We start from the raw sequence: 436764 nt of genomic DNA on the forward strand, positions 1-436764 counted from the left end.
ATGCCAATGGCCAGATCCACATGGGGCACGCGGTCAACAAGGTCCTGAAGGACATGATCGTCAAGTCGCGCCAGCTCAAGGGGCTGGACGCCGCGTACGTCCCGGGCTGGGACTGCCACGGCCTGCCGATCGAGAACGCGATCGAGAAGAAGTACGGCCGCAACCTGCCGCGCGACGAGATGCAGGCCAAGAGCCGCGCCTTCGCCACCGAGCAGATCGCGCTGCAGATGGGCGACTTCAAGCGGCTGGGCGTGCTGGGCGACTGGGACCATCCTTACCGCACGATGGACTTCAGCAACGAAGCCGACGAGATCCGCGCCTTCAAGCGGGTGATCGAGCGCGGCTTCGTCTACCGGGGCCTCAAGCCGGTGTACTGGTGCTTCGACTGCGGCTCGTCGCTGGCCGAGTTCGAGATCGAGTACGCCGACAAGAAGTCGCAGACGCTGGACGTGGGGTTCCTGGCGGACGACCCGAAGGCCGTGGGCGCCGCTTTCGGCCTGCCGCAGCTGCCGGCGGGCAAGGACGTCTTCGCGGTGATCTGGACCACCACCGCGTGGACCATCCCGGCCAACCAGGCGCTGAACCTGAACCCCGAGCTGGACTACTCGCTCGTGGACACCTCGCGCGGCCTGCTGGTGCTGGCCTCGGTGCTGGTCGACAAGTGCCTGGAGCGCTTCCACCTTCAGGGCGGCACGGTGCTGGCCACCGTCAAGGGCGAGAAGCTGGGCCTGCTGCAGTTCCGCCATCCCCTTTACGAGGTGCACGAGGCCTACCGGCGCCTGTCGCCCGTCTACCTGGCCGAGTACGCGACGGCGGAGGACGGCACCGGCATCGTCCACTCCTCGCCCGCTTATGGCCTGGACGACTTCAACAGCTGCATCGCGCACGGCCTGAAGTACGACGACATCCTCAACCCGGTGCAGGGCAACGGCAGCTACGCGCCGGACTTCGCCCTGTTCGGCGGCGAGAACATCTGGAAGGCGGTGCCGCACATCCTGGAGGCGCTGGAGAAGGCCGGCCGCCTGTTCGCCACCCACGGCATCACGCACAGCTACCCGCACTGCTGGCGCCACAAGACGCCGGTGATCTACCGCGCCGCCGCGCAGTGGTTCATCCGCATGGACGAGGGCGAGGGCGTCTTCACCCGCGACAAGGCCCCCGCCACGCTGCGCCAGATGGCGCTGGCCGCCATCGAGGAGACCAGCTTCTTCCCCGAGAACGGCAAGGCCCGCCTGCGCGACATGATCGCCGGGCGCCCCGACTGGTGCATCTCGCGCCAGCGCAGCTGGGGCGTGCCGCTGCCCTTCTTCCTGCACAGGGACACGCACGAGCTGCATCCGAAGACGATGGAGATCCTGGACGTCGCCGCCGACATGGTGCAGGCCGGCGGCATCGAGGCCTGGAGCAAGGCCACGCCCGAGGAGATCCTGGGCCGCGTCGGCGCCGCCGCGGACGCGCCGCAGTACGCCAAGAGCGCCGACATCCTGGAGGTGTGGTTCGACTCCGGCACCACGCACACCACGGTGCTCAAGGGCTCGCATGCGGGCAGCGCGCACGAGGACGGCCCCGAGGCCGACCTGTACCTGGAAGGCCACGACCAGCACCGCGGCTGGTTCCATTCGTCGCTGCTCACCGCCTGCGCGATGTACGGGCGCGCGCCCTACCGCGGGCTGCTCACGCACGGCTTCACGGTGGACAGCCAGGGCCGCAAGATGAGCAAGTCGCTCGGCAACGGGGTCGATCCGCAGGAGACGTGGAAGAAGCTGGGCGCCGAGATCATCCGGCTGTGGGTGGCCGCATCGGACTACTCAGGCGACATCGCGGGCGACGACAAGATCCTGGCGCGGGTGGTGGACGCCTACCGCCGCATCCGCAACACGCTGCGCTTCCTGCTGGCCAACGTGAGCGACTTCGACCCGGCCAGGGACGCCGTGCCGCTGGCCGAGATGCTGGAGATCGACCGCTACGCCATGAGCCGCGCGGCGCAGTTCCAGGCCGAGGTGCTGGCGCACTACGAGGTCTACGAGTTCCACCCCGTGGTCGCCAAGCTGCAGGTCTACTGCTCCGAGGACCTGGGGGCCTTCTACCTCGACATCCTGAAGGACCGGCTGTACACCACGGCGCCGAAGTCGCACGCGCGCCGCAGCGCGCAGACGGCGCTGTGGAACATCACCCACGCGATGCTGCGCTGGATGGCGCCGTTCCTCAGCTTCACCGCCGAGGAAGCCTGGCAGGTGTTCGGCACGTCCGAGTCGATCTTCCTCGAGGAGTACGCCGAGATCGGCGCGCCGGACGAGGCGCTGCTGGCGCGCTGGAGCCGCATCCGCGAGATCCGCGACCTGGCCAACAAGGAGATCGAGGCGATCCGCACCGAAGGCCAGGTGGGCTCGTCGCTGCAGGCCAACCTGGTGATCACGGCGCCGGCCGCCGACCTGGCGCTACTGTCCGCGCTCGGGGACGACCTGAAGTTCGTCTTCATCGCTTCCGCGGTGCGGCTCGAGGCGGGCGACACGCTTGCCGTGCAGGCCTCGGCCTCGCCCGACACCAAGTGCGAGCGCTGCTGGCACTGGCGCGCCGACGTCGGCAGCGACCCGCAGCATCCGCAGATCTGCGGCCGCTGCGTCAGCAACCTGTTCGGAGCCGGCGAAGGCCGGGTGCACGCCTGATGGCCCGCGCCGCCACCGCCAAGGCAGGCGTCGTCTCGGCCGGGCTGCTGCCCTGGCTGGGCCTGGCCCTGATCCTGCTGATCGCCGACCAGTTCACCAAGGTGCTGATCCTGGGCTACTACAAGCTCGGCGATTCGACCTACGTCACCAGCTTCTTCAACGTCGTGCGGGCCCACAACACCGGCGCCGCGTTCTCGTTCCTCGCCGCGGCGTCCGGCTGGCAGCGCTGGCTGTTCACCGGCATCGCCGTCGCCGCCGTCGTGTTCATCCTGTGGCTGCTGCGCAGCCATGCCGGGCAGCGCCTGTTCTGCTTCTCGCTCGCCTGCATCCTGGGCGGCGCCGTCGGCAACCTGGTCGACCGCCTGCTGCACGGCTACGTGGTCGACTTCCTGCAGTTCCACTACGCCGGCTGGTACTTCCCGGCCTTCAACGTGGCGGACAGCGCGATCACCGTGGGGGCCATCGGGCTCATCCTGGACGAGTTGCTGCGGGTGCGGCGGGGCCGCTGATTTCGCGCAACGGCTGAGGCCGACTATCATCGGGTGCCTCAAGCATGAAGCACCTGCTCAACCTCCTGGCAGCGGTGGCGCTGCTGGTCTGGGGTACCCACCTCGTCCGCGTCGGCATCCTGCGCGTCTTCGGCGCCAACCTGCGCCACGTGCTCGCCCGCAGCATCGGCAACCGGTTCACCGCGGCCATCTCCGGCATCGGCGTCACGGCCCTGCTGCAGTCCAGCACCGCCACCGGGCTGATCGTCTCGTCCTTCGTCGGCCAGGGGCTGATCACGCTGCCGCTCGCGCTGGCCGTGATGCTCGGGGCCGACATCGGCACCAGCCTGATGGCGGTCGTGTTCTCGTTCGACCTGTCCTGGCTGTCGCCGCTGCTGATCTTCCTGGGCGTGGTGCTGTTCATCTCGCGCCCGTCCACCAACGCCGGCCGCTTCGGCCGCGTGCTGATCGGCCTCGGGCTGATGCTGCTGGCGCTGCGCCTGATCTCCGAGTCCACCCAGATCATGGTGCGCTCGCCCGTGGTGCAGGCGCTGCTGTCCTCCATCAACAGCGAGCGGCCGCTGGAGATCCTGGTGGGCGCGGGCCTGGCGCTGGTGTCGTACTCCAGCCTGGCGATCGTGCTGCTGACGGCGGCGCTGACCTCCACAGGCATCGTCTCGGTGGACATGGCGCTGGGCCTGGTGCTGGGCGCCAACCTCGGCAGCGGCCTGCTCGGCGTGGCCACGACGGCGCGCTCGGCGATCGAGGTGCGGCACGTGCCGCTGGGCAACCTGGTCTTCAAGGCGCTGGGCGTGCTGGTCGCCGTGCCCTGCATCCCGCTCTGGATGCGCTACGCGCGGCCGCTGGCCGGCAACGACGCCAACACGGTCGTGCTGTTCCACCTGGCATTCAACATCGCCATGGCCGTGCTGTTCCTCGGGCTGCTGCGGCCGGTGGCCCGGCTGGTGCTCGACATGCTGCCGCGCCCGACGCGCAGCGCCGTCGGCAGCCGGCCGCGCCACCTGGACCCGTCGGCGCTGGCGACCCCTTCGCTCGCCATCTCGTGCGCGGCGCGCGAGGCCCTGCACCAGGCCGACATCGTCGAGACCATGCTGCAGGGCGTCGTCACCGTCATCCGCACCAACGACCTGGCCCTGGCCGGCGAACTGCGCAAGCTGGACGACACCGTCGACGAGCTCTATTCGGCGATCAAGTACTACCTCACCAAGATCTCGCGCGAGGCGCTGGGCGAGGAGGAAAGCCGGCGCTGGACCGACATCATCAGCTTCACGATCAACATGGAGCAGATCGGCGACACGATCGAGCGCATCCTGATCGACATCGAGGACAAGAAGATCCGCAAGGGGCGCAACTTCTCCGATGCGGGCATGGCCGAGATCACCGAGCTGCATGCGCGCCTGATCGACAACCTGCGCCTGGGCATGAGCGTGTTCCTCAACGGTTCGGTGCGCGACGCGCAGCGGCTACTGGAGGAGAAGGCGCGCTTTCGCGACCTCGAGCACGCCTACGCCGCCACCCACCTGCAGCGGCTATCGGGCAACACGGTGCAAAGCATCGAGACGAGCTCGCTGCACATCGACCTGATCAGCGACCTGAAGCGGATCAACTCCCACATCTGCTCGATCGCCTACCCGATCCTGGAATCGGCCGGCGCGCTGGCACCCAGCCGGCTGCGCAGCGACGTGCTCGCCGCGGCCGACCCCGACGCGGTCGACTGACCCGCGCGACGCCCTGCCGGCAACAGCCGCAGGCGCCGATTTTCGAACCGGAGGCTCAGGCGGTCTCGAGCGCCCCGCGCGCCTTGACGCAATAGTCGAGCAAGGCGTCGATCTCGGTGGACTTGTCGAACACCGCGTCGGCGCCCAGCTGCGCGCAGCGGCGGCGCATGTCCGAGGTGGCGTGGTTGCTCAGCACGATGACCTTCTGCCACGGCTGGCGCTGGCGGGCCGCCTCGACCACCCGCAGGCCGGTGCCTTCGCGCAGGAAGAGATCGACCACGGCGATGTCCCAGGCGTCCTCGTGCTGGCGCAGCCAGCCCTTGGCCTCGGCCTCGGTGTCGGCCAGGCCCACGGCCTCGACCTGCGCCAGTTCCTGCAACGTCTCGATCAGGTTTTCGCGGATGGTCGGGCTGTCTTCGACGATATAGGCGCGCAACGCCATTGAGGCAACTCCAGTCCATGGCAGCCGCCCGGCCCGGGCCGGGGCGGTCGATGTCAATGACGCCAATCTACCGAAGGGCACGCAACGCGAGTGCAAGCCCGCCCGCCAAGCGGCTGTAGGAATGCGCGTTCAGGACCCGTCGCGGACTGCCGCGGCGAGCACGCCCTGCGCCTCGAGCGTGAAGTCGCCGGCCAGCAGTGCATCGCACAGTTGCGCCGCCCCCATGCGCTGGAAGCGGGCCACTTCGCCGTCCTGGTTGACCGGCTCGACACCGGCCGGGACCACGCAGGACCACCAGTCGATGGTCTCGACGATGTAGCCGCATTCGCCGGCCGACGTCGGCCGGCTGGTGCGGACGCGGCCGCACCAGCGCAGCTGTTCGAGCTGGCCCAGGCGCAAGCCCGCCTCCTCCCAGGTCTCCCGGGCCAGCGCCTGCTCGAGGCTGTCGCCCGCGGGGACCATGCCGCCCATGAGCGTGTCCCAGAGGCCGGGGTCGTTGGCCTTGGTGAGCGAGCGCTGCTGCACCCACTGCGCGCCGTCGCCGGTCCAGCCCACGAGGTGCACCGCGCGCGTGGCGATGCCCAGGGGGCGCACCACGGCGCGCTCGACGCTGCCGAGAACCGCGCCGCCGGGGCCGCAGACGGGCAGCTGCTCGTCGCGCCACACGTGCGCCAGGCCCGCGGCGCGCAGGCGCAGCGCCAGCTCGGCCAGGGCCGCCGTCAGCTGGGCAGCCTCGAGATGCACGCCGGCCGCGTCCTGCCGCAGCGCCAGCGGCGCCGCCGCCGCGCCGTGCTGCAGCGCCTGGACGATGGCCGGTTCGACCGAACCGATGGGAATGCCGCGCCAGAGCAGCGGGTCCCGCGGCCGTGCCGGCGGCTGCTCGAGGCGCGCGGGCAGCGCGGCGAGCCAGTCGCCGGGCAGCGGCTCGCGCGCGCTCACAGCGTGAGGATGGTGCAGCCGGTGGTCTTGCGCGCCTCGAGGTCGCGGTGCGCCTGCTGCACCTGCTCCAGCGGATAGCGCTGGTCGATGCGGATCTTCACCTGGCCGCCGGTGACGGCCGCGAACAGGTCGTCGGCCATGGCCTGCGTGGCCTCGCGGGTGGCGATGTGGGTGAACAGGGTCTGGCGCGTGACGTACAGCGAGCCCTTGGGGCCCAGGATGCCGGGGGCGAAGGGCGGCACCGGGCCGGAGGCATTGCCGAAGCTGGCCATCAGGCCGAACGGCTGCAGGCAGTCGAGCGACTTGTCCCAGGTGTCCTTGCCGACCGAGTCGTACACCACCTTCACGCCCTTGCCGCCGGTGATTTCCTTGACCCGGGCTGCGAAGTCTTCCTTCGCGTAGTTGATCATGTGGGTGGCGCCCAGCTCCCTGGCCAGCTGGCACTTGGCGTCCGAGCCCGCGGTGCCGATCAACTGCAGGCCCATCGCCTTGGCCCACTGGCAGGCGATCAGGCCGACCCCGCCGGCGGCGGCGTGGAACAGCACGAAGTCGCCCGCCTTCAGGCCGCCCTGCGGCTGGGTGCGCTTGAGCAGGTACTGCGCGGTCAGGCCCTTGAGCATCATGGCCGCGCCGGTGTCGAAGTCGATCGCGTCGGGCAGCTTGCACACGGTGGTGGCGGGCATCACGCGCACCTCGCTGTAGCTGCCCGGGGGGTTGCTGGCGTAGGCGGCGCGGTCGCCCGCCTTCAGGTGGGTGACGCCCTCGCCCACGGCCTCGACGATGCCCGAGGCCTCCATGCCCAGTTGCAGCGGCATCGGCAGCTTGTACAGGCCGGTGCGCTGGTACACGTCGATGAAGTTCAGGCCCACCGCCTTGTGGCGGATGCGGATCTGGCCGGGCCCGGGATCGCCGACCTGCACGTCGACGATCTTCATCTCCTCGGGACCGCCATTGCGTTCGATCTGGACGGCACGGCTCATGGTGTGTGTTCTCCTCGTTGGTGGCGACTGCGAAACGGCGCGCCATCCTGCCACGAAACCCGCGCGCCTGCCGGGCGCCACTACAGTTGCGCCATGCACCAGCGTTTGACTCCCGCCACCGCCGCCATGCTCGTCCTGCCACCCCTCCTCTGGGCGGGCAACGCGGTGGTCGGGCGGCTGATGGCGGGCCAGGTGCCGCCGATCACGCTCAATTTCCTGCGCTGGGCGATCGCGCTCGTGCTGCTGCTGCCGTTCGCCGGCCGGCTGTTGCGGCGCGGCAGCCCGCTGTGGCCCCGGTGGCGGCGCTTCGCGGTGCTCGGCCTGCTGGGCGTGGGCTGCTACAACGCGCTGCAGTACCTGGCGCTCAAGACCTCCACGCCGCTGAACGTGACGCTGGTGGCCGCCAGCATGCCGGCCTGGATGCTGGCGATGGGGGCCCTGTTCTTCGGCCAGCGCATCACGCTGCGCCAGCTCGCCGGCGCGGTGCTGTCCGTCAGCGGCGTGCTGGTGGTCCTGAGCCGCGGCGACTGGGACGTGCTGCTGCAGGTGCGGCTGGTGCCGGGCGATTTCTTCGTGCTGCTGGCCACCGCCGCCTGGGCCCTCTACAGCTGGCTGCTGGTGCGCCCGGGCGACCCGCCGGAGATCCGCGGCGACTGGGCCGCGTTCCTGATGGCGCAGATGGTGTTCGGCCTCGGCTGGTCGGCGCTGTTCGCGGCCGGGGAGTGGGCGGCCGGGCCGCAGCACATCGCGTGGGGCTGGCCGGTCATCGCCGCCTTGGTCTACATCGCGCTCGGGCCGGCGATCCTGGCCTACCGGTCCTGGGGACTGGGCGTGCAGCGCGTGGGCCCCAACATCGCCGGCTTCTTCTCCAACCTGACGCCGCTGTTCGCCGCCCTGCTGTCGGCGGCGTTCCTCGGCGAACTGCCGCACGTGTACCACGGCGTGGCGTTCGTGCTGATCGTCGGCGGGATCCTGGTGTCCTCGCGTCGCTGACGCGAGGACGTCCGTGAGGCGCTCCGGCGCCTTGCGCCGCTCAGTGCGTGCCCGGGTAGGCGCCGCCGTCGATCAGGACGTTCTGGCCGGTGATGTAGCTCGCGTGAGCGCTGCACAGGAATGCGCAGGTGGCGCCGAACTCGGCGGCGTTGCCGAACCGATGGGCCGGAATCGTGTTCAGCCGCGCGGCCTCGACCGCCTCCATGGTCTGCCCCGTCTTCTTCACAGCGCCTTCCATGGTCGCGCGCAGCCGGTCGGTGGCGAACGCTCCCGGCAGCAGGTTGTTGATCGTCACGTTGGCCGACGCCAGGTTGCGCGTGCGGGCCACGCCCGCGACGAAGCCGGTCAGCCCGCTGCGCGCGCCGTTGGACAGGCCGAGGATGTCGATCGGCGCCTTCACCGACGACGACGTGATGTTGACGATGCGCCCGAAGCCGCGCGCCGCCATGCCGTCGACCGTGGCCTTGATCAATTCGATCGGGGCGAGCATGTTGGCGTCCACCGCCTTGATCCAGGCCTCGCGGTCCCAGTCGCGGAAGTTGCCCGGCGGCGGGCCGCCCGCGTTGGTGACCACGATGTCGAAGTCCTTGCGCACCGCGAACACCGCGGCGCGGCCTTCGGCGGTGGTGATGTCGGCGGCCACCTGCTGCACCTGCGTGCCCTTCGGCAGGGCCGGGTCGGCCTCGAGCGTGTCGACCGCCTGCTGCAGTGCCGGCGCGCCGCGCGCGACCAGCAGCACGTTCACGCCTTCACGCGCCAGCGCCTGGGCGCAGCCGAAGCCCAGCCCCTTGCTCGCGCCGCACACCAGCGCCCATCTGCCCGCAATGCCCAGGTCCATAGAATCGCTCTCTTCAGTTGTTGAGTCAGTGGAGGAACGGATGATCATACGGTTCGCCTCCGATCGCGTGCGCCGCGGCGGGCCTCCAAGTGCTGAGCCGCGGGCCCGCGGTCGTACAATCCGCGGCCCACTTTCCCGCATGGTTCCGAGGGCGAACCGCGCCACCCCACCATGACGTACATCCTTTCCCACAAGGTGCTGGACGAGCTGCTGCAGCAGCACCGCATCAAGCCCAACGACCTGGCCGGCATCGACAAGCTGTTCGGCGGTGCCGACGGCTACTACTGGTACCACACCCTCAAGCACATGTGCCCGGCCAACGACGTGATCGTCTGGGACAGCCTGGAGGAGATGCGTGCCGCCGTGCAGGGCCACGAGAACGAGACGGCGGCCGAGGACGAGGTCAAGCCGCAGGTGCTGGGCCCGGCCCACCTGGACGCGCTGGCACGCCACCTGGCGCTCGACCGCTGAAGCGCCGCAGGCCGCCCGCCGACATGGCGCGCGGCCTCCGCAAGGGTGCGCTCGGCGCGCCGGGAACCACGCAGGAGACCTCGCCCATGGGATTCGCACGATTCGCCCTCGCGGCGGCACTGTGGCTGGCCGGATGCGCCAGCGCCCCGCAAGCGCCGACGGCGCTGGGCACGCGCCCGACCTATCTGGATGCGACGACCGAGGCGGTGCCCAACGTCGCCGCCCTGTCGCACCGCATCTGGACGCCGAGCCTGGACGACGGCTACGTGCCGCAGGGGCTGGCCAGCGCGGGCGGCCACCTGTTCGTGAGCAGCTACAAGCCCACGCCCGACCTGAAGGCCAATACCGGGCCCTGCCGCGTCTTCCGCATCGAGATGGCCACCGGCCGCACCACGGGCAGCTTCGACATTCCGCCCGGCACGTGCACGCACTCGGGCGGCCTGGCCCACGTAGGCAACGGCCGCCTGTTCCTGGCCGACACGCGGCAGCTGTTCCTGGTCGACATCGAGAAGGCGCTGGTCGCGGGCACCTCGGCCGGGGCGTCGCGGGCGGTGAAGATCGCCGGCGAGCTGCGCGGCTCCTATGCCACGTTCGACGGCCAGGCCCTCTGGATCGGCACCTGGACCCGGGAGCAGGCCAAGGCCCGCATGTTCCGCCTGGACCCGCGCCTGTTCGACGACTTCGACGGCCAGACGGTCAGGGAGGACCGCGCGGTCGAATCGATCCCGGTGCCGCTGGAGGCGCAGGGCGCCGCCTTCGACAAGGCGGGCCACCTGTGGGTGTCGGCCAGCAACGGCAAGTGGGGCCGGCTGTACCGGCTCGACCGGCAGGGCCGCGTGCTGGCCGAGCACGAAATGGTGGCCGGCCTGGAAGACCTGACCGTGGACGACCAGGGCCGGCTGTGGGGCCTGTCGGAGTCGGGCACCCGCAAGTACCTCGACTGGGCGACCCGGTTCCCCTTCATCTTCCAGATCGACACCGCACGGCTGAAGTAGCCGCAGGGCAAACCGGCCACGCGCCGATCGCCCGCAGTTGACGGCAATCAAGGCCGCCAGGCGCCCGCGGCCCAGGATGGGGGCGATCCCCCTCGGGGAGTCCGGAGGCGCCCCATGGACGACGGGATGCGACGCAAGATCCTGGCGCTGCTCGACCAGCACCGCATCATGACGGTGGCGACGCTGCGGCCGGACGGCTGGCCACAGGCGACCACCGTCGGCTACGTGAACGACGGCCTGACGCTGTACTTCCTCTGCGGCCTGGACAGCCAGAAGGCCAGGAACCTGGCCCACGACGACCGGCTGTCACTGACGATCGACCACGACACGGCCGACCTGATGGCGATCAGCGGCCTGTCGATGGCCGCCCACGCCCAGCCGGTCGTCGACCGCGCCGAGGCCGAGAAGGTCCTGCGCATGCTGCCGCTGAAGTACCCCGATGCCGCGCCACTGCCGATGAAGATGCCCACGCCCGACGAGGTGCGCCTGTTCCGCGTGACGCCGACGGTGATCTCGGTGCTCGACTACACGCAGGGCTTCGGCCACACCGACCTGGTCACCTGCTGAGGGCCGGCGGTCCGGAGGGCCGCCCCTGGGCCCCCGACCCCGCATGCGCCGGGAGCAGGACGGTGAACGTGGTCCCCTGCCCCGCCCCCTCGCTGTCGGCCAGGATGCGGCCGCTGTGCAGGTCCACGATGTGGCGCGCGATCGCCAGGCCCAGGCCCAGCCCGGTGTCGTTGTCGGTGCGCGCGCGCACGAACGGCTCGAAGATGCGCGCCAGCATGGCCCGGTCGATGCCGGCGCCGGTGTCGACGATCGCGATGCCGTGCATGCCTTCCCGGCGCGAATGCGCGATGGTCACCTTGCCGCCGCGCGGGGTGAACTTCACCGCGTTGGCGAGCAGGTTCCAGAACGCCTGCTGCAGGCGCCCCGGGTCGCCCTCGACCAGTTCGGGGACGGACCCGGACCAGAGGATCTCGACCTGCACGCCCTTGGCCTCGGCCTGCGGCTCGATGGTGGCGACGGCGGCCTGCACCACCTCCAGCAGGTTGCAGGGCACCGGCGTGATCGACAACTGGCCGGTGCGGCTTCGGGCCGAATCGACGATGTCGTCGATCATCCGCGACTCCTCGCGCACGTTGCGCACGATCGCCTCGAGGGCGGCCTTGATCTGCGGCGGGTTGTCCAGCGACGTGCTGAGCAGCGCCGACAGCCGCAGCATCACCGAGCTGAGCGGCGTGCGCAGCTCGTGCGCGATGCGCGCCAAGTACTCCTCGCGCATGCGGCTGATGGCGTTGATCTCGTTGAGCGTCTCGCGCAGCCGGGCGTTGGCGGCCACCAGGCTGGACAGCAGGCGCGTGTACAGGTCCAGGCGCGCGCGGCCCAGCGGGGTCTGCAGCCGCAGCGCGCTCCACAGGCGCCGGCCGTCGATGCCGGCGGCCCTGGCGATGCGCTCCGACCCCAGCGAGGTCGCGAAGGCCAGGGGCAGCCAGCCGAAGACGATCACGCCGAAGCACTGGCCGAACATCACGATGGGGACTGCCACCACCGCCAGCTGGTCGAGGTAGTTGCCTTCGATGGTCTCCAGGCGCAGCGCGGCCTGCGCCACCAGCGACACCTCGAAGGCCCGGCCGGGGCCGCCGGCGCGAAAGAATGCCGATTGCGCCAGTGCCTGGCCGGTTTCGCTGGCGGCCAGCGGGCCGATGACGACCTCGCCGTCGGCGGCGTACAGCGAGATGGTGCAGGAGGTCGCCTGCGCGAACTGCATCAGCATCGGCTCCCAGCTGGACCAGCCCGGATCCGGAAGCGCCGATGCCGTTCGCGGCTGGTTCATTGGCGCGCCGGCTCGCTGGGGACCGAATCCGGCAGGTCCTCGCCGTGCGCGATGGCCTCTTCGATCGCCGGGCTCTTGCGCGTGGGCGACCGCGACAGCAGTCCGTAGTAGGCGCTGAAGGGCAGCTGCGGGACCGCCAGTTCCGCCGTCTGCTCGGCGGCGGCCTCCTCGAGGATGCTGATCCCGCCCTTGCCGATGGCGTATTCGCGCGTCTCCTGCACGTTCTTGCTGCCGCGCACCTTGGGCACCGTGACGGCGCGCCGCAGCCGGGTCGAGATCTCCACGTAGCTCAAGAGGATGATGTTGTCGACCAGGTGCGAGCCCTTGAGCTCCTGGCTGATCTGCGACACGCCCAGCAGCTCGGGACTCTCGTAGTTGAAGTAGACGGTGGCCAGCCGCCCCTTGAAGAACGTGGCGAGGGCATAGAGGTAGTCGGCCGCCTCGGCCTGCGCCGCCATCTCGTACACGGCGATCGAGTCGAACACGATGCAGTCCAGGTGCTGCGACTCGCACAGCCGCAGGATGCGGTCGAAGTGGATGTCCAGGTCCAGCTCCAGCGGCGACTCGTAGTGGATCAGGATCCGCCCTTCGTCGACGTGGCGGCGCAGGTCGACGCCCAGCGTGGCGGAGTTGCGCATGATCTGGTCCGGATGCTCGTCGAGCGTGACCAGCAGGCCGCGCCGGCCCTGCATGGCGTTGGCGCACAGGAACTGCACGCCCGAGACGGTCTTGCCGGTGCCCGAGATGCCCGAGACCATGGTGACCGAGCCGCGGTACAGCCCGCCGTCCATCAGGGCATCGAGCTCGCGGCTGCCGGTGGTGATGCGCTCGGACGAGGTTGATTGCAGCGCGGTGACCTTCGGGCGCGACTGGGCCCGGCGGTAGACATGGATGCCGGAGCCGGCCTCGATCGTCAGCGTGTGCTCGCCGTCGATGAAGTCCTGGCCCCGGGACTTCAGGACCCGGAGCTTGCGCGAGCCGCGGCGGCGGTGTTCCTGCCTCATCAAGGTGATGATCGTATCGAAGACGAAGCGCTCGTGCTCCTGGCCCGTGGCCGTGGTGTCGCCGCGTTCGGCGGTGATGAGGGTGGTGACGCCCAGGCGGTTGAGCCCTTCCACCAGCGTGTGCATGTCCTCGCGGAAGGGCGTGTGGTGGTATTCGGCGTACAGCTTCAGCGGCGTGAGGCCGTCGATCAGCAGCCGCTTGGCGCCGATGGCCCGCAGCTCCTGGGCCAGCACGCCCTCGTCGGAGCGGAACTCCTCCAGCAGCACCGCCGGGCTGGTCTGGATGATCTTCACCTTGTTCTGCCGGATCAGCGCTTCCAGGTCCCAGTTGAAGCCGGCCGCGTCGCGCAGCAGCTTCTGCGGCTCCAGCTCGAACGAGATGATCACGCCCGGCTCGTCGAAATGCGCCGCGCCGGCATGGATGAATCCCAGGCCGAGCGTGGTCTTGCCGGCGCCCGGCGCGCCTTCGACCAGGATGTTGTTGTGGCGGCGGATGCCGCCCAGGAGGATGTCGTCCAGCCCGGCAATGCCGGTCGCGACGAGATCGTTGTGCTCTTCCAATTGCATGTGCTCCTTCGATGCGGTCGGCGCGACCAGCGTGGGCCGCCAATGCTGACTGTCGCAGCGGCGCAGGTCGTGACATGTCGGAAAAACATGCGGCAGAAGGTACGCAAAGGCCGGGTCGGGACAGGGCCATGCTCGAGGCAGCGGCTCTTCCGTGGCGATGTCCGTACACTGCGTGGATGAGCGCACCGCACCACGCGTTGACGAGCCTGCGAGCGGTGGGCCGCCACGACGTCCTGATCCTGGACGATTCCCCGTTCGATGCCGAGCTGATTTCCACCGAGGTGCTGGCCATCCTGCCGCGCGCTTCGGTCACGCGCGTGCATGCCCGGGAGCCGTTCCTGGCGGCGCTGGAAGGCGGGCGCTGGTCGTTCGTCGTGTCGGACTTCAACATCCGCGGCTATTCCGGCCTCGAGGCCATCGCCGACGTGCAGCGGCAGGCGCCGGCGACGCCGGTGATCGTCGCGTCCGGCTCGGCCGAGGTCGGCCACGCCGTCGATGCGTTGCGGGCCGGCGCGGTCGACTTCGTGGCCAAGGCCAGCCTGCGCCGGCTGCGTGGGGCGATCGCGCGCGCCCTCGCCATGCCGCACGCCACGGCAGCCCAGCCGGACTCCGGGTTCTCGCACGCGACGGCCTGGCTGATGGAGCGCCAGGCCATGTTCGCCTTGGACGAGACGTGGATCATCCGCTCGTGCAACCGCGGCGCCGCGCTGGTGCTGGGCTACGAGCCGCGCCATGTCGTCGGCCGGCCGGTCGACGCGCTGTTCGGCGCCGACGCCGGCGGCTCGGACATCGTCGGTCGCCTGCGGGCCGCCAGCCACGCCGGCGCGTGCACCGAGAGCGGCTGGATGCAGCGCCGCGACGGCCTGCGGATGTGGGCCGAGGTCTCGTGCCTGCCCGACAGCGTGGCGCCAGGCGCACGGCGCCGCTACAGCCTGCTGGCACGGGATGCGACGCTGCAGTACCGGGCCAGCCGCGCCCTGCGCAGCCAGGTCGAGAAGGCGGCCGCGGTGAACGCCGTGCGCGACGTGTTCATCGGCTCCATCGCCCACGAACTGCGGGCGGCGCTGGCGCCGATCGCCTCGTCGGCGGCGATCCTCGGCCGCCGGCTCGGCGAGGCCGGCGCCGACGAGGGCCTGGCGCGCAGCGTCCGGCGCCAGGCCGAGGCCGGCAGCCGCCTGGTGGACGACCTGCTGGACCACAGCGCGCTCGCCACGGGCAAGCTCGCCCTGCGCCCGCAGCGGGTCGACATGCACCGCCTGCTGCGCGAGTGCGTCGAGGCCGCCCGCCACGAGGCCGCGGGCCGGCAGCTACAGTTGCAGCTGCACCTCGATGCGGACGCCTGCGAGGTGCGTGCCGACCCGGACCGCATCCGCCAGGTGGTGGCCAACCTGCTGGACAACGCGTTCCGGTTCACCCCGGCCCCGGGCGACGTCACGGTGCGGACCCATTCGAACGACCGGTCGCTGGCGGTCGAGGTGGCGGACACCGGCGTCGGCATCGACCCCGCGGTGCTGCCGTTCATCTTCGACCCCTACGAGCAGGGCGGCCCCGACATCGCGCGCCGCTTCGGCGGGCTCGGACTCGGCCTGGCGGTCAGCGCCGGGATCGCGGCCCAGCACGGCGGCGAGATCGTGGCGTCGAGCGCCGGCCCCGGGCAGGGCGCGACCTTCCGCCTGGTGCTGCCGTTCGCCCCGGCCACGACCGGCGGGCCGGAGGAGGACGACGGCGCGCAGCGGCCGCTGCACGTGCTGTACGTCGAGGACAACGCCGACGCGGCCGATGCGATGCAGTTCGCGCTGTCCACGATCGGCTGGAAGATGACCCACGCCTCCACCTGCGGGCGCGCGCGCGAGATGGCGGCGGACGCGGACCTGCGCTTCGACGTGGTCCTGGCCGACCTCGGGTTGCCGGACGGCAGCGGCCTCGACCTCGGCCTGGAACTGAGCCGCTACCTGCCGGTCGTGGCGCTCACCGCCTACGGGGCGCCGCTGGCCCTGGACGGCTTCGCCGACCAGCTGATCAAGCCCGCGGAGATCGCCGAGGTGCGCAAGGCGCTGGTGAAGGCGGTGGCGAATTTCCGGGCCCGGGCGCTGACCTCGGCCTGATCGCGCTCACGCGCACGGTCGCGTGCTCAGCGCAGCACCGACGACATCGCCGACAGGCAGTTGACCATGCGCACCGCCGCCTGCGCCGACGGCGCCTCGAAGCCGACTTCGTCGGCGGCCAGGCGCTCGAGCGCCGGCCACTGGCAGAACAGGTCGGCCAGCGCCGGCGTCTGGGTGCGGATGCGCACCGCCAGCGGCGCGCGCAGCACATAGGGCGCCGGCCGCGGATGCCGCAGCGCCGCGGCCACGCCGGCGCGGATCGCGTCGCGGGCCGCCTGCGGCGCCAGGCTGATCCCGCTGGCCTGCCCCGTCGCCTGCTTGGTCTGCACGAACACGGCCTGCGGGAACAGCGGCCGGTGCTCGTCGATGAACACGTCGTCGCCGCTGGCCATCACCACCGGCACGCCGAACTCGCCGGCCAGGGCGCCGTACATGCCCGCCTCGCCCATCTCCTGGCCGTCGAACAGCACGCGCGCGAACGCGAAGCTGTTGGTCGTGTGCGCCAGGATGCCGCGGCCGCCGGCACGCGAGTGGTAGCCCACCAGGCAGACGGCGTCGACGCCCTGGTCGACGCCGGCCATCATGCCGAGCAGGCGCGGCTTGCCCAGCACCGACTGCGCGCGCGGATCCAGCAGTTCGGCCGGCATGTTGCGGAAGTCGCCGTGCGAGTCGTTGACCAGCACCTCGGTGGCGCCGGCGTCGAAAGCGCCGGCGATCGCGGCATTGGCCTCGTGCGCCATCAGCACGCGGGCGCGCTCGTACTCGGGATTGCCGGCGCGCGTCTGCTGCGGGTGCACCACCCCGGCGACGCCTTCGATGTCGGTGGAGATGAGGATCTTCATGCGGTCGGGCCTGCGAGGGACGGCCAGCCGGCCAGGAGGGTGGCCAGCGCTTCACGGTGGTGGCCGTCGCGGCCCGTCACCGGTGCCGCGTGCCACAAGGCATGCACGATGGCCTGCTCGCAGCTGTCGGCGGCGGCCTGGAACAGATCGTCCAGCCGCGCCTCGTGCAGCAGCGCGACGGCCGGCATCGGCCGCTCGGGCAGGTGCGGCAAGGTGTACGCCGTCGAGAACGCCAGCGCGATGTCGCCGCTGCCGTGGCCGAACACCGAGCCGGTGCGCGCCAGGCCCGCGCCGGCGCGCAGGGCCAGCCGGCGAAGCTGCCGCGCATCGAGCGGCGCGTCGGTCGCCAGCAGCAGGATGATCGACCCCTTCTCGGGCCGCCCTTCGCCGGCGCCGGTGCGCCCGGCCAGGTGGCGCCCCACCGGATGGCCGGCCACGACGAGCTGCTCGGGCTTGCCGAAATTGGCCAGCACCAGCGCGCCCACGGTGTGGACGCCGCCGGCGACGCGGCGCGACGCGCTCCCGATGCCGCCCTTGAGGCCGAAGCACGACATGCCGCGCCCCGCCCCCACCGACCCCTGCCCCACGTCGACGCCGCAGGCGCCCAGGGCCTGGGCGTAGTGCTCCCCGGTCACGGCCATGCGCTGGATGTCGTTCAGGAAGCCGTCGTTGCACTCGAACACCAGCGGGTTCACGGTGGGCAGTGCGCGGCCGCTCTCGGGATTGGCGGCGATGCAGTGGCGGATCTGGGCCTGCGCGACCGCCGGGACGGAATAGGTGTTGGTCAGCGCGATCGGCGTCTCCAGCACGCCCAGCTCGGCCACCTGCACCAGGCCGACGCTCTTGCCGAAGCCGTTGAGCACCACGGCCGCCGCGGGCACCTTGTCGCGGTAGGGATCGCCGGGATGCGGACGCACCACGGTGACACCGGTCTGCAGGTCGCCGCCGGCCAGGGTGTGGTGGCCCACGGTGACGCCGGCCACGTCGGTGATCGCGTCGCGCGGCCCGCCGGGCAGCGATCCGATGTGGGGCGGCGGCAGGGCCATCGGCGTCAGGTCCGGTCGATCTTCGGGTCGAGCGCGTCGCGCAGGCCGTCGCCCAGCAGGTTGAACGCCAGCACGGTGAAGAAGATCGCCAGGCTGGGGAACAGCGCCACGTGCGGCGCGTTCACCATGTCGGCCCGCGCCTCGTTGAGCATGGCGCCCCACTCGGGCGTCGGCGGCTGCGCGCCCATGCCCAGGAACGACAGGCTGGCCGCGGTGATGATGGACGTGCCCAGCCGCATGGTGAAGTAGACGACGATCGCCGAGATGCTGCCGGGCAGGATGTGGCGCATGACGATGGTCCAGTCGGAGGCACCGACGCTGCGCACCGCCTCCACGTAGGTCATCTGCTTGAGCACCAGCGTGTTGCCGCGCACCAGGCGCGCGAACGCCGGCACGCTGAACACCGACACCGCGACCACCACGTTGACCATGCTGCTGCCCAGGATGGCGACGACGCCGAGCGCCAGCAGGATGCCCGGAAAGGCCAGCAGCACGTCGGAGATGCGCATCACGATGCGCTCCCACCAGCCGCCGTAGTAGCCCGCCAGCAGGCCGAGCGCCGCGCCGACGATGCCGCCCAGCGCCACCGAGAAGAAGCCCGCCGCCAGCGACAGCCGCGCGCCGTACAGGATGCGGCTGAAGATGTCGCGCCCGAGCGGATCGACCCCCATCCAGTGCTGCCACGACGGCCCCTGGTTGATGCGGTCGTAGTCGAAGAAGTTCTCGGCGTCGTAGGGCGCGATCCAGGGCGCGAGCAGCGCCACGGCCACCAGCAGCAGCACGAACGCCAGCGCCACCAGCGCCACGTGCTGCCGGCGGAACTTGCGCCAGAACTCGGTCCACGGCGTGCGCACGGCCGCACTGGCGGCCACCGCCGGGGCGGCGTCCGCTTCGGGGGCCGCGGCGTCGACGACGGGCGGGAGCGAAGGTGCGGTCATCGGTAGCGGATCGTGGGGTTGATGAAGCCGTACAGCAGGTCCACGGTCAGGTTGATCACGATGAACTCGAGCGAGAACAGCAGCACCAGGGCCTGGATCACCGGGTAGTCGCGCATCGTCACGGCGTCCACCAGCAGGCGGCCCAGCCCGGGCCAGTTGAAGACGGTCTCCACCACGATCGAGCCGCCCAGCAGGAAGCCGAACTGCAGGCCCATCATGGTGACGACCGGAATGAGCGCATTGCGCAGGCAATGCTTGAGGATGACGACGCGCTCGTCCAGGCCCTTGGCCCGCGCGGTGCGCACGAAGTCCTCCTGGATGACCTCGACGAACGAGGCGCGGGTGAAGCGCGCCATCACGGCGGCGACACCGGCCCCCAGCGTGATCGAGGGCAGCAGGTAGTGGCGCCAGGTGTCGGCGCCCACGGTGGGCAGCCAGCCGAGCTGCACCGAGAACACCTGCATCAGCAGCATGCCCAGGGCGAAGGCCGGGAACGAGATGCCCGAGACCGCCAGCGTCATGCCCAGGCGGTCGGGCCAGCGGTTGCGGAACACGGCCGAGCCGATGCCGATGGCCATGCCGAAGACCACCGACCACACCATGCTGGCGACCGTCAGCCACAGGGTGGGCAGGAAGCGGTCGCCGATCTCGGTCGACACCGGCCGCTTGCTGCGCAACGAGTGGCCGAAGTCGCCGTGCAGCATGCGGCCGAAGAAATCGACGAACTGCACGGCCAGCGGCTTGTCCAGGCCCAGGTCCTGGCGCACCAGCGCGACCGTCTGCGGGTCGGCGTCGGGGCCGGCGGCCAGCCGGGCGGGGTCGCCCGGCAGCATGTGCACGAACAGGAACACCAGCACCGCGACGATCAGCAGCGTCGGCAGCAGGCCGAGCAGGCGCTTGAGGAGATAGCTGGCCATCGCGGGCGGGTTCCGGTCGGGTGGGTTACTTCAGGTCGACGTCGTCGAAGTTGAACGACGCGTCGGGCATCACGTGGAAGCCGGTGAGGCCCTTGGCGTGCGCCGACAGCAGCTGCTCGGTCACGAGGAAGGCCCAGGGCGCGTCGGCCCAGATGCGCTTTTGCGCGTCGGTGTACAGCTTCGTCTTCTCCGCCGTGTCGGTGGTGTTCAGCGCCTTGGCGATGTCCTGGTCGACGGCCGGATTCTTGTAGTAGGCCGTGTTGAACATCTTGGGCGGGAACGACTCGGACGCCAGCAGCGGACGCATCGCCCAGTCGGCTTCGCCGGTCGAGGACGACCAGCCGACGTAGTACAGGCGCACCGGTGCCGTCGCCGGGTCCTGCGCGCTCTCGACCTTCTCCACGCGCTGGCCGGTCTCCAGGGCCTGCACCGAGGTCTTGATGCCCACCTGCCCCAGCTGCTGCTGCAGGAACTGGATCACCTTCTGGGCCGTCGTGTGGTTGTAGGCCGACCACAGCTGGGTCTCGAAGCCGTTCGGATACCCGGCTTCCTTCAGCAGCTGCCGCGCCTTGGCCGGGTCGTACGGCCACGGGCCGAGCTTGACCGCGTACTCCACGCCCTTGGGCAGCACGCCCTCGGCCGGGATCGCGTAGCCGGAGAAGGCCACCTTGGCCAGCGCCTGCTTGTTGATCGCATAGTTGATCGCCTCGCGCACCTTCACGTTGTCGAAGGGCTTTTGCAGCGTGTTCATCGACAGGTAGCGGTGCACGATCGAGGGCGCGGCCACCAGCTCGAGGTTGGGCTTGCCCTTGAGCACCTCGGCCTGCTCGTAGGGCACCGGGAAGGTGAAGTGCGCCTCGCCCGTCTGCATCATCGCGCTGCGCGAGTTGTTGTCGGCCACCGGGCGGAAGGTGATGGTGTCGACCTTGGGGTAGCCCTTCTTCCAGTAGCCGTCGAACTTGGCGACCTTCAGGTAGTCGGTCTGCTTCCACTCGACGAACTTGAACGGGCCGGTGCCCACCGGGTTCTGCGCGATGCCCTTGCTGCCGAACTTCTGCAGCGCGGCCGGCGAGATGATCACGCCCGAGGGGTGCGCCAGCGAATTGATGAACGGCGAGAACGGCTCGTGCAGCGTGAACTTCACCGTCGACGCGTCCACCGCCTCGGTCTTGGCGATGTTCTTGTACAGGTTGTAGCGCTTGAGCTTGTTCTCGGGGTTGGTGACGCGGTCGAAGGTGGCCTTGACGGCGGCGGCATCGAAGTCCGTGCCGTCATGGAACTTGATGCCCTTCCTCAGCTTGACGGTGTAGGTCAGGCCGTCCTTGCTGGCCTGCCAGCTCTCGGCCAGCACCGGCACCAGCTTCATGTCCTTGTCGAAGCCGAACAGGCCCTGGTAGAACGACTTGACCACCGCCTGCGACAGCGTGTCGTTGGCGTCGTACGGGTCCATGGTCGTGAACGTCGACGCGACGGCGGCGACGACGTCCTTCGCGGCGAACGCCGGCGTGGACAGCGTCGCGGCCAGCGCCACGGCGGCGGCCATCGAGGGAAGGGAATGTTTCATCGGTGCGCTCCTCAGTGAAGAAGTGGGTTGCTCTTGCTCAGTACAGGCCGCCGACCGGGTGCCGCGCCACGAAGTGGCCCGGTCCCACCGGCTGCAGCGGCTGCACGACGGGTTCGTCGCCGACGTCCCGGATCGGGCTCGGCACCTCGCCCTCCAGCAGCTCGCGCCGCAGGTGGCGCCGCTTCGGGTCGGCGATCGGCACCGCCGCCATCAGGCGCCGGGTGTACGGATGCTGGGGATTCTCGAAGATCGCGCGGCGCGGACCGATCTCGACGATCTGGCCGAGGTACATCACCGCCACGCGATGGCTGATGCGCTCGACCACGGCCATGTCGTGCGAGATGAAGAGGAACGCGATGCCCAGCTCGCGCTGCAGGTCCAGCATCAGGTTGACGATCTGGGCCTGGATCGACACGTCCAGCGCCGACACCGATTCGTCGGCGACCACGACCTTGGGGTTGAGCGCCAGGGCGCGCGCGATCGCGATGCGCTGGCGCTGGCCGCCGGAGAACTCGTGCGGATAGCGGTGCGCCACCTCGACCGGCAGCCCCACCTTGCGCAGCAGCCAGTCGACGCGGTCCTGCGCCTGCCGGCCCTTGGCGATGCGGTGCACCAGCAGCGGCTCCATGATCGAGTAGCCGACGGTCACGCGCGGGTCGAGCGAGGCGAACGGGTCCTGGAAGATCAGCTGGATGTTGCGGCGCAGGGCCTGCAGCGTGCCGGTGCCCAGCGCGCGGATGTCCTGGCCGCCGAACTCGATGGCGCCGCCCTGGCTGTCGACCAGCCGCAGCAGCGAGCGGCCGGTGGTCGACTTGCCGCAGCCCGACTCGCCCACCAGCGCCAGCGTCTCGCCCGGATAGAGGTCCAGGCTCACCTTCTCCACGGCGTGCACGCGGCGCTTGACGCGGCCCAGCAGGCCGCCGGTCACGTCGAAGCGGGTGACCAGGTCGCGCACCCGCAGCACGGGCGCGCTGCCGGGCGGCACCGTGTCCTGCGGCGCCGTGTCGGCCCGGCGCGCACCGCCTTCACCGGCGTCCAGCAGGTCGAACTTGCGCGGCAGGTCGGTGCCCTGCATCGACCCCAGGCGCGGCACGGCCGCCAGCAGGGCCCGCGTGTAGCGCTCGCGCGGCGCCGAAAAGACCGTCTCGGAGGCGCCCTCCTCCACCTGGCGGCCGCCGTGCATCACCAGCACGCGATCGGCCACCTCGGCCACCACGCCCATGTCGTGCGTGATGAACATGACGCCCATGTGCATCTCGTCCTGCAGGGCGCGGATCAGCTGCAGGATCTGCGCCTGGATGGTGACGTCCAGCGCCGTGGTCGGCTCGTCGGCGATCAGCAGCGAGGGCCGGCACGACAGCGCCATCGCGATCATCACGCGCTGGCGCATGCCGCCCGACAGCTGGTGCGGGTAGCGGTCGAGGACGCTGCGGGCCTCGGGGATGCGCACCAGCTCCAGCATGCGCAGCGCCTCGGCGCGCGCCTGCGCCGCGTCCTTGCCCTGGTGCACGCGGATCGATTCGGCGATCTGGTCGCCGGCCGTGAACACCGGGTTCAGCGACGTCATCGGCTCCTGGAAGATCATGGCGATGTCGGCGCCGCGGATGCCGCGCAGCGTGGCCGCGTCGGCCCGCGCCAGGTCCAGCACCTGGCCGCTGCGGCGGCGCACCAGCATCCGGCCGCCGACGATGCGGCCGCCGCCGTGCTCCACCAGCCGCATCAGCGACAGCGAGGTCACCGACTTGCCCGAGCCCGATTCGCCGACGATGGCCAGCGTCTCGCCACGGTCGACGTGGAACGAGAGGTTGCGCACCGCGTCCACCGTGCGCTCGGAGGTCGAGAAGCGCACCGACAGGTCGGTGACCTGCACGACGCGGCGCTCCGGCAGCGCGGCGGCGGTCGGCGACGTCGGTTCGGAGGCGGCGACGGTCACGGGAGCGCTCAACGGAAGATCGCCGTCCGCGGCGCCTCGCCCACGCGTGCGTAGCCGCGGTACATGCCTTCGGTGTTGAACGGCATGGTGAAGTTGCCCTGGCGGTCGACGGCAATCAGCCCGCCGCGCCCGCTGATCGCCGGCAGTGCCTGCATCACCACCGCCTCGGCGGCCTGCTCGAGCGAGGCGCCCGCGTAGGCCATGCGGGCACAGACGTCGTAAGCCGCGGCGACGCGGATGAACATCTCGCCGGTGCCGGTGCACGACACCGCGGCGGTGCGGTCGTCGGCATAGGTGCCGGCGCCGATCACGGGGCAGTCGCCCACGCGGCCGGGCTGCTTGTTGGTCATGCCGCCGGTCGACGTGGCCGCCGCCAGGTGGCCCTGTGCGTCGAGGGCGACGGCGCCGACGGTGCCGAACTTGCGCTGCTCGTCCAGCGGCGACGTCGGGCCGGCGGGGCTGCGGAACTGCAGCGCGGCACCGTCGTGGTCCAGCACCGCCTTGTCGGTGGCCAGCGCGCGGCGCAGCTGCTCGCGCCGGTGCTCGGTGGAGAAGTACTCGGGCGCCACCATCTCCAGCCCCAGGCGCTGCGCCAGCGCCTCGGCGCCGGCGCCCACCAGCAGCACGTGCTCGGTGTGCTCCATCACCGCGCGGGCGGCGCGCAGCGGCCGCTTGATGCGGGCGACGCAGCCGACCGCGCCGGCACGCAGCGTCGCGCCGTCCATGATGGCGGCGTCGAGCTCGTGGGTCTCGTCGTGGGTGAAGACGGCGCCGTGGCCGGCGTTGAACAGCGGGCAGTCCTCCAGCAGGTCGACCGCGAGCGACACGGCGTCGAGGGCGCTGCCGCCCTTGGCCAGCAGGTCCTGCGCCGGCAGCAGCACGGCCTGCAGCGCGGCCTGGTAGGCCGCCTGCTGCCCGGCGCCTGCGCCGTCGCGGCTCATGGTGCCGGCGCCGCCATGGATGACGACGAGGGGACGGGGTCGGGACTCGCTCACTTGGTGGCCTTCTTCGTTCGTGGAGATGGGCGGCGCGGGCGCGGCGCCGGCGCGGCGGCGTCGCCGCGCAGCGCGCCGGTGCCACCCTGCAGCCAGGGCAGCACCGACTCGGCCAGCCGCGTCGCCGCCTTCACCGAGCCCTTGGCGCGGTGGGCGACGGCGCTGGCCAGGGCTTCGATCAGCCCCAGCACGCTGGCCTCGGAATTGGCGAAGTAATGGCTGTCGGCCTGCGCATACAGCGCCACGTCGGCCAGTGCCGCCAGCGGGGAGGCGACGCGGTCGGTCAACGCCAGCACCGGCACGCCGGCGTCGCGCGCCAGCCGCGCGAGCAGCATGGTGTCGGCGAGATAGCGCGGAAAGGCGATCGCCACGAGCAGGTCGCCCGGCCGCGCGCGGCTGAGCACCTTGGCCGCGAAGGAAGCGCCTTCCGGGGTGGCCAGCAGGTGGACCTGGTCGCGGTACGGATCGAGGTTGTGCTGCAGCAGGCCGCCGAGCCAGCTGCTGCTGCCGAAGCCGACGATGAAGACGCGCTGGGCGGTCAGCACGGCCTCGACCGCGCGCTCACAGCTGAGCGGGTCGAGCGACTGGCGCGTGCGCGCCAGGTTGCGCTCGGCGTCGGCCAGCGTGCTGGCGAAGACGTCGGCCACGCCGGCCGAGCGCTGCAGCTTGCTGCGCAGCTTCTCGACGGGCGCCAGCGTCGTCTCGAAGCCCAGCACCAGGGCGGCGCGGAACTGGGCGTAACCCTCGAACTCCAGCGCGCGCGCGAAACGGTTGGCCGTGGCGATGGACACGCCCACCGTGGCGGCGAGTTCGTCGATGGGCATGGTGGCGGCCTGCAGCGGATGCGCCAGCACCCAGTCGGCGACCTGCCGATGCGAGGGCGAGAGCGTGGGCAGCCGGCGCGCGATGCGCTGGGCCATCGAAGGATTGCCGGGAAGGGCGGCCATCACCGGTCGCGCTTCCGGCGCGAAGCCGGGCTGAACATATATTTACAGGCCGGCCCATGATAGCGAAATTTTTCCTCACGCCCCCCGCAGCCGCTGCTGCGTTGCGGGGGTGGGGGGATGAAGGCCGGCGCGCGCGGCACAGCGCAGGCGGCTGTGCGGGGTCTGCCCTCGGCTGCCGGTCTTCAGTTGTCGGTCTTCAGCTGCCGCAGATGGCCGATGCCGAAGGCGCCATAGATGCCGGCGGACAGCTGCTCGAGCTGCTCGTTGTACGGGCCGATGGCGGCGCCCATGCCCATCCTGTCGACGATGGTGCGGAACTGCCGCTGGCCGGCCGGCGTGCCGATCACGTCGGCAACGGCATCGGCCACCAGTTGCGGATCCTGCGCCGGGTTGGCCTCCAGGGCCGCTTCGAATTCGTGCAGGAATTTCTGCGTCGACTCGGCCATGCCGCCCAGCGAGGCGTCGCGGCTGCGGTCGCTCGGGCGCATCAGGGCGTCGATGAAGGTGGTCGGAAAACCGCCCGGCTCGACGATCGCGACGTCGATGCCGAAGCCGGAGAGTTCGACCCGGTAGTTCTCCGCCATCGCCTCCACCGCCCACTTGGACGCGTTGTACGGACCGTAGAACGGGATGGCGATGCGGCCCAGCAGGCTGGAAATCTGCAGCAGCAGGCCGAAGCCGCGCGCGCGCATGTGCGGCAGCACGGCGCGGTTGACGCGCTGCACGCCGAACACGTTGACGTCGAACAGCCGCCGCCAGTCGTCCGGCGTGAAGGTCTCCTGCACGCCCAGCACGCCCACGCCGGCGTTGTTCACGACGACGTCGAGGCGGCCGAGGGCGGCGATGGCCTGCGCGACGCCAGCCTCGACGCTGGCGTCCTGCGTCACGTCCATCTCGACGACGGTCGCGCCGACGCGGCGGAACTCGTCGGCCGCCGCGCGGTTCTTGCCGCCGATGTCGCGCATGGACGCGGCCACGGCGTGGCCGCGCTGCAGCAGGGTGTGCACGGTGCGCTGGCCGAAGCCGCCGCTCGCGCCGGTGATGAGGATGTTGCTCGTCATGGAGTTCTCGTCAATCAAGGAGGAAGGGCTTCAATAGGTGCCGACGTCGATCGGCGACTCGTGCTCGATCGTCGCCAGCCGTTGCGCCCAGGCGGCCAGCCAGGCCTGGCGCTGCGCGTCGTCGGCGCGCGCCGGCGCGTAGGTCACCTGCGGCGCCAGCACCGAGAAGCCGGTGAAATTGAGCATGCCGCGCTGGATCGGCTTGAGGATCGCGTCGAGGTCGCCGTTGAATCCGCCGGGCAGGTAGGCCGGCTGCGGGCCGCCGGTGGTCACCGACAGCAGCGCCCGCTTGCCGCGAAAGCGCCCGGTCTCGTAGATATGGCCGTTGCCGTAGGTGCGTCCCATGGCGAACACGCGGTCGACCCAACCCTTGAGGATGGCCGGCAGCCCGAACCACCACAGCGGGAACTGCCAGACCATCAGGTCGGCCGCCTCCATCTTGGCGATCTCCGCCTCGATCTCGGGCGCGAATCCGCCGGTCTCGGTGGCGTGCATTTCCTCGAGCTGCAGCTTCAGGTAGTCGGCGTCGTGGACGCTGGTGAAATTGCGTCGGCTGGAGACGGGGTCGAACCCCATCCGGTACAGGTCGCTGGTGGCCACGGTGTGGCCGGCCGCGCGCAGCGCCTGGGCGGCGGTGTCGGCCATCGCGCCGTTGAAGCTGCGTGGCTCGGGATGGGCGAGAACGATCAGTGCGTGCATGGTCGACCAGGCCTCACAGCGGCATGCGGGCGCCGCCGTCGAGGTCGAGCAGCACCCCGGTGGCGAAGCCATTGGCGATCAGCATCTCGACGGCCGGCGCGATGTCCTCGCTGCGGCCGGTGCGGCCGACGGGCAGGCTCTTGGCGGCCCCCGCGAACATGCCGGCCTTGGCTTCGGCGGGCATGCCGTCGTAGGCGGGCGTGTCGACCAGGCCCGGCGAGACCACGTTGACGCGCAGCGGCGCCAGCTCGCGCGCCAGCGTCTGCGCCAGCTGGGTGATCGCGCCGTTGACGGCGGCCAGCCCGGCGGTGCCGTTCATGGCCACGCGCGAAGCGGCGCCGGTCAGCATCACGACCGAGCCGTCCTTGCGCAGCACCGGCAGCGCGGCCTGCAGGGCCTGCCAGTAGCCCAGCAGCTTGAGGTCGAGCGCGTTGCGCAGCGCCTCCGGTGTCACCTGGGCGAACGGGCCCCAGGCCGCGCCGCCGCCGGCGGCCAGCACCAGGTGGTCGAGCCGGCCGATGCGGCCCATCAGTGCCGCCAGCGAGGCCGGATCGGTGGCGTCGGCCGCGATGCCGACCGCCTTGCCGTCCATGGTGGCCACGGCAGCGTCGAGCCTGGCCTGGTCGCGGCCGGCGATGAAGACTTCGGCGCCGGCGCGGGCCAGCCGCTGCGCGGTGGCCAGCCCCATGCCGCTGGAGCCGCCGATGATCAGGATGCGTTGTTGAGCGATGGACATATGCGTGTTCCGGGTGGGTTGCGAAGCGATGGGAGGACTGTAGGAACCGCTCACCAATCCGTAAAATGGATTGTTCTTATACATGCCATCCAAACAGCTAATACCCATGATCCCGCCGCGCCTGGACCTGAACCTGCTGGTGTCGCTGGACGCCCTGCTGGCGGAGTGCAACGTGACGCGCGCAGCGGCGCGGCTGGGGCTGTCGCAGCCGGCGCTGTCGGCGCAGCTGCGGCAGCTGCGCGAGGCCTTCGGCGACCCCCTGCTGGTGCCGGCGCCCCGCGGCATGACGCCGACCTCGCGCGCGCTGGCGCTGCGCGAGCCTCTGCGCGACCTGCTGGGCGGCGTGCACGGGCTGATCGCGGCCGGCCGGCAGTTCGATCCGCTGGCGGCCCGCCAGGTGTTCCGGATCGCGGCGACGGATGCGATCCACGTCATGGCCAGCACGCCGCTGGCGGCCCGGCTCGCGGCGCTGGCGCCGCACTGCCAGCTGGCCATGCAGGGCGTCGAGCTGCGGGCCCTGCCCGAGCAGCTGGCGGCCGGCGAACTGGACCTGGCGCTGCTCACGCCCGGCGCGATGCCGCAGGCGCTGCATGCGCGCCGGCTCTACGAAGAGACCTTCCTGTGCGTGCTGCGGCGCGACCATCCGGCGGCGCAGCGGCCGCTGGACCTCGACACCTTCTGCACGCTGGCGCACGCCATGGTGTCACCCGCGGGCGGCGGCTTCACCGGCGCGGTCGACGATGCGCTGCAGGCGCTGGGCCGCAGCCGGTCGGTGCAGGTGTCGCTCAACAGCTTCCTGCTGGTGCCGGCCCTGATCGAGCGCTCGGACCTGGTCGCCACTGTCCCGGCGCGGCTGGCGCGGCGCTGGTCGACGCAGCTGGCGGTGCTGTCGCCGCCTTGCGAGGTGCCCGGCTTCTCGGTGGCCATGGGCTGGCATGCACGGGCCCACGCCGACCCGGCGCAGGTCTGGCTGCGCGAGGTGCTGCGCGAGGCGGTGGCGGGCGACGGGACGGCGTGACGCGGCCCCGGCTGAACGCCGGCGCCGGCGTCACTGGTCCCCACGGCGAAGTCATTCCCCGCCTCCAACCCCTGCCCTCGCCCGGCGGCCTGCCGGCGTGGCGGCCCTTAGTCGCGCGGCTCGATCTGCGCCGCGTCCGGGCACTGGCCGGCGTTCTGCGACGCCTGCGCGTCCAGCACGCCGTCCTGGTAGCGGCAGTCGAAGGCCGGGCCGCCCGGCATCGTCCCGACGAACCGGCGCACATGGCCCTGCTGGAAGTAATAGGTCGCCAGGATCTTCATGGCCTCGGGCCGCTGGCGCTCGCCGTACCAGACCCGCTGGCAGCCGGTCAGGTCGCGCGGGATCCGCGACGGGTAGGTGGCCGTGTCGACGCCATGGCGGACGCCGAACACGGCGTCGGCCGGGACGGACGTGAGCTCGCAAGCGGGCTCGGGGTGGGTCGCGCAGCCGGCCGCCAGGACGACGCACGGCAGCAGGAGTGCAGCAAAGGATCGCATGGGCCACCTCGGGGTTGGTTCTCGGCGCGCGACCGGGTCGGGAAGTGCCCCGCGCGCGGCACGGTCAGCGTAGCACGGGCCTGCTCCGCGCGGGGGGCGCCAACGCGGCAGTGCGACCTCGGCGCGGCGCGCGGCGTCAGCGCGCCCGGGGCGCCGCGTCCTCGCCGGCGCCCACCCGGTCACCGGTGCCGGCCGCCGGCGCGGTCCGGCCGCGGGTGAACACGAAGATGCCCGCGATGACCAGCGCGGTGCCGGCGACGACCCCGCCGGTGAACGGCTCGTCCAGGATCAGCACGCCCATCAGGATGGTGGACAGCGGCCCGACCATGCCGGTCTGCGCCGACAGCGCCGGGCCGATGCGCTCGATGGCCATCATCACCAGCAGCACCGGCAGCGCCGTGCACAGCGTCGCGTTCAGCACCGACAGCCAGATCACCTCTGGCGCCACGGCCAGCGCGGTGTCCCAGGGCCGCAGCACGGCGTACTGGACGATGCAGCACAGGCACGCGACCGAGGTCGCCAGCCCCACCAGCCGCAGCGAGCCGATGCGCTGCACCAGCTGGCCGCTGTAGACCAGGTACACGGCGTAGGTCACGGCGCTGGCGAACACCAGCGTCGCCCCCCAGGCCGCGTCCGGCCCCACGACGCCGATCTCGTGGCCGAACACCAGCAGCACGCCGGCATAGCTGATGGCCATGCCCATGACCTGCACCCGGTGGAACGGCCGGCGGTACAGCACCCATCCGAGCAGCAGCACCAGCGTGGGGTTGAGGTACAGGATCAGGCGCTCGAGCGACGCCGTCACGTACTGCAGGCCGGCGAAATCGAGGAAGCTGGAGATGTAGTAGCCGCTCACGCCGAGGCCGACCACGCCGGCCCACTCGCGCGGCTGCAGTGCGTGCTTGCCGCGGCTGGCCCACCAGGCCATCACGAGAAAGATCGGCAGCGCGAACAGCATGCGCAGCATGATCAGCGTCACCGGATCGACGCCGTGGCGGTACGCCAGCTTGACGATGATGGCCTTGCCGCTGAAGGCGATGGCGCCAACGACCGCGTACAGCAGCCCCGGCATCAGGGCGCGGGAAGCGCTCACTGGCTGTCCTGCAGCACGCGCTCGTGCAGGCGGCGCAACGACAGCCACACGCCAGCCGCGACCAGCGGGATGGCGGTCGCCGCGGTGGCCTCGGGCGTGAACGGCCAGCCCAGCGCGTGCGCACCCTTGGCGAGGTAGCTGACGAGGCCCACCACGTAGTAGGTGATGGCGGCCACGGACAGGCCCTCCACCGTGGCCTGCAGCTGCAGCTGCAGGCCCTGGCGCCGGTTCATCGCGCTGAGCACGCCTTGCGCGCTCTGCTGCTGCTCGATCTCCACCCGGGTGCGCAGCAGGTTGCTGATGCGCGAGACGCGCTGCGACAGCGCCTCCTGGCGCCGCGCGGCCCATCCGCAGGTGCTGCGCGCCGGCGACAGCCGCCGCGCGATGAACTCGCCCAGCGTCTGCTGGCCGGCCAGGCGCGATTCGCCGATGTCGGCGATGCGGCGGTCGACCAGCTCGAAGTAGGCCGCGCTGGCGGAGAAGCGCGAGTGGGTCGCCGCGTACTGGCTCTCGACTTCGCCGGCCAGCTTGGTCAGCCGGTCCAGCAGCTGCGGCTCGTCGCTTCGCCCGGCCACGCGGATCGCACCTGCCAGGCCCGCCAACTCGCGTTCGGCCTGGCCCAGGGCCGTGAACGCGTCGCGCGCCGCCGGCAGCCCGAGCAGCGCAGCCATCCGGTAGGTGTCGATCTCGAGCAACTGCTGCACCAGCCGGCCCAGCCCGCGCGGCGACATCGTCCCGGCCAGCAGCACCATGCGGGCGAAGCCGTCGGCATGCAGCGCGAAGTCGGTGTAGACCTCGCCGTGGCCATCGGCGACGGTCGAAGCCACCAGCGTGTCCTCGTGCAGCACGTGGCCGGTGAGCGGGTCCTCGCCGAAGGAGCGGCTTGGCAGCACCCACAGGTGCAGGCCGGCCAGCCACTGGCCAGGCAGCGCTGCGAACCAGTCCCGCGGCACGTCCTGCAGTGCCGATTCCGGCTCGCGGCTGCCGAATCCCGCGGCATCGAACTGGCGCTGGAATGTCCAGCTGACGAACTCGGTGTGCAGCTCCCAGCGCAGCCGGAAACTGCCGACGTCCATGCGCAGGTGGGTGGTCTGGCCGTCCGGTTGCGGCAGGTGGTGCTCGCGCAGGAGCACCGCCAGGTGATTCCGGCTCGCTTCGCGCTCGGCCGCGTCGCACGCCATCACCACGTGGGTGATCGCCAGTGGTGGGGCCATGGCGTCCGGCGGCCGGGCATGGATCTCGTTGTGCAACAGGGCGCGCTGCGGATGCTTGCGTGGATGCGTGATGGAAGCAGGCATCGGTCCTCCTCTCGGCATTGTGCATGGCGCACAAACGCCAACGGCGCCCGGGACGGGCGCCGTTGGAGGGAAGGGAGCAAGACGGGGACGAGCGGCTCCTTCGCCGTGTCCGGAAGCGGCGAGCCGCGGCGCCCCAGGTCGCGCCAGCGGCGCTGGACCCCGCCGCGCTCAGTCCTCGTCCTGGAACGCTTCCTCGCGCTTGGCCTTGATCGACGGCAGCAGCACGATCACCAGCAGGGCCAGCGCGGCGGCCAGCAGGCTGGCCGACAGCGGACGGGTGACCAGCACGCCCCAGTCCCCGCGCGAGAGCAGCAGCGCCCGGCGCAGGTTCTCCTCCATCATCGGCCCCAGGATGAAGCCCAGCAGCAGCGGCGCCGGTTCGGCCCCGAGCTTGATGAACAGGTAGCCGATCACGCCGAACAGGGCGACCATCCAGATGTCCCAGGTGTTGTTGTTCGTCGAGTACACGCCGATGGCGCAGAACAACACGATGGCGGGGAACAGCCAGCGGTAGGGCACCGTGAGCAGCTTGATCCAGATGCCGATCAGGGGCAGGTTCAGGATCACCAGCATCGCGTTGCCGATCCACATCGAGGCGATCAGGCCCCAGAACAGCTGCGGGTTGCTGGTCATCACCTGCGGGCCCGGCTGGATGTTGTGGATGGTCATCGCGCCCACCATCAGCGCCATCACGGCGTTGGGCGGAATGCCCAGCGTCAGCAGCGGGATGAACGAGGTCTGCGACCCTGCGTTGTTGGCCGACTCGGGTGCGGCGACGCCGCGGATGTTGCCCTTGCCGAACGGCACCTCGCCCGGGCGCAGCGCCGTCTTCTTCTCGATCGTGTAGGCGGCGAAGGCCGACAGCAGCGCGCCGCCGCCGGGCAGGATGCCCAGCGCCGCGCCGAGCGCCGTGCCACGCAGCACGGCCGGCGCCATGTTCCTGAAGTCTTCCTTGGTCGGGAACAGGCCCTGCACCTTGGCCGTGAACACCTCGCGCTCGTCGGCGTGCTTGGACAGGTTGCTGATGATCTCGCCGTAGCCGAACACGCCCATGGCGATGACGATGAAGCCGATGCCGTCGGTCAGTTCCGGAATGTCGAACGAGAAGCGCGCGACGCCGGAGTTGACGTCGGTGCCGACCAGGCCGAGCAGCAGGCCCAGCACGATCATCGCGACCGCCTTGACGAGCGAGCCCGAGGCCAGCACCACCGCGCCGATCAGGCCCAGCACCATCAGCGAGAAGTACTCGGCCGGGCCGAACTTGAACGCCACTTCGGTCAGCGGGGCGGCGAACGCGGCCAGGATCAGCGTGCCGACGCAGCCGGCGAAGAACGAGCCCAGGCCCGCGGCGGCAAGCGCCGGGCCGGCGCGGCCCTGGCGGGCCATCTGGTAGCCGTCGATCACGGTCACCACCGAGGACGATTCACCCGGCAGGTTCACCAGGATGGCGGTGGTGGAGCCGCCGTACTGGGCGCCGTAGTAGATGCCCGCCAGCATGATGAGCGCGGACACCGGCGGCAGCGCGTAGGTGGCCGGCAGCAGCATCGCGATGGTGGCCACCGGGCCGATGCCGGGCAGCACGCCGATCAGCGTGCCCAGCAGGCAGCCGATGAACGCGTACAGCAGGTTGATCGGCGTGAAGGCCACGCCGAAGCCGAGCGAGAGGTTGGTAATCAGGTCCATGGTGCCGGGGTCCTCAACCGCTGATGAAACTCGGCCACACCGGGAACTGCAACTTGAGCAGGACCACGAAAGCCAGGTAGCTGCCGATCGCGAGGACGGTGGCCAGGATGGCGACCTCCTTCGCGTTGAACTCGTCGCCCGCCAGGGCGGCGACGAACGTCAGGCCGTAGATGGCGACGATCAGTCCCATCGCCGGGACGCCCAGGCTCGGCAGGCCCGCCAGCAGGATGCCGAACAGGATGTTCGAGCCGATGATGAAGCCCAGCGGGCGCCAGGCGAAACGCCCGACCGGCTCGCCGTCCTCGGTCTCGACCACCAGGGCGCCGAACGTCACGATCAGGCCGAGGATGGCGAGCAGGATGCCCAGCATCAGCGGGAAGTAGCCCGGGCCCATGCGGGCTCCCGAGCCGATCGTGTAGTTGGTGGCTCCCCAGGCGAACGCGACGCCGGTCGCTGTGAACATCAGGCCGGCGAAGAAGTCTTTCTGGCTCTTGATCCTCAAGACACGTCTCCTCGATTCTTTCCGAAGGGACGGATTTTGGAGGTCAGGTGACAGTCAGCCGGGTGTGGGTTTCACGTACTCGTTTCCACTCGTTGGGCGAACTCAGGGGGCAGCCGGGCGTCTGCGGGGCGCCTCAGCCTTCCAGCGGTGGGGTGGCGGTGAGCACTTCCTCGAGCGTGGTCAGCCCTTCGGCCACGCGCAGGGCGCCGGCCAGCCGCAACGGGCGCATGCCGTCGGCGACCGCCTGGCGGCGCAGCGCGTCGATGGAGGGCTCGCGCGAGACGCGCTCCTTGAACGCCTCGCTGACCGTCAGCAGCTCGTACAGGCCCATGCGGCCCATGAACCCCGTCATGCGGCAGTCCACGCAGCCCACCGGCCGGTAGGGCCGCCAGCCACCGGTGAGCTTCCAGGGCCGGACCACCTCCTCGACCGGGCCGCGCGGCGCCTCGGGGTCGGGCTCGCGGCACTGCTTGCACAGGGTGCGCACCAGGCGCTGGGCGAGCACGCCCAGCATGGTGGCGTTGATCAGGTAGCCCGGCACGCCCAGTTCCATCAGGCGGGTGATGGCGCTGGGCGCATCGTTGGTGTGCAGGGTGGAGAACACCAGGTGGCCGGTCAGCGCGGCCTGCACGGCCATCTCGGCCGTCTCGAGGTCGCGGATCTCGCCGACCATGATGATGTCCGGGTCCTGCCGCATCAGCGCCCGCAGCCCCTCGGCGAAGCCGAAGTCCAGCTGTGGCTGCACCTGGGTCTGGTTGAACGCCGGCTCGATCATCTCGATCGGGTCCTCCACCGTGCTGACGTTCACCTCCTCGGTGGCGATGCGCTTGAGCGTCGAGTACAGCGTGGTCGTCTTGCCCGAGCCCGTCGGGCCGGTCACCAGGATGATGCCGTGCGGGCGCTTGGCCAGGGCCTCCCAGCGCTGCGCGTCGTGCTGCGAAAAGCCCAGCGCATCGAGGTCCTTGACCGCCGTGTCGGGATCGAAGATGCGCATGACCATCTTCTCGCCGAACGCGGTGGGCAGCGTCGACAGGCGCATCTCGACCTCGTCGCCGCGCGGGTTGCGGGTCTTGATCCTGCCGTCCTGGGGTCGGCGCTTTTCCACCACGTCCATGCGGCCGAGCAGCTTGATGCGCGCCGTCATGGCATTGAGCACGCCCATGGGCATCTGGTAGACCGGGTGCAGCACGCCGTCGATGCGAAAGCGGATCACGCCCTGCTCGCGGCGCGGCTCCAGGTGGATGTCGCTGGCGCGCTGGTCGAAGGCGTAGGTCCACAGCCAGTCCACCACCTGCACCACGCCCTGGTCGTTGGCGTCCAGCTGGCGGTTGCTGCGACCGAGCTCGACGAGCTGCTCGAAGCTGGCGCCGCCGGCGTTGCCGCCCGACTTCTGCGCCGCGCGCACGGACTTGGCGAGCGAGAAGAATTCGGCCGTGTAGCGGACGATGTCCTGCGGGTTGGCCACCACGCGGCGCACGCCGCGGCGCGACTGGCGCTCGACCTCGCCCACCCAGTCGGTGACGAAGGGCTCGGCGGTCGCGACCACCACTTCGCTGGCCGTGACCTGCACCGGCAGCACCCGGTGGCGCTCCGCATAGCCGGCGCCCATCGCGTCGGCGACGCGGCCGACGTCGACCTTCAGCGGATCGATGCGCAGGTACTCCAGCTCCGCGCGCTGCGCCAGGTACTGGGTCAGGGCCTCGATGTCCAGCGGCTTGCCGTCGCTGGCGCGCGCCATCGACACCGCCGCCAGCCGCACCAGCGGGTGCTGCGAGCTCTCGGCCTGCGCGCAGCGGGCGATGGTGCGCCGCGCCTCCTCGGCGCTGATCACGCCGTCCTCGCTCAGCCACTCGACGAGGACGCGCCAGTCCAGGAGGCCGCGGAACGGCGTGCGGGCGGAGGGCTTCAGGCGGGCGCTCGGGCTCATCCCCCCGATCATTCCACAGGCTTGAAGACGCGCAACCACTTGGGCGCGGGCAGTCCCCAGCGCTCCCGGATCACGTCGGCGCGCTGCGCGAGCTCGCCGCGCGCCGGATGCTGCGGGGTGCGCAGGGCCAGCACGATGGTGTTGCCCTCGCGCGTGGGCCGGAACGCCCACACGGCGCCGGGCCCGAAGGCGGCGCGGATGCGATCGAGGCTGCGCTCGAAGCTGGAGGAGCGCCCGAACAGGTTGACGGTCATGCAGCCGTCCTCGGTCAGCAGGCGGCGGCAGTCGGCATAGAAGTCCTCGCTGTCCAGCACCGGCGCTGCCGCCTCGTGGTCGTACAGGTCCACCTGCAGCGCATCGACCTGGCCGCGCCAGTGCTCGTGCGCGGCGACCTCGCCCGCGTCCCCCAGCACCACCGACAGGCGGCTGTCGTCCCGGGGCAGCTTGAACCACAGGCGGCAGGCGGCCACGACCTGCGGGTTCAGCTCGATCGCGGTGGTCTTCATCCGCAGCTTGCGGTGGCAGAACTTGGTGAGCGACGCCGCCCCCAGCCCGAGCTGCATCGCATGGCGGCGCGGCACGCTCGCCGGGTCGACGAACAGCAGCCACGCCATCATGCGCTGCACGTATTCGAGGTGGATCTCGAACGGCTCGTCGAGCCGCATCGAGCCCTGCACCCACTCGGTGCCGAGGTGCAGGTACCGGATGTCGCCGTGGTCGGAGAAATTGACTTCGGGCAGGGGCGGGCGTTTGCTCATGCCCCCGATGATCGCAAGTCCGCGGGCGCGGCCTCCGCGAGCAGCCGTGCCAGCCGGGGCAGCGCCGCGATCGCATTGGCGGTGCAGGCGTGCGCCAGGTCGTCCAGCGCGATCCCGCGCAGCCCCGCGATCACCGCCGCGATCCGCGGCAGCTCGCCCGGTTCGTTGCGCCCCTGCCCGTGGCCGGCGGCGCGATCGGCGGCCGTGCGGTAGAGCCAGTGGGGCGGGATGTCGGGCGCATCGGTTTCCAGCACCAGCGCGGACAGCGGCAGTTCGGCCGCCAGCCGGCGCAGTTGCAGCGCACGCTCGAAGGTCACCGCGCCTCCGAAGCCGAGCTTGAAGCCCAGGTCCAGGAACTGCCGGGCCTGCTGCGCGCTGCCGTTGAACGCATGCGCGATGCCGCCGGCGACCGGTACCTCCCGCAAATGCTTGAGCAGCCGGTCGGCCGAGCGGCGCACGTGCAGGATGACCGGCAGCCCGTGCCGCCGGGCCAGCAGGAGCTGCTCGCGCAGGAAGACTTCCTGCCGCCGCGCATCCAGGCCGGGCGCGAAGAAGTCCAGCCCGATCTCGCCCACCGCCACCAGCTCCGGATCGGCGGCGTGCGCGGCCAGGCTGCGGTCGAGCAGGGCCAGGTCCTCGTCGCGCGCCTGCGGGGTGAACAGCGGATGGATGCCCAGCGCGTAGCTGTCGCCGCCGCGCCGCGCGAGCTCGCGCACCACCTCGAACTGGGCCGCGGCCACCGCCGGAATCACGCAGTGGCACACCCCCGCGGCCGCGGCGCGGCGGCGCACATCCATGGCATCGCGAGCGAACTCGGGTGCGTCGAGATGGCAGTGGGTGTCGACGAAGTCCGGCACGCGGCGATGATGCCGCATCCACCGTGCAGCGCCCGCCAAACCGTGCTACCGTGTGCCGTCGCCGCGCGGTTTTCCCCAGTGAAACCGCCCCTTTTTCCGAAGGTGTTCCGATGCGCAGGCCAGCTCTCTACAGCTCCAGCCGTCCGGCTCCTGCGCAGCAGGCCAGCGCCGCCGCGCAGCAGGCCCCGGAGACGGCCCCCGCCGCTCCCGCCCAGGCCCGCCGGCCGCGGCTCACCGCCTCCAGTCCCGCCCTGCTCTGGGCCGCCATCGCGCTGCTGTCCGCCCTGCTCGTCCTGAGCTTCTCGCTCGGGCTGCGGCCGGTGCAGCGCAAGCTGACCCAGCAGGACATCAACGCCGCCGTGCTCAAGACGCTGGAGACGCACGTCCTGCCGTCCGAGTACGCCAAGGCCTACGACAACATCCGCCCCTCCGTGGTGCGCGTGGTCAGCTACGTGAAGAAGAGCCGGCTCAAGGAAGAGTGGGTGCAGCGCCATGCGCAGCGCGACGCCAAGCCCAAGCCGCTGGGCCCCGCGCGCGGCAGCCCGGAGGCCGACGCGGACGAGGACGAGATCGAGGCCGGCGTGGGCACCGGCGTGGTCATCGTCGACAAGGGGATCATCCTGACCAACCTGCACGTGGTGTCGGGCGCCGACAAGGTGAAGGTCACCTTCTTCGACGGCCTGGAGGCCACGGCGTCGATCACCGGCGTGCAGCCGGAGAACGACCTGGCGGTGCTGCAGGCCCACAAGATCCCCGACGACATGATCGCCGCCACCATGCGCTCCACGGGCGACCTGCAGCCCGGCGACAAGGTGGTCGCGGTCGGGTTCCCGTTCGGCATCGGCCCGTCGGCCTCGGGCGGCATCGTCTCCGGGCTCCAGCGTTCGTTCCGCTCGCCCGAGGGCAAGCAGGAGATGAACAACCTCATCCAGTTCGATGCGGCGGCCAACCCCGGCAACTCCGGCGGACCGCTGGTGACGATGGACGGCGAGGTGGTGGGCATCGTCACCGCCATCCTCAACCCGACGCCCGCGCGCACCTTCCTGGGCATCGGCTTCGCCGTCCCGATCGAGAACGCCGCCACGGCCGCCGGCCTGCCGCCGTTCTGACGCGCCTTCCCTCCCCTTGCACGAAAGTCGACCGATGGACCAGAGCACCCGCCAGGACAGCGCCACCGCCAAGCTCATGGAGCAGATCCTCTACGAGGTCAAGCGCGTGGTCGTCGGCCAGGACCGCTTCCTCGAACGCGTGATGGTGGCCATGCTGGCGCAGGGGCACCTGCTGGTCGAGGGCGTGCCCGGGCTGGCCAAGACGCTGACGGTCAAGACGCTGGCGAGCACCGTGCGCGGCAGCTTCAAGCGCATCCAGTTCACCCCCGACCTGGTGCCGGCCGACCTGGTCGGCACGCGCGTGTACAACCAGAAGACCGGCGACTTCTCCACCTCGCTCGGGCCGGTGTTCGCCAACCTGCTGCTGGCCGACGAGATCAACCGCGCGCCGGCCAAGGTGCAGAGCGCGCTGCTCGAGGTGATGCAGGAGCGCCAGGTCACGATCGCCGGCGAGACCCACCGGGTGCCGAACCCGTTCCTGGTCATGGCCACGCAGAACCCGATCGAGACCGAGGGCACCTACCCGCTGCCCGAGGCGCAGGTGGACCGCTTCATGATGAAGGTGCTGGTCGACTACCCCACCGACGAGGAGGAATACGTCATCGTCGAGCGCGTCACCGGCCCGGCCGTGCAGGTGACGGCAGTCGCCACCACCGAGCAGCTGGCCGCCCTGCAGCAGGAGTGCCGGCGCGTCTATGTCGATCCGTCCCTCGTGCAGTACGCGGTCAAGCTGGTGTCGGCCACCCGCACGCCGGAAAAGCACGGCCTGAAGGACCTGCGCAAGTACATCACCTTCGGCGCCAGCCCGCGCGCCACCATCAACCTGACGGAAGGCGCCCGGGCGCTGGCCATGCTGCGCGGCCGCACCTACGCCCTGCCCGAGGACATGACCGACCTGGTGCCCGACGTGCTGCGGCACCGGCTGGTGCTGTCGTACGAGGCGCTCTCCGAGGGACTGACGTCGGACACGGTGATCGGCCACATCATGGGCAAGGTCGCCGCGCCGCCTCGTCCGCTCGAGCATGAAAAACTGGCTGCGTAGGTCCCCCCCGCCCGCCGCCGCGCCGGCGCCCGCGCCCGCGTCCGTCGCGGGAGCCGAGCACGTGCTGCGGCGCCTGGAGTGGACCGTGATCCGGCGCCTGGACGGGCTGCTGCAGGGCGACTACCGCACGCTGCTGCGCGGCGCCGGGCTGGACCTGGCGGACCTGCGCGAGTACCAGCACCAGGACGACGTGCGCCACATCGACTGGAACGTCACCGCCCGCAGCGGCGTGCCGCACGTGCGCGTCTTCACCGAGGACCGCGAAATGGCGGCCTGGTTCCTGCTGGACCTCAGTCCCTCGGTGGACTTCGGCTCCGGCGAGCAGCGCAAGCGCAACGTCTCGGCCGATTTCGTGGCCGTGCTGGCGCGCATGCTCACGCGGCACGGCAACCGCGTCGGCGCCATGCTGTACGGCAGCGGGGTCGACTCGGTCATTCCCACGCGCGGCGGCCGGCGCCACGTGCTGCACATCCTGCACAGCATCCAGGCCCGCCCCGCGTCGACCGAGAGCGGGCCGACCAAACTGCGCGACCTGCTCGATTCGGCGGCCGCGCTGATCAAGCGGCGCTCCACGCTGTTCGTGGTCTCCGACTTCATCAGCGAACCCGGCTGGGAGCGCGCGCTGGGGCTGCTGGCCCAGCGGCACGAGGTCGTCGCGGTGCGCGTGCTCGACCCGCTGGAGCTGCAGCTGCCGGACCTGGGCCTGCTGACGCTGCGCGATGCGGAAACCGGCGAGCAGGTGCTGGTCGACACCCACGACCCGGGCTTTCGCAAGCGCTTCGCGCGCATCGCCGCCCAGCGCGAGGCCGAGTTGCGCGAGTCGCTCGCGCGCGCCGGCGTCGACGCCCTGGAGCTGTCCACCGACGCCGATCTCGTCGAGGCCATGGTCCGGTTCACCGAGATGCGCAAGCGGCGCGCCCGCCTGGCCACGGGCAACCTGCCGGCGCACCTGAAGCAAGTCGCCTAGAAGGAAGAGACCCATGCAGTTCCTCTGGCCCGATTTCCTCTGGCTGCTGCTCGTGGCGCCGCTGCTGGTGCTGCTGTACCTGTGGCTGCTGCGGCGCAAGAAGAAGCTGGCGGTTCGCTACGCGTCGCTCGCGATCGTGAAGGAGGCGATGGGCCCGGGGCAGAGCTGGCGCCGCCACCTCCCGCCCGCCCTCTTCCTGCTCGCGCTGGTGGCGATGCTGCTGGCCGCCGCGCGGCCGACGGCGGTGGTGACGCTGCCCTCGCAGCAGCAGACCATCATCCTGGCGATGGACGTGTCCGGCAGCATGCGCGCCACCGACGTCCAGCCCAGCCGGCTGGAGGCCGCGCAGGCGGCCGCCAAGGCCTTCCTGGCGGAGCTGCCGCGGCACGTGAAGGTGGGCATCGTCGCGTTCGCCGGCTCGGCCCAGGTCGCCCAGCTGCCCACCATCAACCGCGAGGACCTGGTCACCGCCATCGACCGGTTCCAGCTGCAGCGCGCCACCGCCACCGGCAATGCCATCGTGATCTCGCTGGCCACGCTGTTTCCCGACCAGGGCATCGAGCTGGCGGCACTGCAGGGCGGCCGCGACCGGCCGCGCGGCTTCGCCATCGACGGCGAGAAGAAGGAGAAGAAGGAGTTCACGCCGGTGGCGCCGGGCTCGTACAACTCGGCCGCGATCATCATGCTCACCGACGGGCAGCGCACCACCGGCGTCGATCCGCTGGAGGCGGCCAAGATGGCGGCCGACCGCGGCGTGCGCGTGTACACCGTGGGCATCGGCACCGTGGACGGCGAGACGATCGGCTTCGAGGGCTGGTCCATGCGCGTGCGCCTGGACGAGGACACGCTCAAGCAGATCGCGCAGAAGACCAATGCCGAGTACTTCTATGCCGGCACCGCGCAGGACCTGAAGAAGGTCTACAACGCGCTCAGCTCCAAGCTCACGGTCGAGAAGAAGGAGACCGAGATCTCGGGGCTGTTCGCGCTGGCCGCGGCGGCGCTGGCGGTGGTGTCCGCCGCGCTCTCGCTGCTCTGGTTCAACCGGATCCTCTGACGCGCGCCGGCAAGCTCGCCTAGGCGAGCTTGCCGGTGACCAGGCGCAGCTGGCGGCCGCAGCGGGCGGCCAATGCCTCGTCGTGGGTGACCAGCACGAAGGCCGTGCCGCGATCGCGGGCCAGCTGCAGCATCAGGTCGAATACCGCGTCGGCCGTGGTGCGGTCGAGGTTGCCGGTCGGCTCGTCGGCCAGCACGCAGTCCGGGCGCGTGACCAGCGCGCGCGCGATGGCGACGCGCTGGCGCTCGCCGCCCGACAGCTCGGCCGGCCGGTGCGCCAGCCGGTGGCCCAGGCCGACCGAGGTGAGCGCCTCGGTGGCGCGTTCGGCGCAGACCTCGGGCGGCTCGCGCCGGATGCGCAGCGGCATCGCCACGTTCTCCAGCGCGCTGAATTCGGGCAGCAGGTGGTGGAACTGGTAGACGAAGCCTAGGTGCCGGTTGCGCAAGGCGCCCTGCGCCGCCGGGGCGAGCCCCGCCAGCAGCTGGCCGGCCAGCCAGACCTCGCCCTGGCTGGGCGCGTCCAGGCCGCCCAGCAGGTGCAGCAGCGTGCTCTTGCCCGAGCCCGAGGCGCCGACGATGGCCAGCGTCTCGCCCGCACGCACTTCCAGGTCCACGCCGCGCAGCACCTCGACGTCCAGGTCCCCCTCGTGGAAGCGCTTGGTCAGGCCTCGGGCCAGCAGCACCGGCTGCACCTCGTCACTCATAGCGCAGCGCCTCCGCCGGATTGACCCGGCTGGCGCGCCAGCTGGGATAGAGGGTCGCCGCGAACGCGAGCAGCAGCGAGATGACGGCGATCGGCACGATGTCGGCGCTTTGCGGGTCGCTGGGCATGCGGCTGATGAGGTAGACGTCGCGCGGCAGGAAGCTGGCGTGGAACACCTGCTCGATCGCCGGCACGATGACGTCGATGTTGAACGCGACCGCCAGGCCGAGCAGCAGGCCGGCCAGGGTGCCGATGACGCCGACCGCGGCGCCCTGCACCACGAAGATGCCCATGATGCTGCGCGGGCTGGCCCCGAGGGTGCGCAGGATGGCGATGTCGGCCCGCTTGTCCGTCACGGTCATCACCAGCGTGCTCACCAGGTTGAAGGCGGCCACCGCGACGATCAGCGTGAGGATGATGAACATCATCCGCTTTTCCAGCTGCACGGCGGCGAACCAGGTGCGGTTCTGCCGCGTCCAGTCGCGCACGATCACCGGGCCGGTCAGGGTGTTGGCCAAGTCCGCGGCCACCTCGCGCGCGCGGTTGAGGTCCTTGAGTTTCAGCCGCACGCCCGTGGGCCCCTCGAGGCGGAAGATGCGGGCGGCGTCGTCCTGGTGCAGCAGCGCCAGGCCGCTGTCGTACTCGTAGTGGCCCGAATCGAAGGTGCCGACCACCACCATCTGCTTCAGGCGGGGCACGATGCCCGCCGGCGTGACCTGGCCGCCGGGGGCGATCAGCGTGACCGGATCGCCCTCGCGCACGCCCAGGTTGCGGGCCAGTTCCGAGCCGAGGACGATGCCGAACGAGCCGGGGACCAGCCGCTGCAGCACACCGGGCGCCATGCTGCGACCCAGGTCCGTCACCTCGCCCTCGCGCGCCGGATCGATGCCGCGCAGGATGGCCCCGCGCATGTCCTCGCCGCGGGCGAGCAGGCCCTGCGCCGAGATGAAGGGCGCGGCCCCCACCACCTCGGGGTTGGCCCGCGACTCGCGCAGGGTGCGCTCGATGTCCGGAAGCACGCTGCCGCCCTGGCCGTAGATCTCCACGTGCGACACCACCGCAAGCATGCGGTCGCGCACCTCCTTCTGGAAGCCGTTCATCACCGACAGCACGATGATGAGCGCGGCCACGCCCAGTGCGATGCCGAGCATCGACACGCCGGAGATGAAGGAGATGAAGCCGTTGCGGCGGGCGGCGCGCCCGGCCCGGGTGTAGCGCCAACCCAGCGCCAACTCATAAGGGACGCGCATGGTAGGGCGGCATTGTGGCATCCACGACAATCGCGGCCATGTCGGACGGTCTCCACTTGTTGGTGCCCTTCGCCGCCCCCCAGGCGGCGCAGGCCCGCCGCGCGCTGGAGCAACTGGCGCTGCCCCGGCTCGAACGGCTGCTGGCCAGGCTGGCCGTCGGGCCCGAGCTGCACGGCGACGAGATCGCCCTGTCCATGCCCCACGAGCGCGTGCTGGCGCGCGCCTGCGGCCTGCCCGACGAGGACGGCCGCACGCCCTGGGCGGCCTGGCAGGTGGCGCAGTCGGGCGGCGACACCCTGGACGCGGCCTGGGCCTGGATCACGCCGTGCCACTGGCGGCTGGGCACGGGCCACGTGTTCATGCACCACCCGCAGGAGCTGCGGCTGGATGCGGCCGGATCGCAGGCCCTGCTGGCGGCGATGCAGCCGTACTTCGAGCAGGACGGCCTGGTGCTGCAGTACGAGGCGCCGACCCGCTGGCTGGCGCGCGGCCCGCTCTTCGGCCGCATTGCCACCGCCTCGCTCGACCGGGTGGCGGGCCGCGTGATCGACCCCTGGATGCCGCGCGGCGACGCGTCGCGGCCGCTGCGCCGGCTCCAGCAGGAGATGCAGATGCTGCTGTACACGCATCCGGTCAACGAGGAACGCATCCGCGCCGGCCTGCTGCCGGTCAACTCCTTCTGGGCCAGCGGCGCCGGCCAGCTGCCCGCGGGCACCCCGGCGCGCCTTCCCCAGGCCATGCAGGTGACGCAGGCGCTGCGCGACGCCGCGCTGCTGCAGGACTGGCCGGCCTGGGCCGCGGCCTGGCAGCAGCTGGAGCACGACGCCGCGCGGCTGCTGCAGGCGCTGGATGCCGGCGCGCCGGTGGCGATCACGCTCTGTGGCGAACTCGGCGCGCGCACGTGGCACAACGCACGCAGCAGCTGGCGGCAACGCGTCGCTGCGCTGTTCTCGCGCCGCAGGACGGCAGAATGGGTGCAGGACCTATGAAGATCGTCACCCGCGACATCCCCCCGCGCGCCGCCTGGGCGCTGGAGCAAGCCGGCGTGCATCCGTTGCTGGCCCGCCTGTATGCGGCCCGGGGCGTGAGCGCCAAGGAAGAACTCGACGACGGCCTGGCACGCCTGCTGCCGCCCGCCGGCCTGCGCGGCGCCGCCGAGGCCGCCGTGCTGCTGGCCGATGCCATCGCGCAGGACCGCCGCATCTGCATCGTCGCCGACTACGACTGCGACGGCGCCACCGCCTGCGCCGTGGCCGTGCGCGGCCTGCGGCTGCTCGGGGCGCGCCACGTCGACTACCTCGTGCCCGACCGGGTGGTGGACGGCTACGGCCTCACCGCCGCGATCGCCCGGCGCGTGAAGGAGGCCGGCGCCGACGTGCTGGTCACCGTGGACAACGGCATCGCCAGCGTCGAAGGCGTCGCCGCCGCCAACGCGCTGGGCCTGCAGGTGCTGGTCACCGACCACCACCTGCCCGGCCCCGAGTTGCCGCAGGCGGCCGTGATCGTCAATCCCAACCAGCCCGGCTGCGGCTTCGAGAGCAAGTCCGTCGCCGGCGTGGGCGTGATGTTCTACGTGCTGCTCGCGCTGCGGGCCGAACTGCGCGAGCGCGGGCTGTTCGATGCCCGCAGCCAGCCCAAGCTGGACGCCCTGCTGCCGCTGGTGGCGCTGGGCACCGTCGCCGACGTCGTCAAGCTCGATCCCAACAACCGCCGGCTGGTGGCCCAGGGCCTCAAGCGCATCCGCGCCGGGGCCGTGCCGCCGGGCCTGTCGGCGCTGTTCGGCGCCGCGGGGCGCAATCTGGAGGCGGCCACCACCTTCGACCTCGGGTTCGCGCTCGGCCCGCGCATCAACGCGGCGGGGCGGCTGTCGGACATGCGGCTGGGCATCGAGTGCCTGCTCACCGACGACGCTGCCCGCGCCACCGAGCTGGCGGCGCAACTGGACGGCATCAACCGGGAACGCAAGGGCATCGAAGGCGAGATGCGCGACCAGGCGCTGGAAGTGGCCGAAGCCCTGTTCGAGGAGGGCGAGGAGCCGCCGGCGGCGCTGTGCGTGTTCGACCCCGACTTCCACGAGGGCGTGGTGGGCATCGTCGCCTCGCGCCTGAAGGACCGCTTCCACCGCCCGACCTTCGTGTTCGCGGCGAGCCAGGCCCCCGGCCGCGAGCACGAGCTCAAGGGCTCGGGCCGCTCGATCCCCGGCTTCCACCTGCGCGACGCGCTCGACCTGGTGGCCAAGCGCCATCCGGGCGTGCTGCTGCGTTTCGGCGGCCATGCGATGGCGGCCGGCTGCACCGTCGCGGAGGAACACCTCGACACCTTCGAGCAGGCCCTGGGCCAGGTGGCGCAGGAGTGGCTGGACGCGGCGACCCTGATGCGCCGCCTGCACACCGACGGGCCGCTGGCGCCCGAGTACCGCCGCGCCGACCTGGTGGACACGCTGCACGAGCAGGTGTGGGGCCAGGGCTTCGCGCCGCCGGTGTTCAGCGAGGAAGTGGAGATCGTCTCGCAGCGGCTGGTGGGCGAGAAGCACCTGGCGCTGAAGCTGCGCCACCAGGGCCAGCCGGTCGACGGCATCTGGTTCGGCCGCACCGAGCCGCTGCCGGCGCGGGCGCGCATCGCGTTCCGCCTGGATGCGGACGAGTGGCAGGGCGTGCGCCGGGTGCGCTTCCTGCTCGAGGGCGCGGAAGTCTAGGCGTTCAGAAGCGCGCGCCGCCGAGGCCGCGCGGCTCGTCGAAGTAGGCGAACAGGCGCAGCGCCACGGCGCGCAGGGCCTCGTCGGGCAGGGTCTGCGCCCGCGCCAGTTGCCACATGGCGTACTCGCGGTCGCCCAGCATCATGGACGAGTTGACGCAGCGGCCATGGCCGGCCATCAGCAGCGTGAACGTGCCCAGCAGTTCGGTGGGACAGTACCGGTGCGACGTCGCCGGCAGCTCGAACTCATCGGAGGCGTCCAGCGAGGGGGAATCCTCGGCGGCGGTGGCCTGCGGCGCGGGATCGAGGTCGACGAAGTTCATGGTGGGCTCCCCTGGCATCGTGTGCTTGCAGGATAGGCAAGGGGCCGGGGCGACCTCGTCGGCGGCCGCAGCCTGGGGCTGTCGGACGCAAGCTCAACACGGACAGCGGGAGTTCGGACGGGGCTGTCGGCCGGAGCGCGCGTCCGGCCGCTCAGCGGGCGCTGGCCGTGGTCGTGTTGCCGGGGCAGCCGCCCATGGCGGGCAGCGCGAAGCCGGGCCTGCACTCCTGGGACGCCGGCGCCGACTCGGCGGCCTGGCGTTCCTCGGCCTTGCGCACCTGGCTGCTGCACACGGCCCAGAAGGCGAGCAGCAGCGTGGCCGCCATGGCGGCGAGCACCAGCCAGGTCGCGCGGTCGCGCGGCGTGCCGTCGGAAGGATCGAAGTAGCGGGACAACATTCGGGGCTCCTGGGAATCGGATCCATGCTACGAACTCATGCACGGCCCACGGAGCCACCCACGGCCGTCACCCGCCGTAGGACAAAATCCGAAGCGACCATGCCCATCCTGGACGCCACCGACACTGCGCGCCGGCTTCCCGCCCGGGCGCTCGCCGGCGCCGTGGAAGCCCTGCTGCTCGATCCCACGGTCCAGGTGCCGGCGCGGCTGGTCCAGGCCCTGCCCGGCGGTGGCAGCCTGTTCGTCATGCCCGCGCTGGACGGGCGCATCGCGATCACCAAGCTCATCACCTTCACGCCCGCCAATGCCGGCACGGGGCGGCCCGCGATCCAGGGCGACGTGGTCGTGTTCGACGTCGCCACCGGGGAGCGCGTGCTGGTGCTCGACGGGCCGACCGTGACCGCGCGGCGCACCGCCGCCGTCTCGCTGCTGGCGGCGCAGCGGCTCGCGCCCTGCCCGGCCGGGCCGCTGCTCATCGTCGGCGCCGGCGTGCAGGGGCGCTCGCACCTGGAAGCGTTCGTGCAGGGATTGGGCGTGCGCGAGGTGCGCGTCGCCTCGCGCTCGCGCGGCAGCGCCGAGGCGCTGGTGCGCCATGCGCGGGAGTTGGGGGCGGCGGCCAGCCTCGCCGAGGATGCCGACGCGGCGATGCGCGACTGCCCGCTCGTGGTGACATGCACGCCGGCGGCGGCCGTCGTGCTGCACGGGCCGGTGCGCGACGACGCCTTCGTCGCCGCGGTCGGCGCCTTCACGCCGGCGATGGTGGAGCTGGCACCGGCGCTGTGCCGGCACTTTGCCGAACAGGGGCAGGTGGTGCTGGACACGCCCGATGCCCGCCACGAGGCCGGCGACCTGCTCCAGGCCGGCCTGGACCTGCAGGCCTTCGCCTCGCTGGGCGACGTCGTCCGCGCGGCGGCCCCGCGCCGCCCCGGCCCGGTGCTGTTCAAGAGCTGCGGGTGGGCCGGCTGGGACCTCGCCGCGGCGCGCTGCGCGCTGGCCCAGCGCAGCTGAGGCGCGGTTCGTCCATAGGGAAATGCGCGGGCCGCGCGGCGCCCACGGCGCGGCCGGGACCCTGTACAAAGCGCGCACCCAAACAATCAAGGAGACAAACCATGGGCAAGACTGCGCGCCGGCTGGCAGCGCTGGCGCTCGCGACGGCCTCGATGGCCGCCGGCGCCGCCGTGAGCCTGGGGTCGTACAACGTCAAGCTGGACGAGACCTCGGTGTCCGGCATCTCGTCGGGTGGCTACATGGCCGTGCAGTTCGGCGTCGCCTGGTCGTCCATCGTCAAGGGCGTGGGCGTCGTGGCGGCCGGCCCGTACGCCTGCGCCCAGATCGCCAAGCCGGGCTCGGCGTACACCAACAACCTGTTCACGGGCTACTACTACTGCTCCAACCGCAGCACGGCCCCCGACCTGGCGCCGATGCTCTCGCGCACCGGCACCTTCGCGGCCGACGGCCGCATCGACCCCACCTCGAACCTGGCGCGGCAGAAGGTCTGGATCTACAGCGGCTACAACGACGGCGTCGTCAAGCAGCGCACCTCCGTCGACCTGCTGTCCAGCTACTACGCCAACTACGTGCCGGCGGAGAACATCTTCTACAAGAACAACCAGAACGCCGGCCATGCGATGGTGACCAACCGCAGCTCGCACGCCAGCTGTTCGAGCACCGCATCGCCGTACATGAACAACTGCGGCATCGATGCGGCCGGCGAGATGCTGGCGCACACCTACGGCAGGCTCAACCCCAAGGCCGGCACGCTGGGCGGCCAGCTGCTGGAGTTCTCGCAGACCGAGTTCGCCAGCACCTCCAGCATCAGCATGCTGTCCACCGGCCGCGTCTACGTGCCCGCGTCGTGCGCGGCCGGCCAGCCCTGCCGCGTGCACGTGGCGCTGCACGGCTGCCAGCAGAACACCAGCGCCATCGGCACCACCTACGTGAGTGAGGCGGGCTACAACGAGTGGGCCGACACGAACAACCTGATCGTGCTGTACCCGCAGGCGGACAGCCGCACCTGGGACTACAACGGCGTGTTCCAGGACCGCAACAACACCGAAGGGTGCTGGGACTGGTGGGGCTACAACGTCGACTACGACCAGAACACCAGCGGCAACCAGAACTACGCGACCAAGAAGGGCGCCCAGATCACGGCGATCCGCGCCATGCTGACGCGCCTGGCCGGCGGCTACACCGGCTGGCAGCCCACGCCTTCGGGCAGCTTCGGCGCACCGGCCAACCTCACCGCGCAGGACAGCACGCATGGCCGCGTGGACCTGGTGTGGACGCCGGTGTACGGTGCCACCGGCTACCACGTGTACCGCGCCACCTGCAGCACCTGCACGTTCAGCCGCCTGACCTCGTCGCCGACGGCCGGCCCCAGCTATGCCAACGCGGGCCTGGCCGCGTCCACCACCTACTACTACCGCGTGACGGCGGTCAATGGCTCGGGCACCGAGAGCGCGGCGTCGGCGACCGTCAGCAAGGCCACCGCCGCCACGCCGGCGTCGTGCGACCCGTACCGCAGCAACAACTACACCCACGTCGACCTGGAGGGCTACACGGGCGAGTACCGCGCCAACGCGGCGTGCCTGAACTGCTGGGCGTACACGCGCGGCGGCGGCGACTACATCGGCATCTACAGCGTGGCCGACAGCGCGCAGGTGCGGCGCACCGGCACGCAGTACTACGTGTACGGGGTGTGCAACTGAAGCGGGGTCGGGTGCCGGCGGCGCCGGCGCCCGTCAGGCCTTGGGCAGCGTGACGCCGCGCTGGCCCTGGTACTTGCCGCCGCGGTCCTTGTAGCTGGTCTCGCAGACCTCGTCGCTCTCGAAGAACAGGACCTGCGCGCAGCCCTCGCCGGCGTAGATGCGGGCCGGCAGCGGCGTGGTGTTGGAGAACTCCAGCGTCACGTAGCCTTCCCACTCGGGCTCGAACGGCGTGACGTTGACGATGATGCCGCAGCGCGCGTACGTGCTCTTGCCCAGGCAGATGGTGAGCACGTTGCGCGGGATGCGGAAGTACTCCAGCGTGCGGGCGAGCGCGAAGCTGTTGGGCGGGATGATGCACACGTCGTCGTGGAAGTCGACGAAGCTCTTCTCGTCGAAGTTCTTCGGGTCCACCACCGTGCTGTGGATGTTGGTGAACACCTTGAACTCGGGCGCGCAGCGGATGTCGTAGCCGTAGCTGGAGGTGCCGTAGCTGATCACCCGCCGGCCGTCCACCTCGCGCACCTGCTTCGGCTCGAACGGCTCGATCAGTCCGTGCTGCTCGGCCATGCGCCGGATCCACTTGTCGCTCTTGATCGTCATGTCGCCGCTCCTGGGGCCGGATTGTAGGTGGCGCCGCCGCGGCGCCCTGCGGGGGCGGGGGCACGACCGCCCGGCAGCTACCGCGCCAGGTGCACCCGCTCCACCACGCGGTCGTCGCCCAGCACGATGAGCGAGAACAGCAGTTCGTCCAGGTCGCGCGCGTGCGTCACCTTGCGCGCCAGCAGCGGCGTCGCCTGCGGGTCCAGGACCACGAAGTCCGCGTCGCATCCGGGCTGCAGGTTGCCGATCACGCCCGCCAGGCCGAGCGCCTGGGCGGCGCCCGCCGTGTGCTGCCACCACAGGTGCTGCGGCGACAGGCTCACGCCGGGCTTGGTCTGCCCCTCGCGGCCGACGTAGTACGCGGCCAGCATGGTGTGGAACGGGCTGAAGCTGGTGCCGCCGCCGACGTCGCTGGCCAGCCCGTACTTGAAGCCGATGCGCCGCGCGCCCTCGTAGTCGAAGAAGCCGCTGCCGAGGAACAGGTTGCTGGTGGGACTGACGGCCGCCGCCGCGCCCGTGCTGCGCATCAGCCGGCGGTCGTCGTCGTCGAAGTGGATGCAGTGCGCGTAGATGGCGCGATCGCGCATCAGGCCATAGCCGTCGTACACCGCGAGGTAGCTGCGCGCATCGGGGAACAGCTCGCGCGCCCAGCGGATCTCGTCGCGGTTCTCGGCCACGTGCGACTGGATCCACACGTCCGGATAGCGCGCCGCCAGCTCGCCCGCGCCGCGCAGCTGCGCATCGCTGCAGCTGGGCGCGAAGCGCGGCGTGATGGCGTAACCCAGCCGGTCCTGGCCGTGCCAGCGGCGGATCAGGGCCTCGGTGTCGGCCAGCGACTGCTCGGTCTCGTCGCGCACGCCGTCGGGCGAATGGCGGTCCTGCAGCACCTTGCCGGCGATCAGGCGCATGCCGCGGTCCTGCGCCTCGGCCATCAGGGCATCGACGGACGCCGGATGCGAGGTGGCGAAGGTCAGCGGCGTGGTGACGCCGTGGCGCAGCAGCTCGTCCAGGAACACCTGCGCGACGTCCCGCGCGTAGGCCGGGTCGGCGAACCGGGCCTCGTGCGGGAAGGTGTAGTTCTCCAGCCAGGGCAGCAGCCCCTCGGCCGGCGAGCCGATCACGTCGGTCTGCGGGAAATGCACGTGCAGGTCGATGAACCCCGGCGCCAGCAGGCGGCCCGGCAGGTGCTCGACGCTCACGCCCGGGTAGTTGTCCGCCAGCGCCTGCCAGGCGCCCGCCGCGCGCACCACCTTGTGGCCGTCGGGACCGGGCCCCACGAGCAGTAATCCGTCGGCGTCATAGACGGCCGAACCGTCGTCGGCGAAGCGCAGGAGGGCGGCCCGGTAGGCTTTCATGGCGGGCTCATTGTCCCAGCTTGCCCTGCACGCCTGCGACGAAATAGTTCATGGCGAGGATCTGCTCGTCCGTCAGGGCGGCGCCCGCGGGCACCACCTGCTTGCCATGGTTGTCGGTGATCGGGCCGGCGAACGGCCGCAGCTTGCCGCCGGCGATGTCGCGCTGGCGCGCCAGCACCTCGTCGCGCACGGCCGCCGGCACCTTGGGGCCGAAGTGCTCGACCCGCACCATGCCTTCGCGCACGCCGCCCCAGGTGCTGGTGGGCTTCCAGGTACCCGCCAGCACCTCGCGCGCGCGCCGCGTGTCGTAGTCGCCCCAGTGGTGGGTGACCGCCAGCACCTGCGCGTCAGGGGCGGCAAAGCGCATGTCGGAGTGGTAGGCGATGGCCAGCTTGCCGCGCTCCTGCGCCGCCGTCATGACGGCGGTGGACGCGGTGTGGAACGCGATCACGTCGGCGTCCTGGTTGAACAGCGTCATGGCCGCCTCGCGCTCGCGCGGCGGGTCGAACCAGGCGTTGAGCCAGACGACCTTGACCTGCGCCTTCGGATCCACCGACCGCATGCCCAGCGTGAAGGCGTTGATGCCCTGCAGCACCTCCGGGATCGGAAAGCCGGCCACGTAGCCGGCCACGTGCGTGCGGCTCAGCCGGCCGGCCGCGATGCCGGCCAGGTAGCGGCCCTCGTAGTAGCGGGCGTTGGCCGTCGCCACGTTGGGCGCCGTCTTGTAGCCGGTGATGGACTCGAACTTCACCTGCGGGAACTCGCGCGCCACCTTCAGCGTGGGCTCCATGTAGCCGAAGCTCGGCGTGAAGATCAGCCGGTAGCCCTGCTGGGCCAGGTCGCGGATCACGCGCTCGGCGTCGGGGCCTTCCGGCACGTTCTCGACGGCGCGCGTCTGCACCTGGCTGCCCAGCGCCGCCTGGAGCGCCAGCCGGCCCTCCTCGTGCTGGCGCACCCAGCCGGCCTCGGTGAGCGGAGCGACCTGGACGAAGCCGACCTTCAGGGGCGCGGGCGGTTGCGCGGCGGACGGCAGGATGAGGGATGCGGCCGCGAACGCGGCTGCGAGGTTTTTGAGCATGGTTGTCCTCGACATGGCCCCGGCAGACGGAAAAAAGCCGCTGCGGGGCACAGCGGCTCGGAGGTGATTCTAGGCGCTCAGGCGATCGCGAAGCGGCGCCGCGCCAGCTCGAGCAGGCCGTCGAAGATCAGCCCCTCCACCAGCTCGAACGGCACGGTCATGTGCGGGGCCATCTTCCAGCCGGCGCCGCCGGTCATGAAGCAGGCCGGCTCCGCGCCGCAGTGCCGGCGCACGTGCTGGACCATGCGGTCCACGGCGCCGGCGATGGCGTAGGTGCCCCCGCTGGTGAGGGCGTCGCTGGTGTTGGTGGGGAACTCGCGTACGTCGCCGGTGGGCACGTGCAAGCCGGCGGTGCCGGACTCGAGCGCGCGCAGCATGATGCCGTGCCCGGGCAGGATGAAGCCGCCGAGGAAGCGCCCGTCCTGGTCCACCGCCTCGACGGTCACGGCCGTGCCGACCATCACGACCACCATCGGGCGCGCGGGGCCTGCGGCCAGCATGCGGTGGCGCGCGCCGACCATGGCGACCCAGCGGTCCGCCCCCAGCCGCGCCGGATGGTCGTACCCGTTGGTCAGGCCCGCCTCGGCGGCGCTGGCGTACACCCATTGCGCCGGCAGGTCCCACAGCTCCTCCATCTGCGCCTCGGCACGCCGGCGCACGGCGTCCGCGGCGACCGTGCAGCCCAGCATCCGGGCCGGCTTGGCGAGCGTGGCCCAGGGGCCCTCGGAGAGGTGCTCGATCTGCTCCAGGAACTCGGCGCCGTGCGTGAGCACGGTGGCGCCGGGGCGCGGCGCGTCGTACAGCGCCCACTTCAGGCGCGTGTTGCCGATGTCGATGGCGAGGAAGCTCACGCCGGGTTCGTCGTCAGCTGGCGGCGCGCAGCTGCTCGCCCATGGCGGCCAGCTGCTTCACCAGGGTGGTCTCGTGGGCCTGCAGCTGCGCGCAGTCGGCCAGCAGGGCGTCGAGCTGCTTGCACAGCCGCGCGTGCGCCTGCTGGGCGTCCTCGATCGCGGGGGGCTGCGCCTTCGCCTCGCTCGCGTCCTGCGCGAGCGCACCGACGCTGGCACGCCAGGCCTGCACGTCGTTGGACAGGAACCGGGCCGCGGCCTGCACCACCTCGACGCGACGGCCGGCGGTGGCACGCGCTTCCTGGTGCGCCTGCTGCGACGCACCGGCGGCCGTTCGCAGCACCTTCAGGCGCTCGACCAGCAGTTCGCAGCGCGCGGCGTCGGCATCGATCTGCCGCTGCGCATCGGCGTCCTGGCCGGCCTGGGCCTGGCGCGCCTTGAGCTGGGTGCGCATGTCCTGCAGCCAGCGCGCGCCCTGGTCGATGACCTTGTCCAGCGCCTTGTACTCGACCTCGAATTCCACCATCGTGCGGTCGTGGGCCGCCGAGCTGGCGCCCTGGCGCTTGTGCAGCGGCGACACCTCCTCGCCGAGCGCGCGCGCCACCTTGTCGATCTTCTCGAAGCGGGCCGCGAACGCCTCGCCCGCCGTGCGGCTCTTGCCCGTGAGGTTGGCCCAGAACCCGCGCACGCCCAGCGGCGCGAAGTCCAGCTTGCCGAGGGCGCGGGCGAGCTTGTCCAGGGCCGCCTGCAGGCGCTCGGCCTGCGCGAGCTGGCCCTGCGCCTGCAGCTCGTGCTGCAGCTCGCCCAGGCGCTCGACGGAGGGATGGCCGACGTCCGCGGCCATGCGGTCCAGGAACGCCGAGCCGGTGGCCGGCGCCCGGGCTGCGCCCGCCACCTTGGCCAGCTTGGCGGGCGTCATCAGGGAAGCGGTGCGGTCTTCGGAGTCGTCCATGGCGGGGCGCGGCAGGCGGGTGGGCGCCAATATACCGCCGCGGCGGCCCGTGCTCCAGCTAGATCGCGCCCAGCCAGCAGGCGCGCTGGATGGCCGCCAGCTTGTTGTCGACCTTGAGCTTGGCCATCGCGTTGGCCAGGTGGTAGTTGACCGTGCGCTCGGCGCACTGCAGCCGCACCGCGCTTTCGCGCGCCGTCAGGCCCTGGAAGGCGAGCACCAGGCACTCGCGCTCGCGCGGGCTGAGGGTGGAGCGCTGCAGCCCGATCGAGCGCTTGATCAGCGGCCACACGTTCAGCGCCGACCACACGAGCAGGGCGGCCTCGCCCCGGTCGGTCAGCTCGCGGTGCGTGAACATGAAGCACTCGAAGGCACGGCCGGCCGGCAGCGGGAACTCCACCCGCACGACCGTGTGGAAGCCGTGCGCGGTCCACTGGCCGCGCCAGGACGCGGCGGCCGAGCCTTCCAGCCGCGACAGCGACTGCCAGGCCACCAGCGGCGCGCCCGACTCGCGCCACGGCGCGCCGAAGTCGGCGCTGGCCGCCAGCGCCTTGGCCGCCAGCTCCATCGCGGGCGGGTGCACGGCCACCAGCTGCCGGTCGGCGCTGTCGCCGAACGGGTCGGGGCCGATCACCACCACCGCCTGCAGCGGCGATTCGCCCGCGTCGCCGAGCCATTCGCCCAGCACCGTGTCCACGTCGACACTGTCAGAGTTAACAGGGGCTACCATGGACACGAACGGGGCTTTGAAACGGGCTGAGACAATAGCAGCATCGCAGAGCCACCGGGCTGCGCGGCTCCTGCTTTCCCATGTTCCACACGACCGACCACGCATCACCAGGCACGAGGGTGCCGGCATGAGCTTTCCCCTGTTCCAGCGGCCAGGCACCATCGTCTTCCTGGACGACGATCCCGATTACCTCGAGATGCTGGCGCTGGTGCTGCCCAGGCAGTGGCACGTGCGCCTGTTCGCGCGGCCGCAGGACTGCATCGCCAAGCTGCGCGAGGAGCCGCCGTTCTGGGAAGCCGACGCCTGGCACCAGCAGCAGATGGTCGACCAGTGGCGCGCGGGCCGGCCGCTGGTGCCGCAGATCCTGGAGTACTGGTCGCGCTCGACGGAGCGCTACGGCCTGTCGCGCGTGTGCGTGGTGGACTTCTCCATGCCCGAGATGGACGGCCTGCAGGTGCTCTCGGCGCTGGCCGACTGGTCGGGTTCGCGGGTGCTGCTGACCGGCCAGGCCGACGAGCAGGTGGCCGTCAATGCGTTCAACAGCGGCCTGATCGAGCAGTTCATCGCCAAGCAGATGCCCGACATGTCGCGGCACCTGGTGCAGGTGATGCACCGCCTGCTGGGCACGACGCACCCGCGGCATGCGCAGACCTGGCGCGCGACGCTCAAGCCCGAGCAGCACGCGCTGCTGCGCGAGCCGAGCGTCGCGGCGGCGCTGGCCGACTTCGCCGCCCGCCGCTGGGTCGAGCATGTCGTGATCGGCGAGCCGTTCGGCGTGCTGGGCATGGACGCGGCCGGCTACGTCAGCTGGCTGCAGCTGGAGTCGCCGCTCGGCCTGTCCGGGCTGGCCGAGGTGGCGGTGCAGGCCGGCCTGGATCGCGAGGCGGTGGAGGACATCCGCGCCGGGCGCCGGCTGGCGGACGCGGAACTGGCCTCCGCGCTGGGACGGCCGGCGCAGCTGGCCGACGCCTTCACGATCGGCGCGCGCCAGCAGCTGCTGGGGGCCGTGCACGAGGTGGCGCAGGACCCGGGCGACGGCGGGCACACCCGCTGGCTGGCGCGCCAGCCGCGCCGGCACGTCGAGCACTAGGCAGGCCAAGGCGCCGCTCGCCTCAGGCGAGCTTGCCGTGGCACTGCTTGTACTTCTTGCCGCTGCCGCACGGGCACGGGTCGTTGCGGCCCACGCGCGGCACCATGCCGGCGGCGGCCGCACCCGCGACCTTGGCGGCGGTGCTTTCGTCCACGCGGCTCTCCGCTTCGCCGGTCTCGGTGGGCGCGGTGTAGGTGACGTTGGCGATGCGCTCGGCGCGCTCCTCCAGGTCCTCGGCCGCCTGCTCCAGCTGCTCGCCGGACTGCACCTTCACGGTCATGAGGATCTTGGTCACCTCGTTCTTGACCGAGTCGAGCAGCTGCCCGAACAGCTCGAACGCCTCGCGCTTGTATTCCTGCTTGGGCTGCTTTTGCGCGTAGCCGCGCAGGTGGATGCCCTGGCGCAGGTAGTCGAGCGCGGCGAGGTGCTCGCGCCAGTGCGTGTCGATGCTCTGGAGCAGGACGATGCGCTCGAACTGGGTGAAGTTCTGCGGGCCGACCTGCGCCACCTTGGACTCGAACACCTCGTTGGCCGCCTTGAGCACCTTCTCGAGCACGTCCTCGTCGGTGATGGCGGTGGCCGACTGCACGTCCTGCTGCAGCGGCAGCTGGATGCCCCACTCGTCGGCCAGCGCCTTCTCCAGCCCGGCGATGTCCCACTGCTCCTCGACCGACTCGGGCGGCACGTACTGGTGCACCAGGTCGGTGAAGCAGCCCTCGCGCAGGGCCGCGATCTGCGCCGAGAGGTCGGCGGCATCGATGATCTCGTTGCGCTGCTGGTAGATGACCTTGCGCTGGTCGTTGGAGACGTCGTCGTACTCGAGCAGCTGCTTGCGGATGTCGAAGTTGCGCGCCTCGACCTTGCGCTGGGCGCTCTCGATGCTGCGCGTCACGATGCCCGCCTCGATGGCCTCGCCGTCGGGCATCTTCAGGCGGTCCATGATCGCCTTGACGCGGTCGCCCGCGAAGATGCGCATCAGCGGATCGTCCAGGCTCAGGTAGAAGCGCGAGGAACCGGGGTCGCCCTGGCGGCCCGAGCGGCCGCGCAGCTGGTTGTCGATGCGGCGGCTCTCGTGCCGCTCGGTGGCGATGATGCGCAGGCCGCCCAGCTTGACGACCGCCTCGTGGTCCTTCTGCCACTGCGCGCGCAGCTCGGCGATGCGCGCCTGCCTGGCGGCATCGTCGAGCGACTCGTCGGCCTCGACGGCCTCGATCGCCTTCTCCACGTTGCCGCCCAGCACGATGTCCGTGCCGCGGCCGGCCATGTTGGTGGCGATGGTGATCATCCTGGGCCGGCCGGCCTGCGCCACGATGTCGGCCTCGCGGGCGTGCTGCTTGGCGTTGAGCACCTGGTGCGGCAGGCCGACCTTGGTGAGCAGCTGGTCGATGATCTCGGAGTTCTCGATCGAGGTCGTGCCCACCAGCACGGGCTGGCCGCGGTCGTGGCACTCGCGGATGTCCTGGATGGCCGCTTCGTACTTCTCGCGCGTGGTCTTGTAGACGCGGTCGAGCTGGTCCTCGCGCTTGCTGGGACGATTGGGCGGGATCACCACGGTCTCGAGGCCGTAGATCTCCTGGAATTCGTAGGCTTCCGTGTCGGCCGTGCCGGTCATGCCGGAGAGCTTGGCGTACAGGCGGAAGTAGTTCTGGAACGTGATCGAGGCGAGGGTCTGGTTCTCGGCCTGGATCGGCACGCCTTCCTTGGCTTCCACGGCCTGGTGCAGGCCGTCGCTCCAGCGGCGGCCCGCCATCAGGCGGCCGGTGAACTCGTCGACGATCACCACCTCCATGGTGCCGTCCTCGCCGCGCTGCACCACGTAGTGCTGGTCGCGGTGGTACAGGTGCCTGGCCCGCAGCCCCGCGTACAGGTGGTGCATCAGCGTGATGTTGGCCGGGTCGTAGAGCGAGGCCCCCTCGGGGATCAGGCCCGCGTTGGCCAGGATGCGCTCGGCGCTCTCGTGGCCCTGCTCGGTCAGGTAGACCTGGTGCGTCTTCTCGTCGACCGTGAAGTCGCCCGGCTTGGTGACGCCCTGCCCGGTGATCGGGTCGGCCTCGCCCTCCTGCTTCGTGAGCAGCGGCACGACCTGGTTCATCGCGATGTACAGGTCGGTGTGGTCCTCGGCCTGGCCGCTGATGATCAGCGGGGTGCGCGCCTCGTCGATCAGGATCGAGTCCACCTCGTCGACGATGGCGTAGTTCAGGCCGCGCTGCACGCGATCGCCCGGCTCGTACACCATGTTGTCGCGCAGGTAGTCGAAGCCGAACTCGTTGTTCGTGCCGTACGTGATGTCCGAGCCGTAGGCGGCCTGCTTGTCGGCACGCGGCATCTGGGGCAGGTTGACGCCCACCGACAGGCCGAGGAAGTTGTACAGCCGGCCCATCCACTGGGCATCGCGGTTGGCCAGGTAGTCGTTGACCGTCACGACGTGCACGCCCTTGCCGGACAGCGCGTTCAGGTACACGGACAGCGTGGCCGTGAGCGTCTTGCCCTCGCCCGTGCGCATCTCGGCGATCTTGCCGTTGTGCAACGCCATCGCGCCCAGCATCTGGACGTCGAAGTGGCGCATCTTCATCACGCGCTTGGAGCCCTCGCGCACGACGGCGAACGCCTCGGGCAGCAGGGCGTCGAGCGTCTCGCCGTTGGCGACCCGGTCCTTGAACTCCTGCGTCTTGCCGCGCAGCTGCTCGTCACTCAGGCTCTCGAACGTGGGCTCCAGGGCATTGATCTGCTCCACGACCCGGCGGTACTGCTTGAGCAGGCGGTCGTTGCGGGATCCGAAAATCTGGGTGAGGAAATTCTTGGCCATGAACGCGGTCCTGCCCTGCCGCCCGGGTGGGGCCGCAGGGCAGCGGGATCCTTGTGTTGCTGCAGCAGTTGGGGCCGGGGCGAACCGGTGCAAGCACCGGCAGCCGCGGCAAAGCTGGCGATTTTACCGCCCGGCACGCCCGCCCATCGGGAGCGGGGACACGGCGGCCACCTGGGGACCGCCCGTCGGGCGGGAGCCCGCGTCCAGGAACTTCTGCGGGTCCTGCGGGACGCCACCGACCAGCACCTCGAAGTGCAGGTGCGGGCCGGTCGAGCGGCCGGTCGTGCCGACCTCGGCGACCTTCTGCCCGCGCTTGACCAGGTCGCCCTGCTTGACGAACACCCGGGAGGCATGGCCGTAGCGGGTGACGATGCCGTTGCCGTGGTCGATCTCGACCATGTTGCCGTAGGCCGGGTGCAGCTCCTGCGCGACCACCACCCCGCCCGAGGCGGCCCCGATGGGCGTGCCGGGCACGGCCTCGAAGTCGAGCCCGGTGTGCAGGGCCTGGCGGCCGGTGAACGGGTCGATGCGCCAGCCGAACGCCGAGCCCATGTGGGCGGACGCCACCGGCCGCTGCGTCGGCATCATCATGGTGCGGATCTTCTGGTCCAGCAGGCGCGACTCGACGACGGTGAGGACGTCCACGCGCACGCCGGTGGAGCGGTCCAGTTCGGCCAGCGCGGCCTGCAGCTCCTCCAGCGAGAGCGGCCGGCCGGACACCAGCGCGCCGCCGCGGCCGGGCGAGGACTTGAGCTCGGCGGGGCTGACCCCGGCCAGGCCGGAGACGCGCTCGCCCAGGGCCTCCAGCTGCACCAGCTTGGCCTGCATCTCGCCCAGCTTGCGCGCCATGGCGTCGAGGTTCTCGCGCATGAAGCGGTCGCGCTGCTCGAACTCGTCGCGCACGACGAACTTGACCAGCGCGCCGACCACCGGCCAGCCCTCGCGGGCGCCCTTGAGGAACACCCAGTGATACAGGCCGGCCGCGACCAGCATCAGTGCCAGCGACAGGCCGGCCAGCGCGAGCAGCAGCTTGGTGCCGCTCAGGTGGATGGCGCGGCTCTTGGCCACCCAGGCATCCGTGATAATGAAATGCACCGCCTACCCCTCCGTCGCGCCGCCGATGCAACGCCAACTCCATCCCGTGACCTTGCAGCAGGCCGCGCAGGACTCGCCCACGCTGGCGAGGCTGACGCAGCTCGCGCGCGAATCGGGCGAGCGGCTCAAGGCGGTCGAGTCCCTGATCCCCAGACCGCTGCGCTCCAGCATCAAGCCCGGGCCGATCGACGGGACCGCCTGGTGCCTGCTGGTGGAAGGCAACGCCGCGGCCGCGAAGCTGAGGCAGGTGCTGCCCGCCCTTCAAGCTCGACTGTGCGACCGGGGTTGGCAGGTTACCGCAATCCGCATCAAGGTCCAAGCAAGGTCGGCCTGAGGCCAGCCGCCGCCGGGCGGGTGGATGGTGCCGACTGTCGGGATCGAGCCGACGACCTGCCGGCGGCGACTCGCCGGCTCCGCGTCGCCTGCGCGGGTCGATTGCCAATCCGTACACGATCCGTAATCCCTGGCTGCCTACGATCCGCCGCGTCCTTCGGCCGTCCTCCACGGCGCGAAGGACGTGCATCGTCATGGAGGCCAGAAGGAAAACAATGGGATCACGTGTCATCGGCGCCGCGCTGTGGGTGTCCGCGCTGCTCGCCGCGGGCTGCGCGAGCGTCGGGCCGGGCGAGCCGCCCGCCCAGGCGCAACTGCAGCCGACCCAGGGCAACGGCGCCAAGGGGCGGGTGGAATTCAGGCCACGGACCGGCGGCCTCGAGGTCGTCGCGACGGTGAGTGGACTCTCGCCGGGGCCGCACGGCTTCCACGTGCACGAGAAGGGTGACTGCAGCGCCCCCGATGCCATGAGCGCAGGCGGCCACTTCAACCCGGCCGGCCAGCCGCACGGCCACCCCGGCCATGGGCAGCACCACCTGGGTGACATGCCGATGCTGGAAGCCGACGCGAACGGCAACGCGACGTTGACGGCCGTGCTGCCGGGCCTGGGCCTGGGCGGCGGCCCGTCGGGGATCGCGGGCCGGGCGGTGATCGTCCATGCCGCGGCCGACGACTTCAGGACCCAGCCGACCGGCAATTCCGGCGCACGCGTCGCGTGCGGCGTCATCGCGGCGCGCTGAACGCCGCCACGCACCGCGAGCGGCATGGCCTGCTCGCGCCCCCCCGCCGAAGGCGAGCGCCTTCGGCTCCGCGTTTCCTGAAGGCGCCCCGCCTTCGGCTGCGCGTTTCCTCGATCAGGAGAAGAGATGTTCGTCCCAACGACCAAGCGACTCGTGCCCGTCGCCTGCTGCGTCCTGCTGGGCTTGATGCTGGGGGGCTGCGGCGGCGGCGACCCCGTGGCGAGTGCCGACACCCCTGCAGCGCCTGCCGGCACGCCGCCCGCGCCCGTCGCGGCACCGGCGGAGACCCCCGCCACACCCGTTGTCCAACCGCCGGCCGTCACGGGCAACACCTTGGCCGCGGCGGCCACGCCTGCGGGGGCGATCCGGGTCACGGTCGGACAGAGCCAGGTGGTGAGCATCACCTTCTCGCCCAGCGACGCCCAGCCGGCGACGAACGTGCGGGTGACCACCAGCCTCGCGGGCCTGCCCGCCGGCTGGCGCAGCGCGGGCAGCGACTTCACCTGCGCCAGCGTCGGCCAGGATGGCGGCTGCAAGCTCGAGCTGACCTATGCGCCGCTGCAAGTGGCGCCCAGCGACACCCTCGCCCTGGCCTATTCGTACACCGACAGCGCCGGCCAGGCGAAGACCGGTTCGATGGCCGTCGTGTATGAAGCCGTCGCCGCGACGCGGGCCTACATCGTCAACTACGACGACCACAACGTCCGCCAGTGCGCGCTCGCGGCCGACGGCTCGCTCACCGCCTGCAGCACGGCGGCCGAAGCCCCGCTCTACCGGCCCACCGCCGTGGCGTTCAACGGCTCGACCGCCTACGTGCTCACCGACGGCGACGACAAGATCTACCGGTGCGACGTCGACCCCGCGGGGCCGTTCGCCAACTGCAGGGATTCGGGCGCCTCCGGCTTCGACAACCCGACCGGCCTGGCCGTCCACGGCTCGCGCATCTACGTTGCCAACCCGGGCAACGACACCCTGACCTGGTGCGCCATCGGCGCCGACGGCGGGCTCGGCGATTGCGGGGGCGCGGGCGACGCGATGTTCCGGCAGCCGTTCAACGTGGCCTTCCACGGCGGCAGGGTCTACCTCACGAACACGGCGACCAGCGTGCTGAGCGTGTGCGACCTCGAGGCGGACGGCATGTTCGCGAACTGCAGGAATTCCGGCGCCACCCTGCTGGACCGGCCGGAAGGCCTGGCCATCGCCGGCTCCACCGCCTACGTCACCAACTACGGGAGCAGGACGGTGACCCGATGCACGATCGGCGGCGACGGGCTGGCGTCCGCCTGCACCACCGCGCTCACCACCGCCTGGAGTTCGGCCGCGATCGCCGTGAGCGGCCCGCACGCCTACATCGCACAGGGCAGCGACCACTCGGTCCTGCACTGCGACGTCGCGGCCGACGGCGCGCTGCAGAACTGCGGCAACGCCGGCGCCACCGGCCTGAACTATCCGCTCGGCATCACCTTGCGTTGAGGAGCACCCGTGTCCAATTCGACTTCGACCAGCACCGCCCTGGCCCGCTTTGCGCTGGCCTGCACCGTCGCCGTGTCGGCCGCCTGGTGCAGCGTCGCCGGCGCCAAGGAGGCCAGCGCGGAGCTCGATCCCGCCAAGGCCGGCATCGCCGTCTACCCGGGGGCCCGGGTCGACGCCGGAGTGAGCGCGTTCGTGCGTGACTCGCTGCAGATGACAGGCGCCGCCTACCGCACCACCGACGACGTGGCCAAGGTGACGGCCTTCTACGAGAAGCAGGCCGGGTTCAGCAAGATGCCCGGCGCGTCGCGCGAGCAATCGGGCTTCTCGGCCGGCTGCAAGGCCGAGTTCAATCCTTACCTGAAGAAGGACATGCACAAGTGCGGCTACCAGGTGACCGTGCAGAACCCGTGGATGGACATGAAGACCGGCAAGCTGGTGCGCGACACGCTCATCACGATCGTGAAGCAGTGATGCACCGGACCGCACGCCACCCACGACGCGAGGGAACCATGACCAAGCACCTCCTGGCGGCCGCGTTCGCGGCCGTCGCCATCGCCGCCCCGGCCTCGGCCCAGCAGGCGCTCAAGCCCGGGCTGTGGCAGGTCGAGACCCGCATGCCCGGCGACCCCGAGTTCGACAAGAGCATGGCCGAGATGCGCGAGCAGCTCGCCTCCATGTCGCCGGAAGAGCGCAAGCAGATGGAAGCCATGATGGGCAAGAGCGGCGTGCAGCTGGCCGCCAGCGCCAAGGGCGGCACGGCCACGCGGTTCTGCATGGGTCGCGAGCAGGCCCAGCGCCAGGAAGTGCTCGGCACGCAGGGCGACTGCACCGTCACCAGGCAGGGACGCAGCGGCAACACCGTCACCGCCAGCTTCACCTGCAGGAATCCCAGCAGCACGGGGGAATCGGTGGTCAGGTTCGCGAGCCCCGAGGCCTACACCTCGAAGATGACGATGGTCACCGAACAGGCCGGCAGGAAGGACAGGACGGTGATCGAGAGCGACGCCAGGTGGCTGTCCGCCGACTGCGGCTCGCTCAAGCCCATCGCGCCGAAGGCGAAGTGAACCGCCCGGCGTGCGCCCGGGCCGTCTCTTCGTGCGGTGGAGCGGACAGCGCTTGAGGCCGAAGCCGCGCCGGAAGTGGTGCCGATTGTCGGGATCGAACTGACGACCTACCGCTTACAAGGCGGTTGCTCTACCACTGAGCTAAATCGGCACGGGCGAAATTCTAGGACGCGAAGCCCGGCGGGTCACTTGATGCGCTTGAGCGCCGGGCGCGGGCCGGAGGGGGGCCTGGGCGGCTCGGTGCCGGGCGGCGCATCCGGTGTCACCAGCTGCACGACCTTGGCCTCGCCGTCCCCATTGCCATGGCCGTTGCCCGCCGCCGGGACGCTGGACAGCGGCGTGCCGCGCGCCGGCTCCTCGCCGGGCGCGGCCGGGGCGGACACCGGGAAGGCCATGCCCTGGCCGTTCTCGCGCGCGTAGATGGCGATGACCCGGTTGACGGGCACCATGATCTCGCGGGCGGTGCCGGCAAAGCGCGCCTTGAACTCGATGAAATCGTTGCCCAGCTTGAGCGAGCTGGTCGCGTCGAAGCTGATGTTCAGCACGATCTCGCCGTTCTTCACGTACTCGCGCGGCACCTGCACGGTGTCGTCCACCTGCACCGCGACGTACGGCGTGAGGCCGTTGTCGGTGCACCAGTCGTACAGGGCGCGAATGAGATACGGACGGGTGGACGTGGATTCCAGGGCGTTCATCGTGCAGGCGGCATCCCGCTTTACTTGCGCATCACCTTCTCGGACGGCGTCAGCGCCTCGATGTAGGCGGGCCGCGAGAAGATGCGCTCGGCGTACTTGAGCAGGGGCGCCGCGTTCTTCGACAGCTCGATGCCATAGTAGTCCATGCGCCACAGCAGCGGCGCGATGGCCACGTCGAGCATGGAGAAGTTCTCGCCGAGCATGTACTTGTTCTTGAGGAACACCGGGGCCAGCTGGGTCAGGCGGTCGCGGATGTGCGAGCGCGCCTTCTCCAGCGCCTTCTCGTTGCCCTTGGACGCGCGCGACTCGAGCGTGCTCACGTGCACGAACAGCTCCTTCTCGAAATTGAGCAGGAACAGCCGCACGCGCGCGCGGTCGACCGGGTCGCCGGGCATCAGCTGCGGATGCGGGAAGCGCTCGTCGATGTACTCGTTGATGATGTTCGACTCGTACAGGATCAGGTCGCGCTCGACCAGGATCGGCACCTGCCCGTACGGGTTCATCACGTTGATGTCCTCGGGCTTGTTGTAGAGGTCCACGTCGCGGATCTCGAAGTCCATGCCCTTTTCGAACAGGACGAAACGGCAGCGGTGGGAGAAGGGGCAGGTCGTCCCCGAATACAGCACCATCATGGTCAATGGCTCCTTGAAAAAGTGAAAACACGGTCTGGCTGTCGCCAGACCGTGTCCTTCAGCGAAACGATCGGTCGGCCGCGGTTAACGGACGTCCTTCCAGTAGGCGGCGTTCAGGCGCCAGGCGATGACGGTGAAGGCCAGCAGGAACAGCAGCACCCAGACGCCCACCCGCACGCGGGAATTCTGCGCCGGCTCGGCCATCCACTGCAGGTAACCCACGAGGTGGGCGACGGCCTGGTCGTATTGCACCGGCGTCATCGCGCCCGGGGTCACCTGCTTCCAGCCCTTGAAGATCTTCACTTCGTGGCCGTGTTCCTCGGCGGTCTCGTAGACCGGCTCGCGCTCGCCCTGCAGCTGCCACAGGGCATGCGGCATGCCCACGTTCGGGAACGTCAGGTTGTTCCAGCCGGTGGGACGGGTCGGGTCGCGGTAGAAGCTGCGCAGGAAGGTGTACAGGTAGTCGGGGCCGGTGCCGCCGTGGCCCGCGCGCGAGCGCGCCACCAGGGTCAGGTCGGGCGGGTTGGCGCCGAACCAGTCCTTGGCCTGGCGCGGATCGATGGCGGACTTCATGGTGTCGCCGACCTTGTCGGTCGTGAACAGCAGGTTGTCCTTGATCTGCTGCTCGGTCAGGCCGATGTCGCGCAGGCGGTTGAACCGCATGAACGCGGCCGAGTGGCAGCTGAGGCAGTAGTTGACGAAGATGCGCGCGCCGTCCTGCAGCGCGGGCAGGTCGTTCGTCATGTTGGGCGCCTTGTCCCAGTGCACTTCGTTCTCGGCGGCGTGGGAGGCCAGCGGCAGCACCGCGGCCAGCGACAGCGCCAGGGAGAGGAGGAGCTTCTTCATTCTTGTCGTCCCGTTCAGTGCGCCGCGAAGGTGATGCGGTCGGGCACGGTCTTGAACTCGCCCAGTCGGCTCCACCACGGCATCAGCAGGAAGAAGCCGAAGTAGAACAGGGTGCCCAGTTGCGAGACGCGCTCGCCCACCGGCGAGGGCGGCTGCACGCCCAGGTAGCCCAGGACCAGGAACACCGCCACGAAGGCGCCGTACACCCACTTGTGCCAGCCCGGACGGTAGCGGATGGACTTGACCGGGCTGTTGTCCAGCCAGGGCAGGAAGAACAGGATGATCACCGCGCCGCCCATCACGACGACGCCCCAGAACTTGGCGTCGATGGACAGCATCAGCGCCACCACCACGAGCGCGCCGATGCCGACGATGGCGCGGCCGACCACGCCCATGCGCGACTTGAACACGCCCCAGGCGGCGCCCAGCAGCACGCACGCGATCAGGGCGTACATCATCTCGGCCGTGATGGCGCGCAGCATCGAGTAGAACGGCGTGAAGTACCACACCGGGGCGATGTGCGTGGGCGTCTTCAGCGGGTCGGCCGGGATGAAGTTGTTGAACTCCAGGAAGTAGCCGCCGGCTTCGGGCGCGAAGAAGATGATGGCCGAGAACACCATCAGGAACACCGACACGCCCATCAGGTCGTGCACCGTGTAGTACGGGTGGAACGGGATGCCGTCCAGCGGCTTGCCGTTGGCGTCCCTGGGGGCGTTCGGGCCCTTGATCTCGACGCCGTCGGGGTTGTTGGAGCCGACGTCGTGCAGCGCCAGCAGGTGGGCGACCACCAGGCCGAGCAGCACCAGCGGCACCGCGATCACGTGGAAGCTGAAGAAGCGGTTCAGCGTCGCGTCGCTCACCACGTAGTCGCCGCGGATCAGCAGGGCCAGGTCCGGGCCGATGAAGGGGATGGCGGAGAACAGGTTCACGATCACCTGCGCGCCCCAGTACGACATCTGGCCCCAGGGCAGCAGGTAGCCCATGAAAGCCTCGGCCATCAGCGACAGGAAGATCGCGCAGCCGAACAGCCAGACCAGCTCGCGCGGCTTGCGGTAGCCGCCGTACATCAGGCCCTTGAACATGTGGAGGTAGACCACGATGAAGAAGGCCGAGGCGCCGGTGGAGTGCATGTAGCGCACCAGCCAGCCCCACGGGACGTCGCGCATGATGTATTCGACCGAGGCGAACGCCAGCGTGGCGTCCGGCTTGTAGTTCATCACCAGGAAGATGCCGGTGACGATCTGGATCACCAGCACCAGCAGCGCCAGCGAGCCGAAGAAGTACCAGAAGTTGAAGTTCTTCGGCGCGTAGTACTCGGTGACGTGGTAGCGCATCTGCTCCCCGAAGGTCGGGAAGCGGTTGTTGAACCAATTGGCCAGCTTCTCGCCGGCGCTGGCGTTCGGGGAGATTTCCTTGAATTCAGCCATGCTCGCCTCGGGTTACGCCTTGCTGCTCTTGTCCTCGCCGATGATCAGGCGGGTGTCGGACAGGTATTGGTGCGGCGGCACTTCGAGGTTGTCCGGCGCGGGCTTGTTCTTGAACACACGGCCGGCCAGGTCGAACGTCGAGCCATGGCACGGGCACAGGAAGCCGCCCTGCCAGTCATCGGGCAGCGACGGCTGGGGGCCGGATTGCAGGCGGTCGGTGGGCGAGCAGCCCAGGTGCGTGCAGATGCCCACGCCGACGAAGATCTCGGGCTTGATGGAGCGGTATTCGTTGCGGGCGTACTCGGGAGTCGGGTAAGCCTTGCGCTCGGACTTGGGGTCGGCCACCAGGGCGTCGGTCTTCTTGAGCGACGCGATCATCTCCGGGGTCCGCTTGAGGATCCACACCGGCTTGCCGCGCCACTCCACGGTCACCTTCTCGCCCGGCTGGAGCGACCCGATGTCCACCTCGACGGGCGCCCCGGCGGCCTTGGCCCGCTCGGACGGCTGGAAGCTGCTCACGAAGGGAACTGCGGTGAATGCAGCGCCTGCCGCGCCCGCGCAAGTGGACGCGATCAGCCACGTCCGCTTGCTGGTGTCCGCTGGGGTGTCACTCATGAAATCCTCGAAGGGGGAGCTGGTGGAAGGTCAACCCGCGATTGTAGCGGAGCGTATCGGGACAAATCGAGGCCGGATGGGCTGGCCGGGGTTCCGCCATACTTGCGCCGCGTTCCACCCAGGAGGAGCAAGCGATGGGCATGTTCAAGGAATTCCGCGAGTTCGCGGTCAAGGGCAGCGTCGTCGACCTGGCGGTCGGCGTCATCATCGGCGCGGCGTTCGGCAAGATCGTCGATTCGGTCGTCAACGACATGGTGATGCCGGTGGTCGGCGCCATCGTCGGCAAGATCGACTTCAGCAACCTGTTCGTCGTGCTCGGGCCGGTGCCGGCGGGCACCGCCACCACGCTGGACGGGCTGAAGAAAGCCGGCGTCCCGGTGCTGGCCTACGGCAATTTCCTGACCGTCGTGGTCAATTTCGCCATCCTGGCGTTCATCATTTTCCTGATGATCCGGCAGATCAACCGCCTCAAGCGGGCCCAGGCCGAGCCGGCCGCCGCCGCCCCGTCCGCGCCGCCGGAGGACATCGTCCTGCTGCGCGAGATCCGCGACAGCCTCAGGCGCTGAGCGACCGGGCCATGCGGATGGCCGCGAGCAGGCTGGCGGCGTCCGCCCGGCCCGTGCCCGCGATGTCGAAGGCCGTGCCGTGGTCGGGGCTGGTGCGCACCAGCGGCAGCCCCAGCGTGACGTTCACGCCCTGCTCCACGCCCAGGTACTTCACCGGGATCAACCCCTGGTCGTGGTACATGGCCACGACGGCGTCGTAGCCGCCCGGCCGCCCGTGGGCGGCGCGCGCGCGCATGAAGATGGTGTCGGGCGGGTGCGGCCCGTCGGCGTCGATCCCCTCGGCGCGCGCGGCCGCGATCGCCGGCGCGATGGCCTCGATCTCCTCGCGCCCGAACAGGCCGCCCTCCCCCGCATGCGGGTTCAGGCCGGCGACCGCCAGCCGGGGCGGGCGGCCGAGCATCCGGCGCAGCGACACGTGGGCGATGCGCAACGTCTGCAGCACCTGCTCCCGCGTGACGGCATCGATGGCGTCGCGCAGCGAGACATGGATGCTGACCAGCACGGTGCGCAGCTCCTCGTTGGCCAGCATCATGCGCACCGGCATCTGCTCGAGCGGCACGCCGGCGTGCCGTGCGGCCTCGGCCTGCAGCAGTTCCGTGTGGCCGGGAAAGTGCACGCCGGCCGCGGCCAGCGCCTCCTTGTGCAGCGGCGCGGTGACGAGGCCCGCGACGTCGCCGCGCAGCGCGGCGCGCGCCGCCCAGGTGACCGCATCGGCGGCGATGCGCCCGGCCGCGGCGTCCACGCGGCCCCAGGCCACGCACCGGGCGTGCTCGTCCCCCACCTGCAGCAGCGGGATGCAGCGCGGCGGCACGTCCGGCGCCTCGGCGATCGACTCGATGCGTGCCACGGGCATGGGCAGCCCGCCCGGGCCCTGCACCACGGCGCATGCGCGACGCAGGTGGGCGAGGTCGCCGACGACGACGCAGCCGGCGGTCAGCCCGGGCGCGTCCCGGAATGCCTTGGCGATGATCTCGCCGCCGATGCCGGCGGGGTCGCCGAGCGTGACCGCCAGCGGCCGGATGCGAGCGGGGTCCGCCGTGCTCATGCGGGGTTGTCGATGTCGATGAAGCGATGGGCCAGGCCGAGCGCGGCGGCCACGTGCGCCGCCACGGCCGGCGCGCCATAGCGCTCGGTGGCGTGGTGCCCGCACGCGAGGTAGGACACGCCGCATTCGCGCGCGTAGTGCGCCTGCGGCTCGGAGATCTCGCCGGTGAGGAAGGCCTGCGCGCCCGCGGCGATGGCGTCCTCGAAATAGCCCTGGGCGCCGCCGGTGCACCAGGCGATGCGCGTGACGGGGCCGGCACGGCCGGGCACCAGCGTCACCTGCCGGCCCAGCACCTGCTGCGCGTGGCGTGCCAGCGCGGCTGCGTCCTCGAACGGCGCCTCGCCGGCGCGCCCGCCGATGAATCCCAGGTCCTGCTCGCCGAAGCGCCCGTCGGCCTGCAGCCCCAGTGCGCGCCCCAGTTGCGCGTTGTTGCCCAGCTCCGGATGCGCGTCCAGCGGCAGGTGGTAGGCGAACAGGTTGATGTCGTGCGCGAGCAGCAGCGCGAGCCGCTGCTTCATCCAGCCGGTGACGCGGCCGTCCTGGCCGCGCCAAAACAGGCCGTGGTGCACGAACACGGCGTCGGCGCCGTCTTCGATCGCCGCCTCGATCAGGGCCCGGCTGGCCGTGACGCCCGACACGATGCGTCGCACCTGCTCCCGGCCCTCGACCTGCAGCCCGTTGGGCCCGTAGTCCTTGAAGCGCTCGGGCTGGAGCAGCTGGTCGAAAGCCTGGGCGAGTTGCTGGCAGGAAACCATGGTCGGGACGCGCAAAACATCGATTGTGGGGCAAGCCGCAGCGCCCCCCGGGGGCGCCGGACGCGGTCTACACTCGCGCATCCCCCCGCCCCCCCCGAGTGCCGCATGCGCCGCTACTGGCTTCTGTTTTCCCAGGCCGTCACGATCCTGCTCGCCGCCTGGTTCGTGGTGGCCACGCTCAAGCCCGAGTGGGTGCGCCGGCCCGCGCTGCTCACCCAGGACACGGGCGTGCCGCTGGTGCAGTCGCCCGCGCCGGCAAAGGGTCCGCCCCCGCCAGGCAGCTTCCGGCTCGCGGCGCAGCGCGCCTCCGGGGCCGTGGTGAGCATCAACACGAGCAAGGCGCCGCCCCGCAACCCGCAGGCCAACGACCCCTGGTTCCGCTTCTTCTTCGGCGACCAGGGCGACCAGCCCCAGGTCGGCCTGGGCAGCGGCGTGATCATCAGCGCCGACGGCTACATCCTCACCAACAACCACGTCGTCGAGTCCGCCGACGAGATCGAGGTCACCCTGAACGACAGCCGCACGGCGCAGGCCAAGGTGATCGGCACCGACCCCGACACCGACCTGGCGGTCCTGAAGGTCAACCTGGACCGGCTGCCCGTCCTGGTGCTGGGCAACTCCGACTCTCTGCAGGTGGGCGACCAGGTGCTGGCCATCGGCAACCCGTTCGGCGTCGGGCAGACCGTCACCAGCGGCATCGTCAGCGCGCTCGGGCGCAACCAGCTGGGCATCAACACCTTCGAGAACTTCATCCAGACCGACGCGGCCATCAATCCCGGCAATTCGGGGGGCGCGCTGGTGGACGTGAACGGCCAGCTGATGGGCATCAACACGGCGATCTATTCGCGCTCGGGCGGCAGCATGGGCATCGGGTTCGCCATTCCCGTGTCCACGGCCCGGCAGGTGCTCGAAGGCATCGTGAAGGACGGCGTGGTGCGGCGCGGCTGGATCGGCGTCGAGCCGGCCGACCTGTCGCCGGACCTGATGGAGACCTTCGGCGTGAAGGCCAGGCACGGCGTGCTGATCACCGGCGTGCTGCAAAACGGCCCGGCGGCGCAGGCGGGCGTGCGGCCTGGCGACGTCATCGTCGAGGTGGCCGGCAAGCCGGTCGCCAACGTGTCGGAGCTGCTGACCAACGTGGCCGCGCTCAAGCCCGGCACGCCGGCGCCGTTCCGCCTGCAGCGGCGCGACGATTCGGTGCAGGTGAACGTGACGCCCGGCCTGCGGCCGCGGCCGCAGGCGGCGGCCCGGCGTTAGGCGCCGCCGTCGGCGGCGGCGGATTCCTCGCCCGGCGCCGGCGTCTTCTTGATGAACACCTGGGCGGCGAGGATGCCGACCTCGTACAGGCCGCCCACCACGCCCAGCAGGATCATCATGGAGCCGGCATCCGGCGGCGTGACCAGGGCGGTGCCGATGGCCGCGATGACCCAGAAGTAGCCGCGCCATTCGCGCAGCTGCGCCACCGACACCACGCCCATGCGCACGAGCAGGATGACGGCCACCGGCACTTCGAAGGCCAGCCCGAAGGCCAGGAACATCCCGAGCACGAAGCTGAGGTATTCCTCGATGTCAGGCGCCGCCGTGATGCTCTTGGGCGCGAACGTCTGGATGAACTTGAAGACCTGGCCGAAGACGAACCAGTAGCAGAAGGCCACGCCGGCGAAGAACAGGATCGTGCTGGAGATCACCAGCGGCAGCACCAGCTTCTTCTCGTGCGCGTACAGCCCCGGTGCCACGAAGGCCCAGGCCTGGTACAGCACCACCGGCAGGGCGACCAGGAAGGCCGCCATGAACATGATCTTGAGCGGCACCACGAACGGCGAGATGACGTTGGTGGCGATCAGCGTCGCGCCCTTGGGCAGGTAGGCCACCAGCGGCGCGGCGAGCAGGTCGTACAGCGCGGACGGGCCGGGGTACAGCGCGAGCACCGCGGCGGCGATGCCGATGGCGATGACGGCCTTGATCAGCCGGTCGCGCAGTTCGACGAGGTGGGCGACGAAGGGCTGCTCGGTGCCGGCGAGCTCGTCTTCCGGTTCAGGGGTGGACATGCAGTCAGTCGAACTTCTTCGGGCGATAGCGCGCCACGCGGGCGGCGCCCGAGAGCGCGCGGGTGCGGACGCCGTTGCGGGCCTTGTACCACTGCGGCGTGGCGCCCTGCTTCAGGCGCCAGTTCTTCTTCGGGTGACGGTATTGGGGGTACGCAGGCTCGATCGCCGGCGGCTGCGCCTCGGGGGCGGACAGCGCCTCGGACCACTGCTTCTCGAAATCGGCGGCGCCGGTTCGCACCGACTGCTCCACCTCGCGGGCGGCGGTCTCCACGCTTTCCTTCATCTTGCGCAGCTCGTCCAGCTCCATCGAGCGGTTGACCTCCGCCTTGACGTCGTTGACGTAGCGCTGCGCCTTGCCGAGCAGCGTGCCGACGGTGCGGGCCACGCGCGGCAGCTTCTCGGGGCCGACGACGATCAACGCCACCGCCCCGATCAGGGCCATCTTGGAAATGCCGAGGTCGATCACCGCGCGCTGGCTCCGGACGGACGAATCACGACTTGTTGCGAGCCTCGACGTCGATCGTGGATTTGTCGGCGGCCGGCGGGGCGCTGGTCACCTGCTGGTTCGGCGGGACCGGGGTGTCCGGGGCCGAGCCGTCGCGCATGCCTTCCTTGAAGCCCTTGACGGCGCCGCCGAGGTCGGAGCCGATGTTCTTGAGCTTCTTGGTGCCGAACACCAGCACGATGATCAGCAGCACGATCAGCCAGTGCCAGATGGAAAACGAACCCATGGACTACTCCTGAATGAATCTGTGGATTTTAAGGCGGCGGGTGATGAGCCCCGCCGAAGACCCTACGTCGCGGAGCGAGCGCTAACCGCCCGCCCTAGCCCTTGAGCCACGGGCGGGGGCCGCCCATGACGTGGATGTGCAGGTGGTGGACCTCCTGCCCGCCCTCCTGGCCGGTATTGATGACGACCCGGTGGCCGCCCTGCGGGTACGGCCGGCAGCCTTCCTGCAACGCCAGCCGCGGCGCCAGCGCCAGCATGCGGCCGAGCAGCGGCGCGTGCTCGTCGCCCACCTGGGCGAGCGACGGCACGTGCGCCTTCGGGATGAGCAGGAAATGCACGGGCGCCCACGGGTGGATGTCGTGGAAGCCGAGGATCTCGTCGTCCTCGTAGACCTTGCGCGAGGGAATCTTGCCCTCGGCGATCTTGCAGAACAGGCAGTCCGGGTCGCGGTGCGTGGCGCTCATTGGGGCAACTGGTTGTCGTTGAAGCGCAGCCAGCCGCGGATGCAGCGGTACAGGTACCACAGGCCCACGACGCCCCAGGCGATCATGCCCGGCACGACCAGCAGCAGGAACAGCGGCGAGGTGACGGCCAGCCACAGCACGGTCCACCAGAATGTGCTGATCATGTACGTGTGGTGCGCCGCGTACAGGGCGTCGTGCTCGTCGGCGCGCCGGATGTAGTTGACGATGACGGCGATGACCGCCAGCGTGTACATGCTCGCCCAGGAGACGGTGTGCATCGCGTACAGCACGTGCATCACCGTGCGGTCGCCCTGGGTCTTGGCGTCGAACGACGCATAGTTGGTCTGGCTCATTCGCCTGCTCCTTCCCGCTGCTGCGCCTTGCGCAAGGCCTTTTCCTCGATGCCGCTGGTGCCTTCGCGGCGCTCCAGCTCGGCGATCACGTCGGCCGGCGACAACCCATAGTGCGCCAGGGCGATCATGGTGTGGAACCACAGGTCGGCCACCTCGCCGACCAGCCGCGCGGGATCGCCCCCGTGGCCGGCATCCTTGGCCGCCATCACGACCTCGGTGGCCTCCTCGCCGATCTTCTTCAGGAAGGCGTCGGGGCCCTTGTGCAGCAGCCGCGAGACATAGCTGCGCTCGGGGTCGCCCCCGTTGGCGGGCTTGCGGCTCTCGATGACGCCGGCCAGGCGGGCGAGTGAATCGTCGGAACGCATCGCGGTCTCAGGTGTAGATGGTGGCCGGGTCTTTCAAGACCGGCTCCACCACCTTCCATCCGGCGCCGTCATGCAGCTGGAAGAAACAGCTGTGACGCCCCGTGTGGCAGGCGATGGACGGGTCGTGCCCGAGCTGGGTGACCTTGAGCAGCAGCACGTCGTTGTCGCAATCCATGCGGATCTCGTGCACCTGCTGGACGTGCCCCGACGCCTCGCCCTTGGGCCAGAGGCGGTTGCGCGAGCGGCTGAAATAGACGGCCCGGCCGGTCTCCGCGGTGCGGCGCAGCGCCTCGCGGTCCATCCACGCGAACATCAGCACGTCGCCGCTGGACCGCTCCTGGGCGATGACGGGCACCAACCCATTGGGATCCCACTTGACCTGCTCGAGCCACTCCATGCGGGGATTGTCCGCGATTCGTGCCGGCGTCCAGCCAACGCAGCGAAAAGCGTATCGGACGTAACGAGGGACGACCGACCGCAAACTTGTTTGTCTAAAAAAATACCATCCGGTCACCGCCATCGGACAAGGGGTTCGGTGCGGCTGTCCAGCAACCCATTTGCGAAAGGGCTAGTGATGCAACGCAGAGCATTCTTCGTGGCGACTGCCGCGACAACCTTGCCGTTCCTGCTTCCGGCGTGCGGCGGCGGCGACAGCGACGGCGCCACCGGCCCCCTGGCGGCGGCCAGCGCCGCGCAGGACGTGGTCCAGGTCGCGCAGGCCAACGCAGACCTGAGCATCCTGGTCGAGGCCGTGGCGGCGGCGGGCCTGGTAACGACGCTCGAGGGCGCGGGCCCGTTCACCGTGTTCGCGCCGAGCAATGCCGCCTTCGCCTCGCTGCTGACCGAGCTCGGCCTCACCAAGGCCCAGCTGCTGGCCAATCGGACCCTGCTCACGGCGGTGCTCACCTACCACGTGCTGCCGGCCCGGGTTCAGCGATCGGAGGTGCCGCTGGGCAGCGCGATCCGCACCGCGCAGGGAGCGGTCCTGAAGGTCGATGCCGCGGGCAGCGGGCTGGTGCTCACCGACGGCCGCAACCGCACCAGCAACATCACCGCCGCCGACATCCAGGCGTCCAACGGCGTCGTGCACGTGATCGACCGCGTGCTGCTCCCGCCGGACCGCGACATCGTGCAGGTCGCGCAGTCGCTGCCCCAGTTCAGTACCCTGGTGCAGGCCGTCGTCGCCGCCGACCTGCAGGGCACCCTGGCCGGCACCGGGCCCTTCACGGTGTTCGCGCCGACCAACGACGCTTTCGCGGCCCTGTTCGCGGAGCTGGGCCTCACGCCGGCCCAGTTGCTGGCCGACAAGCCGCTGCTGACGAAGGTGCTGACCTACCACGTGCTGCCCGCGCGGGTGCTCAAGGCCGAGGTTCCTGTCGGCCGGCCGATCGCCACCGTCGAGGGCGAGACGCTGCAGGTGAGCGCCGCCTTCGAGATCACCGACCAGCGCGGTCGCACCGCCAGGATCGTGACCACCGACGTGTTCGCCACCAATGGCGTGGTCCACGCCATCGACCGGGTGCTGCTGCCGCGAGCCTGAGCAGCCGGCTCAGAGCCGCACCGGAATGCCGCGCTCGGCCATCCGCGCCTTCGCCTGCCCGACCGTGTACTCGCCGTAGTGGAAGATGCTGGCGGCGAGCACCGCGTCGGCGCCGCCCTGCTGGATGCCGTCGGCCAGGTGTTCGAGGTTGCCCACCCCGCCGGAGGCGATGACCGGCACGCTCACGGCGTCGCTCACGGCGCGTGTGAGCGCCAGGTCGAAGCCGGACTTGGTGCCGTCGCGGTCCATGCTGGTCAGCAGGATCTCGCCGGCGCCGCGGCGGGCCATCTCGGCGGCCCACTGCACCGCGTCCAACCCGGTGTTGCGCCGCCCGCCGTGGCTGTACACGTCCCAGCCCGGACCGCGGGCCAGGGCGTCCTCGCCGGTGCGGCGCTTGGCGTCGATGGCCACCACGATGCACTGGGCGCCGTACTTGTGGGAGGCGGCGTCGATCACGTCGGGGTTGGCGATCGCGGCCGAGTTGAAGCTGGTCTTGTCCGCGCCGGCATTGAGCAGCCGGCGCACGTCCTCGACGGTGCGCACGCCGCCGCCCACGGTGAGGGGGATGAAGACCTGCGCGGCCACCGCCTCGATGATGTGCAGGATCAGGCCGCGCTCGTCGCTGGTGGCCGTGATGTCCAGGAACGTGAGTTCGTCGGCGCCCTGCTCGTTGTAGCGGGCAGCGATCTCCACCGGGTCGCCGGCATCGCGCAGCTCGACGAAGTTGACGCCCTTGACCACGCGGCCGCCGGTCACGTCCAGGCAGGGAATGATTCTCTTGGCCAGCATGGGATGGAATGGCTGGGCGGCCGCGCCCCGGGGCGCGCGGCGCCTCAGCCGGTGGAAAGTTCGTCGGCCTTGGCCTGCGCCTGCACGAAGTCCAGGTCGCCGGAATAGATGGCGCGCCCGCAGATGACGCCCTCGATGCCCTCGTCCTCCACGGCGCACAGCTGCTCGACGTCCGCCAGCCCGGCCAGCCCGCCCGAGGCGATGACCGGGATGGTCAGGGCCTGCGCGAGCTTCACCGTCGCCTCGACGTTGATGCCCGTGAGCATGCCGTCGCGGCCGATGTCGGTGTAGACGATGGACTCCACGCCCCAGTCCTCGAACTTGCGCGCGAGGTCCGCCACCTCGTGGCCGGTGAGCTTGCTCCAACCGTCGGTGGCGACCTTGCCGTCCTTGGCGTCCAGCCCCACGATGATGTGGCCGCCGAAGGCGCTGCACGCGTCCTTCAGGAAGCCGGGGTTCTTGACCGCCGCGGTGCCGATGATCACGTAGCGCAGCCCGGCGTCGATGTACTTCTCGATCGTGTCCAGGTCACGGATGCCGCCGCCCAGCTGCACGGGAATGTCGTCGCCCACGGCCTTGAGGATGGCGCGCACGGCGGCGAAGTTCTGCGGCTTGCCGGCGAAGGCGCCGTTCAGGTCGACCAGGTGCAGCCGGCGGGCGCCCTTGGACAGCCAGTGGCGCGCCATGGCCGCCGGATCCTCGCTGAAGACGGTGGCTTGGTCCATGTCGCCCTGTTTCAGGCGCACGCAGTGACCGTCTTTCAGGTCGATGGCGGGGATCAGCAGCATGTGACGGCGAGAGGGATGGCGGAGACTGCGGGGGGTGATGGATGGCGGCGCACCGGGCCGTCAGGGAGTCCAGCGCAGGAAGTTTCGGTAGAGGGCCAGGCCGGCGTCAGCGCTTTTCTCGGGGTGGAACTGGGTCGCAAAAATATTATCGCGGGCCAGCACGGCGGTAAAGCGGCCGCCATAGTCGGCCTCGCCCGCGCTGTGGCGCGCATCCGACGGCCTGGCGTAGAAGCTGTGCACGAAATAGAACCAGGCTCCCTCGGCGATGCCGTCCCACATCGGGTGCGGCTGCGTCTGCAGCACCTGGTTCCAGCCCATTTGCGGCACCTTGTAGCGGCTGCCGTCGGGCTGCAGCCGGCCGGCCAGGTCGAACCGGCGCACCTCGCCGGGGACGAGGCCCAGGCCGGCGCTCGGGCCCTCCTCGCTGCGATCGAGCAGCATCTGCATGCCCACGCAGACGCCGAACAGCGGCTTGGCGGCCGCCGCTTCCAGCACCGCTTCGCGCAGCCCCGAATCGCGCAGCTCGCGCATGCAGTCGGGCATGGCGCCCTGCCCGGGCAGCACGATGCGGTCGGCGGCGCGGACCTCGTCGGCGCGCGAGGTGATCACGGCCTCGAAGCCGCTGCCCTGGGCTGCGTGCAGCACGGCCTGGGACACCGAGCGCAGGTTGCCCATTCCGTAATCGACGACCGCGACGGTTTTCATCTGTGAGGCGACGCCGGCACGGCGCCCGGCAGGATCAGAGGGAGCCCTTGGTGGACGGGATGGTGCCCGCGGCGCGCGGGTCGAGCTCGACCGCCGCGCGCAGGGCGCGGGCGAACGCCTTGAAGACGGTCTCGCACTGGTGGTGCGCGTTCTCGCCCCGCAGGTTGTCGATGTGCAGCGTGACGAACGCGTGGTTGACGAATCCCTGGAAGAACTCGTGCGCGAGCTGGGTGTCGAAGGTGCCGATCGCGCCGCTCTTGAACGGCACGTTCATCACCAGGCCGGGGCGGCCCGAGAAGTCGACCACCACGCGCGACAGCGCCTCGTCGAGCGGCACGTAGGCATGGCCGTAGCGGCGGATGCCCTTCTTGTCGCCGATCGCCTTGGCGACCGCCTGGCCGAAGGTGATGCCCACGTCCTCGACGGTGTGGTGGCCGTCGATGTGCAGGTCGCCCTGGGCCTGGATGTCCAGGTCCACCAGGCCGTGGCGGGCGATCTGGTCCAGCATGTGGTCGAAGAAGCCGATGCCGGTGGCCAGGCGCGCCTGCCCCGTGCCGTCGAGGTTGACCTTGGCGGTGATGCGGGTCTCGGCGGTGTTGCGGGTGATCTCGGCGGTGCGAGCGGTCGTGGTCATTCGGAATCCTCCGTGCTTCGCGTTGCGAAGCGGGCACCTTCGGTCGGCCGGGCGGTGCTCACAGGCTTGCCTGCAGGGCCGCCAGCATCTGCGCGTTCTCGTCCGCCGTGCCGACGGTCAGGCGCAGGCAGTTGGCCAGCAACGGGTGCATTGTAGAAACGTTCTTCACCAGCACGCCGCGCGCCTTCATGCCCTCGAAGGCGCGGCGCGCATCGGGCACCCGAACGAGCACCATGTTGGCGTCGCTGCGCCAGGCCTTCACCGCCGGCATGGCGGCCAGGCGTTCGAGCAGCCGGGCGCGCTCCACGCGCAGTTCGGCGGCCTGGGCGGCGAACACGTCCGCGTGCTCCAGCGCGAACAGCGCCGCTTCGGCGTTCAGCACGCTCACGTTGTACGGCGGGCGCACCTTGTCGATCTGGGCGACCAGCGCCGAGCGGCCCACCAGGTAGCCGATGCGCACGCCGGCCAGGCCGAACTTGCTGAGCGTGCGCATCAGCAGCACGTGCTCGTGGCGGCCGATGCGGTCGATGTAGCTGCGGCTGGCGAACGGCTGGTAGGCCTCGTCCATCACCACCAGCCCCGGCGCGGCGTGCACGATGCGCTCGATGACGGCGTCGTCCCAGAGGTTGGCGGTCGGGTTGTTCGGATAGGCCAGGTAGACGATGGCCGGCTGGTGGCGCTCGATCGCGGCCAGCATGGCGTGCTCGTCCAGCTCGAAATCGGCCGTGAGGTCCACGGGCACGAAGCGCAGCCCCTGCAGCTGGGCGCTCATGGCGTACATCACGAATCCCGGCGCGGGCGCCAGGATGGTGGCGCCGGGCAGGTCGCAGGCCATCGCCAGCAACGAGATGAGCTCGTCCGACCCGTTGCCCAGCACCAGGCCGAAACCGGCCGGGACCTCGGCGTACGCCTTCAGCGCCTGGCGCAGCACCTCGATGCGCTCGCCGGGATAGCGGTTCAGGGCGACCGCGCCGAGGCGCTCGCCCAGCTCGCGCTGCAGCGTGGCGGACAGCCGGTGCGGGTTCTCCATCGCGTCCAGCTTCACCAGGCCGGCGGACGGCTGGACGGCGTAGGCATGCATGCCCTGCACGTCCGAGCGCAGCAGGCGCGCGATGCGGTCGGGCAGCGGATTCATGGCTTGAGCCTCATCTCGGCCGCGCGGGCATGGGCCTGCAGGCCCTCGCCGTGCGCCAGCACAGAGGCGATGCGGCCGAGCGTCTGGGCGCCCTGCTCGCTCACCTCGATCAGGCTGCTGCGCTTCTGGAAGTCGTACACGCCCAGCGGGCTGGAAAAGCGCGCCGTGCTGCTGGTGGGCAGCACGTGGTTGGGGCCGGCGCAGTAGTCGCCCAGGCTCTCGCTGGTGTAGGCGCCCAGGAAGATGGCGCCGGCATGGCGCAGCAGCGGCTCCCAGCGCTGCGGCTCGCCGCTGGCGATCTCCAGGTGTTCGGGCGCGATGCGGTTGCTGATCTCGCAAGCCTCCTGCATCGAGCGAGTGTGGATCAGGGCGCCGCGCCCGTCGAGCGACTTGCGGATGATCTCGGCCCGCGGCATCTGTGGCAGCAGGCGGTCGATCGCCTGCTGCACCTGCTCGATGTAGCCGGCATCCGGGCACAGCAGGATGCTCTGCGCCAGTTCGTCGTGCTCGGCCTGCGAGAACAGGTCCATCGCCACCCAGTCGGCCGGCGTGGTGCCGTCGGCGAGCACGAGGATCTCGCTCGGGCCGGCGATCATGTCGATGCCGACCTGGCCGAACACGCGGCGCTTGGCGCTGGCCACGTAGGCGTTGCCCGGCCCGGTGATCTTGTCCACGCGCGGCACGGTCTCGGTGCCGTAGGCCAGCGCCGCCACGGCCTGCGCGCCGCCGATGGCGAACGCGCGATGCACGCCGGCCACGTGGGCCGCCGCAAGCACCAGCGGGTTGCGTTCGCCGCGCGGCGTGGGCACCACCATCACGATCTCGGGCACGCCCGCCACGTGGGCCGGAATGGCGTTCATCAGCACCGACGACGGGTAGGCCGCCTTGCCGCCGGGCACGTAGATGCCCACGCGGTCGAGCGGCGTGACCTTCTGCCCCAGCAGCGTGCCGTCGGCGTCGCGGTAGCTCCAGCTCTCGCCGCTGGCGCGCTTTTGCGCCTCGTGGTAGCTGCGCACGCGGGCGGCGGCCGTCTCGAGGGCGGTGCGCTGCGCGGCCGGCAGCGCGTCGAACGCCGCCTTCAGCTCGTGCGCGGTCAGCTCCAGCTGCTGCAGGCTGTCGGCCTGCAAGCCGTCGAACCGGCGGGTGTACTCCAGCACCGCCGCGTCGCCGCGCTCGCGCACGGCGGCGAGGATCTCGCCCACCGCCTGTTCGACCTGCGCATCGGTATCCGCCGACCAGTGCAGGCGGGCCGCGAACGCGGCCTCGAAGCCGGCATCGGCGGTGGACAGGCGAAGGGGTCGGGCTGCAGCAGTCATGGGGCGGCGGCGCCGCTGGCGCTGGCGCGGGCGAAGGCGTCGATCAGGCGCCGCATCGGCACCTGCTTGAGCTTGAGGGCGGCCTGGTTGACCACCAGGCGGGAGCTGATGTCCATGATGCGCTCCACCTCGACGAGGTGGTTCGCCTTGAGCGTGCCGCCGGTGGACACCAGGTCGACGATGGCGTCGGCCAGCCCCGTGAGCGGCGCCAGTTCCATGCTGCCGTACAGCTTGATCAGGTCCACGTGCACGCCCTTGGCGGCGAAGAACTCGCGCGCGATGGCGACGTACTTGGTGGCCACGCGCAGGCGCGAGCCCTGGCGCACGGCGCTGGCGTAGTCGAAGTCCGCGCGCACGGCGACGCTGACGCGGCACCGGGCGATGCCCAGGTCCAGCGGCTGGTACAGGCCCTGGTTGCCGTGCTCGATCAGCGTGTCCAGCCCCGTGACGCCGAGGTCGGCGCCGCCGTACTGCACGTAGGTGGGCACGTCGGTGGCGCGAACGAGCACGACGCGCACGTCCGGCTGGTTGGTGACCAGGATCAGCTTGCGCGAGGTCTCGGGGTCCTCGAGCACCTCGACGCCGGCCGCCTTCAGCAGCGGCAGCGTCTCGTCGAAGATGCGTCCCTTGGACAGGGCCAGGGTGATCATGCGGACACGCGCTCGATGTCGGCGCCGATGGCGGCGAGCTTGGCTTCCATCCGGTCGTAGCCGCGGTCCAGGTGGTAGATGCGGTCGACCAGCGTCTGGCCCTCGGCCACGAGGCCGGCGATCACCAGGCTGGCCGACGCGCGCAGGTCGGTGGCCATCACGGCCGCACCCGACAGCTGGGGAACGCCCTCCATCACCGCCACCTTGCCGTCCACCTGGATGCGCGCCCCCAGGCGCAGCAGCTCGTTGACGTGCATGAAGCGGTTCTCGAAGATCGTCTCGGTGACGTGCGAGGCGCCTTCGGAGATGGCGTTCAGGGCCATGAACTGGGCCTGCATATCGGTCGGAAAGCCGGGGTATTCGGTGGTGCGGAAGCTCTGCGCCTTCAGCCGGCCCTGCGACGCCACGCGGATGCCGCCGTCCACCGCGGTCACGGTGGCGCCGGCCTGGCGCAGCTTCTCGATCACCGCCTCCAGGTGGTCGGCGCGCCCGTGGCGCAGCAGCACGTCGCCGCCGGTGGCGGCCACCGCGCACAGGAACGTGCCGGCCTCGATGCGGTCGGCGACCACCGGGTGCGTGCAACCGGCCAGCCGGGGCACGCCCTGGATGCGGATGCGGCTCGTGCCATGGCCTTCGATGCGCGCGCCCATGCGGATCAGCATCTCGGCCAGGTCGGCGATTTCGGGCTCCTGGGCGGCGTTCTCCAGCACCGTCTCGCCCTCGGCGAGGGCGGCGGCCATCAGGAAGTTCTCGGTGCCGGTGACGGTCACCATGTCGGTGGTGATGCTCGCGCCGCGCAGGCGCTCGCGGCCCTTGGGCAGCCGGGCGATGATGTAGCCGTGCTCGACCACGATCTCGGCGCCCATCTGCTGCAGGCCCTTGATGTGCTGGTCCACCGGCCGCGAGCCGATGGCGCAGCCGCCCGGCAGCGACACCGTGGCCTCGCCGAAGCGCGCCAGCAGCGGCCCGAGGGCGAGCACCGAGGCGCGCATCGTCTTGACCAGCTCGTACGGCGCCTCGGGCGACGTGAGCGAGCCGGCGCCGATGCGCACGCTGCCGTCCTCGCCGCGGTGCGTCTCCACGCCCATGTTGCGCAGCAGCTTGAGCATGGTGTTGACGTCCTGCAGGTGCGGGACGTTCTCGAGCGTGACGGGCTCGTCGGTGAGCAGCGCGGCGCACAGCTCCGGCAACGCCGCGTTCTTGGCGCCGGAAATGCGGACCTCGCCGTGGAGCTGTCGGCCCCCGCGAATCAGTAGCTTGTCCATCGAGGCAGGATCAGTGGTGTTGGGCGGCCCACTCGGCCGGTGTCAGCGTGCGCATCGACAGCGCATGGACCTCGTCCGTGTGCATTCTCGCACCCAGGGTGGCGTACACCTGCTGGTGGCGCTGGATCGGGCGCTTGCCCTCGAAGGCGGCCGAGACGATGACGGCCGACCAGTGGCGGCCGTCGCCTTCCACCTGCAGGTGGTCGCACGGCAGCCCGGCGGCGATGAGGGAGCGCAGTTCGTCGGCGGTCATGGGGAGGTGGTGCTGTTTTCAGCCCCGGATCTTGTAGCCGATGCGCAGCAGGTGCACCGCGACGGCGCTCACGACCAGCATGGCGGTGCCGACGATGGCCAGGCTGAGCCAGGGCGAGACGTCGCTGACGCCGAAGAAGCCGTAGCGGAACCCGTCGATCATGTAGAAGAACGGGTTGAGGTGGCTCACGCCCTGCCAGAACGGGGGCAGCGAATGGATGGAATAGAACACGCCGGACAGGAACGTCATCGGCATGATGACGAAGTTCTGGAACGCGGCCATCTGGTCGAATTTCTCCGCCCACAGGCCGGCGATGACGCCCAGCGCGCCCAGCATGCCGGCGCCCAGCAGCGCGAACACGAGGATCCACAGCGGGGCGGCGAACTGCGGGCGGGCGAAGAACGAGGTAACCAGGAACACGCCCAGGCCCACGGCCAGCCCGCGGGCGACCGAGGAGCCGACGTAGGCGACGAACCAGCTCCAGTGCGACAGCGGCGTGAGCAGCACGAAGACCAGGTTGCCCATGATCTTGCTCTGGATCAGGGACGAGGAGCTGTTGGCGAACGCGTTCTGCAGCACGCTCATCATCACCAGGCCGGGCACCAGGAAGGCGGTGTACGGGATGCTGCCGTAGACCTTCACCTGGCCCTCGAGCACGTGGCCGAAGATCAGCAGGTACAGCATCGCGGTCAGTATGGGCGCCGCCACCGTCTGGAAGCTCACCTTCCAGAACCGCAGCACTTCCTTGTACAGCAGGGTCTGCCAGCCGCCGGCGAAGGTCGTCATGCGGCCACCCGTTGCTGGTACTCGGCCGACATGACGTCCAGGAACACGTCCTCCAGGTCGGGCTTGCGGATCTCGACGTCCTCCACGCGCAGGCCGGCCTGGCGGATGGTGGCCAGGTAGGTCTCGATCTCGTGCGCGTCGTGAGCGGGCAGCTGCACGATGCGCCCCGTGACGCGGGCCTTGTCGGCGAACTGCGGCGGCAGGTCGCGGTCGATCTTGAAGCGCAGCACGTTGCTGGAGGCGGCCTTGAGCAGGTCGCTGGTGCGCTCCAGGGCGACCACGCGGCCGGCCTTGAGCATGGCGATGCGACCGCACAGGGCCTCGGCCTCCTCCAGGTAGTGCGTGGTCAGCAGCACCGTGTGCCCCTGCCGGTTCAACTTCGCGATGAACTGCCACAGCGTCTGGCGCAGTTCCACGTCGACGCCCGCGGTCGGCTCGTCGAGCACGATCACCGGCGGCTTGTGCACCAGCGCCTGGGCGACGAGCACCCGGCGCTTCATGCCGCCGGACAGCTGGCGCATGTTGGAGTTGGCCTTGTCCGCCAGGCCCAGGCTCTCGAGCAGCTCGGAGATCCAGGCCTCGTTGTTGCGCATGCCGAAGTAGCCGGACTGGATGCGCAGCGCCTCGCGGACGGTGAAGAAGGGGTCGAACACCAACTCCTGCGGGACGACCCCGAGGTCGCGGCGCGCCAGCGCATAGTCGGCCTGCACGTCGTGCCCACGCACGGCGATGCGGCCTCCGGTCGGCCGCGCCAGGCCCGCCAGGATGCTGATGAGGGTGGTCTTGCCCGCGCCGTTGGGCCCCAGCAGGCCGAAGAACTCGCCGTCCTCGATGTCGAAGCTGACGTGGTCCAGGGCCGTGAGGGAGCCGCGCGCCGACCGGAAGGTCTTGCTGACAGACTGAAACGAGATCGCGGGCATGAGAGCCCGCCATTTTAGGCGGTGGGCATCACCCGCGCCGGCGCCGGGACTCCGGCCACCCCGGGCACCCTAGGCCGCGGGCGCGGCCAGCAGCTCGGAGACGCCGTAGACGCCGGCCAGCTCGCGCAGCCGCGGCGGCATGTTCGCGACGGCGAACGTCAGGCCCAGCGCCATCGCCTCCCGGCGGGTTTCCAGCAGGACGGCCAGCGCGGAGGAGTCGAATTGCTGCAGCGCCGCCCCGTCCGCGACGGCCTGCGGCTTGGGCTGCGAGCGCAGCGCCTGGGCCAGCATCCGGGCGCAGGCGGGCGCCTCGTCGTGCGTGAGACGGGCCGGCAGCACCAGCATGCGGCCTCAGCCCTTCTTGCCGTTGCCGGCGTTGCCCGCGTTGCTGCGATTGCGGTCGGCCAGCGCGGCGATCAGGCCGTCGACGCCCTTGGCGTTGATCTCCTGCGCGAACTGGCTGCGGTAGGTTTCCACCAGCCACACGCCCAGCACGTTCAGGTTGTAGATCTTCCAGCCGGTGCCCTCGCCCGGCGTCTTCTCCATCCGGTAATCCAGCTGGATCGGGTCGCCCCGGCCGCGGATCTCGGTGCGCACGACCACTTCCTTGTCGTCCGCCGACGAACGCATCGGCTTGACCGTGATGGTCTGGTCGTCCACCTGCGACAGCGCGCCCGCGTAGGTGCGCACCAGCAGGATCTTGAACTCGTCCTGCAGGCGCTTCTTCTGCTCCGGGGTGGCCTGGCGCCAGGCCGGGCCGACCGCGGCGGCCGTCATGCGCTGGAAGTTCACGTTCGGCATGATCTTGGTGTCCACCAGCGCCATGATCCGGTCGATGTCGCCGGACTTGACGGACTTGTCGGACTTGATCGCGCCCAGGGTGTCCTCGGACAGGCGCTTGATCATCACGTCGGGCGCCTCGTCGGCGGCCCAGGCGACGGAGGGCAGGCCGGCGCCGGCGACTGCCAGAGCCAGGAAAGCGGCCGCGAGGCGGCCCAGGGTACGTCGGTTCATCAGGGGTCCTTCTTTTTCGGATGCGGTCGAGCCGCCTTCCCAGTTGGAACCCGGCAACGCGGCCGGGTTCCGGCGCAGGCGGCCCGCCTGCAACAGGATGCAACTCTAGCGCGTCGATCCGCCGCCCTTGGGGGCGGGTTCGGGCTTCTCCGCGTCGCTGCCCTCGTCCGGATCCTCGCTACGGGGGCCGGATTCGAAGATTTCCGAACGGCGGCGCTGCAGGTAGGCGTCGCGGGTGAAGCTGTACTTGTCCAGCGCGGCGCCTTCGAGCACGTCGCCCACGCGCAGCAGGTTGGCGCGCACGTCCACCACCCGCAGGGCGTAGAGGCTGTCGCGCGTCGCCTCGGGATTGAGGTGGTAGAGCGGGTCCCCGCGCCAGTCGACCGGCAGGGCCGCCGTGTCGCGCAGGGTCGACGGGCCGAGGATCGGCAGCACCACGTACGGGCCGGCGGGGACACCCCAGCGGCCCAGGGTCTGGCCGAAGTCTTCCTTGTGGCGCTCGATGTTCATCTCGCTGGCGATGTCCAGCACGCCCGCGAAGCCGAACACCGTGTTGACCGAGAAGCGCATCCAGTTCTCGGCCGCGTTCTGCAGTTTCAGCTGCAGCACACTGTTGACGGACGACCAAGCGTCGCCGAGGTTGCCGAAGAAGTTCGAGACGCCGGTGCGCGCGAGCGGCGGCACCTTCTCGCGGTAGAACGTGGCGGTGGGCTTGAGCACCACGGCGTCGACGCCCTCGTTGAACTTGGAGACCTCGCGGTTGAACGGCTCGAACGGGTCGCGCGGATTGCGGGCCGGCCCGCTGGCGCAGCCGCCGACAGCGAGCAGCGCCCCGGCAAGCACTGCCAGGAGCGCCGGCCGCCAAGCGGGAAACGGTCGCGCCAGCTTCATTGTTTCTTGTTCGTGGTTGCCGGTTGTGCGCTGCTGCCACCCTCGGCCGCCTTGCTGTAGAGGAACTGGCCGATGAGGTTCTCGAGCACCACCGCGGATTGCGTGCTGGAGATGGTATCCCCCTGCGCCAGGGTCTTCTCGTCAGACCCCGCCTCGACTCCGATGTACTGCTCGCCCAGCAGGCCGCTGGTGAGGATCTTCAGCGAGCTGTCCTTCGGGAACACGTAGCGGCTCTCCAGCGCCAGCGTCACGCGGGCCTGGAAGCTCTTGTCGTCGAAGGTGATGTTGTCGACGCGGCCGACCACCACGCCGGCGCTCTTGACGGCCGCCTTGGGCTTGAGGCCGCCGATGTTGTCGAACTTGGCCGTGACGCGGTACGTCGGCTGGAAGCTCAAGGTCAGCAGGTTGGCCGACTGCAGCGCGAGGAACAGCAGGGCGGCCGCGCCGATCAGCACGAACAGGCCCACCCAGACGTCGTTCTTGTTTCTTTCCATGGCTCGTTTCCTAGATGCTGAACATCATCGCGGTCAGCATGAAATCCAGTCCCAGCACGGACAGCGACCCGACGACCACCGTGCGCGTCGTCGCCCGCGAGACGCCCTCCGGGGTCGGGTGGGCCTCGAAGCCTTCCAGCAGCGCGATGAAAGTCACCGTGATGCCGAAGACGATGCTCTTGATCACGCCGTTGCCGACGTCCTTCCAGACGTCGACGCCGCCCTGCATCTGGCTCCAGAAGGCGCCCGGGTCGACGCCGATCATGATCACGCCGACGACGTAGCCGCCGATGATGCCCACGGCATTGAAGGCGGCGGCCAGCAGGGGCATGGTGATCACGCCGCCCCAGAAGCGCGGCGCCAGGATGCGGCGCACGGGATCGACCGCCATCATCTCCATCGCCGAGAGCTGTTCGCCGGCCTTCATGAGGCCGATCTCCGCCGTCAGCGACGTGCCGGCGCGGCCGGCAAAGAGCAGCGCCGTCACCACCGGCCCGAGTTCGCGCACCAGGGACAGCGCGACCATCAGGCCCAGCGCCTCGGACGAGCCGTAGCGCTGCAGGATGTAGTAGCCCTGCAGGCCGAGCACGAAGCCGACGAACAGGCCCGAGACGGTGATGATCGCCAGCGAGTAGTTGCCCAGGAAATGGATCTGGTCGCGCACCAGGCCGAAGCGCCGCAGGGCGGGGCCGGACAGCTGCAGCAGCCGCCAGAACAGGCGCGTCCCGAGGCCGAGATTGGCCAGCATGCCGCGCGTGGAGCGGCCCACATCGCGGGGATTCCACCAGCTCATCGCGACAGCCCTCCGCCGAAGTCTTCCGCGATGCCGGGGCCCGGATAGTGGAAATGCACGGGACCTTCCGGCCGCGCGTGCACGAATTGCGCCACGAGCGGGTCGGTCGACGCGCGCACCTGCTGCGGCGTGCCCTGGGCGGCGATGCGGCCGTTGGCCAGGATGATCACCTGGTCGGCGATGCGGAAGGTCTCCTCCAGGTCGTGCGAGACGACGATGCTGGTGATGCCCAGCGTGTCGTTCAGCTGTCGGATCAGCTGCGCCGCGGTGCCCAGGGAGATCGGGTCGAGGCCGGCGAACGGCTCGTCGTACATCACCAGGTCGGGGTCGAGCGCGATCGCGCGCGCCAGGGCCACGCGCCGGGCCATGCCGCCCGAGACTTCGCTGGGCATCAGGTCGCGGGCGCCGCGCAGGCCGACCGCATTGAGCTTCATCAGCACGATGTCCCGCACCAGCGTTTCGGACAACCGGGTGTGCTCGCGCAGGGGAAAGGCGACGTTGTCGAACACCGACATGTCGGTGAAGAGGGCGCCGAACTGGAACAGCATGCCCATGCGACGGCGAATCGCGTACAGGCCGGCGCGGTCGAGCTTGGCGATGTCCTGCCCGTCGAACAGCAGGCTGCCCCCCTGGGCGCGGACCTGGCCGCCGATCAGGCGCAACACCGTGGTCTTGCCGCCGCCCGAGGCGCCCATGAGCGCGGTCACCTTGCCGCGCGGCACCGTGAAGCTCACGCCATCGAGGATGCGGCGATCCCCGTAGCCGAAGCTCAGGTCGCGGCAGTCGACGAGTGCGCTGTCGTTCGGGTCGGGCATGCGATGGGGCGGGGCCGGGCTGCGGCCGGCCGGTGTTGGGGAAAACACGGATGATACGGCCCGCCCCGCGATCCTGCCGAGCTGGGCCGCCCGACGGAACGGGCGGCCAGCGTGACGAAAGTCGCAGTCAGCGCGGCAGGTCGCTGAAACCCATCAGGAATTCGTCGACCGACCGCGCGGCCTGGCGTCCCTCGCGGATGGCCCAGACCACCAGCGACTGGCCACGGCGGATGTCGCCGGCGGCGAACACCTTGGGCACGCTGGTGGCGTAGCCGCCGATGAATTCGGTGCTGGCCTTGGCGTTGCCGCGCGCGTCCTTGTCGACGCCGAAGGCGTCGAGCACCGTGGCGACCGGGGCGACGAAGCCCATGGCCAGCAGCACGAGGTCGGCGCGCAGCGTCTGCTCGCTGCCCGGCACCTCGGACATCTTGCCGTCCTTCCACTGCACGCGCACGGTCTTGAGGCCGGTGACCTTGCCCTTCTCGCCGATGAATTCCTTGGTGGCGATGGCGAACTCGCGGTCGCAACCCTCCTCGTGCGAGGAGCTGGTGCGCATCTTGTACGGCCAGTAGGGCCAGGTCAGCTCCTTGTTCTCGTGCTCGGGCGGCTGGGGCATCAGCTCGAACTGCACCACGCTCGCGGCGCCGTGCCGGTTGCTCGTGCCCACGCAGTCGCTGCCGGTGTCGCCGCCGCCGATCACGATCACGTGCTTGCCGTCGGCGCGGATCTGGCCCTTGACCTTGTCGCCGGCGTTGACCTTGTTCTGCTGCGGCAGGAATTCCATCGCGAAGTGCACGCCGTCGAGGTCACGGCCCGGCACCGGCAGGTCGCGCGACTGCTCGGCGCCACCGGCCAGCAGCACGGCGTCGAAGTCCTTGCGCAGCTGCTCGGGCGAGACGGTCTCCTTGGCCCAGTTGGTGACCTTGGAGCCCTTGGGCAGCTCGCCCACCATCACGCCGGTGCGGAACGTCACCCCCTCGGCCTTCATCTGCTCCACGCGGCGGTCGATGTGGCGCTTCTCCATCTTGAAGTCGGGGATGCCGTAGCGCAGCAGGCCACCGGCGCGGTCGTTCTTCTCGAACACCGTCACGTCATGGCCGGCGCGCGCGAGTTGCTGCGCCGCCGCCAGGCCGGCGGGGCCCGATCCCACCACCGCCACCTTCTTGCCCGTCTTCACGCGCGGCGCGCGCGGCTGCACCCAGCCGTGCTCCCAGGCGCGGTCGATGATGGCGTGCTCGAGCGACTTGATGCCCACCGGGTCGTCGTTCACGTTCAGCGTGCAGGCCGCCTCGCAGGGCGCGGGGCAGATGCGGCCGGTGAACTCCGGGAAGTTGTTGGTCGAGTCCAGCACCATCCAGGCGTTCTGCCAGTCCTGGCGGTACACCAGGTCGTTGAAGTCCGGGATGACGTTGTTGACCGGGCAGCCGCTGTTGCAGAACGGCGTGCCGCAGTCCATGCAGCGCGCGCCCTGCACCTTGGCCTGCGCGTCGTCCAGGCCGATGACGAATTCCTTGTAGTGCTTCACGCGCTCGGGCACGGGCTTGTAGCCCTCCTCGACGCGCTCGAACTCCATGAAGCCGGTGACTTTTCCCATGTTCCGTTTCCTCGTTCTTCTGGACGCCTACTTCGCCGCCGCCGGCTCGTGCCTCAACGCCACGTGGGCGTCGTTGCCGGTGCTGGCCTCCTCGACCTCGCGCTCGTGCATCTCGGCCAGCGCCCGCTTGTATTCGTTCGGGAACACCTTGACGAACTTGGCGCGCGAGGTGCTCCAGCTGTCCAGCAGGTCGCGTGCGCGGCGGCTGCCGGTCCAGCGGTTGTGCTCCTCGAGCAGGCGCTTGAGGATCGCCTCGTCGGTCTGGCCGGCGTGGAACCGCGTGCGCGGCGTGGCCGACTTCTGCTCCGCCGAGCCCAGCACGCGGTCGAGCGACACCATGGCCGTGTTGCAGCGGCTGGCGAACTGGCCGTCTTCGTCATAGACGTAGGCGACGCCGCCGGACATGCCGGCGGCGAAGTTGCGGCCGGTCTTGCCCAGCACCACGACCGTGCCGCCGGTCATGTATTCGCAGCCGTGGTCGCCCGTGCCCTCGACCACCGCGGTCGCGCCGGACAGGCGCACCGCGAACCGCTCGCCCGCGACGCCGGCGAAGAACGCCTCGCCGGTGGTGGCGCCATAGAGCGCGGTGTTGCCGATGATGATGTTGCGCGTGGCCTCGCCGCGGAAGTCGATGCTCGGGCGAACGACGATGCGGCCGCCCGATAGGCCCTTGCCGGTGTAGTCGTTGGCGTCGCCGATCAGGTACAGCGTGATGCCGCTGGCCAGGAAGGCGCCGAACGACTGGCCGCCGGTGCCCTCCAGCTGGATGCGGATGGTGTCGTCGGGCAGCCCCTCGGGATGCACCTTGGTCAGCGCGCCCGAGAGCATGGCGCCCACCGAGCGGTTGACGTTGCGCGCCCGTTCCATGAACTGCACGCGCTCGCCGCGCTCGATGGCCGGCTTGCTGCGCTCGATCAGGATGTTGTCCAGGCTCTTGTGCAGGCCGTGGTCCTGCGCGTCCACGTGGAAGCGGGCCACCTCGGTGGGCACGCTGGGCTGCGCCAGCAGGCGGGTGAAGTCCAGGCCGCGCGCCTTCCAGTGCGCGATGCCCTTCTTCATGTCGAGCAGGTCGGTGCGGCCGATCAGGTCGTCGAACTTGCGGATGCCCAGCTGCGCCATGATCTGGCGCACTTCCTCGGCGACGAAGAAGAAGTAGTTGACGACGTGCTCGGGCTTGCCGGCGAACTTCTTGCGCAGCAGCGGGTCCTGCGTGGCCACGCCCACCGGACAGGTGTTCAGGTGGCACTTGCGCATCATGATGCAGCCCTCGACCACCAGCGGCGCGGTGGCGAAGCCGAATTCGTCGGCCCCCAGCAGCGCGCCGATGGCGACGTCGCGGCCGGTCTTCATCTGGCCGTCGGCCTGCACGCGGATGCGGCCACGCAGGCGGTTGAGCACCAGCGTCTGCTGCGTCTCGGCCAGGCCGATCTCCCAGGGGGAGCCGGCGTGCTTGATCGACGACCAGGGCGAGGCACCGGTGCCGCCGTCATGGCCGGCGATCACCACATGGTCGGCCTTGCACTTGGCCACGCCCGCGGCGATGGTGCCCACGCCCACTTCCGAGACCAGCTTGACGCTGACGGAAGCGTGCGGCGCCACGTTCTTCAGGTCGTGGATCAGCTGGGCCAGGTCCTCGATCGAATAGATGTCGTGGTGCGGCGGGGGCGAGATCAGGCCCACGCCCGGCACCGAATAGCGCAGCTTGCCGATGTAGGGCGAGACCTTGCCGCCCGGCAGCTGGCCACCCTCGCCCGGCTTGGCGCCCTGCGCCATCTTGATCTGGATTTGGTCGGACGACGCCAGGTACTCGGCCGTCACGCCGAAGCGGCCGGACGCGACCTGCTTGATGCGCGAGCGCAGCGAATCGCCGTCCTTGAGCGGGATGTCGACCTCGACCACGTCCTTGCCGATGATCTGGGCCATGGTCTGGCCCTGCTTGATCGGGATGCCCTTGAGTTCCTGGCGGTAGCGCGCCGGGTCCTCGCCGCCTTCGCCCGTGTTGCTCTTGCCGCCGATGCGGTTCATCGCGATGGCGAGGGTGGCGTGCGCCTCGGTGGAGATCGAGCCGAGCGACATGGCGCCGGTGGCGAATCGCTTGACGATCTCCTTGGCCGGCTCGACCTCGTCGACCGGGATGGCCCGGGACGGATCGACCCTGAACTCGAACAGGCCGCGCAGCGTCATGTGGCGGCGGCTCTGGTCGTTGACCAGCTGGGCGTACTCCTTGTACGTGCTCCAGTTGTTGGCGCGCGTGCTGTGCTGCAGCTTGGCGATGGCGTCGGGCGTCCACATGTGCTCCTCGCCGCGCGTGCGCCAGGCGTATTCGCCGCCGGCGTCGAGCATGGTGGCGAGCACCGGGTCGCTGCCGAAGGCGGCGCGATGCATGCGGATCGCCTCCTCGGCGATCTCGAACACGCCGATGCCCTCGACGCGGCTGGCGGTGCCGGTGAAGTACTTCTCCACCGTGTCGCTGTTCAGGCCGATGGCCTCGAACAGCTGGGCGCCGCAATAGCTCATGTACGTGCTCACGCCCATCTTGGACATGATCTTGGACAGGCCCTTGCCGATCGCCTTGACGTAGTTGTAGATCGCCTTCTCGGCCGACATCTCGCCGGGCAGGTCCCGGTGGATGGACACCAGCGTCTCCATCGCCAGGTACGGATGCACCGCCTCGGCGCCGTAGCCGGCCAGCACCGCGAAGTGGTGCACCTCGCGCGCGGTGCCGGTCTCGACCACCAGGCCGGCGGTGGTGCGCAGGCCCTCGCGCACCAGGTGCTGGTGGATCGATGACAGCGCGAGCAGCGCGGGGATGGCGACCTGGGTCGCGCTGACAGCGCGGTCGCTGATGATCAGGATGTTCTTGCCGCTCTTGATCGCGTCCACCGCCTCGGCGTTGAGCGAGGCCAGCTTGGCCTCGACGCCTTCGTGCCCCCAGGTCAGCGGGTAGGTGATGTCCAGCTCGTAGCTGCGGAACTTGCCCTGCGTGTGCTTCTCGATGCTGCGCAGCTTGGCCATGTCGGCGAAGTCCAGCACCGGCTGGCTCACCTCCAGCCGCAGCGGCGGGTTGACCTGGTTGATGTCCAGCAGGTTCGGCTTCGGCCCGATGAAGGACACCAGCGACATCACGATCGCCTCGCGGATCGGGTCGATCGGCGGGTTGGTCACCTGCGCGAACAGCTGCTTGAAGTAGTTGAACAGCGGCTTGTTCTTGCTCGACAGCACCGCCAGCGGCGTGTCGTTGCCCATCGAGCCGATGCCCTCCTCGCCGGCGGCGGCCATCGGCGCCATCAGGAACTTGATGTCCTCCTGCGTGTAGCCGAACGCCTGCTGGCGGTCCAGCAGTTCGACGTTGCTCTCGGGCGCGTCACCCGCGTTGTCCGACAGGTCGTCGAGCTTGATGCGCAGGTTCTCGATCCACTGCTTGTACGGGCGGCTGTTGGCCAGCTGGGCCTTGAGCTCCTCGTCGTCGATCATGCGGCCCTGCTCGAGGTCGATCAGGAACATCTTTCCCGGCTGCAGGCGCCACTTGCGCACGATCTTGTTCTCGGGCACCGGCAGCACGCCGGACTCGGACGCCATGATCACCAGATCGTCGTCGGTGACGCAGTAGCGCGAGGGCCGCAGGCCGTTGCGGTCCAGCGTGGCGCCGATCTGGCGGCCGTCGGTGAACACGATGGAGGCCGGGCCGTCCCACGGCTCCAGCATGGCCGCGTGATACTCGTAGAACGCCTTGCGGCGCTCGTCCATCAGCGTGTGCTGCTCCCACGGCTCGGGGATCATCATCATCACGGCCTGGGCCAGCGGGTAGCCGGCCATCGTGAGCAGCTCGAGGCAGTTGTCGAATGTCGCCGTGTCGGACTGGCTGGCGAAGCTGATCGGATAGAGCTTCTTCAGGTCGGCCCCGAGCACCGGCGAGGACATGACGCCTTCGCGGGCGCGCATCCAGTTGTAGTTGCCCTTGACGGTGTTGATCTCGCCGTTGTGGGCGACGTAGCGGTACGGGTGGGCCAGCGGCCACTCGGGGAAGGTGTTGGTCGAGAAGCGCTGGTGCACGAGGGCCAGCGCCGAGACGCAGCGGCGGTCCTTCAGGTCCAGGTAGTAGGTGCCGACCTGGTCGGCCAGCAGCAGGCCCTTGTAGACCACGGTGCGGCTGGACATCGAGGGAACGTAGTACTCCTTCGAGTGCTTCAGGCGCAGGTTCTGGATGGCGGCGCTGGCGGTCTTGCGGATCACGTACAGCTTGCGCTCGAGCGCGTCCTGCACGATCACGTCGGTGCCGCGGCCGATGAACACCTGGCGCAGCACCGGCTCCTTCTGGCGCACGGCGGGCGACATGGGCATGTCGCGGTCGACCGGCACGTCGCGCCAGCCCAGCAGCACCTGCCCTTCGGCCTTGATGGCGCGCTCGAGCTCCTGCTCGCAGGCCAGGCGCGAGGCGTGCTCCTTGGGCAGGAACACCATGCCGACGCCGTACTCGCCGGGCGGGGGCAACTCGATGCCCTGCCTGGCCATTTCCTCGCGATAGAGCGCGTCGGGCAGTTGCAGCAGGATGCCCGCGCCGTCGCCCATGAGCTTGTCGGCGCCGACCGCGCCGCGGTGGTCCAGGTTCTCCAGGATCTTCAGGCCCTGCGTGACGATTGCATGGCTCTTCTCGCCCTTGATGTGGGCCACGAAGCCGACGCCGCAGGCGTCGTGCTCCTGGGTTGCCGAATACAGGCCGTGGTCTTGCAGGTAGGAAATCTCGGCAGCCGTCGTCATGGGCACTCCGGGTCAATACTGATGGCAGGGCCCGCGATCGTAGTGCAGCGCAGCACTCCCGCCAAGCAGAATAATTCGGGGTCAGATTCCAATTTCTGCGGCGGCGCCGACGTCCCCCAATTTAATTGGGGACAGATTAATCGCCGGAAATCTTCCGCGGGCGCCCCGCCGGCTTCGGACTCGGCCGGCGCGGCCCCTCCTGCGCGAGCCGCGAGAGGTACGCCGGATCCCCCACCGCCCAGCCGCGGAACGTCGAGTCGGTCAGCAGGTCCCGCACGGGCGCAGCCACCCCGGCGCCAACCAAGTCGGCGTACGCCTGCTCACGGGCGAAGGGCGTGTTGCCCAACGCCCAGAACAGCGGATGGGGCGTGACAACGCGATCCGAGACGTGGCCCAGGTAGTGGCGATGGCTGGACCAGGGATAGTCCGCCGCCTGGTTCACCATGCCCGCGCGCACGGGGTTGAGGTCGATGTAGACCATGCAGGCCAGCAGGTAGCGCTCGGCCTGGACCAAGGTCGAGCGGTAGCGGCCCTCCCACAATGTGCCGGTGCGCGCGTACCGATCGTTGAAGTAGCGCACATAGCGCCTGCCGACCGCCTGCATGAGCTTGGGCAGGGCCGTGTCGGTCGACGGGGTGGCGAGCAGGTGGACGTGGTTGTCCATCAGCACGTAGGCGTGGATCGCGACGCCCTGCTCCTTCGCGTGCTGCTCGAGCAAGTGCAGGAAGAACTCGCGGTCGGCGTCGCTGGCAAAGATCGCCTGGCGGTTGTTCCCGCGCTGGATCACGTGGTGGGGGTAACCGGCGACGGTGAGGCGGGGGAGGCGGGCCATGAGGCGGTGCTGAATTGGAATCTGACCCCCATTATCAGCGCGCGCCGACGGCGGGGTGGCGCACCCGCCGACAGCCATGGCACGGCAGGGGGCGAAGAATGGCCCGCAGGAGTACAGGCCGATGACTTTCGCGGCTTACATGATCGGGTTCCTGGCCTTCATGGCCGGGGTGGTGTGGGCGGCCGTCGTGGTCGGGGTCCCACAGCAGTACATCGCCATCGGCGCGGCCGTCCTGCTGGGCGCCGGGGTGGTCGGCGCAGCCATGCTGGGCCGGCGTTTCCGGCCGCCCAGGCGCTAGCCGGGCAGGCCGGGGAAGCGCACCGGCTCCAGCGCTTCGAGGCCGAATTCGGCGAGCAAGGCCCGCAGGCGCTCGGCCGCGCTGCGCTTGCGCTGGCCCGTGTGACGCGCCACGATCAGTTCGTTCTTCAGGCTGTGCTCCCAGCCCACCAGTTCCGTCACCGTCACCTGGTAGCCGCTGGCTTCCAGGTAGAGGCAGCGCAGCACGTTGGTCAGCTGGCTGCCGACCTCGCGGGTGTGCAGCGGGTGCCTCCACAGCTCGGCCAACGGCGTGCGCGAGAGTGCCAGCGCCTTGTGCTGGCGCAGGCTGGCCGCGACCTCGGCCTGGCAGCAGGGCACCAGCAGCATCGAACGCGCCTCCTTCTGCAGCCCGAAGGCGATGGCGTCGTCGGTCGCCGTGTCGCACGCATGCAGGGCGGTCACCAGGTCGAAGCGCGCAGGCAACGCCTCGTCGCCGGACGCGTCCGCCGCGCTGATGTTGAGGAACCGCATCCGATCGAACCCCAGCCGGCGGGCCAGGTCGCGCGAGCGCTCGACCAGCTCGGCACGGGTCTCAATGCCGTACACCTGACCCCGGCCGAGGCCCTTGAGCGTCAGGTCGTACAGGATGAAGCCGAGGTACGACTTGCCCGCGCCATGGTCGGCCACGAGCGGCCCCTGCGAGTCCGCGGGCACGTCCCGCAGCAGCTCCTCGATGAACTGGTGCAGGTGGTAGACCTGCTTGAGCTTGCGGCGCGAGTCCTGGTTCAGCTTGCCCTCGCGCGTGAGGATGTGCAGTTCCTTGAGCAGCTCGATCGACTGCCCTTCGCGCCATGGCTGGCCGGCGGCGCTCATTCGCTCCTCCCCACGCCCAGGGCGGCCCATCCCTCGTGGCCCAGGCGGCGCAGCGTCTCGACGTTCGCGCCGAAGATCGCCTCCGCCTCCGGGAACGCGGCGACCGCGCGGTCGATGCTCGACTCGCGCAGCAGGTGCAAGGTGGGATACGGCGACTGGTTGCTGCGGTTGCCCGGATCGTCCTCCTCCGCGCCGGCGAACCGGAACCGCGGATGGAAGCTGGCCAGCTGCACGGTGCCTTCGAGCCCGCGCCGCGCCACGAGGCGTTCGCCCTGGCGCACGAGATCGTTGAACAGCAGGAATTCGTCGAAGCCCTGGGGCAGCACGAGCAGCGTGGTGTCGCGCTGCGCCGCGGGACGGTCCAGCAGCTCGGTCAGCTCGCGATCGAGCGCTTCGAGCACGCCGGCGAACTCGCCTTCGGTGCTCACGGCGAAGTGGACCTGCTCCTTCACGTAGACGGACTTGGCGAACGGGCACAGGTTGAGCCCGATCACCGCACGCTCGAGCCAGCGGCGGGTGTCGGCGATCGCTTGCTCAGGAGTGGGTGGGAGCGTGGCCATGGCGGGAAGGCGGCGATTCTAGGCGCTGCCGATGCAGCAGCCGGCCCGCCCAGCCCGCCAGCAGCAGGCCGGCCAGCGCACAGCTGCTGGTGACCACCCAGCTCCATTGCCAGCCGCCCGCACGCGCGGCCACCCACGCCACCAGCGGCGGTCCCGCGAATTGGCCCAGCGCGGACCATTGCTGCATCCAGCCGACGGTGGTCGAGACGGTGTGCTCCGACGGCGCGAGGCGCACCGCCAGCGAGAACAGGGTTCCCGGGATCACGCCTCCCACCATCGAGAACGCCAGGACCGCGGCATACCGCAGCAGCGGCGCCGCGCCGCCCTCGCCGAACCAGCCCGTGAACGCGAGGAAGCCGCCCAGGCCCATCACCACCGAGCCGACGGCGAGCAACCGCTGCGCAGGAACGCCGCGCTGCAGCAGGCGCCCCGAGGCCAGGTTGCCCACCATGTTCACGGCCGCCGCCAGGGCCGTCGCGACCGCGGCCCACGAGGGCGCGAAGCCCGAGGCGAGATAGATCGAAGGCAGGAAGCCGATGACCGCCAGCCACTGCGCCGAGTAGACGCCGAACGCCAGGGCGACCAGCCATGGCCCGGGCGCCCGCAGCGTCTGCACCACCCTGCCCTTCCAGCCGGCCTGCGCCACGTGCCGCACCGGATCGGGCGGCAGTGCGAGCGCGAGCCAGGCCGCCATCGCGAGCGAGAACGCACCGAGCAACCACCACCAGGCCTGCCAGCCGGCGAGCGCCATCCACGCCGGCCCGCACAACAAGGCCGTGGCGGTGGCGAACGGCATGTACGCGCCCCACACGCCCAGCATGCCGTTCAGGCGGTCGCTGGAGACGAGCCGCCGGATGAGACCCGGCGCCGGCATCGACGCGGCCAGGAAGCCCAGTCCTTCGAGCGCGCGCAACGCGAGCAGCGGCGCCGGCGAGGCGGCCCCGCCACCGGCCACGCTGGCCGCTCCCACGACCACCAGCCCGAGCACCATGGTGCGCTTGAGGCCCAGGCTGTCGGCAGCCAGGCCGATGGCAAGGCCCAGCGTCATGCCCGCCAGCTGCACCAGCGAGAGCAGGAAGCCGGCCTGCACGAGGCCGAGGCCCAGCGCATCGCGCAGCACGGGCAGCGCGGGCGGCAGCTTGCCGACGTGGATCGCCGCCGCGACACCGCCCAGCACCACCAGCCAGGCCGCACTGGTGCCCTCGCGCCTCACGGCAGCAGCCGGTGGCCCGTGAGCCGCTCGTGCTCGCGCGCCGCGAAGCGGTCCGTCATGCCGGCGATGTAGTCCGCCACCGCGCGCTCGCGGTCCGCGCGGGCGGTGAAGCCGGCCTGCATCTGCGCCGGATCGTGGAGATAGGCGGCAAAGAGGTCGCGCACCACCTGCCGCGCGCGCTGGGTCGTCTCGACCACCTGCGGGTGCCGGTAGAGGTTGCGCAGCAGGAACTGCTTCAGCACCGAGGACCGGTCGCGCATCGCGTCGCTGAAGCACACGAGCGGGCCGGCACGGCGCGCCCCGTCCGCGGTCGCGACGCCGGTGCGCTCGATCGCCGCGGTGGTGGCATCGATGACGTCGTACACCTGCGCGCTGAGCATGCGGCGGATCGCTTCGTACAGCAGGCGCCGGCCCGAAAGCGTGGGGTGGTCCGCCAGCGCCTGGTTGCGGTGGTCCGCGAACAGGGCGATGGCATCGAGCTGCTCGAACGTGAGCAGGCCCGAGCGCACGCCATCGTCGATGTCGTGCGCGTTGTAGGCGATCTCGTCGGCCAGGTTGCACAGCTGCGCCTCCAGGCTGGGCTGCGTGCGCTCGATGAACCGGCGCCCGACGCCGCCGGGCTCCTGCGCCTCGAGCCGCTCGGCGTTCGCCCGCGAACAGTGCTTCAGGATGCCCTCGCGGGTCTCGAACGTGAGGTTCAGGCCGTCGAACTGCGGATAGCGCTCCTCGAGCGCATCGACCACGCGCAGGCTCTGCAGGTTGTGCTCGAAGCCGCCGAAGCCGTCCATGCACTCGTTCAGCGCATCCTGGCCGGCATGGCCGAACGGCGTGTGGCCCAGGTCGTGCGCCAGCGCGATGGCCTCGACCAGGTCCTCGTTCAGGCCCAGCGGGCGGGCGATCGAGCGCCCCAGCTGCGCCACTTCGAGCGAATGCGTCAGCCGCGTGCGGAACAGGTCGCCCTCGTGGTTGAGGAACACCTGTGTCTTGTAGACGAGCCGCCGGAAGGCGGTCGAGTGGACGATGCGGTCGCGGTCCCGCTGGAAGTCCGTGCGCGTGGGCGGCACGGGCTCCGGATGCCGGCGGCCGCGCGACTGCGCCGGATCGCTGGCGTACGAAGCCAACGTGCCGTTCCCGGCGTCCTTGCCCCCAACCTGCTGCATCGGGCTCAGCCCCCGCTCGTGCAGGCGGCGATCACCTCGCGCACGACCGGCTCCGGGGCGGGCCGAACGCCGGCCCGGCCGGGCGCCTCGATCACGACGAAGCGGATGCCGCCGCCCTCGGATTTCTTGTCCAGCCGCATCAGTTCGAGGTAGCGATCGGCCCCGAGGTCCGGTGCGCGCACCGGCAGCCCCGCTTCGCGCACCAGGCGCGTGAGCCGCTCGACCAGCGCGGCGTCGATGTGGCCGAGGCGCTGCGACAGCTGCGCGGCCATCACCATGCCGCAGCCGACCGCCTCGCCATGGAGCCACTCGCCGTAGCCGAGGCCGGACTCGATCGCGTGCCCGAAGGTGTGGCCGAAGTTCAGGATCGCGCGCAAGCCGCTTTCGCGCTCGTCCTGGGCCACGACCCCGGCCTTGATCTCGCAGCTGCGTTGCACCGCCCGGGCGAGCGCCGCCGGATCACGGCGCAGCAGGGCCGGCAACGATTGCTCGATCCAGTCGAGGAACGCCATGTCGGCGATCGGGCCGTACTTGATCACCTCGGCGAGCCCGGCGCTGAACTCGCGCGCCGGCAGCGTGGCCAGGGTGTCCAGGTCACAGACGACGCGCACCGGTTGGTGAAACGCGCCGACCATGTTCTTGCCCAGCGGATGGTTGATCGCCGTCTTGCCGCCCACCGACGAGTCGACCTGCGCGAGCAGCGTCGTGGGCACCTGCACGAACGGAACCCCCCGCATGTAGCAGGCGGCCGCGAACCCGGTCATGTCGCCGACGACGCCGCCGCCCAGCGCGAACAGCACGGTCTTGCGGTCGCAGCCGTTCGACAGCAGCCCGTCGAAGATCGCGTTGAGCGTCTGCCAGTCCTTGTGCGACTCGCCGTCGGGCAGCACCACGACGTGCACGGCCCGGTAATGCGCGGCCAGCGCATCGCGCAGGGGCTGTAGGTACAGCGGCGCCACGGTGTCGTTGGTGACGACCAGCGCCGCCGAGGCGCGCGGCAGGCCGGCCCACGTGCCGGGCGAAGCGAGCAGGCCGGTCCCGATGACGATCGGATAGCTGCGTTCGGCGAGGTCGATGGCGACCTCGTGCAGCACGCGCGGCGGGGCGGAAAGCATCCCCGCAGTGTAAGGCGCGGCCCCGCCTCAGCCGGGGCCCAGCACGCCGGCCAGCTCCAGCTGCATCACCACCATGTTCACCAGCGCCGGCACCGAGGGCCGGCCCGTGTCGATGACGAAGTGCGCCGTCTCGCGGTACAGGGGGTCGCGCTCGGCGAACAGCTGCCGCAGCTTCTGCAGCGGATCGTCGACCTGCAGCAAGGGCCGCTTGGTGTCGCGGCGCAGGCGGCGCCACAGCTCCTCGGGCGTGGAGCGCAGGTAGACCACGGAGCCGGCGGACTTCAGCGCGGCGCGGTTCGCCTCGCGCAACACGGAGCCACCACCGGTCGCGAGTACGCAGGGCGGGCCGGACGCGATCTCGGCCAGCACCTGCTGCTCCAGGTCGCGGAAGGCGGCTTCGCCTTCGCGCGCGAAGAAATCGCGGATGGAGCAGCCGATGCGCTGCTCGATGACGTGGTCGGAATCGAGGAACGGCAGCCCCACCCGGCGGGCGAGGCTGTGTCCGATGGTCGACTTGCCGGACCCCGGCAGGCCGACCAGCACGAGGCTGCGCATGCCGCCGGTCCGGCTGGATGGCGCCTTAGCGGGCGACGCCGCGGTCGGCCACCATCTTGGGCGTGATGAACACCAGCATTTCCTGCTTGCTGGAGCTGCGCGCCTTGTTCTTGAACAGGTTGCCCACCGCCGGGATGTCGCCCAGCACCGGCACCTTGGTGTCGGTCTCGGTCTCTGTCAGCTCGAAGATGCCGCCGATCACCACCGTGCCACCGTTCTCGACCAGCACCTGGGTGCGGATGTGCTTGGTGTTGATGGCGATGCCCGCCGCCGTGGTCTCGCCGCGGCTGTCCTTGCTGATGTCCAGGTCCAGGATGATGTTGCCCTCGGGCGTGATCTGGGGCGTGACTTCGAGCTTCAGGGTCGCGCGGCGGAAGGCCACCGACGTGGCGCCGCTGGACGTGGCCTGCTGGTACGGGAATTCCGTGCCCTGCTCGATCAGCGCCTTGGTCTTGTCCGCCGTGACGACGCGCGGGCTGGACACCAGGCGGCCCTTGCCGTCCGCCTCCAGTGCCGACAGCTCCAGGTTCAGGAACCGGTTGGCGCCGGCGCCGAACAGCGAGATGGCGAAGCTGGCCGGGTTGTAGCCGCCCTGGCCGACGGCCGGCAGGTTCACGAAGCTCGTGTTGATGGTGTCCAGCTGCGTGGTGCTCTCGCCCGTCTGGCCGGTCACGGCGTCGTAGGTGGCCCCCACCGAGGCACGCTGGTTGTTGAACACGCCATAGCCCGGCGTGCCGCCGCGCGCGTTGCCGGCGCGCAGGTCGGAGCCGCCCAGGCGCACGCCCAGCGACTTGCCGAAGGTGTCCGAGGCCTCGACGATGCGCGCCTCGATCAGGACCTGGCGCACGGCGATGTCCAGCTTGGTGATCAGTTCCTGCACCTGCTCCAGGCGGCTGGCGATGTCGGTGACGAACAGCTGGTTGGTGCGCGGCTCGGCGATCACGCTGCCGCGGGCGCTCAGCACGCGGTTGGCGACCGGGCCGGCGGTCAGCTGCGCCGCCACTTCGGCGGCGCGGGTGTAATTGAGCTGGAACGACTGGGTGCGCACCGGCTCCAGGCCCTGGATCGCGACGCGCGATTCGAGCTCGAGCTTCTCCTTGGCGGCGATCTCGTCCTTGGGCGCGATCCACAGCACATTGCCGGTCTTGCGCATGCCCAGGCCCTTGGCCTGCAGGATGATGTCCAGCGCCTGGTCCCACGGCACGTCCTTCAGGCGCAGCGTGACGGCGCCCGAGACCGAGTCGGAGGTGACGATGTTGAAGTTGGTGAAGTCGGCGATCACCTGCAGCAGCGAGCGCACCTCGATGTTCTGGAAGTTCAGCGACAGCTTCTCGCCGGCGTAGCCCGGGCCCTGGGCGAGCTTGTTCGGGTCGTTCTTCTGCTGGCGTACCTCGACGACGAACTGGTTGTCGCTCTGGTAGGCGCTGTGCTCCCAGGCGCCCTTGGGCTCGATGACGACGCGCACGCGGTCGCCCTGCTGGAAGGTCGTGACGGTCTGCACCGGCGTGCCGAAGTCGGTGACGTCGAGCTTGCGGCGCAGGCCCTCCGGCAGCGTCGACTTCAGGAAGTCGACCACCAGGGAGTGGCCCTGCTGGCGGATGTCCACGCCGACCTGGTTGTTCGGCAGTTCCACCATGATGCGGCCCGAGCTGTCGGGGCCGCGGCGGAAGTCCAGGTCCTTGATCGGCTGGGTGTCGCGGTTGCGGCTCTCGGCGAACGTGGCGGCCGGCGCGGTGACGGCCGGCGCGCTGGCGACGCCCACCGGGTCGAGCGACAGCAGCAGCGACTTGCCCTGCAGCTGCGCCTTGTAGCCGGTGGGCGACTTCAGGTTCAGCACGAGGCGGGTGCGGTCACCGGCGGTGACGACGTTGACGGAACGCAGGTTGCCCTGGTTCAGCTCGACGGAGTTGCGGCCCATCGCATTGGTGGCGCCGGGCACGTCGAGCGCGATGCGCGCGGGGGACTGGATGGCGAAGCCGGCGGGGACCGCGGTCAGCGGCTGCGTGAAGTCGATGCGGACCACTTCGACGCCGCCCTGGATCGAGCTGGTGACCGATTCGACGGCCGTCTGCGCCTGCGCGGATGCCGCGAAGGCCATTGCGAGGAGCCATCCGAAGCAGGCAAGCAGCCGCCCCCAGGCCATGTGGTTCTGTTTCTTCATTTCGCCCTCTCTTGCAATTGCAGCGTCGCGGTGCGCTCGATCCATTCGCCCGCGGCGTCCTGCACGATCTCGCGCAGCACGACCTCGGTCTCGCCCACCTTCATGATCCGGCCGTAGTTCTGGCCGAGGTAGTTGCCGGGGCGGACCTGGTACAGGAGCTTGTCCACCTGCACCAGGGCGACGGGCTGGCCCTTTTTGACCAGGCTGCCCACCATGGCCATGCTGTCGAGCGGATAGCTCTCCAGCGGCTCCTTGCGGCGGGCGAGCTCCGGCGCCAGCAGGGCGGCGCTGGACGTGGACTGCGTCGTCTCGCGCTTGAGCGCCTGCGTGAGCTTCTGGCTGCTGAACGGATCGATGGCCGCTTCCTGCGTGTAGGCCTGCGGCGTGAACTTCTTGGGCTCCGGGATCGGCTGAACCTTCGGCCGGGTCTGGGCGCGCTGCTCGGCCATCCACTGCTGGATCTCCTCCTGGTTGGAGGAGCTGCAGCCGGCCGCCAGCAGCACGGCGGCCAGGGCGGGGGCGAGTCGGACCATCGTCATTTCTTGGCTCCCGCGGCCGGCGCAGCGGCCTTGCGCTGCCGGTTCACTTCCTCGGTGTCGAGGTAGCGGAACGTCTTGGCCGTGGCGTCCATCGACAGCGCCCCGTCCTTGGCCCCCCCGATCGTGAGGTTGTTCAGCGTCACGATGCGCGAGAGGTTCGCGATGTCGGAGGCGAACGAGCCGATGTCGTGGTAGCGGCCGGTGACCTTCACCGCGATGGGCAGCTCGGCGTAGTACTCCTTGACGTTCACCTGGCCGGGGCGGAACAGCTCGAACGTGAGGCTGCGGCCCAGGCCCGCCTGGTTGATGTCGGACAGCAGGGCGTCCATTTCCGCCTTGCTGGGCAGCTGCTTCTCGAGCTGCGTCACGTACTGCTGCACCTGCTCGCGCTGCTTCTTCAGGGCATCGAGGTTGATGGCCTGGCCGAGCTTCTTGGTGTAGTCCGCCTTCAGCGTCTGCTCCTTGGCGCGTTCGCCTTCGAGTTCGGTGTCCGAGTTCTGCAGCCAGACGAACCACAGCGCGATGACGATGGCCGCCATGAGGGCGAGGCACGCGAGCAGCCGCGGCAGGATCGGCCAGGTGGCCGGGTCGTTGGGGTTCAGGCCCTTGAACTGGCCGACGACCTTCTGCTGAAGGGCGGCCAGGTCGAGCTTGGGGACGGCGATGGAGGCCATGGTGCGTCAGGTCTTGTTCGCGGGGGTCGAGGCCGAGGCGGAGGCCGCCGCCGGGACCGGCGCCCCCGAAGCGGCCGGCGAGGCGCCCGTGGCCATCTGCACTTCGCTGGAGCGAAGCAGCCGCACGCGCATGCTGAAGTTGGAGACCCGGCGCTGGTCGCGCGGGCCGAGGGCCACCGAGCCGGCAACGATCTCGACCAGCTCGGGCTTGGTGAGCCACGGGCTGTTGTTGCCCAGGTTGCGCAGCAGCTCGGACACGCGCTCGTTCGACTGGGCGCTGCCCTGCACGGTGACGACCTGGTTGTCCTGCTTGAGGCTGCTGATGTAGACGCCGTCGGGCAGCTGGCGCACCAGCTCGTTGAGCAGGTGCACGGGCATGTTGCGGTCGGCCTGCAGGTCTTCCACCGCCTGCTGGCGGGCGCGCAGCGCGGCGATCTCCTGCTGCAGGGTGGAGATCTCCTTGATCTGCCCCTCCAGCTTGGTGATCTCGGTCTGCAGCAGCTGGTTCTTGCTCTGCTGGCCGGAGATCTGGGCCTGGTACCAGAGGAACGTGGCACCAGCGATGACGCCGCCGCACAGGCCGGCGACGCCCAGGGACACGAAGAACGCCTCGCGTTTGCGCTTGCGCGCGGCCTCGCGGTGGGGCAGCAGGTTGATCAGGATCACTGCAGGAACCTCCGCATGGCCAGTCCGCACGAGGTGAGGTACGAAGGCGCCTCGCGGCGCATGCGCTTCTCGCGCACGTTCTCGCCGATCAGCATGCCCTCGAACGGGTTGGCCAGCGCGCAGGGGAAGGACGTCTGCGCCGTCACGGCCTCGTTCAGGCCCGGCAGCGCGGCCGAGCCGCCCGCGAGCATGATGTGGTCGACGCGGTTGTGCGGCGTGCTGGTGAAGAAGAACTGCAGCGCCCGCGCCACTTCCTGGGCCATGCTGTCGACGAACGGCCGGAGCACCGTGGACTCGTAGTCGTCCGGCAACTCGCCGCTGCGCTTCTTGGATTCGGCCTCCTCGGGCGAGAAGCCGTACTGGCGCACGATCAGCTGGGTGAGCTGGGCGCCGCCGAAGGCCTGGTCGCGGTCGTAGAGGACCTCGTCGTTGCGGATCACCTGCATGCTGGTGGTGAAGGCACCGACCTCGAACAGGGCGACCATGCCGTCCACCCCGCCGTTGGGAAGGCCCTGGATCAGGCGGCCGGCCGCCAGGCGCGACGAATAGGATTCGACATCGATGATCACGGGCTTCAGGCCCGCGGCCTCGGCCAGGCCCTGGCGGTCCTGCACCTTCTCCTTGCGGGAGGCCGCGATGAGGACCTCGACGTCGCCGGAGGACGTCGGGCTCGGGCCGACGACACAGAAGTCCAGGCTCACTTCGTCGAGCGAGAACGGGATGTACTGGTTCGCCTCGGTCTCCACCTGGACCTCGAGCTCCTGCTCGGACATGCCGCCCGGCAGGATGATCTTCTTGGTGATGACCGCCGAGGGCGGCAGCGCCATGGCGACGTTCCGGGTCCGGGTTCCGCTCTTCTTGAGCAGCCGCCGGATGGCTTCGGCGACCTCGTCGAATTTCTCGACGTTGCCGTCCGTGATCCAGCCACGCTCGAGTTGCTCGATCGCGCACCGCTCCAGCACGTAGGCCCCGGAGCTGTCACGGCCGAGCTCGACCAGCTTGACGCTGGATGAGCTGATGTCCATCCCCAACAGGGGTGCCGGTTGCCGGCTCAACAACGATCCCAAAGAGATCAACTTGGTCTCCCGCCCAAACGTTTCAGGCCGTCACAAACTTAAGATTCCACTTCAATGCTAGCAGTAACATCCTTGTCGCCCAAAGGATTTTTCCCCACGCAACCGCAGCAAACGTTGCCAAAAACCGACGAGCTTGCGCGGTCGTGCGCAAGCTCGACCGCATCCCCGCCGGCCGTCCGTCAGCATCGACCGCCGGGCGGCCCCCGACCCCATCCGTTCCTGCGGAGGGCGATTTTTATAATTGCCGCCGGGCTTCAAGCCCCCCATCCTTATGCCCTCTGACACCCCCTCCGACGACAAAGCCGCCAAGCGCCCGCGCGCCAACGAAGGGGCCTCCTGGAAGCGGCGGCTGAGCCGCGCGCTGCTCTGGCTGGGCGGCGGCGCGCTGGCCGGCGCCGTCTCGCTGGTGATCATTGCCGGGGTCGCCCTGGCGGTCGCCTACCCCAACCTGCCGGACATCTCCGAGCTGTCGGACTACCGGCCCAAGCTGCCCATGCGGGTGTGGTCGGCCGACGGCGTGCTGCTGGGCGAGTTCGGCGAGGAGCGCCGCAACCTGACCCCGATCGCCGAGATCCCGGCGGTGATGAAGAACGCGGTGCTGGCGATCGAGGACTCGCGCTTCTATTCGCACAGCGGCGTCGACTACCGCGGCCTCGCGCGCGCGGCCGTCGCCAACCTGGGCCGGGTCAAGAGCCAGGGCGCCTCGACCATCACGATGCAGGTGGCCCGCAACGTCTACCTGTCGTCGGAAAAGACGTTCACGCGCAAGCTGTACGAGGTCCTGCTGACCTTCAAGCTGGAGCACCTGCTCACCAAGGACCAGATCCTCGAGATCTACATGAACCAGATCTATCTGGGGAACCGGGCCTATGGCTTCGCCGCGGCGTGCGAGACCTATTTCGGCAAGCCGCTCAAGGACATCACCGTGGCCGAGGCGGCGATGCTGGCCGGGCTGCCGAAGTCGCCCTCGGGCAACAACCCGATCGCCAACCCGACCCGGGCCCGCTCGCGCCAGCTGTACATCATCGAGCGGATGGAGGAGAACGGCTTCATCACGCCCGGGCAGGCCGAGGCAGCCAAGCGCCAGGACATCAAGGTCCGCCCCGCCAACGACCACGGCCGCTCGCACGCCGAATACATCGCCGAGACGGCGCGCCAGCTGGTCTTCGCCCAGTACGGCGAGGACGCCTACACGCGCGGCATCAACGTGGTGACCACCATCAACGCCGTGCAGCAGGAGGCCGCGTACAAGGCCCTGCGCAAGGGCATCATGGACTACGAGAAGCGCCAGATCTACCGCGGCCCCGAGGAGTTCATCGAGCTGCCGGCCGACCGCAAGGACCTGGAGGACGCGATCGACGACGCGCTGGGCGACCACCCGGACAACGGCGACGTGATGTCCGCCGTGGTGCTGGAGGCCGGCCCGAAGAAGATCGTCGCGGTGCGCCAGAACGCCGAGCGCTTCGAGATCGTGGGCGAAGGCCTGCGCGCCGCGCAGTCCGGCCTGTCCGAGAAGGCGCCGCCCAAGACGCGCATCCGCCCCGGCGCCGTGATCCGCGTGATGTTCAACGCCACCAAGAAGGCCTGGGAGATCACCCAGCTGCCCGAGGTGGAGGGCGCGTTCGTGGCCATCGACCCGCGCAGCGGCGCCATCCACGCGCTGGTGGGCGGCTTTGACTTCTACAAGAACAAGTTCAACCACGTCACCCAGGCGTGGCGCCAGCCCGGCTCGGGCTTCAAGCCGTTCATCTATTCGGCCGCGCTCGAGAAGGGCTTCACGCCCTCGACCATCGTCAACGACGCGCCGCTGTTCTTCGACGCCGGCGTCACCGGCGGCCAGCCTTGGGAGCCGAAGAACTACGACGGCAAGTTCGAGGGCCCGATGCCGCTGCACCAGGCCCTGGCCAAGTCGAAGAACATGGTCTCCATCCGCATCCTGCAGGCCGTGGGCACGCAGAACGCGCAGGACTGGATCACGCGCTTCGGCTTCGAGGCCGAGAAGCACCCGGCCTACCTGACGATGGCGCTGGGCGCCGGCTCGGTCACGCCGATGCAGATGGCCACCGGCTACGCGGTGTTCGCCAACGGCGGCTACCGCGTCAACCCGTGGCTGATCAGCAAGATCACCGACCACAAGGGCAAGGTGATCGTGGAGACGCAGCCGCCGCTGCCCACCGAGGCCATGCGGGCGATCGATTCGCGCAACGCGTTCATCATGGACCGGCTGCTCAACGAGGTCGCCCGCTCGGGCACGGCCGCGGCCGCGCAGCGGCTGCTCAAGCGGCCCGACCTGTACGGCAAGACCGGCACCACCAACGATTCCATCGACACCTGGTTCAACGGCTTCCACCCCTCACTGGTGGGCATCGTCTGGATGGGCTACGACAACCCCAAGCCGCTGGGCGACCGCGAGACCGGCGGCAGCATGAGCCTGCCGGTGTGGATCGACTTCATGCAGACCGCGCTCAAGGGCGTGCCCGAAGCGGTGCCGACCGCGCCGGCCGGCGTGGTGAACGTGGGCGGCGAGTGGTACTTCGAGGAGTACGCCCCCGGCTCCGGCGTGAGCAGCCTCGGCCTGAACAGCGCCGCCGCGGGCGACCCGGTGCCGGGCGCCCCCGCGGGCGCCGTGCCGGCCACGCCCACGGCGCCTGCCACCGCGCGGCCGGGCACGGGAACGGGCCAGGGCACGCCGGGGTCGCCGACGGACAAGAGCCTGATGAACTCGGACGGCCTGCCGCCGTCGCGCCCGGCCGAGGAACGCCGCAGCATCCTCGACCTGTTCCGCAACTAGCCGCCGAACCGCAGCGCAGCGCCCGCCTGGCTGGAGGCGTGGCGGCTGAGGCCGGCGAAGAACTCGCCCTCGCCCTTGGTGTCCATCCAGCGCTGGCCGTCGAAGCGATAGTGGAAACCTCCTGCCTTGGCGGCGAGCCACACCTCGTGGAGGGGTTTCTGCAGGTTGATGATGATCTGGGTGCCGTTGCGGAAGGTGAGCGTGACCATCCCGCCGACCCGCTGGCTGTCGATGTCCGCATCGGTGCTGTCGTTGATGCGGTCGCAGCTGGCCTCGACCTCGCGCAGCAGCGCTTCGGCATGGTCCATGTACTCGAGGTCGGTCATTACAATTTTGCGATGTTCGAAGTCGTCCGGATTCTATGCAGCGGCCTTCCCGGCCGTGGCCTGCTGGCGGCAGTGACCCTGGCGGCCGTGGCAGGTTGCGGCCAGCGCGGTCCGCTGTACCTGCCCACCGACCCGGCTGCCGCCGGCCGCCCCACCTTGCCGCAGATCCTGGTCCCCGGCACGCCCACCAACCCCACCCCACCCGCAACCGACAACCCGCCGCCCGGCAGCTCCGGCGCCGGCACGGCCAACCCGGTGCGCTGACCATGACCCACCCAGGCCACCCGCACGTCCACTGGCAGGACGGGCAGCTGCACGTCGAGCAGCTGCGCGTCGCCGACCTCGCGCGCCGCTACGGCACGCCCCTGTTCGTCTACTCCAAGGCGTCGATGCTCGACGCGCTCGGCGCCTACCAGCGCGGCCTGCGCGGCCGCAAATCGAAGATCTGCTACGCGATGAAGGCCAATTCGTCGCTCGGCGTGCTGCAGGTGTTCGCGCAGGCGGGCTGCGGCTTCGACATCGTCTCGGGCGGCGAACTGCAGCGCGTGCTCGCCGCCGGCGGCAAACCCGCCGACATCATCTTCTCGGGCGTGGGCAAGACGCCCGACGAGATGGCCAACGCGCTGCAGGCCGGCATCGGCTGCTTCAACGTCGAGAGCGAGGCCGAGCTCGAGGTCCTCGACGGCGTCGCCGGTGCGATCGGCCACAAGGCGCCGGTCAGCCTGCGCGTGAACCCGGACGTGGACCCCAAGACCCATCCTTACATCTCCACGGGCCTGAAGGGCAACAAGTTCGGCATCTCGCACGACGCGGCGCTGGCCGCCTACCGGCGCGCGGCCGCCCTGCCCCACCTGCGCGTGGTGGGCATCGACTGCCACATCGGCTCGCAGATCACCGACAGCGCGCCCTACCTCGATGCGATGGACCGCATCCTCGACCTGGTCGCCGCGGTGGAAGCCGAGGGCATCCGGCTGCAGCACATCGACTTCGGCGGCGGCCTCGGCATCGACTACCGCGGCGACCAGCCGCCGGCGGCCGACGCGCTGTGGGCGCAACTGCTGCGCAAGCTGGACGCGCGCGGCTACGGCGACCGCGAATTGATGATCGAGCCCGGGCGCTCGCTGGTGGGCAATGCCGGCCTGTGCGTGACCGAGGTCCTGTACCTCAAGCCGGGCGAGCAGAAGAACTTCTGCATCGTCGACGCGGCCATGAACGACCTGCCGCGGCCCGCCATGTACCAGGCGTTCCACGGCATCGAGCCGGTTTCGCCGCGCGGCAAGGAGGCCCAGCCCGCGGTGTACGACGTCGTCGGCCCGATCTGCGAGAGCGGCGACTGGATCGGCCGCGACCGCGAACTGGCGGTGCAGCCCGGCGACCTGCTGGCGGTGCTGTCCACCGGCGCCTATTGCATGAGCATGGCCAGCAACTACAACACCCGCCCGCGCGCGGCCGAGGTGCTGGTCGACGGCGAGCAGGCCCACCTGATCCGCGAGCGCGAGCAAGTCGCCGACCTGATGCGCGGCGAGCGCCTGGTCCCCTGACCGCCTAGCCGCGCTGCGGCCGCAGCGCGGGGGTGCGCAGGCGCCGCCACACCCGCCAGCCGAGCAGCACGCCGAGGATGGCCGCATAGACCGCCACCTCGGCGAAATCGTGCTTGCCGGCACGCATCCAGAAGAAGTGCAGGATCGCCAGCCCCGCCACGCCGTAGACGGCGCGGTGCAACGCCTGCCAGCGGGCGGCGCCCAGTGCCCGGATGGCGCGGTTGAACGAGGTGGCGGCCAGCGGCGTCAGCAGCAGGAACGCCGAGAACCCCACCAGGATGAAGGGCCGCTTGGCGATGTCGCGCGTGATCTCGCCGAAGTCCAGCCCCATGTCGAACCAGGCATAGCCCACCAGGTGCCAGAACGCGTAGAAGTACGTGAACAGGCCCAGCATGCGGCGGAACCTGGCCAGCGCGGGCTGGTTGAAGGTCGTGCGCACGGGCGTCACGGCCAGCGTGAGGCACAGGAAGCGCAGCGTCCAGTCGCCCAGGGCGCGGATCAGGTGCTCGGCGGGGTTGGCGCCGAGCTGGTCGGCCAGCGCGCCGTAGAACAGCCACGCGAACGGCAGCAGCGACAGGATGAACAGGGCGGGCTTGGCGGCGGGATGCAGCCAGATCACGCGCCGCCCGCGCGGTGCGGGCCCGGCCATCAGTAGTTCTTCTTCAGGTCCATGCCGGCATAGAGCTGCCCGACCTGGGCCTCGTAGCCGTTGAACATCAACGTCTTGCGCTTCCTGGCAAAGAGGCCGTCCTCGCCGATGCGCCGCTCGGTGGCCTGGCTCCAGCGCGGATGGTCCACGTTCGGGTTGACGTTGGAATAGAAGCCGTACTCGTTGGCGGCGGCCTTGTTCCAGGCGGTCTTCGGCTCGTGGTCGGTGAAGCGGATCTTCACCAGGCTCTTGGCGCTCTTGAAGCCGTACTTCCAGGGCACCACCAGCCGCACCGGCGCGCCGTTCTGGTTGGGGAGCACCTCGCCGTACATGCCGAAGGCCAGCAGCGTCAGCGGATGCATCGCCTCGTCCAGGCGCAGGCCCTCCACATACGGCCAGTCCAGCACGCGCGAGCCGACGTACGGCATGGTCTTGGGGTCCGCCAGGGTGACGAACTCGACGAACTTGGCATTGCCGGCCGGCTCGACCTTCTCGGCCAGTTTGGAGAACGAGTACCCCACCCACGGGATCACCATCGACCAGCCTTCGACGCAGCGCAGGCGGTAGATGCGCTCCTCCTGTGCGGAGAGCTTGAGCAGGTCCTCGATCGCATAGCGGCCCGGCTTCTTCACCAGCCCCTCGACCTCCACCGTCCAGGGCGTGGTCCTGAGCGTGTGCGCATTGCGCGCCGGGTCCGACTTGTCGGTGCCGAACTCGTAGTAGTTGTTGTAGCCGGTCGCGTCCTTGTACTCGGTGACCTTGTCCATGGACACCGCCCCGGGCACCGTCGATTTCACGGCGGGCAGCGCCGCCAGCTTGCCGGGCCGCTGCTGCTGCGCCAGCGCCTGGCGCCCGGCCCAGGACGCGAGCGCGGCCCCGGCGGCGCCGCCGGCCATCAGGCGGATGATGTCCCGGCGCTGCCGGTACACCGCCTCGGGCGTGATCTCGCTGGAAATCGCGTGGGTGAAGCCGTCGCGGCCGGTCTTGATCAGCATGGAATCCTCCTGGCTGGCAGGTTGCGCATGGGACGGAGTACGCGCCGGGACGTCACGGTGGATTCACAGCGTGCCGTAACTGTGCAATCCCGACAGGAACATGTTGACGCCCAGGAAGGCGAATGTGGTGACCACCAGGCCCACCAGCGCCCACCAGGCCGAGACCGTGCCGCGCAGGCCCTTCATCAGGCGCATGTGCAGCCAGGCCGCGTAATTGAGCCAGACGATCAGCGCCCAGGTTTCCTTGGGGTCCCAGCTCCAGTAGCCGCCCCAGGCCTCGGCCGCCCACAGCGCGCCGAGGACGGTGGCGATGGTGAAGAACGCGAAGCCGACGGCGATGGCCTTGTACATCACGTCGTCCAGCACCTCCAGCGGGGGCAGGCGGGTGGCGATGTGGCGGCGCGCCGCCAGGATGCCGCCGACGATCAGAGCGGCGACGCCGAAGTAGACGACCCAGTAGCTGCCGCCGCTCTCCAGGCTCTTGCGGAACACGACCGGCTCGAAGCACAGCACGATGCCCAGCAGCCACAGCGGCGCGAGCTTCCACCAGTGCGTCTCGCCGGCCTGCTGCTTGATCAGGTAGGCGAAGGCGACCATCGCCGACAGCGCGAAGGTGCCGTAGCCGATGAAGTTGGCCGGCACGTGCAGCTTCATCCACCAGCTCTTGAGCGCGGGCACCAGCGGCTGGATCTCCTGCGCCTCGCGCACGACCGTGTACCAGAGCAGGAAACCGACCGCGGCGCTGACGACCAGCAGGACGAAGGCGCCGAGCGAGCGCGTGTTGTACTGCGCCTCGAAGTACAGGTAGAACAGCGCGGTAAGCCAGCAGAAGAGGACGAACACCTCGTACAGGTTGCTCACCGGGATGTGGCCGATGTCCGGACCGACGAGGTAGCTCTCCCACCAGCGCACCATGGTGCCCACCAGGGCCATGGTGACCGCCACCCAGGCCATGCGCGAGCCGATGCGCTCCATGGTCGCGGCCTGGCCGCCCGAGAACATGCCGATCCAGTAGAAGGCCGTGCTCATGAAAAACAGCACGCTCATCCAGAGGATGGCCGACTGGCTGGACAGGAAGTACTTGAGCCAGAAGACGTCGTCGGCGCGTGCCAGCGACCCCTGGTAGGAGCCGATGGCCAGCAGCGACAGCGCGGCCACGGTGACCATCAGGCCCTGCAACGGCCGCCAGAACCAGCCGAGCCAGACCGCCGCCGGCATGGCGGCGAGCAGGATGCCCTTCTCGTACACGTCCATGTGGGCCGCGTAGCGGCCGAATGCGAACAGGCCGCCGGCCAGCACCAGCAGCGCGAACACCCAGTCGAGGGGACGCCGCCGCGACAGGAAGCCTTCGTTGAGCGTGATCGTTTGGGTGGCAGTGTTCATCAGGATCCCAGCAATTGGTGGCGCAGGCGCTCGAACTCGCGCTCGACGTCCAGTGTCTCGCGGTTGGCCGACAGGGCCATCGTGGCGGCGCTCGTGCCCGCGGCGGCCGGGCCGAGCCAGACCCACAGGCGGCGCTCGCGGATATAGAGCATCGCAAAAACGCCAAGGATGAGCAAAGCGCACCCCAGGTAGACAACGTTCTTGCCGGGGGATCGCGTGACCTGGAACACGCTGGCCTGCACCTGCTGGAAGTCCTTGAGCTGGAACGACATCGGCGCCGGATAGAGGAACGAGTCGCTCAGGGCCACGATGGCCTGGGCCATGAAGGCCTGGCTGCGCTCGCCGCCGTCCATCGGCTGGAGGCCCGCCCGCTCGCGCGTGAGCTGCGCCAGCTCGTACAGCACGCCGCCCAGGATGCGCACCACCACTTCGCCGGCGCGATTGCGCTCGGCCTCGGGCACGCGCGCCTCCAGGTAATCGGAGACGGCGGACAGGCCCGCGCCCTTGCCGCCGGCCGCGGTGTCGCCGGCATACAGGGCCAGCGCCTGGCCGGCGGAAGCGGCCAGTTGTTCGGCCACCGCCGGACGCGCCGGGTCCGTGGCCTTGGCGGCATAGCGGCGCACCGCCTCCGCGCGCAGGGCCGGGTCGGCCAACGCCGCCTTCAGGCGCACGAAGCCGTCCAGGCTGCCCTGGTCGTCGGCCGGCACGCGCAGGTAGCGGAACGCCTCGCCCGGGTTCTCGCGCATGCCGAGCAGGAAGACCGGCACGCCCTCGCCCATCTCGACCGGGAGCATGTAGTTGTTGAACTCGCGCGCCTGGCCGGCCGCGTCGCGCAGCTTGTAGCTGATGCTCGGGCCGATGTTGCGCAGGTCCTTGCGGCTGGCGGTCCGGTTGGCCGCGCCGAGGTGCTGGCCGAGCGACTGCTGCAGGTCCACCTTGCGCGGGTCGGCGCCGCTGCGGCTGGCCTCGGCCATGTTCTCGACGTTGATGACACGCAGGCCCGTGTATTCGATCGTCATCTTGTCGGCCTTCTCGCCTTCGCCGCGGGCGAGTTGCGAGTTGCCGCCGATCACCCCCTGCACTTCGAACGGGCGGGCGGCGCCGTTGATCGGCACCGCCGCCAGCTTCACGCTCGAGCCGCCGTCGTCGAAGCTGGATTGGTAGATCTCGACGCCGCGCCAGCGGGCGGGATGGTTCACCTCGACGCGCGCCGGCACCGCCTCGCCGGTCTCGCGGTCGTGGATCACGATGTCGCTGGCGAACAGCTTGGGCATGCCGGTGGAGTAGTACTCCACGATGAATTTCTTCAGCTCGATGGTGAACGGCAGGTCCTGCAGCAGGATGCCGTCCGACTGGTTCAGGATGGCCGTGCCCGATTGCGTGCCCTCGGCCACCAGCACGTTGCCGCGGAAGGTCGGGTTGCCCGGCGGCAGGCGGTGCTCGGGCTTGACGTCGGCGATCATGCCGCCGCCCGTGTAGGGCGTCTTGCCGCCCAGCAGCATCTGCGCGCGCACGATCAGGTCGCCGTCGAACAGGCCGCCCAGGCACACCAGCACGATCGCGCCGTGGGCAGCCAGGTAGCCGAGCTTGTTGGCCGCGCCCGCGCGGGCAGCCACCATCCAGCCCTCGCCCGCCGCGGTGCTGCGCTGCTGCAGCTTCACCTTCCAGCCGGCTTGGGCCAGGGCGCCGCCGATGCGGCGCGCCGCCGCCTCCGGCGCCTCGGCGAGGCCGGCCTGCGCGCGGTGGTGGAACGCCTTGAGGCTCTGCTCGCGCAGGTTCTCCTTGCTGCTGCGCAGGTCGGCGACGATCTTCGGCGCGTTGCGCGCGATGCACAGCGAGGTGCTGGTGACCAGGAACGCCAGGATCAGCAGGAACCACCAGGCGCTGTAGACGGCGTTGAGCTTGAGCGCCAGGAACAGCTGGGCCCAGAACGGGCCGAACTGGTTGACGTAGTTGGCCGCCGGCTCCCCCTGGCGCAGCACGGTGCCGATCACCGAGGCGATGCAGATGACGGTCAGCAGCGAGATCGCGAACCGCATCGACGACAGCAGTTCCACCGCGGCGCGCAGGCGGTGGGACGGCGTCGCGATGCGCAGGCCCTGGGTGGAAACGGTCATCCTTGAAAAATGAAAAAGGCGGGGTCCGAAGATCCCGCCTGACTGTAGAGTCGGCGACCGCCCGGGAGGTTCCCTGCGCGGCGCCCGGTGCTGATCTAGCGCAAGCCGGCGATGTAGTCGGCCACGGCGCGGATCTCGCGGTCGTTGAGCTTGGCCGCCACTTGCGCCATCTGCGGACTGTTCTTGCGCACGCCGTCGCGGAACGCCGTGAGCTGGGCGACGGTGTAGTCGGCATGCTGGCCGGACAGGCGCGGGTACTGGGCCGGGATGCCGGCGCCGTTGGGGCTGTGGCAACCGGCGCAGGCGGCGATCTGGCGGTCGGCGATGCCGCCGCGGTAGATCTTCTCGCCCATCGTGACCAGTTCCTTGTCCTTGGCAAAGCCTTCCTTGGCCTTGTTGGAGGCGACGTAGTAGCCGATGTTGCGCATGTCGGCGTCGCTCAGCTGGGCCGCGAAGCCCTGCATGACGGCGTTCTGCCGCTTGCCGGCCTTGAACTCCTGCAGCTGCTTGATGATGTATTCGGGGTGCTGCTGCGCCAGCTTGGGGTTGGCCGGGATGCCCGAGTTGCCGCCGGCGCCGTGGCAGGCCACGCAGACGGCGGTGAACTTGGACTCGCCCTGCGCCAGGTCCGGCTTGGCGGGCTGCTGCGCCTTGGCCTCGCCGGCGGGCTTGGCTTCGCCCGCGGGCTTGGCTGCGGCAGCCGCAGGCTTTTCGGCCGCGGGGGCCTGGGCCAGGGAATCGAGCGCGGGCAGGCCGATCAGGGCCGCCGTCAGCAGGGAAGCGAGCAACTTCATGAGCGTCTTCGGAGTTCTTGGGCGCAAAACCGCACGATTCTACAATGCGCCCTTCAGCCACCGACCGAGTCGGGATCCATCGCATGACCGCAACACCGGGCGCCGGCGCCCCCCACCCGAGCCCGGCCGATGCGGCCGTCGCGTGGATGCACACGGCCCGCTTCCTCACCACCGCCCCCAAGCTGGAGTTCCTGCCGCCGCACGAGCACCCCGAAATCGCCTTCGTGGGGCGCTCCAACGCCGGCAAGTCCACCTGCATCAACACGCTCACGCAGCAAAAGCGCCTGGCGTTCGCCTCCAAGACGCCCGGCCGCACCCAGAGCATCAACCTGTTCTCCCTGGGCAAGCAGGGCATCACCGACGCCGTGCTGGCCGACTTGCCCGGCTACGGCTACGCCGCCGTGCCCAAGCAGGACAAGCTGCGCTGGCAGCAGGTGATGGCCAACTACCTCGTGAGCCGGCCGAACCTGCGCGGGGTCGTCCTGCTCACCGACCCGCGGCTCGGACTGACCGAGCTGGACGACGTCCTGCTGGAAGTGATCCGGCCGCGCGTCGAGCAGGGCCTGAAGCTGCTGGTGCTGCTGACCAAGGCCGACAAGCTCACCCGCAGCGAGGCGGCCAAGGCGCTGTCGATCGCCCGGCTGCAGACGGCCGGCGGCGAGGTCAAGCTGTTCTCGGCCCTCAAGCGCCAGGGCGTGGCCGAGACCGCCCTGCTGCTGTGGCAGTGGACGCACCCGGAGGCCGGCGCGTGATCGAGACCTGGCTGCAGCCGCTGCCGCACGGCATCACGCTCAGCTGCCGGGCCGCCGGCGCGCGCGGGCGGCCGGTGCTGCTGTTCCTGCACGGCTTTCCCGAGGCCGCGTTCGTGTGGGACGAGCTGCTCGAGCAGTTCGCGCAGCCGCAGCACGGCGGCTACCGGTGCGTGGCCCCCAACCTGCGCGGCTTCGAGCGCTCCAGTGCGCCCGCGGAGGTGAGTGCCTACCGGGCCAAGCACCTGGTGCAGGACATCGCGGCGCTGATCGCCAGCGAAGGCGGGCGCCTGGAATGCCTGGTGGCGCACGACTGGGGCGGCGCCGTGGCGTGGAACCTGGCCAACCAGCTGCCGCAACTGGCCCGGCGGCTGGCGATCATCAACTCGCCGCACCCGGGCACGTTCCTGCGCGAGCTGCGCGACAACCCCGCCCAGCAGCAGTCCAGCGCATACATGAACTTCCTGATCCGGCCCGACGCCGAGCGGCTGCTGGCCGAGAACGACTACCAGCGCCTGTGGGGTTTCTTCACCGGCTGGGGCGGCGCCGACTGGCTGACCGAGCCGGTCCGGCAGCAGTACCGCGAGGTGTGGAACGGCCCGGCGGGCGGGCCGCCCGGTGCGGGGCTGACCGGCGGCTGCAACTACTACCGCGCCTCGCCGCTGCGCCCGCCGCGGCCGGAGGACCCCGCCGCCGCCGCGGTCACGCTGCCGCCGGAGATGCTCACCATCGCGTTGCCGACACTGGTGCTGTGGGGGATGGAGGACGCCGCGCTGCCGCCCGCGCTGGTCGACGGCCTGGAGCAGTTCATCCCCGACCTGACGCTCGAGCGCGTCGCGGGCGCGACGCACTGGATCGTGCACGAACGGCCGCAGTTCGTGGCCGAGCGGCTGGGCGCCTTCCTGGCGCGGCCGGCCTAGAGCGCCGTCAGTAGACCGGCCGCGCGCCGGGCGGGCGCGACTTGAAGCGCTTGTGCACCCAGTAGTACTGCTCCGGCATGCCGTCGATGTAGTCCTGCAGCCGCTCGTTCATCAGCGCGGTGTCGGCCTCGAGGTCGTCGGTCGGGAAGTCGCGCCAGGCGGGAAGCACCTGCACGTCGTAGCCCTGCGGCGTGATGCGCGTGAGCAGCGGCACCACCTTGGCCCGGCCCAGGCGCGCGAAGCGCGAGAGCGACGGCACGGTGGCCGCGGGCACGCCGTAGAACGGCACGAAGATCGATTCCTCGGCGCCGAAGTTCATGTCCGGCAGCAGGCACAGGGGCACGCCTTCGCGCAGCTTGCTCACCACCGCCTTCACGCCGTCGGCGCGCTGGAACAGCCGCACGTTGCCGAACCGCTCGCGGCCCTTGCGGATCCAGGCGTCCACCACCCGGTTCTTCTGGTGCGTGTAGATGGTCATGAACGGCCGCGGGTTGTCCAGCGTGAGGGCGGTCCAGCCCGCGTCCATGCCCACGAAGTGCGGCCAGAAGATCACCGTCGGCTCGTTGCCCTGCAGCTCCGCCAGCGCGCCGGTCAGCCGCACGCGCGCGCGCACCTGCTGGGGCGTGCCGTGCCAGATCCAGCTGCGATCGAGCCACGCCTGCGCGAACGCGATGAACACGCGCGGCACCACCGCGCGCCGCTGCGCCTCGGTCCAGTGCGGGAAGCACAGGTCCAGGTTCACGCGCACCACGTGCCGCCGCGCGGGCACGACCAGGAAGAGCACCCAGCCGAGCGCCCAGCCCAGGGCGCGCACCCACGACAGCGGCAGCGGTGCCATCAGGCGCATCGCCAGGACGCCCAGCCGGCTGAACATCAGGTGGCCTCCCGCGGCGTCTTGTAGCGGGCGTAGCCCCACAGGTACTGGGCCGGGCATTCCCGGATGAGCGATTCCATCGCCCCGTTGACCTGCTCGGCGGCGCGCCCGGCCTCGGCGGCCAGTTCGCCCGTCCAGGGGCGCAGCCGGATGCGGTAGCCGCGCCCGTGCGCGAGCCGCTCGCCCCAGGCCAGCAGCACCACCGCGCCCGCCTGCCGTGCGAGCCGCGCCGACAGCGTCATCGTGTAGGCCGGCCGGCCGAAAAACGGCGCCCACAGGCCCAGCCCGTTGGGCGGCACCTGGTCGGGCAGCAGGCCCACGGCCTGGCCCGCCTGCAGGGCCTTGAGCATCTGCTTGACGCCCGACAGCGTGGTGGGCGCCGTGAACAGGTTGTGCCGCCGGCGCGCGCCGTCGACCAGCGGACGCAGCCAGGCCTTGCGCGCCGGCCGGTACAGCACGGTGATGGGACCGTAGCGCTGCGCGTACCCCTGGGCGGTCGCCTCGAAGCAGCCCAGGTGCGGCGTGAGGAACACGATGCCCCGGCCGGCGGCCAGGGCTTCGTCGATGAGGTGCTCGCCCGACCATTCGATGCGCGTCGGCCGGCCGAACCACAACCGCGGCACCTCGGCCACCAGCCGGCCCGCGGCGGCCACGGCCCCGCGCACCTCGGCAAAGGCATAGCCGGCCTGGCGGGCGTTGGCCAGGAAGCGCTGCCGGTAGGTGGGCGAGGCCAGGAAGGCCAGCCAGCCGAGGGCCCAGCCGATCGCGTGGAGGAGCGCCAGCGGCAGCACGGCCAGCACGCGGAACAGTGTGGTCACGAGGCTTGAATTAAAATCGGGTCGTCGCCGAGTTACTGAACTACTTGCGGGGCGACGTAAAAAAAATTCTGCTAAAGCGTTCGCCCGAAGCTCCGGCCAAGGCAACGCGCCTTGCAACCGAACCGCTGGAGTTTATTCAAATGGCGAACGACTTCCTCTTCACCTCCGAATCGGTGTCGGAGGGCCATCCGGACAAGGTGGCGGACCAGATCTCCGATGCGATCCTGGACGCGATCTTCCAGCAGGACCCGCGCAGCCGCGTGGCCGCCGAGACGCTGACCAACACCGGCCTCGTCGTGCTGGCCGGCGAGATCACCACCAACGCGCACGTGGACTACATCCAGGTCGCGCGCGACACCATCAAGCGCATCGGCTACGACAACACCGAGTACGGCATCGACTACAAGGGTTGCGCGGTGCTGGTGGCGTACGACAAGCAGTCCAACGACATCGCCCAGGGGGTCGACCACGCGAGCGACGACCACCTGAACACCGGCGCCGGCGACCAGGGCCTGATGTTCGGCTACGCGTGCGACGAGACCCCCGTGCTGATGCCCGCGCCGATCTACTATGCCCACCGCCTCGTGGAGCGCCAGGCGCAGCTGCGCAAGGACGGCCGGCTGCCGTTCCTGCGCCCGGACGCCAAGAGCCAGGTCACGATGCGCTACGTCGACGGCAAGCCGCACAGCATCGACACCGTGGTGCTGTCGACGCAGCACAGTCCCGAGCAGAGCGATGGCCACAAGATGAAGCCCTCGTTCGTCGAGGCGGTGATCGAGGAGATCATCAAGCCCGTGCTGCCCAAGGAGTGGCTGAAGGACACGCGCTACCTGATCAACCCCACCGGCCGTTTCGTCATCGGCGGCCCGCAGGGCGACTGCGGCCTCACCGGCCGCAAGATCATCGTCGACACCTACGGCGGCGCCTGCCCGCACGGCGGCGGCGCCTTCTCGGGCAAGGACCCGTCCAAGGTGGACCGCTCGGCGGCCTACGCCGCCCGCTACGTGGCCAAGAACATCGTCGCCGCGGGCCTGGCGCGCCAGTGCCAGATCCAGGTCGCCTACGCCATCGGCGTGGCCAAGCCGATGAACGTGACGGTCTACACCGAAGGCACCGGCGCCATCCCGGACGAGAAGATCGCCGCGCTGGTGAACGAGCACTTCGACCTGCGCCCCAAGGGCATCGTCCAGATGCTGGACCTGCTGCGCCCGATCTACGAGAAGACCGCCGCCTACGGCCACTTCGGCCGCGAGGAGCCCGAGTTCAGCTGGGAAAAGACGGACAAGGCTGCCGCGCTGCGTGCAGCGGCCGGCCTCAAATGAGGCCGGCAACCGCGTAGCGGTTCGGCAGACTTGGGGGACCGCTCATCTCGCGCAGCGAGGTGATGCGGTCACCACACGGCCCAAGCGCTGCGTGCAGCGGCCGGCCTCAAATGAGGCCGGCAACCGCGTAGCGGTTCGGCAGACTTGGGGGACCGCTCATCTCGCGCAGCGAGGTGATGCGGTCACCACACGGCCCAAGCGCTGCGTGCAGCGGCCGGCCTCAAATAGAGCAGGCAGCGGAAACAAGGGGCCGGCGCCGCGAGGTGCCGGCCCTTTGTCCTTCAGGCCTCAGTCGATCAGCTTCTGCTGGCGCTCGATCTCCTCGCGCTTCATCGCGACGTAGGTCGGGCGGTCCATCTCGTGCAGCTGGGTCGCATAGTGCTCGCTGGCGTTGAACCAGACCTGGATCCGCTTCTCGGCCTGCTGGGCGGCCGGCGCCGACAGCGACTCCATGTAGGCGTCGATGGCCAGGTAGTAGCGCATCGAGGTGCGCTCGATGGCCCCTCGAACGCCCCGGATGTACTCCGGCTTGCCCTTCGCGTCGCGCCCGACGACGGTGAAGCCGACCTTGTCCGCGCCCACGCTCCCCAGGTAGGCCTGCATCGCCACCCGGCCGGTGAAGCCGAAGCCGTACGAATACGTCAGCCGCAGGAAGGTCCGGCCCGAGTCGATGGGCACCGCCGCGATCACGATCCGGTAGTCGTGCGTGCCCATCGGGCCGTTGCGCGCATTCATCCTCGCCTCGAAGTGGTCGCTGGCGGCATCGACGTTGCGCCAGGCGAACTGCAGCTTGAAGGTCTGCGCCAGCGGCTGGTCGTACTTGCGACCGATGCGAAGCAAGAGGGCCGGCCCGTCGTCGGCGGTGATGGCGTGGCAGTACTTGGTGTTGAACGGCAGGATCAGGATGTCGCACCAGTGCACCGGGTCCTTCAGCGCCGCGGAGACCGTGGCGAACGGATGGTCCAGCACCGCGAAGACGTCGCCGGTGAGCCGGTTCTTTTCCTCGGTGGAGTCGACGTGCAACGCGTGCCCGAATTCGTTGGGCCGCAACTCGTCGCGCAGCTGCGCGTAGCGCGCGCGCAGCTCGCCGCCATCGGCCCACGCCCCGAGCGGCAGCCACGCAGCGGCCAGCCCCAGCAGCAGGCTGGCGGCGAGGCGGCGGCAGGCAAGGCGAAGCGGCTGCATGACAACGATTGTGCGATGGAAGGCGAGCGTGCGCGCACCGGCTTCGCGGGGCTGTAGGACGGATCAGCGACCAGCTGTGCGGCGCCCGAAATCGCGCATCGGGACCGCGCCGCCGTTTTCCTACACCCGGTGCAACGCTTGACTGACGGCCCAGTTTGGAGCGCCCGCCGGAAGATGGGTCTTGCCGCGGCCGCGCCGGCCGCATCAGGACACACATCCAAGGAGAGCATCGCCATGGCAGCAGAAGACAGGGAAGACAGGGACTTCAACCGTGACCCGTTGACGGACGAACCCGGTGCGCATCCGGTGGGCACCGGCGTCGGCGCCGCCGGCGGGGCAGTGGCCGGCGCGGCCGCGGGCACCATCGGCGGCCCCGTGGGCACGCTGGTCGGCGGTGTCATCGGCGCCGTGGTCGGCGGCCTGGCCGGCAAGGCCGCTGCCGAGGCGGTGAACCCCACGGCCGAGGAGGCGCACTGGCGCGACAACTACACGCGCGAGCCCTACTACGAGAAGGGCCGCACCTTCGACGACTACGGTCCGGCCTACATGCACGGCGTGCGCGGCCGCATGCAGCACGACACCGACTGGGACCTGGCGGAGCCCCGCCTCGCGTCCGAATGGGACGACGCGCGCGCCGGCTCCGGCCTCAGCTGGGACCAGGCCCGTCCGGCCAGCCGCGCGGCCTGGGACCGCGTGGAGACCACGCGCGGCAACGCGACGGGCAGCGCCATGGCCATGAGCGGCGGCACGGACATGGCGCGCAGCCGCGCCGGCCTGGGCCGCGACACGGGCGCCGCCGGCCTGGTGGGCTCGGCCCAAAGCGCCGGCAACATGAGCGGCGACCGCGGCGACGTCATCGACGCGCTGCAGGACCTGGTGGAGTGCTGCAAGGACGGCGAGTACGGCTTTCGCGAGAGCGCCGAGCAGGCGCAAAGCGCGGAGCTCAAGTCCATCCTGCAGCAGCGCGCGCAGGACTGCCGCCGCGGCGCCGACGAACTGAACGAGCAGATCCGCAACCTGGGCGGGACGGTCAAGGACAGCGGCAGCGCCATGGGTGCGATGCACCGCGGCTGGGTGTCGGTCAAGTCGGCGCTGAGCACCCAGGACGACAAGGCCGTGCTCGAGGAATGCGAGCGCGGCGAGGACAACGCGGTGGCGCGCTACCGCAAGGCGCTCAAGCAACCGCTGCCGGCCGACGTGCAGCGCATCGTCGAGCGCCAGTTCCAGGGCGTGCAGCGCAACCACGACCAGATCCGGCAGATGCGGGACCGCTATCGCAACCAGGGCGACCTGGGCCGCGACACCGGCGCCGCCCTCGGCGCCCGCTCGACGGCGGACACGGGCACGACGATGCGCAGCACCCTGGGCGGCTCGACGATGACGGCCGGCCCCGGCGGCATGGCCATGTCGATGAACGACGGCACGATGGACTCGCGCATGGAGCCGGCCGCCGACCGCAACACCGGCGTGGCCGGCATGGTCGGCGCCGCCCAGAGCGCGGGCAACATGAGCGGCGATCGTGGCGACGTGATCGATGCGCTGCAGGACCTGGTCGAGTGCTGCAAGGACGGCGAGTATGGTTTCCGCGAGAGCGCCGAGCAGGCCAAGCGGCCGGACCTGAAGTCGCTGTTCCTGCAGCGGGCCGACGACTGCCGGCGCGGCGCCGAGGAGCTGAACGAGCAGATCCGCGCCCTGGGCGGCTCGCCCAGGGACAGCGGCAGCGCGCTCGGCGCGATGCACCGCGGCTGGGTGTCGGTGCGTTCGGCCCTCACCACCTACGACGACCGCGCCGTGCTGGAGGAGTGCGAGCGCGGCGAGGACAACGCGCTGGCGCGCTACCGCAAGGCGCTCAAGCAGCCGCTGCCCGCGCAGGTGCAGCAGGTGGTGGAGCGGCAGGCGCAGGCCGTGCAGCGCAACCACGACCAGGTCAAGATGCTGCGCGACGCCACGCAACGCACGTGACACGGGGCGGGGGCAACCCCGCCCTCCCGCCCTGCATGGCCGACGACGACCGACCGACCCCCGCCGATGCGCTGAGAACCTACCGGGCCAAGCGCAGGTTCGATGCCACGCCCGAGCCCGCCGAGGGCGGCGTGGCCAACGAGGCCGAGCGGGCGTTCGTCATCCAGAAGCACTGGGCCACGCGGCTGCACTACGACTTCCGGCTCGAGCTGGACGGCACGATGAAGAGCTGGGCCGTCCCCAAGGGGCCCAGCTTCGACCCGCACGACAAGCGGATGGCCATGCCCACCGAGGACCATCCGATCGCCTACAACCGGTTCGAAGGCACGATCCCGCCCGGCAACTACGGCGCGGGCAAGGTGATCATCTGGGACAAGGGCACCTGGATCCCGCTGGAGGATCCGCACCGGGGCTTTCGCGACGGCAAGCTCAAGTTCGAGCTGCGCGGGCACAAGCTGCGCGGCCACTGGACGCTGGTGCGCATGAAAGGCCGGGCCCAGGGCAAGCGCGAGGACCCGTGGCTGCTGATCAAGGAGCGTGACGAATTCGCGCGGCCGGCCGCCGAGTACAGCGTCGTCGACGAGCACGCCGACAGCGTGGCCGAGCTGGACGACCGCCCCGCTGCCGTCGCCGCCGCGGCAGACCCGGACCCTCCCGCGGCCGAGGCGGCCGCCTCCGGCCCGCCGCCGGGCTCGGTGCCCGCGGGGCTTCCCGAGCAGATGCAGCCGCAGCTGGCCACGCTCGCCAGCGAACCGCCGGCCGACGACGGCAACTGGCTGTACGAGATCAAGTTCGACGGCTACCGCATGCTGGCGCGCGCCGAAGGCGGCCGCGTGCGGCTGGTCACCCGCAACGGCAACGACTGGACGCCCCGCCTGCCCGCGCTGCGCCAGGCGCTGGAGGCCATGGAGCTGCCCGACGGCTGGTACGACGGCGAGATCATCATGCCCGGCGAACAGTCGCCGTCGGACTTCCAGGCGCTGCAGGGCGCGTTCGACACCTCGCGCACCGCCGCCATCGTCTACTACCTGTTCGACCTGCCCTACTGCGCCGGCTATGACCTGCGCCGGGCCACGCTGCAGGATCGCCGCGCCGTGCTGCGCCGGATCGTGGAGCGCAAGCCCCAGCCGCAGGTGCGCTTCTCGGAGGTGTTCGATGCCCGGCCGCAGGACGTCGTGGCCTCGGCCTGCAAGCTCGGCCTGGAGGGCGTGATCGCCAAGCGGCGCGACTCGGCCTACGTGACGCGCCGCTCGGCCGACTGGCTCAAGCTCAAGTGCACGCAGCGGCAGGAATTCGTGATCGCCGGCTGGACCGACCCCAAGGGCTCGCGCACCGGCATCGGATCGCTGCTGCTGGGTGTGCACGACGCGCAGGGGCGGCTGCAGTACGCGGGCAACGTCGGCACCGGCTTCAACGAGCGCTCGCTGCGCGACCTGCGCCAGCGCCTCGATGCGCTGGCGGCGGATGCGAGCCCGTTCACCTCCGCGGCCGGCGTGCCGCGCGGCGCGCACTGGGTGCAGCCGCAGCTGCTGGCCGAAGTCGCGTTCGGCGAGTGGACGCGCGAGGGCCGCATCCGGCACTCGGTGTTCCACGGACTGCGCGCGGACAAGCCGGCGTCGGCCATCACCCGCGAGCAGGCCAAGCACCCGCCCGCGCGGTCTACGGCGCCCGCGGGCGGTGCGCGCGCGCGCACCAGGGCGGCGAAGGCCGCGGCCGCGGCGCCGGCCGATCCGCCCGCGCTGCCTTCGACGCTGCGCGTGAGCAATCCCGAACGCGTGGTCGATGCCGAGAGCGGCATCACCAAGATCGAGCTCGTGCGCTACTACGCGCTGGTGGCGCCGCTGATGATGGAGCACCTGCGCGGCCGGCCGATCGCGATGGTGCGCGCACCGGATGGCATCGGCGGCCAGCTGTTCTTCCAGAAGCACCTGGACCGCTACAAGATGCCCGGCGTCGTGCAGCTGGACCCGGCCGTCTTTCCCGGCCATCCGCCGATGCTGGAAGTCGCCGGCCCCGAGGGCCTGCTGTCGGCCGCACAGATGAACGTCGTCGAATTCCACACCTGGAATGCCGTCGACGGCGCCCGCGACACGCCCGACCGCATGACGTTCGACCTCGACCCCGGCGAGGGCGTGACCTGGGCGCACATGCAGGAGGCGGCGATGCTCGTGCGCGCCTTCCTGGAGGAGCTCGGGCTGCCCGCCTGGCTCAAGACCAGCGGCGGCAAGGGCCTGCACGTGGTGGTGCCGCTCAAGCCCAGGTTCGGCTGGGATCCGGTCAAGGACTTCTCGCAGGCGATCGTCACCCACCTGGCGCGCACCATCCCGCAGCGCTTCGTGGCCAAGAGCGGGCCGAAGAACCGGGTCGGCCGCATCTTCATCGACTACCTGCGCAACGGCCTGGGCGCCACCACGGTGTCGGCCTGGTCGGCACGCGCGCGGCCGGGCCTGGGCATCTCAGTGCCGGTGCGCTGGGAGGAGCTGCCGGCGCTACGCAGCGGCGCGGAGTGGACCGTGCGCACGGTGCACGAGCGGCTGGCCGAAGGCAACGCGCCGTGGGACGGCTACGCGGCCAGCAGCGTGTCGCCCGCGGCCGCGATGAAGAAGCTGGGCTTTCGCCCCGCCGAAGAGGCCCGCACGCCGTGACGAACGACTGGCCCCGATCGCTGTGGATCGTCCGGCACGGGCAGAGCGCCGGCAACGTGGCCCGCGACGCCGCCGAAGCGGCGGGGCTGCACGTCATCGACATCGCGGAGCGCGACATCGACGTGCCGCTGTCCCCGCTGGGCCGTGAGCAGTCGCACGCGCTCGGCCACTGGTTCGGCCAGCTGCCGCCCGACCGCCGGCCGGAGGTGGTGCTGACCTCGCCCTACGTGCGGGCGCGCCAGACCACGCGCATCCTGATGGAGGCGGCGGGGCTGGATCCGCGCCACGTGCGGGTGCGCACGGACGAGCGGCTGCGCGAGAAGGAGTTCGGCCTGCTCGACCGGCTGACGGTGCTGGGCATCCGCAACAAGTACCCGGAACTGGCCGAGCAGCGCCTGCACGTGGGCAAGTTCTACTTCCGGCCGCCGGGCGGCGAGAGCTGGTGCGACGTGATCCTGCGGCTGCGCAGCGTGGTGGAGATGGTCTCGCGCGAGCATGCCGGCCAGCGCGTGCTCGTGGTCGCCCACCAGGTCATCGTCAACTGCATGCGCTACCTGCTCGAATGCATGGAGGAGCACGAGATCCTCGCGCTCGACCGGCAGGCCGACGTGCCCAATTGCGGCGTCACGTCGTACGAGCACGACCGGGATGCCGGCGGGCTGGTGGTCGACCTGGTCAATTTCGTCGCGCCGCTGCGGCAGGCCGGCGCCCCCGTCACGACGGAGCCCGATGCACTGGCCGCGCCCAAGCCCTGACGACCCGCTGGCTGCCGCGCCCCGGCGCCTGGACGCGGCCGCGCTGCGCGGCTGGCCGCTGCCACCGCTGGCCGCCTCGGTCGACAAGGAAGCGCGCGGCCGGGTGCTGGTGATCGCGGGCAGCCGCGAGGTGCCCGGCGCCGCGGTGCTGGCCGCGACGGCGGCGCTGCGCGCGGGGGCCGGCAAGCTGGCGGTCGCCACCGGCCGCTCGGTGGCCGCGCAGATGGCCTTCGCGCTGCCGGAGGCGCGCGTGATCTCGCTGCCCGAGACGAGCGAAGGCGGCTTCGATCCGGCCGGCGTCGCGGCGCTCGAAGAGGCGGTGTCGGCCGCCTGCTGCGTGCTCGTCGGCCCGGGCCTGATGGACGCGCAGGCCACTTGCGACTTCGTCGCCGCGCTCGCGCCGCTGCTGCCCGGCCGGCGCGTGGTGCTGGATGCGCTGGCGATGGACGCCGCGCCGCACCTGGGCCGCTTCGCCGAGCCCGTGCTGCTCACGCCGCATGCCGGCGAGGTCGCGCACCTCACCGGCCTGACGAAGGACGAGGTGTTGGCGGACCCGGTGCGCGCGGCCGTGGAGACGGCGCAGCGCTGGAACGCGGTCGTGGCCGTCAAGGGCCCCGCGACCGTCATCGCGGCGCCGGACGGCGCGCTGTGGCTGCACGAGGGCGGCAACTCGGGGCTGGCGACCTCCGGCTCGGGCGACACGCTGGCCGGGGCCATCGCCGGGCTGTGCGCGCGCGGCGCCGGCCTGGTGCAGGGCTGCGCCTGGGGCGTGGTGCTGCATGCGCAGGCCGGCGACCGGCTGGCGCGGCGCCTCGGGCCGGTGGGCTACCTGGCGCGCGAGCTGCCGGTGGAAATGCTCGCGGTGCTGCGCGACCTGGACGCGGGCGTCGCGCCGTGAGCCGGTGCGGGCAGCGCATGCGCCTGCATCCGGCCACCGGCACCCCCGCTCCCCACGGCGCCGCCATCAGGCCGGCGGCGCGAAAAGCGACGCGAGGCGCGCCACGGCTCCCTCGGTGAGCGCACGGTCGACGGACGTGTCCTCGTTGTTCCAGTCGTGCTCGCCCTGGGCCTGCACGAGCAGGCCATCCCGGCGCGGCACGACCAGGATGTTGTGGCCGCGCCAGGCAATGCCGTAGTCCACTTCAGACTGCGGAACCAGCCGGGCCGTCTGCCCGCGCACGGGCACCAGGCTGCGGTCGGCGAACAGGGCTCGCGCGCCGTAGCCGGTCGCATGAACGATCGTGCGCTCCCCCAGCCCCGCGAGCTCGCGCGCATGGGTGAACTCGCGCTGCTCGATCTCGCCGCCTTCGCGGAAGAAGTCGTCCAGCAGCAGGCGCGAGTAGCCCGGCAGGTTGAACACCAGCTGCGTGTAGCGCCGCGCGTGCGGCACGCGGAACGGATGCTCGCCCGGCCGCAACGGCACCGACCGCGGCCGCAGGTCGCCCAGCAGCGCCTCCAGGTCGGGGTAGTCGGGCTCGCCGTCGTGCGGCGGCTGCGGCGCGGGCTGGTCGAACGGCACGTCCGAGAGCGCGTAACCGTCGTGCCAGCGCACCGGATCGCCGGCCAGACCGAGCAGCGACTGGTAGGTGCGGAACGACGATCGCGCCATCGCCTCCCAGCGGCGCGCGAATGCCGGCGTGGCGTGCTCCGCCGCGCACAGCCGCGAATCGGGCGACCACACGCCGGTGGCGGCCGAGGAGCGCACCTCCGGCGGCCGCTCCTTGCAGTAGATGCGCACCCGCAGTCCGGCGCGCTGGGCCACGCGCGCGGTCGTGAGCCCGATCGCGCCGCAGCCGATCACGGCCAGGCGCTTCTCGCGCGTGGCCAGGGCCATCGCCACCGCGAGCCTGGCCGAGCCCCAGGAGAGCGACCAGCCGCTGCCGCCGTGGCCGTAGTTGTGGACGATCGTCTTGCCGAAGCGCTCCTCGGCTTCGATGCGCGGGCCGGCGGCGCGGAAGGGCCGCGTGCAGACGCTGATGTCGATGATGCGGTCCGGCGTGGCCCGCATCGGCGCCAGCGGCGCGGGCGAGGCGAACGTGGCGGCCGGTTGCGCGCCCGCGTGCAGCGTGGCGCCGGCGAGCACTGCGCCGCCGGCCTGGATGAATTCGCGTCTTTGCACCACTTGGATCCGGTTCCTGCATCGACCGGTGCGGTCCGGCCGTCGCGGACTGTAGCGCCTCGCGCGGCCCCCGCCCCCTGCGCGCCAGGTGCGAGCGCGAGGGCCTGCACGCCCGCGCGTGCTCAGAACCGCCGCGTGTAGCGGATGGCGACGAAGTTCTCGCCGGGATTGGGCCGCTTGAAGTGCGCGTTCGAATAGTGCTCGAGGCGCAGGGAGACCTCATGCTCGAGGCCGTCGCCGAAGCGCCGGCCCACGCCCAGGTGGTCGCCGAAATTGAAGACGGTGGAGAAGTGCCGGTTTCCGTCGCGGTACACCGGCCAGATCCAGTTCGCGCCGATGCCGACGTCGACGAACCAGCCGGTGCCCCATGCGCGAGGGGACCAGCGCAGCACGGGCGTGATGCCCACGTGGGTGAACGAGCGGTCCTGCAACTCGTCGTGGGTGCGCCAGTTGCCGAGCGTCGCTTCGGTGTAGGCGGTGAGCGTGCCGCCTTGGCCGTCGTACCGCCAGCGCCAGTCCCAGAGCGCGCCGACCGTCCCCGCATCGACGTGGGCCCTGCTGCCGCCCCACTTCAGGAACAGGCCCGAGGGCCGCAGCGTGTCCGACACGCCGCTCGCGACGCAGGGCCCGGCGGCGAGCGCGAGCAGCAGCGCGGTGGCCGCGCGGCACCTCGGCCTTGCCGGCATCGACGCTCTGCCTTGGTGGGCATTCATGGCGCGTGCAAGTATTGCACTCGCATCCCCGCCGTGGTCCGCGAACCAGCCCATGACGCGCGCGACGGCGTCGAATGCTGAGATGCCGCGCCCACGCCGCGGGGCGGCCCGGCCGGCCCGACGGGTGGCCCATCGACCTCGACCGCAGGCAAGCTGCTGGGCCACCTGCCATCCGCCGCCTGCCGTGAGCAGCCGGCAAGCAGCAGGCGTCCGGGCCGCCTGCCGGCTCGCGGACGCCGGGGTCCGACTCGACGGCGCTAGGTGCGAAGCACCTCGCCCTTCATCGAGTAGAGGATGCCGACGACTTCATTGACTTCGGGCGCGCCGACGCCCTGCGTCTGCAGCGCGGCAACGATGTCATCGATCGCGGCCATGAACTCCTGCTCGCTGATGTTCATGCCGGCGTGCGCGGACCGCAGGTCGCGGCCTTCGTAGCGCTGCGGTCCGCCGGCGCCCATGCAGAAGAACTGCGTGCCGATGTGCTTCAGCCGGGGCAGGTCCTTGCCCTGGAAGCGCGGCGCGATCACCGGGTTGACGGCGTGGCGATCGACGAAGTCGTCGACGACGGCAGCGATGGCTCGGGCGCCGCCGAGGCGGTCGTAAAGGGATGCATTCATCATGGCCTCCTGCATGGTTCAGCCGGGAAAACGCAGCCAGGACTCGTACTCGACCATGCCGGCCCAGGCGCTGCCGGGGGCCTCATGGGGAGTGGCGGGATCGGCTGGCGGCGTCGACGGATCCGGGCAGGGGCCCGGCAGGTCCGCACCGTGGTCGGGCGGCGTCGGAATCGGCAGTTCGGTGCTCATCGCATCTCCTGGTGATGATGGGAGTGCGCAGCATCGGCGGCCGCCGTTCCTGGATCGTTCCCGGGCTCGCCCGCCATTGCGGCGCGCGCACGCGCCCTGCAAACTCCCAGCCATGCACCACGACCCACCGCAGCGGGCCGCCACCGTCCGCCTCGGCGTGCGTCTCCTCGGTGGCTTCAGCGTCACGCTCGGCGGCGCGACGGTGCCCGGCCAGCGCTGGACGAGCCTGCGCGCAACGCACCTGGTGCAGTTGCTCGCCCTGGCCGAGCAGCATCGCCTTCCGCGCGAGCAGGCGATCGACGTCCTGTGGCCGCACCTGGATCCGGACGCCGGCGCTGCGAACCTGCGCAAGGCCGCGCACCACGCACGGCATGCGATCGGGCGCCAGGACAGCGTGGTGCTCCAGGGCGGCCTGGTCGTCCTCGGGCCCGCGCTGGAGGTGCTGGTCGATGCGCAGGAGTTCGAGCGGCAGGCGCGCAGGGCGCTGGCCGCGGGCGTCCCGGGCGCCTGTGCGGAGGCCGCGGCCCTCTATGCCGGCGGGTTGCTGCCGGCCGCGCCGTACGAGGCCTGGCTCGAGCCGGCGCGCGAGCGGCTTCATGCCTTGCAGGCCCGGCTGCTGCGCGCCGCGGGTCAATGGGAGGCATTGGTCGACTTGGAGCCGGCCGACGAGCCCGCGCACCGTGCCTTGATGGAGCGCGAACTGGCCAGCGGCAACCGCTCGGCGGCGATCCGCTGGTATGGACGGCTTCGCACCACGCTGCAGAAGACGCTGGGCGTCGCGCCCGACGAAGCCACCCAGGCGCTGTACCGACGCGCCGTGCAAGGGCTGGAGGACCGCGGTCCCGCGCTCGTCGGCCGGGAACTGGTGCGTGCGCGCATCGACGCCTGGCTGGCCCAGCCGCCGCGCCAGCGGCCGGGTGGCGTGCTGCTCGAAGGCCCCGGCGGCATCGGCAAGTCGGCGCTGGCCCGCGCCGTCGGCGCCGACCTGGACGAGGCCGGCTGGACCATTGCTTCGGTCACCGCGGCCCTGCCAGGACGCCCCTACGGCGCGCTGGCCGCGCTGGCCGGGCAACTGGTGCGAGGCCGGCGCGAACTGCTCGACGTCATCGGCGAGGCCGCGCGGGCGGTGCTCGCGCGCCTGGTGCCCCTGGCGGGGCCGGCCGATGCCTTGCCCGGGCCGCTGGGCAGGCACCAGGTGATCGGTGCGTTCCATCGCCTGCTGCTCGCGGCTTCCGATGGCGGCAGCGTGATGCTGCAGGTCGACGATGCGCACCTGCTCGACCATGCCGAGGTCGAAGTCGTGCTGCACCTCGTCTCCGCCGGGCCGCCAGTGTTCGTCTGGCTGTCCGCCCGCCCGCTCTCGCCGGCCACGCCACTGGCGCGCGGCGTGGCGCGGCTCGTGGCGCTGGGCCGCTTGCAGCGGCTCGAGCTCGGCCCGCTCGAGCCGGCGGAACTGCGCCGGCTGGTCGCGGCGGCCGCGTCCGCACCACTGGCCGGCCAGGCGGCCGAACGCATCGTGGCGATGGCGGACGGAAACCCGTTCGTGGCGCTCGAACTCCTGCGCTGCGCGACCGTGCCATCGGCGCGGTTGCCGGCGAGCGTGGCCGAGGCGATCACCGATCGGCTGTGCGACGTCCCCGAGGCCGCCCTGGACCTGCTGCGCCGGCTCGCCCTGGCCAACGATGCCTTCGATGCGCCCACCGCGGCGGCGCTCGCCCCCGGAGGCGAGGCACAGGCCTTCGCGGTGCTCGACCTGGCGCTGCGCCTGGGCACGCTGGTGGTCGACGATGCGCGCTACCGCTTCTGCCACGAGCTGGTGCGGCAGGCGCTGGTCGACCTTGTCGCGCCGCACCACCGCCTGAAGCTGCACCGGGACATCGCGCAGCGCTTGGCCGGGCTCGACGTGCCACCGGCGCTGGTGGCCAGGCACTGGCTCGCCGGTGGCAGCGTGCGCGAGGCGCGCCCCTGGTTGCTCGATGCCGCGCAGGCCGCCTTGCGCCTGGCGGCCTTCAGTGACGTGCTGCGCCATCTCGAGCCGGTGCTCGCCCACGACGGCCGGCACGCCGTAGCCCTGCGGCTGCGCGCGGAGGCGCTGGATGCACTGGGCCATCCGCTCGCGGTGGCCGCCTACCGCGCGGCCGCCGATGCCGACGGCGGGCCGCTCGCCGACGATCTGCGCGTCAAGGCCGCGCTGGCGCAGATCAAGCAGGGCGACCCGAAAGGCGGCGTGCAGGCCCTGCAAGGGCTGTCTCCCTGCACGGACGAAGGGCGGCTGTGCGAGGCCCTGGCCTACAGCGGCGCCGCGGCGCTCGGCGCGGTCGATCCCGCCATCGGCAGCGCGAAGTCGGCCGAAGCGCGCCGCCTCGCGCTGGTGTCGGGCGACACGGGTGCGCTGGTCATCGCGTCATGGGCACATGCCGCGGCCGCGCATGCCCGCGGCGAGCTCGCACAGGCCGTGCGCGTGGACCTGCGCGACACCGCCCAACTGCCGCATCTCGCCGTGCGGGTCTTCGATGGCCAGCTGTGCATGGTGCAGCGCTTCCTGTACGGCGCGCGTCCGTACCCGGAGGTGATCGCCTTCGCGCAAGCCCTGGCCGACGAAGCCAGGCGCCTGGGTTCACGGCGAGGCGAGGCCTTCGGCATCACCATCCGTGGCGAGGCGGAACTGCTCGCCGGCGACATCGACAGTGCCGAACGGCACCTCTCGCAGGGAGTGGACCTCCATCGCGCCATCGGCGCGGCGACCGGCGAGTCGTTCGCGACGCAGCGCCTGGCCGAAGCCTCCATGGCCCGCGGGCGGCTGGACGAGGCGCACGACCGCCTGGCACAGGCGCTGGACCTGGCGCGCCAGACCGACGTCGGCTTCCACCTGCTCGACCGCATCTATGGCGCGCGCATCGCGCTCGCCGACCTCGAAGGCGATGCCCGCTGGACGCTGGAAGACGCGATCGAGTCCGTGCGCGGGCCCCTGGAGACCTGCCCCGGCTGCCGGATCACCTTTGCGGTGCCGGCGGCCATCGCCGCCGCCCGGGCGGGCGATCTCGATCGCGCAGGGGCCTTCGAGGAACAGAGTGCCTACCTCGCCAGGGTCGTCATGCGGCTTCCTGCCTGGCATGCCGCGCACGCGGAGGTCGAAGGGCACATGGCGCTGGCGCGCGGCGCGGACCGCGATGCGGCCTCGCGCTGCTTCGAAGCCGCCACGGCGCAGTTTCGCGATGCCGGCCATGTCCTCGATGCGGCCCGGTGCGCGGAAAAGCTGCGCGCCCTGCGCGGCTGAGTCGCGACTTGGTTCCGGGTCTTTCCGTCGCCCCGTGGCCCCAAGGCCTTGCTCGGGGCGCTGGCACGCGACAGCATGCCGCGAGACCGCCCGTGTCGAGCGCCAAGCCAGGACGACTCGAGCCCCGAGGGGCCAGCTCACTCCACCGTGACGCTCTTGGCCAGGTTCCGCGGCTTGTCCACGTCCGTGCCGCGCGCGCAGGCGGTGTGGTACGCCAGCAGCTGCAGCGGCACGACGTGCAGCAGCGGGCTGAGCGGGCCGTAGTGCTCGGGCATGCGGATCACGTGCAGGCCCTCCTCGCTCTCGATGCGCGAGTCGGCATCGGCCAGCACGTACAGCACGCCGCCGCGGGCACGCACCTCCTGCATGTTGCTCTTGAGCTTTTCCAGCAGGGCGTCGTTGGGCGCCACCGTCACCACCGGCATCTGGCTCGTGACCAGGGCCAGCGGGCCGTGCTTGAGCTCGCCGGCGGCGTAGGCCTCGGCATGGATGTAGGTGATCTCCTTGAGCTTGAGCGCGCCTTCCTGGGCGATCGGGTAGTGCAGCCCGCGGCCCAGGAACAGCGCGTTCTCCTTGCCCGCGAACTGCTCGGCCCAGCCGATGATCTGCGGCTCGAGCGCCAGCACGGCGCCCAGGGCGGCGGGCAGGTGGCGCATGGCCTTCAGGTGCTCGGCCTCCTGTGCCTCGGTGATGCGCCCCTTCGCCTGGGCCAGCGCCAGGGTGAGCAGGAACAGGCCCGCCAGCTGGGTCGTGAACGCCTTGGTGGACGCCACGCCGATCTCGGCGCCGGCGCGCGTGATGTAGGCCAGCTTGCACTCGCGCACCATCGCCGAGGTCGCCACGTTGCACACGGTGAGCGTGTGCTCCATGCCGAGCGAGCGCGCGTGCCGCAGCGCCGCCAGCGTGTCGGCGGTCTCGCCCGACTGGCTGATCGTCACCACCAGCGTGCGCGGATTCGGCACCGACTCCCGGTAGCGGTATTCGCTGGCGATCTCCACCTGCGTCGGAATCCGGGCGATCGCCTCCAGCCAGTACTTGGCCGTGCAGCCGCTGTAGTAGCTGGTGCCGCAGGCCAGGATCAGGACCGAGTCGATCTCCTGGAAGACCTTGTGCGCGCCGTCGCCGAACAGCTCCGGCACCACGGACTGCACGCCCTCCAGCGTGTCGGCGATGGCGCGCGGCTGCTCGAAGATCTCCTTTTGCATGTAGTGGCGGTACGGGCCCAGCTCGGCCGCGCCGCTGTGGACCTGCACGGTGCGCACGGGCCGCGTGACGGCCTTGCCCGCGCGGTCGGCGATCCAGTACTTGCCCAGCTGCATGTCGACGACGTCGCCCTCCTCCAGGTACACGATCTGGTCGGTCACGCCGGCCAGCGCCATCGCGTCGCTGGCCAGGAAGTTCTCGCCCTCCTCGGTGCCCACGCCCAGCACCAGCGGCGAGCCGGCGCGGGCGCCGACCACGCGCAGCGGCTCGTCCTTGCAGAACACGGCGATGGCATAGGCGCCGTGCAGCCGCTGCACCGCGGTCTTCACCGCCTCGAACAGGTCGCCGTCGTAGAGGCTGTCGATCAGGTGGCTGATGACTTCGGTGTCGGTCTGGCTGGCGAAGGCGTAGCCCTTGGCCTTGAGTTCGGCGCGCAGCTCGTCGTGGTTCTCGATGATGCCGTTGTGCACCAGGGCGACCCGCCCCGGCCGGTTGGCGGCGCCCTCACCGGGCCCGTGGCTGAAGTGCGGATGCGCGTTGTGGACGGCCGGCGCGCCGTGCGTGGCCCAGCGCGTGTGGGCGATGCCGGTCGTGCCGGACAGGTGCTCGCGCTCGACCTGCGTCATCAGTTCGGCCACGCGCGAGGTGCTGCGGGCGCGGCGCAGGCCATCCGCATACACGGCGACGCCGCACGAGTCGTAGCCGCGGTATTCCAGCCGTTGCAGGCCCTGGACGAGGATGGGGACGATGTTGCGGGTCGAGACCGCGGCGACGATTCCACACATGAGGCGTGACTCCTTGGTGGCCGGGACTGTAGGCGTCGCGTCGAGAAATTTGCAATCTGAATTCGATGATGAATGGAACGATCTTTCGTGGCGCCCTAGAATTGCAATATTCGTTCATCAGTTAGTGATTCATGGAATCAATTTCCATCGACGCCGTCGACCTGGCTCTGCTGGACCAGCTGCAGGCGGACGCCTCGCTGACCAACCAGGACCTGGCCGCGCGGGTCCATGTCTCCCCGCCGACCTGCCTGCGGCGGGTGGCCCGGCTACGCAAGCTGGGCCTGATCGAGCGGCAGGTCGCGATCCTGGACCGGGACCGGCTGGCGCCCCTGGTCGGCCACGGCCTGCAATCCATCGTCGAGATCACGCTGGACCGCCAGGACGACGAGTCAATGCGCGCCTTCGAGCAGCGCGCGGTCGCCGACGAGGCCGTGCAGCAGTGCTACCGCGTCTCGCCGGGGCCGGACTTCATCCTGGTGGTGCAGGCGCCGGACATGCCGGGCTACCTGGCCGTCGCGCAGCGGCTGTTCACGGCCGACGCGAACGTGCGCAACGTGAAGGCGTTCTTCGCCGTGCGGCGGGCCAAGTTCGACCCGCGGCTGGCCCTGCCCCGGCGGGGCTGAGGCTCACTGCTTGGCCGGCTTGACCGGGCGCTTCCAGCCGGCGATGCTGACCTGCTTGCCCCGCGCGACCGACAGCACGCCGGGCTCGGTGTCCCGGGTGATGGTCGAGCCGCCGCCGATGGTGCCGCCGCGGCCGATGCGCACCGGCGCCACCAGCACGCAGTTGCTGCCCACGTGGACGTCGTCCTCGATCACCGTCAGGTGCTTCTTGGCGCCGTCGTAGTTGGCGGTGATGGAGCCGGCCCCGTAGTTGACCCGCTCGCCCACCTGCGCGTCGCCCAGGTAGGCCAGGTGGTTGGCCTTCGAGCCGCGCGCCAGGCTGGCGTTCTTGACCTCGACGAAGTTGCCGATGTGCACCTCGGGGCCGAGGTCGGCGCCCGGGCGCAGCCGCGCGAACGGCCCGATCTCGGCGCCTTCGCCGATGCGCACGCCGGCGCGCTCGCCCTGGATGTGGGTGAACGCCTGGATCTGGGCGTCCGCGGCGATGGTCGCGTTGGCGATCACGCAGTTCGGGCCGATGCGCACGCCGTCGCCCAGCACCACGCAGCCTTCGAACACGCAGCCGACGTCGATCTCGACGTCCTGGCCGCACTCGAGCGTGCCGCGCACGTCCAGCCGCGCCGGATCGGCCAGGCGCACGCCCTGCTCCATGAGCCGGTCCGCCACGTGCGACTGGTAGGCCCGCTCGAGCTGGGCCAGCTGCACGGGGCTGTTGACGCCCTCGACCTGCAGCCGGTCGTCGCAATCGACGGCGACCACCGGCTCGCCGTCCTCCACCGCGTGGCGCACGATGTCGGTGAGGTAGTACTCGCTCTGGGCGTTGTCGTTGGTCAGCCGCGCCAGCCAGCGCTTGAGCAGCGCGTTGGGCACCGCCATGAAGCCGGTGTAGACCTCGCGGATGGCGCGCTGCGCCTCGGTCGCGTCCTTGTGCTCGACGATGGCGGTGACGCGCTCGCCCTGCCGCACGATGCGGCCGTAGCCCGTGGGATCGGGCAGCTCCACGCCCAGCAGCGCGAGCCGGGTGCCGCCGCAGGCCCGCAGCAGCGACTGCAGCGTGTCCGGGGAGATCAGCGGCACGTCGCCGTTCAGGATGAGCGCCACGCCGTCGTCGGGCAGGTGCGGCACGGCCTGCTGCACGGCGTGGCCGGTGCCCAGCTGCGGCTCCTGCCGCACGAAGGCGACGGGCGTGCCCTCGCGCACGGCGGCCAGGTCCCGGACCGCCGCCTCGACCGCTTCGGCGCCATGGCCGGTGACCACGACCATGCGACGCGGGGCCAGCGCGGCCGCGCTGGCGACCACATGGTCGATCAACGCACGGCCGGCCAATCGATGCAACACTTTGGGCCGCCTGCTTTTCATGCGCGTGCCCTTGCCGGCGGCCATGATGACCACGTCTACTGCTGTCATGTCGTTTCCTTCGATTCGCTTCAATGCTGCGCCGCTGCTGGCGAGGATTATCGGGCTGCTCAGTCTCACGGTGGCGCTCGCGGGCTGCAGCGCCATCAAGCTCGGCTACAACACGCTGCCCGAAGTCGCCTACTGGTGGATCGACGGCTACGTCGATTTCGACGATGCGCAGCGGCAGCCCGTGCGCGAGGACCTGGCGCGCATCCACGCCTGGCACCGCGGCGAGGAACTGCCCCGGTACGTGCAGCTGCTGCAGCGGATCGAGCAGCTGGCGGCCGCCGACTTCACGCCCGAGCAGGCCTGCGCGCTGGAGCCGGCGTTGCGCGAGCGCGTGGCGGCCCTGCTGACGCGCATCGAGCCGGCAGTGACCGCCCATGCCTTGTCGCTCCGGCCCGCGCAGCTGGAGCACCTGGAGCGCAAGTACGCGCAGAAGAACGGCGACTACCAGAAGGAATGGGTGCGCCTGTCGCCGGCCGAATTGCTCGACAAGCGCACGCAGGCGATGGTGGAGCGCGCCGAGACGGTGTACGGCACGCTCACCGAGGCGCAGGCGACGCAGCTGCGCCGCCAGCTGCAGGCCTCGGCCTTCCGGCCGGCGACCGTGCTCGCCGAGCGCCGGCGCCGCCAGCAGGACACGCTGGGCGTGCTGCGCCAACTCGGGGGGCAGGCCATCACCATTGCCGACGCCCGGACCGCGGTCCACGGCCTGCTCGGGCGCTTCCTCGCCTCGCCCGACCCGGCATACCGTGCCTACCTGGAGACCCAGCGCAACGAGACCTGCCGGATGGTCGCGACGCTGCATGCGAGCGCCAGCGCCTCCCAGCGCGAGCATGCCGTGCGGCGGCTGCGCGCCTGGCAGCGCGACTTCGGCGAACTCGCGCGGCCCGAATGACCGGCGCCGCTCGCGACGACGCCATGGGCGTGGTGTGGCGGTTCGCGTTCACCACCACGCTGATCGTGCTGGCCGCCGCGATGGCGGCACCGGTGCTCGCGGTCAGCCTGCAGCAGGCCGGCGCCAGCACCTCCGCAGTCGGGTTGTTCGCCATGCTGCCCTTCCTCATGGTCGGCCTGCTGATCCCGATCGTGCCGCGGGTGCTGGCGCGCTGGGGCGTCGTGCGCACGTACCGCGCCGGCTGCCTGCTGCAGCTGGCCGGCGTCCTGCTGTACGCGCTGGCGGACCCGTGGCTCGCCTGGGCCGTGGGCTCGCTGGTGAGCGGCGTGGGGGCGGCGGCGCTGTGGAACGCCACCGAGGCGCTGCTCGCGCGGCAGGCCCCGCCCGACCAGCGCGGCCGGGTGATGGGCCTGTACCAGACCGCGCTCGGCGCGGCGCTGGCGCTCGGGCCGTTCGTGCCGGCCCTGCTCGGCTGGGGCGCCCGGCCCGTGCTGTGGGCGTCGGTGGCCCTGGTCGCCTGTTGCTGCGCGGTGGCCCTGGCGATCCCGAGTCGTTCGGCGCTCGAGCCGCCGCCGGGCCAGGCCGGCACGTGGGAGGCGCTGCGCACCGTGCCGTTGCTGGCGCTCATCGCGTTCAGTGGCGGCGTGTTCGAGGCGGGCCTCGGGTCGGTGAGCGCCGCCAACGCGTCGGCCAGCGGCCTTAGCCTGAGCCAGGCAGCCAGCGTGGCGGGCGCCATCGGCGTGGGCAGCTTCCTGTGCCAGCTGCCGGCCGGCCTGGCGGCCGACCGCTTCGCGCTGCGCCGGGTCTTCACGGGGGCGGCGCTGCTGCTGCTCGCGGCGAGCATCGCGTTCGGCTTCGCCGCGCAGGCCGCGTGGCTGCTGTGGATCGCGGGCGTGGTGTGGGGTGGGGTCGGCGGCGCGCTCTACACGTTGACGATGGTGGAGGTGGCGCACGTCTTCGCCGGCCGCGCAACCGCCGGCGGCGCCGCCGCGATGATCACCGGCTACACGGTGGGCGCCACCGCCGGCCCGGTGGCCAGCGGGGCGGCGCTGCAGTTCGGCGGCACCATCGGGATGGCCGCCCTGCTGGCGGCGCTGGCGTGCGGCACGCTGGTGGCCGCGCGCAGCGTGCCGGACTGACGGCCGTCAGTCCTCGCCGCGCGCGTGCGACTTGCCTTCCTTTTCGGCCTGCTCCAGGTCGCGCGCCTCCTGTTCGGAGCGCGGCCTGGCCTTTTCGGCGTCGGACTTGACGTCCGCCTTGTCCATGTAGCGGCCGATGCGCTGCTGGTAGTCGCGGGTGGCCTCGTAGCTGCCCTCGCCCATCTGCTGCTGCGGCTTGTCGCCCGCGCCCTTGGGCTCGCCGGAGCCCTTGGGCTGGTCGTCCGAGCCCTGCGGCTTGGCGCCCGAGCCAGGCTGCTGCGGCTGGAACTCGTTCGAGCCGGCCATCTGCTGCATCCGGGCGATGCGGTCGCCGGGGCGTTGCTGTTGCTGCATGTCGCGTCTCCTTGGAGGAGCGGGCAGCTTAGGCAACGCGACGGCAACGCGCTGTCGGCGCCGGCCGCGACGGCCGCGTCAGCGCCGTCCGACAGCGGCCGGCCCCAGGGGGTCAGGACTGCAGCGCGGCCCACATCTCCTTGTCGCGCTCGGCCGTCCAGATGCGCGGGTTCTTGATGCCGCGCGCCTCGTCGTACGCGCGGCTGACGTCGAACGGCAGGCAGTGCTCGTAGATGAACACGTGGCCGAACACCGGATCCATGCTCTTGCGCACGTGCGCCATGGCCGCCTTCAGGTCCATGTTGGCCGCCGCGGCTTCCTTGCCGGCCGCGAACAGCGTCTCGACCCAGCGCTTGGTGTAGTCCAGGGCCTTGTTGACCTGCGCATTGCCGCGCATCGCCTCGCCGCGCCCGGGCACCAGCGCCTCGGCGCCCAGCGCGCGCAGCGCCTCCAGCGTCGCCGGCCACTCCTCCAGCTGGGCGTCGCCGGTGTAAACGCCGGCCTCGTACTCGACCAGGTCGCCCGAGAACAGCACCTTCTCCGCTTCCACCCAGGCGATGGTGTCGCCGCGCGTGTGGCCCGGGCCCGGATGCCAGACCTGCACCGTCACCCCGCCCAGGTCGAGCGTGAGCTTGCCGGGCACCTCGCCCTTGGCCGGGTTGCCGCCGCCGATCACCATCGTCGGCCACGTGAGCCCCGGCACGCTCTCGGCGTTGCGGAACAGTCGCGGGAAGCGCTCCATCTCGGACTGCATGTCCTGCTGGCCGCGCTCGACGATCAGCTCGTAGGTGCCCTGGCTGGCGATGATCTCGGTGGCGCCTTCGGCGGCATAGGCGCTGGCGCCGAGCACGCGCACCGCGTGGTAGTGCGTGAGCAGCACGTACTTGATCGGCTTGTCGCTCACGGTGCGGATGCGCGCGATCAGGTCGCGCGCCATCGCCGGGGTGGCGGTCGCGTCGCTGACCATGATGAACTTGTCGCCGATGATGACGCCCGAGTTCGGGTCGCCCTCGGCCGTGTAGGCCCAGCAATGCGGCGACAGCTGCTCGAAGGTGATCTTCTTGTCGGCCAGGTCGGCCTGGCTCGCGAAGGCTTTGGTCACGGGGTGCTCTCCTGGCGCCGCCACGGCGCCACTGGGACCAATTTTACGATGCGTAATGCGTTACGCATTGTTGAACTGGCCCGCGGCGCCGGACGGGGCGAGCGCCCCCTCCCGCGTCGGTCAGGCGGGCAGGCCGCCGCCCGCGCCGGGCATGCGGCGCGGCAGCGAGGCGATGCCCACCGCCACCAGCGCCACCACCAGGCGCGCCGCCGCGGCGCCGGCCAGGGCGGTGGCGCTGCGCAGTTCGCGCCACGGCTGCAGCACGCACTCCCAGCAGGCGGGCACGGGCTGCGGCGCCGGCGCGAGGTCCCAGCCGAAATAGGCCGGCTCGTCGCGCTGCGTCGACTCGATGACGATGCGCCGGCCCGCCCGCACGCGCAGCGATTCGCCGGCGTCCACCAGCAGGTCGCCGCCCGCGGGCCCGGCCGGCCCGTGCGGCCCGTCGAAGGTCGCCCACAGGCGGCCCTGGGCGACGCGCAGGACCCCGTCCTCGCGCGGGCGCAGCGTCAGCGCGCGGCCCGGCTCGAGCTTCCACGTGCCCGGCGGGCGGGGCGTGGATTGATGCGATTGGCGCAGCGCGAGCGTTTCCATGGCGTTTCTCCTGGCAGGTCTGTTCGGGGATGAATCTTCGTGCGGGCACGGTTGGCAGTCCAATGAAAAGCAGCTAGGCTATTCATTCCAGACACGCATCAATCCGCGCCCATGCTGCATTCCCAGACCCACCTGCGCACCCGACCGGTCTCGGCCGGCTACCTGCGCGCCTTCGAGGCGGTCGCCCGGCACCTGAACTTCCGCGCCGCCTCGGAGGAGATGGCCCTGACGCAGTCGGCCGTCAGCCGCCAGATCCAGGCGCTGGAGGACGAGGTGGGCGTGAGCCTGTTCCTGCGGCACACGCGGGCGGTGGAGCTGACCAGCGCGGGCGCGGTGCTGCTGCAGGCCGTGACCGGGGCGCTGCCACGGGTCGATGCCGCCGTGCGGCAGATCCGCCAGAGCGCGGGCCGCAAGACGGTGTCGGTCACCACGTTCGCCTCGTTCGCCTCGATGTGGCTGATCCCGCGGCTGGAGCAGTTCCAGCGCGACAACCCGGAGATCGACATCCGCATCGACGCCACCGACACCTCGCTCGACCTCGAGGTGGCCGACGTCGACCTGGCGCTTCGCTACGGGCCGGCGGCCAACATGCCGCCCAAGTCCATCCGCCTGTTCGGCGAGCAGCTCACCGCGGTGGCCAGCCCCTGGCTGCTCAAGGGCAGCGCGCCGGTGCGCAAGCCCGCGGACCTGGCGCAGTTCGCACTGATCGAGGCCGGCGACGCGCATCGCTCGCACCTGGAGTGGCTGACCTGGCGGCGCTGGTTCGACGAGCAGCAGCTCACCCGGCTGCAGCCCAAGCGCTGGCTGTACTTCAACTACGCCTACCAGATGGTGCAGGCCGCCCTGACCGGCCAGGGCGTCGTGCTGGCGCGCCTGCCGATGGTGGCCGAGAGCCTGTCCAACGGCGACCTGGTGGAACCGCTGCCCAAGCTGCGGATGGATTCGCCCATGGCCTACTGGCTCATCATGGTGCCGCGCAGCGTGCACCGGCCCGAGATCCGGGCCTTCTGCGACTGGCTGCTCGCGCAGGGGCAGGCCACCCGGCAGGCGATCGGCGAAGTGCCCGACCCGGACACCATCGACCACATCGATTGAAGCGGGGGCGTCGCCGTCCTACAGCGCGGCCGGCCGCCCAACAGCAGAATCGGCGCTCGTTTTCCGCGAGCCATCGAACACCTCATGCACCCGCCAGGCCTCGGCCCGACCGCAGCGCGCCCGGATGACTTCCGGCCCGCCCCGATCCGTCCCGACTGGGTGATCTCCGGCCAGCCCCAGGCGCGCGCCGTCGAGCTCGTGCGTTCGCCCGACGGCACCTGCACCTCGGCCCACTGGGACTGCACCGCCGGCACGTTCCACTGGTACTTCTGGGTGGAGGAGACGGTGCACATCCTGGAAGGCGAGGTGCTGGTGCGCGACGCGGCCGGCCGGCACACGCTGCTGCGCGCCGGCGACGTGGCCGTGATGCCCGCCAACACCTGGATGGTCTGGCACGTGGAGCGCTACGTGCGCAAGCTGGCGTTCTGCCGCTACCCGGTGCCCAGGCTGTTCCGGCGGCTGGTCCGCATGCTGCAGGAGTGGCGCACCAGGCACGGCCTGCGCCGCCAGCCCGCCGCGCCCCCGCTGCGGCGCCGTGGCGGCACCGCCACCATGCCGACCTGAGGGCGGCTCAGCCGACCGGCCAGACCACGCCGTTGTCGTTCAGGATCGCGTCCAGCGGCACGTCGTGCGCTTCGGGCTCGAGGTCGGGCACGAAGCCGCAGGTGAATCCCAGTCCCACGGTGTACGGGCGCGGCTGCAGCTTGGCGAGCGTGCGGTCGTAGAAGCCGCCGCCGTAGCCCAGCCGGAAGCCGCCCGGCCCGTAGCCCACGCAGGGCACGAACAGCAGGGTCGGCTCGATGACCTCGGTGTCCTTGGGCTTGGGAATGCCGTACGCATCCTCTTCCATGGGGCAGCCCGGGAACCAGGCGTGGAACTTCAGGGTCTTGTGCAGCTTGTCCACCACCGGCAGGCCAATGCGGCGCAGCTGCGGCTCGTCCAGCAGCTCACCGTCCTCCTTCCAGCGGTGCAGCGCCGGCAGCGGATCGAATTCGCCCTTGATGGGCCAGTAGGCGCCGATCACGGTGTCGGGGCGGCCGACCAGCCAGATGCGCATGACCCGCTGCAGCAGGTCGGCGCGCCGCAACCGGTCGGGCAGGTCGAGCCGCTGTGTCACCAGTCGCTTGCGCAGCGCGTGTTTGTCCTCCGGCGTGTCCATAATTCTTCCGATGAAGTCGCGAACGATTCTGACACTGATCCTTGCCGCGTTCGCCGGCGCCGCCCAGGCGCAACAGCCCCCGGCCGACGCCACGATCCTGGAGATGGCCCAGGCCTTCCGCCAGAACAACAAGGCCCGCCTCACGCAGCTGCTGCCGCTCGCGCGCGGCCACGCGCTGGAGCCCTGGGCCGCCTACTGGGAGCTGCGCGCCCGCCTGGACACCGCCACCCCGCAGGAGGTGCGCGACTTCCTGACGAGCTACGCCGGCACGTACCAGGAAGACCGGCTGCGCAACGACTGGTTGCTGCTGCTCGGCCAGCGGCGCGACTGGTCCAGCTTCGCCGACGAGCATCCGCGCTTTCGCATGAACGACGACCCGCAGGTGCGCTGCTACGCCCTGCTGGTCAAGGCGCTCGCCGAAGGCGCGGACACGCCGCCCGAGGTGGCCGACGAGGTCAAGCGGCTGTGGTTCGCGCAGCGCGACCTGGACGACGGCTGCACGCTGGCCGCCAGCCGCCTGATCGCCGATCCGGGCGGGCGGCATCGCATCGGTCCGTCCGATGCCTGGCGCAAGGCGCGACTGGCCATGGAATACAACCGGCCGCGCGCCGTCGCCGCGGCGGTGGAGATGGTGTCGCCCGAGTCGCTGCCGCTGCTGGCCGAGCTGAACGCGAGCCCCTCGAAGTTCCTCAACAGCCGCGTCACCGCCATCCGCCGGGTGCGCCGCGAGCTGGTGGGCCTGGCCCTGATCAAGCTGGCCACCAGCGACCCCGACAATGCCGCCGCCCTGCTGGAGAACAAGTGGGGGCCGCAGCTGGCAGCGGAGGAGCGCAACTGGATCTGGGGCGTGCTGGGCCGCCAGGCCGCGCAGAAGCTGGATCCGCAGGCGCTGGCGTATTTCGCCAGGGTGACCCGCCAGGCCGACCTGAGCGACGAGATGCTGGCCTGGAAGGCCCGCGCGGCGCTGCGCGGCAACGGCGCCCCGCAGTGGCCCCTGGTGCTGGCCACCATCGACGCCATGGGCGAGGCGATGCGCAAGGACCCGGCCTGGCAGTACTGGCGCGCGCGCGCCCTGCTGGCCGCGGGCGGCGAGGCCGATCGCGCCGAGGCGGCCACCGTGCTGCAGTCGATCGCCTCCACGCGGGGGTTCTATGAGCAGCTGGCGCTCGAGGAGCTCGGGCAGAAGATCGCGCCGCCGCCCCGGCCCGCGCCGCTGACGCCCGAGGAGAAGGAGGCCGCGCGCCTGAATCCCAGCCTCAACCGGGGGCTGTACGCGATCGAGCTGGGCCTGCGCGGCGAAGGCGTGCGCGAGTGGAACTACGGCACCAACCTCGCCCGGCCGGGCGGCCTGTCCGACCGCGAACTGCTGGCCGCCGCGCAGTTCGCCTGCGACCGCCAGGTGTGGGACCGCTGCATCAACACCAGCGAGCGCACCAAGGGCGAGATCGACATCGAGCAGCGCTTCCCCACCCCGTACCGCGACGCGCTGCTGCGGCGCACCCAGGACATCGGCATCGACCCGGCGTACGTCTACGGGCTGATCCGGCAGGAAAGCCGCTTCGTCACCGACGCGCGCTCCGGCGTCGGCGCCTCCGGCCTGATGCAGGTCATGCCCGCCACCGCGCGCTGGACCGCGCGCAAGCTGGGCATGGGCAGCTTCTCGCCCGAGTTGCTGTCCGACCGCGACACCAACATCGCCATCGGCACCGGCTACCTGAAACTGGTGCTGGACGACTTCGGCGGCTCGATGCCGCTGGCCGCGGCGGCCTACAACGCCGGCCCGAACCGGCCGCGCGCCTGGCGCAACGGGCCGGTCGTGGACGCGGCGATCTGGGCCGAGAACGTGCCGTTCGGCGAGACGCGCGACTACGTCAAGAAGGTGCTGTCCAACACCACCATGTACGCCGCCCTGCTGACCGGCCAGCCGCAGTCGCTCAAGGCCCGCCTCGGGCTGGTCGGGCCGCGCGACGCCGCGGTGCCCGAGCCGAACCGCGACCTGCCCTGAGGCATCAATGCCGGGCCGATCGGGCATCAATCGCCCGCCGGCCCGGCGCTAGCATCGTGCCTTTTCGCGGGGACACGGGATGCTCAGGCTCTACATCGCCAACAAGAACTATTCGTCCTGGTCGATGCGGCCCTGGGTGCTGCTGCGCCAGGCGGGCATCCCGTTCGAGGAGGTGATGGTGCGCTTCGATGCCATGGACGAGGGCTCGCCGTTCAAGCGCACGCTCGCCGGCATCAGCCCCGTGGGCCAGGTGCCGGTGCTGGTGGACGGCGAGCTGGCGGTGTGGGACACGCTGGCCATCGCCGAGTACGTCGCCGAGCGGTTCCCCGACCGGCAGCTGTGGCCGCGCGAGGTTGCGGCCCGCGCCCGCGCGCGCAGCGTCTGCGCCGAGATGCACGCCGGCTTCGCCGCGCTGCGCACCCATTGCCCGATGAACATCGAGGCGTCGCTGCCGCAGGCGGGTGCCATCCTCTGGCGCGACCAGCCCGCCGTGCGCGCCGACGTGCGGCGCATCACCGAGATGTGGACCGGCCTGCTCGCAGCCCACGGCGGCCCGATGCTGTTCGGCGAGTTCGGCATTGCCGACGCCTTCTTCGCGCCCGTGTGCATGCGCCTGCGCACCTACGCGCTGCCGGTGCCGCCGGCCGTCACGCAGTACGTGGAGCGCGTGTGCGCGCTGCCGGCCGTGCGGGCCTGGATCGACGGCGCGCTGGCCGAGCACGACTTCGTGCCCTTCGACGAGCCGTACCGCGCGGCCCGCTGAGCGCGCCGGGCGGCCGCGGCGCGTGGCTACACTGCCGCCATGCAGACGTACATGGTGGGCGGTGCGGTGCGCGACGCGCTGCTGGGCCGCCCCGTCCACGACCACGACTGGGTCGTCGTCGGCGCCACGCCGGAATCGATGACGCTCGCGGGCTACCTGCCCGTCGGGCGCGACTTCCCGGTCTTCCTGCATCCCGAGACGCGCGAGGAATACGCGCTCGCCCGCACCGAGCGCAAGACCGGGCGCGGCTACCACGGCTTCGCCTTCCACGCCGACCCCGGCGTCACGCTGGAGGAGGACCTGGCGCGGCGCGACCTGACCATCAATGCGATCGCGCAGGACGCCTCGGGCACGCTCATCGATCCCTTCCACGGCCGGCGCGACCTGCGGGACAAGGTGCTGCGCCACGTCACGGACGCCTTCCGCGAGGACCCGGTGCGCATCCTGCGGCTGGCGCGTTTCGCGGCCCGCTTCGCCGACTTCCGCGTGGCCGACGAGACGATGGCGCTGATGCACGGCATGGTCGAGGCCGGCGAGGTCGACGCGCTGGTGCCCGAGCGCGTGTGGCAGGAGCTCGCTCGCGGCCTGATGGAAGACCGGCCCTCGCGCATGTTCGAGGTGCTGCGCGCCTGCGGCGCCCTCGCCCGCCTGCTGCCCGAGGTGGACCGCCTGTGGGGCGTGCCGCAGCGCCCCGAGTACCACCCGGAGGTGGACACCGGCGTGCACCTGATGCTGGTGCTGGACATGAGCGCGCGGCTCGCGGCGCCGCTGCCGGTGCGCTTCGCCTGCCTCACCCACGACCTGGGCAAGGGCACCACGCCGGCGTCGGTGCTGCCCCGGCACATCGGCCACGAGGAGCGCAGCGCGCGGCTGCTCAAGGCGCTGTCGCAGCGCCTGCGCGTGCCCAACGACTGCCACGAGCTCGCCGACGTGGTGGCGCGCGAGCACGGCAACATCCACCGCAGCCAGGAGTTCGGCGCCGCCGCCGTGGTGCGCCTGCTCGAGCGCTGCGACGCCTTCCGCAAGCCGCAGCGGTTCGGCGACATCCTGCTCGCGTGCGAATGCGATGCGCGCGGCCGCCTTGGCCTGGAAGAAAAGCCCTACGGGCAGCGCCAGCGCCTGCTGGGCGCGCTGCAGGCGGCGCAGCGGGTCCACACCGCCGAAGTCGCGGCGGCCGCGCAGGCGCGCGGGCTCACCGGTCCCAAGGTGGGCGAGATGATCCAGGCCGCGCGGGTGGCCGCGGTCGACGCCGTGCTGGCGCCCGCGTGACGCGCCGTGGCCGGCGCCGTCAGGCGACCAGCGCGAGCGCGGCGTAGTCGCCCACGCGCGCGCCCAGCCCCGCGGGCACCAGCTCGCTGCCGCCGGTGAGGGCCGGGAAGTGCGCGTGCAGCTGCGCACTCAGTCGCGGCAGCAGGTAGTCGCGGTTGTTCCAGAACACGCTGCCCCCGAGGCTGATGCGCTGCAGGTCGAGCGTGGCGACCAGGTTGTAGAGCGCCCGCCCGAGCACGCGGCACAGCTCGTCGACCGTCTGCGCGGCCTGCGCGTCGCCCGCCTGCGCCCGCTGCAGCAGCGTGGCCGCGTCGGCGCCGAACCGGCGCTCCACCGCGCTGCCGGCCACCAGCGCCTCGACGTCGCCGATGTTGCCGCAGCCGCACAGCGCGCTGTCGTGGTCGCTCACGAACATGTGGCCGGCATGGCCGGCGTTGCCGTTCTTGCCGCGCAGCACGTGGCCGTCCACGCACAGGCCGGTGCCCACGCCGGTGCTCCAGGTCACGTAGGCGCAGTGGTCCACGCCCTGCAGCGCGCCCCAGCGGCGCTCGGCCTCCAGCGCCGCGACGCAGTCGTTCTCGACCCGCAGCTGCTCGAAGCGGTGCGCGAGCGGCGCTTCCAGCAGCGCCGTGCGCCAGTCGTTGGGCAGGCCCCGCTCCGGCCCGGCCAGGCCGCCGCAGATGTTGGGCGCGGCCAGCTCGATGCGGCCGGCGACCATCACGAACGGCCCGCACGACGACACGCCGGCGGCGCGCACGGTCGCCGGGTCGACGCCTGCCTCGACGCACGCCGCGTCGACCATGCGGATCACCTGCAGCGCGAGCGCGTCGTTGCGGCCGGTCTTGGCCGTCGGCTCGCTGCGGCGCGCGAGCAGGTCGAGCCCGTCGCCACGGTTGAGGCTGACGGCGACCTTGGTGCCGCCGATGTCGATGCAGGCTTTCATACGAACTTGGCGATGAGGCTGGCCAGCAGGCTCAGCAGGATGGTGCTGGTCAGCGGAACGGACCAGTCGCGGCCGAACAGCTTGAAGCGAAGGTCACCCGGCAGGCGGCCGAAACCGAGCTTCTGCAGCGCCGGCGTGAGCCAGCTGATCAGCATCAGCGCGAGGAAGACGACGAAGAACCACCGGATCATCCGGGCAGTGTAGGTGCAGGGGCTGCGCCCGTGGGCTCTACAGCCGCGCGGTGCGGTCGCCCTGCGCGAAGCCCATCGCGTCCCAGTCGCCGCCGGCGGCGAGGCCGACGACCTTGAACAGCTCGCCCATCTCGTGCTCGTTGACCAGCTTCTGCAGCGCCGCGTTCTGGGCCGGCGTGCCGCCCGCGCCGAGCTCCAGCAGGCCGCAGTTGAAGAGGAAGTGGGCCTGGCTGGTGTAGCCGAGCACGGACAGGCCCGCTTCCTGCGCCGCGACCGCGATGCCGGTGAAGTCCACGTGCGCCGTGATGTCCTTGGCGCCGGGGTCGGCGAGCGGGTCGGGATCGGCGAGGTGGCCGCGGTGGCACATCAGGGTGCCCATGTGGCGCTGCGGGTGGTAGTACTCGGCTTCCGGAAAGCCGTAGTCGATGAAGAAGGCCGCCCCCGCCGCCAGCCGGTCGGCCAGCGTGCGGATGAACGCCTGCGCCTGCGGGTGGATCTCGGTCAGGTAGTCGTGCGGGCCGGGCACCTCCAGCGGCGGCCGCAACGCCGTCGGCCGGTCCTCGAACCGCAAGCCCCCCTCGCCGTGCACCACGCCACGCTCGTGCCAGGCGCCGCCCAGGCGGTGCAGCAGCTTGACCGGCATCGCATCGAGCACCTCGTTGCCGACGACCACGCCGCGCAGCTGCGCCGGCAGCTCCGAGGCCCACTGCACCCGGGCGCCGAACCGCGCGAGGTGCTGCTGCTGGCGCTCGCGCAGGCTGCCCGACAGGTCCACGATGGTGTAGCGCTCCACGCGCTCGCCCAGCGCGTCGAGCAGGTCGCCCGCCAGCGCTCCCGAGCCGGCGCCGAACTCCCACACCTCGCGCGTGCCGGTGACCTGCAGCGCCTGCCCGACCTGGCGGGCCAGGGTGCGCCCGAACAGCGGCGTCAGCTCCGGGGCGGTCACGAAGTCGCTGCCCGACTGCGGCAGCGCACCGAACTTGCGCGAGCGGTTGGCGTAATAGCCGAGCCCGGGCGCATAGAGCGCCAGCGCCATGTAGCGGTCGAATGGCAGCCAGCCGCCCGCGCGGTCGATGCTGGCCCGGATGAGCGCCGCGAGGGCGCTCGTTACACTGCCTGTTTCCTTCGTCACCCCCCGATTGTCCGTGAGCGCGTCCCCGTCCGTCCGCACCGTGCTGGTCACCGGCGCCGCCCGCCGCCTCGGGCGCGAGATCGCGCTGGCGCTGGCGGCCGCGGGCTGGCGCGTCGCCGTGCATTTCCGCGGCTCCGCCGAGGAGGCGCGGCAGACCGCCGCCGACTGCGACGCGCTGTCGCCGGGCCTGCGGTGCGCCGCCTTCCAGGCCGACCTCGCCAGCGAGCAGGCAGCGCGCGACCTGGTGCCCCAGGTCGTGGCCGCGTTCGGCCGGCTGGACGCCGTCGTCAACAGCGCCTCGCTGTTCGAGCACGACACTGCGCAGTCCTTCGGCCACGCGAGCCTGCAGGCACACCTCTTACCCAACACCGCGGCGCCGATCCTGCTCGCGCAGGCGCTGCACGGCCATGTGCTGGCGCGCGGCGGCGAGGGCGCGGTCGTGAACCTGCTGGACCAGAAGCTGTGGAACCCCAATCCCGACTTCTTCAGCTACACGCTGTCCAAGGCCGCGCTCGAAGCGGCCACCACGCTGCTGGCGCAGGCCCTGGCGCCGCAGCTGCGCGTGGTCGGCGTCGCGCCCGGACTGACGATCACCAGCCACCTGCTGTCGCAAGAGAAGTTCGAACAGCTGCACAAGCTGTCGCCGCTGGGGCGCTCGTCGACGCCGCAGGACGTGGCCGCGGCGGTGCGGTTCGCGCTGGAGAACCGCTCGATCACCGGCACCACGCTGCTGGTCGACGGCGGCCAGCACCTGATGAAGTTCGACCGCGATTTCTCGCTGATGTGACGCGGGGGAGCAAGCAACGATGAGCAAGGCAGGCACCCGCACCCTCACCCTCACCGGCCTCGAGTTCGACGCCAACCTGGGGATCCTCGACCACGAGAAGACGGCGCCGCAGCCGATCCGCGTCGATGCCGAGCTGAACCTGGGCACGCAGCCGCTGCTGCCGCGCGACGACGACATCCTGCACGTGCTGGACTACCGTAAGGTGCGCCGCATCATCATCGACGAGTGCACGGCCGAGCACGTGAACCTGCTCGAGAGCCTGATCGGCAAGCTGGCTTACCGCCTGATGCAGCTGCCCGGCGTGCTGGGCGTGCGCGTGAAGATCGCCAAGCTGGAGATCTTCGACGACTGCGAGGTCGCGATCCGGGTCGAGACCGGGCAGTGGTGAGCGCAGCCTCGGCCGGAGGAAGGCACGCCGCCTTCGTCCCCAAGGTGCCTGACTGCCGCTGACCGCGCGCTGCCCACCGCAGCGCACGGCGCGCCTTCCTACAGCGCCGCACCGTCGCGCGGCGCGACCATCGGTGCAACACCATGCGCCGGTCCCTCCGTCCCTGCCTCACCGTGGTCCTTCTTGCCGCCGCCTTGGCGGCAGGCTGCGCGACGCCCAGCCGCGAGGTCACGGTGCAGGCCTTTTCGGGGCTGCCCGCCCTGCCGGCCAAGCCGACGTACCGCTTCGAGCGGCTGCCCTCGCAGGTCGGGCAGCCCGCCCAGGACCAGCTCGAGGCGCTCGCCGACGGGCCGCTGTTCCGCGCCGGCCTGCGCCGCGACGACGCCGCGCCGCGTTTCGGGGTGCAGGTGCGCAGCGGCTACGACCAGCTCGCCGCGCCCGGCCCGGGCTGGGGCGTGTCGACGGTGGGCGTGGGCATCGGCGTCGGCGGCCACCACAGCAGCGTCGGCGTGGGCGTGGGCAGCGTGTTTCCGGGGGGCGTCTCGGCCCCACGGACGATGCAGCGTGCGGACGTGTACGTGCGCGAGCTCGCCACCGGCCGCATCGTCTTCGAGTCGCACGCCAGCGGCGACGCCTCGCTCGGCACGCCGGCCCTCATCGAGGCGGCGCTGCAGGGCTTTCCCAACCCGCCGCCCGGCGTGCGCCGTGTGACCTTCGCGCCGCCGGTGCCGCCGCCTACCCCCGCCAGGTGAACAGCGGCGGCGCCACTTCCTCCAACGGCTTGCGTTCGGCATCGACGCCATGCCGCCAGGCCACGGCCGCGGCGGCGATCACCAGCACCGCGCCGACCACGTAGCCGACGAACACCTGCAGCCGGCTGCCGCTGGCCACGAGGGCGCCGAACAGGGCCGGGGCCGCGAAGCCGCCGATCGCGGTGCCCACCGCATAGAAGATGGAGATGGCCACGGCCCGCATCTCGAGCGGGAACACCTCGCTGACCGTCAGGTAGGCCGAACTGGCGGCCGCGGAGGCGAGGAAGAACACCGCCGACCACGCCAGCGTCTGCCCCACCGCGTCCAGCCGCTCGGCCAGGAACCCGGCGCCGGTGGCCAGCAGCAGCACTCCCGACAGCGCATAGGTCGCGGCGATCATGCGCCGCCGTCCCCAGTGGTCGAACAGCGGGCCCAGCACGAGCGGGCCCAGCACGTTGCCGAGCGCGAACGGCAGGATGAACAGGCCCACCCGCGCGGGGTCGACGCCATAGAAGCGCGTGAGCACCAGCGAGTAGGTAAAGAAGATCGCGTTGTAGAAGAAGGCCTGCGAGACCATCAGCGACAGCACCAGCGCGCTGCGGGCACGGTAGCGCCGCACCAGCACGTGCACCACCTCGCGCCAGCTGGGCAGCGTCGCGCGGTGCCTGGCGATGGGCGCGGCGGTGGCGGCCTCGCCGCCGGCTTCCCGCTCGATCGCCGCCACGATGCGTTCGGCCTCTTCCGCCCGCCCGTGCGCGGCCAGCCAGCGCGGACTCTCGGGCACGTGCCTGCGCACCAGCAGGATGGCCAGCGCCAGCACCGCGCCGGCGAGAAAGCCCGCCCGCCAGCCCAGCTGGGGCCCGAGCACCCGCGCGTCCAGCAGCACCAGGCTGAGCAGCGCGCCGAGCGCCGCGCCGATCCAGAAGCTGCCGTTGATGGCCAGGTTGACCCGGCCGCGCACCCGGGCCGGGATCAGCTCGTCGATGGCGGAGTTGATGGCGGCGTACTCGCCGCCGATGCCGATGCCCGTGACGAAGCGGCACAGCGCGAAACTGGTGAAGCCGGTGGAGAACGCGGTGGCCACCGTGGCGCCCATGTAGACCAGCAAGGTCAGCAGGAACAGCCGCTTGCGGCCGACGCGGTCCGCCATCCGGCCGAACACCAGCGCCCCCAGCACGGCGCCGGCCACGTACAGCGAGCCCGCCCAGCCGATCTGGGTGGCCGTCAGCCCCAGCGTGTCGGGCCGCTCCAGCACGCTGCCGACCGAGCCGACGATCGTGACCTCCAGCCCGTCCAGCACCCAGGCCACGCCCAGCGCGAGCACCACCCGCTTGTGCCAGCCCGACCAGGGCAGGCGGTCCAGGCGGGCGGCGACGGAGAGCGATTCGGGCATGCGGCGCATCATCGCCAAAACGGCCCCGCGCGGGTGCGGATGCCAGGGTGGATGAGACAATCGGGCCACCATGGCCGCCGTCTGGATCGACAACGAACCCAAGCCCCTCGCGCGCGAGGCGAAGATCGAGCGCGAGACGCACAAGCTGGAGAAACGCCTGTGCCGCCAGGTCGGCCAGGCGATCGCGCACTACAACATGATCGAGGAAGGCGACCGCGTCATGGTCTGCCTGTCCGGCGGCAAGGACAGCTACGGCCTGCTGGACGTGCTGATGAAGCTGCGGCAGCGCGCGCCGGTGCGCTTCGAGCTGGTGGCCGTCAACCTCGACCAGAAGCAGCCCGGGTTCCCCGCGCACGTGCTGCCCGAGTACCTGAAGGGGCTGGGCATCCCGTTCCACATCGAGGAGCAGGACACCTACTCGATCGTCAAGGACAAGATCCCCGAGGGCAAGACGATGTGCAGCCTGTGCTCGCGCCTGCGCCGCGGCATCCTGTACCGCGTCGCCGACGAGCTGGGCGCCACCAAGATCGCGCTGGGCCACCACCGCGACGACATGCTGCAGACGTTCTTCCTGAACATGTTCTTCGGCGGCAAGCTCAAGGGCATGCCGCCCAAGCTGGTCAGCGACGACGGCCGCCATGTCGTGATCCGGCCGCTGGCCTTCGTCGCCGAGAAGGACCTGGTGCGCTGGGCCGAGCACCGCCAGTTCCCCATCATCCCCTGCACCCTGTGCGGCAGCCAGGAGAACCTGCAGCGCAAGCAGGTCGGCGCGATGCTGCGCGAGTGGGAGAAGAAGCATCCGGGCCGCCTCGAGAACATGGCCAACGCGTTACAGAATGTCGTTCCTTCGCACCTCGCCGACGGAACGCTCTACGGCTTCCAGGGTCTGAAAGCCACCGGCGTCGCCGACGCGGACGGTGACAAGGCGTTCGATGCCGAGGAGTTCGGCGAGGCGCCCAGCCTTCCCGGCCTGGCGGTCGTCAAGCTCTGACCCGACCGAGGACAAGCCATGCAGCGCTTCCTGCGCTCGCTCGCGCTGGCCGGCGCCGCAACCGCCGTCCTCGCGGGCTGCGCCACCACCTACCGGCTGGACAACACCGTGCAGGCCTACTCCGGCCTGCCGTCGCTGCCGGCCACCCCCACCTACCGCTTCGAGCGCCTGCCCTCGCAGGTCGGCCAGCCGGTGCAGGACCAGATCGAATCCCTGGCCGACCCCGCGCTGTTCAAGGCCGGCCTGCGCCGCGACGACGCCGCGCCCAAGTTCGCGGTGCTGGTCAGCGCCCGCGTGCAGCGCGTGCTGTCGCCCTGGGCCGATCCGTGGATGGACCCGTGGTACGGGCCGTATGGCTGGGGCGGTTGGGGCGGCTGGGGCGGGCCCTACTGGGGCGGCCCCTTCCCGCGCATGGAGCAGCCCTGGTTCGTGCGTGAGGTGAGCGTGCTGGTGCGCGACCTCGCCACGAGCAAGGTGGTGTTCGAGAGCCACGCCAACAGCGACGGCCCCTGGCTCGACAGCCCGGTGGCGCTGGCGGCCATGTTCGACGCCGCGATGCAGGGCTTTCCGAACCCGCCGCCCGGACCGCGCCGCGTGGACGTCATCGTCGGCGGCAAGCCGGCCGCTGCGCCCGCGCCCGCTTCCGGTGCATCCGCGCCGCGCGCGGTCCCGCAGGCCGCGCCGGCCGCGCCCGCTGCCTCGGCCGCGCGCTGAGCGCGCGCCCGCGGGCGGCGCTGGCACGCTGAGCCCGCTTGCCTAGAATGCCTCGCATGGAAGCGACCCGCATCATCGCCATCCGCCACGGCGAGACGTCCTGGAATGCCGACGCCCGCATCCAGGGCCAGCGGGACATCGGCCTGAACGAGACCGGCCGCTGGCAGGCGATGCGCGTGGGCCTGGCGCTCGCCGACGAACCGGTCAGCGCCGTGTATTCGAGCGACCTGTCGCGCGCGCATGCCACCGCGCAGTCGATCTCGCAGGTCAAGGGCGTGCCCGTGATCGCGCACGAGGGCCTGCGCGAGCGCTGCTTCGGCATGTTCGAGGGCAAGACCTTCGAGGAGATCCACCAGGGTTGGCCCGACCACGCGCACAACTGGCGCAAGCGCATTCCCGAGTGGCAGCCGCCCGAGGGCGGCGAGTCGCTGCTGCAGCTGCGCGAACGCGTCACCCGCACCATCGCGCAGCTGGCGTGCCGCCATCCGGGCGAGCAGATCGTGGTGGTGGCGCACGGCGGCGTGCTCGACGCGCTGTACCGCGTGGCCACCGGACAGGACGTCAATTCGCCGCGCACGTGGGAGCTTCCCAACGGCGCCATCAACCGCCTGCTCTGGACCCCCCAGGGCTTCACCCTCGTCGGCTGGTCCGACACCCAGCACCTCGACGATGTCCCGGCCGACGAAAACACCGCATAGCGACACCCTCAAGCACCTGGTCGGCCAGCCGGTCGGCGCGATCGACACCCCGGCGCTGGTGATCGACCTGGACGCGATGCAGCGCAACCTGAGCCGGATGGCCGAGTTCTGCCGCAAGCACGCCATGCGCTGGCGTCCGCACGCCAAGATGCACAAGAGCGCCGCCATTGCGCGGCTGCAGGTGCAGGCAGGCGCCGTCGGGGTGTGCGTGCAGAAGACCGCCGAGGCCGAGGCGATGGTGGCCGGCGGCGTGGGCGACGTGTACATCAGCAACGAGGTGATCGCCCCGCACAAGCTGGCCCGCGTGGCGGCGCTGGCGCACCGGCTCGCGGCCGAAGGCGGCCAGCTGTCGATCGCGGTGGACAGCCGCGAGGGCATCAGCCGGCTCGCGCAGGCGATGAACGAGGCGCGGCAGTCCCAGGGCGGCAGCGCCGTCATCGACGTGTACGTGGAGATCGACGTCGGCCAGGGCCGCTGCGGCGTGGCGCCGGGCCGCGCGGCGGTGGAGCTGGCGCTGGAGGTGCGCAAGCACCCGGCCCTGCGCTTTGCCGGCCTGCAGGCCTACCACGGCAAGGCGCAGCACATCCGCGGCGCGCGCGAGCGGCGCGAAGCCATCGCCCGCGCCGCGCAGGACGCCGCATTCACCAAGCGGCTGATCGAGGCCGAGGGCATCCCCGTGGCCCTGGTCACGGGCGCCGGCACCGGCAGCATGGTGTGCGAGGCCGCCAGCGGCGTGTACGGCGAGCTGCAGGCCGGCTCGTTCCTGTTCATGGACGCCGACTACGCGCAGAACGAGCGCGACCCGGCGCAGCCGAACTTCGAGCACGCGCTGTTCGTCAAGACGCAGGTGATCAGCGCCGGGCTGCAGCACGCGGTGTGCGACGCCGGCCACAAGAGCCATGCCATCGACTCGGGGCTGCCGCGCGTGCACAGCTTCGGCGGCGCGCACGAACTCGAGTTCGCCAACGGCGGCGACGAGCACGGCCTCCTGCGCCCGGCCAGCAGCAGCCACCGCGTGCCCGAGATCGGCCGCATGCTGTGGCTGATCCCGGGCCACTGCGACCCGACCGTCAACCTGCACGACCAGATGATCGGGGTCAAGGGCGGCCTGCTGCACGGCGTGGTGGACAAGATCATCCGGGTGGACGCGCGCGGCGCGCTCACCTGAAGGCGCCGCTTCAGGGTTCGCTCGGGAGTGCGGCCGCCGGCCGCGGCGCCACAATCCGGCCGTGTCGCCCAGCCAAGTCATCGTCCTCGCCACCCCGGTGTTCCTGGGCCTCATCGCGGCGGAATTCGCCTGGGGCCTGACCAGGGGCCGCAACACCTACCGCCTGAACGACGCCATCAGCAGCATCGGGCTGGGCATGCTCAGCCAGGTGACGGCGGTGCTCGCCCCGCTGCTGCGCGTGGGCCTGTACACGGCGGTGTTCGAGAGCGTGGCCCTGTGGCGCAACGACGCCTTCTGGACCGCCTGGCCCGGCTGGGTGCTGGCGCTGGTGTTCTACGACTTCTGCTACTACTGGCTGCACCGCGCCGGGCACGAGACGGCGCTGTTCTGGGCCGCGCACGTGGTGCACCACCAGAGCCAGGACTACAACCTGTCGACCGCGCTGCGGCAGACGTCCAGCGGCGTGCTGCTGGGCTGGGTGTTCTACCTGCCGATGGCGCTGGCCGGCGTGCCGCCGCTGGTGTTCGGCATCGTGGCGCTGGTCGACCTGCTCTACCAGTTCTGGGTCCACACCGAGCACGTGCCCAGGCTGGGCTGGTTCGACCGCTGGTTCTGCTCGCCGTCCAACCACCGCGTGCACCATGCGGTGAACGACTGCTACCTCGATCGCAACTACGGCGGCGTGCTGGTCGTCTGGGACCGCCTGTTCGGCACCTTCCAGGAGGAAGGCGAGCGGTGCGTCTACGGCACCCGCAGCCCCCTGAACAGCTGGGACCCGCTGTGGTCCAACCTGGAGGTCTACTGGTCGCTCGCGCAGGACAGCTGGCATGCGCGCCGCTGGTCCGACAAGGTGCGGGTCTGGTTCAAGCCCCCGGGCTGGCGGCCGGCGGACGTGGCGGCGCGCTTTCCGCGGCCCGCGTTCGACATCGCCCGCGTCGAGCGCTTCCATCCGCCGATGACGCGCGCCGCCGCCTGGTTCGGCGTCCTGCAGTTCCTGGCGCTGCTGGGCGGTGTCTCCATCTTCCTCTGGCACGCCGATGCGCTGCCTGCCGCCACGGCCGTCGTGTGGGTCGCGGTGCTGGCCGCCGTGCTCTGGGCGGTGGGCGCCTCGATGCAGGGCCGCATCGGCATGCTGCAGGCGTTGTTCATCGAGGCCGGCGCGCTGGCCACCGGCACCGCGGCCGCGGGCCTCGTGCAGTGGCACCAGCTGTTCAAGCCGCTGGCGCTGGCGCTCGCGCTGGCGTTCGTGGCGTTGCGCATGCGGCGCGAGCAGCGGTCGCCACGGTTCGACGCGCTGCTGCTGGCCGGGCTGGCGCTGTCGCTCGCCGGTGACGTGCTGCTGATGCTGCCGGGCCGCTTCATCCAGGGCCTCGTCGCCTTCCTGCTGGCCCACCTGTGCTACCTCGCCCTGTTCCGCCAGGGCGTGGGCTGGTTGCCGCGTCCGCGCGCCCTGCTGGCCACGCTGGGCGTGGGAGCGGCGATCTATGCCGTGCTCTTTCCCGCGCTCGGGCCGGTCCTGAAGGTGGCCGTGGCCGCCTACGTGGTGGTGATCGCCACCATGGCGGCGCAGGCGATCGGCCGCGCCGCCGTCCTGCGCGACGCCGCTTCGCGCTTGGTCGCCGCCGGTGCGCTGCTGTTCATGGTGAGCGACTCGCTGCTGGCCCTGAACCGCTTCTGGTCGCCGCTGCCGCTGGCGCCGCTCTGGGTGCTGGCCACCTACTACGCAGCGCAGGTGCTGATCGCCAGCGGCAGCCAGCCGCCGGCACCGGTCACGGCCCGCGAGGCCCCGCCGGAGCCGGCGCCGGCGATGGCGGCGCGCTGACCGGCTCGTCGCGCGCGATCCGCCCGTCCACCAGTTCCACCACCCGGTCGCAGCGCGCCGCCAGCCGCGGGTCGTGCGTGACGACGATGAACGCGGTGCCCCGCTCGGCGTGGATGCGCCGCAGCTCGCGGAACACCTCGTCGGACGAGGCGGTGTCCAGGTTGCCGGTGGGCTCGTCGGCCAGCACCAGCGGCGGCTGCATCACCAGCGCGCGGGCGATCGCCACCCGCTGCTGCATGCCGCCCGACAGCTGCGAGGGCCGCTTGCCCATCGCGGCCGCCAGGCCCACGGCCGCCAGCAGGTCGCGCGCCTGCGACAGCCGCCTGGCGCTCACCTCGCCTTCGGCCATCAGCGCGGGCAGCGTGACGTTCTCCAGCGCCGTGAACGCCGGCAGCAGGTGGTGGAACTGGAACACGAAGCCCAGCGTGCTGCGCCGACGCAGCGTGAGCGCCTCGTCGCCGAGCGCAGCGACCTCCTCGCCCTGCAGCCGGTAGCTGCCCGCCGTCATGCGCTCGAGCAGGCCGATGACGTTGAGCAGCGTGCTCTTGCCCGAGCCCGACGGGCCGATCAGCGCGACGAACTCGCCCGGCTCCAGCCGCAGGGCCAGGCCGTGCAGCACCTCGGCCTCGGTGGGCTGGCCGACGTTGTAGCTCTTGCGCACGTCGCGCAGCTCGACCAGGGGCGTGGCGGCCATGGCGGTCAGAGGCGGATCGCCTGCGCCGGGTCCATCGCCGCGGCCCGGCGCGCCGGCGCCAGCGCGGCCAGCACGCCGCAGGCCAGCGCGAGCGACGCCACCTCCAGCGCCGTGCGCCAGTCGAGGCCGATGGCGAACAGCGGCTGGCCGTCGCTGCCGCGCACGAACTGCGTGAACAGGAAGATCATCAGCGCCGCCAGCAGCAGTCCGGCCACTGAGCCGACCGCGCCCACGATCGCGCCTTGCAGCAGGAAGACCCGCAGCACCTGCCCGCTGGTGGCGCCCATCGCGCGCAGGATGCCGATCTCGCGGCGCTTCTGCACGACCGAGACCACCAGCACGCTCGCGATGCCCAGCACCACGACGATGGCGACGACCACGCGGATCAGCGCCGTGCTGATCGACTGCGCGTTCAGCGCGGTCACCAGCTGCGCGTTGGTCTCCTGCCAGCTCTCGACCTTGTAGGGCAGCTGCGCCCGCAGCCGGTCGGCCAGGCCCTGCGCGGCCCACACGTCCTGCAGCCCGAGGTCCAGGTTGGTCGCGCCGCCGGGCAGCCCCAGCATGTTCTGCGCGGTGCGCAGCGGCACGATCACCGTGCGGCGATTGAGCTCCTTGGCGCCCAGGTCCACCAGCGCCGTGACGCGCAGCGCGTCGCTGACCGAGCCGGTCTGCACCGTGAGCTTGTCGCCCGGGCGCAGGCCCAGGTCGGCGGCCAGCTGCAGGCCGACGATGCACTCGCCCGGATCGAGCCGGGCCGTGCCCGCGACCACCTTGCCGCGCAACCCCACGATGCGGTCGTAGCGATCCAGCTCCACGCCGGTGAGCGCGATCGCCTGCGTCGCCTCGCCGCGCAGGGCCAGGCCGGCGCCCGCCACGGTGGGCGAGACGACCGCCACGCCGGGCTGCGCCTCCAGCAGCGGCACCAGGGCCTGCCAGTTGGCGACCGAGCGCAGCCGCTGTGCGCGCGCCTGCGTCTCGCTGATCGAGCGCCCGCCGGCCGGCACCTCCAGCGCCGGAGTGACCACCTCGTCGGGGGCGTGGATGGTCACGTGCGGCTGCGCGCCCAGCGTCTTGGCCAGCGTGTTGCCCTGCAGCCCGCTCACCAGCGCCGAGATGTAGGCGATGACGGCCACGCCGGCCGCGACGCCGACCATGATCAGCAGGGTCTGGAACCGGCCCTCGCGCAGGAAGCGCACCGCCACGCGCCGCTCGAATCCCAGCAGGCTCATCGCGTCACCGGCCGAAGCCCTGGCTGAAGCCGGTCATGGGGTCGCCGGGCTTGCCCGTCGCGCCGGCGGGCGTGGTGCGCGCCGGCTGCCACTCGATGGCGCGCGTGCGCACCCGGGCGCCCGGCTGCAGCGCCGGCGCGAGCAGCACCTGCTCGCCTTCGCGCAGGCCCTCGACGATCTCGACCGCGTCGAGCGTGCGCAGGCCGGTGCGCACCGTGCGCGCGACCGCCCGGCCGTCCTGCGGCACCAACACGGCCTCGGCGCCCTGCGCGCCGGCCCGCAGCGCCTGCGCCGGAACGACCAGGGCGCGATCGCGCGCGCCGGTGACCACCTCGACCGACAGGGTCATGTCCTCGCGCAGGAAGTCCGGGGGCGCTCCTTGCAGCGACAGCTTGACTTCCACAGCGCCGCGCTGCGCATCGACTTCGGGCGCGATCGACAGCACCTGCGCCGGCAGGCGCTGCTGCGGGAACGCGTCGGCCACGACGGCGGCGGCCTGGCCCACGCGCAGCTGCTGCAGGAAGCGCTCGTCGACCTGGGCGACCACCTGCGTCGGGCCGGCGAGCGCGAGCCCCACCAGCGCCTTGCCCGGCTGCACGATCTGCCCCGGCTCGACCAGCCGCGTGAGCACCTTGGCGTCGGCCGGTGCCTGCAGCGTGGTCTGCTCGAGCCGCACGCGCGCGGCTTCGGTGGCGGCGCGCGCCGCATCCAGCTGCGCCTGCGCCTGCCGCACGTCCGTGCCCTGCTCGGCGTTGGCGCGCGCCTGCGCCGCCGCGGCGTCGCGCTGGCCGCGCGCCACTTCGACCGCGCGGCGCGCATCGTCCAGCCGCGAGCCGCTGACGAAGCCCTGCGCGACCAGCTGCTCGGCGCGCCGCAGCTCGGCCTGCGCCGCCACGAGGTTGGCCTCGGCCTGGCCCAGCTGCGCGCGGGCGGCGCTGCGCCCGGTGCTGCGCAGGCCGGCCAGGCGCGACTGCGCCTGCTGCTCGGCGGCCCGGGCCTGCAGCAGCGCGGCGCGGGCCTCCTCGGGCTCCAGGCGCACCAGCGCCTGCCCGGCCCGGACCCGGTCGCCCTCGCGCACCAGCACCTGCTGCACCCGGCCGGTGAGGGTGCTGCCGACGTCCACGCGCGACAGCGTGGCGACGCGGGCCGAGAACTGCAGGGTGCGCACCAGCGGCATCGGGCGGGCGGCGACCGCGTCGGACGCCACCCGCCCGCGCAGCAGCAGCAAGGCGGCTGCCGCCGCCACCACCAGCACTGCCGCCACCGCCCACCACCAACGCAGTTTCGGCAGCGGCACCGGCCTACTCCGCGAAGAGGCCGCCGTCCGTGCGTGGCGGCGTGACGCCCAGGTGCCGGAACGCCGCGAGCGTGGCGATGCGCCCGCGCGGGGTGCGCTGCAGGTAGCCCTGCTGGATCAGGTACGGCTCGATCACGTCCTCGATCGTGTCGCGCTCCTCGCCGATCGAGGCGGCGATGTTGTCCAGGCCCACCGGTCCGCCGTCGAAGCGGTGGATCACCGCCTCCAGCAGCTTGCGGTCCATCACGTCGAAGCCCTGCGGGTCGACGTCCAGCATGGCCAGCGCCTTGTGCGCGATGTCCTGCGTGATGCGGCCCGAGCCCTTGACGTCGGCGTAGTCGCGCACGCGCCGCAGCAACCGGTTGGCGATGCGGGGCGTGCCGCGCGAGCGCCGGGCGATCTCGGCGGCGCCGGCGTCCTCGATCGGGGCCTCCAGCAGCGCGGCGCTGCGCCGCACGATGCGGGCCAGCTCCTCGGGCGTGTAGAACTCCAGCCGCGCGACGATGCCGAAGCGGTCGCGCAGCGGGTTGGTGAGCATGCCGGCGCGGGTGGTGGCGCCCACCAGCGTGAACGGCTGCAGGTCCAGCTTGATCGAGCGCGCCGCGGGGCCCTCGCCGATCATGATGTCGATCTGGTAGTCCTCCAGCGCCGGGTACAGGATCTCCTCGACGACCGGCGACAGCCGGTGGATCTCGTCGATGAACAGGACGTCGTTCTTCTCCAGGTTGGTCAGCAGCGCCGCCAGGTCCTTGGGTTTCTCCAGCACCGGCCCGGACGTCTGGCGCAGGTTCACGCCCAGCTCGTGCGCGATGATGTGCGACAGCGTCGTCTTGCCCAGGCCCGGCGGGCCGAACAGCAGGACGTGGTCCAGCGCCTCGCCGCGCATCCTGGCCGCGCCGATGAAGATCTCCAGCTGCTCGCGCGTCTTGGCCTGGCCGACGTAGTCGGCCAGCATCTTGGGGCGCAGCGCGCGCTCGATCGCCTCCTCGTTGGGCGAGGCCGGGGCGGCGGAGACCACGCGCTGGGGCGTGGGGGGGACGGCGAAGTCGTCGGTCTGGATCGTCACCCGGGCCTCACTTGGCCAGCGCCTTGAGCGCGGCCTTGATGCCTTCGCTCACGCCGATGTCCTTGGGCAGCGCCTTGAGCGCGGCCTGCGCTTCCTTGTCGCTGTAGCCCAGGGCCACCAGCGCCTGCACGATGTCGGCCTGCGCATCGGTCGCCGGACCGGCGCCGGGCGTGGCGCCCAGGTCGGCGCCGATCTTGCCCTTGAGTTCGAGCAGCAGCCGCTCGGCGGTCTTCTTGCCGATGCCCGGCACCTTGACCAGCCGGGTGGCGTCCTGCGCCGTCACGGCCTGCGCGATGTCGGCCACGCTCATGCCGCTGAGCACCGACAGCGCGGTGCGCGGGCCGACGCCGGAGATGCGGATCAGCTGGCGGAACGCCTCGCGCTCGGCGCCGCTGCCGAAGCCGAACAGCACCTGCGCATCCTCGCGCACCACGAAGTGCGTGAGCAGCGTCACCGGCTCGCCGACGGACGGCAGGTTGTAGAAGGTGCTCATCGGAACGTCGACCTCGTAGCCCACGCCATGGCAGTCCACCAGCACCTGCGGGGGGTTCTTGTCGGCCAGCGTCCCGTTCAATCTGCCTATCATTCCCAGTCCCGGGCTTCGCGCCCCCTCCTGCTCCACGGATTATCAGCTTGATCCTTCGCCACGCCTTCGCGCCCCCCAACAACTCCCGCCTGGCCCACCTGTGCGGGTCCATGGACGAACACCTGCGGACCATCGAGACCGCGCTGCAGGTGCGGATCACCCGGCGCCAGGAGCACTTCAAGGTCGAAGGCCCCAAGGCGAAGGCGCAGCGCGCGATGGACGTGCTGCAGGCACTGTACGAGATCGCCGGCCGCACCATCTCCACCGAGAAGGTGCAGCTGATGGTGGCCGGCGAGCAGGCGATGGACGAGGACGAGGAAGGGGCGCTGGTGCTGCACACCCGCCGCACCGACCTGAAGGCGCGCACGCCCAACCAGAGCGTGTACCTGGACAACATCGCCAGCCACGACATCACCTTCGGCATCGGGCCGGCCGGCACCGGCAAGACCTACCTGGCCGTGGCCTGCGCGGTCGACGCGCTGGAGCGCAGCAGCGTGCAGCGCATCGTCCTCACCCGCCCCGCCGTCGAGGCCGGCGAGAAGCTGGGGTTCCTGCCCGGCGACCTGACGCAGAAGGTCGATCCGTACCTGCGCCCGCTGTACGACGCCCTGTACGACCTGATGGGGTTCGAGCGCGTCACCAAGGCGTTCGAGCGCAACGCGCTGGAGATCGCGCCGCTCGCCTTCATGCGCGGGCGCACACTGAACAACGCCTTCGTCATCCTGGACGAGGCGCAGAACACGACGCCGGAGCAGATGAAGATGTTCCTCACCCGCATCGGCTTCGGCAGCAAGTGCGTCGTCACCGGCGACATCAGCCAGATCGACCTGCCCAAGGGCAGCCTGTCGGGGCTGGTCGATGCCGAGCGCGTGCTCCGGCGGGTCAAGGGCATCGCCCACACCCGCTTCACCAGCGCCGACGTCGTGCGCCACCCGCTGGTGGCGCGCATCGTCGACGCGTACGACGCGGCGGGCAAGCGCGATGCCCGCTGACGTGTCGGTCGACCTGCAGTTCGGCACCTTCGCCGGCAGCGCGAAGCACAAGGCGCTGCTCGCGCCGGCGCAGGTGCGGCGCTGGGTCGGCTTCGCCCTGCAGGGGGCCGCCGAGATCACGGTGCGCATCGTCGGCGAGGACGAAGGACGGGCCCTGAACCACCAGTACCGGGGCAAGGACTACGCGACCAACGTGCTGACGTTCGACTACGCGCGCGAGCCGGTGGTCAGCGCCGACCTGGTCCTGTGCGCGCCGGTGGTCGAGCGCGAGGCGCAGGCGCAGGGCAAGCCGCTGCGCGACCACTACGCGCACCTGCTGGTGCACGGCGCGCTGCACGCGCAGGGCTACGACCACGAGAGCGGCGAGCGCGATGCGCTCGAGATGGAGGCGCTGGAGATCCTGCTGCTCGGCGCGCTCGGGATCCCCAATCCCTACTGAGCCGGCTGCCCCGGGGGCGCGATGCGCAGCGGGATGGTCACCGGGCCGTCGTTGACCAGTTCGACCTGCATGTCGGCGCCGAATTCGCCGGCCTGCACCAGCGGATGCGCGGCGCGGGCGCGGGCGACGAAGGCTTCGTAGAGGCGACGCCCCTCCTCGGGGGCGGCGGCGTTGCCGAAGCTGGGGCGGTTGCCGCCCGAGGTGTCGGCCGCCAGCGTGAACTGGCTCACCACCAGCAGGCCGCCGCCGGTGTCCTGCAGGCTGCGATTCATCTTGCCCTGGGCGTCGCCGAAGATGCGCAGCTTGAGCAGCTTGGCCAGCAGCCGCTCGGCCTGGGCCTCGCCGTCGCCGCGCTCGGCGCACAGCAGGAGCAGCAGGCCGGGGCCGATTTCGCCGACGGTGCGGCCGGCCACCTGCACGCGGGCGCGCGCGACGCGCTGGACGAGGCCGATCAGAGCAGGTCCTCCTCGCCCTCGACATGGGCTTCGACATCGCTGGGCAGCAGCTGGATGGTGGCGCGCAGCCCCGGCACCGCGCTCATGAGCGCCTGTTCCACCGACATCCGCAGGGCCGCCGCGCGGCGCAGCGTCCAGCTCGCCGGCATGTGCATGTGCATGTCGACGAACCGGCGGCTGCCCGAGCGCCGCGTCGTGACATGGTCGAAGCGGATGGCCGGATGCTCGAAGCCCTTGAGCACCTGCTCGATCTCGGCCTGCACCGCGCGCTCGACGCGCTTGTCCATCAGCCCCTGCGACGAGCGCCAGACGAGCTGGCCGCCCTCGCGGACGATGTTCAGCGCCACGCCGATGGCGACCACGGGGTCCAGCCACAGCCAGTGGGTGACCCCGACCAGGCCGATGCCGGCCACCACCCCGGCGGAGGTCCAGACGTCGGTGACCAGGTGGCGCGCGTCGCCCTCCAGCGCCATCGAGCGGTGCGAGCGCGCCGACTGCAGCATGGCCCAGGCCAGCGCGCCGTTGAGCGCGGAACTCACCACCGACAGCAGCAGCCCCAGCCCCACCTGCTCCAGCGGCTGCGGCTGGAAGAACCGCTGCGCCGCGGTCCAGATGATGGCGAGCGCGGCGACCAGGATGGCCAGCCCCTCGAACGCGGACGAGAAGTACTCGGCCTTGTGGTGCCCGTACGGGTGCTCGGCGTCCGGCGGCTGCTGGGCCACGCGGACCATCAGCAGGGCGAACGCCGCGCTGGCCAGGTTGACCAGCGACTCCATGGCGTCGGACAGCAGGCCGACCGAGCCGGTGAGCCACCAGGCCAGCGTCTTGAGCCCGATGGTCAGCACCGCGACCCCGATCGACACCCGCAGCCAGGCCTGGGGCGGGACCGCGCGGGCGCGTTCGGCCAGGGTCATGCGGTGGGCACCGGCATGCAGCGGCCGCTCAGGCCAGCGTCACGCGCGCGAACTTGCGCTTGCCCACCTGGACCACATAGGTGCCGGCCTGCAGCTTGAGCGCCTTGTCGCTGACCACGCCCGAGTCCACGCGCACGCCGCCACCGTCGATCAGCCGCATCGCCTCGCTGGTCGAGGGCGCCAGGCCCGCCTGCTTGAGCAACGCCCCGATCGCCAGCGGCGCGCCGGCCAGCTGCACCGCCGGAATGTCGTCGGGGATGCCGCCCTTGCTGCGGTTGACGAAGTCCTGCTCGGCGCCGTCGGCCGCGGGCGCGCCGTGGAAGCGCGCGGTGATCTCCTTGGCCAGCATCACCTTGGCGTCGCGCGGGTTGCGGCCGCCCTCGATCTCGGCGCGCAGCCGCGCGATGTCGGCCGACGGCCGGAAGCTGAGCAGGTCGTACCAGCGCCACATCAGCGTGTCGGAGATCGACATCACCTTGGCGAACATGGTGTTGGCCTCCTCGGTGATGCCGATGTAGTTGTTCTTGCTCTTGCTCATCTTCTCGACGCCGTCGAGGCCTTCGAGCAGGGGCATGGTCAGGATGCACTGGGGCTCCTGGCCGTATTCCTGCTGCAGGTGGCGGCCCATCAGCAGGTTGAACTTCTGGTCGGTGCCGCCGAGTTCGAGGTCGCTCTTGAGCGCGACCGAGTCGTAGCCCTGCATCAGGGGATAGAGGAACTCGTGCACGCTGATCGGCCGGCCGTCGTGGAAGCGCTTGTGGAAGTCGTCGCGTTCCATCATGCGGGCCACCGTGTAGCGCGCCGCCAGCTGGATCATGCCGCGCGCGCCCAGCGGGTCGCTCCACTCGCTGTTGTAGCGGACCTCGGCCCGCTCCATGTCGATCACCAGGCCGATCTGGTCGAAGTAGGTCTTGGCGTTGGCCTCGATCTGCTCGCGGGTCAGCGGCGGACGGGTGCTGTTGCGCCCGGACGGGTCGCCGATCATCGTCGTGAAGTCGCCGATCAGCGGAATCACGGTGTGGCCCAGGTCTTGCAACTGCCGCAGCTTGTTGAACACGACGGTGTGGCCGAGATGGATGTCCGGGGCGGTGGGGTCGAGCCCGAACTTGATGCGCAGCGGCACGCCGGTGGCCTCCGAGCGGGCCAGCTTGCGCTGCCATTCCTCCTGGGGAAGCAGCTCCTCGCAGCCGCGCAGGCTGACCTGGAGGGCCTGCCGCACACCCTCGCTGGCGGCTGGCTCTTCTGTAACAAGTTGTTGATTCATCAGGAGTTTTCCGCGACTTGAAGGGGTTCCGCCGTCGCTATACTGGCGCCGCAAAATGCCGGCCGGCAGATTCTAAAAGGGTGCCCCAAGCAGGCACGCCGGCCCCGATGAACCGCGAGGGCAGCCACACCAGGGTGGCGTCGCACCCCGCAATCGAGGACGAGGCTTGAGAAGAAACGGATTGGCAGCCGCCATCGAGCAGGCCCTGTGGGCCGCCGCGCGGGTGCTGGAACACCATCCCCGGCAGGTGACCGCGCTGATCGCGGCCCTGCTGCTGGGCGGCGGCGGCGGCGCCTTCGCCGTGGCCTCGTTCGGCCCGGATGCGGCCGCACTGCCGGTGCACGAGGTGGTCGAGGCCGTGGAGCCGCTCGCGGTGCGCGAGCAGCTGGAAGTGCTCGACGCCCACACCTTCAGCCTGTGGCGCAGCGAGGTCGTGCGTCCCTCCGACACGGTGGAAGCCCTGCTCACCCGCCTGGGCGTGAGCGACCCCGAAGCCGCGGCCTACCTGCGGCAGGACGCGCTGGTGCGCGCGCAGCTCCTGGGCCGCTACGGCCGCACGGCGCGCGCCGAAGCCACCGACCAGCACGCACTGCGCGCGCTCACCGTGCGCTGGGTCGCCGACGACAGCGGCAACTTCAAGCGCCTGGTCGTGCAGCGCGGCGCCAACGGCAAGTTCACCACCGCAGTGGAGACCGCGCCCCTCGTGGCCACCGCCCGGCTGGGCAGCGGCACCGTGCGCACCTCGCTGTTCGCGGCCGTGGACGAATCGCGCCTGCCCGACGATGTGGCGGTGCAGCTGGCCGACATCCTGTCGGCCGAAGTCGACTTCCGCCGCGGCCTGCGCAAGGGCGACCGCTTCAGCGTGGTCTACGAGGCGCTGGAAGCCGATGGCGAGCCGCTGCGCACCGGCCGCGTGCTGTCCGCCGAGTTCGTCAACAACGGCAAGACGCACCAGGCGATGTGGTTCCAGCAGCCGGGCATCAAGGGCGCCTACTACACGCTGGACGGCAAGAGCCTCACCAGCTCCTACCTGGCCTCGCCGATGGAGTTCTCGCGCGTGACCAGCGGCTTCGCGATGCGCTTCCACCCCATCCTGAACGCCTGGCGCGCCCACACCGGCGTCGACTACGGCGCGCCCACCGGCACGCCGGTGCGCACGGTGGGCGACGGCGTCGTCACCTTCGCCGGCGTGCAGAACGGCTACGGCAACGTGGTCATGGTCAAGCACAACGCGAGCGACATCACCGTCTACGCGCACCTGAGCCGCATCAACGTGCGCCTCGGCCAGGCCGTCTCGCAGGGCCAGCGCATCGGCGCCGTCGGTGCCACCGGCTGGGCGACCGGGCCGCACCTGCACTTCGAGTTCCGCATCAACGGCGCCTTCCGCGACCCGATCGAGGTCGCCCGGCACGCCCAGGGCGCCGTGCTGTCCGCCGCCGCGCGGCCGGCGTTCGACCGGATGGCGCGCTCGATGCGAGCGCAGCTGGACGCCGCGGCGCTCGCCACCGTCGCCAGCGCCGACTGACCCTTTCCTCGCGCCCGGCCGCGATGCCCGACCTGTTCATCGGCCTGATGTCCGGCACGTCGCTGGACGGCGTCGACGGCGTGCTGGCGGACTTCGGCCAGGGCGTGCGCGTGCTCGCCCATGCCAGCGCCGGCTTCGCCCCGGAGCTGCGCGCCGAACTGCTCGCGCTCAATGCCCGCGGCGACGACGAGCTGCACCGGGCGCAGCTGGCCGCCAATGCGCTCATGCGCGTCTATGCCCAGGTGGTGCACCAGCTGCTCGCGCAGTCCGGCCTGGCGCCAGCGGCGGTGCGCGCCATCGGTGCGCACGGGCAGACGGTGCGGCACCGCCCGCAGGAGTTCGACGGCACCGGCTACACGATCCAGCTCGCCCAGCCGGCGCTGCTGGCCGAGCTGACCGGCATCGACGTGGTGGCCGATTTCCGCAGCCGCGACGTCGCCGCGGGTGGCCAGGGCGCGCCGCTGGCGCCCTTCTTCCACCGCGGCATGTTCGGCCGCCCCGGCGAGACCGTCGGCGTGCTCAACATCGGCGGCATCTCCAACGTCACGCTGCTGCGCGCGGACGGCTCGATGCTCGGCTTCGACTGCGGCCCCGGCAACGCGCTGATGGACGCCTGGATCCAGCAGCACCGGGGCCAGCCCTACGACGCCGGCGGCGCCTGGGCGGCGGGCGCCGCGGCGCAGGCCGACCTGCTGGGGACGCTGCTGGCGGAGCCGTACCTGGCCAAGGCGCCGCCCAAGAGCACGGGCCGCGACCTGTTCAATCCGCCCTGGCTGGCCCGCCACCTGGCGGCCTGCGGGCCGCTCGAGCCCCGGCAGGTGCAGGCCACGCTGGCCGAGTTCACCGCCCGCTGCTGCGCGGACGACGTGCTGCGCCACCAGCCCGACCTGCGTCGGCTGGTGGTCTGCGGGGGTGGGGCACTGAACACGCACCTGATGGGCCGGCTGCAGACCCTGCTGCCGCGGGCGCAGGTGGTGTCGAGCGCCGAAGCGGGGCTGCCGCCCTTGCAGGTGGAGGCCACGGCGTTCGCGTGGCTGGCCCAGCAGGCGCTGGACCGCAGGAAACTGGCGCTCACAAGCACCACGGGCGCCCGAGGCGCCCGTGTGCTGGGTGCGGTCTGGCCCGCTTAGCCGGGCTTACGCGCTGAAGCTGGACCCGCAGCCGCAGGTGGTGCTGGCGTTCGGGTTCTTGATCACGAACTGGGCGCCCTGCAGGTCTTCCTTGTAGTCGATCTCGGCGCCGACCAGGTACTGGTAGCTCATCGCGTCGATCAGCAGCGAGACGCCGTTCTTGGTCATCACCGTGTCGTCGTCGTTGGCGATCTCGTCGAACGTGAAGCCGTACTGGAAGCCCGAGCAGCCACCGCCCTGCACGAACACGCGCAGCTTGAGGTCGGGGTTGCCTTCCTCGGCGATGAGATCGGCGACCTTGGCCGCGGCGCTGTCGGTGAAGATCAGCGGGGCGGGCATCTCGCTCTGGATGTTGTCGGCAACTGCGCTCATGGATGGGCCTCTCGAATGCGAGCGTGAATAGTAAGGCAAACGCCTCGGGAATTCCCGCTAGAGGTTGTTTGCCGCCAGCTTGAGTAAGGGCTTTTCTTCCCCGCCCTCGAGCGGCTTCAGCTGTCCGGAGATGACCGCGCCCTGGTGCATTTCAAGGGCCCGGTACGACACGTCGCCCTCGATGCGCGCCTTGGGCTGCAGCTCGAGCAGCTCGTGCGCATGGACCGGGCCGCGCACGACGCCGTTGACGATGACGTGGTCGGCCTGGATCTCGCCCTGCACGACCGCGGCCTCGGAGATCACCAGCATGCTGGGCTCCTCCGTGAGCGCCTGCACGTCGCCCACCACCTCGCCGTCGATGCGCAGGCCCTCGGTGAACTTGAGGTTGCCTTCCACGCGCGTGCCGTGGGCGATCAGGCTCTTGATGGGTGGCTGGGCTTTCTTGCCGAACATCGATGGTCCCTTGAATACGTCGTGGGTCAGGCGCCGAGCTTGATGCTCTGCACGGCTCGGGTGGCCGACCCCTCCACCACCTTGGCGGACACGTTTTTTACCACGGCCTGGCTCGGCAGGTCGACCGTGCCTTCCAGACGGCCGTATTGGCGGAACCGAAGGTCGCGCGCCCCGCCCGGCAGGTCCATCGACCAGGGCTTGCCGTCCAGCGTGCCGTCCACGAAGAGCTGCAGCTGGCCATGGAATTCCGGGGCGTTGCGCGCCGCCTGCATCACCAGCACCTGCCAGCGCATCTGGCTGCCCGGCAGCATCTCCGCCTGCAGGCCACGGATGGCCACCGGCGCGTTGGCGCTGGCGGGCATCAGCTTGTCGAAGAATCCGAGCTCGTCGCGCAGGCGCCGGTTCTCGCCCTCGAGCTGGCGCACCTGGGCCGCCAGCCGCTCCTGGGCGGCGCGCTCGGCCGTGAGGGCGATGCCCGACGTGTTGAGGATGGACTGCGCCTTGTCGTGCTCGCCGCGCAAGCGGCCGACTTCGGCGCGCAGCTGCTGCAGCTCGTCCTTGTCGCCCGTGCCCACGCCCGCGAGGCTCTTGCCGAGCTCGAAGGTCCACAGGCTGATGGCGGCGCAAAAGCCCAGCACCATCGCCATCCCCACCCACCGCAGGGGCCAGGAGAGCGTGCTGCGCACCTTCATCTGGGGTGCGCTGATGGTCAGGCGGCGACGGAGGAGCTTCCAACGCATGAGCTAGGAGACGAGCATGCCCTGAAACGACAAAGCCGCAACAAGCGAACTTGTGCGGCTTTGTAACGGGGGCGCAGGCCGATCAGCGCTTGCTGAACTGCTTGCGGCGGCGTGCGGAGTGCAGGCCGACCTTCTTGCGCTCGACTTCGCGCGCGTCGCGGGTCACGAAGCCCGCGGCCGACAGCGCCGGCTTGAGCGTGGCGTCGTAGTCGATCAGGGCGCGCGTGATGCCGTGACGGGTGGCGCCGGCCTGGCCGGATTCACCGCCGCCGTGCACGTTGACCTGGATGTCGAACGTCTCGGCGTGGTTGGTCAGCATCAGCGGCTGCTTGACGATCATGATCGAGGTCTGGCGGCCGAAGAACTTCTCGATCTCCTTGCCGTTGACCGTGATCTTGCCGGTGCCCTTCTTCAGGAAGACACGGGCCACGCTGCTCTTGCGGCGGCCGGTGCCGTTGTTCCATTCACCAATCATTCGGGCGCTCCTCAGATTTCCAGCGGCTTGGGTTGCTGGGCGGTGTGCGGATGCTCCGCGCCGCCGTAGACCTTCAGCTTCTTGATCATGGCGTAGCCGAGCGGGCCCTTGGGCAGCATGCCCTTGACGGCCTTCTCGAGCGCGCGGCCGGGGTGCTTGGCCTGCATGTCGCGGAAGTTGGTGGCACGGATGCCGCCCGGGAAGCCCGAGTGGCGGTAGTACATCTTGTCCAGTTCCTTCGCGCCGGTGACGCGAAGCTTGGAGGCGTTGATGACGACGATGAAGTCGCCGGTATCGACGTGAGGCGTGTAGATGGCCTTGTGCTTGCCGCGCAAACGGAGTGCTGCTTCGCTGGCAACACGTCCGAGCACCTTGTCGGTGGCGTCAATCACAAACCACTCGTGCGTCACGTCAGCGGGTTTGGCGCTGAACGTTTTCATGTGAGGCTTTCGAGGAGTTCGCGGGCCCTTTTCCGCGGTCGGTGTCTTTCTTGCGAAGACCTCTTAGGCGGGGGTTCGGGGCCTGCCGCGACGGCCTGCCCTTGATCTGCCGCGGGACCCAGATGGCGCTGCAGAGCCCAAGATTCTACGGCAAATCAAGCACTTACCGCAAGGTCGGGGTGGTCACGGGGTACGATCGCCGGATGTTCAGTTACCGCCACGGGTTCCACGCGGGCAACCACGCCGATGTCCTGAAGCACCTGGCGCTGGTGGCCGTGCTGCGCCACCTGACACAGAAGGACACCCCCTTGTGGGTGGTCGACACCCACGCGGGCGCCGGCCTGTACCGGCTCGACGGCGACTATGCCGGCACCTCCGGCGAGGCCGCCGACGGCATCCTGAAGCTGGCCGCGGCCACGGCCGGCAAGCCCCAGGAAGGTGAGCAGGCGCTCGCTCCGGCGCTGGCCGACTACCTGGGCGTCGTACGCGCCTTCAATCGGGACGGTCGCTGGCGCATCTATCCCGGCTCGCCCTTCATCGCCCAGCACCTGCTGCGCCACGACGTTCGCGACAAGCTCAAGCTGTACGAGCTGCACCCGTCCGACAGCGGCGCGCTGGCGGGCAACATCGCGCAGCTGGGCGCCGGCCGCCAGGTCAGCGTCGCGCGCGAGGACGGCTTCGAGGGGCTCAAGTCGGTGCTGCCGCCGCCCAGCCGCCGCGCGCTGGTGCTGATCGACCCGAGCTACGAGATCAAGACCGACTACGCCAAGGTGCCCGCGGTGCTGCGCGACGCGCTGCAGCGGTTCGCCACCGGCACCTACATGGTGTGGTACCCGGTGATCCCGCGGCCCGAGGCGCACGAGCTGCCGCGCAAGCTCAAGACCCTGGCCAACTCGTTCCGCAAGCCGTGGCTGCATGCGACGCTGGCGATCGGCCAGCCGGAGCAGGCCGCCCCCGCCGCCCCCGGCGAGCCGCGCCGGATGGGCCTGACGGCCAGCGGCGTGTTCCTGGTGAACCCGCCGCACACCCTCAAGCCCGCGCTGCAGGCCGCCCTGCCCCAGGTGCTGGAGGCGCTGGGCCGCGGGCGCGGCAAGGCGCACGTGGTGGAGAGCGGCGGCGGCTAGCGTGCCGCGTCAGAAGTGGTATTCGACGCGCACCATCGGCGTCCTGGCGAACGCGCCGGAGCCGGCCGGGCCCTTGTACGCGTTGCCGAACTTGTTGCGCCAGTACTGGTACTCCAGGCCGGCCTTCAGTGAGTTCTTGGCCATGCCCATCGCGGTGCCCACGTCGTACATGACCTGGCCGTCGAAGTTGAACTCGGTGGCGGTGGCGCCGCCGAACTCGTTCCTGCCCTTGGGCGCGATCCAGTTCAGGTAGCCGTCGAACTCGACGCCGCCGCCCAGCGGGACGCCCCAGCTCGCGCCCAGCATCGGATGCAGGTCGTAGGTGTAGCGGGACGCCACGCCGACCGGCTGGTTGCTCTCGTGCAGCAGGTAGGCGCCGACGTTCAGGAACCCGGGCACGTCGAGGAACAGCGTCGGTCCGAGCACCAGCATGCGCTTCCTCGAGCCGTAGCCGGGGTCGTTCTTGGTGTTCCAGTCGAAACCGGCCGTCGCGCCGAGGCCGCGCACCGGGCCGAAGGCGAACGACTTGCCGCTCACCTTGCCCACGTCCAGCGTGTAGCGGTAGACGACGTACGCCTCCTGCGCCTGGGCGTCCTTGCCGTCGGACTGCAGCAGGTCGACGTTCAGGAAGTTGGTGCCCGACTTGAACCCGCTCGCGTGCGTGAGGCTGACGATGTTCTTGTGGACGTCGTTGCGGCCGAACGGCTCGGCGAACCTCGAACCGGTGCGAAAGCCGATGGCGGTGTCGCCCCATTCCGCGGCGTGGGCGGCGGCACCGGCCGCCAGCAGGGCGGCGGCCATCCAGGGTCTTGCTTGCATGCTCTTTCTACTCCGTTGAAAAACCAACGGATGGGCCGCATGCAAGAAGGGCACCCGCCGGCGCGCTCCTTCAGGAACGTGTCAGCCGCCCACCGGCGGCATGGGCGTGACGACCACCCGCGCGGCGCCCCACGTGAGCAGCCCCAGCGATCGCGCCGCGGCAAAGCTCAGGTCGATGATGCGCCCGGCCACGTGCGGCCCGCGGTCGTTGATGCGCACTTCGACGCTGCGGCCGTTGCGCAGGTTGGTCACCCGCACGCGCGTTCCGAACGGCAGCGTGGGATGCGCCGCGGTGAGCGCGTTCATGTCGAACCGCTCGCCGCTGGCGGTGCGCCGGCCGTGGAACCCCAGTCCGTACCAGGACGCGAGGCCGCGGAACTCCTGCGGCGTGGCCGAGCCCGCCGCCGTGGCGTCCTCGCGCACCGATCCGGTGCCTTGCACCGAGTCGGTGCCCTCCTGTGGAACGGGCAACTGCGCGCATGCGCTGCAGATGCACGCGAGCAGCAGGGCCGAGGCGAACGCGCCGCGCATCAGGTCGCCAGGCGGCGACAGATCTCCACCGTCGCCGCCGCCTGGTTCATGGTGTAGAAGTGCAGCCCCGGCGCGCCGCCGGCGCGCAGCCGCTCGCACAGGTCCGTCACGACGTCCAGCCCGAACGCCCGGATCGACGCGGTGTCGTCGCCGAAGGCCTGCAGCCGCAGCCGGATCCAGCGCGGGACCTCCGCGCCGCAGGCGTCGGAGAACCGCAGCAGCTGGCTGGAGCTGGTGATCGGCATGATCCCCGGCACCACAGGCACCTGCACGCCGCGGCGGCGCAGCTCGTCGACATAGCGCAGGTAGGCGTCGGCGTTGAAGAAGTACTGCGTGATGCCCGCGTCGGCCCCCGCCTCCACCTTGGCCAGGAAGGCCTGCAGGTCGGCGTCGGGGGACCTGGACTGCGGGTGCACCTCGGGGTACGCCGCCACCTCGAGGCGGAACTGCCGCCCCGTCTCGGCGCGGATGAAGGCCACCAGGTCGCTGGCATAGCGGAACTCGCCGCCCAGCCCATAGCCGCTGGGCAGGTCGCCGCGCAGGGCGACGATGCGCTGCACGCCGGCGCTCGCGTAGGCCGCCAGGCGCTCGCGGATGCTCTCGCGCGTCTGGCCGATGCACGACAGGTGCGGGGCCGCGGGGCAGCCCTCGGCCATGATCTCGCGCACCGTGGCCAGCGTGCCCTCCTGGGTGGAACCGCCGGCGCCGAACGTGACCGAGCAGAACTCGGGCCGCAGGGCATAGAGCTGCTTGCGCGCCGCGCGCAGCTTCTGGGCGCCCTCGTCGGTCTTGGGCGGAAAGAATTCGAGGCTGATCGGAAGATTCATCGGGACCTCCTGGTTGCCAGGACAAAGAACTCGCGGTTGCCGTCGCCACCGCGGATGGGGCTGTCGAACCAGCCGTCGACCGCCAGGCCGCAGGCGCCGCACGCATCGCGGATGCGCCGCTCCACCGCCGGATACAGCGCCTCGTCGCGCACGATGCCGCCCTTGCCCAGCTGGCCCGGCTGCAGCTCGAACTGCGGCTTGACCAGCATCAGCAGCCGCCCGCCGTCCCGCAGGAGCGGCGCGATGGCCGGCAGCACCAGCGTGAGCGAGATGAAGGACAGGTCGCCCACGGCCAGGTCGAACCCAGCCTCCTCGCCTGCCCGGCGCAGCGCCGCTTCGTCCAGCTCGCGCGCATTGCACTTTTCGATGCACACCACGCGCGCGTCGTTGCGCAAGCGCTCGTGCAGCTGGCCGTGGCCGACGTCCACGCCGACCACCCGCGCCGCGCCGCGCTGCAGCAGGCAGTCGGTGAAGCCGCCGGTGGACAGGCCGACGTCGAGGCAGCGCAGCCCGGCGGGGTCGAGCCCCGCCGCCTGCAGCGCGCCTTCGAGCTTCAGGCCCCCGCGCGACACGTAGCGCGCCTCGGCATCGTCGAGCAGCTCGAGCCGCGCGGCGTCCGGCACCTCGTCGCCGTTCTTGGCGACCTCGTGCCAGGCCCGGCCGTCATGCCAGCGCAGGCCGGCGGCGATCAGCCGCTGCGCCTGCGAGCGCGTGGCGGCCAGGCCGCGCAGGACGAGGAGTTGGTCGGCACGCATGGTCGTCTTGCTCCCTCTCCCTTCCGGGGAGAGGGCTGGGGTGAGGGGCACGCGCGGGGGCGCCCCCACCCCGGCCCTCCCCCCGGAAGGGAGAGGGAGAAAGCGATCAGTACCGGTACGTGTCCGGCTTGTACGGACCCTGCCTGGGCACGCCGATGTAGCCGGCCTGCTCCTCGCTCAGCTCGGTGAGCTGGGCGCCGAGCTTCCTCAGCTGCAGGCGCGCCACCTTCTCGTCCAGGTGCTTGGGCAGCACGTATACCTTGCCGGACTCGTAGTAGTCGCTGTGCGTGAACAGCTCGATCTGCGCGATGGTCTGGTTGGCGAACGAGGAGCTCATCACGTAGCTGGGGTGGCCCGTGCCGCAGCCCAGGTTCACCAGCCGGCCCTTGGCCAGCAGGATGATGCGCTTGCCGTCCTCGAAGATCACGTGGTCGACCTGCGGCTTGATCTCTTCCCACTTGCACCGGGCCTCGAGCGACGCGACGTCGATCTCGTTGTCGAAGTGGCCGATGTTGCAGACGATGGCCTGGTCCTTCATCTTCGCCATGTGGGCGTAGGTGATGACCGACTTGTTGCCGGTGGCCGTGACGAAGATGTCGGCCTTGTCGGCGGCGTAGTCCATCGTCACGACGCGGTAGCCTTCCATCGCCGCCTGCAGCGCGCAGATCGGGTCGATCTCGGTCACCCACACCTGGGCCGACAGGGCGCGCAGGGCCTGGGCCGAGCCCTTGCCCACGTCGCCGTAGCCCGCCACCACGGCGACCTTGCCGGCCACCATCACGTCGGTGGCGCGCTTGATGCCGTCCACCAGCGATTCGCGGCAGCCGTACAGGTTGTCGAACTTGCTCTTGGTGACCGAGTCGTTGACGTTGATCGCGCGGAACATCAGCGTGCCCTTGGCCGACATTTCCTTCAGGCGGTGCACGCCGGTGGTGGTCTCCTCGGTCACGCCGATGATCTGGGCGCTCTTGCGGCTGTACCAGGTCGCGTCCTCGGACAGCTTCTTGCGGATCGAGGCGAACAGGATGCGCTCCTCTTCGCTGTGGCCGTTGCCGGCGACCAGCGAGGCGTCCTTCTCGGCGCGCTTGCCCAGGTGCATCAGCAGCGTCGCGTCGCCGCCGTCGTCCAGGATCATGTTCGGGCCTTCGCCCTCGCTGCCCTTGGCGCCGAAGTCGAAGATGCGGTGCGTGTAGTCCCAGTAGTCCTCCAGCGACTCGCCCTTGATGGCGAACACCGGCGTGCCACTGGCGGCGATGGCCGCGGCGGCGTGGTCCTGGGTGGAGAAGATGTTGCACGAGGCCCAGCGCACCTGCGCGCCCAGCGCCTGCAGCGTCTCGATGAGCACCGCGGTCTGGATCGTCATGTGCAGCGAGCCGGTGATGCGGGCGCCCTTCAGGGGCTGGCTCTTGGCGAATTCCTCGCGGATCGCCATCAGGCCGGGCATCTCGGTCTCGGCGATGCGGATTTCCTTGCGGCCCCAGTCGGCGAGCGAGGGGTCGGCGATGGCGCAGTCTTGCGTGGGCTTGAGAACGGCGTTCATGGTGGCTCCAGGTCTTGGGTCAGCCACTGCCGGTGCGTCGGTCGGGGACTCACCGCACCAGGACAGTGGGTGAGCGTCGTTGCGAAGGGTCCGAGCCTCACGCCGTGCGGCGCTGCAACGCTCCTCGGATGGGTGCGCATTATACGGAAGGCACCCACCGCCGAGCCAAGCTAAGCGAGCCCTTCCGCGATGTGCGCGTGCATGGTGAACGCGAGCTGGCCGTCGCGCACATGGGCCGCCAGCGTCGGCGCGACGGCCTCGCGCACGCGCTCCAGCATCGCCACCCGGTCGCCCGGCGGGAGCTGCGCGAAGGCGGGGATCGCCGCGGCCGAGCTCGCGACCGCGGTCGGCACGAAGCGGTCCGCGTCGGCGAAGCGCACCTCGGTGGAGACCGGGATCACCCGGCCGCCGCGGAAGCCGGCCGAGCCGTTCAGCAGCTCCAGGGTGGCGGCCTCCGGCACCGCGAAGGGGATCGCCACCTGCGCCAGCGGCAGCCCCAGTTCGCCGGCCACCGCCGTCATCAGGCTCTGGAACACCGCGTGGCGGTCGATCGACTGCAGCACCATCACCAGCGCCCGGCCGCCCGGCACCAGCACGCGCCGCATCTCGCGCAGGGCCTGCACCCGGTCGGGGAAGAACTGCAGCCCGTGCTGGCACAGCACCACGTCGAAGCTCGCGTCCTCGAACGGCAGCGCCTGCGCGCTGCCCTCGACCCAGCGCACGCGCCCGGTCGCTTCGCTCGACCTGGCCACCGCCAGCATGGCGGGGCTGAGGTCCAGCCCCGTCACCTGGCCCTGCGGGCCGACGGCTTCGACGGCCAGGCGCGCCACGATGCCGGTGCCGCAGGCCACGTCCAGCACGCGCTCGCCCGGCGCCAGCCGCGCTTCCTGCAGCAGCAGGCGGGCCCAGGGTCGGAACATCGCCGGCACGAAAAAACTTTCGTAGGCCTGGGCCGGATCGGGCGCGGAAGGTTGCATCGCGGGCTCCTGCAGCTGCGGGTCACTATAGGACGCGAAGGCCCGGTTGTGTGGCCGGCGCACGCCCCTCAGCGCGACCGTGCGCCGGCCCGGCCGCGCAGCGCGCGCCGGTGCGGTACAACCTCCCCATGGCCACCACATCGCTGTTCTCCGCCCCCATCGACCCCATGCTGGCGAAGATCGCCGACGCCCTGCCCGAGGGCGAGGGCTTCCTGTTCGAGCCCAAGTGGGACGGCTTCCGTGCGCTCGTGTTCCGCGGCCCCGATGGCGTGGTGATCCAGAGCCGCGACCTCAAGCCGCTCAACCGTTACTTCCCCGAGCTGGAGAAGGTGCTCGCCGAGCAGCTGCCCAGGGGCTGCATCGTCGACGGCGAGGTGGTGGTCGCGGGTCCGCGGGGGCTGGACTTCGATGCCCTGCAGCAGCGCATCCACCCGGCGGCCTCGCGCGTGGCCAGGCTGGCCAAGGAAACGCCCGCCGGCTTCGTCGCCTTCGACCTGCTCGCGGCCGGCGGCAAGTCGGTGATGGAGCTGCCGCAGCGCGAGCGCCGCGTGCGGCTGGAGCGCCTGCTCGGCCAGGCCAAGGCGCCGCTGTACCTCACGCCGGTGACGACGGATCGCGCGCAGGCCCAGGACTGGCTCGAGCGCTTCGAGGGCGCCGGGCTGGACGGCGTGATGGCCAAGCCGGCCGAGGCTCCCTACCAGCCGGCCAGGCGCGCGATGTTCAAGATCAAGCACGCCCGCACGGCCGACTGCGTGGTGGCCGGCTTTCGCTGGTACAAGGACACGCAGGACGCGGTGGGTTCGCTGCTGCTGGGCCTGTACGACGAGGCCGGTGTGCTGCAGCACGTGGGCGTGACGTCCTCGTTCACCATGGACACGCGGCGCCAGCTCGCGCAGGAACTGGCGCCCCTGCGCGAGAACGCGATGGACAACCATCCCTGGCGCGACTGGGCGCAGGCCACCGCCGCCGACGCGGACCGCATGCCGGGCGCCAGGAGCCGCTGGAGCGGCGGCAAGGACCTCGGCTGGGAGCCCCTGCGTCCCGAGCGCGCCTGCGAGGTCCGCTACGACCACCTGCAGGGCGACCGCTTCCGCCACGCGACCACGTTCGTGCGCTGGCGCCCGGACAAGCCGGCGCAGGACTGCCGCTACGACCAGCTGGAGACGGCGACGCCGTTCGAGCTGCAGCAGGTGTTCAAGACGAAGTGAGCCGCTCCGCTGGCATGCGGGCTGGACCCGGCATCCAGCGGCGCGCCTGTATCCCGCGGAGCTCGACCCGGCATCCAGCGGCGCGCCTGTATCCCGCGGGGCTCGACCCGGCAGCATCCAGCACTCCTCCTGTGTCATGCCGGGCTTGACCCGGCATCCAGCAGCGCGGTCTGGACAGGCACCGGGCTGGATTGCGGGTCGAGCCCGCAATGACAAGCTATGTGCCTGACCAGCCTTGCCCATTGACAAGCCTCGCGCATGAGCCACTCCGTTGTCATGCCGGGCTTGACCCGGCATCCAGCAGCGCGGTTTGGCAAGGCGCGCGATGCCGTGAGCCCCTTCAGCTCTCGCCCGGCTTGTCGTCCCCGGCCTGCTTCGGCCGCAGCCGCGCCGGCACGTGCTCGAGGTTGATCCGCACCCGGTACCACAGCGACGAGCTGCCGCGCATGCGGTCCACCAGCACGTCGGCCGGCTCCAGGTGGGCGGCCGCGTTCGGGTGCCTGTGCTTCCAGTCCTCCGCGGCGGCGATGGCATCGGCCTCGCGGTCCGCCCGCGCCACCTCCACCAGCGGCTTGGCCTTGCGTGCCTGTCCCGAACCGCGTCGAAGGGCCGACGGCGGTGCGCGCGGCGGCTCGCCGGCCTGCTTGCGGTAGTGCGGCGGCCAGGGCGCGTCGCCCTGCCCCTCGCGCTCCTGCCGTGCCGACAGCTCGAGCAACGAATCGATCGACCCGGCGGCGGCATCGATGCCCGCGTGCGGATCGCCCAACTGCTTCAGCCGCGCCGGCACCGTCAGCAGCGTGAAGTCGCCCGGCTCGCACGAGGGCAGCTCGTCCCAGGTGACCGGCGTCGAGACCCGCGCATCGGGCTTGGGACGCACCGAGTAGGCGGAGGCCACCGTGCGGTCCTTGGCGTTCTGGTTGTAGTCGACGAACACGCCCTGCCGCTGCTCCTTCCACCACTGGGCGGTGGCCAGCCGCGGCGCGCGCCGCTCGACCTCGCGCGCCAGCGCCAGCGCCGCGCGCCGGACCTGGTCGAAGCTCCAGCGGCGCTCGATCCGCACCAGCACGTGGATGCCGCGCGAACCGGACGTCTTGGGCCAGCCCTGCAAGCCGTGTTCGACCAGCACCTCGCGCGCGATCGCCGCCACCTCGCGGATCTGCGGCCATTCGACGCCGGGCACCGGGTCCAGGTCGACGCGCAGCTCGTCCGGATGATCCAGGTCGTCGGCGCGCACCGGGTGCGGGTGCAGTTCGATGCAGCCCAGGTTGGCCATCCAGGCGAGCGTGGCGGCGTGGCGCGGCACGACCTCCTCCGCGGTGCGCCCGGACGGAAACCGGATCGTGCTGACCTCGACCCACGGCGGCCGTCCCGCCGGGGCGCGCTTCTGGAAGAAGAACTCGCCCTCGATGCCCTGCGGATAGCGCACCAGCACGCAGGGCCGCCCGCCCGCCCCGCGCAGGGCCCCCTCGGCCACCTCGATGTAGTACTGCACCAGGTCCAGCTTGGTGAGCTTCGCGGCGGGGAACAGAATCTTGCCCGGGTGGCTCACCGCCACCCCGTGGCCGTCCACCTGCAGCACCACCGTGTCGTCTGCCTTCGCCATCCGGCCAAGGTACACCCATCGGCGACAATAGGGGCCCGGCTGCAACGCTTTGCAGCTCATCGAAAGCTCCTCTTCCCGTGTCCGCTTCGCCCTTCGCCGCCGAAACCCGGCGCCGCCGCACCTTCGCCATCATTTCCCACCCCGACGCGGGCAAGACCACGCTGACGGAAAAGCTGCTGCTGTTCTCCGGCGCGATCCAGATCGCGGGCGCGGTCAAGGGCCGCAAGGCGTCGCGCCACGCCACCAGCGACTGGATGGAGATCGAGAAGCAGCGCGGCATCTCGGTGGCCTCGTCGGTGATGCAGATGCTGTACCGCGACCACGTGATCAACCTGCTGGACACGCCGGGCCACAAGGACTTCTCCGAGGACACCTACCGCGTGCTCACCGCCGTCGACTCGGCGCTGATGGTGATCGACGCGGCCAACGGCGTGGAGGCGCAGACCAAGCGCCTCATCGAGGTCTGCCGCCAGCGCAACACGCCCATCATCACCTTCGTCAACAAGATGGACCGCGAGGTGCGCGAGCCGCTGGACATCCTGGACGAGGTGGAGCGCGAGCTGGGCATGCCCTGCGTGCCCATGACCTGGCCGGTGGGCAAGGGCAAGAGCTTCGGCGGCATCATGAACCTGCGCACCGGCGCGATGACGGTGTTCGAGGCCGGCAGCGAGCGCCGCCCGCAGGACTTCGAGACCATCCCGCTGTCGGACGCCGCCACGCTGCGCGCGCGCTTCGACGGCGAGTACGACGCGGCCGCCGAGAGCATGGAGCTGGCCACGGGCGCCTCGCCCGAGTGGAACCACCAGGCCTTCCTGGACGCCAAGCAGACGCCGGTGTTCTTCGGCTCGGGCGTCAACAACTTCGGCGTGATGGAGGTGCTGGACGCGCTGGTCGACCTGGCGCCGGCGCCGCAGCCGCGCAAGAGCTCGCTGGTCGTGAACCGGCAGCCGGTCGAGAAGATCGTGCAGCCGGACGAGCCCAACTTTGCCGGCGTGGTGTTCAAGGTGCAGGCCAACATGGACGCCAACCACCGCGACCGCATCGCCTTCGTGCGCATGGCCTCGGGCAAGTACACGCCGGGCATGAAGCTCAAGGTGCAGCGCACCGGCAAGGAGCTGCGGCCCACCTCGGTCGTGACCTTCCTGTCGCAGCGGCGCGAGGCGGTGGACGAGGCCTACGCCGGCGACATCATCGGCTTCACCACCCACGGCGGCGTGCAGCTGGGCGACACCATCACCGACGGCGCCAACCTGCAGTTCACCGGCCTGCCGTTCTTCGCGCCCGAGCTGTTCATGACCGTGCTGCTGAGGAACCCGCTGCGCACCAAGCAGCTGCAGCAGGGCCTGGCCCAGCTGGGCGAGGAAGGCGCGATCCAGGTCTTCCGGCCGCAGGCCGGCGGCGCGATGCTGCTGGGCGCGGTGGGCCAGCTGCAGTTCGAGGTGGTGCAGCACCGCCTGAAGGCCGAGTACGACGCCGACATCCGGCTGGAAGGCTGCCAGTACACCGGGGCGCGCTGGATCACCGCCGACACGCCGCAGGAACTGCGCGCGTTCACGGATGCTTACCCGCAGCGCATGGCGCTGGACGCCGCCGACGCCCTGGCATTTCTTTGCACTTCGCCGTACGACGTGCGGCTGGCGCAGGAACGATTCCCCAAGATCCACTTCCACCTGTTGCGTGAGCACGCCGGGCTGGCGCTCCAGAGCTGATCAGCCGCCCTGGCACGGCAATAATCGGCGCTCCATGGTGGAGTTGCCCGTGTCCGTCGTTGTCCCGCTGCGCCGCGCAGCCCGCCTGGCCGCCGTCTCGCTGGCCGTCGCCCTGTCGGCCTGCGGCGGGGGCGGTGGAGGCGGCTCGACGGCCGCCAGCACGGCCACGGCCGTCACGACGAGCGCCCTCGCCTCGTCCGCATCGCTGGCCAACGTCTGCACGCCCGAAGGCGAAAAGGCCTGGGCGCGCAGCTACCTCGACGAGGCCTACCTCTGGTACGACCGCGTCCAGCCCGTGGACGCCGCCAACTACAGCACGGTCGCGAGCTATTTCAATGCCCTGCTCGTCCGCACGCCGGACGCATCCGGCCAGCCGCTGGACCGGTTCAGCACGGTGATGACCGCCGCCGCCGCCGACGTCATGCAGGGCGTGAGCTCGGCCACGAGCGATCCGTCGGCCGCCAGCCGCACGCCGGTGCCGCTGACCAAGACGCTGCTGAGCAGCGGCGGCCGCCAGGTCGGCTACGTGCTGTTCAACGAGCACAGCAAGGGCGCGCAGGACGCGCTGATCACCGCCTTCACGCAGCTGCGCGACGCGGCGGTGCAGGACCTCGTGCTGGACCTGCGCTACAACCCGGGCGGCTTCCTCTACGTCGCGCAGGCCGCGGCGTCGATGGTTGCCGGGGGCGGCGTCGATGGCCGCGTCTTCGAACGCGCGCAGTACAGCAACAAGCGCCCGACGGACAGCGCCAACGGCACCTTCCTGTTCTCCTCCCGCGTGGAGACGGCGGAGGCGCAGTACCCGCGCGGCACGCCGCTGCCGCAGCTGAACCTGCCGCGCCTGTACGTGCTGACGTCCACCTACACCTGCTCGGCGAGCGAGTCGATCATCAACAGCCTGCGCGGCATCGGCGTGCAGGTGATCCTGGTGGGCGACCGCACCTGCGGCAAGCCCTATGGCTTCCACCGCAAGGATAATTGCGGCCAGTCCTACTTCCCGATCGAATTCCAGTTGTCCAACTCGCTCGGCTTCGGCGATTACACCGGCGGTTTTCCCGTGCAGTGCCGCGTCCAGGAGAACCCCAACACGGCCCTGGGCGCGACCAACGAGCCGCTGCTCGCGGCGGCCCTGCAGCACATCGACACCGGCAGCTGCCCGGTGCAGCAGCAGGCCACCGGCGTGCTGGTGGAAGCCGCTCCCGTCTCCCCCTTCCAGCGGGCCGGCGCGCCCGCCCAGAGCTCGCCCATCTACCAGCCCGGCTGGGACGGCCGGAAGCTGCTGCAGTGAGCACGCTGCGGCCCCTGGCCGACTGGCCCGCGTCCGAGCGCCGCGCGCTCGCGGGCGTGTTCACCGACATCGACGACACCCTCACCACCGAAGGCGCGATCACGCCCGACGCGCTGCAGGCGCTCGGCCAGCTGCGCGACGCCGGCCTGCACGTGATCCCGATCACCGGCCGCCCGGTGGGCTGGAGCGAGCCCTTCGCGCTGGCCTGGCCGGTCGACGCCATCGTGGCCGAGAACGGCGCGGTGGCCCTGGTGCGCACGCCGCAGGGGCGCCTGCGCAAGCTGTACCAGCAGGACGGCGCCACGCGCGACGCGAACTACGCGCGCATGCAGGACGTGCTGGCGCGCATCGAGCGCGAAGTGCCCGGCGCGGTGCGGGCGCAGGACAGCGCCGGGCGCGAGACCGACATCGCGATCGACCACAGCGAGTTCGTGCACCTGCCGCAGGACCGCATCGACGCGGTCGTGGCCCTGATGCGCGGCGAAGGCATGACGGCGACCGTCAGCTCGATCCACGTCAACGGCTGGTTCGGCAACCACAGCAAGCTCGAAGGCGCGCGCTGGATCGTGCGCGAGCTGCTCCAGGCCGAGCTGGAAACCCAGCTGGACCGCTGGGCCTACGTGGGCGACTCCACCAACGACGTGCTCATGTTCGAGCACTTCCCGCACAGCATCGGGGTGGCGAACATCCGCCGCTTCCTGGCGCAGCTGAGCCACCCGCCGCGCTACCTCGCGCGCGGCGAGCGCGGCGCCGGCTTCGCCGAGGCGGCCGGCGCCATCCTGGCGGCGCGTTAGGGCGCGGCTTTCCTGGCCGACGCCGGCTTGCCGTCGAGCCAGGCGAGCAGCTCGCCCAGGCGCTTCTCGCCGCCGGTGTCGAAGCCGGCGATCCCGATCGACCTGAGGACCTCCGGGCCCTCGGGCAGCGACTCGATCGCGGCCAGCTGCTTCTGCACCGCCTCGACCTGCCGGGCGCTGACGTTCTTGCCCGCGATCAGCGGAAAGTAGGGCTGCGGCTTGCTCTTGTGCAGCACGGTGTGGCCGGCCTTCTGCCACTCCTTGGCCAGCCCGGAATACGACGCGACCCCGCCGACGTCGGCGAAGCCGCCTTCCAGGTACTGGCCCACCGTCGCCTGCTCGCGCACGTACGAGACCTTCTCCTTGTCGATGTCGATGCCCTGGTCGCGCAGCTCGGCGCGGCAGAACTTGGTCATGTAGGCGGCCTTCTCGGGCAGCACCCAGCGCTTGCCGTGGGCGTCGGCCAGGGTCTTGAGCGGCGAGGTCTTGGGCACCACGATCAGGCACTGCCCGTCCGGGTTCGCGTTGGCGACGTAGCGGTAGCCGTAGCTGCGCACGCCGCGCGCCGGGTAGTCGCTCGGCCGCGCCATCACGAAGTCGAACCGGCCCGCCTTCATGCCCTCCTCGAGCTGCGCGAACTCGCGCACGAAGACGACCACCACCTTGTGCCTGGCCGCCTCGCCGATCACGCCGGCCAGGCCGCCGTACTTGGCGATCACCCGGGCATGGTCGGTGCCCCCCGAGGTGCCTTCGCTGATCGCCAGCACCCAATCCTTGCCTTGCGCGCTGGCGGCCAGCGGCACCAGGGTCATGGCGAGGGCGGCTCCCCAGGCCGCGATGGTCTTCTGCATGTCTCTTCCTGTTGTTGTGTGAAGGAAGGCGCATTGTTGGGTGGCGAGCGCATGCGGACCCGGCACTTTTTCACGACCGATCGTGACGGCGTGTTACCGAAAGCAACGAGCGCCCGCGGCCTTGCCGCTGCGCCGGCAATTGCAACGCGAAAGCACTCGTGCCCGGGCCTTTCCACCACCGGACGCGGGACGGCGCGCAAGCCGGCGACGCCGCGTCAGGCCGCCCGGCGCCGGCAGTGCTCGCGGCACGCCTGCGCGAACGCCTCCAGCGTGCGCGCATAGAAGGGGTGGGCCGCGTGGCGCCACTCGGGATGCCACTGCACGCCGAACGCGAACGACGAGGCGTGGGCCACGCGCACGCCTTCCACCAGGCCGTCCGGCGCATGCGCCTCGGCGATCAACCCCGCGCCCAGCTGGCGGATGCCCTGGCCATGCAGGGAGTTGACCAGCGCCCGCGTGCCGCCCGCCCACTGCGCGAACGCGCTGCCGGGCGCCAGGTGCACCTCGTGGCGCTCGGCGAACTGCGCGTCCAGGTCGGCGGTGTCGGGCTCGCGGTGGTCGAGCATGCCCTGCTCGCCGTGGACCCGCTGGTACAGCGTGCCGCCCAGCGCCACGTTCATCTCCTGCAGGCCGCGGCAGACGCCGAACAGCGGCGTGCCGCCCTGGACGGCGGCGCGCACCAGCGCCATCGTGAGCGCGTCACGGCGCGGATCGAGCAGGTCGGTCGCCAGTGCGGCGGCACCGAAGTGCGAGGCGTCGACGTTGGAGGGCGAGCCGGTCAGCAGCACGCCGTCCACCATCGGCAGCAGGTCGGCCACGTCGGCGGCGCCGGCCATGGGGAACAGCACCGGCTGCAGGCCGAGCTCGCACACGGCGGCGGCATAGCGGTCGGCCAGCACGGTGTAGCCGCCCGGATCCGACAGGTCCAGGTTGCGGTGGCAGGCAGGCAGCCACACGAGCGGCTTGTGCGGACGCATGGACCCATTGTGCGTCCGGGGCCCGGCTGGCGCGGCGGCACGGCGGCGCGTCCCGGCGTCGGACGCGGCGGATGGGCCGCGGCCGCGCGCGGGTGGCTAGTTCGCCTTGGCCAGGCCGAGCTTCTCGACCAGCGCCTTCTCGGTCGCGAAGGTGTCCTGCGCGAACTTGGTGTATTGCGCCGAGTTCATGTAGATGGGCACCATGTCGTAGCGCGCGAGCGCCTGCACGTAGGCCGGATCGTCCATCGCCTTCTTGAACGCGTCGTGCAGCTTGGCCACGATCTCGGGCGGGGTGCCGCGCGGCGCGCCGATGCCGAACGGCGAGTTCTGCACCACGTTGATGCCCAGCTCCTTGAGCGTGGGGGCGTCGGGGAACTTGTCGAGGCGCTTGTCGCCCCAGGTGTTGAGCACGCGCAGCTTGCCGGCCTGCACCAGCGGCGCGAAGCCGGTGGAGTCGGCGGCGGCCATGATGTGCCCGCCGGTGATCGCCTGCGCCAGCTCGGCGCTGCCCTTGTAGGGAATGTGGTTGAGCTGCAGGCCCAGCTGCTGCGCGACCAGCTCGGTCGTCAGGTGCGGGCTGGTGAGCGTGCCGGTCGAGCCGTAGCTCAGCTTGCCGGGGTTGGCCTTGGCGTAGCTGACGAAGTCGTTCCAGTTCTTGATCGGGCTGTCGGTCGGCACGACGATGCCGAACGCATAGCCGGTCACGTTGATGACGTAGGCGATGTCCTTGACCGGGTCCCAGTTGATCCTGGTGGTGTACGGCAGGCGGAACACGCCCAGCGGAATCTGGGCGAGCGTGTAGCCGTCGGCGGGCACGGTCTGCAGCTGCTGCGCGGGCAGCGTGCCGCCGGCGCCGGGCTTGTTCTCGATCACCACCGGCTGGCCCAGGATCCGGCTCGCGTTGTCGGCCAGCGAGCGCATCGTGATGTCGGTGGGCCCGCCGGCGGGGAAGGCGATCAGCAGGCGGATCGGCTTGGCGGGAAAGCCCGCCGCGCCCTGCGCGAAGCTGGGCAGGGCGGCCATGGCGGCGACGGTGGTGGCGAGTTGCACGAGCTGGCGACGGCGCATCGAATGGATCTCCTGTGGGGTGTGCCTGGCAAAGCGCCGATTGGGCACGATGGCCCGCGCGCCCTCAACCGGGAAACCACCCGGCGCTGTCACCTGCGAGTCTCGATGCCACCCGTTCAGGCGCGCGCCAGGCTGCCCAGGTAGCGCTCGAGCACGGCGAACTCGGCCGCCGTCGGCGCCCCGCGCCCGGTGACCGCCGCGTACAGGTGGCCGCGGAAAGTGGCTTCCGCGCCGCGTTGCGGATCGCCCCAGCCGAGCAGCAGGTCGCCGAACGACGCGTCGGCGAAGCTGCGGGCCGCGCTCGCGACCTGTGCGCCGTCGACACGCAGCTGCTGCCCGCCCTGGCCGCCGGCGAGCGTCAGCACCGCGGGCGTGCCCACCGGCAGCGGCGGGCCGGCCAGGACCAGCGACGCGCCGGTCGGATCGGTCCAGCGCGCCTGCGCCTGGCCGCCGGCCACCGCCAGTTCGGCGCGCGGCGGGGTGCCGCGCACGGTGGCCTGGAACACCGTGCCGGCCGCGCCCGCGTCCGGCAGCGCCACCACCGCGATCGCGAAATGCGGATCCTGCAGGCCGTAGCGCAGCCGGTTGCTCGCGTTCGGGTACGTGCCACCCGGCACCAGCTTGTGGCACCACAGGCCGGTGCAGCCATCGGCGGTGAGGTCCGCGTGCGGGCGCGGCGCCAGGCGCATCACCGGCGGCCGCAGCGGCCCCATGCCGGTCGTGTCCTGGTTCATCCAGTTGACCATCTCCATCGGGTTGCCGGCGCTGGAGCCCCACCCCGTGTCGGCGATGGCGCGCACCGGATCGCCCTCGCCCGCCGGCCGCCCCAGCAGGAAGTCGGTGTGGCCGTCCGCCGCGTTCCACAGCGACGCGGAGTAGCGCGCCAGGATCGCCCGCGCGGCCTCGGGCAGGCTGGTCGCGGCGTGGGCCACCGGATCGGCCAGCGCGTACACCGTGCGCGCCGGCGGCACCTGCCGCGCCGCCTCGTAGCGCAGCGTCGCCACGGTGCCGGGGACCGGCGCGAAGGTGAAGCTGTCCTGCCCGTTGGCCCCGGCCGGGATCACCAGGGCACGCTTGCTGAACGTGCCGCCGTTGTCCGAAGCGACCGTCAGCGCGACCGGGCTGGCCAGGTGGCCGCGCGCATAGACAGTGATCGTCACCGGCGCGCCGCCTTCGGACCAGCCGCCGCCGTCGTCGAACAGCGTGGCGACGTCGATGCCGGCCACCGCCTTCATCTCGCCGCCGACCAGCGGCTCGACGGTGCGGTTCTGGTGCCAGCCGGGCACGTGGTTGATGCCGTGGCTGCGCGCCACCCAGTGGCTGCCCCCGATCCAGCTCTGGATCTCCCAGCCGTTGTCCCAGGTGTGGCCGATCATGCGGCGGAAGGCCTCGATCCAGCGCGGATCGTCGTAGGGCATCCCGGTCTCGGTGAGCGCCACCACGCTGCTGTGCGCATGCGCCCAGTCGGTCGAGATCCGCATGCGGTTCAGCCCCGTGTCCAGCGTCTGCGGACCGGGCCCGAAGCCGGCGGTGAAGTTCTTGGCCGCCTCCAGGTCCCAGTCGAAGCCGTTGCCGTTGTTCCACGCGTCGACGTAGCTGTGCACTTCGTAGACGAGGTTGGGCCCCGCCAGCGGCCACTCGGGGTTGAATTCGGGGCCGATGTTCATCGCGCCGCCCCAGGCATTGCCGCTCAGGTAGATCAGCCCCTGCGGGTCGACGCTGCGGATCGCGGCGATCGCGGCGCGTGCGAACACCGGCCAGATGGTGAGGTCCTCGCGCGCGCCGGTGCCGTCCGATTCCACCACCTCGCCCGGCCGCGGCATGTCGTGCGGCTCGTTCATCAGGCAGTAGCCGCCGAAGCCCGGGTGGTCCTTCCAGCGGCGCGCCGCGCGCAGCCAGAAGTCGGCGAAGGCGGCCGGCTGGAGCGTCGCGCCCGGCGCGGTGGCGAAGATGCGGTCGATCACCTGCGAGCGGTCGGTGGTGTACGCCTGCGCGGTCGGATCGTCCGGCCGCGTCAGCCCGGCCACCGAGCCGTCGGGCTGGAAGCGGAAGTCGCGGTAGCGGCAGTAGTTGTGGCAGTCCAGGATGCAGCGCGCGCCCGCGGCGGCGTGCGCATCGAGCACGCCGTCGATGAAGCGGGCATGGGCCTCGTGCAGCGCGCCGGGCTCGCCGATCAGGGCGCGGGCCTGCGCGTTCGCCACCGTGTCCACCAGCATCGGCTGCAGCAGCTCCCACATGAACGGCAGCCGGTTCTTGCCGAAGCCCTGCGTGCCCAGCCAGCGGATGTCGGCGGCGCGCGGCACGGTCAAGTCGAGGTTGGGCCGCGTCTCGGGGCTGACGCGGACGCCGCCGGCCCACTCCATGCCCGAGAGGTTGGTGCCGATGCGCGCGACCACCTGCACGGCGGGCGGCGGTGCCGGGGTGGGAGCGGGCGCGGGTGCAGGCACCGGTGCCGGCGCCGGCGCGGGACCGGGCGCGGGCGGCGGGACCGCCGGTCCGGCGGCGCTGGCGGTGTCGGAGCCGCCGCCACCGCCGCCACCGCACCCGCCGAGCAAGGCGAAGACCGCCGAGCCCACCGCGCCCTTGTTGAAATCACGTCGGTCCATCGCGGCCCTCCTGGCAATGCCAGGCCAGTGTCCGCACCGCCCGCGCGCCCGGCTGTAAGCCGGACGGAACAGCGGTAACGCGCTGCGCGGCCGGGCATGGCCCGATCGGACCGCTTGCCAGTAGCGGGCGCGGCGCCTAGGCGCGTTCGAGCACCGGCTGCAGCGCGATGCCCGTGTGCGTGCGAAGCCGCACCACGTCCTCCGGCGGCGCGCTCGCCACCACCTCGCCGCCGGCGCTGCCGCCCTCGGGTCCGAGGTCGATGATCCAGTCGGCCTCGGCGATGACGTCCAGGTCGTGCTCGATCACCACCACGCTGTGGCCACCGTCGACCAGCCGGTGCAGCACGCGGATCAGCTTCTCCACGTCCGCCATGTGCAGGCCCACCGTCGGCTCGTCCAGCACGTACAGCGTGTGCGGCGCCTTCTGCCCGCGGCGCGTGACGTCGTCGCGCACCTTGGACAGCTCGGTGACGAGCTTGATCCGCTGGGCCTCGCCGCCCGAGAGCGTGGGCGACGGCTGGCCGAGCGTGAGGTAGCCCAGGCCGACGTCCTTGAGCAGCTGCAGCGGGTGGCTGATGTTGGGCATGGAGGCGAAGAACTCCACCGCCTCGTCCACCTCCATCTGCAGCACGTCGCCGATGCTCTTGCCGCGCCAGGTGACGGCCAACGTCTCGGGCGCGAAGCGCGCGCCGTGGCACGACTCGCACGGCACCTTCACGTCCGGCAGGAAGCTCATCGCGATGGTGCGCATGCCCTGGCCCTCGCAGGTCGGGCAGCGCCCCTCGCCGGTGTTGAACGAGAAGCGGCCCGGGCCGTAGCCGCGCGCCTTGGCCTCGAGGGTTTCGGCGAACAGCTTGCGGATGGTGTCCCAGAAGCCGATGTAGGTGGCCGGGCACGAGCGCGGCGTCTTGCCGATCGGCGTCTGGTCGACCTCGAGCACGCGGTCGACCGACTGGTAGCCGTCGAGCGACGCGCAGCCGGTCCACGCCGGATGCTTGCCGCGGTCGTCGGCGTCGCGGCCGGCCTTGGTGCTGCGCTGCTGCACGGCGGCCTGCACGTTGTGCAGCAGCACGTCGCGCGCGAGCGTCGACTTGCCCGAGCCCGACACGCCGGTGACCACCACCAGCCGCTGCAGCGGCACGTCGACGTCGACGCGGCGCAGGTTGTGCAGGTCGGCGCCGCGCAGCTGGAGGAAGCGCGCTGGTGCGGGAGCGCCCCCACCCCCGCCCTCCCCCGGAGGGGGAGGGAGTGTCCGCGTCTTGGCCCTGCTCCCGCTGGGGGAGGGTTGAGACGCAGTCTCGCCTCCCTCGCCGGGGGAGAGTTGGGACGGACTCTTGCCTCCCTCGCCGGGGGAGATTTGCGATGAACTCTTGCTCCCTCCCCCTCCGGGGGAGGGTTGGGGTGGGGGCATGCCGGCCCCGTCCACCGCGCGCCGCGGCTTCAGCGGATGCCGCATCGCATGCAGCAGGTACTTCCCGGTCAGCGACTCGGCGCTGTCGGTGATGTCCTGCGCCGTGCCTTGGGCGATGACCCGGCCGCCGCGCTTACCGGCGCTGGGGCCGATGTCGATGATGTGGTCGGCGCGGCGGATGGTGTCCTCGTCGTGCTCCACCACCACCAGCGTGTTGCCCTTGTCGCCCAGCTTGTGCAGGGCGTTCAGCAGGATCTGGTTGTCGCGCGCGTGCAGGCCGATGGTGGGCTCGTCCAGCACGTAGCAAACGCCCTGCAGGTTCGAGCCCAGCTGCGCGGCCAGCCGGATGCGCTGCGCCTCGCCGCCCGAGAGCGTGGGCGCGCCGCGGTCGAGCGTGAGGTACCCCAGGCCCACCTCCTCCAGGAACTCCAGCCGGCTGCGGATCTCGGGGATCAGGTCGCGCGCGATGCCCTGCTCGCGCACGCTGAGCGAGCCCTTGGCCTGCAGCTTCTCGATCCAGCGCCGCACATCGCCCACCGACAGCGCCGCGATCTCGGCGATGCCCACGCCGTCGAACTTCACGGCCCGCGCCTGCGCGTTCAGGCGCGTGCCGTGGCAGGCCGGGCAGGCCTCCTCGTCCACGTCCTCGACCTCGGGCTCGGCGAAGGTCTGCTCGCGGCCCTTGTTGTCCTCGGCCTGCACGGTGTCGTCGAACGCGTTGCGCTGCTCGCGCGTGAGCTTCACGCCGGTGCCCACGCAGTCGGGGCACCAGCCATGCTTGCTGTTGTAGGAGAACAGGCGCGGATCCAGCTCGGGGTAGCTGGTGCTGCACACCGGGCAGGCACGCCGGGTGGAGAACACCTCGACCTGGCCGATGTGGTGGTGCCGGTCCGCGCCGGCGGCGAAGGCCGCGCGCAGGCCGTCCAGCGGCGCCAGCAGGTGCAGCACGCCCTTGCCGTGCTCCAGCGCCTCGGCCAGCTTGCGCCGCAGCAGGTCCTCGTTGGCGGGCGTGACGTCCAGGTCGCACACCGGCAGCTCGATGGTGTGCTCCTTGAAGCGGTCGATGCGCGGGAAGCCGGTGGTGGGCAGGAAGTTGCCGTCCACCCGCAGGTGCGTGTAGCCGCGCGGGCGCGCCCACTCGGCCAGCTCGGTGTACACGCCCTTGCGGTTGACCACCAGCGGCGCCAGCAGGCCCACGTGCTGGCCGCGGTAGCGCTTGAGGATCTGGGCGGCGATGCTGTCCGGCGTCTGCGGACGCACCTCGGCGCCGTCGTTGACGCAGTGCTGCACGCCGAGCTTGACGTACAGCAGGCGCAGGAAGTGCCAGACCTCGGTGGTCGTCCCCACCGTGGACTTGCGGCCGCCGCGCGAGAGGCGCTGCTCGATCGCCACCGTGGGCGGGATGCCGTACACCGCGTCCACCTCGGGCCGGCCGGCCGGCTGCACGATGCTGCGCGCGTAGGCGTTGAGCGACTCCAGGTAGCGCCGCTGGCCCTCGTTGAACAGGATGTCGAAGGCCAGCGTCGACTTGCCCGAGCCCGACACGCCGGTGATCACGCTGAACCTGTTGTGCGGGATCGCCACCGACAGGTTCTTCAGGTTGTGCTCGTGGGCGTTGACGATCTCGATCGCGTCCGTGCGCTGCTTGCGCACCACCTTCTGCAACGGGCGGCCCTCCTCCACGCGGGCGCTGCCGGCGCCCAGCGCATGGTCGTACTCGCGCAGCGCCTTGGCGGTGTGCGAGCTCGGGTGCTTCTTGACCTCCTCCGGCGGCCCTTCGGCCACCAGCAGGCCGCCGGCGTCGCCGCCCTCCGGGCCCAGGTCCACCAGCCAGTCGGCGGCGCGGATCACGTCCAGGTTGTGCTCGATCACCACCAGCGAGTGGCCGGCCTCGAGCAGCTTGCGCATGGCGCGCATCAGCTTGGCGATGTCGTCGAAATGCAGCCCGGTGGTGGGCTCGTCGAACAGGAACAGCGTGCCCCTGGTGGCCAGCCCCTGGCGCGACCTGGGCGACGACTTCGCGGCCTCGGCCAGGAAGCCGGCCAGCTTCAGGCGCTGCGACTCGCCGCCCGACAGCGTGGGCACCGGCTGCCCCAGCTTGACGTAGTCGAGGCCGACGTCGACGATGGGCTGCAGCGCGCGGATCACCTCGCGGTCGTTGGCGAACAGCGTGGCCGCTTCGCTCACCGTGAGCTCCAGCACGTCGGCCACGTTCAGCGCGCGCGGCTGCAGCGCGCCGATCGGCTGGCGGTCGATGGTGACTTCCAGGATCTCGGGCCGGTAGCGCTTGCCGTCGCAGTCGGGGCAGCGCAGGTACACGTCGGAGAGGAACTGCATCTCCACGTGCTCGAAGCCCGAGCCGCCGCAGGTCGGGCAGCGCCCGTCGCCGCTGTTGAAGCTGAACTTGGCCGCGGTGTAGCCGCGCTGGCGCGCCAGCGGGCTGGTGGCGAAGATCTCGCGCACGGCATCCCAGGCGCCGACGTAGCTCACCGGGTTGGAGCGGGCGGTCTTGCCGATCGGCGACTGGTCGACGAACACGACGTCGCCCAGGTGGTCGGCGCCGAGCAGCCGCTCGTGGTGGCCCGGCGTCTCGGTGGCGCGGCCGAAGTGGCGCAGCAGCGCCGGCGCCAGGATGTCCTGCACCAGCGTCGACTTGCCCGAGCCGGACACGCCGGTCACGCACACCAGCCGCTGCAGCGGGAATTCCACCGACAGGTTCTTCAGGTTGTGCTCGCACGCGCCTTCGAGCACCAGCCGCGGCGTGGCATCGGTGACCGCGCGCTTGAACCCCATGCCGACGTGCTTGCGCCCGCCCAGGTATGCGCCGGTCAGCGTGTCGGCGCCGCGCAGTGCGTCGGTGGTGCCGTCGAACACGATCTGCCCGCCCTTCTCGCCCGGGCCCGGCCCCATGTCGATCATGCGGTCGGCCGCGAGCATCACCGCGGGGTCGTGCTCCACCACCACCAGCGTGTTGCCCGCGTCGCGCAGGCGCTTCATCGCCTCGGTGATGCGGTGGATGTCGCGCGGGTGCAGCCCGATGCTGGGCTCGTCCAGCACGAACAGCGTGTTGACCAGCGAGGTGCCGAGTGCGGTGGTCAGGTTGATGCGCTGCACCTCGCCGCCCGACAGCGTGCGGCTCTGGCGGTCCAGCGTCAGGTAGCCGATGCCGACGTCGACCAGGTACTTCAGGCGCGTCGTGATCTCCTCGAACAGCAGCTTGAGCGCCTGCCGTTCTCCCTCCCCGGCCTTCGTTCCTTCCCCCTCCGGGGCAGGGTTAGGGTGGGGGCGCTCCGCGCCTTGCGAAGCCGCGGTGTCCGCTTCAGGCCCCGCGTGCCCCCACCCCGGCCCTCCCCCAGAGGGGGAGGGGGGAGACAGGCGCGCGAAGAACGCGCGCAGCTTGTCGATCGGCAGCAGCATCAGGTCGTGCAGCGACAGCCCCGGCAGGGCCTCGAGCTGCTCGCGCGTCCAGTCCACGCCCACCGGCAGGAAGCGCCGCGAGGGCTCGAGCACGGCATCGGCGTCGGCCTTGCTGCCCAGCCGCCACAGCAGGCTCTCGAGCTTCAGGCGCGCGCCGCCGCAGGCCTCGCACGGGGTGTAGCTGCGGTACTTGGACAGCAGCACCCGGATGTGCATCTTGTAGGCCTTGCTCTCCAGGTATTCGAAGAAGCGCTTGACCCCGTACCACTGCGTGTTCCAGTTGCCCTCGCAGTAGCTGGGCGTGCCGTGGATCACCCAGTGCTTCTGCTCCGGGGTGAGCTTGGCCCACGGCGTGTCGCGCGGGATGCCGGCCGCCTCGGCGTGCCGCATCAGGTCGTCCTGGCTCTCCGACCAGGCCGGCGTCTGCATCGGCTTGATGGCGCCGGCGCGCAGCGTCAGGCGGTCGTTGGGGATGACCAGGCCGTAGTCGACGCCGATCACGCGCCCGAAGCCGCGGCACACCTCGCACGCGCCCACCGGCGAGTTGAACGAGAACATCGAGGGGATCGGGTCGGCGTAGCGGATGTCGCTGTCCGGGCAGTGCAGGCCGGTGGAGAACTTCCAGACCTGCGTGCTGTCGTCACCTTCGCCGGCAGAACAGTAGACGGCCATCCGCCCCGCCCCGCGCTTGAGCGCCACCTCGATCGCCTCGATGGCGCGCGCCTTCTCCACGCCATGGATGCGGAAGCGGTCGGCCACCACGTCCAGCACCTTGCGCGGCCCGGTGGGCGTGGCCACCTCGCGCTCGGCCTGCACGCGGGTGAAGCCGCTGGCGGCGAGCCACTGCTCGACCTCCTCGGCCGTCGTGCTCGCGGGCAATTCGACCGGGAACGTCACCACCAGGCGCGGGTCATTGGCGCCCGCCGAAGCGTTCGGCACCTCACCCCCGAGCGGGGCATCGCCGCCTTCGGGCGCCCGTGCGGCGGCGATCGCCTGTGTGCGCCTCAGCAGCTCCGCATACACCGTCTCGGGCGTGTCGTGCCGCACGCGGCGCGCGCTCTGGCGGTCGAACAGGTCGGTCGCGCGCGCGAACAGCAGCTTGAGGTGGTCGTTCAGCTCGGTCATCGTGCCGACCGTGGAGCGCGACGAGCGCACCGGGTTGGTCTGGTCGATGGCGATCGCGGGCGGCACGCCGTCGACCCGGTCCACCGCCGGCTTGTCCATGCGGTCCAGGAACTGGCGCGCATAGGCGGAGAAGGTCTCCACGTAGCGGCGCTGCCCCTCGGCGTAGAGCGTGTCGAACACCAGGCTGGACTTGCCCGAGCCGCTGGGGCCCGTGACCACCGTCAGCTCGCCGGTGCGCAGGTCGAGGTCGAGGTTCTTGAGGTTGTGCTGCCTGGCGCCGCGGATGCGGATCAATCCCTGGGTCATACCGGCCGTTCTGTGCGTCGAAGGCGGAACATTCTAGGGATCCGCGGCCGCCGAGCCCGGCGCAGGGACATGCGTGACAAATGCCCGCTCCGGGCGCCGGGCCGGTTTGCACCGGGGCGATGGGGCGGCGCGCGACGCCCCAAAGAAAAAACCCGCGGCCGGGGCCGCGGGTTTCGTTGGCGAGCGCCTGGCGGCGTCAGTCGTGGGCGTAGATGTCCACGTCCTTGGTCTCGCGCACGAACAGCATGCCGATCACGAAGGTCGCGGCGGCAATGACCACCGGGTACCACAGGCCGTAGAAGATGTCGCCGGTGGCGGCCACCATCGCGAATGCGGTGGTGGGCAGCAGGCCGCCGAACCAGCCGTTGCCGATGTGGTACGGCAGGCTCATCGAGGTGTAGCGGATGCGGGTCGGGAACAGCTCCACCAGCATGGCGGCGATCGGGCCGTACACCATGGTGACCAGGATCACCAGGTAGGTCAGGATCACCAGCACCATCACCGTGTCCATCTTGGCCTTGTCGGCCGGCTGGGTCAGGCCGCTGGCCTTGGCCGAGTCGCCCAGCTGCTTGCGGAAGTCGCCGATCGCCTTGCCGCTCTCGGTGGAGAAGCCGTGGCCGGCGGCGTTGAGCTGGCCCGCCGGGGCGGTCAGCACCTTGTCGCCGATGGTGACGGTGGCCGGCTGGCCGGGGGCGCCCGCCTTGTTCTCGTACGGGATGTACGCCTGCGTCAGGGTGCGCTTGGCGATGTCGCAGCTGGTGCGGAAGTCGATGTCACGCGCGATCGGGCTGCCCTGGAACGAGCACTCCTTGGGATCGGCGGTGACCGTCACCTTGGACTTCTCCTGCGCCGCCACCAGGCCCGGGTTGGCGTACTTCAGCAGCATCGGGAACGCGGTGAAGTAGGTCAGCGCGGCCAGCAGGCAGCCGGCCATGATGATCGGCTTGCGGCCGATCTTGTCGGACAGCGCGCCGAACACGACGAAGAACGGCGTGCCGATCAGCAGCGAGCCGGCGATCAGCAGGTTGGCCGTCGTGACGTCGACCTTGGCGATCGTGGTCAGGAAGAACAGCGCGTAGAACTGGCCCGTGTACCAGACCACGGCCTGGCCGGCCGTCAGGCCCAGCAGCGCCAGGATGACGATCTTGAGGTTCTTCCACTGGCCGAACGATTCGGACAGCGGCGCCTTGGAGGTCTTGCCCTCGGCCTTCATCTTCTGGAAGGCGGGCGACTCGTTCAGCGACAGCCGGATCCACACCGAGATGGCCAGCAGGGCCAGCGAGACCAGGAACGGGATGCGCCAGCCCCACTCCTCGAAGTCCTTGGGCGCCATGGCTTCGCGCACGCCCAGGATCACCAGCAGCGACATGAACAGGCCCAGCGTGGCGGTGGTCTGGATCCACGAGGTGTAGGCGCCGCGCTTGCCGTTGGGCGCGTGCTCGGCGACGTAGGTCGCGGCACCGCCGTACTCGCCGCCGAGGGCCAGGCCCTGCAGCAGCCGCAGCGCGATCAGGATCACCGGGGCGGCGACGCCGATGCTGGCGTAGCCGGGCAGCAGGCCGACGATGAAGGTCGACGCGCCCATGATCAGGATGGTGACCAGGAAGGTGTACTTGCGCCCGATCATGTCGCCCAGGCGGCCGAACACGATGGCGCCGAACGGGCGCACCAGGAAGCCGGCGGCGAACGCGAGCAGCGCGAAGATGTAGGCGGAGGTGGGATCCAGCCCGGCAAAGAACTGCTTGGCGATGATCGCGGCGAGCGAGCCGTACAGGTAGAAGTCGTACCACTCGAACACCGTGCCCAGCGACGAGGCGAAGATGACCTTCTTCTCTTCGCGCGTCATCGGCCGGGCAGCGATGCCGGCGGCGGCGGTTGCTGTTGCCATGCGTTTGTCTCCAACTTGGTTCGCGTCCGGGATGGGCGCGTGCGGCACATTCTTCGGGAGCGCTCTGACCGCGTCCTTGCGCCAATCCAACAGAGGCTTGCGCGAAACTGAATCGGCTCTGACGATTTAAGGTGAAACCCGCAGGATGCGTTTCACCATGCGGAGAAATGCAGACTCAGCCGCGCGCGGGCCGCACCGGCACAGCCGCCGCGCGGGCCGCGTCCTCCCAGTGCCGGTCGAACCACGGGTCGCCCTGCAGCCAGGCCCGCAGCATCGGCAGGGCGTCGAAACCCCAGAAGAGCTTGTCGTCGACGGCGAAGGTCGGCACGCCGAACAGGCCGCGCGCCACCGCCTCGGTACCCGCGGCCCGCAGCGCCTCCTTCACGTCGTCCGACGCGGGGTCGCGCGCCGGCGCCAACTGCTGCTGCAACACCTGCAGGCGCGCGGGATCGGCCGCGTCGGCGCCGCCGCGCCAGGCATGCCGGAACACGGTCTCGCACACGTAGCGGTTGGGGCCGCAGGCCAGCGCCAGCCGCAGCAGCGCGAGCGGGTTGAACGGGTGCGCGGCCGGCATGTCCATCGGGATGCCATGCACGTGCGCCTGCCACAGCGCCTGGCGGTAGGTCCATTCGCGCTTGCCGGGGATCTCCGCCGGCCCCAGCTGGCCGTGGTGCTTGAGCAGGCCGGCGAACAGCACCGGCCGGTACTCCACCGAGCAGCTGATGCCCTCCAGCGCCTGCGGCAGCGCCTCGAACGCCAGGTAGGCGTAGGGCGAGATGAAGTCGAGCCAGAAGGTGATCTGTTTCATGCGGCACTCCCGCCCCGGCGGGCGCGTTCGCCGAGCCGCTGCCACACGGCACGCTTGCCGTCGTCGTCCAGCGAACTCCAGGCGGTGATCTCGTCGATGGTGCGCAGGCAGCCGTCGCACAGCCCGCTGCGCTGGTCGATGCGGCAGACGCAGTTGCAGGGCGAGGGCACCGGCTCGCCGGCCGGCAGCGCCTGCACCTGCGGCAGCAGCTGCAGCACGCGCGCGGCGGCCTCGCTCACGGCGCGGGCTCCTGCACCACGTCGGCGACCGGCGCCCCCGTGAGGCGTTCCAGGTCCTGCGGGCGCAGCCGGAAGACGCCGTGCGGATGGCCCGCGGCGGCCCAGATCTCCTCGAAGCGGAACAGCTCGCGGTCGATCAGCGTGACCGGCGGCTGCACATGGCCGACCGGCGAGACGCCGCCGATCGAGTAGCCCGTCCTCGCCTTGACGAAGTCGGCGTCGGCGCGCCCGGTCCTGCCCACCAGCGCGTCGACCTTCTTCTCGTCCACCCGCCGGTCGCCCGAGGTGACCACCAGCACCGCGGCATCGTCGGCCTTGCGGCGAAAGATGATGCTCTTGGCGATCTGGCCTACGTGCACGCCCAGCGCGTCCGCCGCCTGCTGCGCGGTGCGCGCGGCGCCGTCGAGCATCACCGGCGCGTGCGGATGGCCGTGGTCCTGCAGCACGCGCGCGACGCGCTGCACGCCTTCGGGCAATGACGTCAATTCAGCGCCGCACATGCAGGCTTCCCTCCGAAGCGACGATCGCTCCGTTCATCCCGGCGCAGGCCGCCGTCCTCCCGGCTGTCATCCCGGCGAAGGCCGGGATCCAGTCCGGTGCGTCGACTTGCCGCGGGACTGGATTGCGGGTCGAGCCCGCAATGACAGCGCTGGGCTTCACCTCGGTCCTTGACAACGCTCTGTCCCGACGCGGCACCTGCGCGGGGCTTCGACACGGCACTCACGCCTGTCATCCCGCCTTCACCCGGCCCGCTTGTTCAGGATTGCCGTGGCGGCGCGCGAGTTGGGCTGGCGGTGCAGGAAGTCGCTGATGTACTTGCCCGCATCGACCAGCTTGTCCAGGTCGATGCCGGTCTCGATGCCCATGCCGTGCAGCATGTAGACCACGTCCTCGGTGGCGACATTGCCGGTCGCGCCCTTGGCGTACGGGCAGCCGCCCAGGCCCGCCGACGAGGTGTCGTACTGCCAGACGCCCATCTCCAGCGCCGCCAGCGTGTTGCCCAGCGCCTGGCCGTAGGTGTCGTGGAAGTGGCCCGAAATCTCGTCCAGGCCGTAGTGCCGCAGCGCCGCCTCCATCGCCGCCTGCACCTTGCGCGGCGTGCCGACGCCGATGGTGTCGGCGACGCCGACGTGCTGCACGCCGATCTCCTTCATCAGCCGGGCCACCAGTTCGACCCGCTCGGGCGCGACCTCGCCCTCGTACGGGCAGCCGACCGCGCACGAGATCGCGCCGCGCACGGCGATGCCCTTGTCGCGCGCGGCCTGCACCACCGGGCGGAAGCGCTCGATGCTCTCGCCGATCGAGCAGTTGATGTTCTTGTGGCTGAACGCCTCGCTGGCGGCGCCGAAGACGACGATCTCGTCGGGCCGGGACGGCAGCGCGGCCTCGAAGCCCTTCATGTTGGGCGTCAGCACCGAGTAGCGCACGCCCGGCTTGCGGTGGATGCCCGCCATCACCTCGGCCGCGTCGGCCATCTGCGGCACCCACTTGGGCGACACGAAGCTGGTGACCTCGATCTCGGTCAGCCCCGCGTCCTGCAGGCGGTGCACCAGCCCGATCTTGACTTCGGCGGGCACGTGGCCCTTCTCGTTCTGCAGCCCGTCGCGCGGGCCGACGTCGACGAGCTTGACCCTGGTTGGCAGCTTCATGTGGACCTTCTTTCGGATGCGTGAGCCTCAGTATCCCCGCTCGCGGTCGACCACGCCGGCCACCGGCTCGCCCCGCTCGAGCGCGCGGATCTTGCCGGCGATCTGGGCGATGCTGGCGTCGCGGTCGGTGCGCGCCGAGGTGTGCGGCGTCACCGTGATCTTCGGGTGGCGCCAGAACGGGTGGTCCGCGGGCGGCGGCTCTTCGCGCAGCACGTCGAGCGTGGCGCCGGCCAGGCGCCCCTCGTCCAGCAGCGCCAGCAGGTCGGCCTCGACCAGGTGGCCGCCGCGCGCGACGTTGACCAGGTAGCCGCCCGGCTGCAGCAGCCCGAGCGTGCGGCGGTTGAGGATGCCCTCGGTCTGCGGCGTCAGCGGCAGCAGGCAGACCAGCACGCGGCTGGCGGCCAGGAACTCGTCGAACTGCGCGTCGCCGGCGAAGCAGCGCACGCCGTCGACCTGCCTGGCCGAGCGGCTCCAGCCCAGCACCGGGAACTCGAACTGCCGCAGCGCCCGGGCCACGCGCGCGCCGAGCACGCCCAGCCCCATGACGCCGACCGGGAAGTCCTCGCGCGAGCGCGGCTTGCGGAACGCCCACTGGCCCTGGGCCATCGCGGCCTCGTACAGATCGAACTCGCGGAAGTGCCGGATCACGGCATGGCAGACGTACTCGGCCATCTGCACCGACATGCCGGCATCGTCCAGCCGCACCAGTTTGGCCTGCGGCGGCAGCCGCAGCTTGAGCAGCGCGTCGACGCCGGCGCCGGTGTTGAAGACGGCCTTCAGCCGCGGCTGCTCGTCGAACAGCTGCTGCGGCGGCGACCAGACGACGGCGTAGTCGGCCGCGGGCGCGCCCGGGGCCCATTCCTGGACCTCGGCACCGGGCAGGGCCGCCTGCAGGCCCTGCACCCAAGGCGCGGCCTTGGAGGCGCTGGCGAAATAGAGGATGCGCATCGCTTGCATTGTCGTGCGGGCCGGGCCCGCGCCGGCGACAGGCAGGTTCAGGCGAGCTTGAGCAGCTCCGCCCCTTCGGCCACCTGGTCGCCCGGCCCGTACAGCACCTCGGCCACCGTGCCGTCGGCCGGGGCGGCGATGGTGTGCTCCATCTTCATGGCCTCCATCACCGCCAGCGCCTGGCCCTTCTTCACCGCGTCGCCCGCCTTGACCGCGAACGACACCACCTTGCCCGGCATCGGCGCGGTCAGCCGGCCGCCCTCGGCATCGCCCTCGCCCGCATGGGCGAGCAGATCCACCGAGACGATGCGCGTCGCGCCCTGCGGCGTGAACACATGGTCGGTCTCGCCCGAGGCGTACACGTGCGCCAGCGTGCGCACGCCCGCGAACTGCAGCTCGATGGCCTCGCCGCGCGGCTCGAACACCAGCGGGCCGCTGGCCTGCCCGACCTTCAGATGCAGCGCGCCGTCGTGCAGGTAGGCCAGCTCCGCCTGCTCGGTGGCCTCGCCGAACTCGAAGGCGAAGCGGCGCGTGGCGGTGCCGTGCGCCCGCCAGCCGTCGCGGCGGCTGAACGGGTCGGCGCCCTCCTCGCGCCGCTCGGCCAGCAGGGTGCTGGCGACCGCGGCCGCGGCGGCCAGCGGCAGGCCGACCGGCTCCTGGCGGAACAGCACGTCGGCCTCGCGCTGGATCAGTGCCGTGTCCAGGTCGGCCTCGGCGAACGAGCGCGTGCGCACCACGTGGCGCAGGAACTGCACGTTGGTCGCCAGGCCCACGATGCGCGTGCGCGCCAGCGCCTCGTCCAGGCGGGCCAGCGCCTGCTCGCGCGTGGCGCCATGGACGATCAGCTTGGCGATCATCGAGTCGTAGAAGGGCGAGATCGCGTCGCCTTCGCCCACGCCCGAGTCGATGCGCACCGGCGCCGGTTCGTGGAACGGCTCGGCATCGGTATTGCGGGCGAAAGCCACGTGCTCGGGCCAGCGCGCCACGTCCAGCCGGCCGGTCGCGGGCAGGAAGTTGTTGTCCGGGTTCTCGGCGCAGATGCGCGCCTCGATCGCGTGGCCGTGGATCTTCAGTTCGTCCTGCTTCAGCGGCAGCGGCTCGCCGGCCGCCACGCGCAGCTGCCACTCGACCAGGTCGACGCCGGTGATGGCCTCGGTGACGGGGTGTTCCACCTGCAGCCGCGTGTTCATCTCCATGAAGAAGAACTCCATGGCGCCGTTGGCCCGTTGCTCGACGATGAATTCCACCGTGCCGGCGCCGACGTACTGCACGGCCCGCGCAGCGGCCACCGCCGCCTCGCCCATGCGTCGGCGCAGCTCGGGCGTCATGCCGGGCGCGGGCGCCTCCTCCAGCACCTTCTGGTGGCGCCGCTGCACCGAGCAGTCGCGCTCGAACAGCCAGACGTAGTTGCCGTGCGTGTCGCCGAACACCTGGATCTCGATGTGGCGCGGCCGCTGCACGTACTTTTCGATCAGCACCGCGTCGTCGCCGAAGCTGTTCTTCGCCTCGCGCTGGCAGGACGCGAGCGCGGCGTCGAAGTCCTGCGCCCTCTCGACCGCCCGCATGCCCTTGCCGCCGCCGCCGGCGCTGGCCTTGATCAGCACCGGATAGCCGATGCGGTCGGCCTCGCGGCGCAGCAGCGCGGCGTCCTGCGCGGCGCCGTGGTAGCCCGGCACCAGCGGCACGCCGGCCTGCTCCATCAGCCGCTTGGACTCGGCCTTCAGCCCCATGGCCTGGATGGCCGAGGCGGGCGGGCCGATGAAGACCAGGCCGGCGTCGGCGCAGGCCTGCGCAAACTCCTCGTTCTCGCTCAGGAAGCCGTAGCCGGGGTGGATCGCCTGCGCGCCGGTGTCGCGCGCGGCCTGGATGATGCGGTCCCAGCGCAGGTAGCTGTCCCTGGGCGCGCTGCCGCCGATGTGCACGGCCTCGTCGCAGGCGGCCACGTGGCGCGCGTGCGCGTCGGCATCGGAATACACGGCCACGGTGCGCACGGCCATCCGCCGGGCGGTGGCCGCCACGCGGCAGGCGATCTCGCCGCGGTTGGCGATCAGGATCTTCTTGAACATCGGCTCAGATCTCCCGGGGCAGGCGGCGCCCCGCAAAAAAGTCGCGCAGCCCGCGCGCCACGACGCGCAGGAACTTGACCAGCACCACCAGCAGCACCACCGCGAGCACGATGCTCACCAGCAGCACGACGGTGAAGATGGCCGGATGCGTGGCCGACAGCCACAGCAGGAAGACGACCAGCCCGTCCTCGAACAGCGACACGAACCAGTTGCTGAACGGCTCGGGCGAGGTGTTCACCGCCGCGCGCGTGGTCATCTTGGTCGCATGGCTGGTGGCGGCCAGGCTGCCGCCGACCAGGGCCGCGATCCAGCCCATGGCCGCGTTGTCGGCACCCAGCGCGCCGGCAGCCAGCGCGGCGCCGGCCGGGATGCGGATGACCGTGTGCACCGCGTCCCAGACCGAATCGACGTACGGGATCTTGTCGGCGAAGAACTCGACGAACAGCATGAAGCCGCTGGCGGCCAGCACGCCCGGGTGCTGCAGCACCTGCAGCCCGTGCGGCAGCTCGATCCAGCCCATGAACCCCGCCAGGCCGGTGAGGAACACGGCCGCGTAGAGGCGAAAACCACTGGCCCAGCCGAGCGCGGCCGCCAGCGCCAGCAGCTGCGGGGGCTCCATCAGTGCGGGAATGTTGTCCATGGTCAGTGGCCCCTGCCGTCGTGGCGGGCCGTCATCGCGGCAGCAGCCAGTTCGGCTTGCGCTTCTCGAGGAACGACTGGATCCCTTCGCGGCCCTCGTCGCTGGCTCGGATGTCGGCGATGCCTTCGACGGTGCGGCGAACGAGCCCGGGCGTGATCTCGCGCTCGGCGACCTCGTGCACCAGGCGCTTGCTGGCCTTGACGGCCTCGGGGCCGGCGCCGACCAGGGCGAGCGCGATCTCGTGCACCTTGGCATCGAGCTGGTCCTCGCCCGGCATCACCTCGTGCACGAAGCCGATGCGGTGCGCCTCGGCGGCGGAGAAACGCTCGGCGGTCAGGAACCAGCGGTGCGCCGCCCGCGCGCCCATGGCGCGGATCACGTACGGGCTGATGGTGGCCGGGATCAGGCCCAGCCGCGTCTCGCTCAGGCAGAACGTCGCGCTGTCCACGGCCACCGCGATGTCGCAGGCGGCCACCAGGCCGGTGCCGCCGGCGTACACGTCGCCCTGCACGCGCGCGATGGTCGGCTTGGGGCAGGTGTAGATCACCTCCAGCATGCGCGCCAGGCCGCCGGCGTCCTCCAGGTTCTGCTCGCGCGTGTAGCCGGCCATGCGCTTCATCCAGTTCAGGTCGGCGCCGGCGCAGAAGGCCGGGCCGTTGGCGGCCAGCACGACGCAGCGCACCTCGGGCCGCTTGCCCAGCTCGAGGAACACGGCCGTGAGCTCGGTGATGACCTCGTCGTTGAAGGCATTGCGCACGTCGGGCCGGTTGAGCGTGACCGTCGTGACGGCGCCCTTGGTGTCGAGCAACAGGTGGTTCATGGGGTCTCCGGCTTCGGTGGATGGTTCATGCCATTGTTCATGGGCCGCCTCAGTAGCGCTTGGCGACCTCTTCCAGCATCACCTCGGTGGCGCCGCCGCCGATGGCCAGGATGCGGGCGTCGCGCCACAGGCGCTCGATCGCCGTCTCGCGCATGTAGCCCATGCCGCCGTGGAACTGCTGGCAGGTCTGCACCACCTCGTTGACGAGCTCGCCCGTCAGGGCCTTGAGCATCGAGACGTCCTGCACGATGTCGTGCCCCTGCGTCACGCGCCAGGCGCAGTGGTACATGAACTGCCGCGCCGCCCGCGTCTTCGCATCCAGCATCGACAGCCGCTGGCGGATCACCTGCTGGTTCCACAGCGGGCCGCCGAATGCCTGCCGCTGGCGCACGAAGTCGAGCGTGAGCTGCAGCGCGCGCTGGCAGTGGCCCACGGCCATCGCCGCCAGCGCGATGCGCTCGGTCTGGAAGTTCTTCATCACCGAGTAGAAGCCCTTGCCCTCCTCGCCCAGCAGGTTGGCGGCGGGGACGCGCACGTTGTCCAGCACCAGCTCGGCGGTGTCGCTGGACAGCCAGCCGGTCTTCTTCAGCGCCCGGCCGACCGAGAAACCCGGCGTGCCCTTCTCGACGATGAACATCGAGACCTCGCGCTTGCCCGGCCCGGTCTTGGCGGCGATGAAGTACAGGTCGGCGTGGACACCGTTGGTGATGAACATCTTGGTGCCGTTGAGCACCCAGGAGCCTGCCCCGGACGACGCGGCGCCTGCGACGCGGCCCGATCCGGGGCCCCCTTCCCAGCGCGCCGTCGTGCGGATGCCCGCCACGTCCGAGCCGGCGCCCGGCTCGGTGATGCCCACCGCGGTGATCAGCTCGCCCGCGATCACGCGTCGCAGGTACTTGTCCTTCTGCGCCGCGCTGCCCGCATGGTGCAGGTGCGGGCTGGCCATGTCGGTGTGGACCAGCACGGTGATGATGAAGCCGGCATAGGTGGACTGCGACAGCGCCTCGGCGAACACGAGGTTGGTCAGCGCGTCGGCCTCGGCGCCGCCGTACGCACCTTCGTACATCAGGCCGAACAGGCCGGCCTGGCCCATGCGGCGCAACACCTCGCGCGGCACGAAGCCCTGCTCCTCCCAGGCGTCGGCCTTGCCGTCCACCTCGCGGGCAAGGAAGCGCGCCACCTGGTCGCGCAGCGCTTCGTGGTCGGGGGTGTCGTAGATGCTGGTGGAGTCCATGGTCCTTGTCTCGACGTTGCCCTGTCATGCCGGGCCTGACCCGGCATCCAGTGACGGGGCCGTTCGAGGCGCCGGACTGGATTGCGGGTCAAGCCCGCAATGACGGGGTTGCTTCATCACATCCTGAACACGCCGAACTTCGGCTCGCCGATCGGCGCGTTGAGCGCGGCCGACAGGCCCAGCGCCAGCACGCGGCGCGTGTCGGCGGGGTCGATCACGCCGTCGTCCCACAGCCGGGCGGTCGAGTAGTAGGGGTGCGACTGGTGCGCGAACTGGTCCAGCAGCGGCTGCTTGAACTTGGCCTCCTCGTCGGCCGACCAGCTGCCGCCCCTGGCCTCGATGCCGTCGCGCTTGACGGTGGCCAGCACGCTGGCGGCCTGCTCGCCGCCCATCACCGAGATGCGCGCGTTCGGCCACATCCACAGGAAGCGCGGTGAGTACGCGCGGCCGCACATGCCGTAGTTGCCGGCGCCGAAGCTGCCGCCGATGATGACCGTGAACTTGGGCACGCTGGCCGTGGCCACCGCCGTCACCATCTTGGCGCCGTGGCGCGCGATGCCCTCGGTCTCGTACTTGCGCCCGACCATGAAGCCGGAGATGTTCTGCAGGAACACCAGCGGCACCTTGCGCTGGCAGCACAGCTCGATGAAGTGCGCGCCCTTCTGCGCCGACTCGCTGTACAGGATGCCGTTGTTGCCGATGATGCCCACCGGCATGCCCTCGATGTGGGCGAAGCCGCACACCAGCGTGGTGGAGGCGCCGCCGGGCGTGCCGCCCCAGCGGGCCTTGAACTCGTGGAACTCGCTGCCGTCCACGATGCGCGCGATCACCTCGCGCACGTCGTAGGGCTTGCGCACCTCGGTGGGGATCACGCCCCACAGCTCCTTCGGGTCGTACCTGGGCGGGCGCGGCTCGCGCAACTCCACCGGCGGCACCTTCTCGCGGTTGAGGCTGGCGACGGCCTGGCGCGCGATGGCCAGGGCATGCAGGTCGTTCTGTGCCAGGTGGTCGGCCACGCCCGACAGGCGCGTGTGCACGTCGCCGCCGCCCAGGTCCTCGGCGCTCACCACCTCGCCGGTGGCGGCCTTCACCAGCGGCGGGCCGCCCAGGAAGATGGTGCCCTGGTTCCTGACGATGATGGTCTCGTCGCTCATCGCCGGCACGTAGGCGCCGCCGGCCGTGCACGAGCCCATCACGACGGCGATCTGCGCGATGCCCTGGGCCGACATGTTGGCCTGGTTGTAGAAGATGCGGCCGAAGTGGTCGCGGTCGGGGAACACGTCGTCCTGGTTGGGCAGGTTGGCGCCGCCCGAGTCGACCAGGTAGATGCACGGCAGGCGGTTCTGCATCGCCACTTCCTGCGCGCGCAGGTGCTTCTTGACCGTCATCGGGTAGTACGTGCCGCCCTTGACGGTGGCGTCGTTGCACACGATCACCACGTCGCGCCCGCTCACCCGGCCGATGCCGACGATGACCCCGGCCGACGGCGCGTCGCCGTGGTACATGCCGTGCGCGGCCAGCGGCGCCAGCTCGAGGAACGGCGTGCCGGGATCGAGCAGCATCTGCACCCGGTCGCGCGGCAGCAGCTTGCCGCGCGCGGTGTGCTTGGCGCGGGCGGCCTCGCCGCCGCCGGCCGCGGCCTTGGCAAGCTGCGCGCGCAGGTCGTCGACCAGCCCGCGCATCACTTCGGCGTTGGCCTGGAACTCCGCCGAGCGCGGATTGAGTTGGCTTTCGAGAACGGTCATGGGTCGGTCGCTTTCAGCGCGCTGTGGCACCGCGCCGGCGCGCCATCGAACGGCGCAAGCCCGGCTGGCCCCGGCGCGGGGCCAGGGTGCGGCGATGCCGCCGAGCGTACGCAAGCGCCCTTCGCAGCGTCTGCCCGGCAGGTTGCAAATCCTGCCACACTGTCGGGCATGCCCGCGCCTGCCCGCCCCGCCGCCGCCCGCCCGCCTGCCGCCGTCACCCCGATGGCCTTTGCCCGAGCGATCGCGGCCGCCTACCGGCGGGCCGGCCGGTCGCCCGAGGCGGCCCTGCGCGCGGCACAGATCGCGCCAGCCCAGCTGCGCGAGCCCGGGGGGCGCATGACGGCGCGCCAGATGGAGGCGCTGTCGGCCGCTGCGATGCAGGAGCTGGACGACGAGGGCCTGGGCGCCTTCGCGCGCCCGCTGCCCTGGGGCAGCTATGGCCTGCTCGCGCGCGCCTCGCTGACCGCCCCGGACCTGGGCGTGGCGCTCAAGCGCTGGTGCCGCCACCACGGCCTGCTGGTCGGCGACATCCGGCTCAGCGTGGCGGCGAGCGGCGCCACGGCGACCATCGCGCTGCAGGAACTGCGGCCGCTGCCCGCCGACGTGCGCGAGCTGTCGATCGCCTTCATCCTGCGCAACGTGCACGGCCTCGCCTGCTGGTTCGTGGACTCGCGCATCCCGCTCGTGGGCGCGAGCTTTCCGTACGCCGCGCCGCCGCACGCCGACGCGTACGCCCACATGTTCCCCGGCGGGCCGCTGTCGTTCGACCCCGCCGCCGGCGGCGCCCGCATCGACTTCGACGCGCAGTACCTCGCGCTGCCGCTGCGCCGCGACGAGAAGGCCCTGACCCAGCTGCTGCGCCAGCGCGCCCTGCAGCTGACGGTGCTGCAGTACCGCCGCGACCGGCTGCTGGTGCCGCAGGTGCGCCAGGCGCTGGCCGCGCAGCCGGCGCGCGCGCACAGCGCGGAGGCGCTGGCGCACCTGCTGCACGTCTCGCCGCGCACGCTGCACCGCCAGCTGAAGGAGGAAGGCGCAAGCCTGCAGCAGCTCAAGGACGAAGTGCGGCAGGACCTCGCCCGCGACCTGCTGCTGCGCACCTCCAGGCCGGTCAAGCAGGTGGCCGCGGCCGTGGGCTTTCGCAACGAGAAGAGCTTCGCGCGGGCCTTCCGCCAGTGGGTCGGCGTGGCGCCGGGGGAATTCCGCGCCGGGGCCTGAGCGCTCGCGCGCTGCACGGGACGGCCCGGTCCCTGCGCTGCACTGTTGCGCCAGCCCCGGGCCATGGCGTCGGACCAGGCTCCTGCGCGGGGCGAATCATCAGGAGCGGACTACAAGCTGCTGTCGCGCACCGGCGCACGATGGCCGCATCTTTCGCCAACGAGGACGTTCCCATGAGACAGCGCATGCTCCCCGTGGCCGTGGCGGTCCTGTTCGCACTCGCGGGGTGCAGCAAGACCGACAGCGGCGGCACCGCCACGCCGTCATCGACAGCCACCGCGCCGGCCACCAGCCCCGCACCGGCTCCCGCGCCGCCTCCTGCACCGGCTCCCGCGCCCGCTGCGGTGTCTGCCGCCTCCGCCGAGGCACCGGCCGCGGGGGCCGCTTCGAGCACCGCGTCACCGACCGGCGCGACCGGCAGCAGCGCCGGGCCGGGCGGCTCCAGCAGCAGCGCCTCCAGCGGTGGCGGCACGCAGACCGCGTCGGCGGCCAGCGGCGGCGGGCAGGCCATCTACTCGCAGACCTGCGTCGCGTGCCATGCCGCCGGGATCGCGGGCGCGCCCAAGCTCGGCGACAAGGCCGATTGGGGCCCGCGCGTCGCGCAAGGCAAGGACACCCTGTACACGCACGCCATCCAGGGCTTCCAGGGCAAGAAGGGCGTGATGCCGCCCAAGGGCGGCAACACGGCCCTGCCCGATGCCGACGTGAAGTCGGCGGTCGACTACATGGTGTCGCAGGCCCAATGAAGGCGAAGGGCCGGCACCGCTTGCGCGATGCCGGCCCGTGAGGAAGCCCCATCGGGCGGCGGCGCCGCCCGCGGAGCGTCAGGCGCCCGTCGAGGTGCGCAGCGTGCGCGGCTCGTTCTGGATGCTGGTGCCGCTGGACACGCGCAGCGTGTTACCCTCGACCTGCACGCGGGTGCCGGCGGAGATCGGCTCGCTCTGGCGGAAGGTGCGGACGCTGCCGTCCTCCATGCGCACCTGCACGTCGTACACGGTGGTGGCGCGCACGCGCTTCTCGACCTCGTTGCCGGCCAGCGCGCCGCCCAGGGCGCCGATGACCGTCATCGCCGTCTTGCCGTTGCCGCCGCCCATCTGGTGGCCGAGCAGGCCGCCGGCCACCGCGCCGCCGGCGACGCCCAGGCCCGAGCCTTCGCCCTTCTGCTGCACCGCCTGCACGGACTGGACCGTGCCGCACGAGGCGCAGATGGCCGCGCGTTGCGTGGGCATCAGAGCCGGCGTGGACCAGCCCTGGCTGGCCGAGCCCTGCGCGACCTGTTGCGGCGCGGGCGCCTGGTGGGGCACCGGCTTCTTCGCCGGCGCGGGCTTGTGCACCTGCGCCTGCGCGGGGGCGGGCGCCGGCTGGGCATTGGTCTGCGGCGTGGCCTGCAGCTGCGCCACCGGGGTGCCGTCGGCCGGCGCGATCTTGGGCAGCGCGGACTGCTGCGCGACCGGCGGCGTGGCTGCGGGCTGGTCCACCGAGCGCATCACCAGCGCACCGGCCAGGCCGGCGGTGGCGATGGCCAGCGCGCCGAGCGCGACCCAGATCGCCTTCGGGATGGCGCTGAGCGACGACGGATTGGAGGACGGGGCTTCGGACGTGAGGACAGTGGACATGTGGCTGTTGGTCAGTTGTTGTCGTGCTGTTTATAACGGTCGAGCTCCCTTGCTGGCGACATCCGCCCGATGAAGGTTGTGACCGGGCGTTTCCGCTGCGGGGGTTTTCGCGAACTACTTCACGCGGCGCGGCGCCGTGCCGTGCGCTGGCCAGTGCTCACTCAGGGGCGCACGGTCTCAGCGGCGCGACGAACGGCCGAGCCAGCGGGGCAGCATGGACACCAGGACGCCGTCCTTGAGCACGAAGTGATGCGCCAGCGCGGCGACGGCATGCAGCCCGGCGAGCCAGAGGATGGTGTCGCCCAGCAACCCGTGCAGCTCGGTGATCTGGTGGCCCCAGGCATGGTCGGGTTCGACCCAGGGCGCGATCGCCACCCCGCCCAGCAAGGTGATCGGGTGCCCCTCGAGCCAGGCGCCGACGATGGCCGTGAGCGGCACCAGGAACAGCAGCACGTACAGCAGCACCTGCACGGTGGTCGCGACCAGGCCCATCCAGCGGGCCACCGGCACCGGGTCGGGGTGGCGGTCGCCCAGGCGCCACAGCAGGCGCGCCGCCGACAGCACCAGCACGGCGAAGCCCAGGGTCTCGTGCAGCGAGCGTGAGAAGTCGTTCTCGGGCGCATAGATGCGCCGCTCCGCCCCCTCGGGGCCGAGGAGGAAGGCCGCCAGCACCAGCAGCGCGACGATCCAGTGGAACGCCTGCGCGGGCGCGCTGTAGCGGGTGGGAGAGACTTCGTCGGGGTTCGGGGCCATGGGGGTGGATGATGCGCCGACTGCGGCGATGGAAGTTGATCCGGTCCAGCCCTCAACGCGAAGCGGCGCTGTCGCCGGGACGCAGGCGCAGCTTGCGGGTCACGCCGTCGGGACCGAACAGCACGACCAGTTCGGGCTGCGTGGGGCGCACCGGACGGGCGCGGTACACCCACACCTCGTAGCCGTTGTCGAACCGCAGCGCCTCCGGCTCGCCCAGCGCGGCCGCGACCTCGGCCTTGGTGCTGCGGCCGACGGCGACCGTGCCCGCGGCCGCCTGTGGCGGCATGCGCGGGTCGCGGAACATCGGCTTGTCGGGCAGTGAAGGCGCCAGGCCCGCGCAGCCGGCCAGCAGCGAGGCGGCCAGCAACAGCTCAGCGCGGCGCATCGGGCTCGTCCATGAAGTCGAACACGACCAGCGTGTCGTGCGGCCAGCCCGGATCGGCCAGCGGCAGGAAGTAGGTGCGATCGACCAGCATCTCGCAGTCGCAGTACGGCAGGTCCTGGCGCAGCCCCGGATCGTCGAACGCGCCGGCCCACAGGCGCCCGACCGGCAGCTGCTCGCGGCGCGCGCCGGCCACCAGCGTGACGCCGAACAGCGGCCGGTCGGCGAAGAACAGGTACTCGTTGTTGCGCCGGTCGCAGTAGGCCGGGGTGGTGTCGAGCTTGTCGTACAGCCACACGATCCACGAAGGGCTGTTGGACACCAGCGCCGCCTCCATGCCGACCCGGCACTCCAGCCGCAGGTCGCCCAGGCGCCGCGTGTCGGGCGGCAGCCCCGGGGTGCGCACGTCGGCGCGCCAGGTCATGGTCAGCGCCTTGCGGTTGGGCGTGACCACCGCGTCCTCGGCCAGCGCCCGCGCGTCGCGCGGCAGCACGAAGGTCCGGTCGGGTGCGATCTTCAGCGGGATCTCGACGTTGCGGCTGAGCACGTCCATCTCGAGGCGGTCCAGGCTCACGCCCGGCTTGCGCTGCAGCAGCTTGAACCGCAGCGTCGCGTTCGGCGCCATGGCCGGCCGGTCGCGCTCGAACAGGTCCATGCCGCTCACCATCTTGCGGTACGACTTCTCCACCGGGTCGCGCAGCGCCGTGCCCGTCACGCTCACCGGCGGCAGCGCCGAGGCAGCCGGCCGGTCCTGTGCCTGCGCGCACCCGGGCACGGCCAGGCCCAGCAGCCATGCCGCCGCCGCCACGGCCGAGCCAACCGGAAGAACGAAGCGCGAGCCCATACGAGTAGCTCAGCCTAGCGGCCGGCCCGCGGGCGCGCCGTCGGGAGGGGCCGCGTGCGGCTGTCGGCGCGTTCACGCATCCACGCGTGACGACCGCTGCAAAGTGTCAGCGCGAGCGCTGCCATGCCAGCCGGGCCGCTATCTTGTCCCGATCCCTCGGTGCCGCCATGGACCCCTATCTCGCCAACCTCAGTTTCGATCCGCCCAAGCGCAGCTCCGAGCTGCTGCGCGGGCTGCTGCCCGCGATCGCGTTGAACGCGCTGTTCTTCGGCATCGTGCTGTCCGGACTGCATTGGCCCGACCAGGGGCCGGGCGACTTCGCCGAAGGCGCTTCGTCCGCGACGCGGCAGATGGGCGGCCCGGCCGCGCCGCAGCCGGCCGGGGCGCCCGACGCACCGGTGCCGGAGAGTCCTGCCCGGCTGCAGCCGGCGCCGTTGCCGCCGGCCGGGACCGCGCCATCGCAACCGCTGACGCAGGCGCCGCCGACGGACGCGACGCGCCGCCCGGCCGCCGCAGCGGCGCCGGCCACGGTCGCCCGGCTCGATCCGCAGGCGGGCAGCGTCGCACCGAAAGCGGCGTCCGCGACCGCCGCCTCGGCGGCGCGCAACGGCAGCAGGCCCCAGCCCAGTTTCGACTGCAGCCGCGCGCGGCTGAAGACCGAGAAGGCCATCTGCAGCGACGCCGAACTCGCGCAGCTCGATCGCGACCTGGGCCGCCTGTATGCGCAGGCCCGCGCGGCATCGCCGGACCCCGCCGCCTTCAAGCGCCAGAGCGACCGGGCCTGGCTGCGGCGCGAGGCCGAATGCGGCGGCGACCGCGACTGCCTGCGCCGCTGGTACGCGGAGCGGCGCGCGCAACTGCAGGCCGGCCTGGACGGCCGCCAGCAGGCGACCGGGCGCGCGACGCGCTGAGCGCCGCTAGCGCGGGAACCGCTCGCGCAGCTTCAGCTTCCAGAACTTGCCGGTCGACGTGCGCGGCACGGCGTCGATCCATTCGTAGCGCTCGGGCAGCTGCCATTTGGCGAAGCCGCGCTGCAAGAGGTGCGCGCCGAGGTCCTCGGCGCCCACCTGCTGGCCGGGCTTGCGCACCACGCAGGCCAGCGGCCGCTCGCTCCACTTCTCGTCGGGGATCGCGATGACCGCGGCCTCGGCGACGGCCGGGTGCGCCATGAGCGCGTTCTCCAGGTCCACGGAACTGATCCACTCGCCGCCGGACTTGATCAGGTCCTTGGTGCGGTCGGTGATGCGCACGAAGCCGAGCGCATCGACGCTGGCGACGTCGCCCGTGCGCAGCCAGCCGTCGGCGGTGAACTTCTCGCGCTCCACCGGCACCTCGTGGTAGCTGCCGGTGATGAAGGGGCCGCGAACCTGGATCTCGCCCACGCTCTTGCCGTCCCAGGGTTCGTCGGTGCCGTCGTCACCGCGCACGCGCAGGTCCACCAGCGGCACCGGCACGCCCGCCAGCGCCGCGCGGCGATAGCGCTCGTCGGCATCGGCGTCGCGCAGCTCGGCGCGCGGATACGAGATCGTGCACACCGGCGACGTCTCGGTCATGCCCCATCCCTGCAGGATCCACACGCCGTGCCGGTCGAAGGCGCGGATCAGCGCCTCGGGCACCGGCGCGCCGCCCACCAGCGAGCGCATGCCGCGCGGCAGCCGCCAGCGCCCGTGGTTGGGCGAGCCTTCGGCCTGCGCCGCCTCGTAGGCCTGGATCAGCGACATCCAGATCGTCGGCACGCCCAGCGCCAGCGTGGGCGGCTCCTCGCGCATCAGGTCCAGCAGGTCGTCGGGATGCAGGTGCGGCCCCGGAAACACGAGCTTGACCCCCAGCATCACGGCGCCGTACGGCATGCCCCAGCTGTTGGCATGGAACATGGGCGTGACGGGCAGCACCACGTCGGTGCCGCGCAGGCCCCAGAAGTCGGCCAGGCTGGCCACCAGCGTGTGCAGCACGGTGGAGCGGTGCGAATAGACGACGCCCTTGGGCCGGCCGGTGGTGCCGGACGTGTAGCACATGGCCACCGGGTCGTTCTCGTCGTGCGGCGCGTAGGCAAAGCCGTCGGGGTCGGCGCCGGCCAGCAGCGCCTCGTAGTCGTCGAACGGCGCCGCCACCGGCTGGCCGCCGAAGGGGAACACGATCACGCGCTCGAACCGGTGCAGGTGCGCGAACTTCTCGTACAGGGGCAGCAGCACGTCGTCGACGACCAGGAAGCGGTCCTGCGCGTGGCCGGCGATCCAGCCGATCTCCTCGGGCGCGAGCCGCAGGTTGAGCGTGTGCATCACGCCGCCGGCCGCGGGGATGCCGAAGTAGCACTCCAGGTGGGCGTGGTGGTTCCAGCACAGGGTGGCCACGCGGTCGCCCTTCTGCAGCCCCAGCGCCTGCAGCGCGCTGGCGAGCGAGCGCGTGCGGCGGTGGAACTCGCCATAGGTGTGCCGGCGCAGCGACTTGTCCGGCAGGCGCGAGACGATCTCGTTGCCGGCGAACAGTTGCCCGGCCCGCTCCAGCAGGTGGTTGAGCGAGAGGGGGATGGGCATCATGGTGGACCGCATGCGACTGATCTCCTGGGGTGCTGCGAGCCACTCTCGGAGACGCGCCGCGCGGTCGCAATCGGGTGAACCCGCGGGCCGGTTCGCCCGCGGAAGAGCACAGGGCGCGAGCCGCCCCGATGGCGTGCGCAGGGCAGTCCCAGCGCCGCGTCCATGGCGTGCGATGCCATGCCGTGGCATGCCATGTCATGATGCGGCGCGCCCGGGCCGCGAGCCGGCCGTCGACCGGCGCCACCTTCCTGAAGTTCCCCGCATGACGACCTCCCCCGCACCGGCCCCGGCCACGCGCACCGTGCACGCCGCCGTCCTGGTCCTGGCCGCCGCGTCCTTCCTCAGTGGCGCGGCCCTGCGGCTGTGCGACGGGCTGATCCCCCGCCTGGCGCAGGACTTCGGCGTCACCGCCGGCGTGGCCGGCCGCGTGGTGATCGTCTACTCGATCGCCTACAGCCTGATGCAGCTGGTGTTCGGCCCGCTGGGCGACCGGTTCGGCAAGATGCGGCTGGTGTGCGTGGCGCTGTTCGGCTGCGCGGCGCTGGCGCTGGCGGCCTCGCTCGCGCAGGGCTTCGACGCCGTGCTCGCCGCGCGGGTGGGCTGGGGCATGGCCGCGGCCGGCATCATCCCGCTGGCCATGGCGTGGATCGGCGACGCGGTGCCCTACGAGGAGCGCCAGCCCACGCTGGCGCGCCTGCTGACGGGCACCCTGTCGGGGATGATGGCCGGGCAGCTGGCGGGCGGGCTGTTCGCCGAGAGCGCGCTCGGCTGGCGCGGCGCGTTCGCCATCATGGCCGCGGCCTACGCGCTGCTGACGGCGCTGCTGCTGCTGCGCCCGCGGGCGCTCGTGCCGCCGCCGCGCCACGAGGAGCAGCGCCACATCGTGCGCCAGTGGCAGCTGGTGCTGTCCTCGTCCTGGAGCCGCAAGGTGCTGGCCGCCGCGCTGGTCGAGGGCATCTTCCTGCTCGGCCCGCTGGCCTACATGCCCGCGCTGCTGCACCAGCGGTTCGGGCTCTCGGTGGCCGCGGCCTCGGGAATGATCGCGCTGTATGCGGCCGGCGGCCTGGCGTATGCGCTGGCGGCGCGCCGCATCGTGAACAGCCTGGGCGAGCGGCGCATGGTGCTGGCCGGCGGCTGGATCATGGGCGTGGGCGAACTGCTGTGGCTCGCCTCGCCGCTGGCGTGGACGGCAGCGCCGGTCGCGCTGGCGGTGGGGTTCGGCACCTACCTGTACCACAACACCCTGCAGACCAATGCGACGCAGATGGTGCCCAGCGCGCGCGGCACGGCGGTGTCGCTGTTCGCCACCAGCCTGTTCCTGGGGCAGGCGCTGGGGGTGATGCTGGCCGGCTACGCCTTCGACCACTTCGGCGCCACCGCGATGCTGGTCGGCCCCAGCATCGCCCTGCCGCTGGCGGGCTGGGCGTTCGCCCGCGCGCTACGCGCCCGCGGCTGAGAGCCGGGCGGCGGCGTCCAGCGCCGCCTGCACCATGTCCTGCAGCACCGGCTGGATCTGCTGCGCGCGCGCTTCCATGTAGTCGAACGGCGGCGCCTCGCGCATGTACAGCTTCTGCACCATCTCCAGCTGCACCGCGTGCACGTGCTCGGCCGGCCGGCCGTAGTGGCGCGTGATGTAGCCGCCCTTGAAGCGGCCGTTGACCACGTGCGTCGCGGCCGGCGCGCGACCGGCGGCCTGCGCGACCGCCTCGGTGATCGACGCGTGCGCGCTGGCGCCGTCGGCGGTGCCGATGCTCAGGTCGGGCAGGAGGCCTTCGAACAGCCACGGGATCTCGCCGCGGATGCTGTGCGCGTCCCACAGCAGCACGTGGCCGTGCTCGGCCCGCAGCCGGTCGAGTTCGCCGCGCAAGGCGGCGTGGTACGGCTCCCAGTAGGCCGCGCGCCGCTGCAGGCGCTGCTGCGGCGACGGCGCCGCGCTCTCGCGGTACAGCGCGGCCCCGGTGAAGAAGCGCGTGGGGCACAGCTCGGTGTTCGAGGCGCCGGGATACATGGGCGTGTCGTCCGGCGGCCGGTTCAGGTCGATCACGTAGCGCGAGACCACCGGCCGCAGCACGCTGGCGCCCAGCGCGTGCACGAAGCCGTACAGCCGGTCGAGGTGCCAGTCGGTGTCCTCCACGTCGAGCGCGCGCGGCACGTAGGCGGCCCGCAACGGCTCGGGAATCTCGGTGCCCAGGTGCGGGATGCTCACCAGCAGCGGCGCGCTGCCGCGGTGCAGGCGCCAGGTGTCGGCGCCGGTCATGCCTGGGCCTCGATCCACAGTGCGTCCTGGCCTTTCACGATCCCGTGCGCGTGCCACACCCGGTGCCCCCAGGCCAGGTGCCGCGGCGGGATGTGCAGCTCTTCCTCCAGCAGCACGACCCGCGCCGGATGCTCGTGCGCATAGACGGCGATCACCGCCTCGCCCTCGGCCTTGAAGGTGTATTCGGTGCCCACCCGCACCAGCCTGGCCTTGCCGGGATCGGCCATCACGTTGAAGGCGAGCGCGGACCCGCCGAGCAGCGAGCAGTCGACCGACGCGCCGCCGTTGAAGCGGAACGCCGGACTGTCGGCGCCCAGGTGCTGCGCCCCACCGCCCACGCGCAGCATGACGCCGCTGCCTTCGAGCACGGCGAACCAGCGCTCGACGCCGTCGAAGGGCGGAAAGGGGCCCGGCTCGGTGATCTCGGCCACCGACAGGCGCAGCTTCCACAGCTGGCCGCCCGGCCAGACGAGCAGCTCGTGCGTGAGGCCGCCGCCGTTGTGCCAGGGCTGCCGCTCCGCGGCGTCGAGGGAGACGAGGTGCCAGGTCATCGGGGCGATTGTCGCCTTCAACGACCTGGCGCAGCCAGCGCTGCGATGCAGCGGGCCGCGCGCGCGGCGGCCGGCTGCAGCGGCATCACTTGCGCGGCTCGGGGTAGAGGAACTCCGGCCGCAACGGCTGGATGCCGTTCGGGTAGTAGCGCTCCGGCCCGAGGGGCGGCAGCGGCGCCCCGATGATCTGCGTCTGCGCCACCGGCGAGGGCGAGGCGCCCATCACCGCCGTGGATGCCACCGTGGCCGGGACGGCCGGGCTGTAGGCCACGACGGCGGGCTGGACGCGGCGCGCCGCCGTCGCCGTGCCCCCCGGCGCGGCACCGGGGCTGCTGCCCACGCCGCCCGGGCCGGCATTCACCGCCTCGGCGGGAGCGGCCACCGTGCCGACCGCGACCGCGCCCCCCGGCGTGCCGACCGCCGTCGAGGCGGAGACGGCGCCGCTTCCCGGGCCGGCCGCTGCGGCCGTGCCCGTGCCGACGCCCGCGCTCGCCGCGCCGGCGCCGGTTCCAGTTCCCGCGGCGCCTGTTCCGGCGCTGGCGGACGTGCCGGCACCGGCGCCACTGGCGCCAACGCCCACACCGCCACCGCCGACACCACCGCCGACGCCACCAGCTCCTGCACCGGATCCCGCGCCAGCTCCTGCGCCGCCGCCCCCGGCGCCCGCACCGCCGCCACCTGCGCCAGCACCACCGCCGCCTGCGCCTCCGCCACCGGCACCGCCGCCGCCAGCACCACCACCTCCGGCACCTCCGCCGCCGCCGCCGCCTCCTCCACCGCCGCCGCCTCCTCCGCCACCTCCGCCGCCACCTCCGCCTCCGCCTCCGCCTCCGCCGCCTCCGCCTCCGCCTCCGCCGCCTCCGCCTCCGCCTCCGCCTCCGCCACCGCCACCGCCACCGCCGCCACCACCGCCGCCTCCGCCACCCCCGCCACCGTGGGCGTAGGCATCCGTGGGCCAGGTCAGGGCGGCGGTTGCGCTGAAGGCGCCGACCACCAGTGCAATCGCGATCGGTCGCAGGGTCGCTTTCATGGCTGTGTCCTCGGTTCGTTCGATGCCCCGCATGATCTTTTTTCCCATTCGTGCGCGTGGTCGGACGCGCACCGACACGGCCGTCAGCGGACGCTTGCGCTGACTTGGCCAGCTGGCTCGGCCGTCGGGCGGCGCAGGCAGCACCGCCCCCTATAGTCAGGGCCCGGAGGCCGCATGATCGAACTGGACAAGGACACCCGCAAGGAAGCCATCGCGTCGATCGAGCGCTGGTTCCGCGAGAACATGGACGAGCCGATCGGCAATGTGGCGGCCGGCGGCCTGCTGGGCTTCTTCGTGGAGGAAATCGGCCCTGCCATCTACAACCTCGCCGTGAGCGACGTGCAGAAGCGGCTGCGGGCCCGCCTGGACGAACTGGACCTCGAGGTGCACGAGGACCCGTTCCAGTACTGGCGCCGGCACGACAAGGCCACGAGGAAGCGCTGACGCCCGGGCGGGCCATCTGTCCGGCTCCGCGTTCCGGGCGGATCGAGTCGCCCAAGGCTTGCCGAAGGCTCGGTAGACTGCGCCGATGCGAGCCATCCACCGCCACGTCGAACGCCACCGCACCGCCCACATCGGCTGGCTGCGCGCCGCGGTGCTCGGCGCCAACGACGGCATCGTGTCCACGGCCAGCCTGGTGGTGGGCGTGGCGGCGGCGAACTCGGGCCGCGACAGCATCCTGGTGGCGGCGGTCGCCGGGCTGGTGGCCGGCGCGATGTCGATGGCGGCTGGCGAGTACGTCTCGGTGCATTCGCAGGCCGACACCGAACAGGCCGACCTGTCGCGCGAGCGCAAGGAACTCGAACACGATCCCGGTGCCGAGCTGCGCGAGCTGCAGGGCATCTACGTCCACCGCGGCCTGGAGCCCGGCCTGGCGCGCCAGGTGGCCGAGGCGTTGATGGCCCACGACGCGCTCGGCGCCCACGCGCGCGACGAGCTGGGGATCTCGCAGGAGCTCGCGGCCAAGCCGGTGCAGGCGGCGCTGGCGTCGGCGGCCAGCTTCGCGGTCGGCGCCGCGCTGCCGCTGGCGGTGGCCGCGATCGCCCCGGTGGCCGGCCTGCTCGCGTGGGTGGGTGGCACCTCGCTGTTCTTCCTGGCCGTGCTCGGCGCCGTCTCGGCCCGCGCCGGCGGCGCGCCGCTGTGGGTCGCCACCTGGCGCGTCACGTTCTGGGGCGCGCTGGCCATGGGCATCACCGCGGCGATCGGCGCGGCGTTCGGCACCGTGGCCTAGCTGTCGAACCTCAGCAGGTCGTTCACACCGCTCTTGCGGGCCCGCTGCGCCACTCGTCGGCCAGCAGGCCATAGACGTTGGTGTCGTAGGCCACGCCCTTGGCCACCCAGCGCAGGCGCATCGTCCCTTCGTGCACGAACCCGGCCCGCTCGAGGAGCCGGCAGGACGCGGCGTTGGCCGGATTGACCTCGGCCTCGATGCGGCGGATGCCGTTGGCGAACAGGTGCGCGCAGGCGGCATCGACCGCTTCGCGCATCCACCCGCCGCCCCAGTGGTCGCGCCCGAGCGCGTAGCCCAGCTCGAGCCGGCCGCTGCCCTCGTCGTGCTTGAACAGCAGCAGCGTGCCGATCGCGCGGCCATCGCTGCGCCGCTCGAGCACGAGCTGCTGCGCCGTGCCCGACGCCGTGATCGCCCGCATGCGGTCCAGCCAGCGCGCGGCGTCGTCGATCGAACCCCAGGTCGCGTACGGAAGAAACCGCGTGACCTCGGGGTCGCCATTCACTTCGAGCAGGTCCGCCAGGTCCCCCTCGTCGACGGGGCGAAGGATCAACCGCGGCGATGCGATGCTGGTGACCAGGGGGAACGGCATGGGGGGAAGTTGCTGGAGCGGCCGCTGGACGTGACGGGCCCTGGCGGGTCCGCTCGCCTAGGCGTTGAGCTGGGCCAGCGCCGCCTGCAGGCCGGCGACGCCGCCGACGCGCTGGTCGTTGATGAAGACCTGCGGCATCTGGCGCACCGACGGACCGCACTTTTCATAGAACGCCAGCCGCTGCGCCTCGTCGTCGATCCGGATCTCCTCGAAATCGAGCGAGCGGGACTTGAGAAGCATCTTGGCCGTGTCGCATTGCGGGCAGGCGGACTTGGAGTAGACGACGATCTTCAGTGCCATGCGCGCAGTTTATCGGGTGGCCTGCGTCGCCGCCGCCGGCCCGCAGGCGCGGCGCCCCTCAGTCCGAAGCGCGGATCCAGTCCAGGGCGGCCTCGAACGACTCGAAGGTGCGCAGCATCAGCCCGAGCTTCTGCGCCGTCTTCTCGGTGGCGCCGACGCGCGTGGATGCGCGCACGACGGAGGCCAGCCGCTCCAGGCCGGCCAGCTTTTCGGCCATGTAGAACCCGAGCTCCAGGTGGTCGGTGAACATGAGGCCGTGGTCCAGCCCGCGCAGGTCCAGCAGCACCCGCTTGCGTTGCCGGCTGCTGCAAAGCGCCAGGACGTGGTCGACGCCGGCCCGCATGTCGTGGATCGACGCCGGCCCCGATGCTTCCACGAGCAGGAACCGGGGCTCGTGGTCATGGACGGTGAATTCGAGGGCCATGCCCGCAGTCTAGCGAGGCGGCTCGGCGGCCAGGCGCGATCCGGCGTGCCGCGTGGTTGCGGGTGGCTAGTGGCTGGTGGCTCGCGCTACTTCTTCGCGGCGGCGCGCTGGCTGCGCGCCGCGGTATTGGCGGCCACCGCGGCGCGGATCAGTTCCTTGAACGCGGCCTCGTCGGGCCGTTCGCCTTCACGGATGTCGATGGCGCGGCGCGTGTTGCCGTCCAGGCTGGCGTTGAACAGCTGGCGCGGATCCGGCAGGGACGCACCGCGGGCGAAAGTGAGCTTGACCACCTGCTTGTACGACTCGCCCGTGCAGACGATGCCGTCATGGGACCAGACGGGCGTGCCGCCCCACTTCCATTCCTCCTGGATCTGGGGGTCCGCCTCGTGGATGCGCTGGCGGACCCACGCGAGCGTCGCGCCCCGCCAGTCGCCCAGCGCCTGGATCTTGTCGGTCATGTGGGTCGAAGCATCTGCGCCGTCCGCAGCAGGTCTTGCCGTCATGTTGCCTCCCGAGTCGATGCGCCGCCCGCCTCCTAGAAGAATCATCCGACGGGCGCCTTCGAAGAGGATGCCATCGATGGACTGCCGACCGCAACCGGCGACCCTCAGCCCGCCAGCACCTGGCAGGCCTCGAGCCGATTGCCATCGAGATCCTGAAAACTGAAGTACCGCACCCCTGCGCCCTCCACCAGACTCCCGGCGCTGACGCCACGGCGCTGCAATTCCAACAATGCCGCCGCTGCATCCGGCGTCGCGAAGATCGGGAAGGCGCCGGGCGCCGTCCGATCCGGCACCGGCTCTCCGGTCTTGCGCTCCCACAGCGTCAGGCTCGAGCCGTGTGCCAAGGGCAGGACTGCCAGGCGCTCCGCAGTGTCCGTGTACGAGGCCTTCAGGCCGAGGGTGGCGGCGTACCAAGCAGCGGCCGCCTGGTAGTCAGCGACCCGAAGAATGAACGTGTCGATCTGGTCGAAGAGCGGTGTTGGCTGGGTCAAGCGAATCTCCTCTTGAAGATGGTCGGATGCGGCCTTGGCAATGGCCCGCTGTCACCTGCGCCCGCCATCGAGCAGCCCGGTCCATCGCAGGCCCAGCCAGGCCAGCAGGACCATCAGCCCGAGCCCGATGCAGCATGTGACAATGAAGGCGAGGTATTGAACGGATCCGTCGCCATGGATGGCGCCCAGCTTGCCGGGGGACCAGCCCGCCCAGAGCGCGCGCGCCAGCTCGCGGGCGATGAACCCGCCGCCTGCCAACGAGAACGCGAGCGCGAGCACGCCAGCCAGGGGATTCTTGCTGTCCACGTCCGAGCTCCTTTGCATCCCTTGCCGGATCAGCGACGGGCCATGCCCGCCAATGGCGGCTCCGGATCGGCGAGGTCACGCAGCGAGGGCCCGAACGACCAGGTCTCGGCGACCGAGATCAGCGTCTGGACGGCAATGGCCAGGATGACTCCGGTCGCCACGATCTGGTCGTGCTTGCGCATGATGTGTTCTCCTCCCTCTGCAATCTAACGTCGAACGCGACTGACGCGCAAGGGGCGGTGCGCGCGGCGCAGCAGCACAGGCGCGATCGTGTCGAAGAATCAGACGGCCTTCATCGCCTGCTCGCGCAGTCACGGCAGAAACCGATGCACGCCAGAATACGGTGCATGGACCGCCGGCTATTGATCACCGCGCTGGCCTGCTGGCCCGCCGCGAGCCTGCGCGCGCAGGGCGAGGAACGGCCTCGCTACAAGCTCTCCGCCGCCCAACTGCACGAGGCGCTTTCCGCTCGCTTCCCGGTGCGCCTGGCCGTCCCCGGCCTGCTGGAGCTGCAGGTCAGCGCGACCGAGCTGCTGATGCTGCCCGCGCGCAACAAGCTCGGTGCGTCGCTGCGCGCGGATGTGAGCGGCTCCGGGGCCGAAGGCGTTCTGCAGGGCATGCTGGACCTGGTCTTCGCCTTGCGCTACGAAGGCCATGACCAGACCATCCGCGCCCATGAGCCGGAGATCCTCGACATCCGCCTGCCGGGCATGGCGGCCGAGTCGCTGCAGGCGTTGCAAGGCATCCTGCGGGGGATGGTCCGCGAGACCATGGCCGAACTGGTCCTGCACAGGTTCACGTCGCGCGAACTCGCGCTGCCCGACACCATGGGCTTCGAGCCGGAGACGGTGACCGTCGTCGAAGACGGGGTCCTGGTCGTCTTCCGGCAAAAGCCCTGGCGCTGAACACCGCTGCCGCGTCGGCACGCTTCCGAGCGCGCACCTGGCCTCCCCGGTCCACACACTCCCGAAACGCGTCGACTTCCTGTCCAACGGCTCGCGGCCGAACCCACGGGTGCCGATGGGCGCCTCTTGCGGTGCGCCTAGGGGTTGCGCGACCCGGGCTCCGTGGACACCCGCAGCAGTTCCTGGCGCAGTTGCTGCAGCTTCGCCTTCAGCACCTTGCGGTTGTCGGCGCCCATGCGCAGCAGCATCTTCTGGCCAGCGGCAAGGCGCTGGAAGCGGGCATCCTGGTACTCGTAGCGGGTCCAGGGACGCGGGGCGGCGATCGGTCCCCTGACCTCGGTCAGCCTGAGTTTCGGCGGCTGCGTGGGTTCCGGCGTCGCCAGGAGCAGGTCGATGATCTCGAACACCCGCGCGTTCAGCCGCTGGCCGGGAAAGCCGAGGTCGCCGTAGGCCCGCTCCAGCGCCGGGTACATGCGCCGGTACACGTCCACGGCCTGGGCCGCATCGACCGAGTCGACGAAGGCCACGAACGGCGCATAGCGCAGATCGTTCCGGGCGGCCACCTGCGTCGAGTCGTCCTCGCCCGTGGTGAGGAAACGCCCGGGGGTGGGTTGCACCGGCCACACCGACAGCGGCGCATGCTCGCGCCCCAGGCTGTCCAGGGTCGCGGCGAACCGGCGCGGGAAGTCGGTGGTGTCCAGGAACTTCAGCACCCCCTCTCGGCCCAGCAGTCGCATGAGGGTGGCGGGGATGTCTTGCGCCTGGACCACGTCCTGCGCCGCGGCGGGCACCAGCGTCGGCGATGGCGAGTCGGACGCGGCTTCCTGCGCCGGCGGTGGCGGCACCTGGGCCGCGGGCGCAGGCTCGCTGGCCAGCCTCTCGGCAGGCGACCCGAACCGGGACCACGCGTACCAGCCACCCGCGGCGACAGCCACGGCCAACAGGGCCACGGCGATCGGCGCGGACGACCCCCGGCGGCGAGGCGCGTGGACGCGAACAGGGCCGGAGGAGGAAAAGCTGGGTTCCAGTCGGTCGTCGGTCATGCCCCGCATGCTGCGCCCATTCGGGGCGCCGCCTCAAGGGCGAGGCTCATCCGTTACCGCTTTTACGTGGACCGGAAGCCGACTCCCTGGAGCGCCTGCTCGGTGCTCACCCGGCCCGCAACTGCGGCAACCGCTGCAGCCCGTTCATGCTCGACGCCAGGATGATCACCGCCTGCAGCACAAAGCCGGCCAGCGCCAGCCACAGGCAGGCCGGCTCTCCCCACAGGCCGCCGACGATGGCGCCGACGCCGGCACCCACGGGCCGGGCGCCGGCATTCACGGTGAGGAACACCGAGCCCACGCGCCCCAGCATCGCGCCGGGCGTGATCGCCTGGCGCAGCGTCGTGGTGGTGATGGTCCAGATGATGGGGCCGACGCCGAACAGGAAGAAGGACAGGCCCGCCAGCACGCCGCTCGGCACGACCAGGGTCGCCACCATGGCGCCGATGGCGAGGACCGAGACGGCGGGGCCCAGCTGGATCGTGCGGCCGAACGGCATGGCGCCGATCACGCGCGGCGCGAACAGGGCCCCCACCACCATGCCTGCGCCATAGCAGCCCAGCGTGACGCCCACCGCCTGCGCCGACAGGCCCAGGATGCGCACGGCATACGGCACGTACGCCGCCTGCAGCACGAACCACGCGATGTTCCAGGCCATCCCGGTCAGCAGGATGGGCCGCAGCAGGGCGTCGTGCCAGGCGAAGCGCGCGCCCTCGCGGATCTCCACCAGCACATGGCGCGCAGGCGCGGCCGCGCGTGGCGGCTCCGAGACGCGCCAGAGCAGGGCCACGGCGCCGAGCGAGAGCATCGTCGCCAGCACGAACGCCGACGCCGCGCCGGCCCAAGCCACCAGCGCACCGGCAAGCGCCGGCCCGCCGGCGTAGGCCGCGCTGCGCGCCAGCTCCAGCCGGCCGTTGGCACGCGCATGCAGGTCGCGCGGCACCAGCGCCGGCACGAGCGCCGGGGCCGCGACCGTGAAGCCGACCGTTCCCAGCGCACCGACGAATCCGAGCACGGCCAGCGCGACGAAGCTGGTCCGGCCCGAGGCCACCATCAGGAGCAGCAGCAGCAAGGCGAGCGTGCGCAACGCCTCGGAAGCCAGCATCACCCGGCGGCGCGGCATCCGGTCGGTGAGCAGGCCCATCGGAATGGACAGCAGCAGGAAGGGCAGCGTCTGCATGGCGCCCAGCAGGCCGATCTCGCCGGCGCCGGAACCGAGCGCCAGCACGGCCACCAGCGGCACCGCCGCCAGGCTCAGTTGCTCGGCGGACTGGGCGCCCAGGTTGGCGGCCGCGAGGCGCTGGAAGGCACGGGAGAACCGGTTCGTCATGCGCCGCATCATGCCGGGGCCCGGCGTGGCGGCTCGCCGGTTCCGGACATGCGATCGCCGGTGCGGCCGTCATCCATCGATCGGGCATCCCGGCGCTGGTGCCTGCAACCGATCGATGCCGAGCTCGTCCGCCGCGCCAGCCACCGCGCCACTCGCCGACGGACCGCAGCGATGTCCGAAGCTGCAATCGCGCGCCGTCCTACAGCAACAACTGCCGAGCTGGAAGCCGGCGCCGCGCCCTCTGCCCGAAGAATGCAATCTCTTCGCTACACAGGAGACCGCCCCATGGCCGACGAAGCAGATCTCGCGTTCGACTCCGAGCAGCGCCACCTCGCGCAGGCGCTCGCCGCCCAGACCCAGCGCAGCAGGATCCTGCAACAGCCCACCGGCTGCTGCCACTACTGCGGCAACACCGAAGGCCTCGCGGATCGGCTGTTCTGCGACCGCGACTGCGCGGACGATTGGGAGTACGAACGCGCGCTGCGACGCAAGGTCGGCATCGCGGACCCCGCGCCCCTGCACTGAGCCCGGCCGGTCGGCCGCGCGAGCTGGGAAGGGGTCGAGCACCGCCGGTGCCCGGTCCGTCGCGGCGTCGATGGCACAGTCCAGCCATGACATGGACATTGATTCGGCTTTCGGACGCCCCGGCCACCCCTTGGCGCAACGGCGGCGGCCTCACCCGCGAACTCGCTGCCTGGCCCGAGGGCCGGGACTGGGCCTGGCGCATCTCGGTCGCGGAGGTCGCGGCCGACGGGCCGTTTTCGCACTTTCCCGGCGTGCAGCGCTTCTTCGCGGTCCTGCGCGGCCAAGGCGTGCGGCTGACTGCGGACGGCCATCCCCATGAAGTCACGGCGGCGAGCGCCCCGCTCGAATTCGACGGCGCGGCGACGGTCGATTGCCGGCTGCTCGCGGGGCCGACGCAGGACCTGAACCTGATGCTCCAGCGCGGCCGCGCGACGGGGACGATGACGCGCCTCGCGGGTGCGCGCAGCTGGGTGACCGCCGCGGAGGTGGTCGTCGCGATCTATGCGCTCGAGGCCCCGGCCGTGGTGCGCGAGCCTGGGAACGGCACCTCCGTGGACCTGCCACCGCAATGCCTTGCCTGGAAACAGCTGCCGGCGGGCACGGCCCTCGACGTCGGGACTTCGGGCGCGATCTGCATGGAGATCCTGCCGCGCTCCTGAGCGCCCGACCGCTTGCGGCAAACTCCGGGCCTTCGAAAAAATGCGCACCCATTCCCACCGAGTGGGACTGGCGCCTTTTCAATGCTTCGCGAACGCCGGGATACTGCCCCGATGCCCACTGGAGAGGCCCCGACCCCCGCCACGTCCGACCGCGTCCTGCAGGTCCTGGCCGTGCTCGCGCGGCAGGGACGGGTCCTCAGCGCCGGCGAACTGATGGCGCACACGGGCCTCGCACGCAGCACCTTGTACCGGCAGCTGGCGCGGCTCAAGCGCTGGGGCTTCGTCGTGGAAACCGATGGCTGCTACGCACCCGGCCCCCTGAGCCTGCAGCTTGCGATCGGCTTCGACCTCTCGTCGCACCTGGTGCGCCAGGCGCGCGAGGACATGGTCGCCCTCGCCCGCCAGTCGCGCGAGAGCGTCGGCCTGATCGTCGCCGTCAACGGACAGGCGATCTGCCTGGAGATGGTCGACAGCGAGCAGGCCCTGCGCTGCTCCTTCGAGAAGGGCCGCAGCGTGCCCCTGCGCGCGGGCGCCTCGGCCAAGTGCCTGCTGGCCCACCTGCCCGAGCCGGACCGCCTCGCGGTGCTCGCGGCCCACTATCCCGACCCCGCCGAGCGACAGGCGGCCGATGCGCAGCTCGCCGCCATCCGGCACACCGGCTACGCGATGACGGCCGGCGAGGTCGATCCAGGCGTGTGGGGCGTGAGCGCGCCGCTGTTCGGCGCCGCGCGCCGGGCCGTGGGCGCGATCACGCTGATGGCGCCGGTCACCCGCGCGCAAGGCCAGGAGGCCACCCTCGCCGACATGACCATCGTCGCGGCCGCGCGCATCACGCGCGGGCTCTCGCCGCCCTGATTCCACGTTCTTTCAACCCGAGGAGATGCACCCATGAACTTCCGCCGCCAATTCCTGCTCGCCGCACTCTGTGCCACTTTCGGCGCCGGCATCGCGCATGCCCAGGGCAATGTGCTGAAGGTCGGCACCGACGCGACCTTCCCTCCCATGGAGTTCACCGAGAACGGCAAGCGCACCGGGTTCGACATCGAGCTGGTCGAGGCCGTGGCGAAGAAGCTGGGCAAGCAGGTGGAATGGGTGGACATCGACTTCAAGGGCCTGATCCCCGGCCTCATCTCGCGCCGCTTCGACATGGCCGTCTCGGCCATCTACATCACCGACGAGCGCAAGAAGGTCGTCGACTTCACCGAGCCGTACTACGCCGGCGGCCTCGTCGCCATGGTGAAGGAAGGCAGCAGCGTCAAGAAGCTGTCGGACCTGGAGGGCAAGAAGGTCACCGTGCAGGTCGGCACCAAGTCCGTGGGGTACCTGCAGGAGCACTTCCCCAAGGTCCAGCGCATCGAGGTGGAGAAGAACCAGGAGATGTTCAACCTGGTGGACATCGGCCGCGCCGACGCCGCCGTGACCGGCAAGCCGGCGGCGTACCAGTACGTGCGCACCCGTCCCGGCCTGCGCGTGCTCGAGGAGCAGCTGACCACCGAGGAGTACGGCATGGCCATGCGCAAGGACGAGCCCGAGCTGAAGAAGGCCGTCAACGGCGCGCTGGCGCAGCTCAAGGCCGACGGCACCTATGCGGCCATCGTCAAGAAGTGGTTCAGGACCGCCGCCAACTAAGCCCGACGTCGCGGATCGACTCGCATGGAACTTGATTTTTCCCCTGTCTGGTCGGGCTGGGTCGAGCTGCTGCACGGGGCGCTGGTGACGGTGGAGATCACCGCCGTCTCCCTGCTGCTCGGATGCCTGCTCGGCCTCCTGATCGGCATCGGCCGCCTCAACCCGCGACGTCGCATCCTCTATCGGCTGTGCACTGCGTACGTGGCGGTGATCCGCGGTACGCCCCTGCTGGTGCAGCTGTTCATCCTCTTCTTCGGCCTGCCGCAGTTCGGCATCATGTTGCCCGCCTTCGCGTGCGGCATGCTGGGGCTGGGGATCTATTCGGCCGCGTACGTCTCGGAGATCGTGCGCGGCGCGATCCAGTCGGTGGATCGCGGCCAGATGGAGGCCGCGCGCTCCATCGGGATGTCCGGAGGGCAGGCGATGCGCAGCGTGATCCTGCCGCAGGCGGTGGTGCGCATGATCCCGCCGCTGGGCAACGAGTTCATCGCCCTGATCAAGAACTCGGCGCTGGTGTCGCTGCTCACCATCCACGACCTGATGCACGAAGGACAGAAGATCATCAGCGTGTCGTATCGCTCGCTGGAGGTGTACCTGGCCATCGCGGTGATCTATTTCGTGCTGACCGGACTCACCACGCTGGCGCTCGGCCGGCTGGAGCGGCGGCTGCGCTCAGGGGGAATGGTCCAATGAAGCCGGAACGATCGGGCACGCCGCCCATCATCAGCATCCGGGGCCTGCGCAAGTCCTTCGGCGACCACGTCGTGCTGGACGGCATCGACTTCGACGTGCAGCCGTCGCAGGTCGTGGTCGTGATCGGCCCGAGCGGCTCGGGCAAGAGCACCTTCCTGCGCTGCTGCAACGGCCTGGAGCAACCCGAAGGCGGACGCATCGACATCTGCGGGCGCACGCTGGTCGACGATGGCCGCATGCTCGCGGACGCCGAGTGCAACGCGCTGCGGCAGGACGTGGGCATGGTGTTCCAGTCGTTCAACCTGTTCCCGCATCTCTCGGTGCTGCACAACATCACGCTCGGCCCTCGCATGCTGCGCGGGTTGAGCCGTGCAGCGGCCGAGGCCAGGGCGCGCGCACTGCTGGACAAGGTCGGTCTCGCGCACAAGGCCGACGCCATGCCCGCGAGTCTCTCGGGGGGCCAGAAGCAGCGCGTGGCGATCGCGCGCGCGCTGGCGATGGAGCCGCGCGTCATGCTGTTCGACGAACCGACCTCGGCGCTGGACCCGGAGCTCGTGGGCGAAGTCCTGCAGGTGATGAAGCTGCTCGCCGGCGAAGGCATGACCATGATGGTGGTCACGCACGAGATGGGGTTCGCCCGCGAGGTGGCCGACGTGGTGGTCGTGATGGACGGCGGCGGCATCGTCGAATCCGGCCCGCCGGCGACCATCTTCAGCAACCCGACGCAGGAGCGCACGCGCAGTTTCCTGCAAGCGGTGCTGACGCGCGCATGAGCCAGCCCCTCGCCCTCTTTGCCGACCACGCGCTGCTGCCGACAGGCTGGGCGCGTGACGTGCTGCTGGAATGGGATGCGGACGGCACGCTGCGCGGCGTGACCGCGGGTCGACCGCCCGGCCCGGAGGTCGAGCGCGCCGCCGGCCCCGTGCTGCCGGGCATGCCCAACCTGCACTCGCACGCGTTCCAGCGCGCGTTCGGCGGCCTCACCGAATACCGCGGCCAGGCGCAGGACAGCTTCTGGAGCTGGCGCACGCTGATGTACCGCTTCGCCGCCGCGATCGAGCCGCAGCAGCTGGAAGCGATCGCGACCGGGCTCTACGTGGAGATGCTGGAGGCCGGCTACAGCAGCGTCTGCGAGTTCCAGTATGTCCACCACGATGCCGCGGGCCGGCCCTATGCGGACGACGCCACGCTGTCGCAGTGCCTGCTGCGGGCGGCGGCGCGCGCCGGCATCGGCTTCACATTGCTGCCCGTGCTGTACCAGACGGCCGGGTTCGGCGGCACGCCGCCGCGCGACGAGCAGCGGCGCTTCATCCGCAGCACCGAGTCGATGCTGCGCCTGCTGGAGCGCCTGCGCCCCGCGTGCGACGCGCAGGGCGCGCGCCTGGGACTCGCGCCGCATTCGCTGCGTGCGGTTCCGCCGGACAGCCTGCGCGAGGTGCTGGCCGGGCTCGATGCGCTGGACGCCGAGGCGCCCGTGCACATCCACATCGCCGAGCAGGCGGCCGAGGTCGAGGCCTGCCTCGCCTGGAGCGGCCGGCGACCGGTGGACTGGCTGCTCGATCACGCGTCGGTGGACCGGCGCTGGTGCCTGGTGCACGCGACCCACATGACAGCCGGCGAAAGCCGGCGCGCTGCGGCGACCGGTGCCGTGGCGGGCCTGTGCCCGACCACCGAGGCCAATCTCGGCGACGGCATCTTCGACGTGCCGGCATGGCGCGACGCCGGCGGTCGCTGGGGCGTGGGCTCCGACAGCCATGCCTGCGTGAGCGCGGCCGAGGAGCTGATGCTGCTCGAGTACAGCCAGCGCCTGCAGGCGCGCCAGCGCAACGTCATCGCCGGCGGGGCCCAGCGCTTCGTCGCGACGGCCATGACGCTGGAGGCGGTGGCCGGCGGCGCACAGGCCAGCGGCCGCCCCGTGGCGGGGCTCGCGGCCGGCCAGCGCGCCGACCTGGTCGTGCTGGATGCCGCGCACCCGCTCATCGAGGGCCTGCCGTCGCCCGATGCGATGCTCTCGGCCCATGTGTTCGCCAGCCACAGGCGCTCGGCGATCGACGCGGTGTGGGTGGGCGGACGTCGGGTGGTGCGGCGCGGCCGCCACGACCTGCACGAACCTGCGGCGCGCGACTTCACCGAGGCACGGCGCGCGCTGGTGCACACCCCGCTCGGTTGAATTCCCCAACAGTTTCCAAGCATGCCGGATCCCGCTCCCCCGCCTTTCGTCTTCCATCGCGGCACGCAGCCCCTGCTGCTGTCCATTCCGCACATGGGCACCTACGTGCCCGCGGCCATCGCCGGGCGGCTCACCGACGAAGCAGTCCGCGTGCCCGACACGGACTGGCACCTGGACCTGCTCTACGCCTTCGCGCGCGAGCTGGGCGCCTCGGTGCTGCAGGCCACGCACTCGCGCTATGTCGTCGACCTGAACCGCCCGCCGGACAACGCCAGCCTCTACCCCGGGCAGGCGACCACGAGCCTCTGCCCCGACGCGACCTTCGACGGCACGCCCGTGTACCGCGACGGGCAGGGCGTGAGCGATGCGGAGATGATCGAGCGGCGCGAGACCTGGTGGCGCCCGTACCACGCGCAGTTGCGCCGCGAGCTCGATCGCCTCCGCGCCGAGCATGGCGTCGCGATGCTGTGGGACGCGCACTCCATCCGTTCGGTGCTGCCGCGCTTCTTCGACGGCAAGCTGCCCGACTTCAACATCGGCACCGCCAACGGTGCGAGCTGTGCCCCCGAGCTGGGGCAGCGCATCCATGAAATCGCGCAAGCCGCACCGGGGCAGACGTGCGTCCTCAATGGACGCTACACGGGCGGCTACATCACCCGCCATTACGGCAAGCCGGAGGCCGGGTTCCACGCCGTGCAGCTCGAACTGACCCAGTGCAGCTACATGCAGGAGCAGTGGCCGTTCGAGTACCTGCCCGCGAAGGCCGAGGCGGTCCAGCCGCACCTGCGGCGGATGCTGGAGGCGGTGCTGGCGTTCGCACGCACGCGCGGGTGAAGGAAAGCCCCGGCCGGCGCGCCACGCCCTTCAGCGGCGGCGCAGCAGACGCTGGGTGCGCGCGCCGGACTGGTTGACCAGCAGTCCGCGGGCGAGAGCGGCGCCACGCCGCAAGCCGGCCTGCCGGCGAAACGCTCAGCGCTTTGGCGCCTTCTCCGCCAGCGTGGTCACGGCCACGCCGGCGAGGACCAGCAGCGCGGCGATGCTGAAGCCGACCGGCCCTTCGGGCACGAACCAGGTGGGGTACTGCGGATAGGCCTCGGCCACGGCGTGCAGCGGCGGCTGCTTCGCCTCGGCCCGCTCCGCGTTGGCGGCCACCAGCCCGGCGCGCGCGAACACCGCGCAGACGATGAGGATGCTGCCGGCCAGCAGCAGGCCCTTGCCGAGTGCCATGGCGTACCGGGGGGTGCGGGCGATGCGGGAGCGGAGCCAATCCATGGGTCGACTCTAGCGCAGCCTGCCGCAGTCTCATGGTTGCGACCCGGCAGGCCGGTGTGCAGCGTGCGGGATGGCTGACACCAGCGTCGGCGCAGGACGGCAGGACGACGCGCGGATCCGGGCTGTGCACGCGCGCCGCGATCCATAAGCTGTGTGTTCAACCTCATTCCGACTGGAAAGGAACAACGCATGAAAGATCGAAGCGACAAGCCCATGGCCAAGGACGTCGAAAAGCAGCGCGCCGCCACCACCACCGGAGCCGTCGTCGGCGGGGCCGCTGGCGGGATCGCCGGCGGTGCCGCGGCTGGCGCCGCCGTCGGCGGCATGACCGGGCCCGTCGGTGCGGCGATCGGTGCCGTTGCCGGCGCCGTGGTCGGCGCGGTGGCCGGCAAGCGCATGGCCAAGGCCGACCCCGTGGTCGAGGACCAGTACTGGCGGGACAACTATGCGGGCCGGCCGTACATCGCCAGCGGATCCACCTACGACGACTACGGGCCTGCCTACCGCTACGGCGTCGACGCGTACACGCGCTATCCGGACCGCCACTTCGACGACCTGGAACCGGACCTGCGCCGCGACTGGGAAACCTCGCGCGGCAGCTCCAAGCTGGAGTGGGAGCACGCCAAGCATGCATCGCGCGATGCCTGGCACCGCGTGAGCAACGCGGCGGAGCGTGCCATCCCCGGTGACTCGGACGGCGACGGCAGGTAAGCGCGCCTTCCGGTCATCCGGCGAGGGCCCCGCGCGCGAGTGCGGGGCCTTCGCTCATCCGGGCCCGTTGCCGGCCTTCCTGGCGAGCTCGGCCGCGAACCGGGCCATGTCGATCAGCACGCGCTCGTGGGTGCCGGTGCCGATCACCTCGTCGCCGTCCGTGGCGCGCACGGTGAAGGCGATGCGCCGGCCCGCCACGCGCGTCACCTGCGCGGTGGCCGTGATGCGCCGGCCCAGCGGCGTGGCCGCCAGGTGCTTCACGTCCACGTGGCTGCCCACCGCGCTCTCGCCGGGCTCCAGGTAGGGCTTGAGCGCCTCCAGCGCGGCGTTCTCCATCGCCAGGATCATCACCGGGGTGGCCAGCACCGGCGGCAGTGTGGGGTCCTTGAAGCGGCTGGCGAGGTGCTCGGGCGAGACCACCATCGCGTACGAGCCGCTCGTGCCGGGGGGTAGGGGCCGCATGGGGTCGCTCCTTGAAGACGTCGGCCCCAGTATGCGCGGATTCGCGGGAGCGACGGCACGGCACGGCACGGCACGGCACGGCACGGCACGGCACGGCACGGCACGGCACGGCACGGCACGGCACGGCACGGCACGGCCAGGATGAGGCATCGCGCCGGCATCCCCGGCCGTGATGCGTGACGCAATCCGTCCCCTCAGACGTTCAGCACCGTCCTGGCGATCAGTCCCAGCTGGATCTCCGCCGCCCCGCCGAAGATGGTGAAGGCGCGGCTGTTGCAGTATTCCGGCACCAGCGTCTCGGCCAGCCCGGCATCGAGGCGTCCCCCGCTGCGCCAGCGCAGGGCGCCGGCGCGCATGGCGTCGACGCCCAATTCGCCGATCGCCTGCTTCAGCCGGCTGGCGCGCAGCTTCAGGATCGACGCGACCGGCCCGGGGTTGGCGCCCGGCGGCAGCGCCGCCATGGTGCGCAGCTCGAGCCACTCGAAGGTGTCCAGGTCGGCGGCGGTCTCGCCGAAGCGGCGGTGCAGTTCGGCGCTGATGGCGCCGCCGACGCAGGCCGTCCCGAAGGCCTCGGCCACCCGCTTGAACTGCGAGCGCAGCCGCGGACTGAAGATGCCCGCGCCGCGCTCGAACTCCAGCAGGTACTTGGCGCATTCCCAGCCCGCGTTCTCCTCGCCGACGCGGTTGGCCTGCGGCACGCGCACGTTGTCGAAGAACACTTCGTTCACGTCGTGGTCGCCGCCGATGGTGGCGATCGGCCGCACCGTGAGCCCCGGGCTCGTCATGTCGATCAGCAGGAAGCTGATGCCCTGCTGGCGCTTGCCCTCGTTGCTGGTGCGCACCAGGGCGAACATGCGGTTGGCATGGTGGGCGTGCGTGGTCCACAGCTTGGTGCCGGACAGCACGTAGTCGTCGCCGTCGCGGGTCGCGCGCAGCGACAGCGAGGCCAGGTCCGAGCCCGCGTTCGGCTCCGAGAAGCCCTGGCACCAGTAGTCGTCCCCCGACAGGATGCGCGGCAGGTAATCGCGCTTTTGCGCCTCGGTGCCGAAGCGCAGGATCACCGGGCCGACCAGCCGCACGCCCATCGGGTGCACCAGCGGCGCACCGGCCAGCGCGCATTCGGTCTCGAAGATGAAGCGCTGCAAGCCGGTCCAGCCGGTGCCGCCCCACTCTCTCGGCCACAGCGGCACCAGCCAGCCCTTGGCCTGCAGCGCGCGTTGCCAGGGGCCGGAGATCTCCGGCTCCGGATACATCGCGGTGGTGGCGCGCTGGCCCTGCCGCATCGCGTCGGTCAGGTGGGTCGCCAGGAAGGCGCGCACCTCGTGGCGGAACGCCCGGTCGGCCGGGCTGAGTTCGAGATTCATGCGCTACTTCTCCAGCGTCGCGCTGAGCGCGTAGCCGCCGCTCGCCAGCAGCGCGGCGCCCAGGTCGGCCGCGTGGTCGGCCGCGCAGCCGCACTGCTGGCCGAACGCCAGCAGGGCGCGGAACGTCGCGGCCACCGGCAGCTCCTCGCACACGCCCATGGCGCCGTGCAGCTGCACGGCTTCCTGGGCGACGAAGCGCGCGGCGCGCCCCACCTTGGTCTTGACCATCGCGGCCACCGCGCGGCCCGAGGCGGGTTCCTGCGCCAGGCGCATCGCGCCCAGCTCGCAGGCCGCTTCGGCCTCGTGCGCCTGCACGGCCATCTCGGCCAGCCGGTGCTGCACGACCTGGAACTGCGACAGCGGCTGGCCGAACTGCCGGCGCTGCTGCGTGTACTGCGTGGTCTGCTCCAGCACCGCCTGCATCGCGCCGGTGGCCTGCCAGCACTGCGCCACGATGCCTTCGGCCAGCACCTGCTGCAGCAGCGCGGCCGCCTTGCGTGTGTCGTCGCCCAGCAGGTCGTCCGGCGCGAGCGAGACATCGGTGAACATCGCGTCGGCGGCGCGGCCGCCATTCGTCGTGTCGTAGGCATCGACGGCGATGCCGGCCTGCGCCGGGTCGACCAGGAACAGCAGCTCGTGGCCGCTGGCCGCATCGCGCGCCGACACGATCCAGCTCTGCGCCCCGGCGCCGCCGGCCACCAGTTGCTTGGTGCCGTCGAGCCGCCAGCGCTCGCCCTGCCGCTGCGCGGTGCACCGGCGCGCGCTCCAGGGCAGCAGGTCGCCCGGCTCGGCGTGCGCCAGGGCCAGCCGCGCGCTGCCGTCGATGGCGCCGGGAAGCCAGCGCTGCTTCTGTGCCGCCGTGCCCGCCAGCGCGAGCAGCCGGGCGGCCTGCGCGGCGCCATCGGCGAAGGGTTCGACCACCAGGTGGCGGCCGAACGCCTGCAGCAACAGGCCGGTCTCCACGGGCCCGCCGCCGAAGCCGCCGGCGTCCTCGGGCAACGGCAGGCCGAGCCAGCCGAGCTCGGCGAACGCGGCCCAGGCGGCGGGCGCGCCGCCATCGAGATGGACGCCGGCCTCGCGCTGGCGGAAGTCGTAGTTGCGCGAAAGCCAGTCGAGCGCGCTGGAGCGGATCAGCTGCTGCTCGTCGGTCAGGCCGTACTGCATCCGGTCATTCGCCCTTGATGTTGGCGCCGCGGATCACGCGGCTCCACTGGTCGATGTCGCGCTTGATGAAGGTGGCGAACTCCGCCGGCGTGTTGCCGATGATGTCCAGGCCCCAGCCCTTGAAGCGCTCCTTGATGTCCGGCTCCTCCAGCACCTTGGCGACTTCCTTGTGCAGGCGGTCGACCACGGGCTGCGGCGTGCCGGCCGGCGCCACCAGGCCCAGCCAGGGCATGGCTTCATAGCCGGTCACGCCGGCTTCGGACAGCGTGGGCAGCTCGGGAATCGACTGCGACCGCTTGGCCGTCGTCACCGCCAGCGCGCGCAGCTTGCCGGCCTTGATGAACGGGCCGGAAGAGCCCAGCGCATCGATCATCACGCCCAGCTGCCCGCCCACCAGGTCGTTCAGCGCCGGGCCGCTGCCCTTGTACGGCACGTGGACCATGTCGATGCCGGCCATGCTCTTGAGCAGCTCGCCTTCCAGGTGCGTGGAGGTCCCGGTGCCGGTGGATGCGTAGCTGAGCTTGCCGGGATTGGCCTTGGCGTAGGCGATCAGTTCCTTGACGTTCTTGACGGGCAGCTTGGGGCTGACTTCGAGCACGTGCACCACCGAGGCCACCTGCGTGATCGGCGCGAAGCTCTTGACCGCGTCGTAGCTGACCTTGTCGTAGATCAGCGGCGCGGTGCCAAGCGACGAGGCCGCCAGCAGCACGGTGTAGCCGTCCGGCGTGGCGCGCGCCACGTAGTCGGACGCCAGCACGGTGCCGGCGCCCGGCTTGTTCTCCACCACAACCGGCTGGCCCAGGCGCACGGCCAGTTTCTCGGACAGCGCGCGCGCCAGCAGGTCGGTCACCCCGCCCGGCGGGAAGGGCAGGATCATGTGGATCGGCTTGTTCGGATAGGCCTCCTGCGCGGACGCGGCGTTCGGTGCGATGAACGCGGCGGCGGCCAGCAGGGCGACGGACAGCTTGAGGGCCAGCTTCATGGGACTTGTCTCCTTCGGGTTGGATGGTCAGGACTGCAGCAGCACCAGCGCGTCGAGGGCGACGGCGCCCTCGCCTTGCCGGCGCACCTGCAGCGGATTGATCTCGATCTCCTGCGCGCGCGGGCCGAGCGCCAGCGCCGCGGACGACATCGCGGCGATGGCCCGGCATGCCGCCTGGACGTCCGCCTGCGGCCGGCCGCGAAAGCCGTCCAGCAGCGGCCACGCCTTGAGCTCGCGCAGCATCTGCGCCGCCATCGCCTCGTCCACCGGCAGCAGCCGGTGGCTCGCGTCCCGGTACAGCTCGGTGAGCACGCCGCCCAGTCCGACCGTGATGGCGGGACCGAACACGGGGTCGTGCGTGACGCCCGCGATCAGTTCGGCGATGCCGCCCGCGGCCATCGGCTGGACCAGGACGCCGTCGATGCGGGCCTGCGGGTCGTAGCGGGCCGCGGCGGCGAGGACCTCGGCGCAGGCGGCGCGCAGGCTCGCCTCGTCGCGGATGTCCAGCCGCACGCCGCCGGCCTCGGTCTTGTGCGCGATGTCGGCGCTCAGGATCTTGAGCGCCACCGGGTAGCCGATGCGGGCCGCGGCCGCCGCGGCAGCGTCCGCGTCGGCCGCGGCGATGTCCTGCAGCGACGGGACGCCGTAGTCGGCCAGCACGCGCTTGGTCTGGTGCTCGTTCAGCCGCGCGGGCAACGCCGAGGCGGCAGTGCCGTGCTTCTGCGCCGCGCGCAGCGCGGCCCAGCGCTCGACGGCGGGTCGGCGCGCGAGCCACTGGCAGAACGGCGCCAGGGCCTGCGTGGCGCGGCCGATGTCGTCGAACACGGGCACGCCCGCCTGCACCAGCCGCTGCCGGCAGGTGGCCGCGCCGGTGTCGATGGCGACGAACAGGCGCGGGTGGCGCGCGCACACCTCGACCAGCGCGTCGGCCATGCGGTCCAGCAGGTAGCCGGGCGCATAGACGATCACCGTGTCGATCTCGTCGGAGCTGGCCAGCGCCTCGAAGATGGTGCGAACGAACTCCGGCGAATTGACCACGTTGCCGGTGACGTCCACCGGGTTGGAGACCATGCCGTAGTCGGGGATGCCGGCGCGCAGCGCCTGCTGCAGCGGCGCGGAGAGCGTGGGCACCTCGAGGCCGGCGCCGATCATCTTGTCGGCCAGGATCGCGCCGAGCGCGCCGGACATCGTGACGATGGCCACGCGCGCACCGCCGCTGCGCTGGCGGAACCCGCTCAGGTAGGCCAGGTCGGCCATCTGCGCGAAGTCCGTGCCGCGGATCACGTTCAGCTGCTCGAAGCCGGCCTTGTACAGCGCCAGGTCGCCGGCCAGCGCCGAGGTGTGCGAGCGCACCGCCTCCGAGCCCTTGTCGGTCTCGCCCGCCTTGTAGATCACCAGCGGCTTGCGGGCGCGGGCGAAGGCCAGCGCCGCGTCGATGAAGCGCGCGCCGTCGCGCAGCTGCTCGACATAGCCGATCACGCAGTCGGTCTGGCCGTCCTGGGCCATGTAGGCGAGGTACTCGGAGAACTCGACGCAGGCCTCGTTGCCGGTGTTGATGAAATGGCTGACCGGCACGCCCAGGCGGCGCATGAGCGCGAACACCGCCGAGCACACGTTGCCGCTCTGGGTGATCACGCTCGCGCGGCCCGGCTCCGCCTGCGCCGGCACGTTGCGGAACACGGACGCGAACGCCGTGTAGGCGTGCAGGTTCAGGTTGGCGAAGCCCATGCAGTTGGGTCCGGCGACGACCATGCCGCTGCGCTGTGCGAACTGCTCCAGCGTGCGCTGCAGCGCCGCGCCCGCCTCGCCCGCCTCGGCGAAGCCCGCCGCATAGACGATCGCGGCCGGGATGCCCTTGGCGTGGCAGCGCTCCAGCATGGGCGTGACGTCCTCGGCGCCGATCGCCAGCACCACCAGGTCGGGCGCCTCGGGCAGCGACTCGACGTCCGGGTAGCAGCGGTAGCCGAACACCTCGTCGTACTTCGGGTTGATCGGGTACACGGCGCCCTGGTAGCCGAAATGGCGCAGCAGGTCCAGCGGCATGCCGCCGATGCGGCCGGCGTTGTTGCTGGCCCCGACCATCGCAATCGAGCGCGGTGCCAGCAGCGGATCAAGTCGGTGCGTCATGCCTTGGCGCCCCGCTGGATCGCGTTGGCCAGGCCGGCGTCCCTGGACCGCTTGTATTCCTCGGTGACGTGACTCAACTGGTGGACGTCGAAGTGCGCGGAGAGCGCCTGGCGCATGCCGCGCACGTCGACCGAGCGGTTGAGCGACTTCTTGAGCACCTGCATCGCGAACGGCGGGGCCTGGGCGATGCGCTGCGCCAGCGCCATCGTGTCCTCGGCCAGGCTGGCGCTGGGCACCACGCGGTTGACCATGCCCAACTCCTTGGCCTGCGCGGCGCCCAGGCGCTCGCCGGTGAACAGCAGTTCCTTGGCCTGGCGCAGGCCCAGCACCCAGGGGTGGATCAGCACCTCGGTGGCGGCGGCGCCCAGGGTGTGCGTGACCGGGTCGCTGAAGAAGGCGTCCTCGGCGGCGACCATCAGGTCGCACATGTTGGCCAGCATGAAGCCGGCGGCGACGCAGGCGCCCTGCACCTGCGCGATGGTGGGCTTGGGAAAGTCCCAGATGCGCATGCAGTAGTCGAAGTAGCGCTGCTGCTCGTAGGCCCAGCGCTCTTCGACGGTGAATGCGGCGCGCTCGGCCTGGGCCTGCTTCAGGTCGTGTCCGGCCGAGAAATGCGCGCCCTTGGCCGCCAGCACCACGACGCGCGTGCCCGCGTCGGCCTGGGCATCGCGGAAGGCCGCGTCGAGCTGGTCGAGCATCTGTTGGCTCTGGGCGTTGCGGGCCTCGGGACGGTTGAGCCAGATGCGGCGCACGGCATCGGACTGCTCGATCAGCAAAAGGGGTTCGCTCATGGATGGGGCGTTCGGTTGGAGGTGCGAAAAGGGCATCTTCGGGAGGGTATGCTCACATCACAAGCATTTTTCCCATGCCATCCCATATCATGAGCAACACGCCCGAAACGCCCGGGGCCCAGAACATGCGCCGGGCCCTGCAGGTGCTGCGCGTGCTGGGTCGCCAGCACGACGAAGGCATGAGCGTGAGCGAGGTCGTGGCCGCCACGGCGCTGGAGCGCTCGACGGCGCACCGGCTGCTGACCTGCCTGGTGGAGGAGCAGTTCGCGGACCGCGACCCGGCCACGCGCCGCTACCGGCTCGGCCTGGAGGCGATGCGCCTGGGCTTCGCCTCGCTCAGCCGCGCGCCGCTGGTGGCCCGCTACGAAGGCGTGGTGCAGCGGCTGGCGCGGATGTCGGAGGACACGGTCTACCTGCTGCTGCGCCAGGGCGACTACACCGTTTGCCTGCGCCGCGAGGACGGCGCGTTCCCGGTCAAGATCTTCAGCACGCGGGTGGGCGACCTGCGCCCGCTGGGCATCGGCGTGGGCGGCATGGCGCTGCTGGCGGCGGCGCCGGACGAGGACGTGGCCCGCATCCACGCGCAGCACGCGAAGGCCTTCGACACGGCCGGCCTGACGCCGAGCCGGTTCGAGAAGGTGATTGCCAGGACGCGGCGCCTGGGCTTCGCCGAGATGACCGACACGGTGACCCAGGGGGTGGCCGGCGTCGGGGCGGTCATTCCCGATGCGCCGTTCGCCGCCATCTCGATCGCCGCCATCAAGCCGCGCATGACCCCGGCGCGCCGGGCCGAGCTGGGCGAGCTGCTCCTGGCCACGCTGCGCGAGCCGCGCACCGCGTGAGCGATTCCTTCCCACGCCAGGCGGCCCGCGCACCTACATGCGGTGTGGAAGGGTTCGGATGTCCCCGCTGCTGCGGCGCGGCGAAGCTGCCCACCAATGAACCAGCAGGACACAACCCAGACGAGGCCGAGCCAACCGCCCGTGCCGCCGGTCCAGCCGCCCAAGGACGAAGCGCAGTGGGAGCGCACCTCCGGGCAGGGAGCCGCTTCGGCGCTGGCGCGCCTGCGGCAGGTGGAGCGCCGGCGCGCGCACTGCCCGCCGGGCCAGGAGAAACCGCGGTCGTGAAGGCCGCTCTCAGCCGCCCAGGCCTTCCGCGACCTCGGCGCAGGCGTCCATGACCGGCTTGCCGGCCGGGGACAGCGAATCGGCCGAGTCGGCGCGATCGCTGGCCACATGCGGCTGGCATGCGCGAGAAGCGCCATGGGTTCGCACGGCGGCTGCTGCCGGCTGCGCGAGCGTCAGTGCCGCGGACTCCGACTGCCGGGCCTCGCGCATCGGCAAGGCCGCTAGCACCGCCAGGAACGCCAGCCAAGCCACGCTTTTTCCGATGTCCATCTGGTCACCCCACGACATGGGTGAGTGCCAGGGCACCGGCGATGGCGGCAGCCAGGATCGCTGCCGTGCGCCAACGAATCGCCGAGGCGACGCGGCCTGCCTGGCCGGGGACCTGCGCCCACTCCGGGTCACCGAACTCACTGTCTTCGAACGAGGGCTGCTGCATGGGTGCATGTTCATTTTTCCCACGGCAGCGCGAGGTAGGAAAGGAGAGCGCCCCGCTGTAGTCGGCGCGCTCCAGTGCGTGCGCGGCGTCAGCCGGCCCGGCGATCCGCGCCAATTTCCGCGGAGCTTGCCTGCGCGGCGTCGAGCAGCCGCGCCCACTCCGGGCCGCAGGCCGCCTCGATGCGCGGGCCGCCCGGCAGCTCGACGCTCACCGCATGCAGCCACAGCCGCGACGTGCCCAGCCACGCGGCCACGGCGCGGTTGTGCGCGCCCTTGCCGTGCGTGGTGTCGCCCACCAGCGGATGCGCGATGTGCTTGAAGTGGCGGCGGATCTGGTGGCGCCGGCCCGTGAGCGGCTCGACGTCCACCAGCGCGTAACGGCTGCTCGGGTGACGGCCGTCGACGCTGAAGGGCCAGTCGAAGCACGCCAGCCGTCGAAAGCGCGTGACGGCGGGCACGCGCGGCTGCCCGGCCGAGGGCAGCTCGGGGTCGCGCGCGAGCGGGTGGTCGACCTCGCCCGCCGCCGGCGGCCAGCCGCGCACCAGCGCGAGGTAGCGCTTGCCGACCGTGCCGGCCTCGAACGACGCGCCCCACCGGCGGGCCGCCGGCGCCGAGCGCGCGAACAGCAGCACGCCGCTGGTGGCCTTGTCCAGCCGGTGCAGCGGAAAGAGCCGCTCGCCCCGCTGGTCCTGCAGCAGTTGCAGGGCGCTGCGCTCCTCGTGCGCATCGAGCGCGCTCGGGTGCACCAGCAGGCCGGGCGGCTTGTCCACGGCCACCAGGTCGTCGTCGAGATGGACGATGCGCAGCGGGTCGGGCGGCGCAGCCGGAAGGGAAAGCGGCATCGGCCGCAGCTTACGCGCGGAAATGGGGGCGCCTGGGGCGGATGCGTCCCATCGGCGGCCGAGGTTCAGAAATCGCGCTTCTTGCCCACCGTGGCGAACGGGTCGATGTCATCGAGCTGGCTGGGCCGCGTGTCCCGCACGCGCACGCGGGTCGAGGGCGCCAGCTCCTGCATCTGGCTGTCCAGCGCGGTCATGGAGTCCTCCCAGGCGCTCCAGTCGGCCTGCGTGTTGCCTTCGGCCACGACCTCGGGCAACGCGGCCGGGTCGGCCGGACGCCGGGCGGAGGAAGACCGGGACTGCGCCAGGCGCGGTGCGGGTGACCGCAGCGGCAGCGGGGCGGTGTCCTGCGGCCGGGCCGGCCTGGCGCCGCGGCGCTTGAACCACTTGAACCACTTGAACCACTTGAACATGGACGGCGGCTCCAGAGCGGACCGGCCGGCATCTGTGCGCACCGGCTCCGTTCGCGATGACTGCTTGCTCCCTGCGAGCCATTCTGTGGCTGAGCCGCACCGAGTGCAAGGGGAGCGGTGCGGAGGCGAGGCGTTTGCCCCGTCAGGCGTGGCTGCGGGGCGTCGCGAGCGAGAATCGATGCCCACGCACTCGGGTTTCTTCACGCCTCATGCCCTCCGACACCGGCAGCTTCCTCGTCATCCTCGTCAGTTTCGCCCTCACCTTCCTCGTCGCGCGCATCGCGGGCCGGACGTGGCGGGCCCGCCGGCGCGACCGCGCGGCGCAGGCGGCGCGTGCCGGCGAGAGCCGGCAGGTGCGGCGCGCGCGGGAGCGCAGCCGGGGAAAATGACGCAGGTGTCTTTCAGTTCCCGTCTCGCATCGTGCCGCGCGCAGGCGCTGGCCATCGCCCGCCGGCCGATGGTCCGCGAAGGAGCCGGCGATGCCGTGCCGATGGCGATCGGCATTGCCGCATGGGGCGTCGTCGCCGGGGTGGCGATGGCGAAAAGCGGCATGGGCATCCCGCTGGCCATCTTCATGTCCGTGCTCGTGTACGCCGGCTCCGCGCAGATCGCGGCCTTGCCGCTGATCGCCGCGGATGCGCCGATGTGGGTGGTCTGGGCCACCACGCTGTGCGTCAGCTTGCGTTTCATGGCGTTCAGCTTCCACTACCGCCCCTACTTCGCCCACCTGCCGCGCGGACACCGCATCGCCCTCAGCTACCTGATGGGCGACACCAACTTTGCGCTGTTCATCCGCCGCTTTCCCGAGCCCGTGCCGGGCTGCAGGCACGAGGACTACTTCCTGGGCAGCGCGCTGGTGACCTTCGGCGTGTGGCAGCTGGCGATCATCACCGGCATCGTCGCGGGACACGGCATCCCGCCTTCGTGGGGCCTGGGCTTCGCGGGAACGATGGCACTGCTGGCGCTCACGTGCACGCAGGTGCGCAGCCCGTCCACCTGGGTGGCCGCCGTGGTGGCTGCCAGCGCTGCGGTCGCGGCCTACGCCCTTCCCCTGAAGCTGAACATCGTGGTCGCGATCGCGGCTGCAGTGGCCGTGGGGGTGCTCGCCGACCATGCGCGGTCCGCCCGTGCGGGCGCGAAGTCGTGAGCGCGCTCGAGATCTTCTTCACCGCGCTCGGCATGGCGGTCGTCACGCTGCTGTGCCGCTCGTCCTTCCTGTTGCCCAAGGACGACCTGCCGATGCCGCAGTGGCTGCGCGAGGGCCTTCGCTATGCACCGACCGCCGCGCTCGCCGCGGTCGTCGCGCCGGAACTGGTCCTGACCCAGGGCCACCTGATCGACACCTGGCGCGACGCGCGCATCTTCGGCGCCCTGGCGGGCCTGGCGTTCTATGCGTGGCGGCGCAGCCTGTTCGGCACGATCGTCTGCGGCACCGGCGTCATGCTGGCCTTGCGGTTCGGGCTGGGCTGGTAGGAGGCGTTCGCCCGAAGCCAGCTCTTGAAAGTCAACGCTGGCGCGTCGCCAGTTCGATGGCCTGGCGCATGGCCTCGACCATGCTGCCGTCGTCGACGATGCCCTTGCCCGCGATGTCGAAAGCGGTGCCGTGATCGACCGAAGTGCGGATGACGTCCAGGCCCACGGTGACATTCACGCCCGCTTCGAGTCCGAGCACCTTGACCGGCCCATGGCCCTGGTCGTGGTACATCGCGACCACGAGGTCGAAGTCGCCCCGTCCGGCGCGAAAGAACAGCGTGTCGGCGGGCAGAGGGCCCGTGACGTCCAGCCCACGGGCCTGGAGGAGCTTGACGGCGGGGATGATCTTTTCCTCCTCCTCCCCATAGCCGAACAACCCGTTCTCGCCCGCATGCGGGTTGATGCCGCACACCCCGATCCGCGGCCTGGCGATCCCCGCCTTGACCAGGGTGGCGTGGCCGCGTTCGATGGTCCGCTGGACCAGCCCGGGCTCGATCTTGCGGATCGCGTCGATGATCCCGATGTGCGTCGTGACATGGATGACGCGCAGCTTCGGCGCGACCAGCATCATCGAGACTTCCTCGACGCCGGTCAGCTGGGCCAGCATTTCCGTGTGCCCAGGGTACTTGTGGCCCCCGGCATGCAGCGCTTCCTTGTTCAGCGGCGCCGTGCAGATCGCGTCGATCTCGCCCGCCTGCGCCAGGGCCGCGGCGCGCTTGATGTACTGGAATGCCGCATCGCCGGCGATCGGCGAGATCTGGCCGAAGGGCAGGTCGTCGGGGATCAGCCCCAGGTCGATGCAGTCGATGGTGCCGGGCTCGTAGCGGGCCTGCGAGGCGCTGGCGATGCTGCAGATCGCCACGTCCCCCTTCACGATGCGGTTGGCCAGCTCGAGCCGCTTCGTGTCTCCGATCACGAGCGGACGGCACTGCGCGAACAGGGACCGGCGCGACAGGGTCTTGACGACGACCTCGGGGCCGACGCCCGTGGCATCGCCCATCGTGATGCCGACAACAGGAAGGTAATTGCTCATTCAACGTCCGTGGTCAAGCAGGACGCAGGCGGGACCAGGCCGCGTACAGCGCCTGGTCGTCCCCGAATGCGCCTGCCTTGGTGACTATATAGGGGCGATGCGCGCGTCCGTCGCACGGAATGCCCGCGGCCACGCCGGTCTGCAGCTCGGCCACCAGCTCCAGGCTGTCGATCCGTGCCTCCACCAGCATCGCGCGGGCCGTCTCGCCGCCCGTGGCGATGATGGCGCCAGGTTTCGCGTGATGGGGCCCGACCAGCCTGGCCAGCGCCGCTGCCAGGAGCGCGCCCTCCGAGGGATCCAGCGCCTGCTCGCGCCCGATGCGCAACAGGAGGTCGTCGCCGGCGGCCAGTGTTTCGCCGATGCGCGCGTGGAGGGATTGCCATTCTGCGTGCGCCGGCCCTTGCCTCAGGACGGCGGGCGGCGCCACCAGCTGCCCCACGGAACCGGACTCCCGCAGCACGGCGCACTGGCGATCGGTCACCGCCGACAGGCTGCCCACCAGGATCAGCGCGGGCCCGGGCGATGGCGCAAGGTGCGCCTCGCCGGGCACCGACCGCGACGGCTGGAGCGCTGCGATCTCCCGCGCCAGTCCGCCGGATCCCACCCAGAAGAAATCCGCCGGGCTGGTCGCGGTCGCAACGGCCACCGTGCGCAATGCGTGCTCGGTGCAGGCGTCGACGATCAGCGCGTCGAGACCGCGGGCTGCAAAGGCGACGATCCGCGCCGAGAGTTCTTCCGGGTCGTCGCGCAGCGAATCGGCATCGAGCGCCGCGGTCTGCAGCCCAGCCTCGTGCAGCTGGGCGTCGATCGATGCGGGCCGATGTTCGTGTTCCAGCTTCCACAGTTCGGTGTCGACCAATGCGCGACCGCCGACGTAGACGTTCCCGCCACGCACGGTCCGGCCCAAGGCAGGGTGGGCCGGGGCCACGATCGCCATCCCCGCGAGCGGCCGCAAGGCCGCGACTTCGGCCGCCCAATTGCCACGCAGCGTGGAGTCGATCTTCTTGTACAGACGTTGGCCCGGCCGCCTGCGCGCGGCGTAGACGGCGCGCGTTCGCTGTGCGGCCTCGTCGCCGCTCAGGCGGCGGGTGTCGGCGTCCACGGCCAGCGTGAGGTTCCCCGGATCGGCCTCCGGGCCCAGCGGCTGCACGGCGACGACAGTTCGGTGCGCGCCTCGCGCGAACGGGATGGCGCAGTCCGCGGCGCCGGAGAGGTCATCGGCAATGATCAGGATGCTCATCGAGGGGTGGGCTGCTCAACCGGCCAGCGCGGCCGCATGGTGCGCGAAGTGGTCGCCCAGGAACGTCGCGATGAAGTAGTAGCTGTGGTCGTAGCCCGGATGCATGCGCAGGGTCAACGGATGGCCGGCCGCGGCGCACGCCGCGCGCAGGAGCTCGGGCCGCAGCTGCGCCTGCAGGAACTCGTCGCCCTGGCCCTGGTCGACCAGCAGCGGCAGCCTCTCCGTCGCCGCCCCGACCAGTTCGACGGCATCCCACGACTTCCAGGCTTCGCGGTCCGCCCCGAGGTAGGCGCCGAAGGCCTTCTGGCCCCACGGCACCTGCACCGGTGCGGTGATCGGCGAGAAAGCCGAGACGCTGCGGTAGCGGCCCGGGTGGCGCAACGCGGTGACCAGGGCGCCATGGCCGCCCATCGAATGCCCGAAGATGCCGCGCGCCGCCGTGGCGGGGAAGTGGCGCTCGACCAGTGCCGGCAGTTCCTGGGCCACGTAGTCCTGCATCCGGTAATGCGCGGACCAGGGCGCCTGCGTGGCGTTCAGGTAGAAGCCCGCGCCCTGCCCCAGGTCATGGGCGGGGTCATCGGCCACGGCCTCGCCGCGCGGGCTGGTATCGGGCGCCACGACGATGAACCCGTGCCGCGCCGCATGCTCCTGCGCGTTGGCCTTGGTGATGAAGTTCTGCTCGGTGCACGTCAGGCCCGAGAGCCAGTAGAGCACCGGGCGCCGCTCGCCGCGCAGTGCGGCCTCGGGCAGGTAGATGCCGACCCTCATCTCGCACCCCAGGGCGTCCGAGGCGTGCTTCCAGACCTCCTGCCGGCCGCCGAAGCTGGCGTGCTGTTCGACGCGTTCCATCAGTAGTGCACCACGGAGCGGATCGACTTGCCTGCGTGCATCAGGTCGAAGGCCTCGTTGATGTCCGCCAGCGGCATCGTGTGCGTCACGAAGGGCGCCAGCTGAATGGTGCCGTTCATGGCGTCCTCCACCATGCCCGGCAGCTGGCTGCGGCCCTTGACGCCGCCGAAGGCGGTGCCCAGCCAGCGCCGGCCCGTGACCAGCTGGAACGGCCGCGTGCAGATCTCCTGCCCCGAGCCGGCCACGCCGATGATGACGGACTGCCCCCAGCCACGGTGGGCGCACTCCAGGGCGGCGCGCATCACATTGACGTTGCCGATGCACTCGAACGAGTGGTCCACGCCCCACCCCGTCATCTCCACGATCACCTGCTGGATCGGCTTGTCGTGGTCCTTGGGATTGACGCAGTCCGTGGCGCCGAAGGTGCGCGCCAGCTCGAACTTGGCCGGGTTGGTGTCGACGGCGATGATGCGGCCGGCCTTGGCCATCCTGGCGCCCTGCACCACCGCCAGGCCGATGCCGCCCAGCCCGAACACCGCGACCGAATCGCCCGCCTGCACGTTGGCCGTGTTGCGGACCGCGCCGATGCCCGTGGTGACGCCGCAACCCAGCAGGCAGACCTGTTCGGGATCGGCCTTCGGGTTGATCTTCGCCAGCGACACCTCCGCGACCACGGTGTACTCGCTGAACGTGGAGCAGCCCATGTAGTGGTAGATGGGTTGGCCGTTGTACGAGAAGCGGCTGGTGCCGTCGGGCATCACGCCCTTGCCCTGCGTCGCGCGCACGGCCACGCACAGGTTGGTCTTGCCGCTCTTGCAGAACAGGCACTCGCCGCACTCGGCGGTGTAGAGCGGGATCACATGGTCGCCGGGCCGCACGCTGGTCACGCCCTCGCCCACCTCGACGACGATGCCGGCGCCTTCGTGGCCCAGCACGGCAGGGAACAGCCCTTCCGGGTCGTCGCCGGACAAGGTGAACGCATCCGTGTGGCACACCCCGGTGTGCGTGATCCTGACCAGCACCTCACCCTTGCGGGGCGGGGCGACATCGATCTGGACGATCTGCAGCGGCTTGCCGGCTTCGAAGGCGACGGCGGCACGGGACTTCATGGTTCGGGACTCCAGGTGCAGGCGCAGGAACGCAGGCGGCCGGAGGCGCCGACCCCGCGGGCGATCGAACGGAATTCTCCGGCGAATCGCGCTCCGGGGCGGCCGAAGGGACAACATGCCGGCCCACGCAGGCCCCTGCCTAACACAACGGGGACCCCGCGCTGCCCACAGCGGACGGGGAGAAGGCTGTGGACAATCATGTGCAATTCCGGCGCAACCCGCGCCAGCGCTGGGTTCCCGGCTCCTGCTCATCCTTTGTGCAGACCCTTGCCAAGTCCTGACGCCTGCAGCTGCGCACCTTCGGCAAGGTCGCCGACGCATGCCGCGAGCACTTGCCACGCGACGAGCCGACCCCAGATACAAATGATGTCCATCGCCCTTTCGGTCCTCGACCTTGCCCCCATCACCGAGGGCAGTGACGCCTCGGCTTCCTTCCGCCGCTCGCTCGAGCTCGCGCAGCATGCCGAGCGGCTCGGCTACCGCCGGTTCTGGCTGGCCGAGCACCACGGCATGCCGGGCATTGCCAGTGCCGCGACGGCAGTGCTGATCGGGCACATTGCCGGCGGCACGCGTTCGATCCGCGTCGGCGCCGGGGGCATCATGCTGCCCAACCACTCGCCGCTCGTGATCGCGGAGCAGTTCGGCACGCTGCAGGCGCTCTATCCCGGGCGCATCGACCTGGGGCTCGGCCGCGCACCCGGGTCCGACCAGGCGACCTCCCGCGCGCTGCGGCGCGACCTGGCCGGCCACCCCGATGCGTTTCCGCAGGACGTGGTGGAACTGCTGGATTTCATGTCGGACGAGCCGCGCCAGGCGGTGCAGGCCGTTCCCGGCCGGGGCGCCAAGGTGCCGGTGTGGATCCTGGGGTCCAGCCTGTTCGGCGCGCGGCTCGCCGCGATGCTCGGTCTACCCTATGCCTTCGCGTCCCACTTCGCGCCGGCCCAGATGATGGAGGCCATCGCGCTCTACCGCGCCGAATTCCAGCCGTCCGCGCAACTGGCACAGCCGTATGTCATGCTGGGGTTCAACGTGTTTGCCGCAGGAAGTGACGACGAGGCACGCGTGCTGGCGACGTCCATGCAGCAGGCCTTCGTCAACTTGCGGACGGGCCGCCCGTCGAAACTGCAGCCGCCTGTCCCCGGTTACCTCGAGAGCTTGCCTGCGCAGGCGCGCGCGATGCTGGACGACGTGCTGTCCTGCAGCGCCGTGGGCTCGCTCGCCACCGTGCGCCAGGCGCTGCGCGCGTTCGTCGAACGCACGGGCGCCGACGAGCTCATGGTCACGTCCCAGATCTTCGACCCAGCAGCGCGCATCCGGTCCTACGAGATCACGGCGCTCGCGGCGCAGCCCGCCTGACGGGCGAAGGGACCCACTCGGCTGCATGCGACCCGATTCGATCAACGCCTCCGCGTTGGCGCGGTCCCGGACGCGACGTAGGCGCTGCGGACTGGCGTTACCCTCGTCGGTCCAACGACAAGGAGACACAAGCATGCATTTCAGACAAGTCGCGGCGCGCCTGGCCGTCTTCGGCGTCCTGGCTGCCGCCAGCTTCGCCGCCTCGGCGCAGGGGGCCTGGCCGGCCAAGCCCATCCGCTGGATCGTTCCTTACCCGCCGGGCGGCATCACTGACGCGGCGACCCGCATGGTGGTGCAGAAAGTGCAGGAGAAGACGGGCTGGCAAATCGTCGTCGACAACAAGCCGGGCGCGAACTCCATGCTCGGCGCCGATCTCGCCGCCAAGGCGGCGCCGGACGGCTATACGTTCCTCACGGTGATCGCAGCGCACGCGGCCAACCCGACGCTCTACCAGGGCCGCATGCAGTTCGACGCCGTCAAGAGCTTCGCGCCGGTGTCCCTGGTGGGCATCGCGCCGCTGATCATGACCGCCAGCAACAGCTTCCCACCCAAGGACGCGAAGGAACTCATCGCGTACGCCAAGGCCAACCCGGGCAAGGTGTCGTTCGGCTCGTCGGGCGTGGGCGCCGCGGCGCACCTGACCACCGAGCTGTTCAAGCAAACCACCGGCACTTACATGGTCCACATCCCCTACAAGGGCACGGCGCCGGCCATGCAGGACCTGATGGGCGGCCAGATCCAGATCCTGGTGGACACGCCCAGTTCGCTGATGCCGCAGGTGCGCGCGGGCAAGATCAAGGCGATCGGCATGTTCTCGGGCAAGCGCCTGCCCGCCTTCCCCGAGGTGCCGACGATCGCCGAGGCGGGCGGTCCCAAGCTGGAGTCGTCGACCTGGGTGATGTTCCTGGCGCCCGCGGGCGTTCCCAAGGACGTGGTCAACCGCCTCTCCTCGGAAGTGGCCAAGGCCGTCGCCTCAGCCGACATCAAGACCAGGTTCGAGGCGCTCGGCATCGAGCCCGTGGGCGGCACGCCAGAGCAGGCGGCCACCTTCCTCAACGAGGAGATCGCCAAGTGGGCCAAGGTGATCACCACCGCGGGCGTGAAAGCGGAGTGAGCGGCATGAACGGAGCCAAGAGCCTGGTCGAGACCCTGCTGGCCAATGGCGTCGACACTTGCTTCGCCAACCCCGGCACGAGCGAGATGCACTTCGTCGCGGCGCTCGACCAGACACCCGGCATGCACTGCGTGCTGGGCCTGCAGGAGAACGTGGTCACGGGAATGGCGGACGGCTACTGGCGCATCGCGCGCAAGCCCGCCGCCACCCTGCTGCATTGCGGCCCCGGCCTGGCGAACGGCCTGGCCAATCTGCACAACGCGCGCCGCGCCCGCAGCGGCATCGTGAACATCGTGGGCGACCATGCGACGGACCACCGTCCGTTCGACCCGCCGCTGGCCGCGGACACGGAAGGCCTGGCACGCACCGTCTCGGCCTGGGTGCGCACGACCACGCGCGCGAAGGACGTCGGGCGCGACGCCGCCGCCTGCGTGCAGGCGGCCCGCACCTGGCCCGGCCAGGTGGCGACGCTCGTGCTGCCCTCCAACGTGTCGTGGGACGAAGGCGGCGCGGCCGCGGGCGAGCTGCCGCCGCCCGCGGCGCCACCCGTCGACGGCGCCGCCGTGGACCTGGTCGCGCGGACGTTGCGCACCGGACGCCCGACCGTGCTGCTGCTGGCCGGCAGCGCCGTGACGGCCGAGGGGCAGCAGCTGGCCTGGAACATCGCCCAGGCCACGGGCGCGCGCCTGATGGTCGACTACGTCAACGCGGCGATCGCGCGGGGCCAGGGCCGCGTCCCGCTCGAGCGCATGCCGTACGTGACCGACCTTGCGATGCAGGCGCTCGCGCCCTACGAGCACGTCGTGCTGGTCAATGCCAAGGCGCCGGTGGCCTTCTTCGCGTATCCGGGCAAGCCGTCCATGCAGCAGTCCCCCACGGCGCAGGTGCACGTGCTGTCACGGCCGGAGCACGATGCCGTGCCGGCGCTGCGCGCGCTGGCGGAAGCGATCGGCGCCAAGCCGGCGCCGATCCCCCCGGCGGGCGAGCGTCCGTCCCGCGCACAGGGCGCGCCAACGCCCGAAGGCCTGGCACAGACCGTGGCCGCCCTGCTGCCCGAGCATGCCATCGTCTCCGACGAGAGCATCTCGTTCGGCCGCGGCTTCTACAAGTTCACGCACGCGGCGGCACCCAACGACTGGCTGCACGTCACCGGAGGCGCGATCGGCGGTGGCCTGCCCGTCGCGACCGGCGCCGCCATCGCCGCGCGTCGCCAGCGCCGCGTGGTCAGCCTGCAGGCCGACGGCTCGGCGATGTACACGCTGCAGTCCCTGTGGACGCAGGCGCGCGAGCAGCTGCCCTGCACCACCGTGCTGCTGTCCAACCGCAAGTACAACATCCTGATCGGCGAGTACAGCGCCGTCGGCGCGACGCCCGGCGCGACCGCCATGCGGATGCTGGACTTGGGCAACCCCAACCTCGACTGGGTGCAGCTGGCCCGCGGCATGGGCGTGGAGGCGGCACGGGCGCAGACGATGGAGCAGTGCGCGGACCTGATGGCCGCGAGCTTCGGGCGCGAGGGGCCGTTCCTGGTCGAGCTGGTCATCTGAGGCGAACCGGGCCCGACGCTCGGCACGCACGGGCGTGGGCGGGTTCACAGGCACGCGCGCCAGTCAGTTGACGCCGCCTCGCGGCGACGGGCTCTGGCCGGAAGCGGACGTCCCATAATCCGCAAGATGGATTTCCACATCTCCGGACAATGCGCTTGCGGCACGGTTCGCTATCGATGCTTGAGCGCGCCCCTCGCCATGCTGAACTGCCATTGCCGCGACTGCCAGCTTTCAAGCGGCGCGCCTTTTGCTTCGGGCGTCATCGTCAAGAGTGCAGATCTCGAGGTCGACGGTTCGCCAGCAGACTACTCGGTCCGCGCAAGCAGCGGCCGGCAGGCAACTCGCAGCTTCTGCGCCGGATGTGGAACTCCGTTGTTCACGCGAAGCGAGTCCAACCCACAGTTCACGTCCATCCGATTCCCGTCGCTCGACGATGCGTCGATCTTTGCCCCCATGCTCGACATCTGGACGTCCAGTGCGCAGCCGTGGGTCTGCCTGGACGACAAGCTTCCACACTTCGAGCAGTCGCCGCAGCAGCCCGAGTGAGTCGCACGCAGGCGGAGTGAGCTTGGAGCTCATTCGCGTGCCCCGTCGAGCAGCCATCCTGGTCGCTCACTCCAGTGCTCGGTCCGGCGCTATCCTCTCGCCGGGGCTGACTCAGGAGACGCCGTGCCTCTCATCCGCCTCGCCGCTCTCACGTCGCTGGCCATGATCGCGTTCGCGGGCAATTCGCTGCTCTGCCGCATGGCGCTGAGAGGCACCGGCATCGACCCGGCAAGCTTCACGGCGGTCCGCATCATCTCGGCGGCCGCGGTGCTCGCGGTCATCACACGATGGACACACCGGCCGTCCCATGCCGCCGGCAACTGGCGTTCGGCGCTCGCACTGTTCGCCTACGCAGCGGCGTTCTCCTACGCGTATGTCTCTCTCACGGCGGCCACAGGCGCGCTTCTGCTGTTCGGCGCCGTGCAGGCCACGATGATCGGGTGGGGGGTGTGGAAGGGGGAGCGCATGGGTCCATGGCAGCTCGGTGGCCTGGTGTTGGCCTTGGCCGGCCTCATCGGACTGCTGTTGCCGGGACTGTCCTCGCCGCCGCTGGCCGGGTCGCTGCTCATGCTCTTTGCCGGCATGGCCTGGGGCGTCTATTCGCTGCGGGGCCGGGGCGCGGGCGATCCCACGCAGGTGACTGCCGGCAACTTCTTGCGCGCCGTGGTGCCGGCGTTGCTCTTGAGCCTCCTGAGCCTGTCCAGGGCGCGGTGGGACCCACCCGGTGTGCTCTGCGCCGTTGCCTCAGGCGCGATCGCCTCGGGGATGGGCTACGCGGTCTGGTATTCCGTGCTGCCCGCGCTTCGCGCGACGAACGCAGCCGTCGTGCAGCTCAGCGTCCCGGTCATCGCAGCGTTCGGCGGCATCCTGTTCCTGTCCGAATCGCTCAACGCACGGCTGGTCCTCGCCTCTGTCGCAGTGATCGGTGGCATCGCGACCGTCACAACCAACAGCCCGCAACCGCGCGAGCCGAGCCCTACCCGCTGATTTCTCCCGCCGCAGCTCTTGCCTGTCGTCAATCCCGCTGGCGGCTCGCCAACCAGCCGCCTGCCAAGGCGGTCGCGAAAGGCGATCGCAACGGTCTCGCAGGCACTCCCGCAGCTGCTGTCGATCACCACGACTCCACGGGCAGCTGTGCGCAGGCGCCCGGCCCCCGCGGAGAGAAGCGCCTCGCCGTCGTGAGTGAGAGGCGGGGCGAACACGCCAATCCTGGAGAATGGCTCCATGCTCGCCCCGATCTCCCCCATCCGCTCGCGCATCGACAACCTGCGCAACGCCATGCGCGACGCCAACGTGCATGCCGTGCTCGTGCCGTCGTCCGACCCGCACGTCTCCGAATACCTGCCCGAGCGCTGGCAGGGCCGCGCGTTCTTCAGCGGCTTCACGGGCTCAATGGGCACGCTGGTCGTCACGCTCGATGACGCGGCTCTCTTCGCCGACAGTCGTTACTGGGCGCAGGCCGAGAAGGAGCTCTCCGGCACGGGTGTGTCGCTCGTGAAGGTGCCTCAGGCTGCGATCAAGCCCGCGCTCGACTGGATCGTCGCCGAACTGAAGCCCGGGAGCACGCTGTCGTTCGACGGACAGGTTCTCAGCCTGGCCGCGGCGCAGCAGGTGCGCGGCGCAATGCAGGGAGCGGGCATTCGGCTGAAGACCGACGTGGACCTGCTCGATGCTGCATGGCCCGATCGTCCCGGGCTGCCCGATGCAAAGGTGTACGAGCACCTCCCGCCGGAAGCAACCGTGACGCGAAGGGCGAAGCTCGAAGAAATCCGCCACGCGATGCGCAAGGTCGGCGCGACGCATCACTTCATCTCGTCGCTCGACGACGTCGCCTGGCTGCTGAACCTGCGCGGCGCCGACGTCTCCTACAACCCGGTCTTCCTCGCGCACGTGCTGCTGGACTCGCAATCGGCAACGATGTTCCTCGCCGGCGGCAAGGTCGACAGTGCCCTCGACGCGCGGCTTGCGGCCGACGGGGTGAAGCTCGCGCCCTACGCTGATGCACCGCTTTTCCTTGGATCGCTTCCGAAGGATGCGGTGCTCCTCATGGACCCGCGCCGCATCACGCTCGGCTTACGCGAAGCGGTGCCTTCGCATGTTCCTGTCGTCGAAGCCGTGAATCCCAGCACGTTCGCCAAGAGCCGCAAGAACGCACAGGAGGCGGAGTTCGTGCGCCGCGCGATGGCCGAAGATGGCGCTGCGATGTGCGAGTTCTACGCGCGTTTCGAGGCCGCGCTCGCGCGCGGCGAACGCGTGTCCGAGCTCACCGTCGACGAATGGATCACTGAAGCTCGCACGCGTCGTCCCGGCTTCGTTGGCCGCTCCTTCAGCACGATCGCGGGCTTCAACGCCAACGGTGCGCTCCCGCACTACCGTGCGACGGAGGACTCCTACGCCTGGATCGAGGGCGACGGCCTGCTGCTGATCGACTCCGGCGCGCAGTATCTCGGCGGCACGACCGACATCACGCGCGTGTGGCCCATCGGCAAGATCACCGCCGCGCACAAGCGCGACTTCACGGTGGTGCTCAAGGGCATGATCAACCTGTCGCTCGCGGTCTTCCCGCGCGGCACGCCGGGGCCGATGCTCGATTCGATCGCGCGGCTGCCTCTCTGGCAAGCGGGTTGCGATTTCGGGCATGGCACTGGCCATGGCGTCGGCTACTTCATGAACGTGCATGAAGGCCCGCAGACAATCTCGCGCGCTCTCGTCGAGCCGCACATGGCGATGGAGCCGGGCATGATCACGTCGAACGAGCCGGGCCTCTATCGTGCTGGGCAGTGGGGCGTACGCATCGAGAACCTCGTGCTCAACGTGCCCGTCGAGACGCCGGAAAAAGGGCAGTTCGGCGATATGCTCGCTTTCGAGACGCTCACGCTGTGCCCGATCGATACGCGTTGCATCGACAAGTCATTGATGCGCGCCGACGAGATCGCGTGGCTGAACGATTACCACGCGACAGTGCGCAAGCGCCTGATGCCGCTCGTCACGGGTGTCGCGCTCGACTGGCTGGCCGCGCGGACCGAGCCGATCTGAGGGAGACCAGGCGGCGGCGCCACGCAGAACGGACGCCCATGCTCGGCGCGATCGCCATGTAACCGCCGCGGCGGAGAGAAGCGGCCATCCTGCCCCACACCGGCTTTCTACGGCGCCGGACCCGCTTCATCCAGGATCGCCTGCGCGCGCAGCAGCACGGGGCGGTCGACCATCGTTCCGTCCACCGCGACCGCCGCACCGTTGGCCTGGCCTGCAGCTGCGAGGATGCGGGCCGCCCAGCGCACGTCGGCCTCGGACGGACCGAACGCCGCGTTCACCACCGGCACCTGCCTCGGGTGGATGCACAACTTGCCGCCGAAGCCCAGACGCCGGGACCGCGCCGTGTCGGCGGCCAGGCGATCCGGATCGTCGATCGCGGTGCTCACGCCATCGACCGGCGGGGCCGCTCCGGCCAGCCGCGAGGCCAGCACCAGCCCCGAGCGGAAGGCCAGCAATTCCTCCTCGTCGCCCGTGATGCCGAGGTCCAGCTGGAAGTCGATCGACCCGAACACCAGCCGCTGCACGCCGGGCGCGCTGGCCAGCGCGCGCGCCTGGTCGAAGCCCGCCGCCGTCTCGATGAGCGGCAGCACCATGGACGCCCCGGCGGCGCGCAACGCCTCGACGTCGCCGAGCCGCTGCGCCTTGGGCAGCATGATCCCGGCCACGCCCGGGCGGCCCGCGAGCGCGCAGTCGTCACGGAACCACGCGGTGTCAGCCGCGTTGATCCGCACGATGACCGGGCGATCCGGGTGGAGGAACGCCGCCAGCGCGGCCCTCGCTTGGGCCTTGCGCTCCGGGGCGACCGCGTCCTCGAGGTCCACGATCACCGCATGGGCGCCGCTGGCGCGGGCCTTGTCGAAGCGCTCCGGCCGGTCGCCGGGAACGAACAGGTAGGTGCGCGGGGGCGAGGCCATGCCGGTCCGCGCCTCAGATGGCGCGCTGCTCGCGCAGCGCGGTGATGTCCTGCTCGCTGCGGCCGAGCTGGCGCAGGATGGCCTGCGTGTGCGCGCCGACGGCGGGGATCGGGTCCATGCGGTACTGGAAGCTGCTGTTGCGGCCCGGCGGCAGCAGTGCCGCGATCGGGCCCACCGGCGTGTCGACCTCGGCCAGCCGCCCGCGGGCACGCAGCTGCGGGTGCGCCCACAGGTCGGCCATGGTGTTCACCTGCGCGTTGGCGATCTTCGCGCGCTCCAGGCGCTCGACCACGCCGGCCGCGGTGAGCTGGCCGAGCTCCTGCAGGATCAGGGCGCGCAGCGACTCGCGGTTCTCGTTGCGCTGGGCGTTGCTGCAATACAGCGGATCGTCGGCCAGCGCCGGGCGCAGCAGCACGTGCTCGCAGAAGGCCTTCCACTCGCGTTCGTTCTGCAGGCCCAGCATCACCGACTTGCCGTCGCCGGCCTCGAACGGGCCATAGGGATAGATCGTCGCGTGCGACGCGCCGCTGCGCGGCGGCGGCGGCGCGCCGTCGTACGCGTAGTACATGGGAAAGCCCATCCACTCGGCCAGGCACTCCAGCATCGAGACGTCGATGTGGCTGCCCTCGCCGGTGTGCTGCCGTTGCAGCAGCGCGGCCAGGATTCCGCTGTAGGCGTACATGCCCGCCGCGATGTCGGCGATGGAGTTGCCCGACTTGCACGGCTCGTCCGGCGTGCCCGTCACCGACAGGTACCCGGCCTCGCTCTGGATCAACAGGTCGTAGGCCTTCTTGTCCCGGTACGGGCCGTCGTTGCCGTAGCCGGAGATGTCGCACACGATCAGGCGCGGAAACCGCGAGCGAAGTTGCTCGTAACCCAGGCCCATGCGCGCCGCGGCGCCGGGGGCGAGGTTCTGCACCAGCACGTCGGCGCCGGCCAGAAGGTCCTCGAGCACGGCCAGCGCGGCGGGCTGCTTGAGGTCCAGCGTGAGGCTCTCCTTCGAGCGGTTGACCCACGTGAAATGCGACGACAGGCCCTTGGCGCGCTGGTCGTACGCGCGGGCGAAGTCGCCTTCGCCCGGCCGCTCCACCTTGATCACGCGCGCGCCCAGGTCGGCCAGCTGGCGCGTGCAGAACGGCGCCGCGATCGCGTGCTCCAGCGACACGACGGTGATGTTGTCCAGGGGGCGGGTCATGGCCGCGCTCAGTCCACCGTGGCGCCGGACGTCTTGACGATGCGCGCCCACTTCACCAGGTCGTCCTGCAGCAGCCGGGCGAACTGCTCGGAGCTCACCGGCTGGGTGGGGGTGCCGGCAATCTCGACGCCCTGCTGCTCGAGCTTGTCCCGCAGGTCCTTGGACGCGAGCGCCTTGGCCATCGCGTCCTCCAGCTTCGTGGCAACGTCGGCGGGCACGCCGGCGGGCGCGAACAGGCCGATCCACAGCGTGCCGCTGTAGCCGCGCACGACTTCGCCGATGGTGGGCACGTCGGGCAGCACAGGCGAGCGCGTCGGACCGCTCAACGCCAGGGCGCGCAGCTTGCCGGCCTTGATGTGCGACAGCGACGAGGGCAGGCTGCCGAACAGGATGGGCAGCTGCCCGCCGAGCACGTCGTTCATCGCCGGCGCGACGCCCTTGTAGGGCACGTGCTGCAGCTGGATGCCGGCCATGGAATTGAGCATCTCGCCCAGCAGGTGGTTCAGCGTGCCGTTGCCGGCGGAGGCGAACTGGTAGCCATTCGGCTTGGCCTTGGCCATCGCGATCAGCTCGTTCAGGTTCTTCGCCGGGAACGACGGATGGACCAGCAGCACGTTGGGCACCGCGCCGATCAGCGCGATCGGGCGGAAGTCCTTCACCGGGTCGAAGCCGGGGTTCTTGTACAGCGCCGGGTTGATGGCCTGGCTGCTGCTGATGGTCATCAGCAGCGTGTAGCCGTCCTTGGGCGCCTTGGCCGCCAGCACGGTGCCGATGTTGCCGCCGGCGCCGGGACGGTTGTCCACCACCACGCTGGCCTGCAGCACCTCGGCCAGCTTCTGGCTGACGACGCGGCCGACGATGTCGTTGGTGCCGCCCGGGGCCTGCGGCACGATCATCGTGATGGGCCGGCTCGGGTAGGGCGACTGCGCCGCGGCCAGCAGGGGCGCGGCCATGGCGGCGGCGAGCAGCGCGCGACGCGCACCGCTGAATCGGGATCGGTTCATGGGACTTGTCTCCTTGGAGCGGCGATCGTCGCAGCGCGGCGAGCCGCCCACAATCACTGATTTCGCAAGCCATCGTTCGGAATCCCCGAAGGCTTTAGGATTCCGCATGGACTTCGACCTGACCGACCTGCGGCTGTTCGCCGCCGTCGCGCGCGAAGGCAACCTCACGCGCGGCGCGCAGCTGCAGCATCTGTCGGTGGCCGCCGCCAGCGCACGCATCAAGGCGCTGGAGCAGCGGGCCGGCGTGGCCCTGCTCGAGCGGGAAGCCCGCGGCGTGCGGCTGCTGCCGGCGGGCGAGGCGTTCCTGCACCACGTCCGGGCCGTCCTGCGCGAGGCGCAGGCCTTGCGTGACGAGCTGGACGAATACGGCGCCGGGCTGCGCGGGCACGTGCGCGTGTTCGCCAACACGACGGCCGTCACCGACTTCCTGCCGGAGATCCTGCCGGGCTTCTTCCGGTCGCATCCGGGCGTGAACATCGACCTGCGGGAGAAGCCCAATGCGGAGATCGCGAATGGCGTGCTCGAAGGCCGGGCAGACGTCGGGATCGTGGCCGGCGAAGTGGACACGCGCGGCCTGCGCGCCATCCACTTCAGCACCGACCACCTGGTCCTGGTGGTGCCGCGCGGGCATCGGCTCGCGCGCCGCAAGCGCGTGGCCTTCGCCGACACGCTCTCGGAGGATGCCGTGGGCATGCATGGCGGCAGCACGCTGCAGGCTTTCCTGTCGAACATCACCGAGGAACTGGGCAGGCCCCTGAAGCTGCGCATCCAGGTCTACGGCTTCGACGCCATGTGCCGCATGATCGCGGCGGGAGTCGGGGTGGGCGTCGTCCCCGAGAGCGCGGCAAGGCGCAACATCGCCAGCCTGGACCTCGTGCAGGTGGACCTGACCGACGCCTGGCGGGTGCGCAAGCGCTACATCCTCGTGCGCGACGGCGACGCGCTGGCAACGTACGCCCGTTCGCTGGTCCGGACGATCTGCACGCACTACGAGTGCGAAGTGCGGATCTGATCCTGCCCTAGTTGGCGAGGCCCCGAGCTTGCGGCCTGGCCTTGCTGCGCCACTCGGTCGGCGCTGCGCCGACGGCGCGCCGGAACTCGCGGGAAAAGTGGGACGCGTCCGAATAGCCGCAGCGTCCCGCCACTTCGGCGATGGGCAGGCGGGGGCGGGGCGACGCAAGCAGCCGGGCGGCGTGATTCATCCGCAGCTCACGCAGCATGCCCGCCACGGTGATGGCATCGGCGCTGAATGCGCGGTGCAAGGTGCGCACCGACACGTGCAGTTGCCGCGCCAGCTCCGCCGCGGTGAGGCCGGGACGATCGAGCTGCTCGTGCATCAACGTGCGCACCCGCTGGACGAGGTCGCGGGGACCGGCCGCGCCGGGCATCCTGGGTTCCAGGCAGGCCGCCAGCAGTGCGCCGATCTGGCTGCCGAGCATTCCGGTGGGGAAGTGCGCCGCCTGCGCCAGGTCGTCGCCCAGCTGCAGGCACAGCGCCGACAGCGTGCGGCCCCAACCCTGCTCGCGCCAGATGATGCGCGGTGTCGCACTGCCGACGTTCTTGAGCCAGTTGCCCAGAAACGGTCGCGGCAGGGCGATGCACACGTACGCGCACCCGTGGGAGAAGTGGGCTTCGTACGGCTCGCTCGGATCCACCAACACCAGGTCGCCGGGGCGCAGGTGAAGCAACTGGCCGCCCTGGCGCAATGTCCATGGCGACGCCAGCTGGGCGTACAGGTAGAGCGATCCGGCGGAATCACGCGTGATGGCGGAGCCCGTTCGGTACACTTCGTGCGGACTGGCCACGACCTGGCTGCACACCACGTCGTCGACGGCCACACTGCGAAGGATGCCCCCGAAGCTTGCCGCTTCCCGCGACCCCACATCCAGCTCCAGCAATGCACTGCAGATTGCTTCGGCCCAATAGCAGAGCCTGTCCGGCTGCGCCACTGCGTCGGTGTTCCAGCAACGCAGGCCGCCAATCTCCATGTATCCAACTGTAACACGCCCCCATCTCCCGGCGGGCGCAGGGGAGATCGACCATGCATAGGGACGATCGCCCGCAGGACCGTGGGGCCGGCGCGGAGTCGTTGGCGGTCCGCCATGCGCGGTTGGCTCACCGCCACAACTTGAACATCATGGGCACCGGCGAGGTGACCTTGCTGATGGTGCACGGCTACGGCTGCAACCAGACGATGTGGAGGCACATCGCCCCTGCGATGGCTGGCCGTTTCCGGGTGGCGCTTCTCGACCTCGTCGGCTTCGGCCTGTCGGACCACGCGGCCTTCGACCCGCAGCATTACGTTGGCCTGCAGGCCCACGCGGCGGACGTGGCGGAAGTCGCCGCCCTGCTGTCCGACCAGCCGGTGGTGATGGTGGGCCATTCGGTCGGTTGCATGATCGGGCTGCTGTCGGACGTGATGTACGGAGCGGGGTTCGCGGCGCACGCCATGGTTGCGCCATCGCCGTGCTTCATCGACGACGGCGAGTACCCGGGGGGCATGTCGCCTGGCATGGTCGACGAGTTGCTGCGCCAGCAGCGCCAGGACATGACGGCCTGGTCCCGTCAGGTCGCCAGCCTGGTCGCGGGCGAGCCCGAATGGGGCCAACTCACGGGAGAGCTGGTCGCCAGCTTCTGCCGTGCCGACCGACGCGCCGCGCTGCAGCTGGCGCACGACACCTTCACCTCCGACAGCCGCGCCATGCTTGCCTTCCTGGACAAGCCGACGTTGCTGCTGCAATGCTCGCACGACCCGATCGCGCCCGTGGGTGTGGGCGAATTCATGCACGGCAGGATCGCGGGAAGTCGTCTGAAGGTGATCCAGGCGAAGGGGCACTGCCCGCACCTGACGCATCCGGCCCAGTGCCTGACGCACATCGCCGCGTTCTTCGCGGAACTCGAGCAGGCCGCGCTGTGGCGGCGGCCCGCGACGCCCATGGCCTGACAGGCCGCGCCTGATCTCCCCGGCTTGGCGCGATCCGGCCGGAACCTGGCGCGAACCGGCCAATCGGCCACCGCGGCGCTCCTTACGCTGGCGGCATGTCGTTCAGTACGCGCAAAGCCAGGGTGGCGATTTGAACAGCGCCTCCATTCAGCACCAGATGGGATCCATCGCGGGCCTTCCCGGCGTGCTTGGGGCCTCGTTGCTGGAATGCGAGGGCAGCCTGCCATGGTGCACGGCCGGCAACGAGGACACCGTCCGCATGGCGGAGGCGGCCACCAACCACTGGCGGCTGACGCTGCGCCATGGGGGCACCTTCGGCGACCTCGGGCCGCTGCGCGTGCAGGTGCTGATCCACGACCAAGGCCGCATCACTTCCGTCGCTTGTCCGAACGACCTCATCCTGGTCACCGTGTCGCGAGAACCCGACACGGTCGACTGGGGCGTATGGAAGTCGTGCGTGGGCCTGCTGCATGCAGTCCTGCGCGCGCGCTGAAGCCCACCAGGTGCAGCGTTCCAAGATCCCGCAACCAACCAGAAAGCAGATTCTTCATGGCTACCGTCAAGCAAACTCTCGAAGACCTCATGACCGTGGACGGCGCCCTGTGCGCCGCCGTGGTGGACTCCTCCAGCGGCATGATGCTGGGCTCCATCGGCTCCGGCGTCGACCTGGAAGTTGCCGCCGCCGGCAACACGGAGGTGGTGCGTTCCAAGCTCAAGACGATGCGCGCGCTTGGACTGAGCGATGTGATCGAGGACATCCTGATCACCCTTGGCAAGCAGTACCACATCATCCGTCCGTCCTCGCGCAAGGAAGGCGTCTTCGTCTACTTCGTTCTCGACAAGCAGCGCGCCAACCTCGCCATGGCGCGACGCAAGGCGCTGGACGTCGACAAGGACATGATGTTCTGACGGCGCGCAGGCACCGCGAATCCTCGAATGACGTTCTCGGCCGTCTGCGTGAGCCGGCTGGCGCCCGGCCAGCTCGGGGGTGATCCTGACACGGTGCAGGCCTCCCTTTCCCGCCTGCATGCCGAGTCCGCGCAGCGCAACCAGCGGTCGAATGTCCGCGCCCTGTCGGTCTGGGGCGACGACGTCCTCGTGCAATGGCTCGAGGGCCAGGAGGCTGCCGTGCGCAGCCTGCTGGCGCCTGGCTCGGCGCAGGCACCGGATCGGGTGATCAGCTGCACCGAGGGGCAACCCAGGCTCGACGCGTGGTCGACAACCTTGCACCTCCCCACGATGGGACAGCGGGAGCTGGGCCGCCTCGCCAGCGACGTCGACGCCGGCACTTCGGACCTCAGCGTCGCCACGCCGGCGACGATCGTGCGCCAGCTGCTCGATCCCGAGCCCGTCGACAGAACCTGCCAGCGGGTCGGACTGCTCGGGCAGAACGGTGTCTGGCCGGGTGCGCTGCTTTCCGCGCTGGAGGCGAGATGGCACGAGATCGTGCATCGCACTCGAGTGCTGGGCAGCTTGGGCCTCGAGCGGCAGTCGCTCATCGAGCATCTGGACCGCGTCGACCCCGATGCCGGCCCGATCACCGTCGTGAACTATTCTGCCGAGCTGCTGTCGGCAGCCTGGATGCAAGGCGGGATCGCGCCGCTGCGGACGGCCGCCTTGTTCTTCACCGGCTCGACCGAAAATTCCGTGTTGCAATTCGCGCGCACGGCCATGGCGCATCTCGGGCCGGGCAACCGGAACACCCCGCTCGTTTGCCTGCTCGGGCGCGCGGCAGAGCGCTTCGAAACGGCGCTGGAGGCCCTGTTCGCCGAGGCGGGGCGGCCGGCGCGGGTGATGGCCGTCGCCCTGGCGGACGCCCAGGCCGTCTGGCGCGAAATCGCATCGGAACTGGACGTGAAGCCCGCGCCGGAGGCGCCCGCGGCCGCGGTCGATGTGCACCTCGCCCCTCTTCCGAACCAGCTCTCGCCGCGTGCAAGTCTTGCCGATCAGCCCGCCCCTGACAGGCACTCGTGGCTCGACCGACTGCTCGCGATCGACGGCGTTGTTGCGGCTGGATTCCTGCCATTGGAGGCGGGGGCGGCGCCTGTGCTGCGGCACCGCCAGGGGCAGGCGCCTGCGCAGATCCGCGTCGAGTTCCAGGCATGGGCACAGGCGCCGGTGCAGTTGCACGGCGAGGATGCCGGCCACCAACTGCTGGTGCGCTGGAAGGACCGGCTGACCTTGCTGCAACTCACACCCGAAGGCGATGGTTATCTGCTCGTCGCGAGCCAGGAGGGCTTCACCAACGAGTCCTGGTTGCGCGTGGAAGTCGGCGCAGTGCTGCAGGCTCATCCCGGGCTGGCATGAATGGGCGGCCCCGCGTTCTTCGAAGGTGACCTGGTGCTGGGCCAGGAGAGACTGATGGTCGTCCTCGCATCGGACGAGGGGGCCAGCCGGGCCCGGTGCGTCTGGTACGAGGCCGGACAGCGTTGCCTGGCCATCTTCGCGCACGAACAGCTCGAGATGGTCTCGCCATCGGCCCTGCGCCCCGGTCACAGTTTCGTGCGCATCCCGGGCAACAGGCTGCCGGGGCGGTGAAGGCTGAATGCGGCCCCGACAGGGGGCCTGAGTCACAGTGCGACTGTGACATCGGGGAGGGCCTTCCCCCACTGAAGCAGCTTGTAGTTGCGCCTGCTGTGGAGGAAGTAGGGATCCTGTTCGACGAGTTCCACAGCCCGTTCCCTGGACGGCACCGCCAGAACCCAGAGCCCACCTCCGAATGGGTGCCCGGGACCCTCTCTCAGGCCGCCAGCGAGCAGGATTTCTGCGCGATTCGCCCTCAGGTAATCGAAGTGCTCTGCCTCGTGCTTCGCCCGGACTTCAGGCATCCCGGGCGAGTTGTCGAAGATGGCAACCCAATGCATCTCTCCCCCTCTGAAGCGCCCATGGTACTCAGACGGCCGCAACGACTGACCCCGCCGCCTGATCCAAACGTCGACGTTGACCGCACATGAACTGAGTGCCCGAAGCGCACGGAGCACGTGTGCATCCGTGTCGAACGACCCTTGGACCGCTGGCGCACAGCCAGCAGGTCCAACGTCACTGAAAGCCACTTGAAAGCAGCACCCCTCTAAGGTGCGCCCTCGCCCGGCCCGGTCTGCCGGGTCCAGAGGATTGCTATGAACCACACGAGACGTACCCTGCTGGCCGCCGCCGGCGCCTCCACCATCGCCGGCATGCTGCCGCTGCGCGCCTTCGCGCAAAGCTGGCCGTCCAAGCCGATCCGCTTCGTCGTGCCGTTCGCGCCCGGCGGCAGCTCGGAGATCATCGCGCGCTCGGCGGCCGCGGAAATGGCCAAGACGCTGGGCCAGAACGTGTTCGTCGACAACAAGCCGGGCGCCTCGGGCAACATCGCGATGGCCGAAGTGGCGCGCGCGGAAGACCAGCACACGGTGATCCTGGGACACATCGGTACGCTGGCGGTGAATCCCTACATGTACGAGAAGCTCCCGTACGACGCCAACAAGGACTTCAAGCCGGTGAGCCTGCTGGCCAAGGTGCCGAGCCTCTACGTGGTGAACCCCGCGGTGCCCGCCAAGGACCTGAAGGAATTCATCGCGCTGGCGAAAGCGAAGCCGGACACCCTGAACTACGGCTCCGCGGGCAACGGCAGCGCCGGCCACCTGGCGATGGAATACCTGAAGATGACGGCCGACATCCCCCTCGCGCACATCCCGTACAAGGGCACAGGGCCGCAACTCACCGACCTGCTGGCGGGCCGCCTGCAGGCCGCCTCCGTGGGCGCCTCGGCCATCCTGCAGCACATCAAGGCAGGCAAGCTGCGCTGCATCGCTACGGGCTCTGCGCAACGCCTTCCGCAACTGCCCGACGTGCCCACCGTCGCGGAACAGGGTTTCCCGGGCTTCGAGATGACCCAGTGGTACGGCCTGCTGGCGCCGGCCTCGATGGCGCAGGCGAACGTGGACAGGCTGGCCGTCGAAGCCCAGAGGGCGATGAAGTCGCAAGGCGCGCTGGAGCGCCTGAACCAGGACGCGGCGCAGTCGGTGGGCGGAAGTCCAGCGCAGTTCACGCAGTTCATCGCCAGCGAGCAGAAGCGCTGGAAGCAGGTCGTGGAACGGGCGAAAATCAAGGCCGAGTAAACCGCTGGCGCCCGGAGGGCGCGGCCCCTGCCCTGCACATGCGCATCCTCCTGGTCGAAGACGAACACGCCTTGGGCACCTGGCTGTCCAAGGCGCTGGGCGCGGCCGGCATCGTGGTGGAATGGGTGGACGACGGTCGCACCGCCCTGGCGGCGGCCAGCGCCGGGCAGCACGACGTCATTGTTCTGGACCTGGGGCTGCCGGACCGCCACGGCCAGGAGGTCTTGGCGGATATCCGGCGGCGGGACCCACACGTGCCCGCCCTGGTTCTGACCGCGCGTGACGCCCTCGACGACAAGGTGCGCGCCTTCCACGCAGGCGCGGACGACTTCCTGACCAAGCCCTTCGAGCTGGAGGAGCTGCAGGTCCGCCTGCACGCGCTGCTGCGCCGGGCGCGGGGGATGGAAGCGGCGCGGCTCGCCTGCGGCCCACTCGCCTACGACCTCGCGCTGCGCCGCTTCCTGCTCGAGGGCGAGCCGCTGGCGCTCTCGCCACGGGAATCCGCGGTGCTGCGCGTGCTGCTGGAGCACGCGGGCGAGCCCATGTCCAAGCAGCAGATCCTGGAGCGCGTCGTCTCCGACGAGAAGGACATCCACCCGGAAGCGGTGGAGGTCATCGTGCACCGGCTGCGCAAGCGCATCGACGGCCCGGGGCTGCGCATCACGACCTACCGGGGACTGGGGTATGCGCTGGAAACGGCTTAGCCGCATTCGGCTCGCCCCGCAGCTCCTGCTGCTGCTCCTGCCCGTCCTGACCCTTCTCTCTGCCGCGGAATTGCGCCTCACGGCGCAGGACGTCCGCCGGGCGGCCGATGCCGCCTACGACCGTTCCCTGCTGGGTGCGCTGAAGTCCATCGACGCGAACGTCTCCACGGAGTCCGGCGGCCTCGCCGTCGAACTGCCTTACCGTCTTTTCGAGTTCTTCGAGCTGAGCGCCAGCGGGCCCGTGCAGTACAGCGTTGCGACCGCAGACGGGCTCGTGCAACTGGGCAGCCCCGACCTGCCCGCACCGCCCAAGCCACTGAAGCCCGGGGTGCCCCAGTTCTACAACGGCACGTATTTCGGCGCGCCGGTGCGCATCGCCGCCTATGCGCGGGACCTGGACAAGCCGGCCGAGGGCTCCGCTTCACGCCGCCTCGTGATCCAGGTCGCCGAAGGGACGCAGTCACGCGACGAATTCCGCCGCACCTTTGTGCGCCGCGCAGCCTGGTCGAGTGCCGCCTTCCTCGTGCTCACCCTCGCGGCTTGCGTCGCAGCGGTGGTGTTTGTGTTGCGCCCGCTCGCTCGCCTGTCGTCCGAAGTCGCGCAACGCTCGGCCGGCGAGCTGCAGCCGCTGCCGGCGCACGGGCTGGCGGGCGACATCCGGCCGATGGTGGAGGCGATCAACCAGCACATGCAGCGCACCCATGCCCTTGCGGCGCAGCAGCGCATGTTCCTGGACGATGCGTCCCACCAGCTGCGCACGCACCTGACCACCTTGCGAATGCAGGTCGAATTCGCCTTGCGCGAGAAGGACGCGCGCGAGGTGCACGCCACACTGGCGGCCCTGGCCGAGGAGTTGCAGCGCGCCACCCGCAGCACCAATCAGCTGCTGAGCCTTGCGCGCAGCGAGTCGGTGGACCTGCAGCTCGCGCCCTTCGACGTGGTCGCCCTGCTGCAGGAGGTCGCACGCCAGTTCCTGCCTGCCGCGCGCGAAAAGGGCCTCGATCTGGGCGTGGAATGCGAGCCGTTGCAAGCTTGGGGCGACGCGCCGCTGCTGCGCGAGGCCCTCGCCAACCTGGTAGCCAACGCGGTCGCCTACGTGCCTGCCGGGAGCGTCACCTTGCGCTCTGCAGGGGACGCGCTGGGCTGGAGCCTCGCAGTGGAGGACAGCGGACCCGGCATGCCGGCCGACCTGCAGGCGCGCGCCGGCACCCGGTTCGCACGCGGCCACGGCGGCCGCGGCGGCGGCTCCGGGCTGGGACTGGCCATCGCGGCCTCCATCGCGACCCGTCACGCCGGTACCCTTCGCCTGGAAGCTGGTGCCAAAGGCCGCGGATTGCGCGCGACACTGTGGTGGCCCCGTGCCGCACCGATGCCGGAAAGCTGAATGCGCCTGAATCCTTGGCTGCTCGTGACGGCCGCCCTCATCGCGGCGCCGGCCCACGGTGCTGCCCGCGCCGAATGCATCGCCCCGGCCAAGGCCGAGGGCGGGTTCGACCTCACCTGCCAGTTGCTGCGCGACATGCTGCGCCTGCCCGCCGGGGCCCCGTCCGCGGAGGTGGACATCCGGTACCTGCCGGGTGGCATCGGCGCGGTCGCCTTCGACAGAGCCGTGACGCAGCGCTGGGGCGACCCACGCACCTTCGTCGCATTTTCCACGGGATCGCTGGTCAACCTAGCGCAAGGCAAGTTCGGCCCGCACACGCCGGATGCGGTGCGCTGGCTGGCGACACTCGGCACCGAATACGGTGTCGTGGCAGTTCGCAGGAACTCGCAAATCGATTCCCTCGCGACCCTGCGAATGCGACTACGGGCCGACCCGGCGGGACTCGTCTTTGGCGCCGGTGGGGGCGTCGGCAGCCAGGACTGGATCAAGGCGGCGCTGCTCGTCAAGGCGGCCGGCAAGGACCACCGCGCCATGCGCTTCGTCTCGTTCGAAGGCGGCGGCCAGGCCATCGCCGCCTTGCGCGGCGGCCACGTGGATGTTTTCTGCGGCGATGCGGCCGAAGCGACCAAGGCCTTCGTCTCAGGAGAGCTCAAGCTTGTGGCGGTGCTGGCGCCGCACCGACTGGCGGGGCCGTTGGCGCAGGTACCGACGGCGCGCGAGCAAGGGATCGAGCTCGTGTGGCCGACCGTTCGCGGCCTGTACATGGGCCCGGCTGTCCCCGCCCGCGACTACGAGGAGTGGGTGCGGACGTTGCGCCGCATCATGGCGACGCCGGAGTTCGCCCAGGCCGCGCGGGCGCGCGGGCTGGAGCCGCTGCCGATGGTGGGCAGCGAAGTGCAGCAGTACGTTCGTGCGGAGGTGGAGCGCATGCGCGAACTCGCCCGATCCCTCCACCTGGTGAAGTAAATCCTAGCCGCGAAACATGGGCGTATTCGCTACATCAATGTGCACTCGGCGTACGAAGCAGTTGTTCCGGATCGTCGGGTTGAGCTCAGCGCTGTCAGACATGCGCTTGCACACCCGGTAACCAGCCTAACGCGACCATCAGTTCGGGCTGCCCTAGAGGCTCAATTCAGTGGGCACCGCATTGATCTCAAGCTGCACGAGCACAAGAAGGTCTATTACCGAAACGTAGCCGAGATGCTCATGGCTGTCGACGAAGCCGTGTTCAACGCGTTTACGTCCAGATGGGGCGAGCTGCGTTACGTCGGCTAGCCATCGCTCGGCGCAAGGCTTGTACTGGGCGTCCGCTCGTGGCCGAATGCGGACGTACCGCAGAAGCCAAGGCTTCCGCGCCGACGCCAACCGGCTTCGGTTCGGAACGAGCCTTGGAAAGCAGGCGGGACCGCAGTCGAAACAGTCACCGCCTCCGGAGGCGGTCTGACTTCTGCAGGATCAAGTGCCCGCCAGGCTAAAAGGCACAGCGCCCCTAGCGCGGCCAGGGGCGCAGCAACCTTCAACCGGACTTTGTCGGACGGCACCAGCTGACCCTGAAACTTGCCGCAAGTATGCTCGAGTCGAGGTGAAGCCCCGTTCGGACCACAGCAGTTGCCGGTGGGGCGCAACGACGGGTCAGGTGATGACGAAGGCGAGAGCGACCGCCACCAACGTCAACAGCCCCAATCCGCCGATGAAGACGCCTTCGGCCAGAGCTTCATAGCGCCCGCCAGACTCGCGCGAGCGCATCGACAGGAACGACAGCGAGGCGCTGACGAGGAACACAAGCGCGTCGGCCGCCAACAGCTTGTCAAGCACGATGCGGACCTCTCCACGCGGCGACAGATGTCCGATTGACAGCACCGTCATGCAGACCCCGACCATGGTGGCCGACGACGGCAGGATGTGCGCAGAGAGTCCATTGGGCGGCGAGCGTTCATCGCCTGCATGATCGGCGCCTCGGCGGTTGGATCGCATCCCGCCGAGCATGGAGGCTTGTTCTTAAGGCAAGCTTAGGACGTCGTCGCCGCCGCAGATCGCACTGGCCTCTCCGGGTGGCAGCTCCTGGCCGCTTGCCACCAGGGGCGGCCACGCGCCGCATGGAAGACTCCTTGTGTGAGGAGTCTCCATGGTTCGGGGCAGCGGTTGAACCGACGCTGAATGCCGCGCGCACGGCGCGTATCCCTTGTGCAAAGTTCGCGTGAACGCCTGCCCCGGCCCCTGGTGGATGCCCGCACATCGCGGCGGCATCCACGAACTGCGGCAACGGATTCCAGCTGGGCCTCCCCGCGAAGCGGCGTCGGGTCACCCCACGCGCACTACGTTCCTAGAATGTGGCCAAACGGAACAGGCATGGATCGCATGGCAGCACGCTGGTACTACGGATGGAACATCGTCGCTGCGGCGGCCGTCCTCACGCTTCTGTCCTCGGGCATGCGCCTGAGTTTCGGGCCCTTCTTCCTGCCGATGGCGCACGACCTGGGCTTCAGCCGCAGCCTGCTCGCGACCATCGTGGCTGTCGGGATGCTGGTGTACGGGCTGGCGATGCCGCTGGCAGGACTGCTGATCGCGCGCTGGGGCACGCGGCCCGTGCTGCTGGCCGGCAACGGGTTGGTCCTGGCCGCCGTGCTGTGGACCGTCACCACCTCCGACGTGTCGGGCTTCCTGCTCGCATTCGGCGTGCTTCTGTCCGTCGGCCTGGCCTTCACCAGCCCCGTGGCAGTGACGCCCGTGATCAGCCAGTGGTTCACCCGCCGGCGCGGGATGGCGCTGTTCTTTCTCTCCACGGGCTCGATGGCCGGCATGGCAATCATGACCCCGGTGCTGAGCCTCGCCATCCATCACTTCGGCTGGCGTCCCACGCTCGTGGGATTCGCCGCCGTCTTCACGCTCTTCACCCTGCCCGTGGCGATGTGGGTGATCCGGGACGGCGCACCCGAGCACACCGACCTGAGCGCCGAGGAGTTTGCTGCCCAGCGCGCCCGCCTGGGCACGCTGCCGCCAAGCCTGCGGGTGCGCGATGCCATGCGCACAGCGCCCTTCTGGAAGATCTTCTTCGGCCTGTTCTGCTGCGGCTTCAGCATGAACCTGCTGGGCACGCACGGCATGCCCATGCTGATGGACCATGGGTTCGACACCTTCACCAGTTCGATGGGCATCGGGCTCATCGGGTTCGTGGCGATCGGCGGCACGCTGATGCTCGGACGGTTCGCGGACCGCCTGCCGCGCCGGCACATCCTGGCTGCCATCTACTTCGTCCGGGGGCTCGGCTTCTTCTGCCTGGTCATGGTGGGCACGCACTGGGAGCTGTACCTCACCTCCAGCATCGGCGGGCTCGTCTGGGCAGGCAGCATCGCCCTGTCCTCCGCCATCCTCGCCGACGTTTACGGAGTGCGACTCGTGGGCGTGCTCTATGGAATGACCTACCTGGGCCATCAGATCGGCGGCATGCTCAGCGCCTGGCTGGGCGGTTGGGGCTACGAGCATTACGGCACGCATTGGGTCGCGTTCGGCGGCGCAGGCTTGCTGCTGATGGCCGCCGGGCTGGTGGCATTGCAGCTGCCACGCAAGGGCTTCACGCTGATGGCGGCGCCGGCGGCGGCTTGAGGGGCCGCAGGGGCGGATGCCGCGCGCGCCGCGAGCGCAACGCAATGATTCTTGGCGTGTTCGTGAGGACGGCGAACCGCCGCAGTCAACGCCCGGTGAACCTGGCTGCGCGCCGTTCCTGGAAATGGGCCACGCCTTCCTTGAAGTCCTCGCTCTGCAGGCTGGCGAACATCTCGGCATTGGCCAGCGCCACGGCCTCGCCCAGCGTCTGGTAGGGCGCCTCCCAGAGCTGGCGCTTCATCACCCGCACCGAGCGCGGCGAGACTTCGGTGGACAGCGTGCGCGCCAGCGCCAGCGCCTGCGGCAGGAGCTGGTCCGCCGGCACAACCCGGTTCACCAGCCCCATCGCCAGCGCCTCGCGCGCATCCACCTTGCGCGAGGTGAGCAGCAGGTCGGTGGCGTGGGCATGCCCGACGATGCGCGGCAGCATCCAGGCGATGCCGTGCTCGGCGATCAGCCCGCGCTTGGCAAAGGCGGTGGCGAACACCGCCTGCTCGGACGCGATGCGAAAGTCGCTGTACAGCGCCATCACCAGGCCCAGGCCCGCCGCCGCGCCGTTGATGGCGCTGATGATCGGCTTGGGGGCCATCGGGAAGTACGAGTAGCGGGTCTGGTAGTCGGCGCGCCGGTTCATGTCGTAGGGCCGCATCCACTGCTCGGACTGGATGTCCTCGGGCGGCAGCACCTCCAGTTCGTCCATGTCCATGCCGGCGCAGAAGGCGCGGCCCGCGCCGGTGAGCACGATGGCGCGGATCTCGGGATCGCGCCCGGCCCGCTCGACGGCGTCGCGCAGCTGCGCCTCCAGCACCTTGGTCAGCGCGTTCATGCGATCGGGCCGGTGGAAGGTGATGACGGCGGTCGCGCCGTCGACGGTGGTCAGGATCTGTTGCTCGCTCATGGCGTCTCGAAGTAGGTGGGAGGCAGTTGCAGGGACACCGGCTCGAGGAACTCCTCGATGCCGAAGCGGCCGTTCTCGCGGCCGAGGCCCGAGCGCTTGAAGCCGCCGAAGGGCGCCTGCGGGTTGAAGGGCGCGCCGTTGATGTCGACCTGGCCGGCGCGCAGTCGGCGCGCCACCGGCAGCGCGGCGGCCGGTGTCTCGGCCCACACCGCGGCGGCCAGGCCGTAGTCGGTGCCGTTGGCGATCGCCACCGCGTCGTCGATGCCGTCGTGCGGAATGATCACCAGCACCGGGCCGAACACTTCCTCGCGCGCGATCGCCATCGCCGGCGTCACCCGGTCCAGCACCGTGGGCGGGACGAAGAAGCCCTGCGGCGGCAGCGGCCCGTCGCGGGTGACCAGCTCGGCGCCCTCGGCCAGGGCCGCATGCACCATGCCGCGCACCTTGTCGCGCTGCGCGGCCGAGATCAGCGGGCCCAGGCGCGTGCCGGCCTCGGCCGGATCGCCCATCGCCCAGGACGGCGCGAGGTCCGCCGCCAGCTGCGCGGCCTGTCCGGCCTGCGCGCGCGGGACCAGCAGGCGGGTGGTGGCCGAGCAGGTCTGGCCGGAATTGAGGAAGCAGCTGCCCAGCGTCGCCTTGACGGCGGCCTGCAGGTCGGCGCCGGGCAGCACCACGGCGGCCGACTTGCCGCCCAGCTCCAGGGCCACGCGCTTGATGTCCGTCGCCGCCAGCGCGGCGATGCGCCGGCCGGCCCGGGTCGAGCCGGTGAAGGACACCATGTCCACGTCCGGGTGCGTCACCAGCGCCTCGCCGACCTCGGGGCCGTTGCCGTGCACCAGGTTGAACACGCCCGCCGGCAGGCCGGCCTGCTCGATGGCCTCGGCCAGCAGGAACGCGCTGGAGGGCGCCAGCTCCGACGGCTTGAGCACCACGGTGCAGCCGGCCAGCAGGGCCGGGGCAACCTTGCCCGTGACCTGGTGCAGCGGATAGTTCCAGGGCGTGATGCAGGCCACCACGCCCACCGGCACCTGCTGCACCAGCGAGTGGCCGATGCGCCGCTCCCACTCGAGTTGCGAGGCCTGCTCGGCATACAGGTCCCAGGCCGCGATCGGCGCGCCCGCCTGGATGCGGGCGGACAGCTTGGCCGGCATGCCGACCTCGCGCGAGATCACGCGTGCGATGGCGTCGCTGCGCTCGCGCAGGGCGGCGGCCACGCGGCGGACGGCGGCGACGCGCTCGGCCAGCGGCGTGGCCGACCAGCCGTCGAAGGCGGCACGGGCCGCCTGCACGGCCGCATCGACATCGGCGCGCGAGGCACTGCGGTAGGACGCGAACGCGGCTTCGGTGAAGCTGTCGGTGACGGGCAGGTCGGCAATGCCGGTGGCGGCGCGCCAGGCGCCGGCGATGTACAGGGTCTGCTGTGTCTTCATCATGTGTCCTTGCGTTGGCGGCGGGCGAGGAAGGCTTGCATCACTTGCGCCGGCTCGCCGCTGGCGTAGCACTCGAGCTGGTAGCGGATGCCGGCGTTGCAGGCTTCCTCGAAGCCGGCCTGGGTGCGCTCGCGAAAGCGTTGCTTGGTCAGGCGCACGGCGGTGCGGGGCAGTGCAGCGAGCTCGCGCGCCCGCTCCAGCGCGCGCGCGAGCACCTGCGCCTGCGGCACCAGGTCGTTCACCAGGCCCAGCGCGTGGGCGCGTTCGCCGGAGACCAGTTCGCCGGTCAGCGACAGCTGCTGGTTGAGCGAATGCCCGATCTGCAGCGACATGAGGTAGGAGCCGACGATGCTGGCCAGGCCGGCACGCACCTCCGGCTGTCCCATCCGGATGCCGGGGTGGGCCACGCGCAGGTCGCACATCAGCGCCATCTGGAAGCCGGCGCCCACGGCCGTGCCGTTGAGGGCGGCGACCATCGGCTTGGTCACGTCGCGCACGGCCTGGTACATCGCGTGCTGGCGATTGAGCCAGCCGGCCAGCGTGCCCGTGTCGACCGAGGCCGACTCGTCCAGGTCCTGCCCGGCGCAGAAGGCGCGCTCGCCGCTGCCGGTGAGCACGATGGCATCGGCCTCGTCGCCGGCATCGAGCGTCGCCAGCGCGCGCGTGAGGCCGCTGCGGATGGAATCGTCGACGGCGTTCATCGCCGCCGGGCGGTTCAGGCGCACGATGGCGATGCGGCCCTCGTGCGCCACGGTGACGGCGTCGCGGTCAGCCATGGGCGGGCTCCTTGCGTTCGATGACGGCGTCCACCGCCCAGCCGCCCGCGCCGGCGGCGCCGGCGATCAGCGGGTTGAGGTCGATCGAGGCGATGCGGCCGGCCTGCGCCGCGGCGAAGCGGCCCAGGGCGACGGCGGCGCCCGCCACCACCTGCAGGTCCACCGGCGGCTCGCCGCGCACGCCGGCCAGGATGGGCGCAATCCGCAGCCGGGCGAGCTGGTCCAGCACGTCCTGTTCGGTGAACGGATGCAGCAGCACGGCGAAGTCGCGCAGCGCCTCGACGTACTTGCCGCCGTCGCTGACCATGACGGCGGTGCCGAACAGCGGGTCCTGCTTCACCCCGAGCGCGAACTCGCGCTGGCCACGCACGCGCCGGGCGACCAGCACACCGTCCAGCGGCTGGCCCAGGGCGCTTGCGCGGGAGACGCAGTCCTCGTAGGCGCGGCGCACGTCCTCCTCGCTGCGTTGGTCCAGGAACACCAGCCCATGCTCCGACTTGTGCGGAATGGCGGCGGAGCAGGCTTTCACGACCACCTCCGGCCCGAGCTCGCGCCAGGCCCGCACGGCGTCGCTCGCGCTGTGGCACAGGCGGTGCGGCACGACCGGCACGCCGGCTGCCTGCAACAGGACGAGGCTGTCGGCTTCGCTGAGCGTGCTGGTGCGGCAGGGCGCGACGTCGTGCGTGCGCGCCGCGGGCTCGCCGGCGGATCGCAGGGCCGCGGACTGCGAGAGCGCCGCGTGGCGGCTGACCTGGTGCAGCGCGGCCAGGGCGTCGGTCTCGTGGCCGAACACCGGCACGCCGGCGGCGCGGAAGGCTGCGCGCACCGACGCCTGCGGGGCCGACACGGCCACAGGCTTGCCGGTGCGCCGCAGGAAGCGCGCCGTGTCCGCGGCCATGCCGGGCAGGTCGTAGCCCTCCCCGGCCACGGGCACGCCGATGAGGAACATGTCGCCCTGCGGGTCGGCCTCCAGGGCATCGAGCGTGCGGCCGAACATGGTGCCGTCGGACAGCAGCGCGGCGGTGAGGTCGACCGGGTTCTGCGCCGTGGCGAAGCCCGGCATGATGCGCGCCAGCGCCTGCACGGTGCCGCGGTCCAGATCGGCCAGCGGCAGGCCCAGGCGCTCCGCCGTGTCGGCGCAGACCACGCCGACCGCGCCGCTGTGGCTCATCACCACCAGGCGCTGGGCCGGCCGCAGGCCGCAGGCGAGGTACAGCTCCACCGCGTTGACCAGTCCGTGCACGTCGTCGGCGCGCCAGATGCCGTGGCTGGCGAAGAAGGCGTCGACCAGCGCGTCGTCGTTGACCATGGCGCCGGTGTGCGAGGCGGCCGCCTTGGCGCCGTGGGCACTGCGGCCCGACTTGAGCGCCACCACCGCGGCGCCGCGCGCCCGGGCGACGCGCGCCACCTCGGCCAGCATGGCGGGGTCGGCCAGCGACTCGATGTACAGCAGCAGCACGCGGATGTCCGGGTCGGCCGCGGCGGCCAGCGCCAGTTCGCTGACGGATGCGTCGGCGTCGTTGCCGCTGGCAACCACGTAGCGCACGCCGATCCCGCGCTCGCGCAGCAGGGCATAGGGCATCACGCTGGCGGCGCCGCTCTGGCTGATCACGGCCACCGGGCCGTCCTGCGGCGGCACCTCCATGAACATGGTGCTGAAGTTGAGCACCGCGCCGCTGCGGAAGTTGGCGACGCCTTGCGCGTTGGGTCCGACCAGGCGAATGCCCAGGGCCCGCGCCTCGGCCACCAGCTGCGCCTGGCGCTGCGCGCCCTCGGCGCCGGTCTCGCTGAAGCCGGAACTCATGATGACCGCGCTGTGGACGCCGCGCGCCGCGCACTGGCGCAGCACGCCCTGCACCTGGTCGCCGCCCACCGCGACCACCGCCACGTCGGGCGCTTCGGGCAGGTCCTGCAGCGAGGCGTAGGCGCGGTAGCCCTGCACCGTGTCGCGCTTGGGGTTGATGGGGTACACGGCCCCCTCGAAGCCGAAGGCGCGCAGGTAGTGCAGCGGCCGCCCGCCCACGCGGTTGCGGTCTTCGGTGGCACCGACCACGGCAACGCTGCGCGGCCGGAACATCGCGGCCAGCCGCGGATCGATCGTCGTCACGGGAGTCGTCCTCAGTCGAGCGTGGCGCCGGACGCTTTCACGATCGGGCCCCACTTGGCGATGTCGTGCTTGATCAGCGCGGCGAATTCGGCCGGCGTGGTGGGCCGCGCCTCGGCGCCGTCGGCCTGCATGCGTTTCTTCATCTCGTCGGTCGCCATGACGGTGGAGATCTCGCGCGCCAGGCGATCGACCACCGGAGCCGGCGTGCCGGCCGGCGCCAGCACGCCGTACCAGATCGTGACGTCGAAGTCCTTCAGGCCCGCTTCCTGCGCGGTGGGCACCTCGGGCAGCAGCGGCGAGCGCTTCGGCCCGGTGACGGCGAGCGCGCGCACCTTGCCCGCGGCGATGTTGCCGGTCTGCTGGGCGATGGTGTCGAACATCATCGTCAGCCGCCCGCCCAGCAGGTCCACCAGCGCGGGCGCGCTGCCCTTGTACGGGACGTGGGTGATCTGCAGGCCGGCACTGGTGCGGAACAGCTCGCCGGACAGGTGGTTGGAGCTGCCGTTGCCGGCCGAGCCGAAGGTGAGCGTGTTGGGCTTGGCCTTGCCCAGCTTGATCAGATCGCCGAGGTTCTTCACCGGCACCTCCGGACTCACCACCAGCACGTTCATGGTCGTGGCCATCAGGCTGACCGGGGAAAAGTCCTTGACGGGGTCGTAGCGCAGCTTCGCGTAGAGGCTGGGGTTGATGGCCATCGTGCCGGTGGTGCCGAAGAACAGCGTCTGTCCGTCCGGGGCCGCCTTGGCGACCGCCTCCGCCGCGATGCTGCCGCCGGCGCCGCCCCGGTTGTCCACCACCACCTGCTGGCCCAGGCGGTCGCCCAGTTTCTGGGCCAGCTGGCGGGCCATGGCGTCGGTGGGGCCGCCGGCGGGGAACGGCACGACCAGGGTCACCGGCCCGCGCGGATACGTCGACCCTTGCGCCTGGGCCAGGGGAACGAGGGTGATGGCGGCTGTGACGGCGACGATCAGCTTGGCGAATTGCATGAACTTGTCTCCTTGTGGTGGGCGCAGCTTAGGCCGCGCTCGCCTTGCCAGAAAGAGAGGCTGATGCAATCCAGGATTGCATTAGAGTGAAAGCATGAACTTCAAGCAACTGAAGTCGTTCGTGCACGTGGCGGAGCAGGGTTCGCTGGCGCGCGCGGGCGCCGCCACCGACCTGGCCGAGTCACTGATCAGCCGGCACATCGCCGCGCTGGAGGCGGCCTGGGGCGACCGCCTGTTCGAGCGCACCGGGCGCGGCATGGCACTGTCGGAGTTCGGCCGGCGCATGCTGCCGGAGGTGCGCGCGGCGCTGGAGCAGGTCACGCGGCTCGATGCCCTGGCGCGCGAGTCGGCCGGCGCGCTCACCGGCACCGTGCACGTGGGCGTGCTGCCCTCGCTGGCGCCGCAGCTGCTGCCGCTGCTGTTCGCCGACCTGCGGGCCGGCGCGCCCGGCGTGACGCTGCACGCGGCGGAGGGCTTCAGCGGCAACCTCGACGAGCAGCTGGCCGGCGGCCGGCTCGACGTCGCCGTGATCAATCGCTACGGGCCCGCGGCCGCGAGCCGCGAAGAGGTGCTCGGCACGGCCGACACCTACCTGATCGGCAAGGCCGGCAGTCCGCTGCTGGCGCAAGGCAGCGTCGCGTTCAAGGCCCTGGCCGGGGTGCCGCTGGTGCTGCCGTCGGTGCCGAACGGGCTGCGGGCGACGCTGGACCAGCTCGCGCGCCGCCATGCCGTGCGACTCGACATCGTGATGGAGGTCGACAGCTCCGGCAGCATGAAGGACGTGGCGCTGAGCGGCCATGCCTACACGCTGCTGCCCCTGATGGCGGTGAAGGAGGAGCTGGCGCGCCGCACCCTCTCGGCCGTTCCGCTCGCCAAGCCGGCCATCCGGCGCACGATCGTGCTGGCCGTCACGACGCAGCGGCCGCTCTCCCGCGCGGCGCGCCACGTGGCCGCAAGGATCCGGGCGCTCGCGCCGCAGTTGGTGAAGTAGGGCGGCTCGAGCCGGTTCTTGCCCGGCCGCCGACAGCGGCGTCAGCCGGCCAGGATCGATGACAGCTCGGGCATCAGCCCTTGGCTGCCGCCAACCTGCAGCGCGTGATCCAGCGTTTCCAGCACCGCGGCGGCGATGGCCTGCTGCGCCCCGGCGTCACGGGCCATGGCGTTGTAGTAGTCCAGGTCCTTGCGCGCATTGGCGATGGAAAACCGCAACCCCGAGGGATCGCGCGCGAGCAGGTAGGGACGCACGCGCTCCAGCGCCGTGCCGCCGGCGCCTCCCTTGGCCAGGACGTCGACGAAGGCTTCCGGCGTCACCCCGCTGCGCTGCGCACACGCGGCCGCCTCCGACACCAGCGCGACCATGCCGAGCGACACGTAGTTGTGCAGCAACTTCATGCTGTGCCCGGCGCCCACGGGGCCGGCATGCGTGATGTTCTCGGCGAAGCACCGCAGCAGCGGCCGGCACGCCTCCAGCAGATCGGCGTCGCCGCCCACCAGCAGGTTCAGCCGTCCTTCGGCGGCCTCCTTGGGCGTGCGCGTCATGGGACTGTCGAGGAAGCGGCTCCCGGCCGCCCGGACTGCGGCGTCCATGCGCACGCTGGAGGACGGGATCGCGGTGGAACAGTCGATCACCACGCTGCCCGGGCGCAGACCTTCGAGCACCCCGCCGGCCCCGGCCAGCACCGCTTCGACCTGGGGCGAGCCCGTGAGCACCAGGATGACGACGTCCGAGCCGGCCGCCAACTCCTTCAGGCTGGCGCAACTCCTCGCGCCGCCGGCCTTGAGATCCTCGATCGGCTGGTTTCCGGGGTGCTCGAAGACCGTCAGCTCGTAACCATGCTTGAGAACGTTGCTCGCGATCCCATGGCCCATCATCCCGATGCCGACCATTCCCAACTTCTTCATGCCATTCTCCTGTGCGGCCGTCACTCGACCTTGATGTTCGCCTCGGTCACGACCTTGCCCCACTTCGCGATCTCGGACTTCACCAGTTCCGAAAAGCGCGCCGCGCTGCTTGCCTCGACCTCCACCCCCTGCGCCGCGAAGGCCTTGCTCACCTCGGGGGACCGCAGGATTTTCGCCACTTGCGCGTTGAGCTTGGCGATGATGGGCTCCGGCGTGCCGGCCGGAGCCTGCAGGCCGAACCAGGCCAGGACCTCGTAGCCCGGCACCCCGGACTCGTCGATCGTCGGCAGGTCCGGGAACAGCTTCGAGCGCTGGCGGCCGGTCACGCCCAGCGCCGCCATGGTCCCGGCCTTGATGTGCGACATCACGTTGGGCAGGTTGTCGAACAGCAGGTCGGCCTCGCCGCTGAGGATGGCCTGCACGGCCGGCGCGCTGCCCTTGTACGGCACGTGCGTGATCTCGGTGCGGGTCATGCTCTTGAACAGCTCGGCCGACAGGTGCGTGGACGAGCCCGACCCGCTGGACGCATAGTTCACCTTGCCCGGGTTCCTGCGCAGGTACTCGATCAGCTCGCCCACGTTGCGGGCCGGCAGGCCCTTGCGCACCACCAGCACGTTCTGGCTGTAGGCGCCCCAGATGACCGGCCGGAAGCTCTTGATCGCGTCGTAGGGCAGCTTGGCGCCATACAGCGCGGGCAGCACCGCAAAGGGCAGCGGCGTCACCAGCAGCGTGTAGCCGTCGGCCGGCGCGTTGGCCACGGCGGCATTGCCGATCACCGTGTTGCCCCCTGGCTTGTTGTCGATGACCACCGCCTGCTTCCAGTCGTCGGTGAGGTGTTTTCCGATCACCCGCGCGAAGACGTCGTTGAAGCCGCCGGGCGGATAGGGAACCACCACCCGGAGGGGGCGCTCCGGGTAGTTTGCCGGCGCCGCGGTCGCCTGGGCGAGGGCTGCCGGCGGCAGCCAGGCCGCGGCGCATGCCGGCAGTGCTGCGCGCAGGATGTCGCGTCGAATCATGGTGTCTCCTTTGTCGGTTGTTGCGGGCTAGAACTTCACGACGTAGCCGGGGCCGTCGATCGGCGGGAAGTCGCCGAAGATGCGCTCGTCGACCTCCAGGCCGATGCCCGGGCGGTCCAGCGGCTCCACGCAGCCGTCGGCGCCGATCTCGAACGTGGTGCCGAACATGTCCCGCAGCGGGTTGTACCGGGAGACGCAGGCCTCGAAGTAGCCGGGGTTGTCGATCGCGGCCAGGAAGTGCACGGACACGGCATGGTTGATGCCCGTGGCGGAGCTGTGCGGATGCACCGGGATGCCCCAGGCCGACGCCAGCGCCGCGATGCGCAATGCCTCGGTGATCCCGCCTGTCTTCGACAGGTCGGGCTGGAACACGCGCACCGCGCCATCCTCCAGCAGGCGGGCGAAGTCGAAGCGGGTGTAGTGGTTCTCCCCCGCCGCCAGGCACAGGCCGGGGGCGATCGCGGCGGCGGCGCGGTAGGAGCCGAAATCCAGGCTGCTGAAGGGCTCCTCCAGCCAGCCCACGCGCGCCTCGACGAGGGCGGGGATCGCGCGGCGCGCGTCGTCCAGCGTGTAGTTGGTGTTGGCGTCCGTCAGGATGTCGATCTCGTCGCCCAGGGCCGCGCGCACCGCCTGCACGCGCCGCACGTCGTCGCGCACGTTGTCGCCCAGCCGCAGCTTGATCGCCTTGTAGCCGGCACGCACGTATTCCGCGGCCTCCTCCACCAGGCTCGCGGCCGGCTGGAAGCCCAGCGAGATGCCGCCGGCATAGGCCTTCACGCGCTTGCGGCTGCCGCCCAGCAGGCGGTACAGCGGCATGCCCGCCACCTTGCCGCGGATGTCCCACAGCGCCATGTCGATGCCCGAGATGGCGAGCGCCGCGCCGGCGCCCATGCCGTGGCTGGACAGCTGCATGCGGTTGACGCGCCCCCACACGCCGACGACGTCGCAGGCATCCATGCCGGCCACCATCGGCGCGATGGTGTTGTGGACCAGGCTGGCGACGGCGCCCGGGCTGCGGCCGGGGTGGGCCTCGCCGTAGCCGGTGATGCCTTCGTCGGTCTCCACCTTGATGACGATGGTGTCGCGCTTGATGGTGGCGCCGACGCCGACGGTGACGGTCTTGCCTTCCGGCAGCCGGTAGGACAGCGGAATGGCGGTGATGCGGATGATCTTCATGGACTGCCTGCTGGAATGGATGAATGGGGTGGGATCAGGCCTCGAGCTCGCCGAGGCACAGGTACTTGAGTTCCATGAACTCGTCCAGCCCGTACCTGGAGCCTTCGCGCCCGAGGCCGGACTGCTTGACGCCGCCGAACGGCGCCGCTTCGTTGGAGACCACGCCGGAATTGACGCCGACGATGCCGAACTCCAGCTTCTCCGCCACCGACCACAGCCGCCGCAGCGCGCTGCCGTACACGTAGGCAGCGAGGCCGAACTCGGTGGCGTTGGCCGCGCGGACCGCCTCGGCGTCGCTCGAGAAGCGGAAGATCGGCGCGACCGGGCCGAAGGTCTCCTCCTTCGCGATGTCCATGCCGGCATGGCAGCCGGTGACCACGGTGGGCTCGAAGAAGCCGCCGCCGCGCGCGTGGCGCCGGCCGCCCTCGACGACGGTGGCCCCCTGCGCCACGGCGTCGCCCAGGTGGGCCTCGACCTTGGCCACCGCCGCGTCGTCGATCAGCGGGCCGATCGTCACGCCCTCCTCGGCGCCGTCGCCCACGCGCAGCGCCTGCACGGCCTGCACCAGGCGCCGCACGAACTCGTCGTGCACGCCGTCCTGCACGTAGATGCGGTTGGCGCACACGCAGGTCTGGCCGGCGTTGCGGAACTTGGAGGCGATGCACCCGCGCACCGCCGCATCCAGGTCGGCGTCGTCCAGCACGATGAAGGGGGCGTTGCCCCCGAGCTCGAGCGACAGCTTCTTGACCGTCTCGGCGCTCTCGCGCATCAGCACGCGGCCGATCTCGGTGGAGCCGGTGAAGCTCAGCTTGCGCACGCGCGGATCGCGCGTCAGCTCGGCGCCGATCACCGATGCCGAGCCGGTGACCACGTTGAACACGCCCGGCGGCACGCCGGCGCGGTGCGCCAGCTCCGCCAGCGCCAGCGCCGACAGCGGCGTCTGGCTGGCCGGCTTGAGGACCACGGTGCAGCCCGCCGCCAGCGCCGGCCCGGCCTTGCGCGTGATCATGGCGCTCGGGAAGTTCCAGGGCGTGATCGCCGCGCAGACGCCCACCGGCTGCTTCACGGTGACGATGCGGCGCGTGGGGTCGCCCGGGGATGGTGTCGCCGTAGGCGCGCCGGGCTTCTTCGGCGAACCACTCCAGGAAGCCGGCCGCATAGCGGATCTCGCCGCGCGCCTCGGCCAAGGGCTTGCCCTGCTCCGCCGTCATGAGGCGCGCGAGGTCTTCCGCGTGTTCCATCATCAGCTCGAACCAGCGGCGCACGATGCGGCCCCGCTCCGCCGCCGGGCGTTCCCGCCAGCCGGGAAACGCCGCCTCGGCGCTGTCGATGGCCGCGCGCGTCTCCGCGGCCGCCAGCGAGGGCACGCGCGCGATGGTGCGGCGGCTGGACGGGTCGCGGACCTCGATGGTGCGGCCGCTGGCCGCCTCCAGCCACTGGCCGCCGACGTAGCAGCGCTCGCGCAGCAGCGCGGGATCGGCCATTGCGTCAATCAATTTCGACATGTTCCTTGCTTCCTGTGGTGAATTGCGCCCGGAGGTGGCGCTCGATGCCCTGGACCAGCTGGCGCGCGAGCCGCTCCATGGCGAGCGGCGTGCGCCACGCGATGTGGGGCGTGACGATGAGGTTGCTGCGGCGCTTCGCCAGCAACGGGTGGCCGGCCGCCGGCGGCTCATGCTCCAGCACATCGAGCGCGGCGCCGGCGATCCAGCCTTCGTCCAGCGCCCGCAGCAGCGCCGCCTCGTCCACGAGCGCGCCGCGGGCGGTGTTCACGAGGAGCGCGCCCGGCTTCATCGCGCGCAGCTCGCGCTCGCCGACCAGGCCGCGCGTGGCGGCATCGAGCGGGCAGTGAAGGCTCAGCACGTCGGCCTCGCGCAGCACCTGGGCAAAGGGCGTGTAGCCCGGACGCACGGCCGCCGCCCGGGGCCGTTCGGCGCGCAGCACGCGCATGCCGAAGGCCTCGGCCAGCTGCGCGGTGCGGCGCCCGAGCGCGCCGCTGCCGACGATGCCGAGCGTCGTTCCATGCAGGTCGCCGACCGGATGCAGTTCGGCGTAGAAGGACGCGGCCTGCGACCAGGCGCCGTCGGCCACGTCCTGCCAGTAGCCCAGGAGGTTGCGCCGCAGCGCGAGGATCAGCGCCATCGCGTGCTCGGGCACCGACAGCGCGGAATAGTCGGGACAGTTGAGCACGGCGATGCCGCGCGCCTCGCAGGCCTGCCTGTCCACGTGGTCGGTGCCGGTGGCGGGCACCGCGACCAGCTCCAGCCGCGGCAGTTGCGCGAGGATGGACGCCGTCAGCGGCACCTTGTTCGTCACGATCACGTCCGCGTCGTGGCAGCGCGCGACGACCTGCCCGGCGCTGCTGGCCGCGTGGTCGGTCCAGGCGTGCGGCAGTTTCAGCGGCGGCAGCGTGGCCGCCAGGGTGGCGCGGTCCAGGAAGACGATGTGCTTCAGGGCGGCGGTGTCCGGCAAAAGAGAGCTCCTGCGTCGATGCACCCGCCATGCGCGGGCACTTCACAAGCGCAAGCCATGTGCCACCGCCCGCCCCAATGAAATCAACGACTTGCGTTTCCGGGTTTTCCCTCGACTGGAAAGATTCATTGCCAAATCGGTTGACAGTAGCCTCCCAAACTCGCCAAATGGCACGTTTTCTTTCCACCCCGGAGGCCCCGTGCGGCTGCAGGTCGTCAAGCGTCGGCGCATGAACATCACCAGCGACCTGCTCAACGTGCTGGCGCGCAAGCAGACCCACATGCGCGTGGTGGAAGGCCTGTACGGCTACCTGTTCATCGACGCGCCGGAGATGACGCAGGCCGAGCTGGAGGCGCTGCGGCCGGACCTGCTGGCCGTGCCGGGGGTGGAGAGCGTGCGCCAGATCGACCTGCTGCCCTCGGAGCGCCGGCACCTGCAGTTCGACGTGCTGCTCTCGGCCCTGCCGGACCCCGTGATCGTGGTGGACGTGGACGGCCAGGTCCTGGGCTGCAATGCGCGCGCCCAGGCGATCCTGCGCGAGGCGGGCGCCGGCAGCCTGCAAGAGCCGGTGTCGATCGACAAGTTGCTGCGCCGACCGGTCACCGCCCGGCTCGCGTCCTCGGACAACGCGGACCCGCTGGGCGAGGTGCAGCTGGGCGCGCGCTCGTTCCTGGTGGAACTGGTGCCGGCGCTCGCGCAGGACGAGGAAGGCCGCCACGCCGCCGGCGGCATCGTGATCCTGCGTTCGCCGCAACGCTTCGGCCAGGCGATCTTCGCCGTGCAGAAGAAGTCCGACGACGCGCTGGCCAAGATGATCGGCGAGTCGCCCGCCATGCGCGAGATCCGCCAGAAGGTGCTGCGGTTCGGGCCGCTGGAGGCGCCCGTGCTGGTCACCGGCGAGACCGGCACCGGCAAGGAGCTGATCGCGCGGGCGATGCACGACGCGAGCGGCCGGGCGGCGGCGCCCTTCCTCGCGCTCAATTGCGCGGCGATCCCCGACAGCCTCGCCGAGAGCGAGCTGTTCGGCTATGCCCAGGGCGCGTTCAGCGGCGCGCAGCGCGGCGGCAAGCCGGGCCTGTTCGAGATGGCCGACGGCGGCACCGTGTTCCTGGACGAGGTGGGCGAGCTATCCCCCTACGTCCAGGCCAAGCTGTTGCGCTTCCTGCAGGACCGCACCTTCCGTCGCGTGGGCGCCAAGGCCGAGACCAAGGTGGACGTGCGCATCATCACGGCGACACACAGGGATCTGGACCCGGAAACGTCCGACGGCCGCTTCCGCCCCGACCTGTTCTACCGGATCAATGTCCTGCGGATCCAGGTGCCGCCCCTGCGCGAGCGGCGCGAGGACATCCCGGCGCTGGCACAGGCCTTCGTGGCAGCCGCTTGCCGCCAGGTGCGGCGCCCGCCGATGCGCATCGACCCGCTGGCGCTGGACCTGCTTGCCCAAAGCGACTGGGGCGGCAACGTCCGGCAGCTGGAGAACACGCTGTTCCGCATCGTCTCGCTGGCGGACAAGGACACCCTGGACGTCGCCGACGTGCGCGCGCAATGCGGCGGCGAGCGCGCCCCTGCGGCGCCGGCACGCGCCCCGGCGATGCGTGACGCGTTCGAGTCCTACGACGAGGCGTTCGCGGCGTTCGAGCGGGACTTGCTCGAGCGCCTGCTGCCGCACCACCCCTCGACCCGCCGGCTCGCCCAGCGGCTCGGCCTGTCCCACACGGCGGTGGCCAACAAGTTACGCAAACATGGCCTGACGTCAACGTGACGTGGAAGCAGGAGCCGTCCGTTCGCGGCCGAACAAGACCCATGACCCGCCGGCGTGACACCTCCGTCCCGCTGTTGCGTCCTTGCACCGCCGAGCAATTGGTCACAGACGCCTCGGCCGCGTCCGCATACAAACGCCACCCATGAGAATCCCGAGCACTGGAACCATCATCTTCGCCCTGGCCGCCATGCCCCTCGCGGCCATCGCAGGCGGGGACAAGTACGAATACTGGGACGGCAACTGCAAGGTCAAGGTCAAGCACAAGAAGGGCGAGTACCAGGAGAAGCGCAAGTGCAAGGGACACGACCACGTCCATGCACCCGCTCCCGTCTATGTCGCTCCACAGCCCGTGGTGCTTCCCCAGCCCGTGTACGTGCCGGCACCGGTCGTGGAGCCCGGCGTCGTGATCCAGGGCACCGTTCGCGTCAAGTGATCGGCAAGCAGGCGCGCGGGCCGCGCTTCGCGCCTCCTTGCTTCGCGCCTCGTTGGTGAGCGCAGCGGGATCGCTGCGAAGGAGGCGAGACTAGCCGCCGGCCCTCTTGACCTTGTAGCCATGCCCCATGAGCAGGGCCAAGACCTTGTCGCAATGATCGCCCTGCACTTCCACGACGCCGTCCTTCACGGTTCCCCCGGAGCCGCACGCGGCCTTGAGCTGCCTGGCGATCTTTTCCAGAAAGACGGAGTCCACCGGCAGGCCTCGAACGACGGTCACCGCTTTCCCACCGCGGCCCTTGGTCTCGCGCGAGATTCGCACCATGCCATCGCCCGCCGGGGGCAAGGCCGCGGAAGTCGAACAGGTGCATTGCGCGATGGCCCGGCGGCAACCGGGACACATTCGGCCTGAGTCCGTGGAGTAGACCAGGCCGCCGATGGACGAGCGGGACTTCATGGCCTGCGCATTGTCATCCGAGTCTGCCTCCCGAGACTCGGCAGCCACTCACGGGGCGAGGTGCATCGCCCTGGGCGTGGACGGGGCAGGTCCCGCCAGGCAGGCGGACTGCGCCGCCCGCCTGGCCCGGAGATCAGTTCCGGTCGGCGCGGGCCGCGCGGCGCTCGGTGTCCTGACGCGGGCCGGCGCCGGCACGGCGCGTGTCGGCATCGCCGGACTGCTTGCGCGTGTTGCGCACGTCGACGTCCACGCCCGGCACGCCCGAGTTCGCGCCCCGGTCCTTCGTGCCGACGTCGACGTCCACGCCAGGCACGCCACGGCGCACTTCCTGGTCGCTGCTGACCGAACCGGTGCCGCTCGGGCTGGTGGGCGTGTTCTGGGCGGAGGCGGCGCCGGCCGCGGCGAACAGCGCGAGGGCGATGACAGAGGTGGTGATCGACTGCTTCATGTGCGAAATCTCCCTGAAGTGAAGAGCAGCCATCGTCGAATCCGCACCGCGCTGCGCGCGTGGGAACGCGCCGGCGTGCCTTGTGGGAGGCGGGCGCGGCATGGCATCGGACCGAACGAGCCGCCTCTGGCCCGTCACGGAAAGAGGCGCGGGGTGTTCGCTCGGCCCCGGGAGGAGCCCGGCACGCTCCCCGCCCTCACTTCACCCGCTGCTTCTCCAGCTTGCGCGCCAGGGTGCGGCGGTGCATGCCCAGGCGCCGCGCGGCCTCCGAGATGTTGAAGCCGGTCTCGGCCAGCACCTCGTGGATGCGCTCCCACTCCAGCGTCTTGATCGACGTCTGGCGCGCGGTGAGTTCCACGTCGGCGTCGCCCGAGTCGCGGCCGAAGGCGGCCTCGATGTCGTCGGTGTTGGCCGGCTTGGCCAGGTAGTGGCGCGCGCCCAGCTTGATCGCCTCGACCGCCGTGGCGATGCTGGCATAGCCGGTCAGCACGACGATCACCATGTGCGGGTCGTGCTCGTGCAGCTGCTGCACGCAGGCCAGGCCGGAGTCGCCCGCGGCCAGCTTCAGGTCCACCACCGCATGGGTGGGCACATGCACGGCCAGCAGCTTGCGCATCTGCTCGCCGTCGCCCGCGCGCAGCACCGAGTAGCCGCGCCGCTCGAACGAGCGCTGCAGCGTGCGCGCGAAGGCATCGTCGTCCTCGACGATCAGCAACTGCCGGTCGGTGTCGTCAGCGTCCATGGGGTTGGAAGGCACGGGTGCGGGCCTCGGGGTCCAGGCTCGCGAGCGGAATGGTGATCAGCACCTCGGCGCCGCCCTGCGGTCGATTGTGCGCATGGATCTCGCCGCCCAGGGTGCGGGCGACGTTGGTGGCCAGGAACAGGCCCAGCCCGCGGCCCGGGGCGCCCTTGCTGCTGCGATAGGGCGTGCCCAGGCGCGCCAGCACGTCCGGCGCGAAGCCGGGGCCGCGGTCCTGCACGCGCAGCAGCAGCTGCTCGTCCTCGCACGCGGCCTTGAGCGCGATCGGCGTGCCCGGCGCCGCCTCCAGCGCGTTGTCCAGCACGTTGTCGACCATCTGCCGCAGCGCGGTGTCCGAGACGATCGGCACGTCGGGCACGCCGTCGGCGCGCGCGTAGTCGAGCACGGCGCCGGGCCGGCTGCGCTGCCAGTCCGCCGCGAGGCCATCGAGGAAAGCGTGCAGCGACGCCCGCACCACCGCGTCGGCGCGCGAGCTGCCCGCCGACGTGAGGATGCCGCTGACGATCGCCTTGCAGCGGTCGATCTGGCGCTGCATCTCCTCGATCTCCTCGCGCAGCTCGGGCTCGGCTGCGAACGGCGCCATCCGCGCCCAGTCGCCCAGGATCACCGACAGCGTCGCCAGCGGCGTGCCCAGCTCGTGCGCGGCGCCCGACGCCAGCAGCCCCATGCGCACGATGTGCTCCTCCTCGGCCGCGCGCTGGCGCAGGCGCGCCAGGCTGGCGTCGCGCTGGCGCAGGTTGCGGCCGATGCGGCCGATGAAGACCACCACCAGCGCGGCGTCGAGCACGAAGCACACCAGCAGGCCCGCCACGTAATACGTCGACAGCACCGGGGCGCCGAGCCCCGGCAGGGCCAGCGGCACGTGCCACTGCGTGAGGCCGACGAAGGCCAGCGCCGCCGCGACGACGATCGCCCAGATGAACACCGGCCGCAGCAGCACCGACGCCACCGCGACCTGCAGCAGGAACAGGAAGATGAAGGGGTTGGTGATGCCGCCGGCGGCATACAGCTGGCCGCTAAGCGCGGCCACGTCGACCAGCAGGGCGCCGAACAGCTCGCCGTCGCTCACCGGCAGCCGGATGCGGCTGCGCAGCGCACTCGCGACGTTGAACAGCGCGAGCAGCGCCAGCACGGTGAGCATCTGCTGCAGCGGCAGCGTCACCCCCATGAGGAAGTGGACCGCCAGGATGGTCGCCAGCTGGCCGCCCACCGCCAGCCACCGCAGCTCGACCAGCTGCAGCAGGTTCTTGCGGCCGGCCAATGCCTGCGGCCGGTCGGCCTCGGGGCCGGCCGGCGCGGGGGCGGGCTCAGGAACGTCGTCGGATGTCAACGGGCGGCACTCCAGGCGGCGGGCGCCGGCGGCGCGCGTCGTGCAGCAGGAAGCCCAGCGCCCCCACGCTGCCGGCGGCCAGCGCGAACCAGGTCAGAGCGTAGCCGAGATGGCTGTTCGGGAACTGCACGACGGTCAGGCCCGGCCGCGGCCATTGCGGCTGCGCACCGGCGGGCGCCTGTGCATCAACGAAGTACGGCGCGACCGGCCCCTGCAGTCCGCGGTCGGCGGCGATCGCTGCCACGTCGCGCGAGTACCAGCGGCCGGCGGCCGGGGCGTTGCGCTGCAGCAGGCTGCCGCCCGGCTCGCTCAGGCGCAGCAGGCCGACCACCTCGACGGCGCCGGTGGGCGCGTCGGGCACCTGCTGGCGCTGCTCCTGCGGCACGAAGCCGCGGTTGACCAGCAGCCAGCTGCCGTCGCCCTGCCGCAGCGGCGCGAGCACCCAGTAGCCGGCGCCCAGCTCGGTGCTGGCGCGCACCAGCACCTGCCGGCCGCCATCGAAGCGGCCGCTGGCGCGCACCCGGCGGTACTCGGCGTTGTCGCGCGTGAGGCCGGCCCAGTCGGCCGGCCCGGGCGCCGCGACCGGCGCGGCGTGGATGCGCTGCTCCACCCGGGCGATGAGCGCGTTCTTCCAGCCCAGGCGCTGCAGCTGCCACACGCCCAGCGCGACGAACGCCGCGGCCGCCAGCGCCAGCAGTCCGGCCAGCGCCACGAGCGGCGCGGCGGAACGGGGGCGCGGCGCGTCCGCGGGCATGGTCAGGGCATGTGGCGCATGGCCTGCGGGTCGGGCGTGGGCATCATGTTGGCGTTCATGTGGTACATGACCCAGATCGAGCCGGCCAGCATGATCACCACCACGATCACGGTGAACAGGAACGCCAGCATCGTCCAGCCGCCCTCCACCTTCGCGTTCAGGTGCAGGAAATAGACCATGTGCACCACCACCTGCACGGCGGCGAAGCCCAGGATGATGAACTTGGTGGCCTCGGGCGGCAGCACCTTGGCCATGACCAGCCAGAACGGGATGGCGGTGAGCACGACCGACAGGACGAAGCCGACCACGTAGCCCTTGACGGTGGCGTGGTAGCCGACGTCGTCGTGCGCGTGGTCGTGCGCGTCGTGGTGCCCGGCGGCTTGGGCGGCGCTCATGGCAGGACTCCCATCAGGTAGACGAAGGTGAAGACGCCGATCCAGACGACGTCCAGGAAGTGCCAGAACATCGACAGGCACACCAGGCGGCGCTTGTTCTCGCGCGTCAGGCCCAGCTTGCCCACCTGCAGCATCAGCGTGACCAGCCAGATGCAGCCGAAGGTGACGTGCAGGCCGTGCGTGCCCACCAGCGTGAAGAAGCTGGAGAGGAAGGCGCTGCGCTGCGGGCCGGCGCCCTCGTGGATCAGGTGGCTGAACTCGAACAGCTCGATCGACAGGAAGCCCAGGCCCAGCAGGCCGGTGATGGCCAGCCAGGCCAGCAGCTGCTGCTTCTTGCCGTGCTGCATCGCGATCATCCCCAGCCCGTAGGTGATGGACGACAGCAGCAGCAGCCCGGTGTTCACCGCTACCAGCGGCAGGTCGAACAGGTCGGCGCCCGAGGGGCCCGCCGCATAGCTGCGGCCCAGCACGGCGTAGGTGGCGAACAGCACGGCGAAGACGAGGCAGTCGCTCATCAGGTACATCCAGAACCCGAACAGCGTGCTCTGCTCGGGGTGGTGCTCGCCGTCGTCGTAGAAGACCGGGGCGGGCCCGGCGGCTTTCAGCGTGGTCGAAGACATGGGGCTCTGGTTTCTCAGGCGGCGGCCAGGGCGCGCGTGCGCGCATCCTCGCTGCGCGTCACGGCGTCCGCCGGGATGTGGAAGTCGCGGTCGTAGTTGAAGGTGTGGACGATGGCCGCGCCCACCATGGCGACGAAGGCGACGGCGGCGGGCAGCCACATGTGCCACACCAGCGCGAAGCCCATCGCGGTGGCCAGCATGGCGATCACGAAGCCGGCCGCCGTGTTCTTCGGCATGTGGATCGGCTTGAAGCCGGCGGTCGGGCGCACGGCGCCGCGCTGCTTCATGTCGTGCCAGGCATCGGTGTCGTGCACCACCGGGGTGAACGCGAAGTTGTAGTCGGGCGGCGGCGACGCGGTGGACCACTCCAGCGTGCGGCCGTTCCAGGCGTCGCCGGTCGTGTCGCGCAACTGGTCGCGGCGCAGGTAGCTCACCACCAGCTGCACCAGGAAGCAGCCGATGCCCAGGGCGATCAGGCCGCCGCCGACGGCGGCGATCTGGAACCAGATCTGCAGCGACGGGTCGTCGAAGTGGCTCATGCGGCGCGTGATGCCCATCAGGCCCAGCACGTACAGCGGCGTGAAGGCGACCCAGAAGCCGATGAACCAGAACCAGAACGAGGCCCGGCCCCAGAACGGGTCGAGCTTGTAGCCGAAGGCCTTGGGGAACCAGTAGTTGATGCCGGCGAAGATGCCGAACACCACGCCGCCGATGATCACGTTGTGGAAGTGCGCGATCAGGAACAGGCTGTTGTGCAGCACGAAGTCGGCCGCCGGCACCGCCAGCATCACGCCGGTCATGCCGCCGATGACGAAGGTGACCATGAAGCCCACGGTCCACAGCATCGGCACCTCGAAGCGGATGCGGCCGCGGTACATGGTGAACAGCCAGTTGAAGATCTTCGCGCCGGTGGGGATCGAGATGATCATGGTCGTGATCCCGAAGAACGAGTTCACGCTCGCGCCCGATCCCATGGTGAAGAAGTGGTGCAGCCACACCAGGTACGACAGGATGGCGATCACGCAGGTGGCATAGACCATCGAGGCGTAGCCAAACAGGCGCTTGCCGCTGAAGGTGGACACCACCTCCGAGAAGATGCCGAACACCGGCAGCACCAGGATGTAGACCTCGGGGTGGCCCCAGATCCAGATCAGGTTCACGTACAGCATGGCGTTGCCGCCCAGGTCGTTCGTGAAGAAGTTGGTGGCCAGGTAGCGGTCGGCGGTCAGCAGCGCCAGCGTCGCGGCCAGGATCGGGAAGGTCGCCACGATCAGCACGTTGGTGCACAGCGACGTCCAGGTGAACACCGGCATCTTCATCAGCGTCATGCCCGGCGCGCGCATCTTCAGGATGGTGGCGATCAGGTTGATGCCCGACAAGGTGGTCCCCACCCCGGCCACCTGCAGCGACCACAGGTAGTAGTCCACCCCCACGTCCGGACTCTGCAGCAGGCCCGACAGCGGCGGGTACGCCAGCCAGCCGGTCTTGGCGAACTCGCCCAGGAACAGCGAAATCATCACCAGCACGGCGCCGCCGGCGGTCATCCAGAAGCTGAAGTTGTTCAGGAACGGGAAGGCGACGTCGCGCGCGCCGATCTGCAGCGGCACCACGTAGTTCATGAAGCCGGTCACCAGCGGCATCGCCACGAAGAAGATCATGATGACGCCGTGCGCCGTGAAGATCTGGTCGTAGTGGTGCGGCGGCAGGAAGCCGGCGTTGTCGCCGAAGGCCATCGCCTGGTGCATGCGCATCATGATGGCGTCGGCAAAGCCGCGCAGCAGCATCACGATGCCCAGCACGATGTACATGATGCCGATGCGCTTGTGGTCGATGCTGCAGATCCAGTCGCGCCACAGCGGGCCCCACAGCCGCATCTTGGTGAGCAGGGCCAGCATGGCCAGCCCGCCCAGCGCCACGGCGGCGAAGGTCGCGACGAGGATCGGCTCGTGGTAGGGAACGGCCTCCCAGTTGAGGCGTCCGAGGACAAGTTCACTCAGGGTCATGTCGAATCTCTATCGGGCGTCCGCGACGGGCAGTCCCAGGGGGTTGTCGGGCGTGCACAGGGCCGCGACGAAGGTGCGGCGACCGTTGGCCTGCGACTGGTGCCGCACGCCGTCCACGGCGCCCTTGCCGGCACCGCCGGCGGCGTCGATCGCCATCATCTGGTGCGCGCACATCTTCTGGCCGTCCACGCAGCGGTTCAGGATGGCGTCGTACAGCCCCGCGTCCACCTTGGCGAAGCGGCGCACCGCCTCCTTGTGGCTGGGCTTTTCGAGCGCCAGGTAGCGGGCGCGGTCGAGCGACTCGCCGCCCTGGCGGCTGGCCTCGACCCAGCGGGTGAAGCCGGCATCGTCCAGGCTCAGCACCTTGAAGCGCATGTCCGAGAAGCCGGCGCCGCTGTAGTTGGCGGACAGGCCGTCATAGGTGCCGGTGCGGTTCATCACCGCGTTCAGCTTGGTCTGCATGCCCGGCATCGCGTACACCATGCCGGCCATGGCCGGCACGTAGAAGGCATTCATCACGGTCGAAGAGGTGATGCGGAATTCCACCGGCCGGTCCACCGGCAGGGCCAGCTCGTTGACGGTCGCGACGCCCTGCTCCGGATACAGGAACAGCCATTTCCAGTCGAGCGCAACCACGTTCACCACCAGCGGCTTCGTGTCGGCGGGCAGCGCACGCTGCGCATCGATGCGGTCCAGCGGCCGGTACGGGTCGAGCTTGTGGGTGCTGATCCAGGTGATGGCGCCCAGCGCGATGATGATCAGCAGCGGCACGCCCCAGATCACCAGCTCCAGGCGGGTCGAGTGGTCCCAGTCGGGCGTGTACGGCGCGTCAGTGTTCGACGCCCGGTAACGGAACGCGAACCACAGCGTCAGCGCGATCACCGGGACGATGACCAGCAGCATCAGCAGCGTGGACTGCACGATCAGGTGCGCCTGCTGCACGGCGATGTCGCCGTGCGGCTTCATCACGATCAGGTCGCAGCCGGCCAGCAGCGAACCGGCGGCAAGGGCGGGAGAGAGGCGGAAGGCGCGGCGGCGCAGGGAGGATGTGGGCATCGTGCTTGGGCTGCGCACGCAAGACTCCAGTCGCGCAGCGACGGCAATGTAGTCCGCGCCCCCGCTTCGCGCGATTGGACAAATTGTCCCAGCCCCTCCCCGCGCGCGCCGCGGCCCGCTACATTGCAGCCATCGCCGCGGCGCCGCCGCGCGCCTTCGCTCACCCCTTCGTTGCCATGACGACCTCTGCCACTCCCGCCATCCTGGCGCCCAATGCCGGCGCGCACGGCGCCAATCCCGCCAACTCGGCCGAGGAGGCCCAGCTCGCGCCCGGCGACATCGCCGTCGGCGTGGTGATCGGCCGCGCCTCGGAGTACTTCGACTTCTTCGTCTACGGCATCGCCTCGGTGCTGGTGTTCCCGGCGGTGTTCTTCCCCTTCGCCGACCGGCTGGAAGGCACGCTGTGGGCCTTCGCGCTGTTCGCGCTGGCGTTCGTGGTGCGCCCGGTCGGCACGCTGGCCGGCATGGCGCTGCAGCGCCGCTTCGGCCGCGGCACCAAGCTCATCGTCGCCCTGCTGCTGCTGGGCAGTTCGACGGTCTCGATCGCCCTGCTGCCCTCGTACGCCTCGGCGGGCGTGCTGTCGCTGGTGCTGCTGACGCTGGCGCGCATCGGCCAGGGCCTGGCGCTGGGCGCCAGCTGGGACGGCCTGCCGTCGCTGCTGGCGCTGAACGCGCCCGAGCACCGCCGCGGCTGGTACGCCATGCTGGGACAGCTGGGCGCCCCGCTGGGCTTCTTCGTGGCCTGCGGCGTGTTCGCGTACGTGTACGCCAACGCCTCGACCGCCGACTTCCTGGGCTGGGGCTGGCGCTTCCCGTTCTTCGCCGCCTTCGCGATCAACGTGGTGGCGCTGTTCGCGCGCCTGCGCCTGGTGGTCACGCACGAGTACGAGCGCGGGCTGGAGGCCGCCGAGCTGGAACCGTGCGACGTGCGCGAGCTGTTCTCCTCGCAGGGCGGCAACATCCTGATCGGCGCGTTCGCCGCCCTGGCGTCGTACGCCCTCTTCCACCTGGTGACCATCTTCCCGCTCTCGTGGGTCACCATCTATGCACAGCAGGAGGTCGGCGGCTTCCTGCGGGTCGAGCTGATCGGGGCCGTGCTGTGCGCGCTGGCGATCCCCGTCTCGGGCCTGGTCGCGGACCGGATCGGCCGCCGCCAGACGCTGGGCTCGCTGGCCATCGCCATCGCCGTCTTCAGCGGCTTCGCGCCGTCGCTGCTGGACGGCAGCGCCTGGGCACAGGACGCCTTCATCTTCATCGGCTTCATCCTGCTGGGCCTGTCGTACGGCCAGGCCGCCGGCTCGGTGACGTCCAACTTCCTGCCGCGCTTCCGCTACACCGGCGCGGCCCTGACGGCCGACCTGGCCTGGCTGCTGGGCGCCGCCTTCGCGCCGCTGGTGGCGCTGGGGCTGTCGGTGCGCTTCGGGCTGGTGGCGGTGAGCCTGTACCTGCTGTCGGGCGCGATCTGCACGCTCGTCGCCCTGCGCGCGAACAAGCTGTTCAAGGCCTGAGCGCGCCGCAGGCGGCGCCTGCCGTCACGGGCGCCGCGCCACCACGCCGACGAGCGCCGAGCGGCCGTTGTGGCCGCTTCCTTCCTCGATCACGGCCTCGTACTCGCGCAGCTCCAGGATCTCCAGGCCGGCGAGTTCGGCGCGCAGCATCGGCTCGGTGTACAGGTGCGAGGCGATGCCCGGCCCGCCGGTGCGGTACTCGAGCTGGCGCGGCGTGTAGCCTTGCAGCACCAGCGTGCCGCCGGGCTTGAGGCTGCGGGCGACGTTCGCGAAGATGCGCGCGCGCAGCGCCGGATCGGCGAACTGGATGAAGATCGCCGCGATGCCGTCGTAGGTGTCCGCCGGCCAGTCGAAGCCGTCGCAGTCGGCCACGGTGAACGACACCGCGGCGCCCTTGTCCGCCGCCAGCCGGCGCGCCTTCTCGACGCCGGTCGGGGACACGTCGAACGCATCCACCACCAGGCCGCGGCCGGCCAGCCACACGCTGTTGCGCCCCTCGCCGTCGGCGACGCACAACACGCGCGCGCCGGGTTGCCAGACGCCGGCGTGCTCGCGCAGCCAGGCATTGGGCTCCTTGCCGAACAGGTAGTCGTCGCCGGCGTAGCGCTTGTTCCAGGTCCCGGTCGGATCGTCGAAAGGCGAAGGCTGGTTCATCGTGCGTTTCCGAATGGCAGGGTGCGCGGCCGCGCTCAGGCGCCCGGCGCGTACACGGCCGGCGGCCGCTGGCCGGCCAGCGCCTGCAGCAGGTTGGTCGTGGCCAGCACGGCCATGGCATGGCGCGTCTCGTGCGTCGCCGAGCCGATGTGCGGCAGCGCGGTGACGCGCGGGTGGCGGCGCAGCGGCGAGTCGAGCGGCAGCGGCTCGGTGGCGAACACGTCCAGGCCGGCGGCGCGCAGCGGGCCGTGGTCCAGGGCGTGCAGCAGCGCGTCCTCCTGCACGGTGGCGCCGCGGCCGCCGTTGATGAAGATCGCGCCGGACTTCATGCGCGCGAACTGTGCCGGCCCCATGAGGCCGCGCGTCTCGCCGGTCAGCGGCAGCGTGGCCACCACGAAGTCGGCGCGCGCGAGCAGCTCGTCCAGCGGCGTGTGCGTGGCGCGGCCCATCAGGTCCGCAACGTCCACCGGCCGCCGGCTGTGGTACAGCACCGGCATGCCGAAGCCCAGCGCGCCGCGGCGCGCCACGGCCTGGCCGATGCGGCCGAAACCCAGGATGCCCAGCGTCTTGCCATGCACGTCCCAGCCGAACAGGTCCTCGCCGATGTTGCGCTGCCAGTGGCCCTCGCGCACCAGGTTGGCCAGTTCGACCACGCGGCGGCTGGTGGCCATCAGCAGCGCGAACACCGTGTCGGCGGTGGTCTCGGTCAGCACGCCCGGCGTGTGGCACAGCACGATGCCGCGCCGCTGCAGCGAGGCGAGCGGATAGTTGTCCACGCCCACCGAGATGGTGGAAATCACTTCCAGCCGCGGCGCCTGGTCCAGCAGCGCGTCGGTGATGGCGTAGCTGGAGCCGATCAGGCCCTGCGCCCGCGGCAGCGCCGCCTCGAACGCGGCCTGCTCGGCCGGCTTGCGGGGGTTGGCCACCGTCACGTCGTGCAGCGCCGTGATGCGCGCCAGCTGGTCGGGCGGCAGCTCGCGGAACACCAGCACCGACTTGCGGGCGGTGGTCACAGCCCGGCCTCGTGCAGCTGGGCGCGCGTGGGCAGGCCCTCGGTGTCGCCCAGCACCTGCACGGCGCGCGCGCCGATCCAGGCGCCGCGGCGCACCGCCTCGGTGACGGTGCGGCCTTCGAGCAGCGCGCTGATCACGCCGACCGCGAAGCCGTCGCCGGCGCCCACGGTGTCGACCACCTCCAGGACCGCAAAGCCCGGGACATGGCCGCGGGCGACGGCGCTGTCGAAGTAGGCGCCCTCGGGGCCCAGCTTGATCGCCACCAGCGACGCGCCGCGCTCGCGATAGAAGCGCGCGATCGCCTCGGGTGTCTGTTCGCCGGTGAGGAAACGCCCTTCCTCCAGTCCGGGCAGGACCCAGTGCGCCTGGAACGCGAGCTCGTTGATCTCGCGCCGCATGACCTCGGGCGACGACCACAGCGTCGGCCGCAGGTTGGGGTCGAAGGAGACGGTGCCGCCGGCCGCCCGCATGATCTGCACGGCCTGGCGCGTGGTCGCCAGCGCGGTGGCGGAGATGGCCGGGAACACGCCGGTCACGTGCAGCAGCCGCGCGCCGGTGAGCCAGTCGGCATCGATGTCGCCCGGCACCATGTGGCTGGCGGCCGAGCCCTTGCGGTGGTATTCCACCGGCGGATCGCTGCCGTCGGTGACACGGCCCTTGAACTGGAAGCCGGTGCGCTGGGTGGGGTCGCACACGACGCGCGAGCAGTCCACGCCTTCGCGCTGCATCTCGCCCAGCAGGTAGCGCGCCATCGAATCGGTGCCGAGCCGGCTGGCCCAGCCCACGCGCAGGCCGGCCCGCGCCAGGCCGATGGCGACGTTGGTCTCGGCGCCGGCCGTGCGCTTGTGGAACGACGGCACGGACTCCAGCGGCCCGGGCCGGTCGGCCACCAGCAACATCATCATCTCGCCGAACAGCGCGACGTCGAGGCGGCTGTCACTCATGCAGTGGCTCCCAGGGTGGCGGCGATCTCGCGCAGCTGCGCGACCTCGCGCCGGGTGACGGCCGCGAGGTCATCGCCGGCCAGGGGATATTCGATCGCCCACGGCATGGCGGCGGGCATGGCGCGCAGCACGGCGCGCCAGGGCGCGGCCGACTCGGCGATGGGCACCGCCACCCAGCGCTGTGGCTGGCGCTGCACGCCCTTGCAGTGCACGTAGCGCACGCGGGGGCCCAGGGCACCGGCGCACTGCAGCGGGCACTCGCCCATCCAGTGCCAGTTGCCCATGTCGAAGGTCATGCCCAGCGGCAGGCCGGCCGCGTCGGCGGCGGCGAAGAAGCGCTGCAGCGGGGCCAGCGTGCCCGCGGGCACGGTCTGGTCGTTCTCGATCACCAGGTCGATGCCGGCGGCCTGCAGCGCCTGCGCCAGCCGCGCGAAAGTGGCGGCCGACGCCGGCGCGAAGCCGCCGATCGACATCTTCAGCCGCGGCGCACCGAGCGTGCGCGCGAAAGCGATCGCGCGGTCCAGCGCGGCGGCATCGAGCGTGCCGTCGGCGGCCCACAGGCCCTCGGGGCTGGAATAGACGAGCGCGGCGCCGTCGGCGCGCATGGCCTCGGCAATGGCGGGCAGTTCGCGATCGGGCTGCAGCAGCAGCTCGCCGCGCACCTCGACGCCGTCGGCCCCGGCCTGGCGCGCCAGCCTGGCGAACCACAGCTGGCCATGGCGCCGCACTTCGGCCGCCCCGAAGGCGCCGAGCGAGATCAGCACCTGCTGCATCACGCCGCCGCCGTCGACGGGTGGTGGTGCGAGCTGAGGATCTGGCCCAGGAAGGTGCGGGTCTTCTCGTTCTGCGGCTGGGTGAAGAACTGCTGCGGCGGCGCCTGTTCGACGATGCGGCCGTCGGCCATGAAGATCACGCGGTCGGCCACGCTGCGGGCAAAGCCCATCTCGTGCGTGACGCACAGCATGGTCATGCCCTCCTCGGCCAGCCCGATCATGGTGTCGAGCACTTCCTTGACCATCTCGGGGTCGAGCGCGGAGGTGGGCTCGTCGAACAGCATGATGCGCGGCGTCATGCACAGCGCGCGGGCGATCGCCACGCGCTGCTGCTGGCCGCCCGAGAGCTGGCTCGGGTACTTGTTGGCCTGCTCGGGGATGCGCACCCGCGTGAGGTACTTCATCGCCGTCGCCTCGGCCTCCTCGCGGCTGACGCCGCGCGTGCGCATCGGCGCCAGCGTGCAGTTCTGCAGGATGGTCAGGTGGGGAAACAGGTTGAACTGCTGGAACACCATGCCGACCTCGGCGCGCACCTTGTCGATGTTGCGCTTGCCGGCGGTCAGCTCGATGCCGTCGACCACGATGCGGCCCTTCTGCACCGTCTCCAGGCCGTTGATGCAGCGGATCAGCGTGGACTTGCCCGAGCCCGAGGGCCCGCACACCACGATGCGCTCACCGGCGGCGACCTGCAGGTCGATGCCGGAGAGCACCTGGAACTTGCCGAACCACTTCTCCACCGCCTCCATGCGGATGATGGGGTCGCCGGCCGCTTGGGCTCTGTCGCTCATTGCGTTCCCCGCCCCTGCGTCACTGCATCTTCGGCAGGTCGGTCTCCAGCCACTTGCGGTACAGCTTGTTCAGCTCGCCGTTGGCCGTGTTCTTGGCGACGAACTCGTTCACGGCCTTGAGCAGCGGCTCCTGGCCGGGGCGCATCGCGACGGCCATCTCCTGCTGCTTGAGCGTGAACTTGGGCTCGAACGTGTTGGGCTCGCGCTTGTTGATCTGCGCGGCGACGGTGGTGGAGCAGCCGATGGCATCGACTTGGCCGGAGATGAGGGCCTGCATGGCGGACGCGTCGTCGTCGAAGCGGCGGATCTCGGTGCCCTGCGGCGCGGTGGCCGTCAGCGCGATGTCCTGGGTGCTGGCGCGCGCGACGCCGACCTTCAGCGGCTTGAGGTCGGCCGGGCCCTTGATCGCGACCTTCTTGGGGCCGAACAGCACGATGGTGGCGGCCGAGTACGGCTTGGAGAACGCGACCTGCTTGGCGCGCTCGGGCGTGATGGCCAGCGAGGCGATCAGCAGGTCGACCTTGTTGGTCAGCAGGAACGGGATGCGGTTGGGGCCGGTCACCGGCACCAGGTTCACCTTCACGCCCCAGTCCTTGCCCAGCAGGCGGGCGACGTCGGCGTCGTAGCCGTCGGGCTGGTTCTGGGCGTTGGTGGTGCCGTAGGGCGGGAAGTCCACCAGCAGGCCGACGTTGATCTCGCCCTTTTTCTTCAGGTCCTCGGGCGACTGCGCGAAGGCGGGCGCGGCGGCGATGGACACGGCGGCGGCGACGCCGAGGGCCGCGAAGGCGCGGCGGGACAGGCTGGAGGAAATCATGCGAACAGTCTCCGTTGGTGGATGAAAGGGGACGGCCCTAGCGGGCCAGGGCGCGCGCCTGCCGGCGCTCCATGCGCGCGGCCAGCAGCGACAGCGGCCAGCACAGCGCGAAGTAGATGGCCGCCACCAGGCTGAACACGATCAGCGGCTGGAAGGTGGCGTTGTTGATGATCTGGCCGGCGCGCGTGACCTCGGCAAAGCCGATGATGGCGGCCAGCGACGTGCCCTTGATCACCTGCACCATGTAGCCCACGGTGGGCGGCAGGGCGATCTTGAAGGCCTGCGGAAGGATCACGTCGCGCATGCGCGCCACGTAGTGCAGGCCCAGCGCCTGCGAGGCCTCCCACTGGCCGCGCGGGATCGCCTGGATGCAGCCGCGCCAGATCTCGCCGAGGAAGGCGCTGGTGTTCAGGATCAGCGCCGCGCCGGCGGCCAGCCATGGGTTCAGCTCGATGCCCAGCACCGGCGCGCCGAAGAAGATGAGGAACAGCTGCAGCAGCAGCGGCGTGCCCTGGAACACCTGCACGAACACGGTGGCCGCGCCGCGGGCGGCGGCCGACTCGCTGGTGCGCGCCAGCGCCACCAGCAGCCCGCCGATCGCGCCGCCGACGAACGCCATCAGCGACAGCGCGATGGTCCACTTCGCGGCCTCGAGGATGAACAGGAATTCGGGAAAGCCGAAGGTGCGCATCAGCGGCGGTCCGGGTAGTCGAGGGCCAGGCGGTAGACCAGGCGGAACAGCAGCGAGAAGGCCAGCGCCAGCGCCAGGTAGATGCCCGCCACCACGATGTAGATCTCGAAGCTGCGGAAGGTCTGCGACTGCAGGTTGGCCGCCACCGAGGTCAGGTCGTCGGCCGAGATCGCCGACACGACGGCGGAGCTGAGCATCAGCAGGATGAACTGGCTGGTGAGCGCCGGGTAGATGGCCTTGAGCGCGGGCTTGAGCACGATGTGGCGGAACACCTGGTGGCGCTTGAGGTTCAGCGCCAGCCCCGCCTCGACCTGGCCGTGCGGGATCGACTCGATGCCGGCGCGCAGGATCTCGGTGGCGTAGGCCCCCAGGTTGACCACCATCGCCACCAGCGCCGCCGCGTGCGCCGACCAGCGCAGCCCCAGCGCCGGCAGCGCGAAGAAGAAGAAGAACAGCTGCACCAGGAACGGCGTGTTGCGGATCAACTCGATGTACGCGTTGACCACCCAGCGCGCCGCGACCGGACCCGAGGTCTTGGCCCACGCGCACACCACCGCCACGGCCAGGCCGAGGACGGTGGCCGTCAGCGACAGCTGGATCGTCGTCCAGGTGCCTTGCAGCAGCAGCGGCCAAGCGTCGAAGACGGCTTGGAACTGGAAGTCGTAGTTCAAGGAAAAAACGCCTGAAACCGGTTTCTGACGTCGATTATAGAAACCGGTTTCAGGATGCCATCAGGGGTTCCACGGATGCCGCCGCCGGCACGGACGAGCCGCGCACCACCAGCCGGCCCTGCAGCAGGATCTGCCGCGGCGGCAGGTCCAGGCCCTGCAGGCGCTCGAGCAGGCAGGCGGTGGCCAGCCGGCCGAGGTCATCGGTGGGCTGGGCGATGGTGGACAGGCCCGGGCCCACCAGCGGCGCCCACTCCGTCTCGTCGATGCCGACGAAGCCGATGTCCTGGCCGAAGCGCCAGCCGAGGCGGGCCACGGCGTCGGCCACGCGCAGGGTGACCACCGCATTGCTGGCCAGCACCGCCGGCCGGCGCCCGCGCGCGCGCAGCCGGCGCAGCTGCGCCAGCAGGTCGTCGGCCGCCCCGCCGTGCGATTCGAAACTGGCGCCGTGCACCTGCGGGTGCTCGGCCAGGAAGGCGCGGAAGGCGACGTCGCGCTCCTGGCGCGAGCTGACGCCGGCGACCGGCTCGGTGACGAACAGCAGCTCGTCCCAGCCCGCCTCGACCAGGTGGCCGGCGGCCAGCCGCACGGCGGCGGCGTTGTCGAGCGAGACGAAGTCGGCGTGCATGTTGCCGTGCCGCCGGTCCACCAGCACCACCGGCCGGCCCTGGCGCGCGGCGGCGGCCGCGGCGCGGTCGTCCTGGCCCAGCGTGTTGAGGATCAGGCCCTCAACCTGGTAGGAGGCCAGCGCCTCGATCGCATTGCGCTCGCGCCCGCCGTCGTCGCCCAGGTTGAACAGCATGAGCATGTAGCCCGCCTGCTGGCAGGCCTTCTCGGCCCCGCGCAGCACGGCCACGGAAAACGGATTGGTGACGTCGGCCACCACCAGCCCGATCAGGCGCGAGCGCCCGCGCTTGAGGGCCTGGGCCATGGGGCTGGGCGAATACCCCAGCGCCGCGATCGCCGCCTCGACCCGGGTGGCGATCTCGGGCGTGAGCAGCTCGTCGCGCCGGTTCAGGAAGCGCGACACCGTCGCCTTGGACACGCCGGCCTTCTGCGCCACCTCGGCGATGGTCACGCGGGACCGGCCGGCCAGGCCGTCGGCGGGCGGGGGAGGAAGGAGCGACATCGGTGGGCAGAAACCAGTTTCAGGGATGGTAACGCTGTGGGGGCTGGGGGCGGGCTGTGCGTGGCGAAGGCGCCCCAGGGTCCGCATGGGATGGCAGCAAGGAGGGGGCGGTCGTCTGATCCAGCAGCCGGGTGGGTGTGGAAGGAGAGGCGGAGATGCGGGCGTCCACTCGCCTTCGAGCGAACCACGACGTTTGCATGCTTGCCCGCGCCGTTGTGCACTGGCAGACTCCCGCGCGGCAACGGACCGCAACAGGAGGTTCCGTTCTGCGGGATAAGAGGTCCTGTGTTCAAGGACCTCGCCTTGGGGGGAGGAGAAGAGAAATGCTTTCGCGTCAACAGCTTGCGACGCTGCCGCCGGCAGTTTCATTCCGCATGTGCGGGATAAGAGCTTTGGACCTGCGGTCTACATTACGTTATATGGCATGAACGGGAGCCGTCTTCTTGCGAGCGCAGCGGCGGGCGCCCTAGCGGCGATGCCTTTGCTGGTGGCGGCTCTAGTGCAGCTTGCGAGTGCCAGTTCTGGTGCAACGTCGCTGGGGAGCGCCGACGAGGATGGTGCCATGCGAATGGCGGGGCTGGGTCTCCTTGCCAGTCCGCTCCTTGTGCTGCTGTTTGCGCTCATCTCCCACGGCTTCGGCGCAGTTCTCCTTCGTGCCGGCGCTGTTCGTCTGCGCGCCTTCGTGCTTGCGTCAGTGTTTGCGGCGCTCTGTACTGGCGCCGTGCTCGGTTCCTTGCTGCTGCGCGATGACGCGCCAGCTCCAACGCTGCAGGTGCTTGCGCTTTGCATCGGAGCTTGCGTGGCCGTGGCGCTGCCGGCGGCCGTCGCATGGTGGTTCATCGGAGTGAGGCGCGATGCCACATAACCTGGCAATCGACACGGACGTTCTATCGGCGGGCTTACGCCCGCCTACTGTCCGCCGGTCATTTCTACGTTAGCCCTCACGAGAAGCACCGTGTCACACGAAGGAGCAGCATGAGCGATCTTTCTGCCGTCTTGGCAAAGCTCTCGGGCATCCGGAAAGCACTTGACTCCGCGATGAATGAGAACGTCAGCCGGAACAGGGGCGCCGGAGAAGTGCGCACGCGCGCAAGTTTCCCGCCTGAAGCAGTTCGCCACTACTTCGAGCAGGCGGCGAAGCTCGTGGAAAGCCTCCGCACGTTGGCGCCGCTGCTCTTCGAGGATTTCCAGAAAATTCCCACGGATCCGACTATGGAGATGGCGAGCCCTGGACCAGGGCAGCCAGGCCCGGTTCATTATTCGCGCGCCCAGCTTCAACAGTTGGTCCGCGACATCGAGCAGATCTTCGAGATCAGAGCCAACAGCGAACTCGCGCAACCGGCGGTGCACCGCGAGCGCAGAGTCTTCATCACCCACGGGCGCTCCAACGATTGGCGGGCAGTTCAGGCGTTTATTGAGAAGGATGTGGAGTTGCCGACGATCGAGCTCGCTCAACAGCCAAATGCGGGACAGACTTTGATCGAGAAGCTGTTCGAGAGCGCGGACCGGTGTGACAGTGCAGTGATTGTGATGACTGGGGACGATTTCGCTAATGACAATGAGGCCCGCGTGAGAGAGAACGTCATGCACGAGATCGGCTTTTTCCAGGGGTGCTATGGGCGAAAGTTCGTCATCCTGCTGCACGAAGAAGGCGTCAATACGCCGACGAACCTTTCGGGCATTGCCTACATTCCCTTTCCGAAAGGGAACATCGAGGCGGGATTTCACGTCCTGCAGCGCGAGCTCAAAGCCATGTACGGCGCGGCGTGATGGCTAACAGGTCGTTCGACACGGACACGCACCGGCAAGGCGCCGCGAGCCGCGCGCGGGAGCATACGTCTCGCGGCGCCTTGCCGGTGCGTGCCGGTCAACTCCGACGTTATACCGCCAGGGCACAGAGCGCGATCGCAGCCGGCGGCGTGGAGCCTCTTTAGGCATGGAACGATCCCTCGGTCTCGCGCTGAACAAGTACGCGGTCATTCCCCACACACTCAGGGCGGATCCGACTAAGAACCAACCAGCTGCTTCCATTACGGTCGGTTTAGCAAATCTGTTTCATCACTACTATCTGGATTCGTTCGGGACAGCTCCGCCGCAGCCAGATCCAGTCCAGTTCGAACACGTGCGCTTCCTTCTGCCTTGCTCCGAGTTCAGATTTCAAGGGCGAGGACTGGGTATTTCACCTGCAATTAAGCGGAGCCGGTCAACGGAGTTGGGACAAGCGTTCTGTCGCTGGTTCCTTCACGATCACTTGAATATCACGTACTTTGCTCACATGGAGCACGTACTTGATCGCCAACTTCACAGGGCGTTTGAAGGGTGCCGGATCGAACGGACGGCGACGGGTGACGCGCCTGACTACTTTTGCGCCGAGAACGTGAATCGGGTGTTCTTGGCAGAGGCAAAGGGCCGCTATTCCGCCGTCAGCTTCAGCAACCAAGAATTCACCACCTGGCGCCAGCAGTTCGGACGCGTCACATTCCTAGATGCTGCGGGTTCCCCGCGCAGCATTAAGGGCCATATCGTTGCGACTCGCTTCGCCACGGAACAGAGTAGTAGCCGCGTGCAGTCAGGCATATGGGCTGAGGACCCGCATAGCCCTGGGCAGCGGCCTGCTGGAGAGGACGACCTTGGGGAAGTGGGCCGCGCGGTGATCGCCTCCCACTACAGCGGTATCGCAAACAAGCTCTCCCAGCCCGTGCTGGCGGGTGCACTTACTACCGGCGTCCCGCTTCCCGAAGAACTCACGGTGGTCGGAGTGGCGTGGCGGGTCTTGGCCGGACCCCTGGAGGGGCGTCGCTTTGTCGGAGGGTATTTTTCGGAGGGCGACCGAGCACCAATTCCGCGGGAGATCAACGGGCGAATTGTCTTCGGCCGTCCGGACCGGCTGCGGCTCGACAGGCCGAATGCCACTTTCTTCGGCGTCGAAGAACGTATCTTCAAGCAAGTCGTTGGCCTCGCAAGAGCACGGACGGGACAGACGCCTGAGATTTCGCGGTTTGAAGAAACAGCTTTCTTCTATAGCGGCTTCAGCGTGCTCCGGGACGGAACCGCAATGGGGCCACTTGACTGGTTCTCGCCAGAAGAGGAGGTAGCATTCTAAAAAACGAAACAAAAGGCAGGGTTGCATGCGAGCGTGCGTCGGGCGGTATAACAGGTCGTTCGACGCGGACACGCACCGGCAGTGCCGGTCAACTTCGACGTTAGACCACACAGATGCCTGGCGTGCTCGGTGGACGACGCTCCACCTACCTCTTAGTAACCGGCCTAGTACCTACCCGCCGCATCAAGCTCGCCACGGGTGTAGAGCTCCTACCTGTCACGGCCGTCCCAAAGCCCGACGACGTCCTTTTCCGAGTAGACGGCATCGACATCCACTTCGTGGCTTTGTTCATCCCGTGGGTCGAAGCTCAGTTGAAAGTCAGCGGCAACGGATCGAAAGATGTCGCAATCCGTGCATGGAATGCTCAGTGGGATGTCCTTCTTCTCAGTGCAATCTATAACGTCCCGACGTCGTGTGCGCTGCAATCTACGACGCGCGTCGACCGCTTGGGGAAGAGTAGCAAACTTGATGTGATTCACCACTTCTTCTACGATCACCCTGCCAGGCAGGATGCGTATGAGATTGGAGAACCCGAGGCCCAATGGTTGGAGGCGAACTTCAGCACCGCGCAGTCTCTGCTCGATGACCACAGGTTTCAGACGGCGGTGCACTGCCTGGCTACGTACCGCTGGCATTCGTTGCCGAGGGCTCGGTTGTCTTTGCTATGGGCGGGAATCGAAAGCCTCTTCGCTGTAGACTCAGAAATCGTGTTCCGCGTTAGCCTATACACGGCCAAGTTCCTTGCTCCGGATAACCCGCAAGAGCAGAAGACACTGTTTGATTCTGTCAGGTCGTTGTACAAGCTCAGGTCACAGGCCGTTCATGGAGGAAAGATGAAGGGCGAACCGGGGCAGAGCGTTTCTGAGTCCTCTCGCTTGCTGAATCGTTTAGTGCGGGTTTGCATCGAACGGAATGCACTTCCAGATGTCGCGAGTTTGGCGCCGTGAGGGTGAGGTCTAACAGAACGGTCGACGGACACGTTGCGGCAAGGCGCCGGTCACCTTCACGTTGATTGCGATGACCTTCAGTGACTTAGACGGCGACGACTTTGCGCTGCTTGCCGCCATTGTCGTATCGACCACCGCTGCGTTAGTGGATGCTGTGTACGGGAGCGTTTTTTTCAAGGCGCTCAAGATCGCCGGCCTCTTCCTGAGCTTCGGCCTGGCAATTCAGAAAATCCGCACATCCAAGCCGTTCCGGAAGGATCTGTCCGAATCAGACTGGACTCATCTAGACATCGGTGAGTTTGAGGTACGAATCTCGAAGAAGGAGCACGGTCGCGGTAAGTTTCCCCAAGCCCGTAGCCTTGTGCTAGGCGATGACGGGGGCTACTTGGAAACTTGGACCGAGCCTGTAGTGCGCGAAGGGGGCGATGTCGTGATGCGCGCTAATCGACCCGCGGCGTTGCGTTTGGAAATTCGGAAGTGAGAACCGACTGCGGACGCGGTTCTTTCCTCTCTTTCCTTGACCCGATGCGCTTCGACGGCCTGATCAAGTCCTGGAACGACGAGCGCGGCTTCGGTTTCATCGAGCCGACGCAGGGCGGGCAGGACATCTTTGTCCACGCCAAGGCGTTCCCGCATCGCTTCGGCCGGCCGCAGGCCGGGCAGCGCGTCACGTTCGAGCTGGAGTTGAACCGCGAGGGAAAGAAGCGCGCCAGGTCGGTCCAGCCTGCTCGCGCAGCGAAGCCGGTCGTCCCGCGTCGGCGGGCGAGGCCCACGACCTGGGGCATGTCGAGCCGCCTGGCCCTCGCGGCCTTCGTGCTCCTCTATCCCGCGGCCGCCATCTTGTGGCACGTGCCGCTCTGGGTCGGCGGGCTGTATGCGGGCGCGAGCATCGTGTGCCTGCTCGCGTACGCCATCGACAAGTCCGCGGCCCAATCCGGTGGCTGGCGGGTGGCGGAGTCGACGCTGCTGTCGCTGGGCCTGGTCGGCGGCTGGCCGGGCGCGATCGTGGCGCAGCAGGTGTTGCGCCACAAGTCCAGCAAGGCGTCGTTCCGCGCCGCGTTCTGGGCGACGGTGGCGCTGAACGTCGCCGGCTTCATCCTGCTGTCGTCGCCGTTGCGGTCGCAGGTGCTCGGCGCATAGATTGCGGCCGCGCGGCCAGCACCAGCGCCGCGCCCACCAGGGCCGCTCCGGCCAGCTCGTGGCCTGCGGGCGCCTGGCCCAGCGCCGTCGCGATGGCCAGGGCCGATAGCGGCACACAGTTGATGAACAGCGTTCCGGTCGCGGCGCCCAGCTGCCGCACGCCGAAGTTGAAGGCGATGGCCGCGGTCACCGTCGGCAGCACGGCCACGTAGGCGAGCTTGCCGGCCTCGCGCGCGACCGCCGCGGCATCGGGCCAGTGCACGACGCCCGCCAGCGACGCCAGCACCGCCGCGCCCAGCAGGAACGGCGCGCTCGCCATCGCGGTGAACGCGGTGTAGTCGAACGGCGAGACATCCGGAAAGCGCGCGGCGCCGCGCGTGTACATCACCCAGCCGAGCGTGCCGGCCAGGGCCAGCAGGTCGCCCAGCATCGCGCGCCGACCGGTGCCCGCGAGCGCCAGCCCCGAGACCAGCGCCACGCCGGCGAGGGCCAGCGCGCAGGCGGCCAGCACCCGCCGGGTGGGCCGCAGGCCGTCGAGCCCCCAGCGCACCAGCACGGTGGTGACCGGCATCGTGGCCATGATCACGGCGCCGTGCGACGGCACCGACAGCGCCACGCCCAGGAACACCAGGATGCTGAACGCACCGTACCCCGCGAGCCCGTAGGCGGCGAAGGTGCGGGCATCGCGGATCAACCGGCCGATCGGCGCCCGGGCGAACGCGGGCCGCAGCGCCAGCAGCAGCAGCGTGGCCAGCAGGTAGCGGATCGTCGTGAACCACACGGGGTCCAGGCTGTGCAGGATGCTCTTGCCGACAAAGAACAGCGATCCCCAGGCGCCGGTGGCCAGCAGCAAGCAGGCGATGGCGGCGTGCGCGGGCGGCGTCTGGGTGCGAGGAAGGGGGGAACACAGGGTCTGGGACATTCGGGCCTCCGATGCGAGGAGGCGAAGTCTGGTCGCGGGCTTCCGGCGCGTCCATGTGCACTTGTGGAACGCCGCCTTCCACGCAAACGAATGGCGCGCCGCGCAGCGTTGCGCACAATGGCGCCATGGAGCTCTACCAGTTGCGCACCTTCCTGGCCGTGGCGGAGGAAGCCAACCTCACCCGGGCCGCCGAGCGCGTCCACACCAGCGCCCCGGCCGTCAGCGCGCAGCTCAAGGCGCTGGAGGAAGAACTGGGGGTGCGGCTGTTCGACCGCACCTCCAAGGGCATGGCGCTCACGCCCGCCGGCGAGCGCGTCGCCGCCGATGCGCGTCGCACGCTGGCCGCGGCCGAAGGGCTGAAGGCCACCGCCGACGAACTGCGCGGCACGGTGGTGGGCGCCGTGCGCATGGGCGCCATGAGCGACCCGGTGGGCCTGCGGCTGGGCGACGTCTTCGTCAAGCTGGCGGAGCGCCATCCGCAGCTCACCATCCACATGCGCCAGAGCCTGTCGGTTGCCGCCATCGACGACGTGCGCCGCGGCGCGCTGGACTGCGCGTACGTGATGTCGGCGCAGGCGTCCGACGACACGCTGGAGGTGCGCCGGCTGGCCCCGCTGGGCGTGGTGCCGGTGCTGCCCGCGCGCTGGGCTTACAGCGGCCTGCCGGCCGACAACGCCGAACTGGCCCGCCGGCCCTGGGTGGGCACGGCGCCGCAGTGCGGCCTGCGCAGCACGCTGGAGCGGTTCTTCCAGGAAGCGGGCACCGCGCCCTCGATCGCCGCGGTGGCCGACACCGAGGCGGCCATCCGCGGCATGGTGGCCAGCGGCCTGGGCGCAGGGCTGGTGCGCGAAGACCAGGCCCGCGACGCCGAGCGCCGCGGCGAGGTCGTGGTGTGGAACGGCTGGACCTCCACCACCTGGCTGTGCTGGGTTGCCGCAACGCCATCCAAACAAGGCCCGGCGGTGCGGGCAGTGCGCGAGATCGTGCTGGAGGCGTGGCAGTGAGCCACGGGCTTAGCGCGCCGCCAGGTTCAGCGGCCCCTTGCCAACGAGCGGCGCACCGGCGCTGACGCTGCCGGCGCCGCGCGAGCGAATCAGCCTTCCGTCCACTTCGTGTGGAACTTGCCCGGGCGGTCCAGCCGCTGGTAGGTGTGGGCGCCGAAGTAGTCGCGCTGGGCCTGCAGCAGGTTGGCCGGCAGGCGGCGCGCGCGGTAGCTGTCGTAGTAGGCCAGCGCGCTCATGAAGGCGGGCACCGCCACGCCGTGCTGCGCGGCCGTGGCGACCACCTCGCGCAGCGCCGAGTGCGACTGCGCCATCACGCCGGCAAAGTGCGTGTCCAGCAACAGGTTGGGCAACTGGGGCGAGCGCACGTAGGCGCGGCGGATGTCCTCCAGCAGCCGGGCGCGGATGATGCAGCCCGCGCGCCAGACACCGGCGATGGTGCCGAAGGGCAGGTCCCAGCCGTACTCCTGGTCGGCGGCGGCGAGCAGCTGGAAGCCCTGCGCGTAGGCGCAGACCTTGGCGGCCAAGAGCGCGCGGCGGATCTTCTCGACGAACGCGTCGCGATCGCCGGTGAACTTCGCCTGCGGGCCGCTCAGCACCTCCGACGCCGCGGCGCGCTCGGCGCGCACCGCGCTCACGGTGCGCGCGAACACCGCGTCGGCGATGGTCGGGGCGGTCACGCCCAGGTCCAGCGCCGCCTGGCTGGCCCACTTGCCCGTGCCCTTCTGCTCCGCGGTGTCGACGATCACGTCCACCATCGGCTTGCCGGTCTCGGGGTCGGTGCGCGACAGGATGTCCGCGGTGATGCCCACGAGGTAGCTGGACAGCTCGCCGTGGTTCCACTGCGCGAACACCTCGCTCATCTCGCGCGGCTGCAGGCCGGGCAGCTCGCGCATCAGGAAATAGGCCTCGCAGATGGTCTGCATGTCGGCGTACTCGATGCCGTTGTGGACCATCTTCACGTAGTGGCCGGCCGCTGCCGGCCCCATCCAGTCGCAGCAGGGCGCGCCGTCCTCGGCGCGGGCGGCAATTGCCTGCAGGATGGGCTTGACGCGCGGCCAGGCCTGCGCGTCGCCGCCCGGCATGATCGCGGGCCCGCGCAGCGCGCCCTCCTCGCCCCCGCTCACGCCGGCGCCGACGTACAGGATGCCGGTGCCTTCGAGCTCGGCGATGCGCCGGTGGGTGTCGGTGTAGCGCGTGTTGCCGCCGTCGATGACGATGTCGCCGGCCGCCAGCAGCGGCCGCAGGTCGGCCAGCACGGCGTCCACGGCCGCGCCCGCCGGCACCATCAGCAGCAGCACGCGCGGCGTGCCCAGGCCCGCCACCAGTTCGCGCAGGGACCGCGGCGCCACCGCGCCGGTGCGTTGCGCGAAGCTCTCGCGCTTGTGGTCTTCCAGGTCGTAGCCGCTGACCGCGAATCCGTTGCGGTCGAAATTCAGCGCCAGGTTCTCGCCCATGACACCCAGGCCGACGATGCCGATGTCCGATTGCTTCAGGGAATTCATCCCCGAATTGTCCCCGAGCCTCAGCAGTGGCCACGGCGCGCACGGGCCCCGCGCCAGGCCGTCGGCGACGCGGGCGGATGCCGCGACAGTGTCTGCCCGCGGCGACAGGATGTCACGGTGACAGCTTCCGGTCAGCCGGTGCCCACCAAAGCATCAACGCGTCGCAGGCCGCGCCAGTGCTGGCGATGGCACGGGTGTGAAGTCCTTTTCCACAGCCTTCTCCACGGAATCTGTGTGCAGGCGCGGGCCGCTCCTGTGGTAGCGGCCATGGCGCCGCCGTCTAGAGCAGCCACTCCAGCGGAAACAGCGACAGCAGCCCGGTCCAGAAGCCGCGCAGTCCGCCGCCGGCCGGCGGCGTGGCGTGGCGCACCTCGCCCTGCCCGGTGCGCTCGACCCACTCCAGCGCCTCGCCGTTGCGCCGCACCTCGTAGGCATTGCGCGGCACGAAGCCGTCGAAGGCGTCGGTGATGGTGTTGGCCAGCGCGGCGCTGTCGAACACGATGCCCATCTCGGTGTTGAGGCGGTCCGAGCGCGGATCGAGGTTGAACGAGCCGACGAACACCCGCGCGCGGTCGACCGCGAAGGTCTTGGCGTGCAGGCTCGCGCCCGAGCTGCCCAGCAGCCCGCGGCGCTGCCGGGCCTCGTCGGGCTCGGCCAGCGCGGGCTTGAGCTCGAACAGCCGCACGCCGGCGCGCACCAGCGCCTCGCGATACCGCACATAGCCCGCGTACGTGGCGGGCACGTCGGTGGCCGCCAGCGAGTTGGTGAGCACCAGCACCTTGACCCCGCGCGCGGCGGCGGCGGCGAGGATGTCGGTGCCCTCCTTGCCCGGCACGAAGTACGGCGACACCAGCACCAGCTCGCGCTGCGACTTGCCCAGCGCCGACTCCAGCTGCGTGACGATGCGCGTGCCGCTGGGGCGCCCGGCCGCCTGCACCTTGTCCGGCGAGTCGCTCACCAGCCGCGCGCGCACCCACTCCAGCGGCACCGTGCCGGCGCGCATCTGCCGCACCAGGTCGACCTGCGCCGCCGCCTCCAGGTAGCGGGCGGCCTCGGGACTGTCGTGCAGCTGCTCCCAGTCGGCCAGCACGTGGTGGCGGCCCACGTCGCTCAGGGGGCGCAGGATCCACGCCGCGGGCCAGGCCCACGGGCTGTTCCAGTAGGCGTCGAAGTCGGCCGAGACGTCGCGCACCACCGCGCCGGCGGCGGCGACGTCCAGGTCGATGAAGGCGACGGCGGCGCGCGCGCCGAAGTACTCGTCGCCGATGTTGCGCCCGCCCACCACCGTCACCTGGTTGTCGACGGTGAACGACTTGTTGTGCATGCGGCGGTTGATGCGCGCGAAGTCGCCGGCGAAATCCCAGACGCGGAACAGCCGGTCGCGCAGCGGGTTGAACAGCCGCACCTCGATGTTCGGGTGGGCATCCAGCGCGATGAGGAACTCGTCCATCCGCGCGGTGTTCGAGTCGTCCAGCAGCAGCCGCACGCGCACGCCGCGCCCCGCGGCTTCGTGCAACGCGCGCGCCAGCAGCGTGCCGCTGACGTCGGCGCGCCAGATGTACATCTCGATGTCGACGCTGCGCTGCGCGGCCTCCAGCAGCGCGAGCCGGGCACCGAAGGCCTCGAGGCTGTTGGACAGCGGGCGCACGCCGCTCAGCCCCGCGTGCTCCCGCGCCAGCGGCTGCAGGGCGCGCCCGAGCACCGTGTCCTGCGTGTCCTCGATGAAGGTGCTGGGCACGCGGTCCTGCGCGGGCGGCAGGCTGGTGCAGGCGCCCAGGCCGGCGAGCAGCAGGCCCGCCACGATGCGCACGAGGAGGATTCGCACGCGGGCCAGCGTAGCACGCACCCTGCCCGGCGCGCGGGCGGCAAGCTCTGCCTGGAGGGGATGCGGCGCGTCGGCCGCGTCAGGCGCGGGATGCGCGGGCCGCGATGGCCTGGGCGGCCACCGGCGCCAGCGCGGCGACGTCGGCCATCTCCTGCGCGGTGGGCTCGCGGCTCTCGCGGAAGTACGTGCCGAAGGTGCCGACCACCTGGCCGCCCTTGGTGATCAGCGGCATGCTCCACGCCGCGCGAAAGCCGATGGCGATCGGCAGGTGGCGCAGCTCCGACCATTTCTCGTCGGCCTGGAAGTCCGGCGTGACCACGATCTTGCCGGTGGCCGCCGCGGCGGCGCAGGTGCCCACGTCCGGGTGCGGCCGCAGCCGGTCGATCTTGTCGAGGTAGTCGGCCGGCAGGCTGGGCGAGGCGCCGTTGCGCAGCAGGCCCTCGCGGTCCAGCGTCAGGATGGACGCGACCGACGAGCCACGCGAGAGGGTCTCCACCGCACCCGTCAGCTGCGACAGCACTTCGCGCAGCGCAGCCCCCTGGGCCAGCAGCGTCTCGGCACGCGCGCGGGCGGTCTCGATGACCTGCTGGCGCTGGGTCGCTGGTTGGACGTCGGCGGACATAGGCTCAGTGTAAGGGGTCGCTCCCCTTCCTGGCTCAGCACTGGGGCCATGGCGTGCACGGTCCAGCTTGGGCCCCGCCGCTTTTTTCGGCAGACTCGCGCATCATGCAGCCGCCTGCCGCCGACAGCCGATTCGCGGGCTCCATCCCGCAGCTCTACGACCGGTACATGGTGCCGCTCCTCTTCGAGCCGTACGCGGCCGACATCGGCCGCCAGGTCGTCGAACTGCAGCCCCGCAACGTGCTGGAGCTGGCCGCCGGGACGGGCGTGGTCACCCGGCACCTGGCGCGGCTGCTGCCGCCGGAGGTGGAGATCGTCGCCACCGACCTGAACCAGCCGATGCTGGACCAGGCGGCGAGCGTCGGCACCGCGCGCCCGGTGCAGTGGCGCCAGGCGGATGCGATGCAGCTGCCGTTCGCCGATGCGGCGTTCGATGTCGTTGTCTGCCAGTTCGGCGCGATGTTCTTCCCCGACAAGGCGCACGCATTCGCGCAGGCCCGGCGCGTCCTGCGCCCCGGCGGCACCTTCATCTTCAATGTCTGGGATCGCATCGAGGACAACGAGATGGTCTTGACGATCTGCGAGGCACTCGACGGCCTGTGGCCGGACGATCCGCCGCGCTTCATGCACCGCGGGCCGCACGGCTACGCGGACAAGGCCGCCATCGAGCAGGACCTGCGGCGCGGCGGCTTCGCGCGCGCCGACATCGCCACCGTGGCGCACCGCAGCCGCGCGCCCTCGGCGCGCGAGCCGGCGCTGGGTTACTGCCAGGGCTCGCCGATGCGCGCCGAGATCGAAGCCAAGGGGCCCGAGGCGCTGGCCCAGGCGACCGATGCGGCGACGGCCGCGCTCACGCGCCGCTTCGGCGCCGGCGCCATCGAGGGGCGCATCCAGGCGCACGTGGTGCTCGCGCGCGGCTGACGTCAGCCCCTCAGCAGAACATCAGGGCCAGCCAGGCCGGATCGTCCAGCAGGTTCAGGACGACGAAGCCGCCGAGGCGGTAGGCCCAGTATTCGGCCAGCTCAAGGACCTGTGCTGCGGTGACGCAGCCGGGTGGGCGGAGGAACATCGGCACCACGCGATCAGCAGGACGAAGCGACGGCGGCGCGCCAGAACGCCTCGGCCGCCTGGCCCAGGCGATCGCGCTCGCGATAGAGGCGGATGTCCACCGGCACGCGCCAGTCGGGCCCCGCCGCCGCGACGAGCCGGCCCGCGCGCAGGTCGTCCTGCACCAGCGAATCGGGCAGCCACGCGAGCCCCCTGCCGTCGATGGCCATGGTGCGCAGGACGGAGGCGAGGTGCGCCGTGAAGACCGCCTGCACGGGGAACGCCTCGAGCCGGCGCCCGAGCACCACGCGGATGATGCGGCCGAGGCCGGACTCCTCGGTGAAGTGCAGCACCGGCACGGCCTGCGCCGACCCGTCCGCCAGCGCATGCCGCGGCCGGCCCTGCGTATCGGGCTGCGAGACGGGGACCAGGACATCGTCGCCCACGCGCGTCGACAGCCATGCGGGCCCGTCCAGCGCGCCTTGCGCCTGGGCATGCCCGTGGCTCAGGACGAACTGCACCTTGCTCTGCTGCATCAGGGCCTCGCAGCGCTCCAGGACATCGGAGACCAGCTGCACCGGACCCAGGGTCGTGGTCGACTCCAGGCCGCGCAGCCATGCCGGCAGGAACGTGAAGGACAGCGCGTGCGTGGCCGCGATGCGCAGCGTGACGGCGCTGGCCTCGGCCACGCGCCGGGCGTCACCGGGGATGCGGGCCACGCGCGCCAGCAGGTCCTCGGCCACGCCGCGGAACCACTCGCCGGCGTCGGTCAGGGGGGCCGGCTGCGTGCTGCGGTCGAAGAGGTCGGCGCCGATCCACTCCTCCAGCGCCCGGATGCGGCGGCTGAAGGCGGGTTGGGAGGTGTGCCGCGCCTCGGCGGCGCGGGAGAAGTTGCCGCTGGCCGCCAGGGCCAGGAAGTCTTCGAGCCAGATCAGGTTCAAGGGCGGTTCTTCCCATGCATGGAAGCAGCGAAAAAGAACATTGGCCGCCATCCGCCGGCCCGACCATCATTCGCGGCCTCACCACACATCGAGACCCGCCATGAAGATCGTCGAGATCCGCGAGAAGACCGTTCCCATCAGCTCGCCCATCCGCAACGCCTACATCGACTTTAGCAAAATGACCCTGAGCCTCGTGGCGGTCATCACCGACGTCGTGCGCGATGGCAAGCCGGTGGTCGGGTACGGCTTCAACTCCAACGGGCGCTATGGCCAGGGCAAGCTGATGCGCGAGCGCTTCATCCCGCGCGTGCTGGAGGCCGGGGCCGACTCGCTGCTGGATGCGAGCGGCGCCAACCTCGATCCGCACCGGATCTGGAACACCATGTTCACCAACGAGAAGCCGGGCGGCCATGGCGAGCGCTCGGTGGCCATCGGCACGATCGACATGGCGGTGTGGGACGCGGTGGCCAAGATCGAGGGCAAGCCCCTGTTCCAGCTGCTCGCCGACCGCTACGGCGACGGCAAGCCCAATCGCAAGGTGTTCGTGTATGCGGCCGGCGGCTACTACTACCCCGGCCAGGACCACCGCAAGCTGCAGGACGAGATGCGCAGCTACCTCGACCGCGGCTACACGGTGGTGAAGAAGAAGATCGGCGGCGCGTCGCTGGACGAAGACCTGCGCCGCATCGACGCCATCATGGACGTGCTGGAGGACGGCCAGAAGCTGTGCGTGGACGCGAACGGCCGCTTCGACCTGGACACCGCGATCGCCTACGCCAAGGCGCTGTCGCAATACGACCTGTTCTGGTACGAGGAGCCGGGCGACCCGCTGGACTTCGAGTTGCAGGCGGCCTTGCGCAACTATTACCAGAACCCGATGGCCACCGGCGAGGACCTGTTCTCGATGCAGGACGCGCGCAACCTGATCCGCTATGGCGGCATGCGGCCCGACCGCGACTGGCTGCAGTTCGACTGCGCCTTGAGCTACGGCCTGGTCGAATACCTGCGCACGCTGGACATGCTGCGCCAGCACGGCTGGTCGCCCAGCCGCTGCATCCCGCACGGCGGCCACCAGATGTCGCTGAACATCGCAGCCGGCCTGGGGCTGGGCGGCAACGAGTCGTACCCCGACCTGTTCCAGCCCTTCGGCGGCTTCCCCGACGGCGTGAAGGTCGAGGACAGCCACGTCACGCTGCCCGAGCTGCCCGGCATCGGCTTCGAGGGCAAGGCCGACCTGTACCGCGAGATGCAGGCGCTGTCGGCCTGACCCGTGCGCGCGCGATCGCGCGCCGGGGCGCTCGCTCAGGCGCGCTGGGCCGCCGTGGCTTGCAGGTGGCGCTGCGTCGCGTCCCGGCCCACCGCGAAGACGCCGATCACCGCGCCATCGCGGTTCTTCACCATCCCGAACGAGAAGTCGACGTACAGCCGGCGGCCGTCCTTGGGCGTGGCGCGCGTGGTGAGCACCTTGCCCTGCGCCTTGAGTTGCCCGCTGGCGACGGCACGGCGGAAACCGCCGTCGTGCGCGGCGCGCAGCTTCTCGGGCACGATCAGGTCCAGCGTCTGGCCGATCGCCTCGCCGGCGGGGAACCCGAACAACTGCTCGGCGCCACGGTTCCACAGCCGGATGACGCCGTCACCGTCGGTGGCGACGACCGCCTCGGTCATCTGCTCGACCAGCAGGGACGGGAATTCCGGCGGGAAGGCATCTTCGCTGTGTGATTGCATGCATCGGCTCCTCGACCAGGCACACGATAGACCATCGCGCCGAAACCCGACACTTGAAGAGCTGCACGGCATGCTAGGGTGCGCGCACCATGGCGCTCGACCTCCCGCGCATCCGCGCGCTCTGCTTCGATGTGGACGGCACGCTCGCCGACACCGACGACCACCTGGTGGCGCGGCTGGCCGGCCTGCTGGACGCGGTGCCGCTGGTGAGCGGCCGCCGCGCGGAGCGGCTGGCCCGGCAGGCGGTGATGGCGGCCGAGACCCCTGTCCACGCCGCCTACGCCAAGCTCGACGCCCTCGGCCTGGACGTCCCCGCGTTCGCCCTGCGCGAGCGCCTGCGGGCCGTCAGGCAGCGCGGGGCCGATCCCGCCCACACGCGCAACGCGCAGGCGATCGACGAAGTGCCGCACGAGATGATCGCCGGCGTGCAGGAGATGATCGTCACGCTGGCCCGCCACTTCCCGATGTGCACCATCTCCACCGGCGGCGCGCCGCGCGTCGAGCGCTTCCTGCTGCACTACGGGGTGCGCGAACACTTCGCGGCGGTCATCGGCGCGCAGACGACGCGCCGCATGAAGCCGCACCCCGAGCCCCTGCTCTTTGCCGCCGCCGCGATGGGCGTGGCGCCGCAGGAGTGCCTGATGGTCGGCGACACCACCATCGACATCCGCACCGGCGTGGCGGCCGGCGCGCAGACCGTGGGCGTGCTGTGCGGCTTCGGCACCGAGGCCGAATTGCGGCAGACGGGCGCGCACCTGATCCTGCGCACCACGTCCGACCTGCTGGCGGTGCTCAAGCCGGCGGAGGATCCGCTGCACCAGACCGCCAGCCCGGATCCGGACGCCGCGCACGCCGATCGGTAGCGCGCGCGCCTGGCCATGCGCCGCCGGGGCGGATCGGCCTCATACCACAGCGCGCGCCGCCGGCTGCGCACAGATTCCGTGGAGAAGGCTGTGGAAAAGCCTGGGGCACTCGCGCCATCGCCAGCACCGGCGCGGCCTGCGACGCGATGATGCTTTCGTGAGCAGCGGCCGCCGGCGCCTTCTTTTTTTTTTCGCGCGGCCTGGCTGCGCTCGGACAACGCACCCGGAGCGCGGCACATCGCACACCGGGCGGCTATTTGTCGGCCTCCTCCAGCGGGTTGCGACATCGAGGGCCTGGATGGCGCGACACTCATGCATTCGTCCGAGCGCCGGCCGATCCCGCGGCCCGCGGCCCGCGCGCAGTTGCATGACCGATTCCTCCCCGACCGTTCCCGTCCCCACCCCGCCCGGGGCCGCGCAGGCCGAAGTGCCGCAGGCGGACGAGGCGGCCGCCCTGCTCGGCGAAGCCGCGCGGCTGGGCGGCTTCGGCGCCTGGTCGACCGACCTGCAGACCGGCGTGACGGCGTGGTCGGCGGAACTGGAGCACATCCACGGCTGCCCCTGGACCCGCCAGTGCACCAACGAGCAGGCGCTGCAGCTGTACACCCCCGACAGCCGCCCGGTCCTGCAGCGCGCGTTCCAGGCCTGCCTGCAGCACGGCACGCCGTTCGACGTCGAGATCCAGGTGCAGTCCGGCGACGCCCAGCCCGTGTGGGTGCGCGTGATCGGGGTCGCCATCCGCGACGCCGCCGGCCGCACCGTGCGGGTCCAGGGCGCCTACCAGGACATCCAGAAGACCAAGGGCCCGGCCGAGCAGTACCGCGTGCTGGCGGAGCGCTTCCGCTCCACCCTGGACAGCCTGACCGACGGCTTCGCCATCATCGACCGCGACTGGCGCGTGGTCTACGCCAACACCGTGGCGCTCACCACGCTCGGCCTGCGGCTGGAGGACGCGGTGGGCGCGAACTACTGGCAGCTCTTCCCGGAAGCGCGCGGCAGCGTGTTCGAGACGCATTACAGGCGCGCGATGCACGAGCGCGTGGCGCAGCGGTTCGAGGCGTTCTATGCCCCGCTGCAGATGTGGTTTCGCATCAGCGCCTTCCCGACCGAGGAGGGCATGGCCATCTCGTTTTCCGACATCACCGCGGCCCGGCACGCGCACGACGCGCTGCTGGAGACCAACACGGAACTGGAGCGCCGGGTCGAGCAGCGCACGGCGCAGCTCAAGGCGGCCAACGAGGACCTGCAGGGGTTCTCGTACTCCATCGCCCACGACCTGCGCGCGCCCGTGACCACCGTCGCCGGATTCGCGCAGGCGCTGGCCGAGAGCAACGAACAGCAGCTCGGCGAGCGCAGCACCCACTACGTGCGCCGGATCGTGGCGGCGACGCGGCAGATGGAGGCGATGATCGGCGCGCTGCTGGAGCTGTCGCGCGTGGGCCAGAGCGAGCTGCGCCGGCAGGACGTGGACCTGGCCGTGATCGCGCGCGACTGCCTGCAGGCGCTGCAGGCGATGCACCCCGAGCGGCAGGTGCAGGTGCGCCTGCCCGCGTCGCTGCCGGCCGTGGCCGATCCCGTGCTCAGCGCGCTGCTGCTACAGAACCTGCTGTCCAACGCCTGGAAGTACAGCCGGGACCGCACTGATGCATGCATCGAACTGGGCGCCACCGCGGGCCCGGACGGGCGGCCCTGCTTCTATGTGCGCGACAACGGCGTGGGCTTCGATGCGCAGTTCGCCGGCCGCCTGTTCGAGCCGTTCTGCCGCCTGCACGGGGCGGAGTTCGAGGGCTCGGGCATCGGCCTGGCCACCGTGCGCAAGATCGTCTCGCGCCACGGCGGCCACGTCTGGGCCGAGTCGGCCCCGGGCCGGGGCACGACGCTGTTCTTCAGCCTGGATTGAGCGGCAGGTCGCCGGCCGCGGTCAGTCGCCGGCGCCGAACACCTGGCGGAACGCCGCGCAGAACGCAGGGGAGCCGCTGACCGTCAGCGTCACGGTGGTCCGCGCAGCAGGCGCCGCGGGCGTGAGCGTGACCTGGCCGGTGGCCGGGTCGCAGGCGGCATCGAGCGGCTGGTCGGGCTCGGCGATGGCCTGCAGGTCGTAGTCCCACTCGCCTTCGTCCTGCAGGGTCCCGGCAGGCCCGAACCCCTGGCCGGCCCAGCGCAGCACGGCGGCCACCTCCGCCAGCAGCGCGGGCAGCCGCGCCGGCATCACCGAGGCCATGGCATCGAAGCTGCCGCGGCCGGACTCTTCGTCGCTGAAATCGAACTCGAGGTACTGCAGTCGCATGGCGCGAGCATGCACCAGGCGGCGCCCAGGCAAGCGCAAGCGAAACCATGAGGGCGGGCGCGGCCCGCCCGCCTCAGTGCTGCAGGGTGCGCGCGGCCCGCGCCTCTTCCAGTCGCACCCGGGCCACGCTGCGCAGGAACGCGGCACGCCGCTCCAGGTCGGCGGACGGCGCCGGCTTGCCGCGCCGGAAGAAATCCACCCAGGCATCGTGGAGTTCGCGCTCGACCCGGCGCGCCTTCTCCTCGGCGTCCTGCCAGAGCGCGTACGCGCGTTCGGCTGCGCCCGGTCCCTCGGAGGCGGAGTGCACGCTGCCTCGCACGTCCGCGCCCCAGGGATCGGCGTCCACGCCGCCGCGCGCCTGGCCCTGCTGATCATGTTGCTGCATCTTGCCGATCCAATCGGAAAACGCGAATTCTGACGCACATGCGATGTGCCAGCGGTGTGCCAGGGGCGGTGTTACACGGCTGAGTTGTGCGCCCGCCATCCGCGCAGCGCCGGGTGCGCCGCGCCGGCGTGGCCGCCCGGACCCGCCGCGATGCCCGGCTGTCAAGCGGCGGCGCGCACGCAGTCGCAGGCCCGCGACAGCCCCCGCAAGCAGTTGCAACACCGCGCGCCGGGCGCGGGACGGGCGCGGCCACGCAGGCAGAATGCGGCCCCTTCTCCACCTCAACCATTGCCGCCTTCGCGCATGCCCCTGTTCAAGAACATCGTCGTCTATCGCATCGGTCCGGAGTGGACCGCCCCCGCCTTCGATCGCCTGGAGGGTGAACTCCAGCGCCTGGCCTTCACGCCCTGCCAGCCGAGCCAGGAGCTCTCGGTCGGGTGGGCGCCGCCGCGCGGCAAGGAGCACGGCGCGATGGTGGAGGTGGTGGGCGGCCAGTGGATCCTCAAGCTCGCGGTCGAGCGCAAGGCCGTGCCGGGCGCGGCGGTGCGCGCGGAGCTGGAGGAGCGCTGCAAGGCGATCGAGCAGCAGACCGGCCGCAAGCCCGGGCGCAAGGAGAAGAACGAGATCAAGGAGGAGATCGTCCACAGCTTCCTGCCGCGCGCGTTCAGCAAGCGGTCCTCGCACACGCTGTGGCTGGACGCCGAGAACCGCTCGCTGGTGGTGGCGGCGTCGAGCATGAAGTCGGCCGAGCCCGTGCTCAAGTCGCTGGTGGACGTGATGGCCGAGATCGGCCACGTGCTGCCGCTGGCGCCGCTGAACACCTCGACGGCGCCGGCCGCCGCGATGAGCGAGTGGCTCACCACCCGCCAGGCGCCCGAGGGCTTCACGATCGACCGCGACCTGGAGCTGAAGAAGCCCGGCGAGGAGAAGTCGGTGGTGCGCTACGCCCGCCACAGCCTGGAGCTGGACGAGATCGGCCAGCACATCCAGGAAGGCAAGCTGCCGACGCAGCTGGCGATGACGTGGAACGACAAGGTCTCCTTCGTCCTCACCGAGCAGCTGGCCATCCGCAAGATCGACATCCGCGACATCGAGGAGACGCCCAAGGGCGAGGACGGCTTCGATGCCGACGTCGCCATCGCCACCGGCGAGCTGTCGGCGCTGCTGCCCGAGCTGCTGCAGTCGCTCGGCGGCGAGATGGCGCAGGCCTGAGGCCGGCGCCGGCTCAGGGCGGGCTGCCTGCCGCGGCCCGCCGCCGCACCGCCCGCTGCCAGCGCAGCAGCCCGGCGGCGTACGCGGCGTAATAGCCCGACAGGAGCCCCAGCAGCGCCAGCGTGGCCGGGCTGTGCAGGAAGGCCTCGGGCGGCTCGGCGATCAGCACGGGGTTGGTGGCCAGTTGCACCAGCCGGTACAGGACACGGCCGACCAGCAGCAGCGACAGGCCGATGCCGATGTGGGCGTACGGCTTGTAGAACAGGCCCTCGGGCGTGTCCTCGAAGCAGGTGCGCCGCAGGCCGACGACGGCCAGGGCCACCCCCACGGCCACGCCGGCCGCCTCGGCCGCCATCGGGCCGGGATCGCCCCAGAGATTGGCGAAGACGCCGACCGCCATGTAGGTGAAGAGCCCCAGGCTCAGCCAGGCGCGCCAGGGCCGCAGCGGCTGGCGCAGCACCAGCTTGCGCACGCGCGCCACCACGCGCCAGGCGATGAAGAGACCGAGGGCGATGACGCCGGCCAGCGGCAGGTGGAAGGCGGGAAGCGTGGTGCCGTTCATGGGCGCGCCAGTGTCCCATAGCGCCCGCCTCGCGGGGGCCCGCCGGGACGGTCCGCGCCGCGTCCGGCCGCTGTTCGCGGACACCGGGCGGACAGCCCGGACAGTGCGCCGGACACCCGCGGCCCCTTGCAGATCAAGTACTTAGCGCGGGCACGGTTGCTGCAAAGCAGGTGCCGATGATCCGAGACACCTCCGCCCAGGACCAGCCGATCGCGCCGCGGCCGCGCCAGCGCGCGCGGCGGCTGGCCATCGCCGCCGCCGTCGTCGTCGTGCTCGCCAGCGGCGCGGGCGTGCTGCTGGCCGACTGGCATGCCGGCACGCCCGTCGTGCAGGCCGAGCGGCTGCGCATCGCCGAGGTGACGCGCGGCACGCTGGTGCGCGACGCCAGCGTCAACGGCCGCGTCGTCGCCGCCGTCAGCCCCACGCTCTATGCGCCGGCCGCGGCCACCGTGAACCTGAAGGTCAACGCCGGCGACACCGTCAAGCGGGGCGACGTGCTGGCGGTGCTGGAGTCGCCCGACCTGGCCGATGCCCTGAAGCGCGAGCAGTCCAGCTACGAGGAACTGCAGGCCGAGGTGGCGCGCCAGCGGATCCTGGCCGGCAAGGCACGGCTGTCGGCCCGGCGCGAGGCCGACCAGGCCGAGATCGACCGCATCGCCGCCGAGCGCCAGTTCGAGCGCATCGAGCAGGCCGGCATCGTCGGCGTGGTGGCCAAGAACGACTTCGAGAAGGCCCGCGACGCGGTGCGGTCGGCACAGATCCGCAGCCGGCACGCCTCGGCCGCCGCCAGCCTGGAGAACGACGACGTCGACCTGCAGCTCAAGACGCGCCTGTCGCAGCTGCAGCGGCAAAAGCTCGCCCTCGACCTCGCGCGCCGCCGCGTCGACGACCTGACCGTGCGCGCGCCGGGCGACGGCTTCATCGGCAGCGTCGCGGTGAGCCAGCGCGCCGTGGTGGCCGCCAACGCGCCCCTGATGACGCTGGTGGACCTGTCGCGCCTGGAGGTGGAGCTGGAGATCCCCGAGATGTACGCCGCCGACCTGGGCCTGGGCATGAAGGCCGAGATCCAGGCCGGCGAGGTGAAGGCCACCGGCACGCTGTCGGCGCTGGCGCCCGAGGTGGTCAAGAACCTGGTGCTGGCCCGCGTGCGCTTCGACGGCCGGCACCCGGGCGGCCTGCGCCAGAGCCAGCGCGTGTCGGCCCGCCTGCTGATCGACGAGCGGCGCAACGCCGTGATGCTGCCGCGCGGCCCCTTCGTCGACGCGCAGGGCGGCCACTTCGCCTATGTCGTCGACGGCGGCGTCGCCACCCGCCGGCCGATCCGGCTGGGCGCCACCAGCGTGTCGGCGGTCGAGGTCGTGTCGGGCCTGCAGCCCGGCGAGCGCGTCGTCATCTCCGGCACCGAGGCGTTCCAGGACGCCGCGCGCGTGAAGATCAACGAATAACCAACCGAGGACGTCCCCATGCTTCGCATGCAAGACCTGAGCAAGGTGTACCGCACCCACATGATCGAGACCCACGCGCTGCGCGGGCTCGACGTCCACGTGAAGGAAGGCGAGTTCGTCACCGTCACCGGCCCCTCGGGCTCTGGCAAGACCACGTTCCTGAACATCGCCGGGCTGCTGGAGGACTTCGACGGCGGCGAGTACCACCTGGACGGCGTGAACGTCACGGCGCTCGACGACGACCAGCGCTCGCGGCTGCGCAACGAGAAGCTGGGTTTCGTGTTCCAGGGCTTCAACCTGATCCCGGACCTGAACCTGTTCGACAACGTCGACGTGCCGCTGCGCTACCGCGGCTTCGCGGCGGCCGAGCGGCGCGAGCGCATCGAGCACGCGCTGGCCGAGGTGGGCCTGGCCTCGCGCATGAAGCACTACCCGTCGGAGCTCTCGGGCGGCCAGCAGCAGCGGGTGGCCATCGCGCGCGCGCTGGCCGGCACGCCCAAGCTGCTGCTCGCGGACGAGCCCACCGGCAACCTGGACACACAGATGGCGCGCAGCGTGATGGAGCTGCTGGAGCGGATCAATGCGCGCGGCACCACGATCCTGATGGTGACGCACGACCCCGAGCTGGCCGCGCGGGCGCAGCGCATCGTCCACATCATCGACGGCTGCGTGCACGACCTGGTGCGCCGCCGCCCCTCGCTGGTCGAAGCCGACGCCGCCGTCGGCTGAAAGGACGCGCCCATGTTCCGCTACCACCTGATGCTGGGCGTGCGCAGCCTGCGCCGCAACCCGGTCCTCACGGCGCTGATGGTGCTGACGCTCGCGGTGGGCGTGGCCGCCAGCGTCGCCACCGCCACCGTGCTGCACGTGATGTCGGGCGACCCGATCCCGGCCAAGAGCGACCGGCTGATCGTGCCGCGGCTGGACGTCGCGCCGCGCAAGACCTGGGTGCCCGGCGAGAAGCCGCCCTGGTTCCAGAACCAGGTGACGTACAAGGACGCGGTCAACATGCTCGCCGCGCCGCAGGGCGTGCGCCGCACCGTGGTGCTCGACGTGGCCGGCGCGATCGAGCCCGCGCGGCCCGACCTGCCCATGACCAGCGTGGACGGCGTGGCCACCACCACCGACTTCTTCCGCATGTTCGACGTGCCGTTCCGCGACGGCGCGCCGTGGAGCGCCGAGCAGGACCGCGCCGGCGCCAACGTCGCGGTGCTCAGCGCGGCCAAGGCCGACGCGCTGTTCGGCAAGGGCAATGCGGTCGGCAAGCGCTTTCGCCTGTGGAATCGCGAGTACCAGGTGATCGGCGTGCTGGAGGACTGGAACCCGGTGCCGCGCTTCACGCACATCATCAACGGCAACGGCGGCAGCTTCAACGGCCGGGACCACATCTACCTGCCGTTCGCCAGCGCCATCGCCGCCGAGCAGCAGTCCAACGGCAGCACCAGCTGCTCGGGCGAGCCGGCGCGTCCGGGCTACCAGGGCTTCCTGGAGTCGGAGTGCATCTGGCTGCAGTTCTGGTTCGAGCTCGCCTCGGCCGCGGACCGGCCCGCGCTGCACGACTGGCTGGACGGCTACGTGCGCGAGCAGCGGCGCCTGGGCCGCTTCGAGCGGCCCGACCCGGTGGCCCTGTACGACGTGAACGAGTGGCTGCAGTACATGGAGGTGGTGCCCAACGACCACAAGGCGGCGGTGTGGCTCGCGATCGGCTTCCTGCTGCTGTGCATGGTCAACACCATGGGCCTGCTGCTGGCCAAGTTCTCGGCCCGCGCACCCGAGGTGGGCGTGCGCCGGGCGCTGGGGGCCACGCGCGGCACGGTGTTCCGCCAGTTCCTGGTCGAGGCGGGCGTGATCGGCCTGGCCGGCGGGGTGCTCGGACTGGCCCTGAGCCTGGCCGCGCTGTGGGTGATCCGGCGCCAGTCGCGCGACCTGTCCGTGGTGGCGCACATGGACTGGCAGATGCTCGCCGTGACCTTCGCCGTCGCCATCGCCGCCGCCCTGCTGGCCGGCCTGCTGCCCACCTGGCGCTCCAGCCACGTGACGCCGGCGCTGCAACTGAAGTCGCAATGAGGACCGCCATGGAAATCCGCCCCATCCTCTCGGCGCTGCTGCGCACCCGCACGGCGCCCCTGCTGGTCGCGATCCAGGTGGCGCTGAGCCTGGCCGTGCTGGCCAACGCCCTGTTCATCGTGCACCTGCGGCTGCAGGCGGCCGACCGCCCGAGCGGCATCGCCGACGAAAGCACCGTGGGCTACCTGGCCCGCCTGCTGCCCGACGACATGCCGCACCGCCAGATGCTGGCCGAGCGCGAGCGCGACATGGCGATCCTGCGCGGCGTGCCGGGCGTCGTGTCGGCCAGCTGGACCAGCCAGATGCCGATGTCGCGCTCGGGCTCGTCCAGCAGCGTGCGGCAGGACCGCGCGCAGACGCAGGAGCTGGCCACGCCGGCGGTCTACTACGCCGAGCCTGGATTCGTGCGCACGCTGGGGCTGCAACTGGTCGAGGGCCGCGACATCACCGAGGCGGAGATGTCCGAGCTGGACCCGGCGGTGGACAGCTACTTCGACAAGTTCCCCCGCTCCGCGATCGTCACGCGCGCGCTGGCGCAGCGGCTGTTCCCCGGCGCCACCAGCTTCGTGGGCCGCAGCTTCATCTTCGGCCTGTCCGACGGCGCCGAGGTGCGCGTGGTGGGCGTGGTGGACCGGTTGCAGAGCACGCAGGCGCAAGACTCGATGGAGGGCGAGTACTCGGTCATCCTGCCCTGGCGCGTGTCCAACATCCGCATCCGCTACGCCGTGCGCACCGAGGCGGGCCAGCGCGAGAAGGTGATGGCCGCGGCCGACCAGGCGCTGCGCCGGGCCGCCACGGCGCCCCTGCGCCTTTCCGTGCGTTCGGTGGCCGAAGACCGCATCAACCGCTACCGCAACGAGAAGGCGCTGGCCTCGATGCTGATCGCCGTCGCGGCCCTGCTGCTGCTGGTGACCGGCAGCGGCATCGTGGGCCTGACCAGCCTGCGCGTGACGCAGCGGCGCAAGCAGATCGGCGTGCGGCGCGCGCTCGGGGCGCGGCGGCGCGACATCCTGCGCTACTTCCTGGTGGAGAACGTGCTGATCACCAGCGCCGGCATCGCCGCCGGCCTGTTCCTGGGCCTGGCGCTCAACCAGCTGCTGGAGCGCAAGCTGGGGCTGCCGCGCCTGCCGGGCGGCTACCTGGCCGGCGGCGCGCTCGCCCTGTGGGTGCTGGGGATCGTGGCGGTGTGGGGGCCGGCCGCGCGCGCGGCGGGCACCTCGCCCGCGATCGCCACCCGCACGGCCTGATCTAATCCCAGGCCATGCCCACGGTCCTGGTCATCGACGACAACGCCTCCATCGCCACCGCGCTGGACGTGCTGCTGTCGCTGCACGACATCCACAGCGCGCATGCGGCCTCGCCCGACGAGGGCCTGCGCCGGCTGGCGCAGGGCGACATCGACCTGGTGATCCAGGACATGAACTTTGCCGCCGACACCACCTCGGGCGAGGAAGGCCGGGCCCTCTTCCACCGCCTGCGCGAGCGCCATCCCGACCTGCCGGTGATCCTGCTGACCGCCTGGACCCACCTGGACATGGCGGTCGACCTGGTCAAGGCCGGCGCGGCCGACTACCTGGCCAAGCCGTGGAACGACGAGCGCCTGGTCACCACCGTCAAGAACCTGCTCGAACTGGGCCAGGCCACGCGCGAGCTGCACAGGAAGCTGCGGCGCGAGCGGCGCCGGCACGAGGAGCTGGAGCGCGCCTGGGACCTGCGCGGCATGGTCTGGGGCGACGCCGCCACCGAGCGCGTGATCGAGCTGGCCTGCCAGGTCGCGCGCGCCGACCTGCCGGTGCTGGTGACCGGCCCCAACGGCGCCGGCAAGGAGCGCATCGCCGCGATCATCCAGGCCAACTCGGGCGTGCGCGACGGCCCCTTCGTCACGCTCAACTGCGGCGCCCTGCCGGCGGAGCTGGTCGAGGCCGAGCTGTTCGGCGCCGAGGCCGGCGCGTACACCGGCGCGGGCCGGGCGCGCGCGGGCAAGTTCGAGGCCGCGGACGGCGGCACGCTGTTCCTCGACGAGATCGGCAACCTGCCGCCGGCCGGGCAGGTCAAGCTGCTGCGCGTGCTGGAGACGGGGCGCTTCCAGCGCCTGGGCTCCAACGAGGAGCGCCAGGTGCGCGTGCGCGTGGTCAGCGCCACCAACGCCGACCTGCGCGCCATGATCCGCGCCGGCACCTTCCGCGAGGACCTGTTCTACCGGCTCAACGTGATCGAGATCGCGCTGCCGCCGCTGGCCCGCCGGCCCGACGACATCCTGCCGCTGGCCCTGCACTTCCTGGGCGCCGGCAAGCGGCTCGATGCCGGCGCCCAGGGCGCGCTGCTGCGGCATGCCTGGCCGGGCAACGTGCGCGAGCTGAAGAACACCATGCAGCGCGCCGCGCTGCTGGCTGCAGGCGACACGATCCGCGCCGCCGACCTCGGGCTGCCCGCCGCCGGTGGCGCCGCCGCGGCGCCGGCCGCCGATCCGGAGCTCGATCGCGCGGCCATCGAACAGGCCCTGGGCCGGCACGGCGGCGTCGTCGCGCAGGCCGCCAGCGAACTGGGCCTGAGCCGGCAAGCCCTCTACCGCCGCATGGAGCGGCTGGGCATCGGCCGCACGCCCGCCGCCTGATGGCAGCCGCACGCGCACGCCGTTTCACGCTGGTCGCCCGGCTGTCGCTGGTGGCTGCGGCGCTCGTCGTCGCGAGCACGGTGCTGGCCCTGGTGCTGGCCGCCTGGCTGGGGCCCACGCCGCAGGCCGCGCTGCTGACGCTGGCCGTGCTGCTGCCGGTGGCGATCCTGCTCGCGCGGGCGCAGCTGCAGCCGTTGCTGGCGATGCTGCGCGCGCTGGGCGGCACGGTGCTCAGCTACCGCGACGGCGACTTCTCGGTCGGCCTGCACTGGCAGCGCAACGACGAGATCGGCGACCTGGTGCAGGCCCACAACGACCTCGGGCGGGTGCTGCGCGAGCAGCGCCAGGGGCTGGCCGAGCGCGAGCTGCTGCTGGACACCATGGTGCAGAACACGCCGGTGGCGATGCTGCTGGTGGGCCAGGCGGGCCACGTCGTGTTCGGCAACATCGCCGCCCGCCAGCTGCTGCATCGCGGCCGCCGGCTGGAAGGCATGGACCTGGAGCGACTGCTGCGCGAGGCGTTCGGCTCGCTGCGCGAGGCCTATGCGCGCGGCGGCGACGGCCTCTTCACCGTGCGCCCCGCGCGCGGCAGCGACGCCGAGGACGAGATCTACCACCTCGCGCGGCGCCAGTTCACGCTCAACGGCCAGCGGCACGAGCTGCTGCTGCTGCGGCACCTGACGGCGGAGCTGCGGCGGCAGGAGGTGCAGACCTGGAAGAAGGTGATCCGGGTGCTGAGCCACGAGTTGAACAACTCGCTCGCCCCCGCGGCCTCGCTGGCCAGCTCGGGCGCGGAGTTGCTGCGCCGCGGCCAGACCGAGCGGCTGCCCGAGATCCTGCGCACGATCGAGGAGCGCACGCGCCACCTGCACGGATTCATCGACGGCTACGCCCGCTTCGCCAAGCTGCCCGCGCCCCGCATCGAGGACGTGCCGTGGGGCACCCTGGTCGCCTCGCTGCAGGCGCAGGTGCCGTTCCGGCTCGCCGGCGAGCTGCCGGCCGAACCGGCCCGCGTCGACGCCGGCCAGCTGGAGCAGGCGCTGCTGAACCTGCTGAAGAACGCGCACGAGTCGGGGTCGGAGCCGGCCGAGGTGGCGCTGGGCGTGCGCCGCGCCGGCGACGCGGTGGCCATCGACGTCCTGGACCGCGGCAGCGGCATGACCGAAACGGTGATGGCGCAGGCGCTGGTGCCGTTCTATTCGACCAAGCGCAGCGGCACCGGCCTGGGCCTGGCGCTGGCGCGCGAGATCGCCGAGGCGCACGGCGGGCGCATCGTGCTGGGCAACCGCGACGGCGGCGGGCTGGTGGTGTCGCTGGTGCTGCCGGCCTGAGGCCGCGCAGCCCAGCCGCCCGCGGATACAGCCGCGCCATCGCTGTTACCGGAAGCGGCGCGCGCGCGCCAGGCAAGTGCCCACAATGGGTTCGCGCCCGGTGGCGCGAGCCGGCGGGCGCGGCATCGGTTGCCGCCTGCGAAGCGATGCTTCTCCCAGCAGGCGCTGCAGGAGAACGCCATGCGTGACTCGCCCTCTCGATCCGGCGTGCCGGCCGTCCTCGTCGACCTGTGCCTCGCCACCGCGCTGCTGGCGGCGTGCGGCGGCGGCAGCGATGGTGGGGACACGAGCAGCAGCGCCACGCCGGCGCCCGTGCCGGTGGCCAGCGGGCCGCCCGCGCCGGCGACTCCGGCGGCCCCGGCGCCCTCCGCGACGCCCGCCGCGCCGTCACCGCCGCAAGCCGGCGGCCCGGCACCCTCGCCCGCACCGTCGGCCACCCCGCCGGCTCCCGCGCCCGCCGGTGCGCTGGCGGCCACCTTCCTCGCCACGCGGCTGGACGACGGCGCCCAGGCCGGCGCGCTGAGCCTCAATGCGAACGGGCAGGTGACGTACACCTCGGCGGATGGCCACCCGCGCTTCTACGATGGCAGCGCCGTGCGCGACATCTCGACCGAGCCGGGACGCGCGGTGGCGGTCAACGCCGCGGGCGTGGTCACCGGCTTCCTCGTGCGTTCGTCGCCGCACCTGTTCTGGTGGCAGTCGGCCACGAACACGCTGACGGTGGTCGACCATTCGCCCTCGGTCTCGACCGTGCCGGCGGCGATCAACGCCAGCGGCCAGGTGACCGGCACCACCTCCAACCGCGGCTTCGACGACGCGTTCCGGCGCAACCTGGACGGCACCGGGGAGGGGCTGGGCGCGATCGGCACCAACGCGCTGGGCCCGGACCCTACCCATGGCCTCTTCATCAACATGTCGGGCACAGTGGCGGGCCTCTCCGCCACGCCGGATGCGCACACCCATGCAGCCTTGTGGGTGGTCGGCGAACTGGTGCGGGACCTCGGCACGCTGGGCGGCGCGAATTCGTCGGTGGCGGGCCTCAACGACGCCAACCAGGCCGCTGGGCAGGCCGACCTGGCCAGCGGGGCGCAGCACGCGTACCGCTGGAGCGCCGCGGATGGCATGGTCGACCTCGGGACGCTCGGCGGGTCGATCTCCGCCGCCGCGGCGATCAACGCCGCCGGCTGGGTGGTCGGCTCGTCGACGACGGCCGGCGGCCAGACGCAGGCGGTGTTGTGGCGCGACGGCGCGACCGTGCCGCTGGGCACTCTGGGCGGGTCCGGGTCGGCAGCGACGGCCGTCAATGCCAGTGGCCAGGTCGGCGGACAGTCGAGCGCCGCGGACGGCAGCGCGCGGGCCTTCCTGTGGAGCGATGCCGATGGAATGGTCGACCTGAACAGCCGCGTCGCGCCGGGACTGCCCGTGTTGCGGTCGGTGATCGCGCTGGCCGACGACGGCTCGGTGCTGGCCGACGCGGGCGGGACGCTGGTGCTGCTGCGGCCGAAGCCGGCCGGTGGCTAGTGCCGGGTGGAAGCGGACCGGGCCGCGGCGTCGCCTGCACCGGCGCGCGGGAACAGCGGCTTGCGCCACTGCACCGATTTCTGCTGGCAGTGGGTGCAGTAGTACGCCGCGCTGAACGGGATCATGCGCATCCACCAGGCCCGCTCGATGCGGATCTCGTAGGCGTGGGGAACGATGCAGCGGCACTTCATGGTCGAACTCGGGCGGGAGCTTATCGGCTGGGGCGGGAAGTTCCGAGGTACTCCGTCACGGATCGCGCCATGGATGTGTAAAAGATGGGGGCGCCAGGGGCGATTCCCGGCGTGCAGCGGGGCCGGCCGGCAGGGGGGCTGGATGGCGGGTCGAGCCCGCCATGACGACCTCCGGGGCTGGTCTTCGCGGCGCCGCGAGGCGCCCTGTCCGCCGCGCGTGAGGTGGCGGACGCTCCGATGCTCGATCCCGGCGATGCGGCGGCGCCTTCCGGGCGCGGCGAGGGGTTGGCCGCGCCTTCCTACATCGCGCGCGCGATCACTTCCTTCATGATCTCGCTGGTGCCGCCGTAGATGCGCTGCACGCGCGCATCGGCCCACATGCGCGCCACCAGCGTCTCCTGCATGTAGCCGGCGCCGCCCCACAGCTGCAGCAGTTCGTCGAGCACCCGGCACTGCGTCTCCGAGCCCCACAGCTTGGCCATCGAGGCGGTCGCGGTGTCCAGCGTGCCGGCCAGCAGCTGCTCGACGCACCGGTCGATGAACGCCCGGCCCACGGCGATCTGCGTGGCCACCTCGGCGAGCTTGAAGCGCGTGTTCTGGAACGCGGCGATCGGCTGCCCGAACGCCTGCCGCTCGCGCACCCAGGCCAGCGTCGCCTCGTAGGCGCCTTCCATGGCGGCCTGGGCGACCACGCCGATGATCAGGCGCTCGTACGGCAGGTCGCTCATGAGCTGGTAGAACCCCTGGCCCTCGCGGCCGCCCAGCAGGTGGTCGGCCGGCACCTCGACGCCGTCGAAGAACAGCTCGGAGGTGTCCTGCGCATGCAGGCCCAGCTTGTCCAGCCGGCGCCCGACGCGGAACCCGGCGCAATCGTGCGTCTCCACCGCCACGATGGAGGTGCCCTTGGCGCCCTGCGCCGGGTCGGTCTTGCACACCACGAGCACCAGCCCGGCCAGCAGGCCGTTGGTGATGTACGTCTTGCTGCCATGGAGCACGTAGCGCTCGCCGCGCCGCTCGGCGCGGGTGCGGATGCCCTGCAGGTCGGAGCCGGCGCCGGGCTCGGTCATCGCGATCGCGCCCACCAGTTCGCCCCGCGCCATGCGCGGCAGCCAGCGCAGCTTCTGCGCCTCGGTGCCGTGGTTGAGCAGGTAGTGCGCGACGATCGAGTGCACCGATGTGCTCATGCCCGACAGTCCGCGGCGCGCCATCTCCTCGTCGAACACCGCCTGGTGGCGGAAGTCGCCGCCGGCGCCGCCGTAGGCCTCGGGCACGTCGGTGCACAGCAGGCCGAACTCGCCGGCGCGGCGCCACAGCGCGTGGCCGACGTGGCCGCGGTCGCGCGCCTGCGCATCGCCGGGCAGCATCTCCTGCTCGACGAAGCGCGCCACGTTGTCGCGCCAGGACGCCAGGTCGGCGTCCTCCCAGGAACGCTGGAAGTGCAGGGGCATGCGGGCATTGTGGCGGCAGCGCCCGCGCGCGGGGGTGCAGGGATTCCCGCAGCGCCGGGCGGCTGGCGGCGCCGGGCGCGCTCAGGCCGCCGGTGACTCGACGCCGTCGGCCGCCACCCGGTCCATCCGCAGCAGCGCGGCGACCACGCCGAGCGCGACCAGCGGCCCGGCCAGCGGATGCAGGATGAAGGCCACCGGCGGCGCCACCGCGAGAAGGCTGCGCAGGCTCCAGCTGTAGAGGACGCCCGCCTTGCGCAGGTGGCCCGCGCCCACGCCCTGCCAGCGCGCGCGCTCGGGCGAGCCGACCGGCATGCCGGCGATGAAGCCGGCGTGGTGGTAGTAGCGCGCGGCCAGCGCCGAGGTGGCCAGCGAGAAGAACAGCAGCACCAGCAGGCCGAGCGCGGCGCCCAGGCGCGGCGTCACCGCGGCCAGCGCCAGGCCGGCGGCGGCCTGCGGCTCGCCATGCAGCGACGGTGCCGCGAGCGTCATCGTTCCCATCAGGCCCAGCACGGCGGCCGAGGCGACCATGGAGGCCGACATCATCGAGTTGCGCAGCGTCTGCACGGCCAGCACCTCGGACCCCTTGGCGCGCGAGACGGCGTCGAGCCAGTCCTCGCGCAGGTCCGCGTGCGCGTGCCGGGCGTGCCGGCCCGGCCGGTCGCGGTGCGCCAGCGCCATGGCCAGCTCGTACAGCGCCACGATCGCGAAGGTGGCGGTCAGCGCGCCCCAGGCCATCACGTCAACCGGCCCGGCCGGCCCGCGGCAGCGCGAAGAAGCGCCCGTGCAGCTCGAACAGCGCCATGCCCGCGAGCATGGCCACCACGAACACCCCGGCCTTGGCGCTGCCCATGCCCAGCGCCACCAGCGCGGGCCCCGGACAGAAGCCCGCCAGGCCCCAGCCGACACCGAACAGCAGCCCGCCGACGACCAGGCGGCGGTCGATGGTGCGGCGGTCGCCCGGCAGCTTCATGTCCAGGCCGAGCAACGACACGTTGCGGCTGCGGGTGAAGCGGAAGGCGACCAGCCCGACCAGCACCGCGCCGCCCATGACGAAGGCGAGCGACGGATCCCAGCGGCCGAACAGGTCGAGGAAGCCCAGCACCTTGGCCGGGTTGGCCATGCCCGACAGGAGCAGGCCGATGCCGAACACGAGGCCGGCGGCGAAAGCAGCGATCTGGACCATGGTGGCTCTCCTCAGGCGCCCAGCAGGTGGCGGGCGACGAACACGGTGACGAAGCCGGCGCCCATGAAGGCCCCGGTGGCGACGAGCGAGCGCAGCGACAGGCGCGACAGTCCGCAGACGCCGTGGCCGCTGGTGCAGCCCGAGCCGTAGCGGGTGCCGAAGCCCACCAGCAGCCCGGCGAACACGAGCACGGACGTGCCGGCGTCGATCTGCGGCTGCGGCAGCGCGGTGACGAGCGCCCAGGCCGCCGGTGCCAGCACCAGGCCGGCGATGAAGGCGACGCGCCAGCCGATGTCGCCGGTCACCGGGCGCAGCAGCCCGCCGAGCACGCCGCTGATGCCGGCGATGCGGCCGTTGAGCAGCGCGAACATGGCGGCCGCCAGGCCGATCAGCAGACCGCCCGCGAGGGCGGGCCAGGGCGCGAAGGCATTCCAGTCGATGGTCATGGTCACTTCTCCGGACAGTAAAGGCGGTGCAGCACGGCGACGACGTCCAGCACGGAGTGGTCGGCGATGCTGTAGTGGATGTTCTTGCCCTCGCGCCGCGTGGTCACCACGCCTTCGTTGCGCAGCACGGCCAACTGCTGGGACAGCGTGGGCTGGTGGATGTCGAGCGCCTCTTCCAGGTCGCTGACGCACATCTCGCCCTGCGACAGCTGGCACAGCAGCAGCAGGCGGTCCTCGTTGGCCAGCAGCTTGAGCACGGACACGGCGGCGCCCGCGCCTTCGCGCAGGGCTTCAGGGTGGAGCTGGATCGTCTTGGGCATGTCTGTCAGTCGTTCCTCTTGCGCTCATTCTATCACATGATATATTGTTCGCAAGTAGATTGTTCAAGGAGCACGTGGTGAACCACCCTTCCATCCAGGCCTTCTTCGACCCCGTCACGGGAACGGTGACGTATGCCGTGACGGACCCCGCCACCGGCGCGGCGGCGGTGGTCGACCCGGTGCTCGACTTCGACGCCAAGTCGGGCCACACGGGCACGGGCTCGGTGGACCGGGTGCTGGCGCACCTGAAGGACCACGGCCTGAAGCTCGAGTGGATCCTGGAGACGCACGCCCATGCCGACCACCTGTCGGCCGCCGGCCACCTGCGCGAGGCGACCGGCGCGCCGGTCGCCATCGGCGAGCACATCGCCACCGTGCAGTCCGCGTTCGCGCCGCTGTTCGGGGTGGCGCCGCCGAAGCACGCGTTCGACCACCTGTTCCGCGACGGCGAGACCTTCCGCATCGGCACACTGCAGGCGCAGGCGCTGCACGTGCCGGGCCACACGCCGGCCGACCTGGCCTACCTGGTGGGCGACGCGGTGTTCGTGGGCGACACGCTGTTCATGCCCGACGTGGGCACCGCCCGCGCCGACTTCCCCGGTGGCGATGCGCGCGCGCTCTACCGCTCGATCCGCAAGCTGCTGGACCTGCCGCCGGCCACGCGCATGTTCGTGTGCCACGACTACCCGCCCGGCGGGCGTGGCCCTGCCTGGGAGACGACGGTGGCGCGCCAGCGCTCGGCCAACATCCATGTGCACGAGGGCGTGGACGAGGACGCGTTCGTGGCCATGCGCACCCGGCGCGACGCGACGCTGGACGTGCCGACGCTGATCCTGCCGTCGCTGCAGGTCAACGTGGCCGGGGGCCGGCTGCCGCCGGCCGACGCCAACGGCATCGCCTACCTGCGCATTCCGCTCAACGCGCTGCCGGTGCACGCGGGCGCCGGCCAGCCGGCCGCGGAATAAGTCACTGCCTCGGCGCGCTCCTACGGCGCGCTTCCGGGCTTCCTACGGGGCGATCTGGTGCAAGGAGGCTAGTTTGGATGTCCCATTGAAGGAGACATCCATGCTCGCGCGCATGCTCGGCCGCCTGGCCGTCCTGCTGGGCCTCGGCTGGTGCGCCGCTTCGCAGGCGGCCGTGCCCTGCGAGGCCCTCACCGGCGTCAACACCGACGGTGCCAAGGTCACCGCCGCCGTCACGGTCCCGGGTCCCACCTACACCGCGGCCGACGGCCGCACCTACGACAAGCTGCCGCCGTTCTGCAAGGTCAGCGCCGTGGCCACGCCCACCGCCGACTCGCTGGTCAACATCGAGGTCTGGCTGCCCGCCACGGCCGACTGGAACGGCCGCTTCGAGGGCATCGGCAACGGCGGCTACGCGGGCACCATCGCCGCCGGCGCGCCCGCGATGGTCGTGGCGCTGCGCCGGCAGTTCGCCGTCGCGTCCACGGACATGGGCACGGCGCCTTCCACCAACAACGACGGCGACCCGCTGATCGGCCACCCGCAGAAGTGGGAGGACTGGGGCCACCGCGCGACGCACGTGATGACCACCGTGTCCAAGCAGCTGGTCGCGGCGTACTACGACCGCGGCCCGGTGCGGTCGTATTTCAACGGCTGCTCCACCGGCGGCGAGCAGGCGCTGATGGAAGCGCAGCGCTACCCGGACGACTACGACGGCATCCTGGCGGGCTCGCCGGCCAACAACCGCACCCACATCCACACCGGCATCCTGTGGAACTTCGTGGCGCAGAAGGCCACGGCCACCAGCACGTTCAACTCCGACACCGCCAAGCTGGTCACCGCGGCGGTGGCCAGGGCCTGCGCGGTCAAGAGCGGGGGCCTGGCGAGCGATGCCTTCCTCACCGATCCGCGCACCTGCGACTGGGACCCCGGCGAGCTGCAGTGCAAGAGCGCGCTCGACACCAACTGCCTGTCGGCCGACCAGGTCAATGCGGCTCGCAAGATCTACGCCGGGCCGGTGAATCCGGCCACCGGCCGGCGCATCTCGTCCGCCGCCACCCGCGGCGGCGAGAGCGACTCGCTGTTCGGCTGGCAGTCGCAGGGCCGGGCGGAGCCGCAGTTCGGCTCGCTGTTCAAGTGGGTCTTCGGGCCGACGTGGCTGGCGACGGGCTTCGACTTCAACAACGACATGGCCTCGGTGGACCAGCTGCTGGCGCCGATCCTGAACGCGAACAACCCGGACCTGGGCGCGTTCGCCGCCCGCGGCGGCAAGCTGCTCGCCTACCACGGCACCGCCGACCCGCTGATCCCGGTGCAGGAAACGATCGACTACTTCCACCGCGTGGCGCAGACGCAGGCCGGCTCGCAGCAGGTGCAGTTCAACCGCACGCGGCAGTTCTTCCGCCTGTTCGTCGTGCCCGGCATGTCGCACTGCGCCGGCGGGGCGGGGCCCAATGCGTTCGGCAACCTGTTCAGCGGCGCCGTGGTCGCGGCCGAGCCGCCGTCGGTCGATCCCGCGCACGACGCGATGGCGGCGCTGCAAAGCTGGGTGGAAGGCGGCGCGGCGCCCGACAGCCTGGTGGCGACCAAGTACGCCAATGACCAGGCCGCCCTCGGCGTGCAGGCCCAGCGGCCGATCTGCGCCTACCCGCAGTTCCCCAAGTACCGCGGCGCGGGCGACCCGAACGCGGCCGCGAGCTTCACGTGCGCGGACAACGGCAACACCACCGCCACCCTCAATCCGATGGCGGGACAGGAGTACCTGCGTTAGCCCAGGGGCGCCGGCTCGGCGGCGGCGAACGCCGGGCCGGTGACCCGTGTTCCCGGGGCGATGCCCCGCTCGCGGAACCAGCCCTGCGGCACCTCGAGCACGTAGCGCACCGGGTGCTCGCTGCTGTGCGAGTCGAGCGAGTGCGGCTCCATGTCGGCCAGGCGCAGGATGGTGCCGTCTTCGTCGAGGAAGGCGATCGACAGCGCGAGCGGCGTGTCCTTCATCCAGAAGCTCTGCACGGCGAGCTCGTCACAGATGAAGAGCATGCCCTCGCCGTCGGCCATCTCCGTGCGGTGCATGAGGCCGAGCGCGCGCTGCTCGGGCGTGCGCGCCACGTAGGCCTCGATCTCGTGCTCGCCCGCGGCGAGCTTCATGCGAACCTGGTTCATGCGTCGTGTTCCCTGGGCGGGCATTCTGCGGGCTCAGCGGCCGGGACGCTGCCCGCCCCGGCCGCACGGCCGTGTAGGCGGCCGGCTTGGCAGAGCCGCACGAGGAGGCCGTGGAGGCAGGATGGATGTCGTTGCGGGCGCGCCCAGGGACGGGCATGGGGACTGGATCCCGGCCTTCGCCGGGATGACAGGCCAAGTCGCGCCGCCGGGCCGCGTCACTCGGGATGACAGGCCAAAGACGCGCGGCCGCGCCGCGTCACTTCGGCCGCGGGCGCTGCAGGTGGGCGTCGGCGGGTTGCAGGCGGCCGGCGCGCCGCTCGCGCACGCCGTGCAGCACGGCGCGGGCGACGTTGCGCACCTCCTCCTGCACGCACTCGTCCTTGTCCAGCGTGTCGTGGCTGGTGGCGTACGGCTCGTAGTAGCCGATGTAGCGGTCCAGGCGGGCCTGCATGCCGGCCTCGACCAGCCCCATCCAGTCGAGCCAGTCGCACAGCGACCGGCGCACGCCCTCGATGCCCGCGACGTCCCCATGGACCACCACGCCGTACACGCGGCCGGCCAGGTGCTTGGGATAGTTCCAGCCCGCCAGTTCCAGCGCCTTGGCCTGGTCGGCATGCTTGCCGTGCGTGCTGGTGGGGTCCGGGTTGCCGCCGTCGGCGCAGACCATGCGGTCCATCATCAGCTTCAGCGGGCTGGCGGCCTGGTACCAGTAGACGGGCGTGAGCAGCACGACCCCGTGCGCGCCGACCCACTGCTCGTAGATTTCGTTCATCCAGTCGTTGGTCTGCCGCGTGGCGTGGTTGGGGTAGCAGCTGCACGGCCAGTGGCACAGCGGCATGGCGGTGGACGCGCAGCCCTTGCACGGATGGATGCGGCGGTCGTAGTCCGAGGTCAGCCGGCTGAGGTCCAGCACGTCGACCTCGGCGCCCTGCCCCTCGCGCTCGATCACCTCGCGCGCCAGCTGCGTGAGCCGGAACGTCTTGGACATCTCGCCCGGGCAGCTGCCGTCGTTGCGCGCCGAGCAGCAGACCAGCAGGATCCGCGAGGGCGTCGCCGGCTGCGCCCAGCGCTGCTGCGCCGCCGCCAGCCGGTCGCGGGCCGCGCGCCACTCCACCGACAGCTCGTAGTCCGGGTCGGCGAAACCGGGCCCCGCCCTGGCGGTCACCGGCGCCTTGCGGCCCTGCTGGTAGGCGTCCCAGGCGATCGCCTCCAGCCGGCCGATGGCGGCGTCTTCCGCGCGGTAGGCCGGGTCGTGGAAGGTCTGCAGGAAGCGCTGCCGGAATTCCTCGCGCGGCAGCATGGGCCCTGCCTGGCCTTTGCGGACGGTCGTCATGGCGAGGCAGTGTGCGGCAAGCACCCGCTGGCGTGGGGCGGCGCGCCCGATTGCCCATACGGCCGGGCTGCACCGCAATCCATCCGCGCTGCGCGCTCCGCGGTTCGGCGGTGACGGGCAGCGAGAGGCGCCGTGGCGCCCGCGTCCGGGCGACTGCTCAGCGGCCGCGGCGCGGCGCGCCCGCGATCTCCGGCGGCAGGCGCTTGAGCAGGAACCGGATGGCCAGCGGCACCAGCACCAGGTCGTCGACCACGCCGACGAAGGGGATCACGTCGGGGACCAGGTCCACCGGCGAGATCACGTACAGCACGATCAGCGCCGTGCCCACCTTCAGCCAGGCCGGCGCGGCCGGGTGGCGCAGCGCGAACCACAGCTGGCGCGCGTCACCGCGCACGACGGTCCACAGGAAGGTCAGCCGTTTCCACATGAGGCAGGTCTCCAGTCGAGAGACGCCAGTTGGGGGCCGGCGGTTCCCCTGCAAGGGCCGGCCGCCCATCCGTTACAACCTCCCGCGCGGCCGGTCGTGGCCGCCAGCGCAGCCGTGCGGCGCGTCGGACGGATCCCGGGTTGCCGGCTCAGGCGAACAGCTGCTCGTGCGCCTGGCGCAGGTTGCGCTTGAGCAGCTTGCCGCTGGGGTTCTTGGGCAGCGCCTCGACGAACACGATCGCCTTGGGGCGCTTGAAGCTGGCCAGGTGCTGCTCGCAGTGCGCCAGCACGTCCTGCTCGGCGAGCGCCTGCCCGGCCTTGGGCACCACGACGGCGACCACGGCCTCGACCCAGCGCGGATGCGGCACGCCGATGACGGCGACCTCGGACACCGCCGGCAGCCGGTAGATCATCTCCTCGACCTCGCGGCTGGCGACGTTCTCGCCGCCGGTCTTGATCATGTCCTTCTTGCGGTCGACGATGGTGATGAAGCCCTCCTCGTCGATGGTGGCCAGGTCGCCCGAGTGGAACCAGCCGCCCTCGAAGGCGGCGCGCGTGCGCTCGTCGTCGTGGAAGTAGCCCAGCATCAGGTGCGGCGAGCGGTGCACCACCTCGCCCACCTCCCCGGGCCCCACGTCGCGCATCTGGTCGTCCACCACCCGCGTCTCGACGTTCAGCACGGCGCGGCCGCACGAGCCGGGCTTGCGCAGCTGGTCCTCGGGACCCAGCATGGTGGCCAGCGGCGCGATCTCGGTCTGGCCGTACAGGTTCCAGAAGCCCACCTGCGGCAGCCGCCGGGCCATCTCGCGCAGCACCTCCACCGGCATGATGGACGCGCCGTAGTAGCCCTTGCGCAGCGCCGACAGGTCGGTGCCGTCGAACTGCGGCGAGCGCAGCAGCGAGATCCACACCGTGGGCGGCGCGAAGAACGAGGTGATGCCGTGCCGCTGCAGCAGGGGCAGCAGGTTGTCCGGCGTCGGCCTGGCCGTCACGATGCTGGTGGCACCGACATACACGCAGGGCCCCAGGAACACGTCCAGCTGCGCGCAGTGGTACAGCGGCAGCGCGTGCAGCATCACGTCGCCGGCGGCGATGCTGGCATCGACCGCGCAGCTGGCGTACTGCCAGATGACGGCGTCGTGGGTGAGCATCGCGCCCTTGGGGCTGGACTCGGTGCCGCTGGTGTAGACGATCTGTGCCAGGTCGCCCGACTGCACGGGCGAGGCCGGCGGCGCGCCCTCGGTGCGCGCCAGGTCCTCGAACGACACCATGCCCGCCACCGGCTCGGTCGGATCCTCCGAGGGCAGCCAGATGAACTGCCTGACCTGCGTGTCGAGCCCGGCGGCCGCCTGCGCGAGCGGCGCCAGCCCGCTGTCGGTGGCCAGCGTCCGGGCCTGCGCGTGCCGCAGGATGTAGGCGACCTCCTCGGCCTGCAGCATGAAGTTGATCGGCACCAGCACCGCGCCCAGCCGCGCCAGCGCGAAGCGCAGCGCCGCGAAGCCATGCGAGTTGCGCGCGAGCACCGCGACCCGGCTGGCGTGCCCGACGCCCAGCTGCGACAGGCCGGCGGCGACACGGTCCACCACCGCGTCGAACTCGGCGAAGGTCCAGCGGGTGGCGCCGCAGACCAGCCCGGTCTTGGCGGGCAGCCGGCGCGCGGTGCGGTGGAGCAGGTCGGCCAGCGTCTGGCGGCGAACGGCGGGGTCCATGGGGGCATCTCCTGGCGTGAATCGCGGCCAGTATCCTGGTGCGCGCGCGGTCGCGGCCGGAGGGAAAACACCGAGGCACCGGAGCGTCGCGCCCGGCGCTTGGTAGAGTCCGCCGCCAGGGAGGTCGGTGGCACGGCAATGTCGTTCGAGGAACAAGGCTTCGAGGTCGTGCCGGGCGTGCTCGACGAAGTGCAATTGCGCCTGGCGCGCGCGCTGTGCGGCCGGCTCGTCGAGCGCCACCGGCGCGGCGATGCCGACGTGATCGCCGCCAGCGTCAGCGCTGCCGCCGCCACGGCGAAGCATCCCGACCGCAACCCGGGCGTGACCGCCGCAGACTGCGGCTGCGAACCTTTCATCGTCGGCGACCTGCTCGCGCTGGAGCCCGAGCTCATGCAGCTGTTCGGGGCACGGGCACTGTGGCTCCTCGCGGCCCGCCTGCTGCACGTGGACCTGGAGGACGTGGTCTTCCACTTCTCCAACCTCACTTGCAAGGCGGCCCGCGTGGGGCCGGCGATCGGCTGGCACCGCGATGCCGACAACACCTATTTCGCGGCCGAGGACGGGCGCACCGTGCGGCTGCTGCTGCCCCTGCAGGAGATGACGGCCGCCAACGGCGGCACCGAGATCCTCGCCGGGTCACACCACACTCCGTCGGCAAATGGCCCGCCGCAATCGAGCGCGTTCGCACCCCTCGTCGTGCCCGGTCACTGCTTGGTGATCCACAGCCGGCTGCGGCATGGCGGCGGCCCGAACCGCAGCGCCGCGGACCGGCACCTGCTGGTCCTGCAGTTCGGCATCCGCTCGGCCGTCTTGCGGCACCGCGCTGCCGAGCGCCTCTCGCTGGCCGGGCACGGCGCGTTCAGCCAGGCGAGACGGCAGTCCGACTGATCCGACCTGCCCTGACGGCGGCGACGACTCGCGGCGCCCGCGGCAGGGGTCACGCAGTGGCGATCTGCTCGCAGGCCTGCTCGCAGCGTCGGCACGCCTCGGCGCATTGCTGGCAGTGGTCCATGTCGTGTTTGATGCACTCGTCGCCGCAGGCGCGGCAGGCCTTGGCGCACAGGCGGCACAGGTCGGGCGCCAGTTCGCTGGCGCCGGCCATCAGGCCGACGGCGACCTCGCACAGCTGCGCGCAGTCCATGTCCAGCGCGATGCAGCGCGTCATCATCTTCACGTCGGGCTCCTGCAGGCACGAGGCGGCGCAGTGCTGGCAGGCGACCGCGCAGGCGTGGCAGGCGGCGATGCAGTCGAGGTAGCGGGTCAGGGCATCCTGGGACATGAAAGATCCTTCGTCGGTCGTTGCCCCGACTCTAGGCAGCGCCGTGGCCGCGCCGGGGCGCCGCTTGCAGACGCTGACCGCTGACGCGCGCCGTCACCGTGCCGTCGTGCGTCGGCTCTTCGCGGTGCTGTGCTTGCGGGGCGCCGTGGCCTTGCCGGCCTTGCGCGCCTTGACGGCCTTCTTCTTGGCCGCCGGCGCGGCCGCCTTCGGGGCCGCGGCCTTGGCGCCCACCTTGGGCCGCACGCCCGGCGCGCCCATCGAGGCGGTCTGGTTGCCCTTGGCGACGACCACCGTCCAGTAGTGGCCCCACTCGGTGCCGGGGCGGCTGGTGCAGCCGGCGCCGATGTCGGTGTAGGCGGGGTTGAGCAGCGCCGTGCACTGCTTCTGCTGGCCGAGCCAGGCCTGCGCCACGCTCTCGCCGGTGTAGTCGCCGGCGGCCTGGCTTTCCTGCGCCGCGGTGGACTGGTAGCCCTGCTGGCGCAGGCGCTGCGCCACGTCGCCGCCGTCGCTGCCGAAGGCGCCGCGTTGCGCGATCTCGCCCGAGCGCCGGGTGGCCACCGAGGCCAAGGCCGGCTGCCACACGAGCGGCTTGGCCGGGCCGAGGCGCGCATCGCCGCACACCTGGCCGGCCATCCGCGCCTCGTTCACGCGCCGCAGCACCGACTGCTGCAGGGCCGCCGCGTTGCAGCCCATCGCCGGCGCCGTCGCGGGCGGCCCGGCCATCGACGTCGTGGTGCCGTCGCCCACCGTGGCGCATCCCGCGAGCACTGCAGCGGCGCCGAGGACCACCGCGAGTGCCGCTCTCCCATTGTTGTTGCGGCTCATCGTTCACTCCCTTTGGAGCGCAGGATGGCGCCGCGCGCGGCTGGGAACGCTTCCCAGACGGCGACGTTACGCGTCAGACGACGCCCCGTGCCTCAGGCGTCGACGACGAGCGCCGGATCGACCTCGCGGATGCGCTGCTCGTGGTAGTAGCCGCCGTACTCGGTGTAGCGCAGGTAGACGCGCGAGCAGGTGGCGCACTGCCAGGCCTCGCTCTGGTTGAAGGGATGGAAGCGCGGCGCGATCGGCGCATCGGCCGACCACGTGTGCGTCCCGGCAGGGTGGTGTTCCTCCACCGTCGGGTCCTCCACCGCCGGGTCGCGCAAGGTGCCCACGCGGCGCAGCGTACCGGCGTCGAAGCCGCCCGGCAGCGTCTCCCAGCCCGGGCAGCGCAGGCCCCCGCAGTCCGGGCAGCGCGCATCGCGCCGCGCCTGCGATGCCAGTTCGCGCAGCGAGGCGGCCGTCAGCAGCGGGACGTCGCTCATTCGGCCAGCGCGCGCATCTCGCGGATCAGGTCGGCCTTGCCCTCGAAGCCGATGCCGGGCAGCTCGGGCAGGACCACGTGGCTGCCCTGCACCTTGACCCCGTCGGGGAAGCCGCCGAAGGGCTGGAAGAGGTCGGGGTACGACTCGTTGCCGCCCAGCCCCAGGCCGGCGGCGATGGCCAGCGACATCTGGTGGCCGCCGTGCGGGATGCAGCGGCTGGGCGACCAGCCGTGCTGGCGCAGCATGTCCAGCGTGCGCAGGTACTCGACCAGCCCGTAGCTCAAGGCACAGTCGAACTGCAGCCAGTCGCGGTCGGCGCGCAGGCCGCCGTAGCGGATGAGGTTGCGCGCGTCCTGCATCGAGAACAGGTTCTCGCCGGTGGCCATCGGGTTCCGGTAGTAGTTGCGCAGCGTGGCCTGCAGCTCGTAGTCGAGCGGGTCGCCGGCCTCCTCGTACCAGAACAGGTCGTACGGCGACAGCGCCTTGGCGTAGGCGATGGCGGTGTCCAGGTCGAAGCGGCCGTTGGCGTCCACGCACAGGCGCTGGCCGTCCTGCAGGATCGACAGCACCGAGTCGATGCGGCGCCGGTCCTCGTCGAGCGAGGCGCCGCCGATCTTCATCTTGACCACCGTGTAGCCGCGGTCGAGGTAGCTGCGCATCTCGTCCTTGAGCTGGCTGTCGTCCTTGCCCGGGTAGTAGTAGCCGCCCGCCGCATACACGAACACCTTGCGGTTCGCCTGGCCGGTGCCATAACGCTCGGCCAGCAGCTGGAACAGCGGCTTGTCCTCGATCTTGGCGACGGCGTCCCAGATCGCCATGTCGATGGTGCCGATGGCCACCGAGCGCTCGCCATGGCCGCCCGGCTTCTCGTTCCTGAACATCGTGGCCCAGGCCTTGTGCGCGTCGATGTTGGCGCCGCTGTCGTCCAGCAGCGATTCGGCCGGCGCTTCCAGCAGGCGCGGGATGAACCGCTCGCGCATCAGCTGCCCCTGGCCGTAGCGGCCGTTGGAGTTGAACCCGTAGCCGACCACGCGGCGGCCGTTGCGCACCACGTCCGTCACCACCGCCACCAGGCTCAGCGTCATCTTGCTGAAGTCGATGTAGGCGTTGCGGATGGGGGAGGCGATCGGACAGGTCTTCTCGCGAATGTCGATGATCTTCATGGAACTGCTCGCAAAACTGCTCGGGGATCGAAGCCGCGGATCATCGCCGATCGGCCGCCGGCGCCGGGCGGGCGAAGTGGGCGGCCAGGTGGTCGACGAAGGCGCGCACGCGGGCGGCCGACTGCACCTCCACCGGGCAGACGGCGTAGATGTCGGCCGGCGGCGTCTGCCACTGCGGCAGCACCTGGCGCAGGCGGCCGCTTTGCAGGTAGCGGCCGATGTCCCACTCGGCGCGCATCACGATGCCATGGCCGGCCAGCGCCCACTGCACGGCGATCTCGCCGTCGTTGGTCGACAGCGGGCCGTGCACCTTGACGGTCTCGGTGCGCTTGCCCGAGCGCAGGCGCCACACGCCCGAGCCCTCGTCGCCCTGCCGGATGCCGATGGTCTGGTGGCGCGCCAGGTCGGCCGGCGCGCGCGGCGTGCCGTGGCGCTGCAGGTAGCCGGGCGAGGCCACCAGCAGCCGGCGATTGGCCGCCAGGTGCCGGGCGACGACGCGCGCATCGGGCGGCTCGCCAAAGCGCACGCAGACGTCGAACGCGTCCTGCGTCAGCGGCGGCGGGTTGACCGACAGCTGCAGCTGCACCTCGACCTGCGGGTGGGCGCGCACGAAGCTCGCGATCAGCGGCGCCACGTGCATGCGCCCGAAGCCCAGCGTGGCGTTGACGCGCAGCAGTCCGGCCGGCTGCGCGGACGCGCCCTGCAGCTCGCGCTCGACGGCCTCGATCTCGGCCAGGATGCGCCGGGCATGGGCCAGGTACGCCTCGCCTTCGGCCGTCAGCGCCATGCGCCGCGTCGTGCGCCGCAGCAGGCGCACGCCCAGGTGCTGCTCCAGCTGGGCCAGGCGCTTGCTCACCGCCGGCGGGGTGACCTGCAGCTCGCGCGCCGCCGCGGCCAGGCTGCCGCTGCGCACCAGCAGGCTGAAGAAGTGCATCTCGGCGGAGGCGGCGGGGATCGGACTGGCCATGGCGCGCGCAAGTGTGGCGGATGCGCCATTCTGCTCGGCGGTGAAAACGCTACAGTGGCGGTTCGTCGCAGGAGGACGCATGGCCACCGGCTCGCGCCAGGACAGGGAAGCCCTCGAGGCTGCCATCGACAGGATCCAACGGCTCACCAAGGAGTTGCGGGGCACCGACCTCGCCGGCATCCAGGACCGGTGGGACCAGCGGATCGAAGCGCTGCAAAAGCGCGTGAACACCACGCTCGCCGACGTGCTCGGCCACGGCACGCCGGATTTCAAGGACCTGAAGGTCGGCGTGCTGACGGCGTCGCTCGAGACCGGCTTCGACGACCGCTACTCGTCCGAGGAGCTGCGCGAGGCGATCCGCACCGGCCTGGACCGCGCCACCGCCAACCTGAACATCGCGCGCAAGCTGCTGGAAGGCCGCCTGGACGCCGCCCCGGCCAAGGGTGCGGCCGCGCCGAAGCCGACACCGACACCGACACCGACGTCGGCGCCGACGCCAGCACCGACATCAGCCCCCACGCCAGCGCCGAGCCCGGTGCCGACGCCGGCGCCCACCCCCACCCGTGCGCCGAGCGCCACGCCGGCACCCACGGCCGCGCCGACACCGGCACCCACACCCGCACCCAGCGCCGCTCCGGCGCCGACCCCGACCTCCACGCCTCGCCCCGCCAAGACCCCGATGTCCACCGCCCAGCCCCTCCCGACCTCCGCACCGACCACTGCCTCCACCGCCGCCCGGCGGGTGGCGATCATCAGCAACCTCGGCGATTCGACCGGCCACGCCGTGGCCGCCTTCCTCGGCCAGCTCGGCCTGGAGACCGTGGTGCTGGGCGACTCGCCGGTCAGCGACGACGTCACCTTCATCGACCGGCTCGAGGGCGCGCGCGGCGCCGACTACGCGGTCGTTCTCACGCCCGCCGCCGGCCTGGGCACCGAGCCGGGCACGGCCGGCCCGCGCACCGAGACGCTGCTGGAAGTGGGCTTCCTGTTCGGCGTGCTCGGCCGGCGCAAGGTGTGCTTCCTGGTGCAGGGCCAGTCCGCCATCGCCCCCGAGCTGCAGGACATGGTGCTGGTGCACACGATGGACGATGCCCAGCTGTGGCACCTGCTGCTGGCGCGCGAGATGCGCAAGGCCGGGCTGGAGGTCGACATGAACCGCGCGGTCTGACCGGGCCGCGGGCATTCTTCACCCCAGGGTGAAGAATGCCTTGAGCGCACCGGCGATCCGTTCCTTGCATGCGGCGCTAGATTGGGGGCCTTCCCCTTTCGTCACCACGAGCACCGCATGAAGACATACAAGATCGCCTGCATTCCCGGCGACGGCATCGGCAAGGAGGTCGTCCCGGCCGGCCAGCAGGCGCTGCAGGCGCTGGCCTCCGCGCAGGACCGGTTCCGCTTCGAGTTCCAGACCTTCGGCTGGGGCGGCGACTGGTACCGCGCCCACGGCGAGATGATGCCCAAGGACGGGCTGGACGCGCTGCGCGGCATGGACGCCATCCTGTTCGGCTCGGCCGGCGACCCCGACATCCCGGACCACGTCACGCTGTGGGGCCTGCGGCTGAAGATCTGCCAGGGCTTCGACCAGTACGCCAACGTGCGGCCCACGCGCATCCTGCCGGGCATCGACGCGCCGCTCAAGCGCTGCGGCCCGAAGGACCTGGACTGGGTGATCGTGCGCGAGAACTCCGAAGGCGAGTACGCCGGCGTCGGCGGCCGCGCCCACCAGGGCCACCCGATCGAGGTGGCCACGGACGTGAGCATGATGACCCGCGCCGGCGTCGAGCGGATCATGCGCTTCGCGTTCAGGCTGGCGCAGTCGCGCCCGCGCAAGCACCTCACGGTGGTCACCAAGTCCAACGCGCAGCGCCATGCCATGGTGATGTGGGACGAGATCGCGCTGCAGGTCAGCAAGGAGTTCCCGGACGTCACCTGGGACAAGGAACTGGTGGACGCCTGCACCGCGCGCATGGTCAACCGCCCGGCGTCGCTCGACACGCTGGTGGCGACCAACCTGCACGCCGACATCCTGAGCGACCTGGCCGCAGCGCTGGCCGGCAGCCTGGGCATCGCACCGACCGGCAACATCGATCCCGAGCGCCGCTACCCCAGCATGTTCGAGCCGATCCACGGCTCGGCCTTCGACATCATGGGCAAGGGCCTGGCCAACCCGGTGGGCACGTTCTGGAGCTGCGTGATGCTGCTCGAGCACCTGGGCGAGGACGCCGCCGCCGCCAAACTGATGCGGGCGATCGAGGCCGTCACGGCCGACAAGGCGCTGCACACCGGCGACCTGGGCGGCTCCGCGACCACCGCGCAGGTCACCGATGCGGTGTGCCACCGATTGCTCGCCGCCTGAATTTCTGCGACAAGCGACGCTCCCCTCTCAAGCACGCACAACGACCCGAAGGAGACAAGGATGAGACGACTGTTCGCCGCGCTGGGGCTGGCCCTGGCCGCCCCGCTGGCCCTGGCGCAGGCCTGCCCCGACAAGAACGTCCAGTACTGGCAGGCCTTCCCGCCCGGCGGCGAGTCGGACCTGTCGGCGCGCCACCAGCAGATGGTGCTGCGCAAGAAGTGCCCGAACGTGGAGACCATCATCCAGTACAAGGCCGGTGCCGGCGGCGCGCTGATGTGGACACAGATGAACCAGCTGCCCGGCGACGGCGTGAACGTGGTGGGCGTCAACCTGCCGCACATCGTGTTCCAGCCGATCCAGGGCGACGTGCAATACAAGACCGCCGACGTCACGCCGGTGTTCTGGTTCCACTTCACGCCCGACATCCTGGTGGTCAACGCCAAGAGCCCGATCAAGAACTTCAAGGAATTCCTGGCGGCAGCGAAGGCCAACCCGGGCAAGCTCAGCCTCGCGGGCTCGGGCCAGTACTCGGCCAACCACGCGGCGCACGAGCGCCTGGACGCCGCCTTCGGCATCAAGACGCTGTACGTGCCGTTCAAGGGCACGGGCGACCTGGCCACCTCGGTCATCGGCGGCCAGGTGGACGGTGCGATGACGTACACGCCGTTCGCGATCGCCAACAAGGACAAGGGCGTGCGGCCGCTGGCCGTGGCGATGGACAAGCGCCATCCGCTGATGCCCGACGTGCCCACCTTCAAGGAGCTGGGCGTCGACTGGGTCGACGGCGCCTACCGCGGCATCGGCGTGCCCAAGTCCACCCCGCCGGAGGCGCGCAAGAAGATCTCCGACATGTGGATGGCGATGAACAACGACCCGGAGATGAAGGAGCTGGCCGCCAAGTCGGGCTTCGAGCTCGTCAACGTGGGCGTGGACCAGATGGACGCCTTCATGGCCGAGAAGACCAAGCTGTACACCGAGGGCGCCGCCCGCATGGGGCTGGGCAAGAAGTAACCTCGCGGCGGTGGACGATCCGCGTTTCACCGCCGACGCCATGCTGGCCCGGCTCGCGCGCTGGCTGCGCGTGCTGGGCTGGGACACCCGGCTGGATCCGCACCTGGACGACCACTCGGTCGTCCAGGTCGCCAACGCCGAGGGCCGCATCCTCCTCACGCGCGACCGCCACCTGCTGCGCGAGTTGCGCCCGGCCCGCGCGGTCGAGATCCTGCACGACGCGCCGCTGCAGCAGCTGGCCCACACCGTGACCACGCTCGCGCTGCCGGCGCCCGCCGAGCTCTTCACGCGCTGCACGGTCTGCAATGCGCCGCTGTCGGCCCCGCTCGACCCCGCCGAGCGAGCCCGGCTGTTGCCCGAAGACGTGCGCGTGCTGCCCGGCCCAGCCCGGCGGTGCCCGGGGTGCGGTCGCGTTTACTGGATGGGATCGCATGCTCGACGGATGCGATCGGCGCTCGAAACCGCAATTCCCGGCTGGTTCCGTGAGAAAGGTCCGACACAGCTGTAAGAGAACACGCCACGTCTTTGCACCACGACACGGGTGTAAGCCGCTCAGCCATCGAAGAATGCCTGGTCCGAAACGCGAGCAGGAGAACTTTCGCATGATGAGAGACGGAAAACGGTTTGCGATCGGCGCGCTCGCCTGGAGCGCGCTCCTGGCCATGGGACTGAGCGCCTGCGGCGGCGGTGGCGGCGGGGCCGTGGGCTCCGGCGGCACCGGCACCGCGGCGGTGGACCCGGCATCGCTGGGCAGCACGCCTGCCAGCACGGCGGCCAGCCCGGGCCCGGATTCCCCCTCGACCACCGCCTCGACGGCTCCGGCGCCCACCACGGCCCCGGCAAGCAGCATCGCCGCCGCAGCGCCCGTGCTGGCCGACTGCGAGGTCTTCCCGGCGCAAGCGGTGTTCAACACGCGCATCGACGACACCGCGCGCTTTCCGGCCCACCCCAACAGCGCGGCGTGGGTCAACGCGGTCGGCGGCGCGACGCCTTTCCATGCAGACTGGTGGCTGGGCGTGGATCCGACCCAGCGCACCGCCTACTACGGCATGCCGATCAACGTGGTCGACGGCACCGCGGCCACGACGAACTGGGCGGCGCTGCAGTACGACTTCTCCGCCTCCGGCCTGAGCACGCTGGCCGGCTGGCCGGCCGAGAGCGACTGCGCCGTGGGCGACGGCTCGGGCTTCTCGCTCACGCGCGGCTGCGGCAGCGTGCCGGCGGCGCAGCGGCGCTTCCCGTTCCCGCTGGCCAACGTGCTCAACGAAGGCGGCACCTGCAACGACCCCAACAGCTGCGGCGACCACCATGTGCTGGTGGTCGAGCGCGGCGCCTGCCGGCTGTGGGAGGGCTACGCCACCTACAACCTCGGCGGCCAGTGGTACGCCATGACGACCGCGGCCTGGGACATGAAGTCGCTGTCGCTGCGCCCGTCGGGCTGGACCTCGGCCGACGCCGCGGGCCTGCCGATCACGCCGTTCGTGGTCAAGGCCGCCGAGGCGTCGAGCGGCGAGATCCGACATGCGCTGCGGGTGACGTTCCGCGACGACGTGATCGCCAACAGCGCCGTCTGGCCGGCGCGCCACAGCGCGGGCAGCGCGGCCGGCACGGTCCCGTTCGGCGCGCTGCTGCGCCTGCGGTCGGACTTCGTGATCCCGGACAACTGGACCACGCAGGCCAAGGCGATCGCGACCGCGGCCAAGCGCTACGGCATGTACGTGGCCGACATCGGCGCGGACTTCCACGTGCAGGGCGAGCCCAGCGCGGCGTGGGACGAGAACACGTTCCGCCAGCTCGGCGCGATCCCGATGTCGCAGATGGAGTTCGTCGACCTGGGCGCCGTCACGAGCGATCCGCGCTTCTCGCCGGACTCGATGGCCGCCAGCTGGTGACGGCGGGCGGGGGCGCGGCCCCCGCCTGGCCCGTCAGGCGCGCGCGATGCGGTGCACCGCCGCCGTGACGGCCGGATCCACCTGCCCGAGCTTGCCGGTGCGCGCGACGATGCGGCCGCTGCCGTCGAGCACGTCGACCACCGTCGAGTGGTTGAACTCGCCGTTGGACAGGCGCCGGTACTGGATGCCCAGCACGGCGGCCAGCTTGCGCGTGGTGCCCTCGTCGGCGCGCGTGAGCAGCCAGCGGGCGTCGCACTCGTGCGCCTCGGCCGTCTTCTTCAGCACGGCGACGGTGTCGCGTGCCGGGTCGACGCTGGCCATCAGGATCCGCACCCGCCCACGCTCGGCGGCGGGCAGCGCCCGCAGCGTGGCATGCAGCGTCTCGAAGATCATCGGGCACACCATGTCGCACGAGGTGTAGAACATGCTCGCGAGCACCGGCGCGCCCTGCAGCGAGGCGAGCGGGAAGGCCCGGCCGTCCTGGTCGACCAGCGAGGCGTCCAGCCGGTAGATCGAGTCGGTCGGCAGCGCGGCCTCGCCAGCGGCATGCGCCGCGGCGGGCAGCACCAGCGCCGCGCCCAGCGCCAGCAGGGCGTCGCGGCGCCGCGGGGCGAAAGCGGAATTCATGGCGTTCCTTGGAGGGGGCGGACGCAACGGAACCCGAGGGTGCCGGTCGTGTCCGCGGCATTCAGGGACGACAGCAGCGCGATGCGCATGAGCACCGCATAGCTGTCGCGATCGATGATGTTGAGCGCGCCCGAGCCGCAGAACTTCAGCTTGTCGGGATCGCCCTGGGTGCGGCTGTCGCCGGCGATGAACAGGGCGTTGGCGTCCTCCACCCATTCCCAGACCAGGCCATGCAGGTCGCGCACGCCATAGGCGTTGGCGGCGCCGCCGACCGGCGACAGCGCCACGCCACCGGGCTTTTCGTACCAGGCCAGGATCTGCCGCCGCCAGGCGGGGTCGCGCCGCGCGTCGCTGCGCGTGGCGTCGGCGCTGGCCGCGTACTCCCACTCCAGCCAGGTCGGCAGGCGCGCGCCCTCGCTCTCGCAGAACGCGCGCGCCGCGAACCAGCTGACGTCGGTGACCGGCGTGGCGGCGCCCAGCCCGGGGCCGGGGTCGCGCGGGGAGGACCATTGCAGCAGGTAGCGCGCATCGGCCAGCACGGCCGGCGCCTGGCCGCGCTGCCACTCGGGGTGGCCGCGCACGAAGGCCGCGAACTCCGCCACGCTCACCGGGGTGGTGCGCATGGCAAAGGGCGCGACGTCGACCGGCGTGGACACGCTGGCCACGGGCCCCTGCGGCAGCACGCTCTCGAAGCGCCCGCCCGGCAGGCCGGCGTACTCGGCCCCCTGCCCCGCGGTGCAGGCCAGTGCCAGGGCCAGGGCGGCGAGCGGCTTCATGGCGTGCTCCATCGCGGGGCCGTTCAGTGCCCGCCCTGGTTCTTGGGCGCCGGGGCCGCGGCACGGGCCTTCTTCACGTCCTCCTTGGAGACGGTGCCGCCCGGGTTGCCCCAGCTGTTGGCCACGTAGGTGAGGATGTTGGCCACCTCGTCGTCGTTGAGCTGGTTCATCGGCGGCATGACCGAGTTGTAGTCCTGGCCGTTGACCGTGACCTTGCCCGACAGGCCGCGCAGCACGACGTCGATCGCCTTCTGCATGCCGCCGGCAAAGTAGTCGGACTTGGCAAGGGGCGGGAACACGCCGGGCATGCCCGCGCCGTTGGCCTGGTGGCACACCGAGCAGGTGCCGGCGAACAGCGCCTGGCCGGCCTTGATCTGGTCGTCGGGCGTCAGCTTGCCGGCCGCGGCGGTCTGGGTGGCATGGGCCACGGCGGCGAGGTTGGGGCCGGCGCGGTCGCCGAGGTAGACCGCATCGAGCTCCTTGCCCGAGTAGATGCCCTTGTTCTCGGCGCCGTCGATCTTCAGGATCGCGAGCGCGCCCTTGTTGAAGGCGCGGAAGATCGAGTGGTCGACCATCACGTAGCTGCCCGGCACGCGCGCCTTGAAGGTCGCGATGGCGGCGCCGCCGGCGGGGATCAGGGTGGTCTGCACGTTCTTCTGCACGTTGCTGCCGCCCTCGAAGCGCACCTGGTCGAAGATGGCGCCGATCACGTGGAAGCTGGACACCAGGTTCGGGCCGCCGTTGCCCACGTACAGGCGCACCGTCTCGCCGACCTTGGCGGTCATGGCCTTGTCGCCGGTGAGCGCGCCTTCCGCGCCGTTGAACAGCACGTAGGTGGGCTTCTCGTCGATGGCCTTCTCCATGTCGAACGGCTGGTCGCCCTTCTCGCGGTACTTGCCGGTGGTGTAGAAGTCGCCCTGCATCACGTAGTACTCGCGATCGACCTTGGGCAGGCCGTTGGGCGGCTCCACCAGGATCAGGCCGTACATGCCGTTGGCCACGTGCATGCCCACCGGCGCGGTGGCGCAGTGGTAGACGTAGATGCCTTCGTTGAGGGCCTTGAAGGTGAACTGCGACTCGTGGCCGGGCGCGGTGAAGCTGGAGGCCGCGCCGCCGCCCGGGCCGGTGACGCCGTGCAGGTCGATGTTGTGCGGCATCTTGCTGCCCGGATGGTTCTTCAGGTGGAATTCCACCGTGTCGCCCTGGCGCACGCGGATGAAGCTGCCCGGCACGGTGCCGCCGAAGGTCCAGAAGGTGTAGTTCACGCCCTCGGAGATCTGCATCGTCTTCTCGACCACCTCGAGGTCGACGATCACCTTGGCCGGATAGTTGCGGTTGGTCGGCGGCGGCACGTGCGGCGGGCTGGTGAGCACCGCGTGGATCGGCGCGCCCTTGGGCGGGCCGAAGTCGCCGGAGGCCTTGGGCGCGGCGAGCGACAGCAGCGGCGCGCACACAGCGGCCGCCAGGACGAGCATGCGCGACGTGCGCAGCAGCGGGGGGACTCTCAGGCTGGTCATGTTGTTGTTCCTCGATCGATGCATGAGGTGCATCCGGGATCAACCTTAGGCGCCGCCCTGCTCGGCCGTGTTGACGCACGTCAAGCGGGCATGCGCGCCGCGGCGCGGGCACCACGCCGCCGACCGGCGCGACCGCGCGCACGCCCCGCGCGGGCTCGCGGGGCGATCGATGCGTTGCGGGAGCGGGGACCCCGTCAGCCGGGCTTGCCGTCCAGCCGCGGGCGCGCCAGCACGGGTGCGTAGCGCACCGTGAAGAGCGCGAAGCCGGCCGCCCACAGCAGCGCGGCGCCCAGCAACGCCTGCAGCGTGGCGGCAGGCGCGATGAGCGGCAGCAGCACGCGCACCAGCGCCGCGGCCGCGACGAGGACGTAGCACGCGGTGTCCCAGCCGTCGGCGCGCAGCGGCCGCGCGGTGTGGCCGCGCGAGGTGCGCGTCATCATGCCGATCACCAGCGCGCCGAGCGCGCCGGTGGTGAGCGCATGCGTCGCGAGCGACGGCGTGGCCGCACCCACCGCCGCGGCCGCCCGCAGCGCCAGGTGCAGCGGGATCCACGCGTACCCGAGGTGCAGCACCCACACCAGCGGCACGCGCAGCGTGCGCCAGGGCTTCCACAGCAGCCAGCGCGCCAGGTGCGCGGCCGCGGCGAGGCCGGCCACCAGCGCCACCAGCGCGGGCGGGGCGCGCAGCACGTCCAGCGCCAGCAGCGCGAGCACCGCGCCGAGCGCGGACCGGTCGACCCACTCGCGGCGCTGCGCATCCGCGCCCGGCACGCCGTTGTTGGTGAACATGGGGATCACCCGGCCGGCCATCACGCACAGGATGAACAGCACGACGTCGAGCGCGAGCTGGATGCCGGCCCAGCCGGGCACCGTCCAGGCGCCCAGCTGGTGCAGGTGCACCGCCAGGGTGGCGAGCGACAGCAGCACCAGCAGCGCGGGGAAGAAGTAGTTGCGCCGGTTGCGCGCCGCGAGGAAGGGGATGGCCAGCGCGATCGCGGCGGCGAGCGGGAACGCGGCGTTCACCAGCGCGGAGGCCCACCCGAACGGCGACAGCACCAGCACGCGCCCGGCCAGCCACAGCGCGGCCAGGCCCGCCAGCGGCCAGCCGGTGGGCGTGGGCCGCTGGCTCCAGTTGCGCCCGGCGGTGAAGAGAAAGCCCACGATCACCGGCAGCGCGAAGCCGAACAGCATCTCGTGCGCGTGCCACAGCGGCCCCGGCAGGTACGGCGCGCGCAGCCAGCCCGTGACCTGCAGGCCCCACAAGGCGATCGACAGCGCGCCGAACGCGCCGGCGAGCAGGTAGAAGGGCCGGAACCCCAGCTGCCAGAGCGCGAAGCCGCCACCGGCGCGGCGGGCCGGTTCCTCGATGTGCAGGAAGCCGGTCATCCGCAGGCCCCCACGTGGCCGCACTGGGTGCAGAACTCGCAGCCGTCCTTGCGGATCACCGCGTGGGCGCCGCACTCGGGGCACTTGGTGCCCGCCATCGCGGTGCCGGCGACGCCGACCGCCGGCGCGGGGGTGGCCAGCGCCGGCGCGCTCTCGCCGCGGCGGCGCGCGATCAGCGTCTGGATCGCATAGGCGATGGCGGCGACCTCCGAGTCGTGCCACAGCGGCACCTCGGCGCCGTCGGCGCGCCGGTACGTGCCCAGCCGCACCGGGCCGCGGTCCCACGCGACCTTGCGCATGTCGGCCAGCGCGCGGTCGAGGAAGCCCCCGCGCGCGGCCAGCGACAGCAGCCGCATGCTGGCCGTGATCCACTGCTGCGACTCGCCGTGCTGGCCCACCGGCATGAAGAACTCGATGGCGCGCTCCTGCCCGCCCGCCACGGGCAGGAACGAGACCACCAGGTACAGCGTCTGGCGGCCCTGCTGGGTCCAGTACTCGACCTTCTCGGCCATCGCGGGCAGCGTGCCGCGCGGGCGGCTCTCGATGACGGCGCGCATCGGGTCCGGCGCCGGCACCGCGGGCCGGTCCGGCGCCGCCTGCGGCACGGGCCCGGCCTCGAGCACCGAGCCGACGATGGTGTTGGGGCGGTAGGTGGCCAGCCCCTTGAGCCCCGCGCGCCAGGCCTGCAGGTACAGGTCCTTGAAGTCGTCGTAGGGGTAGTCGGCCGGGATGTTCACCGTCTTGGAGATCGCGGTGTCCACGTACGGCTGCACCGCTTCCATCATCGCCAGGTGGGCCGATGCGGGCATCTCCAGCGCCGAGACGAAGTAGTCCGGGCGTTGCGCGCCCTCGCCGGCCAGCGCGCGGTACAGGCGCCAGGCGTGGTCCACCACCTCGTACTCGGCGGTGCTGCCGTCGGCCTCGCGCTTCTTGCGCCGGTAGGTCCAGGAGAACGGCGGCTCGATGCCGTTGGATGCGTTGTCGGCGAACGCCAGGCTCACCGTGCCGGTGGGCGCCACCGACAGCAGGTGGCTGTTTCGGATGCCGTGCGCGCGGATCGCCTCGCGCAGCGGCGCGTCCAGCCGGCTGGCGAAGGTGCCTTCGCGCAGGTAGCCGTCGGCGTCGAACGCCGGAAAGGCGCCCTTCTCCCGCGCCAGCTCCACCGACGCGGCATAGGCGGCATCGCGCATCGCGCGTGCGATGCGCACCGCCATCGCCCGGCCGTCCGGTTCGTCGTAGCGCAGGCGCAGCATGGCCAGCGCGTTGCCCAGGCCGGTGAAGCCCACGCCGATGCGGCGCTTGGCCCGCGCCTCGGCCTGCTGCTGCGGCAACGGCCAGTGCGTGAGGTCCAGCACGTTGTCCAGCGCGCGCACCTGCACGGCGGTCGCCTGCGCGAACTGCTCGAAGTCGAACGCCGGCTCGCCGCCGAAGCCGAACGGGTGGTGCACGAAGCGCGTCAGGATGATGGGGCCGAGGTCGCAGCAGCCGTAGGCGGGCAGCGGCTGTTCGCCGCAGTTGTGGACGTAGAGGCCGTTGGCATCGAACGCATGCACGTCGCGCACCGTGACGTCGTACACCTCCTCGTCGCCATCAGTCTCGAGGGACTCGACGGTTGCCGTGAAGCGCTCCCGGTTGAGCGCGCGCCGGTAGGCCCCCATGGCCTGCTCCAGACGCTGGCGCTTCTCGGTGTCGGCGAAGCCGACGCGCTCCTCGAAGACCTGCAGGTTGGAGCCGCTGACCACCAGTTCGTGCACCGGCCGTGCGTCATCAGCCGCCCGGCCGCCCCTGCCGTCGGGCATCACCCGCCGCAAGGCGGGCTTGCGGTTGCGGTACAGCGTGCTCGCGATGCCCAGGCGCAGGAGCATGCGTTGCGCGGCAGCCAGCAGCGCAGGATCGCTCTGCGTCAGGCGGACGTTCACGCCCTTCTCCTGGTTGCCCTGCACGGAGCCGTCCGCATCGAAGAGGCCGCGCAGCAAGCCGCACGCGAAGTCGCTGGACTGGCGTTCGATGTCCGGCGTGATGGTCTTGTTCCCGGGTCGCAGGCCCATCCGGGTCGCGAGATCGCGCAGGGCGGCAGAGGCCAGCCTCATCTCTCCGCGACCGTCTCCGACCGGGCGCTGGAAGCCGCGGAAATCGGCGCGATGCGGCAGCGTGCGCGCAGCGGCTTCGGCCGCCGCCACGATGCCCGCGGCGCCGCCCAGGTCCGTGTGCTCGGCGCCGACCGCCCGCAACCCAGGCGCCCAGACGGACAGGACGGCCTTGTCCTGCTTGAGCGTGCCGTCGCCGATCAGCAGGCCGACCAGGTAGCCCTCCTGCTCGGTGCCCGCGCCTTCCCAGCCCGTCGCCGCGCGATGGTCATGCAGCACGATCTCGTCACCGGCCCCCAGTGTTCCCGCCTCGACCCACGCGACCTCGCGCACGTACCGCGTGCGGCGCACGACCTTGCGGATGCGATGGTTCGCGGTCAGCCGCAGCTCATGACCCTCGCGGGTGCGCAATCGCAGCACGGGCTTCACCCCCGTGCTGAAGAACCCCTGGCTGTCCAGCGGCCACGCCTGGCCGTCGACGACCGCCTGGAACGAGCGGCCCACGAGCTCATGGACTTGCCGCGGGCCCTCGGTCGTGAATACCCAGGCGTCCGCCGTGACGCACGGGTTGGTGGCCGCGATGCGCTCGCAGTAAGCGAGGTTGTTGTCGGCGTTGATGGTGTCCAGGAACAGGATGCCCGGCTCGGCGAAGTCGTAGGCCGAGCGCATGACCAGGTCCCACAGCTCGCGCGCCGGCACGCTGCGGTAGACCCACAGGCCGTCGGCGCGCCGGTGCGCGCCCTGCGCGAGCAGCGCTTCGCCCGGCTCGGCGCGATGCACCAGCGGCCAGTCGGCGCCGGCTTCCAGCGCGCGCATGAACTCGCCGGGGACCGCCACCGACACGTTGAAGTTGGACCAGCGGCCGCTCTGGCGCTTGGCGGCGATGAACTCCTGCACGTCGGGGTGGTCGATGCGCAGCACGCCCATCTGCGCGCCGCGGCGCGAGCCGGCGCTTTCCACCGTGGCGCACGAGCGGTCGAAGACGTCGATGTAGCCGCAGGGCCCCGAGGCCAGCGAGCGGGTCTTGTGCACGACGGCGCCGCGCGGGCGGATGGCCGAGAAGTCGTAGCCCACCCCGCCGCCGCGGCGCATGGTCTCGGCCGCCTCGCGCAGCGCCTCGTAGATGCCGGGCAGGCCGGCCTCGTCGCGGCCCTGGATCGCGTCGCCCACCGGCTGCACGAAGCAGTTGATCAGCGTCGCCTCCAGCCCGGTGCCGGCGGCGCTCATGATGCGGCCGGCACCGATGGCGCCCAGCCGCAGGTTGTCCAGGAAGCGCTCACCCCACGCTTCGCGCAGCGGCGACGACTCCACGCTGGCCAGCGCGCGCGCGACGCGCCGGTACAGCTCGTCGGCGGTGGTCTCGCCGTCCTTGAGGTACTTCTCGGCCAGCACGTCGGTGCTGATCGGCTGCGGATCCAGCAGCGGCTCCGCCTGGGCGGCGGCGCGCCGGGCTGCGTCGTCACGGTGCATGGTCATCCCTCCATCGCGGCGGCCCGGGGGCGGATGCTCCCCAGCAGCCACTGCATCAACTCGTTCACGGACCGGATCTCGGCGCCGAACGGCAACCGGCCGGCCCCGCGGAAGAACAGGCCGCGGCGCACGTCGCCGTCCAGCGCGTGGCCCAGCACCTTGTCGATGCAGAACTGGCCCCACGCCGCCTTGCCGTCGCGCAGCCCGCATTGCGCCAGGCAGTCGAACCACATCGTGCAGTGGCGCTTGACGTGCGCGGCGGCCTTCATGCGGTCCTGCAGGCGCAGGTACTTGTCGAGCCACGGCGTGCGCACCGCCCGCGCCGGCAGGCCGGCCACGCTGGTGAATTCGACCACGTCCTCGGGCTGCGCCTGCGCCAGCACGCGCTTGAACTCCGGGTGCGCGTCGCACTCGCGCGTGACGGCGAACGGCGTGCCGACCTGCGCGGCCGCCGCGCCCAGCGACTGCACGCGGGCCAGGTCCTCGCGGCTGCGGATGCCGCCCGCGGCGATGACCGGCACGTCGCGCTCGAGCCCGGCGTCGCGCAGCAGCTGCACCACCTGCGGCAGCACCACCTCGAAGTCGAAGCGCGGGTCGCGCAGATCCTCGACGCGCGCGGCGCCCAGGTGACCGCCCGCGTGCGCCGGATGCTCGATCACGATCGCGTCCGGCCGGCGGCCGCGCTTGTCCCAGCGGCGCAGCACCAGCTGCACGCCGCGCGCGTCCGACAGGATGGGCACCAGCGCCACCTCCGGATGGTCCTGCGCCAGCTCGGGCAGGTCCAGCGGCAGGCCCGCGCCGACCACCAGCACGTCGGCTCCGCTGGCGAGCGACTGGCGCACGTAGGCGGCGTATTCGCCCACGGCGCGCATCACGTTGACGGCAACCAGCCCGCGGCCTCGCGACAGCTCGCGGGCGCGCCGCAGCTCGCGCGCCAGCGCCTCGAGGTTGGCCGCGTCGATGGCGGCCTTGGCGCCCTCGCCCTCGAGGTCGCGCGTGCGCGCCATCAGGTCCGGATGCAGCCGCCGCAGGTCGACCGAGGCGATCGTGCCGACGGCGCCGCACGCGGCCACCGCGCCGGCCAGCCCGCCGGCGGAGATGCCGACGCCCATGCCGCCCTGCACCACCGGCAGCAGCGCGCCGCCGCGCCAGCGCAGCGGCGCCAGGCCGCTGTCGTGCGCGAGTCGCGCCAGCGACGCGGCCGACATCTCGCCGGCGGCCATCGTCTCGGAGGAAGTTCGTTCGGTCATTGCATGCATGTGTGGAAAGGGAAATGGGGCCGCCTTCAGCGCAGGCGCACCGGCGCGGCCATCTGTTCGGGCGTGGTGAACCAGGCGGCCGAGGCGCCGCGGCGCTCGCGCGCCCGCGCCAGCTCGTGGCGGGCGACGGCGCGCAGGTGTACTTCGTCCGGCCCGTCCATCACGCGCAGCGCGCGGCCCCAGGTCCACAGCCAGGCGAGCGGCGTGTCGGGCGACAGGCCCATGGCGCCGAACACCTGCATCGCCCGGTCGACCACGCGTGTCTGCAGTCGCGCCGCCACCAGCTTGATGGCGCTGATGTCCGCGCGCAGCCCCGCCGGCGGCACGGCCTGGTCCAGGCCCCAGGCGGCGCGCAGCACCAGCAGCCGGGCCTGTTCGATCTCGATGCGCGACTCGGCGATCCACTCCTGCACGTTGGCCTGCCCGGCCAGCGGGCGGCCGAACGCGCTGCGCTCCAGGGCGCGGTCGCAGGCCAGGTCCAGCGCCAGTTCGCACTGGCCGATGGTGCGCATGCAGTGGTGCACGCGGCCGGGCCCCAGCCGCGCCTGCGCGAGCGCGAAGCCCTCGCCCCAGGCACCCAGCAGGTTGGCCGCGGGCACGCGCACGCCCGCCAGGCGCAGCTCGCAATGCCCCTCGGGCGACAGGTGGTGCATCAGGGCGATGTTGCGAATCCGCTCGACGCCGGGTGCGTCCGCCGGCACCAGCACCAGGCTGTGCGCGCGATGGCGGTCCGGCGCGGCCGGGCGCGATCCGTCGTCGTCGTTGCGGCACACCACCACCAGCAGCCGGCAGTCCGGGTGCGCCGCGCCGGTGATGAACCACTTGCGGCCGTGCAGGACCAGCTCGTTGCCGTCCCGCCGCACCGAGGTCTGCAGCCCGGTCGGGTCCGACGAGGCGACGTCGGGCTCGCTCATGGCGAAAGCGGAGCGGATCTCGCCGCGCAGCAGCGGATCGAGCCACTCGCGCTGCTGCGCGGGCGTGGCGTGCCGCAGCAGCAGCTCCATGTTGCCGCTGTCCGGCGCCTGGCAGTTGAAGACGTCGCTGGCCCAGTGCAGCCGGCCCATCGCCTCGGCCACCGGCGCGTAGTCCAGGACCGGCAAGGCGGTGCCGGGCGCGCCCGCCGGCAGGCGCGGCAGGCACAGGTTCCACAGGCCTTCCTCGCGGGCCAGCGCGCGCAGCTCGGCGACGAAGGGCGCGACCTCGCCCGCGGCGCAGTGCCGGTGCCACTGCGCGTTGTGCGGCAGCAGCCAGCGCTCGACGAACGCCTCGGTGCGCTCGCGCCAGGCCTGCGCGCGGGGGGACGGCATGAAGTCCATCGGCGCTCCCGGCTCAGGTGGGGTGGCGGCGCCGCCAGGCGCGCGCCGCGGCGACGGCGACCGCCGCGAACAGCGCGAGCGCGGCGACGTTGAGCACCGCGCCGCCCGCGCGCCAGGCGGGGTCGAAGCCGCCGGCGCCCAGCCGCGCCAGCAGCGACAGGTGCAGCAGCGCCAGCGGCAGGTAGAAAACGCCGCTGAACTGGAGCTTCCAGCGCGCGACCGCGGGCAGGATGACCGGCGCATGGCCCATCACCATGCTGCCGACGAAGCCGAGCCCGAGCGCGTGCAGGGCCGCATCGCGCACCGGCAGGCCCACGGCCGTGGCCATCCAGGCGATGCCGCCCACGGCCAGCCAGCCATAGCCGCCCAGCAGGCACACCGCCATGTAGCGCGGCAGCCCCTCGGTGTGCAGCGTGCGCCGCGCGAGGTCGTGGCGCAGGAACCAGACGGCCAGCAGCAGCAGCGCCGCGCCGTACAGCAGCCCGCCGGCGGCCGGGTGCGCCAGCGTGAGCGCCGCGCCGGCTGCGAGCAGGCCCAGCACGGCGTGCAGGCGCAGTTGCACGCCCGGGCGGCGGCGCATCAGCCGCGTCATCTCCAGGCGCTCGGCCGCGATGGTGACGACCAGGAACGCGAACCACCAGGGCAGGACGGCCGCCAGCGGCGCGCCGGCGGCGAACAGCAGGTTGCCCGCCAGCCAGGCGAGCGCGGCGCCGGCGAGCAGCGCCGTGTGCGCGGCCGGCTGCCGGCGCACCAGCGCGATGTTGACGAGGACGAAGGCCGCCGAGGCGGCGACCTGCAGCACGCCCCCGAGGGCGAGCTGCGCGAGCAGGAACGCCACGACCGAGGCCGCGGAGGCCGTCGGCCCGAGCCAGCCGAGCGGGTGCTTGAGCGCGACGGCGCGCTCGACGCCGATCATGGTGCCCATGACGCCGCCGATCACGAGCGCGCCATGGAGCGCCGCGGCGGCCGCCCAGGCGGTGGCGCCGGCGCCCGGCCAGGCGACACCGGCGCGCAGCAGCCCGCCGCCGAAGGCCGCCAGGGCGGCGGCGATCACGGCCGCGACCAGCACCGGGCCGGCGACGGCGCGCAGGTTGCGCGAAGCCGCCGGCCGGGAGAGTCGCAGGCCGGTGGTCATCGCCTCACCAGCCCATGAAACGCCGCGCGCCTTCGCTCAGGCGCTCGGGGGTCCACGCCGGCTCCCAGACGAGCTGCACGCGGATCACCAGGTCCTGCGGCACGGCGCGATCGAGCTCGCGCTCGATGTCCTCGACGATCACGTCGGCCACCGGACAGGCGGCCGACGTCATCGTGACCTGCACGTGCAGTTCCCGGCCATGCAGCGCGACCCCGTACACGAGTCCGACGTCGACGATGTTCAGCGCCACCTCGGGATCGACCACCCGCCGCAGCGCGGCGGCGATGGGCTCGCCCAGCTCGGGCGGCCCCTCGTACGGGAACGGCGGCGCGCTCATGCGCGCTTCCTGCCCGCCGCCGGCAGCGGCAGGAACAGGATGGTGGCCAGCTGGTCGCGGTTGCGCACCACGTCGGCCAGCGTATAGCGCGCCAGCACGGCATAGAAGGCGGCCACGGCGTCGCCCAGGACGCCGCGCAGCTTGCAGCACGGCGCGATGACGCAGCCGTCCTTCTCCTCGCCGAAGCACTCGGCGACGAGCGCGTCGCCTTCGGTGTCGCGCACCACGTCGGCAATGTTGATCCGGTTGGCGGGCCGGGCCAGCTCGAGGCCGCCGCCCTTGCCGCGCACGTTGGCCAGCCAGCCCGCCTTGCCCAGGAAGTGCACCACCTTGACCAGGTGGTTCTCCGAGATGCCGAACGACGTCGCGATCTCGCCGATGGTGGCGCGCTTGCCCGGCTGAGCGGCCAGGTACATCAGCACCCGCAGGCTGTAGTCGGTGAAGGCGGTGAGTTTCATGGGGAGTTCCTGCGATCGCGGGAAGCGGGCCGGCCGCGGCCGGCCGCGCTTCCCGCAACCATCCTAGCGTCCGCCCAGCGCGGCCGCTTGCGCGGGCGCAAGGGCCCCGCGGGTGCGGCCCGGGCCGAGCAGCCGCAGGACGTAGACGGCCAGCAGCACGGCGCCGATGGCGAACACGATGTCGCCCGGCACGCGCAGCCACACCATGGTCTCGATGAACTTCGAGTGGATGACCTCCGGCGAGCGGGCGTACCACAGGCCGCGGCTGATGCTGGCGGCGGCCTGGTAGATGCCGGCCGGCAGCAGCGACAGGAAGACCATCAGGGCCAGGCCGATGTTCAGGCCCCAGTAGGCGGGCTTGAGCAGCGCGTCGGCGTGCAGGTGGCGGGCATACAGGCCGCGCAGGCAGAACAGCATCAGGCCGATGCCCAGCATGCCGTACACGCCGAACAGCGCGCCGTGGCCGTGGGCGGCCGTCATGTTCAGGCCCTGCACGTAGTACAGCGAGGCCGGCGGGTTGATCGCGAAGCCCAGCAGGCCGGCCCCGACGGTGTTCCAGAAGCCCACCGCGACGAAGCACAGCACGGGCCACTTGTAGGCGGCCAGCCAGGCGACGCCCTGCGAGCGCTTCCAGTTCTGCAGCGCCTCCAGGCCGATCAGCGTGAGCGGCACCACTTCCAGCGCCGAGAACACGGCGCCGACGGCGATCACCGAGGTGGGCGTGCCGGTCCAGTACAGGTGGTGCAGCGTGCCCAGGATGCCGCCGAACAGGAACACGATGGTCTCGGCCACGATGGCGCGGTTGGCGCTGGAGGCGCGCACCAGGCCCAGCTTGGTGAAGAGCAGCGCGATCACCGCGGTGGCGAACACCTCGAAGAAGCCTTCCACCCACAGGTGCACCAGCCACCACCTCCAGTACTCGACCATCGAATAGTGGGTGTGCTGGCCCCAGGCGAGCGAGGTGGCGTAGAAGCCGCCGATGCAGGTGGCCGACAGGAACACCATGGCGATCAGGCCGCGGCTTTCCGAAGGCGTCTTCAGCGCCGGCCACAGCGCGCGGCCCAGCAGCACGGCCCACAGCAGCAGGCCGACGAACAGCAGGACCTGCCAGACGCGGCCCATGCTGGTGAATTCCAGGCCCTGGTTGCCCACCCAGAAGCTGAAGTCGACGCCGCGGTGCTGCAGCGTGCCCAGCCAGCCGGTGGCGGTGGAGCCGACCACGATGGCGATCAGCGCCCAGAACAGGAAGTCCACGCCCAGCTTCTGGAACTTGGGCTCGCGGCCGCCGAGCAGCGGCGCGATGTACAGGCCGGTGGCCAGCCACGCGGTGGCGATCCAGAACACGCCCACCTGGGTGTGGATGGTGCGGCTGGTGACGTAGGGCAGCAGTTCGGAGATCGGCAGGCCGAAGAACGAGCTGCCCTCGACGGCGTAGTGCGCGGTGACGGCGCCCATGCCGATCTGCAGCAGCAGCAGGCCGGCGACGGCGAAGAAGTACTTGCGCGTGGCCTTCATCGAAGGCGTGACGGTGGCTTCGAGCATGGGGTCGGCCTTCGGCGGCACGGCCTCCTCCTCGTGCTTGCCGGCGCCGTGCAGCCACAGCATGGCGGCGATGCCCGCCAGCAGCAGGATGATGCTGGCCATCGACCACATGGCGGCCGAGGTCGTCATGGTGTTGCCCACCAGCGGCTCGGGCGGCCAGTTGCTGGTGTACGACAGGCCGGCCTCGCCGGGCCGGTCGGTCACCGCCGACCAGGCGCTCCAGAAGAAGAACGCGGCCAGGTCGGCGCGGTCGGCGGCGTCGGGCACGGTGCCTTCGCGCATGGCGTACTGCTCGCGCAGGTGGGCCAGCGAGGGCGCGTCGCCGAACAGCGCGCGGTAGTGGTCGCCGACTTCGGTGATGGCGCGGCCGCGCACGTCGGACACCGTCACCTTGCCGGTGGCGGCGTCGTAGGTGTTGCGGCGCATCTCGTCCTTCAGCGAGGCGTCGACCGCGCCGCGCTGGGCGGGCGTGAGGCCGCTGGCGTCGCTGGCGATCTCGCGGGTGCGCAGCGCCTGCAGCGTGGTGGCCTCGCGGTGCAGCCAGTCGGCCGACCAGTCGGGCGCGACGTAGGCGCCGTGGCCCCAGACGCTGCCCTGCTGCTGGCCGCCGGCGGCCAGCCAGACCTGCTGGCCGTGCTGGATCTGCTCGCCGGTGAACAGCACCTTGCCGCCGGTGGTGACGACCGCGGCGGGAATGGGCGGCGCCGAGACATAGATCTGCCAGCCCAGGTAGCCCAGGGCCCCGAACGACAGGACGAAGATCAGCCCCAGCCAGCGCCAGAGCGTGTTGTTGTTCCTCATGGTTTCCTCCGGTGTTTCAGTGGCCGCCGCCGCCGCAGGCGCCGCAGCAGCTGCCGGCGGGTTCGGCGGGACGCACGCGCGTGATGCCCACGCGCCAGGTCTGGGGGCCGCGCTCGAGGTACGCCCACTCGTATTCGGCGGGCGCGAGCAGCTCGAACTGCCGCTGCAGCGGCTGCGGGTCGTGGTCGTTCACGAGTTCCAGCGTCTGGCCGTTGGCGAGTTCCTGGAACGTGGCGAAGATCAGGGGGTGCCGGTGTCGCGGCTCGATCTTGCGGACGTCGATGCTGGCGGCATATGCGGACATGTCGGGGAGCTCCTTTCCAGAAGGTGTATTGCGAATGCACCTATTAGACGAGCCGGCCCCCGGGTTGCCGTTGATCTAGATCAAATCGTGTCCGTCCGCCCCCAGTCAGCCGCGCGCAACGACAATGCGGGCATGTGCAGCACGAGTCCCGGGGCGGTGCGATGAAACGGCCGAAGCGGCTTCGGCTTCCCCCGCTCAAGCAACTGGGCCCCGGCCTGATCACCGGCGCCGCCGACGACGATCCGAGCGGGATCGCCACCTATTCGCAGGCCGGCGCCCAGTTCGGCATGTCCATGCTGTGGACGATGGTGTTCACGCTGCCGCTGATGACGTCGATCCAGAACATCAGCGCCCGCATCGGCTACGTCACCGGGCACGGGCTGGCCGCCAACATCAAGCGCAGCTTCCCGCGTCCGGTGGTGCTGGGCGTGGTCGGCCTGCTGCTGCTGGCCAACACGCTGAACATCGCGGCCGACTTCGCCGCCATGGGCGAGGCCCTGCGGCTGCTGGTGGGCGGCTCGCCGCACGTCTATGCCGTCACCTTCGGGCTCGCCACCCTGGTGCTGCAGGTGTTCCTGCCGTACCGGCGCTACGTGGCCTGGCTCAAATGGCTCACGCTGGCGCTGCTCGCCTACGTCGGCGTGGCCTTCCTGGTCCACCTGGACTGGCGCGAGGTGCTGGTGCGCACGGTGACGCCGCACCTGCCCATGAACCGCGACAGCCTGCTGACCATCGTCGCCGTGTTCGGCACCACCATCAGCCCCTACCTGTTCTTCTGGCAGGCGGCGCAGGAGGTGGAGGACAAGGAGGCCGGGGCGCCGCACACGCGCGCCGAGGTGCGGCGCCACCTGCGGCGCATCAAGTGGGACACGCGCATCGGGATGGCGTTCTCCAACCTGATCGCCTACTTCATCATCCTGGCCACTGCCGCCACCCTGCACGCGGCGGGCATCACCGACATCCAGACGTCGGCGCAGGCCGCCCAGGCGCTGCGGCCGGTGGCCGGCGACTGGGCGTTCCTGCTGTTCGCGCTGGGCATCATCGGCACCGGCCTGCTGGCGGTGCCGGTGCTGGCCGGTTCGGCCGCCTACGCGGTCGCCGAAGTGGCGGGCTGGGAGGGCAGCCTCACGCTGCGCCTGGAGGAAGGCGAAGGCCGGGGCTTCTACGGCGTGATCGCGGTGGCCACGCTGGGCGGCGTGGCGCTGTGCTTCACGCCGTTCGATCCGGTCAAGGAGCTGTTCTGGTCGGCGGTGCTCAATGGCGTGATCGCGGTGCCGATCATGGTGGTGATGATGCTGCTGGGCACGCGCGAGTCGGTGATGGGCGCGCACGTGATCGGCCGGCGGCTGCGCTGGCTGGGCTGGGCCGCCACCGCCGCGATGGCCGGCGTGGTGGTCGCGCTGGCGGTGACGAGCCTGGGCTGACGCGCGGCCGCGGGGCGGCGGCGGGCGGCCCGTTCAGGCGCCGATGACCTGGCAGCCCCCGACGCCGGCCAGCAGGTGGTTGACCTGCTGCGCCAGCGAGCCGAACCAGCGCTCGCCCGCCGGCGCGCAGGACGCGTCCAGCACGATGCGGTCGCAGCCCAGTTCCTGCGCGGTGCGGGCGATCGTCTCGGCGCGCCGGCCGACGCGCACGACGGCGCGGTGGCGCACGTCGGCGGCGGCCAGGAGCGCCTGCGCCGGCGCGAGCTCCTCCAGGCCGGCTTCGTGCTGCAGGCGCTCGAGTTCGGCCGGCCGGAAGTACGACGCCACATGGCCGGACACCGGCGGCTGCACGCTCAGCAGGTAGACCGGAACGTCCTCGCGCCGGTGGATCCGGATCGCTTCGGCCAGGGCGCGCTGGGCTTGCGCGCCCTGGCCGTCGATGGGCACCAGGATCTGGGCCAAGGGAGCGTCCTTCAGGCCGCGGTCTTGTCGGCGACGGTCTGCTGGGCGGCCAGGCGCGCCAGGTACTTGCCCACCGCGATGACCAGCAGCGCGCCGGCGGCGGGGGCGATGACGTGCAGCGTGTGCTGCTGGGCCGCCCAGACGTTGATGGCGGGATCGGACAGGGCCATCTCGCCCGCGACCCAGCCCAGCAGGCCGGCGCCCAGCGTGATGATCATCGGGAAGCGCGTCATCAGCTTCAGGATGAGGGTGCTGCCGAAGATGATCAGCGGGATGCTGATCACCAGGCCGATGACCAGCAGGCCCACGTGGCCCTTGGCGGCCGCGGCGACGCCGATCACGTTGTCCAGGCTCATGACCAGGTCGGCGATGACGATGGTCTTGATCGCGCTGATCAGGTTCGAGTGGCTCTCGAGATCGCCCTCGTCGTCCTCGCCCTTGAGCAGGCCGATGCCGATCCACACCAGCAGCGCGGCGCCGATCAGCTTGAGGTACGGCAGCGTGAGCAGGTAGACGGCGAAGAACGTGAGGACCAGGCGCAGCACGATGGCGCCGACGCTGCCGAAGATGATGGCCTTCTTCTGCTGGTGCGCGGGCAGCGAGCGGCACGCCAGGGCGATGACGACGGCGTTGTCGCCGCTCAGCACGATGTTGATCAAGATGATCTGGGCCAGTGCGATCCAGAACTCGGGGGTGGACACCACGTCCATGTCGTCTCCTCGGAATGCGATGGGGCGCGCCACCGGCGTGGGGGCGCCCGCCGAGGATAGAGAGGCAGGCTGTCGGCTCCTTGTCGCCCAGCTGTCTGCAGCCTTACACGGGCGTGGCCGTACGGGGTTCGGGGGGCGGGAAGTGCACCGTGAAGCGGTTGCCGGTGCCGTCCTGGTCCTCCTGCACCGAGATGCGCGCGCCGTGCAGCGCCGCGATCTCGCTGACGATCGCCAGCCCCAGGCCGCTGCCATCGGTGCGGCCACCGAGCAGCCGGTGGAATCGCTCGAACACGCGGGTGCGCTCCTCCGGCGGGATGGTGGGGCCGTCGTCGCTGATGGACAGCAGGCGCTCCTCGCCGTCGCGGCCGACGGCGACGGTCACGCGCCCGCCCTCGCGGCTGTATCGCACCGCGTTGTCGATCAGGTTGTTCAGCAGGTCGCGCAGGCGGTCCGGGTCGGCGTCGATCCGCAACGGGCCCTCCGGGCCCTCGAAGCCCAGGTCGATGGCGCGGTGCAGCGCCTGCGGCACCCACTCCATGCTGATCTCCAGCGCGAACGCCGCCAGGTCCACCGCCTGCAGGCGCACCGCGGCGGCCGCGCCCGGTTCGTTGCGGGCCAGCGCGAGCAGCTGCTGCACGATGCGCGCGAGCCGCTCGGCGCTGACGTACAACTGCGCGAGCGAGTGGCGCACCCGCTCGGGGTCGCGCTCGCCCAGCGCCAGCTCGATCTGCGCCTTCAGCCCCGCCACGGGGGTCTTCAGCTGGTGCGCCGCGTCGGCGACGAAGCGGTTCTGTGCGTCCAGCGTGGTGCCCACGCGCAGCATGAGCGCGTTGACCTCGTCGACCAGCGGCCGCACCTCCTCGGGCACGCCGTGCGGCTCCAGCGGGCTGAGGTCCTGGTGCGAGCGGCGGGCCAGCGCGCCGCGCAGCGCGCCCAGCGGGCGCAGGCCGCGGCCCACGCCCCAGTAGACCGCGCCGCAGGCCATGGCGATCAGCACCAGCTGCGCCGCCACGATGCTGGCGACGATCTCCCAGGCCAGGCGCTGGCGCTTGTTCAGCGTCTCGGCAACCTGCACCAGCACCTTGCGCGCCGGGTCGGCCTCGTCGTAGGGCAGCCACGAGACCACCACCCGCGCGGGTGCGTCGTCCAGGCGCGCCGCGTAGTACAGCGGCGGGCCGTTGCGCGCGGGCAGCCGGGGGGGCGCGGGCAGCGACGCGTCGCCGCCGATCGGCACGCCGGCGTCGGTCCACACGCGCAGCGCCAGGCGGTCGTCCTGGTCGACCAGCAGCGCGCGCTCGGCGGCCGGCGAGAGGTCCAGGCGCGGGCCGCCGGCGCCGTCGTGCACGTGCAGCGCGGCCTCGCGGGCGATCTCGTGCAGGCCGCGGTCGTAGGCGCGGTCGGCCAGATCCGCCGACGCCCACCAGCCCAGGGCCGAGTCCACCAGCAGCAGCACGAGCAGCGGCCCCAGCAGCGAGGCCAGCAGCAGGTCGCGCAGGCGGCTAACCCGCCCCATGGCTGCGTTCCATCAGGTAACCCATGCCGCGCACCGTGCGGATCTCGCAGCCCAGCGGCTCGAGCTTGCGGCGGATGCGGTACACGTACACCTCGATGGCGTTCAGGCCCACCTCGTCGCCCCAGCCGTACAGGTGGCTGGAAATCGTTTCCTTGCTCACCACGCGGCCGGCGCGCAGCAGCAGCACTTCGAGCACCGCGAGCTCGCGCGCGGACAGCTCGATCGGCTTGCCCTCGAACGACACGCGCCGCCCGACTGTGTCGAGCGTCAGGCCGCCGTGCTGCAGCAGCGGCGCGACGGCCGCGGCGCTGCGCCGCAGCTGGGCGCGCACGCGCGCCTCGAGCTCGGGCAGGTCGAACGGCTTGGTCAGGTAATCGTCGGCACCGGCGTCGAGCCCGGCCACGCGATCGGCCAGGGCGTCCATCGCGGTCAGGAGCAGCACCGGCGTGGTGGCGCGCCGTGCCCGCAGCCGGCGCAGCACGTCCAGGCCGTTCATCCCGGGCAGGTCGATGTCGAGGATGACGAGGTCGTAGCTGGCGGCGGCCAGCGCGCGGTCGGCCTCTTCGCCGGTCGTCGCGACGTCCACGGCGTACGCCGAGCGCGCCAGCGCGCGGGAGAGCGCGTCGGCGAGCACCTTGTCGTCTTCGGCGAGGAGGATGCGCACGGGATCGGTCCGGGGCTGGTTTGCCGTCATTGTGCGCGAGCGACCGGGGTGGGCGGTGGCCGATGCTTTCGCGGAGACCGCGCGGCGCGTCCAAAGCACCTTGGGCCAGGGACCGGCTTCGCCGGGCCTGGCCCAAGGTGCTGGAACCCATCGAAACCGCGCATGCGATTCCGATGGGATGTGCGTCAGTCCTCGACGAACGCCTCTTCGCGCTTGGCCTTGATCGACGGCAGCGCCACGATCACGACCAGCGCCAGGGCGGCCGCCAGCAGGCTGGCCGACAGCGGGCGGGTGACCAGCACGCCCCAGTCGCCGCGCGAGAGCAGCAGCGCCCGGCGCAGGTTCTCCTCCATCATCGGCCCCAGGATGAAGCCCAGCAGCAGCGGTGCCGGTTCGCAGCCCAGCTTGGTGAACAGGTAGCCGATGATGCCGAAGCCACCGACCATCCAGATGTCGAACGTGTTGTTGTTGGTCGAGTACACGCCGATGGCGCAGAACAGCACGATCGCGGGGAACAGGAACCGGTAGGGCACCGTCAGCAGCTTGATCCACATGCCGATCAGCGGCAGGTTCAGGATCACCAGCATCGCGTTGCCCAGCCACATCGAGACGATCAGGCCCCAGAACAGCTGCGGGTTGCTGGTCATCACCTGCGGGCCCGGCTGGATGTTGTGGATGGTCATCGCGCCCACCATCAGCGCCATCACGGCGTTGGGCGGGATGCCCAGCGTCAGCAGCGGGATGAAGGAGGTCTGGGCGCCGGCGTTGTTGGCCGACTCGGGCGCCGCGACGCCGCGGATGTTGCCCTTGCCGAACGGCACCTCGCCGGGGCGGCTGGCGACTTTCTTCTCCAGCGTGTAGGCCGCGAAGGCCGCCAGCAGCGCGCCGCCGCCGGGCAGGATGCCCAGCGCGGAGCCCAGGGCCGTGCCCCGCAGCATGGCCGGCGCCATGGCCTTGAAGTCTTCCTTGGTCGGGAACAGGCCCTGCACCTTGGCGGTGAACACCTCGCGCTGGTCGTCCGGCTGCGCCAGGTTGCTGATGATCTCGCCATAGCCGAACACGCCCATGGCGATGGTCACGAAGCCGATGCCGTCGGTCAGTTCCGGAATGTCGAACGAGAAGCGCGCCACGCCGGAGTTGACGTCGGTGCCCACCAGGCCCATCAGCAGGCCGAGCACGATCATCGCGATCGCCTTGACCAGCGAACCGGAAGCCAGCACCACGGCGCCGATCAGGCCCAGGATCATCAGCGAGAAGTACTCGGCGGGGCCGAACTTGAACGCGACTTCGGTCAGCGGCGCGGCGAACGCGGCCAGGATCAGCGTGCCGACGCAGCCGGCGAAGAACGAGCCGATGCCGGCGGCGGCGAGTGCCGGGCCGGCTCGGCCCTGGCGCGCCATCTGGTAGCCGTCGATGCAGGTCACCACCGAGGACGATTCACCCGGCAGGTTGACCAGGATGGCGGTGGTGGAGCCGCCGTACTGGGCGCCGTAGTAGATGCCCGCCAGCATGATGAGCGCGGACACCGGCGGCAGCGCGTAGGTTGCCGGCAGCAGCATCGCGATGGTGGCCACCGGGCCGATGCCGGGCAGCACGCCGATCAGCGTGCCCAGCACGCAGCCGATGAAGCAGTAGAGCAGGTTGATCGGCGTGACGGCCACGCCGAAACCGGTCATGAGGTTGGAGACGAGATCCATGGTGTGTGGCTTCCTGCGCTTAACTGCCGATGAACGTGGGCCACACCTGGATCTGCAGCTTGAGCAGCCAGATGAATGCGACGTAGCTGCCGATCGCGAGGACCGTGGCGAGGATCAGCACACCCTTCCACTCGAACTCGTTGCCGGCCAGGCTGGAGATGATGGTCAGCGCATAGATCGCGACGATCATGCCCATCGCCGGCACGCCGATGGACGGCAGGCCGCCCAGCAGCACGCCGAACGCCAGGTTGGCGCCGATGATGAACAACAGCGGCTTCCAGGCCCACTTGCCGATCTTCTCGCCGTCCTCGGTCTCGACCACCAGCGCCTCGAACACGATGAACGCGCCGAGGATGGTGAGCACGATGCCCAGCATCAGGGGGAAGTAGCCGGGGCCCATGCGGGCGCCCTCGCCGATGTTGTAGGTGGTGGCGCCGAAGCCGAACGCGGCCCCGACGGTGCAGAACATCAGTCCCGCGAAGAAATCCTTCTGGCTCTTGATCCTCATGCCTATCCTTCGAACGTGCCGGGCCCCGTCCGGGAAGGCGGACCGACCGGGGGATTAGGTCCGCGCCAAGCTGACCATTGGCTGACCCGCCCGGTTGGTGAAAGTGCGTAGCATCCCCCCGCAAGACGGAGGTACATCGGTTCCCATGCGAATCCTGCTGATCGAAGACGACGTGGTCCTGCGCGACGTGATGGTGCGCAGCCTGCGCGATGCCGGCCACCGCGTCGACATCGCCGGCACGCTGGAGGAGGCCGACCAGCTGTGGCAGATCCCCGGCTTCGACGCCGTGCTGCTGGACCTGAACCTGCCGCACAACGCCAACCCGCGCAGCGGGCTCGGCAGCGGCCTGTCGGCGCTGCGCGCGGCCCGCGCCCGCGGCGACCGCACGCCGGTGCTGGTGCTCACGGCACGCAACCGCACGGACGAGCGCATCGCCGGCCTCAACGCCGGCGCCGACGACTACCTGGGCAAGCCGTTCGACCTCGCCGAGGTGGAGGCCCGGCTGCGCGCCCTGGTGCGCCGCACGATGGGCACGCAGGACCAGGTGCAGGTGGGCGGCCTGGCGCTGGACCGGCAGAACCGGCGCTTCTCGGTCCACGGCCAGTCGCTCGAGCTGCCGGCGCGCGAATTCGAGGTGCTGTGGGAGCTGATGACGCCCGCCGGCCGGGTGGTGAGCAAGCGCGAGCTGGCCAACAAGCTGTCCGACCTGGACGACTACCTGGGCGACAACGCGCTCGAGGCGTTCATCTCGCGCCTGCGCAAGAAGCTGGTGGGCAGCGGCGTGCACATCCGCACGCTGCGCGGCCTGGGCTACCTGCTCGAGGCGGAGACTTGAAGCAGCCGGGCAACCCGCCGCGGCTGGCATCGCGGCTGCTGCGGCACGTGCTGCTGCCGCTGGCCTTGACCTGGCTGGCCGGCACCGCCGCGTCGGCCGGCATCGCCTACTACTTCACGCAGCGCGCATTCGACCGCTCGCTGCTGGACGATGCGGCCCTGCTGGCGGCCAACGTGCAGACCCATGGCGAGAACCTGGAACTGGCGCTCACCACGCGCGAGGTCAACCGGGTGCTGTTCGACCAGGTCGAGACCACCTACTTCAGCGTCACCGAGAGCGACGACACGCTTGTGGCCGGCGTGCGCGACCTGCGCGTGCCGCCCGTGGAGCCGCCGGCGACCCACCGTTTCCAGGACGTTGTGCTGCGCGGCGAGAAGCTTCGGGCGGTCACGCTGCACCGCGACGCGCCGGTGCCGTTCGACGTCGTGGTCGCCGAGACCACGCTCGGCCGCAGCGCCGCGCTGCAGCGGCTGGCCTGGTTCTCGTTGCTGCCGCAGCTGCTGCTGCTGGTGGTGCTGGGCTGGTGGCTGCACCGCGCGATCCGCAACGACCTGCAGCCGCTCGCCCAGCTGCAGGAGGCGCTCGGGCGGCGCAGCGCCAACGACCTGGCGGCGATCCACGTCGAGGCGACGACGCGCGACGTGGCGACGCTCGCCGCCGAGCTGAACGCGCTGTTCGCGCGCCTGGAGCGCAGCGTGCGCGCGCAGCGCGAGTTCGCCGGCAACGTCGCGCACGAGCTGCGCACGCCGCTGGCCGGCATCCGCGCGCTGGCCGATTACGGGCTGTCGCAGACCGACCCCCAGTCCTGGCGCGAGCAGCTCGAGCGCATTGCCACCAGCCAGGCGCGCGCCAGCCGCCTGGTGGACCAGCTGCTGGACCTGGCGCTGGCGCTGGAGGCGGAGGCGGGCCTGAAGCTCGAACCGGTGGCGCTGGACCAGCTGGTGCGCGACGCGGTGCTGCGCTTCCTGCCGCGCGCCGACGCCGCCGGCGTCGACCTGGGCGCGCTGGGCATCGACGCGCCGTGCACGGTGAACGCGGACGCGACGCTGGTGGACGGCATCCTCACCAACCTGCTGGACAACGCGCTGCGCTACGGCGGGGCCACGGACGGCCAGGCGTCCGCCGTCACGGTGTCGATCGACCGCCGGCCCGACGAGGTCGTGCTTTCCGTGCAGGACAACGGCCCCGGGCTGCCCGGCGAGTTGCAGGCGCACCTGGTGCACCGCGGCGCCCAAGGCCAGCTCGGCCAGCTGCTCGGCCAGGGCGCGGGGCTGGGCCTGGCGCTGGTGTCGCAGTACGCGACGCTGATGAACGCCCAGATGACGCTGGGCAACGGCCCCGGCGGCCGCGGCTGGCTGTGCTCGATCCACTTCCGCGACGCGCCCGGGCCCTGAACCCGCGTGGCCCGCGTGGGCCGGCGCGCTCCGGTCAGCCGGTCAGCCAGCCAGCAGGGCGGGCAGGTGCCGCATGTCGGTGAAGATCTCCACCGCGCCGGCCGCGCGCAGCGCGACGGGCGCGTCGTGGCCCGCCTCGGGCGGGCTGTAGCCGAACACGACCGCGCCGGCGGCGACGCCCGCCGTCGTGCCCGGCACCGTGTCCTCCACCACCGCGCACCGGCGCGGGTCCACGCCCAGCGCCGCGGCCGCGGCCAGGTAGACGTCGGGTGCCGGCTTGGAGCGCGGCATCTCGTGGCCGCTGAAGATGCGGCCTTGGAAGAACGGCATCAGCCCGCAGCGGTCCAGCTGCAGCTCCACCTTGAACCGGTCGGCGCCACTGGCGCAGGCGATGCGGCCCTCGAAGTGGGCGTGGATGCGCTCGACGGCCTGCGGTGCGCCGGTCACCGGCCCGACGGCCGCCTCCAGCCGCACGTTGCGCCGCTGGCGGAACGCGGCGAGCCACGCCTCGGTGAGCGGCCGGCCGGTGTTGGCCTCGATCAGGGCACGCTCGTCCTTCACCGCCTTGCCGAGGAACAGGCGCATGCATTCGGACGCGGTGAGCGACCAGCCGGCCTCCTCCAGCATGTCGCGCAACACGCCGTTGGTGATGGGTTCGCTGTCGACGAGGACGCCATCGCAATCGAACAGGATGGCGTCGAATCGGGGATGCAGGGTCACGGGCGGCGCATGGTACCAAGCAGGCGCGAGGCCACGCCCGGATGAGTCCCGCGGGCGGGCGATTGTCGATAGCATCGCCGCATGCCGACCGCCCCTGCCGATGCCTCGCCCGCCGCCAACGACGCCGCGGCGCCGGCGCAGGAGGAACTGTTCGACGCCGCCGTGCTGTTCACCGACATGCGGCGCTCGTCGGACCTGATCGCGCGCATCCCGCCGCGCGAGTTCTTCCGCCTGCTCAATGCATCGCTCAGCGCCCAGGCCGGCTGCATCCGCGCCGTCGGCGGCGAGGTGATCAAGTACACGGGCGACGGCGTGCTGGCGATCTTCCGCGGCCCGGACCGCGCCGCGGTGGCACTGGCCTGCGCCGGGCAGCTCGCCCACGCCTGCGACCACGGCCCGGGCGCGCCGTTCGGCGTCGGCGTGGCCGAGGGCCGCGTGCTGGGCGGCCTGGTCGGCCCGGACGATCCGGGCCAGCGGCGCCAGTACGACGTCATCGGTACGACCGTGCACCTGGCCGCGCGGCTGTGCGCGATGGCGGCAGCGGGCGAAGTCGTGGCGACCCGGGCGGTGCAGGCCGCCTCGCGGCTGGACGCCACGCGGATGCGCTCGCTGGGCCCGGTGGCGATGGCCGGATTCGCGGCGCCGGTGGACTGCGTCGTGATGGCCGCGGCAACGACGCTGCAGGACCTGCCGGCGCAGGCGCGGATCGCCTGACGCGCTCAGCGCATCTCGCCGTCGACGTACAGCCAGCGTCCCTGCGCGTCGCGCACGAACCGGCTGCGCTCGTGCAGCCGCGCGCCGCGGCCCTGCACCCGGTAGCGCGCGACGAACTCCACCTGCGCATGCCCGGCGTCGATCGGCCGGTGCTCGCGCACCTCCAGGCCGAGCCACCGGGTGCCGGGCTCGGGCGAGAGGTCGGCCGGACAGGTGTCCGGATGCCAGGTGGCGCGCAGGTAGGCCTGGTCGCCCAGCACGTAGGCCGTGTACCGCGAGCGCATCAGCGCTTCGGCATCCGGCGCCGGGGCGCCACCGAGCAGCGGGCCGCAGCAGCGCGCGAAGGCAAGCGGCCGGCCGCGCGCATCGAGCCGGCCACAGGGACAGGAAGAGGACGGACTGGCCGTCACCCGGCGCTCTTGCGCGAATCGAGCGCCGCGCCGTAGAGGTCGCGGAAGAGCTCGTTGGCCCGGTCGCGCAGGTCCTTGGCCTTCAGCGCCAGCGACTGCAGCTCGGGCGAGGCCTGGAACTGGCCCTGGGTCTTGAACGCGGCCTCCGCGAGGATGGCCTCCCGCTCGGCCAGCAGCCATGCCTTTGTCTTGTCGTCCTGGTTCATGGCTGATGAGTGATTCATCGCATTATCATCCGATGTGCAAACTCGGGGGACGCCACCCATCGGAACGCCGGTCGCCATGTGCGTTCCCGCCGCGTCGGAGATTTCCGACAAGCAGCTCAGCGGCATGCCGACAGCGCACGGCCCGCGCCAGCGCGTCCAATGGACCGAAGCACTGGTTGAGCTGGAGAACGACTGTGAATCCCGAGCATGACACCCGAGGCGACGACGAGCCGGAGCGGCGCGGCGGCGCCGCCCCCTCGGGGGTGAGCCGCAGCGGCGAGGGCCTGGAAAGCGTGCTCAAGCACCTGCGCGACCAGCTGCACCAGAGCAAGGTCGACCGCCCCGCCGACGACGACCAGGGCGCCAACGACACCCGGCCCTGATCTCCCCTTCGGCCGGCCGCTCAGGGCGGCTTCACGCCAGCGCGCGCTGGATGAGGATCTTCTGCACGTCCGAGGTGCCCTCGTAGATCTGGCACACGCGCACGTCGCGCCAGATGCGCTCGACCGGGAAGTCGTTCACATAGCCGTAGCCGCCCAGCGTCTGGATCGCCGCGCTGCACACGCGCTCGGCCATCTCGCTGGCGAACAGCTTGGCCATCGCCGCTTCCTTCAGGCACGGCCGGCCGGCGTCGCGCAGGCTGGCCGCATGCCAGATCAGCTGCCGCGCCGCCTCCAGTTGCGTGGCGCAGTCGGCCAGGCGAAAGCCGACGGCCTGGTGGTCGAAGATCGCCTTGCCGAAACTCTGCCGGTCCTTGGCGTACGCGAGTGCGACCTCGAACGCGCTGCGCGCCATGCCCACGCTCTGCGCGGCGATGCCGATGCGTCCGCCCTCGAGCGCCGACAGCGCGATCTTGTAGCCCTCGCCCTCCTCGCCGATCAGGTGGTCGGCCGGGATGCGGCAATCGTCGAAGCGGATCTGCGCCGTGTCGCTCGAATGCTGGCCGACCTTGTCCTCCAGCCGCGCGACCACGTAGCCGGGCGTGTCGGTGGGCACGAGGAACGCGCTCATGCCCTTCTTGCCCGCGCCCTTGTCGGTGACGGCGATCACGATCGCCACCTGCCCGTTCTGGCCGCTGGTGATGAACTGCTTGACGCCGTTGAGCACGTAGCCGTCGCCGTCGCGCGCGGCGGTGGTGCGCAGCGCGGCGGCATCGCTGCCCACGTGCGGCTCGGTGAGGCAGAACGCCCCCAGCAGCTCGCCCTGCGCCAGCGGCACCAGCCAGCGCTGCTTCTGCGCCTCGGAGCCGTAGCGCATCAGGATCGCGTTCACCGGGCAGTTGGTCACGCTGATGGCGGTGCTGGTGCCACCGTCGCCGGCGGCGATCTCCTCCAGCACCAGCGCCAGCGTGACGTAGTCGAGGCCGGCCCCGCCATAGGTCTCGGGCACGCAGATGCCGTAGGCGCCCAGCGCGGCCAGGCCACGGTGCGCCTCGCGCGGGAAGTGGTGGTCCTTGTCCCAGCGCGCGGCGTGCGGCCACAGTTGTTCCTGCGCGAACGCGCGGACCGCGTCGCGGATCATGTCCTGGTCGGGGGTGAGCAGCATGGTGTGTGAGGGAGGGAAATCGAATCAGAACTCGCCATGCCACCGCACCATCCAGATGGTGACGGGGCCGCGATCGCGGTTGTAGCCTGGGTGGTTCAGGTGCTGCACGCCCGCGCTGAGCGCGGTCTGCAGCCGGGCGGGGCCGGCGTCCACGTCGGCGAGCACCCAGCGGTAGTAGCCCTCCAGGACCTGCTCGCTGCCGTACGCCAGGCGGCCGTCGCCGAGGAACGCCGCCTGCCCGCCGAGCGCGAGGAACGCGCGATGCGCACCGGACAGGCCGTTGACCGCGTACGCGACGCCCCAGCGATCGCGCCCGCGTCCCCAACGCGCGCCGGAGAACTGTCCGCCGACCGCGACCTGCCGGTCGATCTCGGTGAACGCGTAGGTCTCGACCGCGCCGTCGTTGCGGCTGGCACGCAGGAAGAGTCCCTGGTCGTCGCCGAGCGGCCACTCCAGCGTGAGGCCCCAGCCCGACTTGGCCTGCAGGCGCCGCACCGGCGCGAGGTCGGGCACGCCGCCCGCGGCGGCGGCGATCGCCGCGTCGAAGCGCGCGCCGTCGACGCGGTTGCGGAAGACCAGCGCGCGGGCGCGCAGCGGCCCCGCGGCCGCGCGCCAGGGCAGGTCCGATTCGACCTCCAGCTGGTCGCCGGACTGGCGCCGCAGGTCGTGGTCGAGCGCGAGGCCGTTGCTCAGGCGCGGCTGCATGAACCGGCCTGCCCGCACGGCCCAGCCCGGGGCGCGGTACTCCGCCATCGCCCCGCTGGTGTAGCCGCGCGCATCGGCCGCGTAGTCCCAGGCGCCATGGGTCAGGAACGACCAGTTGGTGAACTGCTCGCGCGGGTCCTTGGCGTACGGGTTGGGATCGAATTCGTCCAGCAGCGAGAACGTGCCGACGGTGAAGGTCCAGCGGCGCCGGGCCGCGCGGCCGCCGATCTCGTTGAAGTCGGCATCGATGCGCTCGCCGTCGCCCTCGTCGCCGGCGTCGATGCGCTGGCGCAGGAACATCCGCGCGCGGTAGGTGCGCAGCTCGCTCGAGCTGCCGCGCTGCAATTCACCATTGCTGATGCCGCCCGCCCCCGTGAGCTGCGACAACGGCTGTCCCTGCGCGCCCTCGGGGTTGAGGTGGACCTGCGCGCCCTTCCACAGTCGCGCGCCCAGGTCGATGGTGCCGGTGAACGAGTACGACCACTCGCGCTCGGGGCGCAGCGAATGCGCTGCGCTGTACGGCGCGGAGAACGCCGGCTTGAACTGGCGGATCCAGGTCGCCTGCGCATGCAGCGCGAACGGCCCCGGCTCGTCGTCGGCGTCGGCCGCGTGGACGCAGGCTGCCGCGGCGAGCAGCGCCCACGCCAGCACACCGGGCCGCCAGGCACGCGCAACGGCTGCGCCGCGGCCGGGCCGAGACTCACCAGCCGGGAAACGCACTGCCGTCGTGGCCGAGGAAGGCGCCGGACTGGCGCGGCGTGGTGGCCGCGATGGCCTGGCGCATGCCGGCCACGCTGCGATCCACGGCCAGGGGCGCGCCGGGCCCGCCCATGTCGGTCTGCACCCAGCCCGGGCTCATCGCGATGAAGGTCGCCTGCGGATAGTCGTGGCTCGCGGCCTTGACGGCCATGTTCAGGGCGGCCTTGCTCGTGCGGTAGAGCCAGCCGAAGCTGGAACTGGTCCCAGCGATGTGGCCCATGCCGCTGCTGATGAAGACGAAGCGCCCCCTCGCCGCCTCGACCAGCGGCGCCACCTGCGGGATGGCCTGCATCGCCCCGAGCACGTTGGTGTGCATCAGGCGGTCGAACTCCTGCTGCGTGGGCGGCTCGGTCGCACCCGCCGTGCTGTACACGCCGGCGACATAGATCGCCAGGTCCAGCTTCTCGCCGGCGAGCTGCGAGCCCAGGCCGCCAACGCTGGCCGGGTCGGCGACATCGAGCTGCAGCGGCCGGGCGCCCAGTGCTTCGAGTGCCTGCAGGCTGGCGCCGTTGCGCGCCGTGGCAATCACGCGGTCGCCCGCCGCGCGGTATTGCCGCACGAATTCGAGGCCGATACCACGCGACGCGCCGAGGATGAGGATGGTGGCCATGGGGAAGATTGCGTCATGGCGGGCTTCACCCGCCATCCAGCGCCGGCGCCAGAACGAGCGACGGCGCCGGATGCCGGGTCGAGCCCGGCATGACACCCTCTGTCAGATCAGCTCCAGCGCCACCGCCGTGCCTTCGCCGCCACCGATGCACAGCGTGGCGACGCCGCGCTTGCCGCCGCGGGCCTGCAGCGCGTGGATCAGCGTGACCATGATGCGGGCGCCGGAGGCGCCGATCGGGTGGCCCAGCGCGCAGGCGCCGCCGTTGACGTTGACGATGTCGTGCGAGACCTTGAGCTCGTGCATCAGCGCCATCGGGACCACGGCGAAGGCCTCGTTGACCTCCCACAGGTCGACGTCGCCGACCTTCCAGCCGGCCTTGGCCAGCGCCTTCTGCGTGGCGCCCACCGGGGCCGTGGTGAACCACTCGGGCTCCTGCGAGTGCATGGCGTGCGACACGATGCGCGCGATCGGCTTGCAGCCCAGGCGCTTGGCCGTGCTCTCGGTCATCATGACCAGGGCGGCGGCGCCGTCGTTGATGCTGGAGGACGAGGCGGCGGTGATGGTGCCGTCCTTCTTGAAGGCCGGACGCAGCGTTGCGATCTTGTCCAGCTTGGCCTTGCCCGGGCCCTCGTCCTTGGCGATCACGGCCTCGCCGGCGCGGGTCTTGACCGTCACCGGCGTGATCTCCTTGGCGAAGGCGCCCGACTCGGTGGCCTTCTGCGCGCGCGTGACCGACGCCACGGCGAACGCGTCCTGCGCCTCGCGGCTGAACTTGTACTTGGCGGCGCAGTCCTCGCCGAAGGTGCCCATCGCGCGGCCCGGCTCGTAGGCGTCCTCCAGGCCGTCCAGCATCATGTGGTCGTAGACCTTGTCGTGCCCCATGCGGTAGCCGCCGCGGCCCTTGAGCAGCAGGTACGGCGCATTGGTCATGCTCTCCATGCCGCCGGCGACCATCACCTCGTGGGTGCCGGCCAGCAGCATGTCGTGGGCGAACATCGCGGCCTTCATGCCCGAGCCGCACATCTTGGACAGCGTGACGGCGCCGGCGCTCTTGGGCAGGCCGCCCTTGAACGCGGCCTGGCGCGCGGGCGCCTGGCCCTGGCCGGCCATCAGGCAATTGCCGAACAGCACCTCGCCCACCGCATCGGCGGAGATGCCGGAGCGCTCGACGGCGGCGCGGATCGCGGCGCCGCCCAGGTCATGGGCGGAGAGGGTGGAGAAGTCGCCCTGGAACGCGCCCATCGGGGTGCGTGCGGCGCTGACGATGACGACGGATTCAGCCATTTGATGTGCTCCTTGGAAAACTCAGTGGGGGTGAAGGACCGCGCCGCGCTCCTCGGCGGCGATGCGGCGCAGGTAATCCTGGAATTGGGGGTCCTCGCCGCGCAGCAGCAGCGGCAGCGCGTTGTGGAAATCCTCGCGGCGGCACCACTCCCGCATGTAATCGTCCCAGCTGTTCCAGCGCCGGCGCTCGTCGCCGCCCATGCGCGGCTTCCAGGCGACCAGGTAGGCGCGCTCGAACAGCGAGATCAGCATATCGAAGATCACGAGCATGCGCTCGCGCTGTTCGGACGTCGGGCTCGGCAATGGGGTCGAGGCGCGCAGCTGCAGGTCCGGATGGGCCAGCACGACCTTGAGGAACTCGTTGTAGGCGTTGGAGAGCAGCTGGTACTGCTCTTCCTCCTCGTTGTCGCGCTCCTTGCGCTGCTCCCAGGCGAAGAACACGATGGCGCACGGCAGGCCCAGCGTGGTCACGATGAAGCTGGCCAGCTCCCAGGCGTCCCGCGCGCTCAACGGCAGCCCCCGATGCAGGCGGACAGGGCGCCCGGCAGCGACCAGCGCACGCGCCTCACGCGACGGCCCCTTCCGCCCGCTGCTCGAAGCGCTTCTCGTGGTCGTAGGGGAACACGTCGTGCACGTGGCCGGCGGCGATGCGCGCCTTGTGGGCCTGCCAGAAACCGGGGTCGAGCAGGTCGGCATGGTGGCGCATGAACGCCTCGCGCACCGAGGGGTTGCCCAGCAGGAAGGGGGCGAACGTCTCGGGAAAGACGTCGCGCGGGCCGACCTGGTACCAGACCTCGCCGGACAGCTCCTCCTCCTCGTTGCGCGGCGCGGGCACCGGGCGGAAGTTGCAGTCGGTGACGTACTCGATCTCGTCGTAGTCGTAGAACACGACCTTGCCGTTGCGGGTGACGCCGAAGTTCTTCCACAGCATGTCGCCGGGGAAGATGTTGGCGGCCACCAGGTCCTTGATGGCGTTGCCGTACTCGAGCACGGCGTGCTCGATCTGGTCGCGCGCGGCCGCGGCCGTGGCGGCGTCGCCGCTTTGCAGCGCGTCGAACGCCTCGGCCAGGTAGATGTTCAGCGGGATCATCCGGCGCTCGATGTACAGGTGCTTGATGATCACCTCGTCGTGGCCGTCGCCGTCGCGGTCGCCCACTTCCAGCTGGCTCGGCGCGTGCGCGCGGATCTCCTCGATCAGGTCGTCCTCGAAGCGCTCGCGCGCGAACGCCACCTCGCTGTATTCCAGCGTGTCGGCCATGCGGCCGACGCGGTCGTGCTGCTTGACCAGCAGGTACTTGCCCTGGATCTGCTCGCGCGTGGTGTCCTTCTGCGGCGGGTAGTGGTCCTTGATCACCTTGAAGACGTACGGGAACGAGGGCAGGTCGAACACCAGCATCACCATGCCCTTGATGCCGGGCGCGATGCGGAACTTGTCGCTCGAGTGCTTCAGGTGGTAGAGGAAATCGCGGTAGAAGAGCGTCTTGCCCTGCTTGGCCAGGCCCAGCGCGTTGTAGATCTCGGCGCGGGGCTTGCGCGGCATCAGCGAGCGCAGGAACTGCACGTACGCCGCGGGGATCTCCATGTCGACCATGAAGTACGCGCGCGCGAACGAGAACAGCATCTGCAGGTCGTCCTCGCCGAACAGGCAGGCGTCGATGACCAGCCGGCCCTGTTCGTCATGCAGGACCGGCAGCGCGAACGGCACCTCGTTGAAGCCGTTGATCAGCTTGCCGACCACGTAGGCGCCCTTGTTGCGAAAGAACAGCGACGACAGCACCTGGATCTGGAAGTTGGCCCGCAGCTTCACGTGCGCGAGCCGCGCGCTCATCGCCTCGAGCACCCGCCGGGCGTCGCGATCCAGGTCCTCGAACTCCCGCTTGAGCTGGAAGTTGGTGACGATGCGCACGATGTTCTCGTGCAGCGTTTCGCGCGTGGGGTAGTAGGCCCGGTAGGTGGGCGTGGCGGCGGGCTCGTCGTTCTCGATGTACTCCGTGCTCACGGCCGGGCGCACGAAGATGAAGTCGTTGTGGAAGTACGTGCGGTGCAGGATCTTGGTCGTGACCGAGTTGAAGAAGGTCTCGGCCAGCTCGGGCTGGTGGTGCTCGATCAGCAGGCCGATGTAGTGCAGCTTGGCCTGGTGCCACACCTCCATCGGCTGCTCGCCCGCCTTGAATTCCTTCTCCAGCCGTACCACCGCCTCGCGCACGCGCAGGTCGTAGAACTCGATGCGTTCGCGCTGGGCGCGCTGCTGCCCGTGCCAGTCGGCCGCCTCGAAGCGCTGCTTGGCCGCCGCCGACTCCATGCGGAACAGCCGGTAGTGCCGGTTGAAGCCGTCCAGCATCGCCTTGGCGATGTCGTACGCCAGCGGCGAGTCCAGGCGCTGCGGGAACATGGCCGCCTTCAGCTGCGCGCGGCGATCACCCGCGCCACCGCGCCGTGGTACAGCGGCTCCAGCGCCTCCTGGCTGGACACCGACATCCCCAGGTCCTGCAGCAGGCCGTCGTGCACGCCGAACGCCCAGCCATGCACGGTGACGTTCTGGCCCTTGGCCCAGGCATCGACCATCACCGTGCTGACGCCGATGTTGACCACCTGCTCGATCACGTTCAGGTCGACCAGCGCGTCGCCGCGCTGCGCCTCGGGCAGCTTGTCCAGCAGCGTGCGGTGTCGGTCGCGCACGTCCTGGATGTGGCGGATCCAGTTGTCGGCCAGCCCGATGCGGGCGCCGTGCAGGGCGGCCATCACGCCGCCGCAGCCGTAGTGGCCCACCACCATGATGTGCTCGACCTTGAGCATCTCCACGGCGAACTGGATCGCCGACAGCGCGTTCAGGTCCGAGTGCACCACCACGTTGGCCACGTTGCGGTGCACGAACACCTCGCCGGGCTCCAGGCCCGTGATCTGGTTGGCCGGCACGCGGCTGTCGCTGCAGCCGATCCACATGAACTTGGGGCGCTGCTGCTTGACCAGGCCGGTGAAGAAGCCGGGCCGGTCGCGTTCCATCTGCTCGGCCCATGCGCGGTTGTGGTCGAACAGGTCGTGGATGGTGGTCATCTGGGGATTGTCGCCTTGGGGTGGTGAAAAGAGCGGCTCGTGGGATTACCTAAGGTGCGGACCCGAGCAGGCGCGTGTCGACCGGCAGCAGGGCGCCGCCCTCGTCGACGCGCACGGCCGCGAGGCCGGGACGGTCGGTCACTGCCTCGACGCAGGACCCGTCTTCGAAGCGCAGCAGCACGCCATCGGGCGCGCCGTGGGCCGGGCGCAGCGGCGCGCCGCCCAGCACGGGCTGGCGCCATGCCTCACTGTCGAGGTGCGGGCAGAACGTGCCGCGGATCCAGCCGAGCCCCTGGCGGATGCCGCCGCCGGGCACGCTGTCGGTCACGTAATCGCTGAACCAGCAGTTTGCGCCGGCACTGATGCCGGCCAGCACGGTGCCGTCCGCCCAGGCGGCGCGCAGCGCCTCGTCGAAGCCGAACTCGCGCCACACGGCGAGCATCGCCACGGTGTTGCCGCCGCCGACGTACACGAGGTCGGCCTCGCGCACGGCCCGCGCGTAATCGCGCTTCATGTCGTAGGGAAAGAACGCCAGCGTCTGCGGCCGGCAGCCCAGGTCGCTGAACAGGCGCATGAACTTCAGCTGCGACCGCTCGGCGTCGCCCGACGCCGTGCCGAGGTACAGCACGCGCGGCACGTCCGTGCGCCGGCGCAGCTGCGACAGGATGTAGCGCTCCTGCAGCCCGCGGGTGTCGTCCATCAGGAAGCCGCCGCCGCCGATGGCCAGGATGGGTGTGCTCATGCCGAGGTCTCCTTCCGGTAGGTGGCGTACACCACGCGATCGATCACGCGGCCGGCCTGGATGGCCTGCGCGGCGCGCGGCCTTCGAGGATGCAATCGCACGCGCGCGTCACATCGTTTCCGCGAACAGTTCCCGGCCGATCAGCATGCGGCGGATCTCGCTGGTGCCGGCGCCGATCTCGTACAGCTTGGCGTCGCGCCACAGGCGGCCGAGCGGGTACTCGTTGATGTAGCCGTTGCCGCCATAGATCTGGATGCCCTCGCCGGCCATCCAGGTGGCCTTCTCGGCGCACCACAGGATGACCGAGGCGCAGTCCTTGCGCACCTGGCGCACGTGTTCGCTGCCCAGCTGGTCCAGGTTCTTGCCCACCGTGTAGCAGAACGCGCGGCCGGCCTGCAGCACGGTGTACATGTCGGCGACCTTGCCCTGGATCAGCTGGAACTCGCCGATGCTCTGGCCGAACTGCTTGCGGTCGTGGATGTAGGGCACCACGTTGTCCATGACGGCCTGCATGATCCCGATCGGGCCGGCGGCGAGCACGGCACGCTCGTAGTCCAGGCCCGACATCAGCACCTTCGCGCCGCCGTTGACCGCGCCCAGCACGTTCTCGTGCGGCACCTCGACGTCCTGGAACACCAGCTCGCCGGTGTGGCTGCCGCGCATGCCCAGCTTGTCGAGCTTCTGCGCGATCGAGAAGCCCTTCATGCCCTTCTCGATCAGGAAGGCGGTGACGCCGCGCGCGCCCAGCTCGGGCTCGGTCTTGGCATAGACCACCAGCGTGTCGGCGTCGGGGCCGTTGGTGATCCAGAACTTGCTGCCGTTGAGCAGGTAGTAGCCGCCCTTGTCCTGGGCCTTGAGCTTCATCGAGATGACGTCACTGCCGGCCCCGGGCTCGCTCATGGCCAGTGCGCCGACATGCTCGCCGGAGACCAGCTTGGGCAGGTACTTCCTGCGCTGCGCATCGGTGCCGTTGCGCTTGATCTGGTTGACGCACAGGTTGGAGTGCGCGCCATACGACAGGCCCACCGAGGCGGACGCGCGCGAGATCTCCTCCATCGCGATCATGTGCGCGAGGTAGCCCATGTTGGCGCCGCCGTACTCCTCGGGCACCGTGATGCCCAGCACGCCCAGCTCGCCCATCTTGCGCCACAGGTCCATGGGGAACTGGTCGCTGCGGTCGATCTCGGCGGCGCGCGGGGCGATCTCGCTCTCGGCAAAGGCACGCACGGCGTCGCGCAGCGCGTCGATCTCTTCGCCCAACTGGAAGTTCAGGCCCGGCAGGTTCATGGCGTCTCCTTGTGTCTCGGGGTCGTTCAGTGCTTGACGTCGTCGCGGCCGCTGACGGCCATCATCGTGGCGGTCATGGTGGCCACCAGCTTCTCGCGGCCGTCCTCGAGCGCGTACGCGCGGCCTTCGGCGACCGTGATGGTGCGGCCCGGCTTGACGACGGTGCCGACCATGCGGAAGCGCTGCCCCTTGGCGGGGGCGACGAAGTTGATCTTGTATTCGATGCTGAGCACGCCGACCTCGGCCGGCATCAGCGTGGATGCGGCGTAGCCGCAGGCCGAGTCGAGCGCGGCGCCGACGATGCCGCCGTGCACGAAGCCGTGCTGCTGGGTCAGGTGGGCCGCCCAGGGCAGCTCGATCACCACCTGCCCCGGCTCCACCGCCGCCAGGCTGGCGCCCAGCGTGGCCATCGCGGTCTGGCGGTCGAAGCTGGCGCGCACGCGCTGCGCGAACTGCGGATCGGCAGGCTGGAAGTCGGTGGCGGGCATGGCGGCGCGTTGACGTTTACGTAAACGTCAATTATGCCTGCCGGGCGCGGGCGTGGTCCTTCTCCAGGCGGGCCAGCAAGGCGCGCGCCTCGCGCTCGTGGACCTTCACCTCATCCAGGTTGGCCTGCAGGTCGGCCATCTGCTCTTCCAGCTGCTTGCGGTGCTGGGCCAGCACCGCCAGGAACCTGCGCAGCTGCGGGCCGGTGTCCCGCGGGCTGTCGTACATGTCGATGATCTCCTTGGCCTCGGTGAGCGAGAGGCCAAGGCGCTTGGCGCGCAGCGTGAGCTTCAGGCGCGTGCGGTCGCGCGCGCTGTAGGTGCGGTTGCGCCCGCCGGGGCCGGTGCGCTCGGGCTGCAGCAGGCCCATGTCCTCGTAGAAGCGCATGGCGCGCGTCGTGAGGTCGAATTCCCGGGCGAGATCGCTGATGGTGTAGGTGGTGGCCATGTCGGTGGACGCGCGGGAGACAGGCGCCGCTCGGGGCGCTTCCTAGAATGGCGAGATTACATCTGACGTTTACGTCAACGTCAATTTCCACGCCCCGCCCCGCATGAATTCCCTGGAAGCACAACTGCACTACCCCTTCGGCGACGCCCTGCCCGCCGCCGGCGCCACGCTGGACGTCGCCCCCGGCGTGCGCTGGGTGCGCATGGCCCTGCCCTTCGCGCTGGACCACATCAACCTCTGGCTGCTGCGCGACGAGCTGGACGGCCGCCGGGGCTGGACCGTCGTGGACTGCTGCATCGCGCGCGACGAGGCCAAGGCCCAGTGGGAGCAGGTCTTCGCCGCATCCCTGGACGGGCTGCCGATCCTGCGCGTGCTGGTGACGCACATGCACCCGGACCACATCGGCCTGGCGCACTGGCTGTGCGAGCGTTGGAGCACGCCGGACCATCCCTGCCGCCTCTGGATCAGCGCCACGGACTACAACGCGGCGCGCATGGCGTCGCAGAGCACCACCGGCTTCGGCGGCGAGGCGGCCGCCGCGTTCTTCCGCTCGCACGGGCTGACCGACCCCGAGTCGCTGGAGAAGATCCGCGCCCGGGCGAGCTATTACCCGAGCATGGTCCCCGCCGTGCCGCGCGGCTACCGCCGCCTGCTCGATGGCGAGACCGTGCGCATCGGCGGCCACGACTGGGAATGCATCAGTGGCTACGGCCACGCGCCCGAGCACATCTCGCTGTTCTGCCCGGCGCTGCGCGTGCTGGTCAGCGGCGACATGGTGCTGCCGCGCATCTCGACCAACGTGAGCGTCTACGACATCGAGCCCGAGTCCGATCCGCTGCGGCTGTTCCTGGCCTCGATCGACAAGTTCCGCCGCCTGCCCGAGGACACGCTGGTGCTGCCCTCGCACGGCAAGCCGTTCACCGGGCTGCACCGGCGCATCGAGCAGCTGCACGCGCACCACGAGGAGCGCCTGGCCGACGTGCTGGGCGCCTGCCGCGGGAAGCCCGCTTCGGCGGCGGAGATGCTGCCGGTGCTGTTCAGGCGCCCGCTCGACCTGCACCAGACCACGTTCGCGATGGGCGAGGCGGTGGCGCACCTGCATGCGCTGTGGTTCGCGGGGCAGCTGCGCCGCAGTTGCGACGCCGACGGCATCTGGCGCTTCGCGCCCGCCTGACGCTCACCAGGGCGGCAGCGCCTCGTCGCGCAGCTGCCCGCGCAGCCGGGCGTAGTCGGGCACCACGGTGGCCACCGTGTCCCAGAACCGCGGGCTGTGGTCCATCACGCGCAGGTGGGCCAGTTCGTGCGCCACCACGTAATCGATGACGGGCAGCCGGAAGTGCACCAGCCGCCAGTTCAGGCGAATGGTGCCGTCCGAGTGCGCGGTGCCCCAGCGCGTGCCGGCGTTGCTCAGCACGAGCTTGCGCCATTGCACGGACAGGTGCGGGGCGTAATGGTCGAGGCGTTCGGTGAACAGGCGCTTGGCCTGGCGCATCAGCCACGCCTGCACCACGTCGCGGATCTGCTCGGGGCTGGCGTGCTGGGGCAACGCCACGTGCAGCGTCAGCCGCGGCACGCCAGGCAGGGCCTGGCCGTCGGTGTTGAGCGTGGCGCCGGCGCCGCCGCGCGGATCGAGCACCACGATCACCTGCTCGCCCAGGAACGGGAACGTGGCGCCGTCCTTCCAGGCGATGCGGGCGGCGTCGATGCGATCCTGGCGCTGGCGCGCGCCGTCGAGCTTGGCCAGGATCCACGCCGCCTTGCCCTGCACGGCGGCATCGACCTCGCCGAGCGGCACCCACTTGGGCGCGCTCACCGTGAGCCCCTCGACCCCGACGACGAAGCCGATCGTGCGCCGCTTGGCGCGCTTGAACTCGTAGGCCACGAAGGTGTGGCCGAGCACGGCCTGGCGGTTGGCGCGCGGGTGGTGGAAGGTGGCCGGCGCCAGCACCGCATCGAGCGGCTCGGCCGGCGCCGCGGCGGGCTCGGCCAGGCGGGGCGCGGGCGGTGGCGCAGCCGGTGGCGGCGGTGCCGCCGGCGGATCGAACAGGTCCAGCGTGAGCTGAATCAGCTTGAACATCGACAGCGAGTCTAGCGGTACGCCTGCGGATCGATGCGGCGCATCTCGCCCTCGATCCAGGCCTCGACCTCGCGCATGAGTTCCTCCGGCTGGCGGCCGACGCTGGGAATGGGCTTGCCGATCACCACGTCGACGACGCCCGGGCGCTTGATGAACGCCTTGCGCGGCCAGACCTTGGCGGAGCTGACCGCGATCGGGATCACCGGGGCGCCGGTGGCCACCGCCAGCCGGGTGCCGCCGCTCTTGTACGTGCCGGCCTGCCCGCGCGGGATGCGCGTGCCCTCGGGGAACATGATGATCCAGATGCCCTGGGCGAGCAGGCGCTTGCCCTGCTCGACCACCTTGTTGAACGCCTGCGCCCGCTGGCTGCGGTCGATGTGGATCATGTCCAGCCGCGCCATCGCCCAGCCGAAGAACGGCACGTACAGCAGCTCGCGCTTGAACACGTAGGCGAGCGGATGCGGCATCAGCACCGGCATCAGGAAGGTCTCGAGCGTGGACTGGTGCTTGACCAGCAGGATCGCGGGCGCGGTCTGGCCGACCGGCAGGTTCTCCATGCCGGTCACGCGCCACTGCACGCCGCACAGCACGCGCAGGCCGTGCATCGCCCAGCCCAGCCAGCGCGCGGCCATCCAGTACATGGTGACGCTGCTGCGCCAGAGGGAGGAGACCACCATGATCAGCCCCCAGGGGATGACGGTCACCAGCATCCACAGGGCGTGGAGGATCGATCTCAGGAGGGCCATGCGGTTGTCAGTTCTGCGGCCGCGGCGCGGGGCGCGCGACCAGGTCGTCGGCGAAGGCCGCCAGGTCCTCGTGCACGCGCGTGCCGGGCGGGAACGTGTCGGGCAGCGCGCGGCCGCGGAACTGCGCGCCCTTGCCGGTGAGCACCAGGTTCGGCTCGCAGCCGGCGGCCACCCCGGCCTGCAGGTCGCGCAGGCTGTCGCCGACCACGGGCACGCCCTTGAGCTCGATGCCGAAGCGCTCGCCGATCTGTTCGAACAGCCCGGGCTGGGGCTTGCGGCAGTGGCAGGCCTCGTCGGCCGCATGCGGGCAGTAGAAGATCGCGTCCACGCGGCCGCCGTGGGCCGAGAGCAGCTTGTGCATCTTGGCGTGCATGGCGTTGAGCGATGCGACGTCGAACAGCCCGCGTCCGAGGCCGGACTGGTTGGAGGCGATCACCACGTGCCAGCCGGCATGGTTCATCTTCGCGATCGCCTCCAGCGCCCCGGGCAGCGGCTGCCACTCCTGGGGCGACTTGATGTACTCCTCGCTGTCGGCATTGATGGTGCCGTCGCGATCGAGGATGACGAGTTTCATCGCACTGCCGCCCGGCCGCCCGCAGGCAGTCCAGCCCCGTCGGGGGGCAGCCAAGACACCAAGTGCGCAGCGTGGGGGCTCATTTCTCGACCACCAGGCGCGACAGGTCGGCCACGCGGTTCATCGCCCGGTGCAGCGTGGCCAGCAGGCCCAGCCGGTTCAGGCGCAGGTCTTCCTGCTCCGCATTGACCATGACGTCGTCGAAGAACCGGTCGACCGGCCCGCGCAGCGCGGCCAGCGTCTGCAGCGAACCGGTGTAGTCGCCCGCGTCGAACTGGCTGGTCGCGCGCGGCGCCACCTGGCGCGTCGCCTCGTACAGCGCCTTCTCGGCCGGCTCCCGCAGCAGCGGCTCGCTCACGTGCGGATCGGCGCGCTCGGCCTTCTTCAGGATGTTGCCGATGCGCTTGTTGGCCGCGGCCAGCGCGGGCGCCTCGGGCAGCGAGGCGAACGCGCGCACGGCGGCCAGCCGCTGGGCGACATCGCCCAGGCGCTGCGGCCGCAGCGCCAGCACGGCGTCGACCTCCTGCGCGCTGTAGCCCTGCTCGCGCAGCAGCCCCGCCAACCGTTCGTAGATGAAGTCGGTCAGCTGCTCGGCGGTGCCGGGCTGGGCCTGCGGGAACAGCCCCAGCGCCTCGATCACCAGCTCGTTCAGCGCGATCGGCAGCTGCTTTTCCATCAGCATGCGCACCACGCCCAGCGCGTGGCGGCGCAGCGCGAAGGGGTCCTTGTCGCCGGTGGGCAGCTGCCCGATCGCGAACAGGCCCGCCAGCGTCTCGATCTTGTCGGCCAGCGCCACGGCCACGCCCAGGTCGTTGCGCGGCAGCGCATCGCCGGCGAAACGCGGGCGGTAGTGGTCCTCGATGGCCATGGCGATCTCGTCGCCCAGCCTGTCGTGGCGCGCGTAGTAGCCGCCCATGACGCCCTGCAGCTCGGGGAACTCGCCGACCATGTCGGTCAGCAGGTCGGCCTTCGCCAGGCGGGCGGCGATGTCCGCCTCGTGCGCCAGGTGGTCGCTGCCCATCTGCGCGCCGATCACCTTGGCGAGCGCGCGCACGCGCTCGATGCGCTCGCCCTGCGTGCCCAGCTTGTTGTGGTAGACCACCTTGGCCAGCCCCGCCACGCGCGACTCGAGCGTCTTCTTGCGGTCCTGGTCGAAGAAGAACTTGGCGTCGGCCAGGCGCGGGCGCACCACGCGCTCGTTGCCGCCGATGACGGCGCTCGGGTCCTCGGGCCGAATGTTGCTGACGACCAGGAACTTGTTGGTCAGCCGTCCGTGCGCATTGAGCAGCGGGAAGTACTTCTGGTTGGCCTTCATCGTGAGGATGAGGCACTCCTGCGGCACGTCCAGGAATTCCTTTTCGAATTCGCAGGTGAGCACGTTGGGCCGCTCGACCAGCGCGGTGACCTCGTCGAGCAGGGCGTCGTCCTCGATCGGGCGCGCGCCGCCGCCCACGCGATGGGCCGCCTCGCGCAGCTGGCGCTCGATGTCGGCGCGGCGCTCGGCGAAGCTGGCGATCACGGCGCCCTGCTCGCGCAGCGTGGCGGCGTAGCTGTCCGCGTCCGCGATGCTCACCGTCGCGGCCCGGGCCTCGAAGCGGTGGCCCTGCGTCGTGCGGCCGGCCTGCAGCCCCAGCGCCTGCACCGGCACCACGTCCTTGCCGTGCAGCGCGACCAGCCCGTGCGCGGGGCGCACGAACTTCACGTCGGTCCAGCCGTCGGCCAGCTGGTAGGTCATCAGCTTGGGGATCGGCAGGCGGGCGATGGACTCGGCCAGGGCCTTCTGCAGCCCCTCGGCCAGGGTGACGCCTTGCTGCGTGCTCTCGAAGAACAGGACCTCGGCCTTGCCGTCCATCGCGCGGCGCAGCTGCGGCACGGCCGACGCGTCGGCCCCGAGCGCCTGCAGCTTCTTGACGAGGGCGGGGGTGGCCTGGCCGGCGGCGTCGAGGCCGACGCTCACCGGCATGAGCTTTTGCGAGACGGCCTTGTCGGCCGCCTGCCCGCGCACGCCGTGCACGAGCACGGCGAGCCGGCGCGGGGAAGCGAAGGTGTCGCTGGCGGCGGGCGCCTGGACCAGGCCCTGGGCGGCGAGCGAGGCCTCGATGCCCGTGGCGAAGGCCTCGCCCAGCTTCTTCAGGGCCTTGGGCGGCAGTTCCTCGACGAACAGTTCGACGAGCAGGTTCTGGACGGACATCAGGCGGCCTTCTTCTGGAGTTGGGCCACCCACTCGCGCGGCGCCATCGGGAAGCCCAGGCGCTCGCGGCTGTCGTGGTAGCTCTGGGCCACGCTGCGCGCGAGGTTGCGGATGCGGCCGATGTAGGCCGCGCGTTCCGTGACGCTGATCGCGCCGCGCGCGTCCAGCAGGTTGAAGGTGTGCGCCGCCTTGAGCACCTGCTCGTAGGCGGGCAGCGCGAGCTGCTGCTCCATCAGGTGCCTGGCCTGCTTCTCGTGCGCGGAGAACGCGGTGAACAGGAACTCGCTGTCGCTGTGCTCGAAGTTGTAGGTCGACTGCTCGACCTCGTTCTGCTTGTAGACGTCGCCGTACGACAGCCCCTCGGTCCACTTCAGGTCGTAGACGTTGTCCACGCCCTGCAGGTACATCGCCAGGCGCTCCAGGCCGTAGGTGATCTCGCCGGTGATGGGCTTGCAGTCGATGCCGCCCACCTGCTGGAAGTAGGTGAACTGGGTCACTTCCATGCCGTTGAGCCAGACCTCCCAGCCCAGCCCCCAGGCACCGAGCGTGGGGTTCTCCCAGTCGTCCTCGACGAAACGGATGTCGTTCTTCTTCAGGTCGAAGCCCAGCGCCTCCAGCGAGCCGAGGTACAGCTCCAGGATGTTGGCCGGCGCGGGCTTGAGCACCACCTGGTACTGGTAGTAGTGCTGCAGGCGGTTCGGGTTCTCGCCGTAGCGGCCGTCCTTGGGGCGGCGGCTGGGCTGCACGTAGGCGGCCTTCCAGGGCTCGGGTCCGATGGCGCGCAGGAAGGTGGCGGTGTGCGAGGTGCCGGCGCCCACTTCCATGTCGTAGGGCTGCAGCAGCGCGCAGCCCTGGGCGTCCCAGTACGCCTGCAGCTTCAGGATGATTTGCTGGAAGGAGAGCATCGGCCCGATTTTACGGGCGTGCACCCCGTCGAAGCCGCAGCAGCGCTCCGAAAACAGGAGCAAGCCCGAGCAGCCAGAGCGGCCACAGCCCCAGGCGCGACGCCCACCAGGCGAACGGGGTCGTGCCGCTGCGGCCCTGGACCTCGCCCGTCAGCACGCCGCGCGTGAAGCGGGGCAGCACCTGCGCGACCCGCGCGCGGTGGTCGACGATCGCCGTGGCGCCGGTGTTGGTCGCCCGGATGACCGGCCGGTCGAACTCCAGCGCCCGCATGCGGCTGATGTGCAGGTGCTGGTCGATGGCCACCGTGTTGCCGAACCAGCCGATGTTGCTGACGTTGACGAAGATGGTGGGCGCGCGCGCCGGGTCGGCGAAGCGCGCCGCCAGCTCCTCGCCGAACAGGTCCTCGTAGCAGATGTTGGGGGCCAGCCGCTGGCCCTGCCAGTCGAACGAGGGCTGGCCGACGGCGCCGCGGTTGAAGTCCCCCAGCGGAATGTGCATCAGGTCGGTGAACCAGCGGAACAGCGGCGGGATGAACTCGCCGAAGGGCACCAGGTGGTGCTTGTCGAAGCGGTAGGGCTGGGCGCCGGGCTGCAGGCCGATCACCGAGTTGGTGTACCCCTGCTCGTAACTGCCCAGCGGCATCCCGGCCAGCAGCGCCTGGCCGCCCTGGCCGAAGCGCTGCGCCAGCGCTTCCAGGTAGCCCACGGGCAGCTGCTGCGGCAGCAGTGGAATGGCCGTTTCGGGCGCGACGACCAGGCTCGTGCGGCTGCCGGCCAGCTGCTCGCCGTACCAGGCCAACGCCAGCGGCACGCCCGTGTTGCCCTCGAACTTCTCGTCCTGCGGAATGTTGCCCTGCAGGAGCGACACCGACAGCGCCCCCCCGGCGGCGGCGCCGCGCGGCGGGCCCGCCAGCAGGGCGCCCGCGCCGAGGCCGGCGACCGCGAGCCCCCAGACCAGCACGGTACGCGAACGCCGCGCGAACGCCAGGGGCAGCGCCGCGGCCAGCAGCGTGGCGACGAAGCCGATGCCGTAGACGCCGATCCACGGCGCCAGCGCCGCGAACGGACCGTCCACGTGCGCGTAGCCGCCCGCGCCCCACGGGAAGCCGGTGAACCACCGCCCGCGCATGAGCTCGGCCAGCGTCCACGACGCCGCGAAGGCCGCCGGCGCCCAGGGCGCGTCGGGGGGCAGCAGCCACCGAGACAGGCCCGCCGCGAAGGCGTAGTAGCTGCCCAGGAACGCCGCCAGCGCCAGCACCGCCAACGCCGCCAGCGGCGCGGGCAGGCCGCCATAGGTGTGCATCGAGATGAAGAGCCACCAGAACGTGCCGCACAGCCAGGCCGTGGCGAACGCTCCGCCCAGCAGCGCCGCCTGCTTCCAGCCGGGCGCGATGCGCAGCAGCCAGGCGAGCAGCGCGAGCGAGGCCACCTGCAGCCACCACAGCGGCTGGCCCGTGGCGGGCCAGGCGATCGATGCGGCCTGCGCCAGCCCGCCGGCCAGCGCCAGGGGCAAGGAGAGCGGCAGACCGGCGAGGCGGCGCGTCACCCGGTGTTGTCGTCGGTGCGCGCGGGCGACACCTTGAACCAGCGCACGGCGCCGCCCTTGGTGTGCAGCACCACGAAATTCAGGCCGGCGAGCGTGTAGTGCTCGCCGCGCTTGGGCACGTGGCCCATGGCGTGCGCGATCAGGCCGCCGATGGTCTCGAAGCGGTGCTCGCCCTCCTGGCCGGCGTCGATGGGCGCCAGCACCACGCCGAAGGCCTCGTTCACGCGATCGATGTCGGTGTCCCCGCTCACGCGGTAGGTGCGATCGGCCAGCGCGAAGATGTCGCCCTCTTCCTCGCCGATGTCGAATTCGTCCTCGATGTCGCCGACGATCTGTTCGAGCACGTCCTCGATCGTGATCAGGCCGGCGATGCGGCCGAACTCGTCGATCACCATCGCCAGGTGGTTGCGGTTGCCGCGGAACTCGCGCAGCAGGTCGTTCAGGCCCTTGCTCTCGGGCACGAAGACCGCCGGGCGCAGCAGCGCGCGGATGTTCAGCTCGGGGGCCCGTTGCAGCTTCAGCAGGTCCTTGGCCAGCAGGATGCCGATGATGTTCTCGCGATCGCCCTCGTAGACGGGAAAGCGCGAGTGCGCCGTATCGATGACCAGGTGGAGGATCTCGTCGTAGGGCGAATCGATGTTGATCAGGTCCATCCGGGGCGCGGCCACCATGACATCGCCCGCGGTCTGGTCGGCCATGCGGATGACGCCCTCGAGCATCACGCGCGACTCGGCGCCGATGATGTCGTTCTCTTCGGCGTCGGCCAGGGTTTCGATCAACTCGTCGCGCGAATCCGGTCCGGGATGGATGAACTCGGCGACCTTCTGCAGGAACGTGCGGCGATCTTCCTTCTCGCGCGCAGGGTGGGGGTCGGACACTGCCTTCTGTTGCAGGACGTGCGGTGGTTGGGGACCTGCAAGGATAGCGGAATCGGGTTCCGGCGCCGCGGCCCCCCCTGCGGCTCAGCTGCCGGACTTGTGCCGTGCGTCCCGCACCCCTTGGCGGGTCTCCTGGACGCCGGCCAGGAAGTCCCAGAAGCTCTTGACCTGCTGCTTGAGCCGGTAGTCGGTCTGCGCGAACCGCTCCACGACCAGCTCGCTCATCCGCGTGTCGAGCGTGGCCGGCGGCAGGCGCAGGTGCGCCTCGGTCTCGGTGCCGTAGCGCTCGAGCGTGGCGCCGGCCTTGCGGGCGATCTTCAGCATGGCCGTGTTCTCGCTCAGCGCGTGGATGAAAAGCAGTTCCACCCCTTCGTTGCGCGCATGCATCGCCGCGCGCTCGAACAGCCGCGAGCCGTAGCCACGCCCGCGCGCCTTGGCCAGCACCGACACGCCGAACTCGGCGCACTGGCTGGCATTGGGATCGCGCGAGAACGCCAGGTGCGCCATCGCGATCAGCTCCAGCTTGCGGTTGTAGATGCCGAAAATGTCGTCGTGGTCGAAATCCAGCGCGTCCACATAGCGCTGGATCTGCTCGTCCGTGGCCGGGTAGCCAAAGCGCAGGTAGCGGTCGTCGGCGTCCAGCGCGAGCAGGTGCTTGAGGATGCGGCCCCGGTGGCCGGGGCCGAGGGAGCGGATCGGCACCACCACCGGCGCAGGTCGGGAATCGCGGTCGGAACCCATGGGCTGAATTTACGGGGTTTCGCTCGGGCATGCGCTCCGGCGACCCGGCGGCATCATCAAAACGTGAGTCCTTGCTATCCGATTCACACCGGCATGGCCGTGGTGGTCTTGACGCGGTCGAGCACGAAGCTCGTCTTGCAGTCCTGCACGCTGGGGTGCTTGAGCAGCGTCTCCAGGATGAAGCGGCTGTAGTGCGCCATGTCCTCGACGACCACCCGCAGGAGGAAGTCCATCTCCCCGGTGAGCGCCACGCATTCCACCACCTCCGGCCAGCTCTGCACGCTGGCGCGGAACACGTCCATCGGATTGCGCTTGTGGAGCTCGGTGTGCTTTTCCAGCCGCACGTTGAGGTACGCGGTCAGGCCCAGGCCGACCGCCTCGGGCCGCACCAGGGCCACGTAGCGGTCGATGATGCCGGCTTCTTCCATGCGCTTGACCCGCCGCAAGACCGCGCTGGGCGACAGGCCGACCTGCTCGCCGACCACGTCGTAGGTCTCGCGCCCGTTCAGCTGCAAGGCGCGCAGGATGCCTTTGTCGAGCTTGTCGAGTGCGGTGATTTCGGCCATGGCGCAATTTTATTGAGGAAGGCGCGACTTTCGAGCCGGACTCCGGCGGAAAACTGCTGTCCAACGCCCCTACAGTCGCGCGATCACTTTCCACGATGCCATGAACGCCGCCCTGCCCACCCCAACCGCCCAAGCCGTCTCCCAGTGGGAGAACCCCATGGGCACCGACGGTTTCGAATTCATCGAGTACGCCGCGCCGGATCCCAAGGCGATGGGCGAGCTGTTCGAGCGCATGGGGTTCCGGCCGATCGCGCGGCACCGCCACAAGAACGTGATCCTGTACCGGCAAGGCGGCATCAACTTCATCATCAACGCCGAGCCCGACTCGTTCGCCCAGCGCTTCGCGCGCCTGCACGGGCCGAGCATCTGCGCCATCGCCTTTCGCGTGCAGGACGCCAAGTCGGCCTACGAGCGCGCGATTTCGCTGGGGGCCTGGGGCTACGCCGGCGGCGCCGGCCCGGGCGAGCTGAACATCCCCGCCATCAAGGGCATCGGCGACAGCCTGATCTACCTGGTGGACCGCTGGCGCGGCAAGAACGGCGCCCGCGACGGCGACATCGGCAACATCGGCTTCTACGACGTCGACTTCGAGCCGCTGCCCGGCATCGGCGCGCAGGAGGCGCTGAACCCGGCGGGCTTCGGCCTGACCTACATCGACCACCTGACGCACAACGTGCACCGCGGCCGCATGGCCGAGTGGTCGGAGTTCTACGAGCGGCTGTTCAATTTCCGCGAGATCCGGTACTTCGACATCGAAGGCCAGGCCACCGGCGTCAAGAGCAAGGCGATGACCAGCCCCTGCGGCAAGATCCGCATCCCGATCAACGAGGAAGGCAACGACAAGGCCGGCCAGATCCAGGAGTACCTGGACAAGTACCGCGGCGAAGGCATCCAGCACATCGCGCTGGGCTCGACGAACCTGTACGAGACGGTCGACGCGCTGCAGCTGGCGGGCGTGAAGCTGCTCAGCACCAGCGAGACGTACTACGAGCTGCTGCCCAAGCGGATCCCGCACCTGCAGGAAGACATCGAGGGCCTGCAGCAGCGCAACATCCTGGTCGACGGCCAGCCCGGGGAGCTGCTGCTGCAGATCTTCAGCGAGAACCAGCTCGGCCCCATCTTCTTCGAGTTCATCCAGCGCAAGGGCAACGACGGCTTCGGCGAAGGCAACTTCAAGGCGCTGTTCGAGACGATGGAGCTGGACCAGATGCGCCGCGGGGTGCTGGCGGCCAAGGCGCCGGCCTGAGCAGGGCCCGGCCTACCAGCGGGCGGGCAGCTTGCGCTTGAGCGTGATCTGCCGCACGCCCAGCGCCACGTAGCCGCCGCGCTCCAGGTCCTTGAGCAGGCGGCTGACCATCTCGCGCGAGGCGCCGATGCGGCTGGCGATGGTCTGGTGCGTGATGGGGTTCAGCGTGACCGGGGCGTCCGGCGCCGCCGGGCCGCGCAGCCCCTCCAGCGTGCTGACGACCCGGCCGTAGACGTCCTTGAGCGCCAGCTCGCGCAGCTTGCCGGTGGCGGTGCGCGTGCGGCGCAGCACGTGCGTGATGAACTCCAGCGCGTGGCCGGGATCCTCCATCAGGTGCTCGCGCAGCTGGGCGCGCCCGACGACGGCGCAAACGCACGGCTCGAGCGTCAGCACGGAGGCGAGGCGCGGCCCGTCGTCCAGGCACATCTCGGCGAAGTAGTCGCCGGCCTCCACCGTCTCGTAGATGATCTCGTGGCCGTCGGCGTCGTTCGAGTACACCTTCACGCGGCCTTGCAGCAGCACGAAGGTGGAATCGGCCATCTCGCCCTCGTTGACGATGACGGTGTTCTTGCCGTAGCTGCGCAGCGTACCGCGCACGGCGAGCGCCCGGACGGGCGGGGACAACGCGTCGAACAGGCGGTCATGCACCGCCGCATTGGACGATCTCATGGTGGCTCTCCCCCCTGCGGGCCACTCTAGCAATCCCGCACGCACCATGCAATCGGCTGGAAGGACCGTCGCCACGGTCAGTGCACGCTCTCGCCCAGGACCGCCGGGGCGATGGGTGGCAGCATGGCCACCCGGCTGACCAACTCGCGCACGCCGCTGGAGCGCGTCTTGGAGCACAGGCTGCGGACGTGGCTGCGGACCGTGGAGACGGCCACCTTCAGCTGGCGCGCCGCCTGCGGCGCCGAATGGCCCTGGCACAGGATGGCCAGCACGTTCTCCTCGGCCGAGGTCAGCGAGTGGCTGCGGGCAAAGAAGCACAGCATCAGCGACTCGCAGACGCTGGCCCGGGCGAACAGCAGGCCCGCGTGCACCGACTGCGCGCCGCCGCCGCCGCCGCGGCCGACCGGGACCAGGGCCAGGGTGAGCGGCGCGCCCTGCGGCGCCGACAGCGTGACCAGGCTGCGCTTGCCGGCCGTGGCCCGCAGCAGGGCGTCGGCGAGCGTGCGTCCGTCCGCGCTGGTGTGCGCCTGCAGCCGGCCCTGCTGGAGCCACAGGGCGCGGTGCGCCCCCAGCTCGTGCCGCGCCACCTGGTTGGCGTGGAGCAACTCGCCGTCCGCCGTGGCGATGGCGACGCCATAGGCCAGCTCGTCCAGCACCAGGTCGACGCCGGCTGTCTGGCCCCAGCGCAACTCCGACACGGGCAGCGCCGGCTGGCCGCCCATCCTCGTCCTGTCTTCCATGAATCCCTCCCGTTTTGGTGGACGGACAGATTAGGAAGAGCAGTGCGCGGGAGGAAAGTGAATATCTACGGCTGCGGCTGTGATGCCTTTCACAGGAAGCGCGCTCACAAGCCGCGCAAGAGCGCGAAGGTCTGCTCGCGAACGGCCGGCTGGAAGGCCAGGTCGACGTGCGCCGCGCCCGGCACGAACCGGTTGTCGGCCCACGGCAGGGTTGCCGTCGTCGGCGGGAACACGATGTTGTCGCAGTTGGAGTACCAGCAGGTGAACAGGCCGGCGGGCGGGGGCGGCGCGTCCTCAAGCTCGCGCAGCCACTCGCCGCCGATGCGCATCTGGCGCCCGTTGGCCAGGTGGCTGAAGCGCGCCAGCCACGTGCCGCGGTGCGGCGAGCCGATGGTGACGATGTGCGCGACGCGCCCGGGACCCGCGCGCCGGCGCAGCCAGGCGCGCGCGGCGAGCCCCCCCATGCTGTGGCACACCAGCACCGGCGCCCGCCCGGTTGCCTGCCACATGCGCTGCACGGCCGCGTCGATGATGTCCGCGTAGTCGTCGATCGAGCCGAACACCGGCTCCAGGTTGACCGCCAGGCAGGGGTGCCCGCGTGCGGCAGCCTCGCGCATCCAGGGATTCCAGAAGCCCCGGTTGCAGACGAACCCATGCACGAAGACCAGGCCGCGCAGCGCCGGCCGGCCGGCCAGGTCATCGGGGACCGCGCGCCAGGCGAAGGGTTGCCGCCACGCGAAGACGCGAAAGCCCTGGAGCGTCTCTCGCCACCACGCGGACAGCAGCTGCGACGCCGCCGCGCGCGGTGCCGGATCGCCTCGGCTGGCCGGCCGCAGCAGCAGGAACTCGATGGCCAGCACGATCGCGTGCACGCACAGGATGGCGACCGCGCCCCCGAGCGCCAGGCGGGGATGCGTGGGCCACCACGCCGCCAGCCACATGGTGGCCGCAGCGAGCACGCCGAAGACCACGCCCTGCAGCAGGCGCGCCAGGCTGGACGATGGGGGCATCAGGCGAGTATGACGTCCCGCCCCGTGAGGCGCCGGGCCAGCCCCTGGGCGAGCCGGTTCACGATGCCGTAGACCGACAGTTGCGGGTTCGCGCCGATGCTCGTGGGGAACAGGGAGCCGTCGTGGATCGACAGGTTCTCGATCTGCCAGTGCAGGCCGTCGGGCCGGGCGACGCCCAGCGACTCGGTGCCCGCGAAGCCGCAGCCGCCCATCACGTGCGCGCTGACCACCTTGGTGAGCAGCGGCTCCATCGGCAGCGATGGCAGCGCTTGCCGCGCCTCGGCCCAGGAGCGGTAAGGGTGCGCGAGTTCGTGGATCGGCATCACCTCGCGCGCGCCGGACGCGAACTGGATCTCGGCCATGCTCAGGAGCGCGCGGCGCGCCCCGTCCATGACGAACGCCGTGAGCGGGTAGTCGAGTTCGGGTGAACCGTCCGCGCGCAGGTGGACGGTGCCGCCGGGAGACTGCGGATGGAAGCCGTCGCGCATCAACGCCAGCAGCACGTGGGTGTGCGGGAAGTTGCGCAGCGCCTCGGCCTGCGCCTGGCCGAAGCCGGTCACGGTCGAGGCGAAGATCACCGGGTGCAGCGGCGGCGCCTCCAGCTTGTAGCCGATGGGGCCGTCGATCGGCTGGGTCTCGAGGAAGTGGTCGCTGTAGATGGTCTGTGGGGCGCCTTGCCAACCTTCCACGGGCTGCGGCATGACGGCGGCGGAGATCACGACCGGGTGCAGGAATGTGCGGCGACCCAGCCGGCCATGGGGGTCCGGAGCCTGCGAGCGCAGCAACAGGGCCGGTGAATTGATGGCGCCACCGGCAAGGACGTAGTGCCTGGCTTCGACGCGAACCGGCGCGCCACCGCCGACCGGCACGCACTGCAGGGACCGTACCTTGCCATTGGCCAGTTCGAACCGCTCGGCGCGTGTTTCCACCAGCAGCGTGGCACCGCGCTCGAGCGCGGCCGGGATGGTGGTCACCAGCATGGACTGCTTGGCGTTGGTCGGGCAGCCCATGCCGCACGAGCCGAGGTTCCAGCAGCCCTTCACGTTGCGGGCGATGGACGCGGCGGGAATGCCCAGTTGCGCGGCCCCGCGGCGCAGCAGGTCGTTGTTCTGGTTCGGCGGCAGCAGCCAGGGGCCGATGGACAGGCGCCGCTCCGCCTGCGCGAAGTACGGCGCGAGGTCGTCGTTCGCGAACCCGGAGAGCCCGAACTGCTGCCGCCAGTGGTCGAGCGTGCCCGCCGGCGTCCGGAACGAGCTGGTCCAGTTGACCGTGGTGGAGCCGCCGACGCAGCGGCCCTGCAGGATGTTGATGGCCTTGTCGCGCGTCTTGCGCGCCGCGCTTTCCTGGTACAGGGCCGGGTAGGCCTCGGCTTCCTGCTGACGGAAGTCGCTGCTGGTGCGCAGCGGGCCCTCCTCGATCATCAGCACCTGCAGGCCGGCACGCGACAGCAGTTCGGCCGTCACGCCCGCCCCCGCGCCGGTTCCCACGATGGCGACGTCGCACACCAGCCGCGCGGCGGGCTGGCCATGCGCGCCACCGAGGACGCGCCAGCCGCGGGCGATGCCTTCGCGGAACGGATCGGGTTGCCTGCTCATGTCAAACGTCCACCGGGCCCGGATAGCCCAGCACGCTCCAGGTGGAACGATCGGAGAAGTAGGCGGCGCCCGTGATGTCGTGCAGGGCCTGGTAGGCCTGGCGACGCAGCACGAGCGACGATGTGCGCATCTCCTGCAGCGCCGCCTGGATCCGTGTCGAGCTGGCCTGCGGCCAAGGCGTGTCGAGGCCGGCAAGGACGCGCCGGCCCGCGCCGGTGGCGAGCAAGGCCAGCAGTTGTGACAGCTCCTGCTGCGCATGCGGTGCCAGTGCGCCCACCAGTGCCTCGACCCGGGGCAGATACGCCTCGATGGCGGCGGTGCGTTGGTTCTCGCCGCCGGGCAGGACGCCGTCGAGAAAGCCTCGCGCCATCGCGGCGAACACCATGCGTCCCGCACGGGTGAGCTGGCCGCCGCGCCATCCCGGCTCCAGCAGCGCGACGGTGCCTCCGCCCACCGCCAGGATGGCGGCCGCGCCGAGTCCGAGTTTGAGCCAACCGCGCCTGCGCATCGGAGCACTATGCCGCGCGCCACAACCAGCAGGTAGAGCGGGTCGCCTAGTTAGACTGCGGATCTGCATGGAATCCGCCCGCACCATCCGCGAGGCCGTCGAGGCGGTCTCCCTGTTTCGGCGGCAGGCCGTGACGCAGGCCGGGCTCGCGCAGGCGCTCGGCGAGGTCAAGCGGCTGCAGTCGCGGCGCTTTTCGGGCACGTATGCGGACCTGCTGCGCGGCGGGACACATGCGGCGGCCGCGCGCTTCTTCCTCGAGGAGCTGTACGGCGAGCGCGACTTCGCGCGGCGCGACGAGCAGTTCGCGCGCATCGCCGGCGCCATCGAGAAGCTGTTCCCCGCCCAGGTGACGCAGACGGCGGCCAGCCTCGCGCAGCTGCATGCCCTGACGGAGGATCTGGATCTGCAGGTGGCGCGAGCCTGGCAGGCCGATGCGGGGGCGCGAAGCGAAGCGGCCCGTTACGCCGGCGCGTGGCGGCGCGTGGGCCGCGAGGCAGACCGGCGCCGGCAATTGCACGGCGTGTTGGCGCTCGGGCAGGAACTGGCGTTCCTCACCCGCACGCCGGGGCTTCGCACCATGTTGCGCATGATGCGGGGCCCGGCCAGCGCCGCGGGCCTGCGCGACCTGCAGCGGTTTCTGGAGTCCGGCTTCGACACCTTCGCCGGCATGGCACGCGAGCACGGCGCCGCCGAAACCTTCCTGAACACCGTGAACCAGCGCGAAACCCACCTGCTGGAGCTGCTGTTCGAGGCCGACCTTGTCGCCTGTGAGACCGAACTCGCCCGCATCCTAGGACAAGCCCCGTAGTGCTTTCGCCTGCGCGCTGCCGACAATCGCGCCAAGGAGATCACGGATGGACAAGCACTGGCTGCGCAGCTACCCCGAAGGCGTTCCGCACAGCATCGATCCGGGTCAGTACACCTCGCTGACGCAGCTGCTCGAGGAATCGTTCCGCCGCCATGCGTCGCGGCCCTTCTCGGTCTGCATGGAATCCTGGATGTCGTACCGCGAGCTCGACGAGCGGTCGGCCGCGCTGGGCGCCTGGCTGCAGGCCCAGGGACTGGAGCCCGGAGCGCGCGTCGCGCTCATGCTGCCCAACATTCCCCAGTTTCCCGTCACCATGGCGGCGATCCTGCGCGCCGGGTACACGTGCGTGAACGTCAATCCGCTGTACACCGCCCGGGAGCTCGAACACCAGCTGAAGGATTCCGGCGCCAGCGCGATCGTCATCCTCGAAAACTTCGCCCACACGCTCGAGGAGGTGATCGACCACACGCAGGTCAAGCACGTGGTGGTGGCCTCGATGGGCGACCTGCTGGGCTCGTGGTACGGACTCTGGATCACGTTCGCGGTCCGCCACCTGGCCAAGATGGTTCCGGCCTATCGGCTTCCGCTGGCCGGTGGGCGCCAAGTCGTGCCGTTCGCGAAGGCGCTGAAGCAGGGTTTTCGCCTGCAGCTCAAGCCGACGCCGCAGACCCTCGACTCCATCGCCTTCCTGCAATACACGGGCGGAACGACCGGGCTGTCGAAGGGGGCGGTCCTCACGCACCGGAACATCGTGGCGGCCATCCTGCAAGCCGAGGCGTGGTTCACGCCGGCGCTGGGCAAGGTCGGCGACGTCGGCAAGTGCAACCTGATCGCCGCGCTGCCGCTGTACCACATCTTCGCGCTCACGCTGTGCCTGCTCGGCATCCGCTGGGGCGCGCACCTGACGCTGATCCCGAATCCGCGCGACATCGGCAAGTTCATCGAGGTGCTCAAGCGCCGCCCGTTCCACATCCTGCCGGCCGTGAACACGCTGTTCAACGCCCTGCTGCAGCATCCGCAATTCCGCAGCGTCGACTTCTCTCAGCTGTGCGTCTCGCAGGCGGGCGGCATGGCCGCCTCGGAAGGCACGGCACGGCAGTGGCAGAAGGCGACGGGCTGCGCCATGGTCGAGGGCTGGGGCATGAGCGAGACCTGCGCGATCGGCACCAACAACCCGGTGATGACGCGGGAGTTCTCCGGCACGATCGGGTTGCCGCTGCCCTCCATCGAGGTTGCCATCAAGGACGACGCGGGTCGCAGCCTGCCGCTGGGCGACGCCGGCGAGATCTGCATCAAGGGCCCGAACGTGATGACCGGCTATTACAACCAGGCGGATGAGACGGCCAACGCCTTCACGCCCGACGGCTACATGCGCACCGGTGACATCGGCGTCATGGATGAGCGCGGCTACACCAGAATCATCGACCGCAAGAAGGACATGATCCTGGTGAGCGGCTTCAACGTGTTCCCCAACGAGCTCGAGAACGTGATTTCGCTGTGTCCCGGCGTCGTCGAGTGCGCCGCGGTCGGCGTGGCTGACGACAAGCAGGGCGAGGCGATCAAGATCTACGTCGTCAAGAACGACCCGATCCTCACCGAGGAAGACGTGGCCAAGTTCTGCCGCCAGAACCTGACCGGCTACAAGCTGCCCAAGTACATCGAATTCCGCGAGGACCTGCCCAAGTCCAACGTGGGCAAGATCCTGCGACGCGAGCTGCGGGCGGGCAAGTAGAGCCACCCGGCCCCAGGCGCGTTGAGTCGCGCCATTCGCTGATTCGCACCTATTCGAGGGCTTTGCGACCGCCGCGATTCGCGCGCGGCCAGCCTGTGCGCGCGTGATGACCGAGTCGCGTGCGTCACGCGTCTGGCGTCGCATGGCGTGGCACGCATGACGTCGCGCGAAAGTCGAAGTCCAAGCAGATAAGTGAGTTACGACGCACGCCGCCAAAGTTTCGCCGAATTGAAATTCGCGCGCCCCAATGGCGAAAGCCCCGTCACAGGGTGAACTGTGGCGGGGCTTTGCTCGGCGTAAGAGCCTGACGATGTCCTACTTTCACACGGGAATCCGCACTATCATCGGCGCAGAGGCGTTTCACTGTCCTGTTCGGGATGGGAAGGAGTGGGACCACCTCGCTATGGTCATCAGGCATAACTTGTCGTCATCTTGACTGGGTCAAGACAACCAATTCATAGAGCAAATCAGCTTATTTGGATTGCGTCACTTGGCATAACAACCGTGATCGAACGATCAAGGTTATAGGGTCAAGCCGCACGAGCAATTAGTATCGGTTAGCTTAACGCATTGCTGCGCTTCCACACCCGACCTATCAACGTCCTGGTCTTGAACGACTCTTCAGGGGGCTCGAGGCCCCGGCAGATCTCATCTTAGAACGAGTTTCCCGCTTAGATGCTTTCAGCGGTTATCTCTTCCGCACATAGCTACTCGGCAATGCCACTGGCGTGACAACCGATACACCAGAGGTGCGTCCACTCCGGTCCTCTCGTACTAGGAGCAGGCTTCTTCAAATCTGCAGCGCCCACGGAAGATAGGGACCAAACTGTCTCACGACGTTTTAAACCCAGCTCACGTACCTCTTTAAATGGCGAACAGCCATACCCTTGGGACCGGCTACAGCCCCAGGATGAGATGAGCCGACATCGAGGTGCCAAACACCGCCGTCGATATGAACTCTTGGGCGGTATCAGCCTGTTATCCCCAGAGTACCTTTTATCCGTTGAGCGATGGCCCTTCCATACAGAACCACCGGATCACTATGTCCTGCTTTCGCATCTGCTCGACTTGTCAGTCTCGCAGTTAAGCACGCTTATGCCATTGCACTATCGTCACGATGTCCGACCGTAACTAGCGTACCTTCGAACTCCTCCGTTACGCTTTGGGAGGAGACCGCCCCAGTCAAACTGCCTACCATGCACTGTCCCCGACCCGGATCACGGGCCTAGGTTAGAACCTCAAACACACCAGGGTGGTATTTCAACGTTGGCTCCATGCGATCTAGCGACCGCACTTCAAAGCCTCCCACCTATCCTACACAGATCTGTTCAAAGTCCAATACAAAGCTACAGTAAAGGTTCATGGGGTCTTTCCGTCTTTCCGCGGGGAGATTGCATCATCACAAACATTTCAACTTCGCTGAGTCTCGGGAGGAGACAGTGTGGCCATCGTTACGCCATTCGTGCAGGTCGGAACTTACCCGACAAGGAATTTCGCTACCTTAGGACCGTTATAGTTACGGCCGCCGTTTACTGGGACTTCGATCAAGAGCTTGCACCCCATCACTTAATCTTCCAGCACCGGGCAGGCGTCACACCCTATACGTCCACTTTCGTGTTTGCAGAGTGCTGTGTTTTTATTAAACAGTCGCAGCCACCGATTTTTTGCAACCTCATTGGGCTCCATCCGCGAGGGACTTCACCTACTAAAGGCACACCTTCTTCCGAAGTTACGGTGTCAATTTGCCGAGTTCCTTCTCCCGAGTTCTCTCAAGCGCCTTAGAATACTCATCTCGCGCACCAGTGTCGGTTTGCGGTACGGTCGTGTGTAGCTGAAGCTTAGTGGCTTTTCCTGGAAGCAGGGTATCACTCACTTCGGCGGCAAGCCGCCTCGTTGTCACCTCTCATCTAAGCCCGGCGGATTTACCTACCAGGCACGACTACAGGCTTGAACCGGGACATCCAACACCCGGATGAGTTAACCTTCTCCGTCCCCACATCGCACTACACATCGGTACAGGAATATTGACCTGTTTCCCATCAGCTACGCATCTCTGCCTCGCCTTAGGGGCCGACTCACTCTACGCCGATGAACGTTGCGTAGAAAACCTTGCGCTTACGGCGAGCGGGCTTTTCACCCGCTTTAACGCTACTCATGTCAGCATTCGCACTTCTGATACCTCCAGCATCCCTCTCGAGACACCTTCACAGGCTTACAGAACGCTCTCCTACCACTTGCACTTGCGTGCAAATCCGCAGCTTCGGTAACTGGCTTAGCCCCGTTACATCTTCCGCGCAGGACGACTCGATCAGTGAGCTATTACGCTTTCTTTAAATGATGGCTGCTTCTAAGCCAACATCCTGACTGTTTTAGCCTTCCCACTTCGTTTCCCACTTAGCCAATTTTAGGGACCTTAGCTGGCGGTCTGGGTTGTTTCCCTCTTGAGTCCGGACGTTAGCACCCGGTGCTCTGTCTCCCAAGCTGTACTCTTCGGTATTCGGAGTTTGCATAGGTTTGGTAAGTCGCCATGACCCCCTAGCCTAAACAGTGCTCTACCCCCGAAGGTAATACTTGAGGCACTACCTAAATAGTTTTCGGAGAGAACCAGCTATTTCCAAGTTTGTTTAGCCTTTCACCCCTATCCACAGCTCATCCGCTAGTTTTGCAACACTAGTCGGTTCGGACCTCCAGTACCTGTTACGGCACCTTCATCCTGGCCATGGATAGATCACTTGGTTTCGGGTCTACACCCAGCGACTGAACGCCCTGTTCGGACTCGGTTTCCCTGCGCCTTCCCTATTCGGTTAAGCTTGCCACTGAATGTAAGTCGCTGACCCATTATACAAAAGGTACGCCGTCACCCTTGCGGGCTCCGACTTTTTGTAAGCATGCGGTTTCAGGATCTATTTCACTCCCCTCCCGGGGTTCTTTTCGCCTTTCCCTCACGGTACTAGTTCACTATCGGTCGATTACGAGTATTTAGCCTTGGAGGATGGTCCCCCCATCTTCAGACAGGATTTCTCGTGTCCCGCCCTACTTGTCGCTAGCTCAGTACCACACGTCTGTTTTCACGTACGGGGCTATCACCCGCTATGGCCGGCCTTTCCATGCCGTTCCGTTAACAGTCGTGCTATCACTAGCAGGCTCTTCCGATTTCGCTCGCCACTACTTTCGGAATCTCGGTTGATGTCTTTTCCTCGAGCTACTGAGATGTTTCAGTTCACCCGGTTCGCCTCGCATGACTATGTATTCATCATGCGATACCCCTAAGGGTGGGTTTCCCCATTCGGAAATCTCCGGATCAAAGCTTATTTGCCAGCTCCCCGAAGCTTATCGCAGGCTATCACGTCCTTCGTCGCCTGTAATCGCCAAGGCATCCACCACATGCTCTTATTCACTTGACCCTATAACTTTGACCCCTCTCACGAGGCTTCGCAGTCCATCAAGGAATTGCCAGGTCTTTCACCTGGCGCGTTATGCCGTCTTCATTCGAATTGCTTCGAAGTGAAGTTCATTTGACGCAATCAAAATTGTCGCTCGCGGCACGGTCCGCCATGAAGCGGTTTCCGCGAGCAACGCTGATTCGACTCTATGAATTGTTAAAGAACAGCCGATTGCTTCCAGGCAATCCTGGAGACAACAACAAAACAGCCTCTTGCGAAGCCGCTTTGGTGTTGCGCATCTTGTTGTTTGGTGGAGGATGACGGGATCGAACCGACGACCCCCTGCTTGCAAAGCAGGTGCTCTCCCAGCTGAGCTAATCCCCCAAGGTGTGCAGGAGGGATGGTGGGTCTGGTTGGTCTCGAACCAACGACCCCCGCCTTATCAAGACGGTGCTCTAACCAACTGAGCTACAGACCCAAGCCGGTCGCTAGCAACTCAAGCTGTTTCCAGCCTGGCCGTTGGCGACAACCTTCCAACAACCGATAAGTGTGGGCGTTCAATTTTGACCGCTGTTTTCCAGAAAGGAGGTGATCCAGCCGCACCTTCCGATACGGCTACCTTGTTACGACTTCACCCCAGTCACGAACCCTGCCGTGGTAATCGCCCTCCTTGCGGTTAGGCTAACTACTTCTGGCAGAACCCGCTCCCATGGTGTGACGGGCGGTGTGTACAAGACCCGGGAACGTATTCACCGTGACATTCTGATCCACGATTACTAGCGATTCCGACTTCACGCAGTCGAGTTGCAGACTGCGATCCGGACTACGACCGGTTTTATGGGATTGGCTCCCCCTCGCGGGTTGGCTGCCCTTTGTACCGGCCATTGTATGACGTGTGTAGCCCCACCTATAAGGGCCATGAGGACTTGACGTCATCCCCACCTTCCTCCGGTTTGTCACCGGCAGTCTCATTAGAGTGCCCTTTCGTAGCAACTAATGACAAGGGTTGCGCTCGTTGCGGGACTTAACCCAACATCTCACGACACGAGCTGACGACAGCCATGCAGCACCTGTGTTACGGCTCTCTTTCGAGCACTTCCACATCTCTGCGGAATTCCGTACATGTCAAAGGTGGGTAAGGTTTTTCGCGTTGCATCGAATTAAACCACATCATCCACCGCTTGTGCGGGTCCCCGTCAATTCCTTTGAGTTTCAACCTTGCGGCCGTACTCCCCAGGCGGTCAACTTCACGCGTTAGCTTCGTTACTGAGTCAGTGAAGACCCAACAACCAGTTGACATCGTTTAGGGCGTGGACTACCAGGGTATCTAATCCTGTTTGCTCCCCACGCTTTCGTGCATGAGCGTCAGTGCAGGCCCAGGGGATTGCCTTCGCCATCGGTGTTCCTCCGCATATCTACGCATTTCACTGCTACACGCGGAATTCCATCCCCCTCTGCCGCACTCCAGCGATGCAGTCACAAATGCAGTTCCCAGGTTGAGCCCGGGGATTTCACATCTGTCTTACATCACCGCCTGCGCACGCTTTACGCCCAGTAATTCCGATTAACGCTTGCACCCTACGTATTACCGCGGCTGCTGGCACGTAGTTAGCCGGTGCTTATTCTTACGGTACCGTCATGAGCCCTCTGTATTAGAAAGAGCCTTTTCGTTCCGTACAAAAGCAGTTTACAACCCGAGGGCCTTCATCCTGCACGCGGAATGGCTGGATCAGGCTTGCGCCCATTGTCCAAAATTCCCCACTGCTGCCTCCCGTAGGAGTCTGGGCCGTGTCTCAGTCCCAGTGTGGCTGGTCGTCCTCTCAGACCAGCTACAGATCGTCGGCTTGGTGAGCCTTTACCCCACCAACTACCTAATCTGCCATCGGCCGCTCCAATCGCGCGAGGCCTTACGGTCCCCCGCTTTCAACCTCAGTTCGTATGCGGTATTAGCTACGCTTTCGCGTAGTTATCCCCCACGACTGGGCACGTTCCGATGTATTACTCACCCGTTCGCCACTCGCCACCAGGGTTGCCCCCGTGCTGCCGTTCGACTTGCATGTGTAAAGCATTCCGCCAGCGTTCAATCTGAGCCAGGATCAAACTCTACAGTTCGATCTTGATTTGTTTGCCTCTTTCGAGGCCACTCATTTGGAATCGACAAGGTGCTTCACTTTCGCGAAGCGTCTTGTCTATCTATGAGCGTTTGTAGGTCCTTGCGGACCCAGTTCCGAAGAACTTGGCAGTCGCCATCAAACGCCCACGCTTATCGGCTGTATGTTGTTAACGAACCCGCTTGCAATCCACCACGTTTCCGCTTTGTCTTGCTGCTGTCGCTGCGATCAGCGAAGCCTGCGATCATAACAGGTTTTTTGAAGTCCTGTCAAACTCTAGGGTTTTTGCTGATTCGCTGCGTCGTTGCTTGCGCTACGTTGCTGCGTTCAGCAGAGCCTCGAATTCTATACCGGTTTTTTCGTCCCGGTCAATCAAGGTTGCTTTTTTCTTCTTCGCCCTATCTCTGCGTCGGTCGGCTGGCTGTTCGCTTCGCCGTCATCAGCTGAGCCCGCGACTATAGCACGCTTTGGCTGAAGCCCCAAGGCGCGATGCACACTCTTACGACGCGTCCACTATCAGCGGCAAGCTGCGCAGCCGCCGCCCGGTGAGCGCGAACAGCGCATTCGCCACCGCGGGCGCCAGGGGCGGGACGCCCGGCTCACCGATACCGGCAGGCGGTCGCTGGCTCGACACCAGGTGGGTTTCCACCTTCGGCGTGCGCGCAGCTGTGAGCATCCGGTAATCGGGAAAGTTCCGCTGCCGCACGCGGCCTTCCTGGATGTCGATGTTGCCGTGCAGCGCCGCGGTGAGCGCGAAGACGACGGCCCCCTCCATCTGCTGGGCCACGATGCCGGGGTTCACCACCGTGCCGCAGTCCACCGCGCAGACGACCCGATGGACACGGATCCCGCCCGCATCGAGCGACACCTCCGCCACCTGTGCCACGACGGTACCGAACGACTCGTGCAGCGCCACGCCGCGCGCGCGGCCCGCGGGAAGCGTCGAACCCCATCCCGACTGCCGCGCAGCAAGGTCCAGCACCGCCTGGTAGCGGGGAGCGTGCTTGAGCAGCCGCCGGCGGAATTCGACCGGATCCTGTCGCGACTGCGCGGCCAGTTCGTCGATGAACGACTCCGCCATGAAGGCGTTGTGCGAATGCCCGACCGAACGCCAGAAGCCGACGGGCACCCCGGTGTGCGTCGCCACATGCTCCATCCGCTGGTGCTCGAAGCCGTAGGGAAGATCGAACAGGCCCTCGGCCGTGGTCTTGTCGGGCAGGTCGACGCGGCCGGCGAGCGAGGGCATGGCGCGCTCGAACCAGCGCGGGGTGATCGCATCGCCGGCTGACTTGATGCGAAGGCTCTGCACGTTGCCGGCCCCGTCGATGGCCGCGCGCAGCTGGGCCACGTGCATGGGTCGGTAGAAGTCGTGCGTGGTGTCCTCGTCGCGCGGCCACAGCACCTGCACCGGCGCCCCGCCCGCATCCATCGCCACGCGCACCGCCACCGCGACGTAATCGACCTCCAGCCGCCGGCCGAACCCACCGCCCAGGAACGGCACGTGCACCTGGACGTCGTCGGGCCGCACCCCGGCCACCCGGGCGGCGACGTCCCGCGCCATCACGGGCACCTGCGTCGGCGCCCACACCTCGACCTTGCCGCCCGCCACGCGCGCCGTGCAGTTCATCGGCTCCATCGTGGCGTGCGCGAGGAAGGGCGCGCGGTACCAGGACTCGACCAGCCGAGCCGCATGCCGCTCGGCGGCGTCGACATCCCCGCGGGAATGGAAGGCGAAACCGCTGCCGCTCCGAACCGCCGCCTCCAGCTGCCGCTCGACCGCCTGCGAGTCCAGCGGCCCGGCGGGCCGCTGCTGCCAGTCCACGTCCACGGCCGAGGCCGCCCGCATCGCGTGCCAGGACGTCCTGCCGATGACGGCGAACCCCGCCGTCGAACCGGCATAGGACGGCAGCAGCACCAGCCGCTCGGCGCCGGGCAGCTTCAGCGCCGCCGACGCGTCGATCCGCCCCGGCGAGCCGCCGAGCATCGGGCACAGACGCACCGCCGCGAACTTCAGCCCGTCCGGACGCACGTCGGTGCCGAACTGCGCCGAGCCGTCGACCTTGGCCGGCACATCGAGGCGCGGCGCGGGCCGGCCGATCAGCTTCCACTGCGTGCCGGGCTTGAGCCGCACCGTGCCCGGCGGCGTCGCGGCGGCGTACCGCGCCAGTTCGCCGTAGCGCGCCGACCGGCCGGAGGCGTGCGTCACGACACCGTCCCGGACCGCCAGCTCGTCGACCGGCAGCTTCCATTGCAGCGCGGCCGCCCCGAGCAGCGACGCGCGCGCGGTGGCCGCCGCCATGCGCACGACCTCCCACGCGTCCACGACGCTGGTGGAGCCCCCGGTGGCATTGATGCCCAGCTCGCGCGCGACCTTGCCGACGACCCAGCGGGCAGCCCGCACGCGACCGAAGCCGTCCTCGCGCTCGTCGTCGAGCGGGTGGAACGGCAGGCCGGCCAGCAGCGTCGCCACGTTGCCGTAGATGGCGTCGCTGCCGGCGCGCTCGATGCGCACGCCCGCCAGCGGCACGTCGAGTTCCTCGGCGGCCAGCATGGGCAGCGCCGTGTAGACACCCTGTCCCATTTCGCTGCGGGGCATGGCCAGGATCACGGCCCCGTCGGCGCCAATCTTGATCCAGCCGTTCAGCGCGACCTCGCCTTCCCCGGCGGCCAGCAGGCCCGGCGACCCCAGGCGCGAGCGTGGCGGCAGGGCAAGCCAGCCGACGAGCAGCGCGCCGGCGCCCGCGGCGCCGGCCAAGAACAGCGTGCGCCGCCTCACGTGGCCATCCCCGCCGCCCGCTTGATCGCGGCCCGCACGCGCTGGTAGGTGCCGCAGCGGCAGATGTTGGTCATGGCCGCATCGATGTCGGCGTCGGTGGGCTTGGGCTTGCGCTCCAGCAGCGCGGCCGCCGCCATCAGCATGCCGCTCTGGCAGTAGCCGCACTGGGGCACCTGCTCGGCGATCCACGCCGCCTGCAGCGGGTGCGGCCGGCCCGGCGTGCCGAGCGCCTCGATGGTCACGACGCGCTTGCCCACCGCGGACGACACCGGCGTCACGCACGAGCGCACCGGCTGGCCGTCCACGCGGACCGTGCACGCGCCGCAGGCCGCGACGCCGCAGGCGTACTTGGTGCCCGTGAGGTGCAGCAGGTCCCGCAACACCCACAGCAGCGGCATCTGCGGCTCGGCATCGACTTCCACCTGCTGACCATTCACCGTGAGCTGCACGCCCGCCTCCTTGTTGTGCCGGACCACTATATCGGGCCGCCCCGCGGCCCCGATAGGGGCGCCACCCCAGACGGCGCGCCCATAATCGCGCGCTCCATGGCGCTCCTCACCCTCTCCGATGCCCAACTGGCCTTTGGCCATGTCCCTCTGCTCGACCATGCCGAGTTCGCCCTCGAATCGAACGAGCGCGTCGGCCTGATCGGCCGCAACGGCGCGGGCAAGTCCTCGCTGCTGAAGATCCTGGCCGGCCTGGAACGCGTGGACGACGGCACGCTGCAGCGCCAGCAGGGACTGCGCACGGCCTACGTCGCGCAGGAGCCGGCGCTGGATGAACAGGCCACCGTGTTCGACAGCGTCCAGGCCGGCCTCGCCGGCGTGCTGGCGCTGATCGCGACCTACACCCGCGGCGAGGGCGACCTGGACGCGCTGCAGGGACGCATCGAGGCCGAGGACGGCTGGAACTGGGAGCAGCGCGTGCAGGAGACGCTGCAGCGCCTGCACCTCGATCCGCAGGCGCGCGTGGGCACCCTGTCGGGCGGCACCCGCAAGCGGGTCGCGCTCGCACAGGCGCTGGTGACGCGGCCCGACGTGTTGCTGCTGGACGAGCCCACCAACCACCTGGACCTCGAAGCCATCGCGTGGCTCGAGGGCCTGCTGCTCGACTTCAAGGGCAGCGTCGTCACCATCACCCACGACCGCGCCTTCCTCGACCGCGTGGCCACGCGCATCGTCGAACTCGATCGCGGCCAGCTGCGCTCGTACCCCGGCAATTTCACGCGTTACCAGGTCCTGAAGGACGAGCAGCTGGCGCAGGAGGCGGTGATCAACGCCAAGGCCGACAAGCTGCTCGCGCAGGAGGAGGTCTGGATCCGCAAGGGCGTGGAAGCCCGGCGCACGCGCGCGCAGGGTCGCATCTCGCGCCTGGAGCGCCTGCGCGAGCGGCGCGCGCAGCGGCGCGATGCGCTCGGGCGCGTGCGCATGGACGTGGCTTCGGGCGCGCCCAGCGGCAAGATCGTCGCCGAGCTGCAGGACGTGTCCAAGTCGTTCGGGGGCCGGCCGATCGTGCGCGATTTCAGCGCCACCATCCTGCGCGGCGACAAGGTCGGCCTGATCGGCCCCAATGGCGCCGGCAAGACCACGCTGCTCAAGCTCATCCTCGGCGAGATCGCGCCCGACAGCGGCAAGGTGCGCCAGGGCGCCAGCCTCCAGGTGGCGTATTTCGACCAGATGCGTGATGCGCTGGACCTCGACGCCACGCTCGAGGACTTCATCAGCCCGGGCAGCGAATGGATCGAGATCGGCCGCCAGCGCAAGCATGTCAAGAGCTACCTCGGCGACTTCCTGTTCTCGCCGGCCCGGGCGGCCTCGCCCGTGCGGTCGCTCTCCGGCGGGGAGCGCAACCGCCTGCTGCTCGCGCGCCTGTTCGCGCGGCCCGCCAACGTGCTCGTGCTCGACGAGCCGACCAACGACCTGGACATCGACACGCTCGAATTGCTGGAAGACCTGCTGCAGGACTACGAGGGCACCGTGTTCCTGGTCAGCCACGACCGCACCTTCCTGGACAACGTGGTGACCAGCACCATCGCCTTCGAGGGCGACGGGCGCTGGCGCGAATACGAAGGGGGCGTGCAGGATTGGCTGCTGCAGTCGCAACGGTCGGCGGCGTTGCAGCCGTCCGCCGCGGCGCCGGCCAGGCCCGTTCGGGCCGAAGGCGGCGCGGCGCTCGACGCCAGTGCCCCGGCGATCGCGAAGCGCAAGCTCAGCTACAAGGAGCAGCGTGAACTCGAGTCCCTGCCCGGGCGCATCGAGGCGCTGGAGCAGGAGCAGGCCGCGTTGAGCGCGGAACTGGCCGACGGAGCGCTTTATGCGACCGACCCCGGCCGCGCGGCGCAACTGGCCACGCGCAGCGCCGCCATCGAGGACGAGCTGATGGGCGCGCTCGAACGCTGGGAAGCGCTCGGCAACCTGTAAGGCTGCGCTGTCGCCAACAGGCGGCCACGGCTGACCTTGCCGGGCCCCCGCCGCAGCCGGGCCGGGGCTACAGTGAACCGGCCATGGTCGTGCCAATCCCAGCCCATCTCCCGGCCTCCGTCGCGCAGCTGCGCGACTGGCTGTTTCGCCTGCTCGCCGTCCTGCTGTTGTGCACCGCGACCGCCGGCTGCGCCAGCGTGCCGCCCAATGTGCAGCGCACGCCATCGCGGGCGCTCGACACGCCGGAACAGACGGCCCTGGGCCAGCTGGCCGCCGCCCGCCGCGGCCAGGCCCGCAGCGATTCCGGCTTCACCCTGCTGGACAGCGTCGACGCGGCGTTCAGCAGCCGCCTGGCACTGATTGAGGGTGCGCAGCGCACGCTCGACCTGCAGTACTACGCCATCCATGCGGATGCCAGCACCGAGCTCCTGCTCGAAGGGCTGCGCCGGGCCGCGCGCCGCGGCGTGCGCGTGCGCATCCTGCTGGACGACTTCAACACCGTCGGCCAGGACGCCCAGGTGCTGCGGCTGGCCTTCGAACGGGGGGTGGAGATGCGCCTGTTCAACCCGCTGCCCGGTTCGCGCGGCTCCCTGTTCGGCAAGGTGCTGGGCTCGCTGCACGAGAGCGGCCGCATCCAGAAACGGATGCACAACAAGCTGTTCATCGCCGACAACGCCTGGGGCATCGCCGGCGGCCGCAACCTGGGCGATGCGTATTTCGGTGGCGACGACAAGAGCGCGTTCGTGGACCTGGACGTGCTGGCGGCGGGCGCCATCGTGCGCCAGATGTCCGCCAGCTTCGACCGCTACTGGAACGACGAGCTCGCCTATCCGGTGCAGACCCTGCTGGACAAGAAGGAGCTGGATCGCCTGCAGAAGGACGAGGGCAACCGCACGCCCACGTCCGACGCCTCGCGCATGCCGGCCCTGCCGGGCCTGCCCTCGGCCGTGGCCTCGCAGCCCGCGCGCACGGTGCTGCCCAACGCGACGCCGACGGCGGTGATCAGCGCGCAGCGGCCGCCGATGGACCTGCGGCAGGTGCCCCTGACCTGGGCGCCGGCCACCTTGCTGGCCGACAAGCCCGGCAAGGTCGCCCCCGACGAGGACGAGGTGCGTGCCGGCGACACGGTGGTGGACGGCCTGCTGCAGCTGATGGGCCAGGCGCGGCAGGAGCTGCTGATCATCTCGCCCTACTTCGTGCCGGGCCCCGAGATGATGAAGGTGTTCGCGCAGCTGCGCCAACGCGGCGTCGCCGTGCGGGTGCTCACCAATTCGCTGGCGTCCAACGACGCGCCTGCCGCGCACGCGGGCTACCGCCGGTACCGCCGCGACCTGCTCGCCATGGGCGTCGAGCTGCACGAGATGCGCGCCGACCCGGCCACCGCCGGCCTGGGCGACGACGCCAAGCAGCGCGGCAGCGGCGGCAGCGGGGGCCTGGGCAGCGGCGCCGGCGGATCCAAGAGCGGCACCTCGCGCGCCAGCCTGCACTCCAAGGCCGTCATCGTCGACCGCAGCCTGTCCGTGATCGGCTCGATGAACCTGGACCTGCGCTCGCAGCAGAAGAACAGCGAAGTGGCGCTGCTGATCCGCAGCCGTCCGCTGGCGCAGGCCGCCGCGCGGCTGGTCGAGGGCACCTTCGCACGGGGCGCCTACCGGCTCGAACTGGCGGACAACCAGCTCGTCTGGCGGGCGCCGCCCGGCGCCGGCTTCCCCGACGCGACCAGCGAGCCCGAGGCGGACTTCAAGCTGCGCACGCTGGTGAACCTGCTGGCGCCGATTGCGCCCGACTCGATGCTCTAGCCGCGGGCTACATCTTGCGCACCAGCGCCGAATAGGTCTTCCAGAACGCCGCGTCCTGCGTGGTCGCGAAGTTGATGCGCATCAGCGTGCTGGGCTTGCGCTCGGCGTGGAACAGCGCCCCCGGCGCGAGCAGGTAGCCCTCGTCCAGCATCCGCTGCGCCAGGGCATCGGTGTCCACGCCGGTCTCGACCCAGCCGAACAGGCCCGCGGGCTCGGCGGCGAAGCGGCAGCCGGCCGCCAGCGCGAGCTTCACGCTGCGGCTGCGCGCCACGTCCAGCCGCGTGCGCAGCCGCTCGGCATGCCGCCGCAGCTGCCCCTGCTCCATGCACAGCGCCAGCGCGCGCTCCAGCAGCGCGGGCGTCGTCAGCGTGGCCAGCAGCTTGGTATCGAGCAGCCGCTCGATCAGCGACGGGTGGGCCGCGAGGAAGCCCACGCGCCAGTTGGGCGCCAGCACCTTGGCGAATCCGCTGACGTGGATGGTGCGCTGCAGGCCGTCCAGGGCGCACAGGCGCGTCGCGTGCTCGGGCGCGATGTGGCTGTAGGTGTCGTCCTCGACGATGTGGAAGTCGTGCTGGTTGGCCAGCTGCAGCAGGCGGTGCGCGCTGCCCGGCGACAGGCAATAGCCGGTCGGGTTGTGGAAGACGCTCACGCTCACGTACATCTTGGGCCGGTGGGCCTCGCAGTAGCGCGCCATGACCTCCAGGTCGGGGCCGTCCGCGCGGCGCGGCACCGGCAACAGCCGCATGCCCAGGGCGGTCAGGCGCGCGAACTCCACCGCCCAGCCGGGCTCCTCGACCATCACCGGGTCGCCCGGGCGCAGCAAGCTGCGGCTGACGATGTCCAGCGCGTGCGTCGCGCCGACGGTGGTGATGATGTTCTCCGGCCCCGCGTGCACGTTCAGCGTGGCGAGCTTCTTCGACAGGGCGCGCCGCAGGCTGCTGTCGCCCAGGGGCTCGCCGTACTGCAGCGAGAACTCGTGCAGCGACCGCGTGCCCGTGACCTTGCGCACCGCCGCCGGCATGAAGGTGGACTCCAGCCACTCCGGCGGGAAGGCGCCCATGCCGGGCTGCGGCTTGGCACTCACCCTGTGGAACATGCCGCGGATCAACGCCGTGGCGTCGATCGGGGTGTGCGCGCGCGCGGTGGTGAAGCCCGTGCCCGTGGCCCACACTTCCGCCGCGCCGGGCGGAGGCGACGCGTCCGACGCCCGGGCGGCCGGCTCGCGCACGAAGAAGCCGCGGTTCTTGCGCGCCTCCACCAGTCCCTGCGCCAGCAGCTGGTCGTAGGCGGCGACGACCGTCGACGCGCTCACGCCCTGCTGCTGCGCGCATTGCCGCACCGAGGGCAGCCGGGCACCGGGCGCCAGCAGGCGATCGCGGATGCGCTGCGCGAAGCGGCTCGACAGCTGCTCGGTCAGCGATTGCGACGAGGCCTTGGTCAACATCGATGCACTCCCGCGTGTATTGCCGACAGGACCAATACAGAGGCCCATCTGATCCGGCCAACTGTACTGCTCGTGTACTGGCCCCGGAGCTTACAGTGACCCTCGCACCGCGGCAACCGGCTGCCCCCGAAGGCCCGGCCCGCACCCGCCCGCACTGCCCCTTGGAGGACCCCGAATGAAACCGAACGACCTGCCCACCCAGCCGTGGGTGCTCGCGCGACGCGCCGCCCGCATGAACCCCTCGGTGATCCGGGAGATCCTCAAGGTCACCGAACGGCCCGGCATCATCAGCTTCGCCGGCGGCCTGCCCTCGCCGACCACCTTCCCGGTCGCCGAATTCGCCGCCGCGAGCGCGCAGGTGCTGCAGCACGACGGCGCGGCCGCCCTGCAGTACGCCGCCAGCGAAGGCTTCGGGCCGCTGCGCGAGTCCATCGCCGCCGCGCTGCCCTGGCCGGTCGATCCCGCCCAGGTGCTGATCACGACCGGCTCGCAGCAGGGCCTGGACCTGGTGGCCAAGGTGCTCGTGGACCCCGGGTCGCGCGTGCTGGTGGAGACGCCCACCTACCTGGGCGCGCTGCAGGCGTTCGCGCCGATGGAGCCGCAGGTCGTCGGCGTGGCCGGCGACGACGAAGGTGTCCGCATCGACGACCTGGAACGCCAGGCCGCGGACGGCGCGCGCTTCCTGTACGTGCTGCCGAACTTCCAGAACCCGACCGGCCGCACCATGAGCGAGGCCCGCCGCGCCGCGCTCGTCGAGGCGGCCACGCGGCTCGGGCTGCCGCTGGTGGAGGACAACCCCTACGGCGACCTGTGGTTCGACCAGCCGCCGCCGGCGCCGCTCACCGCGCGCAACCCGCTCGGCTCGATCTACCTGGGTTCGTTCTCCAAGGTGCTCGCGCCGGGGCTGCGGCTGGGCTTCCTGGTCGCCCCGCCGGCGCTGTACCCGAAGCTGCTGCAGGCCAAGCAGGCGGCCGACCTGCACAGCCCCAGCTTCAACCAGCGCATGGCCGCGCAGGTGCTGCAGGGCGACTTCCTGGCCCGCCACGTGCCGCGCATCCGCACGCTGTACCGTGCCCAGCGCGATGCCATGCTCGCCGCCCTGGAGCGCGAGATGGCCGGGCTGGGGCTGGAGTGGAACCGTCCCGACGGCGGCATGTTCCTGTGGGCGCGGCTGCCGCGCGGCCTGAACGCGCTGGAGCTGCTGCCGCGGGCGGTCGACCGCGGCGTGGCCTTCGTGCCCGGCGCCGCGTTCTTCGCCGGCGAGTCGCCGGACGCGGAGGCGCTGCGCACGCTGCGCCTGTCGTTCGTCACGGCCACTGTCCAGCAGATCGACACCGGCATCGCGGCGCTGGCGCAGGCGATCCGGCAGGCCCGGGCCGCGTGATCCGCCTCTGGGGCCGCCTGTCCTCGATCAACGTGCGCAAGGTGGTGCTGACGGCGCAGTGGCTCGAGCTGCCGCTCGAGCGCCTGGAAGCCGGCGGCGCCTTCGGCGTGGTGTGCACGCCCGAGTACCTGGCGCACAACCCGAACGCGCTGGTGCCGCTGCTGGACGATGAGGGCTTCATGCTGTGGGAGTCGAACGTCATCGTGCGCTACCTCGCCGCGCGCTACGGCAACGGCCGGCTGTATCCGGCCGACCTGCGCCGGCGCTTCGACGCGGAGCGCTGGATGGACTGGCAGCAGACCACGCTCAACGGCGCCGGGCGCGAAGCGTTCGTCCAGCTGGTGCGCACCGCGCCGGCCGAGCGCCGGCAAGAGCGCATCGACCAGTCCGTCGCCGCCACCGAGCCGCTGTGGGACCTGCTCGACCGCCACCTGGACGGCCGGGCGTGGATGGCGGGTGACGCGCCCACCGTCGCCGACATTCCGATCGCCTGCGAGATGCATCGCTGGCGCGGCCTGCCGCTTGCCCGGCGCGAGCGGCCGCACCTCGACGCCTGGTACGACCGCCTGCTCGCGCTGCCCGCCGCACGCGGGGTGCTCGACCTTCCTCTAACCTGACGCCACACTCCATCCCATGTCCCAGCGCCCCTTCAAGCAAGTCGACGTCTTCACCGCCGTGCCCTACCTCGGCAATCCCGTCGCGGTCGTGCTCGACGGCCGCGGCCTGACCACCGGGCAGATGCAGGCGTTCACCAACTGGACGAACCTCTCGGAGGCGACGTTCGTGCTGCCGCCCGAGGATCCGCGGGCCGACTACAAGCTGCGCATCTTCTGCCCCGGGCGCGAACTGCCCTTCGCTGGCCACCCCACCCTGGGCAGCTGCCACGCCTGGCTGGAGGCCGGCGGGCGGCCGAAGGCCGACCTCATCGTGCAGGAGTGCGGCGTCGGCCTGGTGACGCTGCGGCGCGACGCCGGGTCGGGCCGCCTGGCGTTCGCCGCGCCGCCATTGCGCAAGAGCGGCCCGCTGCCCGAGGAGGACGTGGCGCTCATCGCCCGCGGCCTGGGCGTGCCGCGCGGCGACATCGTCGCCCATGCCTGGTGCGACAACGGACCCAACTGGCGCGGCGTGATGCTGCGCGATGCCCAGCAGGTGCTCGCCCTGCGCCCGGATGCATCCGTGCTGGCCGGCCTGGACGTGGGCGTGGTCGGGCCGCGCGGCAAGGTCGGCGTCGTGGGCAGCCGCGCTGCCGGTGACGACTGCGCCTTCGAGGTGCGGGCGTTCTTCCCCGGCAACAACGGCATGGCCGAAGACCCGGTCACGGGCAGCCTGAACGCCGCCCTGGCGCAGTGGCTGATCGGCGCGGGCCTGGCGCCGGCGCGCTATATCGCCTCGCAGGGCACCGCGCTCGGCCGCGCCGGCCGGGTGCACGTCGAGCGCGACGGCGCGGGCGAGATCTGGATCGGCGGCGCCTCGGCGACCTGCATCGACGGTTCGGTGCAGCTGTGACGCCCGCCGCCCGCATCGACCACCTCGTCGTCGCCGCGGACTCGCTGGCGCAAGGCGCGGCGTGGTGCAGGCATGCGCTCGGCGTCGAGCCGGGCGCCGGCGGCGAGCACCCGCTGATGGGCACGCACAACCGCCTGCTGCGCGTCGCGACGGTGGACCACCCGCGCGCCTACCTGGAGATCATCGCGGCCGACCCGGCCGTGGCGCAGGCGCCGCAGGGGCGGCGGCGCTGGTTCGACCTGGACGAGCCCCACCTGCGCGAGCGGCTGCGGCAGGACGGCCCCGCCCTCGTGCATTGGGTGGTCGAGGTCCCCGACCTGCAGGCCGCGGTGGCAGCGCTGCGGTCGCTGGGCATCGACCGCGGCCAGGTGCTCGCCGCCTCGCGCATGACGCCACGCGGCCTGCTCCAGTGGCAGATCACCGTCCGCGACGACGGACGCCGCCTGTTCGACGGCTGCCTGCCCACGCTGATCGCCTGGGGCGACGCGCATCCGGCCGCGGCCATGCCCGGCAGCGGCATCCACCTGCAGTCGGTGGCGGTCCGCCATCCGGCGGCGGGCGAGTTGCGGCGCGCGTTCGCGGTGCTCGGGCTGGACGTGAGCGTGGCCGAAGGGCCGGCCAGCCTGTGCGCGACGTTGCTGACGCCGCGCGGGCCGGTGCGGCTCGAGTCGAACGGCGCCTGAGCCCCCCGCGCGTTCAGACCGCGGGCCAGTCGCCCGTGGGACCGACGCCCGCCCGCGCACTCGCCACAATCGGGGCATGGGAACGCTGTACCTCGTCCGTCATGGGCAGGCCTCCCTCGGGGCCGACGACTACGACCAGCTCAGCGAGCTCGGCCACCGCCAGAGCCTGCGCCTGGGCGAGCACTTCGCCGAGCAGGGCCTGCACTTCGACGCCGTGATCGCCGGCACGCTGCACCGCCATCGCCAGACGCTGGCCGGCATCCTGCAGGGCATGCGCCACCACGCTGAGCACCTGCCGTGGGCCGGCCTGAACGAATACGACAGCGAGGCGGTGATCCGCGCCATCCACCCGGAACCGCTCGAACGCCCCGACAGCCCGGAGCTGGTGCGAAGCCACTTCCGGCTGCTGCGCGAGGGGCTGGCGGCCTGGATGGCCGGCAGCACGCGGCCGCAAGGGATGCCCGCCTACTTCGAGTTCGTGCACGGCGTCACCAGCGCGCTCGACCACGTGCGCGCCAACCACTACGGGCAATCGGTCCTGGTGGTCACGAGCGGCGGGCCGATCTCCACCGCCGTCGGGCAGGTGCTGGGGACGTCGCCGGCCGCCACGATCGAGCTGAACCTGCGCCTTCGCAACACGTCGGTCAGCGAGTTCGCCTTCAACCCCAAGCGGTTCGCGCTGGTGACGTTCAACACGCTGCCGCACCTGGAGGCGCCGGCGCTGCGCGAGTGGGTCACGTACGCCTGATGGGCTGCGTACACTGGCGGCGATGGATTCCAGCAGCCAACTGCCGAGCCAACCGTCCACGCCCGCCTGGCAGGTGATCTGCCTGTGCGCCGCCTGGTGCGGCGTGTGCCGCGATTGGACGCCGGTGTTCGACGCGCTGGCCGCCTCGCACCCCCAGGTCGCGTTCGCCTGGGTGGACGTGGAGGACGAGGCCGACGCGATGGGCGACGTGGACATCGAGACCTTTCCCACGCTGCTGGTCGCCCAAGGCGACAAGGCGCGCTTCTTCGGCCCGGTGCAGCCCTCCGCGACGCAGGTGGGCCGGTTGCTCGACAGCCTGCTGGCGAGCCCTTCCAGCGACCGCGCGGCGGCTCCCGAAGCGCACGCGCTGCTTGCCCGGCTCCAATCTTCGGTGCTCCGAAAACGCTAGCGTCGGATACAGGCCTTGTCTGGATGTAACCCAGCAAGGCCCCTTCCTACAGCGCTCACCACCGCGCCCTGACGAGGCGTTCTCTGCTTTGCACGTCGAATGCGTCCCATGGTTGGCGCATCGGCCGCCATGCAACTTCCCCAAAGCTTTTAAGGAGTACTCAGATGGCATCGAACAATCCAGGCACCCAGGGCAAGTCGAACCGCGGTTTCGCATCGATGGACCCGGAGCGCCAGCGCCAGATCGCCAGCGAAGGCGGCAAGGCGGCCCACGAGAAGGGCACGGCGCACGAATTCACTTCCGAAGAGGCCCGTGAGGCCGGCCGCAAGGGCGGCCAGGCGCGCAGCGCCAATCGCAAGAAGGCCCAGTGAGGCCGGGACCGGCGGCGCGGCGCAGCGCCGCCCGCCAATGCGAGACGGGCCGCCGCGAGGCGGCCTTGTCGTTGGCGGTCAGTCGGCTCCGAGCGGTGGTCCGTCAGCCGGCCTGGCCCTGGCGCTTGCCCGCGCCTTTCGACGCGGCGCGCGGCGTCGCCCCCGGGCCCGAGCGATCCGGCTCGGCGGGCGAGGAGATGTCGCCCAGCGACACGCCGACGTCCTCCTCGTCCTGCGGGCTCTTGGCCGCGATGTCGCCGATCGACAGGATGCCCACCAGCTTGTCCTGCGCATCGACCACCGGCATGCGCCGGATCTGCGCGCTGCCCATCTCGCCCAGCACCTCGTCGATGTCGTCGTCCTGGCGCGCGGTGCGCACATGGCCGCTCATCACGTCGGCGAGCCGGCAGGTCTTGGGATCGAGGTCGCGGGCGAGGCCGCGCACCACGATGTCGCGGTCGGTCACCACGCCCACCAGCCGGTCGCCGTCGCACACCGGCACCACGCCGACGTTCAGTTCGTCCATCAGCCGGGCCGCCTCGGCCAGGGTCTGCTGCGGGGCCATGCTGCGCACGTCGCGCGTCATCACGTCTGCCACGGTTGCCATTGCTTGCTCCTTGGGGAATGGCGCCGGCGGCGCCGGCTTGCAAGCACTCTAGGCCGCGGGCGCCGGTGCGGCAGCGGCCGCCTCGCGCCGGCGCGCGTAGGACACCAACGACGCGGCGCGGACGCGGCCGAGGCAGCGGCCCGCGCGTGCGCGGGGCGAACGCCGCCCAGGCGTCAGAGCGGAATCTGCGGCGAGTCGGCCAGCGTGGACAGCGGCAGCCGCACGACTTCCTGCAGCAGCACGGCCAGCTGCCGGCCCGCGGCCTCGACCACGGCGCGGCCCTTGCCGGCCGTGGCCAGCGTCGCGTTGCCGGCCGCGCCCATCGGGTTGTAGTCCTGCATCTGCCAGCCCAGCTTGGCGCTGGTGCCGTTGCCCAGGATCGGGTAGCCCGCCGCCCGCTCGCGCGAAGTGGAGCGGAAGTCGCGGGCCTGGTCCATGTCGACGAACTGCGGCCGCAGGGCCAGCATCATCGAGGTCTCGATGTCGCCGGCGTGGATGCCGAAGCGGTGTTCATCGGGCGTGAACTGGCCGTCGACCGCCTCGCCCAGCGGCAGCGTGAACCAGTTGGTGGCGTACACGAGCAGGTCGCACTTGGTGCGCAGTTCGCGCGCCACGATGTCCATCACGCTGACCTGGCCGCCGTGCGAATTGAACAGCACCAGCTTGCGCACCCCCGCCCGCGCAACCGATTCGCCCAGCTCCACCCAGACGCGGATCAGCGTCTCGGCCGACAGCGTCAGCGTGCCCGGAAACCGGATGTGCTCGTTGCTCTTGCCCACCTGCTGCGTCGGCAGGAACAGCACCGGCGCGTCGGCCGGCAGGTGCGGCAGGCTGGCCGCGATGACGCCGTCCACCAGCGTCTGGTCCACGCTCACGGGCAGGTGCGGCCCGTGCTGCTCGATCGCGGCCACGGGCAGCACGGCGACCGTCCGCGCCGCCTCGCCCGAGGCTTGCCGCTGCGCGAACTCGCGCGTGCTGAGGTCGGCCCAGAAACGGGATTTGGCTGCCATGCGGGCGATTATGGCAACGGCATCGCGTCCGGCGCGCGGCGCCGCCATCAGCAGCACGCGCGCGATCTTCGCTCTTCAGGCACCCAGCAGGTGCCGCGCGGCCTGGGCGATGTGCGCCGCGTCGACGCCGAAGAAGGCCCGCAGCGCCGCGCGCGTGTCGCTGCGCCCGAAGCCGTCGGTGCCCAGGGTCAGGTAGCGGCGGCCGGCGGGCAGGAAGGCGCGGATCGACTCGGGGACCGCGCGCACGTAGTCGGTGGCGGCGACGATCGGGCCCGCGCCGCCGGCCAGGAGCTCGTGCAGGTACGGAGTGGTGTGCGCCTCGCCGCGCAGCGCGCGCTGCTCGCAGTGCAGCCCGTCGCGCGCCAGCTCGCTCCAGCTGGTCACGCTGACCACTTCCGTGGCCACGCCCTGCGACGCCAGCAGCCGCGCGGCCTGGATCACCTCGGTGAGGATCGCGCCCGAACCGAGCAGCGTGAGCCGCGACGCACCCTCGCCGTACACCGCGAACCGGTAGCCGCCCCGCACCACGCCGCGCGCCGCACCCTCGGGCAGGTCCGGCTGGGCGTAGTTCTCGTTCATCAGCGTGAGGTAGTAGAAGACGTCCTGCTGGTCGACCAGCATCTCGCGCATGCCGTGGTCGACGAGGACCGCCAGCTCTCCGGCGAACGCCGGGTCGTAGGCCTTGCAGTTGGGGATCGTGGCCGCGACCAGGTGGCTGCTGCCGTCCTGGTGCTGCAGCCCCTCGCCGCCCAGCGTCGTGCGGCCCGAGGTCGCACCGAGCAGGAAGCCGCGCGCGCGCTGGTCGGCCGCCGCCCAGATCGCGTCGCCCACGCGCTGGAAGCCGAACATCGAGTAGTAGATGTAGAACGGAAGCATCGGCACCCCGTGCACGCTGTAGCTGGTGGCCGCGGCCGTCCAGCTGGCGATGGCGCCCGCCTCGCTGATGCCCTCCTCCAGGATCTGGCCGTCCAGCGCCTCGCGGTACGACAGCACCGAGCCGATGTCCTCGGGGTCGTACAGCTGGCCGGCGCTGGCATAGATGCCCACCTGCTTGAACAGGTTGGCCATGCCGAAGGTGCGCGCCTCGTCGGCCACGATGGGCACGATGCGCGGCCCGAGCTCGCGGTCCTTCAGCAGGTTGCCCAGGAGGCGCACGAACGCCATCGTGGTGGACATCTCCTTGCCCGCGGCCTGCACGGCGAACTGCGCGTACGAAGCCAGCGGGGGCACCGGCAGCACCGGCGCCGCGGTCTCGCGGCGCGGCAGGTAGCCGCCCAGCGCCGCCCGCCGCTCGTGCAGGTAGCGCATCTCCGCGCTGTCCTCGGCCGGCTTGAAGAACGCCAGCGTGCGGGCCTGCTGGTCCGACAGCGGCAGGTTGAAGCGGTTGCGGAACTCCAGCAGCGCCGCCTCGTCCAGCTTCTTCTGGCTGTGCGTGGTCATCTTGCCCTGGCCCGCCGTGCCCATGCCGTAGCCCTTCTTGGTGTGGGCCAGGATCACCACCGGCTGCCCCTGGTGGCGCGCGGCCACGTGGTAGGCCGCGTGGATCTTCACCAGGTCGTGGCCGCCGCGCTTCAAGCGATCGATCTGCTCGTCAGTCATGCCCTGCGCCAGCCGCGCGAGCTCCTCGTTCTGGCCGAAGAAGTTGTCGCGGTTGAAGCGGCCGTCCTTGGCGGCGAAGGTCTGCATCTGGCCGTCGACCGTCTGGGCGAACACCTTGACCAGCGCGCCGGTGACGTCGCGCGCGAACAGGCCATCCCAGTCGCTGCCCCACAGCAGCTTGATCACGTGCCAGCCGGCGCCGCGGAACAGCTTCTCGAGCTCGTCGACGATGCGGCCGTTGCCGCGCACCGGGCCATCGAGGCGCTGCAGGTTGCAGTTGACCACCCACACCAGGTTGTCCAGCTTCTCGCGCGAGGCGAGCGTGAGCGCGCTCATGCTCTCGGGCTCGTCCATCTCGCCGTCGCCGAACACGCCCCACACCTTGCGCCCGCCGCAGTCGAGCAGCTGGCGGTGCGTGAGGTAGCGCATGAAGCGCGCGTGGTAGATCGAGCTGATCGGCCCAATGCCCATCGAGCCGGTCGGGAACTGCCAGAAGTCGGGCATCAGCCACGGGTGCGGATAGCTCGACAGGCCGCGCGCGCCGTGCTGCGGCGCCGAAATCTCCTGCCGGTAGTGCGCCAGGTCGTTCTCGGTCAGGCGTCCTTCCAGGAACGCGCGGGCATAGACGCCCGGCGCGCTGTGCGGCTGGAAGAACACCAGGTCGCCCCGGTGCGCGTCGCTCCTGGCGCGGAAGAA

At 70.8% G+C, this 436764-nt stretch carries 430 protein-coding genes, 3 tRNA genes, 3 rRNA genes, 4 pseudogenes and 1 riboswitch (2 of these 441 cut by a window edge); of the genes and pseudogenes, 150 read left to right on the top strand and 290 right to left on the bottom strand.

Translation table 11 applies throughout. From position 1 onward, the window contains the following. The 3 genes in view from ileS to AC3ANR_RS17455 are tightly spaced (at most 44 nt apart) and all read left to right on the top strand, a layout consistent with a single transcriptional unit that may run on beyond the window. Positions 1–2666 carry the 3' portion of an isoleucine--tRNA ligase gene (ileS, locus tag AC3ANR_RS17445; RefSeq protein WP_488289372.1) on the top strand. 187 nt of this gene lie to the left of the window's left edge, so only the last 2666 of its 2853 coding nucleotides appear in the window; the start codon falls outside the window, past its left edge; the stop codon is at positions 2664–2666. Beyond that, positions 2666–3175, top strand: a complete 510-nt coding sequence (gene lspA / locus AC3ANR_RS17450; RefSeq protein WP_488289373.1) for a signal peptidase II — start codon at positions 2666–2668, stop codon at positions 3173–3175. The genes ileS and lspA overlap by 1 nt, the downstream gene beginning before the upstream one ends. A gap of 44 nt (positions 3176–3219) precedes the next feature. Continuing rightward, positions 3220–4893, top strand: coding sequence for a Na/Pi cotransporter family protein (locus tag AC3ANR_RS17455; protein WP_488289374.1), 1674 nt, complete (start codon positions 3220–3222; stop codon positions 4891–4893). Between the two features lie 55 nt (positions 4894–4948). Here AC3ANR_RS17455 and AC3ANR_RS17460 read toward each other — a convergent pair whose 3' ends face one another. The 3 genes from AC3ANR_RS17460 to AC3ANR_RS17470 form a co-directional block, all read right to left on the bottom strand. After that, positions 4949–5335 (bottom strand): response regulator, encoded by a 387-nt coding sequence (locus AC3ANR_RS17460; protein WP_488289375.1) that lies wholly within the window; start codon positions 5333–5335, stop codon positions 4949–4951. A gap of 129 nt (positions 5336–5464) precedes the next feature. Beyond that, positions 5465–6274: an NUDIX hydrolase gene (locus AC3ANR_RS17465; protein WP_488289376.1), complete on the bottom strand. Its 810-nt coding sequence runs from the start codon at positions 6272–6274 to the stop codon at positions 5465–5467. Then, positions 6271–7254 (bottom strand): quinone oxidoreductase family protein, encoded by a 984-nt coding sequence (locus AC3ANR_RS17470; protein WP_488289377.1) that lies wholly within the window; start codon positions 7252–7254, stop codon positions 6271–6273. Before AC3ANR_RS17470 ends, AC3ANR_RS17465 begins: the two co-directional genes overlap by 4 nt. 93 nt (positions 7255–7347) lie before the next feature. Between AC3ANR_RS17470 and AC3ANR_RS17475 the strand changes: the two genes are divergently transcribed. Continuing rightward, on the top strand, positions 7348–8247 hold the full coding sequence (locus AC3ANR_RS17475) for a DMT family transporter (protein WP_488289378.1): 900 nt from the start codon (positions 7348–7350) through the stop codon (positions 8245–8247). Positions 8248–8287: 40 nt separating this feature from the next. On the opposite strand, the gene AC3ANR_RS17480 is transcribed toward AC3ANR_RS17475, so the two are convergent. Next, positions 8288–9085, bottom strand: coding sequence for an SDR family oxidoreductase (locus AC3ANR_RS17480; RefSeq protein ID WP_488291838.1), 798 nt, complete (start codon positions 9083–9085; stop codon positions 8288–8290). Positions 9086–9256: 171 nt separating this feature from the next. Here AC3ANR_RS17480 and AC3ANR_RS17485 point away from each other — a divergent pair, with 171 nt between their 5' ends. From AC3ANR_RS17485 to AC3ANR_RS17495, 3 genes are all read left to right on the top strand, one after another. Beyond that, positions 9257–9556 carry a hypothetical protein gene (locus AC3ANR_RS17485; protein ID WP_488289379.1) on the top strand — a complete coding sequence of 100 codons (300 nt, stop codon included), beginning with the start codon at positions 9257–9259 and terminating at the stop codon, positions 9554–9556. Positions 9557–9642: 86 nt separating this feature from the next. Further along, a complete protein-coding gene (locus AC3ANR_RS17490; RefSeq protein ID WP_488289380.1) occupies positions 9643–10551 on the top strand; it encodes an SMP-30/gluconolactonase/LRE family protein in 909 nt (302 codons plus the stop codon). 114 nt (positions 10552–10665) lie between these two features. Further along, positions 10666–11118 carry a pyridoxamine 5'-phosphate oxidase family protein gene (locus AC3ANR_RS17495; RefSeq protein ID WP_488289381.1) on the top strand — a complete coding sequence of 151 codons (453 nt, stop codon included), beginning with the start codon at positions 10666–10668 and terminating at the stop codon, positions 11116–11118. Here AC3ANR_RS17495 and AC3ANR_RS17500 read toward each other — a convergent pair. Together AC3ANR_RS17500 and AC3ANR_RS17505 are read right to left on the bottom strand one after the other, a co-directional pair. After that, positions 11108–12385 (bottom strand): sensor histidine kinase, encoded by a 1278-nt coding sequence (locus AC3ANR_RS17500; RefSeq protein WP_488289382.1) that lies wholly within the window; start codon positions 12383–12385, stop codon positions 11108–11110. The two genes, AC3ANR_RS17495 and AC3ANR_RS17500, sit on opposite strands and share 11 nt — an antisense overlap. Continuing rightward, on the bottom strand, positions 12382–13956 hold the full coding sequence (locus tag AC3ANR_RS17505; protein WP_488289383.1) for an ATPase domain-containing protein: 1575 nt from the start codon (positions 13954–13956) through the stop codon (positions 12382–12384). Before AC3ANR_RS17505 ends, AC3ANR_RS17500 begins: the two co-directional genes overlap by 4 nt. Before the next feature lie 176 nt (positions 13957–14132). Between AC3ANR_RS17505 and AC3ANR_RS17510 the strand changes: the two genes are divergently transcribed. After that, a complete protein-coding gene (locus AC3ANR_RS17510) occupies positions 14133–16061 on the top strand; it encodes a hybrid sensor histidine kinase/response regulator (protein ID WP_488289384.1) in 1929 nt (642 codons plus the stop codon). A 26-nt stretch (positions 16062–16087) separates the two neighbouring features. On the opposite strand, the gene AC3ANR_RS17515 is transcribed toward AC3ANR_RS17510, so the two are convergent. The 11 genes from AC3ANR_RS17515 to AC3ANR_RS17565 form a co-directional block, all read right to left on the bottom strand. Then, positions 16088–16903 (bottom strand): M55 family metallopeptidase, encoded by an 816-nt coding sequence (locus tag AC3ANR_RS17515; RefSeq protein WP_488289385.1) that lies wholly within the window; start codon positions 16901–16903, stop codon positions 16088–16090. Continuing rightward, a complete protein-coding gene (locus AC3ANR_RS17520; RefSeq protein WP_488289386.1) occupies positions 16900–17949 on the bottom strand; it encodes a DmpA family aminopeptidase in 1050 nt (349 codons plus the stop codon). Before AC3ANR_RS17520 ends, AC3ANR_RS17515 begins: the two co-directional genes overlap by 4 nt. Before the next feature lie 5 nt (positions 17950–17954). Next, the gene (gsiD, locus tag AC3ANR_RS17525; protein ID WP_488289387.1) at positions 17955–18887 is read right to left on the bottom strand and encodes a glutathione ABC transporter permease GsiD; all 933 of its coding nucleotides are present in this window, start codon (positions 18885–18887) and stop codon (positions 17955–17957) included. Next, entirely contained in the window at positions 18884–19804 is a 921-nt protein-coding gene (gene gsiC, locus AC3ANR_RS17530; RefSeq protein ID WP_488289388.1) for a glutathione ABC transporter permease GsiC, read from the bottom strand. The genes gsiD and gsiC overlap by 4 nt, the downstream gene beginning before the upstream one ends. Positions 19805–19829: 25 nt before the next feature. Further along, on the bottom strand, positions 19830–21368 hold the full coding sequence (gene gsiB, locus AC3ANR_RS17535; protein WP_488289389.1) for a glutathione ABC transporter substrate-binding protein GsiB: 1539 nt from the start codon (positions 21366–21368) through the stop codon (positions 19830–19832). A 37-nt stretch (positions 21369–21405) separates the two neighbouring features. Beyond that, positions 21406–23301 carry a dipeptide ABC transporter ATP-binding protein gene (locus AC3ANR_RS17540; RefSeq protein WP_488289390.1) on the bottom strand — a complete coding sequence of 632 codons (1896 nt, stop codon included), beginning with the start codon at positions 23299–23301 and terminating at the stop codon, positions 21406–21408. 8 nt (positions 23302–23309) lie between these two features. After that, positions 23310–24242, bottom strand: coding sequence for an isoaspartyl peptidase/L-asparaginase family protein (locus AC3ANR_RS17545; protein WP_488291839.1), 933 nt, complete (start codon positions 24240–24242; stop codon positions 23310–23312). Positions 24243–24292: 50 nt separating this feature from the next. Beyond that, a complete protein-coding gene (locus tag AC3ANR_RS17550) occupies positions 24293–25243 on the bottom strand; it encodes a MurR/RpiR family transcriptional regulator (RefSeq protein ID WP_488289391.1) in 951 nt (316 codons plus the stop codon). Between the two features lie 182 nt (positions 25244–25425). Further along, a complete protein-coding gene (locus AC3ANR_RS17555) occupies positions 25426–26304 on the bottom strand; it encodes an SDR family NAD(P)-dependent oxidoreductase (protein ID WP_488289392.1) in 879 nt (292 codons plus the stop codon). Between the two features lie 30 nt (positions 26305–26334). Further along, positions 26335–27003, bottom strand: coding sequence for an NAD(P)H-dependent oxidoreductase (locus tag AC3ANR_RS17560; protein WP_488289393.1), 669 nt, complete (start codon positions 27001–27003; stop codon positions 26335–26337). A gap of 13 nt (positions 27004–27016) precedes the next feature. Next, positions 27017–27739 (bottom strand): SDR family oxidoreductase, encoded by a 723-nt coding sequence (locus AC3ANR_RS17565; protein ID WP_488289394.1) that lies wholly within the window; start codon positions 27737–27739, stop codon positions 27017–27019. A gap of 106 nt (positions 27740–27845) precedes the next feature. Here AC3ANR_RS17565 and AC3ANR_RS17570 point away from each other — a divergent pair, with 106 nt between their 5' ends. Continuing rightward, complete coding sequence (locus AC3ANR_RS17570; protein ID WP_488289395.1) at positions 27846–28757, top strand: LysR family transcriptional regulator; 912 nt, start codon at positions 27846–27848, stop codon at positions 28755–28757. A gap of 107 nt (positions 28758–28864) precedes the next feature. Here the strand turns inward: AC3ANR_RS17570 and AC3ANR_RS17575 are convergent, their stop codons facing one another. The 8 genes from AC3ANR_RS17575 to AC3ANR_RS17610 form a co-directional block, all read right to left on the bottom strand. Then, entirely contained in the window at positions 28865–29254 is a 390-nt protein-coding gene (locus tag AC3ANR_RS17575; protein WP_488289396.1) for a hypothetical protein, read from the bottom strand. A 136-nt stretch (positions 29255–29390) separates the two neighbouring features. After that, the gene (locus tag AC3ANR_RS17580; protein WP_488291840.1) at positions 29391–30326 is read right to left on the bottom strand and encodes a DMT family transporter; all 936 of its coding nucleotides are present in this window, start codon (positions 30324–30326) and stop codon (positions 29391–29393) included. Positions 30327–30343: 17 nt separating this feature from the next. After that, complete coding sequence (locus tag AC3ANR_RS17585; RefSeq protein ID WP_488289397.1) at positions 30344–31645, bottom strand: DUF3422 family protein; 1302 nt, start codon at positions 31643–31645, stop codon at positions 30344–30346. A 168-nt stretch (positions 31646–31813) separates the two neighbouring features. Next, on the bottom strand, positions 31814–33328 hold the full coding sequence (locus AC3ANR_RS17590; protein WP_488289398.1) for a tripartite tricarboxylate transporter permease: 1515 nt from the start codon (positions 33326–33328) through the stop codon (positions 31814–31816). A gap of 13 nt (positions 33329–33341) precedes the next feature. Next, on the bottom strand, positions 33342–33830 hold the full coding sequence (locus AC3ANR_RS17595) for a tripartite tricarboxylate transporter TctB family protein (RefSeq protein ID WP_488289399.1): 489 nt from the start codon (positions 33828–33830) through the stop codon (positions 33342–33344). 133 nt (positions 33831–33963) lie between these two features. Further along, a complete protein-coding gene (gene tfpB, locus AC3ANR_RS17600) occupies positions 33964–35757 on the bottom strand; it encodes a type IV pilus assembly ATPase TfpB (protein WP_488289400.1) in 1794 nt (597 codons plus the stop codon). 8 nt (positions 35758–35765) lie between these two features. Further along, entirely contained in the window at positions 35766–36515 is a 750-nt protein-coding gene (locus AC3ANR_RS17605; RefSeq protein ID WP_488289401.1) for a class I SAM-dependent methyltransferase, read from the bottom strand. Continuing rightward, a complete protein-coding gene (locus AC3ANR_RS17610) occupies positions 36512–37372 on the bottom strand; it encodes a TatD family hydrolase (protein WP_488289402.1) in 861 nt (286 codons plus the stop codon). The genes AC3ANR_RS17605 and AC3ANR_RS17610 overlap by 4 nt, the downstream gene beginning before the upstream one ends. A 110-nt stretch (positions 37373–37482) precedes the next feature. Here AC3ANR_RS17610 and AC3ANR_RS17615 point away from each other — a divergent pair, with 110 nt between their 5' ends. Genes AC3ANR_RS17615 through AC3ANR_RS17630 form a run of 4 tightly spaced genes read left to right on the top strand, consistent with a single transcriptional unit; the run spans position 37483 to position 41544 of the window. Continuing rightward, positions 37483–38481, top strand: a complete 999-nt coding sequence (locus AC3ANR_RS17615) for a S1C family serine protease (protein ID WP_488289403.1) — start codon at positions 37483–37485, stop codon at positions 38479–38481. 34 nt (positions 38482–38515) lie between these two features. Then, entirely contained in the window at positions 38516–39523 is a 1008-nt protein-coding gene (locus AC3ANR_RS17620) for an AAA family ATPase (RefSeq protein WP_488289404.1), read from the top strand. Further along, positions 39504–40490 carry a DUF58 domain-containing protein gene (locus AC3ANR_RS17625; protein WP_488289405.1) on the top strand — a complete coding sequence of 329 codons (987 nt, stop codon included), beginning with the start codon at positions 39504–39506 and terminating at the stop codon, positions 40488–40490. The genes AC3ANR_RS17620 and AC3ANR_RS17625 overlap by 20 nt, the downstream gene beginning before the upstream one ends. 13 nt (positions 40491–40503) lie before the next feature. Beyond that, the gene (locus AC3ANR_RS17630) at positions 40504–41544 is read left to right on the top strand and encodes a VWA domain-containing protein (protein ID WP_488289406.1); all 1041 of its coding nucleotides are present in this window, start codon (positions 40504–40506) and stop codon (positions 41542–41544) included. A gap of 19 nt (positions 41545–41563) precedes the next feature. Here the strand turns inward: AC3ANR_RS17630 and lolD are convergent, their stop codons facing one another. Continuing rightward, entirely contained in the window at positions 41564–42247 is a 684-nt protein-coding gene (lolD, locus tag AC3ANR_RS17635; RefSeq protein ID WP_488289407.1) for a lipoprotein-releasing ABC transporter ATP-binding protein LolD, read from the bottom strand. Then, positions 42240–43496 carry a lipoprotein-releasing ABC transporter permease subunit gene (locus AC3ANR_RS17640; protein ID WP_488289408.1) on the bottom strand — a complete coding sequence of 419 codons (1257 nt, stop codon included), beginning with the start codon at positions 43494–43496 and terminating at the stop codon, positions 42240–42242. Before AC3ANR_RS17640 ends, lolD begins: the two co-directional genes overlap by 8 nt. 38 nt (positions 43497–43534) lie before the next feature. On the opposite strand from AC3ANR_RS17640, the gene AC3ANR_RS17645 reads away from it, so the two are divergent. Next, entirely contained in the window at positions 43535–44485 is a 951-nt protein-coding gene (locus AC3ANR_RS17645) for a phosphoglycerate mutase (protein ID WP_488289409.1), read from the top strand. Further along, entirely contained in the window at positions 44482–46191 is a 1710-nt protein-coding gene (gene recJ / locus AC3ANR_RS17650; protein ID WP_488289410.1) for a single-stranded-DNA-specific exonuclease RecJ, read from the top strand. The genes AC3ANR_RS17645 and recJ overlap by 4 nt, the downstream gene beginning before the upstream one ends. A gap of 4 nt (positions 46192–46195) precedes the next feature. On the opposite strand, the gene AC3ANR_RS17655 is transcribed toward recJ, so the two are convergent. Together AC3ANR_RS17655 and AC3ANR_RS17660 are read right to left on the bottom strand one after the other, a co-directional pair. Then, complete coding sequence (locus AC3ANR_RS17655; RefSeq protein ID WP_488289411.1) at positions 46196–46513, bottom strand: hypothetical protein; 318 nt, start codon at positions 46511–46513, stop codon at positions 46196–46198. A gap of 151 nt (positions 46514–46664) precedes the next feature. Beyond that, complete coding sequence (locus AC3ANR_RS17660; RefSeq protein ID WP_488289412.1) at positions 46665–46910, bottom strand: hypothetical protein; 246 nt, start codon at positions 46908–46910, stop codon at positions 46665–46667. Between the two features lie 99 nt (positions 46911–47009). Here AC3ANR_RS17660 and AC3ANR_RS17665 point away from each other — a divergent pair, with 99 nt between their 5' ends. Both AC3ANR_RS17665 and AC3ANR_RS17670 read left to right on the top strand, forming a co-directional pair. Further along, the gene (locus AC3ANR_RS17665) at positions 47010–47918 is read left to right on the top strand and encodes a delta(1)-pyrroline-2-carboxylate reductase family protein (protein ID WP_488289413.1); all 909 of its coding nucleotides are present in this window, start codon (positions 47010–47012) and stop codon (positions 47916–47918) included. A 101-nt stretch (positions 47919–48019) separates the two neighbouring features. Next, entirely contained in the window at positions 48020–49618 is a 1599-nt protein-coding gene (locus AC3ANR_RS17670) for an extracellular catalytic domain type 2 short-chain-length polyhydroxyalkanoate depolymerase (protein WP_488289414.1), read from the top strand. Between the two features lie 33 nt (positions 49619–49651). Here the strand turns inward: AC3ANR_RS17670 and dcd are convergent, their stop codons facing one another. From dcd to AC3ANR_RS17700, 6 genes are all read right to left on the bottom strand, one after another. Further along, the gene (dcd, locus tag AC3ANR_RS17675; RefSeq protein ID WP_488289415.1) at positions 49652–50218 is read right to left on the bottom strand and encodes a dCTP deaminase; all 567 of its coding nucleotides are present in this window, start codon (positions 50216–50218) and stop codon (positions 49652–49654) included. A 77-nt stretch (positions 50219–50295) separates the two neighbouring features. Continuing rightward, positions 50296–51573 (bottom strand): guanine deaminase, encoded by a 1278-nt coding sequence (guaD, locus tag AC3ANR_RS17680; protein ID WP_488289416.1) that lies wholly within the window; start codon positions 51571–51573, stop codon positions 50296–50298. Between the two features lie 7 nt (positions 51574–51580). Next, a complete protein-coding gene (locus tag AC3ANR_RS17685; RefSeq protein WP_488289417.1) occupies positions 51581–52651 on the bottom strand; it encodes a BMP family ABC transporter substrate-binding protein in 1071 nt (356 codons plus the stop codon). 77 nt (positions 52652–52728) lie between these two features. Then, entirely contained in the window at positions 52729–53502 is a 774-nt protein-coding gene (locus AC3ANR_RS17690; RefSeq protein ID WP_488289418.1) for a type III pantothenate kinase, read from the bottom strand. 13 nt (positions 53503–53515) lie between these two features. Continuing rightward, on the bottom strand, positions 53516–54451 hold the full coding sequence (locus tag AC3ANR_RS17695) for a hypothetical protein (RefSeq protein ID WP_488289419.1): 936 nt from the start codon (positions 54449–54451) through the stop codon (positions 53516–53518). A gap of 58 nt (positions 54452–54509) precedes the next feature. After that, on the bottom strand, positions 54510–55145 hold the full coding sequence (locus tag AC3ANR_RS17700) for a helix-turn-helix transcriptional regulator (RefSeq protein WP_488289420.1): 636 nt from the start codon (positions 55143–55145) through the stop codon (positions 54510–54512). Positions 55146–55305: 160 nt separating this feature from the next. Between AC3ANR_RS17700 and AC3ANR_RS17705 the strand changes: the two genes are divergently transcribed. Beyond that, positions 55306–56268: a response regulator gene (locus AC3ANR_RS17705; protein WP_488289421.1), complete on the top strand. Its 963-nt coding sequence runs from the start codon at positions 55306–55308 to the stop codon at positions 56266–56268. Positions 56269–56290: 22 nt separating this feature from the next. Here AC3ANR_RS17705 and secA read toward each other — a convergent pair whose 3' ends face one another. Both secA and AC3ANR_RS17715 read right to left on the bottom strand, forming a co-directional pair. Beyond that, on the bottom strand, positions 56291–59074 hold the full coding sequence (secA, locus tag AC3ANR_RS17710; RefSeq protein ID WP_488289422.1) for a preprotein translocase subunit SecA: 2784 nt from the start codon (positions 59072–59074) through the stop codon (positions 56291–56293). A 123-nt stretch (positions 59075–59197) separates the two neighbouring features. After that, positions 59198–60169 carry a M23 family metallopeptidase gene (locus AC3ANR_RS17715; RefSeq protein ID WP_488289423.1) on the bottom strand — a complete coding sequence of 324 codons (972 nt, stop codon included), beginning with the start codon at positions 60167–60169 and terminating at the stop codon, positions 59198–59200. Between the two features lie 25 nt (positions 60170–60194). Here AC3ANR_RS17715 and AC3ANR_RS17720 point away from each other — a divergent pair, with 25 nt between their 5' ends. The 5 genes from AC3ANR_RS17720 (at position 60195) to AC3ANR_RS17740 (ending at position 63779) form a co-directional block, all read left to right on the top strand. Beyond that, entirely contained in the window at positions 60195–60503 is a 309-nt protein-coding gene (locus AC3ANR_RS17720) for a hypothetical protein (RefSeq protein ID WP_488289424.1), read from the top strand. Between the two features lie 214 nt (positions 60504–60717). Beyond that, positions 60718–61242, top strand: a complete 525-nt coding sequence (locus AC3ANR_RS17725) for a superoxide dismutase family protein (RefSeq protein WP_488289425.1) — start codon at positions 60718–60720, stop codon at positions 61240–61242. 126 nt (positions 61243–61368) lie between these two features. Then, positions 61369–62715 carry an NHL repeat-containing protein gene (locus AC3ANR_RS17730; RefSeq protein WP_488289426.1) on the top strand — a complete coding sequence of 449 codons (1347 nt, stop codon included), beginning with the start codon at positions 61369–61371 and terminating at the stop codon, positions 62713–62715. 9 nt (positions 62716–62724) lie between these two features. Next, the gene (locus AC3ANR_RS17735; RefSeq protein WP_488289427.1) at positions 62725–63186 is read left to right on the top strand and encodes a hypothetical protein; all 462 of its coding nucleotides are present in this window, start codon (positions 62725–62727) and stop codon (positions 63184–63186) included. 38 nt (positions 63187–63224) lie between these two features. After that, entirely contained in the window at positions 63225–63779 is a 555-nt protein-coding gene (locus AC3ANR_RS17740; RefSeq protein ID WP_488289428.1) for a DUF3617 domain-containing protein, read from the top strand. 76 nt (positions 63780–63855) lie between these two features. On the opposite strand, the gene AC3ANR_RS17745 is transcribed toward AC3ANR_RS17740, so the two are convergent. The 6 genes from AC3ANR_RS17745 to petA form a co-directional block, all read right to left on the bottom strand. Then, positions 63856–63930 (bottom strand) — tRNA-Thr (locus tag AC3ANR_RS17745). A 34-nt stretch (positions 63931–63964) separates the two neighbouring features. Beyond that, positions 63965–64474: a ClpXP protease specificity-enhancing factor gene (locus tag AC3ANR_RS17750; RefSeq protein ID WP_488289429.1), complete on the bottom strand. Its 510-nt coding sequence runs from the start codon at positions 64472–64474 to the stop codon at positions 63965–63967. Positions 64475–64494: 20 nt separating this feature from the next. Further along, a complete protein-coding gene (locus AC3ANR_RS17755; protein WP_027100926.1) occupies positions 64495–65106 on the bottom strand; it encodes a glutathione S-transferase N-terminal domain-containing protein in 612 nt (203 codons plus the stop codon). A gap of 84 nt (positions 65107–65190) precedes the next feature. Further along, entirely contained in the window at positions 65191–65952 is a 762-nt protein-coding gene (locus tag AC3ANR_RS17760) for a cytochrome c1 (RefSeq protein WP_488289430.1), read from the bottom strand. A gap of 14 nt (positions 65953–65966) precedes the next feature. Then, entirely contained in the window at positions 65967–67379 is a 1413-nt protein-coding gene (locus AC3ANR_RS17765; RefSeq protein WP_488289431.1) for a cytochrome b, read from the bottom strand. A 12-nt stretch (positions 67380–67391) separates the two neighbouring features. Then, positions 67392–67994 carry a ubiquinol-cytochrome c reductase iron-sulfur subunit gene (petA, locus tag AC3ANR_RS17770; RefSeq protein ID WP_488289432.1) on the bottom strand — a complete coding sequence of 201 codons (603 nt, stop codon included), beginning with the start codon at positions 67992–67994 and terminating at the stop codon, positions 67392–67394. A 134-nt stretch (positions 67995–68128) separates the two neighbouring features. Here petA and mscL point away from each other — a divergent pair, with 134 nt between their 5' ends. Continuing rightward, positions 68129–68560 (top strand): large conductance mechanosensitive channel protein MscL, encoded by a 432-nt coding sequence (gene mscL / locus AC3ANR_RS17775; RefSeq protein ID WP_488289433.1) that lies wholly within the window; start codon positions 68129–68131, stop codon positions 68558–68560. Here mscL and pdxA (AC3ANR_RS17780) read toward each other — a convergent pair. Further along, the gene (gene pdxA / locus AC3ANR_RS17780; protein WP_488289434.1) at positions 68550–69605 is read right to left on the bottom strand and encodes a 4-hydroxythreonine-4-phosphate dehydrogenase PdxA; all 1056 of its coding nucleotides are present in this window, start codon (positions 69603–69605) and stop codon (positions 68550–68552) included. The two genes, mscL and pdxA (AC3ANR_RS17780), sit on opposite strands and share 11 nt — an antisense overlap. Further along, positions 69602–70360, bottom strand: coding sequence for a Nif3-like dinuclear metal center hexameric protein (locus AC3ANR_RS17785; RefSeq protein WP_488291841.1), 759 nt, complete (start codon positions 70358–70360; stop codon positions 69602–69604). Before AC3ANR_RS17785 ends, pdxA (AC3ANR_RS17780) begins: the two co-directional genes overlap by 4 nt. Before the next feature lie 105 nt (positions 70361–70465). On the opposite strand from AC3ANR_RS17785, the gene AC3ANR_RS17790 reads away from it, so the two are divergent. Next, positions 70466–71617, top strand: coding sequence for a S1C family serine protease (locus AC3ANR_RS17790; protein ID WP_488289435.1), 1152 nt, complete (start codon positions 70466–70468; stop codon positions 71615–71617). On the opposite strand, the gene tatC is transcribed toward AC3ANR_RS17790, so the two are convergent. The 7 genes from tatC to hisI form a co-directional block, all read right to left on the bottom strand. Continuing rightward, positions 71614–72408, bottom strand: a complete 795-nt coding sequence (gene tatC / locus AC3ANR_RS17795; RefSeq protein WP_488289436.1) for a twin-arginine translocase subunit TatC — start codon at positions 72406–72408, stop codon at positions 71614–71616. The genes AC3ANR_RS17790 and tatC overlap by 4 nt on opposite strands. Positions 72409–72412: 4 nt before the next feature. After that, positions 72413–72874 (bottom strand): Sec-independent protein translocase protein TatB, encoded by a 462-nt coding sequence (gene tatB, locus AC3ANR_RS17800; RefSeq protein WP_488289437.1) that lies wholly within the window; start codon positions 72872–72874, stop codon positions 72413–72415. A gap of 25 nt (positions 72875–72899) precedes the next feature. Continuing rightward, entirely contained in the window at positions 72900–73139 is a 240-nt protein-coding gene (gene tatA, locus AC3ANR_RS17805) for a Sec-independent protein translocase subunit TatA (protein WP_488289438.1), read from the bottom strand. Between the two features lie 94 nt (positions 73140–73233). Continuing rightward, positions 73234–73602, bottom strand: coding sequence for a histidine triad nucleotide-binding protein (locus tag AC3ANR_RS17810; protein ID WP_488289439.1), 369 nt, complete (start codon positions 73600–73602; stop codon positions 73234–73236). After that, positions 73599–73955: a DUF4870 family protein gene (locus AC3ANR_RS17815; protein WP_488289440.1), complete on the bottom strand. Its 357-nt coding sequence runs from the start codon at positions 73953–73955 to the stop codon at positions 73599–73601. The genes AC3ANR_RS17810 and AC3ANR_RS17815 overlap by 4 nt, the downstream gene beginning before the upstream one ends. Further along, positions 73952–74320, bottom strand: a complete 369-nt coding sequence (locus AC3ANR_RS17820) for a phosphoribosyl-ATP diphosphatase (RefSeq protein WP_488289441.1) — start codon at positions 74318–74320, stop codon at positions 73952–73954. The genes AC3ANR_RS17815 and AC3ANR_RS17820 overlap by 4 nt, the downstream gene beginning before the upstream one ends. Before the next feature lie 7 nt (positions 74321–74327). Further along, positions 74328–74717: a phosphoribosyl-AMP cyclohydrolase gene (gene hisI, locus AC3ANR_RS17825; protein WP_488289442.1), complete on the bottom strand. Its 390-nt coding sequence runs from the start codon at positions 74715–74717 to the stop codon at positions 74328–74330. A 177-nt stretch (positions 74718–74894) separates the two neighbouring features. Between hisI and AC3ANR_RS17830 the strand changes: the two genes are divergently transcribed. Then, complete coding sequence (locus AC3ANR_RS17830) at positions 74895–75860, top strand: fasciclin domain-containing protein (RefSeq protein ID WP_488289443.1); 966 nt, start codon at positions 74895–74897, stop codon at positions 75858–75860. A gap of 9 nt (positions 75861–75869) precedes the next feature. Here AC3ANR_RS17830 and hisF read toward each other — a convergent pair whose 3' ends face one another. The 20 genes from hisF to AC3ANR_RS17930 all read right to left on the bottom strand — a co-directional run bounded on the left by hisF (position 75870) and on the right by AC3ANR_RS17930 (position 96292). Then, positions 75870–76649, bottom strand: a complete 780-nt coding sequence (hisF, locus tag AC3ANR_RS17835) for an imidazole glycerol phosphate synthase subunit HisF (RefSeq protein WP_488289444.1) — start codon at positions 76647–76649, stop codon at positions 75870–75872. Positions 76650–76693: 44 nt separating this feature from the next. Beyond that, a complete protein-coding gene (gene hisA, locus AC3ANR_RS17840; RefSeq protein WP_488289445.1) occupies positions 76694–77437 on the bottom strand; it encodes a 1-(5-phosphoribosyl)-5-[(5-phosphoribosylamino)methylideneamino]imidazole-4-carboxamide isomerase in 744 nt (247 codons plus the stop codon). A gap of 60 nt (positions 77438–77497) precedes the next feature. Then, positions 77498–78142: an imidazole glycerol phosphate synthase subunit HisH gene (gene hisH, locus AC3ANR_RS17845; RefSeq protein ID WP_488289446.1), complete on the bottom strand. Its 645-nt coding sequence runs from the start codon at positions 78140–78142 to the stop codon at positions 77498–77500. Positions 78143–78176: 34 nt separating this feature from the next. Then, positions 78177–78776 carry an imidazoleglycerol-phosphate dehydratase HisB gene (gene hisB, locus AC3ANR_RS17850; protein WP_488289447.1) on the bottom strand — a complete coding sequence of 200 codons (600 nt, stop codon included), beginning with the start codon at positions 78774–78776 and terminating at the stop codon, positions 78177–78179. Between the two features lie 58 nt (positions 78777–78834). Then, a complete protein-coding gene (hisC, locus tag AC3ANR_RS17855) occupies positions 78835–79911 on the bottom strand; it encodes a histidinol-phosphate transaminase (protein ID WP_488289448.1) in 1077 nt (358 codons plus the stop codon). Beyond that, the gene (hisD, locus tag AC3ANR_RS17860; RefSeq protein WP_488289449.1) at positions 79908–81227 is read right to left on the bottom strand and encodes a histidinol dehydrogenase; all 1320 of its coding nucleotides are present in this window, start codon (positions 81225–81227) and stop codon (positions 79908–79910) included. Before hisD ends, hisC begins: the two co-directional genes overlap by 4 nt. After that, positions 81224–81877 carry an ATP phosphoribosyltransferase gene (gene hisG, locus AC3ANR_RS17865; protein WP_488289450.1) on the bottom strand — a complete coding sequence of 218 codons (654 nt, stop codon included), beginning with the start codon at positions 81875–81877 and terminating at the stop codon, positions 81224–81226. Before hisG ends, hisD begins: the two co-directional genes overlap by 4 nt. After that, positions 81874–83142: a UDP-N-acetylglucosamine 1-carboxyvinyltransferase gene (gene murA, locus AC3ANR_RS17870; RefSeq protein ID WP_488289451.1), complete on the bottom strand. Its 1269-nt coding sequence runs from the start codon at positions 83140–83142 to the stop codon at positions 81874–81876. The genes hisG and murA overlap by 4 nt, the downstream gene beginning before the upstream one ends. 10 nt (positions 83143–83152) lie before the next feature. Beyond that, complete coding sequence (locus tag AC3ANR_RS17875; RefSeq protein WP_488289452.1) at positions 83153–83395, bottom strand: BolA family protein; 243 nt, start codon at positions 83393–83395, stop codon at positions 83153–83155. A gap of 18 nt (positions 83396–83413) precedes the next feature. Beyond that, positions 83414–84181 carry an ABC transporter permease gene (locus AC3ANR_RS17880; RefSeq protein ID WP_488289453.1) on the bottom strand — a complete coding sequence of 256 codons (768 nt, stop codon included), beginning with the start codon at positions 84179–84181 and terminating at the stop codon, positions 83414–83416. Beyond that, positions 84178–85101 carry an ABC transporter ATP-binding protein gene (locus tag AC3ANR_RS17885; RefSeq protein ID WP_488289454.1) on the bottom strand — a complete coding sequence of 308 codons (924 nt, stop codon included), beginning with the start codon at positions 85099–85101 and terminating at the stop codon, positions 84178–84180. The genes AC3ANR_RS17880 and AC3ANR_RS17885 overlap by 4 nt, the downstream gene beginning before the upstream one ends. A 69-nt stretch (positions 85102–85170) precedes the next feature. Next, complete coding sequence (locus AC3ANR_RS17890) at positions 85171–85446, bottom strand: STAS domain-containing protein (protein WP_488289455.1); 276 nt, start codon at positions 85444–85446, stop codon at positions 85171–85173. A gap of 6 nt (positions 85447–85452) precedes the next feature. Next, the gene (locus AC3ANR_RS17895; RefSeq protein WP_488289456.1) at positions 85453–86115 is read right to left on the bottom strand and encodes an MlaC/ttg2D family ABC transporter substrate-binding protein; all 663 of its coding nucleotides are present in this window, start codon (positions 86113–86115) and stop codon (positions 85453–85455) included. A gap of 105 nt (positions 86116–86220) precedes the next feature. Next, a complete protein-coding gene (locus AC3ANR_RS17900; RefSeq protein WP_488289457.1) occupies positions 86221–87006 on the bottom strand; it encodes an MlaA family lipoprotein in 786 nt (261 codons plus the stop codon). Further along, positions 87003–87500: an outer membrane lipid asymmetry maintenance protein MlaD gene (gene mlaD, locus AC3ANR_RS17905; RefSeq protein ID WP_488289458.1), complete on the bottom strand. Its 498-nt coding sequence runs from the start codon at positions 87498–87500 to the stop codon at positions 87003–87005. Before mlaD ends, AC3ANR_RS17900 begins: the two co-directional genes overlap by 4 nt. 10 nt (positions 87501–87510) lie before the next feature. Next, complete coding sequence (gene mlaE, locus AC3ANR_RS17910) at positions 87511–88293, bottom strand: lipid asymmetry maintenance ABC transporter permease subunit MlaE (protein ID WP_488289459.1); 783 nt, start codon at positions 88291–88293, stop codon at positions 87511–87513. Next, positions 88290–89108 carry an ABC transporter ATP-binding protein gene (locus AC3ANR_RS17915; protein WP_488289460.1) on the bottom strand — a complete coding sequence of 273 codons (819 nt, stop codon included), beginning with the start codon at positions 89106–89108 and terminating at the stop codon, positions 88290–88292. Before AC3ANR_RS17915 ends, mlaE begins: the two co-directional genes overlap by 4 nt. Positions 89109–89235: 127 nt before the next feature. Then, on the bottom strand, positions 89236–90702 hold the full coding sequence (locus AC3ANR_RS17920) for a glutamate synthase subunit beta (protein ID WP_488289461.1): 1467 nt from the start codon (positions 90700–90702) through the stop codon (positions 89236–89238). Between the two features lie 27 nt (positions 90703–90729). Further along, on the bottom strand, positions 90730–95460 hold the full coding sequence (locus tag AC3ANR_RS17925; RefSeq protein ID WP_488289462.1) for a glutamate synthase-related protein: 4731 nt from the start codon (positions 95458–95460) through the stop codon (positions 90730–90732). Positions 95461–95596: 136 nt separating this feature from the next. Further along, positions 95597–96292, bottom strand: coding sequence for an REP-associated tyrosine transposase (locus AC3ANR_RS17930; RefSeq protein ID WP_488289463.1), 696 nt, complete (start codon positions 96290–96292; stop codon positions 95597–95599). Positions 96293–96413: 121 nt separating this feature from the next. Here AC3ANR_RS17930 and AC3ANR_RS17935 point away from each other — a divergent pair, with 121 nt between their 5' ends. Beyond that, positions 96414–96590: a hypothetical protein gene (locus AC3ANR_RS17935; protein ID WP_488289464.1), complete on the top strand. Its 177-nt coding sequence runs from the start codon at positions 96414–96416 to the stop codon at positions 96588–96590. Here AC3ANR_RS17935 and AC3ANR_RS17940 read toward each other — a convergent pair. Genes AC3ANR_RS17940 through AC3ANR_RS17990 form a run of 11 tightly spaced genes read right to left on the bottom strand, consistent with a single transcriptional unit; the run spans position 96587 to position 107142 of the window. After that, the gene (locus AC3ANR_RS17940) at positions 96587–97453 is read right to left on the bottom strand and encodes a class I SAM-dependent methyltransferase (protein WP_488289465.1); all 867 of its coding nucleotides are present in this window, start codon (positions 97451–97453) and stop codon (positions 96587–96589) included. The two genes, AC3ANR_RS17935 and AC3ANR_RS17940, sit on opposite strands and share 4 nt — an antisense overlap. After that, entirely contained in the window at positions 97420–97983 is a 564-nt protein-coding gene (locus tag AC3ANR_RS17945) for a DUF1415 domain-containing protein (protein ID WP_488289466.1), read from the bottom strand. Before AC3ANR_RS17945 ends, AC3ANR_RS17940 begins: the two co-directional genes overlap by 34 nt. Continuing rightward, positions 97958–99196 (bottom strand): MFS transporter, encoded by a 1239-nt coding sequence (locus AC3ANR_RS17950; protein ID WP_488289467.1) that lies wholly within the window; start codon positions 99194–99196, stop codon positions 97958–97960. The genes AC3ANR_RS17945 and AC3ANR_RS17950 overlap by 26 nt, the downstream gene beginning before the upstream one ends. After that, positions 99193–100356, bottom strand: a complete 1164-nt coding sequence (locus tag AC3ANR_RS17955) for a deoxyguanosinetriphosphate triphosphohydrolase (protein WP_488289468.1) — start codon at positions 100354–100356, stop codon at positions 99193–99195. Before AC3ANR_RS17955 ends, AC3ANR_RS17950 begins: the two co-directional genes overlap by 4 nt. A 5-nt stretch (positions 100357–100361) precedes the next feature. Beyond that, positions 100362–101471 carry a 3-dehydroquinate synthase gene (aroB, locus tag AC3ANR_RS17960; protein ID WP_488289469.1) on the bottom strand — a complete coding sequence of 370 codons (1110 nt, stop codon included), beginning with the start codon at positions 101469–101471 and terminating at the stop codon, positions 100362–100364. A gap of 27 nt (positions 101472–101498) precedes the next feature. Then, complete coding sequence (locus tag AC3ANR_RS17965; protein WP_488289470.1) at positions 101499–102026, bottom strand: shikimate kinase; 528 nt, start codon at positions 102024–102026, stop codon at positions 101499–101501. A gap of 25 nt (positions 102027–102051) precedes the next feature. After that, the gene (locus AC3ANR_RS17970; protein ID WP_488289471.1) at positions 102052–104187 is read right to left on the bottom strand and encodes a type IV pilus secretin PilQ; all 2136 of its coding nucleotides are present in this window, start codon (positions 104185–104187) and stop codon (positions 102052–102054) included. Next, positions 104184–104726 carry a pilus assembly protein PilP gene (locus AC3ANR_RS17975; RefSeq protein WP_488289472.1) on the bottom strand — a complete coding sequence of 181 codons (543 nt, stop codon included), beginning with the start codon at positions 104724–104726 and terminating at the stop codon, positions 104184–104186. The genes AC3ANR_RS17970 and AC3ANR_RS17975 overlap by 4 nt, the downstream gene beginning before the upstream one ends. Beyond that, positions 104723–105400: a type IV pilus inner membrane component PilO gene (locus AC3ANR_RS17980; RefSeq protein WP_488289473.1), complete on the bottom strand. Its 678-nt coding sequence runs from the start codon at positions 105398–105400 to the stop codon at positions 104723–104725. The genes AC3ANR_RS17975 and AC3ANR_RS17980 overlap by 4 nt, the downstream gene beginning before the upstream one ends. A 6-nt stretch (positions 105401–105406) precedes the next feature. Further along, complete coding sequence (locus AC3ANR_RS17985; RefSeq protein WP_488289474.1) at positions 105407–106066, bottom strand: PilN domain-containing protein; 660 nt, start codon at positions 106064–106066, stop codon at positions 105407–105409. Beyond that, complete coding sequence (locus AC3ANR_RS17990) at positions 106063–107142, bottom strand: pilus assembly protein PilM (protein ID WP_488289475.1); 1080 nt, start codon at positions 107140–107142, stop codon at positions 106063–106065. Before AC3ANR_RS17990 ends, AC3ANR_RS17985 begins: the two co-directional genes overlap by 4 nt. Positions 107143–107413: 271 nt before the next feature. On the opposite strand from AC3ANR_RS17990, the gene AC3ANR_RS17995 reads away from it, so the two are divergent. Further along, complete coding sequence (locus AC3ANR_RS17995) at positions 107414–109933, top strand: penicillin-binding protein 1A (RefSeq protein WP_488289476.1); 2520 nt, start codon at positions 107414–107416, stop codon at positions 109931–109933. Here AC3ANR_RS17995 and cyaY read toward each other — a convergent pair. Then, positions 109930–110259 carry an iron donor protein CyaY gene (gene cyaY, locus AC3ANR_RS18000; RefSeq protein ID WP_488289477.1) on the bottom strand — a complete coding sequence of 110 codons (330 nt, stop codon included), beginning with the start codon at positions 110257–110259 and terminating at the stop codon, positions 109930–109932. The genes AC3ANR_RS17995 and cyaY overlap by 4 nt on opposite strands. 12 nt (positions 110260–110271) lie before the next feature. Here cyaY and lptM point away from each other — a divergent pair, with 12 nt between their 5' ends. Next, positions 110272–110523: an LPS translocon maturation chaperone LptM gene (gene lptM, locus AC3ANR_RS18005; protein ID WP_488289478.1), complete on the top strand. Its 252-nt coding sequence runs from the start codon at positions 110272–110274 to the stop codon at positions 110521–110523. Between the two features lie 2 nt (positions 110524–110525). Beyond that, entirely contained in the window at positions 110526–111800 is a 1275-nt protein-coding gene (lysA, locus tag AC3ANR_RS18010) for a diaminopimelate decarboxylase (RefSeq protein WP_488289479.1), read from the top strand. Positions 111801–111804: 4 nt separating this feature from the next. Here lysA and msrQ read toward each other — a convergent pair whose 3' ends face one another. The 5 genes from msrQ to AC3ANR_RS18035 form a co-directional block, all read right to left on the bottom strand. After that, positions 111805–112449 (bottom strand): protein-methionine-sulfoxide reductase heme-binding subunit MsrQ, encoded by a 645-nt coding sequence (msrQ, locus tag AC3ANR_RS18015; RefSeq protein ID WP_488289480.1) that lies wholly within the window; start codon positions 112447–112449, stop codon positions 111805–111807. Further along, positions 112449–113444, bottom strand: coding sequence for a protein-methionine-sulfoxide reductase catalytic subunit MsrP (msrP, locus tag AC3ANR_RS18020; protein WP_488289481.1), 996 nt, complete (start codon positions 113442–113444; stop codon positions 112449–112451). The genes msrQ and msrP overlap by 1 nt, the downstream gene beginning before the upstream one ends. 63 nt (positions 113445–113507) lie before the next feature. Next, positions 113508–114827 (bottom strand): c-type cytochrome biogenesis protein CcsB, encoded by a 1320-nt coding sequence (ccsB, locus tag AC3ANR_RS18025; protein ID WP_488289482.1) that lies wholly within the window; start codon positions 114825–114827, stop codon positions 113508–113510. Further along, entirely contained in the window at positions 114827–116944 is a 2118-nt protein-coding gene (locus AC3ANR_RS18030; RefSeq protein ID WP_488289483.1) for a cytochrome c biogenesis protein ResB, read from the bottom strand. Before AC3ANR_RS18030 ends, ccsB begins: the two co-directional genes overlap by 1 nt. Positions 116945–117039: 95 nt before the next feature. Next, the gene (locus AC3ANR_RS18035) at positions 117040–117738 is read right to left on the bottom strand and encodes a c-type cytochrome (RefSeq protein ID WP_488289484.1); all 699 of its coding nucleotides are present in this window, start codon (positions 117736–117738) and stop codon (positions 117040–117042) included. Positions 117739–117821: 83 nt separating this feature from the next. On the opposite strand from AC3ANR_RS18035, the gene yihA reads away from it, so the two are divergent. Both yihA and AC3ANR_RS18045 read left to right on the top strand, forming a co-directional pair. Continuing rightward, positions 117822–118490, top strand: a complete 669-nt coding sequence (gene yihA / locus AC3ANR_RS18040) for a ribosome biogenesis GTP-binding protein YihA/YsxC (protein ID WP_488289485.1) — start codon at positions 117822–117824, stop codon at positions 118488–118490. Beyond that, positions 118487–119407, top strand: a complete 921-nt coding sequence (locus AC3ANR_RS18045) for an alpha/beta fold hydrolase (protein WP_488289486.1) — start codon at positions 118487–118489, stop codon at positions 119405–119407. The genes yihA and AC3ANR_RS18045 overlap by 4 nt, the downstream gene beginning before the upstream one ends. Positions 119408–119414: 7 nt before the next feature. Here AC3ANR_RS18045 and AC3ANR_RS18050 read toward each other — a convergent pair whose 3' ends face one another. Both AC3ANR_RS18050 and AC3ANR_RS18055 read right to left on the bottom strand, forming a co-directional pair. After that, on the bottom strand, positions 119415–120281 hold the full coding sequence (locus AC3ANR_RS18050; protein ID WP_488289487.1) for an LpxL/LpxP family acyltransferase: 867 nt from the start codon (positions 120279–120281) through the stop codon (positions 119415–119417). After that, positions 120281–121099 (bottom strand): lysophospholipid acyltransferase family protein, encoded by an 819-nt coding sequence (locus tag AC3ANR_RS18055; protein WP_488289488.1) that lies wholly within the window; start codon positions 121097–121099, stop codon positions 120281–120283. The genes AC3ANR_RS18050 and AC3ANR_RS18055 overlap by 1 nt, the downstream gene beginning before the upstream one ends. Before the next feature lie 140 nt (positions 121100–121239). Here AC3ANR_RS18055 and metK point away from each other — a divergent pair, with 140 nt between their 5' ends. Next, a complete protein-coding gene (gene metK / locus AC3ANR_RS18060; RefSeq protein WP_488289489.1) occupies positions 121240–122421 on the top strand; it encodes a methionine adenosyltransferase in 1182 nt (393 codons plus the stop codon). Between the two features lie 288 nt (positions 122422–122709). On the opposite strand, the gene AC3ANR_RS18065 is transcribed toward metK, so the two are convergent. Then, positions 122710–123606: a hypothetical protein gene (locus AC3ANR_RS18065; RefSeq protein ID WP_488289490.1), complete on the bottom strand. Its 897-nt coding sequence runs from the start codon at positions 123604–123606 to the stop codon at positions 122710–122712. 234 nt (positions 123607–123840) lie between these two features. On the opposite strand from AC3ANR_RS18065, the pseudogene AC3ANR_RS18070 reads away from it, so the two are divergent. The 5 genes and pseudogenes from AC3ANR_RS18070 to AC3ANR_RS18090 all read left to right on the top strand — a co-directional run. Beyond that, positions 123841–124884: pseudogene (locus AC3ANR_RS18070) on the top strand (ferritin-like domain-containing protein); the annotation flags it as partial. A 306-nt stretch (positions 124885–125190) separates the two neighbouring features. Beyond that, positions 125191–125568: pseudogene (locus AC3ANR_RS18075) on the top strand (ferritin-like domain-containing protein); the annotation flags it as partial. Positions 125569–125603: 35 nt separating this feature from the next. Continuing rightward, positions 125604–128213, top strand: coding sequence for a DNA ligase D (gene ligD / locus AC3ANR_RS18080; RefSeq protein ID WP_488289491.1), 2610 nt, complete (start codon positions 125604–125606; stop codon positions 128211–128213). Beyond that, on the top strand, positions 128210–128968 hold the full coding sequence (locus tag AC3ANR_RS18085) for a histidine phosphatase family protein (RefSeq protein WP_488289492.1): 759 nt from the start codon (positions 128210–128212) through the stop codon (positions 128966–128968). Before ligD (AC3ANR_RS18080) ends, AC3ANR_RS18085 begins: the two co-directional genes overlap by 4 nt. Continuing rightward, on the top strand, positions 128943–129866 hold the full coding sequence (locus AC3ANR_RS18090; protein ID WP_488289493.1) for an NAD(P)H-hydrate dehydratase: 924 nt from the start codon (positions 128943–128945) through the stop codon (positions 129864–129866). Before AC3ANR_RS18085 ends, AC3ANR_RS18090 begins: the two co-directional genes overlap by 26 nt. Positions 129867–129932: 66 nt before the next feature. On the opposite strand, the gene AC3ANR_RS18095 is transcribed toward AC3ANR_RS18090, so the two are convergent. The 3 genes from AC3ANR_RS18095 to AC3ANR_RS18105 all read right to left on the bottom strand — a co-directional run bounded on the left by AC3ANR_RS18095 (position 129933) and on the right by AC3ANR_RS18105 (position 132417). After that, a complete protein-coding gene (locus AC3ANR_RS18095; RefSeq protein WP_488289494.1) occupies positions 129933–131087 on the bottom strand; it encodes an FAD-dependent oxidoreductase in 1155 nt (384 codons plus the stop codon). Between the two features lie 122 nt (positions 131088–131209). Beyond that, the gene (locus AC3ANR_RS18100; RefSeq protein WP_488289495.1) at positions 131210–131773 is read right to left on the bottom strand and encodes an acyloxyacyl hydrolase; all 564 of its coding nucleotides are present in this window, start codon (positions 131771–131773) and stop codon (positions 131210–131212) included. A 284-nt stretch (positions 131774–132057) separates the two neighbouring features. Continuing rightward, positions 132058–132417 (bottom strand): group I truncated hemoglobin, encoded by a 360-nt coding sequence (locus AC3ANR_RS18105; RefSeq protein WP_488289496.1) that lies wholly within the window; start codon positions 132415–132417, stop codon positions 132058–132060. Positions 132418–132472: 55 nt separating this feature from the next. Here AC3ANR_RS18105 and AC3ANR_RS18110 point away from each other — a divergent pair, with 55 nt between their 5' ends. Next, positions 132473–135883: an ATP-binding protein gene (locus tag AC3ANR_RS18110; protein WP_488289497.1), complete on the top strand. Its 3411-nt coding sequence runs from the start codon at positions 132473–132475 to the stop codon at positions 135881–135883. 137 nt (positions 135884–136020) lie between these two features. Here AC3ANR_RS18110 and glmS read toward each other — a convergent pair whose 3' ends face one another. Next, positions 136021–137871, bottom strand: a complete 1851-nt coding sequence (gene glmS / locus AC3ANR_RS18115) for a glutamine--fructose-6-phosphate transaminase (isomerizing) (protein ID WP_488289498.1) — start codon at positions 137869–137871, stop codon at positions 136021–136023. A 131-nt stretch (positions 137872–138002) separates the two neighbouring features. Here glmS and AC3ANR_RS18120 point away from each other — a divergent pair, with 131 nt between their 5' ends. After that, positions 138003–138494 carry an Lrp/AsnC family transcriptional regulator gene (locus AC3ANR_RS18120; RefSeq protein ID WP_488289499.1) on the top strand — a complete coding sequence of 164 codons (492 nt, stop codon included), beginning with the start codon at positions 138003–138005 and terminating at the stop codon, positions 138492–138494. A 3-nt stretch (positions 138495–138497) separates the two neighbouring features. On the opposite strand, the gene glmU is transcribed toward AC3ANR_RS18120, so the two are convergent. Then, positions 138498–139901 carry a bifunctional UDP-N-acetylglucosamine diphosphorylase/glucosamine-1-phosphate N-acetyltransferase GlmU gene (glmU, locus tag AC3ANR_RS18125; protein WP_488289500.1) on the bottom strand — a complete coding sequence of 468 codons (1404 nt, stop codon included), beginning with the start codon at positions 139899–139901 and terminating at the stop codon, positions 138498–138500. Here glmU and AC3ANR_RS18130 point away from each other — a divergent pair. Together AC3ANR_RS18130 and AC3ANR_RS18135 are read left to right on the top strand one after the other, a co-directional pair. After that, positions 139900–140793, top strand: a complete 894-nt coding sequence (locus tag AC3ANR_RS18130; protein WP_488289501.1) for a DUF6279 family lipoprotein — start codon at positions 139900–139902, stop codon at positions 140791–140793. The two genes, glmU and AC3ANR_RS18130, sit on opposite strands and share 2 nt — an antisense overlap. Next, the gene (locus tag AC3ANR_RS18135; protein ID WP_488289502.1) at positions 140790–141932 is read left to right on the top strand and encodes an MFS transporter; all 1143 of its coding nucleotides are present in this window, start codon (positions 140790–140792) and stop codon (positions 141930–141932) included. The genes AC3ANR_RS18130 and AC3ANR_RS18135 overlap by 4 nt, the downstream gene beginning before the upstream one ends. A 6-nt stretch (positions 141933–141938) precedes the next feature. On the opposite strand, the gene AC3ANR_RS18140 is transcribed toward AC3ANR_RS18135, so the two are convergent. The 3 genes from AC3ANR_RS18140 to AC3ANR_RS18150 all read right to left on the bottom strand — a co-directional run bounded on the left by AC3ANR_RS18140 (position 141939) and on the right by AC3ANR_RS18150 (position 143979). Further along, the gene (locus AC3ANR_RS18140) at positions 141939–142286 is read right to left on the bottom strand and encodes a hypothetical protein (RefSeq protein ID WP_488289503.1); all 348 of its coding nucleotides are present in this window, start codon (positions 142284–142286) and stop codon (positions 141939–141941) included. 112 nt (positions 142287–142398) lie between these two features. Then, positions 142399–143388 (bottom strand): MBL fold metallo-hydrolase, encoded by a 990-nt coding sequence (locus tag AC3ANR_RS18145; protein WP_488289504.1) that lies wholly within the window; start codon positions 143386–143388, stop codon positions 142399–142401. Between the two features lie 120 nt (positions 143389–143508). Continuing rightward, the gene (locus tag AC3ANR_RS18150) at positions 143509–143979 is read right to left on the bottom strand and encodes a DUF2917 domain-containing protein (RefSeq protein WP_488289505.1); all 471 of its coding nucleotides are present in this window, start codon (positions 143977–143979) and stop codon (positions 143509–143511) included. A 111-nt stretch (positions 143980–144090) separates the two neighbouring features. Here AC3ANR_RS18150 and AC3ANR_RS18155 point away from each other — a divergent pair, with 111 nt between their 5' ends. Together AC3ANR_RS18155 and AC3ANR_RS18160 are read left to right on the top strand one after the other, a co-directional pair. Next, positions 144091–145074 (top strand): LysR substrate-binding domain-containing protein, encoded by a 984-nt coding sequence (locus tag AC3ANR_RS18155; RefSeq protein WP_488289506.1) that lies wholly within the window; start codon positions 144091–144093, stop codon positions 145072–145074. A gap of 84 nt (positions 145075–145158) precedes the next feature. Beyond that, the gene (locus AC3ANR_RS18160; protein ID WP_488289507.1) at positions 145159–145638 is read left to right on the top strand and encodes a cupin domain-containing protein; all 480 of its coding nucleotides are present in this window, start codon (positions 145159–145161) and stop codon (positions 145636–145638) included. A 7-nt stretch (positions 145639–145645) separates the two neighbouring features. Here AC3ANR_RS18160 and AC3ANR_RS18165 read toward each other — a convergent pair whose 3' ends face one another. Continuing rightward, positions 145646–146233, bottom strand: a complete 588-nt coding sequence (locus AC3ANR_RS18165) for a 5-formyltetrahydrofolate cyclo-ligase (protein WP_488289508.1) — start codon at positions 146231–146233, stop codon at positions 145646–145648. A 10-nt stretch (positions 146234–146243) separates the two neighbouring features. Between AC3ANR_RS18165 and AC3ANR_RS18170 the strand changes: the two genes are divergently transcribed. From AC3ANR_RS18170 to AC3ANR_RS18180, 3 genes are all read left to right on the top strand, one after another. Then, positions 146244–148238 (top strand): lytic transglycosylase domain-containing protein, encoded by a 1995-nt coding sequence (locus tag AC3ANR_RS18170; protein ID WP_488289509.1) that lies wholly within the window; start codon positions 146244–146246, stop codon positions 148236–148238. Positions 148239–148317: 79 nt separating this feature from the next. After that, positions 148318–149001: a glutathione S-transferase family protein gene (locus AC3ANR_RS18175; RefSeq protein WP_488289510.1), complete on the top strand. Its 684-nt coding sequence runs from the start codon at positions 148318–148320 to the stop codon at positions 148999–149001. Between the two features lie 39 nt (positions 149002–149040). Continuing rightward, entirely contained in the window at positions 149041–150270 is a 1230-nt protein-coding gene (locus AC3ANR_RS18180) for a multifunctional CCA addition/repair protein (protein ID WP_488289511.1), read from the top strand. A 19-nt stretch (positions 150271–150289) separates the two neighbouring features. On the opposite strand, the gene AC3ANR_RS18185 is transcribed toward AC3ANR_RS18180, so the two are convergent. From AC3ANR_RS18185 to AC3ANR_RS18195, 3 genes are read right to left on the bottom strand one after another with little or no spacing between them, the layout of a single operon-like run. Continuing rightward, a complete protein-coding gene (locus tag AC3ANR_RS18185; RefSeq protein ID WP_488289512.1) occupies positions 150290–151213 on the bottom strand; it encodes an ROK family protein in 924 nt (307 codons plus the stop codon). Further along, entirely contained in the window at positions 151210–151404 is a 195-nt protein-coding gene (locus AC3ANR_RS18190; protein WP_488289513.1) for a DUF2905 family protein, read from the bottom strand. The genes AC3ANR_RS18185 and AC3ANR_RS18190 overlap by 4 nt, the downstream gene beginning before the upstream one ends. A gap of 37 nt (positions 151405–151441) precedes the next feature. After that, positions 151442–152536, bottom strand: coding sequence for a class I SAM-dependent methyltransferase (locus tag AC3ANR_RS18195; protein WP_488289514.1), 1095 nt, complete (start codon positions 152534–152536; stop codon positions 151442–151444). 13 nt (positions 152537–152549) lie between these two features. Here AC3ANR_RS18195 and AC3ANR_RS18200 point away from each other — a divergent pair, with 13 nt between their 5' ends. From AC3ANR_RS18200 to AC3ANR_RS18210, 3 genes are all read left to right on the top strand, one after another. Continuing rightward, entirely contained in the window at positions 152550–153323 is a 774-nt protein-coding gene (locus tag AC3ANR_RS18200) for an SDR family oxidoreductase (protein WP_488289515.1), read from the top strand. A 19-nt stretch (positions 153324–153342) separates the two neighbouring features. Next, positions 153343–153711 (top strand): dihydroneopterin aldolase, encoded by a 369-nt coding sequence (locus tag AC3ANR_RS18205; protein ID WP_488289516.1) that lies wholly within the window; start codon positions 153343–153345, stop codon positions 153709–153711. Between the two features lie 143 nt (positions 153712–153854). Further along, the gene (locus AC3ANR_RS18210; protein ID WP_488289517.1) at positions 153855–154463 is read left to right on the top strand and encodes a DUF4136 domain-containing protein; all 609 of its coding nucleotides are present in this window, start codon (positions 153855–153857) and stop codon (positions 154461–154463) included. Here the strand turns inward: AC3ANR_RS18210 and AC3ANR_RS18215 are convergent. Beyond that, a complete protein-coding gene (locus tag AC3ANR_RS18215) occupies positions 154447–155856 on the bottom strand; it encodes an MFS transporter (protein ID WP_488289518.1) in 1410 nt (469 codons plus the stop codon). The two genes, AC3ANR_RS18210 and AC3ANR_RS18215, sit on opposite strands and share 17 nt — an antisense overlap. A gap of 70 nt (positions 155857–155926) precedes the next feature. Between AC3ANR_RS18215 and ttcA the strand changes: the two genes are divergently transcribed. The 5 genes from ttcA (at position 155927) to AC3ANR_RS18240 (ending at position 161249) form a co-directional block, all read left to right on the top strand. Next, the gene (ttcA, locus tag AC3ANR_RS18220; RefSeq protein ID WP_488289519.1) at positions 155927–156847 is read left to right on the top strand and encodes a tRNA 2-thiocytidine(32) synthetase TtcA; all 921 of its coding nucleotides are present in this window, start codon (positions 155927–155929) and stop codon (positions 156845–156847) included. Positions 156848–156865: 18 nt separating this feature from the next. Beyond that, positions 156866–157561, top strand: coding sequence for a DUF4136 domain-containing protein (locus tag AC3ANR_RS18225; protein ID WP_488289520.1), 696 nt, complete (start codon positions 156866–156868; stop codon positions 157559–157561). Between the two features lie 56 nt (positions 157562–157617). After that, on the top strand, positions 157618–158259 hold the full coding sequence (locus tag AC3ANR_RS18230) for a histidine phosphatase family protein (protein WP_488289521.1): 642 nt from the start codon (positions 157618–157620) through the stop codon (positions 158257–158259). Beyond that, positions 158231–159427 carry a DSD1 family PLP-dependent enzyme gene (locus AC3ANR_RS18235; protein ID WP_488289522.1) on the top strand — a complete coding sequence of 399 codons (1197 nt, stop codon included), beginning with the start codon at positions 158231–158233 and terminating at the stop codon, positions 159425–159427. The genes AC3ANR_RS18230 and AC3ANR_RS18235 overlap by 29 nt, the downstream gene beginning before the upstream one ends. A 61-nt stretch (positions 159428–159488) precedes the next feature. After that, entirely contained in the window at positions 159489–161249 is a 1761-nt protein-coding gene (locus tag AC3ANR_RS18240) for a lysoplasmalogenase family protein (protein ID WP_488289523.1), read from the top strand. Here AC3ANR_RS18240 and AC3ANR_RS18245 read toward each other — a convergent pair. Genes AC3ANR_RS18245 through ruvA form a run of 5 tightly spaced genes read right to left on the bottom strand, consistent with a single transcriptional unit; the run spans position 161197 to position 166121 of the window. After that, positions 161197–161943 carry an ABC transporter ATP-binding protein gene (locus AC3ANR_RS18245; RefSeq protein ID WP_488289524.1) on the bottom strand — a complete coding sequence of 249 codons (747 nt, stop codon included), beginning with the start codon at positions 161941–161943 and terminating at the stop codon, positions 161197–161199. The two genes, AC3ANR_RS18240 and AC3ANR_RS18245, sit on opposite strands and share 53 nt — an antisense overlap. 5 nt (positions 161944–161948) lie before the next feature. Further along, positions 161949–163172 carry an ABC transporter permease gene (locus AC3ANR_RS18250; protein ID WP_488289525.1) on the bottom strand — a complete coding sequence of 408 codons (1224 nt, stop codon included), beginning with the start codon at positions 163170–163172 and terminating at the stop codon, positions 161949–161951. A gap of 4 nt (positions 163173–163176) precedes the next feature. Next, a complete protein-coding gene (locus tag AC3ANR_RS18255; RefSeq protein WP_488289526.1) occupies positions 163177–164469 on the bottom strand; it encodes an efflux RND transporter periplasmic adaptor subunit in 1293 nt (430 codons plus the stop codon). Between the two features lie 4 nt (positions 164470–164473). Next, the gene (gene ruvB / locus AC3ANR_RS18260; RefSeq protein WP_488289527.1) at positions 164474–165535 is read right to left on the bottom strand and encodes a Holliday junction branch migration DNA helicase RuvB; all 1062 of its coding nucleotides are present in this window, start codon (positions 165533–165535) and stop codon (positions 164474–164476) included. Between the two features lie 7 nt (positions 165536–165542). After that, on the bottom strand, positions 165543–166121 hold the full coding sequence (gene ruvA / locus AC3ANR_RS18265; RefSeq protein ID WP_488289528.1) for a Holliday junction branch migration protein RuvA: 579 nt from the start codon (positions 166119–166121) through the stop codon (positions 165543–165545). Positions 166122–166168: 47 nt separating this feature from the next. Here ruvA and AC3ANR_RS18270 point away from each other — a divergent pair, with 47 nt between their 5' ends. Then, positions 166169–167113 (top strand): PhoH family protein, encoded by a 945-nt coding sequence (locus AC3ANR_RS18270; protein WP_488289529.1) that lies wholly within the window; start codon positions 166169–166171, stop codon positions 167111–167113. Beyond that, complete coding sequence (ybeY, locus tag AC3ANR_RS18275) at positions 167103–167552, top strand: rRNA maturation RNase YbeY (RefSeq protein WP_488289530.1); 450 nt, start codon at positions 167103–167105, stop codon at positions 167550–167552. The genes AC3ANR_RS18270 and ybeY overlap by 11 nt, the downstream gene beginning before the upstream one ends. On the opposite strand, the gene dtd is transcribed toward ybeY, so the two are convergent. Genes dtd through tyrS form a run of 3 tightly spaced genes read right to left on the bottom strand, consistent with a single transcriptional unit; the run spans position 167546 to position 170185 of the window. Beyond that, a complete protein-coding gene (gene dtd / locus AC3ANR_RS18280) occupies positions 167546–168007 on the bottom strand; it encodes a D-aminoacyl-tRNA deacylase (RefSeq protein ID WP_488291842.1) in 462 nt (153 codons plus the stop codon). The two genes, ybeY and dtd, sit on opposite strands and share 7 nt — an antisense overlap. Continuing rightward, entirely contained in the window at positions 168004–168921 is a 918-nt protein-coding gene (locus tag AC3ANR_RS18285; protein WP_488289531.1) for a cation diffusion facilitator family transporter, read from the bottom strand. The genes dtd and AC3ANR_RS18285 overlap by 4 nt, the downstream gene beginning before the upstream one ends. Before the next feature lie 28 nt (positions 168922–168949). Next, positions 168950–170185, bottom strand: coding sequence for a tyrosine--tRNA ligase (gene tyrS, locus AC3ANR_RS18290; RefSeq protein WP_488289532.1), 1236 nt, complete (start codon positions 170183–170185; stop codon positions 168950–168952). A 181-nt stretch (positions 170186–170366) separates the two neighbouring features. Between tyrS and AC3ANR_RS18295 the strand changes: the two genes are divergently transcribed. Beyond that, positions 170367–171710 (top strand): peptidoglycan DD-metalloendopeptidase family protein, encoded by a 1344-nt coding sequence (locus AC3ANR_RS18295; RefSeq protein WP_488289533.1) that lies wholly within the window; start codon positions 170367–170369, stop codon positions 171708–171710. 23 nt (positions 171711–171733) lie between these two features. After that, entirely contained in the window at positions 171734–172840 is a 1107-nt protein-coding gene (locus AC3ANR_RS18300; protein ID WP_488289534.1) for an anhydro-N-acetylmuramic acid kinase, read from the top strand. 6 nt (positions 172841–172846) lie between these two features. On the opposite strand, the gene erpA is transcribed toward AC3ANR_RS18300, so the two are convergent. From erpA to rplM, 5 genes are all read right to left on the bottom strand, one after another. Next, the gene (gene erpA, locus AC3ANR_RS18305; protein WP_488289535.1) at positions 172847–173212 is read right to left on the bottom strand and encodes an iron-sulfur cluster insertion protein ErpA; all 366 of its coding nucleotides are present in this window, start codon (positions 173210–173212) and stop codon (positions 172847–172849) included. 57 nt (positions 173213–173269) lie between these two features. Continuing rightward, positions 173270–173665, bottom strand: a complete 396-nt coding sequence (locus tag AC3ANR_RS18310; protein WP_488289536.1) for a bactofilin family protein — start codon at positions 173663–173665, stop codon at positions 173270–173272. 26 nt (positions 173666–173691) lie between these two features. Further along, the gene (locus tag AC3ANR_RS18315; protein WP_488289537.1) at positions 173692–174405 is read right to left on the bottom strand and encodes a DUF6776 family protein; all 714 of its coding nucleotides are present in this window, start codon (positions 174403–174405) and stop codon (positions 173692–173694) included. Positions 174406–174487: 82 nt separating this feature from the next. Further along, complete coding sequence (rpsI, locus tag AC3ANR_RS18320) at positions 174488–174880, bottom strand: 30S ribosomal protein S9 (protein WP_488289538.1); 393 nt, start codon at positions 174878–174880, stop codon at positions 174488–174490. 11 nt (positions 174881–174891) lie between these two features. Beyond that, positions 174892–175320: a 50S ribosomal protein L13 gene (gene rplM, locus AC3ANR_RS18325; protein ID WP_458541658.1), complete on the bottom strand. Its 429-nt coding sequence runs from the start codon at positions 175318–175320 to the stop codon at positions 174892–174894. A gap of 203 nt (positions 175321–175523) precedes the next feature. Between rplM and AC3ANR_RS18330 the strand changes: the two genes are divergently transcribed. Continuing rightward, on the top strand, positions 175524–176444 hold the full coding sequence (locus tag AC3ANR_RS18330; protein WP_488289539.1) for a 23S rRNA (adenine(2030)-N(6))-methyltransferase RlmJ: 921 nt from the start codon (positions 175524–175526) through the stop codon (positions 176442–176444). Positions 176445–176453: 9 nt separating this feature from the next. Here the strand turns inward: AC3ANR_RS18330 and AC3ANR_RS18335 are convergent, their stop codons facing one another. The 6 genes from AC3ANR_RS18335 to AC3ANR_RS18360 all read right to left on the bottom strand — a co-directional run bounded on the left by AC3ANR_RS18335 (position 176454) and on the right by AC3ANR_RS18360 (position 181893). Further along, positions 176454–177263: an outer envelope protein gene (locus tag AC3ANR_RS18335; protein ID WP_488289540.1), complete on the bottom strand. Its 810-nt coding sequence runs from the start codon at positions 177261–177263 to the stop codon at positions 176454–176456. An 81-nt stretch (positions 177264–177344) separates the two neighbouring features. Then, the gene (locus AC3ANR_RS18340; RefSeq protein ID WP_488289541.1) at positions 177345–177794 is read right to left on the bottom strand and encodes a septal ring lytic transglycosylase RlpA family protein; all 450 of its coding nucleotides are present in this window, start codon (positions 177792–177794) and stop codon (positions 177345–177347) included. Beyond that, on the bottom strand, positions 177794–178621 hold the full coding sequence (gene metF, locus AC3ANR_RS18345) for a methylenetetrahydrofolate reductase [NAD(P)H] (RefSeq protein ID WP_488289542.1): 828 nt from the start codon (positions 178619–178621) through the stop codon (positions 177794–177796). Before metF ends, AC3ANR_RS18340 begins: the two co-directional genes overlap by 1 nt. Continuing rightward, positions 178618–179376 carry a TlyA family RNA methyltransferase gene (locus AC3ANR_RS18350; RefSeq protein ID WP_488289543.1) on the bottom strand — a complete coding sequence of 253 codons (759 nt, stop codon included), beginning with the start codon at positions 179374–179376 and terminating at the stop codon, positions 178618–178620. Before AC3ANR_RS18350 ends, metF begins: the two co-directional genes overlap by 4 nt. A gap of 106 nt (positions 179377–179482) precedes the next feature. Further along, positions 179483–180916, bottom strand: coding sequence for an adenosylhomocysteinase (gene ahcY, locus AC3ANR_RS18355; protein WP_488289544.1), 1434 nt, complete (start codon positions 180914–180916; stop codon positions 179483–179485). Positions 180917–180980: 64 nt separating this feature from the next. Then, a riboswitch (S-adenosyl-L-homocysteine riboswitch) is annotated at positions 180981–181048 on the bottom strand. 38 nt (positions 181049–181086) lie between these two features. Next, positions 181087–181893: a methyltransferase domain-containing protein gene (locus AC3ANR_RS18360; protein ID WP_488289545.1), complete on the bottom strand. Its 807-nt coding sequence runs from the start codon at positions 181891–181893 to the stop codon at positions 181087–181089. A gap of 128 nt (positions 181894–182021) precedes the next feature. Between AC3ANR_RS18360 and AC3ANR_RS18365 the strand changes: the two genes are divergently transcribed. Beyond that, positions 182022–183101, top strand: a complete 1080-nt coding sequence (locus tag AC3ANR_RS18365; RefSeq protein WP_488289546.1) for an ATP-dependent DNA ligase — start codon at positions 182022–182024, stop codon at positions 183099–183101. 340 nt (positions 183102–183441) lie between these two features. On the opposite strand, the gene ligD (AC3ANR_RS18370) is transcribed toward AC3ANR_RS18365, so the two are convergent. Continuing rightward, the gene (ligD, locus tag AC3ANR_RS18370; protein ID WP_488289547.1) at positions 183442–184704 is read right to left on the bottom strand and encodes a non-homologous end-joining DNA ligase; all 1263 of its coding nucleotides are present in this window, start codon (positions 184702–184704) and stop codon (positions 183442–183444) included. A 77-nt stretch (positions 184705–184781) separates the two neighbouring features. On the opposite strand from ligD (AC3ANR_RS18370), the gene AC3ANR_RS18375 reads away from it, so the two are divergent. Genes AC3ANR_RS18375 through AC3ANR_RS18385 form a run of 3 tightly spaced genes read left to right on the top strand, consistent with a single transcriptional unit; the run spans position 184782 to position 188495 of the window. Continuing rightward, on the top strand, positions 184782–186413 hold the full coding sequence (locus AC3ANR_RS18375) for a peptide chain release factor 3 (RefSeq protein ID WP_488289548.1): 1632 nt from the start codon (positions 184782–184784) through the stop codon (positions 186411–186413). A 49-nt stretch (positions 186414–186462) separates the two neighbouring features. Next, the gene (locus tag AC3ANR_RS18380; RefSeq protein ID WP_488289549.1) at positions 186463–187701 is read left to right on the top strand and encodes a S41 family peptidase; all 1239 of its coding nucleotides are present in this window, start codon (positions 186463–186465) and stop codon (positions 187699–187701) included. Between the two features lie 5 nt (positions 187702–187706). Continuing rightward, the gene (locus AC3ANR_RS18385; RefSeq protein ID WP_488291843.1) at positions 187707–188495 is read left to right on the top strand and encodes an HAD family hydrolase; all 789 of its coding nucleotides are present in this window, start codon (positions 187707–187709) and stop codon (positions 188493–188495) included. On the opposite strand, the gene AC3ANR_RS18390 is transcribed toward AC3ANR_RS18385, so the two are convergent. The 16 genes from AC3ANR_RS18390 to AC3ANR_RS18465 form a co-directional block, all read right to left on the bottom strand. Next, a complete protein-coding gene (locus AC3ANR_RS18390; protein ID WP_488289550.1) occupies positions 188492–189346 on the bottom strand; it encodes a phosphate/phosphite/phosphonate ABC transporter substrate-binding protein in 855 nt (284 codons plus the stop codon). The two genes, AC3ANR_RS18385 and AC3ANR_RS18390, sit on opposite strands and share 4 nt — an antisense overlap. A 215-nt stretch (positions 189347–189561) precedes the next feature. Then, a complete protein-coding gene (locus AC3ANR_RS18395; protein ID WP_488289551.1) occupies positions 189562–190323 on the bottom strand; it encodes a gamma-glutamyl-gamma-aminobutyrate hydrolase family protein in 762 nt (253 codons plus the stop codon). A gap of 96 nt (positions 190324–190419) precedes the next feature. Beyond that, complete coding sequence (locus tag AC3ANR_RS18400; protein ID WP_488289552.1) at positions 190420–191391, bottom strand: tripartite tricarboxylate transporter substrate binding protein; 972 nt, start codon at positions 191389–191391, stop codon at positions 190420–190422. Positions 191392–191507: 116 nt separating this feature from the next. Then, positions 191508–193997 carry a glycoside hydrolase family 5 protein gene (locus tag AC3ANR_RS18405; RefSeq protein ID WP_488289553.1) on the bottom strand — a complete coding sequence of 830 codons (2490 nt, stop codon included), beginning with the start codon at positions 193995–193997 and terminating at the stop codon, positions 191508–191510. Positions 193998–194133: 136 nt separating this feature from the next. Continuing rightward, entirely contained in the window at positions 194134–200256 is a 6123-nt protein-coding gene (locus tag AC3ANR_RS18410) for an excinuclease ABC subunit UvrA (RefSeq protein ID WP_488289554.1), read from the bottom strand. 196 nt (positions 200257–200452) lie between these two features. After that, entirely contained in the window at positions 200453–202144 is a 1692-nt protein-coding gene (locus tag AC3ANR_RS18415; protein WP_488289555.1) for an MFS transporter, read from the bottom strand. A 175-nt stretch (positions 202145–202319) separates the two neighbouring features. After that, positions 202320–202952: a 2-hydroxychromene-2-carboxylate isomerase gene (locus AC3ANR_RS18420; protein ID WP_488289556.1), complete on the bottom strand. Its 633-nt coding sequence runs from the start codon at positions 202950–202952 to the stop codon at positions 202320–202322. Further along, on the bottom strand, positions 202949–203191 hold the full coding sequence (locus AC3ANR_RS18425) for a DUF1289 domain-containing protein (protein ID WP_488289557.1): 243 nt from the start codon (positions 203189–203191) through the stop codon (positions 202949–202951). The genes AC3ANR_RS18420 and AC3ANR_RS18425 overlap by 4 nt, the downstream gene beginning before the upstream one ends. Continuing rightward, a complete protein-coding gene (locus AC3ANR_RS18430; protein ID WP_488289558.1) occupies positions 203188–203691 on the bottom strand; it encodes a YbaK/EbsC family protein in 504 nt (167 codons plus the stop codon). Before AC3ANR_RS18430 ends, AC3ANR_RS18425 begins: the two co-directional genes overlap by 4 nt. A 240-nt stretch (positions 203692–203931) precedes the next feature. Beyond that, on the bottom strand, positions 203932–204840 hold the full coding sequence (locus tag AC3ANR_RS18435; protein WP_488289559.1) for a hydroxymethylglutaryl-CoA lyase: 909 nt from the start codon (positions 204838–204840) through the stop codon (positions 203932–203934). A 27-nt stretch (positions 204841–204867) separates the two neighbouring features. After that, positions 204868–205788 carry a 2-hydroxyacid dehydrogenase gene (locus tag AC3ANR_RS18440; protein WP_488289560.1) on the bottom strand — a complete coding sequence of 307 codons (921 nt, stop codon included), beginning with the start codon at positions 205786–205788 and terminating at the stop codon, positions 204868–204870. A 47-nt stretch (positions 205789–205835) separates the two neighbouring features. Beyond that, entirely contained in the window at positions 205836–207854 is a 2019-nt protein-coding gene (locus AC3ANR_RS18445; RefSeq protein WP_488289561.1) for an acetyl/propionyl/methylcrotonyl-CoA carboxylase subunit alpha, read from the bottom strand. 4 nt (positions 207855–207858) lie between these two features. Further along, entirely contained in the window at positions 207859–208494 is a 636-nt protein-coding gene (locus AC3ANR_RS18450; protein WP_488289562.1) for a DUF4126 domain-containing protein, read from the bottom strand. Between the two features lie 31 nt (positions 208495–208525). Further along, a complete protein-coding gene (locus AC3ANR_RS18455; protein ID WP_488289563.1) occupies positions 208526–209314 on the bottom strand; it encodes an enoyl-CoA hydratase/isomerase family protein in 789 nt (262 codons plus the stop codon). A 49-nt stretch (positions 209315–209363) separates the two neighbouring features. Beyond that, positions 209364–210548 carry an acyl-CoA dehydrogenase family protein gene (locus AC3ANR_RS18460; protein WP_488289564.1) on the bottom strand — a complete coding sequence of 395 codons (1185 nt, stop codon included), beginning with the start codon at positions 210546–210548 and terminating at the stop codon, positions 209364–209366. A 116-nt stretch (positions 210549–210664) separates the two neighbouring features. Beyond that, entirely contained in the window at positions 210665–212293 is a 1629-nt protein-coding gene (locus AC3ANR_RS18465; protein WP_488289565.1) for a carboxyl transferase domain-containing protein, read from the bottom strand. 168 nt (positions 212294–212461) lie between these two features. On the opposite strand from AC3ANR_RS18465, the gene AC3ANR_RS18470 reads away from it, so the two are divergent. Both AC3ANR_RS18470 and AC3ANR_RS18475 read left to right on the top strand, forming a co-directional pair. Then, positions 212462–213508: an AraC family transcriptional regulator gene (locus tag AC3ANR_RS18470; RefSeq protein ID WP_488289566.1), complete on the top strand. Its 1047-nt coding sequence runs from the start codon at positions 212462–212464 to the stop codon at positions 213506–213508. Between the two features lie 185 nt (positions 213509–213693). Then, on the top strand, positions 213694–214254 hold the full coding sequence (locus AC3ANR_RS18475; protein ID WP_488289567.1) for a c-type cytochrome: 561 nt from the start codon (positions 213694–213696) through the stop codon (positions 214252–214254). A 78-nt stretch (positions 214255–214332) separates the two neighbouring features. On the opposite strand, the gene AC3ANR_RS18480 is transcribed toward AC3ANR_RS18475, so the two are convergent. The 4 genes from AC3ANR_RS18480 to AC3ANR_RS18495 form a co-directional block, all read right to left on the bottom strand. Then, entirely contained in the window at positions 214333–215124 is a 792-nt protein-coding gene (locus AC3ANR_RS18480; protein ID WP_488289568.1) for an outer membrane lipoprotein, read from the bottom strand. Between the two features lie 177 nt (positions 215125–215301). Further along, the gene (locus tag AC3ANR_RS18485; RefSeq protein WP_488289569.1) at positions 215302–215877 is read right to left on the bottom strand and encodes a cytochrome b; all 576 of its coding nucleotides are present in this window, start codon (positions 215875–215877) and stop codon (positions 215302–215304) included. A 52-nt stretch (positions 215878–215929) separates the two neighbouring features. Next, the gene (locus AC3ANR_RS18490; protein ID WP_488289570.1) at positions 215930–216262 is read right to left on the bottom strand and encodes a hypothetical protein; all 333 of its coding nucleotides are present in this window, start codon (positions 216260–216262) and stop codon (positions 215930–215932) included. After that, the gene (locus AC3ANR_RS18495) at positions 216249–217067 is read right to left on the bottom strand and encodes a hypothetical protein (RefSeq protein WP_488289571.1); all 819 of its coding nucleotides are present in this window, start codon (positions 217065–217067) and stop codon (positions 216249–216251) included. Before AC3ANR_RS18495 ends, AC3ANR_RS18490 begins: the two co-directional genes overlap by 14 nt. 122 nt (positions 217068–217189) lie before the next feature. Here AC3ANR_RS18495 and AC3ANR_RS18500 point away from each other — a divergent pair, with 122 nt between their 5' ends. Further along, complete coding sequence (locus AC3ANR_RS18500) at positions 217190–218014, top strand: lysozyme inhibitor LprI family protein (protein ID WP_488289572.1); 825 nt, start codon at positions 217190–217192, stop codon at positions 218012–218014. A gap of 6 nt (positions 218015–218020) precedes the next feature. On the opposite strand, the gene AC3ANR_RS18505 is transcribed toward AC3ANR_RS18500, so the two are convergent. After that, positions 218021–219652 (bottom strand): long-chain fatty acid--CoA ligase, encoded by a 1632-nt coding sequence (locus tag AC3ANR_RS18505; RefSeq protein WP_488289573.1) that lies wholly within the window; start codon positions 219650–219652, stop codon positions 218021–218023. A gap of 250 nt (positions 219653–219902) precedes the next feature. Here AC3ANR_RS18505 and AC3ANR_RS18510 point away from each other — a divergent pair, with 250 nt between their 5' ends. Continuing rightward, complete coding sequence (locus AC3ANR_RS18510) at positions 219903–221096, top strand: MFS transporter (RefSeq protein WP_488289574.1); 1194 nt, start codon at positions 219903–219905, stop codon at positions 221094–221096. Here AC3ANR_RS18510 and hutG (AC3ANR_RS18515) read toward each other — a convergent pair. The 4 genes from hutG (AC3ANR_RS18515) to AC3ANR_RS18530 all read right to left on the bottom strand — a co-directional run bounded on the left by hutG (AC3ANR_RS18515) (position 221079) and on the right by AC3ANR_RS18530 (position 223396). After that, positions 221079–221897, bottom strand: coding sequence for an N-formylglutamate deformylase (gene hutG, locus AC3ANR_RS18515; protein WP_488289575.1), 819 nt, complete (start codon positions 221895–221897; stop codon positions 221079–221081). The genes AC3ANR_RS18510 and hutG (AC3ANR_RS18515) overlap by 18 nt on opposite strands. Beyond that, positions 221894–222448, bottom strand: a complete 555-nt coding sequence (locus tag AC3ANR_RS18520; RefSeq protein ID WP_488289576.1) for a HutD/Ves family protein — start codon at positions 222446–222448, stop codon at positions 221894–221896. Before AC3ANR_RS18520 ends, hutG (AC3ANR_RS18515) begins: the two co-directional genes overlap by 4 nt. Positions 222449–222533: 85 nt before the next feature. Further along, positions 222534–222830 (bottom strand): hypothetical protein, encoded by a 297-nt coding sequence (locus AC3ANR_RS18525; RefSeq protein WP_488289577.1) that lies wholly within the window; start codon positions 222828–222830, stop codon positions 222534–222536. Continuing rightward, the gene (locus AC3ANR_RS18530; protein WP_488289578.1) at positions 222806–223396 is read right to left on the bottom strand and encodes a hypothetical protein; all 591 of its coding nucleotides are present in this window, start codon (positions 223394–223396) and stop codon (positions 222806–222808) included. The genes AC3ANR_RS18525 and AC3ANR_RS18530 overlap by 25 nt, the downstream gene beginning before the upstream one ends. Before the next feature lie 256 nt (positions 223397–223652). Here AC3ANR_RS18530 and AC3ANR_RS18535 point away from each other — a divergent pair, with 256 nt between their 5' ends. Together AC3ANR_RS18535 and AC3ANR_RS18540 are read left to right on the top strand one after the other, a co-directional pair. Next, complete coding sequence (locus AC3ANR_RS18535; RefSeq protein ID WP_488289579.1) at positions 223653–223922, top strand: DUF2164 domain-containing protein; 270 nt, start codon at positions 223653–223655, stop codon at positions 223920–223922. Positions 223923–224007: 85 nt separating this feature from the next. Beyond that, complete coding sequence (locus AC3ANR_RS18540; RefSeq protein ID WP_488289580.1) at positions 224008–224709, top strand: VIT1/CCC1 transporter family protein; 702 nt, start codon at positions 224008–224010, stop codon at positions 224707–224709. 22 nt (positions 224710–224731) lie between these two features. Here the strand turns inward: AC3ANR_RS18540 and AC3ANR_RS18545 are convergent, their stop codons facing one another. The 7 genes from AC3ANR_RS18545 to AC3ANR_RS18575 all read right to left on the bottom strand — a co-directional run bounded on the left by AC3ANR_RS18545 (position 224732) and on the right by AC3ANR_RS18575 (position 227504). Beyond that, on the bottom strand, positions 224732–225298 hold the full coding sequence (locus AC3ANR_RS18545; RefSeq protein ID WP_488289581.1) for a GNAT family N-acetyltransferase: 567 nt from the start codon (positions 225296–225298) through the stop codon (positions 224732–224734). A 57-nt stretch (positions 225299–225355) separates the two neighbouring features. Beyond that, a complete protein-coding gene (locus AC3ANR_RS18550) occupies positions 225356–225598 on the bottom strand; it encodes a glutaredoxin family protein (RefSeq protein ID WP_488289582.1) in 243 nt (80 codons plus the stop codon). A gap of 58 nt (positions 225599–225656) precedes the next feature. After that, complete coding sequence (locus AC3ANR_RS18555; RefSeq protein ID WP_488289583.1) at positions 225657–226022, bottom strand: SpoIIAA family protein; 366 nt, start codon at positions 226020–226022, stop codon at positions 225657–225659. Positions 226023–226108: 86 nt separating this feature from the next. Next, complete coding sequence (locus AC3ANR_RS18560; RefSeq protein WP_488289584.1) at positions 226109–226480, bottom strand: DUF1801 domain-containing protein; 372 nt, start codon at positions 226478–226480, stop codon at positions 226109–226111. Between the two features lie 149 nt (positions 226481–226629). Further along, positions 226630–227016 carry a VOC family protein gene (locus tag AC3ANR_RS18565; RefSeq protein WP_488289585.1) on the bottom strand — a complete coding sequence of 129 codons (387 nt, stop codon included), beginning with the start codon at positions 227014–227016 and terminating at the stop codon, positions 226630–226632. Between the two features lie 51 nt (positions 227017–227067). Beyond that, a complete protein-coding gene (locus AC3ANR_RS18570) occupies positions 227068–227322 on the bottom strand; it encodes a hypothetical protein (protein ID WP_488289586.1) in 255 nt (84 codons plus the stop codon). 29 nt (positions 227323–227351) lie between these two features. Next, positions 227352–227504: a hypothetical protein gene (locus AC3ANR_RS18575; protein WP_488289587.1), complete on the bottom strand. Its 153-nt coding sequence runs from the start codon at positions 227502–227504 to the stop codon at positions 227352–227354. A gap of 165 nt (positions 227505–227669) precedes the next feature. Between AC3ANR_RS18575 and AC3ANR_RS18580 the strand changes: the two genes are divergently transcribed. After that, positions 227670–228227, top strand: coding sequence for a DUF1439 domain-containing protein (locus AC3ANR_RS18580; RefSeq protein ID WP_488289588.1), 558 nt, complete (start codon positions 227670–227672; stop codon positions 228225–228227). A 137-nt stretch (positions 228228–228364) separates the two neighbouring features. On the opposite strand, the gene AC3ANR_RS18585 is transcribed toward AC3ANR_RS18580, so the two are convergent. Both AC3ANR_RS18585 and AC3ANR_RS18590 read right to left on the bottom strand, forming a co-directional pair. Further along, on the bottom strand, positions 228365–229270 hold the full coding sequence (locus AC3ANR_RS18585) for a DUF3014 domain-containing protein (protein WP_488289589.1): 906 nt from the start codon (positions 229268–229270) through the stop codon (positions 228365–228367). Positions 229271–229376: 106 nt separating this feature from the next. Continuing rightward, positions 229377–230609, bottom strand: coding sequence for an MFS transporter (locus AC3ANR_RS18590; RefSeq protein ID WP_488291844.1), 1233 nt, complete (start codon positions 230607–230609; stop codon positions 229377–229379). Positions 230610–230885: 276 nt separating this feature from the next. Between AC3ANR_RS18590 and AC3ANR_RS18595 the strand changes: the two genes are divergently transcribed. The 8 genes from AC3ANR_RS18595 to hutG (AC3ANR_RS18630) all read left to right on the top strand — a co-directional run bounded on the left by AC3ANR_RS18595 (position 230886) and on the right by hutG (AC3ANR_RS18630) (position 237110). Further along, positions 230886–231125, top strand: coding sequence for a hypothetical protein (locus AC3ANR_RS18595; protein WP_488289590.1), 240 nt, complete (start codon positions 230886–230888; stop codon positions 231123–231125). Between the two features lie 86 nt (positions 231126–231211). Next, positions 231212–231784, top strand: a complete 573-nt coding sequence (locus AC3ANR_RS18600; RefSeq protein ID WP_488289591.1) for a HutD/Ves family protein — start codon at positions 231212–231214, stop codon at positions 231782–231784. Between the two features lie 111 nt (positions 231785–231895). Continuing rightward, entirely contained in the window at positions 231896–232639 is a 744-nt protein-coding gene (locus AC3ANR_RS18605) for an IclR family transcriptional regulator (protein ID WP_488289592.1), read from the top strand. Positions 232640–232672: 33 nt separating this feature from the next. Further along, positions 232673–233413, top strand: a complete 741-nt coding sequence (locus AC3ANR_RS18610) for a transporter substrate-binding domain-containing protein (protein WP_488289593.1) — start codon at positions 232673–232675, stop codon at positions 233411–233413. 24 nt (positions 233414–233437) lie between these two features. Continuing rightward, a complete protein-coding gene (locus AC3ANR_RS18615) occupies positions 233438–234106 on the top strand; it encodes an amino acid ABC transporter permease (RefSeq protein ID WP_488289594.1) in 669 nt (222 codons plus the stop codon). After that, positions 234103–234879: an amino acid ABC transporter ATP-binding protein gene (locus tag AC3ANR_RS18620; RefSeq protein WP_488289595.1), complete on the top strand. Its 777-nt coding sequence runs from the start codon at positions 234103–234105 to the stop codon at positions 234877–234879. The genes AC3ANR_RS18615 and AC3ANR_RS18620 overlap by 4 nt, the downstream gene beginning before the upstream one ends. Beyond that, complete coding sequence (locus AC3ANR_RS18625) at positions 234876–236276, top strand: formimidoylglutamate deiminase (RefSeq protein WP_488289596.1); 1401 nt, start codon at positions 234876–234878, stop codon at positions 236274–236276. The genes AC3ANR_RS18620 and AC3ANR_RS18625 overlap by 4 nt, the downstream gene beginning before the upstream one ends. Before the next feature lie 21 nt (positions 236277–236297). Further along, positions 236298–237110, top strand: a complete 813-nt coding sequence (gene hutG, locus AC3ANR_RS18630) for an N-formylglutamate deformylase (protein ID WP_488289597.1) — start codon at positions 236298–236300, stop codon at positions 237108–237110. 135 nt (positions 237111–237245) lie between these two features. Here hutG (AC3ANR_RS18630) and AC3ANR_RS18635 read toward each other — a convergent pair whose 3' ends face one another. Continuing rightward, the gene (locus tag AC3ANR_RS18635; RefSeq protein WP_488289598.1) at positions 237246–237548 is read right to left on the bottom strand and encodes a hypothetical protein; all 303 of its coding nucleotides are present in this window, start codon (positions 237546–237548) and stop codon (positions 237246–237248) included. A 189-nt stretch (positions 237549–237737) separates the two neighbouring features. On the opposite strand from AC3ANR_RS18635, the gene AC3ANR_RS18640 reads away from it, so the two are divergent. After that, positions 237738–238259, top strand: coding sequence for a glycine zipper domain-containing protein (locus AC3ANR_RS18640; protein WP_488289599.1), 522 nt, complete (start codon positions 237738–237740; stop codon positions 238257–238259). Between the two features lie 54 nt (positions 238260–238313). Here the strand turns inward: AC3ANR_RS18640 and AC3ANR_RS18645 are convergent, their stop codons facing one another. The 6 genes from AC3ANR_RS18645 to AC3ANR_RS18670 form a co-directional block, all read right to left on the bottom strand. Then, complete coding sequence (locus tag AC3ANR_RS18645) at positions 238314–238721, bottom strand: thioesterase family protein (protein ID WP_488289600.1); 408 nt, start codon at positions 238719–238721, stop codon at positions 238314–238316. Positions 238722–238915: 194 nt separating this feature from the next. Beyond that, the gene (locus AC3ANR_RS18650; RefSeq protein WP_488289601.1) at positions 238916–240085 is read right to left on the bottom strand and encodes an acyl-CoA dehydrogenase family protein; all 1170 of its coding nucleotides are present in this window, start codon (positions 240083–240085) and stop codon (positions 238916–238918) included. A 3-nt stretch (positions 240086–240088) separates the two neighbouring features. Then, on the bottom strand, positions 240089–241249 hold the full coding sequence (locus AC3ANR_RS18655; protein WP_488289602.1) for an acyl-CoA dehydrogenase family protein: 1161 nt from the start codon (positions 241247–241249) through the stop codon (positions 240089–240091). A gap of 4 nt (positions 241250–241253) precedes the next feature. Then, a complete protein-coding gene (locus AC3ANR_RS18660; protein WP_488289603.1) occupies positions 241254–242231 on the bottom strand; it encodes a Bug family tripartite tricarboxylate transporter substrate binding protein in 978 nt (325 codons plus the stop codon). 27 nt (positions 242232–242258) lie between these two features. Beyond that, entirely contained in the window at positions 242259–244358 is a 2100-nt protein-coding gene (locus AC3ANR_RS18665) for an acetate--CoA ligase family protein (RefSeq protein WP_488289604.1), read from the bottom strand. Further along, a complete protein-coding gene (locus AC3ANR_RS18670) occupies positions 244355–245149 on the bottom strand; it encodes an enoyl-CoA hydratase (RefSeq protein WP_488289605.1) in 795 nt (264 codons plus the stop codon). The genes AC3ANR_RS18665 and AC3ANR_RS18670 overlap by 4 nt, the downstream gene beginning before the upstream one ends. A gap of 89 nt (positions 245150–245238) precedes the next feature. Between AC3ANR_RS18670 and AC3ANR_RS18675 the strand changes: the two genes are divergently transcribed. Then, complete coding sequence (locus AC3ANR_RS18675) at positions 245239–245991, top strand: IclR family transcriptional regulator (protein WP_488289606.1); 753 nt, start codon at positions 245239–245241, stop codon at positions 245989–245991. Between the two features lie 294 nt (positions 245992–246285). On the opposite strand, the gene AC3ANR_RS18680 is transcribed toward AC3ANR_RS18675, so the two are convergent. From AC3ANR_RS18680 to AC3ANR_RS18695, 4 genes are all read right to left on the bottom strand, one after another. After that, on the bottom strand, positions 246286–246546 hold the full coding sequence (locus AC3ANR_RS18680; protein WP_488289607.1) for a hypothetical protein: 261 nt from the start codon (positions 246544–246546) through the stop codon (positions 246286–246288). Between the two features lie 4 nt (positions 246547–246550). Continuing rightward, positions 246551–246712: a hypothetical protein gene (locus AC3ANR_RS18685; RefSeq protein WP_488289608.1), complete on the bottom strand. Its 162-nt coding sequence runs from the start codon at positions 246710–246712 to the stop codon at positions 246551–246553. An 88-nt stretch (positions 246713–246800) separates the two neighbouring features. Next, positions 246801–247553, bottom strand: coding sequence for a pseudouridine synthase (locus AC3ANR_RS18690; protein ID WP_488289609.1), 753 nt, complete (start codon positions 247551–247553; stop codon positions 246801–246803). 65 nt (positions 247554–247618) lie between these two features. After that, on the bottom strand, positions 247619–247963 hold the full coding sequence (locus AC3ANR_RS18695) for a hypothetical protein (protein ID WP_488289610.1): 345 nt from the start codon (positions 247961–247963) through the stop codon (positions 247619–247621). Positions 247964–248172: 209 nt separating this feature from the next. On the opposite strand from AC3ANR_RS18695, the gene AC3ANR_RS18700 reads away from it, so the two are divergent. The 3 genes from AC3ANR_RS18700 to AC3ANR_RS18710 are packed head-to-tail and all read left to right on the top strand — an operon-like array spanning position 248173 to position 249436. Then, positions 248173–248352 (top strand): hypothetical protein, encoded by a 180-nt coding sequence (locus AC3ANR_RS18700; protein WP_488289611.1) that lies wholly within the window; start codon positions 248173–248175, stop codon positions 248350–248352. Between the two features lie 5 nt (positions 248353–248357). Beyond that, the gene (locus AC3ANR_RS18705; protein ID WP_488289612.1) at positions 248358–249110 is read left to right on the top strand and encodes an AzlC family ABC transporter permease; all 753 of its coding nucleotides are present in this window, start codon (positions 248358–248360) and stop codon (positions 249108–249110) included. 32 nt (positions 249111–249142) lie between these two features. Next, entirely contained in the window at positions 249143–249436 is a 294-nt protein-coding gene (locus AC3ANR_RS18710; protein WP_488291845.1) for an AzlD domain-containing protein, read from the top strand. Positions 249437–249467: 31 nt separating this feature from the next. Here the strand turns inward: AC3ANR_RS18710 and pdxA (AC3ANR_RS18715) are convergent, their stop codons facing one another. From pdxA (AC3ANR_RS18715) to AC3ANR_RS18730, 4 genes are read right to left on the bottom strand one after another with little or no spacing between them, the layout of a single operon-like run. Then, on the bottom strand, positions 249468–250469 hold the full coding sequence (pdxA, locus tag AC3ANR_RS18715; RefSeq protein ID WP_488289613.1) for a 4-hydroxythreonine-4-phosphate dehydrogenase PdxA: 1002 nt from the start codon (positions 250467–250469) through the stop codon (positions 249468–249470). A 13-nt stretch (positions 250470–250482) separates the two neighbouring features. Next, positions 250483–251709, bottom strand: coding sequence for a four-carbon acid sugar kinase family protein (locus tag AC3ANR_RS18720; protein WP_488289614.1), 1227 nt, complete (start codon positions 251707–251709; stop codon positions 250483–250485). A 15-nt stretch (positions 251710–251724) separates the two neighbouring features. Further along, entirely contained in the window at positions 251725–252558 is an 834-nt protein-coding gene (fghA, locus tag AC3ANR_RS18725) for an S-formylglutathione hydrolase (RefSeq protein WP_488289615.1), read from the bottom strand. Next, positions 252558–253667 (bottom strand): S-(hydroxymethyl)glutathione dehydrogenase/class III alcohol dehydrogenase, encoded by a 1110-nt coding sequence (locus tag AC3ANR_RS18730; RefSeq protein WP_488289616.1) that lies wholly within the window; start codon positions 253665–253667, stop codon positions 252558–252560. The genes fghA and AC3ANR_RS18730 overlap by 1 nt, the downstream gene beginning before the upstream one ends. Positions 253668–254033: 366 nt before the next feature. Here AC3ANR_RS18730 and AC3ANR_RS18735 point away from each other — a divergent pair, with 366 nt between their 5' ends. The 6 genes from AC3ANR_RS18735 (at position 254034) to AC3ANR_RS18760 (ending at position 261266) form a co-directional block, all read left to right on the top strand. Further along, a complete protein-coding gene (locus tag AC3ANR_RS18735) occupies positions 254034–255023 on the top strand; it encodes an LLM class flavin-dependent oxidoreductase (RefSeq protein ID WP_488289617.1) in 990 nt (329 codons plus the stop codon). Between the two features lie 133 nt (positions 255024–255156). Beyond that, on the top strand, positions 255157–256137 hold the full coding sequence (locus AC3ANR_RS18740; RefSeq protein WP_488289618.1) for a Bug family tripartite tricarboxylate transporter substrate binding protein: 981 nt from the start codon (positions 255157–255159) through the stop codon (positions 256135–256137). Between the two features lie 5 nt (positions 256138–256142). Continuing rightward, positions 256143–257684 carry an acetolactate synthase large subunit gene (locus AC3ANR_RS18745; protein WP_488289619.1) on the top strand — a complete coding sequence of 514 codons (1542 nt, stop codon included), beginning with the start codon at positions 256143–256145 and terminating at the stop codon, positions 257682–257684. Between the two features lie 126 nt (positions 257685–257810). Continuing rightward, on the top strand, positions 257811–258230 hold the full coding sequence (locus AC3ANR_RS18750; RefSeq protein WP_488289620.1) for a GFA family protein: 420 nt from the start codon (positions 257811–257813) through the stop codon (positions 258228–258230). A gap of 123 nt (positions 258231–258353) precedes the next feature. After that, positions 258354–259217, top strand: coding sequence for a DMT family transporter (locus AC3ANR_RS18755; protein WP_488289621.1), 864 nt, complete (start codon positions 258354–258356; stop codon positions 259215–259217). Positions 259218–259466: 249 nt separating this feature from the next. After that, complete coding sequence (locus tag AC3ANR_RS18760) at positions 259467–261266, top strand: aminopeptidase P family protein (protein ID WP_488291846.1); 1800 nt, start codon at positions 259467–259469, stop codon at positions 261264–261266. 107 nt (positions 261267–261373) lie between these two features. Here AC3ANR_RS18760 and AC3ANR_RS18765 read toward each other — a convergent pair whose 3' ends face one another. From AC3ANR_RS18765 to AC3ANR_RS18775, 3 genes are read right to left on the bottom strand one after another with little or no spacing between them, the layout of a single operon-like run. Further along, positions 261374–262180, bottom strand: a complete 807-nt coding sequence (locus tag AC3ANR_RS18765) for an HpcH/HpaI aldolase/citrate lyase family protein (RefSeq protein ID WP_488289622.1) — start codon at positions 262178–262180, stop codon at positions 261374–261376. A 13-nt stretch (positions 262181–262193) separates the two neighbouring features. Then, positions 262194–263375 (bottom strand): CaiB/BaiF CoA transferase family protein, encoded by a 1182-nt coding sequence (locus AC3ANR_RS18770; RefSeq protein ID WP_488289623.1) that lies wholly within the window; start codon positions 263373–263375, stop codon positions 262194–262196. Positions 263376–263383: 8 nt separating this feature from the next. Next, complete coding sequence (locus AC3ANR_RS18775; protein ID WP_488289624.1) at positions 263384–264379, bottom strand: tripartite tricarboxylate transporter substrate binding protein; 996 nt, start codon at positions 264377–264379, stop codon at positions 263384–263386. A gap of 106 nt (positions 264380–264485) precedes the next feature. On the opposite strand from AC3ANR_RS18775, the gene AC3ANR_RS18780 reads away from it, so the two are divergent. Then, positions 264486–265391, top strand: a complete 906-nt coding sequence (locus AC3ANR_RS18780) for a LysR family transcriptional regulator (protein WP_488289625.1) — start codon at positions 264486–264488, stop codon at positions 265389–265391. A 7-nt stretch (positions 265392–265398) separates the two neighbouring features. On the opposite strand, the gene AC3ANR_RS18785 is transcribed toward AC3ANR_RS18780, so the two are convergent. Beyond that, entirely contained in the window at positions 265399–266367 is a 969-nt protein-coding gene (locus AC3ANR_RS18785) for a helix-turn-helix domain-containing protein (protein ID WP_488289626.1), read from the bottom strand. Between the two features lie 101 nt (positions 266368–266468). Here AC3ANR_RS18785 and AC3ANR_RS18790 point away from each other — a divergent pair, with 101 nt between their 5' ends. The 5 genes from AC3ANR_RS18790 (at position 266469) to AC3ANR_RS18810 (ending at position 269861) form a co-directional block, all read left to right on the top strand. After that, a complete protein-coding gene (locus AC3ANR_RS18790; protein WP_488289627.1) occupies positions 266469–267323 on the top strand; it encodes an alpha/beta fold hydrolase in 855 nt (284 codons plus the stop codon). A 157-nt stretch (positions 267324–267480) separates the two neighbouring features. Then, on the top strand, positions 267481–267816 hold the full coding sequence (locus tag AC3ANR_RS18795; RefSeq protein WP_488289628.1) for a hypothetical protein: 336 nt from the start codon (positions 267481–267483) through the stop codon (positions 267814–267816). Positions 267817–267872: 56 nt separating this feature from the next. Beyond that, positions 267873–268232, top strand: coding sequence for a hypothetical protein (locus AC3ANR_RS18800; RefSeq protein WP_488289629.1), 360 nt, complete (start codon positions 267873–267875; stop codon positions 268230–268232). A gap of 27 nt (positions 268233–268259) precedes the next feature. Then, entirely contained in the window at positions 268260–269630 is a 1371-nt protein-coding gene (locus tag AC3ANR_RS18805) for a BLUF domain-containing protein (protein WP_488289630.1), read from the top strand. 54 nt (positions 269631–269684) lie between these two features. Continuing rightward, positions 269685–269861, top strand: a complete 177-nt coding sequence (locus tag AC3ANR_RS18810) for a hypothetical protein (protein WP_488289631.1) — start codon at positions 269685–269687, stop codon at positions 269859–269861. Positions 269862–269893: 32 nt separating this feature from the next. Here the strand turns inward: AC3ANR_RS18810 and AC3ANR_RS18815 are convergent, their stop codons facing one another. After that, positions 269894–270187, bottom strand: a complete 294-nt coding sequence (locus AC3ANR_RS18815; RefSeq protein ID WP_488289632.1) for a YciI family protein — start codon at positions 270185–270187, stop codon at positions 269894–269896. 255 nt (positions 270188–270442) lie between these two features. Between AC3ANR_RS18815 and AC3ANR_RS18820 the strand changes: the two genes are divergently transcribed. Genes AC3ANR_RS18820 through AC3ANR_RS18835 form a run of 4 tightly spaced genes read left to right on the top strand, consistent with a single transcriptional unit; the run spans position 270443 to position 274477 of the window. Then, positions 270443–271423 carry a Bug family tripartite tricarboxylate transporter substrate binding protein gene (locus tag AC3ANR_RS18820; protein WP_488289633.1) on the top strand — a complete coding sequence of 327 codons (981 nt, stop codon included), beginning with the start codon at positions 270443–270445 and terminating at the stop codon, positions 271421–271423. Positions 271424–271461: 38 nt separating this feature from the next. Then, complete coding sequence (locus tag AC3ANR_RS18825) at positions 271462–272127, top strand: response regulator (RefSeq protein ID WP_488289634.1); 666 nt, start codon at positions 271462–271464, stop codon at positions 272125–272127. Then, positions 272108–273511, top strand: a complete 1404-nt coding sequence (locus AC3ANR_RS18830; RefSeq protein ID WP_488289635.1) for a sensor histidine kinase — start codon at positions 272108–272110, stop codon at positions 273509–273511. The genes AC3ANR_RS18825 and AC3ANR_RS18830 overlap by 20 nt, the downstream gene beginning before the upstream one ends. Beyond that, entirely contained in the window at positions 273512–274477 is a 966-nt protein-coding gene (locus AC3ANR_RS18835; RefSeq protein WP_488289636.1) for a tripartite tricarboxylate transporter substrate binding protein, read from the top strand. Positions 274478–275143: 666 nt separating this feature from the next. On the opposite strand, the gene AC3ANR_RS18840 is transcribed toward AC3ANR_RS18835, so the two are convergent. After that, positions 275144–275485: a hypothetical protein gene (locus AC3ANR_RS18840; RefSeq protein WP_488289637.1), complete on the bottom strand. Its 342-nt coding sequence runs from the start codon at positions 275483–275485 to the stop codon at positions 275144–275146. A 375-nt stretch (positions 275486–275860) separates the two neighbouring features. Here AC3ANR_RS18840 and AC3ANR_RS18845 point away from each other — a divergent pair, with 375 nt between their 5' ends. Beyond that, a complete protein-coding gene (locus AC3ANR_RS18845; protein ID WP_488289638.1) occupies positions 275861–277114 on the top strand; it encodes an MFS transporter in 1254 nt (417 codons plus the stop codon). A gap of 85 nt (positions 277115–277199) precedes the next feature. Here the strand turns inward: AC3ANR_RS18845 and AC3ANR_RS18850 are convergent, their stop codons facing one another. From AC3ANR_RS18850 to AC3ANR_RS18870, 5 genes are read right to left on the bottom strand one after another with little or no spacing between them, the layout of a single operon-like run. After that, positions 277200–278012 carry an enoyl-CoA hydratase gene (locus AC3ANR_RS18850; protein ID WP_488289639.1) on the bottom strand — a complete coding sequence of 271 codons (813 nt, stop codon included), beginning with the start codon at positions 278010–278012 and terminating at the stop codon, positions 277200–277202. Further along, positions 278009–279442 (bottom strand): aldehyde dehydrogenase family protein, encoded by a 1434-nt coding sequence (locus tag AC3ANR_RS18855; protein WP_488289640.1) that lies wholly within the window; start codon positions 279440–279442, stop codon positions 278009–278011. The genes AC3ANR_RS18850 and AC3ANR_RS18855 overlap by 4 nt, the downstream gene beginning before the upstream one ends. Next, positions 279442–280218 carry an enoyl-CoA hydratase/isomerase family protein gene (locus AC3ANR_RS18860; RefSeq protein ID WP_488289641.1) on the bottom strand — a complete coding sequence of 259 codons (777 nt, stop codon included), beginning with the start codon at positions 280216–280218 and terminating at the stop codon, positions 279442–279444. The genes AC3ANR_RS18855 and AC3ANR_RS18860 overlap by 1 nt, the downstream gene beginning before the upstream one ends. Then, positions 280211–282295 (bottom strand): acetate--CoA ligase family protein, encoded by a 2085-nt coding sequence (locus tag AC3ANR_RS18865; RefSeq protein WP_488291847.1) that lies wholly within the window; start codon positions 282293–282295, stop codon positions 280211–280213. Before AC3ANR_RS18865 ends, AC3ANR_RS18860 begins: the two co-directional genes overlap by 8 nt. Positions 282296–282336: 41 nt before the next feature. Next, a complete protein-coding gene (locus tag AC3ANR_RS18870; RefSeq protein ID WP_488289642.1) occupies positions 282337–283311 on the bottom strand; it encodes a Bug family tripartite tricarboxylate transporter substrate binding protein in 975 nt (324 codons plus the stop codon). A gap of 94 nt (positions 283312–283405) precedes the next feature. On the opposite strand from AC3ANR_RS18870, the gene AC3ANR_RS18875 reads away from it, so the two are divergent. Beyond that, the gene (locus tag AC3ANR_RS18875) at positions 283406–284302 is read left to right on the top strand and encodes a LysR family transcriptional regulator (protein WP_488289643.1); all 897 of its coding nucleotides are present in this window, start codon (positions 283406–283408) and stop codon (positions 284300–284302) included. A gap of 41 nt (positions 284303–284343) precedes the next feature. Here AC3ANR_RS18875 and AC3ANR_RS18880 read toward each other — a convergent pair whose 3' ends face one another. The 5 genes and pseudogenes from AC3ANR_RS18880 to AC3ANR_RS18900 form a co-directional block, all read right to left on the bottom strand. Further along, the gene (locus tag AC3ANR_RS18880; protein WP_488291848.1) at positions 284344–285213 is read right to left on the bottom strand and encodes an NAD(P)-dependent oxidoreductase; all 870 of its coding nucleotides are present in this window, start codon (positions 285211–285213) and stop codon (positions 284344–284346) included. A gap of 20 nt (positions 285214–285233) precedes the next feature. Beyond that, positions 285234–286229: a tripartite tricarboxylate transporter substrate binding protein gene (locus AC3ANR_RS18885; protein ID WP_488289644.1), complete on the bottom strand. Its 996-nt coding sequence runs from the start codon at positions 286227–286229 to the stop codon at positions 285234–285236. Positions 286230–286256: 27 nt separating this feature from the next. Next, complete coding sequence (locus tag AC3ANR_RS18890; protein ID WP_488289645.1) at positions 286257–287405, bottom strand: mandelate racemase/muconate lactonizing enzyme family protein; 1149 nt, start codon at positions 287403–287405, stop codon at positions 286257–286259. Between the two features lie 34 nt (positions 287406–287439). Then, a pseudogene (locus AC3ANR_RS18895) lies at positions 287440–288910 on the bottom strand (NAD-dependent succinate-semialdehyde dehydrogenase). Further along, positions 288894–289877 (bottom strand): D-2-hydroxyacid dehydrogenase, encoded by a 984-nt coding sequence (locus AC3ANR_RS18900; RefSeq protein WP_488289646.1) that lies wholly within the window; start codon positions 289875–289877, stop codon positions 288894–288896. The pseudogene AC3ANR_RS18895 and the gene AC3ANR_RS18900 overlap by 17 nt, the downstream one beginning before the upstream one ends. A gap of 229 nt (positions 289878–290106) precedes the next feature. Between AC3ANR_RS18900 and AC3ANR_RS18905 the strand changes: the two genes are divergently transcribed. Together AC3ANR_RS18905 and AC3ANR_RS18910 are read left to right on the top strand one after the other, a co-directional pair. Next, positions 290107–291642, top strand: a complete 1536-nt coding sequence (locus tag AC3ANR_RS18905; RefSeq protein ID WP_488289647.1) for a sigma 54-interacting transcriptional regulator — start codon at positions 290107–290109, stop codon at positions 291640–291642. A 142-nt stretch (positions 291643–291784) separates the two neighbouring features. Next, positions 291785–292075: a hypothetical protein gene (locus tag AC3ANR_RS18910; protein ID WP_488289648.1), complete on the top strand. Its 291-nt coding sequence runs from the start codon at positions 291785–291787 to the stop codon at positions 292073–292075. Between the two features lie 90 nt (positions 292076–292165). Here AC3ANR_RS18910 and AC3ANR_RS18915 read toward each other — a convergent pair whose 3' ends face one another. From AC3ANR_RS18915 to cyoA, 9 genes are all read right to left on the bottom strand, one after another. Then, the gene (locus AC3ANR_RS18915) at positions 292166–292531 is read right to left on the bottom strand and encodes a translation initiation factor Sui1 (protein WP_488289649.1); all 366 of its coding nucleotides are present in this window, start codon (positions 292529–292531) and stop codon (positions 292166–292168) included. 133 nt (positions 292532–292664) lie between these two features. Beyond that, positions 292665–292979: a hypothetical protein gene (locus tag AC3ANR_RS18920; RefSeq protein WP_488289650.1), complete on the bottom strand. Its 315-nt coding sequence runs from the start codon at positions 292977–292979 to the stop codon at positions 292665–292667. A gap of 196 nt (positions 292980–293175) precedes the next feature. Continuing rightward, the gene (locus tag AC3ANR_RS18925; protein WP_488289651.1) at positions 293176–293721 is read right to left on the bottom strand and encodes a response regulator transcription factor; all 546 of its coding nucleotides are present in this window, start codon (positions 293719–293721) and stop codon (positions 293176–293178) included. Then, positions 293711–295069 carry an ATP-binding protein gene (locus AC3ANR_RS18930; RefSeq protein WP_488289652.1) on the bottom strand — a complete coding sequence of 453 codons (1359 nt, stop codon included), beginning with the start codon at positions 295067–295069 and terminating at the stop codon, positions 293711–293713. The genes AC3ANR_RS18925 and AC3ANR_RS18930 overlap by 11 nt, the downstream gene beginning before the upstream one ends. Then, complete coding sequence (locus tag AC3ANR_RS18935) at positions 295047–295823, bottom strand: SURF1 family protein (RefSeq protein WP_488289653.1); 777 nt, start codon at positions 295821–295823, stop codon at positions 295047–295049. The genes AC3ANR_RS18930 and AC3ANR_RS18935 overlap by 23 nt, the downstream gene beginning before the upstream one ends. 2 nt (positions 295824–295825) lie before the next feature. Then, positions 295826–296218, bottom strand: coding sequence for a cytochrome o ubiquinol oxidase subunit IV (gene cyoD, locus AC3ANR_RS18940; RefSeq protein WP_488289654.1), 393 nt, complete (start codon positions 296216–296218; stop codon positions 295826–295828). Continuing rightward, positions 296215–296838, bottom strand: a complete 624-nt coding sequence (gene cyoC / locus AC3ANR_RS18945; protein ID WP_488289655.1) for a cytochrome o ubiquinol oxidase subunit III — start codon at positions 296836–296838, stop codon at positions 296215–296217. Before cyoC ends, cyoD begins: the two co-directional genes overlap by 4 nt. A 14-nt stretch (positions 296839–296852) precedes the next feature. Beyond that, the gene (gene cyoB / locus AC3ANR_RS18950) at positions 296853–298841 is read right to left on the bottom strand and encodes a cytochrome o ubiquinol oxidase subunit I (protein WP_488289656.1); all 1989 of its coding nucleotides are present in this window, start codon (positions 298839–298841) and stop codon (positions 296853–296855) included. 9 nt (positions 298842–298850) lie between these two features. Next, on the bottom strand, positions 298851–299897 hold the full coding sequence (cyoA, locus tag AC3ANR_RS18955; RefSeq protein ID WP_488289657.1) for a ubiquinol oxidase subunit II: 1047 nt from the start codon (positions 299895–299897) through the stop codon (positions 298851–298853). 176 nt (positions 299898–300073) lie between these two features. Here cyoA and AC3ANR_RS18960 point away from each other — a divergent pair, with 176 nt between their 5' ends. Then, a complete protein-coding gene (locus AC3ANR_RS18960) occupies positions 300074–301405 on the top strand; it encodes an MFS transporter (protein ID WP_488289658.1) in 1332 nt (443 codons plus the stop codon). Positions 301406–301429: 24 nt separating this feature from the next. Here the strand turns inward: AC3ANR_RS18960 and AC3ANR_RS18965 are convergent, their stop codons facing one another. From AC3ANR_RS18965 to AC3ANR_RS19005, 9 genes are read right to left on the bottom strand one after another with little or no spacing between them, the layout of a single operon-like run. Beyond that, positions 301430–302059 (bottom strand): SAM-dependent methyltransferase, encoded by a 630-nt coding sequence (locus AC3ANR_RS18965; RefSeq protein WP_488289659.1) that lies wholly within the window; start codon positions 302057–302059, stop codon positions 301430–301432. 35 nt (positions 302060–302094) lie between these two features. Beyond that, the gene (locus AC3ANR_RS18970) at positions 302095–303072 is read right to left on the bottom strand and encodes a 2-hydroxyacid dehydrogenase (protein WP_488289660.1); all 978 of its coding nucleotides are present in this window, start codon (positions 303070–303072) and stop codon (positions 302095–302097) included. Further along, on the bottom strand, positions 303069–304016 hold the full coding sequence (locus tag AC3ANR_RS18975) for a sugar kinase (RefSeq protein WP_488289661.1): 948 nt from the start codon (positions 304014–304016) through the stop codon (positions 303069–303071). The genes AC3ANR_RS18970 and AC3ANR_RS18975 overlap by 4 nt, the downstream gene beginning before the upstream one ends. Continuing rightward, on the bottom strand, positions 304013–304789 hold the full coding sequence (locus AC3ANR_RS18980; RefSeq protein WP_488289662.1) for a sugar phosphate isomerase/epimerase family protein: 777 nt from the start codon (positions 304787–304789) through the stop codon (positions 304013–304015). The genes AC3ANR_RS18975 and AC3ANR_RS18980 overlap by 4 nt, the downstream gene beginning before the upstream one ends. Then, a complete protein-coding gene (locus tag AC3ANR_RS18985; RefSeq protein ID WP_488289663.1) occupies positions 304789–305577 on the bottom strand; it encodes an amino acid ABC transporter ATP-binding protein in 789 nt (262 codons plus the stop codon). The genes AC3ANR_RS18980 and AC3ANR_RS18985 overlap by 1 nt, the downstream gene beginning before the upstream one ends. Positions 305578–305596: 19 nt before the next feature. After that, complete coding sequence (locus AC3ANR_RS18990; protein WP_488289664.1) at positions 305597–306391, bottom strand: transporter substrate-binding domain-containing protein; 795 nt, start codon at positions 306389–306391, stop codon at positions 305597–305599. 37 nt (positions 306392–306428) lie between these two features. Continuing rightward, positions 306429–307082, bottom strand: a complete 654-nt coding sequence (locus AC3ANR_RS18995; RefSeq protein ID WP_488289665.1) for an amino acid ABC transporter permease — start codon at positions 307080–307082, stop codon at positions 306429–306431. Next, positions 307082–307753 carry an amino acid ABC transporter permease gene (locus tag AC3ANR_RS19000; RefSeq protein WP_488289666.1) on the bottom strand — a complete coding sequence of 224 codons (672 nt, stop codon included), beginning with the start codon at positions 307751–307753 and terminating at the stop codon, positions 307082–307084. The genes AC3ANR_RS18995 and AC3ANR_RS19000 overlap by 1 nt, the downstream gene beginning before the upstream one ends. A gap of 49 nt (positions 307754–307802) precedes the next feature. Next, positions 307803–308879 carry a LacI family DNA-binding transcriptional regulator gene (locus AC3ANR_RS19005; RefSeq protein WP_488289667.1) on the bottom strand — a complete coding sequence of 359 codons (1077 nt, stop codon included), beginning with the start codon at positions 308877–308879 and terminating at the stop codon, positions 307803–307805. 475 nt (positions 308880–309354) lie between these two features. Between AC3ANR_RS19005 and AC3ANR_RS19010 the strand changes: the two genes are divergently transcribed. The 6 genes from AC3ANR_RS19010 to AC3ANR_RS19035 all read left to right on the top strand — a co-directional run bounded on the left by AC3ANR_RS19010 (position 309355) and on the right by AC3ANR_RS19035 (position 314069). Beyond that, on the top strand, positions 309355–309744 hold the full coding sequence (locus tag AC3ANR_RS19010) for a hypothetical protein (RefSeq protein WP_488289668.1): 390 nt from the start codon (positions 309355–309357) through the stop codon (positions 309742–309744). Between the two features lie 110 nt (positions 309745–309854). Then, a complete protein-coding gene (locus AC3ANR_RS19015) occupies positions 309855–310649 on the top strand; it encodes a TIR domain-containing protein (RefSeq protein WP_488289669.1) in 795 nt (264 codons plus the stop codon). Between the two features lie 166 nt (positions 310650–310815). Next, positions 310816–311982 carry a hypothetical protein gene (locus tag AC3ANR_RS19020; protein WP_488289670.1) on the top strand — a complete coding sequence of 389 codons (1167 nt, stop codon included), beginning with the start codon at positions 310816–310818 and terminating at the stop codon, positions 311980–311982. Between the two features lie 113 nt (positions 311983–312095). Continuing rightward, positions 312096–312929 carry a hypothetical protein gene (locus AC3ANR_RS19025; protein WP_488289671.1) on the top strand — a complete coding sequence of 278 codons (834 nt, stop codon included), beginning with the start codon at positions 312096–312098 and terminating at the stop codon, positions 312927–312929. Positions 312930–312999: 70 nt separating this feature from the next. After that, positions 313000–313410, top strand: a complete 411-nt coding sequence (locus AC3ANR_RS19030) for a hypothetical protein (protein WP_488289672.1) — start codon at positions 313000–313002, stop codon at positions 313408–313410. 44 nt (positions 313411–313454) lie between these two features. Next, the gene (locus AC3ANR_RS19035) at positions 313455–314069 is read left to right on the top strand and encodes a DUF1294 domain-containing protein (protein WP_488289673.1); all 615 of its coding nucleotides are present in this window, start codon (positions 313455–313457) and stop codon (positions 314067–314069) included. Here the strand turns inward: AC3ANR_RS19035 and AC3ANR_RS19040 are convergent. Then, complete coding sequence (locus tag AC3ANR_RS19040; protein ID WP_488289674.1) at positions 314023–314991, bottom strand: DMT family transporter; 969 nt, start codon at positions 314989–314991, stop codon at positions 314023–314025. The two genes, AC3ANR_RS19035 and AC3ANR_RS19040, sit on opposite strands and share 47 nt — an antisense overlap. 125 nt (positions 314992–315116) lie before the next feature. Between AC3ANR_RS19040 and AC3ANR_RS19045 the strand changes: the two genes are divergently transcribed. Then, a complete protein-coding gene (locus AC3ANR_RS19045) occupies positions 315117–315995 on the top strand; it encodes a LysR family transcriptional regulator (protein ID WP_488289675.1) in 879 nt (292 codons plus the stop codon). 89 nt (positions 315996–316084) lie between these two features. On the opposite strand, the gene gndA is transcribed toward AC3ANR_RS19045, so the two are convergent. The 3 genes from gndA to AC3ANR_RS19060 all read right to left on the bottom strand — a co-directional run bounded on the left by gndA (position 316085) and on the right by AC3ANR_RS19060 (position 319944). Beyond that, on the bottom strand, positions 316085–317488 hold the full coding sequence (gene gndA, locus AC3ANR_RS19050) for an NADP-dependent phosphogluconate dehydrogenase (protein WP_488291849.1): 1404 nt from the start codon (positions 317486–317488) through the stop codon (positions 316085–316087). 289 nt (positions 317489–317777) lie between these two features. Continuing rightward, the gene (locus tag AC3ANR_RS19055; RefSeq protein WP_488289676.1) at positions 317778–319322 is read right to left on the bottom strand and encodes a phospholipase D-like domain-containing protein; all 1545 of its coding nucleotides are present in this window, start codon (positions 319320–319322) and stop codon (positions 317778–317780) included. Between the two features lie 79 nt (positions 319323–319401). Further along, positions 319402–319944: a GAF domain-containing protein gene (locus AC3ANR_RS19060; protein ID WP_488289677.1), complete on the bottom strand. Its 543-nt coding sequence runs from the start codon at positions 319942–319944 to the stop codon at positions 319402–319404. Positions 319945–320048: 104 nt separating this feature from the next. On the opposite strand from AC3ANR_RS19060, the gene AC3ANR_RS19065 reads away from it, so the two are divergent. Further along, positions 320049–320864, top strand: coding sequence for a class I SAM-dependent methyltransferase (locus AC3ANR_RS19065; protein WP_488289678.1), 816 nt, complete (start codon positions 320049–320051; stop codon positions 320862–320864). Positions 320865–320874: 10 nt separating this feature from the next. On the opposite strand, the gene AC3ANR_RS19070 is transcribed toward AC3ANR_RS19065, so the two are convergent. Together AC3ANR_RS19070 and AC3ANR_RS19075 are read right to left on the bottom strand one after the other, a co-directional pair. Then, complete coding sequence (locus AC3ANR_RS19070; RefSeq protein WP_488289679.1) at positions 320875–321012, bottom strand: hypothetical protein; 138 nt, start codon at positions 321010–321012, stop codon at positions 320875–320877. Between the two features lie 13 nt (positions 321013–321025). Then, entirely contained in the window at positions 321026–321931 is a 906-nt protein-coding gene (locus tag AC3ANR_RS19075) for a LysR substrate-binding domain-containing protein (protein WP_488289680.1), read from the bottom strand. Positions 321932–322031: 100 nt separating this feature from the next. Here AC3ANR_RS19075 and AC3ANR_RS19080 point away from each other — a divergent pair, with 100 nt between their 5' ends. Further along, positions 322032–323198 carry a mandelate racemase/muconate lactonizing enzyme family protein gene (locus AC3ANR_RS19080; protein WP_488289681.1) on the top strand — a complete coding sequence of 389 codons (1167 nt, stop codon included), beginning with the start codon at positions 322032–322034 and terminating at the stop codon, positions 323196–323198. A 35-nt stretch (positions 323199–323233) separates the two neighbouring features. Here the strand turns inward: AC3ANR_RS19080 and AC3ANR_RS19085 are convergent, their stop codons facing one another. Then, the gene (locus tag AC3ANR_RS19085) at positions 323234–323656 is read right to left on the bottom strand and encodes a PAS domain-containing protein (protein WP_488289682.1); all 423 of its coding nucleotides are present in this window, start codon (positions 323654–323656) and stop codon (positions 323234–323236) included. 89 nt (positions 323657–323745) lie between these two features. On the opposite strand from AC3ANR_RS19085, the gene AC3ANR_RS19090 reads away from it, so the two are divergent. Beyond that, complete coding sequence (locus AC3ANR_RS19090) at positions 323746–324519, top strand: HAD family hydrolase (RefSeq protein WP_488289683.1); 774 nt, start codon at positions 323746–323748, stop codon at positions 324517–324519. Positions 324520–324886: 367 nt separating this feature from the next. After that, complete coding sequence (locus tag AC3ANR_RS19095; RefSeq protein ID WP_488289684.1) at positions 324887–326419, top strand: PAS domain-containing sensor histidine kinase; 1533 nt, start codon at positions 324887–324889, stop codon at positions 326417–326419. Positions 326420–326440: 21 nt separating this feature from the next. Here the strand turns inward: AC3ANR_RS19095 and AC3ANR_RS19100 are convergent, their stop codons facing one another. Both AC3ANR_RS19100 and AC3ANR_RS19105 read right to left on the bottom strand, forming a co-directional pair. Then, on the bottom strand, positions 326441–326806 hold the full coding sequence (locus tag AC3ANR_RS19100) for a hypothetical protein (RefSeq protein ID WP_488289685.1): 366 nt from the start codon (positions 326804–326806) through the stop codon (positions 326441–326443). Positions 326807–326879: 73 nt separating this feature from the next. Then, complete coding sequence (locus AC3ANR_RS19105) at positions 326880–327191, bottom strand: hypothetical protein (protein WP_488289686.1); 312 nt, start codon at positions 327189–327191, stop codon at positions 326880–326882. 303 nt (positions 327192–327494) lie between these two features. Here AC3ANR_RS19105 and AC3ANR_RS19110 point away from each other — a divergent pair, with 303 nt between their 5' ends. Next, positions 327495–328403 (top strand): recombination-associated protein RdgC, encoded by a 909-nt coding sequence (locus AC3ANR_RS19110; RefSeq protein ID WP_488289687.1) that lies wholly within the window; start codon positions 327495–327497, stop codon positions 328401–328403. Between the two features lie 13 nt (positions 328404–328416). Here AC3ANR_RS19110 and AC3ANR_RS19115 read toward each other — a convergent pair whose 3' ends face one another. Next, positions 328417–328965: a CcdC protein domain-containing protein gene (locus tag AC3ANR_RS19115; RefSeq protein ID WP_488289688.1), complete on the bottom strand. Its 549-nt coding sequence runs from the start codon at positions 328963–328965 to the stop codon at positions 328417–328419. A gap of 176 nt (positions 328966–329141) precedes the next feature. Between AC3ANR_RS19115 and AC3ANR_RS19120 the strand changes: the two genes are divergently transcribed. The 7 genes from AC3ANR_RS19120 (at position 329142) to AC3ANR_RS19150 (ending at position 337943) form a co-directional block, all read left to right on the top strand. Beyond that, positions 329142–330410 carry an efflux RND transporter periplasmic adaptor subunit gene (locus AC3ANR_RS19120; RefSeq protein WP_488289689.1) on the top strand — a complete coding sequence of 423 codons (1269 nt, stop codon included), beginning with the start codon at positions 329142–329144 and terminating at the stop codon, positions 330408–330410. Between the two features lie 18 nt (positions 330411–330428). After that, complete coding sequence (locus AC3ANR_RS19125; RefSeq protein WP_488289690.1) at positions 330429–331139, top strand: ABC transporter ATP-binding protein; 711 nt, start codon at positions 330429–330431, stop codon at positions 331137–331139. A 12-nt stretch (positions 331140–331151) separates the two neighbouring features. Continuing rightward, complete coding sequence (locus AC3ANR_RS19130) at positions 331152–332477, top strand: ABC transporter permease (RefSeq protein WP_488289691.1); 1326 nt, start codon at positions 331152–331154, stop codon at positions 332475–332477. 8 nt (positions 332478–332485) lie between these two features. Further along, on the top strand, positions 332486–333724 hold the full coding sequence (locus tag AC3ANR_RS19135) for an ABC transporter permease (RefSeq protein ID WP_488289692.1): 1239 nt from the start codon (positions 332486–332488) through the stop codon (positions 333722–333724). 14 nt (positions 333725–333738) lie between these two features. After that, the gene (locus tag AC3ANR_RS19140; RefSeq protein ID WP_488289693.1) at positions 333739–335091 is read left to right on the top strand and encodes a sigma-54-dependent transcriptional regulator; all 1353 of its coding nucleotides are present in this window, start codon (positions 333739–333741) and stop codon (positions 335089–335091) included. Then, positions 335091–336422, top strand: coding sequence for a sensor histidine kinase (locus tag AC3ANR_RS19145; RefSeq protein ID WP_488289694.1), 1332 nt, complete (start codon positions 335091–335093; stop codon positions 336420–336422). The genes AC3ANR_RS19140 and AC3ANR_RS19145 overlap by 1 nt, the downstream gene beginning before the upstream one ends. A 180-nt stretch (positions 336423–336602) precedes the next feature. Next, positions 336603–337943: a hypothetical protein gene (locus AC3ANR_RS19150; protein WP_488289695.1), complete on the top strand. Its 1341-nt coding sequence runs from the start codon at positions 336603–336605 to the stop codon at positions 337941–337943. On the opposite strand, the gene AC3ANR_RS19155 is transcribed toward AC3ANR_RS19150, so the two are convergent. The 6 genes from AC3ANR_RS19155 to AC3ANR_RS19180 all read right to left on the bottom strand — a co-directional run bounded on the left by AC3ANR_RS19155 (position 337940) and on the right by AC3ANR_RS19180 (position 341531). Further along, positions 337940–338134 (bottom strand): hypothetical protein, encoded by a 195-nt coding sequence (locus tag AC3ANR_RS19155; protein ID WP_488289696.1) that lies wholly within the window; start codon positions 338132–338134, stop codon positions 337940–337942. The two genes, AC3ANR_RS19150 and AC3ANR_RS19155, sit on opposite strands and share 4 nt — an antisense overlap. Positions 338135–338433: 299 nt before the next feature. Next, entirely contained in the window at positions 338434–339582 is a 1149-nt protein-coding gene (locus tag AC3ANR_RS19160; RefSeq protein WP_488289697.1) for an acyl-CoA dehydrogenase family protein, read from the bottom strand. Positions 339583–339663: 81 nt separating this feature from the next. Continuing rightward, complete coding sequence (locus AC3ANR_RS19165; protein ID WP_488289698.1) at positions 339664–340317, bottom strand: DUF599 domain-containing protein; 654 nt, start codon at positions 340315–340317, stop codon at positions 339664–339666. Between the two features lie 4 nt (positions 340318–340321). Then, entirely contained in the window at positions 340322–340765 is a 444-nt protein-coding gene (locus tag AC3ANR_RS19170) for a DUF6691 family protein (RefSeq protein ID WP_488289699.1), read from the bottom strand. 11 nt (positions 340766–340776) lie between these two features. Beyond that, complete coding sequence (locus tag AC3ANR_RS19175) at positions 340777–341211, bottom strand: YeeE/YedE family protein (protein WP_488289700.1); 435 nt, start codon at positions 341209–341211, stop codon at positions 340777–340779. A 2-nt stretch (positions 341212–341213) separates the two neighbouring features. Continuing rightward, positions 341214–341531 (bottom strand): ArsR/SmtB family transcription factor, encoded by a 318-nt coding sequence (locus tag AC3ANR_RS19180; protein ID WP_488289701.1) that lies wholly within the window; start codon positions 341529–341531, stop codon positions 341214–341216. A 74-nt stretch (positions 341532–341605) separates the two neighbouring features. On the opposite strand from AC3ANR_RS19180, the gene AC3ANR_RS19185 reads away from it, so the two are divergent. Together AC3ANR_RS19185 and AC3ANR_RS19190 are read left to right on the top strand one after the other, a co-directional pair. Further along, the gene (locus AC3ANR_RS19185) at positions 341606–342496 is read left to right on the top strand and encodes an MBL fold metallo-hydrolase (RefSeq protein WP_488291850.1); all 891 of its coding nucleotides are present in this window, start codon (positions 341606–341608) and stop codon (positions 342494–342496) included. A gap of 100 nt (positions 342497–342596) precedes the next feature. Continuing rightward, positions 342597–344264, top strand: a complete 1668-nt coding sequence (locus AC3ANR_RS19190; RefSeq protein WP_488289702.1) for a tannase/feruloyl esterase family alpha/beta hydrolase — start codon at positions 342597–342599, stop codon at positions 344262–344264. On the opposite strand, the gene AC3ANR_RS19195 is transcribed toward AC3ANR_RS19190, so the two are convergent. The 4 genes from AC3ANR_RS19195 to AC3ANR_RS19210 all read right to left on the bottom strand — a co-directional run bounded on the left by AC3ANR_RS19195 (position 344261) and on the right by AC3ANR_RS19210 (position 348121). Further along, complete coding sequence (locus tag AC3ANR_RS19195) at positions 344261–344653, bottom strand: DUF192 domain-containing protein (RefSeq protein WP_488289703.1); 393 nt, start codon at positions 344651–344653, stop codon at positions 344261–344263. The genes AC3ANR_RS19190 and AC3ANR_RS19195 overlap by 4 nt on opposite strands. A gap of 256 nt (positions 344654–344909) precedes the next feature. Next, the gene (locus AC3ANR_RS19200; RefSeq protein WP_488289704.1) at positions 344910–345986 is read right to left on the bottom strand and encodes a flavodoxin family protein; all 1077 of its coding nucleotides are present in this window, start codon (positions 345984–345986) and stop codon (positions 344910–344912) included. Positions 345987–346143: 157 nt separating this feature from the next. Then, complete coding sequence (locus tag AC3ANR_RS19205) at positions 346144–346413, bottom strand: YkvA family protein (protein WP_488289705.1); 270 nt, start codon at positions 346411–346413, stop codon at positions 346144–346146. A gap of 148 nt (positions 346414–346561) precedes the next feature. Next, a complete protein-coding gene (locus AC3ANR_RS19210) occupies positions 346562–348121 on the bottom strand; it encodes an acyl-CoA synthetase (protein WP_488289706.1) in 1560 nt (519 codons plus the stop codon). 138 nt (positions 348122–348259) lie between these two features. On the opposite strand from AC3ANR_RS19210, the pseudogene AC3ANR_RS19215 reads away from it, so the two are divergent. Then, positions 348260–348835: pseudogene (locus AC3ANR_RS19215) on the top strand (phytanoyl-CoA dioxygenase family protein); the annotation flags it as partial. A gap of 223 nt (positions 348836–349058) precedes the next feature. Here the strand turns inward: AC3ANR_RS19215 and AC3ANR_RS19220 are convergent. The 5 genes from AC3ANR_RS19220 to AC3ANR_RS19240 all read right to left on the bottom strand — a co-directional run bounded on the left by AC3ANR_RS19220 (position 349059) and on the right by AC3ANR_RS19240 (position 352837). Then, the gene (locus AC3ANR_RS19220) at positions 349059–349400 is read right to left on the bottom strand and encodes a four-helix bundle copper-binding protein (protein ID WP_488289707.1); all 342 of its coding nucleotides are present in this window, start codon (positions 349398–349400) and stop codon (positions 349059–349061) included. Between the two features lie 93 nt (positions 349401–349493). Next, a complete protein-coding gene (locus AC3ANR_RS19225) occupies positions 349494–350225 on the bottom strand; it encodes a CAP domain-containing protein (RefSeq protein ID WP_488289708.1) in 732 nt (243 codons plus the stop codon). A gap of 92 nt (positions 350226–350317) precedes the next feature. Continuing rightward, complete coding sequence (locus tag AC3ANR_RS19230) at positions 350318–350707, bottom strand: hypothetical protein (RefSeq protein ID WP_488289709.1); 390 nt, start codon at positions 350705–350707, stop codon at positions 350318–350320. Then, positions 350704–351870 carry a mandelate racemase/muconate lactonizing enzyme family protein gene (locus AC3ANR_RS19235; RefSeq protein ID WP_488289710.1) on the bottom strand — a complete coding sequence of 389 codons (1167 nt, stop codon included), beginning with the start codon at positions 351868–351870 and terminating at the stop codon, positions 350704–350706. Before AC3ANR_RS19235 ends, AC3ANR_RS19230 begins: the two co-directional genes overlap by 4 nt. Positions 351871–351910: 40 nt before the next feature. Then, positions 351911–352837 (bottom strand): LysR family transcriptional regulator, encoded by a 927-nt coding sequence (locus AC3ANR_RS19240; protein ID WP_488289711.1) that lies wholly within the window; start codon positions 352835–352837, stop codon positions 351911–351913. A gap of 79 nt (positions 352838–352916) precedes the next feature. Here AC3ANR_RS19240 and AC3ANR_RS19245 point away from each other — a divergent pair, with 79 nt between their 5' ends. The 5 genes from AC3ANR_RS19245 (at position 352917) to AC3ANR_RS19265 (ending at position 358096) form a co-directional block, all read left to right on the top strand. After that, the gene (locus AC3ANR_RS19245) at positions 352917–354005 is read left to right on the top strand and encodes a TIR domain-containing protein (protein WP_488289712.1); all 1089 of its coding nucleotides are present in this window, start codon (positions 352917–352919) and stop codon (positions 354003–354005) included. A 117-nt stretch (positions 354006–354122) separates the two neighbouring features. Next, positions 354123–355193, top strand: a complete 1071-nt coding sequence (locus AC3ANR_RS19250; RefSeq protein WP_488289713.1) for a tartrate dehydrogenase — start codon at positions 354123–354125, stop codon at positions 355191–355193. Positions 355194–355253: 60 nt separating this feature from the next. Then, a complete protein-coding gene (locus tag AC3ANR_RS19255; protein ID WP_488289714.1) occupies positions 355254–356204 on the top strand; it encodes a tripartite tricarboxylate transporter substrate binding protein in 951 nt (316 codons plus the stop codon). A 10-nt stretch (positions 356205–356214) separates the two neighbouring features. Then, on the top strand, positions 356215–356712 hold the full coding sequence (locus AC3ANR_RS19260) for a Mut7-C RNAse domain-containing protein (RefSeq protein ID WP_488289715.1): 498 nt from the start codon (positions 356215–356217) through the stop codon (positions 356710–356712). A 94-nt stretch (positions 356713–356806) separates the two neighbouring features. Next, positions 356807–358096, top strand: a complete 1290-nt coding sequence (locus tag AC3ANR_RS19265) for a hypothetical protein (protein ID WP_488289716.1) — start codon at positions 356807–356809, stop codon at positions 358094–358096. 33 nt (positions 358097–358129) lie between these two features. Here AC3ANR_RS19265 and AC3ANR_RS19270 read toward each other — a convergent pair whose 3' ends face one another. The 12 genes from AC3ANR_RS19270 to AC3ANR_RS19325 form a co-directional block, all read right to left on the bottom strand. Further along, complete coding sequence (locus tag AC3ANR_RS19270; protein ID WP_488289717.1) at positions 358130–358723, bottom strand: SCO family protein; 594 nt, start codon at positions 358721–358723, stop codon at positions 358130–358132. After that, positions 358720–359511, bottom strand: a complete 792-nt coding sequence (locus AC3ANR_RS19275) for a formylglycine-generating enzyme family protein (protein WP_488289718.1) — start codon at positions 359509–359511, stop codon at positions 358720–358722. Before AC3ANR_RS19275 ends, AC3ANR_RS19270 begins: the two co-directional genes overlap by 4 nt. Positions 359512–359522: 11 nt before the next feature. Further along, entirely contained in the window at positions 359523–360974 is a 1452-nt protein-coding gene (gene nirK / locus AC3ANR_RS19280; protein ID WP_488291851.1) for a copper-containing nitrite reductase, read from the bottom strand. Between the two features lie 236 nt (positions 360975–361210). Then, positions 361211–362401 carry an NnrS family protein gene (locus tag AC3ANR_RS19285; protein ID WP_488289719.1) on the bottom strand — a complete coding sequence of 397 codons (1191 nt, stop codon included), beginning with the start codon at positions 362399–362401 and terminating at the stop codon, positions 361211–361213. Further along, positions 362398–365958, bottom strand: coding sequence for an LAGLIDADG family homing endonuclease (locus AC3ANR_RS19290; protein ID WP_488289720.1), 3561 nt, complete (start codon positions 365956–365958; stop codon positions 362398–362400). The genes AC3ANR_RS19285 and AC3ANR_RS19290 overlap by 4 nt, the downstream gene beginning before the upstream one ends. Before the next feature lie 2 nt (positions 365959–365960). Beyond that, a complete protein-coding gene (locus AC3ANR_RS19295; protein ID WP_488291852.1) occupies positions 365961–367166 on the bottom strand; it encodes an NAD(P)H-dependent flavin oxidoreductase in 1206 nt (401 codons plus the stop codon). A 77-nt stretch (positions 367167–367243) separates the two neighbouring features. Beyond that, the gene (locus tag AC3ANR_RS19300; protein ID WP_488289721.1) at positions 367244–368533 is read right to left on the bottom strand and encodes an acyl-CoA dehydrogenase family protein; all 1290 of its coding nucleotides are present in this window, start codon (positions 368531–368533) and stop codon (positions 367244–367246) included. Positions 368534–368546: 13 nt separating this feature from the next. Then, a complete protein-coding gene (locus AC3ANR_RS19305; protein ID WP_488289722.1) occupies positions 368547–369668 on the bottom strand; it encodes a hypothetical protein in 1122 nt (373 codons plus the stop codon). Between the two features lie 4 nt (positions 369669–369672). Further along, positions 369673–370005 (bottom strand): metal-sulfur cluster assembly factor, encoded by a 333-nt coding sequence (locus tag AC3ANR_RS19310; protein WP_488289723.1) that lies wholly within the window; start codon positions 370003–370005, stop codon positions 369673–369675. Next, the gene (locus AC3ANR_RS19315) at positions 370002–370463 is read right to left on the bottom strand and encodes an RrF2 family transcriptional regulator (protein ID WP_488289724.1); all 462 of its coding nucleotides are present in this window, start codon (positions 370461–370463) and stop codon (positions 370002–370004) included. The genes AC3ANR_RS19310 and AC3ANR_RS19315 overlap by 4 nt, the downstream gene beginning before the upstream one ends. A gap of 63 nt (positions 370464–370526) precedes the next feature. Further along, positions 370527–372806, bottom strand: coding sequence for a nitric-oxide reductase large subunit (locus AC3ANR_RS19320; RefSeq protein ID WP_488289725.1), 2280 nt, complete (start codon positions 372804–372806; stop codon positions 370527–370529). A gap of 16 nt (positions 372807–372822) precedes the next feature. After that, the gene (locus AC3ANR_RS19325; protein ID WP_488289726.1) at positions 372823–373110 is read right to left on the bottom strand and encodes a DUF2249 domain-containing protein; all 288 of its coding nucleotides are present in this window, start codon (positions 373108–373110) and stop codon (positions 372823–372825) included. Between the two features lie 161 nt (positions 373111–373271). Between AC3ANR_RS19325 and AC3ANR_RS19330 the strand changes: the two genes are divergently transcribed. Continuing rightward, complete coding sequence (locus AC3ANR_RS19330; protein WP_488289727.1) at positions 373272–374534, top strand: Nramp family divalent metal transporter; 1263 nt, start codon at positions 373272–373274, stop codon at positions 374532–374534. 33 nt (positions 374535–374567) lie between these two features. Here AC3ANR_RS19330 and AC3ANR_RS19335 read toward each other — a convergent pair whose 3' ends face one another. The 6 genes from AC3ANR_RS19335 to AC3ANR_RS19360 form a co-directional block, all read right to left on the bottom strand. Then, on the bottom strand, positions 374568–374996 hold the full coding sequence (locus AC3ANR_RS19335; RefSeq protein ID WP_488289728.1) for a universal stress protein: 429 nt from the start codon (positions 374994–374996) through the stop codon (positions 374568–374570). 11 nt (positions 374997–375007) lie between these two features. Then, on the bottom strand, positions 375008–375706 hold the full coding sequence (locus AC3ANR_RS19340) for a TerC family protein (protein ID WP_488289729.1): 699 nt from the start codon (positions 375704–375706) through the stop codon (positions 375008–375010). Between the two features lie 103 nt (positions 375707–375809). After that, positions 375810–377219, bottom strand: coding sequence for a sensor histidine kinase N-terminal domain-containing protein (locus tag AC3ANR_RS19345; protein WP_488289730.1), 1410 nt, complete (start codon positions 377217–377219; stop codon positions 375810–375812). Continuing rightward, positions 377206–377883, bottom strand: a complete 678-nt coding sequence (locus AC3ANR_RS19350; RefSeq protein WP_488289731.1) for a response regulator — start codon at positions 377881–377883, stop codon at positions 377206–377208. Before AC3ANR_RS19350 ends, AC3ANR_RS19345 begins: the two co-directional genes overlap by 14 nt. Positions 377884–378068: 185 nt before the next feature. After that, positions 378069–379580: a tripartite tricarboxylate transporter permease gene (locus tag AC3ANR_RS19355; protein ID WP_488289732.1), complete on the bottom strand. Its 1512-nt coding sequence runs from the start codon at positions 379578–379580 to the stop codon at positions 378069–378071. 19 nt (positions 379581–379599) lie between these two features. Beyond that, on the bottom strand, positions 379600–380088 hold the full coding sequence (locus AC3ANR_RS19360; protein WP_488289733.1) for a tripartite tricarboxylate transporter TctB family protein: 489 nt from the start codon (positions 380086–380088) through the stop codon (positions 379600–379602). 145 nt (positions 380089–380233) lie between these two features. On the opposite strand from AC3ANR_RS19360, the gene AC3ANR_RS19365 reads away from it, so the two are divergent. Then, positions 380234–380923, top strand: a complete 690-nt coding sequence (locus AC3ANR_RS19365) for a response regulator transcription factor (protein ID WP_488289734.1) — start codon at positions 380234–380236, stop codon at positions 380921–380923. Further along, positions 380920–382317: a sensor histidine kinase gene (locus tag AC3ANR_RS19370; RefSeq protein WP_488289735.1), complete on the top strand. Its 1398-nt coding sequence runs from the start codon at positions 380920–380922 to the stop codon at positions 382315–382317. Before AC3ANR_RS19365 ends, AC3ANR_RS19370 begins: the two co-directional genes overlap by 4 nt. 42 nt (positions 382318–382359) lie before the next feature. Here AC3ANR_RS19370 and AC3ANR_RS19375 read toward each other — a convergent pair whose 3' ends face one another. Next, positions 382360–383037, bottom strand: a complete 678-nt coding sequence (locus tag AC3ANR_RS19375) for an HAD family hydrolase (protein WP_488289736.1) — start codon at positions 383035–383037, stop codon at positions 382360–382362. 81 nt (positions 383038–383118) lie between these two features. Here AC3ANR_RS19375 and AC3ANR_RS19380 point away from each other — a divergent pair, with 81 nt between their 5' ends. After that, complete coding sequence (locus tag AC3ANR_RS19380) at positions 383119–383751, top strand: adenylate/guanylate cyclase domain-containing protein (RefSeq protein ID WP_488289737.1); 633 nt, start codon at positions 383119–383121, stop codon at positions 383749–383751. Between the two features lie 5 nt (positions 383752–383756). Here the strand turns inward: AC3ANR_RS19380 and AC3ANR_RS19385 are convergent, their stop codons facing one another. Next, positions 383757–384161, bottom strand: a complete 405-nt coding sequence (locus AC3ANR_RS19385; RefSeq protein WP_488289738.1) for a YchJ family protein — start codon at positions 384159–384161, stop codon at positions 383757–383759. Continuing rightward, positions 384158–384385 (bottom strand): hypothetical protein, encoded by a 228-nt coding sequence (locus tag AC3ANR_RS19390; RefSeq protein WP_488289739.1) that lies wholly within the window; start codon positions 384383–384385, stop codon positions 384158–384160. Before AC3ANR_RS19390 ends, AC3ANR_RS19385 begins: the two co-directional genes overlap by 4 nt. 176 nt (positions 384386–384561) lie before the next feature. On the opposite strand from AC3ANR_RS19390, the gene AC3ANR_RS19395 reads away from it, so the two are divergent. After that, on the top strand, positions 384562–384750 hold the full coding sequence (locus AC3ANR_RS19395) for a hypothetical protein (protein WP_488289740.1): 189 nt from the start codon (positions 384562–384564) through the stop codon (positions 384748–384750). Between the two features lie 31 nt (positions 384751–384781). On the opposite strand, the gene AC3ANR_RS19400 is transcribed toward AC3ANR_RS19395, so the two are convergent. The 11 genes from AC3ANR_RS19400 to AC3ANR_RS19450 form a co-directional block, all read right to left on the bottom strand. Further along, positions 384782–385912, bottom strand: coding sequence for an acyl-CoA dehydrogenase family protein (locus tag AC3ANR_RS19400; protein ID WP_488289741.1), 1131 nt, complete (start codon positions 385910–385912; stop codon positions 384782–384784). Between the two features lie 24 nt (positions 385913–385936). After that, a complete protein-coding gene (locus tag AC3ANR_RS19405) occupies positions 385937–387268 on the bottom strand; it encodes a carbohydrate porin (RefSeq protein ID WP_488289742.1) in 1332 nt (443 codons plus the stop codon). Positions 387269–387317: 49 nt separating this feature from the next. After that, entirely contained in the window at positions 387318–387986 is a 669-nt protein-coding gene (locus tag AC3ANR_RS19410; protein WP_488289743.1) for an SDR family oxidoreductase, read from the bottom strand. Positions 387987–388088: 102 nt separating this feature from the next. After that, positions 388089–389270 (bottom strand): acetyl-CoA C-acyltransferase, encoded by a 1182-nt coding sequence (locus AC3ANR_RS19415; protein WP_488289744.1) that lies wholly within the window; start codon positions 389268–389270, stop codon positions 388089–388091. A 21-nt stretch (positions 389271–389291) separates the two neighbouring features. Continuing rightward, entirely contained in the window at positions 389292–389780 is a 489-nt protein-coding gene (locus AC3ANR_RS19420; protein ID WP_488289745.1) for a hypothetical protein, read from the bottom strand. Positions 389781–389835: 55 nt separating this feature from the next. After that, positions 389836–391662, bottom strand: a complete 1827-nt coding sequence (gene aceK / locus AC3ANR_RS19425) for a bifunctional isocitrate dehydrogenase kinase/phosphatase (RefSeq protein WP_488289746.1) — start codon at positions 391660–391662, stop codon at positions 389836–389838. A gap of 8 nt (positions 391663–391670) precedes the next feature. Further along, entirely contained in the window at positions 391671–392324 is a 654-nt protein-coding gene (gene can / locus AC3ANR_RS19430; RefSeq protein WP_488289747.1) for a carbonate dehydratase, read from the bottom strand. 49 nt (positions 392325–392373) lie between these two features. Then, positions 392374–393066 carry a Type 1 glutamine amidotransferase-like domain-containing protein gene (locus AC3ANR_RS19435; protein WP_488289748.1) on the bottom strand — a complete coding sequence of 231 codons (693 nt, stop codon included), beginning with the start codon at positions 393064–393066 and terminating at the stop codon, positions 392374–392376. Between the two features lie 108 nt (positions 393067–393174). Further along, the gene (locus AC3ANR_RS19440) at positions 393175–394353 is read right to left on the bottom strand and encodes an isovaleryl-CoA dehydrogenase (protein ID WP_488289749.1); all 1179 of its coding nucleotides are present in this window, start codon (positions 394351–394353) and stop codon (positions 393175–393177) included. A 26-nt stretch (positions 394354–394379) separates the two neighbouring features. After that, positions 394380–394841 carry a PaaI family thioesterase gene (locus tag AC3ANR_RS19445; RefSeq protein ID WP_488289750.1) on the bottom strand — a complete coding sequence of 154 codons (462 nt, stop codon included), beginning with the start codon at positions 394839–394841 and terminating at the stop codon, positions 394380–394382. Positions 394842–394872: 31 nt separating this feature from the next. Next, positions 394873–395286 carry a MerR family transcriptional regulator gene (locus tag AC3ANR_RS19450; protein ID WP_488289751.1) on the bottom strand — a complete coding sequence of 138 codons (414 nt, stop codon included), beginning with the start codon at positions 395284–395286 and terminating at the stop codon, positions 394873–394875. 103 nt (positions 395287–395389) lie between these two features. Between AC3ANR_RS19450 and AC3ANR_RS19455 the strand changes: the two genes are divergently transcribed. Beyond that, positions 395390–396460 carry an MBL fold metallo-hydrolase gene (locus AC3ANR_RS19455; protein WP_488289752.1) on the top strand — a complete coding sequence of 357 codons (1071 nt, stop codon included), beginning with the start codon at positions 395390–395392 and terminating at the stop codon, positions 396458–396460. Positions 396461–396463: 3 nt separating this feature from the next. On the opposite strand, the gene AC3ANR_RS19460 is transcribed toward AC3ANR_RS19455, so the two are convergent. The 9 genes from AC3ANR_RS19460 to AC3ANR_RS19500 form a co-directional block, all read right to left on the bottom strand. After that, positions 396464–397363 carry a M48 family metallopeptidase gene (locus tag AC3ANR_RS19460; protein ID WP_488289753.1) on the bottom strand — a complete coding sequence of 300 codons (900 nt, stop codon included), beginning with the start codon at positions 397361–397363 and terminating at the stop codon, positions 396464–396466. A gap of 11 nt (positions 397364–397374) precedes the next feature. Continuing rightward, a complete protein-coding gene (locus AC3ANR_RS19465) occupies positions 397375–398109 on the bottom strand; it encodes a lysophospholipid acyltransferase family protein (protein WP_488289754.1) in 735 nt (244 codons plus the stop codon). A gap of 7 nt (positions 398110–398116) precedes the next feature. Then, positions 398117–398683, bottom strand: coding sequence for a D-glycero-beta-D-manno-heptose 1,7-bisphosphate 7-phosphatase (gmhB, locus tag AC3ANR_RS19470; protein WP_488289755.1), 567 nt, complete (start codon positions 398681–398683; stop codon positions 398117–398119). Positions 398684–398762: 79 nt separating this feature from the next. Continuing rightward, entirely contained in the window at positions 398763–400874 is a 2112-nt protein-coding gene (gene glyS / locus AC3ANR_RS19475; RefSeq protein WP_488289756.1) for a glycine--tRNA ligase subunit beta, read from the bottom strand. Then, positions 400874–401779, bottom strand: coding sequence for a glycine--tRNA ligase subunit alpha (gene glyQ, locus AC3ANR_RS19480; RefSeq protein WP_488289757.1), 906 nt, complete (start codon positions 401777–401779; stop codon positions 400874–400876). Before glyQ ends, glyS begins: the two co-directional genes overlap by 1 nt. Positions 401780–401789: 10 nt before the next feature. Then, entirely contained in the window at positions 401790–403325 is a 1536-nt protein-coding gene (gene lnt, locus AC3ANR_RS19485) for an apolipoprotein N-acyltransferase (protein ID WP_488289758.1), read from the bottom strand. Further along, the gene (locus AC3ANR_RS19490; protein ID WP_488289759.1) at positions 403322–404203 is read right to left on the bottom strand and encodes a CorC family transporter; all 882 of its coding nucleotides are present in this window, start codon (positions 404201–404203) and stop codon (positions 403322–403324) included. The genes lnt and AC3ANR_RS19490 overlap by 4 nt, the downstream gene beginning before the upstream one ends. A gap of 84 nt (positions 404204–404287) precedes the next feature. Further along, a complete protein-coding gene (locus tag AC3ANR_RS19495; protein ID WP_488289760.1) occupies positions 404288–404944 on the bottom strand; it encodes a GNAT family N-acetyltransferase in 657 nt (218 codons plus the stop codon). 83 nt (positions 404945–405027) lie between these two features. Continuing rightward, positions 405028–405510: an Lrp/AsnC family transcriptional regulator gene (locus AC3ANR_RS19500; protein WP_488289761.1), complete on the bottom strand. Its 483-nt coding sequence runs from the start codon at positions 405508–405510 to the stop codon at positions 405028–405030. 100 nt (positions 405511–405610) lie between these two features. Here AC3ANR_RS19500 and hppD point away from each other — a divergent pair, with 100 nt between their 5' ends. Next, the gene (hppD, locus tag AC3ANR_RS19505; protein ID WP_488289762.1) at positions 405611–406756 is read left to right on the top strand and encodes a 4-hydroxyphenylpyruvate dioxygenase; all 1146 of its coding nucleotides are present in this window, start codon (positions 405611–405613) and stop codon (positions 406754–406756) included. Positions 406757–406768: 12 nt separating this feature from the next. Here the strand turns inward: hppD and AC3ANR_RS19510 are convergent, their stop codons facing one another. The 5 genes from AC3ANR_RS19510 to AC3ANR_RS19530 all read right to left on the bottom strand — a co-directional run bounded on the left by AC3ANR_RS19510 (position 406769) and on the right by AC3ANR_RS19530 (position 411278). Then, on the bottom strand, positions 406769–407425 hold the full coding sequence (locus tag AC3ANR_RS19510) for a Crp/Fnr family transcriptional regulator (RefSeq protein WP_488289763.1): 657 nt from the start codon (positions 407423–407425) through the stop codon (positions 406769–406771). A gap of 77 nt (positions 407426–407502) precedes the next feature. Then, positions 407503–408165 carry a helix-turn-helix transcriptional regulator gene (locus AC3ANR_RS19515; protein ID WP_488289764.1) on the bottom strand — a complete coding sequence of 221 codons (663 nt, stop codon included), beginning with the start codon at positions 408163–408165 and terminating at the stop codon, positions 407503–407505. Positions 408166–408269: 104 nt separating this feature from the next. Next, positions 408270–409175, bottom strand: a complete 906-nt coding sequence (locus tag AC3ANR_RS19520; protein ID WP_488289765.1) for an esterase/lipase family protein — start codon at positions 409173–409175, stop codon at positions 408270–408272. After that, the gene (locus AC3ANR_RS19525) at positions 409175–410770 is read right to left on the bottom strand and encodes a GMC family oxidoreductase (protein WP_488289766.1); all 1596 of its coding nucleotides are present in this window, start codon (positions 410768–410770) and stop codon (positions 409175–409177) included. The genes AC3ANR_RS19520 and AC3ANR_RS19525 overlap by 1 nt, the downstream gene beginning before the upstream one ends. A 1-nt stretch (position 410771) precedes the next feature. Then, positions 410772–411278: a hypothetical protein gene (locus tag AC3ANR_RS19530; RefSeq protein ID WP_488289767.1), complete on the bottom strand. Its 507-nt coding sequence runs from the start codon at positions 411276–411278 to the stop codon at positions 410772–410774. A gap of 67 nt (positions 411279–411345) precedes the next feature. On the opposite strand from AC3ANR_RS19530, the gene AC3ANR_RS19535 reads away from it, so the two are divergent. Then, the gene (locus tag AC3ANR_RS19535) at positions 411346–412086 is read left to right on the top strand and encodes an FFLEELY motif protein (protein ID WP_488289768.1); all 741 of its coding nucleotides are present in this window, start codon (positions 411346–411348) and stop codon (positions 412084–412086) included. A gap of 46 nt (positions 412087–412132) precedes the next feature. Then, on the top strand, positions 412133–413818 hold the full coding sequence (locus AC3ANR_RS19540; RefSeq protein ID WP_488289769.1) for an AMP-binding protein: 1686 nt from the start codon (positions 412133–412135) through the stop codon (positions 413816–413818). Between the two features lie 302 nt (positions 413819–414120). On the opposite strand, the gene rrf is transcribed toward AC3ANR_RS19540, so the two are convergent. The 7 genes from rrf to AC3ANR_RS19575 form a co-directional block, all read right to left on the bottom strand. Beyond that, positions 414121–414233: ribosomal RNA gene (gene rrf / locus AC3ANR_RS19545) — 5S ribosomal RNA — on the bottom strand. 111 nt (positions 414234–414344) lie between these two features. Next, positions 414345–417222, bottom strand: a 23S ribosomal RNA gene (locus tag AC3ANR_RS19550). A gap of 287 nt (positions 417223–417509) precedes the next feature. After that, positions 417510–417585: transfer RNA gene (locus tag AC3ANR_RS19555), tRNA-Ala, on the bottom strand. A gap of 17 nt (positions 417586–417602) precedes the next feature. Further along, positions 417603–417679, bottom strand: a tRNA-Ile gene (locus AC3ANR_RS19560). Positions 417680–417782: 103 nt separating this feature from the next. After that, positions 417783–419313 (bottom strand): 16S ribosomal RNA (locus AC3ANR_RS19565). The 16S, 23S and 5S rRNA genes sit together here with 2 tRNA genes alongside, the layout of an rRNA operon. 498 nt (positions 419314–419811) lie before the next feature. Beyond that, positions 419812–422088, bottom strand: coding sequence for a xanthine dehydrogenase family protein molybdopterin-binding subunit (locus AC3ANR_RS19570; RefSeq protein ID WP_488289770.1), 2277 nt, complete (start codon positions 422086–422088; stop codon positions 419812–419814). After that, positions 422085–422537 (bottom strand): (2Fe-2S)-binding protein, encoded by a 453-nt coding sequence (locus AC3ANR_RS19575; RefSeq protein ID WP_488289771.1) that lies wholly within the window; start codon positions 422535–422537, stop codon positions 422085–422087. The genes AC3ANR_RS19570 and AC3ANR_RS19575 overlap by 4 nt, the downstream gene beginning before the upstream one ends. Before the next feature lie 96 nt (positions 422538–422633). On the opposite strand from AC3ANR_RS19575, the gene AC3ANR_RS19580 reads away from it, so the two are divergent. Then, the gene (locus tag AC3ANR_RS19580; protein WP_488289772.1) at positions 422634–424508 is read left to right on the top strand and encodes an ATP-binding cassette domain-containing protein; all 1875 of its coding nucleotides are present in this window, start codon (positions 422634–422636) and stop codon (positions 424506–424508) included. An 83-nt stretch (positions 424509–424591) separates the two neighbouring features. After that, on the top strand, positions 424592–426307 hold the full coding sequence (locus AC3ANR_RS19585) for a phospholipase D-like domain-containing protein (protein ID WP_488289773.1): 1716 nt from the start codon (positions 424592–424594) through the stop codon (positions 426305–426307). Positions 426308–426314: 7 nt separating this feature from the next. On the opposite strand, the gene AC3ANR_RS19590 is transcribed toward AC3ANR_RS19585, so the two are convergent. Further along, complete coding sequence (locus AC3ANR_RS19590; protein ID WP_488289774.1) at positions 426315–427751, bottom strand: aminotransferase-like domain-containing protein; 1437 nt, start codon at positions 427749–427751, stop codon at positions 426315–426317. A 175-nt stretch (positions 427752–427926) separates the two neighbouring features. On the opposite strand from AC3ANR_RS19590, the gene AC3ANR_RS19595 reads away from it, so the two are divergent. The 7 genes from AC3ANR_RS19595 (at position 427927) to AC3ANR_RS19625 (ending at position 432852) form a co-directional block, all read left to right on the top strand. After that, a complete protein-coding gene (locus AC3ANR_RS19595; RefSeq protein ID WP_488289775.1) occupies positions 427927–429135 on the top strand; it encodes an aminotransferase-like domain-containing protein in 1209 nt (402 codons plus the stop codon). Beyond that, positions 429132–429752 carry a glutathione S-transferase family protein gene (locus AC3ANR_RS19600; protein ID WP_488289776.1) on the top strand — a complete coding sequence of 207 codons (621 nt, stop codon included), beginning with the start codon at positions 429132–429134 and terminating at the stop codon, positions 429750–429752. Before AC3ANR_RS19595 ends, AC3ANR_RS19600 begins: the two co-directional genes overlap by 4 nt. Positions 429753–429768: 16 nt before the next feature. Further along, complete coding sequence (locus AC3ANR_RS19605) at positions 429769–430641, top strand: PhzF family phenazine biosynthesis protein (protein ID WP_488289777.1); 873 nt, start codon at positions 429769–429771, stop codon at positions 430639–430641. Next, entirely contained in the window at positions 430638–431324 is a 687-nt protein-coding gene (locus tag AC3ANR_RS19610) for a VOC family protein (RefSeq protein ID WP_488289778.1), read from the top strand. Before AC3ANR_RS19605 ends, AC3ANR_RS19610 begins: the two co-directional genes overlap by 4 nt. A 76-nt stretch (positions 431325–431400) precedes the next feature. Then, positions 431401–432072, top strand: a complete 672-nt coding sequence (locus AC3ANR_RS19615; RefSeq protein WP_488289779.1) for a histidine phosphatase family protein — start codon at positions 431401–431403, stop codon at positions 432070–432072. Between the two features lie 22 nt (positions 432073–432094). Then, positions 432095–432481, top strand: a complete 387-nt coding sequence (locus AC3ANR_RS19620; protein ID WP_488289780.1) for a thioredoxin family protein — start codon at positions 432095–432097, stop codon at positions 432479–432481. A gap of 164 nt (positions 432482–432645) precedes the next feature. Further along, positions 432646–432852, top strand: coding sequence for a KGG domain-containing protein (locus AC3ANR_RS19625; RefSeq protein WP_488289781.1), 207 nt, complete (start codon positions 432646–432648; stop codon positions 432850–432852). A 103-nt stretch (positions 432853–432955) separates the two neighbouring features. Here AC3ANR_RS19625 and AC3ANR_RS19630 read toward each other — a convergent pair whose 3' ends face one another. From AC3ANR_RS19630 to mdeB, 3 genes are all read right to left on the bottom strand, one after another. Continuing rightward, complete coding sequence (locus tag AC3ANR_RS19630; RefSeq protein WP_488289782.1) at positions 432956–433459, bottom strand: CBS domain-containing protein; 504 nt, start codon at positions 433457–433459, stop codon at positions 432956–432958. A gap of 173 nt (positions 433460–433632) precedes the next feature. Further along, on the bottom strand, positions 433633–434469 hold the full coding sequence (locus tag AC3ANR_RS19635; protein ID WP_488289783.1) for a creatininase family protein: 837 nt from the start codon (positions 434467–434469) through the stop codon (positions 433633–433635). Positions 434470–434544: 75 nt separating this feature from the next. Further along, positions 434545–436764 carry the 3' portion of an alpha-ketoglutarate dehydrogenase gene (gene mdeB / locus AC3ANR_RS19640; protein WP_488289784.1) on the bottom strand. Its footprint extends 393 nt past the window's final position, so the window shows 2220 of its 2613 coding nt (coding positions 394–2613); its start codon lies beyond the right edge, outside the window; it ends in the stop codon at positions 434545–434547.

It is taken from the genome of Ramlibacter sp. JJN2-2R (assembly GCF_057747835.1).

What these genes read in the sequence shown, in the direction of transcription:
- AC3ANR_RS18805 (WP_488289630.1), top strand. Translation starts at nt 268,260, where the DNA reads ATGACGTTCTCGGCCGTCTGCGTGAGCCGGCTGGCGCCCGGCCAGCTC.
- AC3ANR_RS19585 (WP_488289773.1), top strand. Translation starts at nt 424,592, where the DNA reads ATGGTCGTGCCAATCCCAGCCCATCTCCCGGCCTCCGTCGCGCAGCTG.
- AC3ANR_RS18845 (WP_488289638.1), top strand. Translation starts at nt 275,861, where the DNA reads ATGGATCGCATGGCAGCACGCTGGTACTACGGATGGAACATCGTCGCT.
- AC3ANR_RS17665 (WP_488289413.1), top strand. Translation starts at nt 47,010, where the DNA reads ATGCCCATCCTGGACGCCACCGACACTGCGCGCCGGCTTCCCGCCCGG.
- AC3ANR_RS17500 (WP_488289382.1), bottom strand. Translation starts at nt 12,385, where the DNA reads ATGAACCAGCCGCGAACGGCATCGGCGCTTCCGGATCCGGGCTGGTCC.
- AC3ANR_RS19250 (WP_488289713.1), top strand. Translation starts at nt 354,123, where the DNA reads ATGAAGACATACAAGATCGCCTGCATTCCCGGCGACGGCATCGGCAAG.
- AC3ANR_RS19320 (WP_488289725.1), bottom strand. Translation starts at nt 372,806, where the DNA reads ATGAGGAACAACAACACGCTCTGGCGCTGGCTGGGGCTGATCTTCGTC.
- AC3ANR_RS18680 (WP_488289607.1), bottom strand. Translation starts at nt 246,546, where the DNA reads ATGGACATCGGAAAAAGCGTGGCTTGGCTGGCGTTCCTGGCGGTGCTA.
- AC3ANR_RS19195 (WP_488289703.1), bottom strand. Translation starts at nt 344,653, where the DNA reads ATGAACCAGGTTCGCATGAAGCTCGCCGCGGGCGAGCACGAGATCGAG.
- AC3ANR_RS18875 (WP_488289643.1), top strand. Translation starts at nt 283,406, where the DNA reads ATGAACTTCAAGCAACTGAAGTCGTTCGTGCACGTGGCGGAGCAGGGT.
- AC3ANR_RS17720 (WP_488289424.1), top strand. Translation starts at nt 60,195, where the DNA reads ATGCAACGCCAACTCCATCCCGTGACCTTGCAGCAGGCCGCGCAGGAC.
- AC3ANR_RS17810 (WP_488289439.1), bottom strand. Translation starts at nt 73,602, where the DNA reads ATGAGCGCCACGCACCGCGACCCGGACTGCCTGTTCTGCAAGATCGCC.
- AC3ANR_RS19085 (WP_488289682.1), bottom strand. Translation starts at nt 323,656, where the DNA reads ATGCAATCACACAGCGAAGATGCCTTCCCGCCGGAATTCCCGTCCCTG.
- AC3ANR_RS18365 (WP_488289546.1), top strand. Translation starts at nt 182,022, where the DNA reads ATGGCCACCACATCGCTGTTCTCCGCCCCCATCGACCCCATGCTGGCG.
- gmhB (WP_488289755.1), bottom strand. Translation starts at nt 398,683, where the DNA reads ATGAAACTCGTCATCCTCGATCGCGACGGCACCATCAATGCCGACAGC.
- AC3ANR_RS19100 (WP_488289685.1), bottom strand. Translation starts at nt 326,806, where the DNA reads ATGCGACTGCAGTACCTCGAGTTCGATTTCAGCGACGAAGAGTCCGGC.
- AC3ANR_RS17785 (WP_488291841.1), bottom strand. Translation starts at nt 70,360, where the DNA reads ATGGTTTCCTGCCAGCAACTCGCCCAGGCTTTCGACCAGCTGCTCCAG.
- glmU (WP_488289500.1), bottom strand. Translation starts at nt 139,901, where the DNA reads ATGACAGCAGTAGACGTGGTCATCATGGCCGCCGGCAAGGGCACGCGC.
- AC3ANR_RS17515 (WP_488289385.1), bottom strand. Translation starts at nt 16,903, where the DNA reads ATGAAGATCCTCATCTCCACCGACATCGAAGGCGTCGCCGGGGTGGTG.
- AC3ANR_RS19255 (WP_488289714.1), top strand. Translation starts at nt 355,254, where the DNA reads ATGAGACGACTGTTCGCCGCGCTGGGGCTGGCCCTGGCCGCCCCGCTG.
- AC3ANR_RS18310 (WP_488289536.1), bottom strand. Translation starts at nt 173,665, where the DNA reads ATGTTCGGCAAGAAAGCCCAGCCACCCATCAAGAGCCTGATCGCCCAC.
- AC3ANR_RS19590 (WP_488289774.1), bottom strand. Translation starts at nt 427,751, where the DNA reads ATGTTGACCAAGGCCTCGTCGCAATCGCTGACCGAGCAGCTGTCGAGC.
- AC3ANR_RS18665 (WP_488289604.1), bottom strand. Translation starts at nt 244,358, where the DNA reads ATGACGCACCGACTTGATCCGCTGCTGGCACCGCGCTCGATTGCGATG.
- AC3ANR_RS19445 (WP_488289750.1), bottom strand. Translation starts at nt 394,841, where the DNA reads ATGCCCGCCACCGACTTCCAGCCTGCCGATCCGCAGTTCGCGCAGCGC.
- AC3ANR_RS19285 (WP_488289719.1), bottom strand. Translation starts at nt 362,401, where the DNA reads ATGACCGGCTTCCTGCACATCGAGGAACCGGCCCGCCGCGCCGGTGGC.
- AC3ANR_RS17590 (WP_488289398.1), bottom strand. Translation starts at nt 33,328, where the DNA reads ATGGACCTGATTACCAACCTCTCGCTCGGCTTCGGCGTGGCCTTCACG.
- hisB (WP_488289447.1), bottom strand. Translation starts at nt 78,776, where the DNA reads ATGACCACGACCGCTCGCACCGCCGAGATCACCCGCAACACCGCCGAG.
- AC3ANR_RS19540 (WP_488289769.1), top strand. Translation starts at nt 412,133, where the DNA reads ATGGACAAGCACTGGCTGCGCAGCTACCCCGAAGGCGTTCCGCACAGC.
- AC3ANR_RS18485 (WP_488289569.1), bottom strand. Translation starts at nt 215,877, where the DNA reads ATGGCCCCGAACCCCGACGAAGTCTCTCCCACCCGCTACAGCGCGCCC.
- AC3ANR_RS18815 (WP_488289632.1), bottom strand. Translation starts at nt 270,187, where the DNA reads ATGCATTGGGTTGCCATCTTCGACAACTCGCCCGGGATGCCTGAAGTC.
- AC3ANR_RS19225 (WP_488289708.1), bottom strand. Translation starts at nt 350,225, where the DNA reads ATGAGCCGCAACAACAATGGGAGAGCGGCACTCGCGGTGGTCCTCGGC.
- AC3ANR_RS18235 (WP_488289522.1), top strand. Translation starts at nt 158,231, where the DNA reads ATGTCCCGGCCGACGAAAACACCGCATAGCGACACCCTCAAGCACCTG.
- AC3ANR_RS19045 (WP_488289675.1), top strand. Translation starts at nt 315,117, where the DNA reads ATGGAGCTCTACCAGTTGCGCACCTTCCTGGCCGTGGCGGAGGAAGCC.
- AC3ANR_RS19515 (WP_488289764.1), bottom strand. Translation starts at nt 408,165, where the DNA reads ATGGAAGACAGGACGAGGATGGGCGGCCAGCCGGCGCTGCCCGTGTCG.
- AC3ANR_RS19115 (WP_488289688.1), bottom strand. Translation starts at nt 328,965, where the DNA reads ATGAACGGCACCACGCTTCCCGCCTTCCACCTGCCGCTGGCCGGCGTC.
- AC3ANR_RS19275 (WP_488289718.1), bottom strand. Translation starts at nt 359,511, where the DNA reads ATGGAGCACGCCATGAAGCCGCTCGCCGCCCTGGCCCTGGCACTGGCC.
- AC3ANR_RS18835 (WP_488289636.1), top strand. Translation starts at nt 273,512, where the DNA reads ATGCGCCTGAATCCTTGGCTGCTCGTGACGGCCGCCCTCATCGCGGCG.
- AC3ANR_RS17975 (WP_488289472.1), bottom strand. Translation starts at nt 104,726, where the DNA reads ATGACGATGGTCCGACTCGCCCCCGCCCTGGCCGCCGTGCTGCTGGCG.
- murA (WP_488289451.1), bottom strand. Translation starts at nt 83,142, where the DNA reads ATGGACAAGCTACTGATTCGCGGGGGCCGACAGCTCCACGGCGAGGTC.
- AC3ANR_RS18735 (WP_488289617.1), top strand. Translation starts at nt 254,034, where the DNA reads ATGTCCATCGCCCTTTCGGTCCTCGACCTTGCCCCCATCACCGAGGGC.
- AC3ANR_RS18810 (WP_488289631.1), top strand. Translation starts at nt 269,685, where the DNA reads ATGGTCGTCCTCGCATCGGACGAGGGGGCCAGCCGGGCCCGGTGCGTC.
- AC3ANR_RS18980 (WP_488289662.1), bottom strand. Translation starts at nt 304,789, where the DNA reads ATGCAGCAGGTGCTGATCTCGCTCGGCGCCTTCGGGGCGGCCGAAGTG.
- AC3ANR_RS18105 (WP_488289496.1), bottom strand. Translation starts at nt 132,417, where the DNA reads ATGAATGCATCCCTTTACGACCGCCTCGGCGGCGCCCGAGCCATCGCT.
- AC3ANR_RS18395 (WP_488289551.1), bottom strand. Translation starts at nt 190,323, where the DNA reads ATGCGTCCGCACAAGCCGCTCGTGTGGCTGCCTGCCTGCCACCGCAAC.
- aroB (WP_488289469.1), bottom strand. Translation starts at nt 101,471, where the DNA reads ATGCTTTCCGCCCCGCCGCGCGTGCTGCACGAGGTCGCCATCGACCTC.
- AC3ANR_RS19030 (WP_488289672.1), top strand. Translation starts at nt 313,000, where the DNA reads ATGACCTTCAGTGACTTAGACGGCGACGACTTTGCGCTGCTTGCCGCC.
- AC3ANR_RS19160 (WP_488289697.1), bottom strand. Translation starts at nt 339,582, where the DNA reads ATGCCCCTGCACTTCCAGCGTTCCTGGGAGGACGCCGACCTGGCGTCC.
- AC3ANR_RS17970 (WP_488289471.1), bottom strand. Translation starts at nt 104,187, where the DNA reads ATGAAGAAACAGAACCACATGGCCTGGGGGCGGCTGCTTGCCTGCTTC.
- AC3ANR_RS19270 (WP_488289717.1), bottom strand. Translation starts at nt 358,723, where the DNA reads ATGAATTCCGCTTTCGCCCCGCGGCGCCGCGACGCCCTGCTGGCGCTG.
- AC3ANR_RS19435 (WP_488289748.1), bottom strand. Translation starts at nt 393,066, where the DNA reads ATGAGCACACCCATCCTGGCCATCGGCGGCGGCGGCTTCCTGATGGAC.
- AC3ANR_RS19615 (WP_488289779.1), top strand. Translation starts at nt 431,401, where the DNA reads ATGGGAACGCTGTACCTCGTCCGTCATGGGCAGGCCTCCCTCGGGGCC.
- AC3ANR_RS19520 (WP_488289765.1), bottom strand. Translation starts at nt 409,175, where the DNA reads ATGCCCCCATCGTCCAGCCTGGCGCGCCTGCTGCAGGGCGTGGTCTTC.
- AC3ANR_RS19120 (WP_488289689.1), top strand. Translation starts at nt 329,142, where the DNA reads ATGATCCGAGACACCTCCGCCCAGGACCAGCCGATCGCGCCGCGGCCG.
- AC3ANR_RS18660 (WP_488289603.1), bottom strand. Translation starts at nt 242,231, where the DNA reads ATGAAGCTGGCCCTCAAGCTGTCCGTCGCCCTGCTGGCCGCCGCCGCG.
- secA (WP_488289422.1), bottom strand. Translation starts at nt 59,074, where the DNA reads ATGGCCAAGAATTTCCTCACCCAGATTTTCGGATCCCGCAACGACCGC.
- pdxA (WP_488289434.1), bottom strand. Translation starts at nt 69,605, where the DNA reads ATGAGCACGGCGGACCCCGCTCGCATCCGGCCGCTGGCGGTCACGCTC.
- guaD (WP_488289416.1), bottom strand. Translation starts at nt 51,573, where the DNA reads ATGAAAGCCTACCGGGCCGCCCTCCTGCGCTTCGCCGACGACGGTTCG.
- AC3ANR_RS17760 (WP_488289430.1), bottom strand. Translation starts at nt 65,952, where the DNA reads ATGAAGAAGCTCCTCCTCTCCCTGGCGCTGTCGCTGGCCGCGGTGCTG.
- AC3ANR_RS18975 (WP_488289661.1), bottom strand. Translation starts at nt 304,016, where the DNA reads ATGAGTGACAGCCGCCTCGACGTCGCGCTGTTCGGCGAGATGATGATG.
- AC3ANR_RS18670 (WP_488289605.1), bottom strand. Translation starts at nt 245,149, where the DNA reads ATGAGCGAACCCCTTTTGCTGATCGAGCAGTCCGATGCCGTGCGCCGC.
- AC3ANR_RS19635 (WP_488289783.1), bottom strand. Translation starts at nt 434,469, where the DNA reads ATGGCAGCCAAATCCCGTTTCTGGGCCGACCTCAGCACGCGCGAGTTC.
- AC3ANR_RS17480 (WP_488291838.1), bottom strand. Translation starts at nt 9,085, where the DNA reads ATGGACCTGGGCATTGCGGGCAGATGGGCGCTGGTGTGCGGCGCGAGC.
- AC3ANR_RS18065 (WP_488289490.1), bottom strand. Translation starts at nt 123,606, where the DNA reads ATGCAGCCGCTTCGCCTTGCCTGCCGCCGCCTCGCCGCCAGCCTGCTG.
- AC3ANR_RS19365 (WP_488289734.1), top strand. Translation starts at nt 380,234, where the DNA reads ATGCGAATCCTGCTGATCGAAGACGACGTGGTCCTGCGCGACGTGATG.
- AC3ANR_RS19390 (WP_488289739.1), bottom strand. Translation starts at nt 384,385, where the DNA reads ATGAATCACTCATCAGCCATGAACCAGGACGACAAGACAAAGGCATGG.
- AC3ANR_RS19355 (WP_488289732.1), bottom strand. Translation starts at nt 379,580, where the DNA reads ATGGATCTCGTCTCCAACCTCATGACCGGTTTCGGCGTGGCCGTCACG.
- AC3ANR_RS18190 (WP_488289513.1), bottom strand. Translation starts at nt 151,404, where the DNA reads ATGATCCGGTGGTTCTTCGTCGTCTTCCTCGCGCTGATGCTGATCAGC.
- AC3ANR_RS18420 (WP_488289556.1), bottom strand. Translation starts at nt 202,952, where the DNA reads ATGAAACAGATCACCTTCTGGCTCGACTTCATCTCGCCCTACGCCTAC.
- AC3ANR_RS18615 (WP_488289594.1), top strand. Translation starts at nt 233,438, where the DNA reads ATGGAACTTGATTTTTCCCCTGTCTGGTCGGGCTGGGTCGAGCTGCTG.
- cyoC (WP_488289655.1), bottom strand. Translation starts at nt 296,838, where the DNA reads ATGTCTTCGACCACGCTGAAAGCCGCCGGGCCCGCCCCGGTCTTCTAC.
- glyS (WP_488289756.1), bottom strand. Translation starts at nt 400,874, where the DNA reads ATGTCCGTCCAGAACCTGCTCGTCGAACTGTTCGTCGAGGAACTGCCG.
- AC3ANR_RS19015 (WP_488289669.1), top strand. Translation starts at nt 309,855, where the DNA reads ATGAGCGATCTTTCTGCCGTCTTGGCAAAGCTCTCGGGCATCCGGAAA.
- AC3ANR_RS17640 (WP_488289408.1), bottom strand. Translation starts at nt 43,496, where the DNA reads ATGCGCGTCCCTTATGAGTTGGCGCTGGGTTGGCGCTACACCCGGGCC.
- AC3ANR_RS18750 (WP_488289620.1), top strand. Translation starts at nt 257,811, where the DNA reads ATGGATTTCCACATCTCCGGACAATGCGCTTGCGGCACGGTTCGCTAT.
- AC3ANR_RS18605 (WP_488289592.1), top strand. Translation starts at nt 231,896, where the DNA reads ATGCCCACTGGAGAGGCCCCGACCCCCGCCACGTCCGACCGCGTCCTG.
- AC3ANR_RS19495 (WP_488289760.1), bottom strand. Translation starts at nt 404,944, where the DNA reads ATGGGTTCCGACCGCGATTCCCGACCTGCGCCGGTGGTGGTGCCGATC.
- AC3ANR_RS17815 (WP_488289440.1), bottom strand. Translation starts at nt 73,955, where the DNA reads ATGAGCCAGACCAACTATGCGTCGTTCGACGCCAAGACCCAGGGCGAC.
- gsiC (WP_488289388.1), bottom strand. Translation starts at nt 19,804, where the DNA reads ATGGCCAGCTATCTCCTCAAGCGCCTGCTCGGCCTGCTGCCGACGCTG.
- AC3ANR_RS17705 (WP_488289421.1), top strand. Translation starts at nt 55,306, where the DNA reads ATGAGCTTTCCCCTGTTCCAGCGGCCAGGCACCATCGTCTTCCTGGAC.
- hutG (WP_488289597.1), top strand. Translation starts at nt 236,298, where the DNA reads ATGCCGGATCCCGCTCCCCCGCCTTTCGTCTTCCATCGCGGCACGCAG.
- AC3ANR_RS17560 (WP_488289393.1), bottom strand. Translation starts at nt 27,003, where the DNA reads ATGCACGCACTGATCGTTCTCGCCCATCCCGAGCCACGCAGCTTCAAC.
- AC3ANR_RS17875 (WP_488289452.1), bottom strand. Translation starts at nt 83,395, where the DNA reads ATGACCGCCGACGAACTGCGCTCCCTCATCGCCGCCGGGCTGCCGTGC.
- cyoA (WP_488289657.1), bottom strand. Translation starts at nt 299,897, where the DNA reads ATGCCCACATCCTCCCTGCGCCGCCGCGCCTTCCGCCTCTCTCCCGCC.
- AC3ANR_RS19170 (WP_488289699.1), bottom strand. Translation starts at nt 340,765, where the DNA reads ATGGTCCAGATCGCTGCTTTCGCCGCCGGCCTCGTGTTCGGCATCGGC.
- AC3ANR_RS17830 (WP_488289443.1), top strand. Translation starts at nt 74,895, where the DNA reads ATGCAACGCAGAGCATTCTTCGTGGCGACTGCCGCGACAACCTTGCCG.
- AC3ANR_RS19200 (WP_488289704.1), bottom strand. Translation starts at nt 345,986, where the DNA reads ATGACGACCGTCCGCAAAGGCCAGGCAGGGCCCATGCTGCCGCGCGAG.
- AC3ANR_RS17620 (WP_488289404.1), top strand. Translation starts at nt 38,516, where the DNA reads ATGGACCAGAGCACCCGCCAGGACAGCGCCACCGCCAAGCTCATGGAG.
- AC3ANR_RS17895 (WP_488289456.1), bottom strand. Translation starts at nt 86,115, where the DNA reads ATGAACCGACGTACCCTGGGCCGCCTCGCGGCCGCTTTCCTGGCTCTG.
- AC3ANR_RS19525 (WP_488289766.1), bottom strand. Translation starts at nt 410,770, where the DNA reads ATGAGCAGGCAACCCGATCCGTTCCGCGAAGGCATCGCCCGCGGCTGG.
- AC3ANR_RS19105 (WP_488289686.1), bottom strand. Translation starts at nt 327,191, where the DNA reads ATGCAGCAACATGATCAGCAGGGCCAGGCGCGCGGCGGCGTGGACGCC.
- AC3ANR_RS18545 (WP_488289581.1), bottom strand. Translation starts at nt 225,298, where the DNA reads ATGCCGTTCCCCCTGGTCACCAGCATCGCATCGCCGCGGTTGATCCTT.
- AC3ANR_RS19360 (WP_488289733.1), bottom strand. Translation starts at nt 380,088, where the DNA reads ATGAGGATCAAGAGCCAGAAGGATTTCTTCGCGGGACTGATGTTCTGC.
- AC3ANR_RS19380 (WP_488289737.1), top strand. Translation starts at nt 383,119, where the DNA reads ATGCCGACCGCCCCTGCCGATGCCTCGCCCGCCGCCAACGACGCCGCG.
- AC3ANR_RS18720 (WP_488289614.1), bottom strand. Translation starts at nt 251,709, where the DNA reads ATGAGCATCCTGATCATTGCCGATGACCTCTCCGGCGCCGCGGACTGC.
- AC3ANR_RS19605 (WP_488289777.1), top strand. Translation starts at nt 429,769, where the DNA reads ATGTCCCAGCGCCCCTTCAAGCAAGTCGACGTCTTCACCGCCGTGCCC.
- AC3ANR_RS18765 (WP_488289622.1), bottom strand. Translation starts at nt 262,180, where the DNA reads ATGGCCTCGCCCCCGCGCACCTACCTGTTCGTTCCCGGCGACCGGCCG.
- AC3ANR_RS18165 (WP_488289508.1), bottom strand. Translation starts at nt 146,233, where the DNA reads ATGGACACGCCGGAGGACAAACACGCGCTGCGCAAGCGACTGGTGACA.
- AC3ANR_RS18785 (WP_488289626.1), bottom strand. Translation starts at nt 266,367, where the DNA reads ATGGAGATTGGCGGCCTGCGTTGCTGGAACACCGACGCAGTGGCGCAG.
- AC3ANR_RS18675 (WP_488289606.1), top strand. Translation starts at nt 245,239, where the DNA reads ATGAGCAACACGCCCGAAACGCCCGGGGCCCAGAACATGCGCCGGGCC.
- AC3ANR_RS19330 (WP_488289727.1), top strand. Translation starts at nt 373,272, where the DNA reads ATGAAACGGCCGAAGCGGCTTCGGCTTCCCCCGCTCAAGCAACTGGGC.
- metF (WP_488289542.1), bottom strand. Translation starts at nt 178,621, where the DNA reads ATGAATCTTCCGATCAGCCTCGAATTCTTTCCGCCCAAGACCGACGAG.
- AC3ANR_RS19070 (WP_488289679.1), bottom strand. Translation starts at nt 321,012, where the DNA reads ATGTTCCTCCGCCCACCCGGCTGCGTCACCGCAGCACAGGTCCTTGAG.
- AC3ANR_RS19005 (WP_488289667.1), bottom strand. Translation starts at nt 308,879, where the DNA reads ATGTCGCTCCTTCCTCCCCCGCCCGCCGACGGCCTGGCCGGCCGGTCC.
- AC3ANR_RS17725 (WP_488289425.1), top strand. Translation starts at nt 60,718, where the DNA reads ATGGGATCACGTGTCATCGGCGCCGCGCTGTGGGTGTCCGCGCTGCTC.
- mlaE (WP_488289459.1), bottom strand. Translation starts at nt 88,293, where the DNA reads ATGAGCTGGTGGAATCCCCGCGATGTGGGCCGCTCCACGCGCGGCATG.
- AC3ANR_RS19245 (WP_488289712.1), top strand. Translation starts at nt 352,917, where the DNA reads ATGGCCACCGGCTCGCGCCAGGACAGGGAAGCCCTCGAGGCTGCCATC.
- AC3ANR_RS19140 (WP_488289693.1), top strand. Translation starts at nt 333,739, where the DNA reads ATGCCCACGGTCCTGGTCATCGACGACAACGCCTCCATCGCCACCGCG.
- AC3ANR_RS18465 (WP_488289565.1), bottom strand. Translation starts at nt 212,293, where the DNA reads ATGACCGTTCTCGAAAGCCAACTCAATCCGCGCTCGGCGGAGTTCCAG.
- AC3ANR_RS19310 (WP_488289723.1), bottom strand. Translation starts at nt 370,005, where the DNA reads ATGAGCGCGCCGCCGTTCCCGTACGAGGGGCCGCCCGAGCTGGGCGAG.
- yihA (WP_488289485.1), top strand. Translation starts at nt 117,822, where the DNA reads ATGACCGCAACACCGGGCGCCGGCGCCCCCCACCCGAGCCCGGCCGAT.
- AC3ANR_RS19290 (WP_488289720.1), bottom strand. Translation starts at nt 365,958, where the DNA reads ATGCACCGTGACGACGCAGCCCGGCGCGCCGCCGCCCAGGCGGAGCCG.
- AC3ANR_RS18230 (WP_488289521.1), top strand. Translation starts at nt 157,618, where the DNA reads ATGGAAGCGACCCGCATCATCGCCATCCGCCACGGCGAGACGTCCTGG.
- nirK (WP_488291851.1), bottom strand. Translation starts at nt 360,974, where the DNA reads ATGCTCGTCCTGGCGGCCGCTGTGTGCGCGCCGCTGCTGTCGCTCGCC.
- AC3ANR_RS18920 (WP_488289650.1), bottom strand. Translation starts at nt 292,979, where the DNA reads ATGAAGCAGTCGATCACCACCTCTGTCATCGCCCTCGCGCTGTTCGCC.
- AC3ANR_RS17575 (WP_488289396.1), bottom strand. Translation starts at nt 29,254, where the DNA reads ATGCGATCCTTTGCTGCACTCCTGCTGCCGTGCGTCGTCCTGGCGGCC.
- AC3ANR_RS18405 (WP_488289553.1), bottom strand. Translation starts at nt 193,997, where the DNA reads ATGGACCGACGTGATTTCAACAAGGGCGCGGTGGGCTCGGCGGTCTTC.
- AC3ANR_RS18460 (WP_488289564.1), bottom strand. Translation starts at nt 210,548, where the DNA reads ATGGACTCCACCAGCATCTACGACACCCCCGACCACGAAGCGCTGCGC.
- AC3ANR_RS17520 (WP_488289386.1), bottom strand. Translation starts at nt 17,949, where the DNA reads ATGGCCCTGCCGCCGCCCCACATCGGATCGCTGCCCGGCGGGCCGCGC.
- AC3ANR_RS17820 (WP_488289441.1), bottom strand. Translation starts at nt 74,320, where the DNA reads ATGCGTTCCGACGATTCACTCGCCCGCCTGGCCGGCGTCATCGAGAGC.
- AC3ANR_RS18540 (WP_488289580.1), top strand. Translation starts at nt 224,008, where the DNA reads ATGCGAGCCATCCACCGCCACGTCGAACGCCACCGCACCGCCCACATC.
- AC3ANR_RS18150 (WP_488289505.1), bottom strand. Translation starts at nt 143,979, where the DNA reads ATGGAAACGCTCGCGCTGCGCCAATCGCATCAATCCACGCCCCGCCCG.
- AC3ANR_RS18430 (WP_488289558.1), bottom strand. Translation starts at nt 203,691, where the DNA reads ATGTGCGGCGCTGAATTGACGTCATTGCCCGAAGGCGTGCAGCGCGTC.
- AC3ANR_RS18580 (WP_488289588.1), top strand. Translation starts at nt 227,670, where the DNA reads ATGGACCGCCGGCTATTGATCACCGCGCTGGCCTGCTGGCCCGCCGCG.
- AC3ANR_RS19580 (WP_488289772.1), top strand. Translation starts at nt 422,634, where the DNA reads ATGGCGCTCCTCACCCTCTCCGATGCCCAACTGGCCTTTGGCCATGTC.
- cyoD (WP_488289654.1), bottom strand. Translation starts at nt 296,218, where the DNA reads ATGAGCGCCGCCCAAGCCGCCGGGCACCACGACGCGCACGACCACGCG.
- AC3ANR_RS19300 (WP_488289721.1), bottom strand. Translation starts at nt 368,533, where the DNA reads ATGGACTTCATGCCGTCCCCCCGCGCGCAGGCCTGGCGCGAGCGCACC.
- AC3ANR_RS17920 (WP_488289461.1), bottom strand. Translation starts at nt 90,702, where the DNA reads ATGGGAAAAGTCACCGGCTTCATGGAGTTCGAGCGCGTCGAGGAGGGC.
- AC3ANR_RS17980 (WP_488289473.1), bottom strand. Translation starts at nt 105,400, where the DNA reads ATGGCCTCCATCGCCGTCCCCAAGCTCGACCTGGCCGCCCTTCAGCAG.
- AC3ANR_RS18700 (WP_488289611.1), top strand. Translation starts at nt 248,173, where the DNA reads ATGCCCTCCGACACCGGCAGCTTCCTCGTCATCCTCGTCAGTTTCGCC.
- AC3ANR_RS19125 (WP_488289690.1), top strand. Translation starts at nt 330,429, where the DNA reads ATGCTTCGCATGCAAGACCTGAGCAAGGTGTACCGCACCCACATGATC.
- AC3ANR_RS19235 (WP_488289710.1), bottom strand. Translation starts at nt 351,870, where the DNA reads ATGAAGATCATCGACATTCGCGAGAAGACCTGTCCGATCGCCTCCCCC.
- AC3ANR_RS18685 (WP_488289608.1), bottom strand. Translation starts at nt 246,712, where the DNA reads ATGCAGCAGCCCTCGTTCGAAGACAGTGAGTTCGGTGACCCGGAGTGG.
- AC3ANR_RS18330 (WP_488289539.1), top strand. Translation starts at nt 175,524, where the DNA reads ATGTTCAGTTACCGCCACGGGTTCCACGCGGGCAACCACGCCGATGTC.
- AC3ANR_RS19265 (WP_488289716.1), top strand. Translation starts at nt 356,807, where the DNA reads ATGATGAGAGACGGAAAACGGTTTGCGATCGGCGCGCTCGCCTGGAGC.
- fghA (WP_488289615.1), bottom strand. Translation starts at nt 252,558, where the DNA reads ATGGAACGCGTCGAACAGCACGCCAGCTTCGGCGGCCGGCAGGAGGTC.
- AC3ANR_RS17455 (WP_488289374.1), top strand. Translation starts at nt 3,220, where the DNA reads ATGAAGCACCTGCTCAACCTCCTGGCAGCGGTGGCGCTGCTGGTCTGG.
- AC3ANR_RS19190 (WP_488289702.1), top strand. Translation starts at nt 342,597, where the DNA reads ATGCTCGCGCGCATGCTCGGCCGCCTGGCCGTCCTGCTGGGCCTCGGC.
- AC3ANR_RS17930 (WP_488289463.1), bottom strand. Translation starts at nt 96,292, where the DNA reads ATGGCCCGCCTCCCCCGCCTCACCGTCGCCGGTTACCCCCACCACGTG.
- AC3ANR_RS18245 (WP_488289524.1), bottom strand. Translation starts at nt 161,943, where the DNA reads ATGGCCGCCACGCCCCTGGTCGAGCTGCGCGACGTGCGCAAGAGCTAC.
- AC3ANR_RS19040 (WP_488289674.1), bottom strand. Translation starts at nt 314,991, where the DNA reads ATGTCCCAGACCCTGTGTTCCCCCCTTCCTCGCACCCAGACGCCGCCC.
- AC3ANR_RS19180 (WP_488289701.1), bottom strand. Translation starts at nt 341,531, where the DNA reads ATGCCCAAGACGATCCAGCTCCACCCTGAAGCCCTGCGCGAAGGCGCG.
- AC3ANR_RS18885 (WP_488289644.1), bottom strand. Translation starts at nt 286,229, where the DNA reads ATGATTCGACGCGACATCCTGCGCGCAGCACTGCCGGCATGCGCCGCG.
- AC3ANR_RS17740 (WP_488289428.1), top strand. Translation starts at nt 63,225, where the DNA reads ATGACCAAGCACCTCCTGGCGGCCGCGTTCGCGGCCGTCGCCATCGCC.
- AC3ANR_RS17485 (WP_488289379.1), top strand. Translation starts at nt 9,257, where the DNA reads ATGACGTACATCCTTTCCCACAAGGTGCTGGACGAGCTGCTGCAGCAG.
- hisG (WP_488289450.1), bottom strand. Translation starts at nt 81,877, where the DNA reads ATGATCACCCTGGCCCTGTCCAAGGGACGCATCTTCGACGAGACGCTG.
- ybeY (WP_488289530.1), top strand. Translation starts at nt 167,103, where the DNA reads ATGCCCGCTGACGTGTCGGTCGACCTGCAGTTCGGCACCTTCGCCGGC.
- aceK (WP_488289746.1), bottom strand. Translation starts at nt 391,662, where the DNA reads ATGTTCCCGCAGCGCCTGGACTCGCCGCTGGCGTACGACATCGCCAAG.
- AC3ANR_RS18410 (WP_488289554.1), bottom strand. Translation starts at nt 200,256, where the DNA reads ATGACCCAGGGATTGATCCGCATCCGCGGCGCCAGGCAGCACAACCTC.
- AC3ANR_RS18180 (WP_488289511.1), top strand. Translation starts at nt 149,041, where the DNA reads ATGCAGACGTACATGGTGGGCGGTGCGGTGCGCGACGCGCTGCTGGGC.
- AC3ANR_RS18560 (WP_488289584.1), bottom strand. Translation starts at nt 226,480, where the DNA reads ATGACCGACAAGATCCAGGCGCTGGGCGACTGGCGGGGCGCGACGCTC.
- AC3ANR_RS18160 (WP_488289507.1), top strand. Translation starts at nt 145,159, where the DNA reads ATGCACCCGCCAGGCCTCGGCCCGACCGCAGCGCGCCCGGATGACTTC.
- AC3ANR_RS19460 (WP_488289753.1), bottom strand. Translation starts at nt 397,363, where the DNA reads ATGTTCAAGCTGATTCAGCTCACGCTGGACCTGTTCGATCCGCCGGCG.
- hisC (WP_488289448.1), bottom strand. Translation starts at nt 79,911, where the DNA reads ATGAATCCGCTGCCCGACCGCATCGCGCGCCTGCTGCGCTCGGACGTG.
- AC3ANR_RS17585 (WP_488289397.1), bottom strand. Translation starts at nt 31,645, where the DNA reads ATGCCTGCTTCCATCACGCATCCACGCAAGCATCCGCAGCGCGCCCTG.
- AC3ANR_RS17475 (WP_488289378.1), top strand. Translation starts at nt 7,348, where the DNA reads ATGCACCAGCGTTTGACTCCCGCCACCGCCGCCATGCTCGTCCTGCCA.
- AC3ANR_RS17495 (WP_488289381.1), top strand. Translation starts at nt 10,666, where the DNA reads ATGGACGACGGGATGCGACGCAAGATCCTGGCGCTGCTCGACCAGCAC.
- AC3ANR_RS18780 (WP_488289625.1), top strand. Translation starts at nt 264,486, where the DNA reads ATGGACTTCGACCTGACCGACCTGCGGCTGTTCGCCGCCGTCGCGCGC.
- AC3ANR_RS19090 (WP_488289683.1), top strand. Translation starts at nt 323,746, where the DNA reads ATGGCGCTCGACCTCCCGCGCATCCGCGCGCTCTGCTTCGATGTGGAC.
- AC3ANR_RS18470 (WP_488289566.1), top strand. Translation starts at nt 212,462, where the DNA reads ATGCCCGCGCCTGCCCGCCCCGCCGCCGCCCGCCCGCCTGCCGCCGTC.
- AC3ANR_RS19325 (WP_488289726.1), bottom strand. Translation starts at nt 373,110, where the DNA reads ATGTCCGCATATGCCGCCAGCATCGACGTCCGCAAGATCGAGCCGCGA.
- AC3ANR_RS17645 (WP_488289409.1), top strand. Translation starts at nt 43,535, where the DNA reads ATGTCGGACGGTCTCCACTTGTTGGTGCCCTTCGCCGCCCCCCAGGCG.
- AC3ANR_RS19510 (WP_488289763.1), bottom strand. Translation starts at nt 407,425, where the DNA reads ATGAGATCGTCCAATGCGGCGGTGCATGACCGCCTGTTCGACGCGTTG.
- AC3ANR_RS19620 (WP_488289780.1), top strand. Translation starts at nt 432,095, where the DNA reads ATGGATTCCAGCAGCCAACTGCCGAGCCAACCGTCCACGCCCGCCTGG.
- ruvA (WP_488289528.1), bottom strand. Translation starts at nt 166,121, where the DNA reads ATGATAGGCAGATTGAACGGGACGCTGGCCGACAAGAACCCCCCGCAG.
- rplM (WP_458541658.1), bottom strand. Translation starts at nt 175,320, where the DNA reads ATGAAAACGTTCAGCGCCAAACCCGCTGACGTGACGCACGAGTGGTTT.
- AC3ANR_RS18475 (WP_488289567.1), top strand. Translation starts at nt 213,694, where the DNA reads ATGCTCCCCGTGGCCGTGGCGGTCCTGTTCGCACTCGCGGGGTGCAGC.
- AC3ANR_RS18120 (WP_488289499.1), top strand. Translation starts at nt 138,003, where the DNA reads ATGGAATCAATTTCCATCGACGCCGTCGACCTGGCTCTGCTGGACCAG.
- AC3ANR_RS18110 (WP_488289497.1), top strand. Translation starts at nt 132,473, where the DNA reads ATGCCGGCCCAGGCGCTGCCGGGGGCCTCATGGGGAGTGGCGGGATCG.
- AC3ANR_RS17995 (WP_488289476.1), top strand. Translation starts at nt 107,414, where the DNA reads ATGCCCTCTGACACCCCCTCCGACGACAAAGCCGCCAAGCGCCCGCGC.
- AC3ANR_RS17630 (WP_488289406.1), top strand. Translation starts at nt 40,504, where the DNA reads ATGCAGTTCCTCTGGCCCGATTTCCTCTGGCTGCTGCTCGTGGCGCCG.
- AC3ANR_RS18510 (WP_488289574.1), top strand. Translation starts at nt 219,903, where the DNA reads ATGACGACCTCCCCCGCACCGGCCCCGGCCACGCGCACCGTGCACGCC.
- AC3ANR_RS18185 (WP_488289512.1), bottom strand. Translation starts at nt 151,213, where the DNA reads ATGAAAGCCTGCATCGACATCGGCGGCACCAAGGTCGCCGTCAGCCTC.
- ligD (WP_488289547.1), bottom strand. Translation starts at nt 184,704, where the DNA reads ATGGCGAAGGCAGACGACACGGTGGTGCTGCAGGTGGACGGCCACGGG.
- AC3ANR_RS18450 (WP_488289562.1), bottom strand. Translation starts at nt 208,494, where the DNA reads ATGGACAACATTCCCGCACTGATGGAGCCCCCGCAGCTGCTGGCGCTG.
- metK (WP_488289489.1), top strand. Translation starts at nt 121,240, where the DNA reads ATGGCGAACGACTTCCTCTTCACCTCCGAATCGGTGTCGGAGGGCCAT.
- AC3ANR_RS18890 (WP_488289645.1), bottom strand. Translation starts at nt 287,405, where the DNA reads ATGAAGATCATCCGCATCACCGCCATTCCGCTGTCCTACCGGCTGCCG.
- AC3ANR_RS17765 (WP_488289431.1), bottom strand. Translation starts at nt 67,379, where the DNA reads ATGGCTGAATTCAAGGAAATCTCCCCGAACGCCAGCGCCGGCGAGAAG.
- AC3ANR_RS18865 (WP_488291847.1), bottom strand. Translation starts at nt 282,295, where the DNA reads ATGTTCCGGCCGCGCAGCGTTGCCGTGGTCGGTGCCACCGAAGACCGC.
- hppD (WP_488289762.1), top strand. Translation starts at nt 405,611, where the DNA reads ATGAACGCCGCCCTGCCCACCCCAACCGCCCAAGCCGTCTCCCAGTGG.
- dcd (WP_488289415.1), bottom strand. Translation starts at nt 50,218, where the DNA reads ATGACGATCAAGAGCGACAAGTGGATCCGGCGCATGGCCGAGCAGCAC.
- cyaY (WP_488289477.1), bottom strand. Translation starts at nt 110,259, where the DNA reads ATGACCGACCTCGAGTACATGGACCATGCCGAAGCGCTGCTGCGCGAG.
- AC3ANR_RS19400 (WP_488289741.1), bottom strand. Translation starts at nt 385,912, where the DNA reads ATGCTGCTCACCCCCGACCAGGACATGATCCGCGACGCGGTCCGCGCG.
- AC3ANR_RS19130 (WP_488289691.1), top strand. Translation starts at nt 331,152, where the DNA reads ATGTTCCGCTACCACCTGATGCTGGGCGTGCGCAGCCTGCGCCGCAAC.
- AC3ANR_RS19450 (WP_488289751.1), bottom strand. Translation starts at nt 395,286, where the DNA reads ATGGCCACCACCTACACCATCAGCGATCTCGCCCGGGAATTCGACCTC.
- AC3ANR_RS18155 (WP_488289506.1), top strand. Translation starts at nt 144,091, where the DNA reads ATGCTGCATTCCCAGACCCACCTGCGCACCCGACCGGTCTCGGCCGGC.
- AC3ANR_RS18990 (WP_488289664.1), bottom strand. Translation starts at nt 306,391, where the DNA reads ATGATTTCCTCCAGCCTGTCCCGCCGCGCCTTCGCGGCCCTCGGCGTC.
- AC3ANR_RS17935 (WP_488289464.1), top strand. Translation starts at nt 96,414, where the DNA reads ATGACTTTCGCGGCTTACATGATCGGGTTCCTGGCCTTCATGGCCGGG.
- glyQ (WP_488289757.1), bottom strand. Translation starts at nt 401,779, where the DNA reads ATGCTCTCCTTCCAGCAAATCATCCTGAAGCTGCAGGCGTACTGGGAC.
- AC3ANR_RS18775 (WP_488289624.1), bottom strand. Translation starts at nt 264,379, where the DNA reads ATGAACCGATCCCGATTCAGCGGTGCGCGTCGCGCGCTGCTCGCCGCC.
- AC3ANR_RS18130 (WP_488289501.1), top strand. Translation starts at nt 139,900, where the DNA reads ATGTCGTTTCCTTCGATTCGCTTCAATGCTGCGCCGCTGCTGGCGAGG.
- rpsI (WP_488289538.1), bottom strand. Translation starts at nt 174,880, where the DNA reads ATGATTGGTGAATGGAACAACGGCACCGGCCGCCGCAAGAGCAGCGTG.
- AC3ANR_RS17880 (WP_488289453.1), bottom strand. Translation starts at nt 84,181, where the DNA reads ATGACGACCTTCGCCGGCGGCTGGCAGACCCTGCTGTACAAGGAAGTG.
- AC3ANR_RS18820 (WP_488289633.1), top strand. Translation starts at nt 270,443, where the DNA reads ATGAACCACACGAGACGTACCCTGCTGGCCGCCGCCGGCGCCTCCACC.
- AC3ANR_RS18595 (WP_488289590.1), top strand. Translation starts at nt 230,886, where the DNA reads ATGGCCGACGAAGCAGATCTCGCGTTCGACTCCGAGCAGCGCCACCTC.
- AC3ANR_RS18335 (WP_488289540.1), bottom strand. Translation starts at nt 177,263, where the DNA reads ATGCAAGCAAGACCCTGGATGGCCGCCGCCCTGCTGGCGGCCGGTGCC.
- AC3ANR_RS19065 (WP_488289678.1), top strand. Translation starts at nt 320,049, where the DNA reads ATGCAGCCGCCTGCCGCCGACAGCCGATTCGCGGGCTCCATCCCGCAG.
- AC3ANR_RS18925 (WP_488289651.1), bottom strand. Translation starts at nt 293,721, where the DNA reads ATGGACGCTGACGACACCGACCGGCAGTTGCTGATCGTCGAGGACGAC.
- AC3ANR_RS18840 (WP_488289637.1), bottom strand. Translation starts at nt 275,485, where the DNA reads ATGCGATCCAACCGCCGAGGCGCCGATCATGCAGGCGATGAACGCTCG.
- AC3ANR_RS18910 (WP_488289648.1), top strand. Translation starts at nt 291,785, where the DNA reads ATGAGAATCCCGAGCACTGGAACCATCATCTTCGCCCTGGCCGCCATG.
- pdxA (WP_488289613.1), bottom strand. Translation starts at nt 250,469, where the DNA reads ATGAGCAATTACCTTCCTGTTGTCGGCATCACGATGGGCGATGCCACG.
- AC3ANR_RS19230 (WP_488289709.1), bottom strand. Translation starts at nt 350,707, where the DNA reads ATGAGCGACGTCCCGCTGCTGACGGCCGCCTCGCTGCGCGAACTGGCA.
- AC3ANR_RS18590 (WP_488291844.1), bottom strand. Translation starts at nt 230,609, where the DNA reads ATGCGGCGCATGACGAACCGGTTCTCCCGTGCCTTCCAGCGCCTCGCG.
- AC3ANR_RS18795 (WP_488289628.1), top strand. Translation starts at nt 267,481, where the DNA reads ATGGGATCCATCGCGGGCCTTCCCGGCGTGCTTGGGGCCTCGTTGCTG.
- AC3ANR_RS19535 (WP_488289768.1), top strand. Translation starts at nt 411,346, where the DNA reads ATGGAATCCGCCCGCACCATCCGCGAGGCCGTCGAGGCGGTCTCCCTG.
- AC3ANR_RS18250 (WP_488289525.1), bottom strand. Translation starts at nt 163,172, where the DNA reads ATGAGCCTGCTGGGATTCGAGCGGCGCGTGGCGGTGCGCTTCCTGCGC.
- AC3ANR_RS18530 (WP_488289578.1), bottom strand. Translation starts at nt 223,396, where the DNA reads ATGCCTACGCCCACGGTGGCGGGGGTGGCGGAGGCGGCGGTGGTGGCG.
- mlaD (WP_488289458.1), bottom strand. Translation starts at nt 87,500, where the DNA reads ATGGAAAGAAACAAGAACGACGTCTGGGTGGGCCTGTTCGTGCTGATC.
- AC3ANR_RS18690 (WP_488289609.1), bottom strand. Translation starts at nt 247,553, where the DNA reads ATGCCGCTTTCCCTTCCGGCTGCGCCGCCCGACCCGCTGCGCATCGTC.
- AC3ANR_RS19010 (WP_488289668.1), top strand. Translation starts at nt 309,355, where the DNA reads ATGCCTTTGCTGGTGGCGGCTCTAGTGCAGCTTGCGAGTGCCAGTTCT.
- AC3ANR_RS17615 (WP_488289403.1), top strand. Translation starts at nt 37,483, where the DNA reads ATGCGCAGGCCAGCTCTCTACAGCTCCAGCCGTCCGGCTCCTGCGCAG.
- AC3ANR_RS18635 (WP_488289598.1), bottom strand. Translation starts at nt 237,548, where the DNA reads ATGGATTGGCTCCGCTCCCGCATCGCCCGCACCCCCCGGTACGCCATG.
- glmS (WP_488289498.1), bottom strand. Translation starts at nt 137,871, where the DNA reads ATGTGTGGAATCGTCGCCGCGGTCTCGACCCGCAACATCGTCCCCATC.
- AC3ANR_RS18745 (WP_488289619.1), top strand. Translation starts at nt 256,143, where the DNA reads ATGAACGGAGCCAAGAGCCTGGTCGAGACCCTGCTGGCCAATGGCGTC.
- AC3ANR_RS19410 (WP_488289743.1), bottom strand. Translation starts at nt 387,986, where the DNA reads ATGGCCACCATCCTCATCCTCGGCGCGTCGCGTGGTATCGGCCTCGAA.
- AC3ANR_RS18135 (WP_488289502.1), top strand. Translation starts at nt 140,790, where the DNA reads ATGACCGGCGCCGCTCGCGACGACGCCATGGGCGTGGTGTGGCGGTTC.
- AC3ANR_RS17925 (WP_488289462.1), bottom strand. Translation starts at nt 95,460, where the DNA reads ATGACGACGGCTGCCGAGATTTCCTACCTGCAAGACCACGGCCTGTAT.
- AC3ANR_RS18445 (WP_488289561.1), bottom strand. Translation starts at nt 207,854, where the DNA reads ATGTTCAAGAAGATCCTGATCGCCAACCGCGGCGAGATCGCCTGCCGC.
- AC3ANR_RS17470 (WP_488289377.1), bottom strand. Translation starts at nt 7,254, where the DNA reads ATGAGCCGTGCCGTCCAGATCGAACGCAATGGCGGTCCCGAGGAGATG.
- gsiB (WP_488289389.1), bottom strand. Translation starts at nt 21,368, where the DNA reads ATGAAACATTCCCTTCCCTCGATGGCCGCCGCCGTGGCGCTGGCCGCG.
- tatA (WP_488289438.1), bottom strand. Translation starts at nt 73,139, where the DNA reads ATGGGTTCGTTTTCCATCTGGCACTGGCTGATCGTGCTGCTGATCATC.
- AC3ANR_RS17555 (WP_488289392.1), bottom strand. Translation starts at nt 26,304, where the DNA reads ATGACGAGCAACATCCTCATCACCGGCGCGAGCGGCGGCTTCGGCCAG.
- AC3ANR_RS18225 (WP_488289520.1), top strand. Translation starts at nt 156,866, where the DNA reads ATGCAGCGCTTCCTGCGCTCGCTCGCGCTGGCCGGCGCCGCAACCGCC.
- AC3ANR_RS18620 (WP_488289595.1), top strand. Translation starts at nt 234,103, where the DNA reads ATGAAGCCGGAACGATCGGGCACGCCGCCCATCATCAGCATCCGGGGC.
- AC3ANR_RS17900 (WP_488289457.1), bottom strand. Translation starts at nt 87,006, where the DNA reads ATGAAGCTGGCGCGACCGTTTCCCGCTTGGCGGCCGGCGCTCCTGGCA.
- ttcA (WP_488289519.1), top strand. Translation starts at nt 155,927, where the DNA reads ATGGCCGCCGTCTGGATCGACAACGAACCCAAGCCCCTCGCGCGCGAG.
- petA (WP_488289432.1), bottom strand. Translation starts at nt 67,994, where the DNA reads ATGAGTGACACCCCAGCGGACACCAGCAAGCGGACGTGGCTGATCGCG.
- AC3ANR_RS18825 (WP_488289634.1), top strand. Translation starts at nt 271,462, where the DNA reads ATGCGCATCCTCCTGGTCGAAGACGAACACGCCTTGGGCACCTGGCTG.
- AC3ANR_RS18175 (WP_488289510.1), top strand. Translation starts at nt 148,318, where the DNA reads ATGCTCAGGCTCTACATCGCCAACAAGAACTATTCGTCCTGGTCGATG.
- hisH (WP_488289446.1), bottom strand. Translation starts at nt 78,142, where the DNA reads ATGAAAACCGTCGCGGTCGTCGATTACGGAATGGGCAACCTGCGCTCG.
- AC3ANR_RS18585 (WP_488289589.1), bottom strand. Translation starts at nt 229,270, where the DNA reads ATGACCGACGACCGACTGGAACCCAGCTTTTCCTCCTCCGGCCCTGTT.
- AC3ANR_RS18215 (WP_488289518.1), bottom strand. Translation starts at nt 155,856, where the DNA reads ATGCCCGAATCGCTCTCCGTCGCCGCCCGCCTGGACCGCCTGCCCTGG.
- lolD (WP_488289407.1), bottom strand. Translation starts at nt 42,247, where the DNA reads ATGAGTGACGAGGTGCAGCCGGTGCTGCTGGCCCGAGGCCTGACCAAG.
- AC3ANR_RS18140 (WP_488289503.1), bottom strand. Translation starts at nt 142,286, where the DNA reads ATGCAGCAACAGCAACGCCCCGGCGACCGCATCGCCCGGATGCAGCAG.
- AC3ANR_RS18830 (WP_488289635.1), top strand. Translation starts at nt 272,108, where the DNA reads ATGCGCTGGAAACGGCTTAGCCGCATTCGGCTCGCCCCGCAGCTCCTG.
- AC3ANR_RS18435 (WP_488289559.1), bottom strand. Translation starts at nt 204,840, where the DNA reads ATGAAGCTGCCAACCAGGGTCAAGCTCGTCGACGTCGGCCCGCGCGAC.
- AC3ANR_RS18905 (WP_488289647.1), top strand. Translation starts at nt 290,107, where the DNA reads ATGAACATCACCAGCGACCTGCTCAACGTGCTGGCGCGCAAGCAGACC.
- AC3ANR_RS18400 (WP_488289552.1), bottom strand. Translation starts at nt 191,391, where the DNA reads ATGCGCCGTCGCCAGCTCGTGCAACTCGCCACCACCGTCGCCGCCATG.
- msrQ (WP_488289480.1), bottom strand. Translation starts at nt 112,449, where the DNA reads ATGGCCGGGCCCGCACCGCGCGGGCGGCGCGTGATCTGGCTGCATCCC.
- AC3ANR_RS18995 (WP_488289665.1), bottom strand. Translation starts at nt 307,082, where the DNA reads ATGCGCACCTTCGGCTTTCCCGAATTCCTGTTCATCCTCGAGGCCGCG.
- AC3ANR_RS19095 (WP_488289684.1), top strand. Translation starts at nt 324,887, where the DNA reads ATGACCGATTCCTCCCCGACCGTTCCCGTCCCCACCCCGCCCGGGGCC.
- AC3ANR_RS18730 (WP_488289616.1), bottom strand. Translation starts at nt 253,667, where the DNA reads ATGAAGTCCCGTGCCGCCGTCGCCTTCGAAGCCGGCAAGCCGCTGCAG.
- AC3ANR_RS18870 (WP_488289642.1), bottom strand. Translation starts at nt 283,311, where the DNA reads ATGCAATTCGCCAAGCTGATCGTCGCCGTCACAGCCGCCATCACCCTC.
- AC3ANR_RS18300 (WP_488289534.1), top strand. Translation starts at nt 171,734, where the DNA reads ATGCCCGACCTGTTCATCGGCCTGATGTCCGGCACGTCGCTGGACGGC.
- AC3ANR_RS19025 (WP_488289671.1), top strand. Translation starts at nt 312,096, where the DNA reads ATGCCTGGCGTGCTCGGTGGACGACGCTCCACCTACCTCTTAGTAACC.
- AC3ANR_RS19530 (WP_488289767.1), bottom strand. Translation starts at nt 411,278, where the DNA reads ATGCGCAGGCGCGGTTGGCTCAAACTCGGACTCGGCGCGGCCGCCATC.
- AC3ANR_RS18535 (WP_488289579.1), top strand. Translation starts at nt 223,653, where the DNA reads ATGATCGAACTGGACAAGGACACCCGCAAGGAAGCCATCGCGTCGATC.
- tyrS (WP_488289532.1), bottom strand. Translation starts at nt 170,185, where the DNA reads ATGAATCAACAACTTGTTACAGAAGAGCCAGCCGCCAGCGAGGGTGTG.
- AC3ANR_RS19500 (WP_488289761.1), bottom strand. Translation starts at nt 405,510, where the DNA reads ATGGCCGAAATCACCGCACTCGACAAGCTCGACAAAGGCATCCTGCGC.
- AC3ANR_RS17490 (WP_488289380.1), top strand. Translation starts at nt 9,643, where the DNA reads ATGGGATTCGCACGATTCGCCCTCGCGGCGGCACTGTGGCTGGCCGGA.
- AC3ANR_RS18480 (WP_488289568.1), bottom strand. Translation starts at nt 215,124, where the DNA reads ATGTCCACTGTCCTCACGTCCGAAGCCCCGTCCTCCAATCCGTCGTCG.
- AC3ANR_RS17940 (WP_488289465.1), bottom strand. Translation starts at nt 97,453, where the DNA reads ATGGGCCGCCCTGGGCGTGGGGAGGAGCGAATGAGCGCCGCCGGCCAG.
- AC3ANR_RS19630 (WP_488289782.1), bottom strand. Translation starts at nt 433,459, where the DNA reads ATGGCAACCGTGGCAGACGTGATGACGCGCGACGTGCGCAGCATGGCC.
- AC3ANR_RS19035 (WP_488289673.1), top strand. Translation starts at nt 313,455, where the DNA reads ATGCGCTTCGACGGCCTGATCAAGTCCTGGAACGACGAGCGCGGCTTC.
- AC3ANR_RS19080 (WP_488289681.1), top strand. Translation starts at nt 322,032, where the DNA reads ATGAAGATCGTCGAGATCCGCGAGAAGACCGTTCCCATCAGCTCGCCC.
- AC3ANR_RS19345 (WP_488289730.1), bottom strand. Translation starts at nt 377,219, where the DNA reads ATGGGGCGGGTTAGCCGCCTGCGCGACCTGCTGCTGGCCTCGCTGCTG.
- AC3ANR_RS18205 (WP_488289516.1), top strand. Translation starts at nt 153,343, where the DNA reads ATGAGCAAGGCAGGCACCCGCACCCTCACCCTCACCGGCCTCGAGTTC.
- gsiD (WP_488289387.1), bottom strand. Translation starts at nt 18,887, where the DNA reads ATGACCGCACCTTCGCTCCCGCCCGTCGTCGACGCCGCGGCCCCCGAA.
- AC3ANR_RS19210 (WP_488289706.1), bottom strand. Translation starts at nt 348,121, where the DNA reads ATGGACCCCGCCGTTCGCCGCCAGACGCTGGCCGACCTGCTCCACCGC.
- AC3ANR_RS17685 (WP_488289417.1), bottom strand. Translation starts at nt 52,651, where the DNA reads ATGCTCAAAAACCTCGCAGCCGCGTTCGCGGCCGCATCCCTCATCCTG.
- AC3ANR_RS18210 (WP_488289517.1), top strand. Translation starts at nt 153,855, where the DNA reads ATGCGCCGGTCCCTCCGTCCCTGCCTCACCGTGGTCCTTCTTGCCGCC.
- AC3ANR_RS18505 (WP_488289573.1), bottom strand. Translation starts at nt 219,652, where the DNA reads ATGCGGTCCACCATGATGCCCATCCCCCTCTCGCTCAACCACCTGCTG.
- AC3ANR_RS18850 (WP_488289639.1), bottom strand. Translation starts at nt 278,012, where the DNA reads ATGAGCGAGCAACAGATCCTGACCACCGTCGACGGCGCGACCGCCGTC.
- AC3ANR_RS17890 (WP_488289455.1), bottom strand. Translation starts at nt 85,446, where the DNA reads ATGCTGGTGCTGCCGGCCCGTCTCACGCACGACGAGGCGCCCGCCTGC.
- hisD (WP_488289449.1), bottom strand. Translation starts at nt 81,227, where the DNA reads ATGACTGCTGCAGCCCGACCCCTTCGCCTGTCCACCGCCGATGCCGGC.
- mscL (WP_488289433.1), top strand. Translation starts at nt 68,129, where the DNA reads ATGGGCATGTTCAAGGAATTCCGCGAGTTCGCGGTCAAGGGCAGCGTC.
- recJ (WP_488289410.1), top strand. Translation starts at nt 44,482, where the DNA reads ATGAAGATCGTCACCCGCGACATCCCCCCGCGCGCCGCCTGGGCGCTG.
- AC3ANR_RS18340 (WP_488289541.1), bottom strand. Translation starts at nt 177,794, where the DNA reads ATGCGCGGCGCGTTCGCCTCGGCCCTGCTGCTCGCGTGCATCTGCAGC.
- AC3ANR_RS18800 (WP_488289629.1), top strand. Translation starts at nt 267,873, where the DNA reads ATGGCTACCGTCAAGCAAACTCTCGAAGACCTCATGACCGTGGACGGC.
- tatC (WP_488289436.1), bottom strand. Translation starts at nt 72,408, where the DNA reads ATGTCCACCCCTGAACCGGAAGACGAGCTCGCCGGCACCGAGCAGCCC.
- AC3ANR_RS17655 (WP_488289411.1), bottom strand. Translation starts at nt 46,513, where the DNA reads ATGAACTTCGTCGACCTCGATCCCGCGCCGCAGGCCACCGCCGCCGAG.
- AC3ANR_RS19165 (WP_488289698.1), bottom strand. Translation starts at nt 340,317, where the DNA reads ATGGCCTGGGGCGCGCTGACCGCCACCTTCGCGATCGTGGCGCTGTAC.
- AC3ANR_RS17660 (WP_488289412.1), bottom strand. Translation starts at nt 46,910, where the DNA reads ATGTTGTCCCGCTACTTCGATCCTTCCGACGGCACGCCGCGCGACCGC.
- lspA (WP_488289373.1), top strand. Translation starts at nt 2,666, where the DNA reads ATGGCCCGCGCCGCCACCGCCAAGGCAGGCGTCGTCTCGGCCGGGCTG.
- AC3ANR_RS18960 (WP_488289658.1), top strand. Translation starts at nt 300,074, where the DNA reads ATGACGACCTCTGCCACTCCCGCCATCCTGGCGCCCAATGCCGGCGCG.
- AC3ANR_RS17730 (WP_488289426.1), top strand. Translation starts at nt 61,369, where the DNA reads ATGTTCGTCCCAACGACCAAGCGACTCGTGCCCGTCGCCTGCTGCGTC.
- AC3ANR_RS17755 (WP_027100926.1), bottom strand. Translation starts at nt 65,106, where the DNA reads ATGATGGTGCTGTATTCGGGGACGACCTGCCCCTTCTCCCACCGCTGC.
- can (WP_488289747.1), bottom strand. Translation starts at nt 392,324, where the DNA reads ATGACCACCATCCACGACCTGTTCGACCACAACCGCGCATGGGCCGAG.
- AC3ANR_RS18350 (WP_488289543.1), bottom strand. Translation starts at nt 179,376, where the DNA reads ATGCGTGCCGACCAACTCCTCGTCCTGCGCGGCCTGGCCGCCACGCGC.
- AC3ANR_RS19135 (WP_488289692.1), top strand. Translation starts at nt 332,486, where the DNA reads ATGGAAATCCGCCCCATCCTCTCGGCGCTGCTGCGCACCCGCACGGCG.
- AC3ANR_RS18880 (WP_488291848.1), bottom strand. Translation starts at nt 285,213, where the DNA reads ATGAAGAAGTTGGGAATGGTCGGCATCGGGATGATGGGCCATGGGATC.
- AC3ANR_RS18695 (WP_488289610.1), bottom strand. Translation starts at nt 247,963, where the DNA reads ATGTTCAAGTGGTTCAAGTGGTTCAAGTGGTTCAAGCGCCGCGGCGCC.
- cyoB (WP_488289656.1), bottom strand. Translation starts at nt 298,841, where the DNA reads ATGACCCTGAGTGAACTTGTCCTCGGACGCCTCAACTGGGAGGCCGTT.
- AC3ANR_RS18090 (WP_488289493.1), top strand. Translation starts at nt 128,943, where the DNA reads ATGCACTGGCCGCGCCCAAGCCCTGACGACCCGCTGGCTGCCGCGCCC.
- AC3ANR_RS18550 (WP_488289582.1), bottom strand. Translation starts at nt 225,598, where the DNA reads ATGGCACTGAAGATCGTCGTCTACTCCAAGTCCGCCTGCCCGCAATGC.
- AC3ANR_RS18655 (WP_488289602.1), bottom strand. Translation starts at nt 241,249, where the DNA reads ATGCAGTACGGCCTGACCGACGAGCAGCAGCTGATCCGCTCCAGCGCG.
- AC3ANR_RS18315 (WP_488289537.1), bottom strand. Translation starts at nt 174,405, where the DNA reads ATGCGTTGGAAGCTCCTCCGTCGCCGCCTGACCATCAGCGCACCCCAG.
- ligD (WP_488289491.1), top strand. Translation starts at nt 125,604, where the DNA reads ATGGCCGACGACGACCGACCGACCCCCGCCGATGCGCTGAGAACCTAC.
- AC3ANR_RS18520 (WP_488289576.1), bottom strand. Translation starts at nt 222,448, where the DNA reads ATGACCTGGCACCTCGTCTCCCTCGACGCCGCGGAGCGGCAGCCCTGG.
- AC3ANR_RS18915 (WP_488289649.1), bottom strand. Translation starts at nt 292,531, where the DNA reads ATGAAGTCCCGCTCGTCCATCGGCGGCCTGGTCTACTCCACGGACTCA.
- ccsB (WP_488289482.1), bottom strand. Translation starts at nt 114,827, where the DNA reads ATGAACACTGCCACCCAAACGATCACGCTCAACGAAGGCTTCCTGTCG.
- lysA (WP_488289479.1), top strand. Translation starts at nt 110,526, where the DNA reads ATGACCCACCCAGGCCACCCGCACGTCCACTGGCAGGACGGGCAGCTG.
- AC3ANR_RS17550 (WP_488289391.1), bottom strand. Translation starts at nt 25,243, where the DNA reads ATGGCCGCCCTTCCCGGCAATCCTTCGATGGCCCAGCGCATCGCGCGC.
- AC3ANR_RS18050 (WP_488289487.1), bottom strand. Translation starts at nt 120,281, where the DNA reads ATGTTCAGCCGGCTGGGCGTCCTGGCGATGCGCCTGATGGCACCGCTG.
- hisF (WP_488289444.1), bottom strand. Translation starts at nt 76,649, where the DNA reads ATGCTGGCCAAGAGAATCATTCCCTGCCTGGACGTGACCGGCGGCCGC.
- AC3ANR_RS18965 (WP_488289659.1), bottom strand. Translation starts at nt 302,059, where the DNA reads ATGAACCAGCCTTCGCCTTTCGACGATCCGACCGGGACCTGGAACAAG.
- AC3ANR_RS17915 (WP_488289460.1), bottom strand. Translation starts at nt 89,108, where the DNA reads ATGCCCGACCCGAACGACAGCGCACTCGTCGACTGCCGCGACCTGAGC.
- AC3ANR_RS18360 (WP_488289545.1), bottom strand. Translation starts at nt 181,893, where the DNA reads ATGCAACCTTCCGCGCCCGATCCGGCCCAGGCCTACGAAAGTTTTTTC.
- AC3ANR_RS18860 (WP_488289641.1), bottom strand. Translation starts at nt 280,218, where the DNA reads ATGGCTGACCGCGACGCCGTCACCGTGGCGCACGAGGGCCGCATCGCC.
- AC3ANR_RS19465 (WP_488289754.1), bottom strand. Translation starts at nt 398,109, where the DNA reads ATGGCCCTCCTGAGATCGATCCTCCACGCCCTGTGGATGCTGGTGACC.
- AC3ANR_RS18030 (WP_488289483.1), bottom strand. Translation starts at nt 116,944, where the DNA reads ATGACCGTTTCCACCCAGGGCCTGCGCATCGCGACGCCGTCCCACCGC.
- lptM (WP_488289478.1), top strand. Translation starts at nt 110,272, where the DNA reads ATGTTCGAAGTCGTCCGGATTCTATGCAGCGGCCTTCCCGGCCGTGGC.
- AC3ANR_RS18640 (WP_488289599.1), top strand. Translation starts at nt 237,738, where the DNA reads ATGAAAGATCGAAGCGACAAGCCCATGGCCAAGGACGTCGAAAAGCAG.
- hisI (WP_488289442.1), bottom strand. Translation starts at nt 74,717, where the DNA reads ATGGAGTGGCTCGAGCAGGTCAAGTGGGATCCCAATGGGTTGGTGCCC.
- AC3ANR_RS19625 (WP_488289781.1), top strand. Translation starts at nt 432,646, where the DNA reads ATGGCATCGAACAATCCAGGCACCCAGGGCAAGTCGAACCGCGGTTTC.
- AC3ANR_RS17750 (WP_488289429.1), bottom strand. Translation starts at nt 64,474, where the DNA reads ATGAACGCCCTGGAATCCACGTCCACCCGTCCGTATCTCATTCGCGCC.
- tfpB (WP_488289400.1), bottom strand. Translation starts at nt 35,757, where the DNA reads ATGAGCCCGAGCGCCCGCCTGAAGCCCTCCGCCCGCACGCCGTTCCGC.
- AC3ANR_RS19415 (WP_488289744.1), bottom strand. Translation starts at nt 389,270, where the DNA reads ATGGCTGAATCCGTCGTCATCGTCAGCGCCGCACGCACCCCGATGGGC.
- AC3ANR_RS19315 (WP_488289724.1), bottom strand. Translation starts at nt 370,463, where the DNA reads ATGAAACTCACCGCCTTCACCGACTACAGCCTGCGGGTGCTGATGTAC.
- AC3ANR_RS17625 (WP_488289405.1), top strand. Translation starts at nt 39,504, where the DNA reads ATGAAAAACTGGCTGCGTAGGTCCCCCCCGCCCGCCGCCGCGCCGGCG.
- AC3ANR_RS18855 (WP_488289640.1), bottom strand. Translation starts at nt 279,442, where the DNA reads ATGAAGACACAGCAGACCCTGTACATCGCCGGCGCCTGGCGCGCCGCC.
- AC3ANR_RS19175 (WP_488289700.1), bottom strand. Translation starts at nt 341,211, where the DNA reads ATGACCATCGACTGGAATGCCTTCGCGCCCTGGCCCGCCCTCGCGGGC.
- AC3ANR_RS17885 (WP_488289454.1), bottom strand. Translation starts at nt 85,101, where the DNA reads ATGCCCGCGATCTCGTTTCAGTCTGTCAGCAAGACCTTCCGGTCGGCG.
- AC3ANR_RS17580 (WP_488291840.1), bottom strand. Translation starts at nt 30,326, where the DNA reads ATGCCGGGGCTGCTGTACGCGGTCGTTGGCGCCATCGCCTTCAGCGGC.
- AC3ANR_RS18710 (WP_488291845.1), top strand. Translation starts at nt 249,143, where the DNA reads ATGGCGGTCGTCACGCTGCTGTGCCGCTCGTCCTTCCTGTTGCCCAAG.
- AC3ANR_RS18600 (WP_488289591.1), top strand. Translation starts at nt 231,212, where the DNA reads ATGACATGGACATTGATTCGGCTTTCGGACGCCCCGGCCACCCCTTGG.
- msrP (WP_488289481.1), bottom strand. Translation starts at nt 113,444, where the DNA reads ATGCTGATCAAGACCGGCCGCGACGGCTTCACCCACGCGATTTCCAGC.
- AC3ANR_RS17460 (WP_488289375.1), bottom strand. Translation starts at nt 5,335, where the DNA reads ATGGCGTTGCGCGCCTATATCGTCGAAGACAGCCCGACCATCCGCGAA.
- AC3ANR_RS19240 (WP_488289711.1), bottom strand. Translation starts at nt 352,837, where the DNA reads ATGGCCAGTCCGATCCCCGCCGCCTCCGCCGAGATGCACTTCTTCAGC.
- AC3ANR_RS18440 (WP_488289560.1), bottom strand. Translation starts at nt 205,788, where the DNA reads ATGCGCATCCTCTATTTCGCCAGCGCCTCCAAGGCCGCGCCTTGGGTG.
- AC3ANR_RS18985 (WP_488289663.1), bottom strand. Translation starts at nt 305,577, where the DNA reads ATGAGCGACAGAGCCCAAGCGGCCGGCGACCCCATCATCCGCATGGAG.
- AC3ANR_RS17510 (WP_488289384.1), top strand. Translation starts at nt 14,133, where the DNA reads ATGAGCGCACCGCACCACGCGTTGACGAGCCTGCGAGCGGTGGGCCGC.
- AC3ANR_RS17570 (WP_488289395.1), top strand. Translation starts at nt 27,846, where the DNA reads ATGATCCCGCCGCGCCTGGACCTGAACCTGCTGGTGTCGCTGGACGCC.
- AC3ANR_RS18645 (WP_488289600.1), bottom strand. Translation starts at nt 238,721, where the DNA reads ATGCGGCCCCTACCCCCCGGCACGAGCGGCTCGTACGCGATGGTGGTC.
- AC3ANR_RS18455 (WP_488289563.1), bottom strand. Translation starts at nt 209,314, where the DNA reads ATGAACCACCTGTTGCTCGACACCAAGGGCGCCGTCACGACGGTCACG.
- AC3ANR_RS19220 (WP_488289707.1), bottom strand. Translation starts at nt 349,400, where the DNA reads ATGTCCCAGGATGCCCTGACCCGCTACCTCGACTGCATCGCCGCCTGC.
- AC3ANR_RS19595 (WP_488289775.1), top strand. Translation starts at nt 427,927, where the DNA reads ATGAAACCGAACGACCTGCCCACCCAGCCGTGGGTGCTCGCGCGACGC.
- AC3ANR_RS19020 (WP_488289670.1), top strand. Translation starts at nt 310,816, where the DNA reads ATGGAACGATCCCTCGGTCTCGCGCTGAACAAGTACGCGGTCATTCCC.
- hisA (WP_488289445.1), bottom strand. Translation starts at nt 77,437, where the DNA reads ATGCTGCTGATCCCCGCCATCGACCTGAAAGACGGTCACTGCGTGCGC.
- AC3ANR_RS19440 (WP_488289749.1), bottom strand. Translation starts at nt 394,353, where the DNA reads ATGAACCTGCCGGGCCTGAACTTCCAGTTGGGCGAAGAGATCGACGCG.
- AC3ANR_RS17965 (WP_488289470.1), bottom strand. Translation starts at nt 102,026, where the DNA reads ATGCGCAGCCTCGTGCTGGTCGGCCTGCCGGGGTCCGGCAAGTCGACC.
- AC3ANR_RS18490 (WP_488289570.1), bottom strand. Translation starts at nt 216,262, where the DNA reads ATGCGCCGCGCTGAGCTGTTGCTGGCCGCCTCGCTGCTGGCCGGCTGC.
- erpA (WP_488289535.1), bottom strand. Translation starts at nt 173,212, where the DNA reads ATGAGCGCAGTTGCCGACAACATCCAGAGCGAGATGCCCGCCCCGCTG.
- AC3ANR_RS17670 (WP_488289414.1), top strand. Translation starts at nt 48,020, where the DNA reads ATGGGCAAGACTGCGCGCCGGCTGGCAGCGCTGGCGCTCGCGACGGCC.
- AC3ANR_RS17505 (WP_488289383.1), bottom strand. Translation starts at nt 13,956, where the DNA reads ATGCAATTGGAAGAGCACAACGATCTCGTCGCGACCGGCATTGCCGGG.
- AC3ANR_RS18555 (WP_488289583.1), bottom strand. Translation starts at nt 226,022, where the DNA reads ATGGCCCTCGAATTCACCGTCCATGACCACGAGCCCCGGTTCCTGCTC.
- AC3ANR_RS18100 (WP_488289495.1), bottom strand. Translation starts at nt 131,773, where the DNA reads ATGCCGGCAAGGCCGAGGTGCCGCGCGGCCACCGCGCTGCTGCTCGCG.
- AC3ANR_RS18740 (WP_488289618.1), top strand. Translation starts at nt 255,157, where the DNA reads ATGCATTTCAGACAAGTCGCGGCGCGCCTGGCCGTCTTCGGCGTCCTG.
- AC3ANR_RS18650 (WP_488289601.1), bottom strand. Translation starts at nt 240,085, where the DNA reads ATGAATCTCGAACTCAGCCCGGCCGACCGGGCGTTCCGCCACGAGGTG.
- AC3ANR_RS19340 (WP_488289729.1), bottom strand. Translation starts at nt 375,706, where the DNA reads ATGGACGTGGTGTCCACCCCCGAGTTCTGGATCGCACTGGCCCAGATC.
- AC3ANR_RS19455 (WP_488289752.1), top strand. Translation starts at nt 395,390, where the DNA reads ATGAATTCCCTGGAAGCACAACTGCACTACCCCTTCGGCGACGCCCTG.
- AC3ANR_RS19110 (WP_488289687.1), top strand. Translation starts at nt 327,495, where the DNA reads ATGCCCCTGTTCAAGAACATCGTCGTCTATCGCATCGGTCCGGAGTGG.
- AC3ANR_RS17565 (WP_488289394.1), bottom strand. Translation starts at nt 27,739, where the DNA reads ATGTCCATCGCTCAACAACGCATCCTGATCATCGGCGGCTCCAGCGGC.
- AC3ANR_RS17955 (WP_488289468.1), bottom strand. Translation starts at nt 100,356, where the DNA reads ATGCAGCAGGTTGGGGGCAAGGACGCCGGGAACGGCACGTTGGCTTCG.
- ahcY (WP_488289544.1), bottom strand. Translation starts at nt 180,916, where the DNA reads ATGAACGCCGTTCTCAAGCCCACGCAAGACTGCGCCATCGCCGACCCC.
- AC3ANR_RS18170 (WP_488289509.1), top strand. Translation starts at nt 146,244, where the DNA reads ATGAAGTCGCGAACGATTCTGACACTGATCCTTGCCGCGTTCGCCGGC.
- AC3ANR_RS19205 (WP_488289705.1), bottom strand. Translation starts at nt 346,413, where the DNA reads ATGTGGAAACGGCTGACCTTCCTGTGGACCGTCGTGCGCGGTGACGCG.
- AC3ANR_RS19145 (WP_488289694.1), top strand. Translation starts at nt 335,091, where the DNA reads ATGGCAGCCGCACGCGCACGCCGTTTCACGCTGGTCGCCCGGCTGTCG.
- AC3ANR_RS17945 (WP_488289466.1), bottom strand. Translation starts at nt 97,983, where the DNA reads ATGGCCACGCTCCCACCCACTCCTGAGCAAGCGATCGCCGACACCCGC.
- AC3ANR_RS18575 (WP_488289587.1), bottom strand. Translation starts at nt 227,504, where the DNA reads ATGCGCAAGCACGACCAGATCGTGGCGACCGGAGTCATCCTGGCCATT.
- AC3ANR_RS18610 (WP_488289593.1), top strand. Translation starts at nt 232,673, where the DNA reads ATGAACTTCCGCCGCCAATTCCTGCTCGCCGCACTCTGTGCCACTTTC.
- AC3ANR_RS17790 (WP_488289435.1), top strand. Translation starts at nt 70,466, where the DNA reads ATGCGCCGCTACTGGCTTCTGTTTTCCCAGGCCGTCACGATCCTGCTC.
- AC3ANR_RS19150 (WP_488289695.1), top strand. Translation starts at nt 336,603, where the DNA reads ATGCGTGACTCGCCCTCTCGATCCGGCGTGCCGGCCGTCCTCGTCGAC.
- AC3ANR_RS18935 (WP_488289653.1), bottom strand. Translation starts at nt 295,823, where the DNA reads ATGCCCGCGGACGCGCCGCGCCCCCGTTCCGCCGCGCCGCTCGTGGCG.
- AC3ANR_RS18625 (WP_488289596.1), top strand. Translation starts at nt 234,876, where the DNA reads ATGAGCCAGCCCCTCGCCCTCTTTGCCGACCACGCGCTGCTGCCGACA.
- AC3ANR_RS18770 (WP_488289623.1), bottom strand. Translation starts at nt 263,375, where the DNA reads ATGACCCGCCCCCTGGACAACATCACCGTCGTGTCGCTGGAGCACGCG.
- AC3ANR_RS17695 (WP_488289419.1), bottom strand. Translation starts at nt 54,451, where the DNA reads ATGGACGACTCCGAAGACCGCACCGCTTCCCTGATGACGCCCGCCAAG.
- AC3ANR_RS18415 (WP_488289555.1), bottom strand. Translation starts at nt 202,144, where the DNA reads ATGGCAACAGCAACCGCCGCCGCCGGCATCGCTGCCCGGCCGATGACG.
- AC3ANR_RS17605 (WP_488289401.1), bottom strand. Translation starts at nt 36,515, where the DNA reads ATGAGCAAACGCCCGCCCCTGCCCGAAGTCAATTTCTCCGACCACGGC.
- AC3ANR_RS18035 (WP_488289484.1), bottom strand. Translation starts at nt 117,738, where the DNA reads ATGAAGTTGCTCGCTTCCCTGCTGACGGCGGCCCTGATCGGCCTGCCC.
- AC3ANR_RS19295 (WP_488291852.1), bottom strand. Translation starts at nt 367,166, where the DNA reads ATGTCGGCCGCGTCGCTGGCGCGACTCGCGCACGACAGCGGCCTGGCG.
- AC3ANR_RS19305 (WP_488289722.1), bottom strand. Translation starts at nt 369,668, where the DNA reads ATGACCACCGGCCTGCGACTCTCCCGGCCGGCGGCTTCGCGCAACCTG.
- AC3ANR_RS19060 (WP_488289677.1), bottom strand. Translation starts at nt 319,944, where the DNA reads ATGTCCGCCGACGTCCAACCAGCGACCCAGCGCCAGCAGGTCATCGAG.
- AC3ANR_RS17545 (WP_488291839.1), bottom strand. Translation starts at nt 24,242, where the DNA reads ATGAGCCGCGACGGCGCAGGCGCCGGGCAGCAGGCGGCCTACCAGGCC.
- AC3ANR_RS18390 (WP_488289550.1), bottom strand. Translation starts at nt 189,346, where the DNA reads ATGCAGAAGACCATCGCGGCCTGGGGAGCCGCCCTCGCCATGACCCTG.
- AC3ANR_RS19155 (WP_488289696.1), bottom strand. Translation starts at nt 338,134, where the DNA reads ATGAAGTGCCGCTGCATCGTTCCCCACGCCTACGAGATCCGCATCGAG.
- AC3ANR_RS18285 (WP_488289531.1), bottom strand. Translation starts at nt 168,921, where the DNA reads ATGACCCTGGCCGAACGCGCCCGCGCGGTCCCGCCCCAGGCCTGGCTG.
- hutG (WP_488289575.1), bottom strand. Translation starts at nt 221,897, where the DNA reads ATGACCGGCGCCGACACCTGGCGCCTGCACCGCGGCAGCGCGCCGCTG.